The 461,373-nt window shown below is 32.5% G+C and carries 393 protein-coding genes, 5 tRNA genes and 2 pseudogenes (2 of these 400 only partly in view); 213 read left to right on the top strand and 187 right to left on the bottom strand.

Translation table 11 applies throughout. The annotated features are described in order from the left end of the window. From AAEO58_RS02185 to AAEO58_RS02205, 5 genes are all read right to left on the bottom strand, one after another. Positions 1-1,008, bottom strand: partial view of a tetratricopeptide repeat protein gene (locus AAEO58_RS02185; protein ID WP_341681529.1) — the 5' portion only. It extends 360 nt beyond the left edge of the window; only the first 1,008 of its 1,368 coding nucleotides appear in the window; the start codon lies at positions 1,006-1,008; the stop codon falls past the left edge of the window. Continuing rightward, positions 1,009-2,019 (bottom strand): sugar phosphate nucleotidyltransferase, encoded by a 1,011-nt coding sequence (locus AAEO58_RS02190; protein WP_341681531.1) that lies wholly within the window; start codon positions 2,017-2,019, stop codon positions 1,009-1,011. Between the two features lie 125 nt (positions 2,020-2,144). Then, entirely contained in the window at positions 2,145-2,579 is a 435-nt protein-coding gene (gene dut, locus AAEO58_RS02195; RefSeq protein WP_341681533.1) for a dUTP diphosphatase, read from the bottom strand. Position 2,580: 1 nt separating this feature from the next. After that, positions 2,581-4,041 carry a lipopolysaccharide biosynthesis protein gene (locus tag AAEO58_RS02200; protein ID WP_133608812.1) on the bottom strand — a complete coding sequence of 487 codons (1,461 nt, stop codon included), beginning with the start codon at positions 4,039-4,041 and terminating at the stop codon, positions 2,581-2,583. A gap of 30 nt (positions 4,042-4,071) precedes the next feature. After that, a complete protein-coding gene (locus tag AAEO58_RS02205; protein WP_341681535.1) occupies positions 4,072-4,527 on the bottom strand; it encodes a hypothetical protein in 456 nt (151 codons plus the stop codon). A 108-nt stretch (positions 4,528-4,635) separates the two neighbouring features. Here AAEO58_RS02205 and AAEO58_RS02210 point away from each other — a divergent pair, with 108 nt between their 5' ends. After that, a complete protein-coding gene (locus AAEO58_RS02210) occupies positions 4,636-6,717 on the top strand; it encodes a prolyl oligopeptidase family serine peptidase (protein WP_341681536.1) in 2,082 nt (693 codons plus the stop codon). On the opposite strand, the gene AAEO58_RS02215 is transcribed toward AAEO58_RS02210, so the two are convergent. The 17 genes from AAEO58_RS02215 to AAEO58_RS02295 form a co-directional block, all read right to left on the bottom strand. Further along, positions 6,714-7,142 (bottom strand): GNAT family N-acetyltransferase, encoded by a 429-nt coding sequence (locus AAEO58_RS02215; protein WP_341681537.1) that lies wholly within the window; start codon positions 7,140-7,142, stop codon positions 6,714-6,716. The two genes, AAEO58_RS02210 and AAEO58_RS02215, sit on opposite strands and share 4 nt — an antisense overlap. Position 7,143: 1 nt before the next feature. Continuing rightward, a complete protein-coding gene (locus AAEO58_RS02220; protein ID WP_341681538.1) occupies positions 7,144-9,486 on the bottom strand; it encodes a S9 family peptidase in 2,343 nt (780 codons plus the stop codon). A 103-nt stretch (positions 9,487-9,589) separates the two neighbouring features. Continuing rightward, positions 9,590-9,955 carry a hypothetical protein gene (locus tag AAEO58_RS02225; RefSeq protein ID WP_341681540.1) on the bottom strand — a complete coding sequence of 122 codons (366 nt, stop codon included), beginning with the start codon at positions 9,953-9,955 and terminating at the stop codon, positions 9,590-9,592. A 113-nt stretch (positions 9,956-10,068) separates the two neighbouring features. Continuing rightward, positions 10,069-10,830: a hypothetical protein gene (locus AAEO58_RS02230; RefSeq protein ID WP_341681541.1), complete on the bottom strand. Its 762-nt coding sequence runs from the start codon at positions 10,828-10,830 to the stop codon at positions 10,069-10,071. 84 nt (positions 10,831-10,914) lie between these two features. Then, complete coding sequence (gene atpG, locus AAEO58_RS02235; RefSeq protein ID WP_341681543.1) at positions 10,915-11,772, bottom strand: ATP synthase F1 subunit gamma; 858 nt, start codon at positions 11,770-11,772, stop codon at positions 10,915-10,917. A gap of 73 nt (positions 11,773-11,845) precedes the next feature. Continuing rightward, positions 11,846-13,423 (bottom strand): F0F1 ATP synthase subunit alpha, encoded by a 1,578-nt coding sequence (gene atpA / locus AAEO58_RS02240; RefSeq protein ID WP_133608824.1) that lies wholly within the window; start codon positions 13,421-13,423, stop codon positions 11,846-11,848. Positions 13,424-13,446: 23 nt separating this feature from the next. Continuing rightward, on the bottom strand, positions 13,447-13,980 hold the full coding sequence (gene atpH, locus AAEO58_RS02245) for an ATP synthase F1 subunit delta (protein WP_341681546.1): 534 nt from the start codon (positions 13,978-13,980) through the stop codon (positions 13,447-13,449). Between the two features lie 4 nt (positions 13,981-13,984). Continuing rightward, the gene (locus AAEO58_RS02250; protein ID WP_341681548.1) at positions 13,985-14,485 is read right to left on the bottom strand and encodes a F0F1 ATP synthase subunit B; all 501 of its coding nucleotides are present in this window, start codon (positions 14,483-14,485) and stop codon (positions 13,985-13,987) included. 86 nt (positions 14,486-14,571) lie between these two features. Then, on the bottom strand, positions 14,572-14,766 hold the full coding sequence (locus AAEO58_RS02255; protein WP_014165720.1) for an ATP synthase F0 subunit C: 195 nt from the start codon (positions 14,764-14,766) through the stop codon (positions 14,572-14,574). A gap of 38 nt (positions 14,767-14,804) precedes the next feature. Next, the gene (gene atpB, locus AAEO58_RS02260; protein ID WP_341682353.1) at positions 14,805-15,962 is read right to left on the bottom strand and encodes a F0F1 ATP synthase subunit A; all 1,158 of its coding nucleotides are present in this window, start codon (positions 15,960-15,962) and stop codon (positions 14,805-14,807) included. Between the two features lie 109 nt (positions 15,963-16,071). Beyond that, a complete protein-coding gene (locus tag AAEO58_RS02265) occupies positions 16,072-16,443 on the bottom strand; it encodes a hypothetical protein (protein WP_341681575.1) in 372 nt (123 codons plus the stop codon). A gap of 3 nt (positions 16,444-16,446) precedes the next feature. Then, entirely contained in the window at positions 16,447-16,668 is a 222-nt protein-coding gene (locus AAEO58_RS02270) for an AtpZ/AtpI family protein (RefSeq protein ID WP_341681577.1), read from the bottom strand. A gap of 33 nt (positions 16,669-16,701) precedes the next feature. After that, the gene (locus AAEO58_RS02275) at positions 16,702-17,055 is read right to left on the bottom strand and encodes a bactofilin family protein (protein WP_341681579.1); all 354 of its coding nucleotides are present in this window, start codon (positions 17,053-17,055) and stop codon (positions 16,702-16,704) included. 17 nt (positions 17,056-17,072) lie between these two features. Next, a complete protein-coding gene (gene porW / locus AAEO58_RS02280; protein WP_341681581.1) occupies positions 17,073-19,697 on the bottom strand; it encodes a type IX secretion system periplasmic lipoprotein PorW/SprE in 2,625 nt (874 codons plus the stop codon). Positions 19,698-19,804: 107 nt separating this feature from the next. Further along, positions 19,805-20,470 carry an aspartate kinase gene (locus AAEO58_RS02285; protein ID WP_133608838.1) on the bottom strand — a complete coding sequence of 222 codons (666 nt, stop codon included), beginning with the start codon at positions 20,468-20,470 and terminating at the stop codon, positions 19,805-19,807. 62 nt (positions 20,471-20,532) lie between these two features. After that, positions 20,533-20,892 carry a YraN family protein gene (locus tag AAEO58_RS02290; protein ID WP_341681584.1) on the bottom strand — a complete coding sequence of 120 codons (360 nt, stop codon included), beginning with the start codon at positions 20,890-20,892 and terminating at the stop codon, positions 20,533-20,535. 30 nt (positions 20,893-20,922) lie between these two features. Beyond that, a complete protein-coding gene (locus AAEO58_RS02295; protein ID WP_341681586.1) occupies positions 20,923-21,879 on the bottom strand; it encodes a S66 peptidase family protein in 957 nt (318 codons plus the stop codon). 238 nt (positions 21,880-22,117) lie between these two features. On the opposite strand from AAEO58_RS02295, the gene AAEO58_RS02300 reads away from it, so the two are divergent. The 4 genes from AAEO58_RS02300 (at position 22,118) to AAEO58_RS02315 (ending at position 26,729) form a co-directional block, all read left to right on the top strand. Next, entirely contained in the window at positions 22,118-23,251 is a 1,134-nt protein-coding gene (locus tag AAEO58_RS02300; RefSeq protein ID WP_341681587.1) for a hypothetical protein, read from the top strand. Between the two features lie 49 nt (positions 23,252-23,300). After that, on the top strand, positions 23,301-25,358 hold the full coding sequence (metG, locus tag AAEO58_RS02305) for a methionine--tRNA ligase (protein WP_341681589.1): 2,058 nt from the start codon (positions 23,301-23,303) through the stop codon (positions 25,356-25,358). A gap of 64 nt (positions 25,359-25,422) precedes the next feature. Next, positions 25,423-26,109, top strand: coding sequence for an HAD family hydrolase (locus AAEO58_RS02310; protein WP_341681591.1), 687 nt, complete (start codon positions 25,423-25,425; stop codon positions 26,107-26,109). After that, complete coding sequence (locus AAEO58_RS02315; RefSeq protein ID WP_341681592.1) at positions 26,106-26,729, top strand: CatA-like O-acetyltransferase; 624 nt, start codon at positions 26,106-26,108, stop codon at positions 26,727-26,729. Before AAEO58_RS02310 ends, AAEO58_RS02315 begins: the two co-directional genes overlap by 4 nt. A gap of 29 nt (positions 26,730-26,758) precedes the next feature. On the opposite strand, the gene AAEO58_RS02320 is transcribed toward AAEO58_RS02315, so the two are convergent. From AAEO58_RS02320 to AAEO58_RS02330, 3 genes are all read right to left on the bottom strand, one after another. Then, positions 26,759-27,196 (bottom strand): HRDC domain-containing protein, encoded by a 438-nt coding sequence (locus AAEO58_RS02320; RefSeq protein ID WP_341681594.1) that lies wholly within the window; start codon positions 27,194-27,196, stop codon positions 26,759-26,761. 7 nt (positions 27,197-27,203) lie between these two features. Further along, the gene (locus AAEO58_RS02325) at positions 27,204-27,527 is read right to left on the bottom strand and encodes a single-stranded DNA-binding protein (RefSeq protein ID WP_153201122.1); all 324 of its coding nucleotides are present in this window, start codon (positions 27,525-27,527) and stop codon (positions 27,204-27,206) included. Positions 27,528-27,632: 105 nt separating this feature from the next. Further along, positions 27,633-27,953: a single-stranded DNA-binding protein gene (locus tag AAEO58_RS02330; RefSeq protein WP_026725498.1), complete on the bottom strand. Its 321-nt coding sequence runs from the start codon at positions 27,951-27,953 to the stop codon at positions 27,633-27,635. Between the two features lie 211 nt (positions 27,954-28,164). On the opposite strand from AAEO58_RS02330, the gene AAEO58_RS02335 reads away from it, so the two are divergent. The 6 genes from AAEO58_RS02335 to AAEO58_RS02360 are packed head-to-tail and all read left to right on the top strand — an operon-like array spanning position 28,165 to position 31,712. Further along, a complete protein-coding gene (locus AAEO58_RS02335; RefSeq protein ID WP_341681599.1) occupies positions 28,165-28,662 on the top strand; it encodes a DUF6265 family protein in 498 nt (165 codons plus the stop codon). After that, positions 28,662-29,126 carry a hypothetical protein gene (locus tag AAEO58_RS02340; RefSeq protein WP_341681601.1) on the top strand — a complete coding sequence of 155 codons (465 nt, stop codon included), beginning with the start codon at positions 28,662-28,664 and terminating at the stop codon, positions 29,124-29,126. Before AAEO58_RS02335 ends, AAEO58_RS02340 begins: the two co-directional genes overlap by 1 nt. A gap of 12 nt (positions 29,127-29,138) precedes the next feature. Next, complete coding sequence (locus tag AAEO58_RS02345) at positions 29,139-29,489, top strand: hypothetical protein (RefSeq protein ID WP_113987668.1); 351 nt, start codon at positions 29,139-29,141, stop codon at positions 29,487-29,489. A gap of 8 nt (positions 29,490-29,497) precedes the next feature. Further along, positions 29,498-29,959, top strand: a complete 462-nt coding sequence (locus AAEO58_RS02350; protein ID WP_341681607.1) for a hypothetical protein — start codon at positions 29,498-29,500, stop codon at positions 29,957-29,959. Beyond that, the gene (locus AAEO58_RS02355) at positions 29,950-30,786 is read left to right on the top strand and encodes an SDR family oxidoreductase (RefSeq protein WP_341681609.1); all 837 of its coding nucleotides are present in this window, start codon (positions 29,950-29,952) and stop codon (positions 30,784-30,786) included. Before AAEO58_RS02350 ends, AAEO58_RS02355 begins: the two co-directional genes overlap by 10 nt. 2 nt (positions 30,787-30,788) lie before the next feature. Further along, positions 30,789-31,712: a DMT family transporter gene (locus AAEO58_RS02360; RefSeq protein ID WP_341681611.1), complete on the top strand. Its 924-nt coding sequence runs from the start codon at positions 30,789-30,791 to the stop codon at positions 31,710-31,712. Positions 31,713-32,037: 325 nt separating this feature from the next. On the opposite strand, the gene AAEO58_RS02365 is transcribed toward AAEO58_RS02360, so the two are convergent. The 3 genes from AAEO58_RS02365 to AAEO58_RS02375 form a co-directional block, all read right to left on the bottom strand. Further along, on the bottom strand, positions 32,038-34,107 hold the full coding sequence (locus AAEO58_RS02365; RefSeq protein ID WP_341681612.1) for a M13 family metallopeptidase: 2,070 nt from the start codon (positions 34,105-34,107) through the stop codon (positions 32,038-32,040). A 3-nt stretch (positions 34,108-34,110) separates the two neighbouring features. Continuing rightward, complete coding sequence (locus AAEO58_RS02370) at positions 34,111-35,727, bottom strand: S8/S53 family peptidase (protein ID WP_341681614.1); 1,617 nt, start codon at positions 35,725-35,727, stop codon at positions 34,111-34,113. A gap of 76 nt (positions 35,728-35,803) precedes the next feature. Further along, complete coding sequence (locus tag AAEO58_RS02375) at positions 35,804-39,214, bottom strand: T9SS type A sorting domain-containing protein (RefSeq protein ID WP_341681616.1); 3,411 nt, start codon at positions 39,212-39,214, stop codon at positions 35,804-35,806. A 133-nt stretch (positions 39,215-39,347) separates the two neighbouring features. Here AAEO58_RS02375 and AAEO58_RS02380 point away from each other — a divergent pair, with 133 nt between their 5' ends. The 5 genes from AAEO58_RS02380 to AAEO58_RS02400 all read left to right on the top strand — a co-directional run bounded on the left by AAEO58_RS02380 (position 39,348) and on the right by AAEO58_RS02400 (position 45,750). After that, a complete protein-coding gene (locus AAEO58_RS02380) occupies positions 39,348-40,043 on the top strand; it encodes an SCO family protein (protein ID WP_291252845.1) in 696 nt (231 codons plus the stop codon). A gap of 97 nt (positions 40,044-40,140) precedes the next feature. Continuing rightward, on the top strand, positions 40,141-40,368 hold the full coding sequence (locus AAEO58_RS02385; RefSeq protein WP_133608872.1) for a FeoA family protein: 228 nt from the start codon (positions 40,141-40,143) through the stop codon (positions 40,366-40,368). Positions 40,369-40,373: 5 nt separating this feature from the next. Then, positions 40,374-42,476, top strand: a complete 2,103-nt coding sequence (feoB, locus tag AAEO58_RS02390; RefSeq protein WP_341681621.1) for a ferrous iron transport protein B — start codon at positions 40,374-40,376, stop codon at positions 42,474-42,476. A gap of 38 nt (positions 42,477-42,514) precedes the next feature. Next, positions 42,515-43,336 (top strand): hypothetical protein, encoded by an 822-nt coding sequence (locus tag AAEO58_RS02395; protein ID WP_341681623.1) that lies wholly within the window; start codon positions 42,515-42,517, stop codon positions 43,334-43,336. A gap of 182 nt (positions 43,337-43,518) precedes the next feature. Then, a complete protein-coding gene (locus tag AAEO58_RS02400) occupies positions 43,519-45,750 on the top strand; it encodes a TonB-dependent receptor family protein (protein WP_341681625.1) in 2,232 nt (743 codons plus the stop codon). Positions 45,751-45,951: 201 nt separating this feature from the next. Here the strand turns inward: AAEO58_RS02400 and AAEO58_RS02405 are convergent, their stop codons facing one another. From AAEO58_RS02405 to AAEO58_RS02415, 3 genes are read right to left on the bottom strand one after another with little or no spacing between them, the layout of a single operon-like run. Beyond that, on the bottom strand, positions 45,952-46,770 hold the full coding sequence (locus tag AAEO58_RS02405) for a ZIP family metal transporter (protein WP_264367751.1): 819 nt from the start codon (positions 46,768-46,770) through the stop codon (positions 45,952-45,954). Positions 46,771-46,772: 2 nt separating this feature from the next. Beyond that, entirely contained in the window at positions 46,773-47,420 is a 648-nt protein-coding gene (locus AAEO58_RS02410; protein ID WP_341681627.1) for a metal-dependent transcriptional regulator, read from the bottom strand. A gap of 58 nt (positions 47,421-47,478) precedes the next feature. Beyond that, positions 47,479-47,859, bottom strand: a complete 381-nt coding sequence (locus AAEO58_RS02415; protein WP_341681629.1) for a Fur family transcriptional regulator — start codon at positions 47,857-47,859, stop codon at positions 47,479-47,481. 78 nt (positions 47,860-47,937) lie between these two features. On the opposite strand from AAEO58_RS02415, the gene AAEO58_RS02420 reads away from it, so the two are divergent. The 9 genes from AAEO58_RS02420 (at position 47,938) to AAEO58_RS02460 (ending at position 56,456) form a co-directional block, all read left to right on the top strand. Next, entirely contained in the window at positions 47,938-48,285 is a 348-nt protein-coding gene (locus tag AAEO58_RS02420; RefSeq protein ID WP_341681631.1) for a MerC domain-containing protein, read from the top strand. A 1-nt stretch (position 48,286) separates the two neighbouring features. Beyond that, on the top strand, positions 48,287-49,501 hold the full coding sequence (locus AAEO58_RS02425; protein ID WP_341681633.1) for a GTP-binding protein: 1,215 nt from the start codon (positions 48,287-48,289) through the stop codon (positions 49,499-49,501). A gap of 97 nt (positions 49,502-49,598) precedes the next feature. Next, a complete protein-coding gene (locus AAEO58_RS02430; RefSeq protein WP_341681635.1) occupies positions 49,599-51,794 on the top strand; it encodes a TonB-dependent receptor in 2,196 nt (731 codons plus the stop codon). Beyond that, positions 51,794-52,954, top strand: a complete 1,161-nt coding sequence (locus AAEO58_RS02435) for a lycopene cyclase family protein (RefSeq protein WP_341681637.1) — start codon at positions 51,794-51,796, stop codon at positions 52,952-52,954. Before AAEO58_RS02430 ends, AAEO58_RS02435 begins: the two co-directional genes overlap by 1 nt. A 101-nt stretch (positions 52,955-53,055) precedes the next feature. Further along, positions 53,056-53,466, top strand: coding sequence for a BrxA/BrxB family bacilliredoxin (locus AAEO58_RS02440; RefSeq protein ID WP_324067334.1), 411 nt, complete (start codon positions 53,056-53,058; stop codon positions 53,464-53,466). Positions 53,467-53,521: 55 nt separating this feature from the next. Then, on the top strand, positions 53,522-53,908 hold the full coding sequence (locus AAEO58_RS02445) for a hypothetical protein (protein WP_341681640.1): 387 nt from the start codon (positions 53,522-53,524) through the stop codon (positions 53,906-53,908). Between the two features lie 98 nt (positions 53,909-54,006). After that, a complete protein-coding gene (locus AAEO58_RS02450) occupies positions 54,007-54,741 on the top strand; it encodes a lysophospholipid acyltransferase family protein (protein WP_341681642.1) in 735 nt (244 codons plus the stop codon). A 4-nt stretch (positions 54,742-54,745) separates the two neighbouring features. Beyond that, entirely contained in the window at positions 54,746-55,744 is a 999-nt protein-coding gene (locus AAEO58_RS02455) for an acyl-ACP desaturase (protein WP_341681644.1), read from the top strand. A gap of 67 nt (positions 55,745-55,811) precedes the next feature. Then, positions 55,812-56,456 (top strand): HD domain-containing protein, encoded by a 645-nt coding sequence (locus tag AAEO58_RS02460; RefSeq protein ID WP_341681646.1) that lies wholly within the window; start codon positions 55,812-55,814, stop codon positions 56,454-56,456. Between the two features lie 64 nt (positions 56,457-56,520). On the opposite strand, the gene AAEO58_RS02465 is transcribed toward AAEO58_RS02460, so the two are convergent. The 6 genes from AAEO58_RS02465 to AAEO58_RS02490 form a co-directional block, all read right to left on the bottom strand. Continuing rightward, a complete protein-coding gene (locus AAEO58_RS02465) occupies positions 56,521-57,297 on the bottom strand; it encodes an enoyl-CoA hydratase/isomerase family protein (protein WP_341681648.1) in 777 nt (258 codons plus the stop codon). Positions 57,298-57,307: 10 nt separating this feature from the next. Further along, positions 57,308-58,723 (bottom strand): sensor histidine kinase, encoded by a 1,416-nt coding sequence (locus AAEO58_RS02470; RefSeq protein ID WP_423972054.1) that lies wholly within the window; start codon positions 58,721-58,723, stop codon positions 57,308-57,310. A gap of 56 nt (positions 58,724-58,779) precedes the next feature. After that, positions 58,780-59,337: a CopD family protein gene (locus AAEO58_RS02475; protein WP_341681651.1), complete on the bottom strand. Its 558-nt coding sequence runs from the start codon at positions 59,335-59,337 to the stop codon at positions 58,780-58,782. 13 nt (positions 59,338-59,350) lie between these two features. Then, the gene (hemH, locus tag AAEO58_RS02480) at positions 59,351-60,367 is read right to left on the bottom strand and encodes a ferrochelatase (protein WP_341681653.1); all 1,017 of its coding nucleotides are present in this window, start codon (positions 60,365-60,367) and stop codon (positions 59,351-59,353) included. 106 nt (positions 60,368-60,473) lie between these two features. Next, the gene (locus AAEO58_RS02485) at positions 60,474-61,346 is read right to left on the bottom strand and encodes a helix-turn-helix domain-containing protein (RefSeq protein ID WP_341681655.1); all 873 of its coding nucleotides are present in this window, start codon (positions 61,344-61,346) and stop codon (positions 60,474-60,476) included. Positions 61,347-61,556: 210 nt separating this feature from the next. Further along, entirely contained in the window at positions 61,557-63,782 is a 2,226-nt protein-coding gene (locus AAEO58_RS02490) for a T9SS type B sorting domain-containing protein (RefSeq protein ID WP_341681657.1), read from the bottom strand. A 307-nt stretch (positions 63,783-64,089) separates the two neighbouring features. Between AAEO58_RS02490 and hemA the strand changes: the two genes are divergently transcribed. The 7 genes from hemA (at position 64,090) to hemF (ending at position 71,718) form a co-directional block, all read left to right on the top strand. Then, complete coding sequence (gene hemA, locus AAEO58_RS02495; protein ID WP_341681659.1) at positions 64,090-65,346, top strand: glutamyl-tRNA reductase; 1,257 nt, start codon at positions 64,090-64,092, stop codon at positions 65,344-65,346. Beyond that, positions 65,343-66,263, top strand: a complete 921-nt coding sequence (gene hemC / locus AAEO58_RS02500) for a hydroxymethylbilane synthase (RefSeq protein WP_341682355.1) — start codon at positions 65,343-65,345, stop codon at positions 66,261-66,263. Before hemA ends, hemC begins: the two co-directional genes overlap by 4 nt. Before the next feature lie 12 nt (positions 66,264-66,275). Continuing rightward, positions 66,276-68,018: a TrkH family potassium uptake protein gene (locus AAEO58_RS02505; RefSeq protein ID WP_341681661.1), complete on the top strand. Its 1,743-nt coding sequence runs from the start codon at positions 66,276-66,278 to the stop codon at positions 68,016-68,018. 10 nt (positions 68,019-68,028) lie between these two features. After that, positions 68,029-68,736: a potassium channel family protein gene (locus AAEO58_RS02510; protein WP_341681663.1), complete on the top strand. Its 708-nt coding sequence runs from the start codon at positions 68,029-68,031 to the stop codon at positions 68,734-68,736. A 1-nt stretch (position 68,737) separates the two neighbouring features. Then, complete coding sequence (locus tag AAEO58_RS02515; RefSeq protein WP_341681666.1) at positions 68,738-69,397, top strand: uroporphyrinogen-III synthase; 660 nt, start codon at positions 68,738-68,740, stop codon at positions 69,395-69,397. Positions 69,398-69,426: 29 nt separating this feature from the next. Further along, on the top strand, positions 69,427-70,449 hold the full coding sequence (gene hemE, locus AAEO58_RS02520) for a uroporphyrinogen decarboxylase (protein WP_341681668.1): 1,023 nt from the start codon (positions 69,427-69,429) through the stop codon (positions 70,447-70,449). 366 nt (positions 70,450-70,815) lie between these two features. Continuing rightward, the gene (hemF, locus tag AAEO58_RS02525; protein ID WP_341681669.1) at positions 70,816-71,718 is read left to right on the top strand and encodes an oxygen-dependent coproporphyrinogen oxidase; all 903 of its coding nucleotides are present in this window, start codon (positions 70,816-70,818) and stop codon (positions 71,716-71,718) included. Between the two features lie 52 nt (positions 71,719-71,770). Here hemF and AAEO58_RS02530 read toward each other — a convergent pair whose 3' ends face one another. Then, positions 71,771-73,639: a hypothetical protein gene (locus AAEO58_RS02530; RefSeq protein WP_341681671.1), complete on the bottom strand. Its 1,869-nt coding sequence runs from the start codon at positions 73,637-73,639 to the stop codon at positions 71,771-71,773. A 7-nt stretch (positions 73,640-73,646) separates the two neighbouring features. Next, positions 73,647-74,279 (bottom strand): hypothetical protein, encoded by a 633-nt coding sequence (locus AAEO58_RS02535; protein ID WP_341681672.1) that lies wholly within the window; start codon positions 74,277-74,279, stop codon positions 73,647-73,649. Between the two features lie 102 nt (positions 74,280-74,381). On the opposite strand from AAEO58_RS02535, the gene hemB reads away from it, so the two are divergent. Together hemB and AAEO58_RS02545 are read left to right on the top strand one after the other, a co-directional pair. After that, a complete protein-coding gene (gene hemB, locus AAEO58_RS02540) occupies positions 74,382-75,380 on the top strand; it encodes a porphobilinogen synthase (protein ID WP_341681673.1) in 999 nt (332 codons plus the stop codon). A 69-nt stretch (positions 75,381-75,449) separates the two neighbouring features. Further along, entirely contained in the window at positions 75,450-75,863 is a 414-nt protein-coding gene (locus tag AAEO58_RS02545) for a c-type cytochrome (protein ID WP_341681674.1), read from the top strand. A gap of 7 nt (positions 75,864-75,870) precedes the next feature. On the opposite strand, the gene AAEO58_RS02550 is transcribed toward AAEO58_RS02545, so the two are convergent. Both AAEO58_RS02550 and AAEO58_RS02555 read right to left on the bottom strand, forming a co-directional pair. After that, complete coding sequence (locus AAEO58_RS02550; RefSeq protein ID WP_341681676.1) at positions 75,871-76,557, bottom strand: response regulator transcription factor; 687 nt, start codon at positions 76,555-76,557, stop codon at positions 75,871-75,873. After that, entirely contained in the window at positions 76,550-77,818 is a 1,269-nt protein-coding gene (locus AAEO58_RS02555) for a sensor histidine kinase (protein ID WP_341681678.1), read from the bottom strand. The genes AAEO58_RS02550 and AAEO58_RS02555 overlap by 8 nt, the downstream gene beginning before the upstream one ends. 145 nt (positions 77,819-77,963) lie before the next feature. On the opposite strand from AAEO58_RS02555, the gene AAEO58_RS02560 reads away from it, so the two are divergent. The 4 genes from AAEO58_RS02560 to AAEO58_RS02575 all read left to right on the top strand — a co-directional run bounded on the left by AAEO58_RS02560 (position 77,964) and on the right by AAEO58_RS02575 (position 80,961). Next, positions 77,964-78,449, top strand: coding sequence for a DUF1573 domain-containing protein (locus tag AAEO58_RS02560; RefSeq protein WP_341681679.1), 486 nt, complete (start codon positions 77,964-77,966; stop codon positions 78,447-78,449). Between the two features lie 71 nt (positions 78,450-78,520). After that, a complete protein-coding gene (locus AAEO58_RS02565; RefSeq protein ID WP_341681681.1) occupies positions 78,521-78,994 on the top strand; it encodes a methylated-DNA--[protein]-cysteine S-methyltransferase in 474 nt (157 codons plus the stop codon). Between the two features lie 61 nt (positions 78,995-79,055). Beyond that, positions 79,056-80,231 (top strand): serine hydrolase domain-containing protein, encoded by a 1,176-nt coding sequence (locus AAEO58_RS02570; protein WP_341681682.1) that lies wholly within the window; start codon positions 79,056-79,058, stop codon positions 80,229-80,231. 16 nt (positions 80,232-80,247) lie between these two features. Continuing rightward, complete coding sequence (locus tag AAEO58_RS02575; RefSeq protein WP_341681686.1) at positions 80,248-80,961, top strand: 3'-5' exonuclease; 714 nt, start codon at positions 80,248-80,250, stop codon at positions 80,959-80,961. 46 nt (positions 80,962-81,007) lie between these two features. Here the strand turns inward: AAEO58_RS02575 and AAEO58_RS02580 are convergent, their stop codons facing one another. Next, positions 81,008-84,022 carry a S8 family serine peptidase gene (locus AAEO58_RS02580; RefSeq protein ID WP_341681688.1) on the bottom strand — a complete coding sequence of 1,005 codons (3,015 nt, stop codon included), beginning with the start codon at positions 84,020-84,022 and terminating at the stop codon, positions 81,008-81,010. A gap of 134 nt (positions 84,023-84,156) precedes the next feature. On the opposite strand from AAEO58_RS02580, the gene AAEO58_RS02585 reads away from it, so the two are divergent. The 3 genes from AAEO58_RS02585 to AAEO58_RS02595 all read left to right on the top strand — a co-directional run bounded on the left by AAEO58_RS02585 (position 84,157) and on the right by AAEO58_RS02595 (position 87,664). Continuing rightward, complete coding sequence (locus AAEO58_RS02585) at positions 84,157-85,596, top strand: nucleoside recognition domain-containing protein (RefSeq protein ID WP_341681691.1); 1,440 nt, start codon at positions 84,157-84,159, stop codon at positions 85,594-85,596. A gap of 12 nt (positions 85,597-85,608) precedes the next feature. Then, positions 85,609-85,980 carry a hypothetical protein gene (locus tag AAEO58_RS02590; RefSeq protein WP_341681693.1) on the top strand — a complete coding sequence of 124 codons (372 nt, stop codon included), beginning with the start codon at positions 85,609-85,611 and terminating at the stop codon, positions 85,978-85,980. A gap of 82 nt (positions 85,981-86,062) precedes the next feature. Further along, the gene (locus AAEO58_RS02595; protein ID WP_341681695.1) at positions 86,063-87,664 is read left to right on the top strand and encodes a fumarate hydratase; all 1,602 of its coding nucleotides are present in this window, start codon (positions 86,063-86,065) and stop codon (positions 87,662-87,664) included. Positions 87,665-87,732: 68 nt separating this feature from the next. On the opposite strand, the gene AAEO58_RS02600 is transcribed toward AAEO58_RS02595, so the two are convergent. The 10 genes from AAEO58_RS02600 to trhO all read right to left on the bottom strand — a co-directional run bounded on the left by AAEO58_RS02600 (position 87,733) and on the right by trhO (position 97,797). Further along, the gene (locus tag AAEO58_RS02600; protein ID WP_341681697.1) at positions 87,733-88,170 is read right to left on the bottom strand and encodes a hypothetical protein; all 438 of its coding nucleotides are present in this window, start codon (positions 88,168-88,170) and stop codon (positions 87,733-87,735) included. A gap of 7 nt (positions 88,171-88,177) precedes the next feature. Further along, entirely contained in the window at positions 88,178-89,344 is a 1,167-nt protein-coding gene (locus AAEO58_RS02605; protein WP_341681699.1) for a class I SAM-dependent rRNA methyltransferase, read from the bottom strand. Positions 89,345-89,475: 131 nt separating this feature from the next. Beyond that, complete coding sequence (locus AAEO58_RS02610) at positions 89,476-90,135, bottom strand: CoA transferase subunit B (RefSeq protein WP_231835616.1); 660 nt, start codon at positions 90,133-90,135, stop codon at positions 89,476-89,478. A 2-nt stretch (positions 90,136-90,137) separates the two neighbouring features. Then, the gene (locus AAEO58_RS02615) at positions 90,138-90,839 is read right to left on the bottom strand and encodes a CoA transferase subunit A (protein WP_291137275.1); all 702 of its coding nucleotides are present in this window, start codon (positions 90,837-90,839) and stop codon (positions 90,138-90,140) included. A gap of 18 nt (positions 90,840-90,857) precedes the next feature. After that, positions 90,858-93,149 carry a penicillin-binding protein 1A gene (locus AAEO58_RS02620; RefSeq protein ID WP_341681703.1) on the bottom strand — a complete coding sequence of 764 codons (2,292 nt, stop codon included), beginning with the start codon at positions 93,147-93,149 and terminating at the stop codon, positions 90,858-90,860. Between the two features lies 1 nt (position 93,150). Beyond that, positions 93,151-93,648 carry a gliding motility lipoprotein GldH gene (locus AAEO58_RS02625; RefSeq protein ID WP_341681705.1) on the bottom strand — a complete coding sequence of 166 codons (498 nt, stop codon included), beginning with the start codon at positions 93,646-93,648 and terminating at the stop codon, positions 93,151-93,153. Continuing rightward, positions 93,629-94,789 carry a PSP1 domain-containing protein gene (locus tag AAEO58_RS02630; protein WP_264367798.1) on the bottom strand — a complete coding sequence of 387 codons (1,161 nt, stop codon included), beginning with the start codon at positions 94,787-94,789 and terminating at the stop codon, positions 93,629-93,631. The genes AAEO58_RS02625 and AAEO58_RS02630 overlap by 20 nt, the downstream gene beginning before the upstream one ends. 178 nt (positions 94,790-94,967) lie before the next feature. After that, entirely contained in the window at positions 94,968-95,198 is a 231-nt protein-coding gene (locus AAEO58_RS02635; RefSeq protein ID WP_026725596.1) for a ferredoxin, read from the bottom strand. Then, complete coding sequence (locus AAEO58_RS02640) at positions 95,198-96,439, bottom strand: peptidase U32 family protein (RefSeq protein WP_133608982.1); 1,242 nt, start codon at positions 96,437-96,439, stop codon at positions 95,198-95,200. The genes AAEO58_RS02635 and AAEO58_RS02640 overlap by 1 nt, the downstream gene beginning before the upstream one ends. Next, entirely contained in the window at positions 96,439-97,797 is a 1,359-nt protein-coding gene (trhO, locus tag AAEO58_RS02645) for an oxygen-dependent tRNA uridine(34) hydroxylase TrhO (RefSeq protein ID WP_341681709.1), read from the bottom strand. The genes AAEO58_RS02640 and trhO overlap by 1 nt, the downstream gene beginning before the upstream one ends. A 188-nt stretch (positions 97,798-97,985) precedes the next feature. On the opposite strand from trhO, the gene recA reads away from it, so the two are divergent. From recA to AAEO58_RS02665, 4 genes are all read left to right on the top strand, one after another. Beyond that, the gene (gene recA, locus AAEO58_RS02650) at positions 97,986-98,990 is read left to right on the top strand and encodes a recombinase RecA (protein WP_133608986.1); all 1,005 of its coding nucleotides are present in this window, start codon (positions 97,986-97,988) and stop codon (positions 98,988-98,990) included. Between the two features lie 92 nt (positions 98,991-99,082). Beyond that, the gene (locus AAEO58_RS02655; RefSeq protein ID WP_341681711.1) at positions 99,083-99,484 is read left to right on the top strand and encodes a hypothetical protein; all 402 of its coding nucleotides are present in this window, start codon (positions 99,083-99,085) and stop codon (positions 99,482-99,484) included. An 11-nt stretch (positions 99,485-99,495) separates the two neighbouring features. After that, positions 99,496-100,038 (top strand): RNA polymerase sigma factor, encoded by a 543-nt coding sequence (locus tag AAEO58_RS02660; protein WP_341681713.1) that lies wholly within the window; start codon positions 99,496-99,498, stop codon positions 100,036-100,038. After that, positions 100,035-101,693, top strand: a complete 1,659-nt coding sequence (locus AAEO58_RS02665) for a hypothetical protein (protein ID WP_341681715.1) — start codon at positions 100,035-100,037, stop codon at positions 101,691-101,693. The genes AAEO58_RS02660 and AAEO58_RS02665 overlap by 4 nt, the downstream gene beginning before the upstream one ends. A gap of 89 nt (positions 101,694-101,782) precedes the next feature. Here the strand turns inward: AAEO58_RS02665 and AAEO58_RS02670 are convergent, their stop codons facing one another. Continuing rightward, complete coding sequence (locus tag AAEO58_RS02670; protein ID WP_291137305.1) at positions 101,783-102,523, bottom strand: lysophospholipid acyltransferase family protein; 741 nt, start codon at positions 102,521-102,523, stop codon at positions 101,783-101,785. 130 nt (positions 102,524-102,653) lie between these two features. Here AAEO58_RS02670 and trpS point away from each other — a divergent pair, with 130 nt between their 5' ends. Next, positions 102,654-103,622 carry a tryptophan--tRNA ligase gene (gene trpS, locus AAEO58_RS02675; protein ID WP_341681718.1) on the top strand — a complete coding sequence of 323 codons (969 nt, stop codon included), beginning with the start codon at positions 102,654-102,656 and terminating at the stop codon, positions 103,620-103,622. Positions 103,623-103,684: 62 nt separating this feature from the next. On the opposite strand, the gene AAEO58_RS02680 is transcribed toward trpS, so the two are convergent. From AAEO58_RS02680 to dprA, 3 genes are all read right to left on the bottom strand, one after another. Beyond that, positions 103,685-104,326: a hypothetical protein gene (locus tag AAEO58_RS02680; RefSeq protein WP_341681720.1), complete on the bottom strand. Its 642-nt coding sequence runs from the start codon at positions 104,324-104,326 to the stop codon at positions 103,685-103,687. A gap of 213 nt (positions 104,327-104,539) precedes the next feature. Then, entirely contained in the window at positions 104,540-104,860 is a 321-nt protein-coding gene (locus AAEO58_RS02685; protein WP_341681722.1) for a GIY-YIG nuclease family protein, read from the bottom strand. 205 nt (positions 104,861-105,065) lie between these two features. Then, complete coding sequence (gene dprA, locus AAEO58_RS02690) at positions 105,066-106,169, bottom strand: DNA-processing protein DprA (protein ID WP_341681723.1); 1,104 nt, start codon at positions 106,167-106,169, stop codon at positions 105,066-105,068. Positions 106,170-106,429: 260 nt separating this feature from the next. On the opposite strand from dprA, the gene AAEO58_RS02695 reads away from it, so the two are divergent. The 3 genes from AAEO58_RS02695 to AAEO58_RS02705 all read left to right on the top strand — a co-directional run bounded on the left by AAEO58_RS02695 (position 106,430) and on the right by AAEO58_RS02705 (position 109,084). After that, positions 106,430-107,371, top strand: a complete 942-nt coding sequence (locus AAEO58_RS02695; protein WP_341681725.1) for an HU domain-containing protein — start codon at positions 106,430-106,432, stop codon at positions 107,369-107,371. A 98-nt stretch (positions 107,372-107,469) separates the two neighbouring features. Then, a complete protein-coding gene (locus AAEO58_RS02700) occupies positions 107,470-107,982 on the top strand; it encodes an acyl-CoA thioesterase (RefSeq protein ID WP_111566472.1) in 513 nt (170 codons plus the stop codon). 49 nt (positions 107,983-108,031) lie between these two features. Beyond that, on the top strand, positions 108,032-109,084 hold the full coding sequence (locus AAEO58_RS02705; RefSeq protein WP_341681727.1) for a 2Fe-2S iron-sulfur cluster-binding protein: 1,053 nt from the start codon (positions 108,032-108,034) through the stop codon (positions 109,082-109,084). Between the two features lie 40 nt (positions 109,085-109,124). Here AAEO58_RS02705 and AAEO58_RS02710 read toward each other — a convergent pair whose 3' ends face one another. Both AAEO58_RS02710 and AAEO58_RS02715 read right to left on the bottom strand, forming a co-directional pair. Further along, positions 109,125-110,162 (bottom strand): glycosyltransferase family 9 protein, encoded by a 1,038-nt coding sequence (locus AAEO58_RS02710; RefSeq protein WP_341681729.1) that lies wholly within the window; start codon positions 110,160-110,162, stop codon positions 109,125-109,127. A gap of 10 nt (positions 110,163-110,172) precedes the next feature. Further along, a complete protein-coding gene (locus tag AAEO58_RS02715) occupies positions 110,173-110,778 on the bottom strand; it encodes a DUF4254 domain-containing protein (RefSeq protein WP_288982969.1) in 606 nt (201 codons plus the stop codon). Positions 110,779-110,851: 73 nt separating this feature from the next. Here AAEO58_RS02715 and upp point away from each other — a divergent pair, with 73 nt between their 5' ends. Beyond that, positions 110,852-111,505 carry a uracil phosphoribosyltransferase gene (upp, locus tag AAEO58_RS02720; protein ID WP_290820528.1) on the top strand — a complete coding sequence of 218 codons (654 nt, stop codon included), beginning with the start codon at positions 110,852-110,854 and terminating at the stop codon, positions 111,503-111,505. Here upp and AAEO58_RS02725 read toward each other — a convergent pair. Beyond that, entirely contained in the window at positions 111,500-112,429 is a 930-nt protein-coding gene (locus tag AAEO58_RS02725) for a DUF6427 family protein (protein WP_341681737.1), read from the bottom strand. The two genes, upp and AAEO58_RS02725, sit on opposite strands and share 6 nt — an antisense overlap. Positions 112,430-112,475: 46 nt before the next feature. On the opposite strand from AAEO58_RS02725, the gene AAEO58_RS02730 reads away from it, so the two are divergent. Beyond that, positions 112,476-112,706 carry a DUF6341 family protein gene (locus AAEO58_RS02730; RefSeq protein ID WP_133609015.1) on the top strand — a complete coding sequence of 77 codons (231 nt, stop codon included), beginning with the start codon at positions 112,476-112,478 and terminating at the stop codon, positions 112,704-112,706. A 22-nt stretch (positions 112,707-112,728) separates the two neighbouring features. Here the strand turns inward: AAEO58_RS02730 and purD are convergent, their stop codons facing one another. Beyond that, entirely contained in the window at positions 112,729-114,000 is a 1,272-nt protein-coding gene (purD, locus tag AAEO58_RS02735) for a phosphoribosylamine--glycine ligase (RefSeq protein ID WP_341681739.1), read from the bottom strand. A gap of 112 nt (positions 114,001-114,112) precedes the next feature. On the opposite strand from purD, the gene AAEO58_RS02740 reads away from it, so the two are divergent. After that, positions 114,113-115,423, top strand: a complete 1,311-nt coding sequence (locus AAEO58_RS02740) for a phenylacetate--CoA ligase family protein (protein WP_341681740.1) — start codon at positions 114,113-114,115, stop codon at positions 115,421-115,423. A gap of 30 nt (positions 115,424-115,453) precedes the next feature. Here AAEO58_RS02740 and AAEO58_RS02745 read toward each other — a convergent pair whose 3' ends face one another. Genes AAEO58_RS02745 through AAEO58_RS02760 form a run of 4 tightly spaced genes read right to left on the bottom strand, consistent with a single transcriptional unit; the run spans position 115,454 to position 119,870 of the window. Then, positions 115,454-116,206, bottom strand: a complete 753-nt coding sequence (locus AAEO58_RS02745) for a glycosyltransferase family 2 protein (RefSeq protein WP_341681742.1) — start codon at positions 116,204-116,206, stop codon at positions 115,454-115,456. Next, a complete protein-coding gene (locus tag AAEO58_RS02750; protein WP_423972049.1) occupies positions 116,206-117,558 on the bottom strand; it encodes an undecaprenyl-phosphate glucose phosphotransferase in 1,353 nt (450 codons plus the stop codon). Before AAEO58_RS02750 ends, AAEO58_RS02745 begins: the two co-directional genes overlap by 1 nt. Further along, complete coding sequence (locus tag AAEO58_RS02755; RefSeq protein WP_133609023.1) at positions 117,559-118,542, bottom strand: UDP-glucuronic acid decarboxylase family protein; 984 nt, start codon at positions 118,540-118,542, stop codon at positions 117,559-117,561. Beyond that, on the bottom strand, positions 118,539-119,870 hold the full coding sequence (locus tag AAEO58_RS02760; protein ID WP_341681746.1) for an O-antigen ligase family protein: 1,332 nt from the start codon (positions 119,868-119,870) through the stop codon (positions 118,539-118,541). Before AAEO58_RS02760 ends, AAEO58_RS02755 begins: the two co-directional genes overlap by 4 nt. Positions 119,871-120,015: 145 nt before the next feature. Between AAEO58_RS02760 and AAEO58_RS02765 the strand changes: the two genes are divergently transcribed. From AAEO58_RS02765 to AAEO58_RS02815, 11 genes are all read left to right on the top strand, one after another. Beyond that, positions 120,016-120,552: a GDP-mannose 4,6-dehydratase gene (locus AAEO58_RS02765; protein WP_341681748.1), complete on the top strand. Its 537-nt coding sequence runs from the start codon at positions 120,016-120,018 to the stop codon at positions 120,550-120,552. After that, the gene (locus AAEO58_RS02770; protein WP_341681750.1) at positions 120,512-120,916 is read left to right on the top strand and encodes a GDP-mannose 4,6-dehydratase; all 405 of its coding nucleotides are present in this window, start codon (positions 120,512-120,514) and stop codon (positions 120,914-120,916) included. Before AAEO58_RS02765 ends, AAEO58_RS02770 begins: the two co-directional genes overlap by 41 nt. Before the next feature lie 41 nt (positions 120,917-120,957). Then, on the top strand, positions 120,958-122,013 hold the full coding sequence (gmd, locus tag AAEO58_RS02775; RefSeq protein WP_341681751.1) for a GDP-mannose 4,6-dehydratase: 1,056 nt from the start codon (positions 120,958-120,960) through the stop codon (positions 122,011-122,013). A gap of 2 nt (positions 122,014-122,015) precedes the next feature. Further along, positions 122,016-122,957: a GDP-L-fucose synthase family protein gene (locus tag AAEO58_RS02780; RefSeq protein ID WP_341681753.1), complete on the top strand. Its 942-nt coding sequence runs from the start codon at positions 122,016-122,018 to the stop codon at positions 122,955-122,957. Next, entirely contained in the window at positions 122,957-124,273 is a 1,317-nt protein-coding gene (locus AAEO58_RS02785) for a lipopolysaccharide biosynthesis protein (protein ID WP_341681755.1), read from the top strand. The genes AAEO58_RS02780 and AAEO58_RS02785 overlap by 1 nt, the downstream gene beginning before the upstream one ends. Continuing rightward, positions 124,266-125,006 carry an FkbM family methyltransferase gene (locus tag AAEO58_RS02790; RefSeq protein WP_341681757.1) on the top strand — a complete coding sequence of 247 codons (741 nt, stop codon included), beginning with the start codon at positions 124,266-124,268 and terminating at the stop codon, positions 125,004-125,006. Before AAEO58_RS02785 ends, AAEO58_RS02790 begins: the two co-directional genes overlap by 8 nt. Before the next feature lie 5 nt (positions 125,007-125,011). After that, positions 125,012-125,743 (top strand): glycosyltransferase family 2 protein, encoded by a 732-nt coding sequence (locus tag AAEO58_RS02795; protein ID WP_341681759.1) that lies wholly within the window; start codon positions 125,012-125,014, stop codon positions 125,741-125,743. Positions 125,744-125,763: 20 nt separating this feature from the next. Then, positions 125,764-127,650, top strand: coding sequence for an ArnT family glycosyltransferase (locus AAEO58_RS02800; protein ID WP_341681761.1), 1,887 nt, complete (start codon positions 125,764-125,766; stop codon positions 127,648-127,650). 89 nt (positions 127,651-127,739) lie between these two features. Further along, a complete protein-coding gene (locus AAEO58_RS02805; RefSeq protein ID WP_341681763.1) occupies positions 127,740-128,279 on the top strand; it encodes a hypothetical protein in 540 nt (179 codons plus the stop codon). A 254-nt stretch (positions 128,280-128,533) separates the two neighbouring features. Further along, complete coding sequence (locus AAEO58_RS02810; RefSeq protein WP_423972050.1) at positions 128,534-129,754, top strand: O-antigen polymerase; 1,221 nt, start codon at positions 128,534-128,536, stop codon at positions 129,752-129,754. Beyond that, positions 129,741-130,970, top strand: coding sequence for an O-antigen ligase family protein (locus AAEO58_RS02815; RefSeq protein WP_341681764.1), 1,230 nt, complete (start codon positions 129,741-129,743; stop codon positions 130,968-130,970). Before AAEO58_RS02810 ends, AAEO58_RS02815 begins: the two co-directional genes overlap by 14 nt. Here AAEO58_RS02815 and AAEO58_RS02820 read toward each other — a convergent pair. Next, positions 130,943-132,034, bottom strand: coding sequence for a glycosyltransferase family 4 protein (locus AAEO58_RS02820; RefSeq protein WP_341681766.1), 1,092 nt, complete (start codon positions 132,032-132,034; stop codon positions 130,943-130,945). The two genes, AAEO58_RS02815 and AAEO58_RS02820, sit on opposite strands and share 28 nt — an antisense overlap. A gap of 57 nt (positions 132,035-132,091) precedes the next feature. Here AAEO58_RS02820 and AAEO58_RS02825 point away from each other — a divergent pair, with 57 nt between their 5' ends. Further along, positions 132,092-133,330, top strand: a complete 1,239-nt coding sequence (locus tag AAEO58_RS02825; RefSeq protein ID WP_158633796.1) for a WcaI family glycosyltransferase — start codon at positions 132,092-132,094, stop codon at positions 133,328-133,330. A gap of 21 nt (positions 133,331-133,351) precedes the next feature. Here the strand turns inward: AAEO58_RS02825 and AAEO58_RS02830 are convergent, their stop codons facing one another. The 11 genes from AAEO58_RS02830 to AAEO58_RS02880 form a co-directional block, all read right to left on the bottom strand. After that, complete coding sequence (locus tag AAEO58_RS02830) at positions 133,352-134,101, bottom strand: head GIN domain-containing protein (RefSeq protein ID WP_341681769.1); 750 nt, start codon at positions 134,099-134,101, stop codon at positions 133,352-133,354. A gap of 1 nt (position 134,102) precedes the next feature. Next, a complete protein-coding gene (locus AAEO58_RS02835) occupies positions 134,103-135,200 on the bottom strand; it encodes an acyloxyacyl hydrolase (RefSeq protein ID WP_341681770.1) in 1,098 nt (365 codons plus the stop codon). A 4-nt stretch (positions 135,201-135,204) separates the two neighbouring features. Further along, the gene (gene rfbD, locus AAEO58_RS02840) at positions 135,205-136,116 is read right to left on the bottom strand and encodes a dTDP-4-dehydrorhamnose reductase (RefSeq protein ID WP_341681771.1); all 912 of its coding nucleotides are present in this window, start codon (positions 136,114-136,116) and stop codon (positions 135,205-135,207) included. Continuing rightward, the gene (rfbC, locus tag AAEO58_RS02845) at positions 136,110-136,661 is read right to left on the bottom strand and encodes a dTDP-4-dehydrorhamnose 3,5-epimerase (protein WP_341681772.1); all 552 of its coding nucleotides are present in this window, start codon (positions 136,659-136,661) and stop codon (positions 136,110-136,112) included. Before rfbC ends, rfbD begins: the two co-directional genes overlap by 7 nt. Positions 136,662-136,741: 80 nt before the next feature. After that, entirely contained in the window at positions 136,742-137,599 is an 858-nt protein-coding gene (rfbA, locus tag AAEO58_RS02850) for a glucose-1-phosphate thymidylyltransferase RfbA (protein ID WP_341681774.1), read from the bottom strand. Between the two features lie 87 nt (positions 137,600-137,686). Further along, on the bottom strand, positions 137,687-138,700 hold the full coding sequence (gene rfbB / locus AAEO58_RS02855; RefSeq protein WP_341681776.1) for a dTDP-glucose 4,6-dehydratase: 1,014 nt from the start codon (positions 138,698-138,700) through the stop codon (positions 137,687-137,689). Beyond that, the gene (locus tag AAEO58_RS02860) at positions 138,700-139,653 is read right to left on the bottom strand and encodes a hypothetical protein (protein WP_341681778.1); all 954 of its coding nucleotides are present in this window, start codon (positions 139,651-139,653) and stop codon (positions 138,700-138,702) included. Before AAEO58_RS02860 ends, rfbB begins: the two co-directional genes overlap by 1 nt. Before the next feature lie 6 nt (positions 139,654-139,659). Then, a complete protein-coding gene (locus tag AAEO58_RS02865; RefSeq protein WP_341681779.1) occupies positions 139,660-141,348 on the bottom strand; it encodes a DUF6909 family protein in 1,689 nt (562 codons plus the stop codon). A gap of 43 nt (positions 141,349-141,391) precedes the next feature. Then, complete coding sequence (locus tag AAEO58_RS02870; protein ID WP_341681781.1) at positions 141,392-142,216, bottom strand: carboxypeptidase-like regulatory domain-containing protein; 825 nt, start codon at positions 142,214-142,216, stop codon at positions 141,392-141,394. Positions 142,217-142,218: 2 nt separating this feature from the next. Beyond that, positions 142,219-143,709: a GH3 auxin-responsive promoter family protein gene (locus AAEO58_RS02875; RefSeq protein WP_341681783.1), complete on the bottom strand. Its 1,491-nt coding sequence runs from the start codon at positions 143,707-143,709 to the stop codon at positions 142,219-142,221. Between the two features lies 1 nt (position 143,710). Continuing rightward, complete coding sequence (locus tag AAEO58_RS02880; protein ID WP_133609076.1) at positions 143,711-144,583, bottom strand: murein hydrolase activator EnvC family protein; 873 nt, start codon at positions 144,581-144,583, stop codon at positions 143,711-143,713. Between the two features lie 130 nt (positions 144,584-144,713). Here AAEO58_RS02880 and AAEO58_RS02885 point away from each other — a divergent pair, with 130 nt between their 5' ends. After that, positions 144,714-144,920, top strand: coding sequence for a Sec-independent protein translocase subunit TatA/TatB (locus tag AAEO58_RS02885; protein WP_133609078.1), 207 nt, complete (start codon positions 144,714-144,716; stop codon positions 144,918-144,920). A gap of 63 nt (positions 144,921-144,983) precedes the next feature. On the opposite strand, the gene AAEO58_RS02890 is transcribed toward AAEO58_RS02885, so the two are convergent. Continuing rightward, the gene (locus tag AAEO58_RS02890) at positions 144,984-147,110 is read right to left on the bottom strand and encodes a Tex family protein (RefSeq protein ID WP_341681786.1); all 2,127 of its coding nucleotides are present in this window, start codon (positions 147,108-147,110) and stop codon (positions 144,984-144,986) included. A gap of 54 nt (positions 147,111-147,164) precedes the next feature. Between AAEO58_RS02890 and AAEO58_RS02895 the strand changes: the two genes are divergently transcribed. Continuing rightward, positions 147,165-147,437 (top strand): DUF1294 domain-containing protein, encoded by a 273-nt coding sequence (locus AAEO58_RS02895; protein WP_341681788.1) that lies wholly within the window; start codon positions 147,165-147,167, stop codon positions 147,435-147,437. Here AAEO58_RS02895 and AAEO58_RS02900 read toward each other — a convergent pair. The 5 genes from AAEO58_RS02900 to AAEO58_RS02920 all read right to left on the bottom strand — a co-directional run bounded on the left by AAEO58_RS02900 (position 147,402) and on the right by AAEO58_RS02920 (position 151,632). Then, positions 147,402-148,229: an NAD(P)H-hydrate dehydratase gene (locus AAEO58_RS02900; RefSeq protein WP_341681790.1), complete on the bottom strand. Its 828-nt coding sequence runs from the start codon at positions 148,227-148,229 to the stop codon at positions 147,402-147,404. The genes AAEO58_RS02895 and AAEO58_RS02900 overlap by 36 nt on opposite strands. A gap of 49 nt (positions 148,230-148,278) precedes the next feature. Continuing rightward, positions 148,279-149,313, bottom strand: a complete 1,035-nt coding sequence (locus AAEO58_RS02905; protein ID WP_341681792.1) for a hypothetical protein — start codon at positions 149,311-149,313, stop codon at positions 148,279-148,281. Beyond that, positions 149,306-150,325 carry a hypothetical protein gene (locus tag AAEO58_RS02910; RefSeq protein WP_341681793.1) on the bottom strand — a complete coding sequence of 340 codons (1,020 nt, stop codon included), beginning with the start codon at positions 150,323-150,325 and terminating at the stop codon, positions 149,306-149,308. The genes AAEO58_RS02905 and AAEO58_RS02910 overlap by 8 nt, the downstream gene beginning before the upstream one ends. A gap of 12 nt (positions 150,326-150,337) precedes the next feature. Beyond that, positions 150,338-150,769, bottom strand: coding sequence for a ribose 5-phosphate isomerase B (gene rpiB, locus AAEO58_RS02915; protein WP_111566511.1), 432 nt, complete (start codon positions 150,767-150,769; stop codon positions 150,338-150,340). 623 nt (positions 150,770-151,392) lie between these two features. Next, entirely contained in the window at positions 151,393-151,632 is a 240-nt protein-coding gene (locus tag AAEO58_RS02920) for a DUF2007 domain-containing protein (RefSeq protein WP_341681796.1), read from the bottom strand. A 116-nt stretch (positions 151,633-151,748) separates the two neighbouring features. Between AAEO58_RS02920 and rnr the strand changes: the two genes are divergently transcribed. The 4 genes and pseudogenes from rnr (at position 151,749) to AAEO58_RS02940 (ending at position 156,046) form a co-directional block, all read left to right on the top strand. Beyond that, complete coding sequence (gene rnr / locus AAEO58_RS02925; RefSeq protein WP_341681798.1) at positions 151,749-153,926, top strand: ribonuclease R; 2,178 nt, start codon at positions 151,749-151,751, stop codon at positions 153,924-153,926. Positions 153,927-153,975: 49 nt separating this feature from the next. Next, positions 153,976-154,650 (top strand): annotated as a pseudogene (locus tag AAEO58_RS02930) (head GIN domain-containing protein). Between the two features lie 38 nt (positions 154,651-154,688). Continuing rightward, positions 154,689-155,384: a LysE family translocator gene (locus AAEO58_RS02935; RefSeq protein WP_341681800.1), complete on the top strand. Its 696-nt coding sequence runs from the start codon at positions 154,689-154,691 to the stop codon at positions 155,382-155,384. A gap of 17 nt (positions 155,385-155,401) precedes the next feature. After that, positions 155,402-156,046 carry a hypothetical protein gene (locus tag AAEO58_RS02940; RefSeq protein ID WP_341681801.1) on the top strand — a complete coding sequence of 215 codons (645 nt, stop codon included), beginning with the start codon at positions 155,402-155,404 and terminating at the stop codon, positions 156,044-156,046. A 224-nt stretch (positions 156,047-156,270) separates the two neighbouring features. Here the strand turns inward: AAEO58_RS02940 and AAEO58_RS02945 are convergent. Continuing rightward, positions 156,271-156,341, bottom strand: a tRNA-Cys gene (locus AAEO58_RS02945). Positions 156,342-156,464: 123 nt separating this feature from the next. Here AAEO58_RS02945 and AAEO58_RS02950 point away from each other — a divergent pair. Then, on the top strand, positions 156,465-158,384 hold the full coding sequence (locus tag AAEO58_RS02950; RefSeq protein WP_341681803.1) for an LTA synthase family protein: 1,920 nt from the start codon (positions 156,465-156,467) through the stop codon (positions 158,382-158,384). A 15-nt stretch (positions 158,385-158,399) separates the two neighbouring features. Here the strand turns inward: AAEO58_RS02950 and folB are convergent, their stop codons facing one another. Beyond that, positions 158,400-158,759 (bottom strand): dihydroneopterin aldolase, encoded by a 360-nt coding sequence (folB, locus tag AAEO58_RS02955; protein ID WP_153200039.1) that lies wholly within the window; start codon positions 158,757-158,759, stop codon positions 158,400-158,402. A 97-nt stretch (positions 158,760-158,856) separates the two neighbouring features. Here folB and AAEO58_RS02960 point away from each other — a divergent pair, with 97 nt between their 5' ends. Next, a complete protein-coding gene (locus AAEO58_RS02960) occupies positions 158,857-160,539 on the top strand; it encodes a glutamine--tRNA ligase/YqeY domain fusion protein (RefSeq protein ID WP_341681807.1) in 1,683 nt (560 codons plus the stop codon). Positions 160,540-161,181: 642 nt separating this feature from the next. Here AAEO58_RS02960 and AAEO58_RS02965 read toward each other — a convergent pair. Both AAEO58_RS02965 and AAEO58_RS02970 read right to left on the bottom strand, forming a co-directional pair. After that, positions 161,182-161,367, bottom strand: a complete 186-nt coding sequence (locus AAEO58_RS02965) for a Thivi_2564 family membrane protein (protein ID WP_341681808.1) — start codon at positions 161,365-161,367, stop codon at positions 161,182-161,184. Positions 161,368-161,568: 201 nt separating this feature from the next. Next, a complete protein-coding gene (locus tag AAEO58_RS02970; RefSeq protein ID WP_341681810.1) occupies positions 161,569-162,543 on the bottom strand; it encodes an SPFH domain-containing protein in 975 nt (324 codons plus the stop codon). 98 nt (positions 162,544-162,641) lie between these two features. Here AAEO58_RS02970 and AAEO58_RS02975 point away from each other — a divergent pair, with 98 nt between their 5' ends. Next, positions 162,642-163,289: a PorT family protein gene (locus AAEO58_RS02975; RefSeq protein WP_341681812.1), complete on the top strand. Its 648-nt coding sequence runs from the start codon at positions 162,642-162,644 to the stop codon at positions 163,287-163,289. A gap of 32 nt (positions 163,290-163,321) precedes the next feature. Here the strand turns inward: AAEO58_RS02975 and gltX are convergent, their stop codons facing one another. Continuing rightward, positions 163,322-164,824 (bottom strand): glutamate--tRNA ligase, encoded by a 1,503-nt coding sequence (gene gltX, locus AAEO58_RS02980; RefSeq protein WP_341681813.1) that lies wholly within the window; start codon positions 164,822-164,824, stop codon positions 163,322-163,324. Positions 164,825-165,034: 210 nt separating this feature from the next. Here gltX and AAEO58_RS02985 point away from each other — a divergent pair, with 210 nt between their 5' ends. From AAEO58_RS02985 to AAEO58_RS03010, 6 genes are all read left to right on the top strand, one after another. Further along, positions 165,035-168,364, top strand: coding sequence for a hypothetical protein (locus AAEO58_RS02985; RefSeq protein ID WP_341681814.1), 3,330 nt, complete (start codon positions 165,035-165,037; stop codon positions 168,362-168,364). After that, positions 168,357-168,776, top strand: coding sequence for an rRNA maturation RNase YbeY (gene ybeY / locus AAEO58_RS02990; protein WP_133609111.1), 420 nt, complete (start codon positions 168,357-168,359; stop codon positions 168,774-168,776). The genes AAEO58_RS02985 and ybeY overlap by 8 nt, the downstream gene beginning before the upstream one ends. A gap of 56 nt (positions 168,777-168,832) precedes the next feature. Next, positions 168,833-170,704: a tRNA uridine-5-carboxymethylaminomethyl(34) synthesis enzyme MnmG gene (gene mnmG / locus AAEO58_RS02995; protein ID WP_341681816.1), complete on the top strand. Its 1,872-nt coding sequence runs from the start codon at positions 168,833-168,835 to the stop codon at positions 170,702-170,704. Between the two features lie 103 nt (positions 170,705-170,807). Continuing rightward, positions 170,808-171,656 (top strand): class I SAM-dependent methyltransferase, encoded by an 849-nt coding sequence (locus AAEO58_RS03000; RefSeq protein ID WP_341681818.1) that lies wholly within the window; start codon positions 170,808-170,810, stop codon positions 171,654-171,656. Positions 171,657-171,896: 240 nt separating this feature from the next. After that, entirely contained in the window at positions 171,897-172,472 is a 576-nt protein-coding gene (locus tag AAEO58_RS03005; protein ID WP_341681819.1) for an OmpH/Skp family outer membrane protein, read from the top strand. Between the two features lie 76 nt (positions 172,473-172,548). Then, a complete protein-coding gene (locus AAEO58_RS03010; protein ID WP_341681821.1) occupies positions 172,549-174,825 on the top strand; it encodes a helix-turn-helix domain-containing protein in 2,277 nt (758 codons plus the stop codon). Here AAEO58_RS03010 and AAEO58_RS03015 read toward each other — a convergent pair. From AAEO58_RS03015 to AAEO58_RS03045, 7 genes are all read right to left on the bottom strand, one after another. Beyond that, positions 174,814-175,488 (bottom strand): ABC transporter ATP-binding protein, encoded by a 675-nt coding sequence (locus AAEO58_RS03015; RefSeq protein WP_341681822.1) that lies wholly within the window; start codon positions 175,486-175,488, stop codon positions 174,814-174,816. The genes AAEO58_RS03010 and AAEO58_RS03015 overlap by 12 nt on opposite strands. Before the next feature lie 3 nt (positions 175,489-175,491). Continuing rightward, entirely contained in the window at positions 175,492-176,715 is a 1,224-nt protein-coding gene (locus AAEO58_RS03020; RefSeq protein ID WP_341681823.1) for an ABC transporter permease, read from the bottom strand. Positions 176,716-176,718: 3 nt separating this feature from the next. After that, a complete protein-coding gene (locus AAEO58_RS03025; RefSeq protein WP_341681824.1) occupies positions 176,719-177,807 on the bottom strand; it encodes an efflux RND transporter periplasmic adaptor subunit in 1,089 nt (362 codons plus the stop codon). Positions 177,808-177,820: 13 nt separating this feature from the next. Beyond that, positions 177,821-179,155, bottom strand: coding sequence for a TolC family protein (locus AAEO58_RS03030; RefSeq protein ID WP_341681825.1), 1,335 nt, complete (start codon positions 179,153-179,155; stop codon positions 177,821-177,823). An 8-nt stretch (positions 179,156-179,163) separates the two neighbouring features. Beyond that, on the bottom strand, positions 179,164-179,760 hold the full coding sequence (locus AAEO58_RS03035; protein WP_341681826.1) for a TetR/AcrR family transcriptional regulator: 597 nt from the start codon (positions 179,758-179,760) through the stop codon (positions 179,164-179,166). Between the two features lie 73 nt (positions 179,761-179,833). Then, a complete protein-coding gene (locus AAEO58_RS03040; RefSeq protein ID WP_341681827.1) occupies positions 179,834-180,223 on the bottom strand; it encodes a DoxX family membrane protein in 390 nt (129 codons plus the stop codon). 2 nt (positions 180,224-180,225) lie between these two features. Then, on the bottom strand, positions 180,226-181,377 hold the full coding sequence (locus tag AAEO58_RS03045; protein ID WP_341681828.1) for a DNA polymerase III subunit: 1,152 nt from the start codon (positions 181,375-181,377) through the stop codon (positions 180,226-180,228). Between the two features lie 156 nt (positions 181,378-181,533). On the opposite strand from AAEO58_RS03045, the gene AAEO58_RS03050 reads away from it, so the two are divergent. From AAEO58_RS03050 to AAEO58_RS03065, 4 genes are all read left to right on the top strand, one after another. After that, complete coding sequence (locus AAEO58_RS03050) at positions 181,534-182,721, top strand: phosphoglycerate kinase (RefSeq protein WP_341681829.1); 1,188 nt, start codon at positions 181,534-181,536, stop codon at positions 182,719-182,721. 65 nt (positions 182,722-182,786) lie between these two features. Further along, positions 182,787-184,325, top strand: a complete 1,539-nt coding sequence (locus tag AAEO58_RS03055) for a lytic transglycosylase domain-containing protein (RefSeq protein ID WP_341681830.1) — start codon at positions 182,787-182,789, stop codon at positions 184,323-184,325. Between the two features lie 16 nt (positions 184,326-184,341). Beyond that, positions 184,342-185,325, top strand: coding sequence for a DUF4837 family protein (locus AAEO58_RS03060; protein WP_341681831.1), 984 nt, complete (start codon positions 184,342-184,344; stop codon positions 185,323-185,325). A 36-nt stretch (positions 185,326-185,361) separates the two neighbouring features. Beyond that, positions 185,362-185,808: a GNAT family N-acetyltransferase gene (locus AAEO58_RS03065; protein WP_341681833.1), complete on the top strand. Its 447-nt coding sequence runs from the start codon at positions 185,362-185,364 to the stop codon at positions 185,806-185,808. 218 nt (positions 185,809-186,026) lie between these two features. On the opposite strand, the gene AAEO58_RS03070 is transcribed toward AAEO58_RS03065, so the two are convergent. The 13 genes from AAEO58_RS03070 to AAEO58_RS03130 form a co-directional block, all read right to left on the bottom strand. Continuing rightward, positions 186,027-188,690 (bottom strand): TonB-dependent receptor, encoded by a 2,664-nt coding sequence (locus AAEO58_RS03070; protein ID WP_341681834.1) that lies wholly within the window; start codon positions 188,688-188,690, stop codon positions 186,027-186,029. A gap of 5 nt (positions 188,691-188,695) precedes the next feature. Then, positions 188,696-189,373, bottom strand: a complete 678-nt coding sequence (locus tag AAEO58_RS03075; protein WP_341681836.1) for a GLPGLI family protein — start codon at positions 189,371-189,373, stop codon at positions 188,696-188,698. A gap of 49 nt (positions 189,374-189,422) precedes the next feature. After that, a complete protein-coding gene (locus AAEO58_RS03080; protein ID WP_341681838.1) occupies positions 189,423-189,680 on the bottom strand; it encodes a hypothetical protein in 258 nt (85 codons plus the stop codon). A gap of 131 nt (positions 189,681-189,811) precedes the next feature. Next, a complete protein-coding gene (locus AAEO58_RS03085) occupies positions 189,812-190,471 on the bottom strand; it encodes a hypothetical protein (protein ID WP_341681839.1) in 660 nt (219 codons plus the stop codon). A gap of 106 nt (positions 190,472-190,577) precedes the next feature. Beyond that, complete coding sequence (locus AAEO58_RS03090; protein WP_341681840.1) at positions 190,578-191,288, bottom strand: GLPGLI family protein; 711 nt, start codon at positions 191,286-191,288, stop codon at positions 190,578-190,580. Positions 191,289-191,304: 16 nt separating this feature from the next. Beyond that, on the bottom strand, positions 191,305-192,156 hold the full coding sequence (locus AAEO58_RS03095) for an OmpA family protein (RefSeq protein WP_341681841.1): 852 nt from the start codon (positions 192,154-192,156) through the stop codon (positions 191,305-191,307). 1 nt (position 192,157) lies between these two features. Next, positions 192,158-193,792: a S41 family peptidase gene (locus AAEO58_RS03100; protein ID WP_341681842.1), complete on the bottom strand. Its 1,635-nt coding sequence runs from the start codon at positions 193,790-193,792 to the stop codon at positions 192,158-192,160. A 71-nt stretch (positions 193,793-193,863) separates the two neighbouring features. Next, a complete protein-coding gene (gene rnpA, locus AAEO58_RS03105) occupies positions 193,864-194,235 on the bottom strand; it encodes a ribonuclease P protein component (RefSeq protein ID WP_264367871.1) in 372 nt (123 codons plus the stop codon). 24 nt (positions 194,236-194,259) lie between these two features. Further along, positions 194,260-194,949, bottom strand: a complete 690-nt coding sequence (locus tag AAEO58_RS03110; protein ID WP_341681846.1) for a hypothetical protein — start codon at positions 194,947-194,949, stop codon at positions 194,260-194,262. 140 nt (positions 194,950-195,089) lie between these two features. Next, positions 195,090-197,210: an elongation factor G gene (locus AAEO58_RS03115; RefSeq protein ID WP_341681848.1), complete on the bottom strand. Its 2,121-nt coding sequence runs from the start codon at positions 197,208-197,210 to the stop codon at positions 195,090-195,092. A 150-nt stretch (positions 197,211-197,360) separates the two neighbouring features. Beyond that, positions 197,361-199,238, bottom strand: a complete 1,878-nt coding sequence (locus AAEO58_RS03120; protein ID WP_341681850.1) for a M1 family metallopeptidase — start codon at positions 199,236-199,238, stop codon at positions 197,361-197,363. Positions 199,239-199,314: 76 nt separating this feature from the next. Beyond that, positions 199,315-200,910, bottom strand: coding sequence for a S8 family peptidase (locus AAEO58_RS03125; RefSeq protein WP_341681851.1), 1,596 nt, complete (start codon positions 200,908-200,910; stop codon positions 199,315-199,317). A gap of 73 nt (positions 200,911-200,983) precedes the next feature. Further along, entirely contained in the window at positions 200,984-201,844 is an 861-nt protein-coding gene (locus AAEO58_RS03130) for an MBL fold metallo-hydrolase (protein WP_341681853.1), read from the bottom strand. Between the two features lie 144 nt (positions 201,845-201,988). Between AAEO58_RS03130 and AAEO58_RS03135 the strand changes: the two genes are divergently transcribed. From AAEO58_RS03135 to AAEO58_RS03190, 12 genes and pseudogenes are all read left to right on the top strand, one after another. Then, positions 201,989-202,318, top strand: a complete 330-nt coding sequence (locus AAEO58_RS03135; RefSeq protein ID WP_133609171.1) for a HesB/IscA family protein — start codon at positions 201,989-201,991, stop codon at positions 202,316-202,318. A gap of 10 nt (positions 202,319-202,328) precedes the next feature. After that, positions 202,329-203,777, top strand: a complete 1,449-nt coding sequence (gene sufB, locus AAEO58_RS03140) for a Fe-S cluster assembly protein SufB (RefSeq protein WP_133609173.1) — start codon at positions 202,329-202,331, stop codon at positions 203,775-203,777. Positions 203,778-203,813: 36 nt separating this feature from the next. Then, complete coding sequence (sufC, locus tag AAEO58_RS03145; protein WP_341681857.1) at positions 203,814-204,563, top strand: Fe-S cluster assembly ATPase SufC; 750 nt, start codon at positions 203,814-203,816, stop codon at positions 204,561-204,563. A gap of 74 nt (positions 204,564-204,637) precedes the next feature. Next, positions 204,638-205,026, top strand: a pseudogene (locus AAEO58_RS03150) (four helix bundle protein). 35 nt (positions 205,027-205,061) lie between these two features. Then, complete coding sequence (gene sufD / locus AAEO58_RS03155; protein ID WP_341681859.1) at positions 205,062-206,378, top strand: Fe-S cluster assembly protein SufD; 1,317 nt, start codon at positions 205,062-205,064, stop codon at positions 206,376-206,378. 54 nt (positions 206,379-206,432) lie between these two features. Continuing rightward, on the top strand, positions 206,433-207,647 hold the full coding sequence (locus tag AAEO58_RS03160; RefSeq protein ID WP_341681860.1) for an aminotransferase class V-fold PLP-dependent enzyme: 1,215 nt from the start codon (positions 206,433-206,435) through the stop codon (positions 207,645-207,647). 11 nt (positions 207,648-207,658) lie between these two features. Next, positions 207,659-208,144, top strand: a complete 486-nt coding sequence (locus AAEO58_RS03165) for a hypothetical protein (protein ID WP_341681862.1) — start codon at positions 207,659-207,661, stop codon at positions 208,142-208,144. Continuing rightward, positions 208,144-208,563, top strand: coding sequence for a SufE family protein (locus tag AAEO58_RS03170; protein WP_341681863.1), 420 nt, complete (start codon positions 208,144-208,146; stop codon positions 208,561-208,563). Before AAEO58_RS03165 ends, AAEO58_RS03170 begins: the two co-directional genes overlap by 1 nt. Positions 208,564-208,565: 2 nt before the next feature. Continuing rightward, the gene (locus tag AAEO58_RS03175; RefSeq protein WP_341681865.1) at positions 208,566-209,285 is read left to right on the top strand and encodes a hypothetical protein; all 720 of its coding nucleotides are present in this window, start codon (positions 208,566-208,568) and stop codon (positions 209,283-209,285) included. 4 nt (positions 209,286-209,289) lie between these two features. Further along, positions 209,290-209,613 (top strand): SUF system Fe-S cluster assembly protein, encoded by a 324-nt coding sequence (locus AAEO58_RS03180; RefSeq protein ID WP_111566555.1) that lies wholly within the window; start codon positions 209,290-209,292, stop codon positions 209,611-209,613. 64 nt (positions 209,614-209,677) lie between these two features. Beyond that, positions 209,678-210,181: a DUF2480 family protein gene (locus tag AAEO58_RS03185; protein ID WP_341681868.1), complete on the top strand. Its 504-nt coding sequence runs from the start codon at positions 209,678-209,680 to the stop codon at positions 210,179-210,181. 35 nt (positions 210,182-210,216) lie between these two features. After that, a complete protein-coding gene (locus AAEO58_RS03190) occupies positions 210,217-211,059 on the top strand; it encodes a DUF3078 domain-containing protein (protein WP_341681870.1) in 843 nt (280 codons plus the stop codon). A gap of 48 nt (positions 211,060-211,107) precedes the next feature. Here AAEO58_RS03190 and hflX read toward each other — a convergent pair whose 3' ends face one another. The 4 genes from hflX to AAEO58_RS03210 form a co-directional block, all read right to left on the bottom strand. Next, the gene (gene hflX, locus AAEO58_RS03195; RefSeq protein WP_133609197.1) at positions 211,108-212,331 is read right to left on the bottom strand and encodes a GTPase HflX; all 1,224 of its coding nucleotides are present in this window, start codon (positions 212,329-212,331) and stop codon (positions 211,108-211,110) included. A 90-nt stretch (positions 212,332-212,421) separates the two neighbouring features. Continuing rightward, positions 212,422-213,846, bottom strand: coding sequence for a DUF5689 domain-containing protein (locus AAEO58_RS03200; RefSeq protein WP_341681872.1), 1,425 nt, complete (start codon positions 213,844-213,846; stop codon positions 212,422-212,424). Between the two features lie 5 nt (positions 213,847-213,851). Further along, positions 213,852-214,436 (bottom strand): choice-of-anchor J domain-containing protein, encoded by a 585-nt coding sequence (locus AAEO58_RS03205; RefSeq protein ID WP_341681874.1) that lies wholly within the window; start codon positions 214,434-214,436, stop codon positions 213,852-213,854. A gap of 11 nt (positions 214,437-214,447) precedes the next feature. Further along, complete coding sequence (locus AAEO58_RS03210) at positions 214,448-217,234, bottom strand: carboxypeptidase-like regulatory domain-containing protein (protein ID WP_341681876.1); 2,787 nt, start codon at positions 217,232-217,234, stop codon at positions 214,448-214,450. Positions 217,235-217,373: 139 nt separating this feature from the next. Here AAEO58_RS03210 and AAEO58_RS03215 point away from each other — a divergent pair, with 139 nt between their 5' ends. The 3 genes from AAEO58_RS03215 (at position 217,374) to amaB (ending at position 220,771) form a co-directional block, all read left to right on the top strand. Continuing rightward, on the top strand, positions 217,374-218,489 hold the full coding sequence (locus AAEO58_RS03215; RefSeq protein ID WP_341681878.1) for an endonuclease/exonuclease/phosphatase family protein: 1,116 nt from the start codon (positions 217,374-217,376) through the stop codon (positions 218,487-218,489). A gap of 93 nt (positions 218,490-218,582) precedes the next feature. After that, positions 218,583-219,125: a 3-hydroxyanthranilate 3,4-dioxygenase gene (locus AAEO58_RS03220; protein WP_341681880.1), complete on the top strand. Its 543-nt coding sequence runs from the start codon at positions 218,583-218,585 to the stop codon at positions 219,123-219,125. 95 nt (positions 219,126-219,220) lie between these two features. Next, positions 219,221-220,771, top strand: coding sequence for an L-piperidine-6-carboxylate dehydrogenase (amaB, locus tag AAEO58_RS03225; RefSeq protein ID WP_423972051.1), 1,551 nt, complete (start codon positions 219,221-219,223; stop codon positions 220,769-220,771). Positions 220,772-220,873: 102 nt separating this feature from the next. Here the strand turns inward: amaB and AAEO58_RS03230 are convergent, their stop codons facing one another. Beyond that, positions 220,874-221,332 carry a hypothetical protein gene (locus tag AAEO58_RS03230; protein WP_341681881.1) on the bottom strand — a complete coding sequence of 153 codons (459 nt, stop codon included), beginning with the start codon at positions 221,330-221,332 and terminating at the stop codon, positions 220,874-220,876. 284 nt (positions 221,333-221,616) lie between these two features. Next, on the bottom strand, positions 221,617-222,393 hold the full coding sequence (locus AAEO58_RS03235) for a THC0290_0291 family protein (RefSeq protein ID WP_341681883.1): 777 nt from the start codon (positions 222,391-222,393) through the stop codon (positions 221,617-221,619). Positions 222,394-222,650: 257 nt separating this feature from the next. Between AAEO58_RS03235 and gdhA the strand changes: the two genes are divergently transcribed. The 7 genes from gdhA to AAEO58_RS03270 all read left to right on the top strand — a co-directional run bounded on the left by gdhA (position 222,651) and on the right by AAEO58_RS03270 (position 233,238). Next, positions 222,651-223,994, top strand: coding sequence for an NADP-specific glutamate dehydrogenase (gdhA, locus tag AAEO58_RS03240; RefSeq protein ID WP_341681884.1), 1,344 nt, complete (start codon positions 222,651-222,653; stop codon positions 223,992-223,994). Between the two features lie 120 nt (positions 223,995-224,114). Next, positions 224,115-226,403, top strand: a complete 2,289-nt coding sequence (gene porZ, locus AAEO58_RS03245; RefSeq protein ID WP_341681885.1) for a type IX secretion system anionic LPS delivery protein PorZ — start codon at positions 224,115-224,117, stop codon at positions 226,401-226,403. Positions 226,404-227,110: 707 nt separating this feature from the next. Continuing rightward, positions 227,111-227,683 carry a hypothetical protein gene (locus AAEO58_RS03250; RefSeq protein WP_341681887.1) on the top strand — a complete coding sequence of 191 codons (573 nt, stop codon included), beginning with the start codon at positions 227,111-227,113 and terminating at the stop codon, positions 227,681-227,683. After that, positions 227,667-228,380: a DNA repair protein RecO gene (gene recO, locus AAEO58_RS03255; protein WP_341681889.1), complete on the top strand. Its 714-nt coding sequence runs from the start codon at positions 227,667-227,669 to the stop codon at positions 228,378-228,380. Before AAEO58_RS03250 ends, recO begins: the two co-directional genes overlap by 17 nt. A 79-nt stretch (positions 228,381-228,459) precedes the next feature. Next, the gene (gene ileS / locus AAEO58_RS03260) at positions 228,460-232,089 is read left to right on the top strand and encodes an isoleucine--tRNA ligase (protein WP_341681891.1); all 3,630 of its coding nucleotides are present in this window, start codon (positions 228,460-228,462) and stop codon (positions 232,087-232,089) included. A gap of 50 nt (positions 232,090-232,139) precedes the next feature. Further along, complete coding sequence (locus AAEO58_RS03265; RefSeq protein WP_073581819.1) at positions 232,140-232,520, top strand: TraR/DksA family transcriptional regulator; 381 nt, start codon at positions 232,140-232,142, stop codon at positions 232,518-232,520. 82 nt (positions 232,521-232,602) lie between these two features. Continuing rightward, complete coding sequence (locus AAEO58_RS03270; RefSeq protein ID WP_341681896.1) at positions 232,603-233,238, top strand: lipoprotein signal peptidase; 636 nt, start codon at positions 232,603-232,605, stop codon at positions 233,236-233,238. A gap of 258 nt (positions 233,239-233,496) precedes the next feature. On the opposite strand, the gene AAEO58_RS03275 is transcribed toward AAEO58_RS03270, so the two are convergent. From AAEO58_RS03275 to AAEO58_RS03285, 3 genes are read right to left on the bottom strand one after another with little or no spacing between them, the layout of a single operon-like run. Continuing rightward, positions 233,497-234,069: a 5-formyltetrahydrofolate cyclo-ligase gene (locus tag AAEO58_RS03275; protein ID WP_341681897.1), complete on the bottom strand. Its 573-nt coding sequence runs from the start codon at positions 234,067-234,069 to the stop codon at positions 233,497-233,499. Next, complete coding sequence (locus AAEO58_RS03280) at positions 234,062-235,300, bottom strand: aminotransferase class I/II-fold pyridoxal phosphate-dependent enzyme (RefSeq protein WP_341681898.1); 1,239 nt, start codon at positions 235,298-235,300, stop codon at positions 234,062-234,064. Before AAEO58_RS03280 ends, AAEO58_RS03275 begins: the two co-directional genes overlap by 8 nt. 55 nt (positions 235,301-235,355) lie before the next feature. Continuing rightward, on the bottom strand, positions 235,356-236,330 hold the full coding sequence (locus AAEO58_RS03285; protein WP_341681900.1) for a succinylglutamate desuccinylase/aspartoacylase family protein: 975 nt from the start codon (positions 236,328-236,330) through the stop codon (positions 235,356-235,358). 278 nt (positions 236,331-236,608) lie between these two features. On the opposite strand from AAEO58_RS03285, the gene uvrC reads away from it, so the two are divergent. The 12 genes from uvrC (at position 236,609) to AAEO58_RS03345 (ending at position 252,450) form a co-directional block, all read left to right on the top strand. Then, positions 236,609-238,405: an excinuclease ABC subunit UvrC gene (gene uvrC / locus AAEO58_RS03290; RefSeq protein WP_341681902.1), complete on the top strand. Its 1,797-nt coding sequence runs from the start codon at positions 236,609-236,611 to the stop codon at positions 238,403-238,405. A 6-nt stretch (positions 238,406-238,411) separates the two neighbouring features. Then, on the top strand, positions 238,412-240,610 hold the full coding sequence (locus AAEO58_RS03295; protein ID WP_341681904.1) for a patatin-like phospholipase family protein: 2,199 nt from the start codon (positions 238,412-238,414) through the stop codon (positions 240,608-240,610). 166 nt (positions 240,611-240,776) lie between these two features. Continuing rightward, positions 240,777-241,934 carry a homogentisate 1,2-dioxygenase gene (locus AAEO58_RS03300; RefSeq protein WP_341681906.1) on the top strand — a complete coding sequence of 386 codons (1,158 nt, stop codon included), beginning with the start codon at positions 240,777-240,779 and terminating at the stop codon, positions 241,932-241,934. Further along, the gene (locus AAEO58_RS03305) at positions 241,934-242,386 is read left to right on the top strand and encodes a CCC motif membrane protein (RefSeq protein ID WP_341681908.1); all 453 of its coding nucleotides are present in this window, start codon (positions 241,934-241,936) and stop codon (positions 242,384-242,386) included. The genes AAEO58_RS03300 and AAEO58_RS03305 overlap by 1 nt, the downstream gene beginning before the upstream one ends. A gap of 12 nt (positions 242,387-242,398) precedes the next feature. Further along, a complete protein-coding gene (gene hppD / locus AAEO58_RS03310; RefSeq protein WP_133609239.1) occupies positions 242,399-243,562 on the top strand; it encodes a 4-hydroxyphenylpyruvate dioxygenase in 1,164 nt (387 codons plus the stop codon). Positions 243,563-243,849: 287 nt separating this feature from the next. Beyond that, on the top strand, positions 243,850-244,626 hold the full coding sequence (locus AAEO58_RS03315) for a DUF3108 domain-containing protein (RefSeq protein ID WP_133609241.1): 777 nt from the start codon (positions 243,850-243,852) through the stop codon (positions 244,624-244,626). Continuing rightward, entirely contained in the window at positions 244,626-245,552 is a 927-nt protein-coding gene (locus AAEO58_RS03320) for a tryptophan 2,3-dioxygenase family protein (protein ID WP_341681910.1), read from the top strand. Before AAEO58_RS03315 ends, AAEO58_RS03320 begins: the two co-directional genes overlap by 1 nt. A gap of 26 nt (positions 245,553-245,578) precedes the next feature. After that, on the top strand, positions 245,579-246,817 hold the full coding sequence (locus AAEO58_RS03325) for a M23 family metallopeptidase (RefSeq protein WP_341681911.1): 1,239 nt from the start codon (positions 245,579-245,581) through the stop codon (positions 246,815-246,817). Beyond that, positions 246,817-248,454: a glucose-6-phosphate isomerase gene (gene pgi / locus AAEO58_RS03330; RefSeq protein WP_341681913.1), complete on the top strand. Its 1,638-nt coding sequence runs from the start codon at positions 246,817-246,819 to the stop codon at positions 248,452-248,454. The genes AAEO58_RS03325 and pgi overlap by 1 nt, the downstream gene beginning before the upstream one ends. 210 nt (positions 248,455-248,664) lie before the next feature. Next, complete coding sequence (locus AAEO58_RS03335; protein WP_341681915.1) at positions 248,665-251,382, top strand: TonB-dependent receptor; 2,718 nt, start codon at positions 248,665-248,667, stop codon at positions 251,380-251,382. Between the two features lie 96 nt (positions 251,383-251,478). Beyond that, positions 251,479-251,904 carry a hypothetical protein gene (locus AAEO58_RS03340; RefSeq protein WP_133609249.1) on the top strand — a complete coding sequence of 142 codons (426 nt, stop codon included), beginning with the start codon at positions 251,479-251,481 and terminating at the stop codon, positions 251,902-251,904. A 45-nt stretch (positions 251,905-251,949) separates the two neighbouring features. Beyond that, complete coding sequence (locus AAEO58_RS03345) at positions 251,950-252,450, top strand: septal ring lytic transglycosylase RlpA family protein (protein WP_264367950.1); 501 nt, start codon at positions 251,950-251,952, stop codon at positions 252,448-252,450. Here the strand turns inward: AAEO58_RS03345 and AAEO58_RS03350 are convergent, their stop codons facing one another. Together AAEO58_RS03350 and AAEO58_RS03355 are read right to left on the bottom strand one after the other, a co-directional pair. Next, entirely contained in the window at positions 252,451-252,882 is a 432-nt protein-coding gene (locus AAEO58_RS03350; RefSeq protein WP_341681918.1) for a YciI family protein, read from the bottom strand. A 1-nt stretch (position 252,883) separates the two neighbouring features. Continuing rightward, on the bottom strand, positions 252,884-253,351 hold the full coding sequence (locus tag AAEO58_RS03355; RefSeq protein WP_341681920.1) for a CYTH domain-containing protein: 468 nt from the start codon (positions 253,349-253,351) through the stop codon (positions 252,884-252,886). A gap of 84 nt (positions 253,352-253,435) precedes the next feature. On the opposite strand from AAEO58_RS03355, the gene AAEO58_RS03360 reads away from it, so the two are divergent. The 3 genes from AAEO58_RS03360 (at position 253,436) to AAEO58_RS03370 (ending at position 257,159) form a co-directional block, all read left to right on the top strand. Next, positions 253,436-255,460: a recombinase gene (locus AAEO58_RS03360; RefSeq protein WP_341681922.1), complete on the top strand. Its 2,025-nt coding sequence runs from the start codon at positions 253,436-253,438 to the stop codon at positions 255,458-255,460. 3 nt (positions 255,461-255,463) lie between these two features. After that, positions 255,464-256,561 (top strand): DNA polymerase IV, encoded by a 1,098-nt coding sequence (gene dinB, locus AAEO58_RS03365; protein ID WP_341681923.1) that lies wholly within the window; start codon positions 255,464-255,466, stop codon positions 256,559-256,561. Positions 256,562-256,643: 82 nt separating this feature from the next. Further along, the gene (locus AAEO58_RS03370; protein WP_341681925.1) at positions 256,644-257,159 is read left to right on the top strand and encodes a PAS domain-containing protein; all 516 of its coding nucleotides are present in this window, start codon (positions 256,644-256,646) and stop codon (positions 257,157-257,159) included. Positions 257,160-257,231: 72 nt separating this feature from the next. Here AAEO58_RS03370 and pyk read toward each other — a convergent pair whose 3' ends face one another. The 5 genes from pyk to AAEO58_RS03395 all read right to left on the bottom strand — a co-directional run bounded on the left by pyk (position 257,232) and on the right by AAEO58_RS03395 (position 261,658). Further along, positions 257,232-258,662 carry a pyruvate kinase gene (pyk, locus tag AAEO58_RS03375; RefSeq protein WP_341681927.1) on the bottom strand — a complete coding sequence of 477 codons (1,431 nt, stop codon included), beginning with the start codon at positions 258,660-258,662 and terminating at the stop codon, positions 257,232-257,234. Between the two features lie 5 nt (positions 258,663-258,667). After that, the gene (locus AAEO58_RS03380) at positions 258,668-259,141 is read right to left on the bottom strand and encodes an IPExxxVDY family protein (RefSeq protein WP_341681928.1); all 474 of its coding nucleotides are present in this window, start codon (positions 259,139-259,141) and stop codon (positions 258,668-258,670) included. Between the two features lie 102 nt (positions 259,142-259,243). Then, on the bottom strand, positions 259,244-259,987 hold the full coding sequence (rnc, locus tag AAEO58_RS03385) for a ribonuclease III (RefSeq protein WP_264367960.1): 744 nt from the start codon (positions 259,985-259,987) through the stop codon (positions 259,244-259,246). A gap of 4 nt (positions 259,988-259,991) precedes the next feature. After that, positions 259,992-261,245 (bottom strand): beta-ketoacyl-ACP synthase II, encoded by a 1,254-nt coding sequence (gene fabF / locus AAEO58_RS03390; protein WP_133609270.1) that lies wholly within the window; start codon positions 261,243-261,245, stop codon positions 259,992-259,994. A 176-nt stretch (positions 261,246-261,421) separates the two neighbouring features. Next, complete coding sequence (locus tag AAEO58_RS03395) at positions 261,422-261,658, bottom strand: acyl carrier protein (RefSeq protein ID WP_007137004.1); 237 nt, start codon at positions 261,656-261,658, stop codon at positions 261,422-261,424. Positions 261,659-261,831: 173 nt separating this feature from the next. Between AAEO58_RS03395 and purN the strand changes: the two genes are divergently transcribed. The 3 genes from purN (at position 261,832) to rnhA (ending at position 263,493) form a co-directional block, all read left to right on the top strand. Beyond that, a complete protein-coding gene (purN, locus tag AAEO58_RS03400; protein ID WP_341681929.1) occupies positions 261,832-262,389 on the top strand; it encodes a phosphoribosylglycinamide formyltransferase in 558 nt (185 codons plus the stop codon). 81 nt (positions 262,390-262,470) lie between these two features. Then, entirely contained in the window at positions 262,471-263,010 is a 540-nt protein-coding gene (locus AAEO58_RS03405; RefSeq protein WP_341681931.1) for a hypothetical protein, read from the top strand. Between the two features lie 3 nt (positions 263,011-263,013). Further along, positions 263,014-263,493 carry a ribonuclease HI gene (rnhA, locus tag AAEO58_RS03410; RefSeq protein WP_341681933.1) on the top strand — a complete coding sequence of 160 codons (480 nt, stop codon included), beginning with the start codon at positions 263,014-263,016 and terminating at the stop codon, positions 263,491-263,493. 29 nt (positions 263,494-263,522) lie between these two features. Here the strand turns inward: rnhA and AAEO58_RS03415 are convergent, their stop codons facing one another. Next, positions 263,523-264,431, bottom strand: coding sequence for a DUF6268 family outer membrane beta-barrel protein (locus tag AAEO58_RS03415; protein WP_133609276.1), 909 nt, complete (start codon positions 264,429-264,431; stop codon positions 263,523-263,525). Between the two features lie 239 nt (positions 264,432-264,670). Between AAEO58_RS03415 and AAEO58_RS03420 the strand changes: the two genes are divergently transcribed. Continuing rightward, positions 264,671-265,600 carry a PfkB family carbohydrate kinase gene (locus tag AAEO58_RS03420; protein ID WP_264367963.1) on the top strand — a complete coding sequence of 310 codons (930 nt, stop codon included), beginning with the start codon at positions 264,671-264,673 and terminating at the stop codon, positions 265,598-265,600. A gap of 80 nt (positions 265,601-265,680) precedes the next feature. After that, positions 265,681-267,579 (top strand): amidophosphoribosyltransferase, encoded by a 1,899-nt coding sequence (locus AAEO58_RS03425; protein WP_341681937.1) that lies wholly within the window; start codon positions 265,681-265,683, stop codon positions 267,577-267,579. A gap of 632 nt (positions 267,580-268,211) precedes the next feature. On the opposite strand, the gene AAEO58_RS03430 is transcribed toward AAEO58_RS03425, so the two are convergent. Then, positions 268,212-268,817 carry a superoxide dismutase gene (locus AAEO58_RS03430; protein ID WP_341681939.1) on the bottom strand — a complete coding sequence of 202 codons (606 nt, stop codon included), beginning with the start codon at positions 268,815-268,817 and terminating at the stop codon, positions 268,212-268,214. Positions 268,818-268,924: 107 nt separating this feature from the next. Here AAEO58_RS03430 and AAEO58_RS03435 point away from each other — a divergent pair, with 107 nt between their 5' ends. From AAEO58_RS03435 to AAEO58_RS03455, 5 genes are all read left to right on the top strand, one after another. Continuing rightward, entirely contained in the window at positions 268,925-272,113 is a 3,189-nt protein-coding gene (locus tag AAEO58_RS03435; RefSeq protein WP_341681940.1) for a UvrD-helicase domain-containing protein, read from the top strand. 32 nt (positions 272,114-272,145) lie between these two features. Continuing rightward, positions 272,146-273,342 (top strand): glycine C-acetyltransferase, encoded by a 1,197-nt coding sequence (gene kbl, locus AAEO58_RS03440; RefSeq protein ID WP_341681941.1) that lies wholly within the window; start codon positions 272,146-272,148, stop codon positions 273,340-273,342. 105 nt (positions 273,343-273,447) lie between these two features. Next, positions 273,448-274,851, top strand: a complete 1,404-nt coding sequence (locus tag AAEO58_RS03445) for an OmpA family protein (RefSeq protein WP_341681943.1) — start codon at positions 273,448-273,450, stop codon at positions 274,849-274,851. Positions 274,852-274,914: 63 nt separating this feature from the next. Further along, a complete protein-coding gene (locus AAEO58_RS03450) occupies positions 274,915-277,692 on the top strand; it encodes a PD-(D/E)XK nuclease family protein (RefSeq protein WP_341681945.1) in 2,778 nt (925 codons plus the stop codon). 81 nt (positions 277,693-277,773) lie between these two features. Next, a complete protein-coding gene (locus AAEO58_RS03455; protein WP_341681947.1) occupies positions 277,774-278,706 on the top strand; it encodes a ketopantoate reductase family protein in 933 nt (310 codons plus the stop codon). Positions 278,707-278,740: 34 nt separating this feature from the next. Here AAEO58_RS03455 and AAEO58_RS03460 read toward each other — a convergent pair whose 3' ends face one another. Continuing rightward, the gene (locus AAEO58_RS03460; protein WP_341681949.1) at positions 278,741-279,523 is read right to left on the bottom strand and encodes an alpha/beta fold hydrolase; all 783 of its coding nucleotides are present in this window, start codon (positions 279,521-279,523) and stop codon (positions 278,741-278,743) included. 129 nt (positions 279,524-279,652) lie between these two features. Beyond that, entirely contained in the window at positions 279,653-280,945 is a 1,293-nt protein-coding gene (locus AAEO58_RS03465) for an aminopeptidase P family protein (protein ID WP_341681951.1), read from the bottom strand. Between the two features lie 277 nt (positions 280,946-281,222). Here AAEO58_RS03465 and AAEO58_RS03470 point away from each other — a divergent pair, with 277 nt between their 5' ends. The 8 genes from AAEO58_RS03470 to AAEO58_RS03505 all read left to right on the top strand — a co-directional run bounded on the left by AAEO58_RS03470 (position 281,223) and on the right by AAEO58_RS03505 (position 291,057). After that, positions 281,223-284,000, top strand: coding sequence for a VPS10 domain-containing protein (locus AAEO58_RS03470; protein ID WP_341681953.1), 2,778 nt, complete (start codon positions 281,223-281,225; stop codon positions 283,998-284,000). Positions 284,001-284,003: 3 nt separating this feature from the next. After that, positions 284,004-284,855 (top strand): ChaN family lipoprotein, encoded by an 852-nt coding sequence (locus tag AAEO58_RS03475; protein ID WP_341681955.1) that lies wholly within the window; start codon positions 284,004-284,006, stop codon positions 284,853-284,855. 123 nt (positions 284,856-284,978) lie between these two features. Continuing rightward, positions 284,979-285,851, top strand: a complete 873-nt coding sequence (locus AAEO58_RS03480) for a hypothetical protein (protein WP_341681957.1) — start codon at positions 284,979-284,981, stop codon at positions 285,849-285,851. Positions 285,852-286,030: 179 nt separating this feature from the next. Then, positions 286,031-286,915 carry a succinate dehydrogenase cytochrome b subunit gene (locus AAEO58_RS03485; RefSeq protein WP_133609302.1) on the top strand — a complete coding sequence of 295 codons (885 nt, stop codon included), beginning with the start codon at positions 286,031-286,033 and terminating at the stop codon, positions 286,913-286,915. 18 nt (positions 286,916-286,933) lie between these two features. Further along, positions 286,934-288,943: a fumarate reductase/succinate dehydrogenase flavoprotein subunit gene (locus AAEO58_RS03490; RefSeq protein WP_133609304.1), complete on the top strand. Its 2,010-nt coding sequence runs from the start codon at positions 286,934-286,936 to the stop codon at positions 288,941-288,943. 6 nt (positions 288,944-288,949) lie between these two features. Beyond that, positions 288,950-289,711 carry a succinate dehydrogenase/fumarate reductase iron-sulfur subunit gene (locus AAEO58_RS03495; RefSeq protein ID WP_133609306.1) on the top strand — a complete coding sequence of 254 codons (762 nt, stop codon included), beginning with the start codon at positions 288,950-288,952 and terminating at the stop codon, positions 289,709-289,711. A gap of 128 nt (positions 289,712-289,839) precedes the next feature. Further along, positions 289,840-290,292: a hypothetical protein gene (locus AAEO58_RS03500; protein WP_291137753.1), complete on the top strand. Its 453-nt coding sequence runs from the start codon at positions 289,840-289,842 to the stop codon at positions 290,290-290,292. Further along, the gene (locus AAEO58_RS03505; protein ID WP_341681964.1) at positions 290,293-291,057 is read left to right on the top strand and encodes a nitrilase family protein; all 765 of its coding nucleotides are present in this window, start codon (positions 290,293-290,295) and stop codon (positions 291,055-291,057) included. It begins immediately after the preceding gene. On the opposite strand, the gene AAEO58_RS03510 is transcribed toward AAEO58_RS03505, so the two are convergent. Together AAEO58_RS03510 and AAEO58_RS03515 are read right to left on the bottom strand one after the other, a co-directional pair. Continuing rightward, positions 291,054-292,655: an Ig-like domain-containing domain gene (locus AAEO58_RS03510; protein WP_341681966.1), complete on the bottom strand. Its 1,602-nt coding sequence runs from the start codon at positions 292,653-292,655 to the stop codon at positions 291,054-291,056. The genes AAEO58_RS03505 and AAEO58_RS03510 overlap by 4 nt on opposite strands. 67 nt (positions 292,656-292,722) lie before the next feature. Continuing rightward, positions 292,723-293,406, bottom strand: coding sequence for a ComF family protein (locus AAEO58_RS03515; protein WP_341681968.1), 684 nt, complete (start codon positions 293,404-293,406; stop codon positions 292,723-292,725). Positions 293,407-293,468: 62 nt separating this feature from the next. Between AAEO58_RS03515 and AAEO58_RS03520 the strand changes: the two genes are divergently transcribed. The 5 genes from AAEO58_RS03520 (at position 293,469) to AAEO58_RS03540 (ending at position 299,755) form a co-directional block, all read left to right on the top strand. Next, the gene (locus tag AAEO58_RS03520; protein ID WP_341681970.1) at positions 293,469-294,239 is read left to right on the top strand and encodes a hypothetical protein; all 771 of its coding nucleotides are present in this window, start codon (positions 293,469-293,471) and stop codon (positions 294,237-294,239) included. 60 nt (positions 294,240-294,299) lie between these two features. Continuing rightward, a complete protein-coding gene (locus AAEO58_RS03525; RefSeq protein WP_133609316.1) occupies positions 294,300-295,841 on the top strand; it encodes a glycine--tRNA ligase in 1,542 nt (513 codons plus the stop codon). A gap of 73 nt (positions 295,842-295,914) precedes the next feature. After that, complete coding sequence (locus tag AAEO58_RS03530) at positions 295,915-296,643, top strand: sensor histidine kinase (protein ID WP_341681971.1); 729 nt, start codon at positions 295,915-295,917, stop codon at positions 296,641-296,643. Continuing rightward, positions 296,630-297,343, top strand: coding sequence for a LytR/AlgR family response regulator transcription factor (locus AAEO58_RS03535; protein WP_341681973.1), 714 nt, complete (start codon positions 296,630-296,632; stop codon positions 297,341-297,343). Before AAEO58_RS03530 ends, AAEO58_RS03535 begins: the two co-directional genes overlap by 14 nt. Positions 297,344-297,475: 132 nt before the next feature. Beyond that, positions 297,476-299,755 (top strand): cation:proton antiporter, encoded by a 2,280-nt coding sequence (locus AAEO58_RS03540; protein ID WP_341681976.1) that lies wholly within the window; start codon positions 297,476-297,478, stop codon positions 299,753-299,755. A gap of 189 nt (positions 299,756-299,944) precedes the next feature. On the opposite strand, the gene thiL is transcribed toward AAEO58_RS03540, so the two are convergent. Both thiL and AAEO58_RS03550 read right to left on the bottom strand, forming a co-directional pair. Further along, a complete protein-coding gene (gene thiL / locus AAEO58_RS03545; RefSeq protein ID WP_341681977.1) occupies positions 299,945-300,991 on the bottom strand; it encodes a thiamine-phosphate kinase in 1,047 nt (348 codons plus the stop codon). A 660-nt stretch (positions 300,992-301,651) separates the two neighbouring features. After that, positions 301,652-302,086 (bottom strand): regulatory protein RecX, encoded by a 435-nt coding sequence (locus AAEO58_RS03550; RefSeq protein WP_341681979.1) that lies wholly within the window; start codon positions 302,084-302,086, stop codon positions 301,652-301,654. 171 nt (positions 302,087-302,257) lie between these two features. Here AAEO58_RS03550 and AAEO58_RS03555 point away from each other — a divergent pair, with 171 nt between their 5' ends. The 4 genes from AAEO58_RS03555 (at position 302,258) to AAEO58_RS03570 (ending at position 316,830) form a co-directional block, all read left to right on the top strand. Then, the gene (locus AAEO58_RS03555; RefSeq protein WP_341681981.1) at positions 302,258-307,159 is read left to right on the top strand and encodes a choice-of-anchor D domain-containing protein; all 4,902 of its coding nucleotides are present in this window, start codon (positions 302,258-302,260) and stop codon (positions 307,157-307,159) included. Between the two features lie 274 nt (positions 307,160-307,433). Continuing rightward, on the top strand, positions 307,434-310,922 hold the full coding sequence (locus AAEO58_RS03560) for a fibronectin type III domain-containing protein (RefSeq protein ID WP_341681983.1): 3,489 nt from the start codon (positions 307,434-307,436) through the stop codon (positions 310,920-310,922). A gap of 113 nt (positions 310,923-311,035) precedes the next feature. Further along, positions 311,036-315,337 (top strand): M43 family zinc metalloprotease, encoded by a 4,302-nt coding sequence (locus AAEO58_RS03565; RefSeq protein WP_341681985.1) that lies wholly within the window; start codon positions 311,036-311,038, stop codon positions 315,335-315,337. Between the two features lie 104 nt (positions 315,338-315,441). After that, positions 315,442-316,830: a dipeptidase gene (locus AAEO58_RS03570; protein ID WP_341681987.1), complete on the top strand. Its 1,389-nt coding sequence runs from the start codon at positions 315,442-315,444 to the stop codon at positions 316,828-316,830. 34 nt (positions 316,831-316,864) lie between these two features. Here the strand turns inward: AAEO58_RS03570 and AAEO58_RS03575 are convergent, their stop codons facing one another. Then, entirely contained in the window at positions 316,865-318,163 is a 1,299-nt protein-coding gene (locus AAEO58_RS03575) for an HTTM domain-containing protein (RefSeq protein WP_341681988.1), read from the bottom strand. Further along, positions 318,160-319,092 (bottom strand): bifunctional riboflavin kinase/FAD synthetase, encoded by a 933-nt coding sequence (locus AAEO58_RS03580; protein ID WP_341682358.1) that lies wholly within the window; start codon positions 319,090-319,092, stop codon positions 318,160-318,162. The genes AAEO58_RS03575 and AAEO58_RS03580 overlap by 4 nt, the downstream gene beginning before the upstream one ends. A gap of 117 nt (positions 319,093-319,209) precedes the next feature. On the opposite strand from AAEO58_RS03580, the gene AAEO58_RS03585 reads away from it, so the two are divergent. The 3 genes from AAEO58_RS03585 (at position 319,210) to AAEO58_RS03595 (ending at position 328,256) form a co-directional block, all read left to right on the top strand. Further along, complete coding sequence (locus tag AAEO58_RS03585; protein WP_341681989.1) at positions 319,210-321,996, top strand: T9SS-dependent choice-of-anchor J family protein; 2,787 nt, start codon at positions 319,210-319,212, stop codon at positions 321,994-321,996. 111 nt (positions 321,997-322,107) lie between these two features. Further along, positions 322,108-324,822 carry a T9SS type A sorting domain-containing protein gene (locus AAEO58_RS03590; RefSeq protein WP_341681991.1) on the top strand — a complete coding sequence of 905 codons (2,715 nt, stop codon included), beginning with the start codon at positions 322,108-322,110 and terminating at the stop codon, positions 324,820-324,822. 119 nt (positions 324,823-324,941) lie between these two features. Next, positions 324,942-328,256, top strand: coding sequence for a zinc-dependent metalloprotease (locus AAEO58_RS03595; RefSeq protein ID WP_341681992.1), 3,315 nt, complete (start codon positions 324,942-324,944; stop codon positions 328,254-328,256). A 45-nt stretch (positions 328,257-328,301) separates the two neighbouring features. Here the strand turns inward: AAEO58_RS03595 and pth are convergent, their stop codons facing one another. From pth to AAEO58_RS03610, 3 genes are all read right to left on the bottom strand, one after another. Continuing rightward, positions 328,302-328,868, bottom strand: coding sequence for an aminoacyl-tRNA hydrolase (gene pth, locus AAEO58_RS03600; RefSeq protein ID WP_341682360.1), 567 nt, complete (start codon positions 328,866-328,868; stop codon positions 328,302-328,304). 145 nt (positions 328,869-329,013) lie between these two features. Beyond that, positions 329,014-329,616, bottom strand: coding sequence for a 50S ribosomal protein L25/general stress protein Ctc (locus tag AAEO58_RS03605; RefSeq protein ID WP_341681994.1), 603 nt, complete (start codon positions 329,614-329,616; stop codon positions 329,014-329,016). A gap of 47 nt (positions 329,617-329,663) precedes the next feature. Continuing rightward, positions 329,664-330,605, bottom strand: a complete 942-nt coding sequence (locus tag AAEO58_RS03610; RefSeq protein ID WP_133609344.1) for a ribose-phosphate pyrophosphokinase — start codon at positions 330,603-330,605, stop codon at positions 329,664-329,666. A 166-nt stretch (positions 330,606-330,771) separates the two neighbouring features. Between AAEO58_RS03610 and AAEO58_RS03615 the strand changes: the two genes are divergently transcribed. Together AAEO58_RS03615 and AAEO58_RS03620 are read left to right on the top strand one after the other, a co-directional pair. Then, positions 330,772-330,851, top strand: a tRNA-Leu gene (locus tag AAEO58_RS03615). Between the two features lie 112 nt (positions 330,852-330,963). Continuing rightward, complete coding sequence (locus AAEO58_RS03620; RefSeq protein ID WP_341681996.1) at positions 330,964-331,461, top strand: hypothetical protein; 498 nt, start codon at positions 330,964-330,966, stop codon at positions 331,459-331,461. A gap of 23 nt (positions 331,462-331,484) precedes the next feature. Here the strand turns inward: AAEO58_RS03620 and AAEO58_RS03625 are convergent, their stop codons facing one another. Continuing rightward, positions 331,485-332,684: an ABC transporter permease gene (locus tag AAEO58_RS03625; protein ID WP_341681998.1), complete on the bottom strand. Its 1,200-nt coding sequence runs from the start codon at positions 332,682-332,684 to the stop codon at positions 331,485-331,487. A 1-nt stretch (position 332,685) separates the two neighbouring features. Further along, positions 332,686-333,078 carry a 30S ribosome-binding factor RbfA gene (gene rbfA, locus AAEO58_RS03630; RefSeq protein ID WP_341682000.1) on the bottom strand — a complete coding sequence of 131 codons (393 nt, stop codon included), beginning with the start codon at positions 333,076-333,078 and terminating at the stop codon, positions 332,686-332,688. A 120-nt stretch (positions 333,079-333,198) separates the two neighbouring features. Between rbfA and mce the strand changes: the two genes are divergently transcribed. The 3 genes from mce to AAEO58_RS03645 all read left to right on the top strand — a co-directional run bounded on the left by mce (position 333,199) and on the right by AAEO58_RS03645 (position 334,159). Continuing rightward, entirely contained in the window at positions 333,199-333,600 is a 402-nt protein-coding gene (gene mce, locus AAEO58_RS03635) for a methylmalonyl-CoA epimerase (RefSeq protein WP_341682002.1), read from the top strand. Between the two features lie 59 nt (positions 333,601-333,659). After that, a tRNA-Ile gene (locus AAEO58_RS03640) sits at positions 333,660-333,733 on the top strand. 219 nt (positions 333,734-333,952) lie between these two features. Continuing rightward, complete coding sequence (locus AAEO58_RS03645) at positions 333,953-334,159, top strand: hypothetical protein (protein ID WP_341682004.1); 207 nt, start codon at positions 333,953-333,955, stop codon at positions 334,157-334,159. Between the two features lie 10 nt (positions 334,160-334,169). Here AAEO58_RS03645 and AAEO58_RS03650 read toward each other — a convergent pair whose 3' ends face one another. Next, positions 334,170-334,760 (bottom strand): riboflavin synthase, encoded by a 591-nt coding sequence (locus tag AAEO58_RS03650; RefSeq protein WP_341682006.1) that lies wholly within the window; start codon positions 334,758-334,760, stop codon positions 334,170-334,172. A 58-nt stretch (positions 334,761-334,818) separates the two neighbouring features. On the opposite strand from AAEO58_RS03650, the gene pdxA reads away from it, so the two are divergent. The 6 genes from pdxA (at position 334,819) to accC (ending at position 339,809) form a co-directional block, all read left to right on the top strand. Beyond that, complete coding sequence (gene pdxA / locus AAEO58_RS03655; protein ID WP_341682008.1) at positions 334,819-335,868, top strand: 4-hydroxythreonine-4-phosphate dehydrogenase PdxA; 1,050 nt, start codon at positions 334,819-334,821, stop codon at positions 335,866-335,868. A gap of 81 nt (positions 335,869-335,949) precedes the next feature. Beyond that, the gene (locus AAEO58_RS03660) at positions 335,950-336,489 is read left to right on the top strand and encodes a YceD family protein (protein WP_341682010.1); all 540 of its coding nucleotides are present in this window, start codon (positions 335,950-335,952) and stop codon (positions 336,487-336,489) included. Positions 336,490-336,498: 9 nt separating this feature from the next. Further along, complete coding sequence (gene rpmF / locus AAEO58_RS03665) at positions 336,499-336,693, top strand: 50S ribosomal protein L32 (RefSeq protein WP_008255033.1); 195 nt, start codon at positions 336,499-336,501, stop codon at positions 336,691-336,693. Positions 336,694-336,859: 166 nt separating this feature from the next. After that, positions 336,860-337,855 (top strand): beta-ketoacyl-ACP synthase III, encoded by a 996-nt coding sequence (locus tag AAEO58_RS03670; protein WP_341682013.1) that lies wholly within the window; start codon positions 336,860-336,862, stop codon positions 337,853-337,855. 27 nt (positions 337,856-337,882) lie between these two features. Further along, positions 337,883-338,371 carry an acetyl-CoA carboxylase biotin carboxyl carrier protein gene (gene accB, locus AAEO58_RS03675; protein ID WP_026726015.1) on the top strand — a complete coding sequence of 163 codons (489 nt, stop codon included), beginning with the start codon at positions 337,883-337,885 and terminating at the stop codon, positions 338,369-338,371. Positions 338,372-338,459: 88 nt separating this feature from the next. Beyond that, the gene (gene accC / locus AAEO58_RS03680; protein ID WP_133609366.1) at positions 338,460-339,809 is read left to right on the top strand and encodes an acetyl-CoA carboxylase biotin carboxylase subunit; all 1,350 of its coding nucleotides are present in this window, start codon (positions 338,460-338,462) and stop codon (positions 339,807-339,809) included. Between the two features lie 572 nt (positions 339,810-340,381). Here accC and AAEO58_RS03685 read toward each other — a convergent pair. Beyond that, the gene (locus AAEO58_RS03685) at positions 340,382-340,897 is read right to left on the bottom strand and encodes a hypothetical protein (protein ID WP_341682015.1); all 516 of its coding nucleotides are present in this window, start codon (positions 340,895-340,897) and stop codon (positions 340,382-340,384) included. Between the two features lie 71 nt (positions 340,898-340,968). Then, the gene (locus AAEO58_RS03690) at positions 340,969-342,870 is read right to left on the bottom strand and encodes a S9 family peptidase (protein ID WP_341682017.1); all 1,902 of its coding nucleotides are present in this window, start codon (positions 342,868-342,870) and stop codon (positions 340,969-340,971) included. Between the two features lie 81 nt (positions 342,871-342,951). On the opposite strand from AAEO58_RS03690, the gene AAEO58_RS03695 reads away from it, so the two are divergent. The 12 genes from AAEO58_RS03695 (at position 342,952) to AAEO58_RS03750 (ending at position 356,563) form a co-directional block, all read left to right on the top strand. Continuing rightward, positions 342,952-344,196 (top strand): dicarboxylate/amino acid:cation symporter, encoded by a 1,245-nt coding sequence (locus AAEO58_RS03695; protein ID WP_341682361.1) that lies wholly within the window; start codon positions 342,952-342,954, stop codon positions 344,194-344,196. Beyond that, entirely contained in the window at positions 344,189-344,884 is a 696-nt protein-coding gene (locus AAEO58_RS03700) for a DedA family protein (protein ID WP_341682019.1), read from the top strand. Before AAEO58_RS03695 ends, AAEO58_RS03700 begins: the two co-directional genes overlap by 8 nt. A 243-nt stretch (positions 344,885-345,127) precedes the next feature. Then, positions 345,128-346,819 (top strand): tetratricopeptide repeat-containing sensor histidine kinase, encoded by a 1,692-nt coding sequence (locus AAEO58_RS03705; RefSeq protein ID WP_341682020.1) that lies wholly within the window; start codon positions 345,128-345,130, stop codon positions 346,817-346,819. An 8-nt stretch (positions 346,820-346,827) separates the two neighbouring features. Beyond that, on the top strand, positions 346,828-347,487 hold the full coding sequence (locus AAEO58_RS03710) for a LytR/AlgR family response regulator transcription factor (protein WP_341682022.1): 660 nt from the start codon (positions 346,828-346,830) through the stop codon (positions 347,485-347,487). 101 nt (positions 347,488-347,588) lie between these two features. Beyond that, positions 347,589-350,180: a T9SS type A sorting domain-containing protein gene (locus AAEO58_RS03715; RefSeq protein WP_341682024.1), complete on the top strand. Its 2,592-nt coding sequence runs from the start codon at positions 347,589-347,591 to the stop codon at positions 350,178-350,180. A gap of 533 nt (positions 350,181-350,713) precedes the next feature. Next, positions 350,714-351,826 carry an NAD(P)/FAD-dependent oxidoreductase gene (locus AAEO58_RS03720; protein ID WP_341682026.1) on the top strand — a complete coding sequence of 371 codons (1,113 nt, stop codon included), beginning with the start codon at positions 350,714-350,716 and terminating at the stop codon, positions 351,824-351,826. Between the two features lies 1 nt (position 351,827). Continuing rightward, the gene (gene mtgA / locus AAEO58_RS03725; RefSeq protein ID WP_341682027.1) at positions 351,828-352,565 is read left to right on the top strand and encodes a monofunctional biosynthetic peptidoglycan transglycosylase; all 738 of its coding nucleotides are present in this window, start codon (positions 351,828-351,830) and stop codon (positions 352,563-352,565) included. Positions 352,566-352,860: 295 nt separating this feature from the next. Next, positions 352,861-353,148 carry a hypothetical protein gene (locus tag AAEO58_RS03730; protein WP_341682028.1) on the top strand — a complete coding sequence of 96 codons (288 nt, stop codon included), beginning with the start codon at positions 352,861-352,863 and terminating at the stop codon, positions 353,146-353,148. A gap of 17 nt (positions 353,149-353,165) precedes the next feature. Next, complete coding sequence (locus tag AAEO58_RS03735) at positions 353,166-353,687, top strand: hypothetical protein (RefSeq protein ID WP_341682029.1); 522 nt, start codon at positions 353,166-353,168, stop codon at positions 353,685-353,687. 62 nt (positions 353,688-353,749) lie between these two features. Next, a complete protein-coding gene (locus tag AAEO58_RS03740) occupies positions 353,750-355,174 on the top strand; it encodes a T9SS type A sorting domain-containing protein (RefSeq protein ID WP_341682030.1) in 1,425 nt (474 codons plus the stop codon). A 60-nt stretch (positions 355,175-355,234) separates the two neighbouring features. After that, on the top strand, positions 355,235-356,038 hold the full coding sequence (locus AAEO58_RS03745) for a TIGR00266 family protein (RefSeq protein ID WP_341682031.1): 804 nt from the start codon (positions 355,235-355,237) through the stop codon (positions 356,036-356,038). A gap of 78 nt (positions 356,039-356,116) precedes the next feature. Further along, on the top strand, positions 356,117-356,563 hold the full coding sequence (locus tag AAEO58_RS03750; RefSeq protein WP_341682033.1) for a hypothetical protein: 447 nt from the start codon (positions 356,117-356,119) through the stop codon (positions 356,561-356,563). Positions 356,564-356,687: 124 nt separating this feature from the next. Here the strand turns inward: AAEO58_RS03750 and AAEO58_RS03755 are convergent, their stop codons facing one another. From AAEO58_RS03755 to AAEO58_RS03790, 8 genes are all read right to left on the bottom strand, one after another. After that, positions 356,688-358,748 (bottom strand): prolyl oligopeptidase family serine peptidase, encoded by a 2,061-nt coding sequence (locus AAEO58_RS03755; protein ID WP_341682363.1) that lies wholly within the window; start codon positions 358,746-358,748, stop codon positions 356,688-356,690. Between the two features lie 155 nt (positions 358,749-358,903). Next, positions 358,904-359,458 (bottom strand): type 1 periplasmic binding fold superfamily protein, encoded by a 555-nt coding sequence (locus AAEO58_RS03760; protein WP_111566687.1) that lies wholly within the window; start codon positions 359,456-359,458, stop codon positions 358,904-358,906. Positions 359,459-359,469: 11 nt separating this feature from the next. Continuing rightward, positions 359,470-361,851: a TonB-dependent receptor gene (locus AAEO58_RS03765; RefSeq protein ID WP_341682037.1), complete on the bottom strand. Its 2,382-nt coding sequence runs from the start codon at positions 361,849-361,851 to the stop codon at positions 359,470-359,472. A 64-nt stretch (positions 361,852-361,915) separates the two neighbouring features. Next, positions 361,916-362,224: a hypothetical protein gene (locus tag AAEO58_RS03770; protein WP_341682039.1), complete on the bottom strand. Its 309-nt coding sequence runs from the start codon at positions 362,222-362,224 to the stop codon at positions 361,916-361,918. Positions 362,225-362,460: 236 nt separating this feature from the next. Then, entirely contained in the window at positions 362,461-363,450 is a 990-nt protein-coding gene (locus AAEO58_RS03775) for an aspartate-semialdehyde dehydrogenase (RefSeq protein ID WP_341682040.1), read from the bottom strand. A gap of 540 nt (positions 363,451-363,990) precedes the next feature. Beyond that, positions 363,991-364,407 carry a large conductance mechanosensitive channel protein MscL gene (gene mscL / locus AAEO58_RS03780; RefSeq protein ID WP_133609401.1) on the bottom strand — a complete coding sequence of 139 codons (417 nt, stop codon included), beginning with the start codon at positions 364,405-364,407 and terminating at the stop codon, positions 363,991-363,993. Between the two features lie 68 nt (positions 364,408-364,475). Then, a complete protein-coding gene (locus AAEO58_RS03785) occupies positions 364,476-366,920 on the bottom strand; it encodes a bifunctional UDP-N-acetylmuramoyl-tripeptide:D-alanyl-D-alanine ligase/alanine racemase (protein WP_341682042.1) in 2,445 nt (814 codons plus the stop codon). 1 nt (position 366,921) lies between these two features. After that, positions 366,922-367,554 carry a thymidine kinase gene (locus AAEO58_RS03790; RefSeq protein ID WP_133609403.1) on the bottom strand — a complete coding sequence of 211 codons (633 nt, stop codon included), beginning with the start codon at positions 367,552-367,554 and terminating at the stop codon, positions 366,922-366,924. A gap of 101 nt (positions 367,555-367,655) precedes the next feature. Between AAEO58_RS03790 and AAEO58_RS03795 the strand changes: the two genes are divergently transcribed. From AAEO58_RS03795 to AAEO58_RS03825, 7 genes are all read left to right on the top strand, one after another. Next, the gene (locus AAEO58_RS03795; RefSeq protein WP_341682044.1) at positions 367,656-368,609 is read left to right on the top strand and encodes a hypothetical protein; all 954 of its coding nucleotides are present in this window, start codon (positions 367,656-367,658) and stop codon (positions 368,607-368,609) included. A 188-nt stretch (positions 368,610-368,797) separates the two neighbouring features. Beyond that, complete coding sequence (gene rsmI / locus AAEO58_RS03800; RefSeq protein ID WP_341682046.1) at positions 368,798-369,475, top strand: 16S rRNA (cytidine(1402)-2'-O)-methyltransferase; 678 nt, start codon at positions 368,798-368,800, stop codon at positions 369,473-369,475. A 43-nt stretch (positions 369,476-369,518) separates the two neighbouring features. Then, positions 369,519-369,764 carry a hypothetical protein gene (locus tag AAEO58_RS03805; RefSeq protein WP_341682048.1) on the top strand — a complete coding sequence of 82 codons (246 nt, stop codon included), beginning with the start codon at positions 369,519-369,521 and terminating at the stop codon, positions 369,762-369,764. Between the two features lie 31 nt (positions 369,765-369,795). Continuing rightward, complete coding sequence (locus tag AAEO58_RS03810; RefSeq protein ID WP_341682050.1) at positions 369,796-370,218, top strand: OsmC family protein; 423 nt, start codon at positions 369,796-369,798, stop codon at positions 370,216-370,218. A 1-nt stretch (position 370,219) separates the two neighbouring features. Further along, the gene (locus AAEO58_RS03815) at positions 370,220-370,552 is read left to right on the top strand and encodes a HopJ type III effector protein (RefSeq protein WP_341682052.1); all 333 of its coding nucleotides are present in this window, start codon (positions 370,220-370,222) and stop codon (positions 370,550-370,552) included. Between the two features lie 89 nt (positions 370,553-370,641). After that, entirely contained in the window at positions 370,642-372,342 is a 1,701-nt protein-coding gene (gene recJ / locus AAEO58_RS03820) for a single-stranded-DNA-specific exonuclease RecJ (protein WP_341682053.1), read from the top strand. Beyond that, entirely contained in the window at positions 372,335-373,591 is a 1,257-nt protein-coding gene (locus AAEO58_RS03825; RefSeq protein ID WP_341682055.1) for an MFS transporter, read from the top strand. The genes recJ and AAEO58_RS03825 overlap by 8 nt, the downstream gene beginning before the upstream one ends. Here the strand turns inward: AAEO58_RS03825 and AAEO58_RS03830 are convergent. From AAEO58_RS03830 to AAEO58_RS03865, 8 genes are all read right to left on the bottom strand, one after another. Then, positions 373,588-374,328 (bottom strand): UDP-2,3-diacylglucosamine diphosphatase, encoded by a 741-nt coding sequence (locus tag AAEO58_RS03830; protein WP_341682057.1) that lies wholly within the window; start codon positions 374,326-374,328, stop codon positions 373,588-373,590. The two genes, AAEO58_RS03825 and AAEO58_RS03830, sit on opposite strands and share 4 nt — an antisense overlap. 9 nt (positions 374,329-374,337) lie before the next feature. Then, positions 374,338-374,790: a 6-pyruvoyl trahydropterin synthase family protein gene (locus AAEO58_RS03835; protein WP_341682058.1), complete on the bottom strand. Its 453-nt coding sequence runs from the start codon at positions 374,788-374,790 to the stop codon at positions 374,338-374,340. A 10-nt stretch (positions 374,791-374,800) separates the two neighbouring features. Continuing rightward, entirely contained in the window at positions 374,801-374,974 is a 174-nt protein-coding gene (locus AAEO58_RS03840; RefSeq protein ID WP_341682060.1) for a hypothetical protein, read from the bottom strand. Further along, a complete protein-coding gene (locus tag AAEO58_RS03845) occupies positions 374,971-375,720 on the bottom strand; it encodes an enoyl-CoA hydratase/isomerase family protein (RefSeq protein ID WP_133610104.1) in 750 nt (249 codons plus the stop codon). Before AAEO58_RS03845 ends, AAEO58_RS03840 begins: the two co-directional genes overlap by 4 nt. A gap of 6 nt (positions 375,721-375,726) precedes the next feature. Next, complete coding sequence (locus AAEO58_RS03850; RefSeq protein WP_341682063.1) at positions 375,727-379,176, bottom strand: T9SS type B sorting domain-containing protein; 3,450 nt, start codon at positions 379,174-379,176, stop codon at positions 375,727-375,729. Positions 379,177-379,238: 62 nt separating this feature from the next. Next, positions 379,239-382,643 (bottom strand): hypothetical protein, encoded by a 3,405-nt coding sequence (locus tag AAEO58_RS03855; RefSeq protein ID WP_341682065.1) that lies wholly within the window; start codon positions 382,641-382,643, stop codon positions 379,239-379,241. 128 nt (positions 382,644-382,771) lie between these two features. Beyond that, entirely contained in the window at positions 382,772-384,025 is a 1,254-nt protein-coding gene (locus AAEO58_RS03860; RefSeq protein ID WP_341682066.1) for an aspartate kinase, read from the bottom strand. 9 nt (positions 384,026-384,034) lie between these two features. Beyond that, a complete protein-coding gene (locus AAEO58_RS03865; protein ID WP_341682067.1) occupies positions 384,035-384,511 on the bottom strand; it encodes a GNAT family N-acetyltransferase in 477 nt (158 codons plus the stop codon). Between the two features lie 114 nt (positions 384,512-384,625). On the opposite strand from AAEO58_RS03865, the gene fbp reads away from it, so the two are divergent. Further along, entirely contained in the window at positions 384,626-385,633 is a 1,008-nt protein-coding gene (fbp, locus tag AAEO58_RS03870; RefSeq protein ID WP_341682068.1) for a class 1 fructose-bisphosphatase, read from the top strand. A 24-nt stretch (positions 385,634-385,657) separates the two neighbouring features. Further along, entirely contained in the window at positions 385,658-386,218 is a 561-nt protein-coding gene (locus AAEO58_RS03875) for a hypothetical protein (protein ID WP_341682069.1), read from the top strand. Positions 386,219-386,277: 59 nt separating this feature from the next. On the opposite strand, the gene AAEO58_RS03880 is transcribed toward AAEO58_RS03875, so the two are convergent. The 4 genes from AAEO58_RS03880 to AAEO58_RS03895 form a co-directional block, all read right to left on the bottom strand. Further along, positions 386,278-387,675 (bottom strand): T9SS type A sorting domain-containing protein, encoded by a 1,398-nt coding sequence (locus tag AAEO58_RS03880; RefSeq protein WP_341682070.1) that lies wholly within the window; start codon positions 387,673-387,675, stop codon positions 386,278-386,280. A gap of 55 nt (positions 387,676-387,730) precedes the next feature. Next, positions 387,731-388,273 carry a hypothetical protein gene (locus AAEO58_RS03885; protein ID WP_341682071.1) on the bottom strand — a complete coding sequence of 181 codons (543 nt, stop codon included), beginning with the start codon at positions 388,271-388,273 and terminating at the stop codon, positions 387,731-387,733. A gap of 17 nt (positions 388,274-388,290) precedes the next feature. Next, entirely contained in the window at positions 388,291-388,662 is a 372-nt protein-coding gene (locus tag AAEO58_RS03890; protein WP_341682072.1) for a hypothetical protein, read from the bottom strand. 207 nt (positions 388,663-388,869) lie between these two features. Then, complete coding sequence (locus AAEO58_RS03895; protein ID WP_341682073.1) at positions 388,870-389,304, bottom strand: tellurite resistance TerB family protein; 435 nt, start codon at positions 389,302-389,304, stop codon at positions 388,870-388,872. A 138-nt stretch (positions 389,305-389,442) separates the two neighbouring features. Between AAEO58_RS03895 and AAEO58_RS03900 the strand changes: the two genes are divergently transcribed. From AAEO58_RS03900 to AAEO58_RS03915, 4 genes are read left to right on the top strand one after another with little or no spacing between them, the layout of a single operon-like run. Continuing rightward, positions 389,443-390,036: a HupE/UreJ family protein gene (locus AAEO58_RS03900; protein ID WP_341682074.1), complete on the top strand. Its 594-nt coding sequence runs from the start codon at positions 389,443-389,445 to the stop codon at positions 390,034-390,036. Continuing rightward, positions 390,036-390,464: a deoxycytidylate deaminase gene (locus AAEO58_RS03905; protein ID WP_264368795.1), complete on the top strand. Its 429-nt coding sequence runs from the start codon at positions 390,036-390,038 to the stop codon at positions 390,462-390,464. Before AAEO58_RS03900 ends, AAEO58_RS03905 begins: the two co-directional genes overlap by 1 nt. Position 390,465: 1 nt before the next feature. After that, positions 390,466-392,034, top strand: coding sequence for a S41 family peptidase (locus AAEO58_RS03910; protein WP_341682075.1), 1,569 nt, complete (start codon positions 390,466-390,468; stop codon positions 392,032-392,034). Positions 392,035-392,037: 3 nt separating this feature from the next. After that, complete coding sequence (locus tag AAEO58_RS03915; protein ID WP_341682076.1) at positions 392,038-393,069, top strand: hypothetical protein; 1,032 nt, start codon at positions 392,038-392,040, stop codon at positions 393,067-393,069. Here the strand turns inward: AAEO58_RS03915 and AAEO58_RS03920 are convergent. The 3 genes from AAEO58_RS03920 to AAEO58_RS03930 are packed head-to-tail and all read right to left on the bottom strand — an operon-like array spanning position 393,056 to position 394,455. Continuing rightward, complete coding sequence (locus AAEO58_RS03920) at positions 393,056-393,664, bottom strand: FAD-dependent oxidoreductase (RefSeq protein WP_341682077.1); 609 nt, start codon at positions 393,662-393,664, stop codon at positions 393,056-393,058. The two genes, AAEO58_RS03915 and AAEO58_RS03920, sit on opposite strands and share 14 nt — an antisense overlap. Next, positions 393,664-393,861 (bottom strand): hypothetical protein, encoded by a 198-nt coding sequence (locus tag AAEO58_RS03925; protein ID WP_133610133.1) that lies wholly within the window; start codon positions 393,859-393,861, stop codon positions 393,664-393,666. The genes AAEO58_RS03920 and AAEO58_RS03925 overlap by 1 nt, the downstream gene beginning before the upstream one ends. Before the next feature lie 12 nt (positions 393,862-393,873). Continuing rightward, positions 393,874-394,455: a MarC family protein gene (locus AAEO58_RS03930; protein WP_341682078.1), complete on the bottom strand. Its 582-nt coding sequence runs from the start codon at positions 394,453-394,455 to the stop codon at positions 393,874-393,876. Positions 394,456-394,782: 327 nt separating this feature from the next. Here AAEO58_RS03930 and AAEO58_RS03935 point away from each other — a divergent pair, with 327 nt between their 5' ends. The 6 genes from AAEO58_RS03935 (at position 394,783) to AAEO58_RS03960 (ending at position 404,232) form a co-directional block, all read left to right on the top strand. Then, positions 394,783-395,349: a DUF3109 family protein gene (locus tag AAEO58_RS03935; protein WP_026725987.1), complete on the top strand. Its 567-nt coding sequence runs from the start codon at positions 394,783-394,785 to the stop codon at positions 395,347-395,349. Between the two features lie 268 nt (positions 395,350-395,617). Further along, positions 395,618-396,595, top strand: coding sequence for a ribonucleotide-diphosphate reductase subunit beta (locus AAEO58_RS03940; RefSeq protein WP_133610137.1), 978 nt, complete (start codon positions 395,618-395,620; stop codon positions 396,593-396,595). A gap of 123 nt (positions 396,596-396,718) precedes the next feature. After that, entirely contained in the window at positions 396,719-399,145 is a 2,427-nt protein-coding gene (locus tag AAEO58_RS03945) for a ribonucleoside-diphosphate reductase subunit alpha (RefSeq protein WP_341682079.1), read from the top strand. Between the two features lie 111 nt (positions 399,146-399,256). Then, complete coding sequence (locus tag AAEO58_RS03950; RefSeq protein WP_262319130.1) at positions 399,257-399,481, top strand: hypothetical protein; 225 nt, start codon at positions 399,257-399,259, stop codon at positions 399,479-399,481. Between the two features lie 30 nt (positions 399,482-399,511). After that, on the top strand, positions 399,512-400,852 hold the full coding sequence (dgt, locus tag AAEO58_RS03955; protein ID WP_341682364.1) for a dGTP triphosphohydrolase: 1,341 nt from the start codon (positions 399,512-399,514) through the stop codon (positions 400,850-400,852). A gap of 89 nt (positions 400,853-400,941) precedes the next feature. Continuing rightward, positions 400,942-404,232, top strand: a complete 3,291-nt coding sequence (locus AAEO58_RS03960) for a PA domain-containing protein (RefSeq protein ID WP_341682082.1) — start codon at positions 400,942-400,944, stop codon at positions 404,230-404,232. Positions 404,233-404,459: 227 nt separating this feature from the next. Here AAEO58_RS03960 and rpmA read toward each other — a convergent pair whose 3' ends face one another. Next, a complete protein-coding gene (gene rpmA / locus AAEO58_RS03965; protein ID WP_008254927.1) occupies positions 404,460-404,720 on the bottom strand; it encodes a 50S ribosomal protein L27 in 261 nt (86 codons plus the stop codon). A 29-nt stretch (positions 404,721-404,749) separates the two neighbouring features. Next, positions 404,750-405,424, bottom strand: a complete 675-nt coding sequence (rplU, locus tag AAEO58_RS03970; protein WP_341682086.1) for a 50S ribosomal protein L21 — start codon at positions 405,422-405,424, stop codon at positions 404,750-404,752. A 188-nt stretch (positions 405,425-405,612) separates the two neighbouring features. Between rplU and AAEO58_RS03975 the strand changes: the two genes are divergently transcribed. Together AAEO58_RS03975 and AAEO58_RS03980 are read left to right on the top strand one after the other, a co-directional pair. After that, positions 405,613-406,938, top strand: coding sequence for a M16 family metallopeptidase (locus AAEO58_RS03975; protein ID WP_133610151.1), 1,326 nt, complete (start codon positions 405,613-405,615; stop codon positions 406,936-406,938). 12 nt (positions 406,939-406,950) lie between these two features. Further along, entirely contained in the window at positions 406,951-409,002 is a 2,052-nt protein-coding gene (locus AAEO58_RS03980) for a M16 family metallopeptidase (RefSeq protein ID WP_341682087.1), read from the top strand. 49 nt (positions 409,003-409,051) lie between these two features. On the opposite strand, the gene AAEO58_RS03985 is transcribed toward AAEO58_RS03980, so the two are convergent. Continuing rightward, complete coding sequence (locus AAEO58_RS03985; RefSeq protein ID WP_133610157.1) at positions 409,052-409,921, bottom strand: DMT family transporter; 870 nt, start codon at positions 409,919-409,921, stop codon at positions 409,052-409,054. Between the two features lie 110 nt (positions 409,922-410,031). Between AAEO58_RS03985 and AAEO58_RS03990 the strand changes: the two genes are divergently transcribed. Next, positions 410,032-410,400 carry a heavy-metal-associated domain-containing protein gene (locus AAEO58_RS03990; protein WP_341682090.1) on the top strand — a complete coding sequence of 123 codons (369 nt, stop codon included), beginning with the start codon at positions 410,032-410,034 and terminating at the stop codon, positions 410,398-410,400. Positions 410,401-410,431: 31 nt separating this feature from the next. On the opposite strand, the gene gldD is transcribed toward AAEO58_RS03990, so the two are convergent. The 4 genes from gldD to mutY are packed head-to-tail and all read right to left on the bottom strand — an operon-like array spanning position 410,432 to position 413,789. Next, a complete protein-coding gene (gene gldD / locus AAEO58_RS03995; RefSeq protein WP_341682092.1) occupies positions 410,432-410,989 on the bottom strand; it encodes a gliding motility lipoprotein GldD in 558 nt (185 codons plus the stop codon). Between the two features lie 5 nt (positions 410,990-410,994). Continuing rightward, positions 410,995-412,284: a gliding motility-associated protein GldE gene (locus tag AAEO58_RS04000; RefSeq protein WP_264368811.1), complete on the bottom strand. Its 1,290-nt coding sequence runs from the start codon at positions 412,282-412,284 to the stop codon at positions 410,995-410,997. Between the two features lie 15 nt (positions 412,285-412,299). Beyond that, on the bottom strand, positions 412,300-412,701 hold the full coding sequence (locus AAEO58_RS04005) for a single-stranded DNA-binding protein (protein ID WP_026725353.1): 402 nt from the start codon (positions 412,699-412,701) through the stop codon (positions 412,300-412,302). Between the two features lie 38 nt (positions 412,702-412,739). After that, positions 412,740-413,789 (bottom strand): A/G-specific adenine glycosylase, encoded by a 1,050-nt coding sequence (mutY, locus tag AAEO58_RS04010; protein ID WP_341682098.1) that lies wholly within the window; start codon positions 413,787-413,789, stop codon positions 412,740-412,742. 130 nt (positions 413,790-413,919) lie between these two features. Here mutY and AAEO58_RS04015 point away from each other — a divergent pair, with 130 nt between their 5' ends. Further along, positions 413,920-414,213 (top strand): HU family DNA-binding protein, encoded by a 294-nt coding sequence (locus AAEO58_RS04015; RefSeq protein ID WP_008254909.1) that lies wholly within the window; start codon positions 413,920-413,922, stop codon positions 414,211-414,213. A 333-nt stretch (positions 414,214-414,546) separates the two neighbouring features. Next, on the top strand, positions 414,547-416,097 hold the full coding sequence (locus AAEO58_RS04020; protein WP_341682104.1) for an Rne/Rng family ribonuclease: 1,551 nt from the start codon (positions 414,547-414,549) through the stop codon (positions 416,095-416,097). A gap of 62 nt (positions 416,098-416,159) precedes the next feature. Here the strand turns inward: AAEO58_RS04020 and pbpC are convergent, their stop codons facing one another. The 3 genes from pbpC to AAEO58_RS04035 all read right to left on the bottom strand — a co-directional run bounded on the left by pbpC (position 416,160) and on the right by AAEO58_RS04035 (position 424,570). Continuing rightward, entirely contained in the window at positions 416,160-418,544 is a 2,385-nt protein-coding gene (gene pbpC, locus AAEO58_RS04025; RefSeq protein WP_341682106.1) for a penicillin-binding protein 1C, read from the bottom strand. Beyond that, a complete protein-coding gene (locus AAEO58_RS04030) occupies positions 418,520-424,015 on the bottom strand; it encodes an alpha-2-macroglobulin family protein (protein ID WP_341682107.1) in 5,496 nt (1,831 codons plus the stop codon). The genes pbpC and AAEO58_RS04030 overlap by 25 nt, the downstream gene beginning before the upstream one ends. A gap of 114 nt (positions 424,016-424,129) precedes the next feature. Continuing rightward, positions 424,130-424,570: a nucleoside deaminase gene (locus tag AAEO58_RS04035; RefSeq protein WP_341682109.1), complete on the bottom strand. Its 441-nt coding sequence runs from the start codon at positions 424,568-424,570 to the stop codon at positions 424,130-424,132. 42 nt (positions 424,571-424,612) lie between these two features. Between AAEO58_RS04035 and AAEO58_RS04040 the strand changes: the two genes are divergently transcribed. From AAEO58_RS04040 to AAEO58_RS04055, 4 genes are all read left to right on the top strand, one after another. Then, positions 424,613-426,388, top strand: coding sequence for a 1-deoxy-D-xylulose-5-phosphate synthase (locus AAEO58_RS04040; RefSeq protein WP_423972052.1), 1,776 nt, complete (start codon positions 424,613-424,615; stop codon positions 426,386-426,388). Next, a complete protein-coding gene (locus tag AAEO58_RS04045; protein ID WP_341682113.1) occupies positions 426,381-427,322 on the top strand; it encodes a DUF3078 domain-containing protein in 942 nt (313 codons plus the stop codon). The genes AAEO58_RS04040 and AAEO58_RS04045 overlap by 8 nt, the downstream gene beginning before the upstream one ends. Before the next feature lie 64 nt (positions 427,323-427,386). Beyond that, positions 427,387-427,468, top strand: a tRNA-Leu gene (locus AAEO58_RS04050). Positions 427,469-427,542: 74 nt separating this feature from the next. Further along, positions 427,543-428,757, top strand: coding sequence for a BaiN/RdsA family NAD(P)/FAD-dependent oxidoreductase (locus AAEO58_RS04055; protein ID WP_341682115.1), 1,215 nt, complete (start codon positions 427,543-427,545; stop codon positions 428,755-428,757). 8 nt (positions 428,758-428,765) lie between these two features. Here the strand turns inward: AAEO58_RS04055 and AAEO58_RS04060 are convergent, their stop codons facing one another. Next, positions 428,766-429,242 carry a TspO/MBR family protein gene (locus AAEO58_RS04060; protein WP_133610181.1) on the bottom strand — a complete coding sequence of 159 codons (477 nt, stop codon included), beginning with the start codon at positions 429,240-429,242 and terminating at the stop codon, positions 428,766-428,768. An 82-nt stretch (positions 429,243-429,324) separates the two neighbouring features. Between AAEO58_RS04060 and AAEO58_RS04065 the strand changes: the two genes are divergently transcribed. The 5 genes from AAEO58_RS04065 (at position 429,325) to AAEO58_RS04085 (ending at position 433,872) form a co-directional block, all read left to right on the top strand. Further along, positions 429,325-430,401, top strand: a complete 1,077-nt coding sequence (locus tag AAEO58_RS04065; RefSeq protein WP_341682117.1) for a diphosphomevalonate decarboxylase — start codon at positions 429,325-429,327, stop codon at positions 430,399-430,401. 46 nt (positions 430,402-430,447) lie between these two features. Then, entirely contained in the window at positions 430,448-431,386 is a 939-nt protein-coding gene (locus tag AAEO58_RS04070; RefSeq protein ID WP_264368850.1) for a mevalonate kinase family protein, read from the top strand. 50 nt (positions 431,387-431,436) lie between these two features. Further along, entirely contained in the window at positions 431,437-432,372 is a 936-nt protein-coding gene (locus AAEO58_RS04075; RefSeq protein WP_341682120.1) for a geranylgeranylglycerol-phosphate geranylgeranyltransferase, read from the top strand. Positions 432,373-432,459: 87 nt separating this feature from the next. Next, positions 432,460-433,356, top strand: a complete 897-nt coding sequence (locus tag AAEO58_RS04080) for a pseudouridine synthase (protein ID WP_341682122.1) — start codon at positions 432,460-432,462, stop codon at positions 433,354-433,356. A gap of 156 nt (positions 433,357-433,512) precedes the next feature. Then, positions 433,513-433,872, top strand: a complete 360-nt coding sequence (locus tag AAEO58_RS04085) for a nuclear transport factor 2 family protein (RefSeq protein WP_341682124.1) — start codon at positions 433,513-433,515, stop codon at positions 433,870-433,872. Position 433,873: 1 nt separating this feature from the next. Here the strand turns inward: AAEO58_RS04085 and AAEO58_RS04090 are convergent, their stop codons facing one another. Continuing rightward, complete coding sequence (locus AAEO58_RS04090; protein WP_341682125.1) at positions 433,874-434,221, bottom strand: hypothetical protein; 348 nt, start codon at positions 434,219-434,221, stop codon at positions 433,874-433,876. Positions 434,222-434,229: 8 nt separating this feature from the next. Next, the gene (gene dusB, locus AAEO58_RS04095) at positions 434,230-435,231 is read right to left on the bottom strand and encodes a tRNA dihydrouridine synthase DusB (protein ID WP_341682126.1); all 1,002 of its coding nucleotides are present in this window, start codon (positions 435,229-435,231) and stop codon (positions 434,230-434,232) included. A 160-nt stretch (positions 435,232-435,391) separates the two neighbouring features. Here dusB and lepA point away from each other — a divergent pair, with 160 nt between their 5' ends. The 4 genes from lepA (at position 435,392) to AAEO58_RS04115 (ending at position 443,330) form a co-directional block, all read left to right on the top strand. Further along, the gene (gene lepA / locus AAEO58_RS04100; protein WP_133610194.1) at positions 435,392-437,188 is read left to right on the top strand and encodes a translation elongation factor 4; all 1,797 of its coding nucleotides are present in this window, start codon (positions 435,392-435,394) and stop codon (positions 437,186-437,188) included. Positions 437,189-437,316: 128 nt separating this feature from the next. Further along, positions 437,317-441,576: a T9SS type B sorting domain-containing protein gene (locus tag AAEO58_RS04105; RefSeq protein WP_341682127.1), complete on the top strand. Its 4,260-nt coding sequence runs from the start codon at positions 437,317-437,319 to the stop codon at positions 441,574-441,576. 60 nt (positions 441,577-441,636) lie between these two features. Then, positions 441,637-442,902: a Y-family DNA polymerase gene (locus AAEO58_RS04110; RefSeq protein WP_341682365.1), complete on the top strand. Its 1,266-nt coding sequence runs from the start codon at positions 441,637-441,639 to the stop codon at positions 442,900-442,902. After that, entirely contained in the window at positions 442,893-443,330 is a 438-nt protein-coding gene (locus AAEO58_RS04115) for a LexA family protein (RefSeq protein ID WP_341682128.1), read from the top strand. Before AAEO58_RS04110 ends, AAEO58_RS04115 begins: the two co-directional genes overlap by 10 nt. A gap of 52 nt (positions 443,331-443,382) precedes the next feature. Here AAEO58_RS04115 and AAEO58_RS04120 read toward each other — a convergent pair whose 3' ends face one another. From AAEO58_RS04120 to AAEO58_RS04150, 7 genes are all read right to left on the bottom strand, one after another. Next, a complete protein-coding gene (locus AAEO58_RS04120) occupies positions 443,383-445,440 on the bottom strand; it encodes a peptidylprolyl isomerase (protein ID WP_341682129.1) in 2,058 nt (685 codons plus the stop codon). Between the two features lie 99 nt (positions 445,441-445,539). Beyond that, the gene (locus AAEO58_RS04125; RefSeq protein ID WP_341682130.1) at positions 445,540-446,805 is read right to left on the bottom strand and encodes a hemolysin family protein; all 1,266 of its coding nucleotides are present in this window, start codon (positions 446,803-446,805) and stop codon (positions 445,540-445,542) included. Between the two features lie 7 nt (positions 446,806-446,812). Continuing rightward, positions 446,813-447,001, bottom strand: a complete 189-nt coding sequence (locus AAEO58_RS04130; protein ID WP_133610206.1) for a hypothetical protein — start codon at positions 446,999-447,001, stop codon at positions 446,813-446,815. 47 nt (positions 447,002-447,048) lie between these two features. Continuing rightward, positions 447,049-447,576 carry an LPS export ABC transporter periplasmic protein LptC gene (gene lptC, locus AAEO58_RS04135; protein ID WP_341682131.1) on the bottom strand — a complete coding sequence of 176 codons (528 nt, stop codon included), beginning with the start codon at positions 447,574-447,576 and terminating at the stop codon, positions 447,049-447,051. A gap of 34 nt (positions 447,577-447,610) precedes the next feature. After that, complete coding sequence (locus tag AAEO58_RS04140) at positions 447,611-448,972, bottom strand: tetratricopeptide repeat protein (RefSeq protein ID WP_133610208.1); 1,362 nt, start codon at positions 448,970-448,972, stop codon at positions 447,611-447,613. Positions 448,973-448,994: 22 nt separating this feature from the next. After that, positions 448,995-450,251 (bottom strand): BamG family beta-barrel-assembly machinery protein, encoded by a 1,257-nt coding sequence (bamG, locus tag AAEO58_RS04145; RefSeq protein WP_341682132.1) that lies wholly within the window; start codon positions 450,249-450,251, stop codon positions 448,995-448,997. After that, on the bottom strand, positions 450,244-450,978 hold the full coding sequence (locus AAEO58_RS04150) for a type III pantothenate kinase (RefSeq protein ID WP_341682133.1): 735 nt from the start codon (positions 450,976-450,978) through the stop codon (positions 450,244-450,246). Before AAEO58_RS04150 ends, bamG begins: the two co-directional genes overlap by 8 nt. 122 nt (positions 450,979-451,100) lie before the next feature. Between AAEO58_RS04150 and AAEO58_RS04155 the strand changes: the two genes are divergently transcribed. After that, a tRNA-Phe gene (locus AAEO58_RS04155) sits at positions 451,101-451,173 on the top strand. 54 nt (positions 451,174-451,227) lie between these two features. Here AAEO58_RS04155 and AAEO58_RS04160 read toward each other — a convergent pair. Genes AAEO58_RS04160 through AAEO58_RS04170 form a run of 3 tightly spaced genes read right to left on the bottom strand, consistent with a single transcriptional unit; the run spans position 451,228 to position 457,843 of the window. Beyond that, positions 451,228-452,142 carry a GYDIA family GHMP kinase gene (locus AAEO58_RS04160; protein ID WP_341682134.1) on the bottom strand — a complete coding sequence of 305 codons (915 nt, stop codon included), beginning with the start codon at positions 452,140-452,142 and terminating at the stop codon, positions 451,228-451,230. Continuing rightward, complete coding sequence (locus AAEO58_RS04165) at positions 452,142-453,458, bottom strand: hydroxymethylglutaryl-CoA reductase, degradative (protein ID WP_341682135.1); 1,317 nt, start codon at positions 453,456-453,458, stop codon at positions 452,142-452,144. The genes AAEO58_RS04160 and AAEO58_RS04165 overlap by 1 nt, the downstream gene beginning before the upstream one ends. Positions 453,459-453,502: 44 nt before the next feature. Beyond that, the gene (locus tag AAEO58_RS04170; RefSeq protein ID WP_341682136.1) at positions 453,503-457,843 is read right to left on the bottom strand and encodes a PAS domain S-box protein; all 4,341 of its coding nucleotides are present in this window, start codon (positions 457,841-457,843) and stop codon (positions 453,503-453,505) included. 135 nt (positions 457,844-457,978) lie between these two features. On the opposite strand from AAEO58_RS04170, the gene AAEO58_RS04175 reads away from it, so the two are divergent. Together AAEO58_RS04175 and AAEO58_RS04180 are read left to right on the top strand one after the other, a co-directional pair. Next, positions 457,979-460,150, top strand: a complete 2,172-nt coding sequence (locus tag AAEO58_RS04175) for a S9 family peptidase (RefSeq protein ID WP_341682137.1) — start codon at positions 457,979-457,981, stop codon at positions 460,148-460,150. Positions 460,151-460,176: 26 nt separating this feature from the next. Next, positions 460,177-461,373, top strand: partial view of a peptide MFS transporter gene (locus AAEO58_RS04180; RefSeq protein ID WP_341682138.1) — the 5' portion only. The gene runs 312 nt beyond the window's last position; 1,197 of the gene's 1,509 nt are visible here — the first part of the coding sequence; it begins with the start codon at positions 460,177-460,179; its stop codon lies off the right edge, out of view.

Raw genomic sequence — 461,373 nt, forward strand, 5'->3', positions numbered from 1 at the left:
GATTCCTTTATCAAAATATTTCGAAGCATTTTCTAAATCATTCTTTTTCCAGAAAAACTTAGCTACTTCTTTAGCTACATTAATTTCTCTATCGTTATCAAAATAAGGAATTGCTTTATCGATATCTTTTAAATACGTTAGATTTTTAACTGCAAAAATTAAAAATTCATTAAAAACACGGTGTTTGATTTTTAAATCCATTCTATCGTTGTCCAGAACTTTAAACATTGATTTTGATGCGTTTTCACCATCATTATTATTCAAATGGAATTTTACCAAACTCACATGAGCCCAATCGGAATTTGGGATTTCTTTTTCCAATTGTTTTGCCACTTCAAAGGCTTTGTCTTCCTGATTGAAACTCGAGTATAAAACTATTAAGTCGATGTAATTCTGCTCGTCTTTAGGATTCTTTTTAATTGCTTCTTCTAATTGTTCTTTTTGTGGTTTTGTATAGGCATTCGATTCTTGAATCTTCAATTTATAGTATTCCATGGTGCTGGTCAACTTAGATTTCGATTCCATGTCTTTCAACAATTCTAACGCTTTTCCGTGTTGGTTGGTATTCATGTAAAGCGAAACCAAATCTTCTCTCATGTTACCATCAAACTCAATTAATTTTTCTACAATCGGGATTGATTTTTGATAATCTTTAGTTTGATAATACACGTCGTACAATCCGTTCCAATACCAACGTTGTTTGTTGTCTAACTCGACCGCTTTTTTGAAGGCACTTTCAGCATCAACATAATTTTTTAGGCTTAAATAATTTTTGCCTAATTCATATTGAAAAGCTGCATTTTTTGGGTCTTTTTCAATGCATTTTTGAATCGCTACAATAGCTTTATCATAATTTTCGATACCACGTTGTTTCATGGCTTCGTAAAAATTATCTTCGGTTTGGTTATCTACTAATGCGATGTCTTCAGGATTTTCTTGCGCATAAGAAAAGTTCCCAAAACTGAAAAGCAGAAAAGCTAAAAAAGCTATGTGTTTTTTATTTATCATCTATTCTAAAACCGAGTAATCGCCTATACTAATACTTGTAAAATTTCCATCAAAACTTGCATGATTCCCTATCATTGCGTTGTCTAATTTGGCATTTTTTATATGTGCGTGTGTTTGAATCAAGCTATTTTTTATGGTTGAATCAATTACGTGACACCCTTTTCCTAATGAAACATTTGGACCTACGGTTGCATTAATCAATACCACATCTTCACCAATGTAACATGGAGGAATTATGGTTGAGTTTTCTAATTTCACATCATAATCTACCAAATGTTCGCCATCGTTATGTAAAAAACCTAACATTCTCGTGTTGGTTTCTACTGTAACGTCTTTGTTTCCGCAATCCATCCATTCGTCTACTTTACCTGGTACAAATTTCATGCCTTTTGCCATCATTTGCTTGATACCATCGTTAATTTGGTATTCGCCGCCATGAATAATGTTATTATCAAGTACCGATTGCAATTCGTTTTTCAACACAGCAACATCTTTGAAATAGTAAATTCCAATAACAGCTAAATCCGAAACGAATTCTTTTGGTTTCTCTACCAATTCGATGATTTCTCCGTTTGCATTTAGGTTTACCACACCAAAAGCTTCTGGTTGGTCGACTTGTTTTACCCAAATTACGCTATCGGCGGTAGTGTCTAAATCAAAATCAGCACGAATTAATGTATCAGCATAAGCAATAACAGCTGGACCACTCAAAGAATCTTTGGCGCACATGATCGCATGACCTGTTCCTAAGGCTTCGTTTTGATAATAAATAGTTCCTTTTGCACCTAATTTTTGAGCAATGGCAATTAAATCATCTTCTACTTTTTTACCAAAACTCTCATGAATAATAAACGCAACTTCGTCTATTTTCTGATTTAAAACTCCGGCAATATCTTCTACTAATCTATGAACGATTGGTTTTCCTGCTACAGGAATTAATGGTTTTGGAATGGTTAATGTATGTGGGCGAAGACGTGAACCACGACCTGCCATTGGTACGATTATTTTCATGTTAGCCCCCTAACCCCCGAAGGGGGAATTCCTATTAGGGGTCAATAGGATTTTATTAATTAATTCAATTTATATTTAACTATTTACACAATTTTGTCAATTCCCCCTTTGGGGGTTAGGGGGCTTTACTTCACTCCTGTACTACCAAAACCGCCTTCTCCTCTTGAAGTTTCTGATAATTCTGATACTTCAAGCCATTCTGCGCGTTCGTGTTTGGCGATGATTAATTGAGCGATACGTTCTCCGTTTTCGATTACGAAATCTTCATTGGATAAATTTACTAAAATCACACCAATTTCTCCACGGTAATCGGCATCTACTGTTCCTGGCGAATTTAAAACGGTGATTCCTTTTTTGGCTGCTAAACCGCTTCTTGGTCTAACTTGTGCTTCAAAACCGATTGGTAATTCAATGAAAAGTCCGGTTTTTACGATGGTTCTTTCTAATGATTTTAAAGTAATAGGTTCTGATATATTCGCACGTAAATCCATTCCTGCCGAAGCTATGGTTTCGTAGTTTGGTAACTCGTGATTTGATTTATTGATGATTTTGATTTGCATATTATTTTCTTCTGATAATCGTTAAAATAGTTTCTTTTTCGTTTCGGTATACAAAGTAAGCAAAAAACAAGATAGATGCAATTCCGAATACATAAGTTTCACGTAAAATGGGTACATAAAATGAAATTCCCGAAAGCACTATTGCTAATCCCAAATAAGTAAAAATCGATTTCTTATCGTATGGAATTGGATATTTTTTTTGTCCCATGTAGTACGAAATAAACATCATGGTTCCGTAAGCCAAAATAGTAGCAATTGCAGAACCCATGTAACTGATAATTGGAATTAAAAGTAAATTTAAAACTAAAGTTACTATTGCTCCAACAATTGAAATATAAGCACCAATTCTGGTTTTATCAATTAACTTGTACCAAACGGATAAATTGGTATAAATGCCTAAAAAGAAATTTGCTAAAACTATTAACGGCACAACATCCATCGCATCCCAATAAATATCTTTTGGCACTAAAATTAATTTTAAAATATCAGCAAAAACGATAACACCTAAGCAAATAAACGAACCGAAAATGACAAAATATTTGGTAATTGTAGCATAGGTTTGTGGAGCGTTTTCATTTTTTGCGTGACTGAAGAAAAACGGTTCAATTCCTAAAGAATAAGCAGTACGGAACAACACCATAAACATTCCGATTTTGTAACAAGCAGAATAGGCTCCAATATCTGCCATGTCGACTTTCATCCAATCTAATAAAATTTTGTCGAAATGTTCGTTGATGGCAAAGGCAATTCCGGCCACTAAAATAGGCAAACCGTATTGCATCATTTTCTTCCACAAATCAGCATCAAATTGCCATTTGATTTTGAAATAATCGGGTAAAACGAAAAGTAATGTGACTAAACTTGCAATTAAATTTGCAACAAAAATGTACCCAATTTGAAAATCATCATGATAGATGGTTTGTAATAACGGATTTGATGATTCATTTGCTAAATCGGGTAAAAGAATTAAAAAGAAAACGTTTAACAACAAATTGATTAATACGTTTGAAATCTTAATCACAGCATATTTTATTGGACGACCTTCAGCTCTAATTTTGGAAAACGGAATAATCGCCAAAGCATCTAAAGCTAAAATCCAAATAGTGAAAACGACATATTCCACATTGATTTCTGACCAAAGCGCTAAATCTTTTCGGAACAAAAGGAATAATGCTAAAAATCCTATTGTTGACCAAAATAGTGAAATAGTGGATGTTGAAATTACTTTTCCTTTGTTTTCTTCAGAATTATAAAATCGGAAAAAAGCCGTTTCCATTCCGTAAGATAAGATTACGTTGAAGAAAACTAAATAGGAAAAAATAACGGAAACTTCACCCATTTTTTCTTTATCTGTAAGATAGTAGACAAAAATTGGATTTAGAATGAAGCTGATAATTCTTGGCAAAACGGTTGCTATGCCATAAATTGCAGTTTGTTTAAAAAGACTTTTGTAAAGACTCAATTTCCTTTGGTTTTAGAATAACAAATGTAATTAATTCTTTGGTTTTGTCGAAGGATAAAGCAACATTGGTTTTTCTTTAACTTCTTTAATAGTTTGACGAATTTCTTTTCCGTTTTTAAAAAAAATTAAAACGGCATCTTTTTCGGCTAAGGTTAAAGCATTTTTTGTACTGGTGTAAATTTTGGTATCATCACCTTCAAACTTTTGTTGATTGCCTTCGGTTTTTATTCTTGCAATAAAATGTAATGCATCTTGTTTTTCAAAAGGCGATTCATGCCCTCTAAAAATTACTTTTTTTAGTTCAATTCCTTCGCTTAATTCGGTTTTTAAATCAACGTAAAAATTGATACCGCTTCCACCACCTCGAACACCAGCAACCCAAGTTTCATAAGATGCCGATAAATTGTTTTCTTGCACTATTGTTTCAGTTGTTTTACAAGAGATTAATGTTGTGGCAAAGAATATGGTTAAAATATACTGAATCATAATAAATTTCGTTTTGATAAAGTTACTGAATTTATTATTGCAAAAAACAATCCAAAAGCATTGTTTAGCATAATATTTTAATACTTTCGCAAGACTATTTGTAAGATTATGACACGATTTTTATTTGTACTCCTTTTTGTTACTGCTACCATTTTTTCTCAACAAAAAATTGAAACCAAAAAAGTTCTCTCAACCCTTTCAAAACACGGAATTACGATACAAGACGATTATGCTTGGTTAGAAAACACTTCTAACAAAGAAGTTGCCGATTGGGTAACATTACAAAATAATTTTAGTGAAGAAAAACTATCTGAATTGGCTAAAAATTATAATTTTTCATTCAAAATAAAAGATTATGATTATTTGTCTACGAATGGATTGCCGGGTAAAAAAGGGAAATATTTTTACAACACCTATAGAGTAGATAAAAACAAACCAAGCGTTTTATATTACAGAGAAAGTTTAAATGATTTAGGAAAACCGTTGGTTGATCCGTTTGATGTTTACAAAGATGCGAATGTAGTTTTATCTGGTTATTATCCTTCCAAAAATTCCAAATATTTGGCTTTTAAAATTAGTCCTAATGGAAGTGATAGACAAGAAATTAAATTTAAAGACTTTGCCAACAAAAAATATCTTGATGATGTTTTAACCGATATTAAATTTTCTAATGTTGCTTGGAATGACGATAAAGGAGTTTTTTACAAGAAAAATTCAAACAAAGAGTTCTTTGCAAAAGATTCTACCTATCAATTATACTATCATAAAATTGGAGATATTCAAAGTAAAGACCAATTGGTTTTTGATACTTCAAATACAAAATCAAACTTTAGTTTTTTTACCAAACAAAATAAATTATTTATTGTTGAAACAAGCGAAGATGAAACTACTAAAAACTACTATTATTCCACAATTGAAAACGAATCATTTCAATTTAAAAACTTCATAAAAGATGACAAAAGTAATCTTGAACTTTTAAATATTATTAACGATAAGTTTTACTTTTCGGATGAAAAATATTCTTGGGGAAATATAAGTTATTTTGATATAAATAATAGAACAGAAAATACTGTTTTAATTCCTCAAGTTTATTCTCATTTACTTGTTGGAGCCACATTTTTAGAAAATTATATTATTTGTAAGTATGACAATATGGGCAAATATTACATGTCTATTTATGATTATACCGGAAAATTTATTCGAAAATTTGAAGCACCACACAATATGGATTTTCAAATTAGATTTTATGACGAAAAAACAAATGAACTTTTTGTTACGTTTTATTCTTACACCATTTCTTCATTAAATTACAAGTTGAATATTACTACTGGAGCTAACGATATTTATTTTAATGATTTTATTCAACCAAAACCAACCTTATTCCCATTTAACTATTTTGAAACCAAAACGATTACTTATAAAAGTAGAGACAATAAAGATATTCCGATTGTAATTATTCACAAAAAAGGAATTGAGCTTAATGGAAACAATCCCACTTTATTAAGAGCTTATGGCGGTTTTGGAAGTGTTAGTAGTCCAAATTATGACACTGGGTTATTGCATTTTTTAGAAAAAGGTGGTGTTTATGCCTTTGCGAAAGTTAGAGGTGGTGGCGAAAAAGGAAAAAACTGGCACAAAGAAGGAAAGGGATTGAAAAAAATCAATTCGATTAACGATTTTGTGGATGCTGCTGAGTTTTTAATTCGAGAAAAATACACCAATCCAAATAAATTAGCCATTAATGGTGGTTCACATGGTGGATTGGTCGTTGGAGCTGCAATGACACAACGCCCTGATTTATTCAAAGTCGTTATTTCTGAAATGGGAAGATTAGATATGGCTACTCTTGATAAATACACTTCTGGAATACATCATTTCGATGAATATGGAAATCCAAATAATAAAGAAGAGTTTCAATCTTTGATTTCTTATTCGCCTTATCACACGATTAAAGAAGATATAAATTATCCAACTTGTTTAATTATTACTTCTGAAAACGACGATAGAGTTCCGCCTTTTCAATCGTATAAATTTGCGGCTAGATTACAAAATAGAACTGCACAGAAGAATCCAATTTATCTGAAAGTAAATAAAACGGCTGGTCATTCTGGAAACATTTCAAGCTACGAGAAAAGAGTAAAACAACAAAGCGAATTTTATAGTTTTATTTGGGAATACTTGAATAATTAATCCTTCAAATATTTCACAAAATGAAACCCTTTCGGCACAAAACCATGATTCATGTAGAATTTTTGGGCGCCAAAATTGGTCGTATACGCATCTAAAGCAATCATGTTACAATTTTCATCGATTGCTTTTTGATTGAGATATTCGGTCATGATACTGCCAATTCCCTTGGAACGAAAATCTTCATGAACCACCACATTATCCATTTCTAGATATTTACCACTCCACAATTTAGTTCCAATCCAAAATCCAGCTAAACCCATGGTAATTCCGTTTTCCACTACAATTAATTGTTTGTAATTATGTGGAATCATTTTATCTAACAAATCGCCATAAATTTCAAGTGTATAATCGGGATATAGTTGTTTTATGATGGATAATTGCTCCAACATTTCGGCTTTAGTTCCTAATTCAATTAACTGTGGCATTTTATTTTTGTAATAGATTTTCGTTGAATAAGTCTAAAATTCTTCGGTATTCGTCAACCCAAGAATACGTTCTTTTAAATCCGTGGGCTTCCACTGGAAATACAGCTAAATCCCAGTCTTTTTTACCCAATTCTATAAATCGTTGCGTTAAACGAACAATATCTTGGAATTGTACGTTATCGTCTACCATTCCGTGCAACATTAACAATTTGTCTTGTAAATTATTCGCAAAATAAATTGGCGAACTTTTCTTATATGCTTCAGGATCGGTTTCTGGGAAATTTAAAATGTTTGATGTGTAACCGTGATTGTAATGCGCCCAATCGGTTACCGAACGTAAAGCGGCTCCAGCTTTGAATTCACCTGGTTCTGTCAACAAAGCCATTAATGTAATAAATCCACCATACGAACCGCCGTAAATTCCAACTCGATTAGCGTCAATTCCTGCTTTTTCTACTAAATATTTCTTTCCATCTAATTGATCGGATAAATCTTTTCCACCCATGTGTCGGTAAATTCCCGTTCTGAAATCGCGACCGTAACCATCGCTGGCTCTGTAATCGATATCTAAAACCGTGTAGCCTAAATCGGTAAGTAAATTGTGAAACATGAATTCTCTGTGATACGTGCTCCAATAATTGTGTGCATTTTGCAAATAACCTGCGCCGTGAACAAAAATGACTGCGGCTTTGTTTTTGTTTTCTACTTTTGGTTGGTATAAACGGGCATAAACTGTCGTTCCATCTTCCGCTTTAAATGTGATAACTTCTGGTGTTTTCCAGTTGTATTTTTTGAATTCTGTCGTAGTTGAAAACGTAATTTGTTTCAAATCGGAATTTGGTTTGTTAGCTCCAACGTACAATTCCCAAGGTTTATTTTTATACGAATAGCGCACCAAAAGTGTTTGTTCGTCAGGAGATAATTCCACTTCGTAGTTACCATCATTCGTTAAAATTCCGGTCATTTTTTTAGAAGCGATGTCCAATTTATAAAAACTTCTGTTTCCTGGATGCGTTGTTGTCGTGGTGATGTAAAATGATTTGGTATCATTCGATAATTGAATATTTCGAACTTCCCAATTGCCTTTTGTTAACGCTTCCTTTTTCTTGGTTTTCAGATTGTACGTGTACAAATGCGAAAAACCAGTAGCTTCCGATTGAAAATAAAAAGTCGAATTATCAATAAAACCTAAAGTTCCGCTACTAAAACTATAGCCTGGAATTCCAGGTCCGCCAATCCATGCTTCGTCATGTTGATGATCTAACTCGGTAATTTTTCCTGAAACTAAATCCAATTGTACAATCCAGCGGTGTTTGTTGTCTTGACTTCTGATTTCTAACACGGCATTTTTTCCGTCTTTGCTATACACTGGACTTTGCATTACTACTGGAATATCATATTCCGAATCGTCTTTTAAATTTTCATATTCTTGATAATATTTTGGTGCTTCTTTGATTCCTGTTAAATTGGAAAACGAAACGTAATACGTAGTATCTTTTTCTACATTGAAAATTCCGAATTTGTGCTTACTGAAATTTTTATCGGATACTTTTTCGCGAGCTTTTTTACTTTGAGTAAATCCATCATCCGTAATAAAATGTTCCACATTGGTCGAAGCTTGTGTTGGATAATCTGAAGTTCTAAAGGTTACAAATTTTCCGTCAGGCGAAACTTTTACTTGTTCTAAAGAAGATTTATCATAGAAAATTTCTTTTGGAAACTTCTCTTTTTTGGATTTGGATTGCGCTTCATACCAATCGTCTGCTTTTGCTTCATCGCGAACAAATTGAAACAATTCTTTTTGTTGATCTTTTAGAAATGAATCTTCTTCTTTTGACGATTTATTTTCTTTTCCAGTTCTAAAATTCGTTAATTGAACAATCGAAAAATCTTTAGTGTTGAATTGATATACATTACGATTTTGCTGAAAAAAGATAATATTAGGATCACTACTTCTTTGAACAGAAGCAATTCTATCTGCTAATTGAATGACTTTTTTAATCTTTTTTGTGGATTTGGTATACGCATACAAAACGCCTTGATTGGTATAATACACCACATCATAATCTTTCTGTGTAGCCATAAAATCCAAATCATAAATAGGATTTGAAGTCGTTACTTTTTGAGGCGATTTACTTGATTTGTTCCAAAAATAGGTGCTGTTATCGACTTCATTATTCGGATTCCAATCAAATAAAACGGTTTGCCCATCGATAGACCAACGGTGATTATCAGGCTGGTGCCCGATGAATTCGTCGCCTTTCATGATGTCTTCTAAACGAAGATTTTGAGCATTACCAAAAAAGGTGAAAAGTAGTAAGAAGAAACAGCAATATTTTTTCATTGGAAAATAGTTTGTATTCTTACAAATATACCAAAAAAAAGAAGTTCCGATTATTAGAGACTTCTTATAAATATGTTAATTGTAAATCATTTCTTTAATGAAATTAAATTTTACTTTCATTGTAATTCTTCTTTAATAACTCAAATTTACTTCTAGGATAAAATGGACTTATTCTGACGAAAATTCCTGATTTTAAAGTAATTTTCCCTTTTTTTAATGAACTAATATCATTGTAATCAATTTTCTTTTTCTCTAGGTAAAGACCATTTTTATCAAACTCGAAATGTTGGAAATTAAATATCTTATTAAAAAAAATAAACAAATAGATAGCCATGAAAATAAAAAGCAAAATAGTTGAATCATATTCTTCAGTTAATAAGCTAATTATAAAAAATATTGCAATAAATATTCCCATGAATATTATAAAAAAGCGAAAATACTTTACAAATTCATTAAATATTTTATCCATACTGATCTCTAATGTTTGATTATTTTACAAATATAAAACAAAAAAGTCCCGAATAAATCGGGAAATATTTCTTTGTGGGCACTGAATGCAATTCAGCGCAATCAGGATTTTTTTTAATTTTTACATTTCAGTTTTACAGAATTGGAAATTAAAATTCCATGAAAAACTTCATATCCGTTTTTATTTAATTCTTTTAATTGATCCTTGTTTAAAAAATCCAAAATCATTTTTTTATCCTGTTTAAATCCTAACCTAAAGTCATATTCATTTTTTGAATCAAGAAAAATAAAACTATAATCTCCAATTAAAGAATTATTTCTATCGTTTAAAATGGGTAAATAAACTACGCTTCTAAAAATTCTTGATTCATTTGGCTGTAATGTGATTAAATTTTCATTAAACAAACTTTCTCCATAATTGATGTATTTATCAGAAAATTCATTACTCAATATTTTTAAATTCTTTTCATTGCAATCATCTTTAAAATTTGATGTTCCTATTTTATTTTGAGACATATCATAATCAATATTCAATAAAAAATTTAAACCTCCTAAATTTAAATCTAACTTGTTTTCAAATTCATTTTTATAAATACCTGCAAATGATTCAATTTTTTTATAGTCCAGAAAAATAACATATTTTTTATCACTAACATTTGTAATTTTAAAATCAATTCTATTAAGGGCTTTTTCTCTCTGTTCGTCAGAATACACAACAATTTCTGACTTAAGTTGTTCGGGATTAACTTGAATAAAGTTGATTTCATTATTTAATAACTCGAATTCCAAATCCTCTTTTACAGAAGACTCTGTTGATTCAGCTTTTTCTTTACAACCAAATAAACATATTAAAATTATAACAAATATAAATTTCATACTATTAAAGATTTATCATCCTCACAAATATAAAACAAAAAAGTCCCGAATAAATCGGGACTCTTTATAATATCTGAATTAAAATTAGTTATTCAAAGCTTCTGCTCCACCAACGATTTCTAAGATTTCGTTTGTAATAGCTGCTTGACGCGCTTTGTTGTATGTTAATTTTAATTGGTCTCTTAATTCTGTAGCGTTATCGGTTGCTTTATGCATTGCTGTCATACGTGCTCCGTGTTCTGCTGCAAATGAATCTCTAATTGATTTGTATAATTGTGTTTTTAATGATTTTGGAATCAAAGTCAACACAATTTCTTCTTTAGATGGTTCAAAAATATAATCAGAAGCTACTACTTCGCCACCAACAATTGGAGCTAAAGGTAAAAACTGTTGTGTTCTTACAATTTGAGTTGCAGCATTTTTAAATTCGTTATAAACGATTTCGATTTTATCGTAATCACCTTTCACAAATTTATCCATTAATTGTTGTGCAATATCAGAAGCATTTTCGAAAGTTAATTTGTCAAAAATAACATTGTTAACTTCGATTACGTTGTTAGTTTTACGTAAAACATCGTTTCCTTTTTTACCAATAGCAAAAATATCTACTTGTTTTCCAGCATACGTATCAGCAACTGCTTTTGCTTGTTTAATTACATTGGTATTAAACGCACCACACAAACCTCTGTTTGAAGTAATTGCTACGATAAGTACTTTTTTCACTTCTCTTTGAGCTGTAAAAGCACCACCAACTTCTCCTTCAAGAGTTGCACTTAAGTTTTGTAATAGCTCAGTAAGTTTTTCTGCATACGGACGCATTGCTGTAATAGCATCTTGCGCTTTTTTTAATTTTGCAGCAGAAACCATTTTCATCGCCGATGTAATTTGCATCGTAGATGAAACAGAAGTAATCCTATTACGTATTTCCTTTAAGTTTGCCATGTTTTTATAGTAATTAGTAATTAGTGAATAGTAATTAGCTCTTCACTAATCACTATTCACTTTTCACTGAAAATTAATTATATTTTGCTGAAATTTCTTTCGCTACTTTTTCTAAAACGTCAGTGATTGCGTCATCAAACTTACCTGCTTTAAGTGCGTCTAATGTATCTCTGTGTTTAGCGTTTAAGTATTCTAAGAAATCTTTTTCAAATTCTTTTACTTTTACAACTGGTACATTTCTTAACAAGTTTTTAGAACCTGCATAAATGATAGCCACCTGATCTTCTACTGTAAAAGGAGAGTTTAAACCTTGTTTTAAGATTTCAACGTTTCTTTTTCCTTTTTCAATAACGTTTAAAGTTACAGCATCTAAGTCAGAACCAAATTTCGCGAAAGCTTCTAATTCACGGAATTGTGCTTGGTCTAATTTTAAAGTCCCTGATACTTTTTTCATTGATTTAATCTGTGCATTACCTCCAACACGAGATACAGAAATACCTACGTTAATAGCAGGACGAACTCCAGAGTTGAATAAATCACCATCTAAGAAGATCTGTCCGTCTGTAATCGAAATTACGTTTGTTGGGATATATGCAGAAACGTCACCTGCTTGTGTTTCGATAATTGGTAACGCTGTTAACGAACCACCACCTTTAACGATTCCTTTGATAGAATCTGGTAAGTCATTCATGTTTCTAGCGATTTCGTCGTTGTTAATTACTTTACAAGCTCTTTCTAATAAACGAGAGTGTAAGTAGAAAACGTCTCCAGGGTAAGCCTCACGTCCTGGTGGTCTTCTTAATAATAAAGACACCTCACGGTAAGCAACTGCTTGTTTAGATAAATCATCATATACAATTAAAGCTGGACGACCAGAATCTCTAAAATACTCACCAATTGCAGCACCTGCCATAGGAGCATATACTTGCATTGGAGCTGGATCAGAAGCATTTGCAGCAACAATAACTGTATAAGCCATTGCACCTTTTTCTTCTAACATTTTTGCGATTCCTGCTACAGTTGAAGCTTTTTGTCCAATTGCAACATATATACAGAATACAGGTTTTCCTGCATCGTAAAATTCTTTTTGATTTAAGATGGTATCAATACAAACTGTTGATTTACCAGTTTGACGGTCACCAATAACCAACTCACGTTGTCCTCTACCAACTGGAATCATAGCATCAACTGCTTTTACTCCTGTTTGTAACGGTTCAGTTACTGGCTGACGGAAGATAACACCAGGAGCTTTTCTTTCTAATGGCATCTCGAATAACTCACCACCGATTGGACCTTTACCATCAATTGGGTTACCTAAAGTATCCACAACACGACCTACCATTTGTTCTCCTACTTTAAGAGAAGCAATACGTTGTGTTCTTTTTACTGTAGAACCTTCTTTGATTCCTGTAGATGGTCCTAAAAGTACCACCCCAACATTGTCTTCTTCTAAGTTCAATACGATAGCTTCTAATCCGTTTTCGAATTGTACTAACTCTCCGTATTGAGCGTTTGATAATCCGTAAACACGAGCGATACCGTCTCCAACTTGAAGTACTGTTCCAACTTCTTCTAACGATGCACCAGATTCAAAACCTGATAATTGTTGTTTTAATATTGCTGAAATTTCAGCAGGTTTAATTTCCGCCATTTTGATATATCTTTAATGGTATATTAATTACTAAACTCTCTTTTTAAATTTTGCAATCTGCTTGCAACAGATGCATTGTATTGTTTGTCGCCCATTCTTAAAATAAATCCTCCAATGATAGCAGGATCTACAATGTTTTGAATGGTAATATTTTTATTTGAAAACGATGCAATTTTTGCCAATACTTTAGCTTCTAACTCAGGCGTAATTGGGAAAGCGGTAGTTACCTTTGCAATCTCAATTCCGTTAAGTTCATCGTATAAAGCATTGAATTGTAAAGCAACATCATTTAATAATTCAAATCTTTTGTTTACTAAAAGCAATTGAAATAATCCTTTTGTCTCTTTTTGAGCAGAAGCAAAAATTTCGTTTAAAGACGAAAATTTAATTTCACCTTTAACAACTGGACTTTGCAAGAAATCTTTTAACTCAGCGCTGTCTTTAATTGCGTTAACAATTGAAGTCATATCTGAATTTACAGCTTGTGTGCTGTTGTTCACTTGGGCAATGTCCAAAATGGCTTTAGCGTATCGAATTGCTGCTCTAGTTCCTGCCATGATATTAGTTTAATTTAGCGTCACCTAACATTTTCTCAACTAATTTAGTTTGAGCTTCTTTGTTAGATAATTCTCCTTTTAATAATGTCTCAGCAATTTCTAATGACAAAGAAGAAACTTGATTTTTCAATTCTGCCATCGCTGCATTTTTCTCACTTTCGATTGTTGCTTTCGCAGATTCAATCATTGCTGCTCCTTGAACTTGTGCTTCAGATTTAGCATCAGCAATCATTTTTTCTTTGATTTCTCTTGCTTCTTTAATCATCAAGTCTCTTTCAGCTCTTGCTTCAGCTAATAATTTTTCATTATCCGCTTTAAGATTTTGCATGTCTTTCTTAGCGTTTTCAGCTGCTAACAAAGCATTTGAAATTCCTTCTTCACGGGCTGCTAAAGCAGTTAAGATAGGTTTCCAAGCAAATTTAGCTAATAATACAATTAATATTACTAAGATAATAGCTTGCCAAAAAAACAAACCATAAGAAAAATCGTTAATTAACTTCTCCATTTATATAGTCTTTATAAAATTCTTTTAAATTACTGTTTAATTAAACAACACTTGTAGCCAACCGCTACAGGTGTTGTTTTTTTTAATTAAGCTCCTAAGATTAAAGCACCGAATGCTAAACCTTCTAATAACGCTCCAATGATAATCATTGCAGTTTGGATTTTTCCAGCAGCTTCTGGTTGACGAGCAATAGCGTCCATTGCAGATCCACCGATTTTACCTAAACCTAAACCAGCTCCGATTACGATTAAACCAGCTCCTACTAAATTTGGAATTGTCATGATAATTGATTTATATAATTAAACAAAATTTATACTTATTAATGGTGATCGTCGTGATGATGATCTTGTACTGCCATACCTATAAATAAAGATGACAACATTGTAAAAATATACGCTTGTAAAAACGCTACTAATATTTCAATAACCGAAATAAACAAAGTTAACGCTAAAGAAACTGCTGTAGCTCCACCCACTGTTAATTGTTCTTTCATTAAAAATACGATTGCAATTAATCCCATTACTACTGTGTGACCCGCTGTAATGTTAGCAAAAAGACGAATCATTAATGAGAAAGGTTTTGTGAACATTCCTAACACCTCAATTGGAGCTAAGATAATTTTCATTGGTACAGGAACTCCAGGCATCCAAAAAATGTGTCCCCAATAATCTTTATTCGCACTGAATTGTGTAATAAAGAAGGTAAATAAAGCCGCACATAAAGTGAAAGCGATATTTCCTGTTACGTTAATTCCTAGCGGTGTTAATCCTAATAAGTTTAATAACCAAATTAAGAAGAATACCGTTAACAAATAAGGCATGAATTTTTTGTATTTTTTCTCACCAATATTTGGTCTAGCAATTTCGTCACGTACATATAATACAAGAGGCTCTAGTACTCTACTGAAACCTTTTGGTAAACTGTTATGTCCGTTTTTGTATGTTTTTGCTAATCCAACAAATAAAAAGAATAAAATTGCAGCAGTAAGAATCAACGATACTACATTTTTAGTCATCGAAAAATTCAAAGGCATTTTGTTTGTTGGGTGATGGTGATCATCCATAGTTAAATCACCCGCAGCATTGGTTTCGTAAATTTTTCCGTGGAATAATTTATAGAATTTACCATCTTCTTCAGCAACCGTTTCGCCATAATGGAATTTAGAAGCTGAAAAAACTTTCAATCCTCCGTCAATTAAAATTACTGGAAGTGGGAACCCATAATGTTTACCTTCAGCCTCATCAGCAAAAAATGTAAAATAGTAATCGTCTTGAAGGTGGTGCTGAATATGAGCATTAACAACTTCTTTTGGCGATTTCGCTCCTTCTGCGTGCTCTCCATGCGCTTCAACTTCTGTTGCGGCAGGTGCTGTGGCTACTTGTAAAGAATCAGTAGTTTCACTTGCAGAAAAAACCATTGAACTTGTTAAAAACAATATCGCTGTTAAAATGGAAATGGGTTTCCTTAAAATCATCATAACTATAATTCTTATGTTTCCTAAAAATTTTTGCAAAAGTACAATTTTAATTAATATTCCAAGTTTCTTGAATACATATTTTTTAAAGAATTATCGATTTTTCAATCCTTTATCTTTTTTTGTTTAATAATCTTATTACAAAATAGGCATCTAGACATAAAAAAATTAGAAAAGCGATGAAAAAATTAATTTTTAATTCTTTTGCGATAACCGTTCCTTGAAACAAAAATTGGGTAACAATCACATAACTCAGAATCACTTTTGCAGAGGTTAATCCTAAAAAGGCATACCCTAATTGTTCTTTTGCTTTTTTATCAATTTGAAGCAACGCTAATAAAACAAGCGCCGTTAAAACAGCCTGACTCACATAGGAAACCAAAAAGTTGGACATATTAAAATTTGCATCCAAAAACTGAGCGATTCCAAAATGAATTCCAAAAAGTATTCCGACTACTATTACTGCCTTGGCATAAACTGACATATCTTATTTATTTTTATTTATTTGATTCACTTGACTTATTACTTGATAAATGGCGATGAATACTCCAATTAATGTAAATATCTTAAAATTGGTTTCTTCTACATTACTATTCGTTTCATCTAACCAAGATCCTAAGTAGGAAAATCCAAAAATAACTAATCCCATTTGAAATGGGATAGTGATTAGAGCTAACCATTTATTAGGTTGTCTTTTTTTGGAATCCATAGAATTTAGGATTTATTTTGTTTCCTACTAAATTTATGAACTACGCATTTCACAACTAGCTTCAAATCGAGCTCCTGGCTCTACGGCAAGTTTCCCAACGATTACTTCTCCTGTTATGTGCGCTTTTGATTTTACATTTAACATGCCTTCGGCCTGAAGTTTTCCAGAAAAAACACCTTCGATATCGATGCTTTTACAAATGATATCGCCAATAACTTCTCCTGTAGGACCAATTACTATTTTTCCTTCGGAAGTAAAATTACCTTTTAGTTTTCCATCTAAACGAAAATCTGCCAAAGTAGTGATGTCTCCAGTAATAGTAGTTCCATCTACAATTCTATTGGTTTTGCCTAATAAATGATCTTGGTTTTTCACTTTTTCAAACATATTAATAGGTATTGGGGTTATTTATTTAACAAAATCCATTCTTGCAACTTCTTCTTCATCTGTACAATCTTGTAATCCTCTGTTGAAATGATATGAACTTTGTCTGTTACTTTATAATTTTTATGCAATTGTAGTACCGATAACACTGATATCGCAGCATCTTTATTGTCAAAACCATGAATTACAATAAAGTTATCGGTTAAGGTATAAATATCTTCAGACGATTTTAACGCTACTGCATTGGTGTCTTTAATGTATTTTGTTACTTTATCTGTTAGATTTTTGACTTCTTTTCCGTAAGGATACGTTTTAGGGAAGATAATTTTGTAACTCGTTGGTTGAGCTAAACCGAAATCAAGTGCTTCAATTAAAGGCACTTCCATTTGCACCATTTTTTCGGCTTGTTTTCCTTCATCAACATTAGGATATGTAAGTGCAACAAAATTTAATACTTTTTTGTATTCTTCAACCCCTTTTAATCTTCCTACTATTTTCGCTTTAAGCATTTCAAATTTCGGCAAAGATTCTTCACCTGCAAATCTAAAAATGGCTTCGTCAACTTCTACAAAAACTTCTCTTAATTGATTGTTTTCAAACTTCTTATACAAAGCATTAAATACCAATTCTGGATTATCGTTATCTGTAATTTCAACTTCTGGATTATTCAAAATTTGAGCATAACGACTTTCAGGGTATTGCGACAAGATTTGTTGTTTCATATCTGCCGCTTTTGAAGGCGAAATTTGCTGATAGATTTTATACAGATTATACATTGCTGGAAGTACCAAACGCTCTTCTGGTTTGTTTTTTAACAATTGCTCTAAACGAGAAGCAGCCAATTCGTATTCTTTAAATTTTTCTTTGTAGATAAGTCCAAGTTGATAATAAGCAAAGTTTCGGTCTTTGGCTAAACTATCTAAAAATTTTGAGTCTGTTGGAATTTGAGCTAAATAAAATTGTGCATCGTACTTTGGATTGATTTCCTTTTCTGCAACTGAATCTTTTTGATCAACATCAATATTTTCATCGTCAGCATTATTCAAATCTTTTGCGTTTTTTGAACCTAATCTCCAATCATCGGCAAGTGGTCGTTTTCCCCATCTTGCCTGAAATTCTTTCTTACCAAGTTCTACCGCCACCGGATTATAAAAATAAAAGCTGTTTCCGTTACTATCAGTATTCATTCCTGGAGGCACCATAGGAGAAACCCCCATATCAATAACCTTTGTATCCTTTTTCCCAGAAGTATTTACATTTACCGAAGAGTTATTATTAAGACTTGCTTGAAGATTAGCTTCTTTCTCTGCTTTTGCGGCGGCGATTTTAGCCTTTTTCTCGTCTTCAATTTTTAATTTAGCGATATACTTTTGATAATATAGATTCCTGTCAGAATCATTCATTGCTACAACCGATAAAATACTATCGTTTTGTTGTGCAATAGTCTCATATTTAATAACATCTTCTAAATTATCTCTTTTTTTCTTTATTTTTCGATATTCACGTGTTCTATCGTTTAATCGTAATAAAGTACTATCGTAATATTTACCTGCTGTTTTGTATTGGGCTTCTTTAAAATAAATTTCTCCAATATTTCTATAATTTGAAGAAACTAAATAGCTGTCTTGTGAAACCGATTTTATCGATTTATTATAGTACCATTTTGCCTTTTGATTTAAGCCTTGCTTGTCATAAAAAATTCCCATTTGATGATTCAAGACATCCAAATAAGGTCGGTTTTCTCTATCCTCTAAAAGTTTATTGAATTTTTCGACAAACGCTAATGTATCGCCTTTTTTATAATCAAATTGCAGTGCTTGTTTAGCATGCGATTGAACAACATATCTGCGTGGCGATTTTCTATTCATGTCAATTACTTCCTGAAAAGTCGCATAAGCACTGTCATTATACTGAAGATTCTCGTATAACTGTCCTAAAATAAAAGTATAACGTGCTTTTTCTTCATTGTCGTTAGTGGCTTCTTTTGCAACTTTTAAAGCAGCAATAGCAGTATCTTTAACTTGAATATTCATGTAAGCTTGTGCCAACATTGCATTAGCATCTGCTAAATCTTGACCTTGAATTTTATCGTCTTTTAAAAGTCTTTTCAGATTTTTGATAGCAACATCTTCGTTATCTAATCGAATATTAACTTTCTCACGCCATACTTTTGCGTGATAAATTCGGTCACTCAAAGGGTATTTGTATAGAATGTAATTTAATGCTTCTAAAGATGGGATAAATCGATTTTCGTAATAACGAGCCTTTGCTAACAACAAATACGCTTCATCCATTTGCGGATTTTTTTCAGTTCCAGCAATATTCATGGAATGCGTTTGAATTGCTTTTACTGCTTTTTCTTCGGCACGTTCAAAATTTTGGTTCTTTGTTTGACCAGGTAAAATAGCCTCTTCAGCATCTGATGTTCGCTCCACCGGAAGGACTTCCCAAAAATTGTCTTTATAGGTTGTTTTTAATTCTTCTAAACCTTTGGTTAAAGCCAAATTTCCGTTATATAAAACGTTATATTCGGTAGTAACAGCGTGAAAATTGCGATTAATAAATTTATCTTTCTTGACAGAACATGCTATCAAAAAAAACAAAAAACCTACGACAAGAGAGTATTTAATTATGGTGCTTTTCAATGTAAAAACGTTTTTGTACTTAAACTACTAAAATCACTTTTTAGTATGTATAGAATGGTAAAAATACGTTTCTTTTTTTGATGTGAAAAAAAATAGTAGACTTTTTGTTAATCAAACACGTTTTTAAGGTCTTTTATCACCTTAAATGCCACATCAATTTGATCATCGCTAACAATAATTGTAAACTCGTTTGTTGTTGAAATTACTTCGTGAATGATAATTCCTTCCCAAGCTAATCTTTGAAAAATATAGTAGTAAACTCCAGGAGTTGAAATGTTTTCTTGTGGTAATTTTACCGTGATAGAAGAAAGATTTTCAATCTTGTGTGTTAGTTTTTCATTCTTAAAAATAGCTTCAACCATTGGCTCAACCGAAGTACTGGTTACAATATTGGTTTCATTTACTCCACGAGATGAAGTGTAAAAAATATCTTGTTGCTTATTAATTTCAGAAATTAGTTTAGCCTGATTGTCTAAAAGGGTGTCCGAAATTACGTAAGTGAAATCTGTTAACGAAGAACGAACCGTGATTTCGCCAATATTTTTTAAGACCTTTGAAATTTTATAGTTGATTTTAAAATCCAACTCTTCAGAAAGTCTTTTTAATGACATAACTACTGCGCCTTGTTTTACATCTTTACCTAAATGCGCTTCTAATTCAGGCATCATAATACGAGCTAAAGAAGTTAAATTAATAATTCCTTGCGAAAGCGAACTCAATAAAAAAGGCTTAGATTTAATGTATTGCTCTACTACTGAAGATATTGTTTTCATGTTTTTAGTTGTTTGTTGGGCGCAAAGATAAAAACAAAAAACAATTTGTTACAAATTTAACATTAAAAATAATAAAATGCTTCTTCGATGTGTTCTATAACAAATTCTGTATTTTCTTTGTGAATGGCAACAATATCAAATCGCACTTCAACATCTAAATCGTTTTGGGTAACGTATTCATTTATAGCTTTTACCAATAATTGAATTTTCTTAGGCTTTACAAATTCTTGTGGCAAACCAAAATCTAAACTCGAACGCGTTTTCACTTCAACAACTGCCAAAATATTTTCTTTTTGAGCAATAATATCAATTTCAGCTTTATCAAAAACCCAATTCGTTTCTAAGATTTCATAGCCGTTTTTTTCTAAGAAATCAACTGCTAATTCTTCTCCAAATTTTCCTAAATCATTGTGTTCCGCCATTTGTTAAAGTATTCAGAATTTAGTGTTCAGTTATTTGAAAGACAAAATCACTTCTTTTTCGTTCACTTCAAAATCTACTTGTTTTCCAAGAATCAAAGTTCGATTGTCTTTTTGATGTCCCGCTGGAAATTCAAACACGATTGGAATGTTATATTCTTTGGCAATTGCAGTAATAATTTGCACTTCATTTTGCCCAAACGGAATTTCGTTATCGTGCATATCGGCCATACTTCCCACAATAATTCCATTTACATTTTCGAAATAGCCATTGCGTTTTAGGTTGTACATCATTCTATCAATGTGATACAAATATTCGTCCAAATCTTCAATAAAAAGAATTTTTCCTTTCGTATCAATCGATGATTTTGAACCCAATAAACTATATAAAATCGAAATATTTCCTCCTACTAATTCGCCTGAAGCTTTTCCTTTTACATCATATGGTTTTGATGGAATTGTATACGAAATCGCCTCTCCAAAAAGTGCTTTTCGCAGCGTTTCTTTTACTTCTTCTGGCGCTTTTGGAACTGTAAATGGCATAATCGAATGCAAAGTCGCCACGCGTTCCACGTTCAATTGACTGTGCAAAACAGTAACATCAGAAAATCCCATAATCCATTTAGGATGCTTTTTGAATTTAGTAAAATCTAACGAATCTATTATTCGAACCGTTCCATAACCACCACGTGCGCACCAAATGGCTTTGACATTGTCGTCATCCATCATTTCTTGAAAATCGGCAATTCTTTCGGTATCGGTTCCGCCTAATTGACAACTGTCTAAACCTATGGTTCTGCCTAATTTGGCTTTCAATCCCCAAGATTCTAATAATTCAATAGCGGGTTTTGCATCTTCTGGAAAAAATTTACGAGCCGTACAAACAATAGCAACTGTGTCGCCTTTTTTAAGATAAGGTGGAATTTTCATTTTCTTTTGCGAATGAGAAAAGTTTGAAATTAAAATAAGTACTAAAATAAATCTATACATCGTCAGATTTTATTAACTCAAAAGTAAACAAAATCCAATTAAAATTCGGGATTTCATCACTAATCGATTATTTTTGATGCATTTTCGAACAAATACTTCCAAATAATAAATGATTTACTTAAAAAAATATTGGCTTTATTTCTTTTCAATTATAATATTATTCTGTTTTTTTAAAAACAATACTGATGTAGGAATTCCTTATTATTATGTAACGGAATCGCTAATAATTGGAAGGTTAATGGAAAGTGAAAGATCGGGTATATTATCCTATTCTGGTTTAACAGGAATGCTTAAAAGTGATCCAAAAGATGAAGAATTCAAAAAAAATTCAATTAATCAATTTAAACTATTAAAAAATAAATCAGAGAGAGAAAAATACAAAGCATATTATACATACAATTCTCAAACTGGTGGACAAGGAATGGTATATGCGTCTTTTAATAAAATTTCTCCTTTTAATTTAGCTACCAATATTGAAATTCTTAAAAACTTTACTTTACTGCTAAACTCTTTTGTTTTTAGCATTTTTATAGCTTGGAGTAAAAGAAATTTTGGATTAATTCCTGCCATAGCAGTACTTTTCTTTATTGCAATTTCTAGTTGGATTTGGCTTTTTGCAGCAAGTTTATGGTGGTGTCTTTGGGCGTTTTATATTCCTTTTCTAACCATGTTGTTGTCATTGGAATTTTTTAAATCAAGTCCTGTAAAAATTTTACTTTTAACTTTTATTAGTATTTTTTTTAAATGCTTTTTTAATGGGTTTGAATACATTACCACAACCCTAATTGCTGTTTACTCACCTATAGTTTTCTACTACATTAAGGACAATAAAAAAATAAATGATTTTATTCTTTTTAGCTTTAAAACAGGAGTTGTTCTTATTGCAGGAGTTATAGCGGAAATGTTTATTTTATTGCTACAACTAAAATATCTGAAAGGAAGTTTATTAGAAGGAATTCATCATATTTTGTATTCCTACAACACAAGAACGGCTAGTGTTGTAATTGAAGGTAAAACTGCCGAAATTTCAAACAATATTTATCTTCAAATTTTAATGAAGTATGTTTCAGGTGATGCTTTTTCATGGATAAAACCAAGTGTTCCTTTTATTCTTCTTCTAATTCTAATTTTTACCACAAGTCTTTTTCTGTTAAAAATAGATTTTAAAAAACACAAAGCCATTGTTTTTACATCCTGGTTTTCTATAATTGCTCCATTATCTTGGTTTTTATTATTTATCCAACATTCTAACGTTCATTATCATCTAAACTTTATAGTTTGGTATATCCCTTTCTTGCCACTTGGTGTATTATGTTTTGGCGTTTTAATCAATATTTTTATCGAAAGATTTACTAAAAGTATTTTTGTATGAGAATAAAGATAAAATTGTTCCCTATTTTTGCATCAAATTTTACGATGATATGTTAGAAAATCCGAAAAGATATACGATTACAGCGGCTTTACCTTATACAAATGGTCCTATTCACATTGGACATTTAGCAGGTGTTTATGTTCCTTCAGATATTTATGCAAGATATTTGCGTTTGCAAGGAAAAGATGTGGCTTTCATTTGCGGAAGCGACGAGCACGGTGTGGCGATTTCAATGAAAGCGAAAAAAGAAGGCATTACACCTCAACAAGTAATCGATAAATACGACGGAATTATTCGTAAATCGTTTTTAGATTTCGGAATTTCTTTTGATAATTATTCAAGAACTTCTTCGGAGATTCATCATAAAACAGCTTCAGAATTTTTCAAAAAATTATACGATAACGGCGATTTCATTGAAGAAACTACCGAACAATTATACGACGCAAAAGCGGACCAATTTTTAGCAGATCGTTTCGTAACTGGAACTTGTCCAAAGTGCGACAATCCAGAAGCATACGGCGATCAATGTGAAAAATGTGGTTCGACTTTAAACGCAACCGATTTAATTAATCCGAAATCAACTATTACAGGTGAAACTCCAATTTTAAAAGCTACCAAACACTGGTTTTTACCTTTAAATCGTTACGAATCGTTCTTAAGAGAATGGATTTTGGAAGGTCACAAAAACGACTGGAAACCAAATGTGTACGGACAAGTGAAATCGTGGGTTGATGGTGGTTTAGAACCAAGAGCCGTAACGCGTGATTTAGATTGGGGAATTGATGTTCCAGTTGAAGGTGCAGAAGGAAAAAAATTATACGTTTGGTTTGATGCGCCAATTGGCTATATTTCATCTACCAAAGAATGGGCAGCTCGCGAAGGAAAAGATTGGGAACCGTATTGGAAAGATGCCGATACAAAATTGGTACACTTCATTGGAAAAGATAATATCGTTTTCCATTGTATTATTTTCCCAGCGATGTTAAAAGCAGAAGGAAGCTACATTTTACCTGATAATGTACCAGCAAATGAATTTTTAAATTTAGAAGGAAACAAATTATCAACTTCTAAAAACTGGGCGGTTTGGTTACACGAATATTTACAAGATTTTCCAGAAAAACAAGATTCGTTGCGTTATGCATTAACGGCAAATGCTCCAGAAACCAAAGATAACGACTTCACTTGGAAAGATTTTCAAGCAAGAAATAATAATGAATTAGCAGCGATTTTTGGAAATTTCATCAATCGCGTAGTGGTTTTAACCAATAAATATTACAACGGAATTGTTCCAGCTCCAAACGAATTTTCTGAAGTTGACGAACAAACATTAGCCGAATTAAAAGCGTATCCAGCCGTAATTTCAAGTTCAATTGAGCGTTACCGATTTAGAGAAGCATTAGGCGAATTAATGAATGTAGCTCGTTTAGGAAATAAATATTTAGCGGATGAAGAACCTTGGAAAATGATAAAAGAAAATCCGGCAAGAGTACAAACGCAAATGTATGTAGCATTGCAAATCGCTTCGGCTTTAGCGGTTTTATCGGAACCATTTTTACCTTTCACGGCTAAAAAATTATCGAATATTTTAAAAATCAACGCTTTAGGTTGGAACGATGTTACTACTAAAACAGACTTGTTACCAGCAGGACATCAAATTGGTCAAGCCGAAATTTTATTTGCCCAAATTGAAGATGCCGAAATCCAAAAGCAATTAGAAAAATTAGAAGCAACTAAAACCGCAAATAAAGTGGAAAACGCAAAAGCTGAACCGCAAAAAGATATCATTACTTTCGAAGATTTCGCTAAAGTAGATTTACGAATTGGAACCATCATCGAAGCTGAAAAAATGCCAAAAGCTAACAAATTGTTAGTTTTAAAAGTAGATACTGGAATTGATGTAAGAACTATCGTTTCTGGAATTGCAGAGCATTTTACACCGGAAGAAGTCATCGGAAAACGCGTAACAGTATTAGTAAACTTAGCACCAAGAGCTTTACGCGGTGTGGAAAGTGAAGGCATGTTATTATTAACCAACAATGCAGAAGGCAAATTGGTTTTCGTAAATCCAGATGCGGAAGGTGTAATTAATGGTGCGATGATTTCTTAAAAATAACCGCAGATTCGCAGATTTATATATACAATCTGTGAATCTGCGGTAAAAAACAATAACTATGAACCCAAAAATAATCGCTTTCGACGCAGACGACACTTTATGGCACAATGAACCTTATTTCGATGAGGCACAAGAACGCTTTTGTGTTTTGTTTCAAGATTATGCTTCGAGTCAGGAAATTTTGGGATTGATATTGAATCATCAAGTTAAAAATTTGCCTTTGTATGGTTTCGGAATTAAAGCATTTACATTGTCAATGATTGAAACTGCTTTGCAATTGACTAATCATAAAATTTCGGGAAAAGGAATTGAGCAAATTTTAGCTATTGGGAAAGATTTACTTCAAAAACCAGTCGAACTATTACCAAATGTTACCGAAGTATTAGAACAACTAAAAGGAAGTCACAAATTAATTGTTGCTACAAAAGGCGATTTAAAAGACCAACATCGCAAATTGCACGATTCAGGAATTGGCGCTTATTTTCATCATATTGAAGTCATGAGCGACAAAGCAGAATTGGATTATGAAAAAATGTTAGGTCGATTAGATTGTAAAGCCGAAGATTTTCTAATGATTGGAAATTCATTAAAATCAGACGTTTTGCCTGTTTTAAATATTGGCGGACATGCGATTCACATTCCGTATCACACGACTTGGGAATACGAGAAAATTGATTTTGAAATTGAGCACGATAATTTCAAATCGTTTACCAATATTACGGAAATTTTACCCTTACTAAAATGAAGCAAAAAATAGACATCTCTAATTGGAATCGAAAAGAACACTTTGAATTTTTCTGTACTTTCGAAGAGCCATTCTTTGGTATTACAACACCAATTGATATGACTATTTCTTATGAAAAGGCGAAAGCCATGCAAATTCCGTTTTTTGTTTATTATTTACACAAAACGATTGCTGCCGTTAACCAAGTGGAAAATTTCAGATATCGAATTGAAGGAAATGAAGTAGTACTTTATGACGAAATTGACGCTTCTTCGACAATCATGCGAGAAGACAAAACGTTTGGGTTTTCGTTTATGAAATTTCATTCCGATATTCATGAGTTTGCTAAAAACGTACAAACTGAAATTGAAAGAATTCAAGTTACACCAGGCCTTTTTACAAGGGAATTTCCTGAAAACATTATTCACTTTTCAGCAATTCCATGGATTAATTTTACTGGATTAACGCATTCTCGAAGCTATACGTTACCAGATAGTTGTCCAAAAGTTTCTTTTGGAAAGTTAATGACTGAAAACGATAAAAAAACAATGGCAATGACGGTTTTAGCACATCATGGTTTAGCAGACGGTTATCACATGGGATTATTTGTAGATGCTTTACAAGCGGAATTAAATAAATAAACCACCGACAAAAGTCGATGGTTTACCCATTAAACAGCATTCAAAATGGCTAAAATATCTTCTCCAAATCGCTCCGATTTTTGTTTTCCGAAACCTTTAATTTGTTGCAATTCATCTAAGTTACTTGGCTTATACATGGCTAAATCGATTAATTCTGAATTGTGACAAATCATATACTTTTTCAGTTTCAAAGTTTCTGATTTTTCATTTCTCCATTGAGTCAAATAACCGTAAACTTGTTTGTCTTTCGGATTCAAATCTTCGTAAGATTTTCGTTCCAATCGTTCTGGTTTTTCTTGTTCTTCTGATTCATAATGAACAATTACCGACCAATGGGCTTCTTCACTTTCAACAAATTGCGAACTCGATTTTTTAAACGTAACTGTATTCAAAAAAGCATTCAATTGTTGTTGATCGTACTCCAAAAATGCGTTATCCAATCGGATTGAAAATACTTTAACTTGCATAACATCCTTATTTACCGATTAACAAAATTTCGTTTGCAATTACTTCCGTAACATAGCGCTTGTTTCCATCTTTGTCGTCGTAACTTCTGTGTGTTAATTTGCCTTCGATAGCGATTTCTTTGCCTTTGGTTACAAAACGCTCGATAATATCAGCCGTTTTTCCCCAAGCGGTTACGCGGTGCCATTGCGTTTGTTCTACTTTGTCACCGTTGTCTTTGTAATACACTTCGTTTGTAGCTATGCTGATGTTTGCTAATTTTTTTCCTCCTTCTAGGTTTTTGATTTCTGGTTCTTGACCAACGTGTCCGATTAATTGTACTGAGTTTTTCATGGCGTATAAATATTTAATGTTTGTGTTAATTGTAATATCTCGCAAAGTCGCAGAGACGCAAAATTTGAAATTGACTTTTGAAATTGTACTTGAATTTGAACTTGATTACTTGCTTAATAAAACCAATTCATTAGCAACCACTTCTGTGATGTAACGTTTGTTTCCGTCTTTGTCGTCGTAACTTCTGTGGGTTAATTTGCCTTCGATGGCAACGTGACTTCCTTTGGTTAATAATTTTTCGATGATGTCAACAGTTTTTCCCCAAGCGGAAACTCTATGCCATTCGGTTTGTTCTACTTTTTCGCCTTTGGCGTTGGTGTAATTTTCATTCGTAGCAATAGTGAAGTTAGCTACTCGTCCAGATTCTAAGTTTTTGATTTCTGGTTCTTGACCTACATGTCCGATTAATTGTACTCTGTTCTTCATGGCGTGTAAAAATTTAAATAATTAATAAAAATGATTTTTGAAATTGAACTTGCTATTGAATTTTGCTTTCGTTCATTTCGACAGTGCAAAGATGTGGCAAGAAAAAAACGTTATTCGGTTATTAGCTATTTAATATCGGTTGTAAATATTTGTAAGCGTTTGTAAATGGAAATTATTTTTGTATATTCGCTTTAACTATAAGACTTTACAGATGAAAAAATCAATCTTCCAAAAAAGTATTTATTTACTACTTTTTATTTGTTCGTTTAGCGCATTTGCACAAAACACTCTGAATTATAACGATGAAAAAGGTTCGCCAAAAGCTACTTTACAAGATGTAAAATGGATTGTTGGTAATTGGACAGGTGAAGCTTTAGGCGGCATTTGTCAAGAAACTTGGAGCGAACCGATTGGAAATTCGATGATGTTTAGTTTCAAATTAGTAGTTGATGGAAAAGTTGCTTTTTACGAATTGGGACACATTATTGAAAAAGACAAAACACTTTTATTACAACTCAAACACTTTGATGGCGAATTAAAAGGTTGGGAAAAAGCGGAAGTGAGCGAGAATTTTAGATTGGTAAAAGTCACCCCAACACATGTGTATTTCGACAAATTTACGTTTGAGAGAATTTCAGATAATGAAATTAATCTTTACGTAGTTTTTGAAGATAGCGGTAAAGAAATGAAGTTTAATTTTAAGAAGTAATGATGAAATACATTATCATATTATTTCTATCTAGCTGTTTTATTCATGCTCAAAATGTTGCAGAACATTTCAAAACAAGACAATTTGAAGTCGCCATTTTTCCAGAATCGTGTAATGAAATAATGCAACAAAATAGATTTACTCCGACAAAAGAAGATATAATAAAAGCAGAAAATGCATTAAAATCAAAAATTAAAGAAGTCAATAGAAATTTTGAAAATCAATACAACTCACCCATTATCCATAGAAATTTAAAAAAATACAAAAGACAATATTTTGGTTTCATAAACAATAAAGGCGAAAAAGTTCTTTACATAAATTCACTTTGGAAAAAGAATGAAAAAGAAACTAAATGGTTGCGACAAATAATAATGGTTTCAGATGGGGGAAGTTATTATTGGAATATTGAATATAATCTAGATAATGATGAGTTAATGAATTTATCAGTTAATGGACCAGCTTAAAAAAATATTACTATGAGTAAAACCTGTTTAGAATGTGGTGATAAAATCATTGGTCGCGAAGATAAAAAGTTTTGTTCGGATGGGTGCCGCAATGCGTACAACAACAAAATGAACAAAGATCAGAATAATCTGATGCGAAACATAAATAACAAATTGCGTAAAAATTACCGCATTTTGTGTGAACTCAACCCAGAAGACAAAGGAAAAACCACGAAAACCAAATTACTAAGCAAAGGTTTCGATTTTGAGTTTTTTACAAGTATGTTGCAAACCAAAACTGGTAACACCTATTTCTTTTTGTACGACCAAGGCTATCGTGCTTTGGAAGATGATTTTTATATGTTGGTGAAGAAAGATAGTTAAGAAAATAGATGAAAGAAGAAAGAGGAAAGAAAAGTTATTCAACTTTTTTGAAAGAAAATGAAGGGAAGATTATGTTAGCCATAACAATCATCTTTATTTTTCTAATTATAATTTACACGAATATTAACGAAAAAGAATATTATAAAAAAATTGATAAATATCAAGGAAAAACTTTAGGGAAAGTCTACAGTATAAGACTTGGAAAACATAGTTATCTAAAGTACTATTTTTATAATAACAGTAAAAAATATTTTTCAGAAGCAAGGTATTCAGAATTTACACATGACAATTTTGGAAAATATTATCGTGTGATTTTTAATGAAAAAAATCCAAGTGAAAGCCACATTTATCTAAACAAAGAAATTAAACCAGATTCAATCACTTTAACTAAAGCTGGTTTTAAATATGTTATTTACTACGATTACGATATTCCAACAAATACCTACATAAAAAAACACAAATGGGAATAAAAATCTCCATACTCGGCTGCGGTTGGCTGGGTTTGCCACTAGCCAAATCATTGCTTTCAAAAGGTTACGAAGTAAAAGGTTCTACGACTTCGGAAAGTAAATTAGACGTGTTGAAAAACGCTGGAATTTCGCCTTTCCAAATTCAGTTGGAAGAAAACCAAATCATTGGAACTATTGAAGATTTTCTTAAAGAAACTGATGTTTTAGTGATTGATATTCCACCAGGGTTGAGAAGAGAAACTTCAACATCTAACGAAATGACATTTGTAAATAAAGTAAAAACGTTGATTCCTTTTATCGAAAAATCGGGCATTCAGAAAGTTATTTTTGTGAGTTCTACTTCGGTTTATGGCGATGATTTTCCAATTGTAGAAATTACAGAAGACACAAAACCAAATCCTGATAGTGAAAGCGGGAAACAATTAGCAATTACAGAAACTCTTTTGCAATCGAATTCGCATTTTAAAACTACCATAATTCGTTTTGGTGGTTTGCTGGGCGATAATCGTCATCCTGTAAAATTTTTAGCAGGAAGAATAAATGTTGAAAATCCTGATGCACCGGTGAATATGATTGAAAGAGAAGATTGCATTGGAATTATTGAAGAGATACTGAAACAAGTTCAGCATGACAATTGGGAATGGAATCAAACCTTCAATGCTGTCGCACCTCAACATCCAACGCGCAAAGCATATTATCACAAAAAAGCTGAAATATTCAATTTGCCATTGCCTACCTTTGCAGAAGATTCGGAATCGAAAGGTAAAATTATTTCCAGTAAAAAAGTGGAAACCATTTTAGGTTATTCGTTCCAAAAAGAAATTTAGTAATGGCTTATTTTAGCGTATTTCACAATTACATCCAGCAAAAGAAAAATGCAATTGGCTTACCCATTTTAGCATTAATTTGGATTAGCTTTTTCTGGGGAACCACTTGGATTGCTTCCAAAGAAGGTGTCAAGCACATGCCTCCGATGCAATTGGTAGCGCTGCGCCAACTTTTTGGCGGATTGTTGTATTTGCTTTATTTCTTAATCAAAAAACATCCTTGGCCAAATAAACGTCAATGGCGCACTATTTTGGTTCTGAGTGTCTTGAATTTCATGTTGAGTAACGGTTTGAGTACTTGGGGCGTGAAATACATTTCAAGTGGTTTGGGTGCGATTATTGGTTCTATTTTTCCACTTTGGATTGTAATCATCAGTTTGTTTCGCGGACAAAAAACATCTTGGAAAGCGGTTGTGGGTTTAATTGTCGCTTTTGGTGGTATTTGCGTGATTTTCTACGATTACCTCAACGATTTCTTAGAACCTGAATTTCGTTTTGGAATTTTACTTTCGGTAATTGCTACGTTTACTTGGGCATTATCTTCGATTTATATCAAAGAAAATAAGACGAATTTCAACCCCTATTTTAGTTTGGGATTACAAATGTTGATTTCGAGCATTGTGATTTCAAGCGTAATTGGATTTAATGGCACTTCGGTTCCGATGAGTGAAATTCCAGCGATTTCTTGGTGGTCGATTGGATATTTGGTCGTTTTTGGTTCGGTGTTGACGTTTATTGCATTTATTTATGCCTTAGAAAATTTACCAACCGAAATCAGTAGTTTGTATGCATATATCAATCCGATGGTGGCGTTGTTTTTTGGTTATTTGTTGTTTAATGAACCTTTAACTACTGCAATTATCATTGGTGGAACGATAACTATTATTGGGCTTTATTTAGTGAATAGAGCAATTAAGAAGAAATAGTTTTTAGCCACAGATTAAAGGATTTTCACGGATTATAATCCTTTTAAACTTTTTAATAAGTGGCGATAATCTTTACTATTTTATAAAATAAAAAAACTACTTAAAAGAAACTCTATTGTCATTTTGAACTCGTTTCAAAATCTCTTTATCGAGAAGCTGAAATAAATTCAGCTTGACAGAACTTGCTTTTAAGTAGTCTTAAAAAAAAACCACATAGAAACATAGATTTAAACCTTAAGGCGTTTCACTTTTTTGAGAAAAGATAGCTCTTGTGAACTATAACGAACTCCTAAAAAATTCTATGATTCTATGTGGTTAAATAATATTACCAAATTTTCACACGTTTTTCAAAAGGTAAATACATACCGTTGTGTGGTAAAATATTGAATGCTTTATAGAAAGCTTCCACATTTTGTAACGGCACATAAGCACGGTACATTCCTGGCGAATGTGGATCTGTTTTCACTTGATTTTTGATAGCTTCGTCACGCATTTTGCTTCTCCAAATGGTTGCCCAAGAAATAAAGAAACGTTGCTCTGCTGTAAATCCGTCAATTAAACCTGGGTTTCCGTTTGCTTTCAAATAGATTTGTAATCCGTCGTAAGCAGCGTTAACTCCTCCTAAATCTCCGATGTTTTCACCTAAAGTGAATTTTCCATCCACAAAAATTCCAGGTAATGGCTCTAAAGCTGAATATTGGTCTGCTAAAGCACTTCCTAAAGTGGTGAATTGTTTTAAATCTTCATCACTCCACCAGTTTACTAAGTTACCATCCGCATTATATCTTGAACCTGAATCATCAAATCCGTGAGAAATTTCGTGACCAATTACGGCTCCAATTCCACCATAATTTACTGCTTCATCCGCTTTGTAATCATAGAAAGGTGGTTGTAAAATAGCTGCTGGGAATACAATTTCATTGTTTGTTGGACTAAAATATGCATTTACAGTTTGAGGCGACATTCCCCATTCTTCTTTATCAACAGGTTTTCCTAATTTAGCGATATTCTGTTTGTGGCTCCATTTTGCGTACATTCTTGAATTATCAAAATACGTTCCGCCTTGTTCTGGAGATTTCATTTCCAAAGCTGAATAATCTTTCCATTTATCAGGATATCCGATTTTCACTCGGAATTTATTCAATTTGATTTTCGCATTTTCCTTAGTTGCTTTTGTCATCCAAGGTAAATTGTTGATTCTATTATCAAAAGCCAACATTACATTTGCAATCATTGCTTGTGCTTTTGCTTTTGCTTCTGGTGGGAATTTTTTAGCTACGTATAGTTTTCCTAAAGCTTCACCTAATCTTCCGTTAACTGTTGCTAAAGCTCTTTCTTCCGCTGGACGTTGTTTTACTGCACCAGTTAAGGTTTTTCCGTAGAAATCAAAATTCGCATTTTCGATTTCAGTTGAAAGTAATCCTGAAGAACCTCTTAAAGCTGTCCAACGCATATAGGCTTTCCAATCTTCAACTTGGTTGTCTTTTAAGATAGTTTCAACAGTTTGTAAATATTTTGGTTGCGAAACTACTAACGAATCTACTTTTCCAATTCCAACGTTTTGGAAATACGTATCCCATTTTACGGTTGGAACTAATTTTTGCAAATCAGCAAAACTCATTGGATTGTAGGTTTTTCTTCTATCTCTACGCTCAACTCTATCTAAAGTTGCAGTTGACATTTTAGTTTCTAATGCTAAAATTTTCTTTGCATTTGCATTAGCTGTAGCTTCAGATTCACCCAAATATTGTAGCATTCTGGTTACGTGAGCAATGTATTTTTCGCGCTTTTCTTTGTTGTCTGGCGCATCGGAAACGTAGTAATCTCTATCAGGTAAACCAAGGCTTCCTGTTCCTACATAAATTACGTTTTTGTTGCTGTTTTTAGCATCAGCACCAATGTAGCTTCCGAAAAAACCTAATCCCATTTCTGGTTCCATTTCTGCTAATAAAGCAACTAATTGATCTGTATTCTGAACACTATTAATTTTAGCTAAATATGGTTTTAACGGATCAATTCCGGCTTTATTTCTGCTTACGGTATCTAAAACAGTTTTATACAAGCTAATTGCTTTTGCTTGATCTGATTTTGGATCGATAGTTTTGTCGTTGATAGCGTCTTTCAAAATAGCCATTACATCGTCATCGGTATTTTTACGAAGCTCGTCAAAACTTCCCCAACGTGTTCTGTCTGCTGGAATTTCGGTTTTATCTAACCAAGTTCCGTTTACATAGCGATTGAAATCATCGGCTGGGTTTTTGGATTTATCCATGTAACCCACATTGATTCCTATTGACTCTTTTTTTGTTGCTACTTCTTGTGATGATTTACACGAAGAAAATGCAATTGATAAAAAAAGAAATCCTAAACTTCCTTTTAAAATGAATTTGTTCATAATTTACTCTTTAATGATTCTTTTTATTGTTGATTGATTATTTGAAGTTATCTTCACAAAATATATTCCTTGAGATGCTGATGTTAAATCAATTGGAGTTTGAATATCAGATACTCCAAAATCATTTTTTGATAAAATTACTTTTCCTGTTACATCATACACTTCAATTTCTTTAATATCATTTGTATCTGTAACTAAATTGAAAACACCTTTTGAAGGATTTGGGTAAATAAAATATTTGCTTTCTTCAAATGATTCAGTGCTCAAATTTTGCTGAATATAATTTACTGCAGCAAGCATATTTGGAAAAGGCCCAATATTTTTAGACAAGTCACCACCTTGTGGAATTCCGGTATTTTTTAGAACCGTTCTCATCTGTTGAGACGTTAAGGTGTTATTAGTTTGACTCTTGTAGTGGGATTGTAAAACAGTAACGACACCACCTAATTGAGCTGTGGCAGAACTAGTTCCTGTAAAAGTCATATAAGACTGATTAAAATCACTTCCAACTAAAGTAAATCCTGAGCCTGGAATAGCTCCAGTAGATCTAACATTTTCAAACCATCCTTGAACATCAACTCTGGAGCCATAAGTACTAGTGTATGTTACACCACCTGAAACATAAGGAGGAAAAATTGCATGTGTGATATTTGCTGTACCACCTCCGACAATTATCGCACCACTATCTCCGTAACCCATATAGGTTTGGTAATCGGGACTATCCAAATCTTGATAACCATTTCCTGCCGCAGCAACTACAATCCTTCCTGAATCTGTTAAAGCTTTAGTCAAATTCCAAACTAAAATATCATATTCTGCGGGTACAAAGCGTGGGTTTGAAACCGTTCCGTTTAAACCATATGCTTGCATTTCAAAAACTATTACATCTCCAATTGTGGAATTATTTAATGCTTGAGTTATAGCATTTGTTCTGCTGTAACCACTTTGTTGCCACTCGGGATACAACCAAACTTGTGCTGCACCATGGGCAATTCCTGTAACTCCATAAATTCCATTATGTCCAAACAGAACTCCCATTGTAGCAGTTCCATGTTCAGTAAAAGAGGTAGATGCAGAAGAATTAACAGTCATCCCTGTTGCAATGTTACAATTTGTATCATTAAATTCTTCATGATTTTTATTAAACCCAAATTCAATATTATGAATTGTAATGTTTTGTCCTGTGTAACCTAAATTCCAAACTGCCTCTGCATTTAATCCTGGATTAGATTGTAAATATGTTTGTTGCGAAATAAAACTTGGCGTAGCGGGCAATATATCTCCTGGTGGTGAAATTATTCTATTATCTGTTAGTATGAACGTTACTTTTTTTAACTTTAGATAATCTAATAATTCTTGATTATAATATGATACTAAAAAATAATTCTTTAATTTTTGGATACTCAAATCTGATCCTGAAATTTTAATTGCGTCTATTTCAAGTGTACTATATTTTTCTTCAGAAATATTGTAAAATGCTTTTATTGGATATCCTTTAGTGTTGATAAAATTAAATACTTCATGATTGTTGCTTTCTAAATTAATTACTAAACTATTCTGTCCATTAGCAAAATGAATTGATAGAAATAAAATAAAATTTAAAATGTAATTTCTACTCATGTATTTAAATTTAGTTAGTAAAACGTTTACAACAAAAAAGTAAGCCAAAGCCTACTTTTTTGTTGTAAACTATATATTATTCTTTAATAATTCGTTTAACTGTTGATTGGTTATCTGCAGAAATTTTCACAAAATAAATTCCTTGCGCAACTGAAGATAAATTTACTTGTATTTCTGAATTTGAAACTTCAAAATCTTTTCTAGACCATACCACTTTACCTGATACATCAAATACTTCAATTCCAGTAATCTCATTTGTACCTGTTACTACATTGAAAATCCCATTTGAAGGATTTGGATACAAAACAATGTTTTGTAGTTCAAAACTTTGTCCCGAAAGCGTTCCGTTAATTAAGAAATCATCTATATTAACTCCTAAATCGTTAACAGATTGATCTGAATGGAAAACAATTCTAAAAATAATATTTGTTTCAGCATTTAAGGCGTTTAATGGATAAGTATATGTTGTTAATGTTGTGTTTAATCCTGTCCATTGAGCTCCGGGACAATTATTACAATCGGTTCCTGTAGTCGTAGGCGTTCTATCGCTGTTATACCACGTTGGACCCATTTCACCCAAAACAGTCCATGTAGCACCAAAATTTGTTGAATATTCAACATAAACAATATCCCAGTTTGGTTCTACATCATATTTCATAGCAAAACTAATCTGTGGATTAATCACATTAGATAAATTATAACATTGAGAAACTAAATATGTTTTGATGTTATCTGGATAATTTCCTGTTAAGTTAGTCGTATAAACTGTATTTCCTGAAGATGTTAAACCACCTGTTCTTGTTCCTCTTTGCCATTGTGCACCACTTGTTCCTTCGTTGTAAGCAATAAGCTCATTTGAAGCATTTGTGAATGGATTTACAACTCCAACTGTTCCTGCATCATTTAAATAAAAAGATGAAGTACCATTATTATTATCTGAATAAGCATCATTTAAAATTATAGTAGTAACATTTAAATTATGAGCTCCTCTTGATAAAACGACCGAAGGTAAATCAACATCTGCAACTGCAGAAGAAGCTAAAGAACCATTCCATACAAAACTTGAAGGCGCTCCATCAATAGTATAATTAACTGTAATTGTGGTGATGGTATTTAAACCATTATTTTTGACTTCAACTCTTGGAGTAACAGTACTTCCGCAATTAATTTCAGCTGTTGGATTTTTTATTCTTAATAATTTAATATCGTTGCTTGCCAACTGAACAGGAATAGTGGTTTGCCACACTCCTCTTCCGTATGTTGCTGCAATCAATTTTGCATCCTCAACATTAATTTCCAAATCCTCAACAGAAACGTTAGGCAAATTCGTATCGAATGGTTGCCATGTTGACATAGAATCATCTCTGTAATACACTCCTAAACTGGTACCTAAGTATAAAGGATTATTAGTATTTCTACCTTGATGTACAATTACATTTTTTCCAATATCAGGTACTCCGTCGGTAATATCAACAAAATTGAATCCTCCATCAATAGACTTTCTAACTGTTCCATATTCAGAACTATTTCGAGTTGTTATATAAATAATGTTTGAGTTAGAATAATTAACTTCTATAGAACTTATAGGTTCTTCTGCTGAAAAAACCAAACTAAAATCAACACCTCTATTAATACTTTTATACAAATCTAAACCATTAGCTACATATATAATATCATCATTAGATGGATCAATTTTAATTAACTCTAAATTACCACTACCAATAGAACCAGAATTTTGTTGTACCCAATTAACACCTGATAATCTATATAAGTTGTCAAATCCTGAAAATATTTCACCAATAGAATTTGCTACTAATGGAGTTACCCAGTTCCCATCAATTCCACCAGGTGAATTAACGGATGAACTAATCCCATTTCCTGCCGAATTACTGATGTACAATCCACCTCCAAATTGTATAAATCCATAATATAAATTTGGGTTTGTTGGATCTACAGCGGTATCCATTCCGTCAGCCCCATAATAATTTTTCCACTGACCTCCACTGTAGGCATAACCACCGTTATCTTGTAAACCACCTACCATATTTCCGCTAGATTGTTTTGAAACCGCAATTTTGTAATATTGGCTAATTTGCACCCCGGCGGTTAAATCTGTAAAATTAATTCCATTGTTTTCTGAAACATAAATTCCACCATCTGTCCCTGCAAATAATTTTGTTCCATGAAATCCTAAATAATGAATGTCGGCATGGGTATAAGATGGTCCAGACGGATTACTCCAGTTATTAATTTTTGTTGCAGAAGTTCCTCCATTAGTAGATTTCCAAACATTTAAACACCCTGTATAAATTTCTTCCGCATTTGTAGATGAAACCGCTAATGTCAGATCATACCAAGCTTGAGAAGGTGATCCTGAATTTTCAAAAATATTTGTTGTTGTATTTCTTGCGGTAAATGTAGTCCCTCCATCAGTTGACCTATAAATTCCTTGAAAATCGTAATTTTCTGAACTTAATTTTGAACTCAATATATAGATATATTCTGGATTTGCTGGAGTAATATCCATAACAAATCTTCCTGATATTGCAGGTAATCCAGTTGAAACTTCAGCAAAAGTTGTTCCAGAATCCGTTGAACGGTAAAATCTGTTAGTTGTAACTGCATAAACTGTATTAGGGTCTTCAGGTTTTAAACGAATATTTCCTTGAGAAAAATTACCCGTTTGCACTTGTGTCCATGACGTTCCAGCATTTGTTGTTTTGTAAATACCATTATTTGTAGCACACCAAAGTATTTGATTGTTTGTTGGATGAATTACAATATCACCTGCTCTAGAAGGATTAGATCCCCCCATTGTTCCTGTAGGATTCCAAGTTAAACCACCATTTGTTGATTTATAAACTCCAACAGAATAAGAATCTCCAGCGTCTTTATCGCCTGTAGCAATATAAATTACATTTGAATTTGAATAATCAACAGCAATACCAGAAACTCCAATTTGTGGTAATTCATCTGTTAAAGGTGTCCAAGTAGAACCGTTATTAGTTGATTTCCAAATTCCTCCTGCAGGAGCACCTAAATAAATCGTATTAGCATTAGATGGATCAACATGTACAATGTTAACTCTCCCCTGACCCGAAGACCACGAACCTGTATTGGTATGTGTAAATGGTCCCACTGCCTGCCAATTACTTGGTGGAAGCGACATGATAGCGTTTCTATTTGTTTTCGATTGATTCTTTTCACGCCAAGCGTTCCAAAACTCATCCGATGACATTATATAACCTTGATTGTTAGTGTAATTTTTCCAGTGGTATTCCCAACGCATGAAAGGTTTGTAACCAGATCCCCTTGCGTTTTTATCTCTTGTAGACCAGTAGGTGTTAAAAGCATTTACCATTTCATTAATGGATGCTTCTCCGTTTTTAGCTGTGCTCATATTAGTCATCCAAGGGGCGTTGGAATTAAATTGTGAAAATCCTAAAAAGGAACACAATAAACTAACAATTAAGTAATTTTTAATCATTTATTTAGTAGTTATTTGGGTATAATATCACAAATATAATGAAGAAAATCAACAAATTAGAATTTTAACAAATGTCCATCTGTGATTTTAACAAATCTTTTTTGATTTATTATTATTTTTGTAAAAAATTTATATGCTTAATTTTCTGGCCCCTTATAAAAAGTTTTTAATCATTTTTTCAATACTTTCCATCATAATTTACTTTGGAATTTACACTTTACTTTCTCCAGAAAAAATGCTCCCAATCTACTCTCCTAGAGATATTAATCCAGAATTAGTAGATTCTACGGTTCAACACATTGGTAACGATCATAAAATAGCTGATTTTGCTTTTACCAATCAAAATGGGAAAATAATTACTCAAAAAGACTATGAAAATACGATTTATGTAGCCGATTTCTTTTTTACTACTTGTCCAACTATCTGTCCAAAAATGACAGATAATATGGTTTGGTTGCAAAATCAATTGAAAAACAATCCTAAAGTAAAACTGTTGTCTTTTTCTGTTACTCCTGATATTGACACACCTGAAGTTTTAAAGAAATATGCACTTGAAAAAGGAGTTGATGACTCACGTTGGAATTTAGTAACTGGAGATAAAAAGGATATTTATTATTTAGCCAGAAAATCATACTTGGCAGTAAAAACGGGTAAACCGGAAGAAATGTATGACATGGTACATACCGAAAATTTCATTTTGGTAGATAAAAACAAACGAATTAGAGGTTTTTATGACGGTACCAATCTTGACAAACCTTCAGATGACCCAAAAACAAAGAACATGAAACAACTTTTAGAAGATATTTTGTGGCTTTGTGAAAACCAATAAATTAATTTTTATAAATATTTTGCTAAAGTTGACAATTATCAGTTGTAGTCCGATTATAATTTTTACTTTTGTATTTTAATTCAATCTAAATAAGGAAATGGAAATTTGTTCTTCTGAACTTAAAATTGGTGAAGTAGCTACCATTACTTCGGTCAATCTAGATGAAATCCCGCTAAAGCTTTTAGAAATGGGATGTTTGCCTGGAAATTCCATTACTTTAATTCAAATTGCGCCTTTAGGTGATCCCTTATATTTCAACGTAAATGATTCTCATGTTGCCATTCGTATTGAAACGGCAAGGGAAATTACCGTTACTAAAATTTAATTCTCATGAGTTCAAATCCTATCAAAGTTGCTTTAATTGGAAACCCAAATGTGGGCAAAACTTCCGTTTTTAACCAACTTACAGGATTGAATCAACAAGTGGGAAATTACCCAGGAATTACCGTTGAAAAAAAACAAGGTGTTTGCAAATTAAACGAAAACACGAGAGCTAGAATCATTGATTTACCCGGAACTTACAGCTTAAATGCGAGTTCAATTGATGAAAACGTAGTAATCGAATTGTTGCTAAATAAAAACGACGAAGATTTTCCAGATGTTGCTGTTGTAGTTACTGAAGTGGAAAATCTAAAACGGAATTTACTCCTTTTTACTCAAATCAAAGATTTAGAAATTCCAACCATTTTAGTCATTAACATGGCAGATCGAATGGCTTTAAAAGGAATTGAACTGGATATTCCAGCTTTAGAAAAAGAGTTAAAAACGAAAATTGCTTTAATAAGTTCAAGAAAAAAAACAGGAATTAATCAGTTGAAAGAATTGATTCTGAACTATACCGAACTTTCAACCGAACCTTGTTTACACGCATCGTCGATTGACCCAGATTATTTTAATAATTTAAGAAGAGCGTTTCCAAATCAATTGTTGTACAAACTTTGGTTGGTAATTACGCAAGATGTTAATTTCTTAAATTTAGAGCGAAACGAAATTAAAAGTTCGTTTACTAAATCGCACGCCGATTTAAAACGCTTACAACAAAAAGAAACCATAAAACGTTACCAATTTATTAATGACACATTGAAAATTGGTCAAAAAATAGATGTTTCAAAAGCAACTGATATTCGAGCAAAAATCGACAGAATTCTAACACATAAAATTTATGGTTATGTGATTTTCTTCGGAATTTTAATGCTTATTTTTCAGTTTCTGTTTGATTGGAGTAGCATTCCAATGGATTTTATAGATGAAACGTTTGCTAACTTTAGCTCGCTTGCCAAACAACACCTTCCAGCGGGAGAATTCACCAATTTAATCAGTGAAGGATTAATTCCAGGAATTGGTGGTATCGTAATTTTCATTCCGCAAATTGCCTTTTTATTCTTATTCATTTCTGTTTTAGAAGAAAGCGGTTACATGAGTCGCGTAGTATTTTTAATGGATAAAATCATGCGAAAATTTGGTTTGTCTGGAAAAAGTATTGTGCCTTTAATCTCAGGAACGGCTTGTGCTATTCCGGCAATTATGAGTGCGAGAAATATCGAAAATTGGAAAGAAAGATTAATTACGATTTTAGTAACACCTTTCACCACTTGTTCAGCAAGATTACCTGTTTATGCTATTTTGATTTCCTTAATTATTCCTGAAAAAAGAATTTTTGGCTTTTTAAGTTTACAAGGATTAACGCTGATGGCATTGTATTTATTAGGTTTTGGAATGGCGGTTTTTTCGGCTTTCTTACTTAATAAATATTTAAAATTAAGTTGTAAATCTTATTTCGTAGTAGAAATGCCGAGTTATAAAATCCCGATGTTAAAAAATGTTGGGTTAAACGTTTTAGAAAAAACCAAAGCTTTTGTAACAGGTGCTGGAAAAATCATTTTAGCCTTATCGGTAATTTTATGGTATTTAGGTTCTCACGGTTTAAGTGATGATTTCAATAATGCTGAAGCTATTATTACCCAACAAAATCAAAACAAAACCATCACTACTGAAGCATTTGAAGATCAAGTAAATTCCTTCAAGTTAGAAAATTCATACATCGGTTACATGGGAAAAGCAATTGAACCCGCTATTCGTCCATTAGGTTATGATTGGAAAATTGGAATTGCAGTGGTAAGTTCGTTTGCAGCTCGTGAAGTTTTCGTAGGCACATTAGCCACCATTTACAGCGTAGGAAGTCATAGCGAAGAAGAAAGTACTATTAAAAATAAAATGGCTGCCGAAGTGCACCCTGTAACTGGTGAAAAAATATTCAATTTTGCTACAGGAATTTCATTACTCCTTTTTTATGCTTTCGCGATGCAATGTATTTCTACTTTAGCTATTGTAAAAAAAGAAACCAATTCTTGGAAATGGCCCATAATTCAGTTGGTTTTTATGAGTGGATTTGCCTACATAACTGCTTTAATTGCATATCAAGTTTTGAAATAAAGGCATAATTTTTGATTGCTTTTAAGAAACAAAAATTGATGAAAAATACATTACTTGTAGTTTTACTTAGTCTTACCTTACACTATTCTTTTTCTCAAAAGATTGACAAATCTAAAGATGAATTAAAATCTGGAAACAGTTCTAATTCTTCGTCGAGCCCAAGTTCATCAAGTTCAAGTAGAAATTCTTCTTCAAATGATTTTGGATTAGCTGGCTTATTTGTTGAAGGCTTATTGTATGTAAGTTTTTATTCCACTATTGGCGATTATAGAAGTGAAAATCATTTATACAACCCATTATCTAAATATCCTTATTTTGATGGTGAATCAGGAAATTTCCAAAAAGAAAACGACAGTATTCAATATGGAAATTTGATGCGATTTGATGTTGAAAATCATTTTCTGTATAGCAACAATAATTTATTCGGAAATCATCTAAAAGCAAAATTCAGACCTTTTCAATATTTCTATATACAAAGTGATTATCGAGAATTGATTGAGAAAAATGCTATTACTAACAAATATTCAAATCTTTCGCTATTTCAATTTAATGTGGCTTATGATAGAATTCGATTTAAAAAGTTTAATTTAGGTTGGACACTTGGTGCCACTTATGTGGGGAATGATGTTCAAAAAGCTGGTTTTTCTTATGGTTTACATACCGATGTTTTTGCGATAAAAAACATAAGTTTTAATAGTGCAATGATTTGGAGTAGAATAAATGGCTTACCTGTAAACTCATTCGAAATTAGAGGAAAATACCATAAACAGAATTATTTTTTCGCTATAGGCTACGAACATTTAAAAATTGCTACTCCAAATTATAATTATATGACATTTGGAGCAGGAATATACTTTTAAAAAAAGCTGTTTTTGTTAAATAGTTTCATTTATTTCCCTGACTTAAATAGAAAAAACAAAAATTTATTATTAAAAAAATAGATTAAATACAATTCTAAAAGTCTCTTTAAAAAAGTTTATTTATAATTTGTCTAAATAAACTTTAGTGATTATTTTTGCTCCGTAGAATTAATCTAAATAAAATGAAATATATCGTTGTATTGGCTTTTTCAAGTATAATGCTATCACAAAGCCTAAACGCTCAAGAAATTGAATCTAATGATTCTATAGTAGAGTTAAATTCAGTCACCATCTCACCTATTCAACAAAGTCCTGAGAGAATGCCTGAAACAAAAGGAAATGTGATTTTTTCAGGAAAGAAAAATGAAGTTATCAAATTAAACGCCATTAACGCAAATTTAACCACAAACAATGCTCGTGAAGTTTTCTCAAGAATTCCAGGAGTTACAATCTGGGAAAATGAAGGATCAGGAATTCAAATAAACGTTGGGGTTAGAGGTTTAAGTCCTAACAGAAGTTGGGAACTAAACACGAGACAAAACGGATACGACATTTCATCTGATGTTTTTGGTTATCCAGAAGCTTATTACAATCCACCTTTGGAAGCAGTTGAGTCACTAGAATTAATTCGTGGTGGTGCTTCATTACAATTTGGACCACAATTTGGAGGAATGTTAAATTATGTTTTAAAAAGAGAAACAAAAAAGAAATTTTCTTTTGAAACACAAAACACAACCGGTAGCTACAACTTAATGAGTTCGTACAACGCTATTGGTGGAAAAATAGGCAAATTTTCATATTACGCTTACAATCATTCAAGAAGTGCTGATGGCTGGAGAGAAAACAGCGAGTATAAAGTAAGAAACTCTCACGTTTTCCTTGAATATGCTTTTACAGAAAAAACAAAAATTTCTGCAGAATACACTAACATGGATTACCAAATGCAACAAGCAGGAGGTTTAACGGATGAACAATTCAATAATAATCCTAGACAATCATTAAGAAACAGAAACTGGTTTGGAACTCCATGGAACGTGTTTTCATTAAATTTTGACACAAAAATTAATGAAAATTTAAGTTCTAATACTAAATTATTTGGCTTAATCGGCGAAAGAAATAGTGTTGGTTTTACTGCAACTCCTAACAATGTAGACGCTATTAATCCGTTAACTAATGACTACGCAAACAGAAGGGTTGATAGAGATTTTTACGAAAATTTTGGTTTAGAAAATAGAAACTTGTATAAATATAAACTAGGGAAAATTGAAAACAATTTAGCTTTTGGGTTTAGATTATACAAAGCAAATACTATTAGACAACAAGATGGAAGAGGGACAACAGGTTCCGACTTTGACCTAACTACTGAAAATGGTTTCCCAAGAGATTTAAACTTTTATACTGAAAACGTAGCTTTATTTGCAGAAAACCAATTCAAATTAACTGAAAAATTTAGTGTAACCCCAGGTTTAAGATATGAATATATTAACTCTATCGGAAACGGAAGATTTGGGATTAGCTCAGGAAATGATGTGCCATTTGAAGAAAAAGAAATTAGTAGAAGCAAACCATTATTTGGTTTAGGAATGGAATATAAACTAGGCTCAACAAACATTTATGCTAATATTACGCAAGCTTACAGACCAGTTCTTTTCTCAGACATTACTCCGCCTGCAGTTACTGACCAAATAGACCCTAACTTAAAAGATGCTTCAGGCTTCAATGCTGATTTAGGATACAGAGGTACATTTAAAAATTATTTAAACTTTGATTTTAGTTTATTCTATCTTTCATACAACAACCGAATTGGAGGTGTTAGACAATTTGTAAACAACGATCCAACTCAGGGTACTTTCTTATACAGAACCAACTTAGGCGAAACCATTAATAAAGGTATTGAAGGATTTGTAAATCTTAATGTAACTAAACTACTAGAGGTTGAAAATAAATTCGGAAATATCGACTTATTTGCAACAATTAGTTTTATTGATTCTAGATACACCGATTTTAAAATATATTCAGCATCGGGAACTGCGCCAAATGTAGTGATTACAGAAAGTAACCTTAAAGGAAATAGAGTAGAAAATGCACCACGCTATATTCATAACTTTGGTCTTGGATGGAATAAAAACAATTTCTCTTCTACATTACAATATAGAATGTCAGGGAAAATTTTTACTGATGCAAACAACACAGTAGCTCCATCTGCAAATGGAGTAACAGGATTACTAGACAAATATCACGTATTAGATTTATCTACAGAATATAAATTCTTAAAAAACTATAATCTAAGAGCCGGAATTAATAACTTAACAGACGAAATGTATGCAACAAGAAGAGCAGGTGGATATCCTGGACCTGGTATCTTACCTGGAGAAGGAAGAACATTCTTTCTATCAATTGGAGCAAAATTTTAATCTGATTTTCAGTTAGTTTTAGTTAATAAAAAAGCAATCTCATTATTATTGAGATTGCTTTTCTTATTTTTGTACTATGGATATACAACAAATCTTAGTTTACCTTTCTTTAGCCATAGCCGTAGGTTTTTTGGTAAAGAAATTCTTTTGGAAAAAACGTCCAAAGAAATCAAAACCTTGTGGCGATGATTGTGCTTGTCATTAACCTAAAGCTACATCTAAAATCATCATTACAATAAATCCTCCGATAAAACCTAAAGTGGCAATATCGGTATTTTTATCTTGTTGGGTTTCTGGAATTACTTCTTCAACGACAACAAATATCATAGCACCAGCAGCAAAAGCCAATGCGTAAGGTAATATTGGGGTGAAAAAAGTAACCGCAACAGCACCAATTACTCCAAAAATAGGTTCTACAATGGCTGACGATTGTCCGTACATGAAACTTTTTGTTCTGCTCATTCCCATTCTTCGTAACGGCATAGAAACGGCAATCCCTTCAGGAAAATTCTGAATTCCAATTCCAATAGCCAAAGTAACGGCTCCTGCAATTGAAGCTTCTGGAATTCCCGCTGCAACACCACCAAACAAAACACCAACAGCTAATCCTTCTGGAATATTGTGCAACGTGATGGCTAAAACCAAAAGAGTGGTTCTTTGCCAAGGTGATTTTATTCCCTCTGTTTCTTTGAAATTTATGTGCATGTGGGGCAACACTTTATCCAATCCGAAAATAAAAATGGCTCCTAATAAAAATCCAACTGCAGCCGGAATTACTTTAATAAATCCATCTCCTTCACTCATTTCGATTGCTGGCGCTAGCAAACTCCAAAAACTTGCCGCAACCATTACACCGCCTGTAAAACCAAGCATTCCATCTAAAACTACTCGATTCATCGTCTTAAAAAAGAACACAAACGAAGCACCGAATGCTGTTAATCCCCAAGTAAATGTGGTCGCTAAAAAAGCTGCCAGAATTGGGTCGATACTTTCAAAAAAATGAATAATTGAATCAAACATAATTATTGTACGTATAAGTTATTAGCAATTTTATTCGAAATCGTTAATCTTTTTCCATCAATTTCAACCGTTAACGTATCATCAAAATCTTCTTTGTCGATTACTTTAACAACCGAACCTAAAGCTATTTTCTGTTTATCTAAATATTTTAAAAAATCGGTAGACGAATCTTTCACGCCAACACAATGAAATGATGCATTTATTTCAACTTCAGATAACAATTGTTTTTCAATTTTCTTAATCACACCTTTTGCATCTGGAATGGGATCTCCGTGTGGATCAGCAACAGGAAAACCTAAAAAAGCATCCAATTTATTAATCAATTGTTCCGATTTGATATGTTCTAATTCTTCTGCAATTTCGTGCACTTCATCCCAAGAAAAACCTAATTTATCTACTAAAAAAACTTCCCATAATCGGTGCTTTCTAACAATCATTTTTGCCGAATGAAAACCTTTTTCAGTTAAGGTAACGCCTTGATATTTCTGGTAACTTACCAAATCTTTATCCGAAAGTTTTTTCATCATATCGGTAACCGATGACGCTTTGGTATCTAACATTCCAGCAATAGCGTTCGTGTTGACGCCTTTTGGAGAAACCAACGATAAATGATAAATAACTTTAATATAATTTTCTTCAGAAATGGTCATGTTTTTTTTATTATCAAAAATACAATTTTATTTTATCAAATAAAATATTTAGACAAAACTAAATTTTATTACAATTGGGACAAATTCCTGATAATGTAAAATTTGAAGTTTCTACTTTATATTCTATGGGAAGTTGTATTTGAGGTTCTACACCATCTAAACACGAGGTGGTGTTACATTTTGTACAATTAAAATGAACATGATTATGATGATGATGTTCTGTTGATTGACAGGAGGCATATTTAACTACACCATCTGTTGTTATGGCTTTATGAATTTTATCTTCTTTTAATAAACGCTCCAAAACCCTGTAAATAGTTACTCTATCGCACAAACCATTCAATAATTCCTGAAGTTCGGCATGAGAAAGTGCAACCTTGCTTTGTTGAATAAGATGCAATATTTCCGTTTTAGCTTGAGTATTTCGAGTTACTTTCATGTTTTTATTGCAACATTGTTGCGTTAATTAAAATAATTACTATATTTGCAACAGAATTGCATTAACAAAGATAGCAAGATGAATATAAAATCAAAACAATTTCATGATGTTTTAGGAATTTCCAGTGCCACATTGTGCTTAATTCATTGTTTAATATTTCCTTTAATCGCCATTTTACCAATTGGATTATCACATAATCATTGGATTGATCTAGTTTTCGCAGGAATTGGAATTTATGCAATAATTGGAATACTTAAATCCGAAACTCATAAATCTATAAAACTCATTTTAATTTGTTCCATGGGGATAATTTTGTCAAGTATTTTATACACTCTAATCACTCATCATCATACAACTTTACTTTATTTTGGTGGAATTGGAATGATAATAGGTCATTTGTTGAATTTTAGATACCACAAACATTAAAATGAGAAAACTACCCGCAACAATATTATCTGGATTTTTAGGTGCTGGAAAAACCACATTACTTAATCATATTCTACACAACAAAGAAGGATTGAAAGTAGCCGTGATTGTTAATGATATGAGTGAAGTAAATATCGATGCCCAACTCGTAAAAAACGAAATGACGTTATCTCGAACCGAGGAAAAGTTGGTAGAAATGAGTAACGGTTGTATTTGTTGTACACTTCGCGAAGATTTAATGGTTGAAATTGAAAAATTAGCCAAAGAAAATCGTTTTGATTATTTACTTATTGAAAGCACTGGAATTAGTGAACCAATTCCGGTTGCGCAAACTTTTACATTTGTTAATGAAGAAGAAAACATTGATTTATCTAGATACAGTTACATTGATACTATGGTAACGGTTGTGGATGCTTTTAATTTCTTTAAAGACTTTAGCAAAGCAGAAACTTTAAAAGACATTCAAGCATCGGATATTGAAAATGATGAAAGAACAATTGTAAATTTATTGGTAGACCAAATTGAATTTGCCAATGTAATTGTACTAAACAAAATAGATTTGGTAAAAAAAGAAGATTTATTGCTTCTTGAAAATACACTAAAAAAATTAAATCCGGTAGCAAAAATTGTGCATTGTAACATGGGGAAAATTGCTACCAATGAAATTATAAATACAGGATTATTTAATTACGAAGAAGCCGAAATGTCAGCCGGTTGGATTCAAGAACTAGAAGGAATTCATACTCCAGAAACAGAAGAATACGGTATAAATTCATTTGTTTTTAGAGACCATAGACCCTTTCATCCTTATCGTTTATGGGATTTCATTTCAGAATTTCCTCAAACCATCATAAGAAGTAAAGGACTTTTTTGGATAGCTTCTAGACCAGCTCAAGCTTTAAATTGGTCACAAGCTGGTGGCTCAATAAAAGCCGAAGGCGCTGGAGTTTGGTGGGCAAGTATGCTGTATAGTGAACGTATTAATTTCCCAAATTTCATTCAAAATCAAGAAATTATTGAAGAACGTTGGTCATTAGAATTTGGCGATAGGCTAAACGAATTAGTTTTTATCGGAATCCATTTAAATGAAACCGAAATTAGAAATAAAATAGAAAAATGTATTTGTACTCGTGATGAGATTGTTGATATGCAGAGTGGTTTTGGCTCAACTAAAGACCCTTTTCCTGTTCCAAAACAATTTTATCAAGCAACTTAGTTTTTTGGAGATTTATTTGGTTAATTTCCTTAATCGGTTTGTTGTTTTTTTGACAAACCGATTATTTTTTTTAGTTTTGTCTAAATTTAATTTTACAATGTCTAAAATATTTATTTATACTGCTCTATTTTTATCTGCTTTTACTTTTTCACAAAACACTATAAAAGGAAAAGTGACCGCTAATAATGAAGTTTTAGCTTATGCCAATATTTATTTAAAAGAACTAAACAAGGGAGTTGAAACCAATGAAAATGGCGTTTATGAATTTACTAATATTCCCAACGGTTCCTATACAATTACCGCTTCCTACATTGGGTTTAAACCCGAAAAGAAAAAAATTATACTTGAAAATAATTCTGATTTAACAATCATTTTCGACTTACAAGAAGATTCAAACACATTAGACGATGTAGTAATTTCTGGAACACTAAAACCCGTTTCAAGAATGGAAACACCCGTTCCTGTAGAAGTGTATACAACAGCATTTTTAAAGAAAAACCCAACCTCCAATATTTTTGAAGCGTTGCAAAATGTAAATGGTGTTCGACCTCAACTAAATTGCAATATTTGCAACACTGGCGATATTCACATCAACGGGTTAGAAGGTCCGTACACCATGGTTACAATTGACGGAATGCCGATTGTAAGCGCACTTTCAACCGTTTATGGATTATCTGGAATTCCAAATTCGTTGATTGACAGAGTTGAAGTAGTAAAAGGTCCAGCATCCAGTTTGTACGGAAGTGAAGCTGTTGGAGGTTTAATCAATATCATTACAAAAAAACCAACAACTGCTCCATTATTTTCAGCCGATATTTTTTCGACTTCTTGGTTAGAAAATAATTTGGATTTAGGAATTAAAAGTAACATTGGTAAAAAAGCCGTTACTTTAGTCGGCATCAATTATTACAATTACAACCAGCCTATCGATAACAACAATGATAATTTTACCGATGTAACCTTGCAAGAACGCATTTCCATCTTCAACAAATGGAATTTCGAACGAAAAAACAATAAAGAATTTACCATCGCAGGACGCCTTTTTTACGAAGACCGTTGGGGAGGCGAAATGCAATGGAACAAATCATATCGAGGTGGTTCGGAAGTTTATGGCGAAAGTATTTATACGAAAAGAGTGGAGCTTTTAAGTAAATATCAATTACCAACAACCGAAGATATGTATTTATCGTTTTCAATGACCGCTCATGACCAAAATTCGGTGTATGGAAATACGATTTACTTGGCGAATCAAAAAATTGCTTTTGGACAATATACTTGGGATAAAAAGCTAGAAAATCACAATTTGTTATTGGGAGCTGCTTTTCGTTATCAATATTACAACGACAACACACCAGCGACAATTTCGGCAGAACAAACAAAAATTTATAGCGTTTTTCTTCAAGATGAAATAAAATTAGCTGAAAAACATCATCTTTTATTAGGTGCTCGATACGATTACAACAACAATCACGGTAATATTTTCACCCCGAGAATCGCCTACAAATGGAAGCCAACGGAAAATGATGTGTTCCGAATTAATGCAGGAACTGGATTTCGAATCGTGAATTTATTTACCGAAGATCACGCTGCTTTAACAGGTTCGAGAGATGTAGTAATTACCGAAGATTTAAAACCTGAAACTTCGTACAACATCAACTTGAATTATTTGAAGAAAATCAGATTTGAAAACGGTGTTTTTTTAGGATTTGAAACTTCGGCTTGGTACACTTATTTTAACAACCAAATTATTCCAGATTACGACACAAATCCAAACCAAATTATTTATTCCAACTTAAACGGATATGCACAAACCTTAGGAATTAGTGGCAATATCGATTTAGTTACGCCTTTTGGATTAAAAGCAATTGTTGGTTTTACCATTATGGAACCGAAAAATGTGCAAAACGGAGTGAACTCAATACCTGTTTTAACGGAAAAATACAGCACTAATTGGGCTATAACTTACGATATTCCAAAATGGTTTCTATCCATCGATTACACTGGGAATTTATATGGACCAATGCGATTGCCAATTTTAGGTGATTTAGACCCAAGGCCTGAGTACTCTCCTATTTGGAGTTTGCAAAACATACAATTTACTTATAAAAAATTTCGTAGTTTTGAACTTTATGGTGGTGTGAAAAATATTTTGAATTGGACGCCAAATAAAGGAACTCCATATTTAATAGCTGGAGCAGAAGATCCTTTTGGCGAAAATTTTGACGCAACTTATGTGTATGCACCCAACCAAGGAATTAGAGGCTTTTTAGGAATTCGATATACTATTTTTTAATGCAACATTATCATTACATTTTCACAGGTTCAGGATTATCAGCTTTGATGACCGTTTATGAAATGCTTTTATCTGGAAAATTTAAAGATAAATCCATTTTGCTAATTGATGAGAATACTAAAAAAGCAAACGATAGAACTTGGTGCTTTTGGGATGAACATAATTTATTTGATGAAATCGTTTCAAAAAAATGGAATCAAGCTGTTTTTGCGAATGAGAAATTCAATCGCGTTTTAGAACTAACGCCTTATCAGTACAAAAAAATAAATGGTTTGGATTTTTATGAATTGGTTTTCAAGAAGATTTCCGAACATAAAAACATTCATTTTTTAAATCAAAAAGTAGTTGATTTTACTGAATTAGGAAATCATTGCGTAGTAAAAACGGAAAGTGAAACTTTTACCTGCAATAAAGTATTCAATTCAATTTACAATCCTGAAGTTGTAAAAGCACAAACCAAATTTCCTTTAATTCAGCAACATTTTGTAGGTTGGTTTATCAAAAGTAAAGAGGCTGTTTTTACTCCAAATTGTGCCACTTTTATGGATTTTTCGGTAGAACAAAAAGGCAATACACGTTTTATGTATGTTTTACCAACATCCGAAAATGAAGCGTTGTTAGAATACACGTTATTTTCAAAAGACTTACTTTCAAAAGAGGAATATGAATCTGAAATCAAGAAATACATTGAAAATCTCGGAATAACCGAATACGAAATCATTGAAAAAGAACAAGGCAATATTCCAATGACGTGTTACCCTTTCTGGAAACACAACACTAAAAACATCATTAATATTGGTTCGGCTGGCGGTTGGACAAAAGCGAGTACGGGGTATACTTTTAAAAATGCTTCCAAAAAATCAAAAGCTTTAGTTCAGTTTTTAGAAAAAAATATCTCGACTTCGCTCGATATGACAGATTTTAGAAAATTCCATAAAAAAGATAAATTTTGGTTCTATGATTTGTTGTTGTTAGATATTTTAAGTTCGAAAAACGAATTAGGCTCCAAGATATTTTCTTCGATGTTCAAAAAAGGAAATTCGACTGTAATTTTTAAATTTTTAGATGAAGAAACTTCTATTTGGGAAGATTTACAAGTCATTTGGAAATGTCCAAAAATGATGTTTGTGAAAGCACTTTTTGGTAGAATTTTCAAATAAGAGTAAACTATCCAATCATAACAAATCTTTATGAATTGGTTTTCTATAACAAGCAAAAAACTTTGTAACTTTGCAACTCGTTAACTTATAACATAAAAATTATGTATCCAGAAGAAATGGTAAAACCAATGCGTGCTGAATTAACAGAAGCTGGTTTTCAAGAATTATATAGTGCTGAAGCAGTAGAAAATGCTTTAAAAAACGAAGGAACTACGTTAGTAGTAATCAACTCAGTTTGTGGTTGTGCAGCAAGAAATGCACGTCCAGGAGCAAAAATGAGTTTAGATGGCGCTAAAAAACCTTCTCAATTAGTAACTGTTTTTGCAGGAGTTGACAAAGATGCTGTTGATGCAGCGCGCCAACACATGTTTCCTTTTCCTCCATCATCGCCATGTATGGCTTTGTTTAAAGATGGTGAATTAGTTCACATGCTAGAACGTCATCATATCGAAGGTCGCCCAGCAGAATTAATTGCTGAAAATTTAAAAGACGCTTACAACGAATTTTGCTAATAATTTTTTTTGGCGCAACCTTTTTATGAATTTCGAATCTTATAAAAAAAAGATTATGAAAACTATAGTTCGAATTTTGCTTTTGTCAATTTTATTGCAAAGTTTTCAATGTGATGAAAATGAGTCAAATGTTTCGGAAATTACACCTGAACAATTGATTGAAAAAAAACAAGAGATTCTTGATTATATTAACAGTTTTTCGTGTACCAACACATCAAATTGTAATTACATCGCTTTTGGTGCTAAGCCTTGTGGTGGACCTAGAGAATTTTTGGTTTTTCCAAATACAGTAAATCAAACTACATTAGAAAACTTAGTCAATGAATATAATGAAATGGATCATCAATACAATATACAAACAGGAGCAGTTTCTGATTGTATGGTAGTAAGTCCTCCAAATAATATTGACTGTATAAACGGCGATTGTACAATTATAGACTAAAAATATAAGCATTATACTATGCTGGCATAGAATAAAATCCACCAAAACATTGGTGGATTTTTATTTTATAGCTTACTTTTGCCCAAATTGGTTTTTACATGGAAAAAATTCTTTCATACCCACTTTCAATACTATACACATTAGTTTTTTTTATTTGGTTGTTAATCTTTCATCCGATTCAATGGGTTTGTTTTAATCTTTTTGGATACAATGCACACCGCCTTAGTGTTGCTTATTTAAACTTTTGCTTAGTTAGAACTGCGCATTTACTTGGCACCACTTATCATATTAAAGGGATGGAAAATGTTCCTGAAAACAAACCTTTAATTATTGTTGCCAATCATCAAAGTTTACACGATATCACCACTATTATTTGGTTTTTGCGAAAAGTACATCCTAAATTTATAAGTAAAATTGAACTTGGAAAAGGAATTCCGAGTGTTTCTTATAATTTACGCCATGGTGGTTCGGCTTTAATTGACCGAAAAGATCCAAAACAAGCGTTACCTGAAATTAAAAAAGTAGCAGAATTAGTAAATAACAATAATTACTCGGTTGTAATATTTCCAGAAGGTACACGAAGCAAAACAGGAACACCTAAACCTTTCGCGGTGAATGGTTTAAAAATGCTATACAAGTTTGCGCCAGACGCTTATTTCTTGCCAATAACCATAAATAATTCATGGAAAATGACTAAATTTGGTACTTTTCCTCTCGGATTAGGAACTCGTTTAGAATTTACCATTCATAAACCAATGAAAATTTCAGAACATCCGTTTGAAGAAATTTTAGAAAAAACCGAAACTATAATTACAAAACATATTAAAATATAACCCCATGTCAATACAAAACGTCCGCTTGGAAGTAATGCAATTTTTGGAAAAAAAAGTGGATAACTTCGTGGAAGAATTCTTAATCCCTGTCGAAAAAATTTGGCAACCTACTGATTTACTTCCTGATTCTTCAAAAGAAAATTTTTTAGAAGAAGTAAAAGAATTACGTGAAATAGCTAAAGATTTACCTTATGATTTTTGGGTTACTTTAGTTGGAGATACCATTACCGAAGAAGCATTACCAACATACGAAACTTGGTTAATGGATGTAGAAGGCGTTACTCAAAAAGGAGAAAACGGAGATAATGGTTGGGCAAAATGGTTACGTCAATGGACCGGGGAAGAAAACCGTCATGGCGATGTTTTAAACAAATACCTTTATCTTTCTGGAAGAGTAAATATGCGTGAAGTTGAAATTACTACGCAACATTTAATAAACGATGGTTTTGATCCCGGAACAGGAAGAGATCCGTATAAAAACTTTGTGTTTACCAGTTTTCAAGAATTAGCAACGTATGTTTCTCACAATCGTGTAGCGTTACTTGCTAAAAAATATGGTGATAAAAAACTACACAAAATGTGTAATTTAATTGCAGGAGACGAAATGCGTCATCACTTAGCGTATAGCGAATTTGTAAAACGTATTTTTGAAGTTGATCCTAGCGAAATGATGTTGTCGTTTCAATACATGATGAAGAAAAAAATTACGATGCCTGCTCATTTGATTAGAGAATCAGGTGAAAGTATTGGAACTGCTTTTGAAAAATTCTCAGAATCAGCTCAGCGTTTAGGCGTTTACACTGCGATGGATTATGTGGATATTCTTCAAAAATTAAATGAGAAATGGGAAATTGATAAAATTGGTAATCTTTCAGATGAAGCTGAAAAAGCACGTGATTATCTAATGAAATTACCAGCTCGTATGGCAAAAATTTCTGAACGTTTAGTAGTTCCTGCAGAAGGACAACTTTTCAAATGGGTAGAACCGGCTTTAGCTAGATAAACTTATAAATTCTAAAAAAATTAAATTCCAATTTTACACAAGATTGGAATTTTTTATATCATCGGATATGACATTAATAGACAACACTATACTTTTTGTAAAACAACAATTAGAAAATGCAGAAGGAGGTCACGATTGGTTTCACATTGAACGCGTCTATAAAAATGCTTTATTAATTGCAGAAGGCGAAGATTGCGATTTGATAGTAGTTAAGCTTGGTGCGTTACTACATGATATTGCTGATTCAAAATTTCATGGTGGCGATGAAACGGTTGGCCCAAAAACAGCTCGTGCTTTTTTAGAATCGCAAAATGTAAAAGAAGAAATCATTTTACATGTAATTGCTATTATTGAAAATATTTCTTTTAAAGGCGGGAATTTCGAAAAGAAATTCAATTCCAAAGAATTAGAAATTGTACAAGATGCTGATCGATTAGATGCGATTGGCGCGATAGGGATTGCTCGTACTTTTAATTATGGAGGATTCAAAAATCGTCCATTATACAATCCGAATATTCAACCAAACATGAGTATGAATAAGGAAGAATACAAAAATAGTGAATCACCTACTTTGAATCACTTTTACGAAAAATTATTGCTTCTAAAAGACAAAATGAACACCAAAACAGGTAAAAAAATTGCTCAAAAGCGTCATAATTTTATGGTAACTTTTTTAGGTCAGTTTTATGCCGAATGGGACGGTCAGGAATAGAAAAAAGTGTTCATTTTTAATTGTTTGCAGTCAAATTCCTTAAAAATGAACACTGAATACTTAATTATTTCCCTGGAAATATTGCTTTTCTTTTTTCTAAAAATGCGGTTGTCCCTTCTTTAAAGTCTTCGGTTCCAAAAGAAAGACCGAAGTTTTTAATTTCTACTTCATAACCATTCGTTCCGTCTTCAAAATTGGCATTAATTGCTTCGATTGCTTTTGCGATAGCTACACTTGAATTATTTGCAATTTTTGAAGCAATACCTTTTGTGAAATCTAATAGTTCTTCTTGGGCTACAACATGGTTAACTAATCCGTAATTTTTAGCCGTTTCTGCATCAATCATTCCTGCTGTCATGATTAGTTCCATAGCACGACCTTTACCAACCAATTGAGCTAAACGTTGTGTACCTCCATAACCTGGAATCACACCCAAAGTAACTTCTGGTAATCCCATTTTTGCATTTGTTGAAGCTGTTCTAAAATGACAAGCCATTGCTAATTCTAATCCACCACCAAGAGCAAATCCATTAACTGCTGCAATAACTGGTGTGCTTAAATTTTGTACAAAATCAAATAATAAAGCTTGTCCTTCAGCGGCTAATTTCCCGCCTTCTTCTACTGAAAAATTGGCAAATTCTGAAATATCTGCTCCGGCAACAAATGCTTTTTCGCCACTTCCAGTAATGATAATCGCTTTTACTGATTTGTCTTCGTTTAACGCTTTAAAACCATCATGTAATTCTTGTATTGTAGCTTTGTTTAATGCGTTTAATTTTGTGGGTCTATTAATGGTAATAACCGCAATATTGTCTTGTTTTTCAATTAAAATGTTTTCCATTATAGTGTGTTTATTGTTTATTTATTGGGAAAGAAACCAAAAATTCGGTTCCTATGTTTAATTCTGTTTCAAATGTAATTGTTCCGTGGTAATTTTCGATAATATTTTTAATAATTGCTAAACCAAGTCCCATTCCGCTTGATTTTGTGGTGAATTTTGGTTCGAAAATTCGAGCTGCATTTTCTTCGGAAATTCCTTTTCCATTGTCTTTAACTGCAATTTTTACATGATTATCTTCTCTAAAAACGGTTACAAAAACCAGTTTGTGCTCTTGCTCTTCTGGAATGGATTGAATGGCGTTTTTTACCAAATTTGTGATTACACGAATTAATTGGGTTCGGTCTAACTTGGCAATTATTTCATCTTCTAATGCTGAAAATTGAATAAAATCTTCATTAAAAATTTCCAATGCCATTTTAACAATATACACCACATTTAACGTTTCGTTTTGTTGCGCTGGCATGGTTGCAAAGTTTGAGAAAGCTCCTGCAACGGCGCTCATCGTATCAATTTGTTGAAGAATAGTTTTTGTATAATCGTCTAGTTTTTTAGCGATATCTGGATCGTTTGCGTTAAATTTCCTCTGAAAACTTTGCACCGTTAATCGCATAGGTGTTAATGGGTTTTTGATTTCGTGGGCAACTTGCTTTGCCATTTCGCGCCAAGCTTGTTCTCTTTCACTTTGTGCTAAAATAGTGGCGCTTTCTTCTAATTTATCCACCATATTATTATAGGAATGGACCAATAAGTTGATTTCCTTACTTCCATCTTCAATAACAATTTTTTCATTACGTTGATCTAATTGAGTTTCCTGAATTTTATCGCTAATGATTTTTAATGATTTTGTAATATAACTTGATAAAAAGTAAGAAAGTACAATGGCAATAAAAAACATAAAAGTATAGACCTGTCCAAAACGAATTAAGAAATTTTGAACTTCATTGTCATAAAAATCAGCATCTTCTTCATAGGGTAAATTTAAAATAGCAAGTGGCTTAAATTTATTATCTTTTAAATAAGAGTAAGAAGAACGAAAGGTTTTTTCGTCAACATTTGAAAACTCTATATATCTTTTATCTAAAGAAGATTGAATAATTTTTAAAGTTGAAGGATTTATTTTTGGTTTGTCTTTGTCTAACTTAAAAATAGCTCTTGATGAAATTAATAAATTTCCTTTTAAATCAAACAAATTGATTTCCATACTGTGAACATCCGCTATTTCTGTAATTTTATCTCTAAAAATATATTTTAAATTTTTAGTAGTTAATTCAAAACTTGTGTTCTGTAACACATAATTTATATGTTCAGCAATTGCAGTTTCTTTTCGTTCTAAACGATCCTGATGGTATTCTTTTGCTTCTTTTCTAAATTGATAAATAGAAACAGTAGCTATAAGTATCGACGCAATAAGTGTTAAGAATATCATGGATAGAAATATTCTTATTCGAAGTGAAAGATTTTTGATGTTAAAAATTCTATCCATTAATTGTTTTGGTTCTTCTCTCTTATTTTTTTATACAATTTGAATCCAAGCATAATTAAAATCGAAAAAACAAAAATTCCGACAACACCATAAATCCAATTGATTGCGTTTTTTAAAATTACTAAAAAAACTACTGCAAATAGTATTATAGTAGCGCCTTCATTCCAAATTCTGAAAAAATTTCCCGAATGTTTCACTTCGTTATTTTGCAATTGCTTAAAAATTTGATGGCATTTTAAATGATACAAATACAATAAAAACACAAAAGCTAATTTTACATGCATCCAAGGTTGGGTTAACCAAACTTTTCCAACTTCGGTAAAAAACAACATCCAAAAAGCGAAAATACTTGCTAAAATAGCACTTGGCCAAGTAATAATGTACCACAAACGGTATTGCATTAATTGGTATTGTTTGATTAAAATATCTTGCTCAGGTTGTGATTTTTGTTTGGCTTCGGCATGATAAACAAATAAGCGAACAATGTAAAACAACCCAGCAAACCAAGTGATTACAAATATTAAATGCAGTGATTTTATGTAGTTGTAAAGTTCCATTTAGAAGTCATTTCTATTTAATTTGAAAATCTTTAATCCAATTCGCAACTACTCCACACCATTCATCTTCATCATTTAAACATGGAATTGCCATAAATTCCTCGCCTCCATGATGCAAAAATTGTTCGTTAGCTTCCATTGCAATTTCTTCTAAAGTTTCTAAACAATCAGCAACGAATGCTGGTGTTACTACGGCTAATTTCTTAATTCCTTGCTCTGGCATTTTGTTAATTTCAACATCTGTATAAGGTGTTAACCATTTATCACCAGCTAAACGCGATTGAAAGGTTTGGCTGTATTTTCCTTCTGGAATTCCTAATAATTTTACAACTTGTTTTGTAGTTTCATAACATTGATGACGGTAACAAAATTCGTGCGCTGGCGAAGGTGTGTTGCAACAAGAACCATCAATTTTACAATGTGATTTAGTTACATCTGTTTTACGAATATGACGTTTTGGAATTCCGTGATACGAAAATAATAAATGGTCGTAATCAAATCCTTCTAAATGTTTTTTGATGGAATTTGCCAAAGCCTGAATAAAATCTGGCTTGTTATAAAAAGCTGGAACATTAGTAAATGTCATTTCTGGAAAATGCTTCTGACGTAATTCTTCAGCCAAAACTAAAATAGTAGTAGTTGAAGCCATGGCATGTTGCGGATATAAAGGCAAAAGCATCACTTCAGTTACCCCTTGATCTTTTAACTCTTGTAATCCTTTTTGAATGGTCATGGTTCCATAACGCATTGCTAAGGCAACTGGAACATCAACCAATTGTTGCACTTTTTGATGCATTTTTTTAGAAATCACAATTAAAGGCGAACCTTCATCTGTCCAAATTCTTGCATACGCTTCCGCTGATTTTTTAGGTCTTGTTTGTAAAATAATCCCTCGAACTAACAAAGCACGTAATAAAAACGGAACATCTATTACATATTTATCCATTAAGAACTCGTCTAAATATGGCTTAACGTCTTTGGCTGTTGGACTTTCTGGTGATCCTAAATTTACTAATAATACTCCTTTCATGTGGCAATTGTTTTTTTTTATAAAAGTAATTAATTTGGCTTTCTTACTTTTTAAATTATCATTTTTTTATTTATAGTTTGATATACGAAATTGATATCAATTGGTTTCACACATTAGTGTTCAAATTCATTAAATATTTTTTTGGCGTAGTACCAAATTTCTTTTTAAAAGCCGCTATAAAATGACTTCCTGTACTGTATCCGATTTTTAAACCTACTTCATTTACATTATATGAACCGCTATCAAGCAATTGACGTGCATAATCCATTTTGTAATCAAATAAAAATCCATAAACGGTGTCGCCATAAATTTGTTTGAAACCCATTTTTAATTTCTTAAGATTTAAACCCACTTGGTCAGCTAATTCTTGAAGTCCAGGGGGTTCTGCCATGTTATTTAAAATAATATCTTTTGCTTTCCTTATTTTTAATACATTTTCTTCATCTATCAAAAACGGACATTGCTCTGCATTTGGATCTTCTGAACGGTTAAAATACAAGCTCAACAACTCATATCCTTTTCCTTTATAGTATAAGTTTTTGATAAAAGAATTTAAATTATAATGAAAAATTTGACTCAATACAATTGACATAGAAGGACTAATATCATTTTCCTTGTAATATTTCTTATCCTTATTTTCATCACTCAAAAAAGGGATGTTTTCTGCTTCCGAAGAAAATAATCCATGAAACTTTTTGATAGAAACAATAATAGAAATCACCCAAGTATTGGGAGCTAATTCCAAATGAATAGGCAATTCTTTTTGTGGATTATAAAACAAAAGAGACTTTTCTTCTTTTAAATCTAAAGCATAATTTCCCTGATTAAAAATAAATTTTCCCTTTCCTTTGATTCCAAAATGAAACTGTATTAGACCTTGACTTACAGGTCTTTCAATTTTAATTGTTTCGTTACTATCGTTTTGAAAACGTAATAAAATAAATTCATTTTCAATTTTTATTTCTTCTAAAGAACCCATAGCGATATTTTTTATATCCGTTTTATAAAAATCAAATATGATAATTTGACTGAATCTAATCAATAAAATTGTTAGCACACCTTATTTCATTACAAATCTAAAAATAAATAACGACAAAAATGAAAGAATTCAAAATATCTTGTTTTAAAAAAAAGTGTTCTTTTAGCGTTGTTTTTAAACAATAACAATGCAATTGTTGTTATCTTAACATTATCGCATTAAACCAAAATGCGATTTAAATGTTTTTCGAACACCACATTCATCATATTCTAATACAAACCAGTAATCTGTTGAAGGAAGTTTATTCCCATTATACGTTCCATCCCAACCAATTTCATTTTGATTAATTTCTTTCAATAATTTCCCATAACGATCAAAAATATACAAATCAGCATCAGTGTTCTCTATGACGATATTCCAATAATCATTATATCCGTCATTATTTGGTGTGAAAAATTTAGGATAATCAAAAATGAAAACAGAAGAAGAAAGCTCTGTGCAACCATATAAATCAGTAACTTTTATTGTGTGGCAACCAAAGCTTACATTTTCAAATATATTTGAATATTGAAAGTTTCCATTATCTAATTGATACAATAGCATATTATTAGAACTTACAACATTTACAATAACGGTATTATTAAAAGTTGAAATACTTAAATCAGAAAGACTTTCTAAAAAAATAACTTGCCAAGTTGAAGATTGCCCACAATTGTCAATAGGAGTAAAGGTGTAAGTTGCATTTTGAGTGGTATTAATATTTGTAGGATACCATGTGCCATCAACACCATTTGTACTAGGAAAACTAATAGTTGTGCCTTCACAAATGATTGTATCCTGAAAATCAATTTTTATATTAGGCTTTATTGTTATTTCAATAGTAGCTTGATAAGCACATTGTCCTTGATTAGGAGTAAAAGTATAAGACGATGTGCCAACAATTGTTGTGTTAATTATGGTTGGTGTCCAGGTTCCAGCAATTCCTTCAACTGAAGTTAACGGCAAAGGGTTGGGTGTTTGGTTTTGGCAATATGTATTTGTTAAAAGATTAAATGACGGAATTACTAAATTGGTATTCCTTGGAGAAAACAATAACTGATAAGTATTGCTATAACATTCAGAAACTATGGTACAAGTAATGATGTATTGCTCATTTTGGTTCGGAATATTGAGTGTTGGTGTTGCTTCAAATGAAGTACTTATAAACGTTTGCGGATTAGTTACATAAGCTAATCCCCAATTATAATTAAGAATATTGTTATTGTTTTCCAATGCCAGTTGTAGGCTATTACAAAGTTCGTTTTCTATAACAATCCCATTATGAGGCTTTAGATTGTTTAATTGGTTAGGCAATCCTGCTAAGCAAAAACGTCCGCCTAAATCCTGTTGTTCAGAAACATAATTACAATTTTCACCCAATACATTAGGGTTATTAATTACGCCCAAACGTCCTGAAGAAGAACTTAATATTGGTCTTGCGATGTAAATTTTGCCATCAGGAGCAAGTTGCATAGACTGTAAACCACTAGTTGAGGATATGAAAATTGTTTTTGATGCAATAAAATCATTATTTGTGGTTGTTGACACATCATATTGATATATTCTACTACCCGCACATTTGTATAGTACTTTGCTGTTTGGCGAAAAAGCGGTTCCATACTGATTTTCGTTAGCGTTAGTATCAGCAAATTTTTCGGTGATTAAGCCTGTAGAGTTGTTAAAGTTAAAGACATAAAGCCCCTCGTAATTACTACTTGAAGGTACAACATAAGAAAGTAATTTGTTGTCTGGAGATACTTTCATTTGTCCTGGTCTTGCATCAACAAAAAAACTAGTAGTACTTATTACAGGATTTACATTAAAGCCATTACTTGAAATATGATAGGAATAAAAATTATTACTGTCCACAACTTTACATATAACCCAAAAATCACAGCCATTACTATGTGGCACTACACAAACTTTCTCAGTTGTAGTTGTTCCAAAAAGATGAATGTTTTTATTTTGAGTAACAACACCAAGTCCATTATCCAATGACATATCAATTTCAGAATAACGAACACCTTTATCCTCAGCAATTGGGGCTTGTACTGTGTAATCATCTAAGGTAACAAGAAAATATTTGTCAAATCGGTTTTCAGTGAAATTATATGTCCCTGGATAAGGAATGATGGCAGAGGATTGGGTTGAAGAATTATGTCCGGCCAAATTGTTCCCATTAAACATGACTTGAAAATTTTTATTCCAAACTTTCTCACCATTTGTATAAAACAAAACATTTCCATTGCTATCGCTTATTGTAGAACAACCTTCAGAAGAAAACATACTACCAATTGGCAAATCTAAAAGAGACGTTGGTGGATTGGAATTAAAATTAAGTCCTGCATTTATCCCAAAATACCAAATATTAGATTCCCCTTGTGCAAATATTGACACATAGAAAAATATAGATATAAATGTAAAACAACTTTTTATCATCACAAAGTAATAATATATTTAATTAGAGAACCCTTAGCGACATTTTTTCGTATATGCTTTTATGGATATCAAATATGCTTATTTAGAATTATTCTACATAAAGCAATTGTTAGCCCTTGAAGACATTACAAATTTAGTAGAAATAATAGTGAAAAGATAATATTAGCTTAAAATATCTTTAAGCGACACAAAAAGTCCTTTGAGCGTTGTTTTTATAAAAAGGTAAAATATATTTTTGTTAAACTTTTAGGAAAGAGTACATATTATGGAAAACAATACATTCGCGAAGCATCCAACTTTCTACGCCATAGGCTTAAGTTATAAGAAAGCTGATGCTGAAATGAGAGGAAAATTTAGCTTGGACGAACAAGCTAAAATCAGCTTATTGCATCAAGCCAAGGCAGAAGGTATTGATAACCTAATTGTAACCTCAACTTGCAATCGTACTGAAATTTATGGTTTTGCTCAACACCCTTTTCAATTAATTAAATTATTATGCGAAAATAGTCAGGGAACAGTTGAAGATTTTCAAAAAGTAGCTTTTGTATACAAAAATAGTGAAGCTATTTCACATATGTTTCGTGTAGGAACTGGTTTAGATAGTCAAATTTTAGGCGACTTTGAAATCATTAGTCAGTTAAAAAATGCCTTCGTAAAAAGTAAAGAACTTGAATTAGCAAATGCTTTTTTAGAAAGATTAGTGAATGCGGTTATTCAAGCAAGTAAAAAAATCAAAAACGAAACAGAAATTTCATCTGGTGCTACATCTGTATCTTTTGCATCAGTACAATACATTTTTAAAAATATAGAAGATATTGCTTCTAAGAATATTTTACTTTTTGGAACAGGAAAAATTGGTAGAAATACTTGCGAAAACTTAGTAAAACACACGAAACACGAGCAAATCACATTAATAAACAGAACCAAAGAAAAAGCTGAAAAATTAGCTAGAAAACTAGATGTTATAGTCAAGGATTATGCTGATTTGCAGTTAGAACTTCAAAAAGCAGATGTAGTGGTTGTGGCAACTGGAGCTCAAAATCCAACAGTTGACAAAGCCATTTTAAATCTGAAAAAACCTTTACTAATTTTAGATTTATCGATTCCGAAAAACGTGAACGAAAATGTAAAAAACATTGAAGGTGTTACTTTGGTTCACATGGATGAACTTTCACAAATTACAGATGAAACTTTAGAAAACAGAAAAAAACATATTCCTGCCGCTGAAGCTATTATTGACGAAATTAAAGACGAATTTATTGCTTGGACCAAACAACGTAAATTTGCTCCTACCATACATGCTTTAAAAGCAAAACTGAATACAATTAAAGAAGGAGAATTAAACTTTCAACGTAAAAAATTGGCTAACTTTGATGAAGAACAAGCCGAATTAATTACAGCTAGAATAATTCAAAAAATCACCAATCATTTTGCCAATCATTTAAAAGATGATGAAACAATGGTTGATGAAAGTATTGAATGGATTGAAAAAATTTTCCAATTAGAAACGGTTGCAAAATAATGAGCAAAACAATCCGAATAGGAACTCGTGATAGCGAATTAGCCCTTTGGCAAGCACACACAGTACAAAAAAAACTAAATGGTTTAGGTTATAAAACCGAAATTACAGCAGTTAAATCGCAAGGAGATATCATTCTTGACAAACCACTTTACGAATTAGGAATCACTGGAATTTTTACCAAAACTTTAGATATTGCCATGTTAAATGGCCAAGTAGATATTGCAGTGCATTCTATGAAAGATGTGCCAACCGCTTTACCTATAGGAATTGTGCAAGCAGCAGTTTTACAACGCGCTAACACATCAGATATTTTAGTTCATAAAGGCAATTTAGATTTTTTAAATTCAAACGGAACTATCGCTACTGGAAGCTTACGCAGACAAGCGCAATGGTTGAATAAATATCCGAATCATAGTGTAGTGGATTTACGTGGAAATGTAAATACGCGTATGCAAAAACTTCATGATAACGATTGGAACGGAGCTGTTTTTGCGGCTGCAGGATTAGAACGCATTAACTTAAAACCAGAAAACTATATCAATTTAGATTGGATGGTTCCGGCACCAGCACAAGGCGCAATGGTTGTTGTGGCAATGGAAAAAGATGATTTTTGCAGAGAAGCATTAGCCAAACTAAATCACTCAGAAACAGAAATTTGTACACATATTGAACGTGAATTCTTAAAAACACTTGAAGGTGGTTGTACAGCTCCAATTGGTGCTTTGGCAACATTTACCTTAGATAAAATTGATTTTGAAGGTGTTTTATTTTCTTTAGACGGAAAAGAAAAACACACAATCAAAAAAAGTTGTACTTTTGATTCTTATAAAAACTTCGGAAAAAATTGTGCCGAAGAAATTTTAAACAACGGTGGAAAAGCTTTGATGGAAAGCATTCGTCGTGATTTAAAAAAGTAATTTTATTCCAAAATGGAGAAAGAATCATTACTCAATTATTTGTATCGCTTTTTTGATATCATCGTATTACTTTTTATTGTATTTGACTTTGGATATGACTTCGAAGAAAACTACAATTCACCACATGTAATAGGATTAATTTTATTGTCGATAGGATTATTAGCTTTTAATGCTTTTAAGTTTTTTACCTACAAATATAAAAGCAATAAAAAAGTAGCACTTGCAAATATGATTTTACTAACTGGGATAATGATAACCTGTTTTGTAATTTCAATATTAAACTTAGATTTCCCTTCTGATTATATTCTTCAAAAAGTAAAACCTATTTTAGAAGGCGGACTCATATTTTATTTCTTATTGCGATTATTGGTTTTAGTGCGTCATATTTATGATATTTATTTTAATCCAGCTATTGTATTTGTCGGGAGTTTCATGATTTTAGCCCTAACTGGCGGATTTTTATTAATGCTACCAAGTGCAACCACAAACGGAATTACCTTTACCAACGCACTTTTCACTTCAACTAGTGCTGTTTGTGTTACTGGTTTAGCAGTTGTTGATACTTCTACAGCTTTCACTGTTGTAGGACAATCAATTATTTTAGTTTTAATCCAGTTAGGTGGAATCGGAATTTTGACTTTTACCTCATTCTTTGCTTTCTTTTTTAGAGGAAGTTCTTCATTTAAAGAGGGATTAAATACTAAAGATTTTATTGCACACGATGGTATGAGAGACGTTTTTAGAGCAGCACTAAATGTTGTGCTTTTTACTATTGGAATTGAAGCTGTTGGAGCAATTTTTGTATATACCTCTATTATTGATAACAATGCTATCGAGAATAAATTTTTCTTTTCAATATTTCATTCAATTTCAGCATTTTGTAATGCTGGATTTTCTTTATTGCAAGGTAATTTATATGATGGTGCCATCCGTTTCAATTATTTCTTGCAATGGGTTATTATGATATTAATTATTTTTGGCGGGTTAGGTCATAACATAGTCTTTAATTTTTATCAAAAAATTAAAACTCAAGTTTTAGAATTTTTTGATAAAAACATTATTCATAAAAAAGTTCGAATCATCACTTTAAATACTCAAATTGTAATTTACACTACTTTAGTATTATTAATCGGTGGTTTTATTTTCTTATTTATTTCAGAATACAACAACACCTTATTAGAGCACGATAGCATTTTTGGAAAAATCACAGCGGCTTCATTTAATTCGGTAACACCAAGAACTGCCGGATTTAATGCAGTAGATTTTACTAAAATGAACGTTCCTTCTTTGTTGTTCATTATCTTTTTAATGTGGATTGGTGGTTCGCCAGCTTCTACTGCCGGTGGTATCAAAACGAGTACTTTTGCATTAGCAACTTTGAATATTTTTGCTGTTGCCAGTGGAAAAAGCAGAATTCAATTATTTGGAAGAAGAATTTCATCGGAATCAACTTCTCGTGCTTTTGCCATTTTATGTATCTCATTAATAACAATTGGAATATCAATTGTAGCGATGCTAATTTTTGAACCAAAAGGAACGCCTTTATTAACTGTTGCCTTTGAATGTTTTTCAGCATATAGTACAGTAGGATTAAGCTTAAATTACACACCAACTGTAACTGAACCAAGTAAATATGTTTTGATTGCTTGTATGTTTATTGGTCGAATTGGAATGCTCAACTTAATGGTTGGATTATTACGAAGAATGAATCATCAATTCTACGAATATCCAAAAGAAAATATATTAATTAACTAATCTACCAAAAATGAAAATTATAGTATTTGGTTTAGGAAACTTCGGAATGTCGCTTGCAATCAGCTTAACTGAAACAGGAAACGAAGTAATTGGTGTAGACAAAAACATCGAAAAAATTAATCTTATCAAAGATAAAATTTCACATGCAATTGCCTTAGACTCAACAAACGAATTATCGTATGAAGCTTTGCCTTTAAAAGACGCAGATAAAGTTGTAGTTGCCATTGGTGAAAACGAAGGTGCTGCCATCATTACAACGGCAATTATTAAAAAATTGAGCGATGTAAAAATCATCAGTAGAGCTTTGTCTCCTATTCACGATACGGTTTTAGAGGCGATGGGAATTTATAGCATTATTCACCCAGAGCAAGAATCGGCAGACCGATTAACCAAGCAAATCAACTTCAAATCAACTTTAGAAAATTATCAATTAGATGATAATTTTACGATTTCAGAAGTAAAAGCAAAACCAGAATTCTACGGAAAAACATTAGCTGAACTAGACTCAATCGATAAATATCATTTAACACTAATTACAATTATTCGCAAAAGAGAAAAACGTAATTTAATTGGTAAAAAATCAATTATAAAAGAATCTATCGGTCGTCCAGCTCCAGATACTGTTGTTTTAGAAAATGATATTTTGGTAGTTTACGGATTTAATAAAGACATTGAAACGTATTGTTTAGGACAAGAAGAACACCAAATTAGAAGCTAAAATGAATCGAATTCTATCTACAAAAAAACTTTCAAAAGCATTAAAAAAGAAGTTTTCTGATGCTAAAATTGAACTTGTAGAAAAGAATTTTATTCAAACCAAATCCATTTCATTTGAAACACCTCAACTAAATGATTACTTAGTTTTTACAAGTAAACAAGCGGTGAAAAGTGTTTTAAAATCGGATTTAAAAAACGTTCATACCATTTCTTGTTTGTGTGTGGGAAGTAAAACCAAAAATTTTCTCGAAAAGAAAGGATTCACCGTTTTAGAAAGTGCTGATTATGCCGAAGATTTGATTCAAATAATCGATTCGAAATACAAAAGCAGTTCGTTTACCTTCTTCTGTGGAAACATTAGGAAAAATACGATTCCAAATTATTTTCAGCAAAACAAAATCGCACACAACGAAATTATCGTATATGAAACCAAACTGAAACCTCACCACATAAAAAAAGAATATGACGGCGTTTTGTTTTTCAGCCCGTCTGGCGTAAATAGTTTTTTAGAAAACAACACAATAGAAAATAAAACGTGTTTTTGCATTGGAACCACCACCGCAAAAGCATTAGAAAACAAAACAGAAAATATTGTAATTGCAGCACAACCAACAGTTGAAAATGTAATTACCGAAGTAATAAAATATTATAAACGCTTATAGCCTATTGCTTAAAGCATAAAGCATAAAAAATGATTAAGAACGATTTATTTTTAAGAGCATTAAAAGGGGAAACAGTTGAACGTCCACCTGTTTGGATGATGCGTCAAGCAGGAAGATATTTACCAGAATTTAGAGCCTTGCGCGATAAATATGATTTTTTCACGCGTTGCGAAACTCCAGAATTAGCTGCTGAAATCACGGTTCAACCGATTCGTATTGTAAAACCAGATGCTGCCATTTTATTTTCAGATATTTTAGTGGTGCCGCGCGCAATGGGAATTCACGTTGAATTAAAAGACAATTTAGGTCCGATAATTCCAAATCCAATTCGTACTGCTGAACAAGTAAATCAAGTTTTTGTGCCGAATATTCATGAAACGTTAGGTTACGTGATGGATGCGGTAAAACTAACCAAAGAAATGCTGAACGACGAAGTACCATTAATAGGTTTCGCGGGTTCGCCATGGACGATTTTCTGTTATGCTGTAGAAGGTAAAGGTTCTAAAAGCTTTGATACAGCTAAAGGATTTTGTTTTTCAAACCCAGTTGCGGCACACTTATTATTGCAAAAAATCACCGATACCACGATTTTATACTTAAAAGAAAAAGTAAAAGCAGGTTGTAATGCAATTCAAATTTTTGATTCTTGGGGCGGAATGCTTTCTCCAGTAGATTATCAAGAATTTTCTTGGCAATACATTAACCAAATTGTGGAAGCTTTAGCCGAAGAAACTGAAGTAATTGTTTTTGGAAAAGGTTGTTGGTTTGCCTTAAACGACATGGCAAAATCAAAAGCATCAGCTTTAGGAGTAGATTGGACATGTTCACCAAGAAACGCTCGTTATTTAACTGGTGGTGATATCACTTTACAAGGAAATTTCGATCCAAGTCGTTTGCTTTCTCCTATTCCAACCATCAAAAAAATGGTACATCAAATGATTGACGAATTCGGAAAAGACAAATACATCGTTAACTTAGGTCACGGTATTTTACCAAATATCCCTGTGGATCATGCTAAGGCGTTTGTTGAGGCGGTGAAAGAGTATAAATAATTATGAATGGTATTAATTTGAAATACTTGTCCATTTTACTATTTCTTTTTATTTGCATTCCAACTCCACATGTTAGTTTGCCTTTTTTTGTAGTAATTGGTTTATTGATACTTCAAATCTTTTCTTTAGCAGATGAGTTTATATTGCTTTCAATTGAAAATTTATTTCTTTTATTATCAATTTTAGGAATAATTTTATATTTAAATAAAAGATTAATATTGGGTTTTCTCGGTCAATTACTGTTAATTACAGCGGTTATTGTTTTTGTAAAAATTGAAAATTTAAAACATTTTGAATTCACAATTCCTTTTACAATACACTTACTAATATCAAGCTTATATTTTTTAAAATTGTTTAGAGTAAAACATGAAAAATAAATTCTACACCTACATACAAAACCTACAAGATCAAATCTGTAAAGGATTAGAAGACATTGATGGCGGCACCAAATTTCGAGAAGATTTATGGGAACGACCAGAAGGCGGTGGCGGTCGCACACGTGTTATTGAAAACGGAAATGTTTTTGAAAAAGGTGGTGTAAATATTTCAGCCGTTCATGGCAAATTACCCGATACGATGCAAAAAATGTTTGGTGTTGGAGAAGCCGATTTTTTCGCTTGCGGATTGAGTTTAGTAATTCATCCGAAAAATCCGATGGTGCCAACAGTTCATGCAAATTGGCGTTATTTTGAAATGTATGATGAAAACGGCAATATCATTAACCAATGGTTTGGTGGCGGACAAGATTTAACACCGTATTATTTGTTTGAAGAAGACGCCAAACACTTTCATCAAACCTGTAAAACTGCTTGCGACAAACATAACCCTGAATTTTATCCAAACTATAAAAAGAAATGCGATGAATACTTTTGGAATGCCCATCGATTTGAAGCTCGTGGAATTGGCGGTTTATTTTTCGATTATTTAAAGGCAACCGAGCAAATGTCGATGGAAGATTGGTTTAATTTCGTGTCAGAAGTTGGAAATTCTTTCTTACAAGCATATGTTCCAATTGTGGAAAAAAGAAAAGATTTACCATATACAGATGCACAACGCACATGGCAAGAAATTCGTCGTGGTCGTTATGTAGAATTCAATTTGGTTCATGATAAAGGAACACTTTTCGGACTAAAAACTAACGGAAGAATAGAAAGTATTTTGATGAGTTTACCACCACATGTGCAATGGGTGTATGATCATCATCCTGAACCAGGAAGCGAAGAAGAAAAATTACTAAAAGTATTAGCAAAACCAGTTGACTGGCTATAAATAAAAAACTCCGCTATTTAAGTAGCGGAGTTTTTTATTTATTTCATTTGAATTAATCTAAAAAATCGATTAAATCCAAAGTCTGAAGTATAATATTTTCATTTGAAAAATTAGAATTGATTTCCATTTCTAATTTCATAATATGATTGTTTAGTTTATTTGACGCTTTGAATTCCATATTTTTAAACTGATTCCCTAAACGTATCATTTTTGCTGTATCACTTCCTAAATCTTGGTTTAATAAATACGCTTTGAAAAAACGTTGCATTTCAAAATTTCCGTAAAAATAATTCTTCGATAAATCTTTCTTTACTTTCTTAGTAAAATCAGACTTTGAGCCATCATTCAAATACTTTAATCCATTTGTAAACACCATAACATCCCCTTTTTTAAGTATAATCATATCTCCTAAATCTTCTGATTGATTTATTAAATAATAACCATCTCCTTTTTGTAAAAGATTTTTTCTAACACCTAAATTCAATAATTTATCTCCCATTTTTGGATGTGTAGAAGTCATAATCATGGTGAAAATTGGTCGGGTTTTAATGATGGTTTTTTCTTCTTCTACTTCTTCATAATTTTCATCATAAGTTCTCGACATAAAGGTGCTTTCATAAGATTCCATGGCATGTAAAAACATAGAAATATCGCCATCAAAAAGAGTCGCTGTGGCTTCTTCATCAACAATTGTTGAAATTAAATCTGTTAATATTTCTGTATCTTGTTTGTCAATTGGCATATTACTTAAAAGCTGCTCCATAATTTCTGGATAGTTTTTAAGTAATTCTTCTGTACTTGAGTGATAGGAAAAATACGCTAAAGGTTCTTGCTTTGGAAAATAATTATAAATGTTTTTATTCGGTTTTCGGGCAACTACTTTTTGCATTACATTGGCAAGAGATTCTGAATATTCCACTTTTTGTTCCATTCTAGCTTTGTTGTTTTCAAAATAGAAATCAACATTCATTCCTTTAATTGAATTATTGGAATTATTTATGCCGTTGTTTGAATTGATAGAACCTAACAAATAATAAAACGAACTCATTTTGCCATAAACTGCTTCATAATTAATCCATGAAGCAATATCTGCATTGGTACTTACTTTAGTTGAAGTTGGTGTTACAAATCCATTTTCAAATAAAAGAGCTATTTGTTCCTCTTGCTTTTCTTGTTTTTGGATTCGTTGTTCTGCTTGCTCTTTTTCAAAAGAGGCAATCCATTTTTTATACTCTTCATCTTCAACAGCTTCTACCACTTCGATATTTTCATCTTCAGAAATGGCTTCTTCAACTCCAATTCTTTTTTCAACAATTTCCTCTATTGGAGCCACTTCTTCAATTTCAATTACTTCTGCTGGAGCATCTTCATAATATTCTTCATCTACTGCAACTGCAGCACTATCAGCTACCAACATAGCGTCTGAAAAATCTGCGTTAGTAAAATTATTATTGGTTTCAATAAGTCCATAAATAATGAAGTTGCCGTCATTCCATGCCATCGTAAAATCGTCTTTTTTAGGCGAATAAATAGTGTATTTTGAATGCGTTTTAATAACTTCTTTAATAGAATCAGTTGTGTTTGAGTTATTTTTATTGACTTTATTTTGGATAAAAGCATTCCAACCATTTACATCTTTTAAAGGAAATGTCATTTGATAATACGCTATACTATCTGTAAAATTTCCATGAATGGTTACGGGATTAGATTTATCTATGAACGAAATAAAATCGTTTAATTTAAAATCGGAATCAGCTTGGTTTACACTTTTAAAAACTTTGTGATTAAACAAGCTATCAATATTTACTTTTTTAGCAAATTGTGGTGTGTTGAATTGCACAAAATAATCATACTTTTCCAGTTTTTCTTGACTAAACACTAATACTGGAAACAAGAATAAGAAATAAAAAATCTTTTTCATAATTGAATTAAGGATTGAAACTTATGGAATTATTCATCAGCTTGTTGTTGTTTAAAACATTCCATATATTCTGTTTTAAAAACACTGTTTTTTTGGATTTTGAAAGTTTACTATTTGCATTTTGCACCATTGCCACGTCTTTATCAAAAGTATAAACGGCAACTATATTTGCTTTCAGTAAATCTTCTTTTTTGTCTTCGTTCTTTATTAAATTTTTAGGTAACGGATAAGATGCGATTCGCTCAAATTTGCCATTATTATTTTTAAAATGAACTAAAGTATTTTTTTTATCTATTGTATTTAAAACTACATTCAAGGTTTCTAAAGAATTGTAAGAAAAATTGATTTTAAAAATATAGGTGTTAAAATCGTATGAGGTGGAAATTTTTGAAACACCTTTAATTTTTGAAACTTCAGCTCTAAATTGTGCTAACTTAGATTTAATATCTTCTTCATTTGGAATGCTTACCCCATCAACTTCTTCTAACATTATAGCCGATTTTGTTTTAAACCATGAACTCGAAAAATCTACAACCAAACTATAGTCACCACTTTGATCACTATTGTGTTTAATTTTTTCAGTTATTTCGAAACAACTGGTTAGTAGCAAACAAATGCTAAGAATAATTAGCTTCTTCATGCTGCAAAATTAAGAATATTTTTACAGATTTATGTCTTTTGCAAAAGAAAGAAATAGATGAAAAATTAGTAACTTTACGCATTAATATTTGAATATAAAATTATGTTTCCATTACACAGAGGTCGTCGTTTAAGAGTAAACGAATCTATAAGAAGTTTAGTTCGCGAAACCACATTAAGTCCAAGTGATTTTATGTTTCCGATGTTTATTATGGAAGGTGAAAACACAAAAGTTGAAATCCCTTCTATGCCAGGAATTTTCCGTCGTACTTTAGATTTAACGGTGGAAGAAGTGAAAGAATTATTTGCTTTAGGAATTCGCGCGGTAAACATTTATGTAAAAGTTAGCGATGATTTAAAAGACAATACCGGAAAAGAAGCTTGGAACGACAATGGTTTGATGCAAAGTGCCATTCGTGCTATCAAAGCGGCTTGTCCTGAAATGATTGTAATGCCTGATGTAGCTTTAGACCCGTATTCCATTTATGGTCATGATGGAATCATTGAAAAAGGTGATGTGGCTAACGATGCAACTAATGATGCTTTAGTAAAAATGGCGGTTTCTCACGCAAAAGCCGGTGCCGATTTTGTAGCGCCAAGTGATATGATGGATGGTCGAGTTTTACGTTTACGTCAAGGTTTAGATGCTGCAGGATTTCACAATGTGGGAATTATGAGTTATTCGGCTAAATATGCTTCGGCGTTTTATGGTCCATTTCGTGATGCTTTGGATTCAGCTCCAAAAGAGGCTGATGTAGAAGTGCCAAAAGACAAAAAAACATACCAAATGGATTATGCAAATCGTATTGAAGCGGTTAAAGAAGCACTTTGGGATGTAGAAGAAGGTGCTGATATGGTAATGGTAAAACCTGGAATTGCCTATTTGGATATCGTTCGTGAAGTTAAAAATGCGGTTGATGTTCCGGTTACGGTTTTTCATGTTTCAGGAGAATATGCTATGATTAAAGCGGCTTCTGAAAGAGGTTGGTTAGATCACGACAAAATTATGATGGAGCAATTAATGTGTATCAAAAGAGCAGGTGCAAGTTTGATTTCAACATATTTCGCAAAAGAAGCAGCCATTTTATTAAACAAAAAGTAATGTGACATTTGTCACAAACTAAGTGAAATCGATATTGTAATTTTATCGATATTTCTAAATCATATCAAAATGAAACATATATTAAAATCATTCGCTGTTTTTGCATTAGCCATTTCATTGACTAATTGTGGTGAAAAAAAAGAAACGGATGCTTACGGAAATCCAGTTGAAGAAAAAACAGAGGCAACTACTGAAACTACTGTTGATCCATTATTCACCAAAGGTCAAGAACTTTTTGAAGGTAAAGGAACCTGCACCGCATGTCATAAACCAGACACAAAAGTAATTGGACCAGCAATAAAAGATATCGCTAAGATTTACAAAGAAAAAGGAGCTAGCATTGCCGCTTTCATTAACGAAGAAGGCGAACCAATTGTTGACCCAACTCAATACGAAACTATGAAAACCAACTTTGCCATTACAAAAGCCATGACGGCTGAAGAACGTAAAGCTTTAGAAATATATATGATGAGTTTCGAATAAAAAGCGATTACTCAACCACCAATTTAAAGCCCACGCGCGGAATGTTTTCTATTCTCACGTGGGTTTCTTCTTTTATGATTTTTCGTAATCTTGAAATGAATACATCTAAACTTCTCCCAAGGAAATAATCATCGCTTCCCCATAATTCCATTAAGATTTTTTCACGTTTTAAAACCGTGTTTGGATTGTCTAAAAACAATTTTAAAAGCGATGCTTCTCTTTCGGTTAACGTGATTTTTTGACTGTCATTTTTCAACAAATAATTCTCAGGTTCAAATTGAAAACTTCCAAAAGTATATTGTTTTTGTGTTGAATTATCGGTTGATTTCTGACTTCGGTTTAAGAAAATTTCTATTTTTAAAATCAATTCTTCAATCGAATACGGTTTTACCAAATAATCATCAGCACCCAATTTCAAACCTTTAATTCGGTCTTCTTTCATGGTTTTTGCCGAAAGAAAAATAATTGGAATTTCCTGATTGCGTTTTCTGATTTCGGTTGCAATTTCAAATCCGTCCATATCGGGCAACATAATATCTAAAACACACAAATCAAATGCTTCTTTACAAAACAGTTGAAACGCCTCTTTTCCGTTGTTACAATGTACAACTTCAAAATGCTGTTCTAAATTATCGGAAGTTAAAAACGCTAGGGTTTCGTCGTCTTCTACATACAAAATACGTTTCTTACTCATAATCGTTTTTATTTATTTGGATGGATATTGTAATTCCTTTATCTTCATTATTGGTTGCAAAAACTTTCCATTTGTGCCATTCGCAAACGCGTTTTACATATGAAAGTCCAATGCCAAATCCTTCAATATCCTTACTGTCTTCTCGTGCTACTCTGAAAAATTTATCAAAAACAAATGGTAAATCATTAGCTGGAATTCCGACTCCATTATCCGAAAATTTCAATAGTAATCCTTTCTCGTTTTCTTTGGATTGAATTTGGATTATTGGGTTTAAACCCGAATACTTTACCGCATTATCCATAATATTATAAAGCACATTATAAAAATGAAATTCGTCAGCTTGAATTATATAATCACGCTCTAATTGAATGTCTATTTTTATTTCTTTCTGATGCTTTAAAACGATATTTTCTTTAACCAATTCGAGTAATACTTTTACATCTACTTTGGTTTTATCCAAAACAATTTGCTTGCTTTCGGTTTTAGCTACATACAAAATTTTCTCAATGTGTTGGTTTAGTTTATTGCTTTGATTGATGATAATTTGCATGTATTTTGACAATCTTGGATTATCAACAATTTCTTTTTGTGTATTGGCATAATTTGAAGCAATCAAAATAGAAGCTAAAGGTGTTTTAAACTCATGCGTCATATTATTAATGAAATCCTTTTGTAAATCTGTATATTTTTTTTGCTGCAACATTAAAAATACCGAGTACACATAAATAATTAAAACCAGAAACAACACACCTGTAAATATCCAATATTGAGATAGACTTTTAAAATAGGTTTGTTCAATATGTGGGAAACGCACTGCAAAATAATACGTTAAATCGCTATTTTTTGAAAAACAATCTTCACAAAATTTCTCCGATTTTCCGTTAATTGAAATGTAATTCCCGTAAACCATTTCATCTGAACTACAGTCATAAATAGCATATTCAAAATCGAGTTCCAATTTTACTTTTTCAAATTCAAGTTTTAAATATTGTTCTAAGATTCTGTTTTCGAAAACATCGTTAACGTTAACTATAAAGTAGTTTTCAGAAACTTTCTTAATTTGATTGGTAATAGGTAATTCTGATTTATTATCTCTATAAATTTTTTCCACCACATCTTGCAAAGCAAAATGGATTTTATCTTCCATATCTTTTTTCTCAAAAATATAGGCCTGATTGAGCAAAAACAATTGCATGATGATAACACCAACAATTGCTAAAAACCCAATGAAAATTACGGTATTAAATCTGTTAAACTTCATAATGAGTTCGATATTACAAAAAATGTGGGTCTAAAAATCCCTATTAACATGTCATTAACAATCATTAAAATTTAATTAACAACACCCGTTTAAAAGTTTTTTAGTTTTGTATAACAAATTTAAAATAACTAAAAACATATACAGTATGAAATCAATTAAATTATCAATTGTAGCTTTATTTATAGCTAGTGCTTCATTTGCACAATTAAAAGATGCAAAAACAGAAACTGCTAAAGCAATTCAAGTTACTCCAACAGAAGTTAAAACTCCGGTTGCTCCAAAACAATCAAACATTAAATGGGATCAAGAAATGCATGATTTTGGAGATATTGAAAAAGGAAAACCAGTTACTTATGAATTTTCTTTTACAAACACTACAAAAGAAACTATCTTAATTACAAATGTAAGACCAGCTTGTGGTTGTACTGCTGCAAATTACACAAAAACTCCAATTAAACCAGGAGAAAAAGGAATGGTTGCTGCAACTTTTAATGCTGCATCTGGTGGTCAATTTCAAAAATCAGTTACAATTACAACTACTGAAAACGGAGCTGAAGCAGTAAAAACTTTATCTTTCAAAGGAAAAGTATTAGAGCCAGCTACTGAGAAAAAAGAAGAGATTAAATCTTAACAATATTATTAATTCAGCTTTTACATCTTATTAAACCACCTGTCAAAAGGTGGTTTTTTTATATTTACAAAATGAAAACAGTCATTATAAACACACCTCTTGGTTGTACAGAAATTCAAGGAGATGAAAACGGAATTTCAAAAATTCATGTGATGAATGAAGACATTGAAATTTCTACAAAAATTCCGAAGGAATTAAAAGAGGCTGTTTTACAACTTAAAGAATATTTTGAAGGGAAAAGTACTGAGTTTTCATTTAAAATTAATCCAGCAGGAACTGATTTTCAACAAAAAGTTTGGCAAGAATTGTTAAAAATCCCTTTCGGAAAAACGTGTTCCTATTTAGAATTATCAAAAAAATTAGGAGATGTAAAAGCAATTCGTGCAGTTGCTTCTGCCAATGGAAAAAATCCGCTTTGGATTGTGATTCCGTGTCATCGTGTAATAGGCTCTGATGGTTCTTTAACAGGATATGCCGGAGGATTATGGCGCAAAAAATGGCTGCTCGAACACGAAAATCCGGTAAAACAAGAAAGTTTGTTTTAGATTTTTTAAAATCATTCTAACTTTTTCCTACTTTTATAACACAATCTTATAAAATTAGGAAATGAAATTTCTTTTAAAATTCTTCAAGTGGTTCGCTATTATTTTAGCAAGTATCATTATTTTGATGTACATTTTTGATGTAGATTATCTGTTACGTGCTGTAAGGACAATCTATTTCAAGGGTTATACTACGGCTTTTTTAGAAGATTATAAAGAATTTCCAAATAGAGAAATTAAAAAAGGAACTGCTCAACCTTGGGCAATTGCTTCTGACTACAATTCTGTTACAGCTACTCAAAATTTACAAAAAACACATAAAGAGCTTCAAACTATTGCTTATCTCATCATTAAAAATGATAGTATTTGGCACGAAAGTTATTTTGACGGATTTGATAAAAACTCGAAATCCAATTCCTTTTCTATGGCAAAAAGTGTCGTTACTATGGCGATGGGAAAAGCTATTATGGATGGAAAAATTAAAAGCTTAGACCAAAAAGTAACAGACTTTTTTCCGGAGTTAAAAGGTAATTACGCAAAAGACGTAACCATAGGTGATTTATCTTCTATGGCATCTGGATTAAGTTGGGATGAAAAATACTATAGCCCATTTTCAATTGTAACCCGCGCTTACTTTGATAATGATTTAAAAGGCATTATTTTAGGTTTAGACATCAAAGAAAAACCAGGACAATCTTTCAAATATTTAAGTGGTGCCACACAATTACTTGCCATGTGTGTTGAAAAAGCTACTGGTGAACATTTATCTGATTATGTTTCAAAACACTTTTGGCAACCCATGGGAGCCGAAAATGAAGCGCTTTGGCAACTTGACGAAGAACCAGACGGAATTGAAAAAGCTTATTGTTGTATTGCTAGTAATGCTAGGGATTTTGCGCGCTTTGGAAAACTATATTTAAACAATGGAAAATGGAATGGTAAACAATTACTAGATAGCGCATTCGTGAAAAAATGTATAACTCCACGTTTTGAAAAAAGTCCGCAATATGGATATGGTTGGTGGATGCACAACTTTTTAGGAAAAGATTTATATTATATGCGCGGGCATTTAGGGCAATTTGTAATTGTAATTCCTGAAGATAAATTAATCATCGTAAGATTAGGCCATTTAAAAGGTGTACAAACAACTTATGATCCTCACAGCGAAGACTTATATACATATATAGAAGAAGCTTACAATATGTTAGAACAAAGAAAAAACAAAAAAGAAATACATTAATCAACTACTACTCTCTATGATTGAAAAAATTAATTTAAACAACATTCTGTTTTTAGACATTGAAACGGTTCCAGAATACCACAATTATCGTGGTTTAGATAGCGAAACCCAACAACTTTGGGAACAAAAAACACAATACCAACGTAAAGATGAAGTCTCGGCAGAAGATTTTTACGAAAGAGCCGGAATTTGGGCTGAATTTGGAAAAATTATTACTATTTCTGTGGGTTACTTTGTAAACAAAGGTGATATTAGAAACTTTCGCGTTACTAGTTTTTGGGGAGAAGAAAAGAAAATTTTAAACGATTTTTCTAATTTACTAAACACACATTTTAACGGAGCACAACACGTTTTATGTGGTCATAATGCTAAAGAATTTGATATTCCGTTTATAGCTCGACGCATGATAATCAATGGAATTGCACTTCCAAATAAGTTGAATTTATTCGGCAAAAAACCATGGGAAGTACCTCATTTAGACACCTTGGAATTATGGAAGTTTGGCGACTACAAACATTTTACTTCATTAAAATTACTTACAAAAGTACTTGGTATTCCATCTCCAAAAGATGACATTGACGGAAGTGAAGTGGCGCACGTTTTTTACGTAGAAAACGATATTGACCGAATTATTACTTATTGTGAAAAAGATGTAATTGCTGTAGCACAAATTTTTCTGAGATTAAGACGAGAAGATTTGTTGGTGGAAGATGAAATTATTCATGTATAAAAAAAGGGAGCTAATTAAGCTCCCTTTTTTATTTTTATGCTAATGATTATTTATTAATAACCAATTTTTTTGTGGTTTTAGCACCTCCATTTTGAATGCTTAACATATAAATACCTTCCGATAAATTTTCAATATTTAATGTTTCAAAATTTGAAGAAGAAACTTTAGAAATTACTTTTCTTCCTTGCACATCAAACAATTCATAAGTTGTATCTCCAGTTACATTTCCTAAATCAATATTTACTATTCCTTTAGCAGGGTTAGGATAAACTTTTAAAGAACCTAAAACATTGTCATTAGAACTTAATGTACCTGGTACAACGTTACAAAAGTTTAAAGAAACTGCATTAATAGCTCCACCATCGTTATTACCAACATCTGAAACTTTTAATGTCCAAACTCCATCGGCATTCAACCCATTAAAAGCTGTAAAACTTTCAAAAGGTGCTGCGATACCTCTAACAACAGGTGATGTTGCTTCACAAACAAGTGCAGCACCTGCTTCATCTAGTGTCGCTAAAATATTTGGATAAGTAGAACCGCTACCTGTACATGGTTGGTTCAGTAAAATAATTTCTGGACTACCTATCGAAGCAGGTCCTTCAAGAGAAATTATCATGTCACCAATCCAAGTATGTGAAATATCTAGAGTCACTTTCAAATCACCTATTATGATTCCTCCTGAAACATTTATTGGAACTGAAGCAGTAACATTAGCAGTAGTAGCAATTGTGGCATCAGAAAAATCCGTTGCGTTAAATATATTACCACATGATATAATTCCTGTTTTAAAAGAATTTACAATTGCAGATGCATTTGTTGCTGAACCACATCTATTTGAAGGAACCACTCTCCAATAATAAACAGTATCTTGGTTTAAATTAGATGCAATAAAATTAGATTCTTGTACTACTTGATTAACTACAGTTGTAGTAAATGTTGAGTTCGTAGAAACTTGAACAAGGTAACTTTCTGCATTATTGTCATCTTGCCAATCTAAATTAATTGAAGCTGGAGTACCATTAAATCCATTTAAAGGACTTGTTAACGTAATTGGAGTAAAAGTAGAGCTAAACACTCTTAATGACTTAATTCTTGTTTCAGTTTCTGTACCGTTATTCCCAACAATACCTATGTCATAAAGACCCGGTGTTACAGAACCTAAATTAGTAACATTCATTGTAACTGTACCGTTTGCACTTAAACTAGCTGGTGTAAAACTTACTGTAGCTCCTGCAGGAACACCAGTTGCAGTAAAATTAGTAGTACCAGCTCCCGATTGTTTATAATCAAAAGTATATGATGCATTTGCAGTAGAACATAAAACAACATCATTTGATTTTGAAATTAATCCAAAACTAGAAGAAATTCCAGTTACAACTAAAGAATAATTCTGGCCTCCAGTAACTAAATTACCCTTATGAGTAATTGTGATTACATAATCCCCTGCTGCTGGAGAATCAATTCTTACTAACTCTACGTTATCTAAATTATTATCACCAACTCTTGTTGCTGGTAGTAAAGGATCTGTACTATTTAATTTCCATGGAAAAAATGTAGTCCCGTTTCTAGTTACTCTAATGTCTAAATCATTAACAAGAGAACGAAATAAATCATTAGGAACTAATCTCTGTCCATTATTGGCTTCACCTGGAAGATCTGTCCAAGTAATAGAAGCGATTAATGGATTGTTTGCACCACCATTTGATCTTACAGTCATTGTGAAAGTCTGCCCTTGATTTAATCTTTGTTCCGAAATCCAAGAAGATAATCCATTATTCGTTATTGTTTCAGCAGCTTTTTTTGCATTTAATAATCCCCAACCAAAATAAGGGTCTGGACCAATTTCACCTGCGTCATCCGCTGTGTGGCAAGCTAAACCTTTAAGCGTTGCTGACCTCATGAAACTAGTTGTAACATTTTTATAATGTTGTTGAAGTAAAAGTAATGATCCTGTAACATTTGGAGCTGCCATAGAAGTTCCAGAATAATCAGCAGTAGCAGTGTTACTTGAACTAATAGGAGATACTAAACCAGTGCCATTTCCTGCAATATCAGGTTTGATTCTTCTATCATCAGTTGGCCCCTGACTACTTCCTGAATTTATATTAACTGAAGTTAAAGATCCGTCGACAGCAATTGTAGCATCTTGGGCGTTAGCAATGGTTAGTACATTTTTTGCAACTTTGTTACCTACAAGCTTATCCAAGCCGCCAGAAATTGGGTCTGCATTATCATTATTATTACCATCGTTTCCAGCTGAATACACCGGTAAATAAAAAGGTGAATTATATGCAATTTCGTCCCAAACTCTAGAATCTTCAACATAAGAACCAATGTACCAAGATGGTAAAACACTTAGATTTCCATTCACAATTTGACTTACAGGCACACCATAAGAGTGGTTAGATAATAACATCCCCATTGCAACCTCTGAAACTGCCTCTGATTCATCGTCTGTCCAATCAAAAGACCTTCCAGTTGCTTGTGGTGCCATACCTCTTACTGGAGCGCTAGTAGGATTCCATGGCAAAGCCAAAATTGTGCCCGCTACATGCGTTCCATGATTAGTGTTTGAATTTGAAGTTGTAAAAGGAACATCAACATTAGTTATTCTACTCGCAGTATTAGTACTAGAAGTGTAAAAAGCACTATGTAATCGTCTAACTGGTCCACCATCCCATACACGAGCAACCATATTTTGACCATCAAGTGTTAAACCTAATCCACCTCCTGTATTTAAATAATTTGCTCTTGTAGATCTCGCCGCTATTACATTACTTTCAGTAGCATAATACAACGGAAATCCATCTGGAGTTAATTTCATTAACTCTTGATAAACTCCGTCTTTTTCAATAATGATAGGCCATCCGTTTCTTTTAGCTGCTTCATAAGCTGCTTTTTTTTCTGCTGCTTCTTTCTTCTTGTAAGAAACTTGTAGCTCTTTTAATTTCTCTAAATCGTAATTCTTAGTGATTTTCTCAACATCTTCTTGTGTTTGAGAAAACACAAAGCCTGAAAAAGTTAATGAAAAAATAAATAGTAATCTTCTGATTTTCATAATGTTTTGTAGCTTGGGTTAATATAATATTTACAAATATATAATTATTTCTTAAAATCACTAAATATTTATATATATTTAATATTTGTTGAAATATTTTGAATTATAGTACATTTACGAAAAATTATCAATTTATGGTTTTAAGCAGATTTTGGTTAGTAATATTTATATCGTCTATCTTTTTTATTGTTTTTGGATTGTTTTCTTCGCAATACTATTCTATTGATTATGTGTTGAATGGCAAACAAGGCGAACCTCTTTTAATAGGTGAAAAGTATTTAAAAGAAGTGCCTAAATTTGTACAAGACAGTGTGCAAAAAGCGGAAGACAAAACATTCGTTATTAATAAAAATGAAAAGGATGCCGACACTACCTACATCTATAATAATCAAACCGTAAAAATCTACAGTGGAAAACAAAAAGCCGATGGTTTACTTCCTATGACCAAAAGCAGTTTGTTTGATTTAATTCTACCATTAATTGCCTATTTATCTTTTTTCTGTGGTATCATGGAATTGCTCATAATTTCAGGTGCTTCTGAAAGATTAGCTAAAAAACTAAGTCCGTTATTTGCTAAAGTATTTCCTTCGATTCCTAAAAACCACGAATCGATTTCTTATATGACCTTGAACTTTTCCGCCAACTTCTTAGGATTAGACTCAGCAGCAACACCTTTTGGTTTGAAAGCTATGCAAAGTTTACAAGAACTAAATCCTGATAAAGACAGAGCAAGTGATGCCCAAATCATGTTCATGTGTTTACATGCTGCGGGTTTAACATTAATCCCAACCTCAATTATTGGTTATCGTGCGGCTGAACATGCTGCCAATCCTGCTGATGTAATGTTGCCGTGTATCATTACTTCTTTCGTAGGAACAATTGCTGCTTTCATTTTGGTTGGAATAAAACAAAAAGTAAATTTCAAAAGTGCTTCTTTATTAGCTGCTTTAATGGGAGTTATTGGTGCCATCGTTGGATTATTATTTTATGTAAATAGTTTAGATTTAATTGGAAAAAACTATTTTACTTCTAACCTTTCTGGATTATTATTGATATTAATTATTGGTGGAACTTTGATTTTTTCTTTCGTTCAAGAAAAGAAATTTGTAGATCAAAAAACAACCATTTTCGACACTTTTGTTTCAGGAGCTAACAACGGATTAAAAACAGGAGTAACTATTTTCCCTTATGTAATGGGAATGTTAGTAGCAATTTCGTTATTTAGAAACAGTGGTTTGTTTGAAAATATAGCCAACGGAATTTCCTTTTTATTTGCGCATTTAGGTGTCGCTAAAGAAATCACAGATTCGCTTCCTGTGGCGATGTTACGTCCTTTTAGTTCAGGTGGTTCACGTGGTTTTATGATTGATGCGATGAAACAATTTGGCCCTGATTCCTTAACGGGAAGACTAAGTTGTATTTTCCAATGCAGTGCCGAAACAACTTTCTACGTGATTGCGGTTTACTTTGGAAGTATCAACGTGAAAAACACACGCTATACCTTAGGAATGATGCTTTTAGTAGATTTGATTTGTGTGATTACAGCGATTTTTGTGGCGAGTTGGTTTTTTTAAGGGATGAATAAAATGCTTAAATATGCTTCGATATTACTGATTATAATCAGTTTTGTTTCATTTTACAGAACATTTCAAGAATACAAAATATTAAATTCTGGAAACAAAATTACTGTTAGTGTTGTCTCAGTGCCTATTTCGTGTAGCGAATCTTCTAAAATTTCTAAAGCTTATTTTACTTTTTACTTCAACGAAAAGAAACAAAGTAAGAAGTTAGAAGGTCGTTGTTCAATAAATGTTGGAGATAAAATAAATCTAATCACAAATGATTCGAAAGATGTTTTCCTCTTTGAAGATGAAGATGTTTATTTTGAATTTTTAGCTGGTTTCTTAATTTTTGTTGCTGGAATTTATTGCTATTATAAGTCAAATAAAAATATATAAAATCATATATTCCTATTAACCAAAATTCATTTTTCCATTCCCATCAAAAATCCGTAACTTTACTTTTCAAAACATACACAAAATGGACTTTTTATATCAAGACCCGTATCCAATTTTAAAAGACGATACACACTACAAAAAATTAACTTCCGATTACGTAAAAGTTGAGCAACTTGGCGATAGAGAAATCTTAGTGGTGGACCCAAAAGGATTAGAATTATTAGCACAAGAAGCTATGGACGACGTTTCATTTATGTTGCGTTCGGCACATTTACAAAAACTAAGAAACATTATCGAAGACCCAGAAGCAACAGACAACGATCGTTTTGTGGCTTATAACTTATTGCAAAATGCTGCTGTAGCTGTAGAAGGTCAATTGCCTTCTTGCCAAGATACTGGAACTGCAATTGTAGTTGCTAAAAAAGGTGAAAACGTCTACACTGGTGTAGAAGATGGCGAATGGTTGTCAAAAGGAATTTACAATACGTACCAAAATAAAAATCTTCGTTATTCGCAAATTGTTCCGATTTCGATGTTTGAAGAAAAAAACTCAGGTTCGAACTTACCAGCACAAATTGATATTTATGCTAAAAAAGGAAATTCGTATGAGTTCTTATTTTTAACAAAAGGTGGTGGTTCGGCGAACAAAACGTTTTTATATCAAAAAACAAAATCGTTGTTAAATGAAAAATCGTTAGACGAATTTGTTCGTGAGCGTATTATGGATTTAGGAACAGCGGCTTGTCCTCCGTATCACTTGGCTATCGTTATCGGTGGCACTTCGGCGGAAGCGAATTTAGCAGCCGTAAAAAAAGCTTCGGCAGGATATTATGACAATCTTCCAACTTCTGGAAACATCTCAGGTCAAGCGTTTCGCGATTTAGAGTGGGAAAAAAGAGTACAAATTATTTGTCAAGAAAGTCAAATTGGAGCACAATTTGGTGGAAAATATTTAACGCATGATGTTCGTGTCATTCGTTTACCTCGTCATGCGGCTTCTTGTCCGGTGGGAATGGGAGTTTCTTGTTCAGCTGATAGAAATATTAAAGGGAAAATTACAAAAGATGGTATTTTCTTAGAGCAATTAGAAACCAATCCGGGACAGTTTTTACCAACAACTGCTCCACATTTAGAGCCAGCGGTAGAAGTTGATTTGAACAAACCAATGCCAGAAATTTTAGCAGAATTATCAAAATACCCAATCAAAACACGTTTAAAATTAAACGGAACGTTGATTGTAGCTCGTGATATTGCGCATGCAAAAATCAAAGAATTATTAGACGCTGGAAAACCAATGCCAGAATATTTCAAAAATCACCCAGTATATTACGCAGGTCCAGCTAAAACTCCAGACGGAATGCCATCAGGAAGTTTTGGACCAACCACCGCAGGAAGAATGGACGTTTATGTAGACGAATTCCAAGCCGCTGGTGGAAGCATGATTATGTTAGCAAAAGGAAACCGAAGTAAAGACGTAATGAACGCTTGTAAGAAACACGGCGGATTCTACTTAGGTTCGATAGGTGGTCCTGCTGCTATTTTAGCAAAAGAAAACATTTTATCAGTAGAAGTAGTTGATTTTGAAGAATTAGGCATGGAAGCCGTTCGTAAAATTACAGTGAAAGATTTCCCTGCGTTTATTATTACTGATGATAAAGGAAATGATTTTTTTATGAATCTTTAATCTCAGAAAAAAGAGAATAGTATACAGAAAATAAACAAACCTGTGAGTTGAAAGACTTGCAGGTTTGTTTATTTGAAATAGGATTCTAATACAGTTATTGATTTTTTGACTTTACTATCAAATATGAATTTCAAAATTAAGAGAAACCCAATCAAAAATGGAAAAAACAACAATACTTGTTTCTCTTGAATTTTCGTATAGATAAACAAAATAAAAAGAGGTTCAACTATTATTATAAACCACAATACTTTTTTCATTATCGAACTTAAATCAAACACTAAGTCGACTTGATTACCATGAATTTTTCCTGAGATTTCTGGGCGAAATTGATTTCTTGGTCCGAAATCAAATGTAGGTTTAATATTAATTTCTCCATTTAAATTTACACTTCCTTCAAAATCGAATTTAGAATTGTCACGATGAAAATTTTCAACCTTATTTTGAAGAATTGCAATGATTTCTTCTTTAGGAAGTATGGTTTTTATGGTGTGTGATTTTTTGAACATGATTTATCTATTCAACAAACAACACTAATCCTTTCAAATAATGTCCTTCTGGATGGTAAATGTTGGTTGGATGGTCTGGACCTTGTTCTAATTTGTGTAATACTCTGATGTTTCTACCGGTTTCTATGGCTGCAGCTGCAACGGTGTTGTAAAATAAAACATCGTCAATAACTTGTGAGCAAGAGAACGTGAATAAAATCCCGTTAGGTGCTAGGGCTTTTAATCCTGCTATGTTTAAACGTTTGTAGGCTTGCGTTGCGGTGTGCTTGCTTTTGATACTTTTCGCGAAAGCGGGCGGGTCTAACACAATGACATCATATTGTTGCGTGTGCTCTTTCATAAAGTTGAACACATCGTCAGCTACGGCTTTGTGATTGGCGTTAGGAAAATTTAATTCCATATTACTCGCCGCTAAATCCACCGCTTTTTGAGAAATATCTACCGAGGTAACTAATTCGGCTCCTGCGCTCATCGCGTAAATTGAAAATCCTCCAGTGTAGCAAAAAGTGTTTAGCACTTTTTTGCCCTTTGAGAATTCGCCTAGTAATTTTCGGTTTTCGCGTTGGTCTAAGAAGAAACCTGTTTTTTGACCTTCTACCCAATTTACTGAAAACAAAATGTTGTTCTCTTTCGCAACCGCTTCAGCTTTATTTCCGAATAAGAAATAATCAGTTCCTGTATTCGGTAAAGTTCCTGAACTTTTACAATAAATGGTTTCGCAATAGTCTGGAAAATTCGATTTTATGGCTTCAGCGATTTGCTCCATTTGAAGAAAAACTCCAGTGGAATGGGCTTGAATTACCCAATTTTTATCGTAATAATCAATAATTAATCCCGAAATTCCATCGCCTTCTCCGTGAATGACACGGAACGCATTGGTAACTTCAAAATCCAATAACTGAGTGCGTAAATACCAAGCCGATTGTAGTTTGGCTGCCCAAAAGTTTTCAGAAAAAATCTCTTCGCCGAAAGTCAAAATACGAACAACGATACTTCCTTTATCACTGAAATATCCGGTTCCTAAATGATTGTTTTTCGAATCGACTACATCTACCATTTCGCCATCGTTTATTTCACGACTTACGCCATAAACCGCACCACTGAAAATCCAAGGGTGACGACGTTGAATAGATTTTTCTTTACCTGATTTTAAAATTACTTTTGGTAAGCTCATTTTCTTGAAAATATTACCGCGGATTCGCAGATTATTATTTATTTTTAGGAGGTTTCTTTATTAAAAAAACGCAGATTCACAGATGTTTAAAATTGTAATCTGTGAATCTGCGGTAATATTAAAATTAATATTTAATCGATTTTCATTTCAGGAATTTCTCCTTCAATGATTAAATCGGCTTCAGTTGCTTTGATAATATCTTCTACTGAAACACCTGGCGCGCGTTCTAACAATTTAAAACCTTTTGGTGTGATTTCTAAAACGGCTAATTCCGTAACAACTTTTTTCACACAACCAACACCGGTTAATGGAAGCGTACATTTTTTAAGAATTTTCGATTCTCCAGCTTTGTTTACGTGCATCATAGCTACGATAATATTTTCTGCTGAAGCTACTAAATCCATAGCGCCACCCATTCCTTTTACCATTTTTCCTGGGATTTTCCAGTTGGCAATATCTCCGTTTTCAGAAACTTCCATCGCACCTAAAATAGTTAAATCTACTTTTTGCGCACGAATCATTCCGAAACTAAAAGCTGAATCAAAGAAACTTGCTCCTGGTAAAGTGGTAATCGTTTGTTTTCCTGCATTGATGATGTCAGCATCTTCTTCTCCTTCAAAAGGAAATGGACCCATACCTAAAACACCATTTTCAGACTGAAATTCAACTGAAATATCCGTACGAACATAATTGGCAACCAAAGTTGGAATTCCGATTCCTAAGTTTACATAGTAACCGTCTTTTACTTCTTGTGCTATTCTTTTTGCGATTTGATTTTTATCTAATGCCATGATTAACTTCTTTGTCTAACAGTTCTTTGCTCAATTCTTTTCTCAAACTTCTCTCCTTGGAAAATACGGTTGACCATAATTCCTGGAATGTGAATTTCGTTAGGATTTAAAGTTCCTGCTGGTACTAATTCTTCAACCTCAGCAATAGTGATTTTTGCAGCACCTGCCATACAAGCGTTGAAATTACGAGCTGTTCCTTTGAAAATAAGGTTTCCTGCTTCGTCACCTTTCCATGCTTTTACGATAGAAAAATCAGCTTTGTAAGCCAATTCCATTACGTGCATTTTTCCGTTGAATTCACGTGTTTCTTTTCCTTCGGCAACTTCAGTTCCAAAACCTGCTGGCGTAAAGAATGCTGGAATTCCGGCTTGAGCAGCACGACATTTTTCAGCTAAAGTTCCTTGTGGTGTTAATTCTACATCTAATTCTCCTGAAAGCATTTGACGTTCGAATTCTGCGTTTTCTCCCACATAAGAAGAAATCATTTTTTTGATTTGACGTTTTTGTAATAGTAATCCCAATCCGAAATCATCTACACCTGCATTGTTTGAAATACAAGTAAGATTGGTTACATTTTTATTTACTAATTCAGCAATACTGTTTTCGGGAATACCACAAAGACCAAAACCACCTAACATGATGGTTTGTCCGTCTTGAATTCCTTCCAACGCTTCTTTAACGTTATTAACTTTTCTAGAAATCATATTTTGGTTTGTTGTTGTTTATAATCCGAATTCGTCCATGTCTGGCTCGTCTGTTGGAACAGCTGTTGTATCAACTACTTTTTTAGGTGTCCAACAATCTACTTTTATTTGTAAATCTTCTGGTTTTTCAAATGGTTCTTTCGATACATCTAAATCGCTATCGGCATAACATTTTTTCATAAAGATTCCCCAAATAGGTAATGCCATAGTAGCTCCTTGACCTAATCTTGTAGCTCTAAAATGGGCAGCTCGGTCTTCGTTTCCAACCCAAACTCCAGTGGCTAAATTAGGCACCATTCCTATAAACCATCCATCTGAATTGTTTTGAGAAGTTCCTGTTTTACCTGCAATTGGATTTCCAAAACTATAATCATATTGGATAAATCCACCGCCTCCATATTTTAAACGAGCACCTGTTCCTGAACTGGTAACTCCTTCCATTAATTTTACAACGGCATAAGCAACATCTTTATTTACAACATCTTTAGTAACAGGAACTGGTTGGTCAATAACGACTCCGTTTTTATCTTCAATTTTGATGATAAACGTAGGTTTTACATATACTCCTTGATTCGCAAATGTACTCATAGCTCCAACCATTTGTTCCACTGTAATATCAACAGCACCTAATGCAATTGACGGTTGTTCTGGAATATCAGAAGTGACTCCCAATTCTTTCGCCATATCTACAACGGCTTTTGGTCCTACTCTATCAATTAACTTGGCAGAAACCGTATTTACAGAGTTGGCTAACGCTTTTTGTAGTGTAATGGTTCCCCTATAATTACCATCGGAATTTTTTGGAGACCAATCAGCATCGATTCCCCATTTGCCTTTTGGCATGGTGAAATAACTATCGATAATAGAATCACAAGGTGACATTCCTAATTGTTCTATAGCAGTTGCATATAAGAATGGTTTAAAAGTAGAACCTACTTGTCTTGCTCCTTGACCTACGTGATCATATTGGAAATATTTATAATTTACTCCGCCAACCCATGCTTTAATGTGACCACTTCTTGGTTCCATTGCCATCATTCCAGTTTGTAGCATGTGTTTGTAATATATGATAGAATCTGTTGGTTTCATGATGGTATCTTTTTCACCTTCATACGTAAAGATTTTCATTTTTGCAGGCACATCAAAAGATTTTAGAATTTCTTCTTCTGATTTTCCATTCAAATCCATTTTTCTCCAACGCTCAGAATTTTTCTTAGCTTGCATCATAATTTGTTGCGTTTGCTCTGGCGTAATATCTACGAAAGGTGCGTTTTCTTTATCTTTTGCATTAATGAAGAATTCTTTCTGTAAATTTTTCAAATGCTCGGTTACCGCTTCTTCTGCATATTGTTGCATTTTAGAATCGATAGTCGTGTAAATTTTTAAACCATCGCGATACAAATCATATTCTGTACCATCTGGTTTTAAATGATCTTTCACCCATTTCTTCATGTAATCTCTTAGATATTCTCTGAAATAAGTAGCGCTTCCTTCGGAATGACTTTCAGGCTTGAAATCTAACTTGATAGGAAGTTTTTTTAGTTCCTCTTTTTTTGATTCGGTAATTACACCATTTTTAACCATCTGACCTAAAACTGTATTTCTTCGGTCTAGAACCAATTTTGCTCTTTTTTTTCGGTTTGGATTATATAAAGATGGGTTTTTTAACATTCCGATGAATAAAGCCGACTCCTCAATAGTTAAGTCTTTTGGTTCTTTATTCATATAAATTTTAGCTGCTGAACGAATTCCAACCGCTCCATTTACAAAATCTACTTGATTTAAATATAATGCAATGATTTCTTGCTTAGTATATTGACGCTCCAAACGAATAGCAATAATCCATTCTTTTACTTTTTGAATTACTCGGAATACGATGAATTTTGAACCTTCACCATGAAATAAATTTTTAGCTAACTGCTGGGTTAGTGTACTTGCTCCACCGTCTTGAGCTAATTTTACCACTGCCCTCAATGTTCCTTTAGCGTCAATTCCTGAATGTTCATAAAAACGTTCGTCTTCTGTTGCTACAAGTCCTTTTACTAAATGTTGTGGCAAATCTTCGTACTTAACAGGTGTTCTATTTTCTTTGTAAAATTTACCAATGACTACTCCATCCGAAGAAATAATCTCGGTTGCTACATTAGAATCTGGATTTTCTAAATCGTCAAACGAAGGCATTTTTCCGAAAAATCCCCATGATGCGAAAAGGAATAATAAAATTACACCTAAAAATCCATAGGCAAATAATTGCCAAAATTTTCTTTTATACTCTGAAAAATCGTTTGTATTTGCTTTTTTGGTAGCCATACTATTTTATTTTTTCAATTCTTAATCCTAGTTCTGTTATTCCTTTTAGTTCCGAAACACCATCAACTTTTCCTGTTTCTCTTACTGCCTGAACTACTTCAACATTGTATTTTCCAACTCTTTTAAATCTGAAATTTTCCAAATACCATAATTTACTTTCCTTTACATCTGAAAAACCTTCTCCTAATAATGTTCCATCTGGTTTTGCCATTAGGTATTCCAACGTATCCACCGCAATAGTTGGTTTTTTACCTGGTTCTTTCATCGTTACAATCAAATACATGTTATTGAACGGATAATCGTTGTTGTTTCTCACATTTAAAAATAAATGATACGGATTTACCGTGTCTTTTTGTTCAAATGTAAAACGCAACGTGTCTGATTTTTTCCAAGAACCGTCTAACTCTTTGTATTCGCTAAAAAATTGCTTTTCATCACAAGAGAAAAAAAGCACAGCAAACAGCATTAACCCAATAAATTTAGTCTTTTTTAGGAGCATTTTTGAAATTTGATGGTTTACGTTTTTTGTTTTTATTGTTATTCTTTTTCTTAGGTTGATCAAAACGTGTTAAACTATCTTGACCTACTACATTTTCGAATTTTTTCTCTACTTCTTGAACCGTTTCTACCACATAATCTTCCAAAGCCGCCACACGTTCTTTTTTCTTATTGATAGCTAAAATTTCTTTCACTTTTGCTACTGGTAAAACCATCCATTGCGCTGGAGCATTTGCATAAGAGAACCACATAATTTCCTTGAAAATATCAATTTTCTGACAATATGCATCGCCTTTTTCGGTATACAATTTGGTTTCCATATCAGGCATATCTTTCAATGCATCCAAATAAGTGTCTAATTCGTAATTCAAACAACACTTTAGTTTTCCACATTGTCCTGCTAATTTTTGTGGATTTAACGACAACTGTTGGTAACGTGCTGCCGAAGTATTCACACTTCTAAAATCGGTTAACCAAGTAGAACAACACAATTCTCTTCCGCAAGAACCAATTCCACCTAAACGAGCTGCTTCCTGACGGAAACCTACTTGTTTCATCTCAATTCTAATTTTGAAATCTTGAGCAAATTCCTTAATTAACTGACGAAAATCGACTCTGTCATTTGCAGTGTAATAAAACGTTGCTTTTGAACCATCACCTTGAAATTCTACATCAGAAATTTTCATTTCTAACTTCAAATTAATAGCGATTTCACGAGCACGCATACGCACCGCTTCTTCTTTATTTCGAGCTTCTGTCCAAATATCGATATCGCGTTGTGATGCTTTTCTATAGATTTTAGCTAATTCTTTGTCTGGATTATCGCCTTTCTTCTTCATTTGAATTTTTACCAATTCACCTGTCAAAGTTACAATCCCAATATCGTGACCTGGAGAAGCCTCCGTAGCAACAATATCGCCAATAGCTAAAGTTAGCTTTTCTGTATTTCTGAAAAATTCTTTTCTTCCGTTTTTGAAACGGATTTCAGCCGCATCAAAAGGCGCCTGACCTCCTGGTAATGTCATGTTTGACAACCAATCAAAAACCGAAAGTTTGTTGCAGCTATCGGTGCCGCAAGTCCCATTATTATTACACCCCTTTGGTGCACCACCATCAGCGGTTGAACAGTTTGTACATGCCATAATTTAAATATATAGTGATTGTCCTTAAGCGGACTACGTTTCAAAACGTTTTTGAGCGTAAAGATATTGATTTTTTATGGAAACTTTCAAATTCAATCTTTTGAAGTTGCACAAAAACAAAAAACCTATCTCATTATAAAACGAAATAGGTCTTTATATAGTATTGTAAACCAAAAAATTATGTTTCTTTCACGGTAATTATGTGAACGGGACAAGCCTTTGCAGCTAATTCACAATTTTCAACAATGGTGTGGTCTGCAGATTTTAAAGTGTGAAAACCTTTGGCATCAACTGATTTTATTAAAACCGATTTTCCGTCTTTTTTTGACATTTGAAATTGGGCTGGCGCCATTTCTACACAATAATTGCAACCAATGCATTTGTCTCTTTGAAGGGTAACAACAACCATTAGTTTTCTACAATTTTATACATTTTATCCGATAAACGAATGCGGAACGGCACTTTTAATGTACAACTATCTCCTTTGGTTGCTTTTTCAGAAGTGGCATCATTCACAAAAAAATCTTCTAAAATTAATTCTTGTGCTCCAGTTGACGGACCAGTAATTAAAATTTTATCGCCTTTTTTAATATCGTAAGCTTCGATTTTAAATTCGGCTATGCTTGATTTTGGGAAATAATGCATTCCTTTTCCAACGTATACTTTTTTCTGAGTTGCATTGGAACCGGGATTATCAGACCATTCGCCTAACTTTTGTCCCAAATAATAACCGCTCCAAAAACCACGATTGTAAACCGTTGCCAAAGCTTCCATCCAAGTGTTGATTTTTTCTTTGGTAAACGTTCCTTCGTAATACGAATCGATAGCTTCACGATAGGTTTTGATAACCGTTGCTACATAATCTGCAGCACGTCCACGACCTTCAATTTTTAAAACTTTTATTCCTGAATCGATTACTTGATCAAGAAAATCTAAGGTGCACAAATCTTTTGGCGACATTAAATATTCGTTATCAACTTCAATTTCAAAACCAGATTCTTGGTCAATAACGGTATATTTTTTACGACAATTTTGCTTGCAAGCACCCCGATTTGCTGATGAATTGTGCGAATGCAAACTCAAATAACATTTTCCGGAAACCGCCATACACAAAGCGCCGTGACCAAAAATTTCAATTTCAACTAAATTCCCACTTGGCCCTTTAACTTGTTCTTTTTCGATGTCCTCAGTGATTTTTTTCACTTGACGCAAACTCAACTCGCGAGACAATACAATCGTATCGGCAAACATAGCGTAGAATTTTACCGTTTCTATATTAGTCACATTCAATTGCGTAGAAATATGAACTTCGATTCCGATGGTTCTAGCCGTCATAATAACCGCTTGGTCGGATGCAATTACAGCCGTAATTCCTGCTTCTTTAGCTTTAGTCAAAAGTGTTTTTACAATCGATAAGTCGTGATCGTAGATAATCGTATTTAAAGTTAGATAGGTTCTAACGTTTTTTTCGTTGCAACGACGTGCAATCTCAGGCAAATCGTCTAAAACGAAATTTACTGTTGCACGGGCACGCATATTTAGTTGTTCGACACCAAAATAAATGGAATCGCAGCCATTATCTAAAGCCGCTTGCATGGATTCGAAATTTCCTGCAGGCGCCATTAATTCAATTCTTCCCGAAGTTGTCATTAGCCAATAATTTTAAATAATTTATCAGATAATCTTACTCGGAAAGGTACTTCAAAAGTTATTTTATCGCCAACTTTAGCTACTGAATTTTCAGTTCCGTTTACCAACATTTTTTCTAAAACCAATTCTTGATTTCCAGTCGTAGGTCCTGAAATTAAGATTTTATCGCCAATATTTAGTTCTTGATTTTCTATTTCAAAAAGTCCCACTTGTGCTTTTACATAATAATGTTCAGCTTTACCAAGCAATACTTTTTTTACTTTTATTTTCTGACGAATATCTTTTGTTTCTTGTGCTTTTGCTAAAGTAATATCCGAAAGCTCTCCTGAATGTTTGAATTTCAAATTATCCGATTTTCCTTTTCGGAACACTTTATTACCTACTTGTTTTCCTCTACGTAGTTTAACTTGTTCGGCTAATGGTAAATGTGTAATTTCTAAACATTCTGTAGAACAACAATTTTCCATAGCTGCTTGACATTCGTCACATTGAATGAATAATAAATGGCAACCATCGTTTAAACAATTGGTGTGATTGTCGCAAGGTTTTCCACATTGGTGACATTGCGAAACGATATCGTCGGTAATTCTTTCCCCTAATCTATGATCAAAAACAAAGTTCTTTCCGATGAATTTACTTTCTAAACCTTCCTCTTTAAGTTGCTTAGCATAATTGATAATTCCGCCTTCTAATTGGAATACATTTTTAAAACCTTGATGCTTAAAATACGCAGACGCTTTCTCACAACGAATTCCTCCGGTGCAATACATCACTAGGTTTTTATCCTCTTTGAAATCTTTTAATTGTTCGTTGATGATTGGTAAACTTTCTCTAAAAGTTTCTACATCCGGCGTAATCGCACCTTTAAAATGACCGATTTCACTTTCGTAATGATTTCTAAAATCAACTACAATGGTGTTTGGATCTTCTAATATTTGATTGAATTCTTTGGCTTTTAAATGCACGCCAATATTCGTAACATCAAAAGTATCATCGTTCAAACCATCGGCTACGATTTTATCTCGAACTTTTACTGTTAATTTTAAAAACGAATGATCATCATGTTCTACTGCCACATTCAAACGAATGCCATGCATGAAATCATACTCTTCTAACGTTTCTCTAAAAGCTTCAAAGTTTTCTGCTGGAACAGACATTTGAGCATTGATACCTTCCTTGGCTACATACGTTCGACCAAGAGCATCGAGTTTGTTCCATTGGATAAATAAATCGTCGCGAAATTTTTTGGGATCTTCAATTTTGGCATACGCATAGAAAGATAATGTAAGACGTTGTTTTCCGGCCTCATCAATTAATTGAGCTCTTTCTTCTGCGCTTAAGGTGTTATACAGTTGCATGCTATAAACGTTTAAGTGAGAAATATGTTATGAGTTCTAAATGGAAGAACTCGAGGGCAAAGGTAATAAAATTGATTAAAAATCAAATCTTTAAATGAATTGGAAAACATATTAACAATTTTTGGCACAATTGAAAAAAGCTGTATTTTTACAAAAAAAGAATTGTAATCAATTTAAAGCCAAATATTATGAGTTCAGACAAAGAAGCAAAATTAAAAGCCTTACAACTAACATTAGACAAACTTGACAAAACGTACGGAAAAGGAACTGTAATGAAACTGGGCGATAGCGCGGTGGAAGAAGTAGAGTCTATTCCTTCAGGTTCATTAGGTATTGATTTGGCACTTGGAGTAAATGGTTACCCAAGAGGAAGAATCATTGAAATCTACGGACCAGAATCGTCAGGTAAAACTACGTTAACATTACACGCCATTGCAGAAGCTCAAAAGGCAGGAGGAATTGCAGCATTTATTGATGCGGAACATGCATTTGATCGTTTTTATGCAGAAAAATTAGGAATCGATATTGATAACTTAATTATTTCTCAACCTGATAATGGAGAACAAGCATTAGAAATTGCAGAAAGTTTAATCCGTTCGGGAGCAGTTGATATTGTAGTAATTGACTCGGTTGCTGCTTTAACACCAAAAAGTGAAATTGAAGGTGACATGGGTGATTCTAAAATGGGATTACACGCGCGTTTGATGTCACAAGCATTGAGAAAATTAACTGGAACGATTCATAAAACAAACTGTACCGTTTTCTTCATTAACCAATTACGTGATAAAATTGGAGTTATGTTTGGAAGTCCAGAAACTACAACTGGAGGTAACGCATTAAAATTCTATGCTTCAGTTCGTATTGATATTCGTAAATCGACTCAGATTAAAGATGGTGATAATGTTTTAGGTAACAGAACTAAAGTAAAAGTGGTTAAAAATAAAGTAGCACCACCTTTCAGAACTGCAGAATTTGACATCATGTATGGTGAAGGAATTTCAAAAGTGGGTGAAGTTTTAGACTTAGCCGTAGAATTTGAAATCATCAAAAAAAGTGGTTCTTGGTTTAGTTATGGAGAAACTAAATTGGGTCAAGGTAGAGATGCGGTAAAAGCATTAATCAAAGACAACCCAGAATTAATGGATGAATTAGAACAAAAAATTAAAGATCTGATTAAAGAAAATAACGCTTAAAAATTAAATCACGCCTTGAGCGTGATTTTTTTTGTAATTTAACGCAACCTTTTTTTAAAAAATTAATCTACAAAGTATAATAATCAATGAAAATGAAAAAATTAATTTTATTAGTAAGTATCCTTTTTTTATTTAATTCTTGTGAACCTGAAGGGAATGATTATTCGGTTCATATTTTACCTGTTGAATCTGTCGACATACCAACTGAGTTTGAACTCGGAGAAACTTATCCTATAACGATGCGATATTATAGGCCATCAAATTGCCACTCTCCGTATGGAATTTATTATGAAAAAGATTTAAACGTGAGAATTTGTGCAATCAAAAATTTGCTTGAAGACAGAGGAAATTGTGCGCCAGTAGAAAATATTTTAGTAGAAGAAACTTTTAATTTTCAAGTAACAAGTACTGGAAATTATATTTTTAAATTTTGGACTGGAGAGGACTCTGAAGGTAATAATACTTTCTTAGAATACGACATTCCTGTTAATTAACTTATCGTAAATTGATTATAGAGCAACTTATAGATGAATGTAGTAACAACAATACTAAAGCACAAGAGCAAGTTTATCGTTTACTAGCGCCAAAATTGTTTTCTGTGTGTTTGAAGTATTCACGTAATTACGAAGAAGCTCAAGACAATTTACAAGAAAGTTTTTTAATCATTTTTGAAAAAATAAATCAATACAAAAAAACGGGTTCGTTTGAAGGTTGGGCAAAAAGAATCGTTATTAACTATGTACTACAGCAATACAGAAAACAAAATATTTTTGAAATTGTTTCTGAGAAAATGGCTGATGATGAGGAAATTGAAATTGATGATGATAACATCAGTTTAGAATTTTTAACTAAGATTATTCAGGAATTACCAGATAGATATCGATTGGTTTTTAACTTATATGTATTAGATGGATACTCTCATAAAGAGATTGCAGAGATGTTAGAAATCAACATCGGAACATCTAAGTCAAATTTAGCTAGAGCAAAAGCTATTTTGAAAAATAAGATTGAATCCAATAATAGTTTTGAGGTAAAAAAAAGTAAATGAAAGACAATAAAAATATAGAACGATTATTTCAAGAGAAATTCAAAGATTTTGAAGCCTTACCGCCTCAAGATTCTTGGGATATTATTGCTAGTCGTTTAAATGAAAAGAAAAAGAAAAAAAGAATTTTGCCAATTTGGTTCCCATTTTCTGGAATTGCCGCTTCATTATTTATAATCGGTTCATTAATTTGGAATTTCTCAGGGGAAAGCAATACAACTGAGGTGCCAAATTCTAACAACACAATTGTAAATACTGAAGATTCTAAAGGAAACTCAAATAATTCAAACATTACTTCACCTAACAACGAAGCTATTGTTTATGATTCACAATCAAATGAAGAAAATTTAGATAAAAAATCTAACAACTCAATCAATCAATATAATGAAAAATCGATTGATGAAAAATTAGTTAAATCGAAACTTAAAAACAATTCTAGTAGAAGAAACGGATTAGTTTCAAATGGCAAATTACAAAACGATATTGATGCAAGTTCAAATCAAAAAGGATTTAAAAAAGGAAAGAACAATTTCAAAAAACAATCATCATCTGTAACAAATTCTGAAAAAGCTTTAGTTGCTAATACAGAAAAAAACAAAGCAAAAAGAAAATCAAAATCAAAGTCAAATAAAAATAATTCTGATTTTGAAAACCTATTTGATGATAATAACGTAGTTGATAATAATAGAGAAGATAAAAACGCTATCAATAAAGAAACTATTGATGCTTTTTTTGAAAATAAAACATCAAACACAACAACAATAACTAATAATGATTCTATTATAAAACAAACAAACAATTCAGATGTTGTTGTTTCTAATGAAATCATTACTCAAGATAGTACGCTAGTGGCTGAAGTTTCTAAAGAAACAAATCTGCTAGAGGAATTGCTTAAAGAAAAAGAGGCTGGGAAAAATGAAGATGAAAAAGAAGAAAAAAGAAGTAAATGGGCGATTAGCACTAACGCGTCGCCTGTTTATTTTAACTCCTTAGCACAAGGATCTTCAATTGACCAACAATTTGATTCGAATAGCAAAAATTATGCAACAACTTTAAGTTTAGGTATAGCTGGAAGCTATGCAATAAACAATAAATTAAGTTTAAAAACAGGTGTTAACAATATTAATATAAGCTACAATACCAATGATGTTCTTTTTGATGCACGAATAAATACTGTTGAAAACAACATCCCTACAATATCAAGAAATCCAGAAGCATCAAATATGGTGTTTTCGTCAAAAGTTGGTAATGTAGAAACATTATCGGGTGATGTTGAAAATGTAATTATTGAGAACAATGTAGGTGCATTACAACAAAATATTAGTTACATCGAAGTTCCTTTAGAATTAAGTTACAAATTATTAGATAAGAAATTTGGTATAGAAGTGATTGGAGGAATGAGTACCTTATTTTTAAATCAAAATAACATTTCTTTATTAGCAAATGGTATCGAAATGGAAGTAGGAAGAGCCAATAATTTAAACAGTATACATTTTAGTAGTAATGTCGGTTTGGGTTTTAAATACTCGTTCTGGAAAAGCTTTAATGCTAATTTCCAACCTATGTTTAAATACCAGATCAATACGTTTAGTGAGAATTCCGGTAACTTCAAGCCTTATTTTATAGGCTTGTATACCGGAATTAGTTTTAGTTTTTAAGCTTTGTTGGTTAAGCTTAAATTTATAGTTAAGTTGTTTCATTTCTAGTTAAAATGAAACTGAGAAAGTCTAGATGCGTCTAGACTTTTTTATTTTAAATCCTGAAGCAACGGTTGTAAAATGATATCTCTTACTTGTTGTTTCAATGCATTTCTGTCTTCCAATGTTTTGCCTTTCGTTTCAATTATCGGATAAATTTTAGCGCGCATTTTTCCTGGAGTTCCACTGAAGAAAGTATAAGAAAAACGTTTTTTGTTATCGAAAAACACCATAGGAACAATTGGCAAACCATGTTCAATGGCAATTCTGAAAGCACCATCTTTAAATTCATCTAACACAATGTGCTCCTCTGGAACGCCACCTTCTGGAAAAATACAAATACTCAAGCCTTGATGAATTCTTTTTTGAGCACGCTCAAAAACCTGATAACGACTTTTACTATTTGATCTGTCTACCAAAATACAAACGCGTTTATAAATAAATCCAAAAATCGGAATCTTAGCCAATTCTTTCTTTCCCACAAAAACAAATGGATGATTTTTAACTGCAATCAACATCATCATAATATCGGTCATTGAAGTATGATTGGCAACTAACATATAACTTTTCCCATCTTCAAAAACCTCATCACCTTCAATAGAATAATTAAAACCCATTCCAATTAAAATAATCTTAGACCATAACCTCGCAATTTTAAAAAATAATGGATAGGTTTTCTCGCTTAAGATCGTAGCCAAAATAAATGGAAACAGTACAATGATTGGAACTAAAACCAAGATGTAAAACCAAATTCGATATAATAATGTAAGCGGATATTTTAAAAATTTCATTTAGCAAGTTTATTTGATTTCCAAAAGTAATCATTTATATAAAACCTATCTCTTTTTACTTTTCTGTTTTTACTTTACATTTGCATTTCTAAATAACAACTTAGCAACGCATAGCGTTAAAACAAAAACAATGGCAAAAATCTTAACCGGAGTTCAAAGTACAGGAACACCACACTTAGGTAATTTATTAGGAGCAATTATTCCTGCTATTCAAATGGCAAACAATCCTGATAACGAGTCTTTTCTTTTTATTGCCGATTTGCATTCGATTACGCAAATCAAAAATGGAGCAGAATTAAGACAAAACACCTATAGTACGGCTGCAGCTTGGCTAGCTTGTGGTTTAGATACAAACAAAATTGTTTTTTATCGCCAATCTGATGTACCTCAAACGGCTGAGCTTTCTTGGTATTTGAGTTGTTTTTTTCCATTCCAGCGTTTAACCTTAGCACATTCTTTCAAAGATAAAGCAGATAGATTAGAAGATGTAAATGCCGGGTTATTTACCTATCCAATGCTAATGGCAGCCGATATTTTATTGTATGATGCCAATATTGTACCCGTTGGAAAAGACCAAATGCAACACATTGAGATAACAAGAGATGTAGCCTCAAGATTTAATCATCAAATGGGCGAAACCTTTGTGTTGCCAGAAGGAAAAACTTCTGAAGATACCATGTTAATTCCAGGAACCGACGGACAAAAAATGAGTAAATCGAGAAACAATTTCATCAATATTTTTGTAGACGACAAAGCGCTTCGCAAACAAATTATGGGAATTCAAACCGATAGCACACCATTAGAAGATCCAAAAAACCCAGATACTTGTAATTGTTTTGCTTTATACAAATTATTAGCAACACCAGAACAAACAGAAGTAATGAAAGCCAATTATTTAGCTGGAAATTACGGCTACGGTCACGCGAAACAAGCTTTATTTGAATTAATCGTTGAGAAATTCAAAACCGAAAGAGAAAAATACAATTACTACATCAACAACTTAGAAGAAGTAGATAAATTATTACTTGAAGGAGCTGCAAAAGCAAGTGCTGTAGCGAATGGTGTTTTGAAAAGAGTTAGAGAGAAGTTGGGTTATTAATTAAACTCAAATTTAAAAATAAAAAAACCTCAAAGTTTAGAAGTCTAAATTTTGAGGTTTTTTTATTTTTTAATGATTTTTTCGATTTTCCATTTATTTTCCTTTTGAGAGAAATTACAAATTACGTTATAGTGATAATACATTTTATTACATTGGAAATAAGCTTTTCCATTTTTGTGTATTAAAACTCTACTCAACCCAGAAAGTGGAAGATGTTCATTATTTCTGACACTTCCTTCAAAAGTATCTTTGTAAGAAACTAAAACAACATCAATATTTGATTTTTCAAATTCATTTTTAGTTAATTTACGTTCAGGTAGTGAATCATATTCGTATTTAAAATCTTCATTAAATGGTTTATTTACTGAAAGTAAAGTATCAATAACAGCATACTTATATTTTTTAAATTCATCCGCTTTTTTGATTGCAGTTTCGATGTTTTGTTTTAATTCTAACTTAAAATTAATCCAATCCTCATCTCGTTTCTTATTTAATTGTTGAATCTTCTCTTTAGAAAATTTTAAACTATCGACTTCTAAAGGTGGAGGAAGAAAATTGTTTTGACTTTGATTTAATTCATATTTTGCAATTTCCGGCAACACATCGCACAAAACTTCTGCTTCTAATTCTTCATAGGTTTTTTCTTTCTCGGTGCAAGAGAATAAAAACAAAACTATCGATAAGATGCTAAGTGCTTTTTTCATGTTCTAAATTTAGGAATTTCAATCAAAAAATAAGCCAAAAATTTAGAGAAGCTGAAACAAGTTAAGCTTGACAAATAATATCTCTAAACGTCTTCTGTCATTCCGAACTTGTTTCGGAATCTCAATATAGGTATAAACCTTTAAACAATGAGAAGCTGAAACGAGTTCAGCTTGACAAACGTAATGTTATAGTTTTATATAAACTAATCGCTATCATCCTGAACTCGTTTCAGGATCTAATGGTTTCCAAAGATTCTCCCAATTAGGATTAGACGCTTCAATTAGATTAATTTTCCATTGTCGATGCCAATTCTTTAGTTGTTTCTCTCTTGCTATTGCATCATTTATAAATTGAAATTCTTCAAAATAAACTAAAATTTTCAGATTATATTTCGAAGTAAATTTACTTCCTTCTTCATTTACATGCCGTTCCATTCTATCATCTAATCCTCCAGTTACACCAATATAAAGTGTTCCGTTTGGTTTATTAGTGAGAATATAAACCCAATAATTGTGAAATGTTCTATACGCCATTTTTATTTTGTTATTGTTTTGTCATCCTGAACTTGTTTCAGGATCTATGTATTTTAAATTCAGAGAAGCTGAAACGAGTTCAGCTTGACAAGCTATCTGATATTATTTTTTATAAACTAAACTTCTGTCATCCTGAACTCGTTTCAGGATCTATTAATTTCAAATTATCGAGAAGCTGAAACAAGTTCAGCTTGACAAGAAAACATTAAATTATTTCAAACATCTTACCTGGCAAAGGTCTAATCACTCCTTTTAATTCCATGTTCAACAAAATGGAAGAAATTCTGTAAATCGGAAAATCGCATTCTAAAGCGATGATGTCCATCATTTCTTTTCCTGTTTTTTGAAGGTAATCGTAAATGATTTGTTCTTCATCGGCTAAGGTAACGAACAATTGTTTTTGTACTACTTTTTGAGATTCGCGTTGCAATTCCCAATTCAAAATATACACCAAATCTGCTGCGGATGTGAGTAAATTGGCACGTTGTGTTTTAATCAAATTATTGCAACCTTGACTGTATTTATCTGTCGTTCTTCCTGGAACTGCGAAAACGTCTCGGTTGTAATCGTTGGCTAAATTAGCGGTGACTAACGAACCGCCTCTTTCTGCACTTTCAATTACGATGGTAGCTTCGCTAATGCCAGCAACAATGCGATTTCGTTTGATGAAATTTTCTTTATCGGGATTACTGCTGCTCCAAAATTCGGTTAAAAAGCCACCGTTTTGTTCCATTTTTGCCATGTACTTTTTGTGGGTTTTCGGATAAATTTGGTTTAATCCGTGAGCTAAAACACCAATAGTTTGTAAACCACAATCCATTGCTATTTGATGGGCGTAAATATCTACGCCATAAGCGAAACCGCTAACAATAATGGGATTTAAAGGTGAAATCTCTTCTATTAATTTCTTAGTAAATTCCATGCCATACGTCGTAATTTGACGTGTTCCGACAATACTAATAATTCTTCTATTCTGTAAATCGATATTTCCCGCTTGAAATAAAAGTACAGGGCTGTCGTAGCAATGTTTTAATCGTTCGGGATAATTTTCATCTTGAAAATAAGTGGTGGAAATATTTTCTTGCGCAATGAATTGGAGTTCAGCTTCCGCTTTTGCAAATACCGATTTGTCTTGTAAATTTTTAATTACAACCGAACCAATGCCGTCAATTTTTTGAAGTTGGGATTTTTTTGAAGCGAAGACTTCTGTAGCGTTTCCGCAATGTTGAATGAGTTTTTTGGCGATTACATCTCCTACTCCTTCCACTTGCATTAACGCAAGCGTGTGGTACAATTCTGACTGTGTCATGGCGTGTATAAAATTTATTTGGCGTATAATTGAACAACAAAAATAGTTCTTTTTAGCAATAATCCAAAAAAGAAAATGGAAACCTCCCTAGCCCTGATGGGAGCGGCACCGTGTAAAGCGGACAGCAGCCCTTCGACAAGCTCAGGATGACAAAAATCACAAACACCTTATTTACAATTATTTACAGTAAAAATCGCAATTGTTAATAATTTTTGTTGATAAAATTTTGATATTACTATTGATTATCTAACTTTGTTGTTATGCAGATAGAAAAACACATATCCGACTTATTATATCGTTATCAGTGCGTTACTGTTCCTGGCTTTGGTGCGTTTTTAACCGAAACTGTGTCCGCTCACGTTACTGGAAGCGCAAGTTCGTTTTTTCCACCTAAAAAAGTGGTTTCGTTTAATGCGAATGTAAAAAACAATGATGGTTTATTGGCGAATCATGTGGCATTACAAGAAAAAATGTCCTACGAATTAGCCGTAATCAAAATTGGTGATGTGGTGAACGAATGGACGTATTTGTTGCAAAACCGCAATCGCGTAGTGTTGAAAAACATTGGCGAAATTTCGGTGAACAATGAAATGAATTGGGTTTTTGAACCAGCTAATACGGTAAATTATTTAACGGATTCTTTTGGATTAACTCCTTTTGTTTCTCCTGAAATTACAAGAGAAGTTTTAAAGCAAGAAGTGGAAGCTTTAGAAGAAAAAGCACCAATTATTTTTACGCCTGAAAGAAAGAAAGATTACTCGTATTTAAAATATGCTGCTGTTTTTGTAACGATGTTGGGTGCTGGTGGTTTTGGTTATAAAAACTATACAGATCTAAAATTTGAAGAACAAAGGCTGTTAGTTGAGAAAAACGTTCAAGAAAAAGTACAACAACAAATTCAACAAGCTACTTTCGTAATTAGCGCTCCAGTTGAAGCCGTTGAATTGACTGTTGCAACTCCGGTTGAAGAAAAAATGCCTTATCATTTAGTGGCTGGCGCTTACCGAAGTGAAGAAAATGCTAACAAAGCTATTGACGAATTAAAAGCAGCAGGTTTTGAAAATGCTAAGATGCTTCCGATGAACAAACACAACTTATATCCTGTGGTTTATGGAAGCTTCAAAAACTTAAACGACGCTCAAACAGAAAGAAAAAACATCCAAAAATCACACAATGCGGAAGCTTGGTTAATGATAGAATAAATTTTTAACACTTTGCGTAAAAATTATTGAAATCCCAGTTTTGGGATTTTTTTATGCATTTTATTTTCATATTCCTCATTATCTTTGCAAAAAAAACAATGCAACCAAAATTTCCTTCAGAATCGGTAACTACTCTAACTGATTTAGTATTACCAGGCGAAACCAATCCATTGAACAACTTATTTGGTGGAGAACTGTTAGCTCGTATGGACAGAGCAGCAAGTATCACCGCAAGAAGACACTCACGAAGAATTTGTGTAACGGCATCGGTGAATCACGTGGCGTTTAACAGAGCTATTCCATTAGGAAGTGTAGTAACCGTTGAATCTAAAGTTTCAAGAACATTCAACACTTCTATGGAAATTTTTATTGATGTTTGGATTGAAGACCGTGAATCAGGAATTAAAAATAAAGCTAATGAAGCTATCTATACATTCGTAGCGGTTGATGAAACGGGAAGACCAATTCCAGTTCCACCAATTGAACCAGAAACCGAGTTAGAAAAACAACGTTACGAAGCCGCTTTAAGAAGAAAACAACTAAGTTTAGTCTTAGCTGGAAAAATGAAACCAAGCGAAGCAACCGAATTAAAAGCGTTGTTTATGGAATAAATTGAGAACCTTCGGGTTCTTTTTTTTATTTTTGTAAAAAATAAATCACATGTCATCATTTTATAAATTAAGCATTAAAGAAATCATCAAAGAAACTGCTGATGCCGTTTCGATTCTTTTTAATGTTCCAGACGAATTAAAATCATATTACACTTTTGTTGCTGGTCAATATGTAAACTTAAAAGTTACGCTTGACGGACAAGAAATTAGAAGAGCGTATTCGATTTGTTCTTCTCCAAAAAGTGGCGAATTACGAATTGCTGTTAAAGCCATCAAAACTGGATTTTTTTCTAAGTTTGCCAATGAAAAATTAGCTGTTGGAAACGTAATTGAAGTAGGAACTCCAGAAGGGAAATTCACTTTCGAACCAAAAGCAGAGCGCCAGAAAAACTACGCAGCTTTTGTAGCTGGTAGCGGAATTACGCCTGTTTATTCCATTCTAAAATCCGTTTTAGAAGAAGAACCTAATAGTACTTTTGTATTGGTTTACGGTAATAAATCAGAAAAAGACACCATTTTCCACAACCAATTACACGATTTGCAATTGCAATATGTGGGGCGTTTGTTTGTGCAATATGTGTACAGTCAATCAACTGCAGACAATGCTTTGTTTGGCAGAATTGATAAATCAACGGTGAATTTCGTCTTGAAAAACAAACATGCTGAAATGGAATTTTCAAAATTCTATTTGTGTGGACCAGAAGAAATGATCAATTTGGTTTCGGATACGTTGAAAGAAAACAATATTTCAGATTCAGATATTAAATTCGAATTATTCTCAACATCTTCAAACGAAAACGAATCTGTTGGTGGAGCTGAAGGCCACACTAAAATTTCAATTTTAGTAGACGACGAAGAAACAACTTTCGAAATGAGTCAAAAACAAACCTTATTAGAAGCGGCTTTAAAACAAGGTTTAGATGTACCGTATTCTTGTCAAGGTGGAATTTGCAGTAGTTGTATTTGTAAAATTACCGAAGGTGCTGCCGATATGAAGAAAAATCAAATTTTAACTGATTCAGAAATTGCTGAAGGATTAACATTAGCGTGTCAAGCATATCCAACAACATCAACAATTAAGATTGATTTTGATGATGTTTAATCTTTAATATTCCAATTAGAAATACAAATTCCAATTTTATCTAGGTAAGATTGGAATTTATTTTTTCAATAACTTGAGTTGGCAAAATCGTTCGCATCACATCTGCATAACCTTCCACTTTTTTATTTCCATAAATGGAAGTTGGCAATAACGGATATTTAGCTCTGTCTGAAGTCAAACAAAAATCATCAGGTTGATTGAACGGTTTAAAACCGGCATAAGGATGCGTTGCGCCCCAAAGTGTAATCACTTTAACGCCCAACATCGCAGCAATATGCGCATTTCCAGAATCCATCGAAAGCATGATATCTAAATTTGAAATCACTTCTAATTCTTGTTTAAATTTTAGTTTTCCAGCTAAAACGATTACATTTTCATGTTGATTTTGTAATTGATTTAGCAACTGAATTTCTTTCTCGCCGCCGCCAAATAAGAAGATTTTATTGTTTTTATTTTCAGCTAAACCATCAATTACTTGTTGCATTAAATCGATTGGATAGACTTTACTTTCATATTGTGCAAAAGGTGCTATTCCAATCCAATTTTGATTTTTTATTCCTGTAATGGAAAGAATTTCTTCTGATAAAATCGCTTTTTCTGGGAATTGAGGATTCTTTAAATCAATTGAAAACCCAAGTTGCTTTAAAGTATCAACATGTCTTTCAACCATTGGCTTCACTGGAGCAAAAACTTTATTGGCTAAACTCGTTAATGCTTTCTTTTCGGCTCTTCCTTTATCGGTTGCGGCGACTTTTTTTCCGCTTAAAGCGAATAAGGTTCGGACTACTTTAGAACGAAGTACATTATGTAAATCGGCAACAAAATCAATGTTTAATTTTCGTAAATCGGAAAACAATCGAAGTAAACCTAAGAAACCTTTGTGTCGTTCTTTCAAATCCACACCAAAGAAATTCACATTCGGAATGCCGTCAAAAAAAGGTTGAAAAAAAGGACGCGAAACTACGGTAATTTTTACTTTGGGATATTGCAAAACTAAGGCTCTCAACACAGGAACTGTCATTGCGACATCACCCATGGCTGAGAGCCTTATTACCAATATGTGTTTTGGTTTAGACATCAAATGATGACTATTTTTTATTTTGATACAACACCGGATTTAACTCCTCGTCGTTGTACATTTTCATTTGTTTGTAAACTTTCATGTATTTGTCACCCGCTTCAATATCTTCAATTAATTGACTGATTGAAGTAAACATATCGTTTTTTTGGTCTAACAAAACATTTAATTTTTCTTGACATTTTGCTCTGTGTTCAGCGGTTGCTTCAGCACGAGTTGCCTCTTCGTTCATGTGGTAAATTTTCAATGCTAAAATCGATAAACGGTCAATTGCCCAAGCTGGACTTTCCGTATTGATTTTTGCATTTGGCTTTACTTGAACATCTTTGTATTTATCTAAGAAATAACTATCGATATACTCCACCATATCCGTACGAACTTGGTTAGAAGCATCAATTTTACGTTTTAAATCTAATGCTGCAACTGGATCAATATTTGGATCACGAACGATATCTTCATAATGCCATTGAACCGTATCTACCCAGTTTTTTGCAAATAACAAATATTCAATAGTTCCTTTTTCGAAAGGATTTACAACTGGTTGATACACATCGTCTACAATGTGATATGTTTTGATACTTTGTTCAAAAATGGGAAATGCAAATTCAGCAAACATAATTATAGCTTTAAAATTGATACAAAAATAGCGATTTTTTGTACTTTTATCCTGAAAATAAAAAATAAATCCAATGCACATTCATTATATCTCAGAGCAAAATAGTATTCTTAATCATTTCTTGGCGCAAATTCGCGATGTGAACATCCAAAATGACAGCATGCGTTTTAGAAAAAACATTGAGCGTATTGGAGAAATAATGGCATACGAATTAAGCAAAACACTTGATTACAAAGAAATTGATGTGCAAACACCATTAGGAATCAAACACACTACAACTATTGCTGAGCCTGTGGTTTTGTGTTCAATTTTACGTGCTGGTTTAGCGTTACATCAAGGTTTTATGAGCTTTTTTGATAATGCAGAAAACGGATTTGTTTCGGCTTACCGTCATCATTACGATAACGATGATAAATTTGAAATATTAGTAGAATATCAGGCAGCTCCATCTTTCGAAGGAAAAAATTTAATTTTAATTGACCCGATGTTAGCTACTGGACAATCATTAGTAGCTGTACTTCACAAATTACATTTGGAACACCAACCTAAAGAAATTCATATTGCTGTCGTGATTGCAACTCCAGAAGGTATTCAGTATTTAGAAGAGAATGTACCTTCGAATTGTCACTTATGGGTAGCGGCTTTAGATGAAAAATTGAATGAGCACAATTACATTGTTCCAGGTTTAGGTGATGCTGGAGATTTGGCTTACGGAATTAAATTATAATTGCATTATAAAAAAGAAAATTCCTAATCCTAACAAAGCATAAACCACAATTTCTTTTACCCAATTGTTCTCAATTTTTTCAATAAAATTAGCACCCATAATCGCTAAAGGTCCGAAACAAAACGCTAAACATCCATTATTTTTGTTGGCAGAAAGAACATAAATTCCAACCCCAAGAATAAATGAAAACAAAATGGTTTTGTGTGATGATTGCATGTTCAAGGCTTTGTTTGGCACATCAAAAACATGCAAAACAAATGCAAATAAACTTAGTGAAGTAAAAACCGCTAAAGCAATTCGTTGGTAAATATTTTCAAAGTAATAAAAATCAAAACTAATATACGTTTTATCTAACAAGGTACTCAATAAAGTATTGTCGAGAATACTATTAGCAAGGAAAAACAAAATAGTTACCGCAAACAACGCAATAAAAGGTATAATCCAATTTCGATAATCTTTAGAAACGTGAAGTATAACGGCAATGAAAACTAAAATGATGTAAAAAATACTCCAAAAGTGAAATAAGGCAGCTAAGAAAATCCAAAACGAAGCGTCAAAAACTTTCTCTTTTGTTTGAAGTAAAGATTTTAATGAAATTAACCTTCTCAAGGCTAAAAGCAATAGAAAATTAGAAATAATAATGTTCTTATTTTGGAAAATGGAAGAAAAGAACAATAAAAAAACAAAGAATAAAAACAACGCATAATTGTTACCTTTAGTCAATCCGTTTTTAAGTGTAATGAAATTTAGAATGAATAAAGAAGCGAAAAGCAAGACATATAAACCAAACTGCTCGGCATAGTAAACCCAGTCTGCAGTAGGTTTAGCCAACGCAATTATCTTTATAGAAAAGAAAAAAAGCGACAGAATTCCTATTACTAAATAATTAAATGGTCTTGTTTTACTAAAAACGCTTGCTAACATGCGAATATTTTATATTTTTGTGGTGTAAATATAATACTTTATCAAAATGAAATCATTTTTTGAAGGAATACAATCACTTTTCGTAGATTTTTTATTCTTACCAATGGATTGGTTAAGAGAACTAGAATTAACTAATTGGTGGACTGCAAATATCTTAAACTGGATTTTTATTATAATCTGTTGTGGAGCTATGACTTATTGGATTAAGCAATTGAACATCTTCAAAGCAAACAATGAAGATGAGCAAGATACAACTGCACACTCATTTTTAAAATAATCTTATAAGATATTAGCAAGGATTATAAATCCTTACCAATATCTGTTCTAAAATACATCTTATCAAATTGTAGCTTAGCTATACTTTGATAAGATTTTTTTATGGCTTCTTGAAAGACATTACCATACGAAGTTACAGCAATTACGCGTCCTCCATTAGTCACAACTTTTCCGTTTTCTAATTTTGTTCCCGCATGAAATGGAATAGAATCCGTGATATTTTCCAATCCGAAAATCTCTTTTCCTTTCTCATAGTCTTCTGGATAACCGCCTGAAACAACCATAATTGTAGTAGCTGCTCTTTCATCGATTTCTAAAGTGATTTTTTCTAATTCCTGATTTCCAATCGCTTCAAAAATTTCAACTAAATCACTTTTTAGTCTTGGCATCACTACTTCCGTTTCTGGATCTCCCATACGAACGTTGTATTCGATAACCATTGGTTCGCCTTTCACGTTGATTAATCCAATAAAAACAAATCCTTTATATTCGATTCCGTCTTTTTGTAAACCTGCAATGGTTGGTTTTACAATTCGAGTTTCAATTTTTTCTAATAAAACTGCATCCGCAAATGGAACCGGAGATACTGCTCCCATTCCACCTGTGTTTAATCCAGTATCGCCTTCTCCGATTCTTTTGTAATCTTTTGCGGTTGGTAATACTTTATATGATTTTCCATCAGTTAAAACGAAACAACTTAATTCTATTCCGTCTAAAAATTCTTCGATGACTACTTTTGAACTCGCTTGTCCAAACTTAGCTCCCACTAACATATTTCTTAATTCCGTTTTCGCTTCTTCTAAATCAGATAATATTAAAACGCCTTTTCCAGCAGCTAAACCATCGGCTTTTAAAACGTATGGCGGTTTCAATGTTTCCAAAAAATCGCATCCTTTTTCAACAGTTTCTTTTGTAAAACTTTCGTAACGAGCAGTTGGAATATTGTGCTTTACTAAAAATTCTTTGGCAAATTCTTTACTTCCTTCTAATTGTGCCCCAACTTTTGATGGTCCGATTACTGGAATGTGATTGATTTCAGCATCATTTTTGAAGAAATCATAAATTCCTAAAACCAATGGATCTTCTGGTCCGACCACAACCATTTCTACTTTTTCTTCTAAAACAAAAGCTTTAACGGCATCAAAATCATTGGGATTTAACTCTATGTTTTTTGCGATGTTTGCTGTTCCTGCATTTCCAGGCGCAACAAAAAGTGAAGTACATTTTGAAGATTGAAGCATTTTCCAAGCCAGTGCGTGTTCGCGACCGCCAGAACCAAGTAGTAAAATAGTCATTTTGAGTGTTGTTATGTTGTTTGGCAAAAGTACTATTTCTTAAGAAGAAAGAAAAAAGAAAAAAGAAGAAAGATTATTTTCAGATTTATTACTTTTGGATAAATTCCAACGAATGTTCAACTTGTTTCATCTTTCTTTAAAATTAAGCGGTTTTCCTATTGCGAAAGCTCAAGCTGATTTTGAGAAAATTCTACAAATTTCGGAAGCAGATTATCCAGATTATCTCGAAACTAAAAAGCGAGAAATTGTGGAATTTCATTTGAAAAATAATCCTTTTTATCAGAATTTAGTTGGGAAAGACAGCTTTGAAAATTGGAATGATTTACCCGTTCTAACTAAAAAAGATTTACAAAAACCTTTAAAAGATAGACTGTCAAAAGGCTATTCTGAAAAAACTGTCTTTGTGAATAAAACTTCGGGTTCGAGTGGTGATCCGTTTGTCTTTGCTAAGGATAAAGAAGCGCATGCCATAACTTGGGCTTCCATAATTCATCGATTTGGTTGGTATGGTGTTGATTTCAATTCGTCGTTTCAAGCGCGATTTTATGGGATTCCTTTGGATTTTATTGGGTACAGAAAAGAACGTTTAAAAGACTTTTTGAGTAAACGATATCGTTTCCCGATTTTTGATTTATCGGATACGATTTTAGATGGCGTTTTGGAACATTTTAAAACGAAAAAGTTTGATTACATTAATGGTTACACGAGTTCGATTGTGCTTTTTGGAAAGTTTTTACAAGCTCGAAATATCATTCTAACCGATGTTTGTCCCACCTTGAAAGTTTGTATGGTGACATCGGAAATGTTGTTTGAAGAAGATAAAATTCTGCTGGAAAAACATTTGGGAATTCCAGTTGTGAATGAATATGGTGCTTCGGAATTAGATTTAATTGCATTCCAAAATCCGAATGACGAATGGCAAGTAAATTCGGAAACCTTGTTTGTGGAGATTTTGGATGAAAATAATCAACCAGTTCCATATGGAAAGGAAGGAAAAGTGGTGATTACTTCGTTATACAATAAAGCGCATCCATTCATTCGTTATGAAATTGGCGATATTGGGATTTTAGATGAAAAAAGCACATTGAAAAAACCCATTCTGAAAAAATTAATTGGAAGAACCAGTGATGTGGCGCTTTTACCAAGTGGAAAAAAATCCCCTGGATTAACCTTTTACTACGTAACCAAAAGTATTATTGAAGATGATGGAAACGTAAAAGAATTCATCGTACGCCAAACAAAATTGGATAGTTTTGATATTGATTATGTGAGTTCGGTAGAATTGACTTCGGAGCAAATTCAAGAAATTGAAAAAGCAATTGCTAAATATTTAGAACCTGGCTTGCATTTTACCTACAACCGAAAAGAAGTTTTGGAAAGAACAAAAAGAGGGAAATTGAAGCAATTTCAATCAAATTTATGATTCATTTGTCAGTTTGAGCGAAGTCGAAAACTAATTTCTATACTTCATAAAACCGCGATACATCCAATGCAACATATAATAAGCCGATTGAAAAACATTCAGTTTTTCAACTTCTCTATAAAATTGCCATTGGTATTTAATTAAATCCGCTTTTTTTCTGGAAAGTGAATTTTCTCTAATTCTATAAATAGCTTGAGTTTCTTGGATTCCGTGAGCGAATGGAATCACTTTCAAATAATTCAACCACAAACCCATATCTTGACGTTTTCGGATAAGTGGCATGTACTTTTTACCTAATTTTTTTATATCTAAAAATGCCGTTAAACAGCTAATTGAATTGGATTTTAAAATATCGGTATAAGTAACTTTACTTGGAACAATAAAATCAGAATACACAAATTCTAATTCTTCATTGGCTCTTTTATAAGAGGAAAACACAAACGGAATTCCGGTTTCTTGAATAGTTTTGATATTATTTTCGATGAAAGTTGGGAACCAAATATCATCAGCATCAATAAACGTCATGTAATCACCTGAGGCTTTCTCAATTCCAGTATTTCGGGCAACGGCTGGACCTGAATTTTGATTTAATTTATGAAATTGAATACGATTATCGTTTTGGATTATAGATAAAACTACACTTTCCGTTTCATCAGATGAACCATCATCTACAATAATCATTTCCCAATTTTGATAGGTTTGATTTTGCACTGATTTTATCGTTTCAGCAATATATTTTGCGGAATTATAAGATGGTGTGATTATGGAGACTAAAGCGTTCATTAGTAGGCTTTTTTATCGCCTTTAATGGCGTTAATCACTGTGGCAAAAATGATTTTAATGTCTAACAAAATAGACCAGTTTTCCAGATAGAAAATATCATATTTTACTCTATTTATGATATCTTTTTCTGTTTCTACTTCTCCTCTAAATCCATTGGTTTGGGCTAATCCTGTTATTCCTGGTTTTATAAAATGACGTACCATGAATTTATCAACTGTTTTAGCGTACATTTCTGTGTGACTTACCATGTGAGGTCTTGGTCCAACTACCGACATATCTCCTAACAAAACATTAAAAAACTGAGGCAATTCATCAATACTTGTTTTACGAATAAACTTACCAACTCTTGTAATTCTTGGGTCGTTTTTTTGTACTTGTTCTAAATCAGCAATTGGATTTAGATGCATCGAACGGAATTTATAACAATAAAATTCTTCATAGTTTAAGCCGTTTCTTTTTTGTTTGAAAAAAATTGGTCCTTTTGATTCAATTAAAATTAAGAGAGCAATTATGGGAGTCAACCAAGAAAGCAGGCAGATAATTATTAGTAAAGAAAAAACTAAATCAAAAACTCGTTTTAATCGTTTATTTACTTCTTTATCTAATGGAATAGTTCGTAACGATATGATTGGAATATAATCATAGTATTCAACAGCTAAATTTCTTAAAAAAGTATTTTTACTGTCTGGTAAAAATTTAATTGTTTTTAAATTATTATCCGAAAAATGAATTAAATTGTTGATTTCCCTATTAGTAAGCGTGCTTATTGATGCGTATATCTCATCTATTTTATGTTCAATAACATAGTTTTTACATTCTCCTAATTCGGTTTTCTTATTCTTTTTTAAATCAAAAACATGGTTTAAATTATATCCATAATCGGGATTGTTTGAGAAAAATTCTATTAACTCGTCAACATTTTTACCGTTACCTACTATAATTACATTTCTGTAATTTCCACCATATAAAAGACGATATTTTTTTAATAAAAAGAAAATTGAAAATTTTAAAAATCCAACTGAAATAAATGAACAAAATATATAAAAACCAATTTCATCTGCTGTTACATATTTATATTTGAAACCAACATAAGCAAATGTAATTAAGCTAATAAAAAAGAATTGCTTTAATAGTTTTCCTAAAATTTGAAAACCTTTACTATATCTATATACCTCATAATAACCTGAATAGTAAGAAATTATCAGCCAAAAAATAGAAACTATTGAATGATAGCCAATATTACTCATAGCAGATCGCATACAAACAAGTATCAATAAATTTATTATAATTAAATCTAAAAGTGTTTGTATGGGTCTAATATATACTGAGTATCTTCCTGTTTTGTTCTTCAATTAGTGAATATATTTTGTAAAATCTTTATGTTCTTCTTTTAACAACTCTTCCGAAGAAAGTGTCTTAAAATAATCATACGTAATTTTCATGCCTTCGGATCTTGACACTTTTGCTTCCCAACCTAAAATTTCTCTTGCTTTGGTCGTATCAGGCTGTCTTTGCATTGGATCATTAATTGGCAACGGATGATATACCACTTTTTGATTGGTTCCTGTTAACTTTATAATTTCTTCAGCAAAATCTTTAATGGTGATTTCGTCTGGATTTCCAATATTTACAGGTAAATGGTAGTCTGAGTGTAATAATCTGAAAATTCCTTCTACTTGGTCGTCAACATAACAGAATGAACGCGTTTGACTTCCATCGCCAAAAATAGTTAAATCTTCGCCACGAAGTGCTTGTCCAATAAATGCTGGAATTACACGACCATCGTTTAATCGCATTCTTGGTCCGTATGTGTTAAAAATACGTACAATTCTGGTTTCTACCCCATGAAAAGTATGGTAGGCCATGGTTATAGACTCTTGAAAACGCTTAGCTTCATCATAAACACCTCTTGGGCCAATTGTATTTACGTTTCCATAATATTCTTCTGTTTGTGGATGAACTAAAGGATCTCCGTAAACTTCAGAAGTGGATGCAATAAGAATTCTAGCATTTTTAACACGTGCCAAACCTAACAAATTATGAGTTCCAAGTGAACCTACTTTTAAAGTTTGGATTGGAATTTTTAAATAATCAATTGGGCTTGCTGGTGATGCAAAGTGTAAAATGTAATCTAATTTACCTGGTACATGAACAAACTTGGTAATATCATGATGGTAAAATTCGAAATTTTTATCTTTAAATAAATGTTCTATATTTTTTAAATCACCCGTAATTAAGTTATCCATTCCGATAACAAAATAACCTTCTTTAATAAATCTATCGCAAAGATGTGAGCCAAGAAAACCCGCTGCACCTGTAATTAATATTCTTTTCATTTTATTTTATTTTCTTTTTCTGATAAATGAATTGTGTTGAACAAACAATAAAAAACTGTAAAAAACACAACACCTCTTTGTCTCCACAAAAAAGATTCGGTCAAAAATAAGCTTATCATTAGACTTGCAAAAACAATATGGGTAAAATCTTTATTTTTTAATGCGTTTTTAAGGTTTACGAATAAAATTAAAATCAAGAAAACAAATCCTATGAACCCTAACTCAGAAAAAACCTGAATATATTGGTTGTGAAAGTTTTTCTTTTGATACCCTTCTGTGGTTTCATTTCCTTGAAAAACGTTGTATTTCAAGCCTTTTTCTTCCAACATTTTATATGATGCATTAAGTCCTAAACCTTGAAAAAAAACATTTTCTTCTTTCATTATTTCTAAAAACATTCTAAACTGATATACTCGAAAAGATGCTCCTGAAAAAAAATCGCTTTGTTCAAATTTATCATTTTCCCAAGCCTCCTTCATACTAATTATTCGATTACCAACAATTTCTTTAGGAATAACGGTATGTCCAATATTATTATCCTTATTCAATTGAAATTCAAATTCGATTTTTTCTTTTATTCTATGAAAAAAAAGAAATGAAAAAAACACAATTACTAGCATGACAATGTTTCGCAATCGCATTTTATTAGCTGTTTTTGAATAGAAGAAAAAATAAAGAGAAATCAAGAAAACCGTTGTTATTATGACTGTTTTTGATTGAAGTAAAAATAAAAATGAAACTAAAAAAAGCTGAATTATTATTGTTTTTAAAGTATTCGCCTCATGCGTTATAAAATATAATAAAGAAAAACTAACAAAAACAGAATAGTGAACAGCATTTAACTCTTTAGTTACTAATTCATGACCAAAAAAAATATTGGTATCATTAATAAAGTAGTTTAAAAATGCTCTAACTATAAAATATATTGAAACTACAACAATAGAACAACTAAAATATTTAATGATTTTATCTTTTTCTTGCTTAAATATTGTTTTCGAAAATATAAAAACTAGAGGTATCAACAATAAAGAAATCTCTTTTAATAATGATTTTATAGAAGTCGATTTATCTATTGACCAAAAAAAAGACAAAGCCATTAATGCATAAAGTACTATTGGTAAAAATAGCGATGTGTTTTTATTAAAATTATTTTTATTAAAAAAAACCAACGAGAAAGTAAATAAAATTCCAATACAAATGCTGTTTAATATATTTGCAAAAGGAATTGTTATTAAAACCAAAAGTATAAATATAAATAAACCCCCATCTTTTGTGTTAATTATTATCCTTTTGAAAAGTTCAACAATATTTGAATAAAGATTACTCATTTTTTAAAGTTAATGTTGATTGTTTTATATTTATTGCAAGTTATATAATAATTTTAATTATAAACAATGTATTATTGAATTTATATATAGAAAAAAATTCTTTACTATCTTTATAATTTTATATTTGCATTTAAATCTTTTTTAAGTGAAAAAAGCTATAGTTACAGGAATTAGTGGTCAAGATGGTGCTTATTTAGCAAAATTATTGTTATCAAACAATTATAAAGTTTTTGGTATTGTTAGAACTAATTTAAAAAGTTTCTCTAATTTAGAATATTTAAAAATCAACAATGAAATTGAATTTGTTTACTGTGATTTATTAAACATAAGTGAAGTAGAAAAAACAATAAACGACATAAACCCTGACGAAATTTATAACTTAGCAGCTCAAAGTTCTGTTTTTCAATCTTACTTGCAGCCAATTACTACTTTTGAATTTAATACCATTAGTGTTTTTAATTTAATTGAATCTATAAAAAAAATAAATCCGAAAATAAAACTATATCAAGCCAGTAGTAGCGAAATGTTTGGAAGAGTAAAAAACCTTCCTATAAACGAGGAAAGTGTAATTCATCCTGTTAGTCCATATGCTATTTCTAAAGTTGCCGCTCATTACACTTGTGTAAATTATAGAGAAAGCTATGATATGTTTATATCTTGCGGAATCCTATTTAAGAAATGAAAACTTCGTCGTAAAAAAAGTAATTCGTGAAAGTTTAGAGATTTCATTAAATAAAAAAGATGATTTAAAAGTTGGTAATATTGATATTAAAAGAGATTTTGGTTATACCCCAAAATATGTAGAAGCAATGTATTTAATGCTTCAACAGGAAACTGCCTCAGATTATTTGGTTTGTTCTGGGCAATCAGTTAGTCTAAAAGAAATTATTTATTATGTTTTTGATCGATTGAACATTTCCAAATCTAAATGTATTATTGATAAAACGCTATACAGACCGTCTGATATTGAAGATATTTATGGAACTAACGAAAAAGCAAAAAAAGAATTAAATTGGCAATATGATTTAAACTTTTTGCCGTTTTAGATATATTACTTGAAGAAGAGATAAAAAATTATAAAAAATAAATGAAAACAGCATTAATTACAGGAATTAACGGTCAAGATGGTTCATATTTGGCTGAACTATTGTTAGAAAAAGGATATCAAGTTCATGGTATAATAAGAAGAAGTTCAACTTTTAATACAGAAAGAATTGAGCATTTATACATAGAATCATTAATAAAAGATTTGCATTCAAAACAAAAAATCAAACTTCATTATGGTGATATGACGGATTCTACCAATTTGATTCGATTAATCCAACAAATAAAACCAGACGAAATTTACAACTTAGCCGCGCAATCGCATGTAAAAGTTTCTTTTGAGTTACCAGAATACACTGCAGAAACAGATGGAATAGGTACACTAAGATTATTAGAAGCTATTCGAATTTGTGGTTTAGAACAGAAAACTAAAATTTATCAAGCATCTACTTCTGAATTGTTTGGAAAAGTGCAAGAAATTCCTCAAACCGAAACAACTCCATTTTATCCAAGAAGTCCTTACGGTGTTGCAAAAATTTATGCGTTTTGGATTACTAAAAACTATAGAGAATCGTATAACATTTTTGCTGTTAACGGAATTCTTTTTAATCACGAATCAGAACGTAGAGGAGAAACTTTTGTAACCCGAAAAATTACTTTGGCTGCTGCAAGAATTAAGCACGGTTTGCAAGAAAAACTATATTTAGGTAATTTAAATTCTCTTAGAGATTGGGGTTATGCAAAAGATTATGTAGAATGTATGTGGCTCATGTTACAACAAGATGTGCCTGAAGATTATGTAATTGCAACTGGCGAACAACACTCTGTACGCGAATTTTGTGAATTAGCATTTAAAGAAGTTGGTATCACAATTGTTTGGGAAGGAACAAATGAAAACGAAAAAGGAATTTGTAAAGAAACAGGCAAAATATTAATTGAGGTTGATCCAAATTATTACCGTCCTGCCGAAGTAGAAACATTATTAGGTGATCCAAGTAAAGCAAAAAACCAATTGGGCTGGAATCCAACCAGAACTTCTTTTGAAGAATTGGTTAAAATAATGGTTCAGCACGATTTAGATTATGTAAAAAGAAATTAAAAATGGAAAAAGCATCTAAAATTTTTGTAGCTGGTGCAAATGGAATGGTAGGTTCTGCAATTGTAAGAGAATTACAAAAAAATGGTTATGAGAACTTACTTTTACCAAATTCTAAAGCTTTAGATTTAAGAAATCAAGAAGCGGTGGCTGCTTTTTTTGAAAAAAATAAACCAGAATATGTTTTTTTAGCGGCCGCAAAAGTAGGTGGGATTTATGCAAACAATACCTATCCTGCGGAGTTTTTGTATGACAACATGATGATTCAAAACAATGTTATACATCATGCATATCTTAACAATGTGAAAAAACTATTATTTTTAGGAAGCTCGTGCATTTATCCAAAATTTGCACAACAACCCATAAATGAAAATAGTTTGTTAACAGACACTTTGGAGCCAACAAATGAAGCTTACGCAATAGCTAAAATTTCAGGTGTTGAAATGTGTAAGTTTTATAAAAAACAATATGGTTGCCAATTTATTTCTGCTATGCCTACCAATTTATATGGCATTAATGATAATTTCAACATAGAAAACTCACATGTTTTACCTGCTTTATTGAGAAAATTTGTTGAAGCCAAAAACAAAAACGAAAAAAATGTAACCGTTTGGGGAACAGGCACTCCTTTGAGAGAGTTTTTATATGTTGATGATTTAGCCGAAGCTTGTTTGTTTTTAATGCTACATTACAACGAAGAATCAACCATAAACGTAGGCACTGGAGTTGAAATTTCAATTAAAGAATTAGCTGAGACTATAAAAGAAAAGGTTGGTTTTAAAGGTGAATTAGTTTTTGATACTACAAAACCAGATGGCACCCCAAGAAAACTATTAGACGTTTCAAAAATTAATAATTTGGGTTGGAAACATAAAATAGACCTTAACGACGGAATTCAAAAAACAATTGATTGGTTACATCAAACAAATTTTTCTTCTTTTAAATAATGCTAAATAAAATCTCAAATAATCATTTAATCATGAGTGGTATTTACAAAGGAATCTCTGGGATTTCTTTGTTTGTATCTATAAGAATATTATTGGATTATTTAGGAGATGAAAATTATGGGCTTTGGGTATTAGTATTTACTTTGTTTCAATTGGTTTTGTTAATGGATTTTGGCATTCAAAGCTCATTAAAAACAAAAATACCGGTTTTAGTTCATGAAGAGAAATTTGAGCTCATAAAAAGTTATATAAAATCTACCTATAAAATATCGGGTTACATAGCTCTTTTTATTTTTTTAGGTTTTTTTTTGCTTTCGTTTGTTGTTGATTTAAAATCACTTTTCAACATTGATTTTCACAGTAATTTATTTGTTTCCTTTCTTTTTATTTTAAACGTATTTTTCTTTTGCATCAACTTTGTGGCAAACATTCATAAATCGCTTTATGTAGCTTATTTAAAAGGAAAATATTCTGAAGAATCTTTAGCCGTAAACCAAATTGGGTTATTGGTACTGTTTTTTCTACTCATCTCTTTATTCCCAAAAATAAATGCAACCGAAAAGTTAATTGCAATTTCTATAATAAATGGATTATTTACTTTTTTAGTAAACCTTTTCTATACGTTTCGTTTTTTTAAAATGACCTCGCTAAACCTAGCCACAAAATTAAAAACAGGTAGCGAATTTTTGAAAGGAATTTTAAAATTAGGATTCAAATATATGGTCATCCAAGTTGGAATGTTAATTGTGTTTTCATTTGATAATTATATTATTTCAAATGCATTTAATCCAACACTCGTAACGCCATACGAAATAGTTAATAAGCTTTTTCAATTTCCTTTAATGATACTTTTTGCTGCTATATCCCCTCTTTGGTCTATGTTTGCAAAAAACTATATTGAAAAAAATAAATCGGCCTTATTAAACTCGTTTAAAAAATTTAACTACTCTTTCATTGCTATTTGCGTTTTAGTATCAATAGGTATGATAATTAGCCCATTTATTATCTCTATATGGATCAAAGAAGCCATAATAATTCCGACTTATTTAATACTTCTAACAGGAATTGTAACACTTTTAAGAATATTTGCTACCTTTTATAGCTTTTTTTTAAATGGAATTGGTAATTTAAATACTTACATTAGTATTTTAGTAATAAGTGTACTTGTAAAAATACCCTTATCCTATTTTTTTGTAGATTTGGGCTTTGGAATAAATAGTGTAATGATTTCAACGCTAATTTTAATGTTGTTTTGGGTAATAATTATACCTTATAAATGTTACGCTTTAGTTAATAAACTCTCGGAAAATGAATAATTTTATATATAAAAACAAAAGCTTTTTATTGAAGATAAAAAGAGCCATAAACAATACCTGTGGATTAGAAATTTTAAAGTATCCTACACCAGAACTAGACCGTAGAATTAAACTATTAAAAAATTACAACATTGATGTAATCATAGACGTTGGTGCTAACATTGGTCAATATGGCGCTGAGTTAAGAAACATTGGTTACCAAGGGAAAATTATTTCGTTTGAGCCTACTTCAGAGGCTTTTCAAAAACTTCAAAAAACGGCTTCTAAAGATAATTCTTGGGAAGTTTATAACATGTCATTAGGAGAACGAGATGGCGAGTCTACTATAAACATCTCTAAAAACTCAGTAAGTAGTTCAATTTTAAAAGATTTACCACAACTTACAGAAAGCGCTCCCGAAGCAACTTTTATTAAAAAAGAAACTATAAAAATCAAAAAATTAGATAGTATTTTTGAAGACTTAAAAATAAAAGGCAAAAACATATACTTAAAAATTGATACGCAAGGTTATGAAAAAATGGTGCTTGATGGTGCTGTAAACTCATTACAAAACATCATAGGAATTCAAATAGAAATGGCATTAATACCTTCTTATGAAGGCAGCTTAACTTTTGAAGAAATGAGTGCTAATCTAAAAAACTTAGGATTCAAACTAACCACTATTGAAAGCGGACACTATAACAAAAAAACAGGGGAACTTCTTGAAGTGGATGGCGTATTTTTTAAAAACTAAACATGATGGAAAATTTATTCAACAAACTATCTATAGTAATTCCTGCTTATAACGAAGGACCAACCATTCATTTTATTTTAGATAAATTACAACGTGTAACTTTATTAAATAATATTGAAAAAGAGATTATAATTGTAAACGATTGCTCTAAAGACAATACCGAAGAAGCTGTAAAAAACTACATGGCTCAAAATCCAAGTTTAAACATACAATATTTTAAACACGAGGTTAATAAAGGAAAAGGAGCTGCTTTACATTCGGGAATTCAAAAAGCTACTGGTGAATATCTTATTATTCAAGATGCCGATTTAGAATATGATCCAGAAGAGTATAATTTATTACTAAAACCTGTTTTAGATGGTTTTGCTGATGTGGTTTATGGGAGTAGATTTATGGGAGGAAACCCACATAGAATTTTGTTTTTTTGGCACACACTAGGAAATAAATTCCTTACTTTTTTATCTAATATGTTTACCAATCTAAATTTAACAGATATGGAAACTTGTTATAAAATGTTTAATGCCAAAATTATACAGTCGATACCATTACAAGAAAAAAGATTTGGCTTTGAGCCGGAAGTAACCGCTAAAATTTCAAGAATTCCAAAAATTCGAATTTATGAAGTAGGAATCTCATACTATGGGCGAACGTATGAAGAAGGAAAGAAAATAGGCTGGAAAGATGGCTTTAGAGCCATATATTGTATTTTAAAATATGGATTATTTAAAATGAAATAAATTATTTTAACTAAATATTTATGCTGATTTTTTTAACAATACTTCTCTTTTTCACATTATTTCTAAATTTAAGATTTAATAGTTCAATTTCTGTAAATATTATTAAATCAATACTTAGTTTTGGATTTACCACTTATTTTATAACCGAGCTTTTAAGCTTAATGAATAATTTAAATTTATATGGTATAATTATTAGTTGGTTAGTTGTTTCAATCATTTTAATTTTTTTAATTTTTAAAACTAAGTCTAAAATTGATTTGTTTTGTTTCTTAAAAAAAATAAAATGCTTTACCGTTACCCAAAAAATATATTTTATAATAATCTGTCTGATATTTTTACTTATACTTTTTCAAGGGATAATATATCCTCCAAATAACTGGGATTCATTAACTTACCACATGTCTCGGATTATGTATTGGTTGGGGAATGAGAATTTGAATCATTTTCCTACTCATATTTTAAGACATTTATACCAACCTCCTTTTGCAGAATATATCATTATGCACGTGAATGTTTTACAGGGAAATGATTATTTTTCGAATTCAATTCAGTTACTGTTTTTAGTTTTCTGTTTATTTCCTTTGAATGAAATATTAAATGTTTTTGGAGTTGGAAGATCATCAAAATTAATTTCATATTTATTCTGCATTACAACCCCATCTGTTTTATTACAAGCATCAACAACTAAAAACGATATCGTTTGTGCTTTTTTTATTTTAACTTCAATATTGTTCTTATATAAATGTTACAAAGAATCAACATTGTCAAACTATTTATTTCTTGGTATTTCCATTGGATTAGGGATGCTAACTAAAGGAACTTTTTATATTTTTTTATTTCCAGCGTTATTAATATTTCTGTTTTTTTTAGTAAAACAGATGTTACTTGAAATGAAATTTAAACCAATATTATATGGCTTGCTATCTGTTTTTATTTTATCTATTATAAATATTGGTCATTTTTCACGAAATTATGCTGTAAATAATCATATTTTAAATATTGATGAAGTTGAAAACAACATGTACTCGAATCAAGAAATGAATTTTGCGTTTTTTAGCTCTAATTTACTAAAAAATATAGGTTTGCATATGGGCTATCCTATTAACAACATCTATGAAGATGTTATTCATGACTTACACCAGGAAATTGACGTTTCTATAGATGATCCAAAATTAAACTATAACAACTCCAAATACTCAACTCCTCTAAATTATGAAACTCATGAGGATTTAGTACCAAATACATTTCATTTTCTTCTTCTTTTAATTACTTCTTTATGTTTGATCCTCTATTCTTTTTATAAAAAGGAATATAAATCTCTGATTCCTTTAATTATTTTAATATTACAGATATTTATTTTTTGCATTTATTTAAAATGGCAACCGTGGCATACTAGATTACACATACCTATGTTTATTATTGGTACTATCATAATAGGACAATTTTTAAATATAACTAAAAAAACAATTTATATTTTACCATTAATCTTAATAATATCCTTAAATTTCTGTTTCTATTTTACATATAATAGTTTGAGACCTATTAAAACGGATTTAAAGTATACAAAAGATATTAATATTAAAGATGAAAGACTCTTAAAATATTTTAGTAATCAACTTCCTCTTTTTGAAGATTATAACGAGATAATTAATTTAATGAATGAAGACAAACCTAAAATTGTTGGTTTAACACTATCCGATTGGGAATATCCTTTATTCAACTCATATTATTATGATAAAATATCATTAAAATCAATTAATGTAAACAATGTTACTAAAAAAATATCCCAAGATGATTCAAATTTAGATGTATTGATATTAAATTTAAATGTCCCAGAATATATTTTTAAAGGTAAAAAATATACTAATATGACCAAAAGCAATAAATACATTTGGTACTACAAATAACCTTTAATTTTATTTGTAACCGTTAATAAAAAAAATTTATTAACATTTGAATTTAATTTATATATTTGCACAAAATTTATACTTAAAAAATGAAAACAAATTTTATTCCTTCACTAGTTTGCTTATTGTTTTTAACTTTTTCATGTGGTAAAAGCGAAAAAGATAACGAAGATCAAAATAAACCTGAAACAAACCCTGTTGAATTAACGATAGAACACAAGTATTTGTTAAACGATACTTTTAAAATTTTTTACAGTAAAGACATTAATACACCAATTGATGGAAGTACTGAAATGACAACTCAAGTTATTGGTACGGATGGTTTTCAAAAAACCACATTTGTACTTCCTATTGGAGATTATCCAAAGGTAATACGTTTAGATGTTGGAAATAACCAAGATGCAGAATCAATTGAAATAAAAGGTATTCAAATTACTCATGGAGATGCTATAATTGATAATAGTGATTGGATTACTACAACTAATTGGTCTCCTAATACTAGTTTAGTAGTTGATACTAAATCTCCAAACATTTACAAAATAGTTCCTGTTGATGGTAAAAAAGGACCTGTTTTTATGTCTAACATTGTGGTAAACGAAAAGTTGGATAAGTATTTTAGAGGAAAATAAAAACAACAATATTATTTTATCAAAAGGCACTTAATGTGCCTTTTTTTATTAAAATCAAACAAATGGGTAAAACAACTTTTTTAAAAATTATTAGTATTGTATTTCTAGTAATGTTTGTTTTTCTAGAAGTTCCTATTTTAACTAAAAGTTCATTTCTTGTAAATCTTTTAGTTTTATTAGGCTTTACCTATTATAACATTAGAGTTGAAAAAGAGTTTTCTCCTTTTCTAAGTGTTTTTATTGTTTTTAATTTATTGTTTTTTATTGTTGCACCATTAATTCAAATAAATGAAATTGTAAGTGTTGGATATAAAGGCACTGGATCATTTATTCAAGCTTTTCCTTTTTATGAAAGTATTTGTATAAGAGCTAATCTATACATTTTAATTTTTAATTGTGTTTTTGCATTTTTTTATCTTTACTTTAAAAAAATAATTACTACAAAAACTACCATTAAAAAAGAGTATAAAAACACACCAATTGTCTTATTGTTTTTATTTCTATTCTGTATAATTGTTTTTTTAATTAATATTCAAACGGTCATTTTTCAATTTCAGCATGAATATTATGAAGAAGCAGAGCAAACTTCTGTTTCAAAATATTTAATAGTTCAAAAATTCTTGTTTTTTATTCCTTTAGCAGGTATAATATTGTCTTATTTTTATTTAAAATCAAAAGATAGGACTTCTAAAAATTATAAGTTTGTATTGTTTTTCTTTATAGGATTTTTAACAATTTTATTAATTCTGAAAAATCCCTTAACTGAAAAAAGAAATGCATTGGGTCCGTTATATATTACTTTGTTATTTTTATTTTTTAGAAAATATTTGTCTGATAATTACAAGGTATTAAGATTTATGTTCGTTTCAATGGTATTCTTTTTCCCTTTAATGTCTATTATTACGCATTCTAGATATTCGTTGTCGCAAATGATCGCAAAACCAATTTTACTATATAAAAACATTGAATATTTGAGTGTTGCAGACGCATTTAATTCTCTACATTATGATGCTTATCCAAATTTTTTAGCCACTATTGATTATTTTGATAATAAAACAATCGTTTATGGAGAACAATTGCTATGTAGCTTATTTTTCTTTGTTCCAAGAAGTATTTGGGAATCAAAACCAGACACAACAGGCTTTGTTGTTGGAAATTATCTAATTGATAAATATAAGTTTAATTGGGATAATTTGTCAAATCCATATATTTCAGAAGGTTATATAAATTTTGGTTTTATAGGTATCTTACTTTTTGCGGTTATTCTTAGCTTTGTTTTTGTTAAAATGATAAAATGGTTACAAAGTGGAGATATACTAAAATCTATATTTGCATTTTATTTCGCAATCTATTTAATGTATTTCCTAAGAGGAGATTTAACAAGCGGATTTGCTTATATAATGGCTTTTTTGTTTGCTGTTGTATATTTACCTAAAATATTTTTTCTATTTATAAACTACTATGCTAAAAAGTAAACTTTTTTCTGAAAATTTTATTCAAATATTATTACTTATTAACTCTATAACACTTGTAATTCCAAATAAATTTAAGGCTTATGGCATTGCTTTATTTTTAATTTTTACAATAATTTATAGCGTAAATAATAATTTGGAAAAGAAAGAATTTGAATATAAAAAATTGTTTTCTATTAGCATTTTATTATTTCTCTTTATATTGAGTTTAACGTATTCATTAACTTTTAACAAAGGTTTTAATAGAATATCTACAATGGCTTCAATACTAGTTTTTCCAATAATATTTGGGCTTCTAACAAAATCTTCTTTTAAAATTACTAAAACATTACAAAATAAAGTTTTTTTGGGGTTTATACTATCAAATTTTATATTTATAATTTTTAGCTTTTTATATTTTTGGAATCAAGAATTTACTTTTTCACAAACCATCATACACTACTCTAATTTAATTAATATAAGATTAGGCCTATATTCTATTCATCCTATTTATTTGTCGCTTTATATAGGTGTTTCCATGTTAATCCTAATGTATTTAATTAGAGAAACAAAAAACTTTAAAACAAAAATAATTAGTGGAGTTTTAATATTGTTCTTTTGCGTAATTCTGGCCATTTTAATGAGAAAAGGACCGATTATATTTTTTTTAATTTCTTTAATTTATCTCTTATTAAATTATTTCAAAATTAGAAAAACCATAATTGGAGTTTTCTTTTTTATAGTAACTACTTTTATAGCAATACAATATTTACCAAAATATAAAAATTTTAATCGTTTTGATGAAATCACTAGTTCAAATGCATTAGAAAATCCATCATCTTCAACTGCAATTAGATATAAAATTTACGATTGTTCAATTCTAAAGATTTCAGAAAGTCCGTTTATTGGATATGGTGTTGGAAATACGCAACAACAATTAGACCCATGTTATGTTGAAAAAGGAATAGACTTATCAATAAAAACTTACAATTGTCATAATCAATACTTTAGTATTCTATTAACAACTGGTATTATAGGGCTTATAATCTATTTTTTAGGATTGTATAACGTTATTTCTGAATTTTTAAAAAACAATAATCACTTGGCTATGAGTATATTAATATATTTTTTATTAAACTTCTTAACCGAAAATATTATTGAAAGAGAAAATGGGATGATATTATATTCCTTCTTTTTGTCTTATTTTGTTTTCTATCCTAAACTCTCCAAAGAATCATAAAACTCTCTAGTTTCTCTACTACATTTTTGCCAACTATAATTTTTAGAGGCTTCAAAACCCATTTCAATAACAGAAGATCTAAAATCTGAGCGATTCAAATTGGAAAATTTTGCGTTAAATTCAGAAACTGATAAAGCATCCAACAATATAGCAGACTTTTCTGCAACCTCTCTAATAATAGCGTTGTCAATACTAATAACTGGACAACCAGCTCGCATTGCCTCTACTACCGGAATTCCAAAACCTTCATAACTTGATGGATAAACCAATGCTTTTGCAAGGTTAAACAAAACATTTAATTCAAAATTTTCTACTGATTTTAAATGAGTAACTCTCAGTAAAGCATCATCTGAAAATAATTTCTTTTCATCTTCCGTAATTTCACCACCACCAACAACTACAATTTTTAACAGAGGATTATCATTTACAACCGAAACCACAAAATCAAAGTTTTTATATCCTTTTCTGCCACCTACAAATAATATAAAATCATCAGCCAATTTTTTATCTGCGATAAACTGTTGCTCTTTTAATGTATACTCTTTAATCGGAAAATAATCATTACTAACTCCATTATGAATCACTGTAGCTCTTTGATTCTTTTTTAAAGTGTAAAATTTGTTTAAATCATTGAAGGTATTGTGAGAAATACAAATAATTCCTTTTGATCTTTTTATAGCGTTAAACTTCAAAAAATTATGCAGTTGCTTTTTAGGAAAACTAGAATAATAACTATGAATGAAGTCATGTACAGTAGTAACTTCGATTTTATTTTTACAACCATTTAAACCTCTATAATAACTTGAATGAAAAATTAATTTCTCATCTGAAGTATAAGATATCGGCATAAATCTATGAATGGAGTCTGATTTTACTTCTTTTATGCTTTGTGAAGATAAATTGAGTTTTTTTCTATGAAAATTTTCTTTGGCATCAATACTTTCAAAATAAGTTAACTCATCTTGGTTTTGTTTTTCTAAATATTCAATTAATTCATACCAATAATTAGAAACGCCTCCGTTTTTTACTTTAGAAAAAATAATATTGTCTAAATAAATCTTCATTTTATTTTATGTTTTTTTACCTAATTGTTTAATAAATTATATTTTTGTAAAAAAAAGTTGAACACGAAAAAAACTATTACAATTTTTACTGGAAATTATGCTCCAGAAGACACCGCAATAGGGTTATATACTTCTCAATTTGCAACTTTTTTATCAAACAAAGGTTATGATGTTTCAGTAATAACAGGTTTTCCATATTATCCTAAATGGAAAATTGCAGAAACCTATAAAGACAAAAATACTTATTTTACCGAAATAATCGATGGTATAACTGTATTTAGATACAAACAATTTGTGCCTAAAAAAGTTACTTTTTTGGGTAGAATTAAATTAATGCTAAGTTTAACTTGGGGTAGTTTTCAAAACACCAAAAAAATTAAAGAGACGGATTTAGTTATTTGCCTTGTTCCTTTAACACTTTCTATTCTTCCAGCCTATATATTAGCCAAAAAGAAAAATGCAAAATTATGGATTCATGTTCAAGATTTCGAATTTGATTTAGCATTTCAGTCTGGATTATTAAACACGAATTTTTTTGGAAATCTAATCAAAATGATGGTCTTGAACTTTGAAACATTTTTATTTAATAAAGCAACTATAATTAGCAGCATCAGTTATAATATGATGGAAAAAGCGATTGGAAAAACTAAATTTAAATCTATTTTTTATTTTCCAAATTGGGTTTCTGTCAACAATATAAATCCAACTATTGCAAAACAACACAACTACATTAATCCAGATAAATTTACATTGCTTTATTCAGGAAATGTAGGAGAAAAACAAGATTGGCTTTTTTTTGAGAATTTTTGTAAAGAAATAAATGCTGATAATGATTTAGAAATCGTTATTGTTGGTGATGGTGCTTATATGCAAAAATTAAAAACTAAATTGGCAGCATTTTCTTTTATCAAGTTTTATGAGCCTGTACCTTACAATGAATTAAATAATCTTTTGTGTAGTGCCAATGTTCATTTTTTATTTCAAAAAACAGATGTTCAAGATACCGTAATGCCATCAAAAATTCTTGGAATGATGGCCAGTGGAAAACCTTCAATTATAACAGGAAACAAAGACTCTGAAGTAGCAAAAATTTTTAAAGAAAATAATCTTAGTGGCTTTTTCTCAGAAAACAACACAAAACAAGTTGTTGATTATCTTCTAGAAATAAAAAAAGAAAAAAATATTGCTTCACAAGTTGGAGAAAAAGCAAAACATTTTGTTCTCGATAATTTTTCTGAAAACACTATTCTAGAAAATTTTGAAGCAAAAGTCAATTCAATTATTGAAAAAAAATAGTATATCAATAAGACTATATTTTTAATTCATTATTAATCTACCTCTAAAATGTTGAATAACAGTTGGTGGTAAATTTGGAATATTTTTCAAAACTACATTTCCGGTACTGTAAATATCTCCTGAAATTGAATTAATAGGAAACAATATCACATCATTTGAACCTCTGTGATAAAATGTAATGGTATTAGCAACTAAATTTTCTCCATAAAAAATTCCATTTCCCCAAGAGAAAAAAACATGTAAATTTTCTGTTTGTCCGGTTAAATAAAAATTGGAAACGTTATTGCTTTCCACATAAAAATTAGTGCTATTTAATGCCAATCTAAAGTCGCCAGTTCCAGCACCATCGCTAATATCAATTGAAAACAATTTTAAATCAGAATAATTTAAAACTCCATCACTTCTTATTTCTTGATCAGTTTTAGAATGAATTTCTGTTAAATTTGGAGCGGTTACATAAACCGTGGTTTGTCCATAATCACGGGCAATATTACAAGTTGAATTGTCTTTAACAACAAGCATATCACCATTTAATTTCACATCTATATCATCAATAATATTATCTGATGTTACTACTTTAACTTCATAAATTGGACCATCTTTTACCACTAAACCTACGCCGTCGTAAACTTTAATTTTAGTGAAATTTTCTAATGGAAACGTTTGGGTAATTGGATTACCATTTCCTTTGAAACAATCTTCAGAAATACCACAACTGGTTACCAAAATTAGGCAACATATAGAAACGATATGTAAAACAAATTTTTTCATATTATAATCGTACACCAATAGTAGCTTCAATAGCTTCGGCTCTTCCGCCGTGCGTTTTTAAACCTACACCAGTAAAAATATTTTTATAAAGATAATATTTTATGCCTATTCTTTGGTACAGATCAATTTCATAATCAAGGGGCTTATAAACATAATAACCAACCTGTGCTTCAATGGATAACTTATTAATAAACAACTCGTGTCCAACAAACAATCCGATTCGTTTATAATCGGTGTCTGGATCAGCATAAGAATGATGACTCTCTGGAAAAGCTACCGATACAAATTCTATATAATCTTGTAAATATCTGGAAAAGAAAACATCCGTACCAAGTTGTAAAGCACTTTTTCTTCCAATTCGTTTATCGGCATACAAACCAATGTGATAAAATTGACGTTGACCCAAATGTGGAACAGGTCCTTCTGAAATTCCTGTTCTAAAAGCGATATTGTATTTGATTCGTTCTTTGTAAGTGTCTTTTGATGGTAACGAATCAACTATAAATTCTTGTTTATCATTAAAATTATAATTCAATCCCACGTTAAAAGCAATCGTATTAATGCCACTGTTGGGTGCTTTAAATCTTCCATTAGAAAAATGAGTCAGCATAAATCCTGCTTGTAAGCCTATTTTATCAATGATGTTTTCCTTCTTATATTGTAATAAAAAGTAGTTATTGTCCATGAATTTAGTTCCGAATGCATTGTTTTTGTTGTTGGTTTCCTTGTCATAAGGAGACGAAGTCATACCAATACCTTGCGAAATTCGAAACATCAACTGACGCTTGAAAAAATAAAAGTTATAATGTACTCCAACCGCATGATTAACCCCTAAATATTGGTTTTTGAAGTCTAAATAATGATATGAAATACCATAATCGGGATAATTGTAGACTTGTTGCCATTCTTTTTTTCCAAAGGTTTTCCAGTTGTAACTTAGCAAAAATCCGTCGGGATGACCTGTGATTAAATGGCCAATATCGTTGGTGTGTTTATAAACATTTCCTCTGAAAAGTTGCACATCAAAATAGGTTGATGCTTTTTCTTGAGAGAAAGAAAAAAAGAAGGAAAAGCAAAAAAGTAAAATTGTTTTTTTCATGAATTTACAATTGTTTTAAACATGCACTTAAACTAGTTTGCCAATCATTAATTTTAATATCAAATGTGCTTCTAATTTTTGTTTTATCTAAAACACTATACGCTGGCCTTTTGGCTGGCGTAGGATAGGCTGAAGTTCGAATAGGTTTTAAATCTATTGAAACTCCATTTTGGCGAAATATTTCATTAGCAAAATCATACCAAGAACATTGCCCTTCGTTACTGAAATTGTAAATTCCAAAACTTGAAACCTGAAACTTGAAACTTGAAACCATTATAACTATCAAAACCTCAGCTAAATCAACAGCGTTTGTTGGTGTTCCAATTTGGTCTGCAACAACAGAAAGACTAACACGTTCCAAAGCTAATCGCAGCATGGTTTTCATAAAGTTGTTTCCAAATTGAGAATATACCCAAGAAGTTCTAATAATAAAATGCTTCTCCCAATTAGCTTGAATAGCTTGTTCTCCTTGTAATTTTGTTAAACCATAAACACCACTTGGAAAAGGCACATCGGTTTCTGTAAGGCCTAAATTACTTTTTAAAGGCAATCTAAGTTCTCTATCATAATAGGCGATTCCTTCAGAAAAATAGGCATCAAAAACAAAATCAGTAGAAATATGGATTAAAATGGTGTTGAATTTTTTGCAAGTAATGGCTAAGTTTTCTGCACCGTTTGCATTGATATCAAAAGCTTTCGCTGGTTCACTTTCGGCTTTGTCAACCGCTGTGTAAGCCGCTGCATTGATACAAAATTGAGGTTTAAACTCATCAAAAACAACTTGACAATTTTCTAAATTAGTAATATCTAAGTCAGAAGAAGAACAAAACACAAAATCTATTTCAGGATATTTTCCAGAAATAGATTGAATAGCTTGTCCTAACTGCCCATTTGCTCCTGTTACCAATACTACCATACTTTTTTAGCATTTTGTAAATTAGGTAATACTTTATCTTTATCAGAAATAATTAAATCTTGAACAGGAAAATTCCAATCGATATTAACGGTATTATCGTTATACATTAGGCCTCCTTCAGATTCTTTATTATAAAAATTATCGCATTTATAAAAAAATGTAGCTGTTTCAGATAACACTAAAAATCCATGAGCAAAACCTCTTGGTACAAAAAACTGGGTTTGATTTTCTGCCGAAAGCAAAACCGCCTCATATTGACCAAATGTATCTGATTCTGGACGTAAATCTACTGCAACATCTAAAACTTCTCCATCAAGTACACGAACTAACTTAGCTTGTGCATGAGAACCACATTGATAATGTAATCCTCTTAAAACACCTTTATTTGAAAACGATTGATTGTCTTGCACAAAAGTTACTTTTTGCCCAACTCCTTCTTGAAAAGTCTTTTCGTTAAAACTTTCCATGAAGTAACCTCGTTCATCTTTAATTATTTTAGGTTCAAGGATAAAACATCCTTTAAGTTTGGTTTCTATAAATTTCATAAAAATAATGTGTCAATTGGACGATATGTCAATTAGCCAATTATCTTCAATGGCACATTGAATATTGGCATATTGGCTAATTAAATTAAGCTCATTAAATGTTTTCCGTAACCACTTTTTAATAACGGTTCTGCTAATTTTTTTAATTGTTCAGCATTGATGAAACCCATTTTATAAGCCGCTTCTTCAATTGCACCAATTTTTAATCCTTGACGCTCTTCAATTACTTGTACAAACTGTCCAGCTTGCATTAACGATTGAAATGTTCCCGTATCTAACCAAGCAGTTCCTCTATCCAAAATAGAAACTTGTAAATTTCCTTGTTCCAAATAAGCTTTGTTAATATCAGTGATTTCTAATTCTCCTCGCGGACTTGGTTTAATGTTTGCTGCTATTTCAACTACTTGATTATCATAAAAATAAATTCCTGGAACCGCAAAATTTGATTTTGGATGCGTTGGTTTTTCTTCGATAGATAAAACTTTTCCAGCGCCATCAAATTCTACTACTCCATAACGTTCTGGGTCGTGAACATGGTATGCGTATACAATTCCTCCGTTTGGATTACTGTTTTCTTGTAATAATTCGGCCAAACCTGTTCCGTAGAAAATATTATCTCCAAGGATTAAAGCTACTTTATCGTTTCCAATGAATTCTTTTCCGATAATAAATGCTTCGGCTAATCCGTTTGGATGTTCTTGAACTGCATATTCAAATTTACATCCTAATGATTTTCCATCGCCTAATAATTGGCGAAATAAAGGTAAATCGTGCGGTGTTGAAATAATTAAAATTTCGCTGATTCCTGCCCACATCAAGGTTGATAATGGATAGTAAATCATCGGTTTATCATAAATTGGCATTAATTGTTTACTGACCGCCAATGTTAACGGATGTAATCGTGTGCCTGAACCTCCAGCTAATATAATTCCCTTCATTTCTATTATGTATAAATAGGTAGATACTTAATAGATATCCCGTACATATCCCGTACATATCCCATATAAACCTTAGGTGTTGTTTATTTATTTTTTAAATTTTTCTAAATACCAACGAACTGTTTTCAAAATTCCCGATTCAAAATTTTCATCCGCTTTCCAACCTAATTCATTTTCAATTTTTGAAGCATCAATGGCATAACGCAAATCATGACCTGGCCTGTCTTTCACAAATGTAATTTGATCTTGATATTTCCCTTCAGATTTGGGTTGTAATTCATTCAAAATAGAACAAACAGTATCTACGATGTACAAATTATTACGTTCGTTTCTTCCGCCAATATTGTAGGTTTCTCCTGATCTTCCTGTTTTGAAAGCTAATTCAATTCCTTTGCAATGATCTAAAACATACAACCAATCACGCACGTTTTTACCATCTCCATAAATAGGAATGTTTTCTCCCTTTATAGCTTTACGAATAATGGTTGGAATTAACTTTTCGTCATGTTGTTTTGGTCCATAATTGTTGGAACAATTTGTGGTTACAACGTTCATTCCGTAAGTGTGGAAATAACTTCTCACTATCATGTCGGAACCTGCTTTTGAAGCTGAATATGGACTATTTGGCGCATAAGGAGTGGTTTCTTCAAACAAACCCGTTTCGCCTAAAGTTCCATAAACCTCATCCGTAGAAACGTGGTGAAAACGCGAATTTTCAAATCCAACATTATATTGATTTGGAGCCGACATCCAAAGTTTTCTTGCGGTATCTAATAAATTAAACGTTCCTAAAACATTGGTTTTAATAAAGGCTTCTGGACCCGAAATTGAATTATCTACATGACTTTCTGCTGCAAAGTGAATCACATCATGAAATTGATATTTTTGGAATAATTCTTCAACAAAGTTTCTATCACAAATATCGCCTTGCACAAAAGTATATCTTGGGTGATTTTCAACTTCTGATACATTTTCTAAATTTCCAGCATAGGTTAATAAATCTAAATTTACCAAATGATATTCTGGATTATTTTCTATAAAATAGGGAACAAAATTAGCTCCAATAAATCCGGCACCGCCAGTAACTAATATGTTTTTCATTAGTTTTTAATTCTAGTTTCTTGATTTTTGTAAGTATTTAATAATGAATATAATATAAGATACATTAAAATTAAAATTACTGGAAATAAAATCTTATTATTTAAAAACAAAGGCTTATAATCTCTAATGTTTATAATACTACTTTCTTCTTTAATTATCTTATCAAAGATATTTACATTAGTTAACAAATATTGCTTTTCAGAGATTAAACGATCTTTCTTTTCAACTAATTCAGGAATACTGTTTTTCTCAGATATTGAGATTGTTCCTGAAGAGTTGTTAGAGGACAATAACACAATCAAATTATCAATTTGCTTAACTAAAGAATCATTTAAAGCGATTTTATCCGCTAAATTTTTTTGATATACTTTTTGCTGAATTTCAAAATAAGGATTGGCATTCAAGTAGTTTAAAACTGGAGTAATAAACTCTTCTTTTTTCAACTTTCCTTTAGTTTTGATAGAAATTTTATGGTGGTAATAATTTTTACTGGTTATTTCTCCCTGCATTATTTTATCAATATCACCATCTTCAGCCATTAATTTGATTAATTCAAAATTATTTTCTTGCTCTTTATTATTAACAAAATTATAAATAGCAGGATATGCCTCAATTTCAATTCCAACAACATCTTTAGGATTTTTTATACCCAATTCTTTAAAAAAAGAGTCATCTTCTTCCCTAAGTTTGGTGTCAATTTGTTCTATTTTTTGGTACAAATACTCATTACTTCCAAAATTAGGAATTACTGAAATTTCATGATTGTAAATTTTTGGGTCTAATAAAAAAGCTAAAACAACTCCAACTACAAACAAAAGTCCAATAATTACAATCTTCTTTTTTACAAAAAATATAAAATCGAAAATTGAATTCACTATTCCATTGAAAAAGTTTTTAATACCGGTTCCAATTTGTCCTAAATCGATTTCTTGATCTTGAGAATTTGTGCTCATTAATGCTTATTTTACGTTAAAGATTTGTTCTAATATTTTAATCGTAATTAAATACGTAGGTTTTACTCCAGTAGTTCCTAATCCTCCTGATGCCAATGTACTTCCTGTTTCTAATGGATTATCAGAAGCATAATAGGCGTATCTAACTTTTACATTTGGATTGATACTTTTTCTAATTTTTGATGCCGATTGAATCGCTTTTTGATAATATGCTCCTTCCATTTCTAATCCGATAGCTTCCCAAGTAGATTCGTGGAAAAATTTCAATAAATCTCTGTTTTGAAGCGATGTTCCTAAAACCGTAATCATTGGTCCTTCAAAAACCGGAATATCATTTCCTTTCAACATTTCTGCTTTTAATTCGTTTTCAAAGAAATAATTATCTGCCGTTCCTTCATTCACGTGTGCTGTTGGAATCATGATATCGCCTTTTCCACCTTCTAAAATTCCAGCTTTACCCATGATTGAAACCGATTCCACATTTAAAAACAGTTTGTTTTTAGCAATTTTGTAGGGTTTCAATAATTCGTCAATAGTTTCATAGGCTTGCTCACCAAACGCATAATCCATTACAATTAAAACGGGTTTGTTTTCACCTAAATTCGCTTTAGCAAAAGCTGTTTTTTTAATATCAATTTTAGCTGTATCAAAAATTTGTACGTCAATATTAGTTCCAGATGTATCAGGCAATGAAATCATTCCGTGTTGTAACGCAAAATCTTCCACTTTCTTGCGTAACTCTTTATTATTAGAACTACTTAAATCTTCAAATATTTGAAAATCAGCTGCATCTTTATATTTTTTTCCTAAAACCGGTTCAGCAAAAATAGAATTCATTACACTGTGCATATTTGCACTTATGATATGAATTGGTCTTTCAATCAAATAGTTTTTTACTAAAACTTCTTTAATGTTGTTTGCCCAAATTTCGCCGTAAATATGATGACCTAATCTTTCTCTTAAAATTGGACTGAAAGTTATGGTTCTTTTGTTATTGTCAACCACCTCTTCGATAGCTAATTTTCCTAACCAATATACCACGTGTAAAAATCTATCTGGCGCTTCAGCTGTAGCAAAATCATCATAAATATCTTGTACTTCAGCGAACGTTCTTCCTAATACATTTGCTGCGTGAGAAATTGCTTTTTCACGTTCAATTAAAGGTAATTTTTTAGTTTGTTTTGCCGCTAATTCTAACTTTTCCCAATCGCGTGTAAATCTTCCTTCTTCATCAATTAAAACTCTATCTTTAATTTTGTGTGATTCGATAAAAATAAAGGTCAAATGCGTTAAAATATCGTAAATATCCGAACGTCCGCGTGTGATTTCCACATTCATTTGTTCGTCGTCAATACGGTAACAATTTCTTCTTCTTTTTGGAGGAACTATCGCTTTAAAGTGCGAATTTGAATAGCCTTCATCAGAAGTTAAGTTGATGTAACGGCATTCTTCAATTCCAATGGGTAAACGTTCAATTACGTATAAAAGTCCGTTTAATTCTACCTTTTCTTCGGCAATAGAACCGTAAATTTCTGGTCGAAGCGCTAATAAAGCTTCTCTTAAAGTTTCTCCTGAAACACCCATAGGTTTATAGAAACCTCTGTTAAATAAATGTCTCATGGTAATGTACAGTCGCTCAATAGCTGCTGAGGACTCTTGCGCTCTAGAACGCGAAATGTTTTTAATGTCTTTCATTAATATTTTGTTTTTCTAACCTGCAAAAGTACGATTTTTATTTTTAATTGGTTAAGATTAGGTTTATTGAGGGTTCATTTACACTTATTTTCTCCAAATTATTCCCTGATTGCTTACTCCATTTTCCGTAAGCATAAGTATAAAAGAAATCTCTTTCTACATAGTTATATAACACATAAGGTTGGTATTTAGTGCCGGTTTTATTACTTTCAATTAACAACTTTTCATACGCCACAAACATTCCTTTTTCTGGAAAAACTAAATCAAATTGCGATATATTAAAACGATGTTTGATAACTCCTTTTTTCAAAGTAACAACATAATCTTTAGTTAATAATTCTTCGCCTGGATAACCGTTTTCATCCACACTGTAAAAGTGAAGTTTTATAGTGGCTTCTTCAATTCTGCTGTCTGTGAAAATCGTTACTTCTTTTATAAACTTTGTTTTGCTATACGAAGACTGGTATGGAAAGAACTTGGCTTCGATTTTGGGTCCGTTGTCAAACGATTGAAAAATAGCGTTTTTGATATCGCCTATTTCAATTTGTTTGGATTGTTTTTTATTCAATATCACTACTTCTCGTAAATCGTAAGCCATAGGTTTCAATTGAACAACAGAAATTTGACTTCCTTTAATCGTTTTCCTTTCATAACCTAAAACTGAAATCACAATGTTTTTTTCTTTGGATGCTTCCAAGAAAAAACTTCCATCCGCTTCCGAAGTAGTTCCAACAGTTTCATTCTCCACCCAAATATTCACAAACGGAATCGGTTCGCCCGAAATACTGTCTTTCACTACACCACGGATTTGTGAAAAAGCAAATTGTGAAACAATCAAAAAAATCCAAATCACTCTTTTTTCTTTCATCTTTATTCTTTTATCTCAAAAAACTGAGCAATTTTTCTATCGTTGCTTAATCTTGGTAATTTATTTTGTCCACCTAATTTACCTATCGATTTCATATAGTTTTGGAAACCATTTTTTGGAACACTTGTAATTATTAACGTTCGCAAAACATTCCCAACAATCAAATCATCGTAATACACGTTTTGCTTGCGCATGGCAGCGTCGATTTTTAATGCGAAATCTTCTAAATTGGTTGGTTCATTTTCAAATTCAATGAACCATTCGTGATATGGTAAACCTTCGGTTGGTGTAATTTGTGGTGCGACTGTGAATTCATTTACTCGAACATCAGTTCCTTCCATTGCTTCTTTTAAAGCCGATTCCACTTCTTTTCCAATTACGTGTTCGCCAAAAGCGGAAATATAATGCTTGATTCTTCCCGAAACTATAACACGATATGGTTTTAAACTCGTAAACTGAATAGTATCACCAATATTATATGCCCAAAGTCCAGCATTCGTGGAAATGATTAAAACGTAATTAACACCTAATTCTACTTCTCCAATGGTATAACGTTTTGGATTTTCGGTGAAAAACTCGTCTGCTTTTATGAATTCGTAGAAAATTCCAGAATTTAATAGCAATAGCATTCCTTTTTCCTTCTGAGAATCTTGGTAAGCAAAAAAGCCTTCAGAAGCTGGAAATAATTCTATCGAATCGACTTTTCTTCCGATTAAATTTTCAAATTTCGCTCGATAGGGTTCGTAATTCACACCACCATAAATAAACAAATTGAAGTTTTTAAAGATTTCTCCAACAGGTTTTCCTGCTTTTGCTGCTAGTTTCTCAAAGTACATTTGCACCCAAGATGGAATACCTGAAATCACTGACATATCTTCATTGATGGTTTCTTCAACAATAGCATTGACTTTAGTTTCCCAATCTTCAATGCAATTGGTTTCCCAACTTGGCATTCGGTTTTTTTGTAGATATTTTGGAACAAAATGCGCTACAATTCCGGATAATCTTCCGAGTTTGATACCGTTTTTCTCTTCTAAAATGGGACTCCCTTGCAAGAAAATCATTTTTCCTGAAACAAAATTGGCTTTCCCTGTTTCATAAATGTAACTCAAAATCGCATTTCGTGCCGCTTGAATATGAAATGGCATCGATTCTTTTGTTAACGGAATATACTTCGCACCCGAAGTAGTTCCAGAAGTTTTAGCAAAATATAAAGGTTTTCCTTTCCAAAGTACATTCTCTTCGCCTTTTACGACTTTATCAACATAGTGTTTTAATCCTTCGTAATCACGAACAGGCACTTTTTGAACAAAATCGGAATGACTTTTTATCGAACCAAAATCGTGGTCTTTTCCAAATTGCGTTTGAGCCGCTTCTCTGATTAATTCTTCAAAAACTTTTTGTTGGGTTTCAACAGGATTATTGGCCCATTTTTGAGTTTTAGCGTGAATTCTTTTTGCAAATAATTTTGCTGCAAAAGCTTTTACTGACATGTTAATTGAAATTGATAAACTGCGTTGGGTCAATTGGGAAACCATCTTTCCATAATTCAAAATGCAACGTAGCGCCCGAATTTTGAACTGTATTTGCATTTCCTGCAAGAGCAATAACTTCTCCTGCTTTTACCGTGTTTCCTTGTTTTTTAGTTACAGAAGCTGCATTTTTATACACCGATAAAATATCATCTTTATGGCGTACAATCACCACATAACCTGAACTTGGTGTCCAATCGGAAAAAATGATGGTTCCGGCTCCAACGGATTTTATTGGTGTGTTATTTGTAAGTGCGATTGTAACGGCTAAATGTTTATTTCCTGCATTATATTTTTGTAAAATACTTCCTTGTGCGGGCGGAAACAAAACAAAACTTACTTTAGGCGTTGAAGATTCAAATACATTATATTTATCTTCTTTAATAACTTGATCTCTTAATTCTTGCTCTTTTTCTGTTGGTGAAAGTCCAGAAACATCTATATCAGAAACATCTAGAGCTTTGATAGAATCTTTGTTCAGCTTTGCATACTCTAAATCTCCTGTTAATACTTTTTTGATAGAGGCAATATAAGCATTGTTGATTTTTACCGATTTTTCAAGAGAGTCTGATTTTATTGCCATTTCCAATGCATCTTGTTTTAATTTTGAAGAAGCATAACCTGGAATATATTCGCGTAAAGGTGTAAAAGCAATAATATAAGTAGTTACAAAAATGATTAAAATGGCACCAATGGTTCCCACAACAAAGACATTCATTAAGTTTAATTTTAATGAAAACGTTTCTTCAAAAGTATCTTCGTTAAGAATAACTAATCTTCTTTTGTTGTATAACTTTTTAAGAAGTAACTGACGTTTTAGCTTTTTGTTAGCCATTTATTGCATTAATTTATATCACAAATATACTAAATACAACGTGTTTGTAAATTGAAACCTGATAATAAATCGTTAAAAAATAATGATTTGGTAATTTCTTTATATCTTTGTACTTTAAAATACTAAAATCATGAATGCTTTAACCATATTTTTGGGAGTAATAGGCCCTATGCAAGTAATATTAATTATCGCTATTGTAGTTTTACTTTTTGGTGGTAAAAAAATTCCAGAATTAATGAAAGGAATTGGAACAGGTATTAAAGAATTTAAAAACGCTGCCAAAGACGACCAACCAGCAAATTCTAAAAAAGAAGAAGAAACTAAAGAAAAAGAATAAGTTTTCTTTAGTTTGAAAATAATAAATCCCAAATTCTAAATTTAGAGTTTGGGATTTTCTTTATTATAAAATCATCGTCAACTGAATGCGTTTTCTGGCTTCATCGACCTCAACGACTTTCACTTGAACGTGTTGATGCATTTTTACCACTTCGTTTACATCGGAAACATAACCTTCTTTTAATTGCGAAATGTGAACCAAACCACTTTCTTTAATTCCCACATCCACAAAACAACCAAAAGCGGTAATGTTATTCACAATTCCTGGTAAAATCATGCCTGTTCGTAAATCTTTTATGGTTTTTACATTCGGGTCAAATTCGAAAATTTTTGCGGCTTTTCTTGGGTCTAATCCTGGTTTTTCTAGCTCTTTTAAAATATCTTTTAAGGTTAAAATTCCAATTTCTGCCGTGATATAATTCTCAGGTTTTATTTGAGCGATTTTTTCTTTATTGGCAATCAATTCATTGGTTTTGATTCCCAAATCTTTTGCCATTTTTTCCACAATAGGATACGCTTCTGGATGCACAGCCGAATTATCCAACGGATTTTTCCCATCGCGAATTCTAACGAAAGCTGCTGCTTGTTGGAACGCTTTTTTACCTAAACGCGGTACTTTTTTCAATTGCTTTCTATCTTCAAAAGGTCCATTTTCTGAACGATACGCCACAATATTTTCCGCCATTTTTTCACCAATTCCTGAAACATAACTCAACAACGATTTACTAGCTGTGTTGATATTAATTCCAACAGAATTCACGCAACTCATCACTGTACTATCTAAAGCAGATTGTAATTTAGTTTGATCAACATCGTGTTGATATTGTCCAACACCAATTGATTTTGGGTCAATTTTTACCAATTCTGCCAAAGGATCTGAAAGTCGTCTTCCAATAGAAACCGAACCACGAACGGTTACATCATAATTTGAGAATTCTTCACGCGCAATTTTACTCGCTGAATACACCGATGCACCCGCTTCCGAAACTACAAAAACTTGGACTGGTTTGTCAAAAGCAATTTTTTTAATGAAAAATTCCGTTTCGCGAGAAGCGGTTCCGTTACCAATAGAAATCGCTTCAATATTATACGCATTCACCATCGAACGAATTTTTTTCATCGCCATGGCGGTATCGTTTTGTGGTGCATGTGGATAAATAGTTTCGTTGTTCAATAAATCGCCTTTTTCATCCAAGCAAACCACTTTACAACCGGTTCTATAACCTGGGTCGATGGCTAAAATTCGTTTTTCACCTAATGGTGGCGCTAACAATAACTGACGTAGATTTTCGGAAAACACATCAATCGCTTTGATATCGGCTTTGGCTTTTGCCTCTTGCAACGTTTCATTTGAAATAGCGGGTTCTAACAAACGTTTGTAACTGTCTTTTATAGCTAATTTTAAATGTTCGGTTGCATCAGAATTTTTATTTTTGATGATATTTTCTTCTATAAAATCTAACGCTTCTTCTTTTTCGATTGCGACATTTAGTTTCACAAAACCTTCAGCTTCGGCACGCAACATCGCTAATAAACGATGTGATGGTGCTTTTGAAATAGGTTCTGCCCAATCGAAATATTGTGAGAATTTTTGAGCTCCTTCGTCGTCTTTTTTGGTTTTTACCACCTTTGTTGTGATTTCTGCTTTTCGTTGGAATAAGCGACGTAAATTTTTACGAATAAAAATATTTTCGTTTATCCATTCGGCAATAATATCGCGAGCACCTTGTAAGGCTTCGTCTTCGTTTTTAACGTTTGCATTCAAATATTTCGAGGCTAAAAACTCAATATCATCATTATTTTGGCTCATGATAATTTTTGCCAAAGATTCCAATCCGTTTTCACGAGCGACATCGGCTTTGGTTTTTTTCTTCTTTTTGTAGGGTAAATAGAAATCTTCCAATTCTTGTAAATCAAAACTGTTTTCGATTTTCGATTTCAATTCAGGTGAAAGCGCATTTTGTTCTTCAATCGATTTTAGAATACTTTCTTTTCGCTTGATAATTTCGTCAAATTGCTTATTTAATTTAGAAATCGCTTCAATTTGTACCTCATCTAAATTTCCAGTTTGGTCTTTTCGGTAACGCGAAATAAAAGGAATCGTACAATCTTCTGAAAGTAATTTTATAGTAGCTTCAATGCTTTTTGGAGCAATGTTGGTTTGGTTTTGAATGAATTGAATATTGGTCATTGTAAATAAAAATTGAACTGCTAAAATACTATCTTTGGACAAAATTATTAGCTTTTGGAAGTACTATTTATTTATTTAATTGTGATTAACAGCCTTTGTTTTTTAACTTTTGGCTACGATAAATGGCAAGCTAAAAACAATAAAAGACGTATTTCGGAATTCAATTTGCTTTTATTAGCTGGAATTGGTGGAACTATTGGAGGATTAATAGGAATGAATTTTTTCAAACACAAAACCAATAAATTTTCTTTTATTTTGAGTTTCTACGCAATTGCGATACTTCAGGTTGTTTTATTGTATTTCGGAATTCAAATGTTTAAAAGCTAAACCGATATTTTCAATAACATCTGTTATTAACATGCTTTCTTCGCTTTGCATTTGAAGTGTAATATCAGCTGCCAATCCGTGAAGATAAACTCCTAAAATAGCCGATTCTAAAGTAGTATAACCTTGTGCTAAAAATGAAGTAATCATTCCAGTTAACGCATCTCCAGAACCGCCTTTTGCTAAACCTGAATTTCCTGTAGTGTTTTCAAAAGTGTGAATTCCGTCAGTGATAAACGTTTTGTGTCCTTTTAAAACGATGACACAATTTAAAGCTGCCGCTTTTTGAATCGCTGTAATTCTTCTTTCGGATTCAGAATCATGTTCGCCAAATAGTCTATCAAATTCTTTTGGATGTGGAGTTAAAACAAATGGAAAATTAAAGTTATTCCAATCGATTTTATATTTCGATATTAAATTTAAAGCATCAGCATCAAAAACAACGGGAATTTTATTTTCGTACAATTCGTAAATGTATTGCAGACTGATTTCATCAACACCAATTCCAGGACCAATTCCAATAGCTTGATAAAGTGATAAATCATTCATCACACAAGAATTGGCATACATTGCTTCGGGAATCGAATTGAATAGAACACTTTTGTTTTCTGGATAAAAAGCAACTGTCAATAAACCAACTCCAGAACGTAAGCAAGCTTTTGAAGCAATTATAGCAGCTCCCATTTTGTCTGTACTTCCTGCAATTAACAAAGCATGACCATGCGTTCCTTTGTGAGAATTGGGATTCCTTTTTTTATAAAATTTTGAGATAATTGGTAAATTAAGTAATTGCATTAGAATTTATTTTATTCTAAAGTTACTAAAAATTTATGTTTAAGATTTACTAATAATAAACAATTGTTCGATTAAACACGGCAATTGGTTGATTATTTAAAAACATCTTCGAAACTATCCAATTTTTGTTCTTATCATACTCGTATTCAAATTGAAAAACGTTTAAAAGTTGAATACCATAATCATTATCATAAAAATCAACCTTGTTAATATTATTAAATTTATCAAAATAAAAAACAGCTTTATTACTGAATAAATTTCCTGTTGAATAGCTATCTACTTTTTGATGTTTTTCTATTGAAATTAAGTTATTTTTTTTGTCAATGTTATAAATTTCTTGCAATTCAAATTTATTATTTCTAAACATTTGAAATCTATTAATACGATTCTCTTCATCATAAAAATATTTATAAACATCTGAAATATATTTATCTTCAAATGATCTAGAGTCATCTCTATAAATAACTTCTTTTTTAATTATTTTTCCTTGAACATCATAAATAAACTTTGTATTTATAACATTATTTTCTAAAATTTCATCTTTACTGTATTTAATAGTATCGTATTGTTTAAGAGCAATTATTTTATCATTTTGAATTGTAAAATTTGAAAAATTAGGGTTTAAATCATAAGTTTTATCCATTTCTTTAATAAAAAAAGTATAGGGTTTTTCAATAGGTATAAAACTCAAATAACTAGGATATTGTGGAAAATTAAAGTTTTTAATTTCTGATTGTAGTTCTTTATAAATTAACTCAATTTGTTTATTTTGAATTGAATATGCGTCTTCTAAATCATGTATTGGTTTATATTTAATTAGAAATCCATTTTTATTAAACTCTTCAAAGGAGTTTAAAATTACAATATCTTTGTTTTCAAATAAAAAAATAGAAGCATTTGTAGTATTATAAAATGGATTTATATTTTTTATAACATTTTTACAGTCATCGTGATCAATACTTTTTGAAACTATGTCAAAAGAATAATTTACAGACTGTACATTTCCTTTCAAATTTCTTTTTATTAAACTATTTTGAGCAAATATTAATGAAGAAAACAATAAAAATATAAAACTCTTATTCATAATAAATTATTTTTCGTTCTACAAGAACTATTTTGCTGTAATTATTTGTATTTGTAAATACAATTTTAATAACATTTCCTTTTGAATCAAATTCATATTCATAGGTATTGTTTTCATTTATTCCTTTTTTTGTATTCTGAAGAATTTTATTTACAATAAGGTTGTTTTTAAATGTAGTTATGGATTTTACTTCTGTTGAATTATAAATAATTTTTTTTAAATCTCCATTAGAGTCGTATTCATATTTAGTTGTATAACTTAAAACCTTAGATTCACATTTTTCTTCAATTATTTTATTTGAATCATTATATTTTCTAGTTGTAATGATTGGAACTTCTCCTTTTTTTTGCCCAAAAGAATTACTTAGTACATTTATTATTTCAATTTCTTGTTTTATCGAAATAATATTTTTTCCTTCATAAGTATATGTATATTTATTTGAAATTTCTTTTTTTAAAGTATCATTACCTGTTATTGGTTCGTATTCAATTTCTTCAATAATATTATTATTATTTTTATCATATTTATAACTCTTAAAATAATAAGTATTCATTTTATCTATTGAAGGTGAATCAATAGTGGAGCTTATGTCTTTAATTTTATTTTCGTTAGAGTCAAAATAAATATTGTTTTTTCTAAATCCATCTCTTAATCGAATAATCTCCTTTAATTTACCTTCAAAAGTGTAAATTATTGTATCCTTAAAACTATATTCTTTTGGAAAATAAGAAGGTCCTTCAATAATACCTCTTGAAACTAATTTTCCATTTTCATTAAATTCAAAGTCAAAAAAATAAAGTTTACTTTTTTTATATTCCTGTGGTTTAGGGTTTTCTAAAACTTCAGAAATATAAGTTGTAATAGACTTAACTTTTCCTTTTAAAGACATTTTCTCTAATGTAAATTTATCATCATAAAAATTGGATTCTATTAATTCTCTGAAATTATTGTCTTGAGCATTAATATATTCAATTGATAAAAAAGTTAGAAAAAATAAAAGAATATTTTTCATGTGTGAGTTTTATTATTTACAAGCGATTTTTTTCACACGATTACCGTGTCTTCCGCCTTCAAAAGGAGTGTTTAAAAACGTATCTACCATTTCTATAGCTTGTTGAATAGAAGTATAACGTGCTGGAATACTAATAATATTCGCATCATTATGTTGACGTGCTAAAGCAGCAATTTCTTTTGTCCAACAAAGTGCACAACGAATATCTTGGTGTTTGTTAGCTGTCATTGCAATTCCGTTTCCTGAACCGCAGATTACAATTCCTAAATCAGCTTTTTTACTTTCCACATCATAAGCTACTGGATGACCAAAATCAGGATAATCTACACTATCAAAAGTATCGGTTCCGTGATTAAAAATGGTATGTCCTTTTTCTTCTAAATATTGAACAATAGCTTTTTTATAATCTGGACCAGCGTGGTCGTTTCCAATTGAAATTTTCATAAGTTGTTGTGTGTTTTGTATATGCAAAAATACTAAAGATAAAGGAGTAATAATAATATGATTCTTATTTTGATATTTTTTTAAACAAATCCTTTAAAATCAGTGAATTATATAAGAAAGTAAACTAAAAATTACACATTGTTAACTTCTTTACGTAAATCCTTGATAATCAGTTAACCTTAATTTAACAATTATTGTTAACAACTTTGGATAGAAATTTAGAAGTTTTTTTAGGTTGTAAAGAAAAAATTTGTAATCCAAAACCGGAATTAAAAATCCTAATTTAGTTTCACGAATTTTTAGAAAAGTTATCAATAGAAAAAAATCAGTTTTCAACAGAAATCAATAATTGAAGTTATTTACAAAACGAATATAAAATCTATTTTCAACAACTGTTGATAACTACAAAAGAAAGAATTTAGAAAGTCTTATTTTCAGTTCTTTACTAAATTTTTAAATTGTTAATTACGTTGTATAAGTAACGATAACTTTTAAAAACTTATTCTTTAAAAAAACTTATTCCACATATTAACACGCTATAATAACCATAATAAATTTAAATTTAATTAAAAATATTTTTTGTTGTTTTTAATATATGTTGAAAACTTTCAGCTTTTAAAAAATTAAACAATTTTTAAATAATCGTCTTCGTTTAGTTTTTTTAGAATTTCTTTCACTGTTGCTTCATCGTTTAGATGTACTTTTAATTTGATTCCGCCATAAGCAATTGTAGCAAATGGATCGATTCCAACGATAGTTTCGTTTTCAAAAAAGTAAGCAATACCTTCTTGCTCTAATAAATTTTTAATAATTAAAGTTTCGTGTTGGTAGTTAAAAACAGCAACGGTTACAAAATTTTCCATCTGAATTGATTTACTTTATAAAGTTACGATAAGTTATTTTTATATTAAAACTGAAATACATTTTCGTTTTACATTGTTGTATTTTGTAACTTTAACCAATAATTGAAAATGATACAATGAGTAAGAAACCAAAAAAATTAGGAAATAAACCAAAAGATTTTACTGCACAAATATTTAAAATACTTTCAAGAGAACCTTCTAAATCTTTTAATTACAAGCAAATAGCTGCTGTTTTAGAGTTAAGCGATACCAAAAGCCGAAACGAAATAATTAGAGATTTAAAAATACTTAAAGCACAAGATAAAATTCACGAAACTGAAATTGGAAAATATCAAATTATTTCCAAAGCCGAATATTACGAAGGAGTTATTGATATGACCTCTCGTAAAACAGGATATTTTGTCTGTGACGAATTAGAAGACGATGTTTTTGTTCCGTTTATTAACTTAAATCATGCTTTAGATGGCGATAAAGTGAAAGCTTATATCTACAACAGAAGAAGTTCACGTAAACCAGAAGCAGAAGTTTTAGAAATTTTAGAACGTAAAAAATCAGAATTTGTTGGGGTTATCGATGTGCAAAAAAACTTTGCTTTCGTAACCACTGCTAATGCTAAAATGTATACCGATATTTTTATTCCAAAAAATAAAATTGGTGATGCAGAACACGGAGATGTTGTTTTAGTAACTTTAGAAGATTGGCCTAAAAAAGCCGATTCTCCTTTTGGTTCGGTAATAAAAGTATTAGGAAAACCAGGCGAACATAACACCGAAATTCACGCGATTTTAGCTGAATATGGTTTACCATACGATTTTCCAATTGAAGTAGAAGCGTATGCGAATAAAATTGATACTTCAATAACAGAAGAAGAAATTAAAAAACGTCGCGATATGCGTGATGTTTTAACGTTTACGATTGATCCAAAAGATGCAAAAGATTTTGATGACGCGTTATCGTTTCAAGTCTTAGAAAATGGAAATTACGAAATTGGTGTTCATATTGCCGATGTTTCGCATTATCTTCAAGAAGGAACTATTTTAGATGATGAAGCTTATAAAAGAGCTACTTCGGTTTATTTAGTAGATAGAGTAGTTCCAATGTTACCAGAAGTGTTATCTAACTTTGCTTGTTCACTTCGTCCTCATGAAGAAAAATATACATTTTCAGCTGTTTTTCAATTAAACAATAAAGCAGAAGTTTTAGATGCATGGTTTGGACGAACAGTAACGTATTCTGACCAACGTTTTGCATATGAAGAAGCTCAGAGTATCATCGAAACAAAATCAGACGTTATTCCAGCCGAAATTTCATTAACTGGAAACGAATACATTGTTCCAAAACCAATTGTTGATGCCACTTTAAAAATGGATGAATTAGCTAAAATTCTTCGAAGAAAAAGAATGGCAGCTGGAGCGATTTCGTTTGATAAAGTAGAAGTAAAATTCAATTTAAATGAAGATGCAGAACCAATTGGTGTGTACTTCAAACAAAGTAAAGATGCGAATCATTTGATTGAAGAATTCATGTTGTTAGCCAATAGAAAAGTAGCAGAATTCATTGGAAAACAAAAGAAAACCTTTATTTACAGAATTCACGATGAACCAAATGAAGATAAATTAATCAATCTTCAAACTGTGATTGCTAAGTTTGGTTATTCGATAAATTTCCGTTCTAAGAAAGATATTTCGAGTTCGTTGAATAATTTATTAGAAGAAGTTCAAGGTAAAAAAGAACAAAATTTAGTGGATACGCTTACAATTCGAAGTATGAGTAAAGCTGCATATTCAACTGAAAATATTGGTCACTACGGATTAGCATTTGATTATTATAGTCACTTTACCTCGCCAATTCGACGTTATCCTGATGTTATGGCACACCGTTTGTTACAATATTACATAGATGGCGGAAAAAGTGTAAGTGAAGAAGAATACGAAGAAAAATGCGTGCATTCTTCACAAATGGAAGGTTTAGCCGCTCAAGCCGAACGCGATTCTGTGAAATACATGCAAGTGAAATACATGCAAGACCATAAAGATCAAGAATTTTTAGGTGTAATTTCTGGTGTAACCGAATGGGGAATTTATGTAGAAATCATCGAAAACAAATGCGAAGGAATGGTTCGTATTCGTGAAATAAAAGATGATTATTACACTTTTGATGATAAACAATATGCATTAGTAGGTGAAGTTTCTAAAAATATTTTACAATTAGGAGACGAAATTTACGTTAAAGTAAAAAATGCCGATTTAGTGAAAAAACAATTGGATTTTCATTATTTGAGAAAGAATGAATAATTAATTTTTGTCATGCTGAACTTGTTTCAGCATCTAAATCTATAATAATATGAAAAACACATTTTTAACCTTTATAACTTGTTCCATTTTTTCATTTGGAATAGCACAAAATGAAAAAAACGTAGGTGATTTTACCAAAGTAACCGCATTTGATAAAATTGATGTCAACTTAGTTGCTTCATCTGAAAATAAAATAGTTTTAACTGGAGCAAATTCGCAAGAAGTTGAAGTAATTAATAAAAGTGGCGAATTAAAAATCAGAATGCCTTTAACTAAAATGTTAAGTGGTGACGATGTTTCCGCTACCGTTTATTACAAAAAATTAGACGCTGTAGAAGCAAATGAAGGAAGTAGAGTTTCTTCAAAAGATGAAATTTCTGCCATTAATTTTGATATCATTTGTAAAGAAGGTTCTGAAATTAAATTAACTAATTTACAAGCGGATAGATTACAAGTTCGTGTTTCACAAGGAAGTATTGTAACTACAAAAGGAACTGTAAAAAATCAAGATATTGTATCGAATTCAGGTGGAAAATACGATGGTCAAGATTGTAAAACATAGCAAACCGTTGTAACTGTAAATGCTGGTGGAATGGCAAATGTATATGCAACTGATTTTGTGGATGCTAAAACAAGAGCTGGTGGCGAAATCACTATTTATGGGAAACCAAAACAAATTAACGAAAAGAAAATCGCTGGAGGAACTATCGAACAAGCTAAATAATTTCTTAACTTCGTAGTTCAAACTTTTAACTTCACAATTTGCATTTACACGATATACTTACCGCAATTCCTTGGGGACTTTTGTTAGCTTTTTCAATTGGTCCTGGTTTTTTTGTATTACTTGAAACCAGTATTACTAAAGGGTTTAGAGCAGCTTTTGTTTTTGACTTAGGAATTGTTTTTGGTGATATTATCTTTATTTTAATTGCTTATTTAAGTACCAATCAACTACTAGAACAATTAAAAGATAATCCCACTTTGTTTATTATTGGCGGAATTATCATGTTGGTTTATGGTTTAGCTTCCTTTATTATGCTAAAGCGTAATTTTAAAAAACAACAAGACGAGGAACAAGACGATGATAATATTCCTAAAAAGAATTACTTCGCATTGTTTTTTAAAGGGTTTTTATTGAATTTCATTAACATTGGAGTACTAGGTTTTTGGATGATGATTATCATAACCTATGGACCACAAATGGAAATGAATACTTCAAGAATTTCCATCTTTTTTGCTGCAATTTTAGCGTTTTACTTAGCTTTTGATGTCGCTAAAATTCTATTAGCAAAACAGTTGAAACACAAATTAATTCCAGCAAACATCTATAAAATTAAAAGAGTAATTAGTTTAGTTATCTCAATTTTTGGTTTGTTTTTTATCCTACAAGGTTTCTTCCCAAAAGAAAAAGAAATGATTACCAATAAGTTGTTACCTGATACCGCTGTTTCTGAATAATTTTAAAACTTCATACTATGAAAAAGCTACTATTATTTCTATTTATAATTAGTTTTTATGGGTATTCACAAGATTTAAAAAAAGAGATTTTAATAGATGTGAATAATGATACTATTAATAGTGAAACTTTTTTAAAAAAATTAAAAAGGTCTGATGTAGGTTATAGTATTTTTGAAAGTGACACAATTAATACACTTAAATTAGTAAAATCAAATAAACGTTTTGAGTTATTTGAACACTACAAGGTAGGTATATTAGACTCTTCTAAAAAAACAAAAATTATTTCAGAACTTGAATTATTAACGGATACAAAAATTAATTTATCTGATGTTATAGTAATAAATTTTTATATCGATGAAAAAGCTGTTAATCAAAGACCTTGCATTGAATTTTATTTAAGTGATTATCAGTATAAAAACTTTTTTAAGAAAAATAAAAATGTTAAACAGTTTTTTGTAACTGATAAAACATATCATTATGATTCAAAAAAAACTATCAGAGATAAAAACAAAATTATTGAAGATTTGATTTTCCCTAATGCATTAAAATGCGGAAATTATCTTATTATTTTCCCAACTAATGATTTTATTATCAAATATGGTGAATATAGACAAGAAGTTATATTAGAATTTATAAATGATTATAAAGTAAATAATAATTAATTTTCCCTAAGATTACCCTATAAAACCCACAAGTTTCTTTGAAGGTTTTGAAGGAATCACCCGGATTCGATATATCTTTAATTAATTTTTTCTAAAAATTATCCCACAAAAAAACCTCCTGATTTCTTAGAAGGTTTTAGAAGCATCGCCCGGAATATCTTTAATTAATTTTTCTTAAAAATTTAAACAAAAAAAAAGAGCTACTATTTCTAGTAACTCTTTAGAGGCATCGCCCGGATTCGAACCGGGGTAGACGGTTTTGCAGACCGCTGCCTAGCCGCTCGGCCACGACGCCATTATTTGAACGGACTGCAAATTTACATTTTATTTCCTCTTTTCCAAAAATATTAAGCATTTATTAAGTACAAATATTTAGTTTTAAAGTTTAATTTTGTGCAAAACAAATAGTTGATTAATTATGAAGAATTTACGTTACTTAAAACCCATATTTAGTTTTTTCTTAATCGGTTTATCTATAACCACTATTAGTAGAATTCTTTTGTTTTTTGTGTTCAAAGAACGTGTTGTGGAGAATCCTAACTATGGACAATTGTTTCTAATTGGTCTTCGTTTCGATTTAATTTTAATGTGTTACATCGCATTTTTACCAACGGTTTTAATTTCATTACTTCCCGATTCGGTTTTAAAACACTTCAAAAAGTTCTTTAATATTTACTTTATCTTCTTCTTGTTTTTGTTTCTGTTGATGGAATTATCAACATTAGATTTTATCAATCAATACGATACGCGTCCAAATCGCTTGTTTTTAGATTATCTTATTTATCCAAAAGAAGTAGTAGGAACCTTATTAAAAAGTTATTTACCTTCTTTAATCATTACTACTATTTTACTTGGAATTGCTTTGTTTTTTGCTTTTAAACATGGTAAAAAAATATTTTATCCTCAAGAAAGTAACTATAAAACCAAATTACTTTTGTTTTTAGTTGTTGCTTTTTTCTTGTTTTGGGGTGCTCGTGGAAGTTTAACTTCTAAACGTCCTATAAATGCTAGTAATGCCATCTTTTGTTCCGATCAAATGACGAACTCATTGGGATTAAATTCGCTTTACACAGTTGCATTTGCAGCTTATTCGATGAAGAATGAAGGTGATGTTAAGAAATACGGTAAAATGGACGAATTAGAGGCTTATACTCGTGTAAAAAAATACATGGATGTTACCGAATTTATTCCAGGTAAAGTTCCTTTTTTACACCTTCAAAAACCAGATGCTCCACAACCAAAATACAACGTGGTAATCTTTTTACAAGAAAGTCTAGGAGCTGAATATGTAGGATGTTTAAACGGTTTACCTTTAACACCTGAATTAGATAAATTATCAAAAGAAGGATTATTATTTACCAATTTATATTGTACCGGAACTCGAAGTGTAAGAGGTATTGAGCAAGTAACCGCTGGATTTTTACCTAATCCATCAGAAAGTATTGTGAAATTAGGTGGTTCACAACAAGGATTTTTTACATTAGCAGATGCGTTTGGACGTCAAAATTATGATACGAGTTTCATTTATGGTGGAATGGCAAATTTTGATAATATGGCATCTTTTTTCAATGGAAATGGATTCAAAAATATTATTGATGAGACTGATTTTGACAACGATGGAAAAAAATATGCGATGAAAGGAACTTGGGGATATTCCGACGAAGATTTAGCAGTGAAAGCTAATGAATATTACAAAAATCTTGGTAATAAACCTTTCTTTTCTTTGATGTTTTCAACTTCAAATCACGAACCTTTTGAGTTTCCTGAAGGAAGAATTCAACTTTATGAACAACCTAAAAATTCTGTTCATAATGCAATGAAATATGCTGATTTTTCTATTGGTAAATTCTTCGAATTGGCTAAAAAAGAACCATATTATAAGAACACCATTTTTGTAGTTATCGCTGATCATAATACTAGAACTTACGGTAAAAACTTAGTTCCAGTAAATAAATTTCATATTCCGGCTTTAATCATTGCACCAAATGTTGCAAAAGGCATTACCTATGAAAATTTAGCAAGTCAAATGGATATTCCATCAACGGTTTTAGCTTTATCAGGTATCACAACTAAATCGCCAATGCCAGGAAGAAATTTATTAAAATTACCAAAAGGTACAAAAGGAAGAACCATTATGTTATTCCATGAAACCTATGCTTTTAGAGTAGAAGATGATATTGTTATCTTAAATCCAAATACAAAACCATTGCAGTTTAAAGTAAAAAGTGACACTGAATTAATTCCGGTTGCTTTAAACGAAGAATTAGCTAAAGATGCACTTGCTCATATTGTGGCATCAAGTAATATGTACAAAAATAGAGTGTATAAAATAGATTAAAAACAAGTGGAAGAGTTAATTTCTAAACTCTTCCATTTCTATTGTAACCGCTTCTACATCGCCACCAATAGGAGGATTCAATTTAGAAACCGCTAATTTTATTCTAGAAATCGACGGAATTTCCGCAAAACATCTAGTGATAATGCGCTGTGCAACATGTTCTAATAATTTAGAACGAATCGCCATTTCTTCCACTACAATTTTATTCAACAACACATAATCAACGGTATCAGCCAATTCATCTGTTTGAGAAGATTTACGCAAATCGGTTTTAATTTCTAAATCTACACTATAATCTGAGCCAATTTTTCCTTCTTCTATCAAACAACCATGATAAGAGAATGTTCTGATATTTTGTAATTTAATAGTTCCCATTTTTTCTTTTATTATATACCAAATTTACCAATTTTTAGCCATTTTTAAGGTATTAAACCATGAAACTTTATATATCTTTGCATAAATTTTTGATACTATGTCAACAGAAGAAAAATCATTGAATTTTATAGAACAAATCATTGAAGAAGATTTAAAAAATGGTTTGTCAGCAGATAAATTACGTTTTCGTTTTCCACCAGAACCAAATGGGTATTTACACGTAGGTCATGCTAGTGCTATTTGCTTAAATTTTGGTTTAGGAATCGATTACAAAGCACCAGTAAATCTTCGTTTCGACGATACCAATCCATCTAAAGAAGAGCAAGAATATGTAGATGCGATTAAACGCGATGTAGAATGGCTTGGTTTTAAATGGGATAAAGAATGTTATGCTTCTGATTATTTCCAACAATTGTATGATTGGGCAGTGGAATTAATCAAAAAAGATAAAGCGTATGTGGATAGCCAAACTTCGGAAGAAATGGCGCAACAAAAAGGAACTCCTACGCAACCTGGAACCGATTCTCCTTACAGAAATCGTTCTATCGAAGAAAATTTGGACTTATTTACACGTATGAAAAACGGAGAATTCGAAAAAGGAACTCATGTTTTACGTGCTAAAATTTCGATGGGCGCTAACAATATGTTGATGCGTGATCCTATTATTTACCGCATCATGCACGCACATCACCACAGAACAGGAAACGATTGGTGTATTTATCCAATGTACGACTGGGCGCATGGTGAAAGTGATTATTTAGAGCAAATTTCGCATTCATTTTGTACGTTAGAATTTTTGCCTCACCGTGAATTATATGATTGGTTTTTGAATCAAATTTACGACCCAACAAAGGTGCGTCCAAAGCAAAGAGAATTTGCACGTAGAAATTTATCACATACGGTTGTTTCTAAACGTAAATTATTGCAATTAGTTGAAGAAAAGCATGTTACAGGTTGGGATGATCCTCGTATGAGTACGATTTCTGGAATGAGAAGAAGAGGTTATACGCCAAATTCTATTGTAAATTTTGCTAATACAATCGGTATTGCAAAACGTGATAATTTGATTGATGTTTCGCTTTTAGAATTCTGTGTTCGTGAAGATTTGAACAAAGTTGCACCTCGTGTAATGGCCGTTTTAGATCCAGTGAAATTAGTAATTACGAATTATCCTGAAGGTCAAGAAGAATGGTTAGAAGCCGAAAATAATCCGGAAGAAGAAGTAATGACCTACAGAAAAGTGCCATTTTCTAAAGAATTATATATCGAAAGAGAAGATTTTCAAGAAGAAGCACACAAGAAATTTTTCCGATTAACTTTAGGAACTGAAGTCCGTTTGAAAAATGCGTATATCATTAAAGGTGAATCAGTTGTAAAAGATGAAAACGGAAATATTACCGAAATTCATGCTACTTACGACGTAGATTCTAAATCAGGAAGCGGAACAGAAGCAAGCCAAAGAAAAGTAAAAGGAACGATTCATTGGGTTTCTATTCCTCATGCAAAAGAAGCAGAAGTTCGTGTGTATGACAGATTATTTACCAATGAAAGTCCAGATAAAGATAAAGAAGTTGATTTTAAAGAATTTATCAATCCAAATTCATTAAAAGTAATTACAGGTTATGTGGAACCAAGTTTAATTACTTCAAAAGAATTAGATCATTTCCAATTTCAACGTTTAGGATATTTCTGTGTAGATAGAGATTCAACAGCTGAAAAATTAGTTTTCAACAAAACGGTTGGACTTAGAGATACTTGGGCAAAAATTTCAGAACAATAAAAAATTTCAATTTTTGTCATGCTGATTTTAGTTCAGCATCTTAATCATATTTTAAACGTGTCAGATTTTCAAAACCTGACACGTTTTTGTTTTATATAAAATCTTGATAAAGAATTAAAAAATCATCACTAAAAATTATTATTAATAAAATCTATCAAAAATTAATTTTTAATAATTTAAAACTTAAAAAAGTGACTTTCATAAATGAATTGTAAGAAAAAAACTTTTTTAGGTAAAGTGTTTTTACATCTTGGTTTATAAAAGTGGCTAAAATCGCTTTATTTTAATTTTTGACTCTTTTTACCTTGATTTTCGACTTTTTAATCAGATAAATTATTTTTCACCAAATTTTTATCATCGATGATAAAAAAGTTATTCTTGTAAAATTGCAGTTGTCTTACTTTTGATTCAAAAATAAATTACGCTTCATCTTTTGTTGTACGAACAAGATTGATTCCCGAAATAAAAAATACAAGACCAAAAATTCCATAGGTTGCAAGCATTTTAATATTTTGTGTAGTTCCGCCACTATTTAAAATAGATAAGCAGCATAGATAAGTCCACCGATTCCTAGTAAAGTAAGTATTGCTCCAAAGATTCTTTTGAGATTCATATGATATTATTTATTAATTTTTGAAATAGTTATACTTGTATGCTGGTAAGTTTGCTTAAAAGCCCAAAAGCTTTCAGCACCCAAATAACAACAACAATTAAAACAATAATGTTGACAATTTTTTTAATCTTGCCATCCATTGGTATGTAATTGTTTACTAACCAAAGCAGGAACCCAACAATAACAAGGACGATTAAAATATTGATTAATGGCATATTTTTTTTGATTAGTTTAATATACACAAAGGTTAACTAATTATATGTCAATTCATTATATAATTTTTTTTATCTCTTATATATTTCACTCTTATTCAGTTTTACGCACTTATATAAATAAAAAAAAACCACCAATTAAAAATTGATGGTTTTCATTTTTGTCATGCCGTCCCGAAGTTTCGGGATTAGTTCAGCATTTATTTATACTTCTTCAGATTCTTCTTCTGTTCCAAATTCGTCTTTTTGATGCTTCTTAGCACCTTTTTTGATGTTTCCTTTTTTCATCATTTCACCTACTTGGTTAGATGCACTAAAAGAAGCAACCATGTTGTTTAACATATCACTTCCAGCTTGAGGTGAGTTTGGTAATAAAATTAAATTACTATTTGCATCTGCACCAATCGCTTGTAAAGTATCGTAATGTTGCGTTACAACAATTAATGCCGAAGCTTCTTGAGAATTAATTCCAACTTTGTTTAACACATCAACTGATTCTACTAAACCACGAGCAATTTCTCTTCTTTGGTCTGCAATACCTTGACCTTGAAGTCTTTTACTTTCTGCTTCTGCTTTTGCTTTGGCAACAATTCTGATTCTTCCTGCTTCTGCTTCATATTCTGCAGCAGTTTTTTCACGGTCAGCCGCGTTAATACGGTTCATCGCATTTTTAACTTGAATATCTGGATCAATATCTGTAATTAAAGTATTGATAATGTCATAACCATAAGTCGTCATCGCTTCGTTTAACTCACGTTTTACCGCAACTGCAATATCATCTTTACGCTCAAAAACGTCGTCTAATTTTAATTTTGGAACTTCAGCACGCACAACGTCAAATACATACGACGTAATTTGATCGTGAGGATATTCTAATTTATAAAACGCTTCGTATGCTTTTTCTTGTAATACTTTAAACTGAACCGAAACTTTCATTTTAACGAATACGTTATCTTTAGTTTTGGTTTCGATGATAACATCTAATTGTTGAATTCTTAGATTAACTCGACCCGCAATTCTATCCACAACTGGAATTTTTAAATGTAAACCAGAATTTCTCAAGCTAAGAAATTTTCCAAAACGTTCCACAACAACAACTGTTTGTTGTTTTACAGTGAAGAAAGAAGATAAAAGGACAATTAATCCAACGAAAATAAGAGGGAACATGATAAACTCCATGATTTTATAGTTTTAGTTATACCTATTATACGCTTTTTAAAGTAAAAAGTTACAAAAACCAATTTTTAAGTTTACTTTTGGCGCTTAAATTTTTACAGATGAAGAAATTAGCTTTCGTTTTCCTTATGATTTCAACAGTTGCAATGGCGCAACGTGGTTTTAAAGACAGTAACAGAATTGGTATTGGTGCAGGTTTAACCCAATTGAATATTTATACAGATAATTTTACAGTAACTCCAGAAAGCGGTTGGATTGGTGGTTTCAGTGTTAGAGGAAACTATTATAACAACTGGCAAATGAGTTTTGGGATGTTTTTTACCGATAGTAATTTCTCTATTCCAACACTAAAAGGATTGCAACAAACGCAAACGAATTTTAAAATGTCGGCGGTTCAAATTTATATTGTACCAAGTTATGTGGCAATTGAAGACCATTTGAATTTAGAATTTGGTCCGGTTTTACAAGTAAATGGTAAATTAGGAATTGATAAAGATGACGAAAACAATTTATTGTTAGATCAACCCGGTTTAATTGCCAAAGACATTGTAGATGTTTCTAAAATTAACGCCAATTTCTATGTGGGAATTAATGGTGGGGTTAAAAACGTAAGAGCAAGAATAGGTTATCAATATGGTTTAACCAACTTCTTCGGCAACTTAAAAAACAACGACAACGTTAAGTTACTTGGCGAAAAAATGAAAGGAAATATAGGTTTGATTAGTGGTCAGATTACGATATATCTTTAATAAAAAAGCCCTGATAATTCAGGGCTTTTCTTTTATAAACTAGCGATTGCTTTTTCTATTCTCTTCACCGTTTCGGCTTTCCCTATCATTTCGATAATGTCGAATAAATGTGGTCCTTTTAGAGCACCTACTAAACTCAATCGTAAGGGTTGCATTACTTTCCCCATTCCAATTTCATTTGTTGTCATCCATTCTTTTAATAAGGTTTCGATGTTAACGGATGTAAAATCTTCTATTTTATTCAATTCAGAAATCACTTGTTGCATTAAACCTGGTGTTTCCTCTTTCCAGTTTTTAGCTGCTTTTTCATCGTATGATGTTGGCGCTTCAAAGAAATAATCGGCTAAATCCCAAAACTCATTTACGAAATGCGCTCTTTCTTTAATCATTCCCACAATCTTTGTCAAATCGAGTGAAGTCGAGATTCCTTTTTTATCTAAAATAGTTTTAAAGCTTTCCGCTAAACTTGCATCACTTTGCTTTTGTAAATACTGATGATTGAACCATTTGTTTTTCTCAGGGTCAAACTTCGCTCCTGCTTTGTGAATTCGGTTTAAATCAAATTTTTCTACCAATTCTTCTAATGAGAAAATCTCTTGTTCGGTTCCGTCATTCCAGCCTAATAAAGCTAAAAAGTTGATCACCGCTTCTGGGAAAAATCCGTTTTCTCTATAGCCCGATGAAGTGCCTTCTTCCGTTTTCCATTCTAATGGAAATACAGGGAATCCCATTTTATCACCATCACGTTTTGATAATTTTCCGTTTCCAATTGGTTTTAAAATCAATGGTAAATGCGCAAATTCTGGTGCGTTCCAACCAAATGCTTTGTATAATAAAACGTGTAATGGCATTGATGGTAACCATTCTTCACCACGAATTACATGCGAAGTTTCCATCAAATGGTCATCCACAATATTCGCTAAATGATAGGTTGGCATTCCATCCGATTTGAACAAAACTTTATCGTCTAATAAATTGGTATCAAATTTAATATCGCCACGAATGATGTCTTTTAATTCTAAAATTTCATTCACAGGTGTTTTAAAACGGATAACATAGTGTTCTCCGTTTGCAATTCGTTCCGCAACTTTTTCACGTGAAACCGTCAACGAGTTATCCAATTGTTCTCTAACCGAATGATTATAAATGAATGTATTTCCATTTGCTTCAGCTTCTTTTCGCATCGCATCCAAACTCTCAGCCGTATCAAAAGCATAATACGCCCAACCTGAATTTATCAATTGATCCGCATATTGTTGATACATCGCTTTACGTTCGCTTTGACGATATGGTCCAAATTTTTCATTCTTTCCAACGGTTTCTTCTGGCGCAATTCCTAACCATTCTAAAGCTTCAAAAATATAAGCTTCTGCTCCTGGAACAAAACGCGTTTGATCGGTATCTTCGATTCGTAAATAGAAAGTACCACCATGTTTTTTGGCAAATAAATAATTGAATAAAGCGGTACGAACACCACCAATATGCAGAGGTCCAGTTGGACTTGGTGCAAATCTTACTCTAACTTGTTTTGACATTTTATTTTTATTTTTCTTTATTGTCACACTGAGCTTGTCGAAGTGTTGTGCAAAGATACGATTACAAATTAGAAGTAAGAATTTAGAATTTAGAAAATCTCATGGTTATTAACAATCCCATTCTGTAAATGTTAACTTTCACTAAAAACCTATTGACTAATCACGCAAGATGTTGTAATTTTATCGGTTATAAACAGTATATCAACAATTTTGGAAGCAAAAGGCATCATTTTCGATAAACTCGAAGCGTTTATCAAGAAGTTTTACACCAATGAACTGATAAAAGGAGTCATTCTTTTCATCGGATTAGGTTTGTTGTATTTCATTTTTACCTTATTGATTGAGTACTTTTTATGGTTATCTACATCTGGAAGAACCATTTTGTTCTGGTTGTTCGTTGGAGTTGAATCATTTTTATTGATTCGATTTATCGCATTCCCGTTGTTTAAATTATTCAAATTACAACAAGGAATTAATTACGAACAAGCTTCAGAAATTATTGGAAATCACTTTTCGGAAGTAAAAGACAAGTTGTTAAACTTTTTACAATTGGCAAATCAAAGTCAAACGTCCGAATTATTGGCGGCTTCAATCGAACAAAAAGCTGCTTCGTTACAACCAATTCCTTTTTCTAATGCAGTGAATTTTGCTAAGAACAAGAAGTTTTTGCCTTATGCGATTATTCCAATTCTATTATTGATTTTGTTTTTTGTGACTGGAAATTCTGAAATCATTTCTAATAGTTTTGCACGTGTTGTAAATTATGAAACCAAATACGCACCACCAGCTCCATTTGAATTTGTAGTATTGAATAAATCATTAACAGCACAACAGAATTCCGATTTTGTTTTACAAGTGAAAACACAAGGAAAAGTGATGCCTGAAAATATTGCTATTCAAATAGGTGATGAAGAATATTTTTTACAAACCACAAAACCAGGAGTTTTTGAATATACGTTTTCTAAATTGTCAAAAGATGTTACTTTTTCGCTTTTAGCGAATGGATTAAATTCGAAAGAGTATCAGATTGATGTGGTAGATGTTCCAACGATTGCCAACTTTGAAATGGTCTTGCAATATCCTTCCTATTTAGGTAAAAAATCGGAAGTGATTCAAGGAACTGGAAATGCTGTGGTTCCTGAAGGTACGGTTGTAACTTGGAGAATTAATGCTTTAGCAACAGATAAAGTAAGTTTCAAAACGAATAATCAAGTGAGTGTTTTTGCTTCTAAGGAAAATAACTTTTCGCTTTCAAGAAGAATATCGGATAATTTAAGTTACGAAGTAATTACATCGAATACAAACATCAACGAGTTCGAAAAATTGTCTTATCAAATTGCAACTATCAAAGATCAATATCCAACTATTTCAGTTCAAATTGCTCCAAATTCATTAAAGTTAAAATCTAAAATGATGATTGGTCAAGTTGCCGATGATCATGGTTTATCAAAATTGCAAGTTGTTTTTTATCCGAAAGGAAATCCAAATGCAGTTCGAAAAGCTAATTTAGCTATCAATAAACAAGCGGTGGATCAATTTATTTATTCGTTTCCTAATGGTTTATCCATTGAAGAAGGTGTTAATTACGAATTTTACTTTGAAGTATTTGATAATGATGTAGTTAACAATTATAAAAGCACAAAATCATCTATTTTTCTTCATTATGAATTGACTGAAGACCAAAAGGAAGACAAACAGTTGCAAGAGCAGAATGAAAACATCAATAGTTTAGAAAAATCACTTCAAAATCAAGAGAAGCAAATTTCGGAATTAGACAAACTTCAAAAAATGAATAAAGAGAAATCTAATTTAGATTTCAAAGATCAAAAGAAAGTCGAAGATTTTATCAATCGTCAAAAACAACAAGACGAAATGATGAAAGAATTCACTAAAAAGTTAACGGAGAATTTGGAAGAATTTAATCCAAAATCACAAGATAAAGACAAAGAAGAATTATTACGCCGTTTAGAAGAAGCTGAAAAGCAAGCAGATAAAAATGAAAAATTGCTTAAAGAATTAGAAGAGCTTTCTAAGAAATTAGAGAAAGATCAATTGTTTGATAAAGCTGATAAACTAAAACAAAATGCAAAAAATCAACAACAGAATTTAGAACAGTTAGTTGAATTGACGAAACGTTTTTATGTTGAACAAAAGGCGGAACAAATTGCGGATAAATTAGATAAGTTAGCGGAGAAGGAAGAAAAATTAGCAGATGATGCTAAAGAAAATAATAAGGAAAATCAAGACGCTATCAATAAAGAGTTTGACGACATAAAGAAAGAACTTGAAGAACTAGATAAAGAAAACAAAGAATTAAAAGCTCCAATGGATATTCCTAATGATAAGAATGAACAAGAGGATGTAAAAAAAGACATGGAGAAAGCTTCTCAGGAATTGCAAAAACAAAACCAACAGAAAGCAAAACCGAAGCAAAAATCTGCTGCTGCAAATATGAAACAGATGAGTCAAAAAATGGCCCAATCTATGCAATCGGGTGAAATGGAACAAATGCAAGAAGATGCTAAATTGTTACGTCAGATACTTGATAATTTATTAGCTTTTTCATTCGACGAAGAGAGTTTAATTAAGACTACAAATTCATCTGAAGTACGTTCTTTACAACTGAATAAAGTATTAAAAAAGCAGCAAGATTTAAAATTACAATTCAAACACGTTGACGATAGTTTGTTTGCTGTTGCTTTACGTAATCCAAAAATTACCGAAACGATTCTGAATGAAGTTGGTGAAATCCATTATAATTTAGACAAGACTTTAGAAACTTTAGCGGACAATAATATTCAAAAAGGAGCTTCACATCAACAATACGTTTTAACTTCTGCCAATCGTTTAGCGGATTATTTAAGTAATGTTCAAAGTGAAATGAACATGGAAATTCAAGGTCAAGGCTCTGGAAAAGGGAAGCCAAAACCGGGACAAGGCAAAGGTGGAATGCAACTTCCAGATATCATCAAGCAACAAGAAGGCCTTGGTGAGAAAATGAAAGATGGAATGAAACCTGGAGATAAGCCTGGCGATAAACCCGGAGATAAGCCAGGTGAAAAACCCGGTCAAGGAAAACAAAAGGGACAATCTGGTGAGAATGGTGAAGATGGCGAAAATGGTTCTGAAGGAAACGCTGGTAAAGTATTAGATATTTTAAAAGAGCAAAGACAATTGCGTGATGCTTTACAAAAAGCATTAGAAAAAGAAGGAATGACAGGTCAAGGTCAGAATGCTTTGAATCAAATGAAGGATATCGAAAAACAACTAATTAATAAAGGTTTTAAAAATGAGACCTTGCAAAAGATGTTGAATTTAAAACACGAACTTTTAAAATTAGAAAAAGCGATTCAGCAACAAGGAGAAGATACTAAACGTCAATCTAAAACGAATGACAAAAACTATAATGGTAACACTACTCCACTTTCAAAGGAATTAAAAGAATATCTGAATAGTGTTGAAATATTAAACAGACAAAGCTTACCTTTGCAACCCAATTTTAACCAGAAGGTTCAAAACTATTTTAAAAGCAATGATTAGTTTTAATTACGAAACAGATTTCGAACTCGACAACGAAGAGCAATATGAAGATTGGATTTCCCGTATTATCGAATCCGAAGGATTTGATGAAGGTGAAATCAATTATATCTTTTGTGATGACGAATACCTACATAAAATCAATGTTGAGTATCTAGATCACGATACTCTAACTGATATTATTAGCTTTGACTACACGGTAGGAAATTTAATACAAGGCGATATTTTTGTTTCTGTTGAGCGAGTAAAGGATAACGCTAATGATTTTAACGTTTCTTTTGAAGAGGAACTAAAACGCGTTTTGTCTCATGGTGTTTTACACTATTGTGGTTACAAAGATAAATCTCCAAAAGATGAAGCTTTAATGCGTTCTAAAGAAGAAGAAAAAATGCAAATGTTTCACGTGGAACATTAAGCTTATAAACTAGAATTTTTTTAAATGTTTCACGTGGAACATAATTTTTATAAAAGATGTTTTTAAATCAATATGATGTAATTGTTGTGGGTGCTGGTCACGCCGGTTGTGAAGCTGCTGCTGCTGCTGCCAACATGGGGTGCTCTACACTTTTGGTGACAATGAATCTTCAAAACATTGCACAGATGTCCTGTAATCCTGCTATGGGAGGAATTGCAAAAGGACAAATTGTGCGTGAGATTGATGCCTTGGGAGGATATTCTGGAATTGTTTCTGACAAGACCGCGATCCAATTCAAGATGTTGAATAAATCAAAAGGACCTGCGATGTGGTCGCCAAGAGTGCAATCGGACAGAATGCGTTTTTCGGACGAATGGAGAACTATGTTGGAGAATACTCCGAACTTAGATTTCTACCAAGAAATGGTGGCTGGAATTTTAGCAAAGAATGGAAAGATTGTAGGGGTGAAAACTTCACTTGGAGTGGAAATCAAAGCAAAGTCAGTTGTGTTGACAAACGGAACTTTTTTAAATGGTTTGATTCATATTGGTGACAAACAATTTGGTGGTGGTCGCGCAGGAGAAAGTGCTTCTTTCGGAATCACAGAAGATTTAGTAAAATTAGGTTTCGAATCAGGAAGAATGAAAACTGGAACACCTCCACGAGTAGATGGTCGTTCTTTGGATTTTTCTAAAATGACAGAACAACCTGGCGATGATGTTCCAGAAAAGTTTTCGTATTCGAATTTGACCGCTCCATTAAAAACACAACGTTCTTGTTGGATGTCGTATACTTCGTTAGAAGTGCACGATATTTTACGTGAAGGTTTTGATAGAAGTCCAATGTTCAACGGAAGAATTAAAAGTTTAGGTCCGAGATATTGTCCTTCGATTGAAGATAAGATTAATCGTTTTGCAGATAAAGAACGTCACCAACTTTTTGTTGAACCTGAAGGTTGGACAACTTGTGAATATTATATCAACGGATTCTCAACTTCTTTGCCAGAAGATGTTCAGTTCAAAGCTTTACGTTCGGTAGCCGGATTCGAGAATGTGAAATTTTTCAGACCTGGTTATGCTATTGAATACGATTACTTCCCTCCTACGCAATTACAACACACCTTAGAAACTAAATTAGTTGAAGGTTTGTATTTCGCTGGACAAATAAATGGAACAACTGGTTACGAAGAAGCAGCATCTCAAGGTTTAATGGCTGGAATAAATGCAGCTTTAAAAGTTCAGAATAGAGAACCGTTTATATTAAAAAGAGACGAAGCGTATATTGGAGTTTTAATTGACGACTTAATTACTAAAGGTACAGAAGAACCATATCGAATGTTTACTTCTCGTGCTGAGTATAGAACATTACTTCGTCAAGATAATGCAGATTTTAGATTAACGCCAAAAGCATTTGAAATTGGATTAGCTAAAGAAGAGCGTTTGATTCGCATGGAACAAAAATTCTCTCAATCGGATGCAATGGTAAATTTCTTTAGAGAAACAAGTCTAAAACCAGAAGAAGCAAATCCAATATTAGAAGCTAAAGGTTCTGCACCAATGAGTCAACCTGATAAAATGTTTAAAGTGTTTTCTCGTCCACAATTGGATTTGGAAGATTTTAGAAAATTTAAAAAAGTAGCAGCTTATATTGAAGAACACGATTTAGATCAAGAAGTAGTTGAGCAAGCCGAAATCCAAGTGAAGTATTCTGGTTATATCGAAAAGGAAAAAAATAATGCTGATAAACTAACTCGTTTAGAAGACATGGTTATTCCAGATAATTTCAATTTTGATAAAATCCAATCAATTTCAATTGAAGCCAAACAAAAATTAAATAAAATTCGACCAAGAACTATCGCACAAGCATCACGAATTAGCGGAGTTTCGCCAAGTGATATTTCGGTGTTGTTAATATACATGGGAAGATAAGAAAGTGTTCAGTGTTCAGTTTTTAGTGTTCAGTAAAAATGTTTCACGTGAAACAACGCCGTCAACCCTATTAAAATAAGCCTTTCGCATAAAAATATAATAAATGAATTTTTTAGAAGATAAAAGTTTTATTACCGTTAAAGATTTTTCAGTTTCTGGAGAATCTTTTTCCTTGTTGTTAAATGAAGAATATCAAATCTTAAAAACGCATCCGCAACCTACTTTAGATAAATTAGGTTCGTATTACGAATTTGAAGATTATATTTCGCACACCGATGGAAAACGTACGCTATTTGAAAAGATGTATCACTTCATCAAAAGAAAAGCGATTCGCGATAAAGTCAGTTTGATTAATTCACACCAACCTTTGAAAGGAAGAATTTTAGATATTGGTGCTGGAACTGGAGATTTCCTTTTGGAATGTAAAAATCAGAATTGGGAAATCTTAGGAATTGAGCCTAATGATAAAGCAAAAGGAATTGCTGTTGGAAAAGGAATTAAATTTGGCGATACGATTGAAAAGTTAGAAAGTAATTCATTTGATGTGATTACCATGTGGCACGTTTTAGAACACGTTCCAGATGTTGAACATCAAGTAGCGGAATTAAAACGTTTGTTGAAACCTTCTGGAACTATTATTATTGCCGTTCCAAATTTCAAATCGTACGATGCAAATCATTATAAAGAGTTTTGGGCCGCTTATGATGTGCCAAGACATTTGTGGCATTTTTCAAAATCAGCAATCGAAAAATTATTCGATAAACAAAACATGAATCTTGAAGATATTAAACCAATGTGGTTTGATAGTTTTTATGTGTCACTTTTATCAGAAAAATATAAAACTGGTAAAATGAATTTCATTTCTGGATTTTTTATCGGTTTGATCTCAAATGTGTCGGGATTCTTTAAAAAGGAGTTTTCATCGCATATTTACGTGCTAAAAAACAAGTAAAAATCATTTTAAAGCGATTTTAGACAGTTTTTTATCTATTTCGACAAGATTTATTGTCTTTTTTTAAAGATTTGACTTAATCGATTTATGAAAGTTGTTTTTAATAGCTTGAATCTATCAAATTTTAAAATTGAAATAAGAAAATCTTATAGTTGAAAAATAAATAAAAAAGCAACAAATTTGTTACTTTACAACTTATTATTACTTTTACGAAAAATTATTAATTACCAATATACAACGATGAAAAAATTAGTATTGATTTTAGGTGTTGCATTAAGCGTTTTAGCATGTAACAAAACAGAAACAAGTTCAAAAGATTTTAAAACTGCATATATAGATACTGCTGAATTAATTGAGAAATACGAAAAATTCAAAGATGAAGACGCAAAATTCAATGTTAAATCTGAAGAATTAGGTCGTCCATTAGAAGCTAAAGTTCGTGCTTTCCAAGCTGAAGCACAAAGTTTCCGTCAAAATGCACAAGCTAAAGGACCTCAATGGGCACAACAAAAAGGTGCAGAATTACAACAAAGAGAGCAACAATTAGGAATTGAGCAAAATGCTTTAATTCAACAACTACAGCAAGAAGGTGCTGTTTTGAAAGACACTTTAATTAGTGAAGTTAAAAAATTCATTAAAGATTACGGAAAGAAAAAAGGATATGATTACATCTACGGAACAGGTGATGCTGCAACAGTTCTTTACGCTAAAGATGGTTATGATATCACAAAAGAAGTTTTAAAAGAGCTTAATGATACTTATAAAGCTACTAAGAAAGACGATAAAGTAGCCACTAAGGAAGAAGAAAAAAAATAATTGAAAGTCCCGAGTAATCGGGACTTTTTTATTTCTAATCGTTTCTATATATTTGTATTTCAAATTTATATGCCAAATGGAATCATTATCAGCCGCAGCCACTTACACCCTCCGATTTATTAATCAAACCAATAAATCCATCTTCCTCACCGGAAAAGCAGGAACCGGAAAAACCACACTTTTAAAAGAAATTATCGCTACAACACACAAAAACACTGTCGTTGTAGCACCTACAGGAATTGCCGCTTTGAATGCAAATGGCGTTACTATTCACTCGATGTTTCAATTGCCTTTTGCCGCCTTTATTCCTGACAATAAGCAACTTCCACATTTTTCAGACACTGTAAAATTCGAAAATCGTGATTCGTTAGGACGCCATTTCAAAATGAATAACGTGAAACGTTCCGTAATTCGAAATATGGAATTGTTGGTAATTGATGAAGTATCTATGTTGCGTGCTGATGTATTAGATGCGATGGATTTTATGATGCGAAAAGTACGCAGAAATGAAAGACCTTTCGGCGGAGCTCAAGTTTTATTTATAGGAGATTTACTACAATTACCACCAGTGGTAAAAAATGAAGAATGGGAAATGCTGAAGAGTTACTATCGAGGCATGTTCTTTTTTCATTCGCACATTATTCAGCAATATCCGCCTTTATATATCGAATTAGATAAGATTTTCCGTCAAACAGATGCCGAATTTATTGATGTTTTGAACAATTTACGTCACAATAAAATCACTTCAGAAGATGTTAAAATTCTGAATCAATTTGTACAACCCAATTTTGATCTGAAGAAAAATAAAGGTTTTATCATTTTAACCACGCATAATTCCAAAGCAGATACAATAAATTCAAAATCTTTAGAAGATTTAGAAGGAAAGCAATTCACCTATTTACCAGAAATCACAGCTGATTTTCCAGAAAAAATATATCCGTTAGAAGAAAAATTGCAACTAAAAGTCGGGGCACAAGTCATGTTTATTAAAAACGATTTGAATTTCGAAAAGCAATTCTTCAACGGAAAAATGGGCGTTATCAGTTCGTTAACCGAAAAGGAAATTTTTGTTCATTTTCCAGAGGAAAACAAAACCATCGAAGTAGAACGTTATGAATGGCAAAACATTCGTTACAAAGTCAACGAAAATACTAAAGAAATTGAAGAAGAAGTCATTGGAACTTTTGTCCACTACCCTATCAAATTGGCTTGGGCGATTACCGTTCATAAAAGTCAAGGACTAACTTTCGACAAAGCAGCTCTCGATGTTTCGCAAGTTTTTGCGCCCGGACAAGCATATGTGGCTTTGTCACGTTTGCGTTCGTTAAAAGGGCTTATTTTGCTTTCTCCGTTGCGAATGAATGGCATTTCGAGTGATGAAGAAGTGCTGAATTATGCTGAAAACAAAGCTTCCGAAGAAATCTTACAACATTCGTTAGCTAAAGAAACATTATTTTTTTGGTTGAATACATTGCTTAATTCATTTGATTTCAAAGAATTAGGTCAAGAATGGCGCAATCATTTGTTCAGTTATAATTCCGAAGCACCAAAATCGCCAAAAACAAAGCATAACGACTGGGCAAAAATCCAACACGATAAAATCGCCGAAATTTTAGAACCTTCGGGGAAATTTATGTCCCAATTACAGAAAATTTTCTACGATGAAAATCTGGATATCAAATTTGTTAAAGAACGATGTGATGCGGCTTATCAGTACTTTTTTAAAACGTTAGATAACGTTGCCGAAGAATTGTTATTGAAAATTGAAGAAGTAAAACGCATCAAAAAAGTAAAAGCTTTTTATGATGAATTATTGGTTTTAGAAGAACTTCAAATCAAAGCGATTTTACAACTTAAAAAAGCAAAATTGCTCACCAACATCATTGTCGAAGGAAAAGAAATTTCGAAGAAAAATTTAATTTCGGAAGACATGAGTACTTACAAAATCAACAAGTTAGTGGTTGTTGCTGAGCGCTTTAGAACTTCGAAAGCTGCTTTAGTGGAAGACGACGAAGAGGTTTCGTATTACACCGATTCGAAAAAGAAAAAAACAAAAGAACCAAAGAAATCTACTATCGAAGATACTTTGGAATTGTGGAAACAGAACCTATCAATTTACGAAATTGCAAAGCAACGAAAACTCACTCCACAAACCATCTACAACCATTTTACCAAGTTGATTCAAATGGAAATAGTGCAACTTTCTGACATTTTACCAGAAGATAAAATATCCGATTTAAAAGCTGCTTTTAAAGATTTTAAAGGCGAAAGTTTAGGCGAATTAAAAGAAATTCACGGCGATAAATTTTCCTGGGATGAATTACGTTTGTATAAAGCGAGTTTAAATAATTAACCCATCTTTCATTTCTATAATTCGGTCACTTTTCTTTGCAAAATCATCATCGTGTGTTACTGCGATAATGGTTTGACCATAGTTTTGAGTTAATTCCTGAAAAATATCAAAAACAATATTCGTGTTTTTACTGTCTAAATTCCCAGTAGGTTCGTCACCCATGATTAATAATGGGTCGTTTATTAATGCACGAGCAATTGCAACTCGTTGTTGTTGCCCTCCCGATAGTTTATTTGCTGGTTTTAAAGCTTGATCTTCTAACCCAAGGATTTTTAGTTTTTCGTATGCTTTTTCTTCGATTTCTATTTCGGAATATTTCCCAAGTTTAATTGCGGGAATCATGACATTTTTTAAACATGTAAACTCAGAAAGCAAGTAATGAAATTGGAAGACAAATCCAATTTTTTCATTTCGAATTGCTGCTAATTTATCGGTAGATAAACCCGTCATTAATTCGTTATCAATAAATAAATTTCCTTTATATTCGGTATCCATAGTTGACAAAACATATAGCAACGTAGATTTTCCACTGCCCGATTTCCCCACCATGGATAGAAATTCTCCTTTTTGAACTTCAAAAGAAATGTTTTTCAACACTTGAAATTCAATTGGATCGGAGAAATATTTATCTACATTTTCGGTTTTTAGTATAGTTTGTCGCATAATTTATTTTCTAAAAATGGTAACAGGATCCACTTGTGCCGCTTTTTTAGCAGGAATGTATCCAGCGAAAAAAGTAATTACCAAACCAATAAGAACACCTTGCAAATATTTTAAAGGTTCATAATCAATTGGGAAATAGCCAATATCACCACCTACATATACATTTTTTAAAATAGTTATTAAAACGGTTGCGATAATCATTCCGCCAATAACCCCCATGATTCCAATGGCTACCGCTTGTGTTACAAATATTCTAATAACATCTTTTCCTTTAAAACCCATAGCTTTTAAAATGGCAATATCATTAATTTTTTGGGAAACCGTCATGTTTAAAATGTTATAAATTCCAAAACCAGCCACTAGTAAAATAGTGAAGGAAACAAACGTGATGATGATTTTTCGCATTTTATTGGCAGCCATAAAAGTTTCGTTAGCTTCTTTCCATCCTTCTGCTTTATAACCTGTTAAATTAGAGAGTTTTTCTGCTATTGTTTTTGCCTTTTCTGGGTCAATAATATTAACGTTAATGTCAGTTATATAAGACGCTCCCTCCTTCAATAATTGTTGAGAACTGGCTAAATTTACATAGGAATTTGTTTTATCAACTTTTGAATTATTGGTTTTAAAAATACCTACGACTTTATACGTTTTATTTACACTTTTTGAAGAAGTTAAGTTGATATTATCTCCAATTTTTGCATTCATTTTTTCAGCAATTCCACTTCCAATGATAATTCCGTTTGGATTCGATTTTAAAAGGTCAAAATTACCTTCCGCCATAAACGATTTGATGTTGTACATCACATTCGCTTCTTCAGGTTTTATGCCAATTGCTAAACCAGATATTTGAGATTTCCCGTTGTTATAGAAAACATTTACATTAACTTGAGGCGTTACGACTGTAACTTCGGGTTGTTTTAATATGGTTTCAGAAATTAAATTCGGATTGATAATTGTATTATTGGTAGGAACAATTTTCGGATTAATAATCAAGTAATTTTCATTGGAATTTTTTACTAAAACCTTACTTATTTCATCATCTTTATAAACTCGAATATGCGCAGTTGTTTTAAAAATACTGGCGCTAGAACTTACATCAAAACCAACTAGCATGCAATTCATGAAAATATAAATTGACATCCCTAAAACTACACCAGCAGCCGCAACAGCAGTTAATTTTTTGTTGGAAATAATATACGTTTTTGCTATTTCGGTATTGATGTTCATAGCTTAGGGTTTTAAAGGTAATAAAACATCTTCTTTAGTAATTCCTTCTAAAACTTCTACAAATTCTGTAGAAACTATTCCTGTTTTCACGATAACTGCTTCGTCTTTCCCTTTTATCATTACTTTGTTTCCAAAACCTAGAAAGTTTCTTGGAATTAATAGTGCATTTTTCTTTTCTCCAACTAAAATATTAGCTTCTAATTGCGTTCCATACAGCGAAGTATTTAAAGGTTTATCAAAAATTACTTTACAAATAAACGATTGTGTTTGCTCATCAAAAGCGGCTAATATTTTACTTACTTTCGCATTAAAAACTTCGTTTTTATTGGTGTTTAATTTCACAAAAACAGTCTGACCAATTTTTACTTTTCCAATACTATTTTCATCTACATTTAAAACGCCTTCCACTTTATTTTCATCTGCGATTACAGCTATTACATCTCCTTTTTTCACATAATCACCAGAGAATTTCATCTTCTTAATAATTGTTCCTTTTTGTGGAATAATTAATTTATTATACCCTAAAACCACTTGATTGTTTTTGAATTGATTTTCAATGTTGATGTAATTTTGTTTGGATTGCTGTAAAACTTGTTGATACTGTTTTTTCAAAGCATTCAATTGCGACAATGAATTTTCAGCGACTAATTGCATGTTTTCATATTCAACTTTGGCAATACTTTGCAAATTGTATAATCTTTTGTAGCGTTCGGCTTGTGTTTTATCTTGCTGGTATTTGCTTTCTGCAAACTTTATATTTTGTTGTAATTGTTGCAAGGCAGGAGAATTATCCGTTAAGTTTTCTTTGGAAATAACTACCAAATCTTTAGCTGAAACGGTATTGTTTTCATTGGTTTTATTGTCAATTGAAGCAATAATTTGGTTTTCAGTTACTTTATTTCCAACGTCAAAAGTTGCATTTACTAAAATCCCGTCGGTTTGAGCGGTTAGATTATAGGAATTGTCCCATTCTAATTCGCCCGAAGCAAAAACTAATTCTTTAATATCTTGTACAACAGGCTTTCCTTCTTCTTTTGTTCCACATGAAAACAAAGTAGAAAGCACTAGTAAAATAAGAATGTTGTTTTTCATTTTGAATATTTTTTTAGTTGTTGTTTATCACAATTTTATTTTTTGAGAATCCTATGTTTGCCAGAGCATTAACCATGTTTATTTCGCTGATTAGCAAATCGTTTTGCGAAATTAATAGTTTGTCTAATGGTAAAATTTGTTCTTGATATTGATTGAAATTTTTTTCAAAAGTGTCTTTTTTTAGCACATATATTTTTTTGAAATTTTTGTATTGCTCAATCGCTTTTTCGTACTCAATTTCCAATTGTTTATTAGCAAATTCATTTTCTTTTTCGGCATGTTCTTTATTATTTTTCAATTGATTTAATTGAATTTTTTTATTGTAAACAGTGGCTAATTTTTGCACGTTTGTTGGAAAATCCCAAGTAACTTTTAAACCAACATAGTTGAAATTAACCCAATTAGAATTCGCATCAAAATAGTTTTCATTACTTAGGTTTTGCCAGTTAAAAGAAGAAATAAACGACAAAACGGGCAATTGTTGTAAACGAGCAATTTTTAAATCTTGTTGCATCATTTGGTATTGTAACTTGTAGTTTTCGCTTTTAAAATTAGAGTTGGTTGATACCAATTCTTCTATATTTTCATAATGTGAAAGCTGCTCTGTAAGTTTTAAATCAAATTCATTTTCTAAAAAAAGTGCCAAACTTTGATTTTGTATTTTTTCGTTCAAGATAAGTTGCGATAATTTATCTTGTAGCGCAATTAAATTAGCTTCTGCTTCATTTATATCTTGTTTTCTTGTAATTCCCTCGTTAAACTTGTTTTGGTTGATTAAAACTAAATTTTCGCCAATTTTGATGTTTTCTTGGAGAATTTTTTTCTGAACTTCAAACGAAAGCAAGTTAAAATACACGCCATTAATTTGATTATAAATGTTTTGCTCATTGATTTTGTTTTGATTGTCAACTAATTGTTCGTTGATTTTTGCGCTTTTAACTTGGGCAATACTTCCAAAATTTAAAATATCAAATTGAGGTTGTACCGAAAAAGTGCTGGTATATTGTTGTCCCATAGTAACTTCTTTAAAGGTTCCTTCAGGCAAACCAAATATGGTTCCTGGTAAAAAACTTACTTGTTGTTCAAAATTATTCAAGGATTGAGCTGATGCAGGAATTCTTGGATTTAATATATTTCCAACGGCAGTTTTTTTAGTCAAATTAGCTAATTGTGTTTGCAATGTTGCATTTTGCAAAGCATAATTTTTTTCTTTGGAAAGTTGTAGTAATTCTGGTAGTGAATTGACGACTTTTTCTTCCTGAGAAAAACTATTTAATCCACTAAATATCCAAAAGAATATTAAAAATTCTTTTCGTAGTAGTTTGTGAATGTTTACTAACTTTTTCATGCTGTTTTTTATTTCTTTTGTATTAAAATCAATAAGTTATCAATAGTTTTGTTACCTTCTACAGCGATGTCGTATTGAAAACCAGAAAGTTTCCATTTTAACATTTGAAATCGAAATGAGCCTAAAATTATAGGCAATAAATCTTCGGTTGAAATTTCATTTGTGAATTCCTTTTTTTGTTTTCCATGTTCTAAAATTTGTGATATCAACTGCATTTTGTTTTGCATCAATTGAAGAATTATGGCTTTGATTTCTGTTGATTCGTCTAATAAGCCATCTGATAAAACAGCTACAACAAAGTGCGGATTTCTTTTAAAATAATTGAACTGGCTTGCAAAAACAGCTTTAAAGTTTTCAGCTGCTGTATTTTCAACTTTAAGTTCGGATGCTAACCTAATATGCATATTTTGTTTTAGTAGCTTTAATAAGGCAACTAAAATTTCTTCCTTTGATTTGAAATGACGATAAATGGCACTTTCAGAAAAATTCATTTCAGAAGCAACTGTTTTTGTTGTTAATCCTTTAATTCCTTTTTCTATAAGTATTTTTCCTGAAACTTCAATGATTTCAAGTTGTCTGTTTGATATGTCGTTTGTAGTAATCATATGTTAGTGAATGTTCACACTTCAAAGGTACTGAAATATTTTATACCACTCTTTAATCGAAGAAAATATTAAATTAATTCAACCAAAAAACCAATAAAACAGCAGGAATAAAATAAATTACAATCGTTCTAGCACCATCATAATCTTTTGCTAATCGTTGTCCAAATAAAAGAAAAAGTAGTGTAATACAAGATAAAATGGCACCATAAAATCCTAAACCACGAATAACACTATCTTGCATGATGTTTTGAATAATTCCAGAAACACATAAAACACCCGAAACGATTTCTAAAAGCAATACAATTCCCAAAGCCAAAGGCACTTGCTTAGCTAAAACAGTATTTGAAAAATGACCATTTAACCATTCTACATTGCCTTTCCAGTCTTTAATTTTATCATATCCAGATTGTAAAAAGGTAATTGCTAAAAAAGCCAAAACTAATAGTGGAGCTACTTGTGTCATAATTATGCGTTTTTGTGGATTAATCGAGTTAATTTTATTGACAAATCGGTTAGGATAATTTTGCTATTTCCGTTGCGTTCAATGTGGTAAATAGCGTCTTCTAATTCTTTGTAAATATCTGTAATATTTGCACCATTTACAAACGGAGCAAATTTTTCCAATTCAAATTTTGGCACTTTTGTTTCTAAGAAAACAAGTTCTTTTGCCTGATAATTTAACAATAAAGCCTGTCTAAAGAAATGAATGCAATAATGTAAAAATTGTTTTTGCGTTTCCCTTCCTGTGGATGCAATGTTTTCGCTCCAAACAATTAAATCGTTTATTGCAGCAGCATTTCCTTTGGCACGAAAAGCACTTCTTACCCATTCTACAAACCATTCGTCAAAAGGATATTCATCATCCTCTTTTCTTAAAATATGTAATGCTTTGTTGTAATTTCCTTCGCTTTGATGCGCGATTTTTTTAGCAATAGTTGGTTCACAATTTTCACGTGAAACCAAAGCTTCTGCAATTACACTTTCACTCAAACCAATAAAATCAATCACTTGACATCGCGAAAGAATCGTTTGCAACATATCGCTGGTGCTTTCGGTAATTAAAATGAAAACGGTTTTGGCTGGCGGTTCTTCTAATAATTTCAATAATTTATTTGCCGAAGGACCATTCATTTTATCAGCCATCCAAATAATCATTACTTTGTAACCACCTTCGTAGGCTTTTAATGATAATTTTTTATTGATTTCAGTAGCTTCATCAACTCCAATTAACCCTTGTTTATTTTGAATTCCAAGGTTTTTCAACCAATCAAACAAACTTCCGTAAGGCGATTCGGTTAAAAATTGACGCCATTCTATCATGAAATGATCGCTAGTAGCATGACTTTTAACACTGTCGGTTGTAGCAACCGGAAAAACAAAATGCAAATCGGGATGCGAAAAATGTTCAAATTTTAGGTTACAAGCTGAATTATCTCCTACATTTTCTCCACCTACATTACCACACAAAATATATTGCGCATACGCAATCGCCATAGGAAGCGTTCCGCAACCTTCGGGTCCCACAAATAACTGAGCGTGCGGAATTCTTCCGGCTTCGGCACTCTTAGTTAGGTGATTTTTAATATGTTCTTGTCCTAAAATATCTTTGAAAAGCATGGAACAAACCTAATCAAAAATTACCAAAATTGGTAGAAAAGAAATCAAAAAATTGGTTTTGCAACATTTAAAAAAAACACAAAATATGATATTTGTTATAAAGATTTAAGATACAATAATTTATATTTGCAATCATTCGAATTAAAAAATCTATAAATGAAAACACTTAACGACTTCAATTTCAATAATAAAAAAGCAATTATCCGAGTAGACTTCAATGTGCCTTTAGATGAAAATTTTAAAGTTACAGATGCTACAAGAATCGAGGCTGCAAAGCCTACAATTGACAAAATATTGAAAGATGGCGGAAGTGTAATTTTAATGAGTCACTTAGGAAGACCAAAAGGTGTTGAAGCAAAATATTCGTTACAACATATCGTTGCAAAAACGGAAGAAATTTTAGGTCAAAAAGTACACTTTGCTTCAGATTGTATAGGAGAAATTGCTGAAAATGCAGCAAAAAATCTTCAACCGGGCGAAATTTTATTATTAGAAAACTTACGTTTTTATGCTGAAGAAGAAAAAGGAGATGTGGAATTTTCTAAAAAATTAGCTTCTTTAGGTGATATTTATGTGAACGATGCTTTTGGAACGGCTCACAGAGCACACGCTTCCACAACCATTATTGCTCAATTTTTTAAAGAGGCAAAATGCTTTGGTTATTTGTTAGCGAAAGAAATTGAAAGTATCGAAAAAGTATTGAAAAATTCAGAAAAACCAGTTGTTGCGATTTTAGGAGGAAGTAAAGTTTCTTCGAAAATTACGGTTATTGAAAATATATTAGATAAAGTAAACCACATGATTATTGGTGGTGGAATGACGTTTACGTTTATAAAAGCATTGGGTGGAAAAATCGGAAATTCAATTTGTGAAGACGATAAATTAGAATTGGCAATCGAAATTTTAAAACAAGCTAAAGAAAAAGGTGTTCAAATTCACTTACCAGTTGATGTTGTTGCAGCCGATGCCTTTTCAAATGACGCCAATACACAAGTGGTAGATGTGAATAAAATTCCTGACGGTTGGCAAGGTTTAGATGCAGGCCCAAAATCGTTAGAAATTATCAAACGCATTATCTTAGATTCTAAAACGATTCTTTGGAACGGTCCATTAGGTGTTTTTGAAATGGAAAATTTTGCAAACGGAACAATTTCGTTAGGAGAATATATTGCAGAATCGACTGCAAATGGTGCTTTTTCACTTGTTGGTGGTGGCGATAGTGTTGCGGCTGTAAAACAATTTGGATTAGAGCCAAAGATGAGTTACGTTTCTACTGGTGGTGGAGCGATGTTAGAAATGCTGGAAGGTAGAACCTTACCTGGTATTGCAGCTATTTTAGATTAAGAATACAATAAAACGCTGGTTATTAAGTTATTAATGATTAGCATGCCCCAAAAACAAAAAACAGAATGAAAAAAACAATTATAATAACATCCCTTTTTCTGTCGCTTTTCAGTTTCGGACAAGAGAATGCAGAAAAAGAAAATTTACTTCCGTTGCCAAAAATGTCCTATTTGGATTCTTTGAAAACAACTTTTGTAAATCATAGCACAAGTAATTGTATTGATGAACGTTGGTTGTCGGAATTAGCAAGCACAGAATTGTCTGATAATATGTTTTCCGATATTTCGAATTTCAATGCAGATACCGAAGTAAGTTATGAGTTATCTACTGAATTATTAAAAAAGCGATTGGCTAAAATGGATGCGAAATCGCCTTTTAATATCGAATACAATCCGGCTTTAGAAAACACCATTAAAGCGTTTTTGAAAAACCGTCCAAAAGCATTTGAGCGTTTAATGGCGGTATCTGAATATTATTTTCCAATGTTTGAAGAGCATTTAGCAAAATATAACATTCCGTTGGAATTGAAATATTTAGCTATCGTTGAATCAGCATTAAATCCTAGAGCGAAATCTAGAGTTGGCGCATCTGGATTATGGCAATTTATGTACCCAACAGGAAAACAATACAATTTAGAAGTTACTTCTTATGTTGATGAGCGTTACGATCCGTTAAAAGCTACCGAAGCAGCTTGTCAATATTTATCAAGTTTATATGGAATTTTTGGCGATTGGAGCATGGTTTTAGCGGCGTACAATTGCGGACCTGGAAATGTTTCAAAAGCAATTCGTCGTTCGGGCGGAAGCCAAAATTATTGGAATATTCGTAAAAACCTTCCGAAAGAGACGGCGAATTATGTTCCTGCATTTTTAGCGACTTTTTACATTTACGAGTTCAAAAAAGAGCACGGAATTATGCCTAAAAAAGCACCATTAACGTATTTTGAAACGGATACGATTATGGTGAAAAAGCAAATGTCTTTCAAACATATTTCGGATTTATTGGATATTTCGGAAGAGCAATTAGAGTTTTTAAATCCGATTTATAAATTAAAAGTAATTCCGTTTGAAGCAGATGAACCGCATTACTTGCGTTTGCCAAAAAATAAAATGGGATTATTTGTTTCTAACGAAGAGAAAATTTACGCTTATTTAAATTATTTAGAAACCTATAAAGAAAAAACAAAATCAGAATTCATTGCTTCCACTTCAAAAGATTCGATAGCATCTACTGCGGATTCTACTTATGTAAGTAAACCTAAATTTGAGCGAAAAACTCAATTCCACACCATCAAAAGTGGTGAAAGTTTAGGAAAAATTGCCGATAAGTATAATGTTTCCATAACTGAACTAAAAAAATGGAATAGCATAAAAGGAAATACCATACAGGCAGGAAAAAAATTAAAAATTTATTCGGATAAAAAAGTAATCGTTAAAACAGAGTCTAAATCTAATAACGACGGGACTTATACCGTTAAAAGTGGTGATTCATTATTTTCAATTTCAAAACAATTTCCAGGCGTTTCCATAGAAGATATTAAAAAATGGAACGATATTAGCGGTGATAATATTCAACCCGGAATGAAATTAAAAATTAACGGATAATCAATTGTTTTACCCCATGAAAAAATTAGCAGTTTTAACTTTCGTAGCCTTATCGTTTTTATCTTGTAAAGAAAACTCTAAAGAAGAAACGCAAGCCATTTTATCAGATTCTAATGGTAAAATCAATAATGTTTCTATTATTATTGATGACAACCTATGGAACGGAGAAATTGGAGACAGCATTCGTAAAAAGTTTGCCGCTCCAGTAGATGGTTTACCACAAGAAGAACCATTGTTTACTTTAAATCAATATCCAACAAAGGTTTTTGAAGGATTTGTTCGCAAAAGTCGAAACATAATCATTGTTAAAAAAGATAAAGAAGCTGGATATGCTTCGAATACCAACAAATATGCAAAACCACAAAACGTATTTTTCATTTCTGGTACAGATACCGAAGATGTTTTAAAGGTTTTAGAAGAAAAATCAGCCGAGATTATTAAAACAATCAAAGCATCGGAAGTAATTGAGAATCAAATCCGAATGAAAAAATCGTTGGTTCAAGATACTCAAGTGCAAAGTAAGTTTGGTGTGAGTTTGCAAATTGGTTTTGGTTATAAATACGATATGGTAAAAGATAATTTCATTTGGTTAAGAAAAGAATTTACCTCAGGTTATAATAGTATTTTAATTTATCAGGTTCCAATTGAGAAAGTAGAAAAAGATAATAATATCATCGCTAACATTACAGCAATGCGTGATGAAATAGGAAAAGCTAACATTCACGGAACACTACCAAATACATGGATGATTACGGAAGCAGCTTATGCTCCTTATTTGTTTGATGTAAACGTTGCAGGTAAAAAAACGTATTTAACCAAAGGAACTTGGGAATTGAAAAACGATTTCATGGCTGGACCATTTGTTAATTACGCAATCAAAGACACAAAAAATAACCGCTATTTAATTTTAGAAGGATTCACTTATAATCCGTCAAAATCGAAGCGTGATTTAGTTTTCGAATTGGAAGCGATAATTCAGTCGGTAAAGTTTTTAAAATAATATCAAGTTCCCTTCAAAGGGAACTTCTTTTTTATCATGGAAATAACATTCAAAATAAAGCGATTTAACGAACTTTCTACAGTTGAACTATATTCTTTGCTACAACTTCGCTCAGAAGTATTTGTAGTGGAGCAAAATTGCGTTTATCAAGACATTGATGGCAAAGACGAGAAAGCACTTCACGTTTTAGGCTATTACAATGGCGATTTAGCAGCGTATTCTCGTTTGTTCAACAAAGGCTATTATTTTGATGAAACTTCGATTGGACGAGTTGTGGTAAGCCCAAAGTATCGCGATAAAAAATTCGGTCACGATTTAATGCGCGTTTCTATTGAAGCGATTAAAGAAAATTTCAATGAAACCGCTATAACCATTTCAGCTCAAGAATATCTCAAAAAATTCTACGAATCACACGGATTTATCCAAACCAGTGAAATGTATTTAGAAGATGATATTCCGCATATTCAGATGAAGAGGAGTTAATTTTTCACAGAGATTCTCCGAGTTTTTTTGATATAAAATGTGTTGAGTAGAGTTCCACAGAGCCATTTTACTTCTATTTTGTCACGCTGTTAAGCGTTTCTTTTAAACACAACGAACACAAAGAAGGCACAAAGCTCACTAAGATTTTGTTTCAGGTTTCAAGTTTTGAAATTTTGTTTGAATTTGCCCTTGATTTTTGAATTTGATTTTTGCTCTTGCTACAACTTATAACTAATCGTCAACATTACAATTCTCGGTAATGTGTATGTTGTAGAACTTGAAATCATAAAATCGGAGAAAGAGTTGTTGATTTTAGTACCATTATTCAAGTAATTCTGTGCCGAAAGTTCAAAACGGAACGGGTTGTTTTTCTTTTGATAACTCAAATACGCATTGGCAATTCTAAAATCAGTTGCAATGTTGTTGCTGTTTTCGTTGAACGTTACTTCGTAATCGGTTTTAAAATTGAAATGTTTCCAAAAATCGATATCAAAATCAAAACCCAATCTATCTGAAGTTAGCGATGAATTGGTTAATCCTGAAAATTGACTAAACATTTTATTATAACTTATACTTGCACTTGGCCATTTTTTGTTGGCTGTTCGTAACTTAATTCCAATACTTTGATTATTTCTATCGTTGATTATCGTTTGATTATTTACCGTTTGAACGTAGTTGAACCAAGATAAATTTGCATTTAAACCCAATCTAAATTTGTGAATTTTTTTATCAATATTTCCATAAATACGATAAGTAGTTTCTGGATTATCCGTAATGGTTGGCGTTGTAAATTGATTGATGCCATCTAAACCAATTTCATTACGAATGGTTCTTACTTTTTTGGTAAAACTTGCATTAGCAAACAACATGATGCCGCGATACATACTGGTTTTGGAATAGTTTAAAGTTGCATTATGAAAACGTTCGTTTCGCAACAACGCATTTCCTCTAAAAACCGAATTATAACTTTGTAAAGTATAACGTTCTAACAAACGATTCGCTTCTGGAAATTCATTCACCAAACGATAATTGAATTTTAAGTTTTCCGATTGATTGAATTCGTATTCGCTTAACCAACTAGGTTGTAAAAATGTGTTGTTTAAGGTGTAATCAGCTGCAATTTGTTGCGTTTTCAAATGATAGTAATGGGCATAAATGGCAGGTTTGTTCACCCATTTTCCAATTTTAAACTTATATTCTAAACCTAAATACAAATCATTTAGCAAATAATCCATATCGTTACCAAAACCGTCGGTAGCAAAATCATTGATTGTTCCGTCGGTTAGGTATTGTTTTTCGGTGATTTGTAGTTGTGTTGTTCCTAAATTATTTCCAACATTGGTATACAAATGATTGTAATTGTTGATAATCCAATAATGTTTAAAAAGTGCATCAACACTACTATTTTTTACTTTTTTTACTTGCTGAATGTTGTAAAATGAATCATTTTCTAACGGAATTAATCCAGTTAAGAATTCAGTATCGGTTAACCAAGTATTGATGGGTTTTTGATTGTCGTAACTTTGATTGATGACCAAAGTGGTCGTATGTTTCGAATTTACTTGTTTATGCCATTCTAAAAACTGCTTGATTTGAACATTATCAGCTGAATTCAACGTTTCAAAAGAAGTTTGTTGTCCATCGAGTCTTGAATTTAAAACCGAAGTCATGTCATTGGCGCTCGATTGAAATTGGCCGTTGTAAAACCATTTCTCTTTGGTGTTGGGCGTGTAGTTTAGTTTTATGTTTCCAATGCCTAAAATCGATTTATTTTCACCTTTATTGATGCGTTCTTCTGAGGTTGCGGTTGTGTTTTGAAGATATTCGATAGAACTTTCGGTTAAAGTACTGGTAAAAAGTTTAGAAAAAATAGCAAAACCTTCCACATCTAATTTAGAATTGATTTCTTGGCGAAAGTTCAAAGCGCTAAATTGCGATTTATTTTCTATGACATCGGTGTTATCGTTTGCAAACGAATACAAATCGGTCAATTGTTTTCTTCCCGAAATAAAACTACTAGTACCACCTTGAAAACGCATCATGTCTTGAAAAGAAAAAGTACGTTTACCAATGTTGTTGAGGTCGCCAATGAAACTCACATTCGTTTTTGGCGCATAATAAAACAAAGCAGCGTGACCTAAATAAAACCCATTATCATCAGCAACTTCGGCACCTGCATCAACATCACCAAAAATGAATTTCTTTTTGTCTTCTTTCAGTTTGATGTTCATGGCCAAGTCTTCAGAATCGGAAACTTGTTTTAGAAAACCAACTTCGTTAAAGTTGTCTATTACTTCAACTTTATCTACGGCATCAGCAGGAATATTTTCTACGCCTAATTTGGTGCCACCACCAAAAAACGATTTATTTTCTACTAAAAACTTAGTTACTTTTTTGCCCTGAACGGTTACGCCTCCGTTTTTATCTACTTCAACTCCAGGCAATTTTTCTAATTGTTCTTTAAGTTTGCGTTCGTTGCCATTAGCAAAAGCTTTTACATCATAAATTAAAGTATCTTTTTTAACCACAACCGGTTTGTAATCGTAGGTTATGGTGATTTCTTTTAATTCTTGCCCGTTTTCTTTGAGTTTAAAATGGTGTTCTTTTTGCGAAAAATTTGCCGGAAGATTTAAGATTTCTTCTACAAAACCTAAATACGAAACTCGAACTTCATACGGAACATCTTTTTCTAATTCTAATTTGTAACGCCCCAAATGATCGGCAATAGCAAATTTTAACCCTTGTTTTTCCACTAAAGGTTTAGCAATTACATTGGCATTTTGTAATGGGTTTCCAAGGGAATCTTTCACTGTGCCGGTTAAGGTTTGGGAAAGTGAGAATAAAGGGAAAAACAGAAATATAAGTTTTAAATAATCTTTCAAAGAAATTAATTTTTATTCAAGATTTTTTTTAAATATTCTTCTTCAGTAATTGTTTTATTCATGGAAATTTCTTTAACCTTTTCGTTGCTTTTTAAATCAATTTTTTTTGCAAAAATCACAAAGTTTCTATCGCGAACTTCTAAAACTAAACCTGGTAAACCAATAAAAATTCCTGGGCCAAATGAGTATGGCAAATCTGGCGTATACCAAGCGGTAATAGGAAAAACAAATTTTCCTTTAGAATTTATTACAGTTTTTTCAGAAGTAGCTTTGTAACACTTCATACCATCAATGATTTTTTCTTCAGTGTGTAACGTCCAATTTAATTTGTTGGTAATTATATAATCCAAATCATCTAGTTTTTTTATTAAAATTGAAGATTTTGAATTAAAATAATATTCTCCATCAATAACCATGTATGATGCATAATTTATTTTTCCTTTGTTCTCAACATTTAATAGTTCTTGCGTTTTAAAATTTGAAACGCTGTCATTGAAAATTAAATCAAAAAATATATTTTCTTTATGTTCATTTATTGTTTTTATAAAAAAAGAATTTTTCATTCTTTCATCTGTGATTTCTTCAATATTAAAAAGCACACCATATTCAACTTTTTTTATGTTTTGAGAATACGAAGTGGCTAAATTCATAAATAATAGTATAATTGAAATTTTTCTTTTCATTTTGTTTTGTTTTTTGGCTGATGTACTTAAGTACATCAGCCAATTTTTATTAATTAATATATTTTAATATACTTGGATTGATTGAAGTATATCCTGAGCAAATTGCATACCAAACATTAGAGTGTAAAATAGCTTGATTTTCATTCATACCAAAAAGTAAGGCTAATTCATATTCATAGTCAGCTTGGTCTTGACAATCCATTGATTCTGTTGTTTTAACTTCAGTTTTTTTCTCTTTTACTTCATTTGCCATACCAGCAAAAGAAAACGCTACAAGTGCTACGGCACTAAAAATCATTTTTTTCATTTTGTTTAAATTTTAAAATTAATAGTTTATTTTGGATATCCAAATCAAATTTTAATATTTAAAGATGAACTTCAAAATGGCAACTATTAAATTTAACAAAATGTATTATAAAACCATACATGTTGGTTTGGTTAAACATAACCTCTGCGTTTAGCTTCTCTTAAAATGCTGGTATTACAATCTTTTATTTCTAAAGTTTCTTTAATTTTTACAATACGTTTTTGAATAGCAACCTCAGACAAAGACAATGCATTTGCAATTTCTTTTATTTTGTATCCCAAGGCTAATAACTCTACAATTTTTCTGTTTTGTTCTTGAGTAAAGGTTTTGTGTTTCCATATTTCATTAATTCTTTCTGTAACGTAGGGACTTTTAAATTTTTTGCCTTGCATAATTTCTTGCATAACTTTTATATAATCCTCAACACTTAAATCGCTTTTTAAGGTTAGTGTATCGGGCTTTACTTTTTGATCAATCTCAAACAATGTAAAATCTTCTAATATGCCTGTGTTAATTACAGTTTTACAAGTAGGCATAACTTTTTTAAGGTATGTGCATAAATCACCACCATTATTGATTTCTTCTTCATTGTATGGAGGCATGATGTAATCAATAATAGCAAGATCAAATGTTTTATTTATTGCTACATGCTGTTTAATAATTTGGATAGCATTTTCACAATTTTGACTTTTTGTGATTTCAAGATTTTTTGCATCTTCAAACGCATAAGTAACAATACTTTTAAGCGATTCTAAATATCCAGAATGGTCGTCAACGATTAGTATATTCATGATTTTGGCTTTACAAATACAATGTAAACTAATTAAAAAAACAATATCCTTGATTTGTCTTTTTAACTTTTAACATAATGTATCAAAAAACCATACTTTTTGTTAATTAATTGCTTCTGAATTCCCTGTTTACTGCTTCACCAACTTTATTTTGATATTCTTGCTCACTAATTATTTTACCTTCTTTTGGTAATACAATTTCTTTAATATCATTTGAAAACGCAATTTTTTCAACACCAAAAACACTATTCCACTCTTGTAATTCTAATATCAAACCAGGAAGACCACCATATCCTCTAGGTCCAATTGAAATAGGAATTTGTGGACAAAACCAAGCAATTACTGGATGTTTGAAGATTTTTCCATTATCCACTATATATTCATTAGTTGCCTTATAACAAGTGTAGCCATCGATGATTTTGGATTCATTTGTATACACCCAATTTTGGTTTAAAGGATCTATTATTAAAAACTCATTTTCTTTAAAAAGACTGCCATAATTATTACGATAGATTTTATTTTTGAATATGTAAATTTCTTTTCTAGATCTGCTATTCATTATAGCCTCATTTAAATTTTCTCCATCCAAAGCCATGTTTTTCATGAGTTTAAATTCTGAAATGGAATCATTGAATGTCAATTCAAATTTAAGATGCTTTGCACCTTCAATTGCTTGTAAGTAATACTTACCAATAACTTCGTTTTTAATGAATTTTTCATCCTCTAAAATTTTGAAATTATAGGTTATGGTTCCTTTTTTTTGAGAAAAAGCAATAGTAGTAAAAAGAGTTACTATACAAAAAAAGAAATATTTCATGATGCGTTTTTTTAATCTACTTCTTCGGTTCTACTTTAACCACATCATTTTTAGTAATTAAAAGCTCCACTCTTCTATCCAAAGTACTTCCTTGTTTTAAAGATTGGGTATTACCATAGCCTTTATAGCTCATTCGAACTTTACTAATACGCTTCATCAAAAAGTAATTGTACACTCTTTTAGCACGATTTATTGATAATTCACGCTTTTTAGTATCACGATCAACAGCTTCTTTTTGGAAGGTTGGTGTACAACAAACATGACCTTGAATCTCGAAGTGAATGTTTTTGTATTTGTGTAATTCTAAGGCAATTCGGTCTAATTCTTTCTTGGCTTTGTAGGTTAATTGACTGCTTCCTCTTTCAAACAAAACGTGGTCTAAGTAAATTCTATCACCTACAATTCTATCTTTTTTAATCGTACTATAAACGCCAGGAATTTTTAAATCTTCAATTACAATGGGTTTGAAATTTACAACTACGTCCACTCTTCGGTTTTTAGAACGCGCTTCAGGAACGTTGGTTTGCATGTCTTCATCAAGCATGATTCTGCCTTTTCCTTCAAGCGTAATGATAATTTTACTTTTGATACCTCTTTCAATTAGCTTGTTTTTAACGGTATTGGCTCTGTTAGTTGATAAGGTGTAATTGTAAGCATCTTTTCCTCTATCATCACAATAGCCAAAAATCTGAACCGATTCGATGCGCGAAGTGTCAATTTTGCTAACGAATGCTACTACGGCATTGGCTTGTTCTTCTTTTAAATTGTATCTGTCAAACTCGAAAAATATAGAGTGAACTTCTTCTTCTTCTTGAGCAAAGGATACTACTGTGAAAAGTAAAAATAGTAGGGAAAATAAACGTGTCATCTTATTTTTTTAATATCGATTTGTATTGCGTTTGATTGTTTAAAAGCGAAATGGCTTTTTCAATTTCCAAGTTTTCTTTGGTATAAAATTGATATAAACCTTCGCGATATTGGTAACGTGTGATTAAATCTTCCTGAATTAGTTTCTTGATTTGGTTCTTGTTTTTGTCCAATTCCATTTCCTGATTTTTCTCAATAGCCAATTCTAATTGCTTGTATTCATTCGTAATTTGAGTGTCAATTTTTTCTTTTTTAGCCGTTTCAAGCACGTTTTTAAGCGCTTTATTGGTTTCGGTGTCTAAACTGATTTTCTCTTGTTTTAAAAAGGTCTTAAACGCAATAAAATCAGCATCTGAAATGGTAGGAATTCCTGAAACGGTTGGGTTTTTATAATACCATTGCGTAGCAAAGTTAAAAATTGCATCTGTTTTAACTACAGCATCCGTAATGGTTGCCATTTTTGTTTCTTCAATTTCTATATCGGGTAAAACACCACCACCATCATAAACCGTTCTTCCTGCTTTGGTTTTGAAGGCAGTGAATTCAGTTTGATTTTTCTTGATTGCTTTTCCGTTTTCGTCTTTTTTCGAATAATCCAAAGCCTGAATACATCTTCCAGAAGGGGTGTAATATCTTGAAATCGTAACTTTAACTTGCGTACCATAAGACAAATCCAATGGACGTTGTACCAATCCTTTTCCAAAACTTCTGGTTCCTAAAATTACACCTCTATCTAAATCCTGAATCGCACCCGCCACAATTTCTGAAGCCGAAGCACTTTTCCCGTCCACAATAACTGCAATCGGAATTTCTAAATCGATAGGTTCGTTTTTGGTACGATATTCTAAATTGTGTTTTGGATTTTTCGATTTTGTGGTTACAATCAATTCGTTTTTAGGAACAAAAAGATTGCAAATGTTAACCGCTTCATGCAATAAACCACCCGGATTTCCTCTTAAATCTAAAATGATTTTGGTAGCGCCTTGTTTTTTAAGTTCTAACAATGCTGCTTTGGTTTCAAAGCTCGCCTTTTCAGTAAATTTCGTTAAAACAATGTAACCTGTATTGTCTTTTAAAAGCGAGAAAAACGGAACTGCTTTAATTTCAACATCATCTAAAATAATAGTTGCGTTCTGCGTTTTTCCTTGACGAATGTATTGAATTTCAACTTTCGTGTTTTTTGCGCCACGAAACAATTGCGAAGCGTCTTCTTTGTATTCTTTTAAGCTAATATCTCCAATTTGAATTACCTCATCACCAGCTTTTAAACCGGCTTTATCGGCTGGAAAGCCTTTGTAAATTTCTTTTAGAAAAACTTTTCCTTCCTTGCGTTGCACCATAGCGCCAATACCAGTGTATTCGCCCGTATTGTTGATTTTGAATTTTAAAACGTCTTGTTCGTTAAAGAAAACTGTGTACGGATCTAATTCTTTCAACATGTTTTTTATGGCGTTATCCATCATTTCACCCGGATTGGTTTCATCCACGTAATTTTGGTTAACGGTTTTGAAAAGTCCAGTAAAGATTTCAATTTGCTTGGCAATTTCAAAAAAGTCGTTCTTGAAACTAACACCCACAAATAAGAAACCCGCAGCCAGAACAGGAATGATAATTTTTCCTCTGAAATATTTTTTCATGTTGAAGTATTGAATTATACTAGTTTACGAAAGTAAAGAATCTTGAGCAAAAATTAAACCAAAAGTGCAATTTACTTCTGCCTTTCGTTGAATTTTTGAAAAAGTTGGATGGTTTTCTCTTCAATTTCTTGATAGGAAAGTCGCTCTTTTGTTTGATAGAAAAACATAAACGCATGTGGTTTTTCTAAATTATCAATCAAAAGATGCTTGTTTAAACGATAGGTTTCGCGCAAAACACGTTTGAAATAATTGCGATCTACCGCTTTTTTAAAGTATTTTTTAGAGACTGAAACACCCATTTTAATGAGTTCCGCATTAGGTTCTGTATTTTCTACATAAACCAAACGTAACGGATATTTTGAAACCGATTTCCCTTCCGAAAACAACAAGTCAATCGTGGTTTTGCTTTTTAATTTTTCGTGTTTGGGATAAGTGAATTTCATGTAGCAAAGTTAGAAAACTTTAAACTAAGATGTGTATTTAAGTTTTAATTCTTCTTGTAGTATTACAAATTTGTAAAAAGTGAAGTTGGAAATTCCAAACAAAATAATGGTTAACATTCTTAAAATTTCATCAGGATAGTAATATTTGTTGATTAAGAAAACTCCAATTTGAATCACAAACAAAATGGCGCTTATAATTAACCAGTATAACCTTTTCTTATCTTGAAAAAGGAAATTATAAGTAGCAATTCCGCCAATGAAAGAAGTTAAAAATCCGTTTACAACCCATGGATAAAAATCTATTTTCACTTCGCTTTCTATCAAAAGTAACGCATATAGATAGATAAAAAAGAAAGGAATAGAAGCTAAAACTATCGCCAACCAATTTTTATTTTCAATACTTTTATAAACGATGATGAAGATTAATATGCGATAAGCAAGTGAAATGATAGCTCCAATAAAATTAAAGAAAGGCGAATTTTCTCTAAAGAATAAATAGGCAAAAAAGAACAAAATTAAAGCACTGAAATAGAGTGTGCTTTTGATTTTTGAAGCAAGAAAATACATTAAAATAAGAAGCGGAATCCGAATACTACCTAACAGAAATTCAAGAATGGGAAATGATTTCAAATCAAAAAAGGAAAAGGCAACAACCACTAAGATGTATAGTATTGTTAATTGTGATACCGTTTTATTTTTATCTAAAATTTCCACCCGATTATATTTTATACTAATTTACTAATAATCAGTAGTAAATTTTTTATTTTCTCATTTTATTTTTTAAACCGTAAAAAATACGCACAAAAAAAGCTTCCTCAATTTGAAGAAGCTTTTCCAGAATCAAAATTCATTCATTATTCAGATAAAACCGCATTGCTTATAACTAAACTTTCCTGAACATGAGTTGGAACCAGTTGATAATTACTAAATTCCAATTTGAATTTTGCTTTTCCTTGTGTTAATGAACGAAGTGTTGAGCCGTAATCTTTGAGTTCGGCTAATGGCACTTCGGAAATAATTTTTTGATAATGACCATCGGTGTCCATACCTTGAATGATGGCTCTTCGTGTTTGTAAATCGCCCATTACGTCTCCGGTGTACGCATCTTCGCAAAGCACCTCAAGTTGATAGTAAGGCTCTAAAAGCTGAGGTCTTGCTCCGTTAAAAGCTTCTTTAAACGCATGAGAAGCGGCTAATTGGAACGAAATATCATTACTATCTACCGCATGCATTTTACCATCGTAAATACAAACGCGAATGTTTTGACAATTAGAACCCGTTAACGGACCTTCGGTCATGGATTGCATGATGCCTTTTTTGATAGCAGTAGCGTATCTATTATCAATAGCGCCACCCACAATACACCAATAGAACGCAAATTTTCCACCCCAAGGCAATTCCTCAATTTCTTTGTTGCGAATGTTTACGCCTTGTGGTTCTGGCATATCATCATAATATGGCTCAATCGTTAAATGAACTTCGCCAAATTGCCCTGCGCCACCGCTTTGTTTTTTATGACGGTATTCGGCTTTTGCGGCTTTAGTTATGGTTTCACGATACGGTACTTTTGGTTCTTCAAAAACGATTTCGATATTGTTTTCATTTTCAACACGATGTTTGATTAAATCCAAATGCAATTGTCCTTGACCGTTAACAATAGTTTGTTTTAATTCCGAAGATTGTTCCACTTTAAAAGTCAAATCTTCTTCTTCAATTTGATGGAATGCTTTAATCATTTTTTCCATATCGGCAAGATTAGCAGTAGCAACCGCTTTTCTAATTCTGCTATCAGGAAATTGCATTTTTCTTACTTTTCTTTCTACACCTTTAGCATTCAATGTGTTGTTTGAATGTCCAAATTTCAATCGAACAGTTACGCCCAAATCTCCTGCAACTAATTTTTCTACTGAAGTTCTTTGTTTACCTTCGGTTTCAAAAATTTGAGTTAGGCGTTCGATTTCATCATTATCGGCATTAGCTAATTCATCGCCAGCATTCAATTCGCCCGAAAGCACTTTGAAATAATAAACCGTTCCTACTTGAGGTTCAGAAAGGGTTTTGTAAATAAAAATGGTGGTTTTGTCTGAAGCATCGCATTTTAATTCGCCTCCATTTTCTAATTTTTGGGCCGGTCTGTCAGCTGGAGATGGCGCAATATCATCAAGGAATCCCATGATTCTTCCACTTCCGATATCTTTTAATCCAGAAGCACAGAAAACTGGAAATATTTGTTGATTAGCAAGCGCAATGGTTAATCCTTTTGCTAATTCTTCTTCATCTAAATTACCTTTTTCAAAGTATTTTTCCATTAAACCTTCTTCATTTTCAGCAGCAGCTTCTACTAATGCATTATGAAGCGCATTTGCTTTTTCTAATTCAGAGGCAGGAATTGGCATTTTTTCTGGTTTTCCACCATTTTCTGGGAAAACATACATCGACATACGAAGCACATCGATAATACTATTAAATTTTTCACCTGAATTGTAAGGATATTGAATCGGAATTACCTTATTCCCAAAGCGATTTACCGCTTGCTCTAAAGTAGTTTCAAAATCTGCTTTTGGTTGATCCATTTGATTGATAACAAAAAAAGCAGGCGTTTGATAGTTTTGAACGTATTCCCAAACAATTTCAGTGCCTACTTCTACGCCAGAAGCCGCATTTAGAAGAATTACAGCGGTATCGGCAACTTTAAGTGAAGAAACTACTTCGCCAATAAAATCATCGAAACCTGGAGTGTCTATGATGTTGATTTTGTTGTTGTGCCATTTAACATGCATTAAGTGACTGTATAGGGTGTTTTCTCTTTCGTGTTCTAAATCGGTAAAATCCGAAATGGTATTGTGATTTTCAACCGAACCACGACGTGGAATTACCCCACTTTCAAATAACATGGTCTCGATAAAGGTGGTTTTTCCAGAACCTGAATGCCCAAGAAATACCACGTTTCTAATGTCTTTGGTTGCAATGCTCATGACTTTATGTTTTTTAAATGAATAACTAATTTTAGTTGCATTTTTAGCACATTAAAATTACGAAAGACAAAACACGCAAATCATGACAATTATCATCTCAACAATTGAAAATGAACACAAAAAAAGCGACCCGAAAGTCGCTTTTAAATTTTATTTTTTTGGAAAGATATTATCTTCTTTATTTACATCTGCCATTAAGTTTTCTGGGTCAATGGTGATGGATTTTATTTTTGCTTTTGGTTTTGCAATTTCAAAAGTGAATGTTGGAAATGCCCAATCCCAACCTTTTAATACATTTCCTTTGATTCCGGCATAGGGATTTGGTTTTTCCCAACGCATTAAGGTGTTTGGAATGTAGAAAAATTCTTTGGTTCCGTCGGTGTATTCTACCATAATGTCTAATGGCATTGGCATTCTTCCTTTTCTTTCAAAAACTACTTTTGTATTAGCGGCATTCGCTTCAGAAACTTCTTTGATCCCGTAATCGATAGTGTTAGTGGTTAATGTCCAATCTAACAAATACCAATCTAAATTAGCACCCGAAACTTTTTCTGCAACACGTTTGATATCGTTTGGAGTTGGATGCGTAAATTTATACTCGTTGTAATATCGTTTGATGGTTTTGTTGAGGTTTTCTTGCCCAATTAAATAACCTAATTGTACTAAAAATACTTCTCCTTTACTATAAGCTGAAATACCATACGCCATATTCAAATCATAACGATCGGCGTGAGTGGATAACGGTTGTTCTTTCCCAGATTTTGCTAAATAAATGTAATTATTATATGCATCTTCATAAGGAACTTCAGGTTTTTTAGGAGGCAATACCTTGTTCATTGCTAAATTAGAAATGTAAGAGGTAAATCCTTCGTCCATCCATTCGTGTTTGGTTTCGTTAGTGGCTAAAACAAATTGGAACCATGAATGTGCCATTTCGTGAGCGGTTACACCAACTAAACTTCCAAAAGATCTATTTCCAGTGATTAAGGTACTCATACCATATTCCATTCCGCCATCACCACCTTGAATAACTGAATATTGTTTGTACGGATAAGGCCCAACGTTTTCATTAAAAAACGCTAGTAATTCCGCAGTTTTAGGTTGCATTTTTTTCCAATTTTCTAAATTCTCTTTCTTGTTTTTGTACAAGAAATGCAATTCTACATTGTTTGGACCTAAAATCATATCGTGAATGAACTCGTTATCCGCTCCCCAAGCAAAATCATGCACGTTTGGTGCGTAAAAATGCCAAGTTAAGGTTTTGGTTTTCTTAGGATAAACGACTTGTACACCTGCATCTTGATAACCATGACCGATTTCGTTTTTGTTTTGTAAATAACCTGTTCCACCAATTGTGTAGGCTTTGTCAATCGTAATTTTTACATCAAAATTTCCCCAAACACCATGAAATTCTCTTGCTATGTATGGATTAGCGTGCCATCCTTCGAAATCATATTCGCATAATTTTGGATACCATTGTGTCATCGATAAAGCCACGCCTTCTTCAGAAATTCTTCCCGAGCGACGAATTTGCAACGGTACTTGACCATCAAAATCTAATGAAAGTGTTGTTTTTTGTTTTGGTAAAATAGGTTTTGCTAAAGTTACTTCTAAAATGGTTCCTTCTACTTTTGTGGTTGCGGCAACACCATCTTGTTTGAAATTAGCGATGTTTAAATACCCAATTTCATTCGGTTTTAAAGTGCTAATTCTACTTTCTTTTACATCTTTACCTTCTTTTTTAAAGGTTTTCACCATTCGCTTATCAGGATCAGAAATGGCTTGAAGTCTTGCGTCCATTTCGCTTCCAGGTTGAAACGCATTATTGTACAAATGATAATACACTTTGTGTAGTGTATCGTTAGAATTGTTGGTATAAACAATTTCTTGTTTTCCAGTATATTGGAATTTTTTCACATCCATTTTCACATCCATTTTATAATCAACATGTTGTTGCCAATAACCTGGATTTGGATTGTTTTGTGCGAAACCAATACAAGAAGTAAGTAAAAAAAGTAATTTTTTCATAATCATTTTTTAAAAAGAAAAACCTACAAGAATTTGAGAACCTGTAGGTTTTGGTTTTACTAAAGTAGTGAAATTTTTATTTTTTCGACATTTTTTCAGCTAATAATAATGCATTGTATGCATTTACGATTCTACCTGATTTTGATGCGTCAGCAAAATTAGCTTTGTGTTTGTCTTCTCCAATAGTTACTGTGTTTTTCAACGGAGTACCACTTTCCATAATAATTTGTTTTACTTGAACTGCAGTTAAGCTTGGATAGTAAGAACGAATTAATGTTGCTACACCTGCTACGTTAGGCGAAGCCATTGAAGTTCCTTGTAAATATTCGTAAGTGTTTAATGGAGTAGTAGCATAAATTTTTTCTCCTGGTGCAAAAATATCAACATTGTTTTTTCCGTAATTAGAAAAATCAGCTACCATTTTGCTTCCATAACTTGGCGCTAAAGCTCCGATAATTAAAACATTTTTTGCATATTCTGGAGAGTTGTCATACGTATCGTTCGGATATTTATTAGTAACATCTAAATCATACGATTCGTTTCCAGCAGCGATAACTACTAAAACGTCTTTCGATTCTGCATATTTGATGGCGTCGATAACCCATTCTTTGTTTTGAGAAAAATATTTTCCAAAAGAACCGTTGATTACTTTTGCACCATTATCTACTGCATAACGAATTCCTAAAGCGATATCTTTATCATATTCATCACCATTTGGAACGGCTCTAACGGTTAATATTTGAGCGTTGTTTGTAACACCATCTCCACCTTTATTGTTCCCTCTAACTTGAGCTACAATTCCAGCAACATGCGTTCCGTGCTTAGCTTCTTTTGGCTCTGGACCAACTACATTGTTGTTTCCATATTTAGTGTCTTTTAAATCGTTTGGATTATCGCCAACGATTTTTCTTCCATCAAAATCAACATTTAAGTTGTAATTTAATTGTCCGTAAACATAGTCTTTATATTCTTCAATTTGTTTGTCGAAATCTGCTTTTGATGTTGTGCTTAAAACTTGCATAAAAACAGCTTTTGGTTGAGCCAAAGATGTTTCAGTCGCAGGAATTGCTTTTACTTCTTCTAATGTGAAATTGCTTTTCTTAAAGTAAGTAGTTAATTGTTTTTCAGCATTTACAATAAAATCTAATTGCTGTTTTTGAGGTGTAAGTCCTTTTAATTCTTCTTCTAATTTTGCTTTCGCTTTATCATAATCTGGAGTTCCAGGACCTTTTTTAACAATACGCGTCATTTCTAATTGTTCGTGAACAGCATTTCCTAAGAAATTCCATCCATGCATATCATCAACGTAACCGTTTTTGTCATCGTCAATTTTATTTCCAGCAATTTCTTTTGGATTGGTCCAAATAACCGCTTTTAAATCTTCGTGGTTGATGTCTACACCAGAATCTACGATTCCTACGATAACTTTTTGTCCTTTTTTGCCCTTAAGTAATTCTTTATAAGCTTTGTCTACACTCATTCCAGGAAGCGTATCTTTTACCAAATCTAAATGACTCCAACGTTGTAAGTCTTTCTCAGCAACTGGAGTTGTTTTTAAAGGTAAATTATCAATATTTTCAACCGGAGTTGATACCATTTTTTGTGATCCACAACTTGCTAAAACAAGTCCTAAAGCTAAGCTTAAATACAGTGGTCTAAAAATTTTCTTCATATTCTCAATTAATTAATTTCAGTTATTGGACTGAAGTGTTTTGTATTTGTTACAGTTATAGTTGTTTTTAACTTTATTTTAAAATGTCTTCACATTTGAAAATTTCTTTTAATCGAATTCCTTTTTCGGTATGTTGAACTGTTATAATTTGATTGTGAGCGTCGTGTTCTAGCCACAAATAATAATTATTGTCGGCAGCGTTATTTAAAAATATTTGCTTTTCATCCATTGACATCAAAGGTCTTGTGTCGTATCCAGTTACATATGGTATTGGAATATGGCCCGCAGTTGGTAGCATATCGGCACAAAAAACAATGGTTTTTCCATTATAATTGATGTGTGGTAACATTTGTTTTTCGGTATGACCATCAGCGTAGAAAATATCGAAACCTAATTCGCTTGAAAAACCAAAATCACTATCAGGGCGATTGATAAATTGTAATTGTCCGCTTTCTTGCATTGGGATTAAATTTTCATGCAAAAATGATGCTTTTTCACGAGCGTTTGGTTTCGTTGCCCATTCCCAATGATTGTCATTAGTCCAAAACTTAGCATTTTTAAAAGCGACTTCGTAACCCGTTTTGTCTTTGTTCCAATTTACACTTCCACCACAATGGTCAAAATGCAAATGCGTCATGAAGACATCAGTAATATCATCGCGATGAAAACCAGCATTTTTTAAGGATTTATCTAAAGAATGATTGCCCCAAAGCGAATAATATCCAAAAAATTTATCCGATTGTTTGTTTCCCATTCCGGTATCAATCAACGTCAATCGGTTTCCGTCTTCAATTAATAAGCATCTCGCAGCAATATCAATTAGGTTATTTTCGTCGGCTGGATTGGTTTTATTCCAAATGGTTTTAGGCACCACGCCAAACATAGCGCCACCATCTAATTTAAAATTTCCAGCTTCAATTGGGTGTAATTTCATGATCAAAACAATTTTCAGCCAAATTACAAAAAATACTATAAATAGAAACTATGAATCTATAAGTTATAAAAATGTTAGCAACTCTTGTAAAAAGCAATTTATGGATTATCTTTGCAGTTAATTTAGACAAAATCAAAATAAGAAATGATTAAAGTATCTGATACAGCAAGTAAAAAAATCATCAGCATGATGCAAGAAGATGGTTTTGATGCAGCCAAAGATTACGTGCGAGTAGGCGTAAAAAGTGGTGGTTGCTCGGGTTTGTCTTATGATTTAAAATTTGACAAAGAAATAGGAGAAAACGATAAAATATTTGAAGATAATAATGTAAAAATTGCCGTTGAGAAAAAGAGTTTTCTTTATTTGGCAGGAACTATATTAGAGTTTTCGGGTGGTTTAAACGGAAAAGGATTTGTTTTTAACAATCCAAATGCACAAAGAACGTGTGGATGTGGAGAGAGTTTCTCTCTATAAATCAAAAGATATGAGTAAATATACTGAAGACGACTTAAAAGTCGAATTAGAAAATAAAGAATACGAATACGGATTTTATACAGAATTGGACTCGGAAACGTTTCCTATTGGATTAAATGAAGACATTGTTCGTGCCATTTCAAAGAAAAAAGAAGAGCCAGAATGGATGACGGAATGGCGTTTAGAAGCTTTTCGTGCTTGGTTAGAAATGGTTGAGCCAGAATGGGCAAATGTGCATTATGAAAAACCAGATTTTCAAGCGATTTCGTATTATTCGGCACCTAAAAAAGCCGATCCAAATAAAAAATTAGAAGACGTTGATCCAGAACTTTTAGCGATGTACAAAAAGTTAGGAATTTCGGTTGATGAACAAAAGAAAATGAACAATGTAGCGATTGATATCGTTGTAGATTCGGTTTCTGTAGCAACGACTTTTAAGAAAACATTAAACGAAAAAGGCATTATTTTCTGTTCGATTTCGGAAGCTATCAAAGAACATCCAGAATTAGTTCGAAAATATTTAGGAACTATTGTCCCGCAGAAAGATAATTTCTATGCCGCTTTAAATTCGGCGGTTTTTTCTGACGGAAGTTTCTGTTACATTCCAAAAGGCGTTCGTTGTCCTATGGAATTATCAACGTATTTCAGAATCAATCAAGGCGGAACAGGTCAGTTTGAAAGAACATTGTTAATTGCGGACGAAGGAAGTTATGTTTCGTATTTGGAAGGTTGTACGGCTCCAAGCCGTGATGAAAACCAATTGCACGCAGCCGTTGTGGAATTAATTGCAATGGACGATGCCGAAATTAAATATTCAACGGTTCAAAACTGGTATCCTGGAAATAAAGAAGGAAAAGGTGGTGTTTATAATTTCGTAACCAAAAGAGGTTTATGCGAGAAAAACGCTAAAATTTCTTGGACACAAGTAGAAACGGGTTCGGCAGTAACCTGGAAATATCCATCGGTAGTTTTAAAAGGTGACAATTCAATTGGTGAATTTTATTCGATAGCCGTTACTAATAATTTCCAACAAGCAGATACAGGAACGAAAATGATTCACTTGGGTAAAAACTCAAAGTCAACAATTATTTCCAAAGGAATTTCTGCTGGAAAATCACAAAATAGTTATAGAGGATTAGTACAAATAGGAGCAAGAGCTGAAAACGCACGTAATTTCTCTCAATGTGATTCGCTTTTAATGGGAAATAATTGTGGCGCACATACTTTTCCATATATCGAAAGTAAAAATGCTTCGGCAAAAATTGAACACGAAGCTACGACTTCAAAAATTGGAGAAGATCAAGTATTCTATTGCAACCAACGGGGAATCCCAACAGAAAAAGCCATAGCCTTAATCGTAAACGGATTCAGTAAAGAAGTATTGAATAAATTACCAATGGAATTTGCAGTGGAAGCCCAAAAATTATTGGAAATTTCGTTAGAAGGCTCTGTAGGATAATCAATCATAAATTAGAATAAATAACACATTTACAAAATGTTACAAATAAAAAACTTACACGCTTCGGTAGAAGACAAAGAAATATTAAAAGGAATCAACCTTGAAATTAAGGCAGGAGAAGTTCATGCGATTATGGGACCAAACGGTGCCGGAAAATCAACGTTATCTTCAATCATTGCTGGAAACGAAAATTACGAAGTTTCTCAAGGAGAAATCTTTTTAGACGGTGAAGAAATTTCAGAATTAGCTCCAGAAGAAAGAGCTCATAAAGGTGTTTTCTTATCGTTCCAATATCCAGTTGAAATTCCAGGTGTTTCGGTGACAAATTTCATCAAAACAGCTATCAACGAAAGTAGAAAAGCCAACGGAAAAGAGGAAATGCCAGCTAACGAAATGCTGAAGTTAATTCGTGAAAAATCAGAATTATTGGAAATGGACAGAAAATTCTTGTCGCGTTCGTTAAACGAAGGTTTTTCAGGTGGTGAGAAGAAACGTAATGAAATCTTCCAAATGGCAATGTTAGAGCCAAAAATCGCAATTTTGGACGAAACCGATTCAGGTTTAGATATCGATGCGTTACGAATTGTGGCTAACGGTGTAAATAAATTGAAAAACGAAAACAACGCGGTGTTAGTCATTACGCACTACCAACGTTTGTTAGATTATATTGTTCCAGATTTCGTTCACGTTTTAATGGACGGGAAAATCGTAAAAACGGGTGGAGCTGATTTAGCTTTAGAGTTAGAAGAAAAAGGTTACGACTGGATTAAAAACGAGTTGGTTTAATTCGTTTCAGGTTTCAAGTTTCAGGTTTTTAGAACCTCATTTATACACACGACAAATTTAATTTTATATACGCCATGGCAACAATTACAAAGTTCGAAGATTTAGAAATTTGGCAAGAAGCTAGAAAATTAGCAAAAGAAGTTTTTATTCTTTCAAAAGAAACAGATTTAAAAACTGATTTTAGATTTAAAGAACAAATAAAAGCATCATCTGGTTCCGTAATGGATAATATTGCTGAAGGTTTTGAAAGAGATGGAAATTTGGAATTTCGCCAATTTTATCTGTAGCAAAAGGTTCGGCAGGAGAAACCAGATCTCAAATTTATAGACTTTATGATTGCGAGTATATTTCGGAAGAACAGTTTAAAGATTTGAAGAATAAATATGAAAACTTAAGCGGTAAAATTAAAAATTTCATCACTTATTTAAACAAGAAAGATTTCAAAGGAAACAAGTTCCAATAACCTGAAACTTGAAACCTGAAACAAAATATTGGACAATGGAATTAAAAGATAAAATGTTAGCTTCTTTCATGGCCTTTGAAGAAAAAATCAAAGACAATGAAGATTTGCACGAAGTTCGAAATCACGCCATAAAAAATTTCGAAAACAAAGGTTTCCCTACTAAAAAAGAAGAAGCTTGGAAATACACGTCGTTAAATGCGATTTTGAAAAATGATTTTTCGGTTTTCCCAAAGAAAGAAAATGCAATCGAATTTAAAGACGTAAAAAAGTATTTCTTACACGAAATTGACACTTACAAAGTAGTTTTTATTGACGGAATTTTTAGTTCGTTTTTGTCTTCTACAACGCACGACGGTTTAGATGTTTGTTTGATGGCTTCGGCTTTGAGCAAACCTAAATATAAAATGGTAATTGATACGTATTTCAATCAAATTGCAAGTAAAGAAGAGAGTTTGACTTCTCTAAATACCGCTTTTTCATTGGAAGGTGCGTATATCAATATTCCAAAAAGTAAAGTGGTTGAAAAGCCTATCGAAATCATCTATTTCTCAACCGGAAATGAAGCGGCTTTGATGGTACAACCTCGAAACTTAATTATCGTAGGTGAAAACGCTCACGTGCAAATCGTAGAACGTCATCAAAGTTTGAATTCTAATCCAGTTTTAACGAATTCGGTTACCGAAATTTTCGCTCAAAAACGTGCGATTGTAGACTATTATAAAGTTCAAAACGATGTGCAAACTGCGAATTTGATTGACAATACTTACATTGCGCAAAAGCAAGAGAGTAGAGTAGCAGTACATACGTTTTCGTTTGGTGGAAACATCACCAGAAACAACTTGAATTTCTATCACCAAGGAGAACGAATCGATTCAACGTTAAAAGGAATTACCATTATTGGCGACAAACAACACGTAGATCATTATACTTTGGTACAACATGCAACTCCAAATTGCGAAAGTCACCAAAACTATAAAACGATTTTGCACGATAACTCAACCGGAGTTTTCAATGGAAAAATCTTCGTAGAAAAAGAAGCGCAAAAAACCGATGCATTCCAACAAAATAACAACATTTTAATTGGCGATAAAGCGACTATAAACGCAAAACCACAATTGGAAATTTTTGCCGATGATGTAAAATGTTCACACGGTTGTACGATTGGACAATTAGACGAAAGTGCGATGTTTTACATGCAACAACGCGGAATTCCGAAAAAAGAAGCGAAAGCTTTATTGATGTATGCGTTTACAAGCGAAGTAACCAACAGCATCAAAATACCAGAATTAAAAGCTAAAATCGGTAGAATTATTGCTGATAAATTAGGAGTTAATATGGGATTTGATTTGTAGTATATAAAGCCGCTTTATTGCGGTTTTGTTTTATAAAAAATAAAAAATATCAATATGTTTGATGTTCAAAAAGTAAGAGCTGATTTTCCCATTTTATCGCAAAAAGTAAATGGCAAACCCTTGGTCTATTTTGATAACGGAGCTACTTCGCAAAAGCCGCAAGTGGTTATCGATGCTATTTCTAAATATTACAGTGAAATCAATGCGAATATTCACCGTGGTGTGCATACGTTGAGTCAATTGGCTACGGATGCTTATGAAGTGTCGCGAAATACGATTCAAAATCACTTAAACGCAAAACACAATCACGAAATCATTTTTACTTCGGGAACGACTTTCGGAATTAACTTGGTGGCGAATGGTTTTGCAAGTTTATTAAAAGCAGGCGATGAGGTGATGGTATCCGCTTTGGAACACCATAGTAACATTGTGCCTTGGCAATTTTTATGTGAAAAAACTGGAGCAAAGTTGGTCGTAATTCCAATGAATGAAAAAGGAGAATTAATCATTTCAGCATTCGACAAATTACTTTCCGAAAAAACTAAAATTGTAACAGTTAATCACATTTCAAATGCATTAGGAACGGTTAACCCAATTGAATACATCATTAAAAAAGCACATGGAGTAGGAGCAGCTGTTTTAATCGATGGAGCACAAGCAACTCCTCATTTACGTCCAGATGTGCAAGCATTGGATTGTGATTTTTATGTGTTTTCGGGACATAAAGTTTGCGGACCAACAGGCGTTGGAATTTTGTACGGAAAAGAAGAATGGTTGCGAAAATTGCCACCCTATCAAGGTGGAGGCGAAATGATTGCCGAAGTAACATTCGAGAAAACAACTTACGCTGATTTACCACATAAATTCGAAGCCGGAACTCCAAATATCGAAGGTGGAATTGTTTTAGGAACCGCAATTGATTATATGAATGCAATTGGTTTTGATAATATTGCAGCTTACGAACAAGAATTATTAGATTACGGAACCAAAAGATTACAAGAAATAGAAGGTTTAACGATTTACGGAACGAGTGAAAATAAAGCTTCAGTCATTTCGTTTAATATCGATGGTATTCACCCGTATGACATTGGCACAATTATAGATAAGTTAGGTATAGCGGTTAGAACCGGTCATCATTGCGCCCAACCTATTATGAATTTTTTCAATATTCCTGGAACGATAAGAGCAAGTTTTGCTTTTTATAATACCAAGGAAGAAATTGATATCTTTGTAGAAGCGGTTAAAAAAGCGCAAATGATGTTATCTTAAAAAATGTTATTATGAAATTATTCGCATTAGTTTTTAGTATGATGAGTTTTTTTACCAGTTGTAAGTGTAAAGATGCCACAATCCAAGATGAAGAAAAAATTGTAAATACGGAATCAAATTTGGAAAATCAAATTTTAAACTTACCGGTTGTGGTTTATCAAGAAACGACAAGAGGAATGTACCGAAAAATATCAATCAACGAAGGGAAAATTTTTGTTGTTACTGCTCATGGTGCAAAACCAGCTTTTTGGGAATTAAAAAAAGAAGATTATAAAAAATTATTGGATTTATATCAAAAAATTGATTTGAACGGTTTAAGTTCTTTAAAAGACCCAACTCAAAAACGATTCTATGATGGAGCACCAATAGCAACATTATCGTTTACTAATGAAAAAGATACGTACACTTCTTCTGAATTTGATGGAGGTTTTCCTCCAAAAGAGATAGAAGCTTTTGTAAATGAGTTAATAGTAGTTGCCGAAAAATTAAATAAATAATGACCATTAAAGATATACAAAACGAAATTGTAGATGAGTTTTCGATGTTTGACGATTGGATGCAACGTTATGAATACATCATTGAATTAGGAAAATCTCTTCCTTTAATTGATGAACAATATAAAGTAGATGAAAACATCATCAAAGGGTGCCAATCAAAAGTTTGGGTTCATGGTGAAGAAAAAGATGGAAAAATTGTTTTCACAGCAGATAGTGATGCGATTTTAACTAAAGGAATTATTGCTATTTTAATCCGAGCGTTTTCAAACCAAACACCAGCAGCAATTTTGGATGCTAATACCGATTTTATTGACGAAATAGGATTAAAAGAACATTTATCACCAACAAGAGCGAACGGTTTGGTTTCAATGATAAAACAAATAAAAATGTATGCTTTGGCATTTGAATCGAGAAGATAGTTATGAAAAAAGACAAGTATTTATTTTTTGCTTTAATTTTTTTTAATTTCCTTTTTTCTCAAGAGAAGATAGATAAAAATAAAGAAGATAAAATTTATTTTACCTATTTAAAAAAATCTAATTATAGAATCAAGGATTCAAATGTTTATGGTGATTCTTTAATGTTTGCTATTGATTTTCCATACCTTAAACCAAGAAAAACAAAGTTTTCAAACGATTCGTTGAATAGTGAATTTTTCTTACCCGTTAGTAGTTTTAAAAATGAAAATAAAACTAAGCTTGTGGGTATTCTTTATCATTCTAATGAACAAATAGAAGGTGTATATGACACAAAAAAAAATAAAACAACATTACAGATTAAAAGAGATGATTTTGAATTAAAAAATCTTTTTAGAACACATTTTAATGAAAATTATCAAAAATTTAAATATACTATAATACTAGATTATAATAAGCAAAAAATTTATTACAAATATCCATCTTCATCGTATTCTTTTAACTTTTCTGAAATGTTTAAAAAAATTGAATATAATGATGATACATTTCTAGAAGGAAATTATTTAAGCCAAACTAAAGAATATATTCAAAATAATAAGGTGCTTTTTAACAACAAACTTAACCCAAAAATAGGTACGGATATTATTTTTTCGAATCAGAAATTTGGTTTAATTAAAATCGTAACTGTTTTTGAGACAGTCGAATTATTAACAGAAAATAATTAAAATAATGGAAGAATTTAACGATACAATCAACTTAGGCGAAGACGTTGTCAAAGTTTTAAAAGGAATTTTTGACCCAGAGATTCCAGTAGATATTTACGAATTAGGTTTAATCTACGATGTGATGATTAATGAAGATAACGATGTAAAAATCTTAATGACGCTAACTTCACCTAACTGCCCAGTAGCGGAGACTTTACCTCAAGAAGTTGAGGAAAAAGTAAAATCTATTGATGCTGTAAAATCATGCGAAGTAGAAATTACTTTTGATCCGCCTTGGAGCAAAGATTTAATGAGCGAAGAAGCAAAATTAGAATTAGGAATGTTGTAAAATTTGTTTAATGTTTCAAGTTACAGGTTGTTCAACTTGAAACTTGAGACTTGAAACTTTTCAAATGGACGAAATAGTAAATAAAGTTGCGCAAAGTTCTTTGATGGTATTCGATTTAGAAGATTACTATCCAGATAATCATGTAGTAGATTTAGATATTTCGCAATGGTTGTTGGAAGGATTCATTTTAAAAGAATCTGATTTTAGAGCACAATTAAAAAACAACGATTGGTCTCAATTTGAAGACAAATATGTTGCTTTGTATTGTTCAACAGATGCTATTTTGCCAGCATGGTCATTTGCTTTAGTTTCGGTTTATTTAGCGCCCCATGCTTTAAAAGTAATTCACGGAAATAAAGAATTAGCAGTTATCGAATGGTATCAAGATATTTTGAACAAACTCGATTATACCGATTATTTTCAAAAACCAGTAATTTTGAAAGGTTGTTCTAAAAAATCGGTACCCAATCAAGTATATACTTTAGCGATTCAAAAATTAATGAAAGTTGCTAAAAGCGTCATGTTTGGCGAAGCTTGTTCAGCAGTCCCATTGTTTAAACAAAAATAAGTACCTTTGCGCCTTTAATTTTAAAAATTTAAGGAATGAAAAGACTTTTTTTATTGATACTATTTGTTTCATCGGTTAGTATTGCTCAAGAAACAACAGTTGATACAACAAAACATTGGACCAGAAAAGGCGTTTTTACCTTTTTAGCTAATCAATCTTCTTTTAGTAATTGGCAAGCGGGTGGTCAAAATAACTTCGCTGGAAATGTTGGATTTAATTATGATTTCAATTATAAAAACGGCGATTGGAATTGGGATAACAAATGGATTGTTTCTTACGGTTTAACCAAAATTAAAGGAGCTGATACTCAAAAAACCGACGATAGAATTGAATTGAATTCTCTTTTAGGAAAAAAGGCTTCTGGTGAGTGGTTTTATTCTGCCTTTTTCAATTTCAAAACACAAATGGATACAGGTTTAGATCCAGCAACTCAAACTGTAAAAATTTCACATTTCTTTTCACCTGCCTTTTTTCAATTTGGACCAGGTATGTTATGGAAGAAAAGTGATAATTTAAAAGTAAATATTGCACCAGCAACTTCAAAATTAATTGTAGTTCACGATCATTTTACAGAATTTGGTTCGTCTTTTGGAGTAGAACAAGGAGAAACAACTCGATATGAATTAGGAGCCGCGGTTAATGGTTATTATAAATTCAATATCATGGAGAATGTTTCGGTAGAAAACATCTTGAATTTTTATTCTAACTATTTAGAAGATCCGCAAAATGTTGATATTGATTACCAGTTGAACATTGTGATGAAAATCAACAAATACTTATCTACAAACTTTGCGTTTCAAACGATTTATGATGACAATGCATTTAGAGGCTTTCAAACCAAACAAATTATTGGTTTAGGTGTGAATTATGGTTTCTAATTCAAAATAGCTTAAATAAAACAAAAAGACCTCAATTGAGGTCTTTTTTTATTCATTTTCAACAGCATCTTTATAATCTGGATATAAAAACTTGTTGTATGGAAATCGAGTAATATGAATTTCTCTGACTGCTTCGTAAACCTTTTCTCTAAATTCTTCAAAGTTGGCTTTTTCGGTTGCCGAAATAAATAAAGTGTTGTTTTCACCTAGTTTGCTCATCCAGGTTCTTTTCCAATCTTCCAAAGTGTAATGTTTAGTTGTCTTTTCAACACTCAAATCGTTTTCATCAAAATAAACGGATTTAAAAGCATCAATTTTATTAAAAACCATAATAGTCGGTTTATCAGCACTTTTAATATCTAATAAAATTTTATTTACTGATGCAATATGGTCTTCAAATTCAGGATGTGAAATATCAACCACATGAAGTAATAAATCTGCTTCTCTAACTTCATCTAACGTACTTTTAAACGATTCAACTAATTGTGTTGGTAGTTTTCTAATAAAACCAACCGTGTCGCTTAAAAGAAACGGCAAATTCTTAATTACAGTTTTACGAACTGTTGTGTCAAGGGTTGCGAACAGTTTATTTTCTACAAACACATCACTTTTCCCAACAGCATTCATTAAAGTTGATTTTCCAACATTGGTATAACCCACCAAAGCAACACGAACCATGGCACCACGATTACTTCGTTGGGTTGCCATTTGTTTGTCGATAACTTTAATTTTATCTTTCAGTAATGATATTCTATCGCGTACTATACGACGGTCGGTTTCAATTTCAGTTTCACCGGGACCGCGCATTCCAATTCCCCCTTTTTGACGTTCTAAGTGCGTCCACATCCCAGTTAAGCGAGGTAGTAAATATTGACATTGGGCTAATTCTACTTGTGTTCTTGCATAAGAGGTTTCCGCTCGTTGCGCGAAGATATCTAAGATAAGATTGGTTCTATCTAATACTTTACAGTCTAATTCTTTGGTGATGTTTTTGGATTGAGATGGCGTTAATTCGTCATCAAAGATTACAGTTGTGATATTGTTGTCTTTGATGTAATATTTAATTTCTTCTAATTTACCAGTTCCAACAAAAGTTTTCGGATTTGGTTTGTCCATTTTTTGGGAAAAACGTTTTACAACTGTTCCTCCAGCTGTAAAGGTCAAAAACTCCAATTCGTCAAGATATTCGTTTAGTTTCTCTTCACTTTGGTTTTGCGTAACAATTCCTACTACTATTGATTTTTCAAAGTCAATAACTTCTTTCTCTAACATAATCGTTCTTTAAGAATACAAAGGTACGAAATAGCAAGCATAAAAAAAGCGACTCAAATCGAGTCGCGTTTGTTTTTATAGAAATTGTAATTAGTTGATTACAATATTGTCTAATTGCATTGTTGTAGTTGGACCACCAGTACCATTTCCAACATATTCAAATACGAAGAAACCGTTACCAGTAACTCCAGCAGGAATGTTGTAAACACCACTTGGAGTAAAAGAAGCAGGATAACCACTTGGTAAACCTGGTGAAATGGTAAAACTAGATGTAATGTCTATTAACGTTGCTGAGGTAATTTGTGTCCCCGGAACATAATTAGTTGTGTAATATACTTTTAAAACATTTCCATTTGCAAAACCAGCTTTTGTTTCGAATGAAAGCGTATTTGCTGCTGTCATATTAACAGGAACAATAAACAATGATCTGTTTGCTTCTGGTGTTCCTCCAAAAGAAGACATCTGAATGTAAGTATTAGATGGTGTTCCAAATACTTTTCTTTCCCAATATCTACTTCCAACTGCAGCATCATTAATGTATTTTGGGAAGTTTCTTTGATTTGTAGTTGTATATGAAGTGAAAGGCTCATTTAGAGTTGCATCATAAACAATTGCTGAACCTCCAATTGGTGGAGAAGAATCAAACCTTGGATTAGTTAAATTTACATCATTAATAGTTCTTACCATAAATTGGAAGTCACTGTTGTATTTTGTTAATACACCTCTGATTTTTCCACTTAAAGCAGGGATTTGATTTCCAGAAAAATTTGCGAACTCACTAACACGAACAAAAATTCTATTTCCAGATTGATCAATTATTTCATGATTAGTAGCACCACCAATATTACTTGGATAAGTTGGGCTTGTAAAGTTTAATGCAGGATAATTATCATCATAATACTTACCGCCAACTGAACCATCTGTAAACTGAACAGCATCAAATTCAATCAACATGTTGGTGTTTAGATTGTTTTTTGCTTGTGCAATAGTCATTCGTTTTACAATTGTTTCTTCATCAACTTTTGTACAAGAACGATTTATTACATTTTCATATTCTACACCAGAAATTCTTCCTACTCTGTCATCACTAGGATTGTCAGGAGTGTCATTATTGTATAATGAACCAATTTCTAAAGAAGCAATTTGACTATTGTTATGAAAATGTCTATTTTTCATATTAATAGTAACTTTTCTACCAGGCTCAAATTTAGTATATAAGTTGTATGCATCAACTGGCATAGTAAATCCTTTGTTTCCATCAAGAGAAATTAATGAAATAGACTTGTAGAAGTTTCCACCTTCATCACTTGAAGTAACATAAGCTTCAATAAAATCATCATTTGTGTATTGCTGCGCAGTTGCATTTGCTAAAGTTGCAATTTCTTGAACTGTTTTTGTTGCAGTAATATCTACACATTCTCCTGATAAATCAGGACTACCATAATCGTCACCGTTTACACAACCAACAAGAGCTGAAAGTAAACCGACAGTTAAAATAAGTTTTAAATTTTTCATAGCTATTAATTTTTGAGAATTAGTATGTTGTCAACTTCCCAAGTTGTTGAGGCACTACTTGTTGAAGTATATCTGAATGCAATACGTACATTTCCACCAACAAATGAAGAGATATCAATGTTCCCAGAATTTGTCCAAACGAAAGAGGCTGTATTAGTATCTAATGTAGCCGATAAATTTGTCCAAGTTGCAGCATTTGGATTTCCTGTAGTATAATCAGTAGAAATTTTGATTTCTAATGGGTTACCTGTAAATCTTGAAGCTGTTTGGAATGTTAACATTGCTCCTTCTTCTGAACTTAAATCAATTTCAGGAGAAATTAACCAGTCTTCGTTAACATTATTCGAACCCGAAGCAAATCCAGACATTACAGCACAACTACCAGGATTTCCAAATTGAGTATCTAGTCTCCATTCTTGCGCGCCTGTTACACTGATTTTTGTCCAATCATTCCAATTCGTTTCGAACCCCTCACTAAAAAGAGGCACATTTAAGGTAGGAATAACATAATCATCATCTCCTACACAACTTGTTAAAGCACTTGTACTAAGTGCTAACAAGAAAATTGATTTTAAAAAATTATTTTTCATAGTAAATTTTTTTAGAAATTAATGTAGAAGTTAACAAAGAATGTTCTTCCATAACCGTAAAAATATTTAGGTCCAAAAGCACGAGTTCCACTTGCTAAATCCTGCTGTAAATCTGGGTAAGTTGCCTTACGAGATTGTTCAAATCCACCTGTTTTATATTGGATATCAAAAACGTTGTTAATAGATGCGAAGAAACCAACAGTATTACGATTAGCTTTGCTAATTCTCCAAGATTTTCCACCTGTTAAGTTTACAAGTGTAAAACCATCAAATTCTTCTTGTTTTAATACTTCTCTAACATTTTCTTCAGTTGCTCCTGGGAATGATACACCAGAATTGTCAAGACTAAAGTTGTCGGTTCTTAAAACACTTGAAACATCTAAATAAGTGTTTCCTAAATAGTTTACATTTGCTCCAATCCACCAGAAGTTAGGGTCTCTATATTCTAAACCAAAAGAAGCAGCTGTTTGTGGCATGCCAGGTTGGCGGTAATTTTTTAAATATACAGTTCCAAAGTCTGTAATTGGATCGTTTCCTGTAGCAGCAATATTGTCGTCATTCGTTTTCAGTTTTGCGTTGTCTGAATAAATGTATTGTCCGTAAGACGCAGCAGCAGTTGCTTTAATAGTTGAAGTAATTTGGTATTCTAAACCTAATTCAACTCCCATATTTTGTTTTTCGATTCCAGTAACGATTTCACTTACGAATGAATCTTCGTCCCCTTCAGTATCACCAATGTTTTCTGCATAGAAAAATGAAATTTCTGTAGCGTCTTGAATTTTTGAGTAAAAACCTGTTAAACGACCTTTAAATTTAGGTGCTCTAATGATGTAACTACCATCTGCACTAACTACAGATTCGCTAGTAATGTCTGGAGTAATTACATTATTCAAACGTGCATTAGAAAATGAATTTCTTAATGTTGGCGCTTTAGTCATGTAAAGTCCATTAAAGTCTAATAAGTGTCTACCTGTAAGTTTATAAGTTAAACCTCCTTTGAAACCAAAGTTTTCAAAAACAATTCTATCGCTTTTTCCAAATGAGTTGTCTGCATAAATACCATTTCTATAAATACCTTCTCTTTGGTATTCAGTTCTAGAAAATGATTGAGCTAAATAAAAGTCTGCTTTGTCATAAGTAAACTTAAATTGAGTAAATCCATCAAAAGTTAAAGCATGTAATAAATAATTGTAACCATATTTATCACCTTCTACAACTTGTCTGTTTGGATTATTTAAGTCTGGTTGTGAAGCATCTCCTGTAAAAAATTGATCTACATCAGAGAAATATTGACCTCCTAATAAATCTAATACGTTTTGGAAATTGTGAGATCTTAACTTTCTGAAGTTAGCTCCAGCATTTAAACTTATATTATCAGAAAGGTTTGAATTTAAAATAGTATTTGCACTTAATAAATTATCATCTGTTCTGTCTTCATACAATACATAAATACTTCTTCCTGCATTTGCACTATTTTGATTAGCTAAATACATTGCAGTCCAATCAATCTGACTATTAGCTAAGAAATAATCTCTAGCAATATCTGCTTGTGGATAGTTTGGTTGCCAAACACCAGAAGCTGTGTGATAATTCAAATAATAACTTGGTAAATTTCTGTAGTAAGTTGGATCTGGATTATTACCACCTTGAAAGTCTAGTCTTGAATTCCCGATACGACCTGTTTGGAATGCAACATTTGTATTTAATGTCGTTTTTTCAGATAATTTCCAGTAATGTGATAACATAGTAATAGGTTCTTCTAAATCTTTATCTCTAGAATTACGTTTTTTACCATCTTGCCATCCCCAGTAAGAGTTGTATTCAACACCCATTAAATCAGTTACTTCTTTAGTGTTTGGTGAATTTTTACCTCTACTGTTTTGAGCGTAGATTGCAGTTAAGTTTAAACTATGTTTGTCATTAAACTTTTTCTCAACACTGGCAAACAACGAATTTGCAGCATAATCTGTTCCTTCAAAATAACCTTCTTGAGCCCATCTTCTTGATGCTGAAACCACAAACGCCCATCCGTCTTTGTTCATTCCTGAAGCATGAGTTCCCATTAATCTCCAGCTATAGTTAGTATTCGTTCCAGACATCGAAATTCTTGAACCTGGACGGTAAAAAGAAGCTCTTGTGTTAATTTCTTGTGTTCCTAAAGGCCCCCCAAAAGTGTAGTCTGAAGGTTTAGAACCCATTGTAAATTCTTGGTTTCTAGTGGCGTCATTTAATCCACCCCAGTTTCCCCATTGTGGTCTACCATCGTATATTTTATTCATTACGATACCATTTATCATTGTGGTACCATTTTCATTGTCTAAACCTCTAATTCTAAAACGCGCTTGACCCCAGTTGAAAGCAGCTGCTTGCTGATAAGTATCTCTTGTAGCTTGTAATAAACCTGCCGTACTTTCAGAGCCACTGTTATCATCACCTAAGTCGTTTTCTGTAATTGTAACTAAACTTAATTGTTGTTCAGAAGTAATGTCTTCCTCTAATAAAACAACGCCTAAATCGATAGCCTCTCCAGTAGTTGCCTCAATCACAAGAGTTTGTTGGATATATCCCGAAGTTTTGATAATCAATACTTGATCACCTGAAGGGATAGTTTGGAATACAAAGTCACCATTGAAATTAGTCAATACGGTTTGAGTCGTGTTTCTAATTTCAGCAACTACGTTTTGTAATGGTTTTTGACTTTTAGCATCGATAACCTTACCTTTTAAGGCTGGATTTTGCTGTGCAAAAACAAAAACGGCTTGCAGCACTAGTAAAGTGCTCAATACAAGTTTTTTCATAAAGAATATTATTATTAATACTTATTTAACGTTAAGTGGTTTAAAACTTAACAGCCTGCAAATGTATAACTTTTAATAATATTATTTACCTTTGGCACCCAATTTGTAATAAACTTGATATTAATATAACATTTGATTTATGAAAATTAAACACCTTTTGGTCGTATTTACCGTGATTTTATCTGTAAATAGTGCTTTTTCTCAAGATAAAAAATTTAAAGTGCATACGGTTGCATTTTATAATTTCGAGAACTTATTTGACACAATTAATGATCCAGACACTTACGATGAAGAATATACGCCAGTAAATGGTTGGAATTCAAAAAATTATAAAAAGAAATTAGATAACCTAAGTCGTGTTCTTATCGAGTTAGGTACTAGCGAAGCTCAAAAAAACTCTCCAGTTATTATTGGCGCTTGCGAAATTGAAAATAGAAGAGTTTTAGAAGACTTAGTGAAACATCCTACTTTAATAAATAAAGGATATAAAGTTGTTCACTTTGATTCTCCAGATAAACGTGGAATTGATGTTGGGTTTTTATATCAAGAAAAACATTTTCAACCTACAAGTTATATAAATGTTCCGTTATACGTTTATGAAACAGAATCTGCATCTGATAAAAAAGACAAAAAAGAAGAGGAAGAGGTGGAAGAAAATGTAAACTACGATAAAAAAACCAAAAGAATTTATACACGTGATCAACTTTTAGTTACAGGTTTATTAGATGGGGAAGAAATTAATGTAATTGTAAACCACTGGCCATCACGTTCTGGAGGTGAAAAAAGAAGTAGCCCTTATCGCGAAGCAGCTGGTAGATTGAACAGAAAAATCATGGATTCTATTATCAAAATCAACCCAAATGCTAAGTTTATTACTATGGGAGATTTAAATGACGGAGCTTACAACAAAAGTGTAAAACAAGGTATCGGTGCTAAACTGAAAAAAACAGAATTAAAAGAGCCAAGAGATGTTTACAATCCATTTGAGCAAATGGCAAAAGAGGGACATGCTTCTTTATTCTACAGAGATTCAGGAGATATTTTCGATCAAATTATGGTAAGTCAACAACTGGTTCCAGCCGATAATAATGATTATGGTTCATTTAAATATTGGAAAGCAGGTATTTATAACAAGCCTTTCTTAATTCAAAAAACAGGACAATGGAAAGGATATCCACTTCGTAATCAAAACGGAGTTCCAGGATTTTCAGATCACTTTCCAGTTTATATTTATTTAGTAAAAGAAGTGAAGTAATTCCAATCATAATAATTTAATAAGGTTAGTTTGCAATAAAATGCAGCTAACCTTTTTTCTTTTTAGTAACTTTACCTTTTTAAATTGCATAAGATGAAAATTAAAAAACCATTTAATCTTAATCATTGGATTGAAGAAAACCGACAGTTTTTGAAGCCACCGGTTGGAAACAAAACCATTTATGATGAATCTTCAGATGATTATATTGTTATGGTAGTGGGTGGACCCAATGCGCGAAAAGACTATCACTACAATGAAACAGAAGAGTTGTTTTATCAATTAGAAGGTGAAATTACCATCTATGTTCAGGAAGATGGTATAAAGAAAGCAATGAAATTAGGACCAGGCGATATGTATTTGCATCCTGCTAAAGTACCGCATTCACCAGCAAGAACAGCTGGTTCAGTGGGATTGGTAATCGAAAGAAAACGCGCTGGAAAAGGATTCAATGATGGTTTACTTTGGTTTTGTGATAATTGCAATCATAAATTACACGAAGTATATTTCGAATTACACGACATTGAAAAAGACTTTCTTCCACATTTTAGTACGTTCTACAATTCGGAAGAGAAAAGAACATGTAAAAAATGTGGTACTGTAATGGAAACCAATCCTAAGTTTACGACTAAGAAATAGTTAAAAAACAGCTGTGTAACTTGAGACACATAATTATTAAAATATATTTTTTACATTTGTAAAAATTTAACAAAAACCGAATAAAAAGTTATAAAATGATATCTGAAGCAGCAATTCAATTTGGTATGCAAGAAGCTTTGCAACAATTAGGCATTAAAGAAATTAACGAAGGAACTTCTACTGGAACAAAGTGGTTTTCTAACGGAAAAATCATCGAATCATATTCACCAGCAACAGGAGATTTGATTGGAAAAGTAAAATCTTCAACAAAAGAAGATTACGAAACAGCAATGAGTGCTGCAGAAGAAGCTTTCAAAACATGGCGTTTGGTTCCGGCTCCAAAAAGAGGGGAAATCGTGCGTCAAATGGGAGAAGAATTACGTAAACATAAAGAAGCATTAGGAAAATTAGTGTCTTTTGAAATGGGTAAATCGTATCAAGAAGGTCTTGGAGAAGTTCAGGAAATGATTGATATCTGTGATTTCGCAGTAGGTTTATCACGTCAATTACACGGATTAACGATGCATTCAGAGCGTCCAATGCACAGAATGTATGAGCAATGGCATCCGTTTGGAATTGTTGGAATCATTTCGGCTTTCAACTTCCCGGTAGCAGTTTGGTCTTGGAACACGATGTTAGCTTGGATTTGTGGTGATGTTTGTATTTGGAAACCAAGTTCAAAAACGCCTTTATGTGGTGTAGCATGTCAAAACATCATTCAAACGGTATTAGAAAGAAACAATTTACCAGAAGGAATCAGCTGTTTAGTGGTTGGTAACGAATCGGGTGATTTAATCAATAACGACAAACGTATTCCATTAGTATCGTTTACAGGTTCTACAAGAATTGGTCGTCACGTATCAAAAACGGTAGCTGAGCGTTTTGGAAATACCATTTTAGAATTAGGTGGAAACAACGCGATTATCGTTTCTCAAGAAGCTGATTTATCAATGGTATTGGTAGGAGCGGTATTTGGAGCGGTAGGAACAGCAGGTCAACGTTGTACTTCAACTCGTAGATTAATTGTTCACGAAAGTGTTTACGATAAAACATTAGACGTTTTAGCTAAAGCGTATGCACAGTTAAAAATAGGAAATCCATTAGACGCTAACAATCACGTGGGACCACTTATCGATAAAGGTGCGGTTCAAGACTATTTAGATGCGATTGCAAAAGCGAAAGCTGAAGGCGGAAGAGTAATTGTAGAAGGTGGTGTTTTAGAAGGAAAAGGATACGAAAGTGGTTGTTATGTAAAACCATGTATTATTGAAGCTAAAAACGAGTTCGAAATCGTACAACACGAAACTTTTGCTCCAGTTTTATATGTAATGAAATACAGCACAATTGAAGAAGCGATTGCTATGCAAAATGCAGTTCCTCAAGGATTATCTTCTTCTATCTTTACTAACAACATGAGAGAAATGGAATTATTCCTTTCTGCTGCGGGTTCTGATTGTGGTATTGCTAATGTAAACATTGGAACTTCAGGTGCTGAAATTGGTGGTGCTTTTGGCGGTGAAAAAGAAACAGGTGGTGGCCGTGAATCAGGTTCTGATGCATGGAAAGCTTACATGAGAAGACAAACTAACACCATTAACTACGGTACAGCGTTACCGTTGGCTCAAGGTATTAAGTTTGATTTTTAAAATAAGTGATTAGTGAAAAGTAATTAGTGATTAGTTACTTTTTGGATATAGAAAAACCCTGCAAGATGATTGCAGGGTTTTTTGTTTATTTAAATTGATTTTTTATTCAGTTCCAAATAATTTTCCGTTGAATGTATGGGTACAACAATCACAGAATGGTTTCATGTCAACAGCTTTTAAATCGGCATTACAAAGCTGTAACACCCCATTTTCATCAACATATAAACCAGAAAAATAAGAAGATTCACCAATTCCGATGTAATCTTTTTTATCTTCTTCTCTTAAAGCTACCATGGAAAAAATAGGATTTGTTTTATCTAATCTAGACTTAGCTTCACTAAAAACTTCATCCCAGTTTTTACCTACTTTTGACAACAAAAATCTAAATAGAGGTGTATAATCTAATCCTCTTTCGGTTTTACCAGACATTTTTCCTTTAGTTTGCTCTAAAGTTTCCTTCTTTTTGTTTCTTGTGTTTTTAAAGTCGCTACCAAAATTATGGTGTACATTAAAAGTTTTGGTATTTACTTTTCTAAATAATTTTGACTTTTCTTTATTCATAAAGATAAAAATACAAATTATTATTGTGTTATACTAGTTGTCTAAAGTTTTCCAAAAAATAATAATTATAGAAAGAAGAAAAAAGTAAAACCAAAACCCCACAAATCAAATTTGCAGGGTTTTCTTAATACTTTAAGATTTGTATTAGTCAAAAGATATTCGAGCCATACGCATGATGTGTTTTTAATTTATTTAGCGTATTAGAACTAGCTTTTAAATAACTAAAAACAAAAAATCCCGATTCGTGAGAATCGGGATTTTTTTATTATGTTTTAAAATATATATTAATCTAAATAATAAATGTAACCTACATGAAACCATAAGTTCCAGTCGTTCGCTTTGTTTTCTGTATAAATTTCAGGATTAGGATTTAAACCGTCAACCCAGTCAGAAAAATAATATTGCCATCTTACTTCAGCAAATAAATCAGATAATTCAGTTAATTTATAACGTGTTCCAACACTTGAAACAACCGACCAAGTACTACCACCTTCTTTAGACCAAGCTCCGTAGTATTTAATTGGAGTAGAAATTGGAGTATCCATCGGACCTAATTCAGAGTAAGTCCCGTTTTGGAAAAAAGTATAGTGAGCACCTAAACCAATAAATGGAGCCCAAGCGCCATCAGTAGCTGTAAATTCACGAATACTTAATGGAAAAAACTCTAATTGCATACCAATATCAGTAACCTTAGCTTCACCTTTCATTGCTCTTAATTGAGCTGCTGTAATTGAACTTCTGTCTACCCATTTACCAAAGTGTTGTAATTGAGTACTATTGTAAGATAACTCAGAGCGTACTTTGAAGTGATCGTTAAAATAAGTTTCAGGAGTGTAACAATTACATTCTGCACGATAAGCAAAATTCATATAGTGAACTAAACCAATACCAAAGCCTGTGTTTCCAGCATTAGTTTCAAAATCGTGTCTTACTCCAAAATCAGATTGAAAAGCAACTCCTCCAACAAATGCTCCAACTTCATGAGAGAAGCCAAATTGTGCAGTCATTGATAAATTTGCTCCTAAAAGCAACATTAATAGGTATTTAATTTTTTTAGTCATCGCTAAAATTTTTCCATTATCGGACAAATATATAAAAACAAACTGCACTTCAAAAAAAAAAGAATGTTTTTCTTGTGTAAAAAACACAACTTAATACGATTAGTTAAATATTAGATAACAAGTGGTATAAATTTTTCTTAAAAATATACCAAGTAATTTTTAAAATGTATATTTGTCGACTTAAATTTTGCGAATTTGATAATTTAAGTAAAAAAACATATTTAACGAATTAGTTTAGCTACAAGTTTAATAGTATAATGGAACAAAAAATTAATGATTTTATGGCGCTTGTTGAGGCCAAAAATCCAAACGAGCCTGAGTTTTTACAAGCAGTAAAAGAATTTGCTGAAACAGTAATGCCTTTTATTGCCAATGAAAAAAAGTATGATGGAAAAAATGTACTTCTAAGAATGGCTGAGCCAGAGCGTTCAGTGATTTTCAGAGTGCCATGGGTTGATGATAAAGGAGAAATCCAAGTAAACAGAGGTTTCCGTATTCAGATGAATTCTGCAATCGGACCTTACAAAGGAGGTCTTCGTTTTCATCCAACAGTAAATTTATCAGTACTTAAGTTTTTAGCTTTTGAACAAGTATTTAAAAATAGTTTAACTACACTTCCTATGGGAGGTGGAAAAGGAGGTTCTGATTTTGATCCACAAGGAAAATCAGACGCTGAAGTTATGCGTTTTTGCCAATCGTTTATGACAGAATTATGCCGTCATATTGGTCCAGATTTAGACGTTCCTGCCGGAGATATCGGTGTTGGAGCAAGAGAAATTGGATACATGTTTGGTCAATATAAGAGAATAAGAAATGAATTTACAGGAGTTTTAACTGGAAAAGGGTTAGCTTATGGAGGTTCTTTAATTCGTCCAGAAGCAACAGGTTATGGTGTAGTTTATTTTACTCAACAAATGTTGAGAACCAAAGGTGAAACAATTGAAGGGAAAACAGTTGCTATTTCTGGTTTTGGAAATGTGGCTTGGGGAGTAGCTTTAAAAGTGAATGAATTGGGAGGTAAATTAGTTACCATTTCAGGTCCTGATGGATATATTTATGATGCTGACGGAATTTCTGGAGAGAAAATCGAATTCATGTTAGAAATGAGAGCTAGCGGAAACAATAGAGCTGAAAGTTTTGCTGAAAAATTCCCAAGTGCTGTTTTCCACAAAGGAAAAAGTCCATGGGAAGCAAAAGTGGATATCGCTATTCCTTGTGCAACTCAAAACGAATTAAATGAAGAAGATGCAAAAAAATTAATTGCAAATGGTGTTATGTGTGTAACTGAAGCAGCAAACATGCCATGTACATTAGATGCTATCAAGCAATTCTTAGATGCAAAAGTTTTATTTGCTCCAGGAAAAGCAGCTAATGCAGGAGGTGTTGCAGCATCTGGTTTAGAGATGACACAAAACTCTATTCGTTTAAACTGGACAAGTGAAGAAGTAGATGCTCGTTTAAAAGACATCATGACAGGTATTCACAGTCAGTGTAAAAAATACGGAACAGAAGAAGATGGTTATGTAAACTATGTTAAAGGAGCCAATATTGCTGGTTTCGTTAAAGTGGCTGACGCTATGTTAGCTCAAGGTGTAGTATAATAACAAACTTTGAATTATATAAAAAGCTCTTTTAGGAAACTAAAAGGGCTTTTTTCTTTTATGAAATATATCAAAATTAAAATTAATACGTTTGTAGTATATTTGTATTAAATACTTGCGATGAAAAAAGCGATTTATATTTTTATATTTTTTATTTCCCATTATTTTTTTGGGCAACAAAGCAATCAATTGTGGAAAGGTTATTTTTCTTACAATGAAATTGTAGATGTTGAATCGTCGACTAATGCCGTGTTTGCCTCGACTCAAAATGCTCTTTTTTCACAAGTAGTCGCATCTTCTAATTTGAATGTTTACAATTCAATTACAGGGTTAAAACCAGATGTTATAACTACAATTCACCATTCAGATGCTTTTAATAAAACATTTGTTGGAAATAATAATGGTTTAATTTTAATACAAAATGCAGATGGTTCTGTTACTACTAAAGTAGATGTTATTGAAGAAGTGCCTGTGCCACCTAACAAAAAGAAAATTAATGATTTTTATGAATTCAATGGTCGCTTGTATATTGCTACAGATTATGGAATTTCTGTAATCGATATTGCTACATCTGAATTTATTTCAACCTATTTTATTGGTACATCAGGAGAAGAAACAGAAGTGCTTCAAACCACCGTTTTTAATAATGAAATTTATGCCGTTACAAGAAGTTTTGGCATTAGAAAAGCAAATTTAAATAATCCTAATTTGTTTGATTTTAGTCAATGGCAAACTTTTGATGCTGGATTTTGGTTTGGAATCGTAACTTTTAATAATCAATTGATTGCAACAAACGCAAACGCTAGAACGTATCGATTTAATGGAGGTACAGCATTTGAGATTTTAAATCATAATCAAGCAGGATTAAAATTAAAGACAAACGGAACGGAGCTTATAGTAACTACTCAAAACAACGTGTATGTTTTAAATCAATCATTTTCAATTTTAGCTCATATAACTCAAATTCCCAATTTTACTGTGCGCTTTACAGCTGCTTCTGTTGTTGGAGGAATTATATACATTGGAACTGAGAAAGAAGGGTTGTTTTCAACGAGTTTGTCAAATCCGACGGTATTTACTGCAATGTCTCCAAACGGACCCCTTCAAAACAGCACTTTTAGATTAAAAAAAGCGACTAATAAAATTTGGGTAGTACATGGCGATTATAGTCAGTCATTTAATCCTTATCCACTTGATGAATTAGGCATTAGTACATTTACAGCAGATCAAGGTTGGGATATAATTCCATATAGCGATTTAAGTGGTGCAAAATCTTTGTCGGATATTGCAATTAATCCATCTAACCAAAATCAAGTATATGTAACGTCATATTTTTCTGGACTCTTAAAAATGTTTGGAAACACAATTGAATTGTTCAATAATACAAACACAGGTGCAAATGGGCTAGAGTCTCTAGTTTTGCCAGGGAATCCAACTTATGTTGATATTCGAATTAATAGTCCAGCCTTTGATAGAGAAGGCAATCTTTGGGTAACAAATGCGTATGTAAATAGAGGAATCAAAGTTTTAAGAGCTAACGGACAATGGCAATCCTATAATTTATCTGGAATAACAGCAAATTTATCTACCGGAAGATATAACGCAATGTCTATCGATAAAAATAGTACCAAATGGATACCTGCTTATAATGACGGAGTTGTAGCTTTTAATGAAAATTACAGTAATAAGTTTATTGTAATTAACCAAGAAAATGCAGATCTTCCTACTACGGTTGTAAATTGTGTGGCTATAGATAACCGCAATCAATTGTGGATTGGAACAATGGCTGGTTTGCGAGTCTTATCTAGTGTTGACAGATTTATTTCAGAAACAGAATTAGACGTTTTTCCAATTATTATTCAAGAAGGTGATTTGGCTCAAGAACTGTTCTTTCAGCAACCTATTTTAGATATTGCTGTAGATGGAGCCAATAGAAAATGGGTTTCAATTGCAGATGGAGGTGTTTTCTTAGTTTCTTCAAACGGTCAGCAAACCATTTACCGCTTTGACAAAGGTAATTCACCATTACCCAGTAATAATGTATTAGATATTGAAATTGATGGAGTATCTGGAGAAGTGTTTTTTGCCACAGATAAAGGAATTGTTTCGTTTTTAGGAACTTCAACTAAACCAAGTGATAGTTTAGGAGATGTTTTTGTATACCCAAATCCAGTACGACCAGAATTTTCAGGAACAGTAAAAATTAGCGGTTTAACCGACAAAGCTAATATCAAAATCACAGATATCGAAGGGAATTTAGTTTATGAAACCACTTCATCAGGAGGAACTATTGAATGGGACACCAAAGCTTTCGGAAAACATAAAGTAGCATCCGGAGTTTATATGATTTTTGTAGCAAGTCAAGATGGAACCGATTCTACCGTTAAAAAAGTTATGATTATTAGATAGTTATGAATATTCAATTAGATTCAAACGAAAAACGATTTTATCTATCTCTAGCTATACTTTTTCTTTTTTTCTATTTTTTTAGAATATTGTCAAAAAATTATTTTTTAGTAGATTCCTATGAATACATCGAAATAGCAAAGTACATTTCTAATCAAATGTTTTTTGACTCAAGTATTAACCCTTCATTATTAACCAAAAGACCATTTTTTTACCCTTTATTTCTATCTTTTCTTTTAAAGTTCAAAATTGAAATTATAATTCTTATTCAGACATTTTTTGCTTTTTCAAATAGTTTTATTTTGGTTCAAATTTTAAAAAAATTTAACGTCCAAATAAGACCTTATCATGTTCTTTTTTTTCTTTTAACTCCATCAATTTTTATATATTCTCAATTAATTATGTCTGAATGGTTATTGATGTTATTAATTAATTTAAAGTTTTGGCTTTTCACACAAAAATGGTCAAATCGTAATTTTTTCTTCATTCAAATCTTAACCATTTTATTAGCTTTTACTAAACCTGTATTTTATCCATTTATATTTTTGAATTTTGTTTACTTTTTTATTTTCTTTTTTAAGAAAAAGGTTTTTAGTTTTTTCATATTTCTTCCCATTATACTTTTACAATTATATTTACATCATAACGAAACACGAACGGGTTACAAGCATTTTTCTTCAATAGAAAATAAAAACCTAATTAATTATAATTTGTTTTATTTTAAATCATTTACAGACTCTCCAAAAAAAGCTCAAGTATGGTTAGATTCAATTTATAATGGAGAGTATAAGAAAATGGATTTTCAAAAACAAAATGAATACTTAAAACAAATAGGAATTTCAACAATTAAAGATGATTTTTTTAGATATACTTTTTATCATGTTGTAAATGCTTTTAGAGGAGTTTTAGATCCTGGTCGTTTTGATTTAATGACATTTTTCAAGAAAGAGGATGGAAATCAAGGTTTTTTGGAAATTTTAAATGGTAAGAAGCGGTTTTCAAGTTTATTTGAAAACAATTTTTTTGTTCTCTATTTACTTTTAATTCCAGTTTTTTTGTTTGCTATATTGAAGGTTTTTTTATTTTCTTATGCTTTAATCTTCAACAGATATAGTTTTTACTTGAATTACATAATAATGCTGTTTTTTTATTGTATTTTAATTACAGGTCCAATCAATTGCTCAAGGTTTATGATGCCATTACAAGGAATCATTTTTGTTTTTTGTATCGTTGGGATAAATTCATATTATAAAAAAAAGAATATCAATGCTAGTCAAAACTAAAGCCATCGTACTTTCTTCCTTAAAGTTTCAAGAAAAAAGCTTGATTGTAAAGTGTTTTACACAATCAGATGGTTTAAAAAGTTATTTTGTACAAAGCGCTTATTCTAATAAAAAAGCCAATCAAAAAATCGCTTATTTTCAGCCATTAACGATTATTGAAATCGAAGCCAATCACAAGAATAAAGGCACGCTCGAACATTTTAAAGAAATCCGATTAGCGCACAGCTATTACACTATAAATACAGATATTGTTAAAAGTACGATTGTAATTTTTCTCTCCGAAATTCTGCATCACGCCATCAAAGAAGAAGAAAAAAACCAAAATTTATTCTCGTTTTTAGAAACGGCGCTACTTTGGTTAGATACACACGACGAAATGACGAATTTTCATCTAATTTTAATGATGGAAGTTACTAAATATCTTGGTTTTTATCCCGATGTAACCGAAATAGATTTTCCTTTTTTCGATACTAAAGAAGGTTATTTTACGCCTTTTCAAAGTGTAAATTCGTTAACCGAACACGAAACGCATTTGTTCAAAAAATTATTGGATTTAAAATTTGATGCCGACCAAAAAGTATTTGCTGGAATAGAACGTCAAATTTTGCTGAAAATCCTCTTAGATTTCTACACCTTACATCTCGATGGCTTTAAAAAACCAAAATCGTTAGAAGTTTTAAAAGAAGTTTTTTCCTAAGTCTTAACTTTTACCTTTTACTTTTTGCCTTTTACCTTTAAATCATTACTTTCGCAAATTGATTTAAGAAAGCGACAAAATGAGCACAAAATTTACTGAATACAAAGGACTTGACTTGCCAACAGTAGCATCAGAAGTTCTTGATTTTTGGAAGAAAAATAACATCTTTGAACAATCGGTAACTTCTCGTGAAGGAGCTACACCTTACGTGTTTTTTGAAGGACCACCATCAGCAAATGGTTTGCCTGGAATTCACCACGTAATGGCACGTGCTATCAAAGATATTTTTTGTCGTTATAAAACTCAAAAAGGCTACCAAGTTAAGCGTAAAGCAGGCTGGGATACGCATGGTTTGCCTGTAGAATTAGGTACCGAAAAAGAATTAGGCATCACCAAAGAAGACATCGGAAAAACCATTTCAGTTACCGAATACAACGAAGCGTGTAAAAGAACCGTTATGCGTTACACTGACGTATGGAACGACCTTACCGAAAAAATGGGATATTGGGTAGATATGGAAGATCCATATGTGACGTACAAATCCAAGTACATGGAAACGGTTTGGTGGTTGCTAAAACAAATTTACAACAAAGATTTACTATACAAAGGCTACACAATTCAGCCCTATTCACCAAAAGCCGGAACAGGTTTGTCTTCGCACGAAGTGAATCAGCCAGGTTCATACCGTGATGTTACGGATACTACGATTGTAGCACAATTCAAAGCAAAAGAGGAAGCCTTACCAAGCTTTTTACAAGGTTTTGGAACGGTTCATTTCTTAGCTTGGACGACTACACCTTGGACGTTGCCATCAAATACAGCGTTAACCGTTGGTCCAAAAATCGATTATGTTTTAGTAAAAACGTTCAATCAATATACTTTTGAACCTGTAAATGTGGTTTTAGCTAAGAATTTAGTTGGGAAACAATTCGGTAAGCGTTATTTTGAATCACAAAATAAAGAGGATTTTAAAGCATATTCTTTAAAGGTTTTAAACACTTTAAAATTTGAAGATGAATTAGATAAGCTTCAAGCTTCTATTCAATCTTCTAATAAGTTGATGGAATATAATGATAATTTTAATGAGACATTCAATAGAATGTTTAACTTGGATTATAAGCAGGCATTATTTCTTAGTGAATACAATTCAATTAAAGAAAGAAGAAATGAATTGTTTAAAGAAGATATGCCTACATGGGCTAAACCAATTGAAGTAAAAGACCCTATTCCATATGAAATTTTAACTGAGTTTAAAGGTGCTGATTTAGTAGGAATTCGTTACGAACAATTATTGCCATTAGCTTTACCGTATCAAAATCCAGAAAATGCGTTTCGAGTAATTTCAGGTGATTTCGTTACTACAGAAGACGGAACTGGAATTGTACACACAGCACCAACTTTCGGAGCTGATGATGCTAAAGTTGCCAAAGAAGCAACACCAGAAGTGCCACCAATGTTGGTTTTAGATGAAAACGGAAATCCTGTTCCATTGGTAGACTTACAAGGAAGATTTATTCAAGGTTTAGGTGATTATTCTGGGAAATATGTTAAAAACGAATATTACAACGACGGAGAAGCGCCAGAACGCTCAGCTGACGTAGAAATCGCAATCCAATTAAAAGAAGAAAACAAAGCCTTTAAGGTTGAAAAATACGTACACAGTTACCCACATTGTTGGAGAACAGACAAACCAATTTTATATTATCCATTAGATTCTTGGTTCATCAAAGTAACCGAAATCAAAGATAGAATGTTCGATTTAAACGAAACCATCAACTGGAAGCCAAAAGCAACTGGAGAAGGTCGTTTCGGAAATTGGTTGAAAAACGCAAATGATTGGAACTTATCACGTTCAAGATATTGGGGAATTCCTTTACCAATTTGGAGAAGTGAAGATGGAACCGAAGAAATGTTGGTTGGTTCAGTTGAAGAATTGTACAACGAAATCGAAAAATCAATCGCTGCTGGTTTCCAAACAGAAAATCCATACAAAGGATTCAAAATTGGAGACATGAGCGAAGCCAATTACGATTTAGTGGATTTACACAAAAACGTAGTAGACGGAATTGTTTTAGTTTCTCCATCAGGAAAACCAATGAATCGCGAAACTGACTTAATTGACGTTTGGTTCGATTCAGGTGCGATGCCTTATGCACAATGGCATTATCCATTTGAGAATAAAGAATTAATTGATGAAAATAAAGCATTTCCAGCCGATTTTATCGCGGAAGGTGTTGACCAAACACGTGGTTGGTTTTATACATTACACGCGATTGGAACTTTAGTTTTCGATAAAATTGCCTACAAAAACGTAGTTTCAAACGGATTAGTTTTGGACAAAAACGGACAAAAAATGTCGAAACGTTTAGGAAATGCGGTGGATCCATTTACTACTTTGGCAGAATACGGTCCAGATGCTACACGTTGGTACATGATTTCGAATGCAAATCCTTGGGACAACTTAAAATTTGATATCGAAGGTGTGGCTGAGGTTCGTAGAAAATTCTTCGGAACACTTTATAATACGTATTCGTTCTTCTCGTTATATGCTAATATTGATGGATTTACTTATTCTGAAGCGGAAGTTCCATTAGAAGAAAGACCAGAAATCGACCGTTGGATTTTATCCGAATTACATACTTTAATTCAAGTAGTGGATGAAGCGTATGCAGATTACGAACCAACAAAAGCCGCTCGTGCTATTTCTGATTTTGTTCAAGAAAACTTGAGTAACTGGTACGTTCGTTTATGTAGAAGAAGATTCTGGAAAGGTGATTATGCGCAAGATAAAATTGCAGCTTATCAAACGCTTTATACGTGTTTGGTAACGGTAGCAAAGCTTTCGGCTCCAATTGCACCATTCTTTATGGATAAACTTTACAGAGATTTAACACAAGCTACAGGTTCTGAGTCATTTGAAAGTGTACATTTGGCGAAATTTCCAGTTTCGGTTGAAAACTTTGTTGATAAGTCGTTAGAGAGCAAAATGTTGAAAGCACAAACGGTTTCTTCATTAGTTTTATCGCTTCGTAAGAAGGAAATGATCAAAGTGCGTCAACCGTTGCAAAAGGTAATGATTCCAGTACTTGACGACAATCAGCGTGCTGAAATTGAGGCAGTTTCTGACTTAATTATGGCTGAGGTAAACGTAAAAGAAATTGAGTTATTAGACGATGCTTCAGGTGTTTTAGTGAAGCAAATTAAGCCCAATTTCAAAACATTGGGACCGCGTTTTGGTAAGGATATGGGATTGATTTCCAAAGAGATACAAGGTTTTGGGCAAGAAGAAATTGCTAAATTAGAGCGTGATGGTGAGCTGGTTATGGATATTTCAGGAAAAAGTATAACTTTATCACTAGAAGATGTAGAGATTTCTTCACAAGATATCCCGGGTTGGTTAGTAGCCAATTCAAACGGAATTACGGTAGCGTTAGACATTACGATTTCCGATGAATTAAGAAAAGAAGGTATCGCGAGAGAGTTAATCAACAGAATCCAAAATATCAGAAAAGACTCTGGTTTTGAAGTAACTGACAAGATTACCGTTAAAATGGAAAAAAATGCTCAAGTTGAGGAAGCCGTTTTAGCTAATGAATCGTATATTAAGTCAGAAACTTTAACCGAATCGTTAATTTTTGTGGAAAACCTTGAAAATGGTACGGAAATTGAGTTTGATGATATAAAAACAAGTATATTAATTTCAAAATAAGAACCGAAAGGTTTTTAATCGACGTATAACTATAAAAAAATATTGAAATTATGGTAGAGGAGCAAATTAGATATTCAGACGCTGATTTGGCTGAATTCAAAGCGTTAATTCAAGCGAAATTAGAAAAGGCTAAAGGTGATTTAGAGCTTATTAAGAGTGCTTACATGAATGACTTAAACAACGGAACTGATGATACATCGCCAACGTTTAAAGCATTTGAAGAAGGTAGTGAAACAATGAGTAAAGAAGCCAATTCACAACTAGCTATTCGTCAAGAAAAATTTATTAGAGATTTAAAAAATGCCTTAATTCGTATCGAAAACAAAACCTATGGTTTGTGTAAAGTTACAGGCAAATTAATAAGTAAAGAGCGTTTAAAAATCGTTCCTCATGCAACTATGAGTATCGAAGCAAAAAACTTGCAACGTTAATCTTTTTACAAAATTATACTAACGCTCCGTTTGGGGCGTTTTTTATTTGATAAAAACTACTACTTTTGCAAAAAAATTGAACATGTCGTTAAAGAAAGCCTATATTTTAATCATTGCTATTTTATTAATTGATCAGATTTCGAAAATCTACATCAAGACGCATTTTTTTATTGGAGAATCAATAAAAGTAATGGGTTTAGAATGGTTTCAAATTCATTTTATAGAAAATGAAGGTATGGCTTGGGGTGCTGAAATTCCTGGCGAACATGGAAAATTAATCTTAACTTTATTCCGTATCGTAGCCGTAGGTGGAATCGCTTGGTGGTTGTGGGATTCGGTAAGAAAAAAAGCATCAAATTATTTAATCGTAGCTATTGCTTTGATTTTTACAGGCGCTTTAGGAAACATTATCGATTCGGTTTTTTACGGTGTCATTTTTAACGATAGTTATCATCAAGTGGCAACAGCTTTCTCTGACCAACCATACGGTACTTGGTTTCACGGTGAAGTAGTAGATATGTTTTATTTTCCAATGTGGGAAGGAAACTTACCTTCTTGGTTACCAATTTGGGGCGGCAAACACTTTACTTTCTTCAATGCCATTTTCAATGTAGCCGATGTAGCGATTTCAACTGGTGTTGGGATTTTGATTGTATTTAATAAAAGAGCGTTTGCTCATGCGGATAAAGAGGAAGAAACTATTCAAACTCAAGAATAATGTTTCCGACAGATTCTGAATTTACACTTTTATACTTTGTGTATTTTTCGGTATTTATATATTTCTTTTTAGGACTATTTTTTACTAAAAGAATTATATATAAAGTGAATTTGATTATTTTTTTAATCTATTTCTTTCTGATGTTTTATGTTTTTTTAGATGAAGACAATTTTAAAGGAGGAAATTCATTAGCAGTTCTTTTTTCAGGTGGAATTTTTGTTATAACCCATATTGTTATCTATGGTTTAGTTGAATTGATTAGGAGTTTTCAAAAGAAATAACTCCCTCAGGCGTCACACAAAAATCCAATTTCACATCACTTTCTGAAACATCGTCAATTTTTTCTTCTGGAGGAAAGAACGATAATCCAATTTTAATCGTTTCGGGCTTGCATTTGCTTAAAAAGTTATCGTAAAACCCTTTTCCGTAGCCAACGCGATTTCCTCGCTTGTCATAAGCTAAAAGCGGCACAAAAACCACATCAATTTTCGCATCAGGCACTTCTAAACCATCAACCGGTTCTGGAACGTTGTAACTGTTCTTTTTGATTTTGGTATTATCCGTTAATAAAAAATGCGTCATTCCTAAAGTAGCAAACTCGCACTTCGAAATAACGATTTCTTTATCTTTTCCCGCTAAAATTTGCAGAATATATTCGGTATTGATTTCTTTTTGCTCTTCAATGGTTAAAAACAAATGGTAATACAATTTGTCCCAAATGTTCATTCGCAACAATTGGTTCGCAATCGCTAAACTTTTGTCTTCGATTTCCTCTTGAGTTAACTTTTGCCTTTCAGCTTTTGCCTTTTGCCTTAACGATTTCTTATCCATTTACAGACGCTTTCAATTCGTCTATAAATTTAGTCAAATGTTCTACTTCTACGTGATCCATTAACACAATTTTGTACCATTTGTTGTTTTTGTTGTGTTGTTGCGGAACCAAATCGTACTTTTCAGCAATTTTTTCTGGAATCGATTCCGAATGAATCGTTACGATATTTATAAATGGTTCACGGAAATATTTTATGTTTAAATGGTCTAATTCGTTACATAAAAATTGAGTACGCATTTGTAAAATGCTCACTTTTTCGAACCAACCATAAGCGCCATAAGTAAATAAAATCATCCAAACCGCTACGGCATTTGCACCAGAACGACTTCCGCAAAGCGTTAAATCCATGCCTTCTACGTATTCTGCTTCTTTGGTCAATACGTTTTCGATTAAACCTTTTCGGCAAACAAAAACACCTGTTCCATAAGGCGCTTGCAACATTTTGTGTGCATCAATCGTAATCGAACTAATTTTAGGATTACTGAAGTTGATATTCGATTTTTGATTGCTAAACGGATACACAAATCCGCCATAAGCACCATCAATGTGCAAACGGTAAGTAACGTTATGTTTTTCTAATATCGAAGTATAATCATCAGGATTATCAACTGAACCAAACATGGTTGTTCCCATATTGGAAACGGCAATGAAGTATTTTTTACCTTTATTTTTAGCTTCTGAAATGATGTTATCCAATGCATTCACATCTATTTCACGATTTTCAAAAGCTACAGGAATTTTCAACCAATCGATTTGCAATAAATTAGAAGCTTTGGGAATTGAATAATGTGTGTCTTCCGATGCTAAAATGGCAATTTCGTCTAATTTCGCATCAAAATTATGTAGAAATTCATTTCTAAAAACCCAAATCGCTTGAATGTTGGCTTCCGTTCCGCCAGGAGCGATATAACCGTCGAATTCGTTTTCTTTAGCTTTGAAAATATCAACAGCAATTACATTTAAAACTTCACGTTCAATTTCTTGTGTACCATAAAACGCTTTTTCAGAAGTGCCAAAAGTGTGACATCCAATGTTATTTGGATTCGCAACATAGGTTTGAAGCGTGGGTGCATCTTTCAAAAAAGGCGCATCATCATAAAAAACGCGACTATCTAACTTAGAAGCCGGATAGCCTAAAGAAGCGTCTTTTGAGAAGTTAACATTATCGTGTAAGGCTTTATCAATTCTTACTTTTCTTTCTTCGTTTGTTAGTTTTTTCCAGAAGTTCATACCTAAAAATTTTGACGAAATTACAGGTACTAATTCAATAAAAACATGATAATTGTTAGCTTTCTGATTCTAAGTGAGTAGAAATATGAAAAATAGCATCACCTTGGTAAATAATAGGCGCATCATTTACATTAATTACATAACCTTCATGTGGCGCTTTCATTTTATGTTCTACTTTTCCATATGGGTCAGAAATAGTAGCTAGTAATTCGCCTTTTTTTACAAAACTTCCAATCGTAGTTAAACCATGAAACATGCCTGAATATTTCGCTCTAATCCAACTCGATTTTTCTATATAGATGGTTTTGTTGTCTTTTTTTGCTGCTTTTTTTCTCGGATTTAGCATTTCTAAATGATCCAAAAAGCGCTTGGTTCCTTCCACGGCTTCTTCGGTAACTTGAAGATTTAAATCCAATGATTTTCCACCTTCAAAAAGCAACATTTTTATGCCTAATTTATCGCAAGAATTTCGGAACGAACCCGAAATATTCTTCGAATACAATGTAAAAGGCGCATTAAAAACATCGGAAAGTTGCTTTAATTCAGGGTTTTCTGGTACTATTCTAATTTGCGGAGCATTAAATCGACTCGCACCACCCGCATGAAAATCGATGGCATAATCTACGTGCGGAATAATATCTTTTAAAATATAATACGCAAAACGACTCGCCAAAGAACCTGTTTTACTTCCAGGAAAAACTCGATTCAAATCGCGACCATCAGGAAATTCTCTAGTTTGATTTACAAATCCGAAAATATTGATAATCGGAATACAAATTATCGTTCCGCGTTTTGGTTTGTTGATTTTTTGAATGATTAACTGACGCACAATTTCGGTACCATTGATTTCGTCGCCGTGCAAACAAGCGGTGAATAAAACCGTTGGACCATCAATTTTTGAACGCTCCACAATTATTGGAATCTTCAATTTATTCATGGTGTGCAACTTGGCAATTTCCATATTAATGGTTTTGCTTTCGCCAGCTAAAATGGTTTCTTTAAGGATTACAAGTGGTTTTGAGGCTGTCATTTGGTTGATTCTAAGGTGTTAAAAATACGAAAAGTTCAAGAACAAGGGCAAGTTCAAGTTCAAAAATCAATATTTTTTTGGAACGCAGATTGAAGAAATGAAAAGTTTAAAAGTAAAGCGTCTCTGTGTAACTCTTTTCAAAAGCATCAAAATCAAAAAAAGCTCCGTGAATCTCTGTGTAAAAAACAACGCTCCAATAAGCGCTGCAAAGCATTCGTTTCATCCGCGTGCCAATTCAAACAATTCTCTTATCTTTGTTCTTTACCTCTTTTTTTAAAATGCAAACACCATTAGAACTTCAAATCCAAACTTTGCCTGATAATCCGGGTGTGTATCAGTATTATGATAAGGATGGAAAAATTCTATATGTTGGGAAGGCGAAAAATTTAAAAAAGCGCGTTCAATCGTATTTCACGAAGAATCACGATAATTATAAAACGTCGGTTTTAGTTAAGAAAATTGTTGCGATAAAACACATTGTAGTTCCAACAGAAACCGATGCGTTATTGTTGGAAAACAACTTAATTAAAAAGCTGCAACCGCGTTATAATGTGTTGCTTCGCGATGATAAAACCTATCCTTGGATTTGCATCAAAAATGAACGTTTTCCTCGAATATTTTCCACTCGAAAAATGATTAAAGATGGTTCTGAATATTTTGGACCTTACACCAGTTTTAAAACTGTTCATACAATTCTAGATTTAATCAAAGAATTGTATCCCCTGCGAACTTGTAATTACGATTTATCGAAAGCAAATATCGATTCGGGGAAATTTAAAGTGTGTTTGGAATATCATATTGGCAATTGCAAAGGACCATGTGAAGGGTATGAGTCATTGGAGCATTATCAAAGTCAGATTGAAAAAATTCGTCAAATATTAAAGGGAAATTTCAAAGAAAGTTTAAAAGATTTCAAGAAATTAATGACTGATTTGGCGATGGAAATGAAGTTTGAAGAAGCGCAAAAAATCAAAGAAAAAATCGAGGTTTTAGAAAATTACCAATCGCGTTCCACAATTTTGAATCCGAAAATATCCAATTTAGATGTGTTTTCGATTATTTCCGATGAAACAATGGCGTATGTGAATTTTTTACAAATTTCGCACGGTGCAATTGTTCGTTCGCATACATTGGAATTGAAGAAAAAATTAGACGAAACCAACGAAGAATTGTTAGAATTAGCCGTAGTAGAATTACGTGAACGTTTTCACTTGAATTCTAGAGAAATTGTTGTTCCCTTTCCAATTGATTTAGGAGAAAACATCAAAGTTACAGTGCCTCAATTAGGCGATAAAAAGCAAATTTTAGAATTATCAGAACGTAATGCCAAATATTATCGATTAGACCAATTAAAACAAATTCAAATCGTTGATCCAGAGCGACACACCAATCGCATCATGGCGCAAATGCAAAAAGATTTGCGTTTATCGGTTGAACCAAGACATATTGAATGTTTTGATAACTCGAATATTCAAGGAACCAATCCAGTTTCGGCTTGCGTAGTGTTTAAAGATGGAAAACCGAGTAAAAAAGATTATCGTCATTTCAATATCAAAACGGTTGAAGGTCCAAATGATTTTGCTTCAATGGAAGAAGTCGTTTATCGTAGATACAAACGCATGTTAGAGGAAAATCAGCCCTTACCACAATTGATTATTATTGATGGAGGAAAAGGGCAATTGTCATCGGCATTAAAAAGTATTGATGATTTAGGTTTGCGAGGTAAAATAGCTATTATCGGAATTGCAAAACGTCTGGAAGAATTGTTTTATCCGGGTGATTCGGCACCTTTGTATTTGGATAAAAAATCGGAAACCTTGAAAGTGATTCAGTTTTTAAGAAACGAAGCGCACCGATTTGGAATCACACATCATCGCGATAAACGAAGTAAATCAGCGTTAACGAATAGCTTAGAAAGTATTCCTGGAATTGGCGAAAAAACCATGATTACATTAATGAAACATTTCAAAAGTGTTAAAAGATTGCAAAATGCCGACGAAAAAGCAATTTCTGAAGTTGTAGGTGTTTCAAAAGCCAAAAAAATTTCCGACTTTTACAAGAATAAATCCCTATAAAAAGAAATGAAAAAACTGCTCTTGTTTGTAAGCCTACTAATTTTTACCCAAATCAGCTTAGGACAAGAAAATCAGCGACCAAAAGTAGGACTTGTGCTTAGTGGAGGTGGTGCAAAAGGATTGGCGCATATTGGTGTTCTTAAAGTAATTGATTCGCTTGGAATTAAGGTAGATTACATTGCAGGAACCAGTATGGGAGCCATCGTGGGCGGATTGTACGCGTCTGGATATAATGCAGAGCAATTAGATTCTATTTTTTCTAAAATTGACGTAGATGCCTTACTTCAAGATTACACACCTAGGGAATCAAAATCGTTTTACGAAAAACGAAATGATGAGATTTACGCCTTAACGCTACCGTTTAATAAATTCAAATTAGGTTTACCTTCTGGTTTATCTAAAGGCCTTTATAATTTTAATCTAATTTCTTCTTTAACACAACAAGTAAGTCATATAAGAGATTTTGACGAGTTACCCATTCCGTTTTTATGTATTGCAACTGATGCTGAAACAGGTGAAAAAGTGGTTTTAGACTCAGGAATCTTAGCTCAAAACATGATTGCCAGTGGTGCGTTGCCTACGTTGTACAGCCCAGTTGAAATGAACGGAAGATTGTTGATTGACGGTGGTGTTATAGATAATTATCCTGTTGAAGAACTAAAAGCAAGAGGATTGGATATTATAATTGGTGTTGACGTTCAGGATGGTTTAAAAACCCGAGAAGAATTGAAAGGCGTAACATCGGTTTTAGCACAGATTAATAATTTTTCCATGATTGAAAAAATGGAGGGAAAACAAAAAGCAACTGATATTTACATCAAACCAGACATTAAAGGCTATACCGTTGTAGATTTTGAAAAAGGCAATGAAATTATTGCAAAAGGGAAAGAAAAAGCGTTAGAATTTATAAAGGAACTAGCGCCATATGGAAATTCAAATTCAAAAAATGATAAAAAAATAGTCTTTCAAGATTCTATTTATATCAAAGATATTGTGTTTAATAAACTGGATAATTATACTCGCGCATACATTGTAGGGAAATTAAAGTTCAAAAGAAATATCAAAATTTCTAATGCCCAATTGCAAAAGGGAATTTTAAATTTAAATGCTACACAAAATTTTAGCGCTATCAATTATTCATTTGAAAAAATGCAAGATGGCGACAAATTAATTTTGCAATTAAAGGAAAATGACAATAATACGTTCTTGAAATTTGGATTGCACTATGATGATTTATTTAAAAGTGGAATTTTATTGAATTACACCAAAAAAAGATTAATAGCAAAGAATGACGTTGCTTCTTTAGATGTTATATTAGGAGATAATATTCGATATAATTTTGATTATTATATTGATAATGGCTTTCATTGGAGTTTTGGGTTCAATTCAAAGTTAACGACATTTAATAGAAATATTACTAGTAATATTGCCGATGACGTTGTTTTTAACTCAACAGCCAATGCAATTAATGTAGATTTTTTCGACTTGAGTAACCAAGCGTATTTGCAAACGATTTTTGCTCAAAAGTTTTCTTTAGGAGGTGGATTAGAATTTAAAGTTTTAAAATTGGAATCGGAAACACTAGAGAATACTGATCCTGTTTTTGATAGTAGTGATTATCTGTCGGTATTTGGTTTTGTAAAATATGACTCATTTGATAAAAAGTATTTTCCAAGAACTGGCTGGAATTTTAATTCTGAGATACGTTCTTATGTTTATTCATCTGATTATAAAAATAATTTTGAACGATTTTCAGTAGCAAAAGCTGATTTTGGTGTTGCACAAACCGTTTTTAAAAATATGACGCTTAAATTTCAAACTGAAGGTGGTTTTGCAGTAGGCGAAAGAAGTATTTCTTATTTTGATTTTATTTTAGGAGGTTACGGATTTCAACAAGTAAATAACATCAAGCCCTTTTTTGGTTATGATTTTTTAAGTATTGCTGGAGATAGTTATGTAAAACTTTTATTAACAGCAGATTATGAGATTTTTAAGAAGCATCATTTGAATTTTAGTGCTAACTTTGCTAATGTTGGAAATAAAATTTTTGACACCATAGAGACTTGGTTTGTACAGCCAAATTATTCGGGTTATTCCTTTGGTTATGGGATGGAAACTGTAATTGGACCGGTTGAAATTAAACACTCCTGGTCGCCAGAAACTAAAGATCATCACACTTGGTTTTCAGTAGGGTTTTGGTTTTAAAATATTTTTTTCGATATTTGTAATGATGAAAAATTGGACAGACTTACTTTCGCATTTAAAGTTCCTCATCAAGAGAAATCCTGAGTGAGCATAACTTCTTTTCGATTTACAGCAGGATTTTGTAATCTTGCTAAAAGCTATTTTAGAACTTTTAATAAAAGAAAAAATGCCAATATATCACAAATTAGGAGAAATTCCTCGCAAACGTCATACACAATTCCGTAAACCAAACGGAGATTTGTATTATGAGCAATTGTTTGGAACAGTTGGTTTTGACGGAATGTCAACCAATTCATATCACGAACAAAGACCTACTCAGGTTAAAGAAATCAGAAGACAATATAGTGTTTCGCCAAAAATCGCAAAGTCAAATAACATTCAGTCTTATAAATTAAGAGGTTTTGATATTGCACCTCAAGACGATTTTCTAGAAAGTAGAAAAATTGTTTTAACGAATTCTGATTGTCACATCGTTTTAGCAGCACCAAGAAAATCAACAACCGATTATTTTTATAAAAATACCGATTCAGATGAAGTAATCTTCATTCATCAAGGAACTGGAAAACTAAGAACCATGTTAGGAAATTTAGATTTCAAATATGGCGATTACTTAGTAGTTCCAAGAGGAATGATTTACAAAATCGATTTCGATACCGAAGACAATCGCTTGTTTATCGTAGAATCACATTCGCCAGTTTATACACCAAAACAATATAGAAACTGGTTCGGACAATTATTAGAACATTCGCCGTTTTGCGAGAGAGATATTCGTCGTCCAGAAGAATTAGAAACTTACAATGAAAAAGGAGATTTCGTAATCAAAGTAAAGAAAAAAGACGAAATTTTCGAAATGGTGTATGCTTCGCATCCGTTTGATGTTATTGGATATGATGGGTTTAATTATCCTTATGCCTTTTCAATACATGATTTCGAACCAATTACAGGAAGAATTCATTTACCACCACCAGTTCATCAAACTTTTGAAACAAATGCATTTGTAATTTGTTCGTTTGTTCCAAGATTATACGATTATCACCCATTATCAATTCCAGCACCTTACAATCATAGTAATATTGATGCCGATGAGGTTTTATACTATGTAGATGGTGATTTTATGAGTAGAAATGATGTAAAACCAGGGAATATTTCGTTACATCCTGCAGGAATCCCTCACGGACCACACCCAGGAGCAGCAGAAAGAAGTATTGGTAAAAAAGAAACGTTAGAATTAGCCGTAATGGTAGATACTTTCAAGCCTTTAATGGTTACAGAAGACGCTATGGGTATTGCTGATGACACGTACTTTCAATCTTGGTTAGACTAATGAATTATAATAAATTATCAGCCGACCCAACAGCTTTAATACTTGGAATAATTGCTTTTGTAATTATGATCTTAGGATTTTGTTGTGGATTAGTAGTTTTTGTTTCGTTAATTTTAGGAGTTGTAGGATTAGTTCTTTCAATAAAAAGTCTTAAAGAGTATGAAGCAAATCCAACAGTATATTCACACCAAAGTAGACAAAATGTATATGTTGGAAAAATCATTTGTTTGGTAACAACTATTTTATCAGCAATGTATTTTATAGTAATAATAGTTGCGGTTGTGGTTTATCAAGTTGGTTTTTCCGACATCATAGAAAACAGATTAGATCAAATTAAAAATCAAGAAGTTAACGATTCCATTTATTTGGAAGAAGAAATTGAAGAAAATTATAATAACGATTCCATTTATATAGATTCCACTTTTGTAGATTCTATGAGAGCGGAAAAATAAAATTTAAGAATTATGGCACAAGAAATAAAATCAGTAGAATACGGATTAGAAAAAATATTTGAAGGAGCACAAGACTTTTTACCTTTAATGGGAACAGATTACGTAGAGTTTTACGTAGGTAACGCAAAACAAGCGGCTCATTTTTACAAAACAGCTTTCGGATTTCAATCATTAGCATATGCAGGATTAGAAACTGGCGTAAAAGACAGGGCTTCTTATGTTTTAAAGCAAGATAAAATCCGTTTGGTATTAACAACCGCTTTGAATAGCGATTCTTTAATTGGCGAACACGTAAAAAAACACGGAGATGGTGTTAAAGTTATTGCACTTTGGGTAGAAGATGCACGTTATTCTTTTGAAGAAACTACAAAGCGTGGTGCAAAACCATATTTTGAACCAGTAGTTGAAAAAGACGAAAATGGAGAAGTTGTTCGTGCGGGTATCTATGGCGCATACGGAGAAACTGTTTTCATTTTTGTAGAACGCAAAAATTATAACGGAATCTTTTTACCAGGATACAGTGAATGGAAATCAGATTACAATCCAGAACCAGTGGGGTTAAAATTTATAGACCACATGGTGGGTAACACGGGTTGGAACAGAATGAATGAAGCTGTAAAATGGTTTGAAGATGTTATGGGATTTGTGAATTTTCTTTCATTCGACGACAAACAGATTACTACGGAATATTCAGCTTTGATGTCTAAAGTAATGTCTAATGGTAACGGAAGAATTAAATTCCCTATCAATGAACCAGCAGAAGGGAAAAAACGTTCTCAAATTGAAGAATATTTAGATTTTTATGAGGGTGAAGGTGTACAGCACATTGCAGTAGCAACAGATGACATCTTAACTACAGTTGCTGAAATGCGTGCAAGAGGTATCGAGTTTTTAAGTACTCCGCCGCAAGCATATTACGATGCAATTCCAGAAAGATTAAAAGATCACATGGATAAATTCAAAGAAGATATTAATGAACTTCAAAAATTAGGTATCATGATTGATGCTGACGAAGAAGGATATTTATTGCAAATTTTTACCAAGCCAGTTGAAGATCGTCCAACACTTTTCTTCGAAATTATTCAAAGAATGGGTGCTAGAGGATTCGGTGCAGGTAACTTTAAAGCCCTTTTTGAGTCAATTGAGCGTGAGCAAGAATTGCGAGGTACATTATAAAAAGACCAAATCATTAACAAATCATCAAATTATAACGTTGTAGTGGTGTCATTTTTGATAAAAAAATGTTAAAGTTGAAATTTAGCTAAGAATAATTCAAAAACATATATACCTTTGCACTCGCAAAACAAGGAGGTAGTTTGCCTTGCTTTGTAATAAATTTTCATAATTTATAGTTTTTTGGTTGGTTAATAGCATAAAAACTCAGTCATATTTTTGACTGGGTTTTTTTGTTTTAGTATTTTTGGAACGGAAATTGCATTTTCATTTCTAAAAATGAATAAACCATGAAAAAAATTGCGCTACTTCTTATTCTTTTTGTTACTACAAATTCATTCGTAGTTCAGGAAAATGCATACACTACTGGTGAGTGGTTCAAACTTCGAATCCATTACGGAATGGTAAATGCCGGTTATGCTTCATTAGAAATTAAAGACGCCGTTAAAAACAACAAAAAAGTACATCATGTAGTTGGAAAAGGTTGGACTGTAGGAATGGCTAAGTTTTTCTTTGAAGTTGATGATAATTATGAAAGTTATTTCGACAAACAAACAGGAAAACCGTATCAATTTGTTAGAAAAATTGATGAAGGAGGTTATACTAAAAATCAAGAAGGTTTTTTTAATCAAGAACGAAACACAGTTTTAGTTAAAGATTACAAACACAAAACCGAAAAAACGTTCTCGGTTCCTGAGGATATTCAAGATATTGTGTCTTCATTTTATTACTTAAGAAACCATCCTAAAATAGATAAATTAAAAGTAGGAGAATCTATTGCAATTGATATGTTTTTTGATGATGAAACCACAAAGTTTAAGTTAAAATTTGTTGGTAGAGAAGATATAAAAACTAAATTTGGAAAAGTTTCTTGCATGATTTTTAGACCTTATGTGCAAGCAGGTAGAGTTTTTAAAGAAGAAGAAAGTTTAACCGTTTGGATTTCAGACGATGACAATAAAATCCCAATCCGTTTAAAGGCGAGTTTAGCTGTTGGTTCTATCAAAGCTGATTTAGAAGCTTTTAAAGGTTTAAAACATTCATTCAAAGTTAAAGTAGATAAATAATGGAAGTTACTCCCAAAATTCAGGAACAATTAGATCAACTTCATGATAAATTTGAAGCCATCAATCAAAACACATCCACTCATTTGGAAGGTTTGCTTTGGGCTAAACCCATTACCTATTGGGATTATATCCAAACTGATGCGCTTTTGAGTCTTCAAACACAACGAACCACTTTGCCAGACGAAATGGTTTTTGTAATGTATCATCAAGTAAACGAGTTGTTGTTCAAAATGATTCTTTGGGAAATGAACCAATTGTGTCATAACGAAAAACCAACAACTGATTATTTTACTGAAAAATTAGGAAGAATTAGTCGTTATTTTGATATGCTTACCACTTCTTTCGATATTATGAAAGACGGAATGGAGCCTGAACAATATCTAAAATTCAGAAACACTTTAACACCAGCAAGTGGATTTCAATCGGCACAGTATCGTTTAATAGAATTTAGCTCTACCGATTTAATCAACTTAATCGATAACCGTTTTAGAGCAACTATTGATAGAAATACACCATACGAACACGCTTTTGAGCATTTGTATTGGCAAGCAGCTGGTAAAGATTATCATACAGGCGAAAAATCGTATTTAATTTTGGAATTCGAAAGAAAATACAAAAAAGTGTTCTTAGATTGGATGGAAGAATACAACACAATTAATTTGTGGAGAAAATTCAAACAATTACCAGAAGCTGACCAAAAAAATCCTGAATTAGTAGCTGCTATGCGTCATTACGACAAAACCGTTAATATTACTTGGGTAATGGGCCACTTTAACGCGGCAAAAAAATACATCGAGAGTGTTCCAGGAAATCACGAAGCTACAGGTGGAAGCGATTGGAAAAAATACATGTTACCAAAATACCAAAAAAGAATATTCTTCCCTGAATTATGGACGAAAGAAGAATTAGATAACTGGGGAGAATAACCGCATAGCGCACAAAACAAAAAACATTGAGATATTTAGTACTAGCCATTTTATTTGTTACTTTTTTTACCGCTTGTAATTCGAAAGAAGAGACAGAGAAAGCAAAAAAAGCAACAGTTAAAAAAGAACCTATCATAAAAGAATTCGGATTTACATTTAACGACTATAAAGTGGTTAGAGATACAATTCGTTCGGGTGATACGTTTGGAAAATTACTAGAAAAATTCCCATTAAAAGATAGTTTACGAATCCACGACGTTACTGAAAAAGTAAAGGATTCATTCAATGTTCGACGAATAAAAGCAGGGAAACCATATATTTTATTTTTAGACAAGAAAAAGCCAAATACACTACAAGCTTTAGTTTACATAGAAGACAGAATTAATTACACTGTGGTTGATTTTAGAGATTCTATTGTTGTATCTAATAAACAAAAACCTACTACTTTAAGAAGAAGAGTCGTAGCGGCTGAGATAGAAGGTTCATTATCTGAAACTTTAAGCAATGCTGGAGTTAGCGCTGGTTTAGCGAATAAATTAGCCAATATTTATGCTTACACAGTCGATTTCTTTAAAATTCAAAAAGGCGATAAATTTGCGGTTACGATTAATGAACGTTACATCGATGATTCTATTTATGTTGGTGTAGAAAGTATCGAAGCTTCTTATTTTGAAAATAAAGGGAAAAAGATTTTTGCCTTTCCATATAAATTGTCTGAAAATCAGAAACAGGAAGATTTTTATGATGAAAATGGAAAAGGTTTAAAAAGTATGTTCTTAAAAGCACCATTGGATTATTTTAGAATTTCGTCTCGTTTTTCAGGCAGACGTTTTCATCCGGTACAAATGCGCTTCAAAGCTCATAATGGAACTGATTACGCAGCACCTCACGGAACACCAATTAAAACCACCGCATCAGGAGTTGTAGAACGAACAGGTTACACCGCAGGAAATGGAAATTTTGTAAAAGTCCGTCACAGTTCTACTTATTCCACTCAATACTTACACATGTCTAAAATATCGGTGAGAAATGGCCAACGTGTATCTCAGGGACAAGTAATTGGTAAAGTAGGAAGCACAGGTTTAGCAACCGGACCTCATGTTTGTTATCGTTTCTGGAAAAATGGTGTGCAAGTTGACCCGCTTAGGCTGAAATTACCTAATGCCGAACCGATGAATGATTCTCACAAACAAAAATATTTAGCGCATATTGCTCCTTTAAAGAAAGAATTGGATAGTATAACTGCAGTAAAATTTAAAGAATAATGGCGCTATCGAAAGTAAATCCGTCACAAACTGAAGCTTGGCAAAAAATACAATCGCACTTCGAAAAAATGCAAGCAACTTCCATGAAAGATTTGTTTGCTTCCGATGCAAAAAGAGCTGAAAAATTTCACATTCAATGGAATGATTTTTTAATAGATTATTCTAAAAATATTGCCAACCAAGAAACATTAGATTTGTTATTAAATTTAGCTAACGAAGTTGAATTAAAACAAGCGATTTCCAGTTATTTTCAAGGCGATATAATCAATCAAACCGAGAACAGAGCCGTTTTACACACCGCTTTACGCGCTAAAGAATCAGCCAATGTTTTGGTTGATGGCGTTAACGTAATGCCAGAAGTGTATTCGGTTAAAAATGAAATCAAAAACTTCTCTAACGAAGTTATCACAGGAAATAGAAAAGGATTCACAGGAAAACCATTTACCGATATCGTAAATATTGGAATCGGTGGTTCTGATTTAGGTCCAGCCATGATTGTAGAAGCATTACAATTCTATAAAAATCATTTAAATATTCATTTTGTTTCCAATGTAGATGGCGATCACGTTAACGAAGTTATCAAAAAATTAAATCCAGAAACGACTTTATTTGTAGTAGTTTCTAAAACTTTCACTACACAAGAAACCTTATCAAATGCAGAAACTATCAGAAGTTGGTTCTTACAATCGGCTTCACAAGAAGATGTAGCGAAGCATTTCGTAGCGGTTTCAACCAATATTCAAAAAGTAACCGAATTCGGAATTAATCCAGACAACGTTTTTCCAATGTGGGATTGGGTTGGAGGTCGTTTTTCATTATGGAGTGCTGTAGGTTTATCGGTAAGTTTAGCAGTTGGATTTGATAATTTCGATAAATTATTGAAAGGTGCCAACGAAATGGACGAACATTTCAAAAACGAATCTTTCGACAAAAATATTCCGGTAATTTTAGCTTTATTAAGCATTTGGTACAACAACTTTTTTGGTGCCGAAAGCGAAGCTTTTATTCCGTACACACAATATTTACAGAAGTTAGCGCCATACTTGCAACAAGGTATTATGGAAAGTAACGGAAAAAGTATTGGTAGAGATGGAAAACCAGTAAATTATCAAACCGGAACGATTATTTGGGGCGAACCAGGGACGAATTCCCAACACGCTTTTTTTCAATTGATTCATCAAGGAACCAAATTAATTCCAACGGATTTCATCGGATTCAAACAACCGCTTTACGGAAACAAAGAACATCATGACAAATTGATGTCGAATTTCTTTGCGCAAACCGAAGCCTTATTAATGGGTAAAACCGAAGCACAAGTAAAAGCAGAATTCGAAAAGCAAGGAATTTCAGGGGAAAAAGCTGATTTTCTATTGCCTTTTAAAGTGTTTACAGGAAATAAACCAACCAATACCATTCTTATCAATAAATTAACTCCAGAAACATTAGGCGCATTGGTGGCAATGTATGAACACAAAATTTTTGTTCAAGGAATTATTTGGAACATTTTTAGTTATGATCAATGGGGTGTTGAACTCGGTAAGCAATTAGCAAACTCAATATTTGATGAAATATTGTCAAAAGAAGTGAAAACACATGATAGTTCTACTTCTTTTTTATTGAAAAATTATCTGAAATAAATAAAATTATCTACAAAAGATAAAAATCCTCGATTGAAAAGTTGAGGATTTTCTTTTTCAACAACATTTTTGTCGATAAAAAACAAAAAAAAAGTTAAAAAGTTATGTGATTGTTTTTTAATAGATTGAATTCGTTTGTTAACATTGTCTTAACATTAAAAATAAATTCTTGTAAGAAATTTGCAAAAAATATTTTAAAAAACACAGCAAATGAAAATTTTTAAAAATGCATTACTAATTGGGTTTATGTTTTTATCAACCCTAACAGTATTTTCTCAATCAAAGGTTAAAGGAACTGTTATAGATGGTGAGTTTAATCAGCCGCTTTCAGGTGCAAGTATTACTATAAAAGGCACTACAAAAGGCACTACTACAGATTTTGATGGTAAATTTGAGTTGTCAACGGAGGTTAAATCTGGACAAATTGTTATTTCTTATCTGGGTTTTGAAACTAAGACGATTTCATTTAATATTGCAAATAACTCAGTTGACTTAGGTAATATTATATTACTAACAGATGCTAGTCAATTACAAGAAGTTGTTGTTATTGGTAAAGGAATTATCGACGTTGCTAAAGAGCGCAAGACACCTATAGCAGTTTCAACAATTAAAGCTGTTGAAATTCAAGAGAAAGTTGGTACAGCAGATGTTACACAAGCAATGGTAAATACGCCATCAGTTTATGTGGCAGGTCAGGCTGGAGGTTATGGGGATTCCAGAATTACTGTTCGTGGTTTCCAACAAGATAATACAGCATTTTTATTAAATGGACAACCAATTAATGGAATGGAAGATGGTCTAATGTATTGGTCAAACTGGTCTGGAATGTCTGATATTGCAAACTTTATTCAGATTCAAAGAGGTTTAGGTTCTTCGAAATTAGCCATTTCTTCTGTTGGTGGAACAGTAAACTTTGTAACAAAAGCAACAGATAAAAAAGAAGGTGGTTTTGCTTCTATGGGTGTAGCAAATAATGATTATTTCAAATCAACACTCGCCTATAATACGGGTATGAATGCAAAAGGATTTGGTATGAGTGTATTAATGTCACACTGGCAAGGAGATGGATATAATCAAGGAACAAGAGGAGAAGGTCAAAATTATTTTATTTCTTTTGGATATAAACCAAATGATAAGCATAATTTCAATTTCTTAATTACTGGAGCACCTCAATCTCACGATCAAAATTTTACAAAAACCATTAGTTCATATTTACAATATGGAAGAAAATATAATAACAATTGGGGAACTTTAAATGGGAATTATCTTTCTGAAAGAACTAATTTTTACCATAAGCCAGTAGCTAATTTAAACTGGGATTTTAACATAAACGAGACAACATCTTTATCAACTGTACTTTATGCTTCTTGGGGTCGTGGAGGAGGAACTGGTAATTACGGTAGAGGGAAAAGAACTACTTCAGAAGGTTATGTAGATTTTGATGCAATTTATGCAAATAATATTGCAGATGCTGATGGAATAGGTTCTGCGGAAAGTTCAGACCCAAACAGAAACAATAATTATGTAATTAGAGCATCTATGAATAATCATGCATGGTATGGTTTAGTTACTAATTTCAAAAAAGAATTAAATGAAAACTTAAATTTGAATTTTGGTTTAGATTTAAGAACTTACAATGGTGATCACTATCGTCAAGTTAGTAATTTTTTAGGTCTTGATGGTTGGTATGAAACAAGAAGATTAAGAGATAACACTCACTTTTCAAACAACTCTTTGCCTTTAGGAACTAATACGGTTAACCAGTCTTATAATATCAATCCTTGGTATTCTTTCTTTAATTCTGCTGAAGATAATCAAAAAATTGATTATGATTATAGCGAAACAATTTCTTACGGAGGAGTTTTCGGTCAATTAGAATATTCAAAAAACAATTTCTCAACTTTTTTCCAAGGAGCAATTTCTAATCAGTCACACCAAAGATTTGATTATTATGATTACCAAGATGAATTCCAAGATTCTGAAAAAGTTTCAAACGTTGGTTATAACGTAAAAGGAGGTGCTGCATATATTTTCGCTGAAAAGCATTCAGTTTATGCAAATGCGGGTTATTATTCTCGCCAACCATACCATGACAATGTTTATCTAAACTTCACAAATCAAGTTAATCCATTGACAGAAAATGAAAAAGTATTAGGCTTAGAAGCAGGATATTCTTTTAAATCAAAAAAGTTTAATGCAAATTTAAACGCTTACAGAACTACTTGGGAAGATAGAGTTGTAGCAAGGTCTATAGTTCAATCTGCAAATGCAACAATTGGAACAACACCTGTATTGGCTGGAGATGTATTATTTATTGAAGATCAAGGTGTAAAACAAGTGCATTCTGGTTTAGAACTAGATTTTGCCTATAAGCCTTTAGATAATTTTGAACTTAGAGGTTTTGCATCTGCTGGGAATTGGGAATATGATGGAAATGCAATCAGAACAACAAGAGATGAAAATTTAAATCCTTTATTAGTTACGGAAACAGATTTAGATGGAGGAAAAGTTGGAGATGCTGCTCAAACGACATGGGGATTAGGAGCAAAATATGAATTTTTACCACGTTTTTCAATCGACGCTGATTGGAGAAACTATGACAAATTATATGCTAATGTAGCTGCTAAAGATAATTTAGAATTACCAAGTTATGATGTAGTTGATGCAGGTATTTCATACAAAATGTTAGTAGGTAAAGAAAAGCAAAATTCAGTAAGTTTCAGATTCAATATGAATAACGTTTTTAATGAGGTTTATTTGTCAGAATTGAGATCAAACATTAAGGTAACAGATGATATAAGTTCAACGAATCCTTCTTTAGGAACATATCAATCAAATGGTAGAGTTTATAAAGGTATCGCCGATGGAAACCAAGGATTCTTTGGCTTAGGAAGAACTTGGAATTTTACGTTGCGTTATAATTTCTAGTAATTTAAAGTTGATTACTAAAACCTCTTATTCATTTTTTTGAGTAAGAGGTTTTTTAATTTCCTATATTTGTAATTCACTTTTAAAAAATTAGGTATGTACGAAACTATTCAATCTGTTCACTCTATTTTAGCGTATGCCGCTTTAGGCTTATTGTTATTGGCTTCATTTAATGCCATTTTTGGATTAACTTCTAAAAAAATATTTACAGACAAAGATTTACGCTTGTCTTTATTTACCTTGATTATTTGTCACATTCAATTATTAATTGGATTGATTTTGTATTTTGTTTCTCCACTTGGCGCTGGGCAATTAGGAAACATGAAAGACGCTGCTATGCGTTTGACTTCGTTAGAGCATCCTTTAGTTAACATTATTGCATTAGCAGTAATCACAATCGGATGGTCGAAACATAAAAAAGAAGAAAGTAACAACGGAAAATTCAAAAAGATTGCCGTTTTCTATACATTAGGTTTAGTGTTAATCTTATCAAGACTTCCTTGGGCTAATTGGTTCAATTAGTCTTTGGTACAATCTTTGGTAATAAGTTTACAAAATCATAAAATTATGAAGAAAAATATCCTAATAATATCGTTTGTATTACTTGTTACTGCATTAGTAAGCTTTTCTAATGGAACAAAATCAGGTTTCGTTAGAAAAGCTTCTTTAAATGATACGGTTAAGAAAAAAGATTCGCTTCAAATTTTAGATTCGATAAAAAAATCAGACTCAATTCGAGTAGCCGATTCTATAGCCAATCTAAAAACTAAACTATACAAGAAAAACGTTGAAGCTTCGCATTATTCTGACAAATTAAACGGAAGAAGAACCGCAAGCGGACAAGTTTTTAGTAACAAAAAATATACGGCCGCTCATAAAACGCTAAAATTTGGAACGAAAGTAAAAGTCACCAATTTAGCCAATAACAAAAGCGTTATCGTAACCATCAACGATAGAGGACCACATACTCGAAATAGAGAAATCGATTTGGCAAAACGTCCATTTTTAGACATTTCTCACAATAACGGACGCTCGCTTTTACGTGTGAGTTTAGAAATCGTAGAATAATTATTTCAATTTACTTCCTTTAGAAGCCCACCAAGGCACCGTTTCAACAACCAATCTTCCTGCTTTTACGGCTGGATCAAGATTAGCTAAGCTATCCGCTTCTTTCATGGTTTCGGTATTAAAAAGTAAAAATCCCGCAATAGTTTCGTGTTTATCAGACGGACCTGCAACACTGATTTTATTGGTTTTAGCTAACCAATTGATATGTTCCATGTGCTTTTTCTGAATTTCCGCCGCTTCTTCTTTAGAATGTTCACGGTTAGGACCTTTTTTAAGCATCACCAAAAAATATTTTTGCATCACATACGTAGTGTCGCCTTCTTTGTAGCTAAAAGTTTCGTGATTGGTCTTCGGTTTGTCAGGATAAACCACGGTGTTAGAACCGCAAGCAAACAATAAAACTAGTGCAAGTATTCCAAAAAGAGCTTTCATTTTACCAAGATTTAAAAGGGTGGTTACTTAAATAAGCATTATAATAGCGTTCATCGGAAGTGACTTCTTCACCTAACCAATTGGGTTTAGAAAAAGATTCATTTTCCGATTGTAGTTCAATTTCGGCTACAATTAAACCTTCGTTTTCGCCAAAAAAAACATCGACCTCAAAAAGATGATTTTCATGCATCACGTTATATCGAATTTTATCAATTGCGCCTTTTTCACAAAGTGATAATAAAGCTTCGGCTTCAGAAATAGCAATTTCTTTTTCCCATTCAAAACGGCTCATGCCCGAATCGTTTCCTTTACCTTTTATGGTTAAAAAACCCTTGTCACCTTTAATTCTAACTCTAACGGTTCGTTCAGGATTTGAATTCAGATAACCTTGAACAATTCTAAAGTTTTCGCTGCTTTCTGAGATGAAATCTCGATTGGTAACCAGGAATTTGCGTTCTATTTCTACCAAAATTTAATATTTATTTAGGCATCTAAATTACGAAAAAAACCTTTCAATTTGTATCTTTACCCATATTAGACCTAAATCAGGAATATGCTACGAAGAAAAACGAATACAACACCCGATGCTATTATTAAAAAGTATTTTAATGAATTGCAGCTTTGGAAAAACGAAGAGAACGATATCGATATATTGGTTCAATTGGTGAATGCTATTCGTCCGAAAAGTCCAAAAAAACTTGAAAAATTTAGTATTTTCCCTATAATTGAGTTCTTTACGAATCATCAAACGGAAAGAGAAAATTTTGTAGCCTATTTAAAAACTGTGTTGCAAAATAAAAATTTCGATGCCATTTTAACCGATGCTGGAATTTTACAAGACATCGATTTCTTTTACGAAGTAAAAAAGAGAATTTTCGCTAAAATCCTGCCATATCAAGCACCAAAAGACACTTTACAATACGTTTTAAATCAGATTTTTTATGTTGATTCTGATCCAATTTGGATTAATAAAATTCCGAAAGCAGAATTAGAAACTCTATTCGATTTATTTCAATTTGAAACCATTTACGAATCAGTGGAACCTAATGCGCCTTTATACGAAGTAATGGAAGCCATAAATCTGTTGTCGCAACGTACCAGTGGAAAAGCTTTAGAAACCGATGTAATGAAAATGGTGCCCGAATATTCTGGTTTAGAAAGTCCCTTTGCGGCTTTTGAAAAAGAATTATACGCTATTGAAAAAACCATCCGAAATAAAGAATCGGAATTTCATACGACTTCATCAGATATCAATTTCAAGCAATTATTGGTGTTATATAAACAATGTAACGAATTTGTTGAGAAAGCCTTTCAAAACTCTTCTAAATATGGAATTTCGTTACGTGTTAACCAAAACCTATTAAGCATAAAACAACATTTGTATCGCATTGGTGTTTTGATGCCACTTTTAGTGATTGATAAACCCGAAGAAAAGAAATCAAAATCGATAGAATTAGCCATCAAACTAATTAAATACAATTGTTTAAAAACCAATGTTAGGAAATTGTTTGCCGAAAGCACGCAATTGTTGTCTTACGAAATTACGCAACACACCGCAAAAACTGGCGAACATTATATTACCGAATCGAAAACCGAATATTTCAAAATGTTATACGCAGCGCTTGGCGGTGGTTTGATTGTGGGTTTTTTGTGTATTATAAAATTACTATTGTCAAAAGTGGAAGCATCTGACTTTGGTCATGCTTTTTTCTATAGTATGAATTATTCGTTTGGTTTTATTGCTATTTATGTTTTAGGATTTACTTTGGCTACCAAACAGCCAGCCATGACGGCCGCAGCGTTAATTAGCGCTTTGGAAGATGGTTTAAAAAAGCAAGCCAATGGTGATGGTGAAAAGCATAGTAGTTTTGCCATTTTATTCGCTCGATTGTTTCGTTCGCAGTTTATTGCCTTTGTGGGAAATGTCGTGATGGCTTTTCCAGTAGCGCTTTTAGGAATTTGGTTAATCGATTTAGCGTTTGATTACAATATTGCCGAAACCAAATGGCAAAAATTAGTTACCGATTTAAGTCCGATACATTCTATGGCGATTTTTCATGCCGCTATTGCTGGGTTTTTCTTGTTTTTATCTGGAATTATCTCAGGAAGTATTGCCAATCGTGATAAACATTTTGATGTGTATTACCGAATTCAAGAACATCCGTTGTTAAAATTAAACTTCGGAAAAGCCAGAGCTGAAAAAATTTCAAAATGGTACGAACGCTATTGGGCAGGAATCATTTCTAACTTTTGGTTCGGTGTTTTCTTAGGAAGTACGGCTTCAATAGGTTTGTTTTTAGGATTAAATTTAGATATTCGACATATTACATTTGCCAGCGGAAACTTAGCTTTAGCAGTTTACGGAGCCGATTATATGGTGAATAACGTGATGTTATTTTGGGGCATTTTAGGCATCGGAATTATTGGTTTTGTCAACTTTATTGTGAGTTTTAGTTTGTCGCTTGGGTTGGCGTTTCGTTCGCGCAATATTCCGTTGGCGGAGTTACGTCCGATTATTACGTCAATCAAACAACATTTCTTTAGAAAACCAATGAGTTTCTTTTTTCCTACAGAATAATTTATGAGCGAGCACTACCGAAAAATAATTCACGTTGACATGGATGCGTTTTATGCATCGGTAGAGCAAATGGACAATCCTGAGCTGAAAGGAAAACCTTTGGCGGTAGGTGGAAGCGAAGTTCGTGGTGTGGTTTCAGCAGCAAGTTATGAAGCTAGAAAATTTGGTGTTCGAAGTGCAATTAGTGGCATTCAAGCGAAGAAATTATGTCCCGATTTAATTTTTGTGCGACCACGATTTGACCGTTACAAAGAAATTTCGAAGAAAATCAGAAAGATATTCCTCGATTACACCGATTTAGTCGAACCATTATCGCTCGATGAAGCCTATTTAGACGTAACCGAAAACAAAAAAGGCAATCCCAGTGCGACTTTAATTGCTCAAGAAATCAGAAAACGCATTTTTGAAGAAGTTGGACTTACGGCTTCGGCAGGAATTTCCGTAAATAAATTTGTAGCCAAAATTGCTTCCGATTACAACAAACCGAACGGACAAAAAACGGTAAATCCAGATGAGGTAGAAACCTTTTTAGAAAAATTAGACGTTAAAAAATTCTATGGTGTAGGCAAAGTTACGGCTGAAAAAATGTATCAATTAGGCATATTTACAGGTTATGATTTAAAGCAAAAACCGTTAGAGTATCTCGAAAAGCACTTTGGAAACAGCGGTTTGCATTACTACCAAATTGTGCGTGGCATTCACAACAGCTCGGTAAAACCCAACCGAAAAATAAAATCAGTAGGGGCAGAGCGTACTTTTGGAGAGAATTTATCTTCTGAAATTTTCATGGAAGAACGTTTGCTAAGTATTGCCAAAGAATTAGAAAAACGCCTCCAAAAAAGCAAAATCTCAGGAAAAACCATCACCCTAAAAATAAAATATTCCGATTTCACCTTACAAACCCGAAGCAAAACATTGCCGTATTTTGTAAACGACAAGAACATCATTTTAGACGTTGCTAAAGATTTACTCTATCAAGAGCGTTTGAGAAACTCCGTTCGATTACTAGGTATTTCCATTCACAATTTAAACAACGAAGAAAAAACCAAAACCACTTTACCTCAAAAAAGTGTTTCAGTGCAATTGAAGTTTGAGTTTTAGTTACTTAAACAAGCGTTAAAGTTCGTTTTTTATAGCTATTGGTTCGTTTTTCTTTTTAGTTTTATCCCAAATTACAATCGTTATGGAGTTCAAAGTTTACGATGCTGCGTTTGCAAAACAGCATGAAAATGGCGCTATAAAAGCAATGCCGCTAGTGTCTTGGGATATTTATTCTCAGTATTTGTTGCAAACTAATGTATTGCTTCACGATGTAAATTCGTTACATCAAATAGCTAATAAAAATCAATGGAAATCAGTTTGGGATTATAAAGAAAGTTTACAAGACGAAACCGTAATTGTGGTTACTGATGCACAATTAAAAATTGTTTTCGCTAGTAAAAACATCAAAAAAATGAACGGTTACGAAGCACAAGAAGTCATTGGGAACTCACCAAAAATGTTTCAAGGCGCTAAAACCGATTTACAAGTGAGCAACGAAATTAGAAAAGCCATTTTAAACAAAGTACCGTTTGAGAAAAATGTAATTAATTATTGCAAAGATGGTTCGTTGTATAAATGTCACATCAAAGGATTTCCAATTTTCAATCACAAAGGAGAAGTAACTAATTTTATTGCGTTTGAAAAAATAGCAGCTTAAAACGAACATATATAAAACAAAAACGAGTGCTAAAAATATCTTTAGCACTCGTTTTTTTATGTAGCATTGAGATTATTCTATTTCAGAAACTCTTAATGTATTTACCATTCCTTTCGCTACGATAGGCATTGCAGCTAAGTTAACTACCATATCACCTTTTTTAACGTATTTTTTTTCTTGACAAATGGTATTGATGTCATCAATCGTGTCATCTGTACTTACTAATTTGTCATAGAAATATGCTCTTACACCCCATAAAAGGTTCAATTGCGTTAAAATTCTTCGGTTAGAAGTAAATACTAAAATGTGCGATTTTGGGCGCCAAGCCGAAATTTGAAACGCAGTATAACCAGAATTTGTTAAGGTTGTAATCGCTTTTGCATTAATGGTGTCAGCCATTTGAGCCGCGTGATAACAAATCGATTTGGTAATATAACGACTGTTTTTTATTTGTGGTTGCGAAATTGGCACTTTAATAAGTGGCGAATCTTCCACGCTTTCAATAATACGAGTCATGGTTTCAATAACTTCCACAGGATAATTTCCTACAGAAGTTTCTCCTGATAACATTACGGCATCCGCTCCATCCATAACCGAATTGGCTACGTCGTTTACTTCGGCACGTGTTGGTGTTAATGATGTGATCATAGTTTCCATCATTTGTGTTGCCACAATTACCGGAATACGAGCTGTTTTTGCTCTGTGAATCAATTTTTTCTGAATCAAAGGCACTTCTTCCGCTGGAACTTCCACACCTAAATCGCCACGAGCAACCATCAAACCATCACAAAACGCTACAATTTTGTCAATGTTTTCAACCGCTTCTGGTTTTTCAATTTTGGCAATAATTGGAATTTTATGATCGGAATGTTTTGCAATTAAATCTTGTAAATCTTCTAAGTCTTTTGGTGTTCTCACAAACGATAAAGCAATCCAGTCGACTTTATTTTCAATCGCAAAAATCGCATCGCGAATGTCTTTTTCAGTTAAAGCAGGTAACGAAACTTTAGTGTTAGGTAAGTTTACTCCTTTTTTTGATCTCAAAGGGCCACCTTGCACCACAACTGCTTCAACTTCGGTGTTTTTATCGGTTTTAGTAACTTCAAAAATTAATTTTCCGTCGTCTAATAAAATTCTTTCTCCTGGATTTACATCTTTTGGAAATTCTTTGTAGTTCATGTACACTCTCGAAGCTGTTCCTAAGATATCTTCTGCAGTAGTGAAGGTAATAATATCGCCTTTGTTTACTACCACATCTTCTTTCATTACACCTACGCGTAATTTTGGACCTTGTAAATCGCCTAAAATTGAAGTTGTATAGCCAAACTCATCGTTTAGCTCTCTAATCATTTGGATGCGTTCGGTAACATCAGTATAATCGGCGTGCGAAAAGTTAACTCTAAATACGTTAACTCCGGCATCAATCATTTTTTTTATTACTTCTTTTGTACTACAGGCTGGGCCTAGCGTAGCTACAATTTTAGTCTTTTTGTTTGTTGGCATTTTAATTAAAAAATTAAATTATTTTTAGATTTTAAGTTCGTGATATCAATCGCGTAAGCCGTAGTTACATTTTTAATTTCCTGAATTTTCTCAATTATGAATTCTGAGTCAAATCCGTAATCGATATTTTCAATTTTAATAAGGTAATCGGCTTTTTTAAATTCGGGTAGTAAAAAAACAGTGATGTCTACTTGCTCAAATAATGAGGTTGTTTGCTTGTTGGAATTGATAATCGTCGTTTTGTTTTCGATTAACGTCCAAACAACATCGTTTTTTTCATCATCAAAAATGTAATTACTAAAAGCGCTTTTTCCTTCGGGAATGGCAATTTCTACATAAGCAAGATTTTTACTTAATTGAACGCCTAATTCCTTGTTCAGCATATAAGCCAATTTGTAATCATCTAAAGATGAATGCACGGCAATAAGCTCATAATCATCTGAAACAAAATCGTTTATTTGAATTTTATGAATGGCCATTACCAGAATTTAAGTTGTAAAGATAAGACTAAAATCGTTTAAAAAGCACCTGTTTACGTGTTCTTAACGTTTATTTAGTAACGCAAACGTTTTAGTACTGGGTTATTTTTTTGAAATTTTTTCTTGTAAAGCAAAATAAGCACGTTGTGATGCTTTTTCTTCTGCTTTTTTCTTAGAAGTGGCTCTTGCTCTGGCAATAATTTTTTGGTCGATAAGCAATTTTACCCCAAAATATTTCTGACCTTCGATACCGTTATCTTCCACAAAATCAAAAAAGAAAGACATTTTTTCTTTCTGACACCATTCAATGATTAAACTTTTGTAGCTGATAACTTTTCCTTCTAATTTGGCAATATCTACATATTGTTTGATGATTTTATTTTGGATAAACTTTTCGCAATATGTAAAACCTCTGTCTAAATAAATAGCGCCAATAAATGCTTCAAATAAATTACCGTGAATATTGTCACCAAACTGATTTGAATTGATTTTACTTTCTACAAATTGAAGCAAGTTAAAATCACGTCCAAGTTCGTTTAAATGTTCTCTACTGACAATTTTTGAACGCATTTTAGTTAAATACCCTTCGTCTCCCGATGGTACTTCATTATATAAATGAGCAGCAATTACACTACCTAGCATGGCATCGCCTAAAAATTCTAAACGCTCATAATTGAACGGATTTCCTTTCTCGTCTACTTTGTTGGTAGAGCGGTGCGTAAATGCTTTTTTGTAATATCTAAGCTCTATAGGTTCAAAACCTAGTATTTTGGTAATTTTTTCAAAAAAAATCCCGTCTTCTGGAGAACGGGAGTTTTTTCTTATTTTATTAAATAAACGACGCATGTGTTTAGTCTTCCAATTTTTTAAACAATACACAAGCATTGTGTCCACCAAAACCAAACGTATTGCTCATCGCTACTTTAATTTCACGTTTTTGCGCTTTATTTAAAGTTAAGTTTAATTCTGGGTTAATGTTTTCATCTACAACAGTATGGTTAATCGTTGGAGGAACAATACTATGTTGCATAGCTAAAATAGAAGCAATTGCTTCGATAGCACCAGCAGCACCAAGTAAATGTCCTGTCATCGATTTAGTTGAGTTGATATTAATATTTTTAGCATGAGCGCCAAAAACATGACTAATTGCTTTTAATTCGGCAACATCACCAAGAGGTGTAGAAGTTCCGTGTGTGTTGATGTGATCAACTTGCTCTGGAGACATTCCAGCATCACGCAATGTGTTTTCCATTACTGCAATTACTCCAATTCCTTCTGGATGTGGAGCTGTTAAATGGTAAGCATCAGAAGACATTCCTCCACCACCAATTTCACAGTAAATTTTAGCACCACGTGCCTTTGCATGTTCGTACTCTTCTAAAACTAATGCACCAGCACCTTCTCCAAGTACAAAACCGTCACGAGTAGCATCAAAAGGTCTTGAAGCTGTTTCTGGACTTTCGTTTCTTGTTGATAAGGCGTGCATAGAATTAAATCCACCCATTCCTGCAATGGTTACAGCCGCTTCAGATCCACCTGAAATGATAACATCACACATTCCTAAACGAATGTAGTTGAAGGCATCAATTAAGGCATTAGCCGAAGAAGCACAAGCTGAAACAGTGGTATAATTAGGACCCATATAGCCATTTCTCATAGAAATATGAGCTGGAGCAATATCGGCAATCATTTTAGGAATAAAGAAAGGATTGAACTTTGGCGTTCCATCACCTTTAGCATAATATATTACTTCATCTTGGAAAGTTTCTAAACCTCCAATACCAGCACCCCAAATTACACCTACTCTATGTTTGTTTACGTTATCTGAAGTAATTCCAGCGTCTTTAATCGCTTCGTCACTTGCAGCAATGGCATATTGAGCAAATTTATCCAATCGGCGCGATTCTTTACGATCCATATAATCTTCGATGTTGAAGTTTTTTACTTCGCACGCAAATTTTGTTTTATGTTTTTCTGTATCGTAATACGTTATGGGTGCAGCACCACTTTTCCCATTAATTAAACCATCCCAGTATTCTTGAATGGAATTTCCTATTGGGGTTAATGCTCCAAGGCCAGTTACAACAACACGCTTTAATTGCATATCCTTATTTTTAAAATATCGTTTAAACAAATAATACCCGTGTTTTCTTTAGTTTATAATAGTAAAGAGACAAGGGTATTTCAATATAATGTGATTGAAATTCAATCAAAAATAGTCTAATTTCTTAAAATAATAAAAACCCGCATGCAAAAAAATGCACACGGGCGTTTTATTTATTATTTTTTAGCTTCTTCGATGTAAGAAATAGCTTGACCTACAGTAGCAATGTTTTCAGCTTGGTCGTCTGGAATTTGAATATCAAATTCTTTTTCGAACTCCATAATAAGCTCAACAGTGTCTAATGAATCAGCTCCTAAATCGTTTGTGAAGCTAGCTTCTGTTACAACTTCGTTTTCGTCAACACCTAATTTGTCTACGATAATCGCTTTTACTCTTGATGCAATGTCTGACATAATCTTTTAATTTTTAATTTAATTTGTTGGCAAAAATAAAAAACTTTATTTTAAAACAACCTTTTTGTTACTAAATGTGACCACGAATTTAAAAAAAATAATTCACAAAGGCTTCTTTTTTTTATTTTTTACCAAATTTTATTCTTTTTTTTGTGGGAAGAAATCAATAGAAAATGAAGAATATTGTGCTTTTTGCTTCCGGAAATGGCTCAAATGCCGAAGAAATAATCAGGTATTTTAAAAAAAATAACCAAGGAACTGTAGTCGCCATCTTTTCTAACAAACCAGATGCCAAAGTGTTAGATAGAGCAAAAAATCATAACATTTCTTCAGTGGTTTTTAACAAAGCGCAATTAAATGAAGGTTTTGTCTTGGAAAAATTACATCAGTTTCAACCTGATTTAATTGTTTTAGCCGGATTTCTACTAAAATTTCCTGAGTCTATATTAAAAGAATATCCAAAAGTGATTAATATTCATCCTGCCTTACTGCCAAAATATGGCGGAAAAGGGATGTATGGCATGAATGTGCATCAAGCAGTTTTAGATAATAATGAAAAAGAAACCGGAATTACCATTCATTATGTAAACGAACATTACGATGAAGGCGAATTTATTTTTCAAAAATCAGTAAATATCGAAGATTGCAAAACCGCGGAAGAAATTGCGCATAAAATTCACGAATTAGAACATCAATATTTTCCTGAAGTAATAGGAAAGCTAATAAACTAATTTATGAAAACTTTACATTTTAAATTCCTAATAATTTTCATTTTTCATTTAAATTTTGTTTTTAGTCAAGATAAGATTGAGTTGAAAGAATTTGGATTTAGCATGAATAATCCTGAAGGTTGGTTTGCTTATAATAGAAATCAAATAGTTTCTAATATTAATCAATTTGATTTAAATAAGGATGAAATTGACAGATTTTCAAAACAAGTTGATAAATCTATTGAATATATCACATTGTCGAAGTATCAAAAAGGCAAATATTTAGGAGCTATCCCTACTATTAATATTAGAGTAGATAAAAACCCAACAAAAGATATTTTAGAGTTGCAAAAAGCGCTTTATTTATCATTAGAGCAAAACAAAGCTACTTTTAAAAATTTGCATTTTATTGAAAAATCGAATATAGTAGATATAGAAGGTACTAAAATTATTAGAACAATATTTAGTTACACTTTAAAAATCGAAAATGTTGAATATAAATTAAAGTCATACAAGGTTTTAATTCCCGTAGGAAAATTTTATATTAACATTAATTTTATAGAGGAAGAAAATAAAGAAGACAACTCGATTTTATATGAAGAATTAATAAATTCTATTAAAATAATAAATTCAGAAAAATAATAAATGCCTCACGAAGTCCACATATATACAGACGGCGCTGCCAAGGGAAATCCTGGTCCGGCTGGCTATGGCGTTGTGATGGAAATGGTGGGAACACCTTATAAAAAAGAATTTTACGAAGGTTTCCGATTGTCTACCAATAATAGAATGGAATTATTAGCGGTAATTGTAGGTTTAGAAAAATTAAAAAACCCAAAAACCAAAGTCTTAGTCGTTTCGGATTCGAAATATGTGGTCGATTCGGTAGAAAAGCGTTGGGTTTTTCAGTGGGAAAAAATCAACTTCAAAGCCAAGAAAAATCCAGATTTATGGATGCGTTTCTTAAAAATTTACCGAAAACACCAAGTTGATTTTCAATGGGTAAAAGGACACAACAGTCATCCGCAAAATGAACGCTGCGATGAATTAGCTGTTATGGCTTCGCAACAAGAAAAATTATCGATTGATGAGTTTTATGAGCGAGAAGAAGGGAAGTTGTTGTAATAAAAAAGGAGCTTTTCAGCTCCTTGTAATTATTTAGTTTCTTTTGTTAAATCGAATCGGTAAATCGCGTCAAATCCTAGATATATAGAAGAATCAAATTCCGAATTTAGTCGGTTTCTTTTATCAGTACTCAATGGAAATGTCAAGACTTGTGCCCCCACTTTTTCGTTACTGCTGTACACACCATAATCTGTTGTGTCAAATCCAACTTTTCCTCTCAAAATGATTGAGTTTTCCATTAACCCAAGTGCTGCATACATAGCAAAACGAATCGATTCTTCTTGGGTATAAAAGTCTGAATTAAATTCTGATAAATTATAGGATTTAATTGAGGTAAGTAAGTCAGTACCTACACTAAATTTTTTAGTTAATGCGTAATTTGCATCCATACGAATTGGTAATGTAGCATTTATGTAAAATTTATTGTTTTTTGATCGATGCCAAATACCAATTAATGGTGTAATAGTAGAACCATGGTTTTCTGACGAAGCATATAATCCAAATTTAACTTTTGAAGTTTCATTGTATTGATAATCTAAAACAGCTAATCCTCCAAATTGGAAATCATTTGAACCAATATTATCAAAATCTGATGCTATTTTTGGAAGAAAAACATAGGTGCCCGACCATTTTTCAGAATGTTGGTATTTCATTCCTAAGTTTAAACGTGTCATAGTTAAACTAGTTCTTTCTGAAGCTTGGGAAAAATTTAATCGTGTGTTTTCAACCGTAAATCCAGTTAATAAAACAGCTTTTTCAGATAACTTTTTAGGATAGTAAAGTTCCATATTTAGATTGTTTACACTTGTTTCGTAGTCATTGTCTACATTTCCTAATGTCGCATTATTTAAAGATAATTTAAAAATATCAACATAGTCTTGCGCACTAACAGAAACTGTAAATAGAGCAAAAAGCATTAAGAATTTAATTTTTTTCATAAGTTTTTTTGTTTTTTATTTATTAAAATTTTTTCAAAAATATTCTTTAGCTATTAAAATTGTTAAAAAATTAGAAAGTATTAAATTATGATAGTCATAAAATTAATTTATGAATAAGGTTTTTGATCATAAATATGTGCAAAATCCTAACCTTCAAAACCTTTTAAACTTTTAAACTCATAAACTTTTAAACTTCTAAACAAAAACTTATCTTTGCACCTTATTTCAAATTCAATTTAATGAACAAACTATTAATAGTAGGAACAGTAGCTTTTGATGCTATTGAAACGCCTTTCGGAAAAACAGACAAAATTTTAGGTGGAGCTGCGACTTACATTGGTTTAGCGTCTAACTTTTTTAATGTAGATGCAGCAGTAGTTTCTGTGGTTGGTGAAGATTTTCCAAAGGAATATTTAGATTTATTAGAAAATAAAGGAGTTAATATAGAAGGAATCGAAATCGTAAAAGGTGGAAAAACCTTCTTTTGGAGTGGAAAATACCACAACGACTTAAATTCTCGAGATACTTTAGTTACTGAATTAAACGTTTTGGCTGATTTTAATCCAGTTGTGCCACAAGCGTATAAAAATTCAGATGTAGTTTTATTAGGAAACTTACACCCAATTGTACAATCAGGTGTTTTAAACCAAATGTCTGAAAGACCAAAGTTAGTTGTTTTAGATACAATGAACTTTTGGATGGATTGTGCCTTACCAGAATTATTAGACGTGATTAAACGTGTAGATGTAATCACAATCAACGATGAAGAAGCGCGTCAGTTATCAGGAGAATATTCTTTGGTAAAAGCAGCGGCTAAAATCCATACCATGGGACCAAAATATGTGGTTATCAAAAAAGGAGAACACGGAGCGTTATTGTTCCACAACAAAGAGGTTTTCTTTGCTCCAGCTTTACCATTAGAAGAAGTATTTGATCCAACAGGTGCTGGTGATACTTTCGCAGGTGGTTTTGCAGGTTACATTGCACAATCAGAGAACATTTCGTTTAGCAATTTGAAAAACGCTATTATTTACGGTTCAAATTTAGCTTCTTTCTGTGTGGAGAAATTTGGAACAGAACGAATGGAGAATTTAGATAAAAATGAAGTGAATGCGCGTTTGAAACAATTCAAAGCCTTAACACAATTTGAAATAGAATTAGAAGAATAAAAACGTGCCTCGAAATTTCGGGGCATTTTTTGTTTCAAAAAGAATAAGAATTACAACAACCTACAACAACACAACAACTTATGAGTGACGCTATACAACACGAATGTGGAATTGCATTACTACGATTAAAAAAACCGTTAGAATTCTATAAAGAAAAATACGGAACCGCTTTCTATGGTGTACAAAAAATGTACTTACTTATGGAGAAGCAACACAACCGCGGTCAAGACGGAGCTGGATTAGCGAGTATTAAATTGGATGTAAATCCAGGAGAAAGATACATCAGCCGTATTCGTTCAAACGACCCGCAACCTATTAAGGATATCTTCGCTCAAATTAACGACAGAATCAGTCGCGAGTTAGAAGAACATCCAGAATATCAAAACAATGTGGCACTTCAAAAACAAAATATTCCGTATTTGGGAGAATTGTTTTTAGGTCACGTTCGTTATGGAACTTTCGGTAAAAATAGCATCGAAAGTGTTCACCCATTTTTACGTCAAAACAATTGGATGCATCGTAATTTAATTGTGGCTGGGAATTTCAATATGACTAACGTAAAGGAGTTGTTTCAAAACTTAATTGACTTAGGACAACATCCAAAACAAATGGCCGATACTGTTACCGTAATGGAAAAAATCGGACATTTCTTAGATGATGAGGTTACCGAATTATACAAACAATGCAAATTAGAAGGTTTCTCTAAACAAGAAGCTTCACCAATTATTGGCGAACGATTAAATGTACAACGCATTTTAGAACGTGCTTCTCGTAATTTCGATGGAGGTTATGCAATGGCTGGACTTTTTGGTCATGGCGATTCGTTTGTTTTGCGCGATCCTGCCGGAATTCGTCCTGCGTATTTCTACGAAGATGATGAAATTGTGGTAGTCGCTTCAGAACGCCCGGTAATTCAAACGGTTTTCAATGTACCTTTCGAAAAAGTGCAAGAATTAACTCCAGGAAGTGCTATCATCATCAAGAAAAACGGAAATGTTTCTATTCAGGAAGTAAGAACACCATTAATCAAAAAAGCATGTTCGTTTGAACGCATTTATTTTTCTCGCGGAAGCGATGCCGAAATCTACAGAGAACGTAAAGAATTAGGAAAATTAATCTTTCCAAGTGTTCTAAAAGCAATTGATAACGATACCGACAACACCGTTTTCTCTTTTATTCCAAATACTGCAGAAACTTCTTTTTACGGAATGTCAGAAGCGGCTCAAGATTTCTTAAATCAGAGAAAAGCCAAAATGATTATCGAGCAAAAAGATACATTGACTGAAGATACCTTGAAAGAATTGCTTTCAGTTAAAATCAGAACGGAAAAAATCGCAATTAAAGATGCCAAATTAAGAACGTTTATTACTGAAGATAGCAGTCGTGATGATTTAGTAGCTCACGTGTATGATGTAACGTATGGCGTGGTAAAACCAACCGATAATTTGGTTATTATTGATGATAGTATTGTGAGAGGAACTACCTTAAAACAAAGTATTATTAAAATGATGGATCGTTTGCATCCAAAGAAAATTGTTGTGGTTTCATCGGCTCCTCAAATTCGTTACCCAGATTGTTACGGAATTGATATGGCGAAATTAGAAGGTTTAGTGGCTTTCAGAGCAGCTTTAGATTTATTAAAAGAACGCAATTTATATCATATAGTAGAAGAAGTATATCAAAAATCGAAAGCACAAGAAGATTTTAGTGATGCTGATGTAGTGAATTATGTAAAAGAAATTTATGCGCCATTCACTGATCAAGAAATTTCAGATAAAATTGCCGAAATGCTTACGCCAGAAGACACAAAAGCAGCAGTAAAAATCATTTATCAAACAGTAGAAGATTTACATATTGCTTGTCCAAAGAATTTAGGCGATTGGTATTTCACAGGAGATTATCCAACCGATGGAGGAAATCGTGTAGTAAATCGTGCATTCATGAATTTTTATGAAGGAAAAGATGCTCGAGCTTATTAAAATATGCGTTTCATCGACTTTTTATTTCGTTTAACAATTTTTTTATAGTAATACAAAATCTCACCATACTTTAGCTCTACCAGAAAATTAGTAGGTTAAGTTTTATGGTAGATTTGGGGCAAAAAGGGTACGCAATGCGTGCCTTTTTTTTTGCCCAAAAAGTAAGTTTTAACTAAAATAAGGGTGTTATTTTATGTAAAAATTGCATTTCATCGACTTTTTAATTCGTTTAACAATTTTTTTATGCAAGCATAGTATCTTATACTACTTTAGCTCTACCAGAAAATTAGTAGGTTAAGTTTTATGGTAGATTTGGGGCAAAAAGGGTACGCAATGCGTGCCTTTTTTTTTGCCCAAAAACTTAGAGATTTGTTATAAAAAATTAAAAAAATAACTGTTTTGTTTTTTTAAATTGCATTTCGTCGAGTTTTTGTGTTATTCAACAATTTTTTTATGCAAGCATTTTATCTTGTACTACTTTAGTCCTACCAGAAAATTAGTAGGTTAAGTTTTATGGTAGATTTGGGGCAAAAAGGGTGAAAGCAATTTCACCTTTTTTATTTTAATAAACTTGGTAACAAAAAAGGCGAGGATTAAAAATCCTCGCCTTTTTTAATTTTATTTATTCTGAATTATTTCGCTGCAGCAAAACGTTTTGCTACTTCTGTCCAGTTAATTACATTAAAGAATGCTTCCATATAATCAGGACGTCTGTTTTGATAATTTAAATAATAAGCGTGTTCCCAAACATCCATTCCTAAGATTGGTTGTCCACCACAAGCAACACCTGGCATAATTGGGTTGTCTTGGTTTGGAGTAGAACAAACTTCTAATTTTCCGTCTTTCACACATAACCAAGCCCATCCTGAACCAAAACGAGTAGCTCCCGCTTTAGAAAATTCTGCTTTAAAAGCATCAAATGAACCAAACGCAGCATCAATAGCATTAGCTAAATCACCTGTTGGTAATCCACCACCATTTGGCGACATAATTTCCCAAAACATTGTGTGATTATAATGTCCACCACCATTGTTACGAACTGCCATATTGTTCATATCTAAATTCTTCATTAAATCTTCAATAGATTTTCCTTCTAAATCTGTTCCGGCAATTGCAGCGTTTAAGTTAGTAACGTAAGCATTATGGTGCTTAGAATGGTGAATTTCCATTGTTCTTGCATCAATATGTGGTTCTAATGCATCGTATGCATAAGGTAATTGTGGTAATTCAAAAGCCATAATATTTTATTTTTAGATTAGTAATATTTTCACCAAATTTACAAATTAAACTTCGGAATCAAAAATAGATAGTTTCTATACCACTATTATTAAGATAAATATAACATTTGAACACAACTGCTTTCACCATATACGACGCTTCGGCTGGCTCCGGAAAAACATACACGCTAACGAAAGAGTATTTAAAAATTCTTTTCTTAGCCACTAATGATGATGCGTATCGAAAAATTCTCGCCATTACGTTTACCAACAAAGCGGTGGAAGAAATGAAAAGCCGAATTGTTTCCAGTTTGTACGAGTTTTCCATTGATACCACTTCCGATAAAGCGATGGAATTGCTAAAAGATGTTTCGGCTGAAACTAAATTGAGCATTGCCACTTTAAAAGATAAATCGAAAGCCATAATCAAAAATATCATTCATAATTATGCGGCGTTTGATATTTCTACGATTGATAAATTCACGCATAAAGTTATCCGAACATTTGCTCAAGATTTGAATTTGCCACCGAATTTTGAAGTTTCGTTGGAAACCGATTCACTTTTGCAAGAAGCCATCGATTTAGTCATTTCTAAAGCTGGTGATGATGTAAATTTGACTAAATTATTAATCGAATTTTCAAAAGAAAAAACCGACGACGATAAAAATTGGGACATTTCTGCCGAATTATTAAAGGTTGCCCAACTGATTACAAACGAAAATAATTCGGAAGAAATCAAAGAAATGGCTGATAAGAGTTTGGATGATTTTGGTGTAATCAAAAAGAAATTGCAGGAGGAAAATAAAGAGTTAAAATCGGAATGTAAAGCTATTGCTCAAAGCGTTTTGGGTTTGATTGATGGAAATGGTGTTTCTCGAAAATCGTTTTATTCCAGTTATGTTCCCAATCATTTAGAAAAAGTTGCAGCGGATAAAATTGCTATAAACGAAACGATAATTAATTATTTAGACGGAACAAAATCGCCTTATTCAAAGACGGTTCCACAATCTGATAAAGATTTTATTGATGAAAATGCTTCTGAAATTTTAACTTCGGTTATTGCAATCAATGAAAAAGCGGGAAAAATTTCAATGTATGAAGCTTTTCTCCAAAATCTAAACCCCTTGTCGTTGTTAAACACGATTTATCAAGAATTCAAACAAATTCAAGAAGAGCAAAATTTAGTTTCGATTTCCGATTTCAATAAAATCATTCACAACGAAATTCAAAACCAACCAGCGCCTTTTATTTACGAGCGTTTGGGCGAAAAATACCGTCATTATTTCATCGATGAATTTCAAGACACTTCGGTAATGCAATGGCAAAATTTAATTCCGCTAATTGATAACGCGCTTTCTGGTCAAGACGATTTTGGTCAGCAAGGAACTTTGATGTTGGTTGGTGATCCAAAACAAGCCATTTACCGTTGGCGTGGTGGAAAAGCCGAACAATTTATCGATTTAGCAAAAGAAGACAAAAAGTATAATCCGTTTTCTAATAAAGACAAAAAAACGCTTCGTTTAGGAACCAATTATCGTAGTTTTAGCGAAGTAATTCAGTTTAATAATGCGTTTTTCAAGCAATTATCTGATAAATTCGAAAATCCAGATTATGAAAATTTATACGAAAATCTTTCACATCAAGAAATCAATTCCAAAAACGGTGGTTATGTGAATTTGTCGTTCATCGAAGTGCCAGAAGACGAAACTGAAGTCGAAGGTTTTGATTCGGACAACGATTCGATTTCGGTAAAAGATAAATTTTACTTGAATCAAACGTTAAGAACGATTGAAAAATGTATCGCAAACGGATTTGAATATAAAGATATCGTGTTGCTTACGCGAACAAAAGCACCTGGAATTAAGTTGGCGAATTTCTTAACCGAAAACAGTGTTCCGATCTTGTCTTCTGAAACGTTATTGATTCAAAATGCAACCGAAGTGAAGTTGTTGATTGCGTTGCTTCGTTATTTGAAAAACCCAAAAGATGATGAGTCAAAAGTCTATTTCTTGTATTTTATTGCGAAATATTTGCAATCAGAAGTAGCAATTCATGATTTTATTTTGACTGCAAAAGATAAAAATTCGGAAGAATTAGAAACGTTTTTGAAAACCATCGGAATTGATATTTCGTTCAAAAATTGCAAGAAAAAATCGCTGTATGAAGCAGTCGAAATTTTGATTGCGACGTTTTTAAATGACAAAGTGAATACTTCGTATTTGCAATATTTCTTGGATTTGGTGTTAGAAAAAGATGTAAAAGTACAATCGAGCATTGCGGATTTCTTGGAGTATTGGGACAAAATTGGCTACCAAAAAAGTATTCCGTCACCAGAAGGAACAAACGCAGTTCGCATCATGACGATTCACAAATCAAAAGGTTTGGAATTTCCAGTTGTGATTTTTCCGTTTGCCGAGGAAGATTTTTCGAGAAAAATTAAAGATAAACTTTGGATTCCGTTAGAAGATTCGAATATTGATTTGCCAAAAGCGTTAATCAATAACAGAAAAGAAGTCGAAAGTTACGGAAACGAAGCAAAAACCATTTTTCAAACCAAAAACCAAGAAGAAGTTTTAGATACGATTAACGTTTTATATGTTGCATTAACGAGAGCTGAAGAACAATTGTATGTGATTTCGAATAAACTTACAACCAAAAAAGGCGATTTGGTTACCAATAATTTATCGTATTATTTTATAGAGTTTTTACAGAATTCAGGCAAATATGAAGACGCAAAATTGGAATACGAATTTGGTAATCCAACCCGAATTTCAACTAACAAAGCTCACGAAGGTAAAAACAATCAAATTGGTATTGTAATCAATAAGTTAAATCCAAAAAACATCAAAATTGCACAACGCGAAGCTTTAATGTGGGGAACCATTCAGCAAGATGCAATTAATTTTGGGAATATTTTGCATGAAATCATGGCGTTTATTCATACGAAAGACGATGTGGATTTAGCCATTCAAAAAGCAACAGAATTAGGATTGATTACGTTTTCTCAACAAGAAGTTTTCAAAGAAACGATTCAAAACATTGTCAATCATTCGGAATTAAAAGAATATTTTGAACCTGAAGCCAAAGTGTTTAATGAGCAAAATATCATTAAAAAAGCCACAAAAAATAGCAAACCAGATAGAGTTGTAATTAAGAATAATGTTGCGTATTTATTAGATTATAAAACAGGAGAAAAACACAACAAACACAAAGCACAATTGGAAGAATATGAATTGGCTTTACAAGAAATGAATTATACCGTTGCAAAAAAAGCACTCATATATATAGGAGAAAGTATAGAAATAGTAACTTTGTAACCATTAACACAACCATAAACGATTAATATATTATGTACGGAAAAATCCAACAACACCTACAAAACGAATTAAATACCATTCAAGAAAACGGATTATTTAAAAAAGAACGCATTATTACGTCACCTCAAGGAGCAGAAATTACAATTTCTACTGGAGAAACGGTTTTAAATTTTTGTGCGAACAATTATTTAGGATTATCATCACATCCAGAAGTGGTTCAAGCAGCGAAAGACGCTTTAGATTCTCATGGTTTCGGAATGTCATCAGTACGTTTTATTTGTGGAACTCAAGATATCCACAAAGAATTAGAACAAAAAATCGCTAATTTCTACGGAACAGAAGATACTATTTTATATGCAGCCGCTTTTGATGCTAACGGAGGAGTTTTTGAACCTTTACTAGGAGAAGAAGATTGTATTATTTCCGATTCTTTGAATCATGCTTCCATTATCGACGGGGTTCGTTTATGTAAAGCAGCACGTTATCGTTATGAAAATTCCAATATGGAAGATTTAGAGCAACAATTGATTAAAGCTACTGAAGCTGGTCATCGTTTTAAGCTTATTGTAACTGATGGAGTTTTTTCAATGGACGGATTAGTGGCGCCATTAGACAAAATTTGCGATTTAGCCGATAAGTATGATGCTTTAGTAATGGTTGATGAATGCCACGCAGCGGGTTTCATTGGAGCAACAGGAAAAGGGACATTAGAAGCTAAAGGTGTAATGGGAAGAGTGGATATCATCACAGGGACTTTAGGGAAAGCTTTAGGTGGTGCAATGGGTGGTTATACAACCGCTAAAAAAGAAGTGATTGAAATTTTACGCCAACGTTCGCGTCCATATTTATTTTCTAACTCGTTAGCACCTTCTATTGTAGGAGCTTCTTTAAAAGTTTTTGAATTATTAGAAAAAGACACTACACTTAGAGATAAATTAGAGTGGAATACGAATTATTTCAAAGCTGGATTAAGAAAAGCAGGCATAGATTTCATCGATGGAGACTCTGCAATTGTGCCTGTTATGCTATATGATGCTAAATTATCGCAAATAATGGCAGAAGAACTGTTAAAAAAAGGAATCTATGTTATAGGGTTTTTCTTTCCAGTTGTTCCAAAGGATAAAGCTCGTATTAGAGTGCAATTATCAGCTGCGCATACACAAGCACATTTGGATAAAGCTATAGAAGCTTTCACTGAAGTTGCCAAAAATTTAGGAATAATCAAGTAAAATCCGACAAATAAGTAATTTTTTTTAACAAAACTTTTTGTAGTTAAAAAAAACGTATTACTTTTGTTCCAATTATAACGCATTGTAATTAAATAAAAAACAAGTATGAAACATCTTAACAAATTATTTGCTGCCGCTTTATTGTTTGCAGGTATGACAACTCAAGCGCAAGACAGCAACAACCCGTGGGCAATCTCTTTTGGTGCTAACGGAGTAGACACTAAAGTAAGTGCTGTTGGAAACGATAGTCCAAAATGGATCCAATTAGCTAACGTGAAAGAAAACTGGAATATAGTTCCTGCTGTTTCCTATGTTAATGTATCAAGATATGTAGGTGATGGTTTTTCTTTTGGATTAACTGGTTCTGTTAACAGAATTAACAAGTGGGTTGAAAGAGATTTAACAACTGATTATACTGATTTAGTTGTAAATCCTGGAGATTTAAATTATTTCGCATTTGATGCTACTATTAAATATAGTTTCATGGAAATGTTGAAATCTAAATGGTTAGATCCATCTATCAATGTAGGTGGTGGTTATAACTTTTTTGGTGATGCATCTGCTGGAACTGTAAATGGTGGTTTAGGATTAACATTTTGGGTTACTGAAAATGTAGGTTTACAGTTACAATCTGTTTACAAACATTCATTTGATGATAACAGAGTTGCTGATCTTGATGTTCCAACTCATATCCAACATTTCGCTGGTATTACTTTCAAATTTGGAGGTAAAGATACAGACGGTGATGGAATTTATGACAAAGATGACGCATGTCCTGAAGTTGCTGGTTTACCAGAATTCAAAGGATGTCCTGATACAGATAAAGATGGTATCCAAGATTCAGAAGACGCTTGTCCAGAAGAAGTTGGAACTAAAGAATTAAACGGTTGTCCTGATAATGATGGAGATGGAATCATTAATTCAGAAGATGCTTGTCCAGAAGACAAAGGAACTAAAATGATGAACGGATGTCCAGATGCTGACGGTGACGGTGTTGCTGATAAAGATGACAAATGTCCTACTGTAGCTGGTGCTAAAGATAACGCTGGTTGTCCATGGCCTGATACTGACGGTGACGGTGTTGCTGATAAAGATGACAAATGTCCAACTGTAGCTGGTACTGTTGCTAACAATGGTTGTCCAGAAGTTTCTGACGAAACAATGAAAAAATTAAATGATTACGGTAAAACTATCTTGTTTAACTCAGGTAAAGCTTCTTTCCAAAAACAAACAATGCCAGTTTTACAAGCAATGGCTGCTATCTTAAAAGAGTATCCTACTGCTAAGTTCTCATTAGAAGGACATACAGATTCTGATGGTAAAGATGCAATGAACCAAAAATTATCTGAAGATAGAGCTGCTGCAGTTAAGAATTTCTTAATTGAGCAAGGTATCGATGCTTCAAGATTATCTTCTAAAGGTTTTGGTGAGTCTATGCCAGTAGATTCTAACAAAACTTCTAAAGGTAAAGCTAACAACAGAAGAGTAGAAGTGAAATTAGTTAAATAATTTCTTTGTAAAATATAATAGGAAACGTCCCGATATTTCGGGACGTTTTTTTATTTTTATAAAATGAAACAAAATACTTTTTTAGATAAGTTAAGCCAAACCATATTATCTCAATCTGATATTGAATTATCAAATTGTTTGATTGTTTTACCGAATAAAAGAGCCAAAGTGTTTCTTTTGGAATGTTTAAAAAATCAATTAGAAACCACTTCATTTGCGCCAACTATAATAAGTATTGAAGATTTTATTCAAGAAATTTCTGGTCTTCGCACGATTGATCCCATTGAATTTTTATTTGAATTCTACGAAGTCTATCTTTCAGTTACCGAAAAAGCCAAACAACAATCGTTTGAAGAATTTGCTACTTGGGCAAAAACTGCTATTCAAGATTTTAATGAAATCGATAGATATCTATTAGATCCAAGCCATGTGTTTTCTTATTTAGAAGATATTGAAGCTTTGAAACGTTGGAATTTAGAACCATCAAATACCACCAAACTAATAGATACACATTTAGAGTTTTGGGCTAAATTACCTTTATACTACGAATCTTTTTACAATCATTTATTAAAAAAGGGAATCGGTTATCAAGGTTTATTGTATAGAGAAGCAGTGAAAAACTTAGCTTCGTTTACCACAACAATTACCAATCAAATTTACTTCGCAGGTTTCAATGCACTAAATCAAGCCGAAGAAAGAATTTTCAAACATTTAGCCAGCGAGAATAAAGCCAAAATCTATTGGGATATCGATGAGGTTTTTTTGGATGATTCGTATCACGATGCAGGTTTATTCATTCGAAAGTTTAAAAAAGAATGGAAGCCTTTTGTAAACCAAAATTTCGAATGGGTGGTGAATCATTTTAGTGAAGCTAAAAACATTGAAATTATTGGTACGCCAAAAAGCATCGGTCAAGCTAAAATTGTAGGAACTATTATTGAAAAAATTCAATGTGAAAACCCAAATTTAGAGAAAACAGCCGTTGTTCTAGGCGATGAAAATCTATTGCTTCCAGTTTTATATGGTTTGCCAGAATCAGTTGAGGCGTTGAATATTACAATGGGTTATCTAAGTAAAAATAATCCAGCGCAACTGTTGATTAGTAAGTTGTTCAAGTTGCATACCAATGCCAAACAACGAAACGAAAAAAGCTACACCTTCTATTATAAAGAAGTTTTAGATATTCTAAATCATCCTTTGGTTGAGCCATATTGTAAAGTGGAAGAAGTCGTAAAAGTTATTAATAATAACAATTTTACCTTCTTCTCTAATCAAAAATTATTCAGTTTATACGAAGAAAAATATCCAAACACAGAAAATAAATTCTTTGAATTATTATTCACACGTTGGGACGATTCTATTTCCGATATTTTAGCGAATTTGAATTCGATTTTACTCACCATAAAATCCTATTTAAGTAACGATGATAGTGAAGAGAAAGTAACAAAAGCTTTCGTGTATTCGGTGTTTAAAACAATTAATAAATTAACCAATTATCACGAAACCTATAATCAAATCGAAAGTTTACAATCGTTACAAGCAATTTACAAGCAAATTATCGATTTAGCGGAAGTTTCTTTCGAAGGCGAACCTTTGAGTGGTCTTCAAGTAATGGGTGTTTTAGAAAGCCGTGTATTGGATTTTGAAAATGTGATAATCACTTCAGTAAACGAAGGTAAATTTCCAGCTGGAAAATCTCAAAATTCATTTATTCCATATGATGTAAAGAAAGAACTAGGCTTACCAACGTACAAAGAAAAAGATGCGATTTATTGCTATCACTTTTATCATTTGTTGTTGCGCGCTAAAAACGTTTGGTTGCTTTATAACACCGACAACGAAGGAATCGATGCTGGTGAAAAAAGTCGTTTCATCACGCAATTAGAGATTGAGAAACAGCCAAGTCATACTATTTCAAGTACCATTTACAATGCCGTTTTACCCGAAAAAGCGTACGAACCCGTTACCATTCCAAAAACGGATAAAATCCTAACACGTTTGCACGAAATCGCAACCGATAAAGGATTTTCGCCATCGTCTTTAACGAATTATATTCGAAATCCGTTACAGTTTTATATGCAACGTATTTTGCGCATTAACGAAGCCGATGAAGTGGAAGAAAACATTGCTGTAAATACATTGGGAACTATCATTCACAATGCGTTGGAAGAATTATATACACCCTATTTGAATCAGTTTTTGGCATTGCATCATATTGAAGCGATGGAAGCAAAAATTGACGAAGTCATTTTAAAACATTTCAAAGAAATTTACAAAGAAGGCGAAATCACAAAAGGTAAAAACCTGTTAGCTTTTGAAGTGGCGAAACGAAATGTTTACAATTTTCTACAATTGGAAAAGAAAGATATCGAAGAAGGTCAAGCGATAAAAGTACTATTGTTGGAAGCGAGTTTATCTTGTGAAATCGAAGTAAGATCTTTACCATTTCCAATAAAAATTGCGGGTAAAGTTGACCGAATCGAAGAAAGGAACGGCGCCATCAGAATCATCGATTACAAAACCGGGAAAGTGGATGGGAATAGTTTAAAAATTAACGATTTCACTGATTTGACTTCCGATATTAAAAACGAAAAAATTATTCAGTTGTTGTGTTATGCGTTGATGTTTGAAAATCATGAATTAAAGCAAAACCGAGAAGTTTCGGCCGGAATAGTTTCGTTCAAAAACATGAAAAACGGTTTTTTACCTTTCGGATTAGGAAAAGGAAGAGATGCTGAACTTGTTATTTCAAACGAAATCTTAGAAGATCTAAAATCGGAATTAGAAAAATTGATTCTGGAAATTTTCAATCCAGAAATTCCGTTTAAGGAAAAAGTGTAATAGAATTCAAAACATAAAACAATTGTGCAAAGTTTTGAATTTGCAGAATGATTATTTTAATCAATCAAAAAAAGCAGAAAAATGACAAAAACAAAAATAGTAATAGCCGGAATTGGTGGCGTTGGTGGATATTTTGGCGGACTGTTGGCAAAACAATATTGTGATGATAAAGAAATTGAAATTTGTTTTTTTGCCCGTGGACAACACTTGCTCGAAATACAAAACAATGGCTTAAAAATAATTAAAGGCGAAAATGAGTTTGTAGCCAATCCAATAATTGCAACCGATAATCCAAAGGAAATTGGTGTTGCAGATTTGATAATAATTTGCACAAAAAGTTATGATGTTGAAGCAGTTGTACATCAATTATTACCTTGCATCAACGACAAAACATTTATTTTGCCACTATTAAATGGTGTTGATAGCAATGAAAAAATTCAGAAGATACTTCCAAATAATACAATTTTAAGCGGTTGTGTTTATATTGTTTCTCGTTTAAAACAGCCAGGTGTTATTGAAAATATGGGTAATATTCAAACGTTATATTTTGGCGGTGACAATATTTCTGATAAAAAATTAAAACATTTTGAAACCATTTTTAAGCAAGCAACTATTGAAGCGACACTTTCGCAAAATATTGCAACAATTGTTTGGGAGAAATTTATTTTTATTTCGCCAACAGCAACCGCCACAACGTTTTTTGATAAAAGTATTGGCGAAGTTGTAACTGAAAATCACATAGAAAAAGTTACAGCCTTAATTAATGAAGTGAAACAAATTGCTCAAGCCAACAACATTGAAATTGCAGAAAACATAACCGAATTGACAATCCACAAATTGAAATCGTTACCATTTGAAACAACATCTTCTATGCATTCCGATTTTAAGAACAAAAAAGCGTGTAACGAGTTGCAATCACTAACAGGATATGTAATTGACCAAGGCTTAAAACACAACATCGAAACGCCAATATATGTTGAAGTTTATAACAAACTAAAAAAGCTAAATAGATAAAAGCATTTTAAAAAGGGTTGCTTTTTTGCAAATTTTAAATTTTCTTTAAAAAACCACTCAAAACCGCTAACAATTCCGATTGATTTTCAAAATGACTCATGTGGCCGTCTTCAAAAGTGGTGAGTTGTACTTGCGTGCCTTCGATTTGTTCTAAATTTTCTTTGTAATTTAAAACTGGGTCTTTTTTACCTAAAATGAGTTGAATAGGATAAGGCGCAAAATGTAAAATAACTTCGCGGTCTTTTCTAATTTTCATGCCTTCTAACGCAGCAACAATGCCTTGAAGTGGTGTTTTTAAAGCTTCTAATTTTACTTCTTCGATAATATCCGCTAAACGTTCACGATTGTCTTCACTGAACAAATTAGCAATACTCATGCGAATAAAAGCCGAATAATTTTGCTTCACCGCCACAATAGCTCTGTCACGATTTGTTTTTCGTTCGTCGCTATCAGCTCTTGAAGTGGAATTTTGTAATACAATTCCTTTGACATTATCAGGATATAATTCGGCGAAAGCCAACGCCACATAACCGCCCATCGAATGTCCAATCAAAACCGCTTTCCTGATTTTTAATTCGTGCAACACATGATGCACCATATCGGCTTGGTCTTCCATCGTGTGGACATAACCTAGACATTCTGTTTCACCATGACCTAATAAATCGATAGTAATGATGCGGTGTTTTTTAACTAATTCAGGAATAAACGCTTTCCACATCGATTGATTTTCCAAAAAACCATGCAATAAAACCACAGCCGTTCCTTTTCCTTGGTCGGTGTAACTGATTTTAGTGTTTTTGAAGTTCGTGGTTTTCATAAAGGCAAAGGTAGAGTTTAAACGCAAAGCCCGCAAAGTTTTTTCGTTAAGTACTTAAATTTTGGGAATAAAAAAACGGCTCACTTTCGTAAACCGTCTTTTTTCTTTCTTCTTGTATCTTTTCTCTAATTAAGAATTCATTATCGATTCAATTTCTTCAATTTCAATCGGAATATTGCGCATTAAGTTGAATGCAGCACCTTTTTCTTGAATCACCATATCGTCTTCTAAACGAATACCAAAACCTTCTTTCGGAATGTAAATTCCTGGCTCAACTGTAAATACCATGTTGGCTTGCATCGGTTCGTGTAATAATCCATAATCGTGTGTATCTAATCCCATGTGGTGACTTGTTCCGTGCATGAAATATTTTTTATACGCTGGCCAATCTGGATTTTCGTTTTGTACATCGGCTTTATCGATTAACCCTAAACCAAGTAATTCAGAAGTCATGATTTTACCCACTTCTACATGATATTGTTTCCATAAAGTTCCTGGAACCAACATTTTAGTAGCTTCATTTTTCACATTTAAAACCGCATTATAAACTGCTTTTTGTCTGTCTGTAAAACGACCCGAAACCGGAACCATACGCGTCATATCACTTGAATAATTGGCATATTCTGCACCAACATCAAGCAAAATCAAATCGCCAGCTTTACATTGTTGGTTGTTTTCAATGTAATGTAACACATTTGCATTGTTTCCTGAAGCAATAATTGGCGTGTAAGCAAAACCTTTCGAACGATTTCTTAAGAATTCATGCGCAAATTCAGCTTCAATTTCATATTCCATAACGTTTGGTTTTACGAATTGCAACACTCTTCTAAAACCTTTTTCGGTAATATCACACGCTTTTTGGATTAAATCCAATTCTTCGCTTTCTTTTACCGAACGCAATCTTTGTAAAATATGATTTGATTTTTCTACTTTATGTGCTGGATAATTTTCTTTCCACCATTTGATAAAACGCGCTTCACGAGTTTCTGTTTCAATAACAGCTCTGTAATGTTCGTTGGTGTTGATGTAAATTGTTTCAGCATACGCCATTACTTCTTTCAACGTTTTGTGGAAATCTTGTAACCAAATCACCGATTTAATTCCAGAAACTTCAAAAGCTCTTTCTTTAGTAAGTTTTTCACCTTCCCAAATAGCAATATGCTCGTTTGTTTCTTTTAAGAATAAAATTTCTTTCAAATGTTCGTAAGGCGCATCAGGAAAAAGCAATAAAATACTTTCTTCTTGATCCACTCCTGATAAATATAAAATATCTCTATGTTGTGCAAAAGGCAAAGTACTATCAGCACTTACCGGATAAATATCGTTTGAATTGAATACCGCAACGCTGTTAGGTTTCATTTGAGCTGTAAACTTAGCTCTGTTTTTAACGTATAAATCGCGGTCTATTTGATGGTATTTCATGATGTAAATATTTTTTAATGTTTAAATTTTAACCACATAGGTACATAGGTTTGACTAAAAAGTTTGAGAAAATATAGCATTTCATTTTCAGATAGTTTGAACTATGTTTACTAAAATGAATAAGTTGCCTTTTCTAAAGAATCAAAATTCTATGTTTCTATGTGGTAGAAAAAAATGTTTTTCAAAATTAATAAGATAAAAATGAAAAGTTGTTAAATACTTTAGAAATTTTGTAGAAGTGCAATGTTTTGGCTAATTTTCAACAAATTTTTTCAAGATGAAGCAAATTACTATCCTGTTTTTATTGATTGTGCAATCGGCAATCGCTCAAAATTCTTTGTTTAATCAAGTAGAGGCTAATAATATCGGGCCAACGATTATGAGTGGTCGTGTGGTAGATTTAGCCGTAAATCCTAAAAACCCAACCGAATTTTATGTCGCTTATGCAACAGGCGGACTTTGGTATACCAACAACAACGGAACTTCTTTCACTCCATTGATGGATTCGGCAGAAACGGTTAATTGTGGTTCAGTTACGGTAGATTGGAATTCTGGAACAATTTGGGTAGGAACTGGTGAAGTGAATGCTTCGCGCTCGTCTTATGCTGGAGTTGGCGTTTTAAAATCTTCGGATAAAGGAAAAACTTGGGAAAATTTAGGATTAAAAGATTCGCATCATATTAGCCGAATTTGGGTCAACCCAAGTAACTTGAATGAAATTGTAGTAGCAGCTGTTGGTCACTTATATACAACCAACAAAGAGCGCGGAATTTACAAATCAATTGATGGTGGTAAATCTTGGAAACAAACTTTGTTTGTTGCGGAAGATACTGGAATTATTGATTTAGCCGTTTCTAAAAACAATCCAAAAATCATTTTTGCGGCGTCTTGGCAAAAAGATAGAAAAGCGTGGCATTTTGATGGTGATGGAGAAAAATCAGGCATTTATAAAAGTGAAGACGGCGGAACTTCTTGGAAATTAATTTCAACCAAAGAAAGCGGATTTCCATCGAATGAAGGTGTAGGAAGAATTGGTTTGGCATTATTCAATGAAAACGTAATTTATGCCGTTGTTGATAATCAGAACAAACGACCAAAAACAGCTTCAAAAAATAAATTGACTACGATGTTGTCAACTCCTGGAGCTGATTTCATGGAAATTTCGAACAAGGAACTAAATATTGCTTTGAAAGAAAGTGGTTTCAGAGATAAATATCGTGCGGAAAACATTAAAAATTGGGTTGCTGATAATAATATGGAACCAAAAGAAGTTTTAGCCGTTTTGTCTGATGCGAATAAAGCGTTATTTGAAACAGAAGTAATTGGTTGCGAAGTTTACCAATCGGAAGATGGCGGAAAATCTTGGAAAAAAGCGAATCAGAATTATATCGATGATATGTTTTATACCTATGGTTATTACTTCGCGAACATTTCGGTAGATGAGAAAAATCAAAATCGTGTTTATATTGGTGGTGTTCCGTTGTTATTTTCGGAAGATGGTGGAAAAACATTTACTGTAATTTCAAAAGAAAATGTGCATGCCGATCATCACGTAACCTGGGTAAATCCTGAAAATCCAAATCACATTATTAACGGAAACGATGGCGGTGTGAATATCTCGTATGATAACGGAGCACATTGGATAAAATGCAATAATGAAGCATTAGGTCAGTTGTATGCGGTTAATGTGGATTATCAAGAAAATTATAATGTATATGGCGGGATGCAAGATAACGGCGTTTGGTTTGGATCAAATAATTACTCACACAATGTAGCTTGGCATCAAGAAGGGAAATATCCGTATCAAGAATTAATTGGTGGTGATGGTATGCAAATTCAAATTGATAGTCGCAATCCAAATGTAGTATTTACGGGATATCAATTTGGAAACTACTACAAAATCAATCAGAAAGAAGTTAAGTTTGATTACATCACGCCAAAAGCACCAAAAGGCGAAAAACCATATCGTTTTAATTGGCAAACGCCGATTTTATTATCATCGCACAACCAAGATATTTTGTACATGGGTTCGGAGTTTTTACAGCGTTCCATGAATCAAGGCGAAACTTGGGAAAGAATTTCAGGCGATTTAACAAACGGGGCTAAAGAAGGAAATGTAGCTTTTGGAACTATTTCGACTATTTCAGAAAGTAAATTCCAATTTGGATTACTTTATGCAGGTTCCGATGATGGGAAAATTCATGTTTCGAAAGATGGCGGTGTTTCTTGGCAATTGATTTCAGGTAATTTACCTCAAAATTTATGGGTTTCAAGAGTTGTCGCTTCGTCTCATAAAAAAGAAAGAGTTTACGTGACTTTGAATGGTTACAGAAACGATAATTTTGAAAGTTATGCTTATGTTTCGGAAGATTTTGGTGCGACTTGGACTTCAATTTCGAATGGATTAACTCAAGCAGTGAACGTAATTGTTGAAGATTCAGCAAATGAGAATATTTTATATGTTGGAACGGATAATGGTTTATTCATTTCGGTAGACAAAGGAGCGAATTGGCAAGATTTCTCAAAAGGAATGCCAAAAGTGGCGATTCATGATGCGGTAATTCAAACGAAAGCAAAAGAATTAATTGTTGGAACTCATGGTCGTTCAATTTATAAAATGGATATTTCTAAAGTTCAGGAATTGACTAAAGATGTTTTGGCTAAAAATATTCATTTATTTAAAGTAAACGATAGAACAAAATCAGACCGATGGGGAACTCAAAATTACGCCTGGGGAAAACCTAGTGAACCTTCTCAAGATATTTGGTTCTATTCAAATACTGATGAAATGGTAAATATTTCTGTTACAAATGAATCAGGAATAGTAGTTCATACTCAAAAAGTAGCAGCTAAAAAAGGATTGAATTCGATTGAATATGATTATTCGCTTTCTAAAGAAGTGGCTGAAAAGTTGAATAAAAAAGATAAAAACATCAAAATTAAAGAAGCTGAAAACAAGAAGTTTTATTTGCCTGTTGGGAAATACAAAATGACAGTATCAAAAGATAAAGTATCAGAAAGCAAATCATTTGAAGTTTCAGCTCCAAAAAAATAGAATATGAAAAATCTAATTCTGTATTTAGCGATTGTTTTATCCTTGTCTTCTGTGGCTCAAGATAAGAAAGCCTATCAAATTTTTGATAAAAAAGGCAAAAAAGCATCGTATGAAAAACTCTTAAAAGCTGGAGAAAAGTCTGAAGTTGTTTTGTTTGGCGAATATCATGATAATTCTGTTGTACATTGGTTACAATTAGAGCTCACTAAAGATTTAGCCGAAAATAAAGATTTGGTTTTAGGTGCAGAAATGATTGAAGCTGATAATCAAAAGCAACTCGACCAATACTTAAAAGGCGAAATCAATCAAAAACAATTGGATTCTTCGGCTCGTCTTTGGAAAAATTATAAAACCGATTACAAACCTTTAGTTGATTTTGCAAAAGACAAAAAAATTAATTTTATCGCTACAAATGTGCCACGTAGATATGCTTCATTGGTATTTAAAAAAGATTTAGTGGCTTTGGATTCGCTTTCTGTTCTAGAAAAATCGTGGATTGCTCCATTGCCAATAGAATTTGATATTAATTTGCCAGGATATAAAGGGATGATGAGTATGCAAGGCGGTCATGCTGGAGAGAAAATGCCAAAAGCACAAGCCATAAAAGACGCTACAATGGCTTATTTCATCAATAAAAACAGAAAAGAAAACAGCATTTTTGTACATTACAACGGAACCTATCATTCAGATAATTACGAAGGAATCAATTGGTATTTAAGAAATTTAGATGCTGATATACAAATTGTTACCATTGCCATGGTTGAACAAAAAGATATTACAAAATTAGAAGCCGAACATTACAATAAAGCGGACTTTATTCTCGTTATAGATGAAGACGTAACAAAAACATATTAAAATCGTCTTAATTTAGAAACCAAACGTTTGGGTTTTGTTTAATGTTGGATTCCTGCTTTCCGTTATAGTCCCGATTTTATCGGGAGCTATCACTCCAATCAGGGTTAGAAAACAATCGATAGTATGAAGAAATTTGTAGTTTTATTCTCTTTAATAGTAGGTGTATTTGCCTTTTTCTCTTGTGAGGATTCAGACGATGTATCAGAAGAGCCTCATTTAATAGTCAAATTCCAATTTGATCCTAATCAAGTGCGATTGAATAATTTGGGTCAACCTGCTACTATTCCATCTGGTCACGCAGCACAATCACCTGATTTTAGGAAAATTAGTGCTCATTATTTTGAGTTGGCGCCCACAGCTTATACTCAACTAACAGAAGGAACTGTTTTGTACCATGCAGATGAAACCACTCAAGGAGGTTCGGTTGCAATTGATTTTAGTAAAGCCGTTGTGGTAGGTGAAGGCGAAGCTTTTTTGAGAATTCCATTAAGTCAAGTAGCGCAAGGAAACTATGAATATGTTCGAGTTTCTTTGGCTTACCAAGAATATAATATTTCAATTCGCAATAATGGTACAGATTATCAAGGTAAATTAGCAAGTTTTGTTGGATATAATTCGTACATCACAACACATTCTATTGGCAATAACTCTTTTCCTGTTAATGCAAATCGACTACAAGGTTATTGGGCTTTTGCTTTGAATGATTTTCCTTATGCTACTTCAGGGCAAGCACCTGCTGGCGCTACAACGGTTCCAAACCCAATTGCAGCAACTTCACCAATCCCTTCTGGCTCATGTGTGGTAACTGGAAAATTTGCTCAAAATCTTATTATTAATGGTAATGAAACGCGAGATGTAGTTATTACTTTATCACTTTCCTCTAACAATAGTTTTGAATGGCAAGAAGTTACTTCAGATGGTAAATATGAGCCTTCAATAGGTGAAAATGTGGTTGATATGGGCTTAAGAGGATTGATTCCTACTTATGTTAAATAAGTATATTTGCTAAGATAGTATATATTTCCATGATTTTAAGCAACTAAGCTCCTGATATTCAACGATAGTTAAATTCATTTTAAAATCATTATAAATTAGCTCGAAAAGGTTGTAGTTAATTTCAAATAGCCTTATTTTTGTTTGATTTTTTATTAAACTAGTACAATCAAATAAAAATTATGGCAAAATCGGCACTATTAAAGTCATCTATCGTAAAAAAATACTGGATGGCTCTTACAGGTTTATTTCTATGCTTGTTTTTGGCGGGGCATTTGGCAGGAAATCTTCAATTGATTTTCGGAACCAGTCAGCAATTTAATGAATATGCATTATTCATGACCACCAATCCAGCAGTTAAGTTACTTTCTTATCTTACTTACATTTCAATTTTATTCCATGCTATTGATGGAATTATGTTAACAATCCAAAACAAAAAAGCAAGACCGGTTGGTTATGCTAAAACAGATGGTTCTTCAAGCAGTTTAGCTTCAAGAAATATGGCAGTTTTAGGAACAGTTATCATGGTGTTTATAGCTACACACATGGTGAATTTTTGGGCTAAAATGCATTTTGACAAAAACATGCCATTAGTTCAAAAAGAAATGGACAATGGTATGGGGCAAAAACAAATTCAGTTAGTGGGAACAAAAGATTCTCAAATGCCTTACATGCAATTGGATCAAAGCGGAAAATTATCTAAAGAATTTTTTGAGACAATCAAAATGCAAACACAAGGGCAATACGATCTAGAAGTGCAAGACATGACTAAAATCGTAAACAAAAAAACGGGTGAAGTCATTTTTGAAGGTTACAAAGATTTGTACAAATTAACTGTAGACTTTTTTAAAGATGCTAAATACGGATTGTTTTTTACAATCGGTTATGTTTTAGCAATGTTAGCTTTGGCATTTCACTTATGGCATGGTTTTCAAAGTGCTTTTCAATCGCTTGGAGCTACTAGTTCAAAATTAACACCAGCAATCAAGTTTTTCGGAAGAGCATTTGCAATTATAGTTCCACTATTATTTGCAATTATTCCAATCTTCTTACATTTTAAAAAATAATCAACATCAGTATATATTATGAAGTTAGATTCTAAAATACCAGCAGGTCCATTAAAAGACAAATGGACCGATCATAAAAATCACTTGAAATTAGTTGCTCCAAATAATAGACCAAAAATCGATATTATTGTGGTAGGAACTGGTTTAGCAGGTGCTTCTGCTGCCGCTTCTCTTGGAGAAATGGGCTACAATGTAAAAGCATTCTGTTTTCAAGATTCTCCACGTCGTGCACACTCAATTGCGGCTCAAGGAGGTATCAATGCAGCAAAAAATTATCAAAATGATGGTGATAGTATTTACCGTCTTTTTTATGATACAATTAAAGGTGGTGACTACCGTGCGCGTGAAGCAAACGTTCACCGTTTAGCAGAAGTTTCTGGAAATATTATCGACCAATGTGTGGCTCAAGGAGTTCCTTTCGCTCGCGAATATGGCGGAATGTTAGATAACCGTTCGTTTGGTGGAACGCAAGTACAACGTACTTTCTACGCTGCTGGACAAACAGGACAACAATTATTATTAGGAGCATATTCTGCTTTATCAAGACAAATTGGGTTAGGACGTGTAAAAATGTACAACCGTCACGAAATGTTAGATTTAGTTAAAGTAGATGGAAAAGCTCGTGGAATTATCGCTCGTAACTTGATTACAGGAGAAATCGAAAGACATTCAGCTCATGCTGTTGTTATTGCATCTGGAGGTTACGGAAACGTATATTTCCTTTCTACAAATGCTATGGGAAGTAACGTAACGGCTGGATGGAAAATCCACAAACAAGGAGCGTTATTTGCAAATCCATGTTATGTACAAATTCACCCAACATGTATTCCAGTTCACGGAACTAATCAGTCAAAATTAACGTTGATGTCTGAATCGTTACGTAACTCAGGACGTATTTGGGTACCAAAGAAAAAAGAAGATGCAGAAGCAATTAGAGCGGGTAAATTGAAACCAACACAAATTGCTGAAGAAGATAGAGATTATTATTTAGAGAGAAAATATCCAGCTTTTGGAAATTTAGTACCTCGTGATGTGGCTTCAAGAGCTGCAAAAGAAGTTTGTGATGCTGGACATGGTATCGAAGCTAATGATACAAATGAAGGTGTTTACTTAGATTTCTCAACAGAAATTCAAACTAAAGGTAAACAATCGGCGTACGCAAAAGGGAATCACAATCCAACTCCAGAAGAGATTACTGCTTTAGGAAAACAGTGGTTAGAAGAGAAATATGGTAACTTGTTTACGATGTATCAAAAAATCACGGATGAAAATCCTTATGAAACTCCGATGAAAATTTACCCAGCAGTTCACTATACAATGGGTGGTGTTTGGGTTGATTATAACTTACAATCTACTATTCCAGGTTGTTTCGTAGCAGGTGAAGCTAACTTCTCTGACCACGGAGCAAACCGTTTAGGAGCTTCTGCTTTAATGCAAGGTTTAGCTGATGGATATTTTGTATTGCCTTACACAATTTCTAACTATTTAGCTGACGAAATTAGAACTGGAAAAATCTCAACAGATTCTCCAGAATTCTTAGAAGCAGAAGCAAGAGTAAAAGATTCAATTAGCAAATTCTTAAACAACAACGGTACAAAATCGGTTGATTATTTCCATAAAAAATTAGGTTTGATTATGTGGAATAAAGTAGGAATGGGTCGTAATGAAAAAGGATTAACAGAAGCTATTGCTGAAATCGCTCAATTAAAAGAAGATTTCTACAAAGAAGTTTATGTTCCTGGAAGTGCAGACGAATTAAATCCTGAGTTAGAAAAAGTATTAAGAGTTGCCGATTTCATCGAATTAGGTCAGTTGATGGCAATGGATGCTTTACAACGTAAAGAATCTTGTGGAGGTCACTTCCGTGAAGAATATCAAGATGCTGAAGGTGAAACTTTACGTGATGACGAAAACTTCAAATTTGTTGGAGCTTGGGAATACAAAGGAGATGATATCAGTAGAGAAGAACTTCACAAAGAAGAATTGAAATACGAAGAAATTAAAATTGCAGCTAGAAATTACAAATAAAATATTATGAGTGCAGCAAAAAATATCAATATAAACCTTAAAATTTGGCGTCAAAAGAATGCTAATTCTAAAGGTAGCATAGAAACTTATAAATTAGATAATGTTTCTACTGCAAGTTCGTTTTTGGAAATGTTAGACCAATTAAACGAGCAATTAATTAACGAAAGAAAAGAGCCAGTTGCCTTTGATCACGATTGTCGTGAAGGAATTTGTGGATCTTGTTCATTATACATTAATGGACGTGCTCATGGACCTGACACTGGAATCACAACATGTCAGTTACACATGAGAATGTTCAACGATGGTGACACAATTTACATCGAACCATGGAGAAGTAAGGCTTTCCCTGTAATCAAAGATTTAGTTGTTGACAGAACCGCTTTTGATAGAATTCAGCAAGCAGGTGGTTTCGTATCAGTAAACACTTCTGGAAATACTATTGATGCTAACTCAATTCCAGTTCCTAAAGTTGATGCAGACAAAGCGTTTGAAGCAGCAGCTTGTATTGGTTGTGGAGCTTGTGTGGCTACTTGTAAAAATGGTTCTGCGATGTTATTCGTTGGAGCAAAAGTATCTCAATACGCTTTATTACCACAAGGTAAAGTTGAAGCTACACAACGTGTTTTAAACATGGTACGTCAAATGGACGAAGAAGGTTTCGGAAATTGTACGAATACTGGAGCATGTGAAATTGAATGTCCAAAAGGCATTTCATTAGAAAACATTGCTCGTATGAACAGAGAATTTTTAAAAGCATCTGTGAAGTAATTCATAGAATCTTAAAAATAATAAAAACGCATTCATTCATTTGGATGCGTTTTTTGTTTTTAAATATTTCTTAAACATTCTTAAATGAAAGAATAAAATGGTATTTTTAACCTGATAAATTAGTCAATATGAAACAGCTATTTCTTTTGTTTTTCTTTCTTTTTTCAATTGCTGTTATATCGCAAAGTAACACTTTAGTTATTCAAAAGTTAAATTCTAATTTTACCAAAGAAATTAAGGAGAACAAGCGTATTAAGGTATGGACAAAAGATGGTCAAAAACTTTATGGAAGATTCACAATAAAGGATTCCATAAGTATTATAATTGAAGAAAAAGTTATACTGTTAGAAGACATCATAAAAATGAAGAAAAAGTCACTTTTTGGGACCATAGCAAATCCTATTTTCATTGTTTATGGTTCTTTTGCGATAATTGCTGGTGTGGTAACAGTTGGTACCGGAGGTTGGGGTGCAATTATTGGAGGAAGCTTCATTATTGGAGGAGTGCCATTAGTTTTAATACCGTCAATTTCTAATAATCACCCATCAGATAAATGGGAGTATTCAATAAAAATAAGATAAATGAAAGTAGCCCTTTTTCAAACCAAATTAGCTTGGGAAAATCCAGAAATCAATCGAACATTCATTGAGGAATATTTCTTAAATGAAGACGAATCATTTGATTTATTTGTCTTGCCAGAAATGTTCACTTCAGGTTTTACCATGAATCCATCTGCTATAGCTGAAACTATGGAAGGCGAAACAATGGCTTGGTTAAAAGAATTAGCAAAAAAGAAAACTTGTGCCATAACGGGCAGTTTAGTAATAAAAGAAAACGGAAATTTCTATAACCGAATGGTGTTTGTTTTTCCATCTGGCGAAGTGCAGTTTTACAACAAAAGACATTTATTCACCTTAGCTGGCGAAGATAAAGTGTACACAAAAGGAATTGAAAAAGTAATCGTAAATTATAATAATTGGAATATTTGTCTACAAATTTGCTACGATTTGCGATTCCCGGTTTTTGTTAGGAATGTTGAAAATTACGACTTGTTATTGTACGTTGCCAATTGGCCAAAACCACGAATTAACGCTTGGGATGCTCTTTTAAAAGCGCGTGCCATTGAAAATATGTGCTACACCATTGGTGTTAATAGAACAGGCGAAGATGCCAATAAATTAGAATATCCTGGACATTCTAAGGCAACTGACTTTTTAGGAAATACAATTGTGGATTGCGAAGATGAATTAGGAGTTTTTATCTTCGAATTGGATAAAAACGCCCAACAAGAAACACGTCAAAAATTGAACTTTCTTAACGACAGGGATGATTTTACAATCCTCTAATCCAAAATAAAATCTTGCTCTACATCCCAGTTTGCCCTAACATCAATTAGTTTTGGGAAATAGATAATTTCTTCGGCTTGTTTTTTAGCAAGGTAATTTCCTGTTGTCCATTCATTATCGGAATTATCGTCGTAGATGATTCTTATCGTATATAATTTTGGTTCAATGGTTTCAAAATAAACACTTGTTTCTTTTGTTGAACTCATTTTATACAAAACTTCATTTTTATCCATCAATTCAACGATAAATGGAAAGCGTTTAATGTTTGAAATGTTGATTTTTAAATTTCCATAATCAGAAAGTTGCTTGGTACTAAAATTATATTTTAGTGAATCGTTTGTGGTTTCGTAAAAGTCTTTGATAGCACCAGGAAGTAATTCAATGGTATACTTTTCATCTTCTTTCTTCTCAAAATCAAAAACAATTTCCTGATCAAAATCAATATATTTTGAGGTAAATTTTACAGTTGTAGAATCTTTACTTCGTAATACAATTTTAGATTCATCAATAGCGATTATTGGTGTTTTTGATTTAAGAACGAATGCGTCTCTAAACGCTAAAATACCACCTGTTTTGTTTTCAATGTCTAGCGAATCTGCTTCTTTTAAATCTTTTAGCTTTGCATTAAAAGTTTTAGAATAGTCTTTGTTAGTGACAGAAATTTGTAAAGAGTCCATTTTCATTTTTGGATAAAAAATTCGAATAGAATCTTTGTTTTTTTCAGGGAATTTGGCAATTTTAATTGGTACTTCAGTGTTACCATAAGAAGCTGTAACTTTAGTGTTTTTAAAATCACCTTCGTATCCTAAGAAAAGCTTGTTGTTACTTTCCTGTGATGGTTTGTCTGCTTTAAAAGGTTTCTTTTCTTGAAACAATTCTAATTCAAACATATCTGAGGTAGGAACTGTAATTGGATAGTCAATAAATCCAATTTTATCTATTGCTGGATTGTATTTGTTATTACCAGCTACGTCTTTCATGGCTACAATTTTATAAGAGCCTTCCTTTAGGTTTTCCAATGAAAAGACTTTTAAACTGTCTAGAGTGTTGGTAATATAAAGAGGTGTTTCTTTAAATACTGTTGAATCAGTAAATGTTTGAGCATCATAGAGCATTATCGAAACAAAATTATCTGGTTTTTGTTCGTAAGCATCTTTTACTTTTCCAACCACAGTTAAAGAATCTACATAATTTCCTGTCGAAAAAACATATTTGAATTGCGAATACGAATTTCCTTCGTTATTATCGGTAATACTTTGTCCAAAATTGAAACTATAAGTCGTATTTGGTGCCAAAGTATCTAAAATTTTAATTGAAATGAATTTACTAGCACTTCCTTGTGGTACAATAATGGGTTGCTTTTTCATTGGAGGAGAAATAATCAATTGTTTGTTAATGTCTTTTACCTTGATTAATTCGTTAAAGCTAATTTTGATCTCGTTTCCTTTGAAATTGGTAGTAAAATTATCTGGATTACTATTGATGATTTTAGGAGCAATGGTATCTTTATCACCACCAGTAATGGTTCCGCGCTTAGCGCAATTGGTTAATAATAAAAGACTTGCTAATAAAAAAGCTATGTATTTAAATTTTGTCATTTTCTCAAATAATGTGGTTACAAAATAACGACTATAATTAGTACAAACATACAATTTTTAGTAATTTTTATGATAGCGTATAGGCAATGGTTACAACACTAACTTTGCTGTTTGGAATTTTTAACAATGCCTTTGCGCAAGATTCAAGTGTAGCGCCTGATGTCATTACGTCGTCAACAAGTAAGAAATGTTTGTTTTGGTCAGCTTCGGTGAAATTCACATCAAATAAGGAGTTGGCAATATCTTTTCTATTTTCTTTGTCTTTTTTGGTTTGTGTTTTGGAATAACGACTTCTGTATAAAAGGTTTGGATTATAAGGTATTTCAAGTTCTTTTGACAAAGCTTCACAAAAAGTAGTAACTTGATTATAACCTCGTTCTTCTAATCTTTTTTTATGTAATGGAACGGGAATAATTTCCGAGACAGTTTGTATTTGGCTAACATTTTCTAAATCTTTTGCATACCATTTTCCAAGCAAGGAACCCACTTCTTGATGATTTTTATATTTCAAATTATGAATTAAATTTTGAACAATACCTTTATGATGAAAATACAGCATTGACGCACTAAATTCTATAGGAATTATGCCATAAAATTTTTTTGTTGTATCATTGTGCTCCAAAATATGATGATTAGTAATAGGTAAATTATGATTGCATTCGCTACAAATAATTTTCTCATTATTGAGTAATAAAGCGTTGCAACCTAAGCAAAGTTTTGGAAAAAGTAAGTTTATCAGATATTTCAGCATTTTATCGATTAATTATACTAACATTAACATTTTTGAATAAATTTATAAAAAAAGTTTATAAAATGACACGTAGAAAAAACAAAATAACCAAAATAAGTATCTTAGTATTGCTGCTTTTGTCTTTGTTTTTAAGTGTCAAATATTATAAAATCTCAGATGATTTTAAGGACTACACCGAGAACTCTGAACTAGAAAACAAAGTTTTAGAAAGTCAACTTACAGAAATTCTTCACAAATACGATTCTTTAAGTGCTAAAAATAAAATGGATAGTTTAAGATTTGATGAACAAATTAAGTTAGTTCGGTCAGGAAAATCAACAAAACAGAACTCAAGGTTTAAATCAGTAGAAGATTCTATTGTTTTTTTTGCTAAAAAACAACAAGGCTCTAAAGACATTCTTTCAAAGATGAATATTGTTTCAAATTCTAAAAAAGGTAGTAAAACAGCTCAACTTACAGCTTTGAATGTTAATGCAAAAGGTGTTAAAATTTATTCTGATGCTTACAAAATGAGTGAAGCAAAAATTCAACAATTAAGAGTTTGTTTTACTTTAGAAGAAAACCAATTGGTATATTCAGGTTCAAAGACAATTTATGTACAAGTGGTAAACCCAAAAAATCAAATTATTTCGTTAGGAGATACTTTTGTTGAATCAGATACTAATATTAAATTGCAATATAGTGCTTCTGTAAATGCAAATTATAAGAAATTAGATACAGATGTTTGTACTTATGTTAATTTGGATCAAAAGAAAACTATAAAAGGTAAATATAAAATCAATATTTATCATGATTTCGTTAAAATTGGCACCACAATTTTTGAATATCAATAATTCTTATTTTTATTCTTCAATTTCTTTTCTTTATTACATTCCTATTTTTACTTTTGCAGTATGGCAAAACAAGATGATATTTTTAAAAATGTAGTTTCGCATGCAAAAGAGTACGGATTTATTTTTCCGTCAAGCGAAATTTACGATGGTTTAAGCGCAGTATATGACTATGCTCAAAATGGTGTGGAGTTAAAAAAGAACATCCGTGAATACTGGTGGAAAGCAATGGTGCAAATGCACGAAAATATTGTAGGTTTAGACGCTGCAATTTTAATGCATCCAACCACATGGAAAGCTTCAGGTCACGTTGATGCTTTTAACGACCCATTAATCGATAATAAAGATTCTAAAAAAAGATACCGTGCCGATGTTTTAATTGAGGATTATGCCGAAAAATTAAATCAAAAAGCACAAAAAGAAATTGACAAAGCACGTGAGCGTTTTGGTGCTTCATTTGATGAAGAGCAATACAAAACAACCAATCCTCGTGTGATGGAATATTTGTCTAAAAAGAAGGAAATTCTGGAAAGAATGGCGCGCTCTTTAGAGACAGAAAACCTTGCAGATGTAAAAGCCTTAATCGAAGAATTAGAAATTGCTTGTCCAGATAGCGGTTCAAAAAATTGGACCGATGTGAAGCAATTCAACTTAATGTTTGGAACAAAATTAGGCGCTTCTGCTGAAAGCGCTATGGATTTATACTTACGTCCTGAAACGGCTCAAGGTATTTTCGTAAACTTCTTAAATGTTCAAAAAACAGGTCGTATGAAAATTCCTTTCGGGATTGCTCAAACGGGTAAAGCGTTTAGAAACGAAATTGTAGCAAGACAATTTATTTTCCGTATGCGCGAATTTGAACAAATGGAAATGCAGTTTTTCGTTAAGCCAGGAGAAGAAATGAAATGGTACGAATACTGGAAAACAACACGTTTAAATTGGCATTTGTCACTTGGTTTAGGAAAAGAAAACTATCGTTTCCATGACCATGAAAAATTAGCTCATTATGCAAATGCTGCTGCTGATATCGAATTCAATTTCCCATTCGGATTTAAAGAATTGGAAGGAATTCACTCAAGAACTGATTTCGATTTGAAAGCGCACGAACAGTTTTCAGGAAAAAAATTACAATATTTTGACAACGACACCAATTCAAACTACACGCCTTATGTGGTGGAAACTTCAGTTGGTTTAGACAGAATGTTCTTGGCTGTTTTTTCAAAAGCTTTACAAGAAGAAACCTTAGAAGATGGTTCAACAAGAACAGTTTTACGTTTGCCTTCAGTTTTAGCACCTACAAAAGCTGCGGTTTTACCATTAGTTAAAAAAGACGGTTTGCCAGAAGTTGCAAATAAAATCATCGAAGATTTAAAATGGGATTTCAACGTAGCATACGATGAAAAAGATGCGGTAGGAAGACGTTACAGAAGACAAGACGCTCTTGGCACACCATTTTGTATCACCGTAGATCATCAAACTTTAGAAGATGAAACCGTAACCATTCGTCATAGAGATTCTATGCAACAAGATAGAGTGAAAATTTCTGAATTACGCGATATCATCAACAACGAAGTTTCGATGAGAAACTGGTTGATGAAAATGTAATAAACACTTTAAAATATGTAGTAAGACCTTCTTTTTGAAGGTCTTATTTTTTTAACTTTGTTCAAAATAGTATATGAATTGGATAATTGTATATAGTGTTGTTTTAATTCTATTAATCATAGGATTATTGTGGCTTTGGAATTACAACAGAAAACTAACGCAAACACTTCAAGACTTTCAAAAACAAAATGCGGAAGTTTATGAAAAAGCCAAGTTTTTAGAACTCGAAAACATCAGTTCTAAACTTAATCCACATTTGTTTAAAAATATTTTAAATTCCATTCAATCGCACGCGTACCAAACGTATTATTCGATTGATAAAATGTCGGGAGTTTTGGATTATATTTTATACGAAAGTCAGAAAAACAGAGTGACTCCAAAAGACGAATTGTATTTTACACAACAACTTATCGAAGTCAATAAAATCAAATTAAGTCCGTTGTTTGAATTATCGGTTAAGACAAAAATTGATACGGAAGATTCGTTTTATAACAAGCCGGTAATTCCGCCCTTAATTACGGTAGATTTAATTGAAAACGCTTTTAAACATGCCGATATTCAAAGCTCGGATTCGTTTATAAATATTGTTTTAGAATGTCGAAATGCTTATTTTAAGATTACGGTTTCTAATAAAATATCATCACAACCTAAATTACTAAAGGAAAACAGTGGTATCGGATTGCAAAATCTTGAAAAACGACTGAAGTTAATTTACGGAAATAACTACAGACTCAATATTGGAATTGATGGCGATTCTTATGTAGCACAATTAAAAATAGATTTCAAAGATGCAACAACTTAAATGTGTTTTGTTAGATGATGAAATTCCAGGGTTGACTTATTTGAAGTTGCTCTGCGAACAAATTCCTGAAATTGAAATTGTAAAATCATTCAATGATCCATTGCTTTTTATCAAAGAACAAGAAAAATTAGACTACGATTTATGTATCTGTGATATTGAGATGCCTGGTTTAAAAGGAACAGAAGTAGCACAATTAATTCAATCGAAAATGATTTTGTTTACAACGGCTTACAAAGAATTTGCGGTGGAAGCTTTTGAATTAAATGCAGTTGATTATTTAACCAAGCCATTAAAAAAAGATCGTTTACAAGTGGCAATTGATAAAGCTCTTTTGCGAAAGGAACAAACAGCTCCAATTGCTCAAACCATTCAATGGCAAACCGAAAAAGGAAAAGCAGTTTTACAAATTGAAAACATTTTGCACATCCAAACATCAGCAATTGATAGTCGCGACAAGCAAATGATTTATGATAACCAATTCATTACTTTGAAAAACATTACGTTTGAAAAATTAAAACAGTTGCTTCCGTCTAATTCGTATTGTCAAATCAATAAGAATGAAATGATTCGCTTGCAATGTGTGACTTTTTTTACAGCCGACCAAATTGACACTTCAATTGTATTTCAAAACAAAAAATTGGTGCTTTCTATAGGGAATAGTTATAAAGTTGAGTTTTCAGAGAAAATGAAAAATTTCTAACGGCTTCATTACATTTTTTTCTTTTTTCATTACATAAACAAGTTCCTTTTTTACAATTCCGATTTTACAAAAGAGAATATTTAGAAATTTGTAATTGAATATTGAAAGTATTCTAATCAAAAAACAAGAAGTATGAAGAATTACAAAAACAGCATTTTCTATATTGTCATTATCGGATTTTTCTCGTTTCTAATGTATTGGATTTTCAAGCAGGGGAAAATTCTTGAAGATGTTAATGTGCAAGAAAAAATTTCTGGAAACTCCAATTGGCAAGACTTTGTCAATTCGCTAACGCATAATTTGCAACATCCATTAGCAATTTTGTTAGCTCAAATTGTCACCATAATTTTAGTAGCCAAACTATTTGGTTGGATTTGTCGTAAAATTGGTCAACCATCAGTAATTGGAGAAATTGTTGCTGGAATCATGCTTGGACCTTCTTTTTTCGGACACTATTTTCCAGAATTTTCAGCGTTATTATTTCCAGTTGCTTCTTTGCCAAATTTGCAGTTTTTGAGTCAAATTGGTTTAATTCTTTTCATGTTTGTAATAGGAATGGAATTAGATTTAAAAGTGCTTAAAAACAAAGCGCATGACGCTGTAGTGATAAGTCATGCAAGTATAATTATTCCATTTGCTTTAGGAGTTTGTTTGGCGTATTACATTTATACTTCTTTTGCACCTGAAGGTGTTCAATTTTTATCTTTTGCTTTGTTTATAGGAATTGCAATGAGTATCACTGCTTTTCCAGTTTTAGCCCGAATTGTTCAAGAACGCGGTTTGCATAAAACGAAATTAGGTGCTATGGTAATTACGTGTGCTGCGGCTGACGATATTACGGCTTGGTGTTTATTAGCGGTTGTAATTGCTATCGTAAAAGCAGGTTCTTTTGTAAGTTCTATTTATGTGATATTACTTGCCGTAGCATATGTCTTCTTGATGCTTAAATTTGTAAGACCATTTTTAAAACGCGTGGGCGATTTATATGCTACGCAAGAAAAAATGAGCAAACCAGTAGTGGCTATATTTTTTGTGACACTTCTAATTTCGTCCTATGCAACAGAAGTAATTGGAATTCATGCGCTTTTTGGGGCATTTATGGCAGGTATTATAATGCCAGATAACATGAAATTTAGAAATATTTTCATCGAAAAAATCGAAGACGTTTCTATTGTTTTATTATTGCCTTTGTTTTTTGTTTTTACAGGTTTACGAACAAAAATCGGATTAATTGATGATCCATATTTATGGAAAGTTACCGGATTTATTGTTTTAGTTGCCGTTGTGGGTAAATTTTTAGGTAGTGCTTTAGCCGCTCGATTCGTTGGGCAAAATTGGAAAGATAGTTTAACTATTGGCGCCTTAATGAACACACGAGGTTTGATGGAATTAGTTGTTTTAAATATTGGTTTCGACTTAGGCGTTTTAACACCACAAGTTTTTGCTATGATGGTAATTATGGCTTTGGTAACCACTTTTATGACAGGTCCAGCGTTGAGTTTAATTGATAGAATTTTCAAGACTTCATCCGTAGCAGAAATTACAGATAAGATTATTGAACAAGCTAAGTTTAAAGTTTTAATTTCTTTCGGAGATAACAATAACGGAAAAGTTCTAACCCGTTTAGCGCATTTTTTCACAAAAAAGCAAGAGCAAAATTCGTTATTAACAGTTATGCATTTGTCGCATGCAAATGAAGTGAATCAGTTTAGTATTGGCGAATATGAAAAAAATAGTTTTGAACCTATTTTGTCAACTTCTCAAGAACTAAATGTTAATGTAACCACACTTTTTAAGGTGTCAAACGATATTGATGCTGATATTTGCAAAGTAGCTAATCAAGGCGAATTTGATTTGTTGTTAATTGGATTAGGACAATCTATTTATGAAGGAAGTTTATTAGGTAAAATTTTAGGATTTACCACTCGAATCATTACCCCAGACCGGTTGTTAAACACGTTCACAGGTAAAGAAAACTTGTTTGAAGAAGATGTTTTTGATGAACGAACACGTTACATTATCAATAAAACAGAAGTTCCGTTAGGAATTTTAATTGATAAAAATTTTGAAAATGCTGGAACTGTGTTCATCCCGATTTTTGATGAAGAAGATATTTTCTTAATTCAATATGCTAAAAAATTAATCTACAATAATCAATCACAAGTGTCGATATTAGATGTTAGAGGAATTGTAAAAAACAATATTGAATTAAAAGAAGAAATAAGAGCAATTGAACAAGTTACTCCAAATCACATTGCTATTTTAAATGATAAAAAAATAGATAAAGATTTCTTAAAATCACAAGATTTAATGATGGTAAGTTTAGATAGTTGGAAAAAATTGGTTGAAACCAGAAGTACTTGGTTGTCAAGCACACCTTCTACATTGATTATTCAGGAAGGAAAGGAATAGTTTAAGGTTAATTGTTATGTTAAAAACCCCAAACTTCAACTGAAATTTGGGGTTTTTATATTTTCTGAACTCTCGGTTTTCCACTAGCGTCACTTCGAGTGTTTTTCATAAAATTGCCTTAGCTATTTTGTGAAAAATGTATCGAGAACAACTGAAAGCAAATCGTTGCTATAGTTTTTTAACTTTACACTACTCACTCAAAGCATTCCAGCCTCTAGCTTTCAATTCAATCTTAGTATTTGCTCTTGTGATTAAATGATTTCCTTCGGTCGCTGCAACCATATGTCCGATTACGGTGAAATTTGGATTACCTTTAATTTTGTCAAAATCTTCCATGGCAATGGTGAAAAGCAATTCGTAATCTTCGCCGCCGCTTAATGCTACGGTTGTGATATCTAAATTAAATTCCTCGCACACATTAATCAATTGCGGATCCACTGGAATTTTCTCTTCGTATAAATTACAACCTACATTACTTTGCTTACATAAGTGTAAAATCTCCGACGACAAACCGTCCGAAATATCAATCATTGAAGTTGGCTTGATTTCTAATTTTTCTAATAATTCTTTAATATCGTTACGCGCTTCTGGTTTTAATTGGCGTTCGATTAAGTAGGTGTAATCATCTAAAACAGGTTGGTTGTTTGGGTTGACTTGAAATACTTGTTTTTCGCGTTCCAAAACTTGTAATCCCATGTAAGCTGCACCAATGTCGCCCGAAACCACTAATAAATCGTTTTCTTTCGCTCCGTTTCTATATACGATATCTTCTAAATTCGCTTCACCAATAGCAGTAATGCTAATAATTAATCCTTTTTGTGAAGAAGTCGTATCGCCACCAATTACATCCACATTGTAAATTTTTGAGGCTAACGTAATTCCTTCAAACAATTCTTCCAAAGCTTCTAAAGGAAAACGATTTGAAACTGCTATCGAAACTGTAATTTGTTTTGGAGTCGCATTCATCGCACAAATGTCAGACACATTCGCAACAACCGCTTTATATCCTAAGTGTTTTAACGGCATATACGCCAAATCAAAATGAACGCCTTCTACTAATAAATCGGTGGAAATTACCGCTTTTTTATCTCCAAAATCTAAAACGGCAGCATCGTCACCAATGCTTTTAAGTGTAGACTCGTGAGTAATACTAAAGTTTTTAGTTAAGTGTTCAATTAAACCAAATTCGCCTAATTGCGATAAACTGGTTCTTGATTGGTCTTTATTTTCTAACATGGATTATTTTTTTTGCAAAAGTACGGTTTTATTGTTACACAAAGTAGCGCAAAGTTTTACACAAAGTAGCGCAAAGTAAATTTTTAAAACCTTGCGAACTTTGCGGTTAAATCAGCATCACTACACCCCTAAAGTCCCCTCATTGGGACAATTCCTTCTATAAACAATTCACTTTAACACCTTTAAATCAAAAAAGTAAAACGCCTCTGAGCATCTCTTTTTAACACAATTCACTTCAAAAAATCTCCGTGTAGCTCGGTGTAAAAACTTCGTGCAACATCATGCAAAATCTGCGAATCTGCGGTTTTATTTTTACACAAAGTAGCGCAAAGTTTTACACAAAGTAGCGCAAAGTAAATTTTTAAAATCTGCGAATCTGCGGTTTTATTGTTATACAAAGTAGCACAAGTAAATTTTTAAAATCTGCGAATCTGCGGTTTTATTGTTATACAAAGTAGCACAAGTAAATTTTTAAAATCTGCGAATCTGCGGTTTTATTGTTATACAAAGTAGCACAAAGTAAATTTTTAAAATCTGCGAATCTGCGGTTTAAAGGGGTGCTAAGTTTCGTTAAATTTTACAAAGAACTTTATAATTTTTTTTAAAGCTCAGTGTGTCTCTATGTTACTCTGTGAATCTCTGTGTAATAACTCCCAACTCCTAACTCCCCACTTCCAACTCTTTCAACTTCTCATAAATTAAACTCGTTTCATAACCTTTACGAAGTAAGAAATCGACGAATTTTTTGTTCTTTTTTGGTCCTTTTCGTTCCGTGATGGTTTCCCAATTTTTTTCCGCTAAGGTGTGAAAGTTATGCAAATAAGTAGTTTCTGGAATTTCTTTAAGAGCGGTTTGAATGTTTCGAGAAGAGATATTTCGAAATTTCAGTTCGTTTAGAATGCGATTTTTACCCCAAAATTTATAATTGTGCTTGCCGCGAACAAAACTTTGAGCAAAGCGTTCTTCGTTAATAAAATTATTTTCAATAAGATAAGTCAGAATTTCTTCTTTTTCAGATTGGCTAACAGAAAACGAATATAATTTTTCTTCCACTTCCTTGTAACATCGCTCCTGATAGGCGCAATAGTATTCCATTTTAGAATAGATTTCTTTTAAGGAAAAAGCGGATTTATTAGTTTTCAATTCGTTAACAATTTGATAATGCAGTAAATATTTTAAAATCAAAAAATTATGATTTACCTTTTTAAGCTTTTTTTTAGACAAAGAAGTAAAACTTAACCAAATCTAATATTTTCATTCAAAGTTATGAAATTAAAATTACTTATTGTTGCGTTATTTTGCTCGGTTGCGAGTTGGGGACAGGCTACAGAATTGTTTATCTCTGAATATGTAGAAGGCTCTGGGAGTGAAAAATATATAGAGATATATAATGGAACTGGGGTTTCGGTAAATCTATCAGATTATAGATTGAGACTGTACGCAAATGGTAGTGCAACCACCACAAATGATATTTTGTTGTCTGGGACTCTTGCCGATGGACAAGTTATTGTTTATAAGAATAGTGCTTCGACTCTTTATGCGGGAATAAATAATGCTTCTGTAAATTTTAACGGTGATGATGCGATTGTATTGTATAAAATTTCAACAAATTCAAATGTAGATATTTTTGGAAGAATAGGAAATGACCCAGGAACTGCTTGGACAGCAACTGGATATTCTACTCTTGATAGAACTCTACGTAGAAAGATTAATATATGTGGCGGGGTAATTGTTAATCCAACAGGAACTGGAGCAGGGGCTTTTACCACATTGTCAACCGAGTGGGATATTTTTAATATTGATGATGTGTCCGGTTTAGGTGCACATTCTGCAACATGTTCGAGCTCTCCAGAAATCAACCTTCAAGGAAATGGTGCTTCAATAGTTTCAGGAGATGTAACACCAGATACAGCTGACCATACCGATTTTGGTGCTGTTTCTACTGCTTCAGGAACAATTGTAAGAACATTTACCATTCAAAATACAGGAACTGCAGCTTTAAGTTTAACAGGTGCGAGTCCGTATGTTACTGTTTCAGGAGGTAATGCAGCTGATTTTACAGTTACAGCAATTCCTTCAAATAGTATTGCGGCTTCAGGAAACACGACTTTTCAAGTAACTTTTGATCCATCGGCTGATGGTTTGCGAACAACAACGGTAAGCATCGCAAATAATGATAGCAATGAAAACCCATATACTTTCGCTATTCAAGGAAATGGAATAAGTGCACCTGTAATTACAAGTAGTTTAACGGCTTCTGGTAATCAAGGTTCGCCTTTTACATATACAATTACGGCAACAAATTTGCCAACGAGTTATAATGCAACTGGTTTACCAGCAGGTTTATCTATAGATACTGTAACGGGAATTATTTCTGGTACACCAACAGTAACAGGAAGTTTTAATATTACAATTACAGCTACAAATGGAATAGGTTCTGATAATGAAACCTTGATACTTACTATTCTTTCTTGTTTTTCAGACAATTTTAGTGGTACATTAAGTCAGTGGTCTAATACTTCAGATTGGACAATTAGTACAGGTGAAATTAGAGATAATACAACAGTAGCTGGGACAAGTTATTTTTATACTAATTTAGCTCTTAATTTAGCTTCAGCAGATTACGAATGGAGTTTCTGTATGCGAAATGGCAGTTTTGATCCTACAAGCAATAATAAATTCGTATTTCATATTGTTTCAACGAATTCAAATTTCACTGCAGCCGCTGATGGTTATGCAGTGGGGGTAAACATGTCTGGTTCATCAGATTTATTAACACTTTATTCTGTTTCTGGAACTACTTACACACCAATTTTAACAAGTACTTTTGATTGGAATGCTTCAGATGATGTTTGTATAAGAGTTACAAGAAGTGCATCAGGTGATTGGGAATTATTATACAATTCAAATGGCTCTGGTGAAGTTAGTGCAGGAACCGTTACAGATACAGCAATTACATCGGGTAGTTATATTGGAGGGATGTTTATTCATACAGTTACTAATGTTAGATTATTGTGGTTTGATGATATAAGCGTATGTAATACTCCACCAGCTGATGTGGAAATTGATGTTCAAGGAAATGGATTGACAATTGCAGACGGAGATATTTCAGCGTCAACTACTGATGATACAGATTTTGGTACAACAACAATTGGTAATGATATTTCTCATACGTATACTATCTATAATACAGGAACAGACCCTTTAGATGTTTCTAGTATAACTATTACAGGAGTTGATGCTGCGGATTTTTATGTATCAGTAAACCCCGCATCAACTGTTGTAGCGGGTGGTTCAACTACTTTTGAAGTAACTTTTAGTCCGTCTGCAGCAGGTACAAGTAATGCTACTGTAAATATTGCTAACAATGATACAGATGAAAATCCATATACATTTGATATTGTTGGTATTGCAACAGTTTGTACACCAACTACTTCTGTTTCTTCAATTTCACCAATTACAGGTCCAGTAGGAACAGTTGTAACTATTAATGGTAGTGGTTTTGCAACAGCAACAACTATAAATTTCGGAACTTCTACGGCCGTATTTACTGTTATTTCAGGATCGGTTGTCGAAGCTGTTGTTCCTGTAGGGGCTACAACGGGTAACATTACTATACAAGATGCTGGAGGTTGTGATTTATCGTATTCTTCCTTTACTGTGATAGCTGAAGATAATTCAGCCTGTGAAGGAATTGCTGCAACTACAGATTTAATTATTTATGATATTCATGATGAATTTGATAATTCAGGAGGATTTATAACCATTTATAATGGAACAGCTGTCACAGTTGATCTAGTAAATTACAGTATTTGGAGAACAACTAATTATGGAGATGGAAATGAAATTGACTATGCTAATTTAACCGGTACAATTGCACCTGGAGCTTTAGGAATATTGAAAGTTTCAGTGGGTAGTTGTGGACCGGCATCAACAAATGGTACTATTGATAACGGTTTTAATGGGGATGATGGTATTCAATTAAGAAATGCAGATGGAAGTGTTATTATTGATGATGTGCATACTTATTTCAATAAAGGTTATTATATGGTTCGAAATACAGGATCATTAAGTGCAAGAACTACATTTGTGGCTGCAGACTGGAGCACTACTCCTTTAGTTTCAGGACAATGTTGGCCAAGTGCTGGGTTAGTGCTTCCTACGAGTGGCGTGCCACCAAGTGTAACTACTCATCCTTCATACACACCATCTTGTACTGCTACATCGGTGGTTTTAACTACTGCTGGAACTCAAGGATTTGTAGGAGGAAATGCATTAGCTTATCAGTGGTTTTTTGCTACACCAGGTGGTGCAACTTGGACAGCTGTCACAAATGGAGGAATTTATAGTGGAGCAACAACAGCTTCTTTGTCTATTTCTTCAACTGCTGGAGTAATAAACTACCAATATTACTGTCAAATTAGAGAGAATACAGCTACTTGTTATACAGCTACTAATGCTATAAAAATTACAGATACAAATGCAACAACTTGGAATGGAACAACTTGGTCAAATGGCGCTCCAGATTTAAGTAGATTGGCAATCATCAACGGTAACTATGATACAACTTCGCACGGTGATTTTGAATGTTGTAGTTTGTTAGTAAATGCAACATTTACATTAAATATTCAAGCAGATGATTTTGTTTTAATTCAAAATGATTTAACAAACAACGGTACTTTAAATGTTTTCAATAACGGTTCATTAGTACAAGTAAACGATTTAGGTGTTAACACTGGAAATATTTCTTATCAAAGAATAGCTTCGGTAAAACTGCAAGATTATGTGTATTGGTCGTCACCAGTTAGTGGTTTTGATGTAAATAGTATTTCGCCATTAACACCAGCTTATTTTCATTGGCAATGGAATCCAACTATTTTAAATCCAAATGGAGGAGAAGGAAATTGGGTAAATGCTTCAACAGCAATGTTGGGTGGAAAAGGTTATATTGTAAGAGCTCCAAACGGCTTTAGCAATACAGTAAACCAAAACTGGACGGCTACTTTTAATAATGGAGTTCCAAACAACGGAGTTTATACACCATCAATCGCAAGAGGAACTAATTTAAATGCAGGATCTGCTGGTCCAAACGGTATAATGAGAACTGTTAATGACGACAACTGGAATTTACTAGGAAATCCCTATCCTTCTGCAATTAGCATAGGGTCGTTTTTGACTGCAAATCCTCAACTTGATGGTTTCGTAAGGTTATGGACACATGGAACGCTTCCAACGTCTTCTGTAGATCCTTTTTATAATGATTTTACTTATAATTATTCAGCTTCAGACTACATTGCAATAAATGGTGCAGGGGCTACAAGTGGTCCTGGTACTTTAAGTGTTATTGGAGCGGGTCAAGGGTTTTTTGTTCTAATGAATCCAGGTGCGGCTACTACTACAACGGCTACATTTAATAATGCAATGCGTAACATTGGGTATTCTAACAATCAATTTTACAGAAGCGCTAATGTTGTAAATTCTGGACCAGGTGGAAATATCGAAAGAAATAGAATTTGGTTAGATTTAGTAAGTCCAACAAATGAAACGACCAGAACTTTAGTAGCTTATGTAGATGGCGCAACAACAGGGAAAGACAGAATGTTCGATGCTTTAACAGATTATAAAAGTGCTCAAAATTTTTATTCTTTGATAGGTGAAGAGGTTATGACTATACAAGGAAAAGGATTGCCATTTGAGCAAGAAGATAGAGTTCCATTAGGAGTTAAAATACCCTCAAGTGGAATTTATAAAATTGCTATTGGTGCTGTTGATGGTTTATTCGAAAGAGGACAAAACATTTATTTAGAAGATAAAACTTTAGGTGTTATTCACGATTTAAGACAAAATCCGTATTCGTTTACTGGAAATTCAGGAATAATAAACGATAGATTTGTATTGCGTTACACTAACGAAACTCTAGGAAACGAAGATTTTCAAAACAATTCTGATGTATTGATCTCTTCATCTGATGTAATTACAGTTTATTCAAGTAATGAAACGATTCAAAGCATTCAGATACATAATGTTCTTGGGCAGCTGTTAGTTAACCAGAAAAATGTTAACGCTGATACATTTGAAATTAATACACTACAAAAAAATAAAGCACCATTAATTATTCAAGTTACACTTGAAAATGGTAAAAAAATAGCCAAGAAATTGATTTTTTAGTCTATAACTGTATATGTTTTAAAAGCCCAATCTATTTCGATTGGGCTTTTTTGTATCTAAACAATGGTTAAAGTTGTTATAATATTGGTTTTAAGCAATTTATTTTAACTAAAAATAATTTTTTGATGATTATTTTTGCAATCTAATTTAAAAATTAGATTACCTTTGCAAAAAATTTAAAAAATTTAAAAATTATTATAAAGTCTTTATTTTGAAGGGCTTTATGAATTAAAAAATTAAAAAGAGGGAATAAATACCTCTACACATTGTTCTTATGAAGAAAATTTTATCTCTCTTATTTGTTTTAAGTTCTTATTTGTCTTACTCACAATGTTCTTATCCTGTTGCAAATACCCAAGCAAGTATCCAAACTTTTTGTGTAGATAACCCTGGTCAATCTACAAACGTAACCACAAGAACAGATCGATTTGTTACAGTTAATGTGGTTCAAGGTTTTCAATATACATTTAGTGTTGGTGACGTTTATACTACACTTGATGAAAATATTAACGTTTATGATGGTACAACAAATGCACAAATTATAAGTGCAACTGGTGCAACCGGAACTTCAATAAATTGGACTTCAACATTTTCTGGAAATATTAAAATTATTGTTTCTCAGGGAGCTTGTGTTCACACAAATACAAGTAATGTAACTTTAACCATTACATTAACGGGTGTTGGAAATACTTTTGATAATCTAACAACATCTGGCACAAACACTTGGGTAGGACATGTGTACAATTGGCTGGGTACATCACCTCCTCCGGGCGGTAGTACATCACCTGCAACACCACAGAATACATTTCCTTTTCAGAATACAAATTATGTAGGATATTATAATGTTTCATCGGAATCTTTATTAGAAAATTTTGGAGGTGATAATGTATGTTTTCCAGTATTATCAAATGGGATAAATCGTACCAATATTCGAACTGAAGTTTTTGCCGTAAGATATAGAATGTTATCTACGCGACCTGCGGGTTGTTATATCATTAGCATGAGAGGTGATGACGGTATTCGATTATATAATGATGGAGCTCTAGTTTTTAGTGAATGGAAACAACAAGGGCCAACTAACTATAATAACGTTTTGGTCTATTTAGATGGAAATGCTGAATTAATTTTCGATTTTTATGAATATGGTGGGCAAAATGTTGCCGATTTAAGAATTCAGCCTTTTGATGCTGCTTCAAATACAGTTGCAACTCCTGCAAACACTACAGTTTGCAACAACGTATCGCCAGGAGTTTTAGATGGATCTTCTTTTGCTTACAATGGTGGAACGATTAATCCAACTATTGCTTTTCAATGGCAAGTTAGTACTGATAATATTACGTTTACAAATATTGTTGGTGCTACTTCTGAAAACTATACACCACCAGCAATTAGTAATCCCGGACCTTCAAACGTAGTTAGGTATTATAGAAGAGTAATTGGTGCTACCTCAAGCTTGGGATCCTGTAATTTTCCAAGTAATTCCATCATAATTACTACCTCGCCAAATGGTGCTCCTCCAACTGCAATCACTGCGAATACAATAACATGTACATCGTTTACAGCCAATTGGAATGCCATTGCTAACGCAACTTCTTATGTGTTAGATGTTGCAACTTCTAATAGCTTTACTGCAGGAACGTTTGTTACGGGTTACACAGCTTTAAATGTTGGTAATGTAACTAGCTTGAATATTACTGGCTTAACAAATAACACAATTTATCATTATAGAGTACGTGCTGTGTATTCATGCGGAACAAGTAATGTTTCTAATAGTATTCAATTAACAACTACTGCATTTTCTGGACCAGTTGCGCAACCTGCTACGGCTATTTCTTGTAATGGTTTTACTGCAAATTGGAGTGCAATTGCAGGTGCTACAAGTTATGTAATAGATGTTGCTACTACTTCGACATTTACAGCAGGAACTTTTATTGTTGGTTACCAAAATTTAAATGTAGGAAATAGCTTATCTATTAATTTGACTAATATTTATAACAATCCTATTTATTATAGATTGCGTGCTTTGGGACCATGTGGCACAAGCAGCAACTCGTCAGTAATTACAGTAACACGTGCTATTACAATTTGGAACGGTGCTACTTGGTCAATACCACCAACTATTAGTACAATAGCAACTATAAACGGGAATTATGACTCGGCTATAAATGGAAATTTTGAATGTTGTAGTTTAATAATAAATAGCGGTGCTACATTAACTGTAAGTCCAAAAGATTATGTATTAATTGAAAACAATATTACAAATAACGGTACTTTAAATGTTTTAAATAACGGTTCATTAGTACAAGTAAACGATTTAGGTGTTAACACTGGAAATATTTCTTACCAAAGAATAGCTTCGGTAAAACTGCAAGATTATGTATATTGGTCGTCACCAGTTAGTGGTTTTGATGTAAATAGTATTTCGCCATTAACACCAGCTTATTTTCATTGGCAATGGAATCCAACTATTTTAAACCCAAATGGAGGAGAAGGAAATTGGGTAAATGCTTCAACAACTATGTTAGGCGGACAAGGATATATTGTAAGAGCTCCAAATGGTTTTAGTAATACCGCAAATCAAAACTGGACGGCTACTTTTAATAATGGAGTTCCAAATAATGGTGTTTATACCCCTACAATTGCTAGAGGTGCTAATTTAAATGCAGGGACTGCTGGTCCAAATGGAGTAATGCGATTGGCTACTGACGACAACTGGAATTTATTAGGAAATCCATATCCATCATCTATTAGCATTAATTCATTCTTAACCGCGAATACTGAACTTGATGGTTTTATTAGACTTTGGACGCATGGTACATTGCCTACTACAGCTATATCAGATCCTTTTTATAATAATTTCGCTTCAAATTACACTGCAGGAGATTACATTACACTTAATGGTTCAGGAGCTACAAGCGGACCTGGAGTACCTGGTGTTATTGGAGCTGGACAAGGTTTCTTTGTTTTAATGAATCCAGGACCAGCTGCAACTTCAACCGCTTTGTTTAACAATGCAATGCGAAACAAAAATTATTCGAATAGTCATTTTTATAGAAACGCAAATACCACAAATTCAGGTCCTAGTGAAGATGGGGAACGTCATAGAATTTGGTTAGACTTAGAAAGCCCAACAAATGAAACGACCAGAACTTTAGTAGCGTATGTAGATGGCGCAACAACAGGAAAAGACAGAATGTTCGATGCTTTAACAGATTATAAAAGTGCTCAAAATTTTTATTCTTTGATAGGTGAAGAGGTTATGACTATACAAGGAAAAGGATTGCCATTTGAGCAAGAAGATAGAGTTCCATTAGGAGTTAAATTACCTTCAAATGGAATTTATAAAATTGCTATTGCTGCAGTAGATGGGCTTTTTTCTAATAATCAAAACATTTATTTAGAAGATAAAACTTTAGGTGTTATTCACGATTTAAGACAAAATCCGTATTCGTTTACTGGAAATTCAGGAATAATAAACGATAGATTTGTATTGCGTTACACTAACGAAACTCTAGGAAACGAAGATTTTCAAAACAATTCTGATGTATTGATCTCTTCGTCTGATGTAATTACAGTTTATTCAAGTAATGAAACGATTCAAAGTATTCAGATACACAATGTTCTTGGGCAGCTGTTAGTTAACCAGAAAAATGTTAACGCTGATACATTTGAAATTAATACACTTCAAAAAAATAAAGAACCATTAATTATTCAAGTTACACTTGAAAATGGCAAAAAAATAGCTAAGAAATTGATTTTCTAATAATTCTAAATTTTTTTTAAAAAGGCGACTATTTATAGTCGCTTTTTTTGTTAATTTATTAGGGAATTAACAAAATCATTTTATATTTGTAATCCCAGCAAATCTATAATAAAATGAAAAAAAGAATACTAATTGTATGCTTAGTGTTTTTTTTTAAAGGTAATTTATGGTCTCAAAATAAATCAGCTTTACAAAATAAGACTGATTTAACAACCAATATAAAAACTTTAGAGAAAAACCAAACTTCCAATTTTACAAACAATCTAATTCAAGCCCGACAGTTTGCTCCAAATGGAGTTGTGCGATGTGCAACAACAGAATACACAAAAAGCAAACAAGAAAAAGGGTTAATGCCATCCGATGAGGCTTTTGAGGTTTGGTTAGCGCCAAAAATTAACGAAATTAAACGATTACGTCAAACAGGTAGACTTCCAGCTGTTATTTCTATTCCGGTTGTTGTCCATGTTATCCATAATGGTGATGCAATTGGAGTAAATGAAAATATAGCTAATGGACAAGTATTGTCTCAGATTCAAGTTTTTAATGAAGATTTCAGAAAGATTGCTGGATCACCAGGTGATGGAATAGGTGTTGACACTACTATTGAATTTTGTTTAGCGCAAATTGATCCAAGCGGAAATCCCACAAATGGAATTGACAGAAGAAATCTTGGTATTGCATCTTTCAATGGCGCTGCTGTTGAAGCAGCAAAAGCTACTACAATTTGGGATCCAACAAAATATTTGAATATGTGGACATTCAATTTTGGAGGAGATTTAGCAAGTGTTTTAGGGTATGCACAATTCCCAACGGGTTCTGGTCTACAAGGAATGCCAGTAGAAGATTGTATTACAGGAGAAGCGTCAACAGATGGAGTTGTTTGCGCTTATTCTACATGGGGTTCTAGAATATTGTTTCCAACAGGAAATTATGGAGGAACAGCTTATGATAAAGGAAGAACTATGACTCATGAAGTAGGACATATGTTTGGATTACGTCATATCTGGGGAGATGGAGGTTGTGGTGTTGATGACTTTTGTGCCGATACACCTGTTGCAGGCGCACCTAATTTTGCTTGCCCTACAGGAATAAATTCGTGTCCTGCTGAACCGGGTCTTGACCAAATTGAAAATTACATGGATTATACTGATGATGCGTGTATGAGTATTTTTACACAAGATCAAAAAGATAGAATGTTAGCGGTGTTAATGAATTCACCTCGTAGAGATGATTTGCTTGTTTCAACAGTTTGTAATCCAGTTGCTACGCCATATATACAATTTAAAAGAACGGCTTGTGAAGTAAGAGCACCAAAAATCGTAATAGAAGGTAATGGTTGTAATTATACTGAATTTACAATTCCTTTAAATATTGATAGAGCAGCTTCACAAAATACAGTTGTAACTTTTAGTATTGATGGAGCTTCTGTTGCAAATGCAGCAGATATTCAAATAATGACCCCAACAGTTACCTTTACTGCAGGCTTAACTGCGGATAATAATTTTGTATTTAGAGTTCTTAATGATGGAATTATTGAGCCTGATGAAGAATTAATAATTTCTTTTAGTGTTAACGCTAATGGAGGTAATGCCATTGCAAATCCTAATGAAGGAAATCTGTTTAAGATTACAATTGTTAATGATGACTTTGCTCCTACATTAACTCAAACGGTTAATTTATTAACTGAAGATTTTGAAGATTTAACGGGTTGGACAATAATTGATGCAGATGGAGACGCAAGAAATTGGGGATTAGTTAACGGTTTAGATGGTTTTGGAACTGCTCCAAACACTATTTCTGGTAGAAGTGCTTATTCAGAAAAGAGTAGAACTTATTTATCTGGGGCTGGAGCAGGAAATGCCACACCAAATAATTATTTGATTTCACCTCAAATATCAATTCCTGCAAATGCAACTTCGGCAAATGTGTCCTATATATTTGCGGCATTTGGTGCTAATGCTGGAAATTATACAGTTTATTTTACAACAAATGCTTCAACAGCAGCTAATATTACAGCAGGAACTACATTACAAGCATCATCAACCATAGTTCAAAATGCGTCTATATTGAGAACTCATAATTTGTATGCTTTTATAGGACAAACAGGTTATATAGTTTTCCGCCATACAAATAACATTTCAACTGTAGGTTTGTTAGTGTTGGATAATCTTTCAGTTAATGCAGTAGTTGAAACACCAGTTCAAACAGATGTTAATTTAGCAACAGCTTGTAATACGTCATTAAAGTCTAGTGGACAACTATTCGCTAAGGATAGTTCTACTGGAAGAATTATGTCTGGTATCAACGCAATTACAGGTTTTGATTATGGATGTACTACAGTTTATGTAGATAGAAGCAACACTTCTGCTGGTATACCAACGTCACCTTTTACAGATGCTATTGTGGCTAATGCAATTTTGTCTAAAACATTTAGAGTAATTCCTCAAAATGACAGCCCTACTGCAAGTTATTCTATTTCTTTTTATTATACAGAAGCGGAAGTAGCAGCTTGGGAAACCGCAACTGGAAAATCAAGAAATGATTTATACGTTATTAAAGTTGCAAATAATCCTGTAAGCGTAGTAAATCAAGTAAATTTCGCTACTTATACTATCGAATCGCAACCGGTTATTATAAGCTCTTTTGGTACAAATGTTGTTTTTCAAGCAAACTTTACTTCTTCTTTATCAGGTGGATATGCTTTAGGTCCTCAATCGATTATTAATTGTGGTGATGTTACTTCAACTTGGAATGGAACAACATGGAGTAATGGTGTACCTTACGACAAGATAGTTGCGATAATTAATGGAGATTATAATACAACAACAAATGGTAGTTTAACATGTTGTAGTTTGTCAGTAAATACAGGAGCAGTTGCTACTATTGGTGCTAATACACATATGACAGTTACTGGCGACATTACAGTTGCAGGAACATTAAATGTTTTAAACAACGGATCTTTAGTTCAAATAGATGATGCAGCTGTTAATACAGGAAATATTTCTTATGAGAGAAGGGTTTCTATTAGAATGAATGATTATGTGTTTTGGTCATCTCCAGTAACTAATTTTAATGTAAATGCTATTTCTCCTCTAACTCCATTAGCGTATATCCTAAAATGGAATCCAACAATTGCAAATGCAAATTCTGGTTTAGGAAATTGGGTTGCGGCTGCAAATGAAATAATGATTCCAGCTACTGGATATATCGTCAGAGGTCCAGTTAATTTTACTAATACAACGCAAAACTTTACAACGAATTTTGTTAATGGAACACCAAATAACGGAGTAATTACAAAAGCAATTTTTAGAGGAAATTTTACAGGAGGTTCTTATAACGGAACTAATGGCGCTCAAATTACAAGATTTGATGATAACTGGAACTTAGTTGGAAACCCTTATCCTTCGTCTATTTGCGCTTTAGATTTCTTAAATCTAAATACCAATATTGAAGGAGCTATACGTTTATGGACGCATACTAATTTACCATCTTCAGCAATATCGTCACCTTTTTATGGTACTACACAATCTAATTACTCACCTGCAGATTATATAACTTATAATGGTTTAGGAACTGTAAGTGGTCCTACTGGGTTTAATGGGTTTATAGCAGGGGGGCAAGGTTTTTTTGTTCAAATGAATGATGGTGCAACAGCAACTCAAAATATCACATTCAATAATTCGTTGAGAAGTGCCACGTATGCTAATAATCAGTTCTACAGAAATATAGATAATGAAGTGCAAGATTTTCGTACATCAAGAATTTGGTTAGATATTGTAGATAGTGCTAATAATTCTGACAGAACATTAGTTGGTTACGCAGAAGGAGCAACAGCAGAAAAAGATCGTCTTTTTGATGCGGTTACAGCTGCAGGGCTTTCAATGAAAATTTATTCGTTATTGGATAATGATATGATGACTATTCAAGGGAAATCATACCCACTTGATGTGAATGACAAAGTTAATTTAGGAGTTAACATTTCTTCTAACGGAAATTACTCAATTGCAATTGCTGCATTAGATGGAGTTGCGTCTGACTTACCAATTTATTTAGAAGACAAACAACTTAACCTAATTCACAATTTAAGACAATCTCCTTATTCATTTACAGCTACAATTGGTCAATCTAATGATAGATTTGTATTGAGATATAATAATGAAATATTAGGGAATAATGACTTTGTGTCGGATAATGAAGTAATGGTGATTTCAAATGACGCTATTCAAGTAGTTTCTAATACAACTTTAATTAGCAATGTGAAAATTTACAATGTGTTAGGTCAATTACTTTTAGATTCAAACGAAGTAAGTGTTACTACATTTGAAACATCAAAAGTTCAAAAAAATAACGTTACTTTATTTTTTCAAGTAACGCTAGAAAACGGAGTTAAAGTAACTAAGAAAATAGTTTTTTAAGCTCAAAATGTATTTTAACTAAAAGCCCAATCGATTAAAGATTGGGCTTTTTTTATTTCATTTAAAATCAATTTCGTATTTTTGAACTTTATCAAACAATCACAATGGACAATATAAAACAATACGTTCAAGAAAATAAAGAACGTTTTTTAAACGAATTAATCGAACTTTTAAAAATCCCTTCTGTAAGTGCAGATAGCGCTTATGCTCATGATGTAGTATTAACAGCCGAAGCAGTTAAAGCTAGTCTAGAAAAAGCAGGTTGCGATTTTGTAGAACTTTGCGAAACACCAGGTTATCCTATTGTTTACGGAGAAAAAATCATCGATAAAAACTTACCAACGGTTTTGGTTTATGGACATTACGATGTGCAACCACCAGATCCAATGGAATTATGGACATCGCCACCTTTTGAACCAGTAATCAAAACGACAGAAATTCATCCTGAAGGAGCTATTTTTGCTCGTGGTGCATGCGATGACAAAGGTCAAATGTACATGCACGTGAAAGCGTTTGAATACATGATTCAAAACAATTGCTTGCCTTGTAATGTGAAATTCATGATTGAAGGCGAGGAAGAAGTAGGTTCAAAAAGTTTAGGATGGTTTGTAGAAAGAAATCAAGAAAAATTAGCAAATGATGTGATTTTGATTTCGGATACCGGAATGATTTCTAATCAACAACCTTCTATTACAACAGGTTTAAGAGGTTTAAGTTATGTTGAGGTTGAAGTTACCGGGCCAAATAGAGATTTACACTCAGGTTTATACGGTGGAGCAGTAGCGAATCCAATTAATGTATTAACCAAAATGATTGCTTCGTTACATGATGAAAACAATCATATTACCATTCCTGGTTTTTACGATAAAGTAGAAGAATTATCTGCTGATGAAAGAGCCGAAATGGCAAAAGCACCTTTCTCTTTAGAAAAATATAAAAAAGCTTTAGATATCGAAGAAGTTCATGGTGAAGCGGGTTATGTTACTAATGAAAGAAATTCAATCCGCCCTACATTAGATGTAAATGGAATTTGGGGTGGCTATACTGGTGAAGGAGCTAAAACGGTTATTGCAAGCAAAGCTTTCGCGAAAATTTCAATGCGTTTAGTGCCAAATCAAGATTGGGAAGAAATCACCGAATTATTCAAAAAACATTTCGAAAGTATCGCGCCTAAATCGGTGAAAGTGGTGGTAAAACCGCATCATGGTGGACAAGGTTATGTAACTCCAATTGATAGTATTGGTTATAGAGCTGCAAACAAAGCCTATACTGAAACTTTTGGTGTACCTGCAATTCCGGTTCGTTCTGGGGGAAGTATTCCAATTGTAGCGTTGTTTGAGAAGGAATTAAAGAGTAAAACTATTTTAATGGGGTTTGGGTTAGATAGCGATGCCATTCACTCACCAAACGAGCATTTTGGAGTTTTCAATTATTTAAAAGGAATTGAAACTATTCCGTTATTCTACAAGTATTTCACAGAAATGAATAAATAAAATAAAATCCCGATGAAAATCGGGATTTATTGTTTTAATGAAGTAAAACCCATTCATTATGTCCAAAATAATCCCATTTGGCTTTTGCCATATCAAATTTTGGGTCAATTAAAGTTTTTAGTTCTTTTCTATTGATGCTGTTTTTACAATCGATGTAAATAGCGATAGGTTTTCCTTTGAAATTTTCTTTTATACGTTGGCAATATTGCCAAATGAAATCGGGTTTTGTGGCTAAGTTTTGCGCTTGTTTGTCCGTTAGGTTTTTGCTGTAATCATAAAATGATTCTTCATCGGTTTTTAAATCTTTAATGCGAATAACAATATAGCCACTACGTTCTCTAAGCATCATGCGCCAGCTTAATCGGTGTCCTTCTTCTGTCCAAAGTACATCGCCTTCAATAAAATGATGACGAAGCGGAAGTAAAAGTTGAATTATTAGATACGGAATCATTAAATAGTAAACGATTTTTTTTCCGTAGAAATTTTGGTCTACATTTTCATTTTCAAGCCTTGACTTTTTTCTAAGGAATATTCTTCTGATGGTTTCGGGTTCGTAAAAAAACAAAGCAAAAGTCAGAGCAAAAAATGGGAAAATTCCAATTTGTAGTGTTATGGAATTAAATATGTGAAAGATTATGGAGGCTATTAAGGCAAGAGTTCTTGTTTTCTTGAACAATAGAAAGGGTACAATTAATAAGTCAAATAATATTCCAGCATAAGCAATAAATAAGTAAAACCATTTTTGAGAAAAAAGTTCTAGAAAGAAAGGTCTTGTGGTGGTTCCTGATAAAAGATTTTTAGTAAAAGTGCCATCTAACCAATCTGGGTAAAATTTAGCAACAGCAGCATAAACATATACAATTCCAACTTGAATGATAAAGAGTAAGCTTATCCAATATGGCATTGTTTTTTCTTCTGAAACTCGATTTTGTTTTACATCTAAAGACGCATATCGATTTGCAGGAAGAAAAATCAGTAAAAAACTTATGAGAAGTAATAAGTAGTAATGATTGTTGTAAGATGATTTCTGCATGAAATACACGCCAGCCCACAAAATCGTATAGGAAGTGATAGCAATTCGGTAACGATATCCCAGCATAATGGCTAATCCGAAAACACCCATTAAAGAAAAGTAGCAATACATTCCAAAACCAGGTAAAGGTTGAAGCCATTCTAAACCGATAAATGAAAATGTAAATTCAGGGTCAATTAAAACACGTTTTACCCAGCCTGTAAGTATGGCGCCAAAGCTTTCACAAGCAACTAAAAATCCAAAAAATATTCGGAAAACAATTAAAGGACTATTGTCTATTGCTTTGAATGCGAATTTCATTTTAAGTTTTTGATAAATTCTTCAGAAAACACTTTATCTTTTTCTAGTTGGGTTTGAAGTTCTGAGATAGAATTGAATTTATGTTCTTCTCGTATGTGTTCTAGAATTGATATTTGTAAATTTTCGTTGTAAATATCTTCGTTTAGTTCAAAAAAGTGAACTTCAATCGATTGTTCGTTATCGCCTAAGGTTGGATTGTTGCCAATATTCATCATACCATAACGCAACTCATTATTGATTCTACTCCACACAATGTAAACCCCGTTTTTAGGAAGTAGTTTGTAGTTTTCAGATAATAAAATGTTGGCAGTAGGAAATCCGATTGTTCTTCCGATTTTTTTACCCTCAATTACTTTTCCTGAAATAAAATAAGGATAACCTAAATATTCATTGGCTAATTTAATATTGCCTTCTAACAAAGCCTTTCTTATTTTGGTCGAACTTATTGCTATTTCATCAATTTCTTTAGCGCTAATTTGTTCTACTTCAAAATTATATTTTTTTCCAAAAGAAATCAAATCGTTAATGTCAGCGCTTCTGTTTTTACCAAATCGATGATCGTGACCAATGATTATTTTATGGATGTTTAGTTTGTCAACTAAAATTTCTTTGACAAATTCTTCTGCAGATAAGTTTGAAAATGCTGCATCAAATGGATGAATGATTAGGTTGTCAATGCCAAATTTATCAAGTAATTCTCCTTTTTCATCAATCGTATTTAATAGTTTGATAGATGAATCTTGTTGTAAAACCATTCTAGGGTGTGGGAAAAAAGTCAAAACAACACTTTCGTAAATATTTTCAAGAGTTGCGTTTTTCATTTTTTCCAAAATAGATTTATGTCCAAGATGAACACCGTCATAAGTGCCAATGGTGATTATGGTTTTTTTTGGAGTTAAAACTTCGTTTATGGATTTGTAAATTTTCAATATGGTAAAGATTAGCATGCAAAGATAATTTCTTATATGTTGAAAAAAGTAACAAAAAAAGCAAAAAATGTTTTTTTTTATTACATTTGTTTTCTATAACATTTAATTAACCTAATAATGAAGAAAAATTTACTAATAGTAGTTATTACTCTTTCTAGTTATTTTGCTTTTGGTCAAAGAAGTTTGCCTTCAACAAATCAGTCGCATGATGATTTTGAAACTTCGATTGCTAGAGCAAGAACTTTTGCTCCAAATGGAGTTGTAAGATGTGCTACTGTTGAATACCAAAAAGATAGACAAAGTAGAGGTTTGGCTGTTTCAGATGACGCTTTTGAAGCTTGGTTGGCTCCAAAGATAGAAGAGATTAAAAGATTAAGATTAGCCGGGAGATTGCCTTCGGTAATTAGAATTCCTGTGGTAGTGCACGTAATTCATAACGGAGATGCTGTAGGTAGTAATGAAAATATTGCTAATGGACAAGTTTTATCTCAAATTACGGTATTCAATCAAGATTTTAGAAGAATGTCAGGAACTCCTGGTTTTGGGGCTGGTGTAGATACAACAATTGAATTTTGTTTAGCACAAGTAGATCCTAATGGGAATCCTACAACTGGAATTGATAGAGTGAATAGAGGTATAGCAACTTATAATTCTATGAACGCTATTCAAGCTGCTAAAACAGCTACTATTTGGGATCCAACAAAATATTTAAACATGTGGACTTTCGCATTTGGTGGAGGAATGTCATCTACTTTAGGTTATGCTCAGTTTCCATCAGGTTCTGGTTTAGAAGGTATGGGTACAGATCCATGTATAGATGACTTAGGAGGAGGAAATGCAACAACAGATGGTGTTGTTTGTAATTTTAATACTTGGGGGTCAAGAACAATCTTTCCAGCAGGAACTTACGCTGGAACGCAATATGACAAAGGAAGAACTATGACTCACGAGGTTGGTCATATGTTTGGATTGCGACATACTTGGGGTGATGGTGATTGTACAGTAGATGATTTTTGTGCAGATACTCCAAATTGTGATGGACAGTTTTACTCTACAGGTCCTTCTTGTGCAGCTCCAACTCAATGTGGTAATGTGAGACAAGTTGAAAACTACATGGATTATTCAGATGATCGATGTATGAATATGTTTACTCAAAATCAAAAAGATAGAATGTTGGCGGTGTTAATGAATTCTCCAAGAAGAGATGATTTGCTGGTGTCGACAGTTTGTGAACCTACAACTCAGCCTCCTTATATTCAATTTAAAAGGGTTGCATGTGCAGTGAGATTGCCAAGTTCTTACAGTGAAGGTGCAAGTTGTAATTTTACTGATGTTACAATTCCTATGAGTATTTCAAAAGCTCCTTCAGCAAATGCTGTAGTAACTTTTTCAGTTAGCGGAACTTCTTCAGCAAGTATAAATGATATTGAATTTATTACACCAACGGTTACCTTTAATTCAGGTTCTACTGCAGATCAAAATTTAGTTTTAAGAATTTATAATGATGGTTATGTCGAAGGAAATGAAGAATTGATCGTTACCTTTTCAGTAAATAATAATGGGGGAAATGCTCAAAAAAATCCAAATGAAGATGATGTTTATCAAGTAACAATTATAGATAACGATATAAATGTTGCGCCAGTTATTAATCATACTTTGTTTAGTGATAATTTTTCTGATGGAGATGCTTCAAACTGGTCAATTGTGGATGCTAATGGTAATCCTGATGATGATTGGTTTTTAGCTCAAGAATCAAATTGGACTCCTCCATTTGGAATTTACGCAGATTATTTTATGGCATCCTATTCTTGGAATGGAGTTGATTATTCGCCAAATAATTTTTTGAGTACACCTCAGATTTCTATACCAGCAGGCTACAACAACATTAATTTAAGTTATTTTGCGGGTTCTGCAAGCGATGCGGCTTTTTTTAGTGAAAATTATGAGGTTTGGATTTCTACAGCGACAGGAAGTCAGGCTAACATTACAGCAGGAACAAGATTGGTTGATGCTGTTATTCCAGCTAGGGGTGGAGCAACTTATAATGTGGCTATTCCTAATACTTTTGCAGGTCAAAATGTTTATATATCTTTTAGACACCATGATACAACTGGTCAGTGGCTTTTAGGTGTTGATAATGTTGTGGTCACAGCCCAAGAGGTAATAGCAATTCAAACTGTAACTAATGTTGCTACAGCGAGACAAAATAGATTAAAAGGGAATGGCACTGCTTTTTATAGAGATACAGCTAATAATAACATTATGGCATCAGTTACTGTAAATGATAATAGCAACTATGCTTGTACAACAACTGCTGTAACAAGAGCAGGAACAGGAGCATTACAATATGGAGCATCTACAAATGTTGTGGATTTTGCTATGTCAAAACAGTTTACAATTACACCTGGAAATAATGTAAGTGGTAATGCAACAATTACATTTTATTTTACAGCTGCAGAAATTGCTGGTTGGGAAGCTGTAACAGGAAATAGTAGATCATTATTATATGTGGTTAGAGATGGGCTTACAAGAGAAGTTCAACCAGTAACAATTGGTTCTTTTGGAACAGGGGTTACTTTAACTGCAACATTTACTGGTGGAATTCAAGGAGTTTATTCTTTTGCTAGACAACAAAGTTTACCAACAGATAGTTTTGAGTTTAACGAAATAGGATTATATCCTAATCCAAATAATGGAACTTTCAATATACAATTTACTCCATCATCGGAGAAAGTTAATGTAGTTGTGTTTGATTTAAGAGGAAGAGTTATCTTTGATAAACAGTATCAAAATAATGGATTATTCAATGAGTCAATTCAATTAGATAATGTTGAGTCTGGAATTTATTTAGTAAGAATTCAAGATGGTTCTAGAAAAACTGCAAAGAAAATTGTAATAGAATAAATTATATACAACATTAATTATTAAAAAGAGAAAGTATTAACTTTCTCTTTTTTTGTGATTTAACAAATTATTTATACATTTGTTTGCTAACCAAATAATTATAATCATAAAATGAGAAAAAAAATACACTTTTTATTAGTGTTTATTTTGTCTGTAGGGTTTTCTTACGGGCAAAGTAAATTATGGACAAAAGTTTCTGAAGAGAAGCTAGGTGGTCTTGTAAAGATGGAGCGAGCATCTGTGCCGTCGGTTTATCAAATTATGCATTTAGATTTAAATGCTTTCAAACAGTCTTTGGTTGGAGCTCCAATTGATACCGAAAGTAGTCTTTCTAACACGATTGTAAATTTTCCAAATTCAAAAGGGGAGCTTTCTAGATTTAGAGTTTATGAGGCACCAATCATGGAAAAAGGGCTTGCTGATAGATATCCAAATATAAAATCATATGCAGCTGTAGGTATTGATGACCCATCTGTTAAATTAAGATTTAGTGTTACGCTTTTTGGATTACACGTTATGTCTACTTCAGGAGATCAAGGAACATATTACATTGATACCTATACTAAGGATCTAAATAATTATATTGTTTATAGTAGAAAAGATCTTTATGCAGTTAGAACTTTTGCTTGTCATTTTCAAGATAATCACGAGGAGATTGCAGAGCAAAATAGAAGTGCAGTAGAAAATCAAATTTTAGCTACTGATGGTATTTTTAGACAATACAGATTGGCAATGGCTTGTACAATTGAATATGCGGCATTTCATGTAGCAGCAGCCGGTTTAACAGGCGGTTCTGTAGCAGCAAGAAAAGCAGCTGTTCTTGCTGCAATGAATGTTACAATGACTCGTGTAAATGGAATTTATGAGAGAGATATGTCGCTTAGAATGAATTTAGTTGCTAATAATGATGTGATAATTTTTGTTGATGCTGATTCGTTTTCAAATGATAATGCAAGTAATTTGATAAATGAAAGTCAATCAGTTATTAATACCGCAATAGGCTCTGCTAATTATGATATAGGACACACCGTGAGTACTGGTGGTGGTGGTTTAGCTGGATTAGGTGTTGTTTGTAATGCATCTAACAAAGCAAGAGGAATCACTGGTTCTCCATCTCCCGTAGGAGATCCTTATGACATTGATTATGTAGCACACGAAATGGGGCACCAATTCGGTGGGCCACATACTTTTAGTTCTAATGATGATCCAGCTGGATTTAATTGTAATGCAGGTAATGTAAGTGGTGCCAACGCTGTTGAGCCTGGTAGTGGCTCTACAATTATGGCTTATGCTGGAATTTGTGTGGAGAATGTACAGTCAAACTCAGACGCTTATTTTCATGCTGTAAGTATTGCGAGTATGAATGCAGTTATGATTGGTACAGGAAATTGTGCTCCTCAAGCACCTAATGGAAATAATCCTCCAGTTATATCTGCATTAACAAATTATACAATTCCAAGAGGAACTGCTTTTGTGTTAACTGGAAATGCAACAGATGCTAATGCTGGAGCTTCTTTAACTTATTGTTGGGAGCAAACAAATGCAGCTGCTGGAACAAATTTTCCGACATCTACTCAAACAACAGGTCCTGTTTACAGATCTTTAAATCCAACGACTTCTAACAAAAGATATTTACCAAATTTCCAAAGTGTTTTATCTGGTAATTTAGCTCCAACTTGGGAAGTAACTCCTACAATTGGTAGAACATTAAATTTCGCATTGACAGTTAGAGATAATCAAACGCCAACTGGAGGACAAACAGCAAGAGCAAATATGACAGTAACAACTGTTGCTGCTGCTGGCCCTTTTACCGTAACAAGTCCAGCAGCAAATGCATCTTGGAACACTAATAGTTCTCAAACAATTACTTGGGATGTAGCAGGTACTACAGGAAACGGAATTAATACCGCTAACGTAAATATATTAATTTCCACAGATGGTGGAGCTACATTTTCTACTTTAGTAGCAAATACGCCTAATGATGGAAATCAAACAGTTACAATGCCTGCAACAGCAGCTGTAAATTGTAGAATTCTTGTTGAAGCTGTTGGGAACATTTTTTACGCTGTTTCTCCAAATTTCACTATAGGTTATACACTTCAAACTATATGTAATACATATTCTAACAATACAATACAGAATATTTCTGATGGTCCAAGTCCAACTGTTTCAACAGCTGGGCCGACTTTAACATCAGTCATAAATATTCCAATTTCTCAAACAATAACGGATGTAAATGTAAATGTAAATGTAACACATGAATGGATAAGAGATTTGGTTTCACGTGTTGTTCATCCAGATGGTACAGTAGTTATTCTAGGAAATAGAATTTGCAATAGCCAAGATGGGTATAATATTACATTTAATGATGGTTCTCCAGCAATTGTTTGTACAGCCCCTATCACTTCTGGGACTTTTAATCCTAATCAACCATTAAGTGCTTTAAATTCGAAAACGACTAATGGTAATTGGAGCTTAACTATAAATGATTATTTCCAAGGCGATATAGGAACATTAAATTCTTGGTCTGTAGAAGTTTGTTATGTACAAGCTACTCTGACATCTGAAAATTTTGGACTAGAAAACTTTACTTTATATCCAAACCCTAATAATGGAAACTTTAATATTCAATTTACTTCTAATTCAGGAAATGAGATTAAAGTAAATGTTCATGATATTAGAGGAAGAGAAATCTACTCGAAATCTTATACAAATAATGGGTTATTCAATGAAAATTTACAATTGAATAATGTTCAGTCTGGAGTTTATTTAGTAACTGTAGAAGATGGTCCTATAAAAGAAACCAAGAAGATTGTGGTTCAGTAATTATAAAATATTATATATTTAATTGAAGAGAAGGCGAAAGTCTTCTCTTTTTTTTGCTATTATGTTAAAAAATTAATAAAAAAATTTATATTTGTTTATTAATCATAAAATTAACCCCAATGAAAAAACTATTACTAATTGTTGTTTTGGTGTTTTCTTCCTTTGTTTTAAAGGCGCAAAGCAAATCTTTGTGGCAACAAATAGATGAAAATTCTATTGAGAATCAACCAAAAGTTAAAAGAGCTTCTTTTCCACAAGAGTACAAATTATGGAAATTAGATCTTCAAAATTTAAAAAATCAATTAAGAAACGCTCCGGTAAGAGGAGAATTCCAAGGTACTTCAAACGTTATCATTCAGTTGCCAAATGCAAATGGTCAACTAGAAAGTTTCCGAGTGTTAGAAACACCTATTATGGAGCCTGGATTAGCAGTGAAATTCCCAACTATAAAATCATATGTTGGAAAAGGGATTGATGATGTTACTGCTACCGCAAGATTTTCTGTTACAGAATTTGGTTTACATAGTATGACTTTGTCTGCAGGAAAAAGTACTGCTTTTATTGATCCTTTTACGGAGGATACTCAAAACTATATAATCTATAACAGAGAAAGTCTTATTGGTGATGGGCAATCTTTTGAATGTTTAACGTCAGAAGGAGCGCATTTACCGTCTTTAGAGACTGACAGAAGAGCAAATGCTATGTTTAGAGCTGATACAGATGATAGAGTATTGAGAACTTATAGATTAGCACAATCATGTACTGCTGAATATGGTAATTTATTTAGAGGAAATACTGCAGATCCTGTTGCTACTCAAAAAGCCAGAGTTCAAGCCCAAATGGCAATCACGATGACTCGTGTAAATGGTGTTTATGAAAATGATTTAGCGATTACTATGATTTTTGTGGCTAATAATGATGCGGTAATTTACATTGGAGCTACAAATTCTGATCCTTGGAATGGAGAGTTTAACGATCAAACAGGTGTTACTATTGATGCTAATATCGGATTTGACAATTATGATATCGGTCATAATTTTAACACTTCTGGTGGAGGTAATGCAGGATGTATTGGCTGTGTTTGTAGTACAAGTAATGATCCTTTTGGAGGGTTTCATAAAGGTACTGGTATGACAGGCCGTGCAAACCCTACTGGAGATCCATTTGATATTGATTATGTGGCGCATGAAATGGGTCATCAATTTGGAGGATATCATACTCAAAGTAGTTCAGGATGTCGTTCAGGAAGTGGTTTAACAGAAGTTGAACCGGGTTCTGGTTCAACAATTATGGCATATGCAGGTATTTGTAATACTAATGTTCAAGGAGCCAGTGATGCTTATTTCGCGTATGTAAATATTAGAGATATCATGGAGAATGTAAAGTTTGGTGTAAGTCAACCAACTTTGCCCATGACTAATTTAACTAATAATCCTCCAACAGCTAATGCTGGTAGAGATTATGTAATTCCAAGATCAACAGCGTTTATGTTAGTCGGACAAGGAACAGATCCTGAAAGTGATCCTGTAACTTATACTTGGGAGCAAAATGACCCGCAAAATCCTAATACTACGGCAGCTCCAGTTGCTACTAGAGTTGCAGGGCCTATGTTTAGATCTATTTGGGGTACTTCTTCACCTATAAGATATATGCCAAGTATGGCTACAGTATTAACGGGAGCTACGTCTAATACTTGGGAGGTTTGTCCTTCAGTAGCGAGAGATTTGAACTTTTCATTGACCGTTAGAGATAATAATTCGGGTGTTGGTCAAGCAGCTACTGATGAAATGAAAGTAACAGTTGATGGAGTGGCAGGACCTTTTGTAGTAAATCTGCCTAATACAGTAGTGTCATGGCAAGCAGGGACAAATCAAAATGTTACATGGAATGTTGCTGGAACCGACGTAAATGGTGTAAATGCAAAATTTGTTGATATTTATTTATCTACTAACGGAGGAACAAGTTTTCCAATTTTGTTAGCAAGTAAAGTTCCTAATGATGGTACTGAGACAATTACAGTTCCTAATAATGCAGGAACAACTAATAGAATTATGGTAAAAGGATGGGATAACATATTTTTTGATGTTTCCAATACTAATTTTACAATTACTGCTCCTGCAAGTACAATGGCAATTTCATTTAATGGACTTGAAGGAGAGCAAAACAAAGCTATTTGTCAAGGATCTTCTGTTTCCTACGCAATTAAATATGATGCTTTAGCAGGATTTAGTGGATTAACTACATTTAGTGTTACTGGAAATCCACCTGGAACAACGGTTGTGTTTTCACCTGCCTCTATATCTGCTTCAGGTAATGTTACTATGACTGTATCAAATACAACAGGCGTAACACCAGGTTTTTACAGACTTAACGTAACCGCTACTTCTGGAGCTGTGACTAAAACAGCGCCATTTTATTTTGATTTGTTAAGTTCAAATTTTGCTGCAACAACTTTGAGTTCTCCAGCGAATAACTCTGTAGGTCAAGGTGTAAGTTTAAACTTAACTTGGGTAGCAGATAGTAATGCTACATCTTATGATGTTCAAGTTGCAACCGATTTGGCATTTACTAATGTTATTTCAAGTGGTAATTCAACAACAACTAGTTATGCTGTTTCAGGGCTTTTAGAAGGAACAACATATTATTGGAGAGTTCTACCTAAGAATTCTGCTTGTAGCGGAACTTTTAGTCCTGAATACAGATTTACAACAGGAGTTGTTAGTTGTCCTGGTACGGTGGCTTCAACAAATGTTCCATTAACAATTCCTACAACTGCTAATGTAACAATTAACTCAACTTTAAATATACCATCAGGTGGCGTAATAAGTGATGTTAATATAACAATGAATGTTTCTCATACATGGATTAATGATATGACGGCAACTTTAATTTCGCCTTCAGGAACTCAAGTTCAATTATTTGTTCGACCTTGTACAAGCGCTAGTATTCTAAACATTAATGCTACTTTTGACGATTCTGGTTCAAATGTGGTATGTGGTACTAATCCAGGTATTTCAGGAACGGTTAGGCCATCTCAATTATTGTCTGCATTTAATGGACAAAATTCAACTGGAGTTTGGACTTTGAGAATATTAGATGGTTTTAATCAAGATGGAGGATCACTTAATAGTTGGAGTTTGAATATTTGTACAATTCAGCCATTAAGCATTGATGATAATGAAATTAAAATTTCAGATTTGATTATTTATCCAAATCCAAATAATGGTAATTTTAATATTCAGTTTGCTTCTAACACGGGTGAAATTAAAGTCAATGTTCATGATATTAGAGGTAGAGAAATTTATTCGAAATCTTATACAAATAGCGGCTTGTTTAATGAGAATTTACAATTAAGCAATGTTCAATCTGGAGTTTATCTTGTAACTGTACAAGACGGAGCTAGAAAAGAAGTTAAGAAAATTGTAGTTCAATAATTGAATTAGTAATTTTAGAAAAAGGGAAGCTATTAGCTTCCCTTTTTATTTTCCGTTGTATGTGTTCATAGTGTTGTTTAATCCTGCTAAAGCAAACGATTTTACTATTTCAGAACTTATTTCAAGACGTTCTTTTAGTTTTTCTTTTTCTTCTGTGTCCCATTCACCTAAAACATAGTTGACTTGTTGCCCTTTTTTAAAGGCGTCACTGATGCCAAATCTAAAACGTGGGTATTCAGTCGAGTTTAATAATAATTGAATGTTCTTAAGTCCGTTATGACCGCCATCACTTCCTTTAGTTTTAATTCGGATAGTTCCAAAAGCTAAATTCAAATCATCGGTAATAACCAACATGTTTTCCTTTTCGATGTTTTCTTTTTCTAACCAGTATTTTACCGCTTTACCGCTTAAGTTCATGTAAGTATTTGGTTTTAATAAAAGTAAGGTTCTTCCTTTTATTTTTAGCTCGGCAACTTCACCCAATTTTAGTGTTTGAAATGAAATTCCCTCCTGATTAGCAATGTAATCTAAAATTTTAAAACCGATATTGTGTCGCGTATTTGCGTATTCTGAGCCAATGTTCCCAAGCCCAACAATTAAGAATTTCTTCATTGGAATGTTTTCTTCTGGTGTGCGTTTCTTAAATATGTTTAAAAACCAATTCATGCTGTAAAAGTAGTACAAAGTTTAGAAAGTATAAAGCATAAAAAAAGCACCAGTAAAAACTGATGCTTCCTTTGTATAGTTTGTAAAGAAATTATTTTTTCTTTTTTCCACCTTTTTCTGCTTTTGCAGCTTCTTGAGCAGCTTTCATTGCCGCACGAGAAATTCTTACTTGACAAACAACAGTGTTGTCTGGGTGCATTAATTTGAAATTGTTTGCTTCTAATTTAGTTACATACAATTTGTTACCCATTTGTAATTCTGAAATGTTAGCTTCAACAAAGTCAGGTAAGTTTTTAGGTAAAGCTTTCACTTTTAAACGACGTTGGTTTAAACGTAAAACACCTCCTAATAATACACCTGGAGAAGTTCCTGTAATTTTAACTGGTACTTCCATGATGATTTCTTTATCATCACTTAATTGGAAAAAGTCAATGTGTAAAATTTTATCAGAAACTGGGTGAAACTGAATGTCTTGCATAATTACATTGTAAGACGTTCCGTTTAACTCAATTACAACTGTGTGTGCGTTTGGAGTGTAAACTAAATCTTTAAATGCTCTTTCGTCTGCAACAAAATGAACTGGCTGATTTCCTCCGTAGATAACGCAAGGAACCATTCCAGCATCACGTACGGCTTTAGTTGCCTTTTTACCTACGTTTTCTCTTTCTGATCCTTTAATCGTAATTGATTTCATTGTAAAATATATATAATTAATAAATACTTATTAAAGTGGTTTCTTGATTACATCAAAAATTTTCCACTAATAGAGTTGTTGTTTTGTACCATGTGCATTACTTCTGCAAATAATGGAGCACAACTTACTACTCTTATTTTGTTTGATTCTTTTCGTAACGGAATTGAATCGGTAACAATTAATTCTAATAATTTAGAATTTTCTATTTTTTCGTATGCCTCACCTGATAAAATAGGATGTGTACATATTGCTCTTACGCTTAATGCTCCCTTTTCCATCATTACATCAGCAGCTTTTGCTAATGTTCCTCCGGTGTCAATCATATCGTCAACTAAAATAACATTTCTGCCTTTCACGTCTCCAATTAACTCCATAGTATCAATTACATTCGCTTTTTTTCTTTGTTTGTAACAAACTACAACGTCAGATTCTAAAAATTTAGAATAGGCATATGCTCTTTTTGAGCCTCCCATATCTGGAGATGCGATGGTTAAATTTTCTAAATTTAAACTTCTCACATAAGGCAAAAAGATTGTTGAAGCAAACAAGTGATCTACTGGTTTTTCAAAGAAACCTTGAATTTGATCGGCATGTAAATCCATGGTCATAATTCGTGTTGCTCCGGCAGTTTCTAAAAGTTTTGCAACTAATTTAGCTCCAATTGGCACTCTTGGCTTGTCTTTTCTGTCTTGTCTTGCCCAACCAAAGTAAGGGATAACTGCTGTAATATGTCTGGCAGATGCTCTTTTTGCTGCATCTATCATTAATAATAATTCCATTAAATTGTCTGCACTTGGAAATGTAGAACAAACTAGGAATACGCGCAATCCTCTTATTGACTCTTCAAAAGAAGGCTGAAATTCGCCATCACTATATTTAGAGAACGTAATCTTACCTAGCGGAACTCCATACTTTTCAGCAATTTGTTCAGCTAAATACACACTCTGAGAACATGCAAAAATTTTTGCTTCTGGTTCTTGATACAGCATGTTAATTTATTGTTTAGTAGTTAGTTAGTGTTGTGTCGTGTTAACGAGGTGCAAATTTAGAAATAAAATCGAACTCTGAAAGGATATTTTTAACTATTTTTTTATGAATTGCAGAAATATTTTTTACATTTGCACCCACTTAATGATATAACCATCATTTTCCATTGCCCGGATGGCGGAATTGGTAGACGCGCACGACTCAAACTCGTGTACTTAGGTGTGTGGGTTCGATTCCCACTCCGGGTACTAAACCTCTCAGAAATGAGAGGTTTTTTTGTTTCAAACAAACAAAATATTGGCATTCTTTTTCAAAACAAAAGATAAAGTTTTATCTTTGAGAACTATAAAAAAGAAAAAGATGAAAAAGCAATTAATTTCAGCGATTATATTAGGTTCAGTGTTTTTTGTTTCTTGTAAAAAGGATGAAGAAGTTAAACCAGTTGAAGAAACACAACAACAAACCCAACCTTTTTCAGGTGAAGCTTGGTTAAAACAACGAGTTGGTAATCAAGGTCAAGTGCAACAGCAAGCTGTTCAACAACAAGCGCAACAAACAACTCAAACCCAAACCCAAACGGCTCCAGGAATGAATCCTCCTCATGGTCAACCAGGTCATCGTTGTGAAATTCCTGTTGGAGCGCCTTTAAATTCAAAACCAGCAGAAAAAAAACAACCTCAAACAATGACTCAAGTTGTTAATCAAAAACCAGCTGAAAAGCCTGTGATGAATATTAATTCAAATAACGGATCAACAACAATTGCTGGTTCAACAACAGCTCCAGGAATGAATCCTCCTCATGGTCAAGAAGGTCATCGATGTGATGTTGCAGTAGGAGCGCCTTTGCCAAAACAGTAGGTGTTTTTTGGAAAGGATTCGGATTAACTAAAAAGCTTTTTATTCACAGTTCCTGAAGCTATCCAAGAAGAAATTAATCCAAGTATTACTATAGTCATTATTACAATTAACATGTTTTGCCACTCAAAAAGAACGGGATAAGGCATGGTAGGTGTAATCATGATAAAAGAAAAATGCTGCTGAAGTAGAATTATACCTATTGCTAATCCTAAGCCAATAAATAATCCAAACATAGTAATGATTATTCCTTGAGTAAAAAATATAGTGCGAATTGATGTTTGTGTAACGCCAATATTGTATAAAGTCTTAAGGTTGTCTCTTTTGTCAATAATAATCATTACAATAGCTCCTGCAAGGCAAAACAAGGTAAGTATAACTACTAATGTGCTGAATAAATAAATAAATAAGTTTTCAGATTGTAGCATTTTGTAGAGCGAGTCATTAAGTTGTGCTCTGTTTTTTATTTTGATAGATTTTCCAAAAATAGAAGTTAGTTCTTCTCTAACTTGATTTTCGTTGGCACCTACTTTTAGTTTAATTTCAAGATTGGTAATCTCACTATTTTTTAGGCCTAAGAAATTTTGTGCCAAATCAATAGAACAAAAAACATATTTACTGTCTAATTCCTCATTTATGGAGTAAATTCCGGAAGGGAATAATAAAACTTTATTAAAAGCTTCATTAGGGTTTTCGATGTTTCCTTTTCCTGGTTTTGGAGCATAAGCTTCTAAGCCATTGTTATAATCAAACAATCCTAAGCCTAATTTTCTACTAATATCAGCGCCAACAACTACGTTATCAGAATTATTTTCAAACCATTCTCCAGCATATAAATGGTTGTTAAAGTCGGTTACTTGTATAAATCGGCTGTCTACGCCTTTTATATGAGCAACTAATTCTTTGTTGTCATACATAAAGTAAACTCGTTCTTCTATTATTTTACTGTAAGATGTAATTGCTTCACTTTTTTTTAGTAATTCTTCCTGCTTTGGGTTGACTACAAATGTTTTTCCAGTAGTGGTTTCTAGTCTTAAATCTGGGTCAGAAGCATTAGCAAAATTCAAGCTAAATTCTTTGAGTCCACTAAAAACAGATAAAAAAACAAAAAGCGCCATCGTACTAGCTATAATTCCAACAGAAGCAATTCCCGTAATGATGTTAATTGCTTTGTTTTTACTGAAACTTACAGCATAACGTTTGGCTATGTAAAAGGAAAGATTCAAATTACGATTTCTTTCTTTTTTCTAATAAATCTGGATTCTCAATAGGATTTTCATCACCAGTTAAGGCTTTGTCAATTTTCTCGATGTAATCTAAACTATCGTCGATATAGAAAATCAAATTCGGAACTTTGCGCAATTGGTTTTTTACACGTTGCGATAAATCGTGTTTAATAAGTGGAGCATTACTTTTAACCGCTGCTAAAATTTCTGGTGCTTTATCTGTAGGGAATACACTTAAATGCACTTTTGCAATCGATAAATCAGAAGTTACATTTACTTTTGAAACCGAAATTATTAAGTTATTGATATTATTTTTACGGATTTCACCTTGCAAAATCGAAACCAAGTCGTTCTGTAAAAGTGCTCCTATTTTTTTTTGTCTATTTGTTTCCATGATGCAAAAATACATAAAAATTCATCAAGGCGTATTCTTTTGTACTTATATATAAAAGTCTTTAAAAAATCATTCGTTGTTTTTTGTTAACTTTGTTTATACTTAAAATAATGAAATTAAATGAGAAAAATTGAACATATAGGTATTGCGGTGAAAAGTTTAGATGTGTCTAATGCTTTGTTTGAAAAATTGTTTGGACAGCCACCATATAAGGAAGAAGAGGTAGCTAGCGAAGGAGTTAAGACTTCTTTTTTTATGAACGGACCAAATAAAATAGAGTTGTTAGAAGCAACCAATCCAGAAAGTCCAATCGCTAAATTTTTAGAAAAAAAGGGAGAAGGAATCCATCATATCGCTTTTGACGTACATGACATTAATGAAGAAATTATTCGCTTAAAAAACGAAGGTTTTGTGGTTTTAAATGAGATTCCTAAGAAAGGAGCTGATAATAAATTGGTTGCATTTCTTCATCCAAAAGGCACAAATGGCGTGCTAGTAGAGCTTTGCCAAGAAATAAAATAAAGTTTAAAAAAAGATTTGGTTGCCATAAAAATTAGTCTTAATATTGCAACTTCAATACTGGTCCTATAGCTCAGTTGGTTAGAGCACCTGACTCATAATCAGGTGGTCCCTGGTTCGAGCCCAGGTGGGACCACTTTTATTGTTTTAGATTAAGAAGAGAATACTTACAAATAACAAATTTTAAGTTTTTTTTAAGTTTTTTTCTGAAAATAACTTGTAAAGTATAAAAATATTTATATTTTCGTATTTTATAATAAGTTGATTTCTTGTAATATTAACTTATTATTAAATGATTTCTTTTATTAGTAAAAGAGCAATATAAATTATACTTTTGCGCCCAATGAGAACAATTATGAATAAAATTATAACAATTTTAGTGGTACTTTTTAGTGTTCAAGGTGTTTTTGCACAAGTTGTTACACCGCCACCGCCACCACCAGCTCCGCCGCCACCAGGTTTACCAATTGATGGAGGGTTAGTTGTTTTATTCTTTTTGGCATTAGTTTCTGGTTATTATTTATCTAAGAAATATATATCTACAAAAAAAGGCTCTTTATAAGAGCCTTTTTTTATTTTCTTAATTCGTTCAATCTACTTACATATTTTCCAATTACGTCGAATTCTAAATTTACGGTTGTGCCAATTTTAAAAGTATTAAAATTAGTGTGATCAAAAGTGTAGGGAATGATTGCAACACTAAAAGTGTTTAACCCTGAATTCACTACAGTCAAACTTGTTCCGTTTATCGTAATCGAACCTTTTTCAATTGTAATGTTGTTTAAAGAGGCGTCATATTCAAACGTGAAAACCCAACTTCCATTTGCTTCTCTAATATTAGTACAAGTTCCAGTTTGGTCTACGTGCCCTTGAACAATGTGTCCATCCAGTCTGTCTCCAAGTTTCATGGCGCGTTCTAAATTCACAACATCACCCACACTCCAAGTTCCAATAGAAGTCTTGTCGATAGTTTCTTTAATAGCGGTTACCGTGTAATTTTTATTTTCAATTTTTACAACGGTTAAACAAATGCCATTATGGGCTACGCTTTGGTCAATTTTTAATTCATGAGTAATGTCGGATTCGACTGTTACATGCAGGTTTTCCTGATCTTTTTCGATTTCTTTTATAATTCCGAGGGTTTCTATAATTCCGGTAAACATAACTGATTTAATTTTACTAAATTTGCACATCAAAAGTAAGCAATAAATCACATTTGTCATGGTTAAAAAAGCAGAAAATATAATTGTTGGAATTTCGATTGGAGATTTAAATGGTATTGGAAGCGAGGTTATTTTAAAAACATTTGAAGATACTCGAATGTTAGAATTGTGTACGCCTGTAATTTTTGCGAATGTAAAAATCGTCTCTTTTTTAAAGAAAGAATTAAAATTAGATGTCGCGATTCATGGAATTGATAAATTAGAACAATTAGTTGTTGGAAAAATCAATGTATTGAATGTTTGGCGCGAAGGTGTAAATTTAGAATTCGGGAAAAATGATGATGTTGTAGGAAGTTATGCTATAAAATCTTTTGTTGCAGCTACTAAAGCGCTAAAAGAAGGATGGGTTGATGTTTTGGTAACAGCGCCTATTAATAAGTATAATATTCAATCAGAAGAATTCAAATTCCCAGGTCACACTGATTATTTAGATAAAGAGTTGGAAGGCGATGCGTTAATGTTAATGGTGCACGATGATTTACGTGTTGGATTACTTACTGATCATGTTCCAGTGAATGAAGTAGCGAAACATTTGAATGAAAAATTAATTTCGAGTAAAATTAAAACCATCATTCAAACGTTGAAGCAAGATTTTGAAATTGAAAAACCAAAAGTGGCTGTTTTAGGATTGAATCCACATTCAGGAGATAATGGTGTGATTGGTCAAGAAGAAGAAAAAATTATAAAACCAGCATTAAAGAAATTATTTGAAGCAGGAAACATGGTTTTTGGACCTTTTCCAGCGGACGGATTTTTTGGTTCAGCACAATATGAAAAATACGATGCAGTAATTGCAACTTATCATGATCAAGGATTGATTCCTTTCAAAACGTTGTCGTTTGGTAACGGAGTAAATTACACAGCAGGGTTAAATAAAATTAGAACTTCTCCCGATCACGGAACTGCATATGAAATTGCGGGTAAAGGAGTGGCTAATCACGAGTCATTTAAAGAGGCAGTTTATTTAGCAATTGATATTTATAACAAAAGAAATGACTATCAAGAGCTGATTAAAAACCCTTTAAAAACAAAAGAAAAACAGTTATAAACAAAAAAATGTTCACAACTGGTTTGAATTTATAAATATTTTATATCTTTGCACACCTTTTAAAAAGGTAAAACTGTTGTTATGAATGATTTAAAAGAATATTTAATACCATTCGTGGGATTAAAAATAGGGAAGCATCAGTTTGATTATCAAATAGATAATACGTTCTTTAAAAACTTTGATTACGACGAATACAATGCCGTTTCAGTCAAAGTTGATATTGTTTTAGAGAAGAAAAGCACTATGCTTGAACTCGATTTTAAGCACAAAGGAACAGTAAATGTACCTTGCGATGTGTCTGGAGAAGAGTTTGATTTGCCAATTAAAGGAAAATTAAAACTTTTAGTTAAGTTTGGAGATGTCTTTAATGATGAAAATGAGGAGTTGCTCATTTTACCACATGGCGAGTTTCAAGTAAATGTAGCACAGTATATATATGAATCAATTATATTGTCGGTGCCTTTACGAAGAGTACATCCTGGTGTTAAAGATGGTTCGCTGTCTGATGTAATTGAAAAATTAGAATCGCTTTCTCCAAAAGAAAACAAAAAAGAAGAACAACAAAATAATGATATTGACCCTAGATGGGAGAATTTAAAAAAACTATTAACGGATAAATAAAATAGAACAATGGCACATCCTAAGAGAAGACAGTCGTCTACAAGAAGAGATAAGAGAAGAACACATTACAAAGCGACAGTTGCTCAAATCGCAACATGTCCAATTACTGGTGAAGCACACTTATACCACAGAGCTTATTGGCATGAAGGTAAAATGTACTACAGAGGTCAAGTTGTAATTGATAAAAATGAAGCAGTAGCTTAATTGCATCAACAAAAAAATAGAGAAAACTCTCACATTGTGAGAGTTTTTTTGTTAAGTACCCATTCGTTTTAAATTAATAAAAATGAATAGGATTCGTTTGAAATTTTTTTTGTAATTTCCACCACTTTTTGAATCTTAAAAATTCAGAAGGAAAAATTAATCGAAGATGAATAAAATAACAGCAGCAATTACGGCAGTAGGTTCTTATGTTCCCGACTTTGTTTTGTCGAATCAAGTATTGGAAACATTAGTAGATACTAATGACGAATGGATTACCACTCGTACCGGAATTAAAGAAAGAAGATTGTTAAAAGAAGAAGGAAAAGGGACTTCTTTCATGGCGATTAAAGCCGCTCAAAATTTATTAGAAAAAGCCAATTTAGATCCTAAAGATATCGATTTAGTGATTATGGCAACGGCAACTCCAGATATGCCAGTAGCTTCAACGGGAGTTTATGTAGCTACACAAATTGGAGCAACGAATGCCTTTGCATTTGATTTGCAAGCTGCTTGTTCGAGTTTCCTTTACGGAATGTCTACAGCTTCAGCTTATATCGCATCTGGAAAATACAAAAAAGTTTTATTGATAGGTTCTGATAAAATGTCATCGATTATCGATTATACAGACAGAGCTACTTGCATCATCTTTGGTGATGGAGCAGGAGCTGTTTTGTTTGAACCAAATACAGAAGGATTAGGGCTTCAAGATGAAATTCTGAAAAGTGACGGAATCGGAAGAGAATTCTTAAAAATTGAAGCAGGTGGTTCTATTTTGCCCGCTACTGAAGAAACCGTAAAAAACAAACAACATTTTGTTTTCCAAGACGGAAAAACGGTTTTCAAATACGCCGTTTCTGGAATGGCCGATGTAAGTGAGAAAATCATGGAGCGCAACAATTTATCTCACGATGATATCAATTGGTTAGTAGCACATCAGGCCAACAGAAGAATTATTGATGCTACTGCAAATAGAATGGGATTAGACGAAGCTAAAGTTTTAATCAACATTCAAAAATACGGAAATACCACTTCGGCAACCCTACCTTTATTATTATCAGATTTCGAAAACCAATTGAAAAAAGGAGATAACATTATCTTTGCAGCTTTTGGTGGCGGATTCACATGGGGTGCTATCTATTTAAAATGGGCTTACACTAAATAAAAACAAAACTAAACTAAATCAAATATTATGGATATTAGAGAGATTCAAAACCTAATCAAATTTGTAGCTAAATCAGGTGCTACAGAAGTAAAATTAGAAATGGACGATTTTAAAATCACCATAAAAACAACTGCTGAAGGAACAGAAAGTACAACAACTTATGTACAGCAAATGCCTATGCAAGCGGCGCCTCAAATGGCAGCTCCACAAATAGCAGCAGCTCCAGTGGTTGCAGATGCTCCAGCAGCAACTCCAGCAGCTGATGATAATGCAAAATATATTACAGTAAAATCGCCAATCATTGGTACTTTCTATAGAAAACCAGCTCCAGACAAACCAATGTTTGTGGAAGTAGGTTCTACTATCGGAAAAGGCGATGTTCTTTGTGTAATTGAAGCAATGAAATTATTCAACGAAATCGAATCTGAAGTTTCTGGTAAAATTGTCAAAGTTTTAGTAGATGATTCATCTCCAGTTGAATTTGATCAACCTTTATTCTTAGTTGATCCATCTTAATAAAGTTAGAAATTAGAGGTTAGAAGTAAGATTTTTTGCTTCATAATTGTCTAATTGACACATTGTCTAATTGTCTAATTAAAAGAACATGTTTAAAAAAATATTAATTGCCAATAGAGGTGAAATTGCACTACGTGTAATTAGAACTTGTAGAGAAATGGGCATCAAAACGGTTGCGGTTTATTCAACTGTTGATGCGGAAAGTTTACACGTAAAATTTGCTGATGAAGCGGTTTGTATTGGACCTGCACCAAGTAAGGATTCTTACTTAAAAATGTCAAATATTATAGCTGCTGCCGAAATTACAAACGCAGACGCTATTCACCCAGGATACGGATTCTTATCTGAAAATTCTAAATTTTCTAAAATTTGTCAAGAGCACGGAATCAAGTTTATTGGAGCTTCTCCAGAAATGATTGACCGTATGGGAGACAAAGCATCAGCAAAATCAACTATGATCGAAGCAGGTGTGCCATGTGTACCAGGTTCAGTTGGAATTTTAGATTCATATGAAGAAGCTGAAAAATTAGCGGATGAATTTGGCTACCCAGTAATGCTTAAAGCAACTGCTGGTGGTGGTGGAAAAGGAATGCGTGCCGTTTGGAAAAAAGAAGATTTATTAAAAGCGTGGGAAGGTGCTCGTCAAGAGTCTGCTGCTGCTTTTGGTAATGATGGCATGTACTTAGAAAAATTAATCGAGGAACCTCGCCATATTGAAATTCAAGTAGTTGGAGATTCTTACGGAAAAGCGTGTCACCTTTCAGAAAGAGATTGTTCAGTTCAACGTCGTCACCAAAAATTGACAGAGGAAACTCCGTCACCTTTTATGACTGACGAATTACGTGAAGCAATGGGTAATGCAGCGGTTAAAGCAGCAGAATTCATTAAGTACGAAGGAGCTGGAACAGTTGAATTCTTGGTTGACAAACACAGAAACTTCTACTTCATGGAAATGAATACACGTATCCAAGTAGAACATCCTATTACAGAACAAGTAATTGATTACGATTTAATTCGTGAGCAAATTATGGTAGCTGCTGGAATTCCAATTTCAGGAAAAAACTACTATCCACAATTACACTCAATAGAATGTCGTATTAACGCTGAAGATCCTTATAATGACTTCCGCCCTTCGCCAGGTAAAATTACAGTTTTACACGCGCCAGGAGGACACGGAGTACGTTTAGATACACACGTTTACGCTGGATATACAATTCCGCCAAATTATGACTCTATGATTGCTAAGTTGATTACAACAGCACAATCGAGAGAAGAGGCTATCAATAAAATGAAGCGTGCTTTAGATGAGTTCGTAATCGAAGGAATCAAAACTACCATTCCATTCCACAGACAATTAATGGACGAACCAGATTATGTGGCTGGAAATTACACTACAAAATTCATGGAATCTTTTGTAATGAAAGACCCTCAAGAATAAAAAAGCAAAAAGCGATTTCAATTTGAAATCGCTTTTTTTATGTTTGTTACTTTTAATTTCTAAAGATTAGTTTTAAGTTTTTTTTCTTCAATAATTAATTTATTGAAAAACAAGAATAGCCAAAAGTGCACAAAATTAAATCCAAACATAAAATTGTTATCAACTTCAAATGAGTTTACATAGAATATCATGTTATAAGGTAATGCGGCAAATCTTGCTGATAAATCACCATCATCAAATATAAAGAAAGAAATATCTGGGCCAAGTAAAAACTTATATGAAAACCCTAAAAACACAAATGTAAAAGCTTGAATTAAATTTGTTAATGAAAGAAAATACAAAGAAGGTATTGGTATTCGATTAAGATAAACAAACGAAATGGTTATAACATTTAACAAACTGAAAGTGAAGAAAAACAAGGTGTTAAATTTAAAATCAAATTCTAAAAACACACTTATAATACTGGGAATTAAACAGATTAGATTAACGATTATGTAATAGATTATTATGTATTTTTTCATTTTCGATTTTCATTTTTTTAGTTGAATCTTCTCAAATTTGAATTCAGATTTTTATCCTAAACTTTTAATTAATTTCTCAATCTCTATTTTCTGATTTTCATATTTCAATCGCAAAGGATTGGCTTCTTTTTCAGAACGGTTGTAATAAATCATCGCTTTTTCTGCAAAAAACTTTTGATGATAAGTAGACGCTTTCGGAATTAGAGGAAATTCTTTGTGAAATAACATTTCGTAATAGGCCTGCCATTCGCGCTCGTTTTTGTCTTGCATAGCAACTTCTGGTGCTTTTTGTTTTACGTGCATCATTTCATGTGCCAATAAATTCAACATCAAAACCAACGGAAATTCAAATGTATTTTCTGGAATGCGAATAATTTGTTTGCCTCCAATTTCACCTTCGGCAGTCATTAAAATAAAATCGGGTTTTGCGGCTTCTCTAAATTCAAAACCAGCAAAATTGGGATGTTCTAATTCATATACTTTTAAAAGCCATAGCGCTGCCTCTTTCGTTAAGCCATGCTTATGAAAGGTTTTTATAGTGAGTTCTATGTCTTGGAATTGCATCATTTTCAAGGTCAAAAATCAAATTCAAGAACAAGAACAATTTGAAAATTGAACTTACTCTTGCCCTTGAACTTTTAAAGTGTTTCTTTCAACCAACCAAAAAATTCTCTTTGCCAAACTAAAGCATTTTGAGGTTTTAACACCCAATGGTTTTCATCTGGGAACAATAAGAATTTACTTTTGATTCCTTTTAATTGTACGGCTTGAAAAGCTTCTTGTCCTTGTCCAATTGGCACACGGTAATCTTTTCCACCTTGAATAATTAAAATCGGAGTATTCCAATTGTTGATTAACTTAATTGGATTGAATTCGTTATAGGTTTTTTGTGCTGTAGCATTATCTTTTTCCCAATAAGCACCACCAGAATCCCAATTCGTAAAGAAAACTTCTTCTGTAGTTCCATACATACTTTCTGTATTGAAAATACCACAGTGCGAAATGAATGTTTTGAAACGATTTTTGTGAATTCCAGCCAATTGAAACACGGAATATCCACCATAACTCGCACCAACAGCACCTAAACGTGTTTTGTCTACGTACGATTCTTTGGCAACATCGTCAATTGCTGATAAGTAATCATCCATAACTTGTCCACCCCAATCACCTGAAATTTGTTCGTTCCAAGCCGTTCCGTGTCCTGGCATTCCTCTACGATTTGGCGCTACAATTACATAACCTTGCGAAGCCATTAATTGGAAATTCCAACGGAAAGAATACGATTGTGTTAACGCACTTTGTGGTCCGCCTTGGCAGTATAAAAGTGCTGGATATTTTTTAGTTTTATCGAAATTTGGAGGTAAAATTACCCAAACCAACATCTTTTTACCATCGGTAGTCGTAACCCAACGTTTTTCTGTTTTACAAGAAGTAATTTTCGCATAAGCTTCATCATTAACTTTAGTAATTTGTTTCCAAGTTTTCTTTGCTAAATCATACGAATATACTTCTGGTGCGTGATTCATATCGTTTCTCGTTACTAAAACTGAAGTTCCTGAAAAACCAACAATTGCATTCACATCAAAATCACCATCTGTAATTTGATTTACTTCAAATGAAATCTTTTTATATCCTTGAAATTCTATAAAAAATAATTGTTTTGTTCCCTTAATTGGTGCAACGAAATACACTCTTTTTCCATCGTTACTCCAAGAAAAACTATCAACTGTGCCATCCCAATTTGAAGTTAAATTAATGTCTAACCCTTTATGACGCACAATAATATCATTTTTATCCGCTTCAAAACCATCGCGTTTCATTTGTAACCAAGACAAGTCTCCTTTTGGTGAAAAAATTGGATGGGTGTCGTAACCTAAATTACCTTGGGTAAGGTTTTTTGTGATTTTTGTTGCTAAATCATATTCATATAAATCGGTGTTGGTGCTGGTTGCATAAGCTGTTCCGGCTTTCTTTTTACAAACGTAGATAATTTTTGTTCCATCTGGAGACCAAATGTAGTCTTCATCACCACCAAAAGGTTTTTGAGGCGCATCAAAAGGTTCGTTTGGCATAATATCAATTCCAACGGCATCTTTTTTGTTTTTCGAATAAAAAACGTGGTTGTGTGTTCCATCGTTCCAAGTGTCCCAATGACGATAATCTAAACCAGTATAAACTTGAGCGGTAGTTTTTGATAATTCTGGATAAAGATCTTTTCCTAATAACTTCTCTACTTTTACTTCTTTTGAAAACAATAGGTTTTTTCCATCAGGAGAAACGTTTTTATCTGCTAATAATGATTTATAATCTTCCACCAAAGTAGCATTTCCACCTTGAACTGGAATCGTGTAATATTTTGAGTTTATTTTATTTTCTTCCACAGAAGGAGTTCCCACTTTGTAAACTAAAAGTTTTCCATCTTTTGAAATTCCTAATGGTGTTACTCTTCCTAATTGCCATAAGGTTTCTGGAGTTAGGTTTTGCTGTGCTAATGTACTCATACTTATCATGCTGAAAATGAGAAAAATGTAATTTTTCATATCTGTTATTTTTAAAACGAAGCTAAATGTAGCAATTTTTTCAAAAAATATACCTATTTTCACAATCTAAAATAGATATGCATTGTGAAGAATAATAAACTGTTTATATTAATAATTGTTTCGCTTATCATAGGTGTTGCAATGGGCGGAATTGTACATTATCAATTTCCTGATTCAATTGATGTTTTTTCAAAGAATATTAAACTTTTAGGAACCATTTTCATTCGATTAGTTCAAATGATTATTGCCCCATTAGTGTTTTCAACACTTGTTGTTGGAATTGCTAAAATGGGTGATATGAAAATGGTAGGAAGAGTTGGGGCAAAAGCAATGGCTTGGTTTATTTCAGCTTCACTAATTTCACTTCTTTTAGGATTGCTTTTGGTTAACTTTTTTGCACCAGGTAAAGGCACTTCAATAAAATTAGAAGACACATCAAGTGCTTCAGAGTTGTTAGAAAATTCAAAAGGATTTTCATTGGAAGAATTTGTAAAACACGTAATTCCAAAAAGTTTATTTGAAGCTTTGGCAACAAATGAAATTTTACAAATTGTAATTTTCTCCATCTTATTCGGTGTAGCCTTGGCAGCTTTTTCTAAAAAAGAAGCAAAACCTATTATAAAACTACTAGACACTGTGTCTCATGTAGTTTTAAAAATGGTTACTTATATAATGTGGACTGCTCCACTTGGTGTTTTAGGTGCTGTAGCAGGAGCAATAGCAAAACACGGATTTGAAGTATTTACTTTGTATGCTAAATATTTGGGTGCATTCTTTGTTGGAATAGTAATTCTTTGGTTATTATTGTTAATTGTAGGTTACTTAATTTTAGGGAAACGTTTATTTGTGTTATTACAAAGAATCAAAAGTCCATTATTAATTGCTTTTTCAACTACAAGTTCAGAAGCTGTTTTTCCGAAAATGGTAGAAGAGTTAGAACGTTTTGGTTGTCAGCCTAAAATTGTATCGTTTACATTGCCCCTTGGTTATTCGTTTAACTTAGATGGAAGTATGATGTACATGACTTTTGCTAGTATTTTTATTGCACAAGTATATGGAATTGATATGTCATTGGGAGAGCAATTAACTATGTTATTGGTGTTAATGCTAACAAGTAAAGGTGTTGCAGGTGTACCAAGAGCCTCTTTAATTGTTGTAGTAGCAACTTGTGCGATGTTTGGAATTCCGCCAGAAGGAATTGCTTTGATTTTACCAATTGACCATTTTTGTGATATGGCAAGAAGTATGACAAATGTTTTAGGAAACGCATTGTCAACTGCTGCAATTGATAAATGGGAATCTAAACCTGAAGAGCATCATGGATAATTTTCACTGGACTAAGCTTTTTAATCCTGAATTCTATATTACGATGGAAGTAGGCGGTGTGCCTATTGGAATTTACATGGTTTTATTTATTGTTTTTGCTGAAACAGGTTTATTTGCTGGGTTTTTTCTTCCAGGCGATAGCTTGTTGTTTCTTTCGGGAATTTATAGTCGCGAGTTGGTAGAAACATTTTTCTTAATTCCAAATGATTTATCAAATGTTACGATTTTAGCTTTATTGATTGCTACTGCGGCAACTTTAGGTAATATTTTTGGGTATTGGTTTGGAGCCAAAAGTGGTCAGTTTTTATATAATAAAGAAGACAGTTTCTTTTTCAAAAAGAAATATTTATACGAATCCCAAGCCTTTTTTGAAAAACACGGTGGGAAAGCTATCATTTTTGCTCGGTTTCTTCCAATTGTAAGAACATTTGTGCCAATTATCGCTGGAATTGTCCACATGCAAAAAAGCAAATTCATGTTTTATAATGTGTTGAGTTCGATTTTATGGTCGTTTCTTTTAGTTTTTGCGGGTCATTATTTGTACGGATTCTTTAACGAAGAATTTGGTATTGATTTGAAGAAACACATCGAAAAAATCATCCTAATTTTAATTGCAGTAACTACTTTTCCATTGGTTATGAAAGCAATTAAATCGAGAAGGAAAAATGAAAATACTGAAGAATTATAATTTTATAAATATGCCTAGTCCTAAAAAAATCGATACAGATTTATTAGACAATAAGTAATTAATTAAACACTTGCAAGAACCTTCTTGCAAGTGTTTTTTGTTTTTCAATTTATTCTGCTGATGCATTTGGTTTGGTGTGAGCATATGATTCTAAAAACTTAAGCCTTTTTACTATATTTGATGTTAATAAATTTATATAGTGTATTATTTCCTGTAGCTTGAAAAAAGAAATTGAAAACTTAAATGAAATCATATATACTTTTTCTTCTTATTATATTTCAATGGTCGTTTGCCCAACACGATGCTATTTATGCTATTGGTGAAAAACTAATTGATGAAAACAAACTAGATGAAGCAAAAATATATTTCGAGAATAATTTAAAAAAAGCCACAAACAATGAACTTAAAATTAAATTGTTTGTTGGTTTAGCAGAAACTTATAAACTACAATTAGATTATAATGCTTCCAACAAATATTATACAGAGGCTTATAAAATAATCAAAAAAACGAATAATATTCAATTAGAGTTTTTGTATCACGTTAAAATGGCAGAGTTTTACAGAAAAAGATCACTGCATATTGAATCTGTTGCGCAATTAGAAAAAGCGACAGTTATTTTAAAGAAAAATAAAATTAAAGACCTTTATTTAGCTAAATACTACAATAGAAAAGCAGCCCTTTTTACGGAATACTTTCACATTAAAGATTCTACTCTTTTATATGCAAAAAAGTCTCTAAAACTTGCAAAAAAACTTAATGACAAGGATAATATTTTTTATTCTCTACTGGAGATTGCAGGTGTTTATGAACGTGAAAAAGACTACGAAACTTCCATAAAATATTTAGAAGAAATAATTCAATTTGCAAAAAGCAATAACTTACTCCAGCAAGAAGCTGATGCTTATATAAGTTACATAATGGCTTTAGCAAGAAGCAATCAATTAGAAAAAGCATTAAATGTAGCTTTATATGCTGCTAATTTTTCTAAAAAACACAAGTTTTATTATAATGAAATAATTTTTAATGAAAACATTCAAAACCTGTATTTTAGATTGAACAATACAGAAAAAGCCTATGAATATTTAAAATATAGGTCAGAACTTACAACTAAGTATAATGAGTTAAAAAAAGAAGAATTAGTTCTAAACTTAGAAACAAAATATAAGTCTAAAGAAAAAGACAACATTTTAAAAATTAATGCCTTAAAAATTATAAATAAAGACAAAGAATTAAAGTCAAATAAAGCTAAGATTTTAATAATTTCAGGATTATTTGTAATTACTATTTTAATTACATTTTTAATTGCTTATTTTCTTAGAAAATCAAAAAAAGCAAATCAAAAATTACAATTTTTATCCGATCAAAATGAGTTTTTATTAAGCGAAGCCAATCATCGTATTAATAATAATTTACAATTAATTATTATTTTAATTAATAATCAACTCGAAAAATCAGATAATTCTGAAAATATCGAAATCAAAAAAATATTAAATAAAATAAGTTCTATAGCAACCTTACACAGACATTTGTATAAATCAAAGGATAAAAAGAAAATCGATATTAAAAATTATCTTCATGATATATATTCAAATTTCTCTGATTTATTTAAACAAAATAATATTATTTCAAATTTTGAAGTTGCATCATTTAAGCTAAAAATTGATGACACCATGTACATTGGATTGATAGTAACAGAATTGTATATCAACTCTATAAAGCATGCATTTCATAACCAAGAGCACAAACAAATTGATTTTAATTTTAAGTTAGAAAACAAACAAATAATTTTCAATTATCAAGATAATGGAGAATTAATAACCAATAAACCTATTCCAAAACCAACATTAATTCATCAATTATGTAGGCAATTGGAAGTCGATTGTTCGATATCAACAACTAAAGGTTTTCAATTTACATTTACCAAATCACTTTAATTAAAAAAATGGATTTCAATACTAAAATATTAATTGTTGAAGACGAAATTATTATTGCAGACTTCATTCAAGCCACATTAAATAAAGAAGGTTTTAAGAATGTAGAAATGGCGCATAAGACCATAACTGCAATAGAAGCTTTTAAAAATTTTCAACCCGAAATTATAATTTTGGACATCAATTTACATGGAGAAAACTCAGGAATTGAATTAGCGAAATCAACAAATAAAAACGCAACTGTAATATTTTTAACAGGTCAATATGATGAAAGTTTAATGAGTAAAGCATTGGCAACAAATCCAGAATCCTATTTAACAAAACCTATAAAAAAGTATGATTTGTTAGCAGCAATTAAATTGTCAATTTTAAGGGAACAAGTAAAAAGCATTACAATTAAAGACGGATACGATTTTATAAAAATCAATCATGATGCTATTTTATTTGTAAAAAGTGATAATAATTACATAGATATTCAAACTACTTCAAAAAAACATTCCGTTCGTCAATCATTAGAGGGTTTTTTAGAAGAAATAGCAAATCCAAATTTTATTAGAGTACATCGCTCTTACATTGTAAATAGTTCCAAAATTCAAAAAAAAACCAACTCGAGTTTATTTATTGAAAATCAAGAAATTCCTTTTTCAAAAATGTACGATTTTCCTTTTTAGGTTTGTTTCACATACAAACTCGGGTGCTTTCACACCATTTTTAATGTTTACAGAATTATAGTTGATAGTTTTGTTTCATAAATTTTTTTAAAAAATATTTTATGAAACTAAAACTTTACTTTTTAATGGGAATGCTTTTTATAGCAAGTACCTCTTTTTCTCAAACAGCCACCCACTTAAATTTTGATGGTGTTGATGATAGAGTAGAATTATCAAATGAATCTAATTTCGATTTTACTTCTACTTTTTCAATTGAAGCTTGGATTCGAGTAGCTTCTTTTACTCAAGAATGGCAAACTGTAATTTCTAAAGGAGCTGAAGGGCCACGAATTCATCGTTTTGGAGTTTCAGATTTTATTGCATTTGGTACAGGGCCAGCAGATGATTTAGTATCAACTGTTTCCGTTAATGATGGAAATTGGCATCACATAGCTGCTACTTGTAATAATGGGTTTAAATCACTATATGTAGACGGTGTATTACAAGGTACACAAACTGTAGGGACTCCATTAATAACAAATAATGATAATGTAAGAATTGGAAGTCAAATAGATTCTTATAGCCCAATAAGAGCATTTCATGGAGATATAGATGATGTAAGATTTTGGAGTGTTGCCAAAACACAAACTGAAATAAACAATTCTAAAAACCTTGAATTAGTAGGTAATGAAACTGGTTTAGTTGCTTATTACAACTTTAACCAAGGTATAAATGCAGGTAATAATGTTGCGGTTACAACTGCTATTGATGCTACAGGTACAAATAACGGTACAGTTACAAATTTTACATTAACAGGTGCAACAAGTAACTGGATTTCTGGTCCTGCAGCAACGCATTTAAATTTTGATGGGGTTAATGATTATGTAGAATTACCAAATGAGTCTAATTATGATTTTACTACAAATTTGACTATTGAGTTTATGGTTAGAACATCAAATTTAAATGTGTATACGTCATTTGTGTCAAAAGGGAATGGTAGTTGGAGAGTTCAAACGAGTGGTGATGGATTAATTGCATATGCTGCAAATGGAGCATTTGTAGATTTTAAAAGTTCAACTCGATTAGATGATAATAACTGGCATCATGTTGCTGTGACATATGATGGTGCTTTTGCCAGAATATATATTGATGGTGTTTTAGAAAATTCAAGGGGTGCAAGCGGAACGATTACTAATACATCTCATCCTGTTGTTATTGGAGCGATGCGTGAAACAGGTCCTGCTGGTAGATATCTTAACGGAGATATTGATGAAGTTCGTATTTGGAATGTTGCTCGTACTGCAACACAGATAGCTAATTCAAGAAATTGCGAATTACAGGGTAACGAGACAGGCTTAGTTTCGTATTATAAATTCAATCAAGGTTTTGATGCTACAAATAATACAGCAATCACTACTTTAACAGATGCCACTGCTAGTGCAAATAACGGTATATTAACTAACTTTGAATTAACAAGAACAACTTCAAACTGGTTAGCAGGCTCACCAATAGATATTCTTCCTTCTGTAGCGACAGTTACTACACCAGTAACTTATACTCAAGGAGCAACTGCAACAGCCTTAACTGCAACAGTTGGCGCAAACGGTTCAAATTTACTTTGGTACTCAACTGCTACTGGCGGAACAGGTACAACTGCACCAACACCAAGTACAGCAACTGTTGGTTCAACTTCATACTGGGTTTCAAGTACAAATGCAAATGGTTGTGAAAGCGCAAGAACAGAAATTGTGGTTACTGTAATTGCTCCAGCTACGCACTTAAATTTTGATGGTGTTAATGATTATGTAGAATTACCAAATGAATCTAATTTTGATTTTACTACAAATTTGACTGTTGAGTTTATGGTTAGAACATCAAATTTAAATGTGTATACGTCATTTGTGTCAAAAGGGAATGGTAGTTGGAGAGTTCAAACGAGTGGTGATGGATTAATTGCATATGCTGCAAATGGAGCATTTGTAGATTTTAAAAGTACAACTCGATTAGATGATAATAACTGGCATCATGTTGCTGTGACATATGATGGTGCTTTTGCCAGAATATATATTGATGGTGTTTTAGAAAATTCAAGGGGTGCAAGCGGAACGATTACTAATACATCTCATCCTGTTGTTATTGGAGCGATGCATGAAACAGGTCCTGCTGGTAGATATCTTAACGGAGATATTGACGAAGTTCGTATTTGGAACAAAGCTTTGTCTGCATCAGATATTTTAGCGCTTAAAGATTGTGAATTACAGAATGGTGAAACAGGTTTAGTAGCGTATTATAAATTTAATCAAGGAAATGATAGTGCAGATAATACAACTATTACTACATTAACAGATGCATCTGGTAATGCCAATAATGGTACGTTAACTAATTTTGCTAGAACAGGCACAACTTCAAACTTTTTATTGGGTTCACCTATGGTTACAGGTACAACTTGTACAACTTTAAATGCAACTAGTTTTGATGTTGCTTCAAACATAAATATATATCCAAACCCTACAAACGGAAATGTAAACATTATGGTTAATAACTTAACGAATGTTTCTGTTTCGGTTTATGATTTAAACGGTAGACAAATTTTAAATAAAGAAGTGTCAAATAATACAAACACAATTGATATTAGCAACTTGCAAACAGGAATGTATTTATTTAGAATTAAATCTTCAGAAGGGGAAGTAGTTAAAAAAGTGATAAAAAACTAAATAAACTTGAAATGGATAAATTAAGGAAACTAATAATAAAAAATCAATTAGAGATTGTTCTCTTTGTGTTTTATGGTTTGCTTACTTGTTTATTTTTCTATATCATTTGTTTATAAATTAAAGGCTGTGTTTTTCACAGCCTTTTTTTCTTACTTAAAAGTCAAAATTGCATAACGAAAGTTAATTTAGTTTATTTGTAGTTAAATTAATTAAAATGAAATTTCAAGCTGTTTTAAGCGAGGTTTATGAAGATGTTTTAGCCACGAATCTTCAAAGAAAAGTGTCTAATTCCAAACCTTAATTATCAAAAATTGACTCATCAAAGTTTGGAATTCATTTAATTACTTTAAATAGAGAAAATTCAGGAATTGAATTAGCGAAATCTAAAATTAAAGAAGCAACTGTTGTTTTCTATAGGAATGTGTATTTATTTCAAATAATTCAAAGCCGGCTGTTGTCGGTTTTTTTGTTGAATTAAACGTTGCTGTTAAATGTTAAAAATTACTACATTTACTTTTTAAAATTCTAGCAACATGCAACTCAGTTATTGGGAAATAAAAAATTGGTTTTCAAACGTAGATTTTACTATTGTAGGTAGTGGAATTGTGGGTTTGCATACCGCATTAGCGTTGCGTGAACGATTTCCTTCATCAAAAATTTTAATTCTTGAAAAAGGCATTTTACCACAAGGAGCGAGTACAAAAAATGCAGGATTTGCTTGTTTTGGAAGTATTTCCGAAATCATAGACGATTTAAAAACCCATACAGAAGAAGAGGTAATTCAATTGATTCAAAAACGATATGCTGGATTACAGTTGCTAAGAAAAAATCTCGGTGATTCCGTAATTGATTTAAAACCTTATGGCGGATTTGAACTCTTTTTAAAAGAAGACGAGTCGTTTTATAATGAATGCATTCAGAAAATATCCTTCATTAATGATATAATTAAACCACTTTTTAAAACCGATGTTTTCTCAAAAGAAGTAGATCGATTTAATTTTGGAGGTATTTTCGAAAATTTGATTTTCAATCCGTTTGAAGCCCAAATTGATACTGGAAATATGATGCAAGCGTTACTAAAAAAAGCACATCAAAATGACATCTTGATTTTAAATAGTCAAACGGTAACAAGTTTTCAAGAAGTAAATGATTTCGTTGAGGTTGAGACCAACGGAATTACATTCAAAACCAGTAAACTTTTATTTACCACTAACGGTTTTGCTTCACAATTAACCAATAATCAAGTCAAACCGGCGCGAGCACAAGTTTTAATTACAAAACCAATTCCGAATTTAGATATTAAAGGCACTTTTCATTTGGATAAAGGGTATTTTTATTTCAGAAATATAAACGATAGAATTCTTTTTGGTGGCGGAAGAAACTTAGATTTTGTAGGCGAAACCACAACTTCTCACGATACCACAGAATTGATTCAAAATCGTTTGGAAGAGTTATTAAAAACAGTAATTTTGCCACATCAAACGTTCGAAATTGAACACCGTTGGAGTGGCACCATGGGAGTAGGAACTCATAAAAATCCAATCGTAGAGCAATTATCAAATCACGTGTATTGCGGAGTACGAATGGGTGGAATGGGTGTTGCAATAGGCAGTTTGGTCGGACAAGAATTAGCAGATTTGATATAATATGGCAAAAAGAACTACTTCAAAAAGTAAATCACCAAAATCACCTGCAAAAAAAAGAACCACAGGTCAAAAGATATTTCGCTTCTTTTGGTTGATTTTTTTATGGTTTAACATTATCAGTTTTTCAGTGGTGTTACTTTTCAAATTTGTTCCAGTTCCGTTTACACCGCTAATGGGAATGAGGGCTTTAGAACACAATGAAGAAGGAAAAGATATGGTTTGTAGTCACGAATGGGTACCAATAGATGAAATTTCCTTAAATCTTCAAAAAGCTGTAATTGCCAGTGAAGACGGACGTTTTTTAGAACATTCAGGTTTCGATTTTGAGGCCATGCAAAAAGCCTTTAAGAATAATCAAAAAGGTAAACGTTTAAAAGGTGGAAGTACGATTTCGCAGCAAACGGCAAAAAATGTTTTTCTTTGGCAAGGCAGAAGTTATGTTCGAAAAGGTTTAGAAGCGTATTACACCGTTTTAATTGAACTAATTTGGGGTAAAAAACGCATCATGGAAGTCTATTTAAATAGTATCGAAATGGGCGATGGCGTTTACGGTGCCGAAGCAGCTGCAAAACATTGGTATCGAAAAGATGCATCTAGTTTAACGCGTTATGAGGCTGCAGGAATTGCCGCTATTTTACCAAATCCAAGAAAGTACAAAGCTTCTAATTCTTCTTCTTACATTAATAGAAGAAAAGCTAAGATTAGTAGAGAAATTGGATACGTGAAATTGGATTATTAATTATTTTCAACCTGTTTTAAAATACAAAAGCACAAATTCTAATGAGTTTGTGCTTTTTTGTTTGTCCTAACAAACACGCTGTTTTTCATGCGATTACATAAAGTTTAAATTGTTAAATTTTTTAAATTTTAAGAAAATAATTACATTTTAACTTGCTTGATTCGTTTTTTTTTTATTTATTTAGCAAGTATAACTATAAACAAATTATACAATGAAAAAATTAGTATTAAGTACGCTATGCGTTTCTGTATTTTTATTTTCTTGTGCTTCTGCATCAGATTAAAACATTTCAGAAATGAGTAAAACAAGCCAAACCCAAGCCAGAACAAGTAGTATTACCAAAACTACCGAAATGATTAATTTTGAAAGTGCTTTAAAAAAGTACCTACAAAACAAGCCTTATTTTGATGATGCCAAAATAAAAGAAGAATCAGAAAAAGATATTCGTTTAAATGCAACAAAACTTTTAATTGCCATAGGCACACCTGAAAGTGAAATTAAAGAAAACGAAACTAATATAAATACATTAATTCCTTTTACTTTAAAAAAATACAGTGCTTTTTTAAACGCAGCTAAAAACTAACTTTTAAACGTATTATCATGAAAAAATATCTTTTTATACTATTTGCAATTGCTCTAGGAACAACTGCAACAGCACAGAAAAAATTATACATCTATAATTTTTCCGATTATGACGTAACAGTTTCAGACATCATGACAAAACATGTTACTAATGATTATCCAACATTATTATATAATTATCCATATATAACAATTCCAGCCCAAATAGGAAGTATCGAATTGTCGAATAATATACCAACTACTCCCGTATTTAGATTTCCTTTTCAATCTACAGCTTATCCAGTAGATGAATGGGGTCGTTGCACAAGTGCAACAATTTGTAGTACAAATCCATTAGCAGCCTCTGTTGCTATGGCTACTCAAACTAATGCTGCTAATGCACAAGTATTTCATTGTATAAAATATGATGATGGTGCTGGTGCTGGTTTATTAGGGACAAGACCTTTAGGTGTTACAGAATTAGTTTTACCTAATACAATTGGATATTATGAAGAGTTTGTTACAGGAACATTAATTGAGTATGTTGTTGTAATCTTTTAATTTATTTTAGAGATTTAAAGAGGAAAATCAATTAGATTTTCCTCTTTAATAATAAATACGTTATGAAAAAATTACTATTACTTTTCTTTCCTTTTTTATTATTCTCACAAACCACTCCGCCAACAATTTTGTGGGAGAGAATTTATGAAAACAATTACACGCCAAACAGAGGTAATGTATTTAGTTCTATATTAAAAGCTAGTTCCAATGAATATATTCTCATCGCAAATATAAACGAAACGAATTTTCCAGATGATGAGTATAATTCTATTCTTAAAATAAATTCAAACGGAGATTTAATATGGTTACAGAATTACAATATTTTTTTTTATCAAAATTCCTTAATTCAAACTATTGCAAAATGTACTGATAATTTATATTATGTACTTGCAAAAAATTGTGAAGATAATCAGCAAACGAGTATTCAACAGCTAGATGATGAAGGTAATTTATTAGCTAATTGGTGTTACCCAATTCAAGGTGGCTCAGGTTTCAATTCTATAATTGATACTAACGATGGCGGTTTATTAATTTCTAGCCAAAATATAGTAACGAAACTAAATGCTCAAAAAGAGATTCAATGGTCTACAGGAGTGCATTATGAAAACATTTTTACAAGCTTGCTTGAAACTTCAGACGGGCATTTTTTAGCCGTTGGTGTTGGTTATGCTAATCGTGATGAACTCGAGGAAAGTCAAACAGGGCTTTGTTATTATGTTAAAATTGACAGTAATGGAAACATACTTTGGGAGAAAAATTTTGGCGCTCCAAATGCTACACTTGAAGGTGTCAGTACCGTGAAAGAAATGACCAACGGAAATTTTCTTTTAAATTGTTACACTGATGGTGATTTGCAAAATGGTAACATCGGTAATTGTACAAACGCTTGGATGGTTACTACAGACTCAAGTGGTAACATAATTAACAGTTTTACACTAACATCAAATGGAACACCTGCGGCGATGTCTTTTTCTAAAATTATTTTAGAACCTGATGGTGGCTATGTTGTAGGAACATGGATTAGTCACTGCTCAACACCCTCGGGTCCTCCTATATATGCTTTTAGATTAATAAAGGTTAATTCTAATAATACAATTGCATGGGATGTGAGTTTTACGGATGGCATTATTTACGACATAGAAAGAACTGCCGAAGGCGATTATATTGCAGTAGGAACAGATTACAATCCATCTGTTTTTGGTTCAGGTAGTTTAAAAGCCATGAAAATAGGTTGGGAACCTCTATCCACTCCAAGTTTTGAAAACAGTGTGAGTATTTATCCAAATCCCGCACAAGATTTTATTATGGTTAAAAATAATTTCACTGAAAATCAAGCTGTAGTTATCTATAACGTTGCAGGGCAAACCATCATCAAACAAGAAATTAACCAAAACGAAAACAGCTTAGATGTTTCGCAACTTGCTAACGGTATTTATTTTGTTCATCTTCCTGAAAGTAATACTACGTTGAAGTGGATTAAAGGGTGATTTGAAAATTTTACAGTAACATTTTAATCATCGGTTCGACTAATTAATAAAACTAAAATTATGAGAGCACACGAAATAGATTACCATATTTATGGTGAAGAAATGCAATATGTTGAAATCGAATTAGATCCTCAAGAAGTGGTTGTAGCTGAAGCTGGAAGTTTCATGATGATGGAAAACGGCATCAAAATGGAAACTATTTTTGGAGACGGGAGTCAAGAACAACAAGCCGGAATTTTCGGTAAATTACTTTCAGCTGGAAAGCGTGTCCTAACAGGTGAAAGTTTATTTATGACAGCTTATCAAAATTTAGATATGGGAACACGTAAAGTGTCTTTTGCTTCTCCATATCCTGGAAAAATTGTTCCAATTGATTTGCAGCAATTTGGAGGAAAGTTTATTTGTCAAAAAGATTCGTTTTTATGCGCTGCAAAAGAAGTTTCGGTAGGAATTGAATTTTCTAAAAAGTTAGGAACAGGTTTATTTGGAGGGGAAGGTTTCATTATGCAAAAGATTGAAGGTGATGGAATGGCATTTGTGCATTCAGGAGGAACTTTAGCTAGAAAAGAACTGCAAATAGGAGAATTACTTCGTGTAGACACAGGCTGTTTAGTTGGGTTTACAAAAGATGTAGATTACGATATTGAATTTGTTGGCGGCATTAAAAACACCATTTTTGGAGGTGAAGGCGTTTTCTTTGCAACACTTCGTGGGCCTGGAATTGTTTACATTCAGTCGTTACCATTTACACGTTTGGCAGATAGAATTATTGCATCGGCACCAAAAGCAGGAGGAAGTGGAAGAGAGGAAGGAAGTTTGCTTGGTGGCTTAGGAAGAATGCTTGATGGTGATAACCGTTTTTAATTTAACTTATTTTTATGTATTGATTTTCAATAGTTTAGATTAAAATTCGTAATTTTATTAATCTAAACTTTGAAAGTCATGAAAAATAAAACAGTATTACAAAATGCATTTCTAATCTTTTTAGGAATCGGGTTGTTTTTCCTATTAATGGATTTTTTAGGATTGGCAAGTAAAAATTATTTACGTTCATTAAATGCTTTTATCGTCTTATATGGAATTCATAAAACCATTAAATATAATTACGATAAAGGAAGAAAAATGGACTATTTTGAAAATCTATTTTCAGGATTTATAACAGGAGTATTGGGTGTTTTTCTAGGAATAGTTGGTTTAATTGCATTCATCTACATAAAAGGAGGAGAAAGCTACTTAACAACATTATCGGATACTTTCTTTTTCGTTGGAAAAATAAATATTATTCAATATTGTGGCGTTTTATTTTTTGAAGGTGTTGCTTCTAGTTTAATAGGTGCTTTTGTGTTGATGCAATTTTATGGTGACGTTGCAATTAGCCAGAAATATTAAATACGACTAAGTTTGTCATTATTCGTAATTGTAAATTAAAACTTTCATATTTTTAATCGCAACTTATCGAATTTATTACAAAAAAAAGAGCCTTATGGCTCTTTTTTAGTTTAGTATTTCTTTTTTATTTTAATTCTTTAACACCCATATTATAAAGCGTAAAGACTTGCATATCCACATTTTCTTGAATCGTAGCAGCAACCGATTTTCCTGCTCCGTGACCTGCATTTACATCAATACGAATTAAAACCGGGTTATCTCCAGCTTGTTTAGCTTGTAATTCAGCTGCAAATTTAAAACTGTGTGCTGGAACTACTCGGTCATCGTGATCTCCTGTAGTTACCATAGTTGCTGGATATTTTGTACCTGCTTTTACGTTATGAACTGGTGAATAACCTTTAATGTATTCAAACATTTCCTTGCTTTGTTCAGATGTTCCGTAATCGTAAGCCCAACCTGCTCCAGCGGTGAATGTGTGGTAACGTAACATATCTAAAACACCAACTGCTGGTAACGCCACTTTTACTAAATCTGGGCGTTGTGTCATAACTGCACCTACTAATAATCCACCATTCGAACCACCTTTTATCGCTAAATAATCAGATGAAGTGTAGTTTTCTTTGATTAGATATTCAGCTGCAGCAATGAAATCATCAAAAACGTTTTGTTTTTTTAATTGCGTTCCTGCATCGTGCCATTTTTTACCGTATTCACCACCACCACGTAAATTCGCAACAGCGTAAACTCCTCCGTTTTCTAACCAAACGGCGTTAGCAATACTAAATGAAGGTGTTAAGCTCACATTAAATCCTCCGTAACCATATAAAACAGTTGGATTTTGTCCGTTTAATTTTGTTCCTTTTTTATACGTGATAATCATTGGAACTTTTGTGCCATCTTTTGAAGTATAAAACACTTGTTTTGACTCGTAATCAGCCGAGTTAAAATCCACCTTTGGTTTTTGATAGATTGCTGATTTTCCTGTTTTTGGATCAAAAGAATAGATAGTTCCTGGTGTTACATAATTCGTAAACGAAAAATATAAAGTAGTTTCTTTTTCTTTTCCACCAAAACCACCAGCAGTTCCAACACCAGGTAATTGAATATCGCGTACTAGTTTTCCGTTGTAATCATATTGTTTGATGAATGAAACAGCATCTTTCATATAACTAGCAAAAATATAACCGCTACCAGTGTTTGGCGACAATACATTTTCGGTTTCAGCGATGCAATCTTTCCAATTTTCTTTTGCTGGATTTGATAAATCAAAAGTTACAACGCGTTTGTTTGGCGCTTTGTAATTGGTTACCAAATAAATTTTAGAACCTTTATTGTCTAAAACATCATTATCATTTTCGTAGTTGTCAATTAAAGTTACGATTTTAGCATTAGGTTTTGATAAATCTAAATAATACAATTCGTTTCCAGAAGTTGAATTCGCTGCCGAAATAAATAGATATTTCTCATCTTCCGAAACGCCACCACCAACATATCTTCTTTTTATATCGCCACCAAAAACTAATTTATCTGTTTTTTGAGCCGTGTTTAATTTGTGGTAATACAATTTGTGTTGGTCTGTTTTTGCTGATAATTCACTTCCAACAGGTTTGTCGTAGCTTGAATAATAGAAACCTTCATTTTTGTACCAAGAAACGCCACTGAATTTCACATCCACAATCGTATCGCCGATGATTTTCTTAGTTTTAGCTTCCATTACAATTACTTTTCTCCAATCGCTACCGCCTTCTGAAATAGAATAAGCAACTAAACTTCCGTCTTTGCTGAAATTCAACCCACCTAAAGAAGTTGTTCCGTCTTTTGAAAATGTATTTGGATCTAAAAAGATTTCTTCTTTACCTGCTTTATCTTTTCGGTATAAAACCGATTGATTTTGAAGTCCGTTATTTTTGTAATAATAAGTATAATTTCCTTCTTTGAATGGAGCTCCAATTTTTTCGTAGTTCCATAGTTTTTCCATGCGAGTTTTTAACTGATTTCTATATGGAATTTGCTCTAAATAACCATAAGTAACCACATTTTGAGCTTTTACCCAAGCTTCCGTTTCAGCGCTTCGGTCGTCTTCTAACCAACGATACGGATCGTTAATTTTTTCACCAAAATACGTGTCAACGTGGTCGATTTTTTTCGTTACGGGATAATTAACTTTTGTTGTTTGTGCGTTCATAAAAAGTGTACAAACAATAGCCGATATTGTTATTGTTTTTTTCATAAAAAGTTTATTGTTGAATAACAAAGATATTCAAAAGGGTTTTAAAGATTTGTTAAAAAACAAAAACGACTGAAATTTCAGCCGTTTTGTAACAAATTTGATTTAATTTTTTAGTTTACCGCAACTGAAAAGCTAACAGCTGCATCCGTATTTCCACCAGCATTTGTGATGTCACCACCCGAAACTCCAGAAGCGGTTTTATTTGGTAAGTGTCTCAAGGTTACAGTTAAAGTTCCAGTTGAGCCAGAAGTTCCAGCAACTAAAGTGAAGTTTAATCCTATTGGTCTTCCATTAGCATCTGTATCAGTGTAAGTTACGGTTCCAATAGATGATGGAAGTTGGTAAAAAACCTGATGATCAGCTCCTTCTTCTTCCACTTCTACTGTGATATCTTCAGCCGGACTTTCTAATTCATTTAAAAATGTTGTTGAACCTGTGTAAGTTGTTCCTGCTGTTAAATTTCCTGAAACTGTTATAACTGGTGCATTTGGTCCGTCACCATCTAAATCTCTTGAAGTTAAAGTAATAGTTTGTCCACCTCCAACAAGCGTTGTTGTTACAGTTGTGATAACTTCTTCCTCGTTAACAGGAGCATCATCGTTAGAACAAGAAGTTGAAAATATTACTGGAATTACTAATAGCGCGATAAGTTTTAAATTTTTCATGTTTTGATTTTTTAATAATTAAATTTTAATTGAATTTGAATATTTCTACCCATTTCGTCTACAAAAAAGCGTTGGCGATTTAGGTAATCTCGATACGTTGTGTTTCCAATGTTTTGTACACTGAAAGAAGTGGTTAAGCTGTTTTTTTTATTGATTTTAAACGTCATTTCACTGTAAAAATGCAATAAATGATAGCCTTTTGGTGGGGAACTTATATCAACCAAGACAGGAGTTAATGCATCATCTACAACAATATTGGTTTCAAAATTGTAATTTGGGAATTGATTTTGTCTGAAAACCACTTCACTTTTTAATTCGCTAACGAAATTGAACCAAGATTCATTTTTATATTGAATTTTATTATTGATTACAAATGGAGGCATATCAATTAAATACTCGTCAGTACTTAGATTTTGCCCGTTTACATAAGCCAATCCTAATTCGTGTGAAAAATGGTTGGAAATATTCCATTTGGTATTAACATCGAAACCTGTCAACAAAGCTTCTGTTTGTTTGAATTCCCAAACTGGAAAAGCGCCGCGAATAGTAGTTTCAAAACCAATAGGTTGCAAATAAATGAAATTTGAAATTCGATTAATAAACGGATTAAGTTGCACTTGAAACGATTTCCAATCTTTCTTAAAAGTCGTATTGAATTTATACGCTTGCTCTTTTTTCAAGCGCAAATCACCTAATTCAATTTGACCAGTAGAATGATGTAATCCATCGCTAAATAATTCAGACGGATTTGGATTGCGGGAAGCCAAACTCACATTTACTAACCATTCCATTTCATGATGAAATTGCTTTCTAAACCCAATGTTTGCTGTAATATTATGATAATCAAAAGAAGGTTTGGTTAACCATTGATTGCCTTCTTCGCCCACAATAAAATGTGAAAATTCGGCATCATAGCCACGTTCTGTCCATCTTGATTTCAAATAATATTTTGTTGCTTCGATAGTCGAAAAATCATAACGAATTCCCGATTCTAATGAAGTAGCATTGTCGAATTTATAAACCGCAATTCCGTACAAGCCAGCATCCAATTTCTCATAACTCGGAATTAATGGACGAACACCTGTTTTTGGATTCGCAAAATTGTTTTGGTAACCCAAATTCAAACCCGATTTCAATCTCCAATTTCCAACATTCGTTTTATAATCTGCTAAAAAAGTATGCGTTGCTAATTGTAAATCCAAAGCAGCTTTGTTAGTGTTTTCGTCATTTCTTCTAACGTCAAATTCTAAACGATTGTTGAATTGAAACGCATATTGTAAATCAATCGAAGTGTTTTCGTTTAGCCATCTTTGGTAATTTACTTTTGCTAAATGATGTTGTACTTCTTGTTTTGGAGCATCAATCGAGTAGGTGAAAGGTTCAATTACGCTTGGTTCTTGGTTGTTGATGGAATTGTACAAATCATTCACATTTCCAATATGAGATGCTTTGATGATTCCAATTTGCGCATTGTAAAAACTGTACATCGCATTGAAATTATACTTTTCTTTAGCAAAACGAATGCCTCCCGAAAAATTTTGTTCCCGATTTCCAGAATTTGACAACACATAATCTGGCGTTTCGCGATCGCCTAAATATTTGAAAGTCCCCAAAGCATTCCAACTCCAACCATAGCGATTTCCTTTTTGAAGACTTGAGCTCAAGCTTCCGCCCATTCCGTTAGAGGCTAAGTTGAGAATTGTTTTTCCAACCAAAGTGTCTTTTTTAATCACTTCAGGTTCGATGACAACAATTCCACCAATAGCATCACCGCCATATTGCAAAGCTGAAGCACCTTTAATCACTGTGATTTTTCCAGCCGCATTGATATCGAAATTAGGTGCGTGTTCGGTTCCCCACTGTTGGTCTTCTAATCGAACATTATTATTGATAATTGGCACACGATTACTATGCAAACCATTAATTACTGGTTTAACAATAGTACTTCCCGTTTTTAAAATAGAAACTCCAGAAACTTCTTTCAAGGCTTCACCCAAGGTTTGATTGCTAAATTTTTCAATAGTAGCACTTTTCAAGACTTGTTCGTTACTACTTTCACTTTTTGAATTCGAAAGTTGTTGGATGGTGATATCGTCTAATTTGGTAACATCTAATTTCAATTGACGATTGATAGTTAAATCGGTTGAAATTTCGATAGTTTCCTCAATAGCATAATAGCCTATAAACGAAATATAGAGTTTCTGTTTCCCTTTTGGAATGCCTGATAAAACATAACTTCCGTTTACATCGGTTGAAGTAGTTTTATTGGCAATGTGTACGTGAGCATCTCTCAGTGGTAAGCCATTTTCATCCGAAATAACGCCAGTAATCGTAACTTGAGTATATCCGAAAAAGCCAACCAAAAAGAAAAATAATATCGATAAGAATCGCATTTCTTTTAGTTTAAATGTAACAATAACGTATCATTATTTTTGGTAATGATATCGAAATATATTTTTAAACTAAAGCAGGCGGACCGCGAAGGTAAAACGAATTCCCTTCAAACGTAACACAAGATTCCTTACTGTTAAATTGATACGGAATTTCGTAAAACGAAGGAATAAAGTCAAAATGAAATACTTCAGGTGAAAGGAAAGCCGCAAATTTGAAATCACAAACGGGACAGTCTTCACTTTCAGTAAACGTTTTTTCAGAAGTTTTAAAACTCAAATGATGCGAATCATCACAACATTCTTTTTTTAAATGGTGATCGTGCGAAAAAGTGTGAATAGATTGATAACTCACAGCAAATAATACTGCAAGCATCAAAAACAAATTCATATGTAATAATTTCTTTTTCACCATCACAAATATACTGCTTTTAGAACAAAGCCAAAAAACAAACCACGAATTAACGAATTTTTAAGTTTTGATGACTTATTCGCTAGTTCGTGGTTATGTATTGAAACACATAGAAATATAGAATTTAAGTCTGATGTGAACTCAAAAAGTGTAACATCCTTAAATCTATAAAAATAAACTATGTGTCTATGTGTTTAAAATTACACTAGCTTATTTGCTACCAAATATTCCGCAATTTGGATTGTATTCGTAGCTGCTCCTTTTCTTAAGTTATCGGCAACAATCCACATGTTGATGGTGTTGGGTTGGCTTTCATCTCTTCGGATTCTTCCTACGAAAACATCGTCTTTTCCTTGTGCGTAAATTGGCATTGGATAGGTAAACGTTTCTAAATTATCTTGAACCGTCACACCAGGCGTGTTGTGTAAAATTTGACGCACTTCGTTTACATCAAAATCGTTTTCAAATTGAATGTTTACCGCTTCACTGTGTCCGCCAACGACTGGAATACGAATTGCAGTTGCAGTAACCGCAATAGTTTTGTCGTTTAAGATTTTTTGCGTTTCGCGAACCAATTTCATTTCTTCTTTCGTGTACCCGTTTTCTTCAAAACTATCACACTGTGGAATCGCATTTCTATGAATTGGATATTTATACGCCATTTCATCTTGAATTCCCGCATATTCGTTTTCTAATTGACGAACCGCTTTTACTCCAGTTCCTGTAATAGATTGGTAAGTAGAAACTACAATACGTTTGATATCATATTTAGCATGCAACGGCGCTAAAGCCATTACCATTTGAATCGTTGAACAGTTTGGATTTGCAATAATTTTATCTTCTTTAGTTAAAATGTTTGCATTGATTTCTGGAACTACCAATTTCTTAGTTTCGTCCATTCTCCAAGCGGAAGAATTATCGATTACGGTTGTTCCTACAGCGGCAAATTTTGGAGCCCATTCTAAAGAAGTTTCTCCACCTGCCGAAAACAAAGCAATCTCAGGTTTCATATCTACAGCGGTTTGTAAACCTACTACTTTATAGGTGTTACCTTTCCATTCGATTTCTTTCCCAACTGATTTTTCAGAAGCAACTGGAATTAACTCCGTTACAGGAAAATTACGTTCTGCTAATACTTGAAGCATTATTTCGCCTACCATACCGGTAGCGCCAACTACGGCTACTCTCATTTTGATGTGTGTTATTTAATGATGCAAAAATATAGAATATTCAAACGACTTAGCAAATATTGATGAAATTATAACAAAAGTTTTGATTTGTAACGGGATTTTAAAAAACACTTCGGTATGTCGTGTGCAGATTGTAAATTTTTACTGTCAACTTTTTTAAATTCATCTGTTTTTTGCAACGGATTTTTTTACTTAATATTAAAAATATCTTTAAATATTTGTATTATGTCAATTTTATTAATCAAGCCCATAAATCCTAAATAAATAAAACCTAAACTACCAATAATCCCTTTAAAGTTGGTATTTGACATTGGTGATGGCTTTTTATATATATAATACATTAAATAACATCCAAAAACTAGAATTACAAGACTTATTGCTGAATTACCTAAATTCATATTTTTATTAATTATAATATACCTGATAGCGCGGAATTGCATTCCGTGCAAAACTTAAACTAAAACAAATCTAATCAATTTCTAAAAAAAATACCACGCCAAAGGCGTGGTTTAATTAGCATATATAATGTAGCGGTATCGACTATTTTTTCAATAAATCTCTAATTTGTGTAAGCAATTCCTCTTGAGATGGTCCTGCTGGTGCCGCTGGAGCTGCTTCTTCTTTTTTCTTCGCTTTTTCTGCTGCTCTTAAAACTACAAAAATAAATAACGAAATAATTACGAAGTTAATAATAGCTTGTACTAAGTTACCATAAGTAATTACTGCTGCTCCTGCTGCTTTAGCCGCATCAAGATTTGCATAACTTTCGCCGTTTAATGCAACGAATTTTTGAGTAAAATCAATTCCACCTGTTATTAGCCCAACAATTGGCATAATTACATCGTCAACTGCAGAGCCAACAATTTTACCAAAAGCACCACCAATTACAACAGCAGTAGCTAAGCTTAATACATCGCCTTTCATTAAAGAGGCTTTAAAATCTGCAAAAAATCCCATAGTTTTTAATTTTAAGAGTTAGTTTTTTTGTTTTAGTTTTACGAATTTACAAAAATTTTAACACAATGTTAATTTTTGTAGAAAATTCTTTTAACACGTTGCGAAATTCCAGTTAGAATCTCATAAGGTATCGTGCCAATTACATTTGCCATCTCTGTTACTTTTGGATTTTTCCCAAAAACAATGACTTCATCTCCAGTTTTACATGAAATATTCGTAACATCAACCATCATCATATCCATACAAATAGAACCTAAAATAGTCGCTTTTTGATTGTTGATGGTAACAAAACCTTTCTCATTGCCCCAAGCTCTTCTTATTCCATCAGCATAACCAATTGGAATCGTAGCGACTTTCATTTTTTGCGTCACTCGAAATCTTCGGCTGTAACCAATACTTTCTTCGGCTGAAACTTCTCTGATTTGGGAAATTATCGTTTTTAAAGTACTCACATTTTCCAACACTTTCAATTCTTGTTCCGAATTTCCAATACCATACAAACCAATACCTAATCGTACCATTTCCATCTGTTTTTCAGCATAATTGAAAATTCCAGACGTGTTTAAAATGTGACGAATTGGTTTTGAAGGCAACACTTTTTCTAATTCAGAATACATCGCATCAAAACGTTGAAATTGTAATTTCGTGAAATCATCAAATTGCAAATCATCACTCGCAGCTAAATGCGAAAACACGCTTTTCACTTTAACGAAATTGTTGTTTTTCAGCAAAGAACACAACTCGTCAATCAAATGCGGTTCAAATCCCAAGCGATGCATTCCGGTATCCAATTTAATATGAATCGGATAATGGGAAATATTTTGGTGTTGGGCAATTTTTAAAAACGCTTGTAAACCCGTAATCGAATAAATTTCAGGTTCTAAGTTGTAGGCAATCATGGCTCTGAAACTGCTATTTTCGGGATTTAAAACCATAATTGGAGTTGTAATTCCAGCTTTTCGCAATTCGATACCTTCATCGGCAAATGCTACGCCTAAATAATCAACTTTATGATGTTCGAGCAATTTCGCAATTTCGTAACCGCCATTTCCGTAGCCAAATGCTTTTACCATGACCATAATTTTGGTTTCAGGTTTTAGTTTGGATTTGTAGAAATTCAGGTTGTGACTGATCGCATCGAGATTGATTTCTAAAATGGTTTCGTGATTTTTCTCTTCCAACAAAACTACAATTTCATGGAAGTTAAATCCACGCGCACCTTTTACTAAAATAGTTTCGTTTTGAAACGATTGCGTATTGAATTGCTGTAAAAATTCTTGCGTAGTGGCAAACGAAATCACATTTGGCAAATCATTCAATTGTTTTCCGATGGTTTCGCCAATGGTAATAATGCGCTCGATTTTATTTTTCGAAAGCAATTGTTTTACTTGGTTGTAAAGCGTTTCCACGGCAATGCCACTCGTGAAAATATCAGATAAAATAATCGTTTTTTTATCGTGTAATTTTTGTTGTTCTAAGAAATCCAACGCAATTTTCAACGATTGATAATCCACCGAATAACTATCGTCGATTACCAAACAATTGTTGATTCCTTTTTTAGCTTGAAGTCTTAATTCTACTGGATATAATTCCGAAACTCTATTTTGTATAAACGCAATTTCTTCTCCTAAAAACAGCATGAAATTCACGCAAGTAATTACGTTTTCAATCGAATTTTCATCGGAAAACGGAATTGTTATACTAAAAGTGTTGGTTGCGTTTTTGAAAGTTAATTCAGTTTTGCCATTTTCATTTTTCTTCGAAACGAAAAGATTTGCGCTTGCATCCGAAAAACTCCAAGTATGTTTTTGACTATTTTCTGGAAGTAAAACTTCAATTTCAGTATTCTTTTCCAAGAAAATATTAGAACAATTTTCAAAAAGTTGGACTTTCTCTTTGAATTTGGCTTCGCGATTCGAAAAACCTTCATCATGAACCGAACCAATATTCGTTAAAATCCCATATTTCGGTTGAATTATCTGTTCCAAATTCGACATTTCATTGGGTAACGAAATTCCAGCTTCAAAAATTCCCAAATCATAATTTCCTTCAATCGCTAAAATCGATAATGGAACGCCAACTTGCGAATTATAACTTTTCGGATTTCGAACAATCAAATGATTTGGACTCAATAAGAAATTCAACCATTCTTTTACGATGGTTTTTCCGTTACTTCCAGTAATTCCCACAAATGGAAATTCGAATTTTTTTCGATACCCAATTGCAGTTTGTTGCAACGCTTTTAACGAATTTTCAACGATAATGAAATTCGCTTTTTCGTATAAATGTTCGGGAATATATTCGACCACAAAATAACGAACGCCTTTTGTAATCAACTCTTCCAAATACAAATGCGCATCGTGATTTTGTCCTTTTATGGCGAAAAACAAGGTGTTATTTCCGTTTTGTAACGAACGGCTGTCAATCGAAATATGACTTGCAGTAAACTCAGTCGAATTTCCGTGAAAAACGCCTTTACAAAACGAAATAATATGAGTTAGGTTGAGATTCAATTTATTGATTATCGTCTTTTTGCTTGTTTACAATTTCAACATCTTTCACTTCCATGTTTTCTCGTATAGCTTTAAAATAGGCAGCACGACTTAATGGTTCGTATTCTTCGGTTTCACCAAGCATAACCAGTCTTTTATCATCCGATTTTCTAAAACTATAATGGGCTAAATTTCCAGTGCGTGTACAAACCGCGTGAACTTTAGTAACATATTCGGCTGTAGCCATAAGCGCTGGCATGGGTCCGAAAGGGTTTCCTTTAAAATCCATATCCAATCCAGCAACAATCACTCGAATTCCTGAATTTGCTAAGTCATTACAAACGGCAACAATTTCATCGTCGAAAAATTGTGCTTCGTCAATACCTACTACATCACAACCTTGTGCTAAAATTCGAATGTTTTGAGCAATTGGCACAGGTGTAGAACGAATTTCATTTTTATTGTGCGAAACTACCATTTCATCGTCATATCTTGTATCGACAGCCGGTTTAAAGATTTCCACTTTTTGTTTGGCAAACTGAGCGCGTTTTAGGCGGCGAATCAATTCTTCGGTTTTGCCCGAAAACATTGAGCCACAAATTACTTCAATCCAGCCAAATTGTTCTTGTTGATTTACGGTATTTTCGAGAAACATTTTGTATCTTTCGTACGTTAAAAATTATTTTCTGCTACATTTGTAAGCAAAACAAAAATAGTAAAAAACAATCGATATAGTAAACGCTACAGCCTAAAGTTATGAAGAAAAGAATATCTGCTGAATTAATCAGTATTGCGCACCGAATTTTAAAGTTAAAAAACCATTCAGAAACGGTTCAATTACAGCAAGAAGCTAAAAATTTGTACGATCAATTAACGATTTTGCGTTTTTATGAAGAGAATTTTGAATTGGTAAAAAACGAAATTTCTGAAGAAGTTTTAGCTGAGAAATTAGAAGGGAAGCCTACCGAAGTTTTCAACGCGCCTATTCAGGATAAAGTTGTTGAAACTCCGGAAGAAGTAAAAGTAGAAGTTGCTCCAGAAGTAGAGGAAACTATTGCCGAACCAATTGCGGAAGAAAAAGTCGTAATCGCAGAATTAATTGTGGAAGATGACGAAGAAGAGGAAGAAGTTTTGATGACTCCAATGGAAGAAGAACCAATTGAGGAAGAAATAATCGAAGAAGAACCAGTTGCCGAAACTCCAAAAGCAGAAGAACCAGCGAAACAAATTTCGTTTGAGGATTTATTGGTACACGATTACAAAGAATTGGATTTTGTGAAAGTGGAAGATGTTCCTGCTGAGGTAGCTAATGTTGTTGAAGCAGTTTTTGAAGCACCAACTCCTGTAGTAGTAGAAGTTGCAGTAGAAATCCAACCAGAACCTGTTGCCGAAACTCCAAAAGTATTAGAAGAAGAAGTAAAAGCAACTTTCGAAAAAGTAAGTCAAGAACCAAAAATAAGCTCATTAAACGACAGATTAAACAAAACGATATCTTTTGGCTTGAACGATAGAATCGGATTTGAGAAGAAATTATTTGGCGGAAGTTCGGATGATTTCAACCGCGTAATTTCGCAATTGAATACGTTTGATAGTTTTGAAGAAGCAAAATCTTTTGTTTTGGATTTCGTAAAACCTGATTATAACAATTGGGAAGGCAACGAAGAATTTGAAGCACGTTTTATGGAAATTATCGAGAAAAAGTTTAGTTAATAACACAGAGATTCATCGAGTTTTTTTTGAAGTAGATTCTTTTTAGAGAGATACACAGAGCGATTTCGTTTATACAACCTTTTATGAACTTTTCGTTTTAAGTAATTCACTTAGAAAAACTTACATGACTTATATGTTTTTAAAAATTTGTGTTAATTCGTGAAATCTGTGTTTGTAAATAGTTTTAAATGAGTAAATTATATATTGTTCCAACGCCTATTGGCAATTTAGAAGACATGACTTTTCGTGCGATTAAAGTACTAAAAGAAGTCGATTTAATTTTAGCAGAAGACACGCGTACCAGTGGAAAATTGCTAAAACACTTCGAAATTGCTACTCACATGCACAGCCACCACATGCACAACGAACACAAAACCGTTGAAAATTTGGTGAAGCGCTTGCAAGCAGGTGAAACCATTGCTCTAATTAGCGATGCAGGAACTCCAGCCATTTCCGATCCAGGATTTTTGCTTACACGCGCTTGTGTGGAAAACGGAATTGACGTGGAATGTTTGCCAGGAGCAACTGCTTTTGTGCCGGCTTTGGTGAATAGCGGTTTACCCAATGATAAATTCGTATTCGAAGGCTTTTTACCCGATAAAAAAGGAAGACAAACCCGATTTTTAGCTTTGCAAGAAGAATATCGCACCATGATTTTCTATGTATCGCCACATAAATTAAACAAAACCTTAGCCGAATTTGCACAATATTTTGGAGCCGACAGATCGGTTTCTGTTTCTCGAGAATTATCCAAATTACACGAAGAAACCGTTAGAGGAACTGCCGAAGAAGTGTTAAAACACTTTGAAGCAAAACCGGCTAAAGGAGAGATTGTTGTGGTTGTGGGAGGGAAGAGTTTGAAGTAAATTTTAGTTAATTTAAAATAAGTTTAAAATTTTAAAGAAAATTATGAGTGGATTTACAATTGGAATTATTGTTGGATTATTAATGTTTGTATCATTAGTATTTGTAAAAAAAGACAGTAAGTTTTCAAAATTTGGAATTAATATTGGACGAGTTTATTGTCCAAAATGTAATTTAAAACAGCCGATTATAAGAAAACCCGCTAACGAAAGGCAAGTTTTATATGGAGGATACACTTGTAAAAATTGCAATACGGAAATGGATAAATATGGTATCGAAATAAAAGATTAATTTTCTGTATCGAAACTAAATATTTACAACTATGGAAACACACAACATAACCACCACCTGGAAAGGTAACATGCAATTTGAGTCCACTAACCCAAGTGGCGACATTATTTCAATTGATGCCGGAACAGAAAACGGAGGAGAAGGAAAAGGCTTGCGCCCAAAAGCGTTGATGCTATCAGCTTTAGCGGGTTGCACAGGTTTAGACGTAGCTTCTTTAATCGAAAAAATGAAGTTAGAAGTAACCGATTTCAAAATTGAAACATCAGGTGAACTAACCGAAGAACATCCTAAAACGTATCACAAAGTAAAAGTGGACTACCATTTTTACGGCAACAATTTAGACGAGAAAAAATTAGAAAAAGCGGTGAATTTATCCGTAGAAAAATATTGTGGCGTAATGGAAATGTTCCGTCAGTTTGCCAAAGTTGAAATAGCAATTTTTTATCATTCTTAATATGACTACAGTTGAATTAATTACAAAAATTAAACATTCTGAAACTATTTTGTTTGCCGATGTTCTTGCAGTTATTGATGCCAATTTCGCATTTACGCCAACACGCTTCAAAAATGGAAATCTTATGAATGAAGCCAACCAGAACAACGGTTCATGTAAAGTTTTTTCATTTGCAAAAAAATACCTGCTAACAAAAGAAGAAACGCTTTTTCTTTTTGGTGAACATTATCAAAAAGTACTCGAAACACCAAGCAATTCTGACCATCAAAACATTCGAAATTTTATGAATTTTGGTTGGGATGAATTTAAATTCGAAAGTGAGGCACTTTCATAAAATTCATTTTAAAAAATATTTATACATTTGCAATTCAGTTATATAAGCCAAAATAAAATAATTCATAATTTTTAATTCGTAATTAAACTATGCGTTGGAATCCAAAATATAAGCCAAATCCAGAAAAAGTACAAGCCATTCAGAGCGCCCTTCAAGTCGATGAAATCATCGCAAAATTATTAGTTCAGCGAGGTATTGAAACCTTCGAACAAGCCAAAACCTTTTTCCGTCCCACTTTAGCCGATTTGCACAATCCGTATCTGATGAAAGATATGGACAAAGCCGTGGTGCGAATTGAAAAAGCGATTGCTAATAACGAAAACATCTTAGTTTTCGGGGATTACGATGTCGATGGAACAACCGCTGTTTCCTTAGTTTCGAGTTATTTGCGTAGTTTTTATCCGAATGTTGCGACCTATATTCCAGATAGATATGCAGAAGGTTACGGCATTTCTTACATGGGTATTGACTATGCCGAAGACAACGATATTTCCTTAATCATCGCTTTGGATTGTGGTATTAAATCGATTGATCATGTGAATTATGCCAAAGCAAAAAACATCGATTTTATTATTTGCGACCATCACCGACCAGGCGATATTTTGCCCGATGCGGTTGCAATTTTAGATCCAAAACGAGAAGATTGTTCGTATCCGTATGATGAATTATGCGGCTGCGGTGTCGGATTTAAATTGATTCAGGCTTTAGCCGAAAATAGAAACCAAACCATTGAAGATTTAGTGTTGTATTTAGATTTAGTTGCAACAGCCATAGCCGCAGATATTGTTCCGATTACGGGTGAAAATCGAGTGTTAGCGAAATTTGGTTTAGAAGTGATTAATTCGAATCCAAGACCAGGTATAAAAGCGTTGATTCAAAATGTAAAGAAAAAAGTCTTGACGATTACGGATGTAGTTTTTATCGTCGCACCAAGAATCAATGCAGCTGGAAGAATCAAGCACGGAAACGAAGCGGTTGCTTTATTAACCGAATACGATTTAGATCAAGCGGAACAATTCGCCTCCGATATCGAACAGCATAATTCCGATAGAAAAGAATTAGACAAACAAATTACCAAAGAAGCTTTACTTCAAATCGAAGAAAATAATGAGCAAAACCGTTTTTCAACTGTCGTCTACCAAGAAAATTGGCACAAAGGTGTTATCGGAATTGTCGCTTCAAGACTTGTAGAGAATTATTATCGCCCAACGATCGTTTTTACGAAAAGTGGTGAAAAATTAGCAGCTTCGGCACGTTCTGTGAAAGATTTCGATGTGTATAATGCGTTGGAAGCTTGTGCCGAACATTTGGAGCAATTCGGCGGCCACATGTATGCAGCTGGTATGACACTTTTGGAAGAAAATTATGAAAATTTCAAAAACGCCTTCGAAAAAGTAGTTCAAGAAACCATTCATCCCGATTTATTGACTCCGGAAATTTCATATGATGCCGAAATAGAGTTATCAGAAATTAATCCGAAGTTGATTCGTTTATTGAAGCAATTTGAACCATTCGGACCTGAAAATATGACACCGTTATTTTTAGCGAAAGGATTAACCGATTCAGGTTATGCAAAAGCATTAGGCTCCGATAACGAACATTTGAAAGCATTTGTAAAACAAGGCAATTCGGAAAGTTTTGGTGCGATTGGTTTTGGATTGGGAAATAAATTAGACTTGGTTGCTAATAAAAATAAATTCGATGCAATTTTTTCTTTAGAAGAAAACGAATGGAAAGATACTGTAACTTTGCAACTGCAATTACGCGACATTAATGCTTCAAATGGCTAAAAAAGACCCATTTTCATCTTTACGAATACCCGAATTTCGCTGGTTTTTAGCCATGCGATTGTTTATTGTATTGGCTTGGTCAATGCAATTTGTGTTGATTGAGTGGGAAGTGTATCGCATCACAAAAGATCCGTTGTCATTGGGATTAATAGGTTTAATGGAAATCATTCCTGCAATTAGTATGGCATTGTTCGCCGGACACATTGTGGATCAAAACGAGAAAAAGGGTTTGTTAATCAAATGTTTTTCAGGATTAGCAACAATTAGCGCCTTGTTATGTCTTTTAGTTCATCCAAATTTTATTGATTCCTTTTCCAAAAGCACGATTCTTTACGGAATTTACGCTTTAGTTTTCGTTGGCGGAATCATTCGGGCTTTTTTAATTCCGTCTGTTTTTAGTTTATTAGGATTGATTATTCCTAAAAAAGAACAACCTAATGCGGCGACATGGAGTAGTTCTACTTGGCAAGTGGCGGCTGTAATCGGACCAGCATTGGCGGGATTTGCTATTGGTTGGTTTGGGGTTTTTTGGTCGTTGGTTTTTGTGGTTTTTTGTGTGATAATGGCTTTAATCGTGCTAACACAAATTGAAAGAAAGCCGATTTTAAATCCAAAAATTGGTGAACCTATTTTTAAGAGTTTGAAAGAAGGTCTGTCTTTTGTGTTTCAAAATAAAACCATTTTAAATGCGATTTCGCTTGATATGTTTGCGGTTTTGTTTGGTGGAGCTGTCGCTTTATTGCCTATTTTTGCGCAAGACATTTTAAAAGTGGGTTCGGAAGGATTCGGAATTTTAAGAGCCGCACCAGCTATTGGTGGATTAATAACAATGTTAGTGGCTACATCCATTCCGTTACATCAAAAAGCAGGTAAAAAGTTATTGTTAGCTGTTTTCGGATTTGGAGTTTGTATTATCGTTTTTGGTTTATCAACTAACTTTTGGTTATCTGTAGTAGCTTTGTTTTTAAGTGGAGTTACCGATGGAATTTCAGTAGTAATTCGACAAACCATTCTTCAAATTTACACACCTGATCATATGCGAGGTCGCGTGTCTTCTGTAAATTCTATTTTCGTGGGTTCGTCTAACGAATTAGGAGCTTTTGAAAGCGGCTTGGCTTCCAAAATCATGGGAGTAGTTCCTGCTGTAGTTTTTGGTGGAATGATGACCTTAGGAATTGTAGGCGTTACCGCTGTGGCTTCACCAAAATTCAGAGAACTGGATATCGAAAAAGATTTAGAAACAATTTAGTTTTTGAATTCTTTTAATTCCAATTTTTCTCCATCAAAAACACCATAAGTGAAATAACCAATCCAATCGCCTAAATTCACATATTTTGAGTTTTCAGTCAATTCTATTTCCAATGGTAAATGACGATGACCAAAAACGAAGAAATTGTACTCTTTAGTTTCTAACTTTCGTTTGCAATATTGCACTAACCATTCATTGTCTTCTCCTAAATATTTTACATCTTCTGCCCCTGAAATCAATTTGTTTTTTACGGATAAATATTGGGCTAATTTCACACCAATATCAGGATGCAACCAACGAAATAACCATTTTGAAAACGGATTAGTAAAGACTTTTTTCATTCGTTTATAACCCATGTCGCCGGGACCTTTTCCATCTCCATGGCCTATTAAGAATGTTTTATCGTTAAAAGTAAATTCTTGATTATCGTGATAAACGGGAATATTTAGCTCTTTTTGGAAATAATCGCCCATCCATAAGTCGTGATTTCCTACAAAAAAATAGATTGGAATTCCAGAATCCTTAATTTCAGCTAATTTTCCTAAAACTCTTATAAATCCTTTTGGTACAACTGTTTTGTATTCAAACCAGAAGTCGAATAAATCGCCTAATAAAAAAATTGCATCGGCATCTTGCTTAACAATATCAAGCCATTGAATGAATTTTTGTTCTCTAGGAAAACTTAATTCTGGGGTTGGAGCCCCAAAGTGTTGATCGGATGCGAAATAGATTTTCATAGATTTTCCTTATTCATTATCAGAAGCAAACCATTCAGCAAAAGAAGTTTCAGTTTCTTGTAATCTGAGAGAATGTAGTTTTATACTATCAGGTAAAAGATTTTTAATTTTATTAGAAAAATCAATTACCATATTTTCACTTGTAGGTTGATAATCAACTAAAATTACGTCATGACCTCTTGATTTTAATTCGTGTGCCAACTCAATATGGGGTGTGTTTTTGTTGAAAACAGTAGCATGGTCAAACACGTCTACAATTTGTTCTTTGACAATTTTCTTTAAATCACCAAAGTCAATCACCATTCCATATTTTACATTTGAAGTGTCTTTTATGGGTTTTCCAATTACAGTAACTGATAGTTTATAGCTATGCCCGTGAACATTTTTACACTTTCCATCGTAACCATAAAGGGCATGGCCTGTTTCAAAGTTAAACTGTTTGGTAATTCTTATGTTTGACATCTTATTTAATTTAATTTTTTTCTTTCTTTTTTGCTCTGTAATAAAGTGCGTAGGCGATTCCGACTAATACGATAAAAGGTACAAATGAACCAATAAGAACTCCAATTTGATATTGACCATCTGGAGCGTCTTTTAATTTTTGCTCAACATTAACTTGTTGAAGGAAAATGATTAAACTTCTCATTTTTTAAATTTTTCTAATGCATTTTTAGTAAAATCTGATAATACTAGCCTTCCAGAAATTGCTGCTCTTTCATAAAGTAAACTGTCCCAATGACTTGTTCCTTCCCAAAGCACTTTCTTCATTTCTAATAAGGCATCGGGATTGTAAGATGAAAGTTCTTTAGTATATTCTTCAAGTCTTATGTCTAAATCTTCAATGGTTTCGAAAACTTCAGAAAATAATCCTTTTTCAAATGCCCATTTTGAAGTTTTCCAAGCGGTTGGGTTAAGAGTCATTTCTGACATGGCCATTTTTCCAATTTTTCTTGAAACAGCTGGCTCAATAACAAAAGGACCAATTCCAATAGCAATTTCAGAAAGTTTGATTTCACTTTTAGTAGTTGCGAATGAATAATCACAAGCAGAAGCTAATCCAACTCCACCTCCAACAGCTTTACCATGAATTCTTCCAATGATTAATTTAGGACATTTTCTCATAGCATTGATTACATTGGCAAATCCAGAAAAGAAGCGACTACCTTCTTCATAATTGCTTACAGAAAGTAATTCATCAAATGAGGCACCTGCACAAAATGCTCCAGTTCCTGCACTTTTTAAAATAATTATAGAAACGGAATCATTTTTACTTAAAGTGTTAATTTCATCGGTTAATTGTTGTAATAATGTACTTGGAAATGAATTGCTTGAGGGATGAAAAAATAGTAAAGTAGCAATGTTTCCATTAATTATGGTTTCTATTGTTCCCATTTGTAATTATCTTTTTAAACTAAAATGTGATTTAAATTCTTTTCTTATGTTGTCTTCGTTATACTCAACTTTAAACCAATAGTCAGTAGAAGGCAATAATTCGCCGTTGAATGTTCCGTCCCATCCTAAGCCGTCTGGACTCATTTGTTTCATCAATTTACCATAACGATCATAAATGGAAATTAAGCCTTGATATTCTTCTGGTAAGTTAATATTCCATCTATCGTTATAACCATCTCCGTTTGGAGTAAAATAGTTAGGATAAGTAATGGTTTGAATAGTATTAGTCAATAGTAAACCACAACCTTGAATATCTCTAACATAAATGGTGTAAGATCCATTTGGCAAATTACTGAAAACAGGACTTGGTTGCCAATCTATTCCGTTTAAACTATATTCATAAACACCAAATCCTCCAATTGCTACAGCTTGAATTGTAGCTAAACCAGTAGAAAAAGCTGGCGTTAATAGTTCGGCAGTAACACTTGCTGGTTCAGAAGAAAAAGTAGCCTCAACAGAATCTGTAAAACTACATGAGGTGTCTAAATTTGTTACAGTTACTTCGTAAGTTCCAGGCGTGGTAATGTTGTAAGTTGATATATTTCCACTTGGATTAGCTGGAGTCCAGGCGTAACTGTAATTTCCAGGCGTAATTGGTGTTGCATTTATAGTTTGTGAGCCAATTCCTGTTACTGGATCAATACAGATAACAAAATCATCTCCTAAATTAGTATCAGGTAATGGATTAACAATTAATTCTAAAAATGGACCTAATCCTGCACATTCAAATAAATTACTTTCTATTCGAACCCAAATAAGTTGATTGTTGGCAACTGTATTTCTGAAATTATTGATGTCAGTTATTGCATTTTGCTCCGTTTCGGCATCATTTTGATTTAAATAATAAGTAAAAGTATACGATTGACCTGTAGGGAATTGGTTTGTTAAAGCAGGTTCAATTTCGGTTAAATTAAAATATCCTATTCCATCTCCATTAGGATCTGTAGCATTCAAATAATCATCGCAAACATCATCAATTGTATATCTATAGGTTTGAGGAACTGTTGTAGCTGATACAACTAAATTAACTCTTGAAGTTCTAAAACAACCATTAGAATTTGTTATTCTTGCCCAAACCGTACTTCCATTAGCTGCATTGAATGCAACTTCATTAGTAACTAGGTCGTTGTTATTATTAGCTCCAGTTAAACTATTGTGATATGAAAAGGTTAAATTACTATCTGTAGAAATTAAAACATTAGCTTGAGTTAAATTGAATGTTGTGTTTGCGTCTGTATCAGTATCACATTGTTTTAAAGTAACGATTGCATTAACTACAGGTTTAGGATTAACAACTAGATTAAATGTTACAATAAAATAACATCCGTTAGTTGTATTTGTCAATCTTACATAAATAATTCTATTCGTTTCATATATCGAAGTTATGCTGTTGCTTCCAGCTATTGCTTCTGATAAATCGGTGTGATAAGTAATGTTGTATCCAGGAATAAGAGTTGAAATTTCATTACTTTTTTGAGTTAAATCAAAAGTAACAAATCCATTTGTGTCATCTCCGTCAAGGTTGTTGTCACACAAGCTAAAATTAGAAATCACCGGTGCGGTTGGAATTGGATTGTTTGTTATTGTAACACTTGCAGAAACCGCAGGACATGCACCATTTTCAGGTATAGTGTAGGTATAAACACCGGATGAATCTAAAGCTGGATTAAAAATGCTTGTTCCAGATGCAAGTGCAGAAGACCAAGTTCCTCCAGTAGTTGTGGTAGTGCCTAATAGTGTAAATAAGTCAAATGAATTAGCGTTTACACATGTTGAATAAGTTAAACTTGTTCCCGCATTAGGAGCTTGTTGAATGGTAACATTAACTTTTACAGGAATTGTTGTTGGTGATGAGTTACAGTCTTTTGTAAATTGGTATATATATTCACCCGGAATATTGATTGTTGGGTCAAAAACATCATTATTTAATGGCGCTCCGCCTGCTGGAACAGTCCAAGTGCCGTTTTCACCAGGGTTACCTGTTATGGCTTCAAAAAGGTTAACTGTTTCATTTGAGCAAACCGCAACATCTGTATCTTCTGGGTTGCTACCAAAACCTGAATAATATCCAGCAAAACCTGAAGACGTACCAATGAATCCAAAAACACCAACAGCTAAAGGACCAGTTGATTCAATATTTACATTTCCACTAACTCCAGATATTCTGTACGTTACCCAATCAGTATTTCCTAGCACAGATTGTGCTTGAGAATTTGGAATATTTGACCCATTCAATGTTAAAGTCGCAGAACCATAAGTTAAAACCATTAAATCTGCTGTATAAGAAGTTGCTCCAATTATATTAACATCAGGAATGTTTACCGAATTTTGAAAGAAACAACTTAAAGGTGGAATGAAATTTAATCCAGCTGTAGCAGTATCATTTCCGCCACCTAGTAATTGATAAGCGTAAACGTTTTTTGAAGTTCTAACATAAATGTTTCTATTTGTTGTGCCTTGGTAAAACGAATTATCAACTAAATAATAATCACCAGCATTTATTGTAGCATTTGGTGTTGGAGAACCATTGACAAATATTTCGGTGTTATCTTCATTTGCAACAATTAAGGGTAATTCCATAGTTGCAAGTCCGTTTCCTTCAATAAATATATATTCATTTCCTATTTGTGAAGAAGAAACAATTTGGTCTAATGCAAAGTCAGCTCTGTTTTGTTCTATTCCACCTAATGCATTTCCAGAATTTACAGCAACAGGCTTGTCCGAAGTAATTAACGCTCCAATAGCACCATCTAAATTTTCAGAAGTATCGCTATAACCTGTAAAAATAATACTTTGTCCGGCATTTAATGAGAAACTTTGAGAAGCAACATTTATTATTCCCGTACTTGTAGTAAAAACGACATTTGGATCATAATCAGACAAACTAATATTGGTATTGTCTTCTGTTGCCATTACACTTGTAACAAAAGATTTTCTTGGATCTGCAGATTCATTTATGATGTGTCCTAATCTAAAGCTAGTTCCAATTCCTGGCTTCCCTTTTGAAACTAACATTTCGGCATGGTTTTGCGACCTAACTCTAAAGCTTACATAAAAATCCTTGGGTCCTTCTAATATGATTCCACTATCACTTAAAACAATGTTTACATTTTCTTGTCCAACAAACATTTTTGTATTTTGTCCAAAGCCAATATCTATGGTCAAAGGGGTGCCTGCTGAAATAGTATATGGGCTTGTTCCAAAAGGGTTTCCAGCACCATCAGTAACCGTAACTTGAAAAGGAGTTGTTTCTTGAGTAGATAAGTATAAATAGTGGTCATCCACAGAAGAGGCATCTCTACAATGTAAAGGAGGTAACCAATGTTTGTTACTTAACTGTCCAAAACTAAAATTTAGAAATAAAATAAAAAATAATTTTATTGTGAGATTTTTCATTGCAAGAAATTGAAATAAGCTTGTAAAAATAAGTAGAAATGTAGAATTAATCTAAATATTAACTAAAAAAAAGCTCTTAACTGGACGTTTCCTGTATGAATCGTTTTACTAGTTTCGCTGTTTCTACCTTGATAATTGATATTAATGTCTAGATATTGCGTCAAGTTTTTCTGTAAAAGCAATCTCCACGTTTGATTTTTGCCAGGCTGTAAACCTTCTAACATTTGAAAGCCTACTGCTGATAAAGCATTTCCATCATACGAATTGTTGTACATTGAAAATTCACCATTCATGCTAAATCCTTTTTCACTGTTGAAGGTAAATGATGTTCCTAATCGAGTTTGTTTTAACGTTTCAAAAGCTCCAATTTGATTTTCCTTTTGTTGAAATTCGTAAAAAATATCCCAACTCGCATTTTTGGAAAACAAGTACCCGATTTTTGGTTCAATTTGATAACCGTCAATCTCGAAATTTCGATTTGGATAGTTCTCGGAAGTGGATTCGGTTGAAGTGGTACTTCCCGAAAGATTAAACAACCAACTTTTCTTTACCAAATGCTGATATTGCAATTGATGCGATTGGTTTTTAGCAGCAACACTTCCCACAGAAAGTAAATTCTGATTTTCATTTAACAAGAATGAATAAGTGGTTGAATGATGTTGTTTCCCACGATTAAAAAACAAACTGTTTCTAAAATTTGTATTCAAACCAATCAACTCTTCTTCCTCTTTTGAAAACGGATTCAAATCGAAATTAGCACCATTCCTTTTTATTTTTCGATCAATTAAAAACGAAGTTTGATTGTAAAAATGCGAAGCGAATTTCTTAAATCCTTTTTCATTTTGCCATTGGTTAAAATTGAAATTCAACGCTTGCGAAAATTTATTTTGATGCGTTCTTACAAAAACCTGATTCGGTAAAAACACTCGAACATAAATCGCTAAATCAGAATACGGAGCAATTTCAAACTCTTGTAATTCCTGAATTCCGTTGCCATTATAATCGTTCCACATGTAAACGCCTTGTCCAGGTTCTACTTGTAAATAGGTAAATTCTTGTTGTGCTATCGTTCCCGAACTGGTTTCATAAGCGGTTGTAGTTTGAATCAATTGTCCAAAAAATCTATCCGAATACAAAATTCGTGAATTCAATGATGGTTCATCTTTTAAATTGGCATCTTCATATTTCAAAGTACGATAATTTAAAAACACGCTCAAATTGCTTTTTTCGGTTTTAATTAATTGCGATTTTAAGTAATACGAATTCGAATGATTTACACGCTCAATTCGGTTGTTTTGCAAACTATCATTCTGACGTTGTAAAAATCCTAGTTCCACGAAAACCTTTGTAGAATCGCCTCTTCCTACAAATGCACCATATTCTAAAAAACGTTGGCTTAAAGCCGAAAATGCATTGGTTGTCTTCAGTTTTTCCGAATTGTCTTCTAAATTCACCGTGGCACCAACCCAATTTTTACCCAATTTATACGACGTACGATTTTCACTTCGAGAAAAAGACGAATTCGAAAGTTCAGAATCGCTTTTCATTACGCTCGAGTTACTCCAAATCATCCAATTTTTGGCAGCATATCTTCCTGAAAAAGTGTGTTTATTTCCCGAAAAAGAATCGCCAAAAGTTAAATTTTCAAACTGATAAATCGCTTTTCCTTTGTTATTGAAATTAAAATCTAATCCCGAAGTCAAAAAACTTTGATTGCCTAATAATATTGAAGTGATGTTCCAATCACGATTAAATTCGATGTTGTACAAACGTTCAATCGTTTTGAAATTTTCTTGTACTAATTGATAATTTGCAAACGCATCAATTTTGGTTTTTCCATCAAAAACACGTTGTTTTCCGTTGAATTTCCCAGCAAAACCTTTGTTATTATTGTCATCTAAAGTCGAATACAAATTTTGATCGCTGTTGCTTACTGCTACTTCAAAATCTAAAAGCGTTTTCTCGTTCGGATTGTAATTTCCTAAAATCGTTGCCATTTGAATTTTTGTAGGCGCAATCAAACGAACAATTGGTTCATAATTTCCTTGCGGAATTCCTGCAATTGGCGCTACATATTCATAAATTTTTCCAACGGCTTGATTGTTGACCAAAACATAGTTTCCTTGAAAATTCCCAACCAATGAAAATCTCACATTGTACAATTCGTCTGTTGGATTATTCGAATATTCAAAAACTTCTACAGCACCAATAATTACTTTTTTGTACAAAATTTTATTTTCGGAATAGGAATCTAAATAAGCTGAAGGTCCATTCATTTGCGAAATATCATCACCAGCGTTTTGCAAAATATCAATTTGTTCCGAAGATAAATTTTGTTGTAACGGCTGATTTTTCACATCACTTTCCGAATACACATAACCACCAATTTGCCAATTTTCTCGCTCGTGCGAAATACCGCCGTAAGTTATAAATCGCGTGTAATTTCTATCCGTATATTGGTATTCAACATTGATTCGCATTTCGGAAGTAATCGGAAATAAAGAGGTAAAAATGATTTCTCCAGCGTTGTAATCGATGATATAATCGTTGTTTTCGCCACGAGTTTTCAAAATTCCGTTTACATAAACCCGTTCAGAACCTGAAATTACTAAAACGTACAATTCGTTGTTGTTGCCACGCAATTTATATGGACCTTGATTACCTTCTTGACCAACGAATGAACTTCGGGCATATTGTCCACGGACCAAAGCTCCAGAAGCAACGACTTCGGTTTTTTTATCTGGTGTTCCAAAGGTAAATCGAGTGGCTAAACCTTGTACTTTTTTATTAAAATTTAGGAAAGCGGATTTTCGATTTTCTAAAAATAAATCTCCAGCTCGAATGTTCCATTTATCCGAAAATAATTCGATGAAAATTTGGTCAAATTCATCTAATTTTTGAGAGTAACCGCCTTCTTGCAACGGAATATTACTGTCTTGAATGGAAGCACGCAAACTCACTTTATCCGAAATTTTTCCTGTGATTTGTAAATCTAAATTCGAGTTCACTACCGTGTTTTGATTGTTTCCAACCGTAACGCCACGTGTAATACTTCCCGAAGTATTCAATCCGTCGAAAGGTTTGAATTTGGTGTTTTTGTCTTTTTTGAAAACGACTAATTTTCCGGCTTCGTTGGAAACCACTTTGTCGTCATCATAAATAGAATACGTTTTGGTTAAAAACTCTGGAAATTTTGAATAGCGAACCACTAACGAATCGGAAGTTGTGATTTCTTTGGTAAAAACCAACGTTCCTTTTTGGAAATTTACCTTGTAAAAACTGGTATCGATGACTTTTCCATTTTTGTCTTTAATTTCAAAAAAGGAATTGTTTAAACTGAATTTTTCTATCGAAATGGTGTCTTTTGAAAAAGCAATTTTTTTAGTTGGATACGATTGTAACGTCTCTTGAGCAAAACTGCCCAAAAAACACAACAGAAATCCAGCTAAAAAAACAATTTTTTGCATAAATACTATAACTCCGAATCTTCAAAAGTAGTATTTATTGTTTGAAAAAAGGAATGATTTTATTTGAACCGCAGATTCGCAGATTTTTTAAATAGTAATCTGTGAATCTGTGGTAATTTATTTTAAGACTACTCCTTTGTAATCACCTGCATTGTTTCTCTTGAAATCTGGCGTAACAAAATCGTTTTGTTTGTTTCTACCACTTTTGAAGCATTTTCGTCAAAATGTCTGATAGTGTAAAGCGATACATTTTCATTATACGAAACTTTGAATTTTTTTGCCAACACTTTTCGTAACTCTTCAAAGTTGTTGTATTTGTCTTCAATACAAACTGAGAAACTAATTGCCGTGTTTTGAATTAAATTCACTTTTACTTTGAATTTCGCAAACAAAGCAAAGATTTCACTGATATGATTCTCCATGATGAAATCGAAATCAATTGATGATAACGATAACAACAATTGGTTTTTCTTTACAATGAAACAAGGCGTGTGTGGTTCTAAATCAGCTCCTTTTGAAACGCTAGTTCCTGCTAATGTTGGATTGATAAACGATTTTACAAACAACGGAATTTCCTTTTTCTGTAAAGGTTGTAACGTTTTTGGGTGAATAACCGAAGCTCCGTAAAACGCTAACTCAATAGCTTCTCTGTAGGAAATTTGGTTCAATAAAACCGCATTTTCAAAATATCTAGGATCGGCATTTAAAACCCCAGGAACGTCTTTCCAAATGGTAACGCTTTCCGCACCTAAACAATAAGCAAAAATCGCAGCCGTATAATCCGAACCTTCGCGACCTAAAGTAGTTGTAAAATTATTCTCATCTGAACCTAAAAATCCTTGTGTGATGTTTAGGGTTTTCTTTTTAACACCTTTTGAAATCAACTTTTGAGTGGTTTCCCAATCGACTTGCGCATCCCGGTAATTGTTGTCGGTTTTGATTAATGGGCGCACATCAATCCAATTGTTTTTTAATCCGCTATAATTGAAATAATGACTTACAATCGTAGTAGAAACTAATTCTCCAATGCTCACCACTTGGTCGTAAACAAAACTATAATTTGGCGATTTGTTACTGCGAATAAAATATTCTAAATCATCAAAATGCGCATTTACATCAAAAAACACATCGTGCTCTTCGTCTTCAAATAAGTCTAATAAAATTTGGTTGTGGTACTTTCGAACTTCTTGAAGTGATGCATGTAATTCCTTCGATTTATCAAAGTAATTTTTGATTACCACTTCTAATGCATTCGTGGTTTTTCCCATGGCGGAAATTACCAATAAAACATCTTCGTGTCCTACCGTGTTTAAAACATGTAATACGTTTTTTACGCCTTCGGCATCTTTAACCGATGCACCTCCAAATTTAAAAATTTTCATTTTGAAGAATTATATAGTTGTGTTTAAAAATTGTTCAATTCCCTTGTCGTCCATATGCACCACACGCCAATCACCTAAAACTTTAGCGCCTGATTTTTCATAGAAATCAATAGCTGGTGTGTTCCAGTCTAAAACATTCCATTCGATTCTGCGGACATTTTCGGCTTTTCCTTGTTTGATGATTTCTTTGTAAAGTGCAAATCCGGCACCTGTTCCACGTTTACTTTCTTTTACAATTAAATCTTCTAAATGGATGGTTTTACCTTTCCAAGTCGAAAAACGATAATAAAACAAAGCCATTCCGATAATTTCGCCATCAACTTCAGCAACAAAACATTGAAAAAGTGGATTTTCTGAAAAACCATCGCGTACTAAATCATCAACGGTAACGACAACAGCATCAGGTTCTTTTTCAAAAGTAGCTAATTCCTGAATCAATTCTAAAACAGATGGCATGTCGTTTTTGGTGGCTTTTCGGATAATCATTTTTCGTAATTTTTTACAAAAGTAAAATTAACTTAAACATCTTTTCAAATTAATTCTCTGATTTCACAAATTTACCGATATTTGTGCCTTAAACACAACTACATCGTTTTCGAAATGGAAGAAAGAAATAGAACGTTAGGCGAATTCATTATTGAACATCAAAATTCGTTTCAGTACTCAACAGGAGAATTATCTCGTATTATTAACTCCATTCGTTTGGCAGCTAAAGTAGTAAACTACAAGGTAAACAAAGCCGGATTAGTGGATATTGTTGGCGCAGCTGGAGAACAAAACATTCAAGGAGAAGACCAACAAAAATTAGACGTTTACGCGAATGAAGTTTTTATTCAAACGTTAATCAATCGTGAAATTGTTTGCGGAATTGGTTCGGAAGAAAATGACGATTTCATTACGGTTGCAGGTTCTGATAATTCACACAATAACAAATATGTCGTTTTGATGGATCCTTTAGATGGTTCTTCAAATATTGATGTGAATGTTTCAGTAGGAACGATTTTTTCAGTTTTCAGAAGAATTACTCCAGTTGGAACTCCAGTAACTATTGAAGATTTCTTGCAACCAGGTGTAAATCAAGTAGCAGCAGGTTATGTAATTTATGGAACTTCAACCATGTTGGTTTATACAACTGGACACGGAGTTAACGGATTTACTTTAAATCCAGCTATTGGAACATTCTACTTGTCGCATCCAAACATGAAATATTCGGAAGACGGAAAAATTTACTCGATTAACGAAGGGAATTATGTTCATTTTCCACAAGGAGTGAAAGATTACATTAAATATTGCCAGTTAGAAGAAGGTGATAGACCTTATACGTCAAGATACATCGGAAGTTTAGTTTCTGATTTCCATAGAAACATGATTAAAGGCGGAATTTACTTATATCCAACTACTTCAAAAACACCAAATGGTAAATTACGTTTGTTGTACGAATGTAATCCAATGGCTTTTATTGCTGAACAAGCAGGAGGAAAAGCTTCGGATGGTTTTGGAAGAATTATGGAAATTCAACCGACAGAATTACACCAACGTGTTCCATTCTTCTGCGGTAGTAAAAACATGGTAGAAAAAGCAGAAGAGTTTATGGCGAAAGCGAAGTAGGTTTTTAAAATAAAATTATAAGATATGACAAAAGTTTTTTCCATTTTATTCTGTTTTTTAGCTTTTTACAGCTATGGACAATCTTCAAAACTTGAGATTGTAACTAAAAACAACGATACTTTAAGAGAGTATAAACTGAGAAGAGAATTTTCTATTGAAAACAAGTTAGTTTTAGATGTAGAAGAGAAGTTGACAGTAAGAGACAGTAAGGGTGATTTAAAGGAGTTTCTTCCTAAAGATGTGAAGTTTTTTACTTTTTACAGAGATGGGAAATTAGTTCGTTTTGATAATATTGAAGATAAAGTTTTTGGGCTTTTAATGTATTCAAATAAGTTAAAGCTGTATAAGACAATAATTCCAAGTTACACCCCAGTAAATGTGTATATAATTGCTAGACCAAATAACACTAGAATTTCTTATATGGAAGCAACTGGTTTTTCGAGATTAATTTCAAATAATGTTGTACTACGAGAAATATCTGATTGTCAAATTACATCAAATAAAATAAAAAATGATGAACTGAAGATTAAAGGTGAAAAAGGAGTGATACAATTAATTATAGATTATGAACTAAATTGTTATTAGAATACAAAAAGCACAAACTCGTTAAGAATTTGTGCTTTTGTATTTTAAAACCGTTTGAATTACCCTTTAATCCACTTCAACGTAGTTTTACTTTCAGGAAGATGAACAAAATAAATACCGTTAGCCAGTTGCGCAATATTTAACCTATTTTCGTTTTGGTTAATTTCTTGTTTCATGATGGTTTGTCCAGCAACGTTATAGATAACGACAGTTTGATTTTCAGAAAAATTATTTTTTATAGTAATAAAATCTTGTGCCGGATTAGGATAAAGACTCATACTGTTTTCAAAACTTGGAGTAGATAAAGGTTCCCAACCTATTTTCATGGCTTTTAAACTACCAGAACCAAATACGGATGGATTAAAATCTGATCCTACTGCAATATAATCACCTTCTGAGGTTCTTTCAATATCATGAATAATACCATCTGTAAAACTTACATCCCAAGCTATTGTGTTATTAGCAGTAGCTTTTATAAGTCTAAAAGTATAGACTATATTTGACTCAGGACTTTGGCAATTACTAAAAACACCTACAACATAACCACCATCTGGTTCTAAAATAATTTTTGAATAAGTGGTGCCCCCATTTGTGCCATTTGGTGTTAATGTTAAATTATTAACTATATTTCCATTTGTGTCGGTTGTAACCATCCAAACATTTATACAAGAGTTACCGTTGTTTACCTCTCCACTCGTGGAACAACTTAAAAGATAATTTCCATTAGGCAGTTCAATAGCAGTAGAAATATATTCTTGATTAGAAAAAGCATTTACTGCCCCAAAATTTTTTTCCCATAATATATTCCCATTCGTGTCAATTTTAACAAAATAGCAAGATCCTAATAAATTTTCTTCTGTTTCATCACGATTAGCATAACCAGAGCCAACGGCCAAAAAATGACCATCTGAAGTTTGAAGTAAATTTGTAAATGTATTATCTGGATGAACTTCCACAGTCCATTGAATTTCTTTTTGAGCATTTAATTTTGTTAAAGTATGTTGAAGCGAAATTAGTAAGCCGCCATCATTAGTAGAAATGATACAAGAGTAATAGAAAAGATAATCGATTGGCAAACACCAATTTTCTAACAAACTACCATTATCATCAAACTGTTGAATGCTTATTTGCTGACTGTTTTCACAATTATTCGCAAGTGTATAATACAAATTGTCTTGTCCTCTTGTTATGTTTTGATTGGAAGCTCCAAAATAATTCAAACTACTAATAAGATTTTGTTCCCAAATTAATTCTCCTTCCGTATCTAATTTTATTAAAGTAGAAGAATTATTATTACTATTCCCTGACGCTAAAACAAACTCATTATTGTTAACCCTTAACAGAGATGTTCCTCCTCTCAAACCTTCATCTGCGTAAGTTTGCTCCCACAAAATACTCGGTGGTGTACTTTGTGAAAACATAAATATTGAAAATAGAAATAGAAATAGGATTTTCATAATTTACATTGTAAAAAATAAGGTTGAAAATTAGACTTTTCAACCTTATTTTTAGTTATTCATTATTTAGAATAACAATTACATATTCTGTAAGAGTTCCAGAAACAAACTCTTCATAATATCCAATTGTGTTAGTTAAAACCAATTCAGATTCACCTAATGGTCCTGTGCCTAATAAACCTGCTTCTGCGCCATCTTCATATTTTATGCAATGAAAAACTTGTGCATTAGAGGCTGGGCTCTGAAGTGTCATCGCTCCTGCTGAAGATAAAGTGCCGCAATTTGTTGAACTAAAACATCTTCCCCAGGTTGGGCTGTAAGTAGGTGTAGTTGCTAAATCTGCAGTTGAGTAAAAAGGGAATCTATAAAGAGGTGTGTTCGATAAATTATTAGACAATTCAAAGCTTCCTACTTCTGCGGGAATTACAATATAAGGATTATTGTATAATAGCGTAGGATAATAATTAGTAACATGTTTTGTCATGATGTCTGAGACTGTTACGTCATAACTTGAAAAATTATAGATATATAATTTTTTCTGTGCTGTTGCAGTTGTTCCTAGAGCAATTGCAAATAGTATAAAAAGATATTTTTTCATGATAATAAGTTTAAAAGTTAGTTTTTAGCTGCGTTTAAAAAAGCACTGTATTTTTTTAAAGTAAAAGGAATTAATGTATTTACATTGCTCTCATTTTCTTTAATTTCACTTTCAGGCGTGCCTATGGCAACTAAAAGTTTTGTAGCATTTAAACTTATGTCTTTTTCTGATTCTTCTTTTAACTTGGTATCATCAAAATAAGGTTTGTTTTGCATGTACTTTTTTAAAGCACTTTCAAAATTAATCATTTCAGTAGTTTTAGTAATACTACTTGTTCTGGCTTGGGTTTGGCTTGTTTTGGTTGTTTCTGAAATGTTTTCATCTGATGCAGAAGCACAAGAAAATAAAAAAACAGAAGCGCATAAGGCACTTAATACTAATTTTTTCATTGTATAATTTGTTTATAGTTATACTGGCTAAATAAAAAAAAAAAAAATGACCCAAGCAAGTAAAAATGTAATTATTTTCTTAAATTTTAGAAAATTTAACATTTTAATTTTTTTGTAATCACATGAAAAACAGCGTGTTTGCTAGGTTAAACAAAAAAAGCACAAACTCATTCGAATTTGTGCTTTTGTATTTTAAAACAGGTTGAATTATCTGTTCATGTGTTGCATTTCGTAAGTGAAGGTGTCTAAATCCACATTCATATCTACTAATTTTAATGCTTTATCTACAATATAACCTACGTTTCCTGCTGTAAATCCTAATGCTAAAGCGAATTTTTTAAGTAATTCGTGTTCTTTTTCACCTAAAACATGTTCGTCTGCATATACCATTCTTGATAAATCATATAAACGTTCTAAACGATGTGTATGCAATAAAGGCGGATTTACAGGGTATTTTAAAGGATTTTCTAAAATTTCTTCATATTCTGCTTGAGAAATTTCTAATTTGATAGCTAGTTTATCTAAGAAGTGTTTTTCTTCTGGACCAATAATACCATCAGACAAAGCTACTCTTACAATTGCTGAAAAATGACCTTTGTTTCTGTTTCTAAAACCGCTATCGAATAAATCTGAAATTGACATGTTGTTTGTTTTTAATTATTGCAAAATTACATAAAAAATCTATTTTTTTGAAACAATTTCATGTGCTTTTGTGATGGAGAATTTGGAAACATTTAAAAATAAATCGTAAGTTTGAATTTCCCCAAACAAAATGTAGTTATGTCAGAATTTTGGATGTATTTTAATATTGGTCTTAAGCATGTGTTAGATATTAACGCATACGACCACGTTTTATTTTTGATGGCTTTGGTAATTCCGTATGCTTTTAAAGACGGGAAAAATGTCTTTGTTTTGGTGTCGCTTTTCACCATTGGTCACACTTTGGCGTTGCTTTTGTCGGTTTATGGAGTGGTTCAAATTCAAGCCAGTTTGGTTGAGTTTTTAATTCCAATAACCATTCTTATAACCGCTATTTTTCACCTATTTACCGCTGGAAAATCCTCTAAAAATGAAAGTATCACCTTCGTTGCAATCGTAACTTTATTCTTCGGAATCATTCACGGACTTGGTTTCTCTAATTACTTTAAAACAATTTTACCAGGAAATGCTTCTGATAAATTGCTGCCCTTGTTAGAATTCGCATTAGGAATTGAAGCCGCGCAAATAATTGTAGTACTTATAGTTTTAATCATTTCGTATGTGGTGCAAACTTTTTTCCGTTTTTCAAAAAGAGATTGGGCTTTAGTTATGTCAGCATTTATAATTGGCGTAGTTTTGCCAATGATTATTGAAAGCGAAATTTGGAACCGATAATGAAGAAAGAAAAAAAAGAAAAATACGATAAAGCTTATTTGCGAATTGCCAAAGAATGGGGTAATTTGTCCTATTGCCAACGAAAAAAAGTAGGTGCAATTATTGTTAAAAATAAAATGATTATTTCAGATGGTTACAATGGAACACCATCGGGATTTGAAAATTGTTGTGAAGACGAAGACAATTTAACCAAATGGTACGTGCTTCACGCCGAAGCTAATGCGATTTTAAAAGTAGCGCGTTCTACGCAATCGTGTGAAGATGCTACGTTATATATTACCCTTTCGCCTTGTAAAGATTGTAGTAAATTAATTCATCAATCGGGCATTAAAAGAGTGGTGTATCATCAAGAATATAAAGATACTTCCGGAGTTGATTTTTTAAGAAAAGCAGGAGTTGAGGTTGAATTAATTGAAGATTTGGACTAAAATGAAAATGAATAAAGTATATTTTCCAATAGTAATCGCAGTAGCTGTTGCGGCAGGTTTGTTATTGGGAAGTAAACTCAATCCTTCTACCGAAAATGCTTTCTTAAGCAAGAATGCTAACAAAAACAAACTCAATAAACTCATCGATTTCATCGAGAAAGAATATGTTGACAGTTTAAATACTGATTCTATCGTAGATTTAACCGTTAACGGAATTCTTGAGAAACTCGATCCGCATTCAGTTTACATTCCAAAAAGTGAATTAGCTGCAGTGGAGCAAAGCATGCGAGGAGATTTCGTTGGAATTGGCGTAAATTTCTACATGTATAACGATTCGGTAGCCATCATAAAACCTATTCCAAATGGTCCTTCTGAAAAAGCAGGTCTAAAAGCAGGTGATAGAATTCTCTTTGCGAATAAATTGCAGTTGTACAACAAAAAATTAGAAACTGATACGTTATTTTCCATCTTAAAAGGCGAACAAGGTTCTAATGTAAAATTGACGGTTTATCGAAAATCCGAAAAGAAAAAATTTGCCGTAAACGTTACCCGCGATGTTATTCCAATTAAGAGTGTAGATGTAGCTCAAATGGTTGACAAAACTACGGGTTACATTAAAATAAATCGCTTTGCTGAAAAAACGTATGATGAATTTTTATCGGGTTTAACCCAATTGAAAAAAGAAGGTGCTAATCATATTATTATCGATTTAAGAGATAATGGTGGAGGTTATTTAGAATCGGCAGTAAAAATTGCAGATGAATTCTTAAAAAACAAAGAACTAATCGTTAAAACCAAAAACAAAAAAGATAAAATCGAAAGTACTTTAGCGACTGAAAAAGGGATTTTCGAAACAGGGAAAGTCAGTGTTTTAATCAATGAAAATAGTGCTTCGGCCAGTGAAATTTTAGCAGGAGCTATTCAGGATAACGATAGAGGTTTGGTTTTTGGAAGACGTTCTTTCGGAAAAGGATTAGTGCAACGCGAAATGCCATTAGGCGATGGATCGGCTGTGCGATTAACTGTTGCAAGATATTTCACGCCATCGGGTCGTTCTATTCAAAAACCGTATGAAGATAAAGGCGAAAACTACTTTAACGAATTTGAAAAACGCTTCGAAAGTGGCGAATTATACGAAAAAGACAAAACTAAAATCGCGGATAGCTTAAAATTCAAAACCAAGAAAGGTCGCTTGGTTTATGGTGGTGGCGGTATTATGCCAGATATTTTTGTACCGTTAGAAGATTCGCACGGAGCCGAAGGTTTAACGATGTTGATGCAATCGGGATTAGTGAATTATTTTGTCTTTGAACAATTGGATCAAAACAGAAAGAAGTTTGAAAAAATTACCACTGAAGGTTTAGAAAAAGAAATTCGTTCAGGAAATTATTTCAACAACTTCAAAACTTACATGGCAAAAGGTGGATTGCTTTTTAATTTAGACAATCAAAAAGAAAAAGTGTTATTTTATCTTCACGCTGAGTTTGTTCGTCAACTTTTTAATGAAAAAGCGTATTATCAATTGATTTTGAAAAAAGAAGATATGGTGAATAAGGTGTTGAGTAAGTAAAATATGAAATTAAGTTTAAAGAAAAGAACTAGCGTAAAATCTAAAAGAAAATCAGCAGGTATAAATTTGATGCCTTTTTTTGTTTGGGTTTCAATTTTTGCTTCAGCATTTACCCTTTTTATTGTCTATAAAATTACTGTCAGTGAAAGAAGTTTTTTTTCGATTAGTTTGTTTGCTTTATTAAGCGGAGTTATTATTGAGAGTTATAGGATTTCAAAGGATTGGAAAATTGTATTTTTTAAATTTATTGGTGCTTATGTTTTTAGTTTTATAGCTTTTTTGCCCAAAAAAAATGAAGTAAACTACAACATAGAATCGCACATTGAATTTTGGCTTCAAACAATTGTTATTATTTACGTAGTTATTTCTGCTATATTTTATAAAGAAAAGATTGTACAAAAGTTGACAGAAGGAATTACACTATTATTATCCTTGTCATTAATCTATTGGGTTTTAGATTACGGATTTATAAATATTGATTTTATTGTTGTAAAAATTCTTTTAATTGTAGGATTACTCTTTGCTGTTTACTCAATTTCTCACTCTTTATTTTATATGCCATTATCTAGGACAAGTAGACTTGTTTTAAGTATTTGGAGTTCAATAGTTGTTTTTGCATTTGCTTTAGATAACATTTTTAGAGTTTTTACAAATAAAAATATTGAAGATTCAGAATATTTTGCTGAAGGACTTCACATCGGAATACAATATTTTTTGTTAGGAATTTCAGCTATTTATATTTTGCAAAATTATTTTTTCCTTACAGACTTATTGCCTAGCAAAAACGGAAATTATAAGAAAGATTTGTTTCATGCAAAAAGCGAACATATTAAACGATTTTCTGATAGTCAAGTTTCAAGAAAAAATTCATTAATATGTATTTTATATTGTACCTGTCTATATTTTTTTAATGGCTATTATGATTTATTGCCAAGGCATACTATGATTTGGTTAGTTATTTTTAGCTTTCCAGTATTTGTTGGGCTTTTTAATTATATAATGTCAAGAAGTAAGGTTGATTCTATTTCCCAATAGCATCATGCACTTGCACTGGATTTCCGTTATTCCACAAAGTTAAAATATCGGTTGCTACTGAAGCGCCACTTCCTGCGGCGATACTTAATTGACTTCTGTGTCCAGCCAAAACACCTGCTGTGTAAATACCTTCGGTAACCAAGTGGTCGGTATTTTTTAATTGGATTCTGTTTTTCTCAGGAGCAGCTTTTTGATGGGGAATTACAAACGATTCCAAACCTTCAATCGTAAAAGGATTTCCAGCTCCAATCGCAACAACTACAATTTTGGCTTGAAGCAAAGATTTGTTGGTAGAAACTGTGAAATTTCCTGCTTCACCTGAAATGGAAAGCACTTTTTCACCATGAATTTGTTGTACGTGCGGATACGAGTTGGTTAAGTGTTCCAAACTTTCTTCCAATAATTCACTTCCTAATTTTCCTGCGGGAATTCCATAAGCGTTATTAAAAATGGCATTTTGTAACGAAGACGCTTTTTGGTGGGCAACAATCGCAATTTTTTTATCCATTGCAAAAGGTTTGTTTTGAGCTGAACCCAAAATCAAAGCACACGAAACGCCTGAAACTCCAGCGCCAATAATTAAAACGTCGATCATTATTGTCTCGTTTTCTCTTCAATCATTTTTGAAAAGCGCAATAATACCAATAATAAGATGGCGCAAATTCCAGCTACAACACCGATGATGGCAATAGTACTATTTCCTTCAAACGGATTACTATAATCAATTTGAAAAAGATTAAAAACAATTAAAGCTAAAGCAATGGCAACCGCCACGTAAGTAAATATTTTCATTTCAATAAATTTCTAAATAAACAATCCTTTAACATTTGCGGCGAATAATTTTACAGCAATTGCCAATAAAATAACACCAAATATTTTACGAATAACACCTAATCCGTTAACGCCTAATAAACGTTCAATTTTTCCTGATGATTTCAACACGCCATAGACTACAACTACGTTGATAACAATTGCAATTATAATGTTTATTTTGTCATAAGCAGCACGAAGCGACAAAATAGTTGTCATCGTTCCAGCTCCAGCAATTAATGGAAACGCAATGGGAACAATAGAAGCCGTACTCGGATTGTCTTCTTTGTATAAATGTATGCCTAAAATCATTTCTAAGGCAAGAAAAAACAATACAAACGAACCAGCAACAGCAAACGAATTTGCATCAATACCAATTAATTTTAGAATTTCTTCTCCCACAAATAAAAAGGCAATCATAATCACAGCTGCCACAATAGTTGCTTTTTCCGATTGAATGTGACCCATTTTACTGCGTAAACCCACAATAATCGGAATGCTTCCTACAATATCAATCACAGCAAATAAAATCATGCTGATGGTAAAAATGTCTTTCCAATTAATTCCTAAATCCATAAAACACTGAATATTTGTGCAAATATAAGGATATTGAATGAAGAACGTTTTTAATTTAACGATACATTATCAATTGCAAGGGCAAAAATCAAGGACAAGTTCAAGTAATGTTAAGATTTAAACGCAAAGTCGCAAAGTTTTTTCGCAAAGAGCGCAAAGTAAAAAGTTAAACGTCTCGGTGTGTTTCGAATCAACGGAATAACTTTCAAATGAAATCTCGGGGAATCTTTATGTAAAAATAACTATTTATTAAATTTCTAAAATCATCAATCGTTAATCATCAATCCTAAATCATTTGCTATCTTTGCACTTTAAAATAAACCCAATATGTTTCAGTTAAATAAAACCATCGTTTCCGAAGAAATCTTAGAGAAAGAATTCGTTTGCAATTTGTCAGCTTGTCAAGGTGCTTGTTGTGTGGATGGCGATGCAGGTGCTCCTTTAGATGAGGAAGAAACCAAAATTTTAGCTGAAATTTTTCCAAAAGTAAAACCCTTTCTTCGTCCTGAAGGAATAAAAGCCATTGAAGAACAAGGAACGCACGTGGTTTCTGATTTTGGTGAATTAGAAACACCACTTATCGACGGAAAAGACTGCGCCTACGTGATTTTTGACGGAAAAACGGCACTTTGTGGAATCGAACAAGCCTACAATCAAGGGATTGTAGATTGGAAAAAACCAGTTTCTTGTCATTTGTATCCTATTCGAATTAAAGAATATTCGGACTTTGCAGCGGTTAATTACCACAAATGGCATATTTGCGATGACGCGTGTTCGTTAGGACAAGAATTAGGAGTTCCAGTATATCAATTTGTGAAAGAAGCACTAGTTAGAAAATTCGGACAACAATGGTTTGACGAATTAGACAAAGTAGCAAAAGAGTTGAAAAAATAATCTAATTTTTATGGTTCAAAAATCGTTGTGAGAGGTTGATTTATCAATCGCTTACAAGGTTTTAACAGTTGTTTTATTTGTTTTTAACTTATTGATTATCAATATTTTAAAAAACCTATATTAATTTACTGACAATTTTCAACTTTGTTAAAAACTTGCTCCAATTGTGAATAAGTTTGACTTTCATTTCTCGTTTCAAATGACAAACTTTGTAATCCCCAAATAAGTCAATTTAACCAATCATTAACATTTTTAAAATCAAATAGCTATGTCTATAGTGGAACCTATTTTGCAAGAAAATAAAGATCGATTTGTAATCTTTCCTATCAAACATCAAGATATATGGGAATGGTACAAAAAACAAGAAGCGTGTATTTGGACAGCAGAAGAAATAGATTTACATACCGATTTAAATGATTGGAACAATAAATTAAACGATGATGAAAAATATTTCATCAAACATATCTTAGCATTTTTTGCTGCGTCTGACGGAATTGTAAACGAGAATTTAGCGGAAAACTTTGTTAACGAAGTGCAATATCCAGAAGCAAAATTCTTCTACGGTTTCCAAATTATGATGGAAAACATTCATAGCGAAACCTATTCGTTGTTGATTGATACTTATGTAAAAGATGAGGTAGAAAAAAATCAATTGTTTCATGCCATTGAAGTGTTTCCAGCAATTAAAGAAAAAGCGGAGTGGGCTTTAAAATGGATTGAATCGGATTCATTCGCAGAAAGATTAATTGCTTTCGCAGCAGTAGAAGGAATTTTCTTCTCAGGTTCTTTCTGTTCTATCTATTGGTTGAAAAAACGTGGATTAATGCCAGGATTAACCTTTTCAAACGAATTAATTTCTCGTGACGAAGGAATGCATTGTGATTTTGCGGTTCATTTACATACGAATCACATCGTAAACAAAGTACCAAAAGCAAGAATTACAGAAATTATCGTTGACGCTTTACGTATTGAAAGAAAATTCATTACCGAGTCGCTTCCAGTGAGTTTGATTGGAATGAACGCTACTTTAATGACACAATATTTAGAATTCGTAACCGATAGATTGTTAGTAGAGTTAGGATGTGATAGAGTATATAATTCTTCAAATCCATTTGATTTTATGGACATGATTTCGTTACAAGGAAAAACGAATTTCTTTGAAAAACGTGTAGCAGAATATCAAAAAGCAGGAGTAATGAACTCTGATTCAGAATCAAGCAAAATTAGTTTTGACGCTGATTTTTAATCGGTGTACTAAAAGTAAATATATTTCCGTTAGAATTAGGAAGTAAAACTCAATTCAAAAAAAGATTACAAATAACCAGAAAGCAGGGAAGGGATTGTCTGATTTCAAAAAAACTAAAAAAGTATGTATGTAGTTAAAAGAGATGGCCATAAGGAGCCAGTAATGTTCGACAAAATCACAGATAGAATTAAAAAACTATGTTATGGTTTAAATGACAGAGTAGACGCTGTTAAAGTAGCCATGCGTGTTATTGAAGGATTGTATGACGGAGTAACTACATCAGAATTAGATAATTTAGCAGCTGAAACAGCGGCTTCTATGACAATTGCTCACCCAGATTATGCGCAATTAGCAGCAAGAATCGCTATTTCAAATTTACATAAAAACACCAACAAGTCATTCTCGGAAACGATGAGTGAAATGTATCACTATGTGAATCCAAGAACCAATCAAGAAGCGCCTTTGCTTTCAGATGAGGTGCACGAAGTAATTCAAGCCAATGCAGAATTTTTAGATTCTCATATTATATATACTCGCGATTTTAATTACGATTACTTTGGTTTTAAAACCTTAGAACGTTCGTATTTATTAAGAATCAACGGGAAAATCGTAGAGCGTCCGCAACACATGTTAATGCGTGTTTCGGTTGGAATTCACTTGAATGATTTAGAAGCAGTAATTGAAACTTACGAATTAATGTCGAAAAAGTTCTTTACACATGCTACACCAACATTATTCAATGCAGGAACTCCAAAACCTCAAATGTCATCTTGTTTCTTATTAACAATGAAAGATGATAGTATTGACGGAATTTACGATACCTTAAAACAAACAGCAAAAATCTCGCAATCAGCGGGAGGAATCGGTTTAGCTATTCACAATGTAAGAGCAACAGGTTCATACATTCGTGGAACAAACGGAACTTCAAACGGAATTGTTCCAATGTTACGTGTTTTCAATGATACCGCTCGTTACGTAGATCAAGGTGGAGGAAAACGCAAAGGAAGTTTCGCTATTTATTTAGAAACTTGGCATGCTGATATTTTCGAATTTTTAGATTTGAAAAAGAATACGGGTAAAGAAGAAATGCGTGCAAGAGATTTATTCTTTGCCATGTGGACTTCCGATTTATTCATGAAACGTGTAGAAGAAGATACAACTTGGACGTTAATGTGTCCAAACGAATGTCCAGGTTTAGATGAAATTTATGGAGAAGAGTTTGAAGCTTTATATCTTTCATACGAAGCACAAGGAAAAGGTAGAAAAACCATCAAAGCACGTGAACTTTGGGAAAAAATTCTTGAATCTCAAATCGAAACAGGAACACCATATATGTTGTACAAAGATGCAGCGAACAGAAAATCGAACCAAAAGAATTTGGGAACCATTCGTTCGTCTAATTTATGTACCGAAATCATGGAGTATACTTCTCCAGACGAAATTGCAGTATGTAACTTGGCTTCTATTTCTTTGCCAATGTTCATCGAAAACGGAGCTTTTAATCACGAATTGTTATATAACGTAACAAAACGTGTAACGCGTAACTTGAACAAAGTAATCGATAGAAATTACTACCCGGTTTTAGAAGCAGAAAATTCAAACATGCGTCACCGTCCAATTGGATTAGGTGTGCAAGGATTAGCTGATGCTTTTATTTTGTTGAGAATGCCTTTTACAAGTGATGAAGCTAAAAAAATAAACCAAGAAATTTTTGAAACCTTATACTTTGCAGCCGTAACCGCTTCTATGGAAATGGCTAAAGAAGAAGGACCATATTCAACTTTTGAAGGATCACCAATTTCTAAAGGAGAATTCCAACACAACCTTTGGAACATCAAAGACGAAGAACTTTCTGGTCGTTGGGATTGGGCAAGTTTAAGAAAAGAAGTAATGGCAAACGGAGTAAGAAACTCATTGTTAGTAGCGCCAATGCCAACTGCTTCAACTTCTCAAATTTTAGGAAATAACGAAGCATTCGAACCTTATACTTCTAATATTTATACAAGAAGAGTACTTTCTGGAGAATTCATTGTAGTAAACAAACACTTATTACATGATTTAGTAGAAAGAGGTTTGTGGAACGAAACGTTGAAACAAGAAATCATGCGTCACAATGGTTCTGTGCAAAACATTGCGCAAATTCCAGCTGACTTAAAAGAATTATACAAAACGGTTTGGGAAATGTCGATGAAAGATATTATCGATATGAGCCGCCAAAGAGGTTATTTCATTGACCAATCGCAATCGTTGAACTTGTTTATGCAAGATGCGAATTATGCGAAATTAACGTCGATGCATTTCTACGCTTGGAAATCAGGTTTAAAAACAGGAATGTATTATTTAAGAACAAAATCTGCGGTTGATGCGATTAAGTTTACTTTAAATAACGATAAAGTAGCGGCACCAATTGAAATACAAGAGCCAACTCAAAAAGTAGAAAGCATTGCTGTTGTAAGTGAACCAGTAGAAATGACAGCTGAAGAATACAGAGCCATGATTGAAATGGCAAAAAATGCTGGACCAGAAGATTGCGAAATGTGTGGTTCTTAATTAGGAATAGAATACAGAGAATATAACATAGAAAACAGCTGTCATTTGATGGCTGTTTTTGTTTTAAAAAATTGCGTTTCAATTCGTACATTTGAAAAAAATAAACAGATTATGTCAAAAGATAAAAAAGGGGTTCACACTGGAATTATAGAAAAAGACGCAGACGGAAACTATTTCTGTGGCGAATATTTATTGGATTACCAATACACAGAAAAAAACTTCAAACTAGGAGACGAAATCAACATCAAATCGGTAATCGTAAATCCGAGTGATAAAAGTTACAATCAGTATCCAAAAAAATCGAGAAATTTCTTTTTGGCTAACGAAAAAGAATAGTTTCTAAAATCTTCAATCTGAAATCACATGATGCAGTGGGAACAATTATTGTCTTTAAAAAGACAAGGCGACACCAGTAAACGTTTACGAAAAGAACAAGACGACACCCGTTTAGGCTTTGAAGTAGATTATGACCGAATTATTTTTTCTGCCGCTTTTAGAAGTTTGCAAGATAAAACGCAAGTCATTCCACTTTCCAAAACCGATTTCGTACACAACCGACTAACGCATAGTTTGGAGGTTTCTGTGGTTGGCCGTTCTTTGGGACGTTTAGTTGGGAAGCAAATTATTGCTAAATATCCGCATTTACAAGAAGTTCATGGTTATCAAGCGAATGATTTTGGTGCGATTGTGGCTGCTGCGGCATTATCTCATGATATTGGAAATCCACCTTTCGGACACTCAGGAGAAAAAGCAATTGGCGAATATTTCAAAACCGGAAACGGATTGCAATACAAAGACCAATTGACCGAAAAACAATGGCAAGATTTAATCGATTTTGAAGGAAATGCCAACGGATTTTCAGTATTAGCAGCTTCTCGTGAAGGAATTGAAGGCGGTTTGCGTATTTCGTATGCGACTTTGGGTGCATTTATGAAATATCCAAAAGAAAGTTTGCCTAAAAAACCAACACAAAAAATTTGTGATAAAAAATATGGTTTCTTTCAGCAAGACAAAGAATTCTTTGCTGAGGTTGCAAACGATTTAGGTTTGATTTCAAATAAATCAGTAAATGATATTAGTTTTGAACGCCATCCTTTAGCGTATTTAGTAGAGGCGGCTGATGATATTTGTTATACAATTATCGATTTTGAAGACGGAATTAATTTAGGTTGGATTTCCGAAGAATACGCATTAGAATATCTAATCAAACTAGTCAAAAACGGAATCGACACCAAAAAATACAACGAATTACTTACTAAAGAAGATAGAATTAGTTACTTGCGAGCCTTAGCTATTGGAAGTTTAATCAATGATGCGGTAGCGGTTTTTATGGATAACGAAAAAGCTATTTTGGCTGGAGAATTCCCGTTTGCCTTGATGGATAAAAGTCAGTACAAAGCGCAAATGAATGATATCATCCAAATAAGTATTAAAAACGTATATCAAAGTAAGGAGGTAATTCAGAAAGAAGTAATGGGTTATAAAATTATCAATAATTTGTTAGATGGTTTTTGTACCGCTTACAATAACAAAGTAAACGGCACCGCTTCAAATTATGATGAATTATTATTGAAATTATTGCCTGAACGTTTTCAGTTTCAAAAAGACAATCTGTACGACAGACTCTTACACATTTGTCACTTTGTATCGTTATTGACAGATGGTAAAGCTTTAGAATTATACAAAACTATTCAAGCAAATAAATGAATATGAAAAAATAATTCGTAAAAAATTTTTGATTTTCATGTAAAATGCTAATTTTGTTGCGATTGTAATAATTTAACCCCAATTTAACCATGAAAAAACAATTACTATTTTTACTTAGTATATTGCTCTTTTTTTCTTTTAGTTTTGGTCAGTCAAGTGCTGGTAAGAACAAAGAAAAAGAGAATAAATCTACAAATGTTGTAGCTGTCAATAAGTCATTGACAAAAAAGCAAGCCAAGGCGGTGAGAAAAATGCACGCCAAAAATTTAGCTAATTCTCCTTTTAAAAACACACTTCAACTTTCAAAAAACGAGAGAAAAGCAATGGGCATTCCTCCTAAGAAGTACTACGAAATGGAGTATGAGTTGACAATGAATCCTGAAACAGGTAAACCTACACCTGAAAAATTAATTCAATTAAGAGAGCAATTACAAAGAGAAAGACAAGAAGCTCTTGCAAATGGAAGAACTCCAGGAGATGCTTCTGATAACAATTGGGTTGAAAGAGGGCCCAATAATGTTGGGGGAAGAGTAAGAGCCATTATGTTTGATCCTAACGATGCAATTTTTAAGAGAGTTTTTGCAGGTGGAGTAAGTGGTGGATTATGGGTAAATAATGACATCACTTTAAATACTGCTTGGACACGAGTAAATATACCTGATAACCTAGCTATTTCTTCTATAGCATACGATCCAAATAATACTAATGTTTTTTATGTAGGTACTGGTGAGTCATATGTTGGTGGAGATGTAAATGGAGATGGCGTTTGGAAATCTACAAACGCTGGTCTTACTTGGACAAAGGTATTTGGCGGTATAACTGGCCCTACATCTTTTCAATCTGCTGCACTCGTGAGAATTAATTCTCCAACGCCACTAATTAATAATTATGCGTGTTATCCAACTACAGCATTTGGTGTTTTGTTAACAGCTGATTTATCTGGGGATATTGTTTTGGCTAATGATGGTAGTGGTGGCACTTCAACTCTTGGTTGTAATGGACTCACTAATGGGGCTCAAGTTTCAGGAAAAATTGCATTAATAAGAAGAGGAAGTTGTTCTTTTATACAAAAAATAAAGAACGCTCAAGATGCTGGCGCGATTGCAGTAATAATGATGAATAACGTAGATGGAACTCCTGTGCCAATGGGTGGTATAGAGACAGATCCAATTACAATTCCATCTGTTATGATATCTAAAGCTGATGGTGATGCTTTAGAATCCGCAATAGCATCTAATACCATTAATGTGACGTTAGTTGCGCCGCTTCAAGGACAGTTTACTGGGAATTTAGTTCCGGGAATTCAACATATTAATGATATCAAAATTAGAAATAATGGAGGTGTTTCTGAAATATATGTTGCTGCGGGAGATTCGTTTTATAGTAGCGCTAATGCAACGACATTTTTAGGAGGTCCTCAATATGGATTGTATAAGTCTGTAGATGGTGGTGTAACTTGGATAGAATTAAATTTATCTTTAACAGGTAATGGTAATAAATATTGTCCAAATAATATTGAAATAGGGTCTGATAATTCTATTTGGGTATCTACAACTAATAGTGTGGTTTATGGTGATGGAGGAGGAACTATATTTCAATCAACTAATGGTGTGAATTTTGTTCTAAAAAATTACATTCAAGACGCAGGTAGAACTCAAATAGCACTTTCTGCAAATAATCCAAATAAGATTTATGTTTTGGTACAAGATGGAGCAACAGGTGAGGCGGATATTTATCTTACTACTAATTCATTTACAAATTTAAACCCAGTTTCTGAACCTGCTGGTATCCATGGTACATCAGCAACTGATTTTTGTAGAGGTCAAGCTTTTTATGATTTGATGATTGAGGTGGATCCAACTAATGACGCAATTGTTTATATAGGAGGAATAGATATTCATCGTTCAACAAATAGTGGTGCTTCATGGCAAACAATATCAAAATGGTCATCAACATTTGGAACAGGGGTTTCAGTTGTGCATGCAGATCAACACGCAATGGTATTTAGACCAGGGAATGCTAATCAAGCAATTTTTGCACATGATGGTGGTGTGAGTTATGCATCGAGCTTATCTGCTGCTCCAACTTCTACATCTGTGATTGCAACAAGGGTTAATGGTTTGAATATAACTCAATTCTATAGTTTAGGTGTTGCTCCAACTCAAGCTGTTAGTGGAATGACTTTAGCAGGAGATTATTTTGCTGCTGGTGCACAAGACAATGGTACTCAGTATTTTGCAAATGCAACAGCTAATGTAAATGGTAGTACTCAATCTCAAGGCGGTGATGGTGCTTTTACTATGTTTGACCAGGGGGCTGATAAATATTACATTTCGAATTATGTGTACAATGAAAGCATAAACATTAGACCTCTTCCAGGATCGACTGTTACATCTAGAGCATTAGATAATGATAATGATCCCAATGTTAATAACGGAGCCTTTATAGCGCCAATGGTGTTAGATTCAAATAGAGATTTACTATATTCAGATTATTCTAATGGAACAACTTTTAGAATAAGAAGATATTCTAATATAAAATCTGGAACAATAGGTAGAACAAATTTAACAAATGCTTTATTAACTGCGCCTCCTACTGCATTTGCTGTTTCGCCATACACAACTACTTCAACTACCCTTTTAGTAGGTACTCGTTTAGGTAGATTGTTAAGACTAACAACTGCAGATGTAACTCCAGTATGGGCTGATATTTCAGGACCTTCATTTGTGGGTAGTATTTCTGATGTGGAATACGGTGCATCCAATAATGAAATTTTTGTAACAATGCACAATTATAATGTAGTAAGTATTTGGTATACAAAAGATGGTGGTGCAACTTGGTTGAACAAAGAAGGTAATTTTCCAGACATTCCTGTAAAAGCAATTTTGCCAAATCCACTTAAGAACGTAGGAGGTTTTGCAACTGAAGTGATCATTGGAACTGAGTTAGGGGTTTGGTTTTGTAACAACTTTGATACAGCAACCCCAGTATGGAGACAGTCTTATAATGGTATGAGTAATGTGAAAGTTACGGATTTAGACATGAGAAATGACAATATGGTTTATGCAACAACTTACGGAAGAGGCGTATTCTCAGGAATGTTTACTAATACAACACTTTCTTCGCTTGATTTTTCTCAGTCAAATAACATTAAGATGTACCCTAATCCAGCTACTGATTTAGTTAATATTTCTATCTCAAATTACGTTGGGGATTTAAAAGTAGATTTATTTGATATCAACGGAAGATTAGTTAAGACAAAATCAGTTGATTTTTCAGGTAACTATTCTTTGGATTTAAATGGATTAACTACCGGAGTTTACATCGTTAAATTGTCAGGTTCTGAGTTGAATTATTCAGAAAAGATTGTAATTAATTAGAGTCGTTTGTTTTTATATAATAAAGAGCCAGTTGAAAAACTGGCTCTTTTGTTTTGTTTAAAAGTAGATGATTTAGATTTTCTGTTTATGGAGATGGTTTTGTAATCTCTTTTGGTTAAGTACTTATAGTTAGTTTTGATTTATTTAAGTTGACACAGTTCAAACATAAGTAAATAAAAAAACCTCTCCATTGGAGAGGTTTTTAATATGTTTGCTAAATAAGATTATTAAGCTTCAAACGGAACTACAGATACATATGATTTGTTTTCCGCTTTCTTTTGGAATTTTACAACTCCATCAACTTTAGCATGTAAAGTATGATCTTTTCCCATGTAAACATTTTCACCTGGGTTGTGCTTAGAACCTCTTTGTCTAACAATGATGTTTCCAGCAATAGCAGCTTGACCACCATAAATCTTAACGCCTAAACGTTTCGATTCTGATTCTCTACCATTCTTCGAACTACCGACACCTTTTTTGTGAGCCATGATGTTTTGGTTTTATAAGTTAATAATAATTAAACAGCTTTACCACCGTTTAATTCATCTTGTAATTTTTTTAATTCGTCCATTTTACCATCTGCAGCTAATTGTGCTTGTTGAGCCCAAGTAGTTGGATCTAAATGTTGTACTTTTGAAGTAGATGCATCTAAAATAGCTTTTACTTCTTCAGCAGATGCAGCAGCTAATTTTGCAAATGTATCAATTCCTGCAGCTACTAATGCTTCAGCAGCTTTTGGTCCAATACCTTCTACAATAGCTAAATCATCACCTTTTTTAGAAATTTTTGCTTTTGGTGCTTTCTCTTCTACAGTTTCAACTAATTTTTCAGCCTTTGGTGCTGCTTCTTTTTTAGGAGCGGCTGCTTTTTTAGTTGAACCACTTGCTAAAATCCCCTCAATTAAAATTTGAGTGAATGATTGTCTGTGACCATTTTTCTTTTTGTAACCTTTTCTTCTTTTCTTTTTGAAAACGATTACTTTATCACCTTTTAAGTGTTGTAACACTTTGGCTTCTACAGAAGCTCCTTCTACAGCTGGGGCGCCTAAAGTTACTGTTCCGTTTTCATCTAATAAAAGAACTTTGTCAAAAGAAACTTTAGTTCCTTCTTCTGAAGCTAAACGGTGAACATAAACCTTTTGGTCTTTGCTTACTTTGAATTGTTGCCCTGCTATCTCTACGATTGCGTACATAACAATGATTTTAGTTAAAAATTTTAAGGTTGCAAATATACAATAATTTCTAAACCAAACAACTATCTGTCTAATAAAATAATAGAAATTATAATTTCAGTAAATTTTCTTGAATAAAATTTCAATTTATTGTAACATTATATTGAAATTGCGTCTAATTAAAATTATATCAAACAAATTAATAACGTATGAAAAAATCTTTAATGGCTTTGGGTACTGCACTAATGCTTGGCGGAACTGCTTCTGCTCAAAAAGTAACATTCGAGGAATTTGATTTAGACAACGGATTACACGTTGTTCTTCATCAAGACAATTCTGCACCAGTGGTTATTACTTCAGTAATGTATCACGTAGGAGCTAAAGACGAACAACCTAACCGCACTGGTTTTGCTCACTTTTTTGAACACCTTTTATTTGAAGGAACAAAAAACATTGGTAAAGGGGAATGGTTTAAATTGGTTACAGCAAATGGAGGAAACAACAATGCTAATACTACAGATGACAGAACGTATTACTATGAAGTTTTCCCTTCTAACAATTTAGAATTAGCTATTTGGATGGAATCTGAAAGATTAATGCATCCTGTTATTGACCAAAAAGGTGTTGATACACAAAATGAAGTAGTTAAAGAAGAAAAAAGATTACGTGTTGACAATCAGCCTTATGGAAATTTAATTAAAGCTGTAAAAGAAAACATGTTTAAAGTACACCCATACAAATGGACAACCATTGGAGAAATGGAGCATTTAGATGCAGCTACTTTAGAAGAATTCTTAGCTTTCAACAAAAAATTCTATGTACCAAATAATGCAGTTTTAGTAATTGCAGGTCAATTTGACAAAGCACAAGCGAAAGAATGGGTTAAAAAATATTTTAGTGCTATTCCTAAAGGAGCTCCTGTAACTCGTCAAAAAGTTGAAGAAGCGCCAATTACAAAAGAATTTAAAGCAACTTGGCAAGATCCAAACATTCAAATTCCGATGTTAGTGGCTTCTTACAGAACTCCATCAATGAAAACACGTGATGCTAGAGTTTTAGATATGATTTCAGCTTACCTTTCTGATGGAAAAAGCTCTAAATTATACAAAAAGATCGTAGACGATAAAAAAATGGCATTACAAATTGGTGCTTTCAACTACAGTCAAGAAGATTATGGAATGTATTTAATCTATGGTTTACCAATGGGTGAAAATTCTACAGAATCTATCTTAAAAGAAATTGATGAGGAAATTGTTAATATGCAAACTGAATTAATTTCTGAAAAAGATTACCAAAAACTTCAAAATAAATTTGAAAGTAATTATGTAAGTAACAATGCTTCTGTTGAAGGAATTGCAGACAATTTAGCAACATATTATATGTTGTATGGTGATATCAATTTAATCAATACAGAAATTGAAATTTATCGTTCTATTACAAGAGAAGAAATTAGAGACATTGCAAAAAAATATCTAAACTCAAATCAAAGAATGATTTTAGATTATGTTCCTGCTAAAGACAAAGCTCAAAACTAAGATTTGAAGAATATGAAAAAATTTATATACATAGCAGCCAGTTTATTTTTAACAATAACTATGCAAGCACAAGATAGACCGCAACCAAAGGCAGGACCAGCTCCTACAATAAACATTAATAAACCACAAAGTTTTGTACTTAAGAATGGTTTAAAAGTTTTAGTTGTGGAAAATCACAAATTACCAAGAGTTTCTTTCAATCTTACTTTAGATAACCCGCCTTATGCAGAAGGAAGTAAAAAAGGTGTTTCGGATATTTTAAGTGGAATGTTAGGTAATGGAACAGAAACTATTACAAAAGATGTTTTTAATGAAGAAATTGATTTCTTAGGTGCTAGTATTAATTTTTATGCTTCTGGTGCATCTGGAAACGGACTTTCAAGATATTCAAAAAGAATTTTAGAGTTAATGGCAGATGGCGCATTAAATCCGTTGTTTGACAAAGCTGAATTCGAAAAAGAAAAAGAAAAAATCATCGAAGGTTTAAAAGCAGATGAAAAGAGTGTGTCAGCTATTGCTCGTAGAGTAGAAGATGTTTTAGTTTTTGGAAAGGATCATTACAGAGGTGAATATACAAGCGAAGAAACGCTAAAAAATGTGACTTTTGATGACGTTATTTTAAACTACAATACTTATTTCGTTCCAGCTAATGCTTATTTAGTAATTGTAGGAGATGTTAACTTTAAAGAAGTTAAAAAAGAAGTAGAGAGACTTTTTGGATCATGGAAAAAAGCGACTGCTCCTCAATTAACTTACACAGCTCCAAAAGACGTTCAATACAGCCAAATCAATTTTATTGATACACCAAATGCAGTACAGTCTGAAATTGCTTTAGTAAACTTGTCTAATTTAAAAATGACAGATAAAGAATATTTTTCAGTTCTTTTAGCGAACCAAATTTTAGGTGGTGGTGGTGAAGGTAGATTATTCTTAAACTTACGTGAAAAACACGGTTGGACATACGGAGCTTATTCTTCAATTGGTTCTGGGAAATATATCAGTAAATTCCGTTCAAGTGCTTCTGTTAGAAATACAGTAACAGATAGTGCAGTTGTTGAATTTTTCAATGAGTTAAAAAGAATTAAAACAGATTTAGTTTCTGAAGAAGATTTAAGAAATGCAAAAGCAAAATACGTAGGTAACTTCGTAATGCAAATTGAAAAACCATCAACTATTGCTGGATACGCTTTAAATAAAGAAACTCAAGGTTTACCAGAAGATTTTTATGAAAACTACATTAAAAATATCAACGCAGTTACTGCAGAAGATATTAAAAATGCAGCTAACAAATATTTCTTATCAGATAAAACAAGAGTGGTTATCGTAGGAAAAGCTGGGGATGTTTTACCTGGTTTAGAAGCGATGAGCAAAAGAGAAAAATTACCAATTTTCTACTTTGACAAATATGGTAATCCTACTGAAAAACCAGAAGTTAAAAAGCCTGTTCCTGCAGGAGTTACAGCTCAAACGGTTTTAAACACTTACATCAATTCAATTGGTGGAGAAAAAGCGGTTAAAAATGTAAAAACGTTAGCGGTAATGTCAGCTGGAACTGTTCAAGGAACTCCTTTAGAATTAGTAGTTAAAACAGCTCCTAAGAAAATGGGTGTAGAAATGAAAGCTATGGGAATGACCATGATGAAACAAGTGGTTAACGAAAAAGAAGCTTACATGGTACAACAAGGTCAAAGAAAAGATTTCAAAGACCAAGATTTGAAAGATATGCAAGCTGAAGCTACAACATTCAAAGAGTTAGCACTATTAACAGATAAAGATGTAACTTTAACTGGAATTGAAAACATCAATGGAGCTGATGCTTATGCAATCAAAAACGGAAAATCTACCTATTACTATGATGTAAAAACTGGATTTAAAGTAGCTGAAGCTAAAGAATTAGAGCAAGGTGGTCAAAAAATGACACAAACTACTTACTATCAAGATTACAAAGATGTAAAAGGATTGAAATTCCCATACAAAACCATCATGAATGTTGGTATCGAAATCGAATTAATTACTACTGAAGTTAAAATTAACGAAGGTGTAACTGATGCAGATTTCAAATAATAAACAAAACATGAAATTCAGAAAGCGCTCAAGAAATTGGGCGCTTTTTTTATTTCTTACTCGAAAAGTAAACGCCAACTAAAACAATTAAAGCACCTAATAATTGTATTACAGAAAGCGTTTCATTCATAAATAAATACCCTAAAATAAAAGCTACTACTGGAATAATATACGTGACCGAAGAAGCAAAAACAGGAGACGACAACTGAATTAATTTAAAGAATAAAATATTCGAAAATCCAGTTCCAACGACACCTAAAATAGCAATAAAGCCTAATGAAGTTTGCACTTTAGTTTCGTGAACAATATCAAAAAATCCCGTAAAGTATAAAACAATTAAAGCGGGGAAAAACATAATTAAGAAGTTTCCTGTGCTAATCGTTAAAGGTTTTAAATCGGATAAGTATTTTTTAATTAAGTTGACATTGATTCCGTAAAAAATAGAGGCAATTACAATTAAGATAGCGTAGTAATAGTTTTCAGTAGTGTTTTCTCCATCACCAAATAAAACCAACAAAGCACAGCCAATAAACCCAATAATAACTCCAAATACTTGACTTCGTTGCACGCTCATTCCAAAAAAGAGCAATCCTGCCAATAATGTATTTAAAGGAGTTAATGAATTTAAAATCGAACTTATAGAACCATCAATTTTTGAAAGTGCAAAAGCAAACAAAAACGCTGGAATAAATGTACCACACAAAGCCGTTAACGCAATGTATTTCCATTTATGCAAAGGAATTTGAGGAATTTGTTTAAACCCAACAATAATCAAAAACAAAGCTGCAAAAAGAATTCGTAAACTTCCTAATTGAACCGAATTTACACCTTTCAAACCCAATTGCATTAAGATGAATGAACTTCCCCAAACACAGCCTAAAAAGCCTAATAAATACCATTTTGTTGAATTGTTTTCCATAGCGCCATTTTATACGTCAAAATTCAGCCTTTATTTTGAAAATAGCACTATGAATTTTTGTAATTTTGCATAGTCTTTATTTAGAGACTTTTAATTTAACATTTGTAGGCATGAAAAATTTAAAAAATATTGGTTTAGCGCTTGTAATTGCTCTTTCTTTTGCAAGTTGTAAACAAGAAAACAAAGAAGTAGCAGTAGAAGAAACTAAAAAAGAAGCGATTTCTGAAGCAGATTTAGCTAAAATGCAGACTGCAAGTTTCACTATCGACGGAATGACTTGCGCTATGGGTTGTGCTAAAACAATCGAAAACAAATTAGCTGGTCAAGAAGGTGTTGGACAAGCAGTAGTAGATTTCGAAACTAAAATTGCAACCGTAAAATTCGATGCTGAAAAACAATCTTTAGAATCGTTAACCAAAACCATTGAAAGTGTAGCTGGTGGTGATTCCTACAAAGTAACAGAGTCGAAAAAAATGTAATAAAAAAGCCCTGAGATTATCAGGGCTTTTTTTATTTCCATTCTAATGTTTCTAAAATTCTTCGCATATCTTCTTTTAGATAATTTGCTGCCGGTAAAATGGAATCGAAATTTGGTTTTGCGTAAAAATAAACGCTTCCTACTATAAAGTTTTTGGTACTATCGGTAACGTAAAACTGAGCGTTTGTAGCTGCGTTTCCACCTACTTCATAAAACATTCCGTACACTTTTTTCTTGTCGTTAATAAAAGGCTGTTCAATAATATCATCAGCTTTCACAACATGATTGTAAGTTAATGTTTGAGCATCGCGCAATAATTTATCGATGTCGTTATTAACTGATTTGTGAGTAAGGTAAATCGTAGCTTTCATTTTTGGATAATTAATTTCAAAAGCACATGATTTATCTTTTATGTTAGCCAAATCATTTTTTTCAAAAGTAAAAGTACAATCCGAATCTAATTTAGAATATTTGGCTTTTGGATATTCCAAACTCAAATGTCCTTTTGGTTTTGGTAATGTTTCGTCTCCACAAGAAACCAATCCAAAAAACAATCCCAAACAACTTAATTTCAATATATTTTGTATCATGATTCTTATAACGTAACTTTTATTTGTTTTATTCTTCTCTTATCTACATTTTCGATGGTAAAAATAAGATTATGAAACGTTATTTTCTGTCTTTTCTTTGGGAAATTTCCAGAAATCTCGAGTAAGAAACCTGCTAAAGTTTCGGCTTCCCCTTTTTTGCTTTCAAATTCATTTTCATCCACATCAATTATTCGATAAAAATCTTTCAAGCTAATTTTTCCTTCAAACAGGAAATTTTTATCATCAATTTGAGAATAAATCAAATCTTCATCATCAAATTCATCACTAATATCCCCCACAATTTCTTCCAAAACATCTTCTAATGAAATAATTCCAGAAGTTCCTCCATATTCATCCACCACAACAGCTAAGTGGCTTTTCATTCCCTGAAAATCTTTCAATAAATCGTCTAATTTTTTATTTTCTGGAACAAAGAAAGGTTGACGAAGTAATGTTACCCAATCAAATGTTTCACTATCAATGTGTGGAATCAAATCTTTGATAAATAAAATTCCTTCAATTTGGTCGATATTTTCTTTATAAACTGGAATTCTAGAATAACCTTTTTCGACAATTTTTGGCATTATTTCTTCAAAAGTTTCTTCAATATTTAAAGCAAAAACATCAATTCTCGGACTCATTACTTGACGCACTTCAGTATTTCCAAAAGTCACAATACCTTCCAAAATTTTCTGTTCGCCATCCGTTGTATCCGATTGTGAAGTCAATTCTAACGCTTGTGAGAGTTGATTTACCGAAAAATTTCCTTTTTGTACATTCAGTTTCTTTTCAATAAAAAGAATACCATTTCGCATCGGAACACTAATTGGCGATAAAACATTATTTAAAATCGAAATAGGAATTACCACTTTTTGGGAAAAATCCATATTATTTCGATTGGCATAAATTTTAGGTAAAACTTCTCCAAAAAGCAAAATGAAAAACGTCACCACTACAACTTCTAAAACAAATCGCAAAACAGAAGATTCAATTCCGTTAAATAATCGGCCACTAAAAGAAGAGAAAATGATAACAATGGCGATATTCACAAAATTATTGGCCACCAAAATTGTAGCTAGTAATTTCTTAGGTTTTTCTAATAATCTGGAAATAAGAGTTCCTTTGTTGAAATCTTTATTTAGAATTTCATCTACATCTTTTTGAGATAAAGAAAAAAGAGCTACTTCAGAACCAGAAATAAAGGCAGAACAAGCGAGCAATATAACAATTGCTACTATTCCGAAAAGGAATTCAAAATCTATCGTGTGAAGTAAACTGGCAGGATCAGGATCCAAATTAAATTAATTTAGTTAAACATTAAAATCATCTGGTGCGCTACCTGTTGGTAAAGAAGATTTACTTAAGTCTGTATCTTTCTTAGTCGTTAAGAAAGTAAATTCGGTCACCTGAATTTCAGTAGTATATTTTGTTGCACCATCTTCAGCTTGCCATTGACGCGATTTAATTCGTCCTTCAATGTAAATTTTATCTCCTTTTGAAAGATATTTTTCACAGATTTCGGCTGCCTTATTACGAACGACAATGTTGTGCCATTCTGTAGAGGTTATTTTTTCTCCAGTAGTTTTATTGATATATACTTCGTTTGTCGCTAATGGAAAACGTCCGATGCAATTGCCTCCTTCGAAGTAATGCATTTTTACTTCATCACCTAGGTGACCTATCAATATTACCTTGTTTAATGTTCCGTTCATGGCTTGTAAATGTATTAGGGTTAATCAAAAATAGTAATTTAATGCGAATTAAAATAATTTGAAACCATAAAATTATGAATTACAATTGGAAAAGGTAATTTTTCTATTGCTGTAAAAGGTTTTGAATCAGGTAATTTCGAAGCAAAACGAAGTTCGAAAAAACGAATATGCAAATGCTGGTGCGATAATTTATGAAGCGTGATTTCGTTTTGTAAAATCAAAATTTCTGAAGGTTTTTGATTGTAGAATTGCATTTTTGAAATCTGATCAATTGCATCTTTTTCAGACAATAAAAAGTCAGTTTCTAAAAGGGGAAACTCATATAAATTTTCCCAAATTCCTTTTCCTTCGCGTTTTTGCACAATATAATTGGAATCCGAATCTTTCAAAATTAAATAATTTAAATAGCGATTCGTTACTTTTGTTTTCTTAGACTTTACCGGTAATTCTGAAACTTTTTTATGTTGAAGAGCCGCACAACTCGAATTTAAAACACAAGAATTACAATCCGGATTTTTTGGAACACATTGCAGCGCACCAAATTCCATAATCGCCTGATTAAATACTGCAGGATTCTTCTTATCTAAAACTTCTTGCGCTAATTGTTGGAATTCTGTTTTAGTTTTTGGCAAAGAAATATCGCTATCTACATTAAAATAACGACTCAAAACTCTGAAAACATTACCATCTAAAACCGCAACAGGTTCGTTGTACGAAAAAGAAGCAATAGCAGCAGCGGTATATTCACCAACTCCTTTTAGCTTCAATAATTCTTTATATGAAGGTGGAAATTCTCCGTTTAATTCAAAAGCGATTTGTTTTGCTGTAGCATGTAAGTTTCTGGCTCTGGAATAATAACCTAGGCCTTGCCATAATTTTAAAACTTGTTCTTCATCGGCATTTGCTAGGTCAAAAATTGTTGGAAAAGCATCAGTAAAAGACAAAAAATAAGGCAAACCTTGTGCCACACGCGTCTGTTGAAGCATAATTTCTGAGAGCCAAATCGGGTATGGATTTGTCGTGTTTCGCCATGGTAAATCGCGCTTGTTCTGTAAATACCAATGAATTAAAGAGTTAGAAAATTCCATGATTTTTTATAAGGCAACAAAAATAAATCTTTAGTAATTAAAATTTAATCAATTAACGTTGAATTATTGTTTTTTTAATTCTTATATTTGCAAACTCAAAAAAATACACAAAATATAAATACGAAAGAAAATGACGAAAGCAGATATCGTAGCGAAAATTTCAGAGAAATTAGGACTTGAAAAAGGAGATGTTCAAGCAACAGTTGAGACTTTTATGGAAGAAGTGAAAAACTCGTTAGAAACTGGTGACAATGTTTATTTAAGAGGTTTTGGAAGTTTTATCATCAAAACTAGAGCTGAAAAAACAGGAAGAAACATTTCTAAAAACACTACAATTAAAATCCCTGCACACAACATTCCTGCATTTAAACCTGCTAAAGTGTTTGTAGAAAGCGTTAAAGAAAAAACAGAAGTTACAGTATAAAAACTATTTATTAATCTAAACACCAACATGTTATGCCAAGTGGTAAAAAAAGAAAAAGACATAAGGTAGCAACTCACAAACGTAAGAAAAGAGCGAGAGCAAACCGTCATAAAAAGAAAAAGTAGTTTAAAACTACTTTTTTCTTTTTTAGAAAAAAAAGTTCATTGAAATTAATCAATTTAACATTGATTATCGGGAAAAATCCTGTAAAATTATTATTTAATCCATCCTTACAATTAGCCATAAGCCTTAAGCTTTAAGCTGTATGCGTTTTACGCCTATTGCTTATTACTTATTGCCTATTGCCGAAAAGTTCGGATAAAAATGTACTGCATGAACAAAGAGTTAATTATTCGATCAGGTTCAGACGCTGTAGATTTTGCCTTATTAAAAGATGGAAAACTAATTGAATTACACAAAGAAGAAGAAAAGCAAAGCAATTTTGCGGTAGGTGATATTTTTATTGCCAAAATCCGTAAACCCGTTGCTGGCTTAAATGCCGCATTTGTGAATTTAGGTCATGAGAAAGATGCTTTTTTGCATTATCACGACTTAGGTCCAAATCTTCCTTCTTTAATGAAATTCATTAAACTTGTAAGCGCAGGTAAAATAAAAGATTATTCACTCAAAAATTTTCCTTTTGAAGCTGAAATCAACAAAGATGGGACTATAACAGATATCTTAAGTCCAAATCAGTCGATTTTAGTTCAAGTAGTAAAAGAACCAATCTCTACAAAAGGTCCCAGAATTAGTTCTGAGATTTCTTTAGCGGGAAGATACGTGGTTTTAGTTCCTTTTTCGGACCGAGTTTCTGTTTCACAAAAAATAGAATCAAGAGAAGAAAAAGACCGATTAAAACGACTGGTTCAATCTATTAAACCAAAAGGATTCGGCGTTATTGTGCGAACAGTAGCCGAAGGCAAAAAAGTAGCCGAACTTGATAAAGATCTACAAACACTCCTTGAAAGATGGATGTCGATGAGCAGACGTTTACAAACAGCGCCTCATCCGTCAAAAGTCTTAGGAGAATTAAACAAAGCTTCCTCTATATTAAGAGATGTATTTAACGATACGTTTTCTTGTATACATGTAGATGACGAAGATTTGTATTTAGAAACGAAGGAGTATTTGCAAGAAATAGCTCCCGATAAAGTGTCTATCGTAAAACACTATCAGTCAAAAGACTTGCCTCTTTTTGAGAAATACAATATTGAACGACAAATAAAAACGTCTTTTGGAAAAACAGTTTCCATGAGCAAAGGTGCTTATTTAATTATTGAACATACCGAAGCTTTACACGTTATCGACGTGAACAGTGGAAATCGTTCAAGTAAAGCAACTAGCCAAGAAGATACTGCTCTAGAAGTTAATATGATTGCTGCAGCTGAAATTGCACGTCAGTTACGACTTAGAGACATGGGCGGAATTATTGTGGTGGATTTCATTGATATGCAAAATCCAGAAAACCGCAAAGTATTGTACGACTTCTTAAGAGAAGAAATGAGTGACGATAAGGCCAAGCATAAAATCTTGCCTCCTAGCAAATTTGGATTGATTCAAATTACTAGACAAAGAGTTAGACCAGAAGTTAATATTAAAACAAGAGAAGAAGACCCTAACAATGAAAACGGGGAAATTGAAGCTCCAATTTTAATCATCGACAAAATAGCGTCTGACCTTGAACGCATTATAAAAGACCATAAAAAAGTTGTACTTAACGTGCATCCGTTTGTGGCAGCATACCTTACAAAAGGTTTTCCATCATTACGTTCGAAATGGTTTTTCGAATATAAGAAATGGGTGAAAATTATACCTCGTGACGCTTACACGTATCTAGAATATCACTTCCTTGATAAAGAAGGAAATGAAATTATAGTAAAATAATATGGGATGTATCCTATAAAAATAAAAAACCGCTACTCGAAAGAATAGCGGTTTTTTTGTTTTTATTCACTCTCAAATTGCACTTTTCTTCTGATTTCGTTACCAAATTCATCTACTACGGTAATGATATGAAATCCTGTTGTAGCAAAAATAGGTTTCTCATGAAAGGTTTTTGTGGTTCCTACATATTTATCGTCTAAATACCAGAATAACTCCGCGTCTGAATTAGAATGTGCTACTTTGATGATGGCGGGCTGCACTTTACTTTCAAAATCTTTCGTCAGTATGATTTTGGTATTGGCTTTTGGATAGATAAAATCCATGCGTTTGTCTTGCAAAGCATCTACACAATCACTTCTGAATGGTGGTAAATTCTGATAACTTACATTTTTACTTTTATAATACCATTCCATAACCGGTGGTAGAACAAACCAAGATTTGGTTATCATTTCATCAACACTTTCACAATTACTATTGACTCTAAATTGCTGATTTTTAACTAAATGAATAATTTTATGATACGGACAATTGTTTGTTTTTTTAGCTGTCTTTGGAATCCATTGTTTTGTTTTCGGGCAATGGTCTTGTGCTAGATAACCCGAAAGCTCACAAACTTCAACAGGATCTAAATCGTTATAAGGCATTTCAAACCATTTCGATTTTGGTAATAATCTGAAAACGTCAAATAAAATCGGAGCTGCACTATCAACTCCAGTTAATAATGGTCTTCCTTCACCTGTGGCATTTCCTACCCAAATTCCCACTACATAATCTTTGGTAACCCCAATTGCCCAAGCATCTCTGCTTCCAAAACTTGTTCCTGTTTTCCATGCGATTTCTAATGAAGAATCGTAGAATTTCCAAGCTTCATCACCTTCTGGTCGGTTAACTTCTTTCATCGCATTAAACGTTTGCCAAATAGCGCCAGCACCAAAAATGTTTTTCTGACGTGAACTACTTCCAAAATCGGGTTGAAAATCGGCATTGTAATTTAGATTTAGCATTTCATTCTTACGATATTTGGAATCGTTTTGATTAAAATACGTTAACGTGGACGACATATAAGCATACGCTTTACATAAATCCCACAAATTGGATTCGGCACCACCTAAAATTAACGATAAACCATAATTAGAAGGTTGTCGGTTAACATTTCGCAACTTCAATTGTTGTAATTTTTCATAAAACTGATTCACTGAATAATCTTGTAACATCAAAACCGACGGAATGTTCAACGAACGCGCCAAAGCTCTACTCGCAGGAACCGCACCATCATAAGTTAAATTAAAATTTTGAGGCGAGTAACCTGAAATTTGGGTAGGAACATCGGGAACCAAAGTTTGCGGCAAAATATAGCCATCATTCAACATAGCTGCGTACAAATACGGTTTCAAAATACTTCCTGTACTTCTTGGCGCTTCAATAATATCGACATCTTTTTGATGCTCTTTATCGGTAGGACTATTACCAACATAAGTAATTACGTTACGCGTTTTTACATCCACCACCAAAACAGAAATATTATAGACTTGATTTTGCTTGTAATAGTTATAATATTGTTTTACGATTTCGTTGGTGCGTTCTTGCAAATCCAATTGAATGGTGGTTTTTATTTTTTCCGCTGGATGTTCTTTCGCTACTTTTTGAACCAAATGAGGCGCGATTTGTGGCACATCAAACGGTTTTTGAGGCAAACTTTCTTGCAATGATAATTCGTAAGTTGCTTTATCAATGACTTTATCATTGTACAATTTCTTTAGTAATCGATTACGTTTCCCTAATAATCGTTCTTGATTTTTTCCGGGATAAATTAAACTTGGCGCATTGGGTAAAACTGCTAAAGTAGCAGCTTCCGCCCATGACAATTGATGCGGTTGCAATCCAAAATATTTCCAAGATGCCATTTCTAAACCTACCACATTACTTCCAAAAGGCGCATGAGCACAATATAATTCTAAAATTTTATCTTTCGAATGACGAAATTCTAATCGAGTTGCAAGAATCATTTCGATTCCTTTTTCAAAATAGGAACGCGATTTTCCTTTTCGGTGCAAACGAATCACTTGTTGGGTTAATGTACTTCCACCACGAACGACGCGATTTGCTTTTCGATTTTGTTTAAAAGCGTGATACATGGAAATTGGGTTGAATCCAAAATGTTTATAAAAATACTGGTCTTCAAAAGCAACTATACATTTCTGAAATTTATGCGGCACACTATCACTTTCCGGAAAACGCCATTGACCATCGGAAGCGATTTTAGCTCCTAAAAGTTGCCCATCTTGACTTTCAATTACAGTGGAATAGTTGTTTTCGAAAAGTTGTCTTGGGAGTGAGAAATAGTAAACTACCACAAGCAATAAGCTTATGGCAGTTTTAATTTTATTATTTCTAATTTTAGTTTTTAATCGAGTAAACCAACTTACTCTTTCACTATTTGTACCCATTGTCCTTTGGTTCTTGCCAAATAATTATTGTCGTACATAGCTTCACATTGCACTCCTGGGAAATAATATTTTCCTAAGTAAGTTGCATTTAATAGCATCGTAAACGTTTTGGTTTCACCCGCTCTGATTCCGAAATAGAATTGTGTTCTATCATCGCGAATGTCAATGTAATCGGCTTTGTTTTCTGCATAACTTCCAAAAGCGGTATAACGTGAATTCATAATTTCAAATCCAGATGGAACAATTTGCGAAAGAGCTACATTCTCTAATGTTTCATCTGATTGATTTTTAATAGTTACTTGCGCCACGATTTCAGTTCCTTGTTTAACCGAACTTAAATTTAAAACAGTTCCTTTTCTATCTTTATAAACTACCGAGGTTGAGAAGTTTTTCTGAATTTCTTTTTCTTGTCCTACAGGTAAAATACCACTATTTAACACACGAACATAAAGTGTTCCGCTGTTTTTATTTTGAATCGTTACCGAATTAGAACCGTATTTCGCCACTAAATTTCTATCTACAAATACTTTTTTAGAACTAACCGTTTCTGATTTTCCAGCTATAGAATACGTCATATTCACACCTTTTCCACCATTTTTAAGCGCGAATTTTGACATAGCATACAATCCAAAAGCGGTAGTTTGAGTACTCATATAACGATTTGACGATAAATCTTTCGCTAATTTGTTTGCCATTTCATACGCTTTCGTTTTGTTATCTACCAAAATGTAGGTTTCTAAAACCATAGCTCGATTTCTTTCTTCCGAACCATAGTAATAATCTGCATATCGTTTATCTTCTTGCGTAGTTGTTGTTCCTATCAAAGATAACGCGGCTTTCTTTTGACCTGCTAAAGCATAAGCTGCTGCTAATCGCAATTTAGATTCGTTTGAGATTCCAGTGGTTTCTCTTAATCTGTTCATTGAACCCATATCGGCTGAACCTGCTAATGCTAAAGTGTATAAACGATACGCTTGTGCAAAATCGTTACGATACTGTGCGTTGAATCGCCATTTTTTAGCCTCGGATTGTTGGAACGAAATCCATTTATTTTTAAATCCGATTGGTAAAACATAACCTTTTTTCTCGGCTTCAATTAAGAAATGTCCCGCATAAGAAGTTGCCCAATCATCTACATAATTATTTCCTTGCCAATAACTTAATCCGCCATTTGATAATTGGAAATTACCTAGTTTTTGAATTCCAGCATTGATATTTCGCTGAATTTCTGCTTTTTTGTTCGCATCAACATCCATAATATCCGCCAAATACAATTGTGGAAATATAGCCGAAGTCGTTTGCTCCACGCAACCATGAGGATACTGAATCAAATAACTCAATCGTCCATTGAAATTAATGGTTGGGAAAGACGAAACTTCTAATCTTGCTTTATTACTTCCTGCAACTCCAAATGTTTTCCAATTGATTGTTTTGGAACCTTTTGCCGGAATTACCATGTCCACATAGTCATTGGTAATTGGATTTGGATTCGTAATGTCAACTTCCACTGCATAGGTCGATTTTTCTTTTCCTGATGTGGCAATAACTTCAATTTTTCCAATTCCTGTTGCACTTCCAACTTCTAAATTAAAGTAGACTACTTTTTCATCTGGCGAACTGAAACTTACATTTTGAGTTGTATTCCCAATGATTCGTACTCCATTATTTGTTTTTAATTGTACATTAACATTTTTCACTTGGCTTTCCATTGCGAAAACGGTTACTGGCAACATAATTCTTTCGTTTGGAGAAATTTTTCTTGGCACTGAAGCTAAAACCATAACAGGTTTTCTAACAAACGAAGTTTTTTCTACACTTCCGTAAGCACTAGTTTTAGCATCACCTGCAACAACCATTGTTCGCACCGAACCAACATAATTTGGTAAGGTAATCGTATGTGATTTGGTTTGTCCTTTTTCCAATTTGAATGGTCCTAAATAAATGACAACTGGTTTAAATCTATTGGCTTTTTTGGCATTTCCGCCTGCTAAATCTTGGTCACCACCAATACTAAAAATCTGGTTGATTTTTCCACCATAAGCACCAATTACATCATCGTAAACATCCCAAGTTTTTACGCCAAGTGCTTGTCTGGAATAGAATTTTTCCCATGCATTTGGTGTTTTAAATCGGGTTAAATCTAATAAACCATCATCTACAATTGCAATGGTGTAGGTCATTTCTTTGCCTGATTTTTCACTAACTTTTACAATAGTTTTTTGCTCAGGTTTTAATACCGCAGGAATAGACACTTCTGGCTCTAAAACGGTATTTTTATTAATAACTTCCACAGGCAAAATTCCGTACATTCTAATTGGCGTGTCATTTATCGTAGAAGCATGTGGTTTTAACAACGAGATATGGAAATACACATTTGGCGCCATATCACCCGTGATAGGAACTTCAACTTGCGTTTCGCCTTTTTTAGTGGTTGCCCAAAGTGTTTTAATAACTTTCGAACCGTTTTCAATTGAAATTAAAGCTCTTCCGCCTTCACTTGACGGGAAAGAAACGATAGCATTTTCTCCAACATTGTATTTTTCTTTGTTGGTTGTAAATACCAGCATATTTGCTGTTTCGCTGCTTCCTTGACGCGATTTTCCTGACCAATATGGCCAATCGATATAAGACGTTAAACTTGTTGCATGACCATCATAAGTATCTTCTACTCGAATTAAATATCTTCCCCAATCTGCTTCTGGAATTTTAAATTGAACACTTGCTTTTCCTGAGGCATCAGTTGAAACCACATAATTTCTGTAAGCTGTTGTTACTTCCGAAGAATTGTATTGTGATAAATCATCTCCATCAGAATTCCACCACCAACGCCATTCTACTTTATATACACGAACCGTTAAATTTCTAACTGATTTTGGTTTACCCAATTCATCTAAAGTCACGATATCATAGCGATTTACTTTATCAGTTTCTAATAAACCGTATTTGTTTGGTTCTGGAGCTTTTATTCCAACGTAAGTTTTATACGGAGAATACGTTGCTGTAGCTACATCAGTACTAAAATCACCACCATTTTCGAAGGCTTTTGTTTGGAAAACCATTTTCAATTTTCCTGGTGCTTGACTTATGATTTTAGGTTGAATCGCAACTTTAGCTTTTCCTAAATCATTAACTTTTCCTGAAAAAACGTTTACTTCTTCGGTATAAAATTTACGCACTTCATCATCAAAATCATATTTCTCATACTTTTTGAAAACAGTTTGTTGTTCCAAGAATTTAGCTTGCATTTCTACTTTCAGGTTTTTCGCAACCGCTCCATGCAACCAAGCTACTTCAACTTCGCCACCGTTTAATCTATTGCCCGAAAGTTGTTTGTCAGCAAAACTATTTTTAATTTTTAAACGGTTTGGCTTGATGGTTTCAATCTTGATGCTTTTGTAAAAATGTACCCCACCTACAGAAATTTTAACTTCCCAATTTCCTGTTGGATCATTATCTTTTGTAGCTAATTTGAATTTGTAATGATTCCAGCCATTATACTTTTGAACCATTTGGTAACGCATTTTTCCTTGCGGATCGCTTAACTTAAAAGTAATTGGGTGCGATTTTTCTAATTTGCTTTCCACATCATTCAACATGAAAGCCAAATGCAAAGTATCGCCTGGACGCCAAACACCTCTTTCTCCATAAATAAATCCCTTTAAGCCTTTTTGTAATTCTTCGCCACCGACATCAAAATTACTAACAGACAATGATTGTCCTTCATCTAATTTCACATAAGTTGTGTTTTTGTCTTTGGTAACAATCGCAAAAAAGGCATATTTTTTCAACTCGGTTTTTGCTATTCCTTCACTATCGGTTGTGATAGTTCCTAAGAGTTGTTGTTGAAAATTATACAATTCAATTTTTGCAGATGCAACCGGCTGCGTTGAAACAATATTGTTCACGGCAAAAACATACGAACCGTTTCCGCCACGTTTTGCAATAACTCCTAAATCGGAAGCAATAACATTCGTAAAAATAGTGTTGTTATAATAATATGAATCGGTACATGGATCTTCTCTTTCGTACCAATCATAACCTTCGTAATAGTAATCGTCGTAATAATCTTGACTACTTCTTACTTCATCGTCTTGTTCTTCCTCTTCTTCATTTCCTTCATCAACGTAAGCCGAAGTACATTTGTAAAGCGAATATTTACGTTTATACGATATTTCAACGCGATAAATAGCGCCCGGATTTGGTGTGATTATTTTAGATAAATCAATTGCGTATGCATTCCATTTGCTGGAATTTTGCAATTTATTTTTATTTAACGCAATGGTTTTTTTAACAATAGGTTGAGCTACTTTTCTTAGATTTTGACTTCCGTTTAACTCGTTATCTTGCAGGAATTGAAGAATGTTGTCTTTGTAAATTTGATACACTTTTACATCAACTGCGCTCAGATTTACCGATTCAAAATTAATTTTCAAGTTGTTTGAACTTGGTAAAATCGTTCCGCTTTTTATGAAACGAACTCCAGGTTTTACTTGTTCGAACGTAACTTTTTTGGAAAAATTTTGTTTCATTTTGAAGCCGTCTTCGCTTTCAATTCCTTGAAAAACTTCTACTAAAAGTTCGCCTTTTAAAGGTTCGTTGAAAAACACTTTCAATAAATTTCCTGCTGTTGCAAAACGTAAATTAAGAGCCGATTCAACTTGCACTAAACCAGAAAAATCTTGATCTCTGTTTAATGGGTCAGAAAAGTTTAATAATAAGACTAGATTGTTGTCTTTCTCAACTTCAGCCGAAACTATTTTAAAATTACTTTTTCCAGGAATATCGTAGAGCATTTCGCCTTTTTGGTCGATATCAAAAGGAGTTCCATCCCATGAAATTTTAATTTTAGTGTCTTCGACTTCTCTTTTAATGCTATCGATTACAAATTTGTATTCTTTTTTGTTGCTTAACTCTTTGACAAACTTAATTTTTACCGCTTTATCTTCTTGATTAACAGAAATAAGTTTTTTAGCAGTTTCAAAATCCAAATCATCGCTCGATGTGATTACTCCGTTTAAATATTGGTAGTCTTTGCTATACGATTGTAAGTCATTAGTCGTTACCATAAAATCTTGCTTTATGGTTTTAATTGTGAATTTGAAATCTTTTAATTTGCTAGGAACATTCGTTAATTCCGACAAATGAAGCGTAACTTGATATTCTTTGTTCTGGTCTAATTTTTTTTCTGGAATAAACGCGATGGTGTTATTAGAAAGCGCTACTACTTTTCCATCTACACTTGGGCTAATAGTAAACAAATTCTCATCTAACTCTTCGTTGGCTGTCCATTCTTTTTTATCAAATGCTAAAACCACTCTAATGTCGCTATTTGCCGAGACCAATCCTGAACTAAAGTTGAGGATATACGCTTTGAAAAGAGAGAAATCAGAATTGAAATCTTTAGCGCTTTTAGAGCACGACAAAGCTACAATCAATACAAATATCAATTGTAAAAAACGAGTTGTTTTCATTTGGAAGGAGATTAGAGAGTTAGTTTGTTTTTGTTCTCAATTTAGCAACAACAAAAACCGTGCAAATTCTTACGTAAAGATAAAAAAATTTTTAAATAAAATACTTACAAAAATTTATCTCTTATTTTTAAAAAAAGCCTTCATCAAATCACCACATTCTTTTTCTAAAACACCAGAAATTACTTGGGTTTTCGGGTGTAGTTGAGTTCCCATTTTTTGAAATCCACGATTTTCATCGGAAGCACCAAAAACAATTTTAGAAATTTGGGACCAATACAAAGCACCCGCACACATTTGGCAAGGTTCTAACGTTACGTACAAAGTACAATCTTTTAAATATTTTCCGCCTATGAAATTCGCAGCACTGGTTATGGCTTGCATTTCGGCATGAGCGGTTACATCATGAAGCAATTCGGTCAAGTTATGCGTGCGAGCAATTACTTTATTATCGATAACAATAACAGCTCCTACAGGAATTTCGCCTTTTTCAAAAGCAAATTCCGCTTCCTGTAAGGCTTTCTTCATAAAAAAGGCGTCGGTAAAAATATTCTCCATAAGTACAAAAATACGATAACCAATTCTTACTTTTGTGCTGTGATGGAAAATTTGCTTTCAAAAATTAACAATCCTACCGATTTAAGGAAACTTCCTGAAAATCAACTACCTCAATTAGCCAAAGAATTGAGAGACTTTATCATTGATATTGTTTCGAAGAAAGAAGGGCATTTGGGAGCTAGTTTGGGTGTTGTAGAATTAACGATTGCACTTCATTATGTTTTCAATACACCTGAGGATTTGTTGGTTTGGGATGTGGGTCATCAAGCTTACGGACATAAAATCCTAACTGAAAGACGCGATATTTTTCATACAAACAGAGAATTGAACGGAATTTCAGGTTTTCCAAAGCGAAGTGAAAGTATTTATGATACGTTTGGTGTTGGACATTCCTCGACTTCGATTTCTGCAGCTTTAGGAATGGCATTGGCTTCGCAATTAAAAGGAGAAGTTGATAAACAACACATTGCAGTTATTGGTGATGCTTCAATTGCAAGCGGAATGGCTTTTGAAGGTTTGAATCATGCTGGAGTTACTGATGCGAATTTATTAGTAATATTAAACGATAACGCTATTGGAATTGACCCGAGTATTGGTGCGTTGAAAAATTATTTGACGGCAGTTAAAGAAGGCAAAAATCCGAAACAAAATAACATCATCAAATCCTTGAATTTTGATTATTCGGGACCAATAGATGGGCATGATTTACCAAAATTGATTTCGGAATTAGAACGATTAAAATCAGTTAAAGGTCCGAAATTCTTGCATGTTATAACTACCAAAGGCAAAGGATTACAATTAGCCGAAGAAGACCAAGTAAAATATCACGCTCCGGGAAAATTCGATGCCGAAACAGGCAAAATCCATCCAAAAGACGAATCGCATTTACCGCCCAAATTTCAAGATGTTTTTGGACACACATTAGTGGAATTAGCTAATCAAAACGGGAAAATCATTGGAATAACGCCGGCAATGCCTACAGGAAGTTCAATGACTTACATGATGGAAGCTTTTCCAAAACGAGCTTTTGACGTTGGAATTGCAGAACAACACGCCGTTACTTTAGCTGCAGGAATGGCTACGCAAGGAATGGTTGTTTTTTGTAATATTTATTCAACTTTTTTACAACGTGCTTATGATCAAGTAATTCATGATGTTGCTTTACAAAATTTACCTGTTATTTTTTGTTTGGACAGAGCAGGATTGGTTGGTGAAGATGGTGCAACTCACCACGGTGTTTTTGATATTGCTTATTTGAATTGTATTCCGAACTTAATCATCGCATCTCCAAAAGACGAAATGGAGTTACGAAATATAATGTTTACCGCTTCAGAAGGATTGAATCATCCCATTGCCATTCGTTATCCGAGAGGAAGAGGTGAAAATCTGAATTGGGAACAACCTTTTGAGAAAATGAAAATCGGAAAGATAAGAGAACTTCAAAAAGGAAATAAAGTTGCTGTTTTATCCACTGGAACCATTGGAGATAATGTAACGAAAGTTTTGACCGAAGTAGAAAATTCAGCATTATTTTCACATTATCATTTTCCTTTTATAAAACCATTAGATGTAGATGCTGTAAAATCTATTATTAATTCTCACGACCACATTATTACTATTGAAGACGGAGTGATTACTGGTGGTTTTGGAGAACAAATCAGTGCAATTATTGCGACAAATAATTTAAATAAATCAATAATCAATCTTGGAATTCCTGATTCATTCATAGAGCATGGAACAGTTTTTGAATTACAACAACTTTGCAAAATCGACGTTAATCATTTAAAACAATTATTTAATACTTATTCAGATGTTTAAAAAAGCCTACCTTTTTGGACTATTTTTTATTTGCTTACAATCTTCAGCACAAATTATTAGAACACAATTACTAGACTCAACATCAAATTGGTCAAAAGAAAATATTGTCGGATTAGATATTTCGCAAATAACTTTTGTGAATTGGAATGCTGGAGGGAATAATTCTGTTTCAGGTTTATTAAAAGGGCAATTTATTAGAACATACACAAATAAAAATTTAGTTTGGAAAAACGAATTGATTGCTCGATACGGAATTAACAAGCAAGAAAAACAAGATGTTAGGAAAACTGACGATCAATTCCAATTAAACTCAACATTTGGTTTTAGAACAGATACAATTTCTAACTGGTATTACGCTGGAAAATTTAATTTTAATACACAGTTTGCTAATGGTTACGCCTATCCAAATACTGATTTAGCAATTTCGAAACCATTTGCACCCGCTTATGCATTTTTAGGTATTGGAGCCGAATATTCGAGAAAAGATTTGAATCTGAACTTGTATCTTTCTCCTTTAACGCAAAAGACAACTATGGTTTTTGATCAAAGATTGGCCAATCAAGGTGCTTTTGGGGTTGAAAAAGCAATTTATGATGAATTCGGAAATTTAGTAAGAGAAGGTAAAAATGTTAGAAATGAAACGGGTATCTTGGTTACCAATCAGTGGAAAAAAGAAGTGTTTAAAAACATCAATTTTGAGCACAGAATTGCTTTGTATACAGATTATATAAATAATTTTGGAAATATAGATGTAGATTGGCAATTGCAATTGGATATGACAGTAAATCAGTATGTTAAAGCTAATATTGGAACACATATTGTTTATGATGATGATATTAAATCGAAAGAAGAAGAAAGTGGTGTTCAAGTTATTAAAGGACCTAAGGTTCAGTTAAAACAATTACTTGGAGTAGGAGTGGTTTATCAGTTTTAATGAAATTATTTTCTTTTTTGTTTGATTTATATATACGAATATCTATATTTGCACTCCAATTGTCGCGGGTATGGTGAAATTGGTAGACACGCCAGACTTAGGATCTGGTGCCGCAAGGTGTGAAGGTTCGAGTCCTTTTACCCGCACAAAAAGCTCTAACGAAAGTTGGAGCTTTTTTATTTTAAAATAACTACTTTTATTTAAAATTAAAACAAATCATTTGAACTCAAAATACGATATCATTATTATTGGCGGTGGCGCTGCCGGATTTTTCACTGCAATCAACATTGTAGAGAAAAGCCCAAACTTAAAAGTGGCTATTCTTGAAAGAGGAAAAAGTGTTTTAGAAAAAGTACGCATTTCTGGTGGTGGAAGATGTAATGTTACACACGCGTGTTTTGTGCCAAATGATTTAGTGAAATTTTATCCTCGCGGTGAACGCGAATTAAAAGGACCATTTAACCAGTTTTGTTCAGGTGATACGATTGAATGGTTCGAAAAACATGGAGTAGAACTTAAAATTGAAGATGATGGAAGAATGTTCCCCGTTTCCAATTCTTCTCAAACGATAATCGATTGTTTTCAGGAAGCAGTTAAAAAGCTAAAAATTGATGTTCTAACTAATCACAGTGTTCAAGAATTGTACAAAACCGAAACCCATTGGAAAGTAACTACAACGCAAGAAGTTTTTACTTGTGAGAAAATCGTAATGGCTTCCGGAAGTAATCCTAAAATTTGGGAATTGTTGCAAAATTTGGGTCATTCAATTATAGAACCCGTTCCGTCTTTGTTTACGTTTAACATCAAAGATCCTCGAATCAAAGATTTAATGGGGCTTTCTGCGATTGCTTCTGTAAAGGTTAAGAAATCCAAATTAGAAGCGTCTGGACCTTTGTTGATTACGCATTGGGGAATGAGCGGTCCAGGAATTTTGAGACTTTCGGCTTGGGGAGCAAGAGAATTAGCTGAGAAAAAATATCAGTTTGCTATTCAAGTCAATTGGTTAAACGAAACTACTTTTGAAGAAACGCTTGATTTGTTGAAAGACATCAAAGATGAAAATGCTAAAAAATTAGTTTCAAAATACGCACATTTCGAATTACCAAAACGCCTTTGGGAAAACCTCGTAAAAGCAGCAGGAATTTCAGAGGAAACCAAATGGGCAGATATAAATAAAAAACAATTGAATTCGTTAATTGAACAACTTACGAATGGCGAATTTCACGTTAACGGAAAAAGTACTTTTAAAGAAGAATTCGTTACTGCTGGCGGAATCGATTTAAAAGAAGTTAATTTCAAAACCATGGAAAGCAAAATTTTACCAAACGTTTATTTTGCAGGCGAAATTTTAAATATCGATGCTATTACAGGTGGATTCAACTTCCAAAATGCTTGGACAGGCGGATTTATTGTAGCTGAAAATATCGTTAAATAATATTTTAATTAACGATTCAGCCAAAAAATGCTACCTGTTAAAATCGTTGCAAAACCAACCCAAGCTAAATACGGAATCAATAAATAAGAAGCTCTTTTGTCTATTTGTTTGAAAATAAGATAGGTTTCATAAATGATTAACCAAAGCAAAATAATTTCGATTAAAGCCAATAAAATATTGTTCAAACCAAAGAATAAATACGACCACAAAGCGTTCAAAAGTAGCTGAACAGTAAAAAACAATAATCCTTTTTTCACCAATTCTTTGTTCGATTCTAATTTATTCCAAACCATTCCTGCAGCAATTCCCATCATAATGAAAAGCATTGTCCAAACCGGTGCAAAAACCCAATTTGGCGGATTAAAACTAGGCTTTTTGATTTCTGGATACCAAGTAGTGATGCTTGATTGCGTAACGTTGCTCGACAAGTAACCAACAGCTAAACAGATGGCAACGCAGTATATAATTTTAAGATATTTGTTCATGTTTTCAATTTTATAGGCAAATTAACGAAATATCAAGGGAACAAATCAATCAAAATCGGTATTTTTGTCAAAATTTTAAGCTATGCTTACCGAAAAAGATTTTATCGCAACCTCATATAATTCTATTGAATCCGCTAGTTTCGAATGGAGCGCGCCTAGTAATATAGCCTTGGTAAAATATTGGGGCAAGAAAGAAAATCAAATTCCAGCGAATCCTTCAATAAGTTTTACGTTAAACAATTGTAAAACGATTACGAAATTAGAAGTAGTTAAAAAATCGGAAAACAATAGTTTTTCATTCGATTTGCTTTTTGAAGGAAAACCGAAAGAAGATTTCAAGCCAAAAATTCAAAAATTTTTCGAAAGAATAGAGCAGTATTGTCCGTTTTTAAAGGAATATCATTTCAAAATTGACACTCAAAACACTTTTCCTCATAGTTCGGGAATTGCTTCTTCGGCATCTGGAATGGCAGCTTTAGCAATGAACATCATGAGTTTGGAAAAAGCTGTTAATCCAACTATTTCTGATGACTATTTTTATTCAAAAGCTTCATTTTTGGCAAGATTAGGAAGTGGAAGCGCGTGCAGAAGTATCAAAGGTGAAGTCGTATTTTGGGGAAATCATACAGAGATTAACGGAAGTTCTGATTTGTTTGGAGTGGAATTTTCAGAAATTCATTCTAACTTTAAAAACTATCAAGACACAATTTTATTGGTGGATAAAGGCGAAAAACAAGTTTCGAGTACGGTTGGGCACGATTTAATGCACAATCATCCTTATGCAGAAAGACGTTTTGCTCAAGCACATGAAAATTTATCCAAAATTAAAGCCATTTTATCATCAGGAAATGTAGCAGAATTCATCAAAATTGTAGAAAGTGAAGCCTTGACTCTACACGCTATGATGATGACTTCAATGCCTTATTTTATCTTGATGAAACCCAATACATTGGAAATCATTAATAAAATTTGGAAATTCAGAAAGGAAACCCAAATTCCAGTTTGTTTTACGTTAGATGCAGGTGCAAATGTGCACGTTTTGTATCCCGAAAATGTAAAAGCAAATGTATTGCAATTTATTCAAGATGAATTAGTTGGCTATTGTCAAAATGGTCAGTATATTTGCGATCAAATTGGGAATGGCGCTAAGTCAAATTAATTTTGTACATTTACTCATTGTTTACTGAAAAAGAAAACTGAAATTTATGAAAGGACCACTTTTTTACTCAAAAATATTACTTTTCGGAGAATATGGAATTATCCAAGACTCGAAAGGACTTTCAATTCCTTATAATTTCTATAATGGTGCTTTGAAGAAAGATGAAAATCCTTCAGAAAGTGCAATTAAATCAAACGAAAGTTTAAAAAGATTTGTTGTTTATTTAGAGCAATTGCAAACAGAACAACCTGAATTAGTAACTTTTAATTTAGAAGTTTTAAAGCAAGATGTAAACAGCGGAATGTATTTTGATTCAAGTATTCCTCAAGGATATGGTGTAGGAAGTAGTGGTGCTTTGGTTGCTGCTATTTATGATAAATATGCTAATGATAAAATCACGGTGTTAGAAAATTTAACGCGTGAAAAATTATTGCAATTAAAGACGATTTTCTCTCAAATGGAATCGTTTTTTCATGGAAAAAGTTCAGGTTTAGATCCGTTGAATAGTTATTTGAGTATTCCAATTTTAATCAACTCGAAAGATAATATCGAAGCAACTGGAATTCCAACACAAAGTACACAAGGAAAAGGTGCGGTTTTCTTAATTGATTCAGGAATAGTGGGCGAAACTGCTCCAATGGTTTCTATTTTTATGGAAAACTTAAAAGATAACGGTTTCCGTACGATGTTAAAATCACAATTCATAAAATATACCGATGCTTGTGTGGAAAATTTCTTGCACGGCGATGTGAAATCGTTGTTGGAAAACACCAAACAATTATCAAAAGTAGTGTTGAACAACTTCAAACCTATGATTCCAGAACAATTCCACCAAGTGTGGCAAAAAGGAATCGACACGAACGACTACTATTTGAAATTATGTGGTTCTGGCGGTGGCGGTTATATTTTAGGATTTACCCAAGATTTAGACAAAGCAAAAGAATCGTTGAAAGATTATAAATTAGAAGTGGTTTATAATTTTTAATGTTTTTAGTTTGAAGGTAACTTCAAACTTTAAACTTTGAACAAAAACTCATGCTCACCCGTAAAACCAAATTAGTCCTTACTAAAATATTCAGTTTTTTCTCTGTAATTAGAGGATACAATATTTGGGTGGTTGCATTGGCGCAATATCTTTCTGCTATATTTATTTTAGCTCCCGAAAAACGTGCTTTAGATATTGTTCTTGATTGGCGTTTGTTTTTAATTGTTTTAGCTTCTACTTTAACGATTGCTTCGGGTTATATCATCAATAATTTTTACGATGCGAAAAAGGATTTAATTAATCGTCCAAAAAAAGCCATGATTGACCGTTTGGTAAGTCAGGAAACGAAGTTGAAAGTCTATTTTGGAATTAATTTCATCGTCGCTTTTTTGATGTTTTTTATTTCATGGCGAGCGATGTTGTTTTTTTCGGCTTATATTTTCTTGATTTGGTTTTATTCGCACAAGTTGAAAAAAATGTTCTTAATTGGAAACGTTACGGCTGCAGTTTTAGCGGTTTTGCCTTTCTTCGGGATTTTGATGTATTATAAAAACTTTTACGAAGTCATTTTTGCACATGCTTCGTTTTTGTTTTTATTGATTTTAATTCGAGAATTAATTAAAGATTTAGAAAACATCGAAGGCGATCTAATTTCGGATTATAAGACTATTCCTGTTGTTTTTGGTGAAAAAAGAGCAAAAAGTATCATTTCAATATTAACCATTTCGACCATTGTTCCCATATATTTCTTAATCGAAATTTACAATGTGGGTTACATGGATATTTACTTTTATTTGAGCTTAATTGCTTTGTTGTTTTTTTGCATGATGTTATGGAAAGCTACCACAAAAACAGAATATTTGAAACTTCATTTCTTGTTGAAGTTCATTATTGTTTCGGGTGTTTTTTGCATTGTTTTAATAGAACCTTCTGTTTTATTTCATGGAAAAAAACTAATTTTAACTCATTCTATATCTATTTATTAGATGTTTCAACTAACATTTTAGGATTTAAAAAACTAAAGTGTGTGTTTCAACATATTAGTTATATCTTTGCAGAAATTTGTTTATAATATGTCACGTCATCAAGATAATGATAAAAGTCGCCCAGGTTCTGGAAGACAAGGAGGTTACAAGAAAGATAGTAATTCAAGAGGAAATGCGCCAATACGTAAAGCGCCTTCAAAGTTTGCAACGAAGCCAGATGCTGCAAAATCGGATGCTCCAAAAGCTCCTAAATCACCAAAAAGACCATCTAATCCAGACGAAATCCGTCTAAATCGTTATATTTCTAATTCAGGAATGTGTAGCCGTAGAGATGCGGATATTTACATTCAAAGTGGTAATGTAAAAGTAAATGGTGTTGTTGTCACCGAAATGGGTCACCGTGTTAAGTTAACCGATGTGGTTCAGTTTGACGGAGTAAATATTACGCCAGAGAAGAAAGAATATGTATTGTTGAACAAGCCTAAAAACTTTTCAACGGCTGGTGATGATTCTCCAGGTTCTGCAAATGTATTGGACTTAGTTCGTGGTGCTTCAAAATCGAATTTATTACCTGTTGGAAGAATGGATAAAACCACAACCGGTTTGTTGTTGTTTACTAATGATACTGAAATGGTTCAGAAATTCACGGTTCCTAACCAACGTTCTTCTAAAGTATACCAAGTTTCGTTAGATAAAAATTTGAAATTTGAAGATTTAGAAAAAATCCAAAAAGGATTAATGATTGATGACCACAAAGTATTTGTGGAAGAAATCACCTATATTGAAGATCAACCGAAAAGTGAAATCGGTATCAAAATGAAAACATCTAACGTAAAAGTGGTTCGTAAAATTTTCGAACACTTAAAATACGATGTTTTAAAAGTAGACCGTGTAACTTTTGCAGGTTTAACTAAGAAAAATTTACCAAGAGGTGATTGGAGATTCTTAACCGAACAAGAAATCATCAACTTAAAAAATGCCTAAACGCTTTTTTTGAAACACATAGGCACATAGGATTTTATTCTTTGTGCCTTTTTTTATGAATTTTTCACTACGCTATGTTTTCTATGCAAAGTGAAACGACTTTTTAACAACTATGAAACCTATATGTCTATCTGTTTCAAATTAAAATAAAACTTTATGCCAAATCAACTACAACAAATCGCCATTAAATGGTTTGATGCTTTCAATACGAAAAACTTAGAGAAATTATTAGAATTATACGACGACGAAGCCCAACATTTCAGTCCGAAATTAAAAATTCGTCAACCTGAAACTAATGGTTTAATCATTGGAAAAGAAGCGATGCGTGTTTGGTGGCAAGATGCTTTTGATAGATTACCAACATTACACTACAAAGTAACTTCGTTAACCGCTAATACGGACAGAGTTTTCATGGAATACACCCGTCAAGTAGCTGGCGAACCCGATATGTTAGTTGCGGAAGTTTTAGAAATTAAAGACGGGAAAATTGTATTTTCTAGAGTGTATCATGGGTAGATTATTTATCGATTTTTGAAATCAATAATGTATCTAAAATCCACTTTTTTTCATGATTTTCTTTGATAAATGCGATAACGTAAGCTTCTCCTTTTGATCCAATCACGTTAGTTTCGATTTGAGCTGAATTTAAACCATTTTTCCATTGAATTCCTCCTTTCGGAAACGAGCCAAAATCTTTAATTTCACCAATTTTAGATTTTAGATTTGAATCTTCTTTGATGAATTTTTTTGCAATTACATATTCTGTGGAATTTGATATTTTAATATAATTTCCAACGACAATTATTAGTTTTAAAGAGAAAATAATAATTATAATATAAACAATAATTTTAATTAGTTTTTTCATCTTTAGGTTTAGTTTAATTCTCCAAAAACATGATCCGCATACACCTGTTCAATTTCGGTAAATACATCCAATAATTGATTGATTCCATCTGTGGTAACCAATTTTTGTTTGTATTCTTTAAAACCGTGAATGCCTTTGAAATAATTGGTATAATGACGACGCATTTCGTTAATACCTAAACGTTCGCCTTTCCATTCGATACTCCAAATTAAGTGATTTCTTGCGGCTTCAATTCGGTCGTTCATGCTTGGTGGTGCTAGTTTTTCTCCTGTGGCGAAATAATGTTTAATTTCATTAAAAATCCAAGGATAACCAATCGCGGCGCGACCAATCATCATTCCGTCAAGACCGTATTTGTTTTTGTATTCCAATGCTTTTTCAGGAGAATCGATATCGCCATTTCCAAAAATTGGCATTGTAATTCTTGGATTATTTTTCACACGTTCAATATGACTCCAATCTGAATGTCCTTTGTACATTTGAGCACGTGTTCTGGCATGAACCGTTAAGGCTTGCACGCCAATATCTTGCAAACGTTCGGCAACTTCATCAATATTTATGGAACTTTCATCCCAGCCGAGACGTGTTTTAACTGTAACAGGAAGATTGGTTCCTTTGATTACTGCTTTGGTTAAACGTACCATCAAATCTACATCCTTCAAAACGCCAGCACCAGCGCCTTTACAAACTACTTTTTTTACAGGACAACCAAAATTGATGTCTACTAAATCAGGTTGAACGGCATCCACAATTCGCGACGACAATTCCATTGCTTCTTCATCACCACCAAAAATCTGAATTCCCACAGGGCGTTCATAATCAAAAATATCTAACTTTTGCTTACTTTTTACCGCATCACGAATCAATCCTTCCGAAGAAATAAATTCAGAGTACATTAAATCAGCTCCATGTAATTTACATAAACGACGAAATGGTGGGTCGCTCACGTCTTCCATTGGGGCTAATAATAAAGGAAAATCGGGTAGTATGATGTTACCAATTTTAGGCATTGTGCTTCAATTTTTTGCAAAGATAAGAATTTTTTAAATCGAATAGGTTTCCAAAGATTCTCAGGTATAAAATCCAAAACTTTAGCTTATATTTGCAGATTAAACGAACAAGAGTTTGGAAGATGAAAATGCCTCTTGTATATGAACTTTACATTGAAAGATGAAAAACATTAGAAATTTCTGCATTATTGCACACATTGACCACGGAAAAAGTACGTTGGCAGACCGTTTATTAGGTGCTACACAAACGGTTACAGCTCGTGAAGAAAAGGCTCAGTTACTAGATAACATGGACTTAGAACGCGAACGTGGTATTACTATAAAAAGTCACGCTATTCAAATGGAATATACCTACAAAGGGGAACAATATATTCTGAATTTGATTGATACTCCAGGTCACGTGGATTTCTCGTATGAGGTTTCTCGTTCTATTGCTGCTTGTGAAGGTGCTTTGTTGATTGTAGATGCAGCGCAAAGTATTCAGGCACAAACGATTTCGAATTTATATTTGGCTTTAGAAAATGACTTGGAAATTATCCCAGTTTTAAATAAAGTAGATTTACCAAGTGCTAATCCTGAAGAAGTTAGTGATGATATTATTGATTTATTAGGATGTAAATTAGAAGATATTATTCATGCTTCTGGTAAAACCGGTTTTGGTGTTGAAAATATTTTGGCAGCCATTATTGATAAAATTCCGGCTCCAAAAGGAGATCCAGAAGAGCCATTACAAGCCTTGATTTTCGATTCGCACTATAATCCTTTTAGAGGAATTGAAGTAATTTTCCGTGTTATTAATGGAGAAATAAAAAAAGGGCAGAAGATTAAATTCATGGCAACGGGTAATGAATATTTTGCCGATGAAGTTGGGACATTAAAATTAAATCAAGTACCCAAAAGTGTTATTTCAACAGGTGATGTAGGTTATTTAGTTTCTGGAATTAAAGAGGCTAAAGAGGTAAAAGTAGGAGATACTATTACCGATGCAAAAACGCCTACAACAAATATGATTAAAGGTTTTGAAGATGTAAAACCAATGGTTTTCGCTGGAATTTATCCTGTAGACACAGAAGATTATGAAGATTTACGTGCTTCGATGGAGAAACTTCAGTTAAACGATGCTTCTTTAGTATTTGCTGCGGAAAGTTCAGCTGCATTAGGATTTGGTTTCCGATGTGGATTCTTAGGTATGCTACACATGGAAATTATCCAAGAGCGTTTAGAACGTGAGTTTGATATGACGGTAATTACTACTGTTCCTAACGTTTCGTATCATGCGTACACTAAAAAAGAACCTGATACTATCTTAATTGTAAATAATCCATCTGATTTACCAGAACCATCTAAATTAGATAGAGTAGAAGAACCATATATCAAAGCAACCATCATCACAAAATCGGATTTTGTTGGAAACGTTATGAGTTTGTGTATTGAAAAACGTGGTGTAATTACCAATCAAACGTATTTAACTACCGAACGTGTAGAATTGAATTTCGATATGCCGTTAGCGGAAATCGTATTCGATTTTTACGATAGATTAAAAACAGTTTCTAAAGGATATGCGTCTTTTGATTATCATCCAATTGGAATGCGTGAATCAAAATTAGTTCGTTTAGATGTCTTGTTAAATGCACAGCCAGTTGATGCACTTTCGGCCTTAATTCACGAAAGTAATGCGTATCACATTGGTAAAAAAATGTGTGAAAAATTAAAAGAATTGATACCAAGACAACAATTTGATATTCCTATTCAAGCGGCAATTGGAGCTAAAGTAATTGCTCGTGAAACGATTAAAGCTTTAAGAAAAGACGTAACAGCAAAATGTTATGGTGGAGATATCTCTCGTAAACGTAAACTTTTGGAAAAACAGAAAAAAGGTAAAAAACGTATGCGTCAAGTAGGAAATGTAGAAATTCCTCAAGAAGCATTTATGGCTGTTTTGAAGCTGAACGATTAACAAAAATCTAAATAATTAACAAAAAGTTTGAATATTTATCAATGTTCAAACTTTTTTTTGATTTAAATAAACCTGTTTAGCCTTTTTTAGTTATATTTATATCAATGATTTTAATCCCCATATAAATCTTGAAAAACTTACTTTTTATATTCGCCTTTCTATATTCGAGTTGTTTGTTTTCACAAGCAATAACGGTAGATAACACTACAAATTCGCCAGCTCAGTTAGTTGATTTGTTATTAGGAAATTCATGTGTTGAAGTTTCTAATATTTCGGTTTCATCCACTCAAGCGGTTGCTTATTTTAATCAAAATGGTTCGTCTTTTCCAATTTCAGAAGGAATAATTATTAGAAATGGAGTTGCTACTTTTACGCAAGGGTCATACATGGGTGTTAATTTGAGTAGCGCGGTTAATGCACCTGGAGATGCTTTTTTACAAACATTAAGCGATGCAAATGGAGGTACAAGCCCAATAGTTAATGCAGAGTATTTAGAGTTTGATTTTATTCCGCTTTCGAATAGTTTTAGTTTTAATTTCTTGTTTGCTTCTAATGAATATGGTTTTTATCAATGTGAGTTCAGTGATGTTTTTGCTTTTGTACTAACTGATTTATCTTCCGGAGTTTCAAATAACTTAGCAGTAATTCCCGGGACAAGTACTCCGGTATCGGTAACTACAATTAGAAATAGTTTTTATAACGACCCTTCAAGTCCGAATAATAATTGCGCATCTATTAATCCTGGTTTTTTCGGAACATATAATGTTGGAAATCCAACTTCGGCATTAAATATGAGAGGACAAACTGTGGTTATGAATGCTTCCTCGGGGGTAATTCCAAATACACCTTATAGAATACGATTGGTAATTGGTGATTATGCTAATTCTGGTTTTGATTCGGCGGTTTTTATAGCTGCAGGAAGTTTTACCACTACTTTAGATTTAGGGAATGATCAAATTATTTGTACAGGTGATACGGTTCAATTGGATACGAATTTAGATAATACATTTACCTATACTTGGTACGAGAATGGTAATCCAATTCCTGGAGAAACTAATTCATCTTACATTGTTACTCATGCAGGTACTTATTCTGTTGAAGCAGTAAGAGGAACATGTACGATTACTGATACTATTGTATTTACAGATTTAGCAGTTGCAAACCCATCTGATTTATTAACTTGTAATACAGGTGCAGCTTCTTATAATTTTAATTTGACTACCAATAATGAAGTAGCTTTAGGAATTGACTCTACTATTTACGATGTTTTTTATTATGAAACGCCTGCTGATATTACAGCAAATAATCCAATTCCAAGCGGAAATTTAACTTCTTACCCAAGTACAGGTGGTCAGACAATTTATATAAAAATTTTCAACACCGTAACAGGTAATTTTTGTGATGCTGAATATACTTTCGATTTGATTGTAACGAATGCTGTTGTAGCAACACCACCTAATCCAGTTTCAGTTTGTGAAGGCCAAGGAAGCACGACTTATACTTTTACAAATGCCACAACAAACGAGGTTTTGAATGGACAATCGCCAGTTAATTATACAGTTACTTATTATAATTCGGTTGGGGATGCCACTTCAGGAACAAATCCAGTGGCTTCTGTTACAATTCCAAACGGAACAACCACAGTTACTGTTGGAATTCGAATTCAAGATAATTCAAATCCAATTTGTTTTGATGTTACTTCTCTAACGATTACGGTTAATCCGTTACCAATTGTTGATGATATTCCAGACCCAATCGAGTGTAGTCAATTTACATTGCCAGTTATTGTAAATGGAACGTATTATCTGTTGCCAGGCGGGCCAACAACACCAGGACAAGTGCAATTAAATGCAGGTGACATTTTAGTTGATGGGGGAACATATTATATTTTTGCTGGTCCGGATGTAAATGGTTGTACGAATGAATCTAGTTTTAATCTTACTTTAATTGATGAATATGTTCCGCAATTAGACCATTGTGGTAGATTTCTTGTACCAACACCACCAGCAAATATTGGAAATTTTTATACACAACCAGGAGGGCCTTCAGGTACTGGAGTTATTGTTCCAGCAGGAACCGAATATTTAAATGCAACAGCCGCAACTTTTACGGAAACTTTATATTATTATGCTGAGGTTAATAGTGTACTATGTAGAGATGAACAATTTATTTTCTTTATTCACCCATTACCATTAGCAGATGATCCTGCAGATGTTGTAAGTTGTGATAACTACACTTTGCCAGTATTAGTAAATGGAAATTATTTTTCAGGACCAAATGGCTCAGGAACTCCTTTATTTACAGGTGATGTAATAAGTGTTGCCGGGCCTAATTTTCCAGGCACGTATTACGTTTACAATCAGTTAGCGCATACAACGAGTTCAGGTGTGCCAGGAAGCTGTTCTTTAGATAATCCGTTTTTGATCGATTTGGTAGATACTTCTGTTTTTACAGCGGTTTCAGGTTGTGGTGCTTACACGTTGCCAGCAGTTCCTTTCGGGGGATACTTCACAGCTCCTAATGGTGGCGGAACTCCAATTACAGATTTGAATATTACTTCTTCACAAGTTGTATATTATTTTACAAATACAACAACGTTACCTAATTGTACTTCTAACTTGAATTACAACATCACAATTCATCCGTTACCACCTGTAGATACAATCGTAAGTGATGTTTATTGTGGTGAATTTGTTTTGCCTGTTTTAACGAATGGTACGTACTATACTTTATCAGGAGGGCCAACAGTAATTGGTCAACAACAATTAAATGCAGGTCAAATTATTGATTTGACAGGATTAAACCTAGCACCTGGAACTTATTATATTTATAACGGATTAGATGCTAATAGCTGTGAAAATGAATCGAGTTTTACGATTTCTTTGAATCCGTTTCCGCCAGCCGATGTTTACAATAGTAGAACAGAATGTTTGCCTTATTCTATACCAACACCAGTAAATGGAACAATTTATACGGCTTCAGATGGGCCTAGTGGCGGAGGAACAGTGGTTTCTTCGGTACAAGTTTTTTCAACTACAGAAACTTTTTATTTATACAATATTGATGCTTCAACAGGTTGTGAAATTAACTTGCCTTTCACCATTACTTATAACGGTATTAATTTGCCTGATTATCAAAATGTGAATGTGTGTGAATTTGAAAATTATCAATTACCAGCATTAACACATGTGGCGCCTACACCTTTTAATTATACCATTGGTTATTTTTATGATCCAAATGGAGTAAATCCTGTACCACCAGGAACCATTTTCAATACGCCAAATACAACTACAACAATTTATGTTTACGCAGTAAATGGAGACCGAATTATTTGTACGCAAGAAGATAGTTTTGATATTATAGTTTCCGAAACACCCAACTTAGCTACTTTGGGCTTGGTTTTCGATAATGAAGAATGCGGAACTTACGTGTTACCAACTTTACCAACGACAACTTATAATATTGGTTATTATTCTCAATCTGGGGGTAATGCTTCGGATTTGATTATGAACTTGAATGTTTCAACTCCAGGAACGTATACGTATTATGTGTATGCTTCGGCTATTGGGAATCCAAATTGTAATGACGAAATTTCGTTTACATTTACAGTACATCCTCTTTTAGATATAACCATTCAAGGTGGAATTATTTGTGTAGATTCTCAAACGGGTGATGTATTGAGAACATTTACTATGAATTCAGGTTTGAATCCTGCGTTTTTTACCGTGAATTGGTTTTTGAATGGAACTTTGATGGGAACGGGCCCAAGTTATACTGCTTCGCAAGCAGGTGTTTATACGGTTGAATTTATCAAACTTACACCAGATGTGGGAGCCAATTGTAACTACAACACAACTACTGTAACTATTGTACAATCGGGTCCAGCTGTTGCTGATTTTACGGTGAGTACTCCATTTGAAAACAACACGTTTATTACTATAAATTTAACAGGAGGATTTGGAGATTATCTCTATCAATTGGTTTATCCGGATGGAACTGTAACCGAATATCAATCGAGTAATGTATTTACCAATTTACCAACAGGGGAATACTACGTAAATATTTATGATATTTTAGGAGGATGTAATCCAACAATTGTAGGTCCAATTTATATCATCAATTATCCAAATTATTTCACTCCAAATGGAGATGGAGTTAACGATAATTGGAATATTTGGGATTTGAGTCATCAGCCAGATGCAGTAATTAATATTTTTGATCGTTACGGTAAATTCTTAAAACAAATGTCGCCTGCGAGTTCAGGTTGGGATGGAACTTACAATGGTGAAGCATTGCCTTCTACTGATTATTGGTTCACAGTAGAGTACTTGCCTCAGAATGGCACGACAAAACAAATTTTTAAAGCGCACTTTTCTTTGAAGCGATAATTTATTAACATTAACAATCGACTCATTTTCTTTTTGTAAAAGTTGAAGTAACTTTACATGATGTATGCTTTAGTTGATTGTAATAATTTTTACGTTTCGTGTGAACGTGTTTTTCAGCCTCAATTAAATGGCAAACCAGTCGTGGTTTTGTCTAATAATGATGGTTGTGTAATTTCGCGTAGTAATGAAGCTAAAGCACTAGGTATTCCTATGGGTGCGCCCGAATTTAAAGTTCGAGATGTAATCAAACAGCACAATATTCAAGTTTTCTCTTCTAATTATGCATTGTATGGTGATTTGAGTCATCGTGTTATGAATACGTTAGAACATTTTACTCCAAATATTGAGGTCTATAGTATAGATGAAGCTTTTTTAAACTTTTCAGGTCACGACATAGTGGATTATCATGAGTATGGTTTGCAAATTCGACTACGTATCATAAAATGGTTGAGCATTCCAACAGGGATTGGTTTTGCATCTACAAAAGCTTTGTCTAAAATTGCGAATAAAATTGCGAAGAAATTTCACGAACGAACACAAGGTGTTTATGTAATCGATACCGATGAAAAACGTATCAAAGCTTTAAAATGGACTAAAATTGAAGATGTTTGGGGAATTGGTTATCGTTTGACTAAGAAAATGCAAACGAAAGGAATTTTAACCGCCTACGACTTTACTTTGCCACACAACGAGTGGTTTATTCGAAAAGAAATGGGAGTGGTAGGAATGCGTTTAAAATACGAATTAGAAGGTAAATCTGTATTGGAGATGGAAGAACCAAAAGCTAAGAAAAATATTGCTGTGACTCGTAGTTTTGAAAAAGACATATCCGACTTCAATGAGCTTAAAGAACGTGTAGTAACTTTTGCCAGTGTTTGTTCCGAGAAGTTGCGAAAACAAAATTCATGCTGTTATGGTGTGATTTTATATTTGAGCAAAGATAGATTTCGATCAGACGGAGCAAAATATAGTTTTTATCGTTTGCAAACGTTGTCTTTTCCAAGTAATACCGCTTTTTCAATTAGTGGTTTGGCAGTGAAAATGTTGAAAGAATTATATGAAGAAGGCGCTATTTATAAAAAAGCAGGTGTAATTGTTACCGAAATTATTCCAGCCAATCAAAAACAGTTTCACTTGTTTGATGATGAAAATCCAAAGTTTCAAAAACTAATGGAAGTCATGGACGCTTATCACGAAAAAATAGGGGAGCGTAAAATTCGATTGGCGACTCAAGATTTGAAACGCACTTGGAAAATGAAACAAAATCACTTGTCGAAACGATATACTACCAATTTTAACGAATTAATAGAAGTGCAATGCAAGTAAATCCTAAAATAACATTCTTTATTCCCGATTTGGAAAACCCTATTCCAACTTCTTTTATTTCAGGTGGAATAAAAGCTGGTTTTCCATCACCTGCAGCTGATTTTGAAGAATTGAAATTGAGTTTGGATCATTTGTTAGTCAAAAATAGAGAAGCCACATTTTATGCCAAAGCCAGTGGAAATTCCATGATAGGAGCAGGAATTGATGATGGTGATATTTTAGTAATCGACAGAAGTTTAGAACCTCGAAATAATGCCATCGCAGTTTGTCTTATTGATGGCGAGTTTACGGTAAAAAGAATCAAGAAAGATAATGACGAAGTTTATTTAATGCCTGAAAATTCTCAATACCAACCCATAAAAATTGAAGAAGAAAACGAGTTGATAATTTGGGGAATTGTAACCTACGCTATCAAACAAATGAAATAAAAAAGAGGCTGATGAAAATCAGCCTCTTTTTTATTTATAATCAAAATCGATATTAGAAGTTAGCTCTATTATCTTTAATATCTGCTTTGTCTTTTAAAGCTGTATATGCTTTAGAAACGCCATATGATTGATTTTGTGTTCTGTCTTGTGTAATATAAGTGGTGTAACTTGGAACTTCAGGAGCTTTAGTTACTGCTTTAGCTCTTACCATAAACATACCTGAATTTCCTTCAATAATTTCAGAAGTTTTACCTGCAGCTAATCCAAATGCTTTACCTACAACTTTAGGTTCGTTACCAATATTTGGAAGAACTGGCATTTTTAAAGAAACACCAGTAGCAGGTTGAACTGTAGCGCCAGATGCCTTAGCAACCGCTTCTAAAGAACTACCACTCATTTTTTTCTTGATAATTTCAGCTTTTTTCTGGTTCTTAATGATTGGTTCAACAGATTGTTTTGCAATATCAAGAGGTAATAAGCCGCTTTCGTTTCTATCTTTTAATTTTGCAATAACAAAACCTTGAGGAACTTCAAAACGTCTAACATCACCTATTTCAGTATCTTTGTTGAATGACCATCTGATGATTTCTCTTTGAGAACCTACTCCTTGAACATATTCGTCAAATCCTTTTAAGTTAGTAGCTGGAATTACTTCTAATCCTGCTTTTTTAGCTAAAGCTGCAAAATCTGAATTTTCATTAGCATCTGCTTCTAATTGACTTGCTTTTGTGTAAATAGCATCAATCGTACCTTCAGATGGTTGAACTTTTTGAGCAACTGTTCCCATTAAAACAGCATCGTATTTGTCTGTAACTTTAATTACGTGGAAACCAAAATCTGTTTCAACAACACCAATTGAACCAATAGCGTTATTAAATACATAATCATTAAATTGAGGAACCATTTGTCCTGGAGTAATGTTGTCGTACTCACCACCATTATTTTTAGATCCTGGATCGTCAGAATTTGTCATAGCTAACATAGCGAAATTTCCTGGATTAGCTTTTGCTTGTGCTAATAAGTCATTTGCTAAAGCTTGCGCTTCTTCTTTAGTTCTAGTTGCAGTTGATTGAGGAGCGCCTTTATAAGCTAATAAAATGTGACTTGCTTTTGCGCTTGCATTCCCTTTTTTAGCAATCATTCTAGAAATACATTGGTGTCCGTTGAAAACGTATGGTCCGTAAATTCCACCAACTGGTAAGTTGAATAATGCTTCTTGATAATCAAGAGGTAAATCTTTTTTAGCTAAATAAGTTGAATCAAATTTAATGTCAGAGTTTGCATTAACAAATTCTCCAACATTTGCAACTGAATCAAATTTAGCTCTAACTTCACCAATTGAAGATAACATAGCTTGCTCATCTTCTTTTGATGGTTTGTTTTCTACTAATACAAAGTCAATACTTGTTGTATTATCTGATTTGTATTTTTTAGGTGATTTTTTCATAAAATCGATAATCTCAGCATCAGTAACCTTAACTTGATCATCGTTTACAGTTGAAAAAGCAACCGTTACATAATCGAAATCTGCTTTATCGTTTTCTAATTTGTATTGGAATTTACCTTCAGCTTTAGTTGTATAAACACCTGATTTAATCATAGTGTTATACATTTGCTCAACAGCATATCTTTCAATATTTTTTTCAAATTCTTTCCATTGTAACCATTGAGTTTGGTCTGGAGCGTTTTTGATTCCTTTTAAAGATTCTTTGAATTTATTTTCGTCAAACTGACCAGCAGCATTCAAAAATTGAGGATTTTGAGCTAAGTTAGGATTTTGTTTGATAACGTTGATTAATTGTTCGCTACCGATTTTTAAACCTAATTTGTCAAATTCTTCTGTAAGGATAATTCTTCTAACTTCTTGTTCCCAAGCGCTATTCATAGCTTGAGTTGTGCTAGTACCTTGTCCTTGTTTTTCAATCATAGCAACATTTTGCATAAATTGTTGTGCTTCAATGTCTGTGCCATTAACCGAACCTACATCGTTAGCTCCTGCGCTAAATGTGCCGCTTTGAATAACATCTGCTAATACAAATGAAAACAATGCTAAAGCAATGATAATAATTAGGAAGAATGAACGTTGTCTAATTTTAGATAAAACTGCCATTTTTATTTGTGTTTAATTTTTTTCAGAGGGCGAAAATACAATTATCTATTTAATAATAAAATAGTAAAGTCATATTTTACTTCAATTTTTTAAAGATTTTTATCTTTTTTCTTCTTTTATGGAAAAACGAACCAATTCGATTTTTTTATTACTTGCCGAATGGATGATAATTTCGAAATTTTCTATGATAATTTTTTCTTCATTTATCGGAATTTCCTTAGTGTGATTTACGATATAACCACCTAAAGTAGTGTACGAATCAGATTCTGGAATTTGTAAGTTGTATTTTTCATTTAAGAATTCAACTTCTAGTCGGGCAGAGAATAAATACGTGTTTTCTTCTATGATTTCGTCTATCAATTCTTCATCTAAATCGTGTTCGTCTTCAATTTCTCCAAAAAGTTGTTCAATAATGTCTTCCACAGTTATAATGCCAGATGTTCCTCCATATTCATCTAAGACCACAGCGATACTTTTTCTTTTTTTGGTTAGTAAATCTAAAGCATCTTTAATGTAAATGGTTTCTGGAATATATTCCACAGGAATCATGACACTTTTAATGGTTTTTGGTTTTTTGAATAATTCGAAAGAATGTACATAACCTAAAATATCATCAATAGAATTTTGATAAATAAGCAGTTTGGAATAACCCGTTTTTATAAATAAATCTTTCAGTTCTGAAATCGAATCTAAAATATCAACACCACTAATTTCGGTTCTTGGCGTCATGATATCTCTTGCTTTCAAATCAGAAAATTCTAATGCGTTTTGAAAGATTTGAATTTCGGAATCAATTTCATTATCATGCGAAACATTGTTCATTTGTTCCGTAATGTAGTTACCTAATTCTACTTTACTGAAATATTCTTGGACTTGATCACCAGGAGTTTTAAAGAACTTTCTTAAGATAATATCTGAAATCCAAATGATAAACTTTGTAGGCCAAAAGAATAATTGGTAGAAGAAATATGTAGGAACTGCGAAAAATTTGATAAACGAATTTGCATAGATCTGAAAAAATACTTTTGGAAGGAATTCGGCTGTCAATAGTATAATTGCAGTTGAAATTAATGTTTGTAATAATAATCCAATAAAAGCAGTAAGTTCAAAATAATTTTCTAGCCATTTTATTATTAAATCTCCAGAGTAAAATCCATAAACGACTAATACTACATTGTTTCCAACGAGCATTGAAGTGATAAACTGAGAAGGTTTTTCGGTAAGTTTATTAAGGATTGAAGCATTAAAGTTTTGTTGTCTTTTCTCAATAGATAAATACACTTTGTTAGAAGAAACATAAGCGATTTCCATTCCTGAAAAGAAAGCCGAAAGCAATAAACAAATTACAATAATGGCTATCTCCATTTAAGATTTACTTTTTTTGGTATTTGTTGTGAAAATGTCTTCTAAAGAAAAACATTCCTATCGAAACACCAGCAATAATTAGACTTAAGCCTATGTCACTTAACTCTTTTCCTTCTTGATATTTTCTAAAAGCATCGTATAAGAAGAAAATTGCAAAAATTAAATAGATATATTGGATGAATTTTAAATAAGCCATAGTGAAATAATTTTATCAAATGTAATAAAAAGGAAAATGCAAAACAATTATTTGTCAGAAGTGTTTACTTCACCACTACTTTGTTGCATGTTAAAAATTTTGAAGTCTTTACTGAAGTCTACTCCTGGACCTTCTAAATATCCACCAGCTTCGTCAGTGTATTTAAAATGTTTTTCTGTAAAGAACCACTCGTTTTTTTGGTCAAAATACAATTGAGATGTTTCTAGTTTTTTGCCATTTTGAGAACTTATGACAACATTGCCTTGTAAGTCAATAATATCTGTTTTCTTATAGGAAATGGCGTAATCTGCAACTACTGTTGTTGGATTTCCTTTGTCGTCAAGTAAAGTTACGTGAATGCCTTTTGGAAACTCGGTAAAAGGATTGTTAATATTGCTGTAGTCCAACATTTTTGGACTTTTTAAAATCGACTTGATTTTGCCAGAATCGGTGTATTTTAAATTTAAAGTGTCGGCTTCTCCAGTAGGTATAAAACTTGTTTCGCTAAGTTGTTGTACCTTTTTGATGTCACTTTCACATGAAAAAAACATAGTCACGATAAATATCGTGACCATGTTTAAAATATTATTTTTAATGAATAGCTTCATCTTATAAGCTTGGAACTACAATGCTCTCTCCAACCCAACAGTTAAAAGCAACTCTTTGCCCTGCTTTTCCAGATTGGAAAATTTCTGTTTTAGATGGAGCAGCGGCTCTATAACTTGCAGCGGTTTTACTTGCTGTTGCTTTGATTGATGAATCAACTGCGCCAGCTTTGTCGCAATATTGTGCTGCTAACCAGTACATTGCTCTTTTTTCAAATTGGTCATTTCCACAATCATTAATACTACTTCCGTATAATTGAGCAATTAACAAATAAGCTTTACCGAAAGATGGTTTTACAGATAAAGCTTTTCTTGCATAAGTACGAGCTTGAACCTTATTTGATTTGCTATACATTGCAGCAATTCTGTAATACACATTAGCTTTCTTAGTGTTGTCAGTATATAAGTTAGCAGCTTGATTGAAATAATCTAAAGCTTTAGTAGTATTTTTTCTTTGAATTTCTACTACACCTAATTGATATGCTGCATCAGCACTTGGGTTTAATTTGTAAAGAGCTTCAGATATTTTTGAGAATATTGGATCAGAATCACATCCTTTAGCATCTAAACGGCTTGCAGCTCTTTTTAACCATTCCTCATTGGTTTTATTTAACTCAAATCCTTTTTGGTAGAATGGAATAAGTTTTTCGCAAGTAGATAATTCTAATACGATGTTATCCATGTCATTTCTAACGTTTCCAAAAATTTCTAAACTATTTTCAATTCTAGCTTTTCTTGTTTTTTCTTTGTCAGATAAAACTTGTCCAGCTTCTTCTCTTGTTAAGAAACCATCATTCTCTTCTGATAATTCTTTTTCTTCTTCATCAAGTTTTTTAGAAATATCGTCATATTTATCAAATACTTGTTGTAATTCAACCCCTTTATTTGCTTTGTGTTTGTTTACTAAGATTTCAAAGTAAACATACATTGCTTTTGCATATTTGAAATTTGCATAATCAGTTTTAAATGCATCATCAAGTAATTGATATACTTCGTCTGAAGTTCCAATTTTATTTTCAAACAATGCTAAACCTTTTTTCATTTTATTCCCAGCACCATTGTTTGGGAAATGTTGATCATGCTCATCATATAATTTTAATAAATCACGAACGTATTTTTCTTTATCTTGAGGTGTTGTTGCTTTTTCAATTTTCAACTTAATAGCTAATTCTCCAAAAGAGTAAATACTTTTGTGGAAAGAAGGACAATCTTTTCTTAAAGTTGTTAAATAATCGTAAGATGTTGCATCTTTAGCTTTAACTGAAGTTGTCATTAAGCTCAAGGTTTCTGTACAAGCTTCAGTGTTTTGAGCTTGAACAAAAAAACCAGCTATAGCAATAAATAGTAAAGTTAATTTTGTTTTCATTTTTTCTTCCTGTAAATATTTATTAATCAATTTTTCTTTTTTCAAACCACTTAGCTCCAAGATTTAGCCCAACACTTACATTAAAATAATTTTCTTCAATTAAGCCGTTTGATGAAGTTCCTCTTTTTCCAAATTCGAAACCTAAATCGATTTTTGAAACTCCTAGTGGTAATCCTAATCCAAAATTCATGCCATAATCTTTTATACTCTCATTTTTCAATACTAAACCTGTGTTTTCATATTTGAATCCAGCTCTGTAAACAATTCTATCAAAGTAGTTTGAAAACGAGTCGTATTTTGGAATATAATAACCACCAAGTGCAAAACGAGTTGAGTTTTCGTAAGCGACCGAAGTGCTTTCGGCAAATCTATTAACTAAGTTTTTATTTTGGGTGAATGTTAGTTCAGTTCCTAACAACCATTTTTTATTTTCGCCTAATCCAAAACCTAAGCTTAATTTGCTTGGAATAATTACTTGTTTGTTTGGTATAACAATGTCTTCAGTGTCGTTTGATAGTTCAGTTCCTGATGAAGAATAAATAATTGTTGCTATGCTTCTAGAGTTATTTGTGCTCAATTTGCTTTCTGGGCTATAGGTTAAGCTCGATTGAAATGTAAGTTTTGAGTTTATTTTAGTATTGTAAAGCATTCCAAAATTAAAAGAAACTCCATTTAATTCACTAATATTTCTCTCAAGTGTTGTGTATTGAATAAAATCTGGAGCTAAAATTCGTTCATTAAAATCATTTGTAATGTCTCCAAAATGATATGCAAAATCAAAACCAATACTTAAGTTTTTATTAAAAGTATATGAGCTACCCAAAAAAACTTTGTTGATATATCCATTTCCTTGAGATCTGTAGTAGCGAGTGTCTTCAGTTGAAACAATCACGTTTTCGTTTTTATATCCAACAGCAGAGTATGGCATTAATCCAAAAGCTACACCGAATTTTCCTAATGGTAAGCCAACAGCTAGATAATCAAAACTTGTTCTCTGTGCTTTTTCTTTTTCTGTGTCAGTACTAAAATTTGTAAAAGAAGATGTTCCTCCAACAGCGAAAGTGGTTAATTTTAGTTTTGAATAAGAGGCTGGATTCATTAGTCCTAATTGAATACTATCTCCTGTAATTGCCAATCCTCCCATTGCTCTAGCGTCTTGAGTTCCTCGGAATTTCACTTCTCCTAATCCATAGTAAGAGTAAGGTGATGCGGTATTGTCTTGTCCCCAAGAGACTATTGAAACAAAAATACTAGCAAATACTATAAGTTTTTTAATCATTTTTTTGTGTGTATAGTGATAATAAGTTCAAACTTTCTAATAAGAAATTTGAATTGGCAAATATGGTGCTTTTTAATCTTTTAGCCAAAAATTCTGTGTCTCCTCCTGTTAAAATTATTGTTAAATCTTGATTTTTAAGGGAATATTGTGAAATAAACCCTTCAATTTCAAAAATTACGCCATTGATTACACCACTATGAATGGCACTTTTTGTGCTATTTCCTATAATATCGAAATTCTCACTTAGAGCTAATAACGGTAATTTTGAAGTGTAATTGTTTAAACTTTTATATCTAATTTTAATTCCGGGCGATATAGCACCACCTAAATATTGATTTTCATTATTCACAAAATCATACGTAATGCAAGTTCCGGCATCAATAATTAATCTGTTTTGATTTGGGTATATTAATGTAGCTCCTGCAGCTAAAACCATTCGGTCTATTCCTAAGGTTTCTGGTGTGGCGTATAAATTAGTGAAAGGAAATTTCGATTTATGGTCAATAATTTCTGTTTGGAAATGACTTTTGATGAAATTCACCACTTCTTCATCTAATTTTCCAACCGAAGAAAGGATGATTTTTTGAAGATTTGAATATTTTTTAAAAATATTTTCAAAATTTTTCAGCGCTTCATTTGTTTCAAAAATAAAAAAGGCGAGCTGCTTATTGTGTTCAAAGACAGCAACTTTAATTCTTGAATTTCCAACATCGATTGTTAAAAGCATGGTTTTGTTTTATGAAGTGCAAATATACAAATTGATTTTTTTTATTATTTGTTTTGGAAAATATAAAAATCGTTCTATATTTGCACCCGCAATCAACAAGCAGTAATGCTCTAAATTGTAAAGGTACCTTAGCTCAGATGGTAGAGCAATGGACTGAAAATCCATGTGTCCCTGGTTCGATCCCTGGAGGTACCACAAAAACCACTCAAATGAGTGGTTTTTTTGTTTTATATTGGTTTGTAAATGAAATTATAAAATCATTTCTTCATAGGAAAGTACCACTGGATAACCTTTTTCTTTGAAATATGCTGTAGGGTTTTCTTTAGAAATCGCCATTACAAAATCGCCACCCCAAGCTCCTAAGCTTTTTATTACGCCTTTAAAATCTGGAAAAAGTTTTTCTTGAATGGTTTCAATTTCTAGAACATCACTCATTATAATTTCATGTTTCTCCATTTGTTTGGCGAATTCTTTTCCTTTTTTACAATCTATGGCATCGTAAGTAATGGTGTTGATTTTTGAAATCACAGCATTTACATGATGGTGTTTTGACATGTAATTTGCAATAGCCATTTTGCTGCTTTGTTTCTGATTCAAATACACAAAATGAATGTTTTCTTTGAATGATGGATTAAAATGAATCGCCTTGAAATGTGGTTTTTCATTTTCTAAATGATAGACAATTGGAGAATTTGATTTCGCACAAGCAATATCGTATCCGCTTCCGCCAAAACTTTTTTGTAATAATTCAAATGCATCAATGTTTAGCCAATCACCAATGCTGTTTATTAATGTTGATGATGTTCCTAATCCCCAAAGGCGAGGAAAAGTTAAATGGGTTTCAATTTCGTAGCCTTCTTTCTCTAAAAACGTTGGATTTTGAATAAAAGCCTGATGTAAAATTTCAATTAAAGTATTTTTTACAGCGGAATTGTTTTCGTTTGTGATTTTAGTTTTTACTTCTTCAAATAAAATAATGTCTTTAAACCAAATACTTTTGTCGTAATCAAAACTCGTCCATTTAATTTGGTTTTTTGTTCCTTGTTTTACTACTAAACTTTGTCCGAATTTTGTAGGCAATGCTAATGCTTTTGCACCATCTAAAACAACATATTCGCCAGTTATGAGTAATTTTCCGTTACTGTAAAAAGTTTGGGTTTCCATTAACTTCTGATTTTTTCCAAATAATCGACAACCAAACTATGAGAAACTGTAGTGTTTTTGAAATAATCTAACACTTGTTGTTTTTCTTCTTTGGTAGCTTTGTGTTGGTTTAAAATATTCATTAAGTGCATTTTCATGTGACCTTGCTGAATTCCGGTTGTAGTAAGCGAGCGTAAAGCAGCAAAGTTTTGTGCTAAGCCTGCAGCAGCTACAATTTGCATTAATTCTTCGGCAGAAGGTTTTCCTAATAATTCCATTGAGAATTTTACTAATGGATGTAATGAAGTTAAACCTCCTACAGTTCCTAGTGCTAAAGGAATTTCCATCCAAAAAGTAAAAATATCGCTTTCAATTTTCACATGTGATAAACTAGCATATTGTCCAGCTTTACTTGCATAAGCGTGAATTCCAGCTTCAACGGCTCTGAAGTCGTTTCCTGTTGCTAAAACTACTGCGTCAATTCCATTCATGATGCCTTTGTTGTGAGTAACTGCTCTGTAAGGTTCTACTTCGGCAATGCGAACAGCGGTTGCAAATTTTTGAGCAAATTCTGCTGAATCGATGTTTTTATCCTCTGAAAGTTGATCTATCGGACAAGAAACTTCAACACGAACGGTACAATTTGGAACAAAATTGCTCAGAATACTCATTACGATTTGAATATTTTTTTCATCTGAAGTAAAATCAGCATATTCATGAGCTTGGTTTTCTAATGTTTTTGCAAATTGCTCTAAACACGTATTGATGAAATTCGCACCCATGCTGTCTTTTGTATTGAAAGTAGCATGCAATTGATAATAATTTGGAATTTCGTTGGTTTTATCTCTAAGTTCGATGTCTAAAATTCCGCCACCACGCTTTTGCATGTTTTTGGTGATTTCTTGAGTGTCATCGAAGAAAATAGGTTTTATTTTATTGAAAAAAGCAGTTAGTTTTTCTGTATTTCCATTGAATAGAAAATGTACTTGACCAATTTTTTCGGTATTGATGATTGTTGCTTTAAAACCACCACGTTCTCCCCAAAATTTCGCCGCTTTTGAAGCAGCCGCTACCACCGAACTTTCTTCGATAGCCATAGGAATAGTATAGCTTTTTCCATTAATTATGAAATTTGGAGCTACTCCATAAGGAAGATAAAAGTTGGTTAAGGTGTTTTCGATGAATTCATCATGTAATTTTTGTAAACTTTCATCGGAATTCCAATATTTTACAATGCTTTGTTTTGCTTCTTCTGGGTTTACGAAGTAGGTATTGGTAATCCAATTTATTTTTTCTTCTTTAGATAATTTTGAAAAGCCTTTAACATTTTGATTCATAGCAGTGAATTTGTTTCAAATAGAAGGCAAAGATACTAATTGGATTAATTAGGAAGACTATTTATCCATTTAAATAAAGTGGTTTCAAATAAAATTTTATCAATTGGTTTAATAATAAAATCATTCATACCAACTTCTAAACATTTTTCTTTTTCACCCGTTATAATTCCTGCGGTAATGGCGATAATAATAGTGTTTGGATTTGTTTTTCTAATTACAGTTGCAGCTTCGTAGCCATTCATTATTGGCATTTGAATGTCCATAAAAATAATATCAGGTTTGTTTTCTAATGCTAAATCAACAGCTTCTTGACCATTTCTTGCTTCATAAATGATGCAATTTGGCACTCTGTTTAATATTAGAGTTTTGGTCAACAACATGTTTATTTTGTTGTCATCTACAATTAAAATTTTAACTGGGTTAAGTAAAACTTCTTCTTTAGTATCTTGTATTGGTTGATTGTTATCTGAATTATTTCGGTTTATGTAATTTTGTATAGTATCATTTTTTATTGGTTTTATGATGCTTTGCAGATTTTTGTTGGTTCCTGTTTCGCTAAATTTCGAATTGGAATTTTGCATTACAATTATAGATATGGAAGGCAAATCATTTAACTCGTTTATAATGTTAATTGTTCTTGTTTCCGATAAATATTCCAAATCTAAAAGCAATAAATCGTAATTATTTTTGGAAATAAAAGTAGCAATGTTTTCTAGGTTATTTTGGTAAACATCAGCATCGATAGTAAAGCTTTGCAACATATTTTGGATTAATGACGCTACCAATTGATTGTCCTCAATTATTAAAGCTTTTTTAAAGTTGTGCTTATTTGTATTTAAATGGTTGTTACAAAATTCTGATTTTAATTCTAATTCAAAACTAAAAGTAGAACCAACATTAGGTTCGCTATCAATTTCTAATTTACTGTTCATTAATTTAAGAAGACTGTTGGTAATGGTTAATCCAAGTCCAGTTCCTCCATAATTTCGTGTTGTAGAATTGTCTTCTTGTGTAAAAGCTTCTAGAATTTTTTTCTTGTTTCCTTTTTTGATTCCGATACCCGTATCTTTAACACTAAATTTGATTCTTGATGATTTATTGTCAATATTTACAGACGAAACTTCTAATTCGATTTGTCCTTTTAAAGTAAATTTGATAGCGTTGTTAAGTAGGTTTTGTAAAATTTGTTTCAATCTAATTTCATCTACCCAAATGGCACAATGTACTTCTTTGTGGATATTTACAATGAGTTCCAAATTTTTCTGATGCGCCATAAATTTCATCATATCAACAGATTGATTGATGATGGCATGTAAACTTGTTTTTTCTTTATCGATGATTAATTTTCCTGCTTCAATTTTAGAAATGTCTAAAATATCATTTACCACATCTAATAATGAAGATGCCGATTGATTTACGGTTTCTAAATGTTGTTTTTGAATTTCGGTTAAATCAGAACCTAATAGTAAATTGCTAAATCCGATAATTCCGTTTAATGGTGTTCGAATTTCATGACTCATATTGGCTAAAAATTCTGATTTTGCTTTGTTTGAAGATTCGGCTAATTCTTTAGCAATTACAGCTTCTTCAGCTACTTTTCTTTCGGTAATGTCAATTAATACACCTTCAATATAGGCTACTTCGTTGTTTATGATGATTCCTTCTCCGTATTCTTCAACCCATACATATAATCCGTCTTTTTTTCTAATACGACAGGTTACTTTGTAGGGCTTTCTCTTTTGTAAAGCTTCGTTAATAATGAGTCTTAATTTTTCTTCTTCTTCAGGGTGATAAAGATCAAGTAATGAAATTTTATTACTCATAAAATCATCACGATGATATCCAGTAAGTTTTTCTATTTCGTCATTTAAATAGACTTTTGTTCTTGCTTCATCGTATTTAACTAAAAAAACAGAAGCAGGAATATTATTGGCTAATAGTCTAAATTTTTCTTCGCTTTCAGCAATTGCTTTTTCATTGTTGATTCTTATAATGGTTGAAGAAATATTGTTTGATAGCGTAAGAAGAATACTAATTTCTTCATCAGTCCAAATGCGTTCATTTTTGCAATCATCAAAGCCAATAAATCCTAAAAAAGTGTCTTTGTCAAAAAGAGGAATTATAAGAATAGAAACTATATTTTGGGTAACTAATAAATTTTTAAGATTGCCCTCTGGTATGTTTTTAATTAAATTGATATATGGTTTTTTCTTCAAAACAATTTGCATAAATTCGGCAAATTCTTCCTGCTGCATATTTTGAAGTTCTGGATTATCTATTTCTGCCAAATCGGTTTTTGAAACCCATTCAAAACGTTGGCTTATTAAATTTGTTTTGATGTCGTTTTCAAAATAATACAATCGGTCAACATTTAATACTTTCCCAATTTGTTCAATTGAAGTATCAAAAATCTGATTTTTATCTTTATGAATTAATAAGTTGCTCGTTACGTTTGCAATTGCGGTTAAAATTTCATTTTTATAAATGATTTGATTTTCAGCGTTTTTCCTTTTTGTGGTTTCAATTGCTAGCGCTATGATTTCGGCAACTGTTTTACAAAAATTGATGTCTTCGTTGGTCCAATATCTAAATTCATGAATAGCTTCAATACATAAAATGTTTTTAAGATCGCCTCCAATGTAAATAGGAATATCTAACAACGATTTAATATCGTATTTAGGAAAATATTCTGTTGTAAATTCCTTTAAAGAATCATCTTTGTATACATTTGAAGCAATAATTATGGGTTGAGATTCAATGTTTGAAATATAGGTGTTAATATTTGTTTTAGGGATTTTTAAGTCGGCATAATGTTTTTCTTCACTATGCACATAAATATTTTTCAAATCAATGTGATCTTCATTGAAATCCCAGAGCGCTACACGATCGATTCGCAATCCGATAGCGGTTTCTTTACAGATGTGTCTTATTAAATCATCTAAGCTTGGAAATGTTAAAAAATTTAATGTTGATAGTTTGTTGGATATAGAATTTAATCTACTAATTTCTTCAACTCGTTTGTGTTCTTCAAGTTCTATAAGTTTGGTGTTGGTAATATCTCTAATGATGCAGGAAAAACCAGAAACTGTATCATTTTCATCTCTTTTGATAGTTACTTTTTGTGACACCCAAATTTCATTGCCATTTTTTTTAATTATGGGGAATTCTAAAATATCAAACTCATCTGTTTCTGAGATAGAATCGACATAAAATTTTGATACGGTGCTTTTGAAATCATCTCTAATAAAATCACTAAAGTGTCTTCCTAAAAGCTCTTCTAATCTATAGCCTAATGTTTGAATTGAAAATTTGTTAGCATAGATTATATTGCCATATCGATCACTTTCATAAATGATGTCTTTAGCATTTTGAATCAAATTAGCATATTTTGTTTCCAGACTAATTTTAGAAGTTACATCTTGACCAGTAGCAACGTAAGTATTGTTAGTTTGTTTAAAGTCGGTCCACTGTATAAACTTATAATCGCCGTTTTTACACTTTAATTTCCGGAAATAAACAGCATTTGGTTTGAATTTATTAGTGTGGTCAACTGATTCAAATTCAGCATCTTCTGTTAATTGCCAAAAAGCCTTTCCTAAAACTTCGTCTGGACTATATCCAAGGATTTTAGTTATTGAATCATTACAATAAAGCACATTGCCTATGCTGTCAGTAGCAATAATAATTGAGTTTGTATTGTTTATAATATCTTGTGTAAAAATCAGTCTTTCGTTTACTTTAATGTTTCGTATTATTTGCCCTAAATGAATGATCATAATAATAAACAAAGCATTTATTAGGGTTACAATGGTTATTGTTTCTTCATTTTTTAAAATGGTAAGAAAAAATAAAAGAATGAAGTTAGTGCCAATAAAAATTAGATATGTGGTAAATCGTTTAAAAATTGCAAAAGCAAAAAACAGCAGTAATAAATATTTTGAAAACAAAAGAAAGTTCATGTTTTCTTTAAAAAAACCATAAATTACAGATAAAAGCAATAAATAAAAACAAATTCTAAAAATGGTGTAACTGTATTTGGCTATTTCTTTTTTTGATGTTATTATGAAAATAAAAACACAAAAAGCACCAATGAGAAATTCAAAATAGGAATTAACACTTTTAGATTCATTAAAAATCAAATAGAACAATTCGGCAACCGGAAAAATCAATCCGAGATACAAAAAATAATAGCGATATTGCGAATTAGAATGGTGATTTACTGTGTTTCTTAAAGTTCGAAAATCAATATTAGACGATTTTAATTGAAAATTAAAAAACAGCCCAAAAACGGTAAGCAGTAAAATTAAATAAAGTAAAACATACAAATTAGCAACCACTAAAGCGTTGGAAAAAAAAAAGAATCCATTTTGTAGTGTTACTGCCATTTATTTATCTTGCCATTTCAAACATAAATGTAGTTAAATATTTTTTAAAAATCAAAAACTTTATTAAATGAAGTTAAAATTATGGTTAATTCATATATTTTCACTAAAATTGGGGTCTTTAAGAACATATTTATTATGAAAAAATACAGTTTAGCAGTATTGCTTTTTGTAGTGAGCTCATTATCAGTAGTAGCTCAGCAAAAAATTACTTTAGAAGAAATTTGGGGCGGTGCCTTCAGAACTAAAGGAATGGACGCTTTAAGTGCCATGAAAAACACCAACCAATATACGGTGTTAAATTATGACAGAAATTCTAAAAGTTATCAAATCGATTTGTATGATTTTGCAACTTTAGAAAAAGTAAGTACACTTTTTGATACTAAAAATCACTCAGAAGTATCATCAATCGATAGTTATTCATTTGATAAAAATGAGAAAAAGATTTTAATTGCTACTAAATCAAATCCTATTTTCCGTCATTCTTTTACTGCCGAATATTTTATTTACGATATTCCTTCAAAAACGGTAAGTAGTTTTACTACTAACGCTATTCAAGAGCCTGCTTTTAGCGCTGATGGAACTAAAATTTCATATGCTTTTGAAAACAATTTATATGTTCATGATTTAGTATCGAGAGCAAGTATTCAAATTACTAATGATGGTAAAAAAAACAAAATCATCAATGGTATTACGGATTGGGTTTATGAAGAAGAATTTGCATTCGTAAAAGCTTATGATTGGAATTTAACAGGAACAAAAATTGCATACATCAAATTTGATGAAACCGAAGTTCCAGAATTCTCAATGGATATGTACAATGAAGGATTATATCCAACACAAACCGTTTTCAAATATCCAAAAGCGGGTGAGAAAAATGCAATCGTTTCTTTACATATTTTCGATTTAAAATCAGGAACTACTAAGAAAATCAACTTGGGAGATTATAAAGATTTTTATATTCCAAGAATCAAATGGACGAATGACGCGGCTACTTTAAGTGTTCAAGTAATGAATCGTCACCAAAATAATTTAGACTTACATTTTGTAGATGCTAACGCAGGAACTACAAAAATTGTTTTAAACGAAAAAGATGCAGCTTATGTTGATGTTACTGATAACTTAACTTTCTTAAAAGACAATAGTTTCATTTGGACATCAGAAAAAGATGGTTTCAATCATATTTATCACTACGACAGAGCTGGTAAATTGAAAAAACAAATTACTTCTGGAAAGTGGGAAGTAACTAATTATTACGGATTTGATGAAAAATCTGGAATGATTTATTATCAATCGGTAGAAAATGGTTCTATCAACAGAGACGTTTATGCTATTAAAGTAGACGGAAAATCAAAAGTGAGATTGTCTTCTAAAAAAGGAACTAATTCAGCAACATTCAGCCCGAATTTTCAATTCTTTATCAATACGTATTCAAGTGCTACTTCAGCACCAACTTACACTTTAAACGATTCAAAAACGGGAGCAGTTGTTAAAACAATAGTTTCTAATGAAGCAGTTGAAACTAAATTGGCAAAATATGATGTAACTCCAAAAGAGTTCTTTGTATTAACTACAGAAAAAGGGCACCAATTAAACGCTTGGATGATTAAACCGAAAAACTTTGATGCTACTAAGAAATATCCAGTTTTCATGTTTCAATATTCAGGTCCGGGTTCACAACAAGTTGCAAACACTTGGAACGGAACTAATGATTATTGGTTTATGATGTTAGCACAACAAGGTTACATTGTAGCATGTGTTGACGGAAGAGGAACAGGTTTCAAAGGAGCTGCTTTCAAAAAATGTACACAAAAAGAATTAGGAAAATACGAAGTTGAAGATCAAATCGATGCAGCTAAAGTAATTGGAAAATATAACTACGTTGACGCTTCAAGAATCGGAATTTTTGGTTGGAGTTATGGCGGATTCATGTCGTCAAACTGTTTGTTCCAAGGTGCTGATGTGTTCAAAATGGCAATAGCTGTGGCTCCAGTAACTTCTTGGAGATATTATGATAGTATTTACACAGAGCGTTACATGCAAACTCCGCAAGAAAATGCAAGTGGTTATGATAACAATTCGCCAATTAATCACGTAAGTAAATTAAAAGGAAACTTCTTGTTAATCCACGGCACAGCTGATGATAATGTACATGTGCAAAATACAATGAAAATGGTGGAAGCATTAGTTCAAGCTAACAAGCAATTTGATTGGGCAATTTATCCAGATAAAAACCATGGAATTTACGGTGGTAAAACACGCTTACAATTGTACACAAAAATGACGAATTTTATTAAAGAAAAATTATAATAAACCAATAAACTAAAACTAATTATATGGAAAACAATGCTGTAAAAACTGGACATCCTAAAGGGTTGTACTTTTTATTCTTCACAGAAATGTGGGAGCGATTCAGTTACTATGGAATGAGAGCCATCTTTATTCTATTCATGACAAAAGTATTATTGATGAAAGATGCCGATGCTTCTGAAATCTACGGAAGTTATACCGGTTTAGTATATCTAACACCTCTTTTAGGAGGTTACTTGTGTGATAAATATTTAGGAAACAGAAGAAGTATTATTATCGGAGGTCTGTTAATGGCAATTGGTCAATTCTTTATGTTTTTTAGTGCTTCAGTTGGAGTTAATGGTGGAGTTTCGTTGATGTGGATGGGTTTAACTGCAATTATTATTGGAAATGGTTTCTTTAAGCCGAATATTTCAACAATGGTAGGACAATTATATCCTGCAAATGATAGAAGAATTGATAGTGCATTTACTATATTTTACATGGGAATCAATTTAGGAGCTTTCTTTTCTCCTTTAGTTTGTGGTTCTATGGATTTTAAATGGGGATTCTTAGCAGCAGGTATTGGAATGTTAATTGGTCTTGTAGCTTTTATATTAGGTCAGAAAAAATATTTAATTTCTGAGGAAGGAAAAGAAATTGGATTGGTAGTTAAGAAATTAGATGCAAAAAGTATTGCAATGATTATTGGTTCAATAGGAATTATCTTCTTTATGTTGAACTTCAAACAAATGTTTAAAAGCGATGTGGATATCATTAGCTATTTCATTTATGGAGCAATGGTTGCTATGCCAATTTTAATCTTTAGTGATAAAAGTTTAACCAAAATTGAAACACAAAGAATAACGGTGATTTTCCTTTTAGCGTTTTTCGTGATTTTCTTTTGGGGAGCTTTTGAACAAGCAGGAGCTTCATTAACTTTATTTGCTGATAGACAAACTGAAAGAACTATTTTTGGTTGGGAAATGCCTGCATCCTATTTTCAATCTGTAAATCCATTAGCTGTTATTTCTTTAGCTCCAATTATGACGATTGTTTGGGGATTCTTATATGCAAGAAAATTAGAGCCGTCTTCTCCAAAGAAAATGGCAATTGGACTTGGTTTAGTAGCTTTAGGATACGTAGTAATTGCAATCGCAGTTAAAGGCTTAGGCTTAGGTGAAAAAGTTTCAATGTGGTGGTTAATTGGTCTTTATGTAATTCATACTATTGGAGAATTATGT

Source organism: Flavobacterium helocola, from assembly GCF_038289885.1.
Taxonomy (GTDB): domain Bacteria; phylum Bacteroidota; class Bacteroidia; order Flavobacteriales; family Flavobacteriaceae; genus Flavobacterium; species Flavobacterium cheniae.

Coding starts and splice junctions, on each gene's coding strand:
- AAEO58_RS02620 (WP_341681703.1), bottom strand. CDS start 93,149: ATGGCTACCAAAAAAGCAAATACAAACGATTTTTCAGAGTATAAAAGA.
- AAEO58_RS02770 (WP_341681750.1), top strand. CDS start 120,512: ATGATATGTTTATATCTTGCGGAATCCTATTTAAGAAATGAAAACTTC.
- AAEO58_RS03395 (WP_007137004.1), bottom strand. CDS start 261,658: ATGTCAGACATTGCATCAAGAGTAAAAGCGATTATCGTAGACAAATTA.
- mnmG (WP_341681816.1), top strand. CDS start 168,833: ATGTTTTTAAATCAATATGATGTAATTGTTGTGGGTGCTGGTCACGCC.
- AAEO58_RS04090 (WP_341682125.1), bottom strand. CDS start 434,221: ATGAAAAAACTAATTAAAATTATTGTTTATATTATAATTATTATTTTC.
- AAEO58_RS02290 (WP_341681584.1), bottom strand. CDS start 20,892: ATGGCGGAACACAATGATTTAGGAAAATTTGGAGAAGAATTAGCAGTT.
- hemH (WP_341681653.1), bottom strand. CDS start 60,367: ATGAAAGGAGTATTATTAGTAAATTTAGGATCACCAGAAAGTCCAACA.
- AAEO58_RS04160 (WP_341682134.1), bottom strand. CDS start 452,142: ATGGAAACCCAAACTTTTTACAGTAACGGAAAATTACTCATAACTGGC.
- AAEO58_RS02965 (WP_341681808.1), bottom strand. CDS start 161,367: ATGCCATTAATCAATATTTTAATCGTCCTTGTTATTGTTGGGTTCCTG.
- AAEO58_RS02800 (WP_341681761.1), top strand. CDS start 125,764: ATGCTGATTTTTTTAACAATACTTCTCTTTTTCACATTATTTCTAAAT.
- AAEO58_RS02415 (WP_341681629.1), bottom strand. CDS start 47,859: ATGAAAGTAACTCGAAATACTCAAGCTAAAACGGAAATATTGCATCTT.
- AAEO58_RS03570 (WP_341681987.1), top strand. CDS start 315,442: ATGGACAATATAAAACAATACGTTCAAGAAAATAAAGAACGTTTTTTA.
- AAEO58_RS03685 (WP_341682015.1), bottom strand. CDS start 340,897: ATGATGCAATTCCAAGACATAGAACTCACTATAAAAACCTTTCATAAG.
- AAEO58_RS03125 (WP_341681851.1), bottom strand. CDS start 200,910: ATGAAGAAAATTTTTAGACCACTGTATTTAAGCTTAGCTTTAGGACTT.
- pdxA (WP_341682008.1), top strand. CDS start 334,819: ATGGTTAAAAAAGCAGAAAATATAATTGTTGGAATTTCGATTGGAGAT.
- AAEO58_RS03795 (WP_341682044.1), top strand. CDS start 367,656: ATGAAGAAAAGAATATCTGCTGAATTAATCAGTATTGCGCACCGAATT.
- AAEO58_RS04110 (WP_341682365.1), top strand. CDS start 441,637: ATGTATGCTTTAGTTGATTGTAATAATTTTTACGTTTCGTGTGAACGT.
- AAEO58_RS03770 (WP_341682039.1), bottom strand. CDS start 362,224: ATGCTTGCAGTATTATTTGCTGTGAGTTATCAATCTATTCACACTTTT.
- AAEO58_RS03740 (WP_341682030.1), top strand. CDS start 353,750: ATGAAAAAATTACTATTACTTTTCTTTCCTTTTTTATTATTCTCACAA.
- AAEO58_RS03085 (WP_341681839.1), bottom strand. CDS start 190,471: ATGAATATACTAATCGTTGACGACCATTCTGGATATTTAGAATCGCTT.
- AAEO58_RS02710 (WP_341681729.1), bottom strand. CDS start 110,162: ATGTCTAAACCAAAACACATATTGGTAATAAGGCTCTCAGCCATGGGT.
- AAEO58_RS02625 (WP_341681705.1), bottom strand. CDS start 93,648: ATGCTCCTAAAAAAGACTAAATTTATTGGGTTAATGCTGTTTGCTGTG.
- AAEO58_RS02635 (WP_026725596.1), bottom strand. CDS start 95,198: ATGGTTGTTGTTACCCTTCAAAGAGACAAATGCATTGGTTGCAATTAT.
- AAEO58_RS03895 (WP_341682073.1), bottom strand. CDS start 389,304: ATGTCAATTTCAGATTTATTCGATAGCGGTTTTAGAAACAGAAACAAA.
- AAEO58_RS02350 (WP_341681607.1), top strand. CDS start 29,498: ATGAAAGAAGAAAGAGGAAAGAAAAGTTATTCAACTTTTTTGAAAGAA.
- accC (WP_133609366.1), top strand. CDS start 338,460: ATGTTTAAAAAAATATTAATTGCCAATAGAGGTGAAATTGCACTACGT.
- AAEO58_RS03455 (WP_341681947.1), top strand. CDS start 277,774: ATGACAAAAACAAAAATAGTAATAGCCGGAATTGGTGGCGTTGGTGGA.
- AAEO58_RS03095 (WP_341681841.1), bottom strand. CDS start 192,156: ATGACACGTTTATTTTCCCTACTATTTTTACTTTTCACAGTAGTATCC.
- AAEO58_RS02550 (WP_341681676.1), bottom strand. CDS start 76,557: ATGAGTAAGAAACGTATTTTGTATGTAGAAGACGACGAAACCCTAGCG.
- AAEO58_RS03585 (WP_341681989.1), top strand. CDS start 319,210: ATGAAGAAAAATTTACTAATAGTAGTTATTACTCTTTCTAGTTATTTT.
- hemF (WP_341681669.1), top strand. CDS start 70,816: ATGAAAAATAAATTCTACACCTACATACAAAACCTACAAGATCAAATC.
- lptC (WP_341682131.1), bottom strand. CDS start 447,576: ATGGTCACGATATTTATCGTGACTATGTTTTTTTCATGTGAAAGTGAC.
- AAEO58_RS03295 (WP_341681904.1), top strand. CDS start 238,412: ATGAAAAAACTGCTCTTGTTTGTAAGCCTACTAATTTTTACCCAAATC.
- AAEO58_RS03550 (WP_341681979.1), bottom strand. CDS start 302,086: ATGGAATACTATTGCGCCTATCAGGAGCGATGTTACAAGGAAGTGGAA.
- AAEO58_RS02420 (WP_341681631.1), top strand. CDS start 47,938: ATGAATATAAAATCAAAACAATTTCATGATGTTTTAGGAATTTCCAGT.
- AAEO58_RS02215 (WP_341681537.1), bottom strand. CDS start 7,142: ATGCCACAGTTAATTGAATTAGGAACTAAAGCCGAAATGTTGGAGCAA.
- AAEO58_RS02295 (WP_341681586.1), bottom strand. CDS start 21,879: ATGTATAGATTTATTTTAGTACTTATTTTAATTTCAAACTTTTCTCAT.
- purN (WP_341681929.1), top strand. CDS start 261,832: ATGAAGAATATTGTGCTTTTTGCTTCCGGAAATGGCTCAAATGCCGAA.
- fabF (WP_133609270.1), bottom strand. CDS start 261,245: ATGCAATTAAAGCGTGTTGTTGTAACTGGCCTTGGAGCATTAACCCCA.
- gmd (WP_341681751.1), top strand. CDS start 120,958: ATGAAAACAGCATTAATTACAGGAATTAACGGTCAAGATGGTTCATAT.
- AAEO58_RS03535 (WP_341681973.1), top strand. CDS start 296,630: ATGCAACAACTTAAATGTGTTTTGTTAGATGATGAAATTCCAGGGTTG.
- AAEO58_RS03905 (WP_264368795.1), top strand. CDS start 390,036: ATGAAGAAAGAAAAAAAAGAAAAATACGATAAAGCTTATTTGCGAATT.
- purD (WP_341681739.1), bottom strand. CDS start 114,000: ATGACTATTTTACTACTTGGTTCTGGCGGTCGCGAACACGCACTGGCT.
- AAEO58_RS03285 (WP_341681900.1), bottom strand. CDS start 236,330: ATGACAGCCTCAAAACCACTTGTAATCCTTAAAGAAACCATTTTAGCT.
- AAEO58_RS03925 (WP_133610133.1), bottom strand. CDS start 393,861: ATGAAAATATTTACTTACGTGGCGGTTGCCATTGCTTTAGCTTTAATT.
- AAEO58_RS02320 (WP_341681594.1), bottom strand. CDS start 27,196: ATGCAAGTTAAAGTATTTTCAATCCGATTGGATAACGCATTTTTGGAG.
- AAEO58_RS03715 (WP_341682024.1), top strand. CDS start 347,589: ATGAAACTAAAACTTTACTTTTTAATGGGAATGCTTTTTATAGCAAGT.
- AAEO58_RS03175 (WP_341681865.1), top strand. CDS start 208,566: ATGAAAAAAGACAAGTATTTATTTTTTGCTTTAATTTTTTTTAATTTC.
- mtgA (WP_341682027.1), top strand. CDS start 351,828: ATGGCAAAAAGAACTACTTCAAAAAGTAAATCACCAAAATCACCTGCA.
- mce (WP_341682002.1), top strand. CDS start 333,199: ATGAGAAAAATTGAACATATAGGTATTGCGGTGAAAAGTTTAGATGTG.
- AAEO58_RS03450 (WP_341681945.1), top strand. CDS start 274,915: ATGAAACAAAATACTTTTTTAGATAAGTTAAGCCAAACCATATTATCT.
- AAEO58_RS03215 (WP_341681878.1), top strand. CDS start 217,374: ATGAAAATTAAACACCTTTTGGTCGTATTTACCGTGATTTTATCTGTA.
- hflX (WP_133609197.1), bottom strand. CDS start 212,331: ATGTTAGAGAAAGAAGTTATTGACTTTGAAAAATCAATAGTAGTAGGA.
- rpmF (WP_008255033.1), top strand. CDS start 336,499: ATGGCACATCCTAAGAGAAGACAGTCGTCTACAAGAAGAGATAAGAGA.
- trhO (WP_341681709.1), bottom strand. CDS start 97,797: ATGCAACTGTATAACACCTTAAGCGCAGAAGAAAGAGCTCAATTAATT.
- AAEO58_RS03445 (WP_341681943.1), top strand. CDS start 273,448: ATGAAACATCTTAACAAATTATTTGCTGCCGCTTTATTGTTTGCAGGT.
- AAEO58_RS02960 (WP_341681807.1), top strand. CDS start 158,857: ATGTCAACAGAAGAAAAATCATTGAATTTTATAGAACAAATCATTGAA.
- uvrC (WP_341681902.1), top strand. CDS start 236,609: ATGCAAACACCATTAGAACTTCAAATCCAAACTTTGCCTGATAATCCG.
- AAEO58_RS02455 (WP_341681644.1), top strand. CDS start 54,746: ATGTCAATACAAAACGTCCGCTTGGAAGTAATGCAATTTTTGGAAAAA.
- AAEO58_RS02380 (WP_291252845.1), top strand. CDS start 39,348: ATGCTTAATTTTCTGGCCCCTTATAAAAAGTTTTTAATCATTTTTTCA.
- rnc (WP_264367960.1), bottom strand. CDS start 259,987: ATGCGTCGTTTATTTAATAAAATAAGAAAAAACTCCCGTTCTCCAGAA.
- AAEO58_RS02470 (WP_423972054.1), bottom strand. CDS start 58,723: ATGATATTCTTAACACTTATTGCGTCGATACTTATAGCTACTGTTTCT.
- AAEO58_RS03855 (WP_341682065.1), bottom strand. CDS start 382,643: ATGCAAAAAATTGTTTTTTTAGCTGGATTTCTGTTGTGTTTTTTGGGC.
- AAEO58_RS03460 (WP_341681949.1), bottom strand. CDS start 279,523: ATGAAAACCACGAACTTCAAAAACACTAAAATCAGTTACACCGACCAA.
- AAEO58_RS02275 (WP_341681579.1), bottom strand. CDS start 17,055: ATGTTTGAAAAAGTGAAAAACCAAGATCATTTATTAGGCAAAACCAAT.
- AAEO58_RS03750 (WP_341682033.1), top strand. CDS start 356,117: ATGAAAAATAAAACAGTATTACAAAATGCATTTCTAATCTTTTTAGGA.
- AAEO58_RS03555 (WP_341681981.1), top strand. CDS start 302,258: ATGAAATTAAAATTACTTATTGTTGCGTTATTTTGCTCGGTTGCGAGT.
- AAEO58_RS03975 (WP_133610151.1), top strand. CDS start 405,613: ATGAAAAAATCTTTAATGGCTTTGGGTACTGCACTAATGCTTGGCGGA.
- AAEO58_RS02325 (WP_153201122.1), bottom strand. CDS start 27,527: ATGAAAAACTCAGTACAATTAATCGGACACGTTGGTCAAGAACCAGAA.
- AAEO58_RS03650 (WP_341682006.1), bottom strand. CDS start 334,760: ATGTTTACCGGAATTATAGAAACCCTCGGAATTATAAAAGAAATCGAA.
- hemE (WP_341681668.1), top strand. CDS start 69,427: ATGATTAAGAACGATTTATTTTTAAGAGCATTAAAAGGGGAAACAGTT.
- AAEO58_RS03010 (WP_341681821.1), top strand. CDS start 172,549: ATGGAATCATTATCAGCCGCAGCCACTTACACCCTCCGATTTATTAAT.
- AAEO58_RS03045 (WP_341681828.1), bottom strand. CDS start 181,377: ATGCTTTTCAAAGATATTTTAGGACAAGAACATATTAAAAATCACCTA.
- AAEO58_RS03030 (WP_341681825.1), bottom strand. CDS start 179,155: ATGAAAAAGTTAGTAAACATTCACAAACTACTACGAAAAGAATTTTTA.
- AAEO58_RS02905 (WP_341681792.1), bottom strand. CDS start 149,313: ATGAATAAGAGTTTTATATTTTTATTGTTTTCTTCATTAATATTTGCT.
- AAEO58_RS02565 (WP_341681681.1), top strand. CDS start 78,521: ATGAAAACAGTCATTATAAACACACCTCTTGGTTGTACAGAAATTCAA.
- dusB (WP_341682126.1), bottom strand. CDS start 435,231: ATGCCTAAAATTGGTAACATCATACTACCCGATTTTCCTTTATTATTA.
- AAEO58_RS02715 (WP_288982969.1), bottom strand. CDS start 110,778: ATGTTTGCTGAATTTGCATTTCCCATTTTTGAACAAAGTATCAAAACA.
- dgt (WP_341682364.1), top strand. CDS start 399,512: ATGCAGTGGGAACAATTATTGTCTTTAAAAAGACAAGGCGACACCAGT.
- AAEO58_RS04120 (WP_341682129.1), bottom strand. CDS start 445,440: ATGGCAGTTTTATCTAAAATTAGACAACGTTCATTCTTCCTAATTATT.
- AAEO58_RS03900 (WP_341682074.1), top strand. CDS start 389,443: ATGTCAGAATTTTGGATGTATTTTAATATTGGTCTTAAGCATGTGTTA.
- recA (WP_133608986.1), top strand. CDS start 97,986: ATGAGTTCAGACAAAGAAGCAAAATTAAAAGCCTTACAACTAACATTA.
- dprA (WP_341681723.1), bottom strand. CDS start 106,169: ATGACACAGTCAGAATTGTACCACACGCTTGCGTTAATGCAAGTGGAA.
- AAEO58_RS03930 (WP_341682078.1), bottom strand. CDS start 394,455: ATGGATTTAGGAATTAATTGGAAAGACATTTTTACCATCAGCATGATT.
- mutY (WP_341682098.1), bottom strand. CDS start 413,789: ATGGAATTTTCTAACTCTTTAATTCATTGGTATTTACAGAACAAGCGC.
- gdhA (WP_341681884.1), top strand. CDS start 222,651: ATGGAACAAAAAATTAATGATTTTATGGCGCTTGTTGAGGCCAAAAAT.
- AAEO58_RS02745 (WP_341681742.1), bottom strand. CDS start 116,206: ATGAACGCTTTAGTCTCCATAATCACACCATCTTATAATTCCGCAAAA.
- AAEO58_RS03220 (WP_341681880.1), top strand. CDS start 218,583: ATGAAAATTAAAAAACCATTTAATCTTAATCATTGGATTGAAGAAAAC.
- AAEO58_RS02265 (WP_341681575.1), bottom strand. CDS start 16,443: ATGTCAGTTTATGCCAAGGCAGTAATAGTAGTCGGAATACTTTTTGGA.
- AAEO58_RS03670 (WP_341682013.1), top strand. CDS start 336,860: ATGAATAAAATAACAGCAGCAATTACGGCAGTAGGTTCTTATGTTCCC.
- AAEO58_RS03985 (WP_133610157.1), bottom strand. CDS start 409,921: ATGGAAAACAATTCAACAAAATGGTATTTATTAGGCTTTTTAGGCTGT.
- AAEO58_RS03430 (WP_341681939.1), bottom strand. CDS start 268,817: ATGGCTTTTGAATTACCACAATTACCTTATGCATACGATGCATTAGAA.
- AAEO58_RS02790 (WP_341681757.1), top strand. CDS start 124,266: ATGAATAATTTTATATATAAAAACAAAAGCTTTTTATTGAAGATAAAA.
- AAEO58_RS03980 (WP_341682087.1), top strand. CDS start 406,951: ATGAAAAAATTTATATACATAGCAGCCAGTTTATTTTTAACAATAACT.
- AAEO58_RS03120 (WP_341681850.1), bottom strand. CDS start 199,238: ATGAAAAAATTACTTTTTTTACTTACTTCTTGTATTGGTTTCGCACAA.
- bamG (WP_341682132.1), bottom strand. CDS start 450,251: ATGATTAAAAAACTTATAGTATTTGCTAGTATTTTTGTTTCAATAGTC.
- AAEO58_RS04020 (WP_341682104.1), top strand. CDS start 414,547: ATGAACAAAGAGTTAATTATTCGATCAGGTTCAGACGCTGTAGATTTT.
- AAEO58_RS03025 (WP_341681824.1), bottom strand. CDS start 177,807: ATGAAAAACAACATTCTTATTTTACTAGTGCTTTCTACTTTGTTTTCA.
- AAEO58_RS02345 (WP_113987668.1), top strand. CDS start 29,139: ATGAGTAAAACCTGTTTAGAATGTGGTGATAAAATCATTGGTCGCGAA.
- AAEO58_RS03305 (WP_341681908.1), top strand. CDS start 241,934: ATGAATTATAATAAATTATCAGCCGACCCAACAGCTTTAATACTTGGA.
- kbl (WP_341681941.1), top strand. CDS start 272,146: ATGTACGGAAAAATCCAACAACACCTACAAAACGAATTAAATACCATT.
- AAEO58_RS04170 (WP_341682136.1), bottom strand. CDS start 457,843: ATGGCAGTAACACTACAAAATGGATTCTTTTTTTTTTCCAACGCTTTA.
- AAEO58_RS03830 (WP_341682057.1), bottom strand. CDS start 374,328: ATGAAAATCTATTTCGCATCCGATCAACACTTTGGGGCTCCAACCCCA.
- AAEO58_RS02220 (WP_341681538.1), bottom strand. CDS start 9,486: ATGAAAAAATATTGCTGTTTCTTCTTACTACTTTTCACCTTTTTTGGT.
- AAEO58_RS02335 (WP_341681599.1), top strand. CDS start 28,165: ATGAAAAAATCAATCTTCCAAAAAAGTATTTATTTACTACTTTTTATT.
- AAEO58_RS02545 (WP_341681674.1), top strand. CDS start 75,450: ATGAAACATATATTAAAATCATTCGCTGTTTTTGCATTAGCCATTTCA.
- AAEO58_RS03350 (WP_341681918.1), bottom strand. CDS start 252,882: ATGAAAGCTCTTTTTGGAATACTTGCACTAGTTTTATTGTTTGCTTGC.
- ileS (WP_341681891.1), top strand. CDS start 228,460: ATGAGCACAAAATTTACTGAATACAAAGGACTTGACTTGCCAACAGTA.
- AAEO58_RS03485 (WP_133609302.1), top strand. CDS start 286,031: ATGGCAAAATCGGCACTATTAAAGTCATCTATCGTAAAAAAATACTGG.
- atpH (WP_341681546.1), bottom strand. CDS start 13,980: ATGGCAGGAACTAGAGCAGCAATTCGATACGCTAAAGCCATTTTGGAC.
- AAEO58_RS03205 (WP_341681874.1), bottom strand. CDS start 214,436: ATGAAAAATAATTTTTTAAAATCAATTTTCTTGTTAGCACTTAGTACA.
- AAEO58_RS02430 (WP_341681635.1), top strand. CDS start 49,599: ATGTCTAAAATATTTATTTATACTGCTCTATTTTTATCTGCTTTTACT.
- AAEO58_RS02460 (WP_341681646.1), top strand. CDS start 55,812: ATGACATTAATAGACAACACTATACTTTTTGTAAAACAACAATTAGAA.
- AAEO58_RS02755 (WP_133609023.1), bottom strand. CDS start 118,542: ATGAAAAGAATATTAATTACAGGTGCAGCGGGTTTTCTTGGCTCACAT.
- AAEO58_RS04065 (WP_341682117.1), top strand. CDS start 429,325: ATGCTTACCGAAAAAGATTTTATCGCAACCTCATATAATTCTATTGAA.
- AAEO58_RS03520 (WP_341681970.1), top strand. CDS start 293,469: ATGACACGTAGAAAAAACAAAATAACCAAAATAAGTATCTTAGTATTG.
- AAEO58_RS02285 (WP_133608838.1), bottom strand. CDS start 20,470: ATGAAAACAATATCTTCAGTAGTAGAGCAATACATTAAATCTAAGCCT.
- AAEO58_RS03020 (WP_341681823.1), bottom strand. CDS start 176,715: ATGAACATCAATACCGAAATAGCAAAAACGTATATTATTTCCAACAAA.
- rbfA (WP_341682000.1), bottom strand. CDS start 333,078: ATGGAAACAAATAGACAAAAAAAAATAGGAGCACTTTTACAGAACGAC.
- AAEO58_RS03380 (WP_341681928.1), bottom strand. CDS start 259,141: ATGGCCATTCATAAAATTCAAATAAACGATTTTGTTTCAGATGATTAT.
- AAEO58_RS02920 (WP_341681796.1), bottom strand. CDS start 151,632: ATGGAAAATTTTGTAACCGTTGCTGTTTTTAACTACCAACACGAAACT.
- AAEO58_RS03345 (WP_264367950.1), top strand. CDS start 251,950: ATGAAGAAAAATATCCTAATAATATCGTTTGTATTACTTGTTACTGCA.
- gldD (WP_341682092.1), bottom strand. CDS start 410,989: ATGATACAAAATATATTGAAATTAAGTTGTTTGGGATTGTTTTTTGGA.
- AAEO58_RS03480 (WP_341681957.1), top strand. CDS start 284,979: ATGAAGAAATTTGTAGTTTTATTCTCTTTAATAGTAGGTGTATTTGCC.
- AAEO58_RS02405 (WP_264367751.1), bottom strand. CDS start 46,770: ATGTTTGATTCAATTATTCATTTTTTTGAAAGTATCGACCCAATTCTG.
- atpG (WP_341681543.1), bottom strand. CDS start 11,772: ATGGCAAACTTAAAGGAAATACGTAATAGGATTACTTCTGTTTCATCT.
- lepA (WP_133610194.1), top strand. CDS start 435,392: ATGAAAAACATTAGAAATTTCTGCATTATTGCACACATTGACCACGGA.
- AAEO58_RS02370 (WP_341681614.1), bottom strand. CDS start 35,727: ATGAGTAGAAATTACATTTTAAATTTTATTTTATTTCTATCAATTCAT.
- AAEO58_RS02535 (WP_341681672.1), bottom strand. CDS start 74,279: ATGAAGAAGCTAATTATTCTTAGCATTTGTTTGCTACTAACCAGTTGT.
- AAEO58_RS02190 (WP_341681531.1), bottom strand. CDS start 2,019: ATGAAAATAATCGTACCAATGGCAGGTCGTGGTTCACGTCTTCGCCCA.
- AAEO58_RS02870 (WP_341681781.1), bottom strand. CDS start 142,216: ATGAAAGAAAAAAGAGTGATTTGGATTTTTTTGATTGTTTCACAATTT.
- AAEO58_RS03690 (WP_341682017.1), bottom strand. CDS start 342,870: ATGAAAAATTACATTTTTCTCATTTTCAGCATGATAAGTATGAGTACA.
- AAEO58_RS02360 (WP_341681611.1), top strand. CDS start 30,789: ATGGCTTATTTTAGCGTATTTCACAATTACATCCAGCAAAAGAAAAAT.
- AAEO58_RS04030 (WP_341682107.1), bottom strand. CDS start 424,015: ATGAAAACAACTCGTTTTTTACAATTGATATTTGTATTGATTGTAGCT.
- AAEO58_RS04070 (WP_264368850.1), top strand. CDS start 430,448: ATGAAAGGACCACTTTTTTACTCAAAAATATTACTTTTCGGAGAATAT.
- AAEO58_RS03775 (WP_341682040.1), bottom strand. CDS start 363,450: ATGAGAGTAGCCGTAGTTGGCGCTACCGGTATGGTAGGCGAAATAATG.
- AAEO58_RS03130 (WP_341681853.1), bottom strand. CDS start 201,844: ATGAAATTACACCCAATTGAAGCTGGAAATTTTAAATTAGATGGTGGC.
- AAEO58_RS03005 (WP_341681819.1), top strand. CDS start 171,897: ATGAAAAAATTAGTATTGATTTTAGGTGTTGCATTAAGCGTTTTAGCA.
- AAEO58_RS03425 (WP_341681937.1), top strand. CDS start 265,681: ATGAGTGACGCTATACAACACGAATGTGGAATTGCATTACTACGATTA.
- AAEO58_RS02590 (WP_341681693.1), top strand. CDS start 85,609: ATGCTTAAATATGCTTCGATATTACTGATTATAATCAGTTTTGTTTCA.
- AAEO58_RS02570 (WP_341681682.1), top strand. CDS start 79,056: ATGAAATTTCTTTTAAAATTCTTCAAGTGGTTCGCTATTATTTTAGCA.
- AAEO58_RS03990 (WP_341682090.1), top strand. CDS start 410,032: ATGAAAAATTTAAAAAATATTGGTTTAGCGCTTGTAATTGCTCTTTCT.
- AAEO58_RS04015 (WP_008254909.1), top strand. CDS start 413,920: ATGACGAAAGCAGATATCGTAGCGAAAATTTCAGAGAAATTAGGACTT.
- AAEO58_RS03190 (WP_341681870.1), top strand. CDS start 210,217: ATGAAAAGACTTTTTTTATTGATACTATTTGTTTCATCGGTTAGTATT.
- AAEO58_RS03210 (WP_341681876.1), bottom strand. CDS start 217,234: ATGAAAAAACTTGTATTGAGCACTTTACTAGTGCTGCAAGCCGTTTTT.
- AAEO58_RS04045 (WP_341682113.1), top strand. CDS start 426,381: ATGTTTAAAAAAGCCTACCTTTTTGGACTATTTTTTATTTGCTTACAA.
- AAEO58_RS04080 (WP_341682122.1), top strand. CDS start 432,460: ATGTCACGTCATCAAGATAATGATAAAAGTCGCCCAGGTTCTGGAAGA.
- recJ (WP_341682053.1), top strand. CDS start 370,642: ATGCGTTGGAATCCAAAATATAAGCCAAATCCAGAAAAAGTACAAGCC.
- AAEO58_RS03530 (WP_341681971.1), top strand. CDS start 295,915: ATGAATTGGATAATTGTATATAGTGTTGTTTTAATTCTATTAATCATA.
- sufD (WP_341681859.1), top strand. CDS start 205,062: ATGGAATTAAAAGATAAAATGTTAGCTTCTTTCATGGCCTTTGAAGAA.
- AAEO58_RS02970 (WP_341681810.1), bottom strand. CDS start 162,543: ATGGAGTTTATCATGTTCCCTCTTATTTTCGTTGGATTAATTGTCCTT.
- AAEO58_RS02730 (WP_133609015.1), top strand. CDS start 112,476: ATGAAATCATTTTTTGAAGGAATACAATCACTTTTCGTAGATTTTTTA.
- AAEO58_RS04175 (WP_341682137.1), top strand. CDS start 457,979: ATGAAAAAATACAGTTTAGCAGTATTGCTTTTTGTAGTGAGCTCATTA.
- rnhA (WP_341681933.1), top strand. CDS start 263,014: ATGCCTCACGAAGTCCACATATATACAGACGGCGCTGCCAAGGGAAAT.
- AAEO58_RS02700 (WP_111566472.1), top strand. CDS start 107,470: ATGCAACCAAAATTTCCTTCAGAATCGGTAACTACTCTAACTGATTTA.
- AAEO58_RS03790 (WP_133609403.1), bottom strand. CDS start 367,554: ATGTTTCTCGAAAATACCGTAAATCAACAAGAACAATTTGGCTGGATT.
- thiL (WP_341681977.1), bottom strand. CDS start 300,991: ATGTTAGAAAATAAAGACCAATCAAGAACCAGTTTATCGCAATTAGGC.
- ybeY (WP_133609111.1), top strand. CDS start 168,357: ATGATTAGTTTTAATTACGAAACAGATTTCGAACTCGACAACGAAGAG.
- AAEO58_RS03710 (WP_341682022.1), top strand. CDS start 346,828: ATGGATTTCAATACTAAAATATTAATTGTTGAAGACGAAATTATTATT.
- rpiB (WP_111566511.1), bottom strand. CDS start 150,769: ATGAAAATTTCAATTGGAAACGACCACGCTGGTCCAGATTATAAAAAA.
- AAEO58_RS02440 (WP_324067334.1), top strand. CDS start 53,056: ATGTATCCAGAAGAAATGGTAAAACCAATGCGTGCTGAATTAACAGAA.
- AAEO58_RS02250 (WP_341681548.1), bottom strand. CDS start 14,485: ATGGAGAAGTTAATTAACGATTTTTCTTATGGTTTGTTTTTTTGGCAA.
- AAEO58_RS03135 (WP_133609171.1), top strand. CDS start 201,989: ATGATTAAAGTATCTGATACAGCAAGTAAAAAAATCATCAGCATGATG.
- AAEO58_RS03075 (WP_341681836.1), bottom strand. CDS start 189,373: ATGAAAAGAAAAATTTCAATTATACTATTATTTATGAATTTAGCCACT.
- AAEO58_RS02485 (WP_341681655.1), bottom strand. CDS start 61,346: ATGGGTTCTTTAGAAGAAATAAAAATTGAAAATGAATTTATTTTATTA.
- AAEO58_RS02225 (WP_341681540.1), bottom strand. CDS start 9,955: ATGGATAAAATATTTAATGAATTTGTAAAGTATTTTCGCTTTTTTATA.
- AAEO58_RS03510 (WP_341681966.1), bottom strand. CDS start 292,655: ATGACAAAATTTAAATACATAGCTTTTTTATTAGCAAGTCTTTTATTA.
- AAEO58_RS03645 (WP_341682004.1), top strand. CDS start 333,953: ATGAATAAAATTATAACAATTTTAGTGGTACTTTTTAGTGTTCAAGGT.
- AAEO58_RS02510 (WP_341681663.1), top strand. CDS start 68,029: ATGAAAATTATAGTATTTGGTTTAGGAAACTTCGGAATGTCGCTTGCA.
- AAEO58_RS03845 (WP_133610104.1), bottom strand. CDS start 375,720: ATGGGAACAATAGAAACCATAATTAATGGAAACATTGCTACTTTACTA.
- AAEO58_RS03275 (WP_341681897.1), bottom strand. CDS start 234,069: ATGGATAAGAAATCGTTAAGGCAAAAGGCAAAAGCTGAAAGGCAAAAG.
- AAEO58_RS03945 (WP_341682079.1), top strand. CDS start 396,719: ATGTATGTAGTTAAAAGAGATGGCCATAAGGAGCCAGTAATGTTCGAC.
- AAEO58_RS02900 (WP_341681790.1), bottom strand. CDS start 148,229: ATGCAATTACTTAATTTACCAATTATCTCAAAATTTTATAAAAAAAGG.
- AAEO58_RS03825 (WP_341682055.1), top strand. CDS start 372,335: ATGGCTAAAAAAGACCCATTTTCATCTTTACGAATACCCGAATTTCGC.
- AAEO58_RS03565 (WP_341681985.1), top strand. CDS start 311,036: ATGAAAAAAAGAATACTAATTGTATGCTTAGTGTTTTTTTTTAAAGGT.
- rsmI (WP_341682046.1), top strand. CDS start 368,798: ATGAGTAAATTATATATTGTTCCAACGCCTATTGGCAATTTAGAAGAC.
- AAEO58_RS03605 (WP_341681994.1), bottom strand. CDS start 329,616: ATGAAATCAATTACGATTAAAGGATCAGAAAGAGAAAACGTAGGTAAA.
- AAEO58_RS03495 (WP_133609306.1), top strand. CDS start 288,950: ATGAGTGCAGCAAAAAATATCAATATAAACCTTAAAATTTGGCGTCAA.
- mscL (WP_133609401.1), bottom strand. CDS start 364,407: ATGGGATTTTTTGCAGATTTTAAAGCCTCTTTAATGAAAGGCGATGTA.
- AAEO58_RS03865 (WP_341682067.1), bottom strand. CDS start 384,511: ATGATTATCCGAAAAGCCACCAAAAACGACATGCCATCTGTTTTAGAA.
- AAEO58_RS03265 (WP_073581819.1), top strand. CDS start 232,140: ATGGTAGAGGAGCAAATTAGATATTCAGACGCTGATTTGGCTGAATTC.
- AAEO58_RS03840 (WP_341682060.1), bottom strand. CDS start 374,974: ATGAGAAGTTTAATCATTTTCCTTCAACAAGTTAATGTTGAGCAAAAA.
- AAEO58_RS02890 (WP_341681786.1), bottom strand. CDS start 147,110: ATGACCAATATTCAATTCATTCAAAACCAAACCAACATTGCTCCAAAA.
- AAEO58_RS03860 (WP_341682066.1), bottom strand. CDS start 384,025: ATGAAAATTTTTAAATTTGGAGGTGCATCGGTTAAAGATGCCGAAGGC.
- AAEO58_RS02760 (WP_341681746.1), bottom strand. CDS start 119,870: ATGAGTAATCTTTATTCAAATATTGTTGAACTTTTCAAAAGGATAATA.
- AAEO58_RS02830 (WP_341681769.1), bottom strand. CDS start 134,101: ATGAAAAAATTTGTTTTACATATCGTTTCTATATGTTGCCTAATTTTG.
- AAEO58_RS02435 (WP_341681637.1), top strand. CDS start 51,794: ATGCAACATTATCATTACATTTTCACAGGTTCAGGATTATCAGCTTTG.
- pth (WP_341682360.1), bottom strand. CDS start 328,868: ATGAAGAAATTCTTAATTGTTGGGCTTGGGAACATTGGCTCAGAATAC.
- rfbA (WP_341681774.1), bottom strand. CDS start 137,599: ATGAAGGGAATTATATTAGCTGGAGGTTCAGGCACACGATTACATCCG.
- AAEO58_RS02330 (WP_026725498.1), bottom strand. CDS start 27,953: ATGAAGAACAGAGTACAATTAATCGGACATGTAGGTCAAGAACCAGAA.
- pgi (WP_341681913.1), top strand. CDS start 246,817: ATGGCGCTATCGAAAGTAAATCCGTCACAAACTGAAGCTTGGCAAAAA.
- AAEO58_RS04130 (WP_133610206.1), bottom strand. CDS start 447,001: ATGGCTTATTTAAAATTCATCCAATATATCTATTTAATTTTTGCAATT.
- AAEO58_RS02600 (WP_341681697.1), bottom strand. CDS start 88,170: ATGTTCAAAAAATCACACACCATAAAAACCATACTTCCTAAAGAAGAA.
- AAEO58_RS02400 (WP_341681625.1), top strand. CDS start 43,519: ATGAAATATATCGTTGTATTGGCTTTTTCAAGTATAATGCTATCACAA.
- sufC (WP_341681857.1), top strand. CDS start 203,814: ATGTTACAAATAAAAAACTTACACGCTTCGGTAGAAGACAAAGAAATA.
- AAEO58_RS04035 (WP_341682109.1), bottom strand. CDS start 424,570: ATGGAGAATATTTTTACCGACGCCTTTTTTATGAAGAAAGCCTTACAG.
- AAEO58_RS02530 (WP_341681671.1), bottom strand. CDS start 73,639: ATGAAAAAGATTTTTTATTTCTTATTCTTGTTTCCAGTATTAGTGTTT.
- AAEO58_RS02410 (WP_341681627.1), bottom strand. CDS start 47,420: ATGACCATTTCTGAAGAAAATTATATTAAAGTTATTTATCATTTATCG.
- AAEO58_RS03765 (WP_341682037.1), bottom strand. CDS start 361,851: ATGCGATTCTTATCGATATTATTTTTCTTTTTGGTTGGCTTTTTCGGA.
- AAEO58_RS04165 (WP_341682135.1), bottom strand. CDS start 453,458: ATGAATCAAAATGTTAAAGGCTTTTCAAAATTATCTAAAGAAGAAAAA.
- AAEO58_RS03885 (WP_341682071.1), bottom strand. CDS start 388,273: ATGAAAAAATATCTTTTTATACTATTTGCAATTGCTCTAGGAACAACT.
- AAEO58_RS03735 (WP_341682029.1), top strand. CDS start 353,166: ATGAAAAAATATCTTTTTATACTATTTGCAATTGCTCTAGGAACAACT.
- AAEO58_RS02875 (WP_341681783.1), bottom strand. CDS start 143,709: ATGTCAGTAAAAGCTTTTGCAGCAAAATTATTTGCAAAAAGAATTCAC.
- porZ (WP_341681885.1), top strand. CDS start 224,115: ATGAAAAAAGCGATTTATATTTTTATATTTTTTATTTCCCATTATTTT.
- AAEO58_RS04115 (WP_341682128.1), top strand. CDS start 442,893: ATGCAAGTAAATCCTAAAATAACATTCTTTATTCCCGATTTGGAAAAC.
- AAEO58_RS02555 (WP_341681678.1), bottom strand. CDS start 77,818: ATGAAGTTTAACAGATTTAATACCGTAATTTTCATTGGGTTTTTAGCA.
- AAEO58_RS03015 (WP_341681822.1), bottom strand. CDS start 175,488: ATGCGACAAACTATACTAAAAACCGAAAATGTAGATAAATATTTCTCC.
- AAEO58_RS03515 (WP_341681968.1), bottom strand. CDS start 293,406: ATGCTGAAATATCTGATAAACTTACTTTTTCCAAAACTTTGCTTAGGT.
- AAEO58_RS03160 (WP_341681860.1), top strand. CDS start 206,433: ATGTTTGATGTTCAAAAAGTAAGAGCTGATTTTCCCATTTTATCGCAA.
- pyk (WP_341681927.1), bottom strand. CDS start 258,662: ATGCCAACAAACAAAAAGACTAAAATTGTAGCTACGCTAGGCCCAGCC.
- AAEO58_RS03890 (WP_341682072.1), bottom strand. CDS start 388,662: ATGAAAAAATTAGTATTAAGTGCCTTATGCGCTTCTGTTTTTTTATTT.
- AAEO58_RS03500 (WP_291137753.1), top strand. CDS start 289,840: ATGAAACAGCTATTTCTTTTGTTTTTCTTTCTTTTTTCAATTGCTGTT.
- AAEO58_RS02385 (WP_133608872.1), top strand. CDS start 40,141: ATGGAAATTTGTTCTTCTGAACTTAAAATTGGTGAAGTAGCTACCATT.
- feoB (WP_341681621.1), top strand. CDS start 40,374: ATGAGTTCAAATCCTATCAAAGTTGCTTTAATTGGAAACCCAAATGTG.
- rplU (WP_341682086.1), bottom strand. CDS start 405,424: ATGTACGCAATCGTAGAGATAGCAGGGCAACAATTCAAAGTAAGCAAA.
- atpA (WP_133608824.1), bottom strand. CDS start 13,423: ATGGCGGAAATTAAACCTGCTGAAATTTCAGCAATATTAAAACAACAA.
- AAEO58_RS03115 (WP_341681848.1), bottom strand. CDS start 197,210: ATGAGCATTGCAACCAAAGACATTAGAAACGTGGTATTTCTTGGGCAT.
- AAEO58_RS03280 (WP_341681898.1), bottom strand. CDS start 235,300: ATGAACTTCTGGAAAAAACTAACAAACGAAGAAAGAAAAGTAAGAATT.
- rnpA (WP_264367871.1), bottom strand. CDS start 194,235: ATGAAATTCACTTATCCCAAACACGAAAAATTAAAAAGCAAAACCACG.
- AAEO58_RS03915 (WP_341682076.1), top strand. CDS start 392,038: ATGAAATTAAGTTTAAAGAAAAGAACTAGCGTAAAATCTAAAAGAAAA.
- AAEO58_RS02375 (WP_341681616.1), bottom strand. CDS start 39,214: ATGATTAAAAATTACTTAATTGTTAGTTTATTGTGTTCCTTTTTAGGA.
- AAEO58_RS04150 (WP_341682133.1), bottom strand. CDS start 450,978: ATGCTTTTAACAATCGATGTTGGAAATTCAAGAATTAAAGTTGCTGTC.
- AAEO58_RS03815 (WP_341682052.1), top strand. CDS start 370,220: ATGACTACAGTTGAATTAATTACAAAAATTAAACATTCTGAAACTATT.
- AAEO58_RS03700 (WP_341682019.1), top strand. CDS start 344,189: ATGGATAATTTTCACTGGACTAAGCTTTTTAATCCTGAATTCTATATT.
- recO (WP_341681889.1), top strand. CDS start 227,667: ATGCTAGTCAAAACTAAAGCCATCGTACTTTCTTCCTTAAAGTTTCAA.
- AAEO58_RS02575 (WP_341681686.1), top strand. CDS start 80,248: ATGATTGAAAAAATTAATTTAAACAACATTCTGTTTTTAGACATTGAA.
- pbpC (WP_341682106.1), bottom strand. CDS start 418,544: ATGGGTACAAATAGTGAAAGAGTAAGTTGGTTTACTCGATTAAAAACT.
- AAEO58_RS03880 (WP_341682070.1), bottom strand. CDS start 387,675: ATGAAAATCCTATTTCTATTTCTATTTTCAATATTTATGTTTTCACAA.
- AAEO58_RS02815 (WP_341681764.1), top strand. CDS start 129,741: ATGCTAAAAAGTAAACTTTTTTCTGAAAATTTTATTCAAATATTATTA.
- AAEO58_RS02595 (WP_341681695.1), top strand. CDS start 86,063: ATGGACTTTTTATATCAAGACCCGTATCCAATTTTAAAAGACGATACA.
- AAEO58_RS02355 (WP_341681609.1), top strand. CDS start 29,950: ATGGGAATAAAAATCTCCATACTCGGCTGCGGTTGGCTGGGTTTGCCA.
- AAEO58_RS03610 (WP_133609344.1), bottom strand. CDS start 330,605: ATGCTGTATCAAGAACCAGAAGCAAAAATTTTTGCATGTTCTCAGAGT.
- AAEO58_RS03595 (WP_341681992.1), top strand. CDS start 324,942: ATGAAAAAACTATTACTAATTGTTGTTTTGGTGTTTTCTTCCTTTGTT.
- dinB (WP_341681923.1), top strand. CDS start 255,464: ATGAGCGAGCACTACCGAAAAATAATTCACGTTGACATGGATGCGTTT.
- AAEO58_RS03170 (WP_341681863.1), top strand. CDS start 208,144: ATGACCATTAAAGATATACAAAACGAAATTGTAGATGAGTTTTCGATG.
- trpS (WP_341681718.1), top strand. CDS start 102,654: ATGGCAAAAATCTTAACCGGAGTTCAAAGTACAGGAACACCACACTTA.
- AAEO58_RS02950 (WP_341681803.1), top strand. CDS start 156,465: ATGAAGAATTTACGTTACTTAAAACCCATATTTAGTTTTTTCTTAATC.
- AAEO58_RS03090 (WP_341681840.1), bottom strand. CDS start 191,288: ATGAAATATTTCTTTTTTTGTATAGTAACTCTTTTTACTACTATTGCT.
- AAEO58_RS02580 (WP_341681688.1), bottom strand. CDS start 84,022: ATGAAAATCAGAAGATTACTATTTATTTTTTCATTAACTTTTTCAGGC.
- AAEO58_RS02835 (WP_341681770.1), bottom strand. CDS start 135,200: ATGAAAAAAACAATTTTACTTTTTTGCTTTTCCTTCTTTTTTTCTTTC.
- AAEO58_RS02655 (WP_341681711.1), top strand. CDS start 99,083: ATGAAAAAATTAATTTTATTAGTAAGTATCCTTTTTTTATTTAATTCT.
- AAEO58_RS03745 (WP_341682031.1), top strand. CDS start 355,235: ATGAGAGCACACGAAATAGATTACCATATTTATGGTGAAGAAATGCAA.
- AAEO58_RS03080 (WP_341681838.1), bottom strand. CDS start 189,680: ATGAAAAAAATGATTTTTAGTGCCGTAGCACTTGTAGCGTTTTCTTTT.
- AAEO58_RS03300 (WP_341681906.1), top strand. CDS start 240,777: ATGCCAATATATCACAAATTAGGAGAAATTCCTCGCAAACGTCATACA.
- AAEO58_RS02395 (WP_341681623.1), top strand. CDS start 42,515: ATGAAAAATACATTACTTGTAGTTTTACTTAGTCTTACCTTACACTAT.
- AAEO58_RS03000 (WP_341681818.1), top strand. CDS start 170,808: ATGAATTTTTTAGAAGATAAAAGTTTTATTACCGTTAAAGATTTTTCA.
- AAEO58_RS02885 (WP_133609078.1), top strand. CDS start 144,714: ATGAATGCTTTAACCATATTTTTGGGAGTAATAGGCCCTATGCAAGTA.
- AAEO58_RS03910 (WP_341682075.1), top strand. CDS start 390,466: ATGAAAATGAATAAAGTATATTTTCCAATAGTAATCGCAGTAGCTGTT.
- AAEO58_RS03850 (WP_341682063.1), bottom strand. CDS start 379,176: ATGAAAAATCTCACAATAAAATTATTTTTTATTTTATTTCTAAATTTT.
- AAEO58_RS03230 (WP_341681881.1), bottom strand. CDS start 221,332: ATGAATAAAGAAAAGTCAAAATTATTTAGAAAAGTAAATACCAAAACT.
- AAEO58_RS02975 (WP_341681812.1), top strand. CDS start 162,642: ATGAAGAAATTAGCTTTCGTTTTCCTTATGATTTCAACAGTTGCAATG.
- AAEO58_RS02910 (WP_341681793.1), bottom strand. CDS start 150,325: ATGAAAAATATTCTTTTATTTTTTCTAACTTTTTTATCAATTGAATAT.
- AAEO58_RS02205 (WP_341681535.1), bottom strand. CDS start 4,527: ATGATTCAGTATATTTTAACCATATTCTTTGCCACAACATTAATCTCT.
- AAEO58_RS02725 (WP_341681737.1), bottom strand. CDS start 112,429: ATGTTAGCAAGCGTTTTTAGTAAAACAAGACCATTTAATTATTTAGTA.
- AAEO58_RS04140 (WP_133610208.1), bottom strand. CDS start 448,972: ATGAAAACAAAATTAACTTTACTATTTATTGCTATAGCTGGTTTTTTT.
- AAEO58_RS02940 (WP_341681801.1), top strand. CDS start 155,402: ATGAAAAAGCTACTATTATTTCTATTTATAATTAGTTTTTATGGGTAT.
- AAEO58_RS02630 (WP_264367798.1), bottom strand. CDS start 94,789: ATGGCATGTACAAACTGTTCAACCGCTGATGGTGGTGCACCAAAGGGG.
- AAEO58_RS03505 (WP_341681964.1), top strand. CDS start 290,293: ATGAAAGTAGCCCTTTTTCAAACCAAATTAGCTTGGGAAAATCCAGAA.
- AAEO58_RS02505 (WP_341681661.1), top strand. CDS start 66,276: ATGGAGAAAGAATCATTACTCAATTATTTGTATCGCTTTTTTGATATC.
- accB (WP_026726015.1), top strand. CDS start 337,883: ATGGATATTAGAGAGATTCAAAACCTAATCAAATTTGTAGCTAAATCA.
- AAEO58_RS03335 (WP_341681915.1), top strand. CDS start 248,665: ATGAAAATTTTTAAAAATGCATTACTAATTGGGTTTATGTTTTTATCA.
- AAEO58_RS03835 (WP_341682058.1), bottom strand. CDS start 374,790: ATGTCAAACATAAGAATTACCAAACAGTTTAACTTTGAAACAGGCCAT.
- AAEO58_RS02740 (WP_341681740.1), top strand. CDS start 114,113: ATGTTCAACTTGTTTCATCTTTCTTTAAAATTAAGCGGTTTTCCTATT.
- AAEO58_RS04075 (WP_341682120.1), top strand. CDS start 431,437: ATGCTCACCCGTAAAACCAAATTAGTCCTTACTAAAATATTCAGTTTT.
- AAEO58_RS02515 (WP_341681666.1), top strand. CDS start 68,738: ATGAATCGAATTCTATCTACAAAAAAACTTTCAAAAGCATTAAAAAAG.
- hemB (WP_341681673.1), top strand. CDS start 74,382: ATGTTTCCATTACACAGAGGTCGTCGTTTAAGAGTAAACGAATCTATA.
- AAEO58_RS04085 (WP_341682124.1), top strand. CDS start 433,513: ATGCCAAATCAACTACAACAAATCGCCATTAAATGGTTTGATGCTTTC.
- AAEO58_RS03920 (WP_341682077.1), bottom strand. CDS start 393,664: ATGATCGACGTTTTAATTATTGGCGCTGGAGTTTCAGGCGTTTCGTGT.
- AAEO58_RS02880 (WP_133609076.1), bottom strand. CDS start 144,583: ATGGCTAACAAAAAGCTAAAACGTCAGTTACTTCTTAAAAAGTTATAC.
- AAEO58_RS02665 (WP_341681715.1), top strand. CDS start 100,035: ATGAAAGACAATAAAAATATAGAACGATTATTTCAAGAGAAATTCAAA.
- AAEO58_RS02475 (WP_341681651.1), bottom strand. CDS start 59,337: ATGGAACTTTACAACTACATAAAATCACTGCATTTAATATTTGTAATC.
- AAEO58_RS03185 (WP_341681868.1), top strand. CDS start 209,678: ATGGACGAAATAGTAAATAAAGTTGCGCAAAGTTCTTTGATGGTATTC.
- AAEO58_RS02785 (WP_341681755.1), top strand. CDS start 122,957: ATGCTAAATAAAATCTCAAATAATCATTTAATCATGAGTGGTATTTAC.
- AAEO58_RS02310 (WP_341681591.1), top strand. CDS start 25,423: ATGAACCCAAAAATAATCGCTTTCGACGCAGACGACACTTTATGGCAC.
- AAEO58_RS04005 (WP_026725353.1), bottom strand. CDS start 412,701: ATGAACGGAACATTAAACAAGGTAATATTGATAGGTCACCTAGGTGAT.
- AAEO58_RS03950 (WP_262319130.1), top strand. CDS start 399,257: ATGTCAAAAGATAAAAAAGGGGTTCACACTGGAATTATAGAAAAAGAC.
- dut (WP_341681533.1), bottom strand. CDS start 2,579: ATGCAAATCAAAATCATCAATAAATCAAATCACGAGTTACCAAACTAC.
- AAEO58_RS03100 (WP_341681842.1), bottom strand. CDS start 193,792: ATGAAAAAATATTTCAGAGGAAAAATTATCATTCCTGTTCTGGCTGCG.
- AAEO58_RS03415 (WP_133609276.1), bottom strand. CDS start 264,431: ATGAAAAAAATTAAATTCTTAATGCTTTTTGCTCTATTTACAGTTTCT.
- metG (WP_341681589.1), top strand. CDS start 23,301: ATGTTAGAAAATCCGAAAAGATATACGATTACAGCGGCTTTACCTTAT.
- AAEO58_RS02605 (WP_341681699.1), bottom strand. CDS start 89,344: ATGAGCTTACCAAAAGTAATTTTAAAATCAGGTAAAGAAAAATCTATT.
- AAEO58_RS02860 (WP_341681778.1), bottom strand. CDS start 139,653: ATGAGCACAAATTCTCAAGATCAAGAAATCGATTTAGGACAAATTGGA.
- AAEO58_RS03165 (WP_341681862.1), top strand. CDS start 207,659: ATGAAATTATTCGCATTAGTTTTTAGTATGATGAGTTTTTTTACCAGT.
- AAEO58_RS03935 (WP_026725987.1), top strand. CDS start 394,783: ATGTTTCAGTTAAATAAAACCATCGTTTCCGAAGAAATCTTAGAGAAA.
- AAEO58_RS03340 (WP_133609249.1), top strand. CDS start 251,479: ATGTACGAAACTATTCAATCTGTTCACTCTATTTTAGCGTATGCCGCT.
- AAEO58_RS03420 (WP_264367963.1), top strand. CDS start 264,671: ATGAACAAACTATTAATAGTAGGAACAGTAGCTTTTGATGCTATTGAA.
- AAEO58_RS03475 (WP_341681955.1), top strand. CDS start 284,004: ATGAAAAATCTAATTCTGTATTTAGCGATTGTTTTATCCTTGTCTTCT.
- AAEO58_RS03060 (WP_341681831.1), top strand. CDS start 184,342: ATGAAAAAATTAGCAGTTTTAACTTTCGTAGCCTTATCGTTTTTATCT.
- AAEO58_RS03470 (WP_341681953.1), top strand. CDS start 281,223: ATGAAGCAAATTACTATCCTGTTTTTATTGATTGTGCAATCGGCAATC.
- AAEO58_RS03525 (WP_133609316.1), top strand. CDS start 294,300: ATGGCAAAACAAGATGATATTTTTAAAAATGTAGTTTCGCATGCAAAA.
- rfbC (WP_341681772.1), bottom strand. CDS start 136,661: ATGAAATTTATAGAAACCAAACTTAAAGGATGTTTTATCCTTGAACCT.
- AAEO58_RS04125 (WP_341682130.1), bottom strand. CDS start 446,805: ATGGAGATAGCCATTATTGTAATTTGTTTATTGCTTTCGGCTTTCTTT.
- rpmA (WP_008254927.1), bottom strand. CDS start 404,720: ATGGCTCACAAAAAAGGTGTCGGTAGTTCGAAGAATGGTAGAGAATCA.
- AAEO58_RS02255 (WP_014165720.1), bottom strand. CDS start 14,766: ATGACAATTCCAAATTTAGTAGGAGCTGGTTTAATCGTAATCGGAGCT.
- AAEO58_RS03360 (WP_341681922.1), top strand. CDS start 253,436: ATGCTACGAAGAAAAACGAATACAACACCCGATGCTATTATTAAAAAG.
- AAEO58_RS03755 (WP_341682363.1), bottom strand. CDS start 358,748: ATGAACGCACAAACAACAAAAGTTAATTATCCCGTAACGAAAAAAATC.
- AAEO58_RS02670 (WP_291137305.1), bottom strand. CDS start 102,523: ATGAAATTTTTAAAATATCCGCTTACATTATTATATCGAATTTGGTTT.
- AAEO58_RS03960 (WP_341682082.1), top strand. CDS start 400,942: ATGAAAAAACAATTACTATTTTTACTTAGTATATTGCTCTTTTTTTCT.
- AAEO58_RS03270 (WP_341681896.1), top strand. CDS start 232,603: ATGTCGTTAAAGAAAGCCTATATTTTAATCATTGCTATTTTATTAATT.
- AAEO58_RS02230 (WP_341681541.1), bottom strand. CDS start 10,830: ATGAAATTTATATTTGTTATAATTTTAATATGTTTATTTGGTTGTAAA.
- AAEO58_RS03660 (WP_341682010.1), top strand. CDS start 335,950: ATGAATGATTTAAAAGAATATTTAATACCATTCGTGGGATTAAAAATA.
- folB (WP_153200039.1), bottom strand. CDS start 158,759: ATGGGAACTATTAAATTACAAAATATCAGAACATTCTCTTATCATGGT.
- AAEO58_RS03065 (WP_341681833.1), top strand. CDS start 185,362: ATGGAAATAACATTCAAAATAAAGCGATTTAACGAACTTTCTACAGTT.
- AAEO58_RS04060 (WP_133610181.1), bottom strand. CDS start 429,242: ATGAACAAATATCTTAAAATTATATACTGCGTTGCCATCTGTTTAGCT.
- AAEO58_RS03705 (WP_341682020.1), top strand. CDS start 345,128: ATGAAATCATATATACTTTTTCTTCTTATTATATTTCAATGGTCGTTT.
- AAEO58_RS02425 (WP_341681633.1), top strand. CDS start 48,287: ATGAGAAAACTACCCGCAACAATATTATCTGGATTTTTAGGTGCTGGA.
- AAEO58_RS03320 (WP_341681910.1), top strand. CDS start 244,626: ATGGAAGTTACTCCCAAAATTCAGGAACAATTAGATCAACTTCATGAT.
- AAEO58_RS03875 (WP_341682069.1), top strand. CDS start 385,658: ATGACAAAAGTTTTTTCCATTTTATTCTGTTTTTTAGCTTTTTACAGC.
- sufB (WP_133609173.1), top strand. CDS start 202,329: ATGAGTAAATATACTGAAGACGACTTAAAAGTCGAATTAGAAAATAAA.
- AAEO58_RS02450 (WP_341681642.1), top strand. CDS start 54,007: ATGGAAAAAATTCTTTCATACCCACTTTCAATACTATACACATTAGTT.
- AAEO58_RS02615 (WP_291137275.1), bottom strand. CDS start 90,839: ATGATTTCTAGAAAAGTTAATAACGTTAAAGAAGCGTTGGAAGGAATT.
- AAEO58_RS03040 (WP_341681827.1), bottom strand. CDS start 180,223: ATGACACAAGTAGCTCCACTATTAGTTTTGGCTTTTTTAGCAATTACC.
- AAEO58_RS02340 (WP_341681601.1), top strand. CDS start 28,662: ATGATGAAATACATTATCATATTATTTCTATCTAGCTGTTTTATTCAT.
- amaB (WP_423972051.1), top strand. CDS start 219,221: ATGATATCTGAAGCAGCAATTCAATTTGGTATGCAAGAAGCTTTGCAA.
- AAEO58_RS02805 (WP_341681763.1), top strand. CDS start 127,740: ATGAAAACAAATTTTATTCCTTCACTAGTTTGCTTATTGTTTTTAACT.
- AAEO58_RS02795 (WP_341681759.1), top strand. CDS start 125,012: ATGGAAAATTTATTCAACAAACTATCTATAGTAATTCCTGCTTATAAC.
- AAEO58_RS03200 (WP_341681872.1), bottom strand. CDS start 213,846: ATGAAAAATTTAAAACTTATTTTAACTGTCGGTTTACTTTCAGCTCTT.
- AAEO58_RS03575 (WP_341681988.1), bottom strand. CDS start 318,163: ATGAAATTCGCATTCAAAGCAATAGACAATAGTCCTTTAATTGTTTTC.
- hemA (WP_341681659.1), top strand. CDS start 64,090: ATGGAAAACAATACATTCGCGAAGCATCCAACTTTCTACGCCATAGGC.
- AAEO58_RS02640 (WP_133608982.1), bottom strand. CDS start 96,439: ATGACAACTTCGGGAAGAATTGAATTAATGGCGCCTGCAGGAAATTTC.
- atpB (WP_341682353.1), bottom strand. CDS start 15,962: ATGATGATTTTAAGGAAACCCATTTCCATTTTAACAGCGATATTGTTT.
- AAEO58_RS02365 (WP_341681612.1), bottom strand. CDS start 34,107: ATGAACAAATTCATTTTAAAAGGAAGTTTAGGATTTCTTTTTTTATCA.
- AAEO58_RS03760 (WP_111566687.1), bottom strand. CDS start 359,458: ATGAAAAATTTAAAACTTATCGCGCTATTAGTAATTCCAGTAATATTT.
- AAEO58_RS02695 (WP_341681725.1), top strand. CDS start 106,430: ATGCAGATAGAAAAACACATATCCGACTTATTATATCGTTATCAGTGC.
- rfbB (WP_341681776.1), bottom strand. CDS start 138,700: ATGAAAAACATATTAGTTACTGGCGGTGCCGGATTTATTGGAGCTAAT.
- rfbD (WP_341681771.1), bottom strand. CDS start 136,116: ATGGTAGTATTGGTAACAGGAGCAAATGGGCAGTTAGGACAAGCTATT.
- AAEO58_RS03370 (WP_341681925.1), top strand. CDS start 256,644: ATGGAGTTCAAAGTTTACGATGCTGCGTTTGCAAAACAGCATGAAAAT.
- AAEO58_RS02585 (WP_341681691.1), top strand. CDS start 84,157: ATGGTTTTAAGCAGATTTTGGTTAGTAATATTTATATCGTCTATCTTT.
- fbp (WP_341682068.1), top strand. CDS start 384,626: ATGGAAGAAAGAAATAGAACGTTAGGCGAATTCATTATTGAACATCAA.
- AAEO58_RS03465 (WP_341681951.1), bottom strand. CDS start 280,945: ATGAAATACCATCAAATAGACCGCGATTTATACGTTAAAAACAGAGCT.
- AAEO58_RS03940 (WP_133610137.1), top strand. CDS start 395,618: ATGTCTATAGTGGAACCTATTTTGCAAGAAAATAAAGATCGATTTGTA.
- AAEO58_RS03620 (WP_341681996.1), top strand. CDS start 330,964: ATGAAAAAGCAATTAATTTCAGCGATTATATTAGGTTCAGTGTTTTTT.
- hppD (WP_133609239.1), top strand. CDS start 242,399: ATGGCACAAGAAATAAAATCAGTAGAATACGGATTAGAAAAAATATTT.
- AAEO58_RS03315 (WP_133609241.1), top strand. CDS start 243,850: ATGAAAAAAATTGCGCTACTTCTTATTCTTTTTGTTACTACAAATTCA.
- AAEO58_RS03540 (WP_341681976.1), top strand. CDS start 297,476: ATGAAGAATTACAAAAACAGCATTTTCTATATTGTCATTATCGGATTT.
- AAEO58_RS03055 (WP_341681830.1), top strand. CDS start 182,787: ATGAAAAAAACAATTATAATAACATCCCTTTTTCTGTCGCTTTTCAGT.
- AAEO58_RS02210 (WP_341681536.1), top strand. CDS start 4,636: ATGACACGATTTTTATTTGTACTCCTTTTTGTTACTGCTACCATTTTT.
- upp (WP_290820528.1), top strand. CDS start 110,852: ATGCACATTCATTATATCTCAGAGCAAAATAGTATTCTTAATCATTTC.
- AAEO58_RS02680 (WP_341681720.1), bottom strand. CDS start 104,326: ATGAAAAAAGCACTTAGCATCTTATCGATAGTTTTGTTTTTATTCTCT.
- AAEO58_RS02560 (WP_341681679.1), top strand. CDS start 77,964: ATGAAATCAATTAAATTATCAATTGTAGCTTTATTTATAGCTAGTGCT.
- AAEO58_RS02315 (WP_341681592.1), top strand. CDS start 26,106: ATGAAGCAAAAAATAGACATCTCTAATTGGAATCGAAAAGAACACTTT.
- AAEO58_RS03590 (WP_341681991.1), top strand. CDS start 322,108: ATGAGAAAAAAAATACACTTTTTATTAGTGTTTATTTTGTCTGTAGGG.
- AAEO58_RS03050 (WP_341681829.1), top strand. CDS start 181,534: ATGAAAACACTTAACGACTTCAATTTCAATAATAAAAAAGCAATTATC.
- AAEO58_RS02270 (WP_341681577.1), bottom strand. CDS start 16,668: ATGGATTCCAAAAAAAGACAACCTAATAAATGGTTAGCTCTAATCACT.
- AAEO58_RS03810 (WP_341682050.1), top strand. CDS start 369,796: ATGGAAACACACAACATAACCACCACCTGGAAAGGTAACATGCAATTT.
- AAEO58_RS03035 (WP_341681826.1), bottom strand. CDS start 179,760: ATGATTACTACAAACGACATATCAAACAGACAACTTGAAATCATTGAA.
- AAEO58_RS03180 (WP_111566555.1), top strand. CDS start 209,290: ATGGAAGAATTTAACGATACAATCAACTTAGGCGAAGACGTTGTCAAA.
- AAEO58_RS03490 (WP_133609304.1), top strand. CDS start 286,934: ATGAAGTTAGATTCTAAAATACCAGCAGGTCCATTAAAAGACAAATGG.
- AAEO58_RS02610 (WP_231835616.1), bottom strand. CDS start 90,135: ATGGCATTAGATAAAAATCAAATCGCAAAAAGAATAGCACAAGAAGTA.
- AAEO58_RS02300 (WP_341681587.1), top strand. CDS start 22,118: ATGGAAAGTGAAAGATCGGGTATATTATCCTATTCTGGTTTAACAGGA.
- AAEO58_RS02705 (WP_341681727.1), top strand. CDS start 108,032: ATGTCATCATTTTATAAATTAAGCATTAAAGAAATCATCAAAGAAACT.
- AAEO58_RS03730 (WP_341682028.1), top strand. CDS start 352,861: ATGAGTAAAACAAGCCAAACCCAAGCCAGAACAAGTAGTATTACCAAA.
- AAEO58_RS03805 (WP_341682048.1), top strand. CDS start 369,519: ATGAGTGGATTTACAATTGGAATTATTGTTGGATTATTAATGTTTGTA.
- AAEO58_RS03560 (WP_341681983.1), top strand. CDS start 307,434: ATGAAGAAAATTTTATCTCTCTTATTTGTTTTAAGTTCTTATTTGTCT.
- AAEO58_RS02820 (WP_341681766.1), bottom strand. CDS start 132,034: ATGAAGATTTATTTAGACAATATTATTTTTTCTAAAGTAAAAAACGGA.
- AAEO58_RS04040 (WP_423972052.1), top strand. CDS start 424,613: ATGGAAAATTTGCTTTCAAAAATTAACAATCCTACCGATTTAAGGAAA.
- AAEO58_RS03720 (WP_341682026.1), top strand. CDS start 350,714: ATGCAACTCAGTTATTGGGAAATAAAAAATTGGTTTTCAAACGTAGAT.
- rnr (WP_341681798.1), top strand. CDS start 151,749: ATGAGTAAGAAACCAAAAAAATTAGGAAATAAACCAAAAGATTTTACT.
- AAEO58_RS02685 (WP_341681722.1), bottom strand. CDS start 104,860: ATGGCGTATAGAACATTTCACAATTATTGGGTTTATATTCTCACTAAT.
- AAEO58_RS03235 (WP_341681883.1), bottom strand. CDS start 222,393: ATGACTAAAAAAATTAAATACCTATTAATGTTGCTTTTAGGAGCAAAT.
- AAEO58_RS02865 (WP_341681779.1), bottom strand. CDS start 141,348: ATGAAAGACATTAAAAACATTTCGCGTTCTAGAGCGCAAGAGTCCTCA.
- gltX (WP_341681813.1), bottom strand. CDS start 164,824: ATGTCAAAACAAGTTAGAGTAAGATTTGCACCAAGTCCAACTGGACCT.
- AAEO58_RS02465 (WP_341681648.1), bottom strand. CDS start 57,297: ATGGAAAACATTTTAATTGAAAAACAAGACAATATTGCGGTTATTACC.
- AAEO58_RS02445 (WP_341681640.1), top strand. CDS start 53,522: ATGAAAACTATAGTTCGAATTTTGCTTTTGTCAATTTTATTGCAAAGT.
- AAEO58_RS02780 (WP_341681753.1), top strand. CDS start 122,016: ATGGAAAAAGCATCTAAAATTTTTGTAGCTGGTGCAAATGGAATGGTA.